Annotated in this window: 388 protein-coding genes, 9 pseudogenes and 3 riboswitches (2 of these 400 running past the window's edge); of the genes and pseudogenes, 190 read left to right on the top strand and 207 right to left on the bottom strand. The window is 62.1% G+C overall.

The features are described from left to right. From GGQ67_RS03780 to GGQ67_RS03745, 8 genes are all read right to left on the bottom strand, one after another. On the bottom strand, window positions 1-380 hold the 5' portion of the coding sequence (locus tag GGQ67_RS03780) for a substrate-binding domain-containing protein (protein ID WP_183898812.1). 658 nt of this gene lie to the left of the window's left edge; the window shows 380 of its 1,038 coding nt (coding positions 1-380); it begins with the start codon at window positions 378-380; the stop codon falls past the left edge of the window. 195 nt (window positions 381-575) lie between these two features. Beyond that, complete coding sequence (gene rfbC / locus GGQ67_RS03775) at window positions 576-1,121, bottom strand: dTDP-4-dehydrorhamnose 3,5-epimerase (RefSeq protein WP_183898811.1); 546 nt, start codon at window positions 1,119-1,121, stop codon at window positions 576-578. A 3-nt stretch (window positions 1,122-1,124) separates the two neighbouring features. Continuing rightward, window positions 1,125-2,003, bottom strand: coding sequence for a glucose-1-phosphate thymidylyltransferase RfbA (gene rfbA, locus GGQ67_RS03770; protein ID WP_183898890.1), 879 nt, complete (start codon window positions 2,001-2,003; stop codon window positions 1,125-1,127). Continuing rightward, entirely contained in the window at window positions 2,000-2,896 is an 897-nt protein-coding gene (gene rfbD, locus GGQ67_RS03765; protein WP_183898810.1) for a dTDP-4-dehydrorhamnose reductase, read from the bottom strand. Before rfbD ends, rfbA begins: the two co-directional genes overlap by 4 nt. Next, the gene (rfbB, locus tag GGQ67_RS03760; protein WP_183898809.1) at window positions 2,893-3,942 is read right to left on the bottom strand and encodes a dTDP-glucose 4,6-dehydratase; all 1,050 of its coding nucleotides are present in this window, start codon (window positions 3,940-3,942) and stop codon (window positions 2,893-2,895) included. Before rfbB ends, rfbD begins: the two co-directional genes overlap by 4 nt. 50 nt (window positions 3,943-3,992) lie before the next feature. Then, the gene (locus GGQ67_RS03755) at window positions 3,993-5,432 is read right to left on the bottom strand and encodes an exopolysaccharide biosynthesis polyprenyl glycosylphosphotransferase (protein WP_183898808.1); all 1,440 of its coding nucleotides are present in this window, start codon (window positions 5,430-5,432) and stop codon (window positions 3,993-3,995) included. Between the two features lie 469 nt (window positions 5,433-5,901). After that, window positions 5,902-6,195, bottom strand: a complete 294-nt coding sequence (locus GGQ67_RS03750; protein ID WP_183898807.1) for a hypothetical protein — start codon at window positions 6,193-6,195, stop codon at window positions 5,902-5,904. Window positions 6,196-7,081: 886 nt separating this feature from the next. Next, window positions 7,082-7,984 carry a DMT family transporter gene (locus tag GGQ67_RS03745; protein ID WP_183898806.1) on the bottom strand — a complete coding sequence of 301 codons (903 nt, stop codon included), beginning with the start codon at window positions 7,982-7,984 and terminating at the stop codon, window positions 7,082-7,084. Window positions 7,985-8,175: 191 nt separating this feature from the next. Here GGQ67_RS03745 and olsE point away from each other — a divergent pair, with 191 nt between their 5' ends. Continuing rightward, a complete protein-coding gene (olsE, locus tag GGQ67_RS03740; protein WP_343056460.1) occupies window positions 8,176-9,186 on the top strand; it encodes an ornithine lipid hydroxylase OlsE in 1,011 nt (336 codons plus the stop codon). 5 nt (window positions 9,187-9,191) lie between these two features. Here the strand turns inward: olsE and GGQ67_RS03735 are convergent, their stop codons facing one another. The 3 genes from GGQ67_RS03735 to cbiE form a co-directional block, all read right to left on the bottom strand. Then, a complete protein-coding gene (locus tag GGQ67_RS03735; protein WP_183898805.1) occupies window positions 9,192-9,980 on the bottom strand; it encodes a response regulator transcription factor in 789 nt (262 codons plus the stop codon). 623 nt (window positions 9,981-10,603) lie between these two features. Further along, a complete protein-coding gene (gene cobM / locus GGQ67_RS03730) occupies window positions 10,604-11,362 on the bottom strand; it encodes a precorrin-4 C(11)-methyltransferase (protein ID WP_183898804.1) in 759 nt (252 codons plus the stop codon). Window positions 11,363-11,372: 10 nt separating this feature from the next. Continuing rightward, on the bottom strand, window positions 11,373-12,605 hold the full coding sequence (gene cbiE / locus GGQ67_RS03725; protein WP_183898803.1) for a precorrin-6y C5,15-methyltransferase (decarboxylating) subunit CbiE: 1,233 nt from the start codon (window positions 12,603-12,605) through the stop codon (window positions 11,373-11,375). Between cbiE and GGQ67_RS03720 the strand changes: the two genes are divergently transcribed. Continuing rightward, the gene (locus tag GGQ67_RS03720) at window positions 12,604-13,359 is read left to right on the top strand and encodes a cobalt-precorrin-6A reductase (protein WP_183898802.1); all 756 of its coding nucleotides are present in this window, start codon (window positions 12,604-12,606) and stop codon (window positions 13,357-13,359) included. The two genes, cbiE and GGQ67_RS03720, sit on opposite strands and share 2 nt — an antisense overlap. On the opposite strand, the gene GGQ67_RS03715 is transcribed toward GGQ67_RS03720, so the two are convergent. The 5 genes from GGQ67_RS03715 to cobF all read right to left on the bottom strand — a co-directional run bounded on the left by GGQ67_RS03715 (window position 13,334) and on the right by cobF (window position 17,654). Further along, on the bottom strand, window positions 13,334-14,101 hold the full coding sequence (locus GGQ67_RS03715; RefSeq protein WP_183898801.1) for a precorrin-3B C(17)-methyltransferase: 768 nt from the start codon (window positions 14,099-14,101) through the stop codon (window positions 13,334-13,336). The genes GGQ67_RS03720 and GGQ67_RS03715 overlap by 26 nt on opposite strands. Further along, a complete protein-coding gene (locus GGQ67_RS03710; RefSeq protein ID WP_183898800.1) occupies window positions 14,098-14,829 on the bottom strand; it encodes a precorrin-2 C(20)-methyltransferase in 732 nt (243 codons plus the stop codon). Before GGQ67_RS03710 ends, GGQ67_RS03715 begins: the two co-directional genes overlap by 4 nt. Continuing rightward, a complete protein-coding gene (locus GGQ67_RS03705) occupies window positions 14,826-15,458 on the bottom strand; it encodes a precorrin-8X methylmutase (protein ID WP_018896502.1) in 633 nt (210 codons plus the stop codon). The genes GGQ67_RS03710 and GGQ67_RS03705 overlap by 4 nt, the downstream gene beginning before the upstream one ends. Window positions 15,459-15,460: 2 nt before the next feature. Further along, window positions 15,461-16,822 (bottom strand): precorrin-3B synthase, encoded by a 1,362-nt coding sequence (cobG, locus tag GGQ67_RS03700; RefSeq protein ID WP_183898799.1) that lies wholly within the window; start codon window positions 16,820-16,822, stop codon window positions 15,461-15,463. Window positions 16,823-16,886: 64 nt separating this feature from the next. After that, window positions 16,887-17,654, bottom strand: a complete 768-nt coding sequence (cobF, locus tag GGQ67_RS03695; RefSeq protein WP_183898798.1) for a precorrin-6A synthase (deacetylating) — start codon at window positions 17,652-17,654, stop codon at window positions 16,887-16,889. Between the two features lie 317 nt (window positions 17,655-17,971). Here cobF and GGQ67_RS03690 point away from each other — a divergent pair, with 317 nt between their 5' ends. Continuing rightward, window positions 17,972-19,093, top strand: a complete 1,122-nt coding sequence (locus tag GGQ67_RS03690; protein WP_183898797.1) for an RHE_PE00001 family protein — start codon at window positions 17,972-17,974, stop codon at window positions 19,091-19,093. Window positions 19,094-19,247: 154 nt separating this feature from the next. Here the strand turns inward: GGQ67_RS03690 and GGQ67_RS03685 are convergent, their stop codons facing one another. The 7 genes from GGQ67_RS03685 to GGQ67_RS03655 form a co-directional block, all read right to left on the bottom strand. Next, window positions 19,248-19,961, bottom strand: a complete 714-nt coding sequence (locus GGQ67_RS03685; protein ID WP_183898796.1) for a Bax inhibitor-1/YccA family protein — start codon at window positions 19,959-19,961, stop codon at window positions 19,248-19,250. Window positions 19,962-19,980: 19 nt separating this feature from the next. After that, a complete protein-coding gene (locus tag GGQ67_RS03680) occupies window positions 19,981-20,745 on the bottom strand; it encodes an anti-sigma factor family protein (RefSeq protein WP_183898795.1) in 765 nt (254 codons plus the stop codon). Next, window positions 20,732-21,271 (bottom strand): sigma-70 family RNA polymerase sigma factor, encoded by a 540-nt coding sequence (locus GGQ67_RS03675; RefSeq protein WP_047505082.1) that lies wholly within the window; start codon window positions 21,269-21,271, stop codon window positions 20,732-20,734. The genes GGQ67_RS03680 and GGQ67_RS03675 overlap by 14 nt, the downstream gene beginning before the upstream one ends. Before the next feature lie 162 nt (window positions 21,272-21,433). Further along, complete coding sequence (gene cueR, locus GGQ67_RS03670) at window positions 21,434-21,829, bottom strand: Cu(I)-responsive transcriptional regulator (protein ID WP_183898794.1); 396 nt, start codon at window positions 21,827-21,829, stop codon at window positions 21,434-21,436. A 10-nt stretch (window positions 21,830-21,839) separates the two neighbouring features. Beyond that, window positions 21,840-24,332: a heavy metal translocating P-type ATPase gene (locus GGQ67_RS03665; RefSeq protein WP_183898793.1), complete on the bottom strand. Its 2,493-nt coding sequence runs from the start codon at window positions 24,330-24,332 to the stop codon at window positions 21,840-21,842. 105 nt (window positions 24,333-24,437) lie between these two features. Beyond that, complete coding sequence (pbpC, locus tag GGQ67_RS03660) at window positions 24,438-26,528, bottom strand: penicillin-binding protein 1C (RefSeq protein WP_183898792.1); 2,091 nt, start codon at window positions 26,526-26,528, stop codon at window positions 24,438-24,440. Then, window positions 26,525-31,999 (bottom strand): alpha-2-macroglobulin family protein, encoded by a 5,475-nt coding sequence (locus GGQ67_RS03655; RefSeq protein WP_183898791.1) that lies wholly within the window; start codon window positions 31,997-31,999, stop codon window positions 26,525-26,527. Before GGQ67_RS03655 ends, pbpC begins: the two co-directional genes overlap by 4 nt. 292 nt (window positions 32,000-32,291) lie before the next feature. Between GGQ67_RS03655 and GGQ67_RS03650 the strand changes: the two genes are divergently transcribed. Beyond that, window positions 32,292-32,699 (top strand): response regulator, encoded by a 408-nt coding sequence (locus tag GGQ67_RS03650; RefSeq protein ID WP_183898790.1) that lies wholly within the window; start codon window positions 32,292-32,294, stop codon window positions 32,697-32,699. 82 nt (window positions 32,700-32,781) lie between these two features. On the opposite strand, the gene GGQ67_RS03645 is transcribed toward GGQ67_RS03650, so the two are convergent. The 8 genes from GGQ67_RS03645 to GGQ67_RS03610 all read right to left on the bottom strand — a co-directional run bounded on the left by GGQ67_RS03645 (window position 32,782) and on the right by GGQ67_RS03610 (window position 38,813). Continuing rightward, window positions 32,782-33,384 carry a HupE/UreJ family protein gene (locus tag GGQ67_RS03645; protein WP_246400084.1) on the bottom strand — a complete coding sequence of 201 codons (603 nt, stop codon included), beginning with the start codon at window positions 33,382-33,384 and terminating at the stop codon, window positions 32,782-32,784. A 122-nt stretch (window positions 33,385-33,506) separates the two neighbouring features. Beyond that, window positions 33,507-34,385 carry a copper homeostasis membrane protein CopD gene (gene copD, locus GGQ67_RS03640; protein WP_183898788.1) on the bottom strand — a complete coding sequence of 293 codons (879 nt, stop codon included), beginning with the start codon at window positions 34,383-34,385 and terminating at the stop codon, window positions 33,507-33,509. Beyond that, the gene (gene copC / locus GGQ67_RS03635) at window positions 34,382-34,750 is read right to left on the bottom strand and encodes a copper homeostasis periplasmic binding protein CopC (RefSeq protein ID WP_183898787.1); all 369 of its coding nucleotides are present in this window, start codon (window positions 34,748-34,750) and stop codon (window positions 34,382-34,384) included. The genes copD and copC overlap by 4 nt, the downstream gene beginning before the upstream one ends. 56 nt (window positions 34,751-34,806) lie before the next feature. Continuing rightward, entirely contained in the window at window positions 34,807-35,310 is a 504-nt protein-coding gene (locus GGQ67_RS03630; protein ID WP_183898786.1) for a copper chaperone PCu(A)C, read from the bottom strand. A 143-nt stretch (window positions 35,311-35,453) separates the two neighbouring features. Next, window positions 35,454-35,858, bottom strand: coding sequence for a hypothetical protein (locus tag GGQ67_RS03625; protein WP_183898785.1), 405 nt, complete (start codon window positions 35,856-35,858; stop codon window positions 35,454-35,456). 454 nt (window positions 35,859-36,312) lie between these two features. After that, window positions 36,313-37,626 carry a polysaccharide biosynthesis/export family protein gene (locus tag GGQ67_RS03620; RefSeq protein ID WP_183898784.1) on the bottom strand — a complete coding sequence of 438 codons (1,314 nt, stop codon included), beginning with the start codon at window positions 37,624-37,626 and terminating at the stop codon, window positions 36,313-36,315. Between the two features lie 374 nt (window positions 37,627-38,000). After that, window positions 38,001-38,438, bottom strand: a complete 438-nt coding sequence (locus tag GGQ67_RS03615; RefSeq protein WP_183898783.1) for a DUF1810 domain-containing protein — start codon at window positions 38,436-38,438, stop codon at window positions 38,001-38,003. Between the two features lie 102 nt (window positions 38,439-38,540). Further along, complete coding sequence (locus tag GGQ67_RS03610; RefSeq protein ID WP_183898782.1) at window positions 38,541-38,813, bottom strand: hypothetical protein; 273 nt, start codon at window positions 38,811-38,813, stop codon at window positions 38,541-38,543. Window positions 38,814-39,037: 224 nt separating this feature from the next. Here GGQ67_RS03610 and GGQ67_RS03605 point away from each other — a divergent pair, with 224 nt between their 5' ends. From GGQ67_RS03605 to GGQ67_RS03595, 3 genes are read left to right on the top strand one after another with little or no spacing between them, the layout of a single operon-like run. After that, on the top strand, window positions 39,038-40,411 hold the full coding sequence (locus GGQ67_RS03605) for an amidase (RefSeq protein ID WP_183898781.1): 1,374 nt from the start codon (window positions 39,038-39,040) through the stop codon (window positions 40,409-40,411). Window positions 40,412-40,463: 52 nt separating this feature from the next. Then, entirely contained in the window at window positions 40,464-41,324 is an 861-nt protein-coding gene (locus GGQ67_RS03600) for a sugar phosphate isomerase/epimerase family protein (RefSeq protein ID WP_210279506.1), read from the top strand. Between the two features lie 19 nt (window positions 41,325-41,343). Beyond that, the gene (locus tag GGQ67_RS03595; protein WP_183898780.1) at window positions 41,344-42,141 is read left to right on the top strand and encodes an HpcH/HpaI aldolase family protein; all 798 of its coding nucleotides are present in this window, start codon (window positions 41,344-41,346) and stop codon (window positions 42,139-42,141) included. 1 nt (window position 42,142) lies between these two features. Here the strand turns inward: GGQ67_RS03595 and GGQ67_RS03590 are convergent, their stop codons facing one another. From GGQ67_RS03590 to GGQ67_RS03570, 5 genes are all read right to left on the bottom strand, one after another. Continuing rightward, complete coding sequence (locus GGQ67_RS03590; RefSeq protein ID WP_183898779.1) at window positions 42,143-42,817, bottom strand: spermidine synthase; 675 nt, start codon at window positions 42,815-42,817, stop codon at window positions 42,143-42,145. A 92-nt stretch (window positions 42,818-42,909) separates the two neighbouring features. Then, a complete protein-coding gene (locus tag GGQ67_RS03585) occupies window positions 42,910-43,197 on the bottom strand; it encodes a hypothetical protein (RefSeq protein ID WP_183898778.1) in 288 nt (95 codons plus the stop codon). Window positions 43,198-43,287: 90 nt separating this feature from the next. Then, window positions 43,288-43,929, bottom strand: coding sequence for a ThuA domain-containing protein (locus GGQ67_RS03580; RefSeq protein ID WP_183898777.1), 642 nt, complete (start codon window positions 43,927-43,929; stop codon window positions 43,288-43,290). Window positions 43,930-43,948: 19 nt separating this feature from the next. After that, entirely contained in the window at window positions 43,949-45,049 is a 1,101-nt protein-coding gene (locus GGQ67_RS03575; RefSeq protein ID WP_183898776.1) for a Gfo/Idh/MocA family protein, read from the bottom strand. 33 nt (window positions 45,050-45,082) lie between these two features. Then, a complete protein-coding gene (locus GGQ67_RS03570) occupies window positions 45,083-46,282 on the bottom strand; it encodes an ROK family transcriptional regulator (protein WP_183898775.1) in 1,200 nt (399 codons plus the stop codon). 209 nt (window positions 46,283-46,491) lie between these two features. On the opposite strand from GGQ67_RS03570, the gene GGQ67_RS03565 reads away from it, so the two are divergent. From GGQ67_RS03565 to GGQ67_RS03555, 3 genes are all read left to right on the top strand, one after another. Continuing rightward, window positions 46,492-47,802 (top strand): ABC transporter substrate-binding protein, encoded by a 1,311-nt coding sequence (locus tag GGQ67_RS03565; RefSeq protein ID WP_183898774.1) that lies wholly within the window; start codon window positions 46,492-46,494, stop codon window positions 47,800-47,802. A gap of 66 nt (window positions 47,803-47,868) precedes the next feature. After that, window positions 47,869-48,810 (top strand): carbohydrate ABC transporter permease, encoded by a 942-nt coding sequence (locus GGQ67_RS03560; protein WP_183898773.1) that lies wholly within the window; start codon window positions 47,869-47,871, stop codon window positions 48,808-48,810. After that, the gene (locus GGQ67_RS03555; RefSeq protein ID WP_183898772.1) at window positions 48,803-49,651 is read left to right on the top strand and encodes a carbohydrate ABC transporter permease; all 849 of its coding nucleotides are present in this window, start codon (window positions 48,803-48,805) and stop codon (window positions 49,649-49,651) included. Before GGQ67_RS03560 ends, GGQ67_RS03555 begins: the two co-directional genes overlap by 8 nt. A 16-nt stretch (window positions 49,652-49,667) precedes the next feature. On the opposite strand, the gene GGQ67_RS03550 is transcribed toward GGQ67_RS03555, so the two are convergent. From GGQ67_RS03550 to GGQ67_RS03530, 5 genes are all read right to left on the bottom strand, one after another. Then, window positions 49,668-50,432, bottom strand: coding sequence for a 3-oxoacyl-ACP reductase (locus tag GGQ67_RS03550; protein WP_183898771.1), 765 nt, complete (start codon window positions 50,430-50,432; stop codon window positions 49,668-49,670). Further along, window positions 50,429-51,250 (bottom strand): bifunctional hydroxymethylpyrimidine kinase/phosphomethylpyrimidine kinase, encoded by an 822-nt coding sequence (gene thiD / locus GGQ67_RS03545; RefSeq protein WP_183898770.1) that lies wholly within the window; start codon window positions 51,248-51,250, stop codon window positions 50,429-50,431. The genes GGQ67_RS03550 and thiD overlap by 4 nt, the downstream gene beginning before the upstream one ends. After that, window positions 51,247-51,882 (bottom strand): thiamine phosphate synthase, encoded by a 636-nt coding sequence (thiE, locus tag GGQ67_RS03540; protein WP_183898769.1) that lies wholly within the window; start codon window positions 51,880-51,882, stop codon window positions 51,247-51,249. Before thiE ends, thiD begins: the two co-directional genes overlap by 4 nt. Beyond that, on the bottom strand, window positions 51,879-52,682 hold the full coding sequence (thiM, locus tag GGQ67_RS03535) for a hydroxyethylthiazole kinase (RefSeq protein WP_183898887.1): 804 nt from the start codon (window positions 52,680-52,682) through the stop codon (window positions 51,879-51,881). The genes thiE and thiM overlap by 4 nt, the downstream gene beginning before the upstream one ends. 48 nt (window positions 52,683-52,730) lie before the next feature. Continuing rightward, window positions 52,731-52,826: riboswitch (TPP riboswitch) on the bottom strand. Between the two features lie 66 nt (window positions 52,827-52,892). Continuing rightward, complete coding sequence (locus tag GGQ67_RS03530; RefSeq protein WP_183898768.1) at window positions 52,893-53,363, bottom strand: Lrp/AsnC ligand binding domain-containing protein; 471 nt, start codon at window positions 53,361-53,363, stop codon at window positions 52,893-52,895. A 120-nt stretch (window positions 53,364-53,483) separates the two neighbouring features. Between GGQ67_RS03530 and putA the strand changes: the two genes are divergently transcribed. After that, the gene (gene putA, locus GGQ67_RS03525) at window positions 53,484-57,194 is read left to right on the top strand and encodes a trifunctional transcriptional regulator/proline dehydrogenase/L-glutamate gamma-semialdehyde dehydrogenase (protein WP_210279505.1); all 3,711 of its coding nucleotides are present in this window, start codon (window positions 53,484-53,486) and stop codon (window positions 57,192-57,194) included. A 216-nt stretch (window positions 57,195-57,410) separates the two neighbouring features. Continuing rightward, window positions 57,411-57,539: pseudogene (locus tag GGQ67_RS03520) on the top strand (amino acid ABC transporter ATP-binding protein); the annotation flags it as partial. Between the two features lie 83 nt (window positions 57,540-57,622). Here GGQ67_RS03520 and yghX read toward each other — a convergent pair. From yghX to GGQ67_RS03490, 6 genes are all read right to left on the bottom strand, one after another. Beyond that, a complete protein-coding gene (gene yghX, locus GGQ67_RS03515; RefSeq protein ID WP_183898767.1) occupies window positions 57,623-58,510 on the bottom strand; it encodes a YghX family hydrolase in 888 nt (295 codons plus the stop codon). A gap of 189 nt (window positions 58,511-58,699) precedes the next feature. Further along, entirely contained in the window at window positions 58,700-60,136 is a 1,437-nt protein-coding gene (locus tag GGQ67_RS03510; protein ID WP_183898766.1) for a M81 family metallopeptidase, read from the bottom strand. A gap of 10 nt (window positions 60,137-60,146) precedes the next feature. After that, a complete protein-coding gene (locus GGQ67_RS03505) occupies window positions 60,147-62,066 on the bottom strand; it encodes a beta-N-acetylhexosaminidase (RefSeq protein ID WP_183898765.1) in 1,920 nt (639 codons plus the stop codon). A 29-nt stretch (window positions 62,067-62,095) separates the two neighbouring features. After that, window positions 62,096-62,872, bottom strand: coding sequence for an SDR family oxidoreductase (locus tag GGQ67_RS03500; RefSeq protein ID WP_183898764.1), 777 nt, complete (start codon window positions 62,870-62,872; stop codon window positions 62,096-62,098). Window positions 62,873-62,899: 27 nt separating this feature from the next. Then, window positions 62,900-63,760, bottom strand: a complete 861-nt coding sequence (locus GGQ67_RS03495; RefSeq protein WP_183898763.1) for an SIS domain-containing protein — start codon at window positions 63,758-63,760, stop codon at window positions 62,900-62,902. Window positions 63,761-63,785: 25 nt separating this feature from the next. Next, a complete protein-coding gene (locus GGQ67_RS03490) occupies window positions 63,786-64,175 on the bottom strand; it encodes a RidA family protein (RefSeq protein ID WP_183898762.1) in 390 nt (129 codons plus the stop codon). A 110-nt stretch (window positions 64,176-64,285) separates the two neighbouring features. On the opposite strand from GGQ67_RS03490, the gene GGQ67_RS03485 reads away from it, so the two are divergent. The 4 genes from GGQ67_RS03485 (at window position 64,286) to GGQ67_RS03470 (ending at window position 67,800) form a co-directional block, all read left to right on the top strand. Further along, window positions 64,286-64,771, top strand: a complete 486-nt coding sequence (locus tag GGQ67_RS03485; RefSeq protein ID WP_183898885.1) for a hypothetical protein — start codon at window positions 64,286-64,288, stop codon at window positions 64,769-64,771. Between the two features lie 20 nt (window positions 64,772-64,791). Next, the gene (locus GGQ67_RS03480; protein ID WP_183898761.1) at window positions 64,792-66,252 is read left to right on the top strand and encodes a M81 family metallopeptidase; all 1,461 of its coding nucleotides are present in this window, start codon (window positions 64,792-64,794) and stop codon (window positions 66,250-66,252) included. A gap of 16 nt (window positions 66,253-66,268) precedes the next feature. Continuing rightward, complete coding sequence (locus tag GGQ67_RS03475; protein ID WP_183898760.1) at window positions 66,269-67,369, top strand: D-TA family PLP-dependent enzyme; 1,101 nt, start codon at window positions 66,269-66,271, stop codon at window positions 67,367-67,369. Between the two features lie 128 nt (window positions 67,370-67,497). Beyond that, complete coding sequence (locus tag GGQ67_RS03470) at window positions 67,498-67,800, top strand: hypothetical protein (protein ID WP_183898759.1); 303 nt, start codon at window positions 67,498-67,500, stop codon at window positions 67,798-67,800. Window positions 67,801-67,821: 21 nt separating this feature from the next. Here GGQ67_RS03470 and GGQ67_RS03465 read toward each other — a convergent pair whose 3' ends face one another. From GGQ67_RS03465 to GGQ67_RS03445, 5 genes are all read right to left on the bottom strand, one after another. Continuing rightward, complete coding sequence (locus GGQ67_RS03465; RefSeq protein ID WP_183898758.1) at window positions 67,822-68,958, bottom strand: ABC transporter ATP-binding protein; 1,137 nt, start codon at window positions 68,956-68,958, stop codon at window positions 67,822-67,824. 89 nt (window positions 68,959-69,047) lie between these two features. Continuing rightward, a complete protein-coding gene (locus tag GGQ67_RS03460) occupies window positions 69,048-70,253 on the bottom strand; it encodes an ABC transporter substrate-binding protein (protein ID WP_210279532.1) in 1,206 nt (401 codons plus the stop codon). A gap of 68 nt (window positions 70,254-70,321) precedes the next feature. Then, complete coding sequence (locus GGQ67_RS03455; protein ID WP_183898756.1) at window positions 70,322-71,182, bottom strand: carbohydrate ABC transporter permease; 861 nt, start codon at window positions 71,180-71,182, stop codon at window positions 70,322-70,324. Then, window positions 71,179-72,063: a carbohydrate ABC transporter permease gene (locus tag GGQ67_RS03450; protein WP_183898755.1), complete on the bottom strand. Its 885-nt coding sequence runs from the start codon at window positions 72,061-72,063 to the stop codon at window positions 71,179-71,181. Before GGQ67_RS03450 ends, GGQ67_RS03455 begins: the two co-directional genes overlap by 4 nt. A 13-nt stretch (window positions 72,064-72,076) precedes the next feature. After that, window positions 72,077-73,234, bottom strand: a complete 1,158-nt coding sequence (locus tag GGQ67_RS03445; RefSeq protein ID WP_183898754.1) for a Gfo/Idh/MocA family protein — start codon at window positions 73,232-73,234, stop codon at window positions 72,077-72,079. 328 nt (window positions 73,235-73,562) lie between these two features. Here GGQ67_RS03445 and GGQ67_RS03440 point away from each other — a divergent pair, with 328 nt between their 5' ends. The 3 genes from GGQ67_RS03440 (at window position 73,563) to GGQ67_RS03430 (ending at window position 77,351) form a co-directional block, all read left to right on the top strand. Next, window positions 73,563-74,045 (top strand): Lrp/AsnC family transcriptional regulator, encoded by a 483-nt coding sequence (locus GGQ67_RS03440; RefSeq protein ID WP_183898753.1) that lies wholly within the window; start codon window positions 73,563-73,565, stop codon window positions 74,043-74,045. Between the two features lie 267 nt (window positions 74,046-74,312). After that, the gene (locus tag GGQ67_RS03435) at window positions 74,313-75,887 is read left to right on the top strand and encodes a Re/Si-specific NAD(P)(+) transhydrogenase subunit alpha (RefSeq protein ID WP_183898752.1); all 1,575 of its coding nucleotides are present in this window, start codon (window positions 74,313-74,315) and stop codon (window positions 75,885-75,887) included. 30 nt (window positions 75,888-75,917) lie between these two features. Further along, window positions 75,918-77,351, top strand: a complete 1,434-nt coding sequence (locus GGQ67_RS03430; protein WP_183898751.1) for an NAD(P)(+) transhydrogenase (Re/Si-specific) subunit beta — start codon at window positions 75,918-75,920, stop codon at window positions 77,349-77,351. Between the two features lie 80 nt (window positions 77,352-77,431). Here the strand turns inward: GGQ67_RS03430 and GGQ67_RS03425 are convergent. Then, window positions 77,432-77,553, bottom strand: a pseudogene (locus GGQ67_RS03425) (GTP-binding protein); the annotation flags it as partial. Window positions 77,554-77,737: 184 nt separating this feature from the next. On the opposite strand from GGQ67_RS03425, the gene GGQ67_RS03420 reads away from it, so the two are divergent. Further along, window positions 77,738-78,037 (top strand): hypothetical protein, encoded by a 300-nt coding sequence (locus GGQ67_RS03420; RefSeq protein WP_183898750.1) that lies wholly within the window; start codon window positions 77,738-77,740, stop codon window positions 78,035-78,037. Window positions 78,038-78,045: 8 nt separating this feature from the next. Here GGQ67_RS03420 and GGQ67_RS03415 read toward each other — a convergent pair whose 3' ends face one another. The 4 genes from GGQ67_RS03415 to GGQ67_RS03400 all read right to left on the bottom strand — a co-directional run bounded on the left by GGQ67_RS03415 (window position 78,046) and on the right by GGQ67_RS03400 (window position 84,148). Then, window positions 78,046-79,095, bottom strand: a complete 1,050-nt coding sequence (locus GGQ67_RS03415; RefSeq protein WP_183898749.1) for an AI-2E family transporter — start codon at window positions 79,093-79,095, stop codon at window positions 78,046-78,048. A 1,335-nt stretch (window positions 79,096-80,430) separates the two neighbouring features. Further along, window positions 80,431-82,245, bottom strand: coding sequence for an SLC13 family permease (locus GGQ67_RS03410; protein ID WP_183898748.1), 1,815 nt, complete (start codon window positions 82,243-82,245; stop codon window positions 80,431-80,433). Window positions 82,246-82,302: 57 nt separating this feature from the next. Then, window positions 82,303-82,824: a DUF1269 domain-containing protein gene (locus tag GGQ67_RS03405; protein WP_183898747.1), complete on the bottom strand. Its 522-nt coding sequence runs from the start codon at window positions 82,822-82,824 to the stop codon at window positions 82,303-82,305. A gap of 211 nt (window positions 82,825-83,035) precedes the next feature. Further along, the gene (locus tag GGQ67_RS03400) at window positions 83,036-84,148 is read right to left on the bottom strand and encodes an alpha/beta hydrolase (RefSeq protein WP_246400083.1); all 1,113 of its coding nucleotides are present in this window, start codon (window positions 84,146-84,148) and stop codon (window positions 83,036-83,038) included. 328 nt (window positions 84,149-84,476) lie between these two features. Between GGQ67_RS03400 and GGQ67_RS03395 the strand changes: the two genes are divergently transcribed. The 5 genes from GGQ67_RS03395 to GGQ67_RS03375 all read left to right on the top strand — a co-directional run bounded on the left by GGQ67_RS03395 (window position 84,477) and on the right by GGQ67_RS03375 (window position 93,492). Continuing rightward, window positions 84,477-86,306 carry an SLC13 family permease gene (locus GGQ67_RS03395; protein WP_183898745.1) on the top strand — a complete coding sequence of 610 codons (1,830 nt, stop codon included), beginning with the start codon at window positions 84,477-84,479 and terminating at the stop codon, window positions 86,304-86,306. A 165-nt stretch (window positions 86,307-86,471) separates the two neighbouring features. Further along, window positions 86,472-87,590 (top strand): helix-turn-helix domain-containing protein, encoded by a 1,119-nt coding sequence (locus GGQ67_RS25585; RefSeq protein WP_210279504.1) that lies wholly within the window; start codon window positions 86,472-86,474, stop codon window positions 87,588-87,590. 281 nt (window positions 87,591-87,871) lie between these two features. Then, window positions 87,872-88,924: a helix-turn-helix domain-containing protein gene (locus tag GGQ67_RS03385; RefSeq protein ID WP_183898743.1), complete on the top strand. Its 1,053-nt coding sequence runs from the start codon at window positions 87,872-87,874 to the stop codon at window positions 88,922-88,924. Between the two features lie 351 nt (window positions 88,925-89,275). After that, complete coding sequence (locus GGQ67_RS03380; protein ID WP_246400082.1) at window positions 89,276-90,349, top strand: efflux RND transporter periplasmic adaptor subunit; 1,074 nt, start codon at window positions 89,276-89,278, stop codon at window positions 90,347-90,349. Beyond that, complete coding sequence (locus tag GGQ67_RS03375) at window positions 90,346-93,492, top strand: efflux RND transporter permease subunit (RefSeq protein WP_183898741.1); 3,147 nt, start codon at window positions 90,346-90,348, stop codon at window positions 93,490-93,492. The genes GGQ67_RS03380 and GGQ67_RS03375 overlap by 4 nt, the downstream gene beginning before the upstream one ends. Before the next feature lie 17 nt (window positions 93,493-93,509). On the opposite strand, the gene GGQ67_RS03370 is transcribed toward GGQ67_RS03375, so the two are convergent. From GGQ67_RS03370 to GGQ67_RS03330, 9 genes are all read right to left on the bottom strand, one after another. Further along, complete coding sequence (locus tag GGQ67_RS03370; protein WP_183898740.1) at window positions 93,510-94,523, bottom strand: urea transporter; 1,014 nt, start codon at window positions 94,521-94,523, stop codon at window positions 93,510-93,512. 102 nt (window positions 94,524-94,625) lie between these two features. Continuing rightward, window positions 94,626-96,329, bottom strand: coding sequence for an urease subunit alpha (gene ureC, locus GGQ67_RS03365; protein WP_183898739.1), 1,704 nt, complete (start codon window positions 96,327-96,329; stop codon window positions 94,626-94,628). Window positions 96,330-96,338: 9 nt separating this feature from the next. Next, complete coding sequence (locus GGQ67_RS03360) at window positions 96,339-96,644, bottom strand: urease subunit beta (RefSeq protein ID WP_183898738.1); 306 nt, start codon at window positions 96,642-96,644, stop codon at window positions 96,339-96,341. A 10-nt stretch (window positions 96,645-96,654) separates the two neighbouring features. After that, window positions 96,655-96,957, bottom strand: coding sequence for an urease subunit gamma (gene ureA, locus GGQ67_RS03355; RefSeq protein ID WP_183898737.1), 303 nt, complete (start codon window positions 96,955-96,957; stop codon window positions 96,655-96,657). A gap of 23 nt (window positions 96,958-96,980) precedes the next feature. After that, window positions 96,981-97,739: an urease accessory protein UreD gene (locus GGQ67_RS03350; RefSeq protein WP_246400081.1), complete on the bottom strand. Its 759-nt coding sequence runs from the start codon at window positions 97,737-97,739 to the stop codon at window positions 96,981-96,983. A 135-nt stretch (window positions 97,740-97,874) separates the two neighbouring features. After that, window positions 97,875-98,396, bottom strand: coding sequence for a YqhA family protein (locus tag GGQ67_RS03345; protein WP_246400110.1), 522 nt, complete (start codon window positions 98,394-98,396; stop codon window positions 97,875-97,877). 71 nt (window positions 98,397-98,467) lie between these two features. Next, window positions 98,468-99,157, bottom strand: coding sequence for an urease accessory protein UreF (locus GGQ67_RS03340; protein ID WP_183898735.1), 690 nt, complete (start codon window positions 99,155-99,157; stop codon window positions 98,468-98,470). A 64-nt stretch (window positions 99,158-99,221) separates the two neighbouring features. Continuing rightward, window positions 99,222-99,800 carry a HupE/UreJ family protein gene (locus tag GGQ67_RS03335; protein WP_183898734.1) on the bottom strand — a complete coding sequence of 193 codons (579 nt, stop codon included), beginning with the start codon at window positions 99,798-99,800 and terminating at the stop codon, window positions 99,222-99,224. Between the two features lie 102 nt (window positions 99,801-99,902). Beyond that, window positions 99,903-101,339, bottom strand: coding sequence for a GntP family permease (locus GGQ67_RS03330; RefSeq protein ID WP_183898733.1), 1,437 nt, complete (start codon window positions 101,337-101,339; stop codon window positions 99,903-99,905). A 381-nt stretch (window positions 101,340-101,720) separates the two neighbouring features. On the opposite strand from GGQ67_RS03330, the gene GGQ67_RS03325 reads away from it, so the two are divergent. From GGQ67_RS03325 to GGQ67_RS03250, 16 genes are all read left to right on the top strand, one after another. Beyond that, window positions 101,721-102,419: a GntR family transcriptional regulator gene (locus GGQ67_RS03325; RefSeq protein ID WP_183898732.1), complete on the top strand. Its 699-nt coding sequence runs from the start codon at window positions 101,721-101,723 to the stop codon at window positions 102,417-102,419. 223 nt (window positions 102,420-102,642) lie between these two features. Further along, window positions 102,643-104,220 (top strand): ABC transporter ATP-binding protein, encoded by a 1,578-nt coding sequence (locus tag GGQ67_RS03320; protein ID WP_183898731.1) that lies wholly within the window; start codon window positions 102,643-102,645, stop codon window positions 104,218-104,220. Continuing rightward, a complete protein-coding gene (locus GGQ67_RS03315; RefSeq protein WP_183898730.1) occupies window positions 104,210-105,286 on the top strand; it encodes an ABC transporter permease in 1,077 nt (358 codons plus the stop codon). The genes GGQ67_RS03320 and GGQ67_RS03315 overlap by 11 nt, the downstream gene beginning before the upstream one ends. Further along, entirely contained in the window at window positions 105,286-106,206 is a 921-nt protein-coding gene (locus GGQ67_RS03310; RefSeq protein WP_183898729.1) for an ABC transporter permease, read from the top strand. Before GGQ67_RS03315 ends, GGQ67_RS03310 begins: the two co-directional genes overlap by 1 nt. 46 nt (window positions 106,207-106,252) lie before the next feature. Then, window positions 106,253-107,353, top strand: a complete 1,101-nt coding sequence (locus GGQ67_RS03305) for a BMP family ABC transporter substrate-binding protein (protein WP_183898728.1) — start codon at window positions 106,253-106,255, stop codon at window positions 107,351-107,353. A 100-nt stretch (window positions 107,354-107,453) separates the two neighbouring features. Continuing rightward, the gene (locus tag GGQ67_RS03300; RefSeq protein ID WP_183898727.1) at window positions 107,454-108,647 is read left to right on the top strand and encodes an amidohydrolase; all 1,194 of its coding nucleotides are present in this window, start codon (window positions 107,454-107,456) and stop codon (window positions 108,645-108,647) included. Further along, window positions 108,647-110,224, top strand: a complete 1,578-nt coding sequence (locus GGQ67_RS03295; protein ID WP_183898726.1) for a gamma-glutamyltransferase family protein — start codon at window positions 108,647-108,649, stop codon at window positions 110,222-110,224. The genes GGQ67_RS03300 and GGQ67_RS03295 overlap by 1 nt, the downstream gene beginning before the upstream one ends. Beyond that, on the top strand, window positions 110,221-111,474 hold the full coding sequence (locus tag GGQ67_RS03290) for an amidohydrolase family protein (RefSeq protein WP_183898725.1): 1,254 nt from the start codon (window positions 110,221-110,223) through the stop codon (window positions 111,472-111,474). The genes GGQ67_RS03295 and GGQ67_RS03290 overlap by 4 nt, the downstream gene beginning before the upstream one ends. 154 nt (window positions 111,475-111,628) lie before the next feature. After that, entirely contained in the window at window positions 111,629-111,970 is a 342-nt protein-coding gene (locus GGQ67_RS03285) for a hypothetical protein (RefSeq protein ID WP_183898724.1), read from the top strand. A 114-nt stretch (window positions 111,971-112,084) separates the two neighbouring features. Next, entirely contained in the window at window positions 112,085-112,600 is a 516-nt protein-coding gene (locus GGQ67_RS03280) for an NUDIX hydrolase (protein ID WP_246400080.1), read from the top strand. A 294-nt stretch (window positions 112,601-112,894) separates the two neighbouring features. After that, window positions 112,895-113,185: a hypothetical protein gene (locus tag GGQ67_RS03275; protein ID WP_246400079.1), complete on the top strand. Its 291-nt coding sequence runs from the start codon at window positions 112,895-112,897 to the stop codon at window positions 113,183-113,185. A 247-nt stretch (window positions 113,186-113,432) separates the two neighbouring features. Next, a complete protein-coding gene (gene cyoA / locus GGQ67_RS03270) occupies window positions 113,433-114,593 on the top strand; it encodes a ubiquinol oxidase subunit II (protein WP_246400108.1) in 1,161 nt (386 codons plus the stop codon). Window positions 114,594-114,611: 18 nt separating this feature from the next. Beyond that, entirely contained in the window at window positions 114,612-116,612 is a 2,001-nt protein-coding gene (gene cyoB, locus GGQ67_RS03265; RefSeq protein WP_183898721.1) for a cytochrome o ubiquinol oxidase subunit I, read from the top strand. Window position 116,613: 1 nt separating this feature from the next. Next, on the top strand, window positions 116,614-117,234 hold the full coding sequence (cyoC, locus tag GGQ67_RS03260; protein WP_183898720.1) for a cytochrome o ubiquinol oxidase subunit III: 621 nt from the start codon (window positions 116,614-116,616) through the stop codon (window positions 117,232-117,234). Continuing rightward, a complete protein-coding gene (gene cyoD, locus GGQ67_RS03255; protein ID WP_183898719.1) occupies window positions 117,231-117,602 on the top strand; it encodes a cytochrome o ubiquinol oxidase subunit IV in 372 nt (123 codons plus the stop codon). Before cyoC ends, cyoD begins: the two co-directional genes overlap by 4 nt. 167 nt (window positions 117,603-117,769) lie before the next feature. After that, window positions 117,770-118,141 (top strand): hypothetical protein, encoded by a 372-nt coding sequence (locus tag GGQ67_RS03250; RefSeq protein ID WP_183898718.1) that lies wholly within the window; start codon window positions 117,770-117,772, stop codon window positions 118,139-118,141. A gap of 187 nt (window positions 118,142-118,328) precedes the next feature. On the opposite strand, the pseudogene GGQ67_RS25230 reads toward GGQ67_RS03250, so the two are convergent. From GGQ67_RS25230 to GGQ67_RS03235, 3 genes and pseudogenes are all read right to left on the bottom strand, one after another. After that, window positions 118,329-118,606: pseudogene (locus tag GGQ67_RS25230) on the bottom strand (alpha-amylase family glycosyl hydrolase); the annotation flags it as partial. 173 nt (window positions 118,607-118,779) lie between these two features. Further along, a complete protein-coding gene (locus tag GGQ67_RS03240) occupies window positions 118,780-119,256 on the bottom strand; it encodes an MgtC/SapB family protein (protein WP_183898717.1) in 477 nt (158 codons plus the stop codon). Window positions 119,257-119,487: 231 nt separating this feature from the next. Continuing rightward, window positions 119,488-120,174, bottom strand: a complete 687-nt coding sequence (locus tag GGQ67_RS03235; RefSeq protein ID WP_210279503.1) for a ZIP family metal transporter — start codon at window positions 120,172-120,174, stop codon at window positions 119,488-119,490. Window positions 120,175-120,648: 474 nt separating this feature from the next. On the opposite strand from GGQ67_RS03235, the gene GGQ67_RS03230 reads away from it, so the two are divergent. From GGQ67_RS03230 to GGQ67_RS03165, 14 genes and pseudogenes are all read left to right on the top strand, one after another. Further along, entirely contained in the window at window positions 120,649-121,419 is a 771-nt protein-coding gene (locus GGQ67_RS03230) for a GntR family transcriptional regulator (protein WP_183898716.1), read from the top strand. Continuing rightward, window positions 121,416-122,252 carry a 5-dehydro-4-deoxy-D-glucuronate isomerase gene (kduI, locus tag GGQ67_RS03225; RefSeq protein ID WP_183898715.1) on the top strand — a complete coding sequence of 279 codons (837 nt, stop codon included), beginning with the start codon at window positions 121,416-121,418 and terminating at the stop codon, window positions 122,250-122,252. The genes GGQ67_RS03230 and kduI overlap by 4 nt, the downstream gene beginning before the upstream one ends. A 4-nt stretch (window positions 122,253-122,256) precedes the next feature. After that, window positions 122,257-123,012 (top strand): 2-dehydro-3-deoxy-D-gluconate 5-dehydrogenase KduD, encoded by a 756-nt coding sequence (kduD, locus tag GGQ67_RS03220; protein WP_183898714.1) that lies wholly within the window; start codon window positions 122,257-122,259, stop codon window positions 123,010-123,012. Window positions 123,013-123,052: 40 nt separating this feature from the next. Continuing rightward, entirely contained in the window at window positions 123,053-123,736 is a 684-nt protein-coding gene (locus tag GGQ67_RS03215; protein ID WP_183898713.1) for an amino acid ABC transporter permease, read from the top strand. Between the two features lie 7 nt (window positions 123,737-123,743). Continuing rightward, complete coding sequence (locus GGQ67_RS03210) at window positions 123,744-124,397, top strand: amino acid ABC transporter permease (protein ID WP_183898880.1); 654 nt, start codon at window positions 123,744-123,746, stop codon at window positions 124,395-124,397. Then, window positions 124,381-125,109, top strand: coding sequence for an amino acid ABC transporter ATP-binding protein (locus GGQ67_RS03205; RefSeq protein WP_183898712.1), 729 nt, complete (start codon window positions 124,381-124,383; stop codon window positions 125,107-125,109). Before GGQ67_RS03210 ends, GGQ67_RS03205 begins: the two co-directional genes overlap by 17 nt. 59 nt (window positions 125,110-125,168) lie before the next feature. Then, the gene (locus tag GGQ67_RS03200; RefSeq protein ID WP_183898711.1) at window positions 125,169-125,966 is read left to right on the top strand and encodes a transporter substrate-binding domain-containing protein; all 798 of its coding nucleotides are present in this window, start codon (window positions 125,169-125,171) and stop codon (window positions 125,964-125,966) included. A 44-nt stretch (window positions 125,967-126,010) separates the two neighbouring features. After that, window positions 126,011-126,658: pseudogene (locus GGQ67_RS03195) on the top strand (NmrA family NAD(P)-binding protein); the annotation flags it as partial. A 437-nt stretch (window positions 126,659-127,095) separates the two neighbouring features. Further along, entirely contained in the window at window positions 127,096-129,162 is a 2,067-nt protein-coding gene (locus tag GGQ67_RS03190; protein WP_246400078.1) for a TonB-dependent siderophore receptor, read from the top strand. A 64-nt stretch (window positions 129,163-129,226) separates the two neighbouring features. Next, complete coding sequence (locus GGQ67_RS03185; RefSeq protein WP_183898709.1) at window positions 129,227-130,114, top strand: alpha/beta hydrolase; 888 nt, start codon at window positions 129,227-129,229, stop codon at window positions 130,112-130,114. Window positions 130,115-130,171: 57 nt separating this feature from the next. Next, on the top strand, window positions 130,172-130,957 hold the full coding sequence (locus GGQ67_RS03180; protein WP_183898878.1) for an ABC transporter ATP-binding protein: 786 nt from the start codon (window positions 130,172-130,174) through the stop codon (window positions 130,955-130,957). A 13-nt stretch (window positions 130,958-130,970) separates the two neighbouring features. Next, on the top strand, window positions 130,971-131,852 hold the full coding sequence (locus tag GGQ67_RS03175) for an iron-siderophore ABC transporter substrate-binding protein (RefSeq protein WP_183898708.1): 882 nt from the start codon (window positions 130,971-130,973) through the stop codon (window positions 131,850-131,852). Further along, entirely contained in the window at window positions 131,849-133,816 is a 1,968-nt protein-coding gene (gene fhuB, locus GGQ67_RS03170; protein ID WP_210279502.1) for a Fe(3+)-hydroxamate ABC transporter permease FhuB, read from the top strand. Before GGQ67_RS03175 ends, fhuB begins: the two co-directional genes overlap by 4 nt. A gap of 81 nt (window positions 133,817-133,897) precedes the next feature. Continuing rightward, complete coding sequence (locus GGQ67_RS03165) at window positions 133,898-134,773, top strand: LysR substrate-binding domain-containing protein (protein ID WP_183898707.1); 876 nt, start codon at window positions 133,898-133,900, stop codon at window positions 134,771-134,773. A 48-nt stretch (window positions 134,774-134,821) separates the two neighbouring features. On the opposite strand, the gene GGQ67_RS03160 is transcribed toward GGQ67_RS03165, so the two are convergent. From GGQ67_RS03160 to GGQ67_RS03140, 5 genes are all read right to left on the bottom strand, one after another. Further along, the gene (locus GGQ67_RS03160) at window positions 134,822-136,420 is read right to left on the bottom strand and encodes an MFS transporter (RefSeq protein ID WP_183898706.1); all 1,599 of its coding nucleotides are present in this window, start codon (window positions 136,418-136,420) and stop codon (window positions 134,822-134,824) included. 207 nt (window positions 136,421-136,627) lie between these two features. Next, a complete protein-coding gene (locus tag GGQ67_RS03155) occupies window positions 136,628-138,505 on the bottom strand; it encodes an amidohydrolase (RefSeq protein ID WP_183898705.1) in 1,878 nt (625 codons plus the stop codon). Between the two features lie 90 nt (window positions 138,506-138,595). After that, the gene (locus tag GGQ67_RS03150) at window positions 138,596-138,883 is read right to left on the bottom strand and encodes a XapX domain-containing protein (protein ID WP_183898704.1); all 288 of its coding nucleotides are present in this window, start codon (window positions 138,881-138,883) and stop codon (window positions 138,596-138,598) included. A 79-nt stretch (window positions 138,884-138,962) separates the two neighbouring features. Continuing rightward, complete coding sequence (locus GGQ67_RS03145) at window positions 138,963-139,652, bottom strand: hydrolase (protein WP_183898703.1); 690 nt, start codon at window positions 139,650-139,652, stop codon at window positions 138,963-138,965. 142 nt (window positions 139,653-139,794) lie between these two features. Next, window positions 139,795-140,727 carry a VOC family protein gene (locus GGQ67_RS03140; protein ID WP_183898702.1) on the bottom strand — a complete coding sequence of 311 codons (933 nt, stop codon included), beginning with the start codon at window positions 140,725-140,727 and terminating at the stop codon, window positions 139,795-139,797. Window positions 140,728-140,846: 119 nt separating this feature from the next. Between GGQ67_RS03140 and GGQ67_RS03135 the strand changes: the two genes are divergently transcribed. Further along, window positions 140,847-141,746, top strand: a complete 900-nt coding sequence (locus GGQ67_RS03135; RefSeq protein ID WP_183898701.1) for a LysR family transcriptional regulator — start codon at window positions 140,847-140,849, stop codon at window positions 141,744-141,746. A gap of 168 nt (window positions 141,747-141,914) precedes the next feature. Continuing rightward, the gene (locus GGQ67_RS03130) at window positions 141,915-143,099 is read left to right on the top strand and encodes a M20 aminoacylase family protein (RefSeq protein WP_183898700.1); all 1,185 of its coding nucleotides are present in this window, start codon (window positions 141,915-141,917) and stop codon (window positions 143,097-143,099) included. A gap of 12 nt (window positions 143,100-143,111) precedes the next feature. On the opposite strand, the gene GGQ67_RS03125 is transcribed toward GGQ67_RS03130, so the two are convergent. From GGQ67_RS03125 to GGQ67_RS03090, 8 genes are all read right to left on the bottom strand, one after another. Beyond that, on the bottom strand, window positions 143,112-144,518 hold the full coding sequence (locus GGQ67_RS03125) for an adenylate/guanylate cyclase domain-containing protein (protein WP_183898699.1): 1,407 nt from the start codon (window positions 144,516-144,518) through the stop codon (window positions 143,112-143,114). 169 nt (window positions 144,519-144,687) lie between these two features. Then, window positions 144,688-146,769 carry a methyl-accepting chemotaxis protein gene (locus tag GGQ67_RS03120; protein ID WP_183898876.1) on the bottom strand — a complete coding sequence of 694 codons (2,082 nt, stop codon included), beginning with the start codon at window positions 146,767-146,769 and terminating at the stop codon, window positions 144,688-144,690. A 222-nt stretch (window positions 146,770-146,991) separates the two neighbouring features. After that, complete coding sequence (locus GGQ67_RS03115) at window positions 146,992-148,068, bottom strand: OpgC family protein (protein WP_246400077.1); 1,077 nt, start codon at window positions 148,066-148,068, stop codon at window positions 146,992-146,994. A gap of 175 nt (window positions 148,069-148,243) precedes the next feature. Further along, window positions 148,244-148,996 carry a metallophosphoesterase gene (locus GGQ67_RS03110; protein WP_183898697.1) on the bottom strand — a complete coding sequence of 251 codons (753 nt, stop codon included), beginning with the start codon at window positions 148,994-148,996 and terminating at the stop codon, window positions 148,244-148,246. Window positions 148,997-149,137: 141 nt separating this feature from the next. Further along, entirely contained in the window at window positions 149,138-149,986 is an 849-nt protein-coding gene (gene nadC / locus GGQ67_RS03105) for a carboxylating nicotinate-nucleotide diphosphorylase (protein WP_183898875.1), read from the bottom strand. A gap of 11 nt (window positions 149,987-149,997) precedes the next feature. Continuing rightward, on the bottom strand, window positions 149,998-151,551 hold the full coding sequence (locus GGQ67_RS03100; RefSeq protein ID WP_183898696.1) for an L-aspartate oxidase: 1,554 nt from the start codon (window positions 151,549-151,551) through the stop codon (window positions 149,998-150,000). After that, window positions 151,548-152,519 carry a quinolinate synthase NadA gene (nadA, locus tag GGQ67_RS03095; RefSeq protein WP_183898695.1) on the bottom strand — a complete coding sequence of 324 codons (972 nt, stop codon included), beginning with the start codon at window positions 152,517-152,519 and terminating at the stop codon, window positions 151,548-151,550. The genes GGQ67_RS03100 and nadA overlap by 4 nt, the downstream gene beginning before the upstream one ends. Window positions 152,520-152,588: 69 nt before the next feature. Beyond that, window positions 152,589-153,497, bottom strand: coding sequence for an NUDIX hydrolase (locus tag GGQ67_RS03090; RefSeq protein WP_425503751.1), 909 nt, complete (start codon window positions 153,495-153,497; stop codon window positions 152,589-152,591). Between the two features lie 266 nt (window positions 153,498-153,763). On the opposite strand from GGQ67_RS03090, the gene msuE reads away from it, so the two are divergent. Then, entirely contained in the window at window positions 153,764-154,324 is a 561-nt protein-coding gene (gene msuE / locus GGQ67_RS03085; RefSeq protein ID WP_183898693.1) for an FMN reductase, read from the top strand. Window positions 154,325-154,333: 9 nt separating this feature from the next. On the opposite strand, the gene GGQ67_RS03080 is transcribed toward msuE, so the two are convergent. Beyond that, window positions 154,334-155,437, bottom strand: coding sequence for a saccharopine dehydrogenase family protein (locus GGQ67_RS03080; protein WP_183898692.1), 1,104 nt, complete (start codon window positions 155,435-155,437; stop codon window positions 154,334-154,336). A gap of 137 nt (window positions 155,438-155,574) precedes the next feature. Between GGQ67_RS03080 and GGQ67_RS03075 the strand changes: the two genes are divergently transcribed. Both GGQ67_RS03075 and GGQ67_RS03070 read left to right on the top strand, forming a co-directional pair. Continuing rightward, window positions 155,575-156,006: an Lrp/AsnC family transcriptional regulator gene (locus GGQ67_RS03075; protein WP_183898691.1), complete on the top strand. Its 432-nt coding sequence runs from the start codon at window positions 155,575-155,577 to the stop codon at window positions 156,004-156,006. 106 nt (window positions 156,007-156,112) lie between these two features. Beyond that, window positions 156,113-156,625: a hypothetical protein gene (locus tag GGQ67_RS03070; protein WP_183898690.1), complete on the top strand. Its 513-nt coding sequence runs from the start codon at window positions 156,113-156,115 to the stop codon at window positions 156,623-156,625. On the opposite strand, the gene GGQ67_RS03065 is transcribed toward GGQ67_RS03070, so the two are convergent. From GGQ67_RS03065 to GGQ67_RS03055, 3 genes are all read right to left on the bottom strand, one after another. After that, entirely contained in the window at window positions 156,622-157,245 is a 624-nt protein-coding gene (locus GGQ67_RS03065) for a response regulator (RefSeq protein ID WP_183898689.1), read from the bottom strand. The genes GGQ67_RS03070 and GGQ67_RS03065 overlap by 4 nt on opposite strands. Further along, entirely contained in the window at window positions 157,242-158,636 is a 1,395-nt protein-coding gene (locus GGQ67_RS03060) for a sensor histidine kinase (protein ID WP_183898688.1), read from the bottom strand. Before GGQ67_RS03060 ends, GGQ67_RS03065 begins: the two co-directional genes overlap by 4 nt. A 75-nt stretch (window positions 158,637-158,711) precedes the next feature. After that, on the bottom strand, window positions 158,712-158,894 hold the full coding sequence (locus GGQ67_RS03055; RefSeq protein ID WP_183898687.1) for a hypothetical protein: 183 nt from the start codon (window positions 158,892-158,894) through the stop codon (window positions 158,712-158,714). 199 nt (window positions 158,895-159,093) lie between these two features. Between GGQ67_RS03055 and GGQ67_RS03050 the strand changes: the two genes are divergently transcribed. Together GGQ67_RS03050 and GGQ67_RS03045 are read left to right on the top strand one after the other, a co-directional pair. Next, window positions 159,094-159,492, top strand: a complete 399-nt coding sequence (locus GGQ67_RS03050; protein WP_183898686.1) for a DUF1236 domain-containing protein — start codon at window positions 159,094-159,096, stop codon at window positions 159,490-159,492. A 95-nt stretch (window positions 159,493-159,587) separates the two neighbouring features. After that, window positions 159,588-159,833, top strand: coding sequence for a hypothetical protein (locus tag GGQ67_RS03045; protein ID WP_183898685.1), 246 nt, complete (start codon window positions 159,588-159,590; stop codon window positions 159,831-159,833). A gap of 734 nt (window positions 159,834-160,567) precedes the next feature. Here GGQ67_RS03045 and GGQ67_RS03040 read toward each other — a convergent pair. Continuing rightward, a complete protein-coding gene (locus GGQ67_RS03040) occupies window positions 160,568-160,960 on the bottom strand; it encodes a DUF1236 domain-containing protein (RefSeq protein WP_425503748.1) in 393 nt (130 codons plus the stop codon). A 127-nt stretch (window positions 160,961-161,087) separates the two neighbouring features. Next, a complete protein-coding gene (locus GGQ67_RS03035; RefSeq protein WP_183898683.1) occupies window positions 161,088-161,780 on the bottom strand; it encodes a type 1 glutamine amidotransferase domain-containing protein in 693 nt (230 codons plus the stop codon). 174 nt (window positions 161,781-161,954) lie between these two features. On the opposite strand from GGQ67_RS03035, the pseudogene GGQ67_RS25640 reads away from it, so the two are divergent. Beyond that, window positions 161,955-162,867: pseudogene (locus GGQ67_RS25640) on the top strand (LysR family transcriptional regulator). A gap of 31 nt (window positions 162,868-162,898) precedes the next feature. Here GGQ67_RS25640 and GGQ67_RS03025 read toward each other — a convergent pair. The 7 genes from GGQ67_RS03025 to GGQ67_RS02995 form a co-directional block, all read right to left on the bottom strand. Further along, on the bottom strand, window positions 162,899-163,975 hold the full coding sequence (locus GGQ67_RS03025) for an ABC transporter ATP-binding protein (RefSeq protein WP_183898682.1): 1,077 nt from the start codon (window positions 163,973-163,975) through the stop codon (window positions 162,899-162,901). 13 nt (window positions 163,976-163,988) lie between these two features. Next, window positions 163,989-165,908 (bottom strand): glycoside hydrolase family 127 protein, encoded by a 1,920-nt coding sequence (locus tag GGQ67_RS03020; RefSeq protein WP_183898681.1) that lies wholly within the window; start codon window positions 165,906-165,908, stop codon window positions 163,989-163,991. Window positions 165,909-165,927: 19 nt separating this feature from the next. Next, window positions 165,928-166,791, bottom strand: coding sequence for a carbohydrate ABC transporter permease (locus tag GGQ67_RS03015; protein ID WP_183898680.1), 864 nt, complete (start codon window positions 166,789-166,791; stop codon window positions 165,928-165,930). Further along, window positions 166,788-167,702: a carbohydrate ABC transporter permease gene (locus GGQ67_RS03010; RefSeq protein WP_183898679.1), complete on the bottom strand. Its 915-nt coding sequence runs from the start codon at window positions 167,700-167,702 to the stop codon at window positions 166,788-166,790. Before GGQ67_RS03010 ends, GGQ67_RS03015 begins: the two co-directional genes overlap by 4 nt. A gap of 82 nt (window positions 167,703-167,784) precedes the next feature. Further along, window positions 167,785-169,023 (bottom strand): ABC transporter substrate-binding protein, encoded by a 1,239-nt coding sequence (locus GGQ67_RS03005; RefSeq protein WP_183898678.1) that lies wholly within the window; start codon window positions 169,021-169,023, stop codon window positions 167,785-167,787. A gap of 41 nt (window positions 169,024-169,064) precedes the next feature. Then, entirely contained in the window at window positions 169,065-170,075 is a 1,011-nt protein-coding gene (locus GGQ67_RS03000) for a substrate-binding domain-containing protein (RefSeq protein ID WP_183898677.1), read from the bottom strand. A 146-nt stretch (window positions 170,076-170,221) separates the two neighbouring features. Beyond that, window positions 170,222-171,241 carry a substrate-binding domain-containing protein gene (locus GGQ67_RS02995; protein ID WP_183898676.1) on the bottom strand — a complete coding sequence of 340 codons (1,020 nt, stop codon included), beginning with the start codon at window positions 171,239-171,241 and terminating at the stop codon, window positions 170,222-170,224. A 130-nt stretch (window positions 171,242-171,371) separates the two neighbouring features. On the opposite strand from GGQ67_RS02995, the gene GGQ67_RS02990 reads away from it, so the two are divergent. From GGQ67_RS02990 to GGQ67_RS02975, 4 genes are all read left to right on the top strand, one after another. After that, on the top strand, window positions 171,372-171,686 hold the full coding sequence (locus GGQ67_RS02990) for a MocE family 2Fe-2S type ferredoxin (protein WP_183898675.1): 315 nt from the start codon (window positions 171,372-171,374) through the stop codon (window positions 171,684-171,686). A gap of 31 nt (window positions 171,687-171,717) precedes the next feature. Further along, on the top strand, window positions 171,718-172,944 hold the full coding sequence (locus GGQ67_RS02985; protein ID WP_183898674.1) for an NAD(P)/FAD-dependent oxidoreductase: 1,227 nt from the start codon (window positions 171,718-171,720) through the stop codon (window positions 172,942-172,944). A gap of 68 nt (window positions 172,945-173,012) precedes the next feature. Next, a complete protein-coding gene (locus tag GGQ67_RS02980) occupies window positions 173,013-174,041 on the top strand; it encodes a sterol desaturase family protein (RefSeq protein WP_183898673.1) in 1,029 nt (342 codons plus the stop codon). A 164-nt stretch (window positions 174,042-174,205) separates the two neighbouring features. Beyond that, window positions 174,206-176,326 (top strand): carboxy terminal-processing peptidase, encoded by a 2,121-nt coding sequence (locus GGQ67_RS02975; RefSeq protein WP_183898672.1) that lies wholly within the window; start codon window positions 174,206-174,208, stop codon window positions 176,324-176,326. Window positions 176,327-176,356: 30 nt separating this feature from the next. Here GGQ67_RS02975 and GGQ67_RS02970 read toward each other — a convergent pair whose 3' ends face one another. The 5 genes from GGQ67_RS02970 to GGQ67_RS02950 form a co-directional block, all read right to left on the bottom strand. Next, entirely contained in the window at window positions 176,357-177,286 is a 930-nt protein-coding gene (locus tag GGQ67_RS02970) for a nucleoside hydrolase (RefSeq protein WP_183898671.1), read from the bottom strand. A gap of 4 nt (window positions 177,287-177,290) precedes the next feature. Beyond that, complete coding sequence (locus GGQ67_RS02965) at window positions 177,291-178,340, bottom strand: quaternary amine ABC transporter ATP-binding protein (RefSeq protein WP_183898670.1); 1,050 nt, start codon at window positions 178,338-178,340, stop codon at window positions 177,291-177,293. Further along, entirely contained in the window at window positions 178,333-179,220 is an 888-nt protein-coding gene (locus tag GGQ67_RS02960; protein ID WP_183898669.1) for an ABC transporter permease subunit, read from the bottom strand. Before GGQ67_RS02960 ends, GGQ67_RS02965 begins: the two co-directional genes overlap by 8 nt. Window positions 179,221-179,389: 169 nt before the next feature. Continuing rightward, the gene (locus tag GGQ67_RS02955; protein ID WP_183898668.1) at window positions 179,390-180,388 is read right to left on the bottom strand and encodes a glycine betaine ABC transporter substrate-binding protein; all 999 of its coding nucleotides are present in this window, start codon (window positions 180,386-180,388) and stop codon (window positions 179,390-179,392) included. A 196-nt stretch (window positions 180,389-180,584) separates the two neighbouring features. Then, window positions 180,585-181,619: a LysR substrate-binding domain-containing protein gene (locus tag GGQ67_RS02950; protein ID WP_210279500.1), complete on the bottom strand. Its 1,035-nt coding sequence runs from the start codon at window positions 181,617-181,619 to the stop codon at window positions 180,585-180,587. 379 nt (window positions 181,620-181,998) lie between these two features. Here GGQ67_RS02950 and GGQ67_RS02945 point away from each other — a divergent pair, with 379 nt between their 5' ends. The 3 genes from GGQ67_RS02945 (at window position 181,999) to GGQ67_RS02935 (ending at window position 185,243) form a co-directional block, all read left to right on the top strand. Next, window positions 181,999-182,700, top strand: a complete 702-nt coding sequence (locus tag GGQ67_RS02945) for a carbonic anhydrase (RefSeq protein WP_183898666.1) — start codon at window positions 181,999-182,001, stop codon at window positions 182,698-182,700. A gap of 5 nt (window positions 182,701-182,705) precedes the next feature. Then, a complete protein-coding gene (locus GGQ67_RS02940) occupies window positions 182,706-184,373 on the top strand; it encodes a SulP family inorganic anion transporter (RefSeq protein WP_183898665.1) in 1,668 nt (555 codons plus the stop codon). A 192-nt stretch (window positions 184,374-184,565) separates the two neighbouring features. Beyond that, window positions 184,566-185,243: a dimethylsulfonioproprionate lyase family protein gene (locus GGQ67_RS02935; RefSeq protein ID WP_183898664.1), complete on the top strand. Its 678-nt coding sequence runs from the start codon at window positions 184,566-184,568 to the stop codon at window positions 185,241-185,243. Window positions 185,244-185,356: 113 nt separating this feature from the next. Here GGQ67_RS02935 and tdh read toward each other — a convergent pair whose 3' ends face one another. From tdh to GGQ67_RS02920, 3 genes are all read right to left on the bottom strand, one after another. After that, window positions 185,357-186,382, bottom strand: coding sequence for an L-threonine 3-dehydrogenase (gene tdh / locus GGQ67_RS02930; protein ID WP_183898663.1), 1,026 nt, complete (start codon window positions 186,380-186,382; stop codon window positions 185,357-185,359). A gap of 25 nt (window positions 186,383-186,407) precedes the next feature. Next, complete coding sequence (locus tag GGQ67_RS02925) at window positions 186,408-187,607, bottom strand: glycine C-acetyltransferase (RefSeq protein ID WP_183898662.1); 1,200 nt, start codon at window positions 187,605-187,607, stop codon at window positions 186,408-186,410. A 64-nt stretch (window positions 187,608-187,671) separates the two neighbouring features. Beyond that, window positions 187,672-188,241, bottom strand: coding sequence for a helix-turn-helix domain-containing protein (locus GGQ67_RS02920; protein ID WP_183898661.1), 570 nt, complete (start codon window positions 188,239-188,241; stop codon window positions 187,672-187,674). A gap of 276 nt (window positions 188,242-188,517) precedes the next feature. On the opposite strand from GGQ67_RS02920, the gene GGQ67_RS02915 reads away from it, so the two are divergent. From GGQ67_RS02915 to GGQ67_RS02875, 9 genes are all read left to right on the top strand, one after another. Then, the gene (locus GGQ67_RS02915) at window positions 188,518-189,594 is read left to right on the top strand and encodes an NAD/NADP octopine/nopaline dehydrogenase family protein (protein WP_183898874.1); all 1,077 of its coding nucleotides are present in this window, start codon (window positions 188,518-188,520) and stop codon (window positions 189,592-189,594) included. Between the two features lie 336 nt (window positions 189,595-189,930). After that, window positions 189,931-190,902, top strand: coding sequence for a LysR family transcriptional regulator (locus GGQ67_RS02910; RefSeq protein ID WP_183898660.1), 972 nt, complete (start codon window positions 189,931-189,933; stop codon window positions 190,900-190,902). Then, complete coding sequence (locus GGQ67_RS02905) at window positions 190,899-192,365, top strand: NAD(P)-binding domain-containing protein (RefSeq protein WP_183898659.1); 1,467 nt, start codon at window positions 190,899-190,901, stop codon at window positions 192,363-192,365. Before GGQ67_RS02910 ends, GGQ67_RS02905 begins: the two co-directional genes overlap by 4 nt. Beyond that, a complete protein-coding gene (locus GGQ67_RS02900; RefSeq protein ID WP_183898658.1) occupies window positions 192,365-192,847 on the top strand; it encodes a hypothetical protein in 483 nt (160 codons plus the stop codon). Before GGQ67_RS02905 ends, GGQ67_RS02900 begins: the two co-directional genes overlap by 1 nt. Beyond that, complete coding sequence (locus tag GGQ67_RS02895) at window positions 192,844-193,410, top strand: peroxidase-related enzyme (protein WP_183898657.1); 567 nt, start codon at window positions 192,844-192,846, stop codon at window positions 193,408-193,410. The genes GGQ67_RS02900 and GGQ67_RS02895 overlap by 4 nt, the downstream gene beginning before the upstream one ends. Before the next feature lie 280 nt (window positions 193,411-193,690). Further along, on the top strand, window positions 193,691-194,431 hold the full coding sequence (locus GGQ67_RS02890; protein WP_183898656.1) for an amino acid ABC transporter ATP-binding protein: 741 nt from the start codon (window positions 193,691-193,693) through the stop codon (window positions 194,429-194,431). Window positions 194,432-194,463: 32 nt separating this feature from the next. Continuing rightward, entirely contained in the window at window positions 194,464-195,291 is an 828-nt protein-coding gene (locus tag GGQ67_RS02885; protein WP_183898655.1) for a transporter substrate-binding domain-containing protein, read from the top strand. 69 nt (window positions 195,292-195,360) lie between these two features. Next, window positions 195,361-196,077, top strand: a complete 717-nt coding sequence (locus GGQ67_RS02880; RefSeq protein WP_183898654.1) for an ABC transporter permease subunit — start codon at window positions 195,361-195,363, stop codon at window positions 196,075-196,077. Window positions 196,078-196,097: 20 nt separating this feature from the next. Then, window positions 196,098-196,790, top strand: coding sequence for an amino acid ABC transporter permease (locus tag GGQ67_RS02875; RefSeq protein ID WP_183898653.1), 693 nt, complete (start codon window positions 196,098-196,100; stop codon window positions 196,788-196,790). Window positions 196,791-197,020: 230 nt separating this feature from the next. Here the strand turns inward: GGQ67_RS02875 and GGQ67_RS02870 are convergent, their stop codons facing one another. The 3 genes and pseudogenes from GGQ67_RS02870 to GGQ67_RS02860 all read right to left on the bottom strand — a co-directional run. Next, a complete protein-coding gene (locus tag GGQ67_RS02870; protein WP_246400076.1) occupies window positions 197,021-197,734 on the bottom strand; it encodes a hypothetical protein in 714 nt (237 codons plus the stop codon). A gap of 42 nt (window positions 197,735-197,776) precedes the next feature. Then, window positions 197,777-198,052 carry a twin-arginine translocation signal domain-containing protein gene (locus GGQ67_RS02865; protein ID WP_183898652.1) on the bottom strand — a complete coding sequence of 92 codons (276 nt, stop codon included), beginning with the start codon at window positions 198,050-198,052 and terminating at the stop codon, window positions 197,777-197,779. A gap of 426 nt (window positions 198,053-198,478) precedes the next feature. Then, window positions 198,479-198,580: pseudogene (locus tag GGQ67_RS02860) on the bottom strand (SDR family oxidoreductase); the annotation flags it as partial. A gap of 104 nt (window positions 198,581-198,684) precedes the next feature. On the opposite strand from GGQ67_RS02860, the gene GGQ67_RS02855 reads away from it, so the two are divergent. The 6 genes from GGQ67_RS02855 to GGQ67_RS25465 all read left to right on the top strand — a co-directional run bounded on the left by GGQ67_RS02855 (window position 198,685) and on the right by GGQ67_RS25465 (window position 205,741). Beyond that, on the top strand, window positions 198,685-200,061 hold the full coding sequence (locus GGQ67_RS02855) for an aminotransferase-like domain-containing protein (protein ID WP_183898651.1): 1,377 nt from the start codon (window positions 198,685-198,687) through the stop codon (window positions 200,059-200,061). A gap of 280 nt (window positions 200,062-200,341) precedes the next feature. Beyond that, window positions 200,342-201,445 carry a uroporphyrinogen decarboxylase/cobalamine-independent methonine synthase family protein gene (locus GGQ67_RS02850; protein WP_183898650.1) on the top strand — a complete coding sequence of 368 codons (1,104 nt, stop codon included), beginning with the start codon at window positions 200,342-200,344 and terminating at the stop codon, window positions 201,443-201,445. Between the two features lie 39 nt (window positions 201,446-201,484). Further along, the gene (locus GGQ67_RS02845; RefSeq protein ID WP_183898873.1) at window positions 201,485-202,819 is read left to right on the top strand and encodes a sugar ABC transporter substrate-binding protein; all 1,335 of its coding nucleotides are present in this window, start codon (window positions 201,485-201,487) and stop codon (window positions 202,817-202,819) included. A 17-nt stretch (window positions 202,820-202,836) separates the two neighbouring features. Continuing rightward, window positions 202,837-203,766 carry a carbohydrate ABC transporter permease gene (locus GGQ67_RS02840; RefSeq protein ID WP_183898649.1) on the top strand — a complete coding sequence of 310 codons (930 nt, stop codon included), beginning with the start codon at window positions 202,837-202,839 and terminating at the stop codon, window positions 203,764-203,766. Continuing rightward, window positions 203,763-204,587 (top strand): carbohydrate ABC transporter permease, encoded by an 825-nt coding sequence (locus GGQ67_RS02835; protein WP_183898648.1) that lies wholly within the window; start codon window positions 203,763-203,765, stop codon window positions 204,585-204,587. The genes GGQ67_RS02840 and GGQ67_RS02835 overlap by 4 nt, the downstream gene beginning before the upstream one ends. Before the next feature lie 5 nt (window positions 204,588-204,592). Beyond that, window positions 204,593-205,741 (top strand): ABC transporter ATP-binding protein, encoded by a 1,149-nt coding sequence (locus GGQ67_RS25465; protein WP_183898647.1) that lies wholly within the window; start codon window positions 204,593-204,595, stop codon window positions 205,739-205,741. 67 nt (window positions 205,742-205,808) lie between these two features. On the opposite strand, the gene GGQ67_RS02825 is transcribed toward GGQ67_RS25465, so the two are convergent. From GGQ67_RS02825 to GGQ67_RS02775, 11 genes are all read right to left on the bottom strand, one after another. Next, entirely contained in the window at window positions 205,809-206,549 is a 741-nt protein-coding gene (locus GGQ67_RS02825; RefSeq protein WP_183898646.1) for a tyrosine-protein phosphatase, read from the bottom strand. Window positions 206,550-206,551: 2 nt separating this feature from the next. Next, the gene (locus tag GGQ67_RS02820; RefSeq protein ID WP_183898645.1) at window positions 206,552-207,415 is read right to left on the bottom strand and encodes a carbohydrate ABC transporter permease; all 864 of its coding nucleotides are present in this window, start codon (window positions 207,413-207,415) and stop codon (window positions 206,552-206,554) included. Continuing rightward, window positions 207,405-208,358: a carbohydrate ABC transporter permease gene (locus GGQ67_RS02815; RefSeq protein ID WP_183898644.1), complete on the bottom strand. Its 954-nt coding sequence runs from the start codon at window positions 208,356-208,358 to the stop codon at window positions 207,405-207,407. The genes GGQ67_RS02820 and GGQ67_RS02815 overlap by 11 nt, the downstream gene beginning before the upstream one ends. Window positions 208,359-208,493: 135 nt before the next feature. Beyond that, window positions 208,494-209,789: an ABC transporter substrate-binding protein gene (locus tag GGQ67_RS02810; protein ID WP_183898643.1), complete on the bottom strand. Its 1,296-nt coding sequence runs from the start codon at window positions 209,787-209,789 to the stop codon at window positions 208,494-208,496. A gap of 23 nt (window positions 209,790-209,812) precedes the next feature. Beyond that, window positions 209,813-210,655 carry a metallophosphoesterase family protein gene (locus GGQ67_RS02805; protein WP_183898642.1) on the bottom strand — a complete coding sequence of 281 codons (843 nt, stop codon included), beginning with the start codon at window positions 210,653-210,655 and terminating at the stop codon, window positions 209,813-209,815. Window positions 210,656-210,757: 102 nt separating this feature from the next. Then, window positions 210,758-211,399, bottom strand: a complete 642-nt coding sequence (locus GGQ67_RS02800; protein ID WP_183898641.1) for a TetR family transcriptional regulator — start codon at window positions 211,397-211,399, stop codon at window positions 210,758-210,760. A gap of 88 nt (window positions 211,400-211,487) precedes the next feature. After that, window positions 211,488-213,104 (bottom strand): FGGY-family carbohydrate kinase, encoded by a 1,617-nt coding sequence (locus tag GGQ67_RS02795; RefSeq protein ID WP_183898640.1) that lies wholly within the window; start codon window positions 213,102-213,104, stop codon window positions 211,488-211,490. 61 nt (window positions 213,105-213,165) lie between these two features. After that, window positions 213,166-213,894 carry an SDR family oxidoreductase gene (locus GGQ67_RS02790; protein WP_183898639.1) on the bottom strand — a complete coding sequence of 243 codons (729 nt, stop codon included), beginning with the start codon at window positions 213,892-213,894 and terminating at the stop codon, window positions 213,166-213,168. Window positions 213,895-213,916: 22 nt separating this feature from the next. Continuing rightward, the gene (locus GGQ67_RS02785) at window positions 213,917-215,179 is read right to left on the bottom strand and encodes a sugar ABC transporter permease (protein WP_183898638.1); all 1,263 of its coding nucleotides are present in this window, start codon (window positions 215,177-215,179) and stop codon (window positions 213,917-213,919) included. Continuing rightward, window positions 215,176-215,997, bottom strand: coding sequence for an ATP-binding cassette domain-containing protein (locus GGQ67_RS02780; protein WP_037179379.1), 822 nt, complete (start codon window positions 215,995-215,997; stop codon window positions 215,176-215,178). The genes GGQ67_RS02785 and GGQ67_RS02780 overlap by 4 nt, the downstream gene beginning before the upstream one ends. A 69-nt stretch (window positions 215,998-216,066) precedes the next feature. Continuing rightward, complete coding sequence (locus tag GGQ67_RS02775; RefSeq protein ID WP_183898637.1) at window positions 216,067-217,113, bottom strand: ABC transporter substrate-binding protein; 1,047 nt, start codon at window positions 217,111-217,113, stop codon at window positions 216,067-216,069. 264 nt (window positions 217,114-217,377) lie between these two features. Between GGQ67_RS02775 and GGQ67_RS02770 the strand changes: the two genes are divergently transcribed. Further along, window positions 217,378-218,388 (top strand): LacI family DNA-binding transcriptional regulator, encoded by a 1,011-nt coding sequence (locus GGQ67_RS02770; RefSeq protein ID WP_183898636.1) that lies wholly within the window; start codon window positions 217,378-217,380, stop codon window positions 218,386-218,388. Window positions 218,389-218,447: 59 nt separating this feature from the next. On the opposite strand, the pseudogene GGQ67_RS25635 reads toward GGQ67_RS02770, so the two are convergent. Further along, window positions 218,448-219,452: pseudogene (locus tag GGQ67_RS25635) on the bottom strand (ThuA domain-containing protein). Between GGQ67_RS25635 and GGQ67_RS25215 the strand changes: the two are divergent. Next, window positions 219,441-219,835: pseudogene (locus tag GGQ67_RS25215) on the top strand (ROK family protein); the annotation flags it as partial. The pseudogenes GGQ67_RS25635 and GGQ67_RS25215 overlap by 12 nt on opposite strands. 154 nt (window positions 219,836-219,989) lie before the next feature. Here GGQ67_RS25215 and GGQ67_RS02755 read toward each other — a convergent pair. From GGQ67_RS02755 to GGQ67_RS02725, 7 genes are all read right to left on the bottom strand, one after another. Continuing rightward, the gene (locus GGQ67_RS02755; RefSeq protein ID WP_183898635.1) at window positions 219,990-220,859 is read right to left on the bottom strand and encodes a D-psicose 3-epimerase; all 870 of its coding nucleotides are present in this window, start codon (window positions 220,857-220,859) and stop codon (window positions 219,990-219,992) included. 104 nt (window positions 220,860-220,963) lie between these two features. Further along, complete coding sequence (locus tag GGQ67_RS02750) at window positions 220,964-221,608, bottom strand: nucleoside/nucleotide kinase family protein (protein WP_183898634.1); 645 nt, start codon at window positions 221,606-221,608, stop codon at window positions 220,964-220,966. Window positions 221,609-221,638: 30 nt separating this feature from the next. Beyond that, window positions 221,639-222,499: a TIM barrel protein gene (locus GGQ67_RS02745; protein ID WP_183898633.1), complete on the bottom strand. Its 861-nt coding sequence runs from the start codon at window positions 222,497-222,499 to the stop codon at window positions 221,639-221,641. Window positions 222,500-222,502: 3 nt separating this feature from the next. Then, window positions 222,503-223,498, bottom strand: a complete 996-nt coding sequence (locus GGQ67_RS02740) for an ABC transporter permease (protein ID WP_183898632.1) — start codon at window positions 223,496-223,498, stop codon at window positions 222,503-222,505. Then, entirely contained in the window at window positions 223,495-224,511 is a 1,017-nt protein-coding gene (locus tag GGQ67_RS02735; protein ID WP_183898631.1) for an ABC transporter permease, read from the bottom strand. The genes GGQ67_RS02740 and GGQ67_RS02735 overlap by 4 nt, the downstream gene beginning before the upstream one ends. Further along, a complete protein-coding gene (locus GGQ67_RS02730; RefSeq protein ID WP_183898630.1) occupies window positions 224,504-225,994 on the bottom strand; it encodes a sugar ABC transporter ATP-binding protein in 1,491 nt (496 codons plus the stop codon). Before GGQ67_RS02730 ends, GGQ67_RS02735 begins: the two co-directional genes overlap by 8 nt. Window positions 225,995-226,106: 112 nt before the next feature. Further along, complete coding sequence (locus GGQ67_RS02725) at window positions 226,107-227,081, bottom strand: autoinducer 2 ABC transporter substrate-binding protein (protein ID WP_183898629.1); 975 nt, start codon at window positions 227,079-227,081, stop codon at window positions 226,107-226,109. A gap of 243 nt (window positions 227,082-227,324) precedes the next feature. On the opposite strand from GGQ67_RS02725, the gene GGQ67_RS02720 reads away from it, so the two are divergent. The 6 genes from GGQ67_RS02720 (at window position 227,325) to GGQ67_RS02695 (ending at window position 234,183) form a co-directional block, all read left to right on the top strand. Beyond that, window positions 227,325-228,422 carry a LacI family DNA-binding transcriptional regulator gene (locus GGQ67_RS02720; protein WP_183898628.1) on the top strand — a complete coding sequence of 366 codons (1,098 nt, stop codon included), beginning with the start codon at window positions 227,325-227,327 and terminating at the stop codon, window positions 228,420-228,422. Between the two features lie 157 nt (window positions 228,423-228,579). Then, window positions 228,580-229,437, top strand: a complete 858-nt coding sequence (locus GGQ67_RS02715) for a MurR/RpiR family transcriptional regulator (protein ID WP_183898627.1) — start codon at window positions 228,580-228,582, stop codon at window positions 229,435-229,437. A gap of 80 nt (window positions 229,438-229,517) precedes the next feature. Next, window positions 229,518-230,630: an ABC transporter substrate-binding protein gene (locus tag GGQ67_RS02710; RefSeq protein WP_183898626.1), complete on the top strand. Its 1,113-nt coding sequence runs from the start codon at window positions 229,518-229,520 to the stop codon at window positions 230,628-230,630. Between the two features lie 179 nt (window positions 230,631-230,809). Beyond that, window positions 230,810-232,537 (top strand): ABC transporter permease, encoded by a 1,728-nt coding sequence (locus GGQ67_RS02705; RefSeq protein ID WP_183898625.1) that lies wholly within the window; start codon window positions 230,810-230,812, stop codon window positions 232,535-232,537. Between the two features lie 9 nt (window positions 232,538-232,546). Next, window positions 232,547-233,587 carry an ATP-binding cassette domain-containing protein gene (locus GGQ67_RS02700; protein WP_183898624.1) on the top strand — a complete coding sequence of 347 codons (1,041 nt, stop codon included), beginning with the start codon at window positions 232,547-232,549 and terminating at the stop codon, window positions 233,585-233,587. Then, the gene (locus GGQ67_RS02695) at window positions 233,584-234,183 is read left to right on the top strand and encodes a histidine phosphatase family protein (RefSeq protein WP_183898623.1); all 600 of its coding nucleotides are present in this window, start codon (window positions 233,584-233,586) and stop codon (window positions 234,181-234,183) included. Before GGQ67_RS02700 ends, GGQ67_RS02695 begins: the two co-directional genes overlap by 4 nt. A 238-nt stretch (window positions 234,184-234,421) precedes the next feature. Here GGQ67_RS02695 and GGQ67_RS02690 read toward each other — a convergent pair whose 3' ends face one another. Together GGQ67_RS02690 and GGQ67_RS02685 are read right to left on the bottom strand one after the other, a co-directional pair. Further along, complete coding sequence (locus GGQ67_RS02690; protein WP_210279498.1) at window positions 234,422-235,108, bottom strand: RraA family protein; 687 nt, start codon at window positions 235,106-235,108, stop codon at window positions 234,422-234,424. Between the two features lie 146 nt (window positions 235,109-235,254). After that, on the bottom strand, window positions 235,255-236,256 hold the full coding sequence (locus tag GGQ67_RS02685; RefSeq protein ID WP_183898621.1) for a hydroxyacid dehydrogenase: 1,002 nt from the start codon (window positions 236,254-236,256) through the stop codon (window positions 235,255-235,257). 138 nt (window positions 236,257-236,394) lie between these two features. Between GGQ67_RS02685 and GGQ67_RS02680 the strand changes: the two genes are divergently transcribed. The 5 genes from GGQ67_RS02680 to GGQ67_RS02660 all read left to right on the top strand — a co-directional run bounded on the left by GGQ67_RS02680 (window position 236,395) and on the right by GGQ67_RS02660 (window position 241,367). Continuing rightward, window positions 236,395-237,093, top strand: a complete 699-nt coding sequence (locus GGQ67_RS02680; RefSeq protein WP_183898620.1) for an IclR family transcriptional regulator — start codon at window positions 236,395-236,397, stop codon at window positions 237,091-237,093. A gap of 139 nt (window positions 237,094-237,232) precedes the next feature. After that, window positions 237,233-238,093 carry a tripartite tricarboxylate transporter substrate binding protein gene (locus GGQ67_RS02675; RefSeq protein ID WP_246400074.1) on the top strand — a complete coding sequence of 287 codons (861 nt, stop codon included), beginning with the start codon at window positions 237,233-237,235 and terminating at the stop codon, window positions 238,091-238,093. Further along, window positions 238,093-238,551, top strand: coding sequence for a tripartite tricarboxylate transporter TctB family protein (locus GGQ67_RS02670; protein ID WP_246400073.1), 459 nt, complete (start codon window positions 238,093-238,095; stop codon window positions 238,549-238,551). Before GGQ67_RS02675 ends, GGQ67_RS02670 begins: the two co-directional genes overlap by 1 nt. Window positions 238,552-238,572: 21 nt before the next feature. After that, window positions 238,573-240,081, top strand: a complete 1,509-nt coding sequence (locus GGQ67_RS02665) for a tripartite tricarboxylate transporter permease (RefSeq protein ID WP_183898617.1) — start codon at window positions 238,573-238,575, stop codon at window positions 240,079-240,081. Between the two features lie 98 nt (window positions 240,082-240,179). After that, window positions 240,180-241,367, top strand: coding sequence for an alpha-hydroxy acid oxidase (locus GGQ67_RS02660; RefSeq protein WP_183898616.1), 1,188 nt, complete (start codon window positions 240,180-240,182; stop codon window positions 241,365-241,367). A gap of 76 nt (window positions 241,368-241,443) precedes the next feature. Here the strand turns inward: GGQ67_RS02660 and GGQ67_RS02655 are convergent, their stop codons facing one another. Genes GGQ67_RS02655 through GGQ67_RS02645 form a run of 3 tightly spaced genes read right to left on the bottom strand, consistent with a single transcriptional unit; the run spans window position 241,444 to window position 244,424 of the window. Next, window positions 241,444-242,133, bottom strand: a complete 690-nt coding sequence (locus GGQ67_RS02655; RefSeq protein WP_183898615.1) for an RraA family protein — start codon at window positions 242,131-242,133, stop codon at window positions 241,444-241,446. Window positions 242,134-242,156: 23 nt separating this feature from the next. Further along, on the bottom strand, window positions 242,157-243,029 hold the full coding sequence (locus GGQ67_RS02650) for an NAD(P)-dependent oxidoreductase (RefSeq protein WP_183898614.1): 873 nt from the start codon (window positions 243,027-243,029) through the stop codon (window positions 242,157-242,159). 36 nt (window positions 243,030-243,065) lie between these two features. After that, on the bottom strand, window positions 243,066-244,424 hold the full coding sequence (locus GGQ67_RS02645) for a CitMHS family transporter (RefSeq protein WP_183898613.1): 1,359 nt from the start codon (window positions 244,422-244,424) through the stop codon (window positions 243,066-243,068). A 130-nt stretch (window positions 244,425-244,554) separates the two neighbouring features. On the opposite strand from GGQ67_RS02645, the gene GGQ67_RS02640 reads away from it, so the two are divergent. Together GGQ67_RS02640 and GGQ67_RS02635 are read left to right on the top strand one after the other, a co-directional pair. Then, window positions 244,555-245,505: a LysR family transcriptional regulator gene (locus tag GGQ67_RS02640; protein ID WP_183898612.1), complete on the top strand. Its 951-nt coding sequence runs from the start codon at window positions 244,555-244,557 to the stop codon at window positions 245,503-245,505. 680 nt (window positions 245,506-246,185) lie between these two features. Next, window positions 246,186-246,647, top strand: coding sequence for a DUF4437 domain-containing protein (locus GGQ67_RS02635; protein ID WP_183898611.1), 462 nt, complete (start codon window positions 246,186-246,188; stop codon window positions 246,645-246,647). A gap of 283 nt (window positions 246,648-246,930) precedes the next feature. On the opposite strand, the gene GGQ67_RS02630 is transcribed toward GGQ67_RS02635, so the two are convergent. Then, on the bottom strand, window positions 246,931-248,091 hold the full coding sequence (locus tag GGQ67_RS02630; protein ID WP_183898610.1) for an ROK family transcriptional regulator: 1,161 nt from the start codon (window positions 248,089-248,091) through the stop codon (window positions 246,931-246,933). A 181-nt stretch (window positions 248,092-248,272) separates the two neighbouring features. Between GGQ67_RS02630 and GGQ67_RS02625 the strand changes: the two genes are divergently transcribed. The 7 genes from GGQ67_RS02625 (at window position 248,273) to GGQ67_RS02595 (ending at window position 255,105) form a co-directional block, all read left to right on the top strand. Beyond that, on the top strand, window positions 248,273-249,583 hold the full coding sequence (locus GGQ67_RS02625; RefSeq protein ID WP_425503747.1) for an extracellular solute-binding protein: 1,311 nt from the start codon (window positions 248,273-248,275) through the stop codon (window positions 249,581-249,583). Window positions 249,584-249,654: 71 nt separating this feature from the next. Further along, window positions 249,655-250,545: a carbohydrate ABC transporter permease gene (locus GGQ67_RS02620; protein ID WP_183898608.1), complete on the top strand. Its 891-nt coding sequence runs from the start codon at window positions 249,655-249,657 to the stop codon at window positions 250,543-250,545. Window positions 250,546-250,548: 3 nt separating this feature from the next. Then, complete coding sequence (locus GGQ67_RS02615) at window positions 250,549-251,466, top strand: ABC transporter permease subunit (RefSeq protein ID WP_183898607.1); 918 nt, start codon at window positions 250,549-250,551, stop codon at window positions 251,464-251,466. A 4-nt stretch (window positions 251,467-251,470) separates the two neighbouring features. Beyond that, window positions 251,471-252,595, top strand: a complete 1,125-nt coding sequence (locus GGQ67_RS02610; protein ID WP_183898606.1) for an ABC transporter ATP-binding protein — start codon at window positions 251,471-251,473, stop codon at window positions 252,593-252,595. Continuing rightward, window positions 252,592-253,422, top strand: a complete 831-nt coding sequence (locus GGQ67_RS25570) for a glycerophosphodiester phosphodiesterase family protein (protein ID WP_183898605.1) — start codon at window positions 252,592-252,594, stop codon at window positions 253,420-253,422. Before GGQ67_RS02610 ends, GGQ67_RS25570 begins: the two co-directional genes overlap by 4 nt. Before the next feature lie 19 nt (window positions 253,423-253,441). After that, window positions 253,442-254,272 (top strand): glycerophosphodiester phosphodiesterase family protein, encoded by an 831-nt coding sequence (locus GGQ67_RS02600; protein WP_183898604.1) that lies wholly within the window; start codon window positions 253,442-253,444, stop codon window positions 254,270-254,272. Then, a complete protein-coding gene (locus GGQ67_RS02595; RefSeq protein WP_183898603.1) occupies window positions 254,269-255,105 on the top strand; it encodes an inositol monophosphatase family protein in 837 nt (278 codons plus the stop codon). The genes GGQ67_RS02600 and GGQ67_RS02595 overlap by 4 nt, the downstream gene beginning before the upstream one ends. A 271-nt stretch (window positions 255,106-255,376) precedes the next feature. On the opposite strand, the gene mnhG is transcribed toward GGQ67_RS02595, so the two are convergent. Genes mnhG through GGQ67_RS02565 form a run of 6 tightly spaced genes read right to left on the bottom strand, consistent with a single transcriptional unit; the run spans window position 255,377 to window position 261,383 of the window. Continuing rightward, entirely contained in the window at window positions 255,377-255,748 is a 372-nt protein-coding gene (mnhG, locus tag GGQ67_RS02590; RefSeq protein WP_183898602.1) for a monovalent cation/H(+) antiporter subunit G, read from the bottom strand. After that, the gene (locus GGQ67_RS02585) at window positions 255,745-256,026 is read right to left on the bottom strand and encodes a K+/H+ antiporter subunit F (RefSeq protein WP_183898601.1); all 282 of its coding nucleotides are present in this window, start codon (window positions 256,024-256,026) and stop codon (window positions 255,745-255,747) included. Before GGQ67_RS02585 ends, mnhG begins: the two co-directional genes overlap by 4 nt. After that, on the bottom strand, window positions 256,023-256,499 hold the full coding sequence (locus tag GGQ67_RS02580) for a Na+/H+ antiporter subunit E (protein ID WP_183898600.1): 477 nt from the start codon (window positions 256,497-256,499) through the stop codon (window positions 256,023-256,025). The genes GGQ67_RS02585 and GGQ67_RS02580 overlap by 4 nt, the downstream gene beginning before the upstream one ends. After that, window positions 256,499-258,130, bottom strand: a complete 1,632-nt coding sequence (locus tag GGQ67_RS02575; protein ID WP_183898599.1) for a monovalent cation/H+ antiporter subunit D — start codon at window positions 258,128-258,130, stop codon at window positions 256,499-256,501. The genes GGQ67_RS02580 and GGQ67_RS02575 overlap by 1 nt, the downstream gene beginning before the upstream one ends. Then, window positions 258,127-258,462: a Na+/H+ antiporter subunit C gene (locus GGQ67_RS02570; RefSeq protein WP_183898598.1), complete on the bottom strand. Its 336-nt coding sequence runs from the start codon at window positions 258,460-258,462 to the stop codon at window positions 258,127-258,129. The genes GGQ67_RS02575 and GGQ67_RS02570 overlap by 4 nt, the downstream gene beginning before the upstream one ends. Then, window positions 258,462-261,383, bottom strand: a complete 2,922-nt coding sequence (locus GGQ67_RS02565; RefSeq protein WP_425503750.1) for a monovalent cation/H+ antiporter subunit A — start codon at window positions 261,381-261,383, stop codon at window positions 258,462-258,464. Before GGQ67_RS02565 ends, GGQ67_RS02570 begins: the two co-directional genes overlap by 1 nt. A gap of 87 nt (window positions 261,384-261,470) precedes the next feature. Here GGQ67_RS02565 and GGQ67_RS02560 point away from each other — a divergent pair, with 87 nt between their 5' ends. Beyond that, complete coding sequence (locus GGQ67_RS02560; protein ID WP_183898596.1) at window positions 261,471-261,761, top strand: helix-turn-helix domain-containing protein; 291 nt, start codon at window positions 261,471-261,473, stop codon at window positions 261,759-261,761. Between the two features lie 208 nt (window positions 261,762-261,969). On the opposite strand, the gene GGQ67_RS02555 is transcribed toward GGQ67_RS02560, so the two are convergent. After that, the gene (locus GGQ67_RS02555) at window positions 261,970-262,284 is read right to left on the bottom strand and encodes a PepSY domain-containing protein (protein ID WP_183898595.1); all 315 of its coding nucleotides are present in this window, start codon (window positions 262,282-262,284) and stop codon (window positions 261,970-261,972) included. 131 nt (window positions 262,285-262,415) lie between these two features. Here GGQ67_RS02555 and GGQ67_RS02550 point away from each other — a divergent pair, with 131 nt between their 5' ends. Genes GGQ67_RS02550 through GGQ67_RS25565 form a run of 3 tightly spaced genes read left to right on the top strand, consistent with a single transcriptional unit; the run spans window position 262,416 to window position 264,723 of the window. Beyond that, entirely contained in the window at window positions 262,416-262,709 is a 294-nt protein-coding gene (locus GGQ67_RS02550; protein ID WP_183898594.1) for a PepSY domain-containing protein, read from the top strand. Next, window positions 262,709-263,374, top strand: a complete 666-nt coding sequence (locus GGQ67_RS02545) for a response regulator transcription factor (RefSeq protein ID WP_183898593.1) — start codon at window positions 262,709-262,711, stop codon at window positions 263,372-263,374. Before GGQ67_RS02550 ends, GGQ67_RS02545 begins: the two co-directional genes overlap by 1 nt. Beyond that, complete coding sequence (locus GGQ67_RS25565; RefSeq protein ID WP_183898592.1) at window positions 263,371-264,723, top strand: ATP-binding protein; 1,353 nt, start codon at window positions 263,371-263,373, stop codon at window positions 264,721-264,723. Before GGQ67_RS02545 ends, GGQ67_RS25565 begins: the two co-directional genes overlap by 4 nt. 378 nt (window positions 264,724-265,101) lie before the next feature. Here the strand turns inward: GGQ67_RS25565 and GGQ67_RS02535 are convergent, their stop codons facing one another. Beyond that, window positions 265,102-266,103: a LacI family DNA-binding transcriptional regulator gene (locus tag GGQ67_RS02535; protein ID WP_183898591.1), complete on the bottom strand. Its 1,002-nt coding sequence runs from the start codon at window positions 266,101-266,103 to the stop codon at window positions 265,102-265,104. A 180-nt stretch (window positions 266,104-266,283) separates the two neighbouring features. On the opposite strand from GGQ67_RS02535, the gene GGQ67_RS02530 reads away from it, so the two are divergent. From GGQ67_RS02530 to corA, 6 genes are all read left to right on the top strand, one after another. Then, complete coding sequence (locus tag GGQ67_RS02530; protein WP_210279497.1) at window positions 266,284-267,123, top strand: alpha/beta hydrolase; 840 nt, start codon at window positions 266,284-266,286, stop codon at window positions 267,121-267,123. 100 nt (window positions 267,124-267,223) lie between these two features. Next, window positions 267,224-268,192 (top strand): sugar ABC transporter substrate-binding protein, encoded by a 969-nt coding sequence (locus GGQ67_RS02525; protein WP_425503746.1) that lies wholly within the window; start codon window positions 267,224-267,226, stop codon window positions 268,190-268,192. Window position 268,193: 1 nt separating this feature from the next. After that, a complete protein-coding gene (locus GGQ67_RS02520) occupies window positions 268,194-269,228 on the top strand; it encodes an ABC transporter permease (protein ID WP_246400072.1) in 1,035 nt (344 codons plus the stop codon). 9 nt (window positions 269,229-269,237) lie between these two features. After that, complete coding sequence (locus GGQ67_RS02515) at window positions 269,238-270,029, top strand: ATP-binding cassette domain-containing protein (RefSeq protein ID WP_183898589.1); 792 nt, start codon at window positions 269,238-269,240, stop codon at window positions 270,027-270,029. A gap of 351 nt (window positions 270,030-270,380) precedes the next feature. Then, window positions 270,381-270,551, top strand: a riboswitch (yybP-ykoY riboswitch). 3 nt (window positions 270,552-270,554) lie between these two features. After that, window positions 270,555-271,118, top strand: coding sequence for a manganese efflux pump MntP (locus GGQ67_RS02510; RefSeq protein WP_183898870.1), 564 nt, complete (start codon window positions 270,555-270,557; stop codon window positions 271,116-271,118). Window positions 271,119-271,259: 141 nt separating this feature from the next. After that, window positions 271,260-272,246: a magnesium/cobalt transporter CorA gene (gene corA, locus GGQ67_RS02505; RefSeq protein ID WP_183898588.1), complete on the top strand. Its 987-nt coding sequence runs from the start codon at window positions 271,260-271,262 to the stop codon at window positions 272,244-272,246. A 130-nt stretch (window positions 272,247-272,376) separates the two neighbouring features. On the opposite strand, the gene GGQ67_RS02500 is transcribed toward corA, so the two are convergent. After that, window positions 272,377-273,249 (bottom strand): LysR substrate-binding domain-containing protein, encoded by an 873-nt coding sequence (locus GGQ67_RS02500; RefSeq protein ID WP_183898587.1) that lies wholly within the window; start codon window positions 273,247-273,249, stop codon window positions 272,377-272,379. 155 nt (window positions 273,250-273,404) lie between these two features. On the opposite strand from GGQ67_RS02500, the gene GGQ67_RS02495 reads away from it, so the two are divergent. The 6 genes from GGQ67_RS02495 to GGQ67_RS02470 all read left to right on the top strand — a co-directional run bounded on the left by GGQ67_RS02495 (window position 273,405) and on the right by GGQ67_RS02470 (window position 279,156). Continuing rightward, window positions 273,405-274,475 carry an ABC transporter ATP-binding protein gene (locus tag GGQ67_RS02495; RefSeq protein ID WP_343056454.1) on the top strand — a complete coding sequence of 357 codons (1,071 nt, stop codon included), beginning with the start codon at window positions 273,405-273,407 and terminating at the stop codon, window positions 274,473-274,475. Beyond that, a complete protein-coding gene (locus tag GGQ67_RS02490) occupies window positions 274,472-275,353 on the top strand; it encodes a carbohydrate ABC transporter permease (protein WP_183898585.1) in 882 nt (293 codons plus the stop codon). The genes GGQ67_RS02495 and GGQ67_RS02490 overlap by 4 nt, the downstream gene beginning before the upstream one ends. Continuing rightward, on the top strand, window positions 275,350-276,180 hold the full coding sequence (locus GGQ67_RS02485) for a carbohydrate ABC transporter permease (protein WP_183898584.1): 831 nt from the start codon (window positions 275,350-275,352) through the stop codon (window positions 276,178-276,180). The genes GGQ67_RS02490 and GGQ67_RS02485 overlap by 4 nt, the downstream gene beginning before the upstream one ends. 42 nt (window positions 276,181-276,222) lie before the next feature. Next, entirely contained in the window at window positions 276,223-277,473 is a 1,251-nt protein-coding gene (locus GGQ67_RS02480; RefSeq protein WP_183898583.1) for an ABC transporter substrate-binding protein, read from the top strand. 67 nt (window positions 277,474-277,540) lie between these two features. Beyond that, window positions 277,541-278,383: a phosphodiesterase gene (locus GGQ67_RS02475; protein ID WP_210279496.1), complete on the top strand. Its 843-nt coding sequence runs from the start codon at window positions 277,541-277,543 to the stop codon at window positions 278,381-278,383. 86 nt (window positions 278,384-278,469) lie between these two features. After that, window positions 278,470-279,156 (top strand): HAD-IIA family hydrolase, encoded by a 687-nt coding sequence (locus GGQ67_RS02470; protein ID WP_183898581.1) that lies wholly within the window; start codon window positions 278,470-278,472, stop codon window positions 279,154-279,156. A 200-nt stretch (window positions 279,157-279,356) separates the two neighbouring features. On the opposite strand, the gene GGQ67_RS02465 is transcribed toward GGQ67_RS02470, so the two are convergent. The 4 genes from GGQ67_RS02465 to hflK (GGQ67_RS02450) are packed head-to-tail and all read right to left on the bottom strand — an operon-like array spanning window position 279,357 to window position 285,038. Then, a complete protein-coding gene (locus GGQ67_RS02465; protein WP_183898580.1) occupies window positions 279,357-281,429 on the bottom strand; it encodes a peptidylprolyl isomerase in 2,073 nt (690 codons plus the stop codon). A gap of 1 nt (window position 281,430) precedes the next feature. Further along, complete coding sequence (gene hflK, locus GGQ67_RS02460) at window positions 281,431-282,564, bottom strand: FtsH protease activity modulator HflK (protein ID WP_183898579.1); 1,134 nt, start codon at window positions 282,562-282,564, stop codon at window positions 281,431-281,433. After that, a complete protein-coding gene (hflC, locus tag GGQ67_RS02455) occupies window positions 282,561-283,478 on the bottom strand; it encodes a protease modulator HflC (RefSeq protein WP_183898578.1) in 918 nt (305 codons plus the stop codon). The genes hflK (GGQ67_RS02460) and hflC overlap by 4 nt, the downstream gene beginning before the upstream one ends. A gap of 18 nt (window positions 283,479-283,496) precedes the next feature. Continuing rightward, window positions 283,497-285,038, bottom strand: a complete 1,542-nt coding sequence (gene hflK, locus GGQ67_RS02450) for an FtsH protease activity modulator HflK (protein ID WP_183898577.1) — start codon at window positions 285,036-285,038, stop codon at window positions 283,497-283,499. 276 nt (window positions 285,039-285,314) lie between these two features. On the opposite strand from hflK (GGQ67_RS02450), the pseudogene GGQ67_RS25630 reads away from it, so the two are divergent. After that, window positions 285,315-285,488 (top strand): annotated as a pseudogene (locus tag GGQ67_RS25630) (SIP domain-containing protein); the annotation flags it as partial. A gap of 40 nt (window positions 285,489-285,528) precedes the next feature. Here GGQ67_RS25630 and GGQ67_RS02440 read toward each other — a convergent pair. Together GGQ67_RS02440 and scpA are read right to left on the bottom strand one after the other, a co-directional pair. Next, window positions 285,529-289,527, bottom strand: coding sequence for a hybrid sensor histidine kinase/response regulator (locus GGQ67_RS02440; RefSeq protein ID WP_183898576.1), 3,999 nt, complete (start codon window positions 289,525-289,527; stop codon window positions 285,529-285,531). Between the two features lie 122 nt (window positions 289,528-289,649). After that, a complete protein-coding gene (gene scpA, locus GGQ67_RS02435) occupies window positions 289,650-291,803 on the bottom strand; it encodes a methylmalonyl-CoA mutase (protein ID WP_183898575.1) in 2,154 nt (717 codons plus the stop codon). Between the two features lie 378 nt (window positions 291,804-292,181). Between scpA and GGQ67_RS02430 the strand changes: the two genes are divergently transcribed. From GGQ67_RS02430 to repC, 4 genes are all read left to right on the top strand, one after another. Beyond that, window positions 292,182-293,234: a site-specific integrase gene (locus GGQ67_RS02430; RefSeq protein WP_183898574.1), complete on the top strand. Its 1,053-nt coding sequence runs from the start codon at window positions 292,182-292,184 to the stop codon at window positions 293,232-293,234. 709 nt (window positions 293,235-293,943) lie between these two features. Then, window positions 293,944-295,122: a plasmid partitioning protein RepA gene (gene repA, locus GGQ67_RS02425; RefSeq protein WP_183898573.1), complete on the top strand. Its 1,179-nt coding sequence runs from the start codon at window positions 293,944-293,946 to the stop codon at window positions 295,120-295,122. Continuing rightward, window positions 295,119-296,123 carry a plasmid partitioning protein RepB gene (gene repB, locus GGQ67_RS02420; RefSeq protein WP_183898572.1) on the top strand — a complete coding sequence of 335 codons (1,005 nt, stop codon included), beginning with the start codon at window positions 295,119-295,121 and terminating at the stop codon, window positions 296,121-296,123. The genes repA and repB overlap by 4 nt, the downstream gene beginning before the upstream one ends. Window positions 296,124-296,278: 155 nt before the next feature. Next, window positions 296,279-297,625 carry a plasmid replication protein RepC gene (gene repC / locus GGQ67_RS02415; protein ID WP_183898868.1) on the top strand — a complete coding sequence of 449 codons (1,347 nt, stop codon included), beginning with the start codon at window positions 296,279-296,281 and terminating at the stop codon, window positions 297,623-297,625. A gap of 24 nt (window positions 297,626-297,649) precedes the next feature. Here the strand turns inward: repC and GGQ67_RS02410 are convergent, their stop codons facing one another. The 7 genes from GGQ67_RS02410 to GGQ67_RS02380 form a co-directional block, all read right to left on the bottom strand. After that, window positions 297,650-299,188: a SpoVR family protein gene (locus tag GGQ67_RS02410; RefSeq protein WP_183898571.1), complete on the bottom strand. Its 1,539-nt coding sequence runs from the start codon at window positions 299,186-299,188 to the stop codon at window positions 297,650-297,652. Between the two features lie 12 nt (window positions 299,189-299,200). Then, the gene (locus GGQ67_RS02405; protein WP_183898570.1) at window positions 299,201-300,520 is read right to left on the bottom strand and encodes a YeaH/YhbH family protein; all 1,320 of its coding nucleotides are present in this window, start codon (window positions 300,518-300,520) and stop codon (window positions 299,201-299,203) included. A 37-nt stretch (window positions 300,521-300,557) separates the two neighbouring features. Continuing rightward, window positions 300,558-302,507: a PrkA family serine protein kinase gene (locus tag GGQ67_RS02400; RefSeq protein WP_183898569.1), complete on the bottom strand. Its 1,950-nt coding sequence runs from the start codon at window positions 302,505-302,507 to the stop codon at window positions 300,558-300,560. Window positions 302,508-302,869: 362 nt separating this feature from the next. After that, window positions 302,870-303,439, bottom strand: a complete 570-nt coding sequence (locus GGQ67_RS02395) for a hypothetical protein (protein WP_183898568.1) — start codon at window positions 303,437-303,439, stop codon at window positions 302,870-302,872. A 154-nt stretch (window positions 303,440-303,593) separates the two neighbouring features. After that, entirely contained in the window at window positions 303,594-303,932 is a 339-nt protein-coding gene (locus tag GGQ67_RS02390) for an arginase family protein (RefSeq protein ID WP_343056451.1), read from the bottom strand. A gap of 52 nt (window positions 303,933-303,984) precedes the next feature. Next, window positions 303,985-305,259 carry a flavin monoamine oxidase family protein gene (locus GGQ67_RS02385; protein WP_281393483.1) on the bottom strand — a complete coding sequence of 425 codons (1,275 nt, stop codon included), beginning with the start codon at window positions 305,257-305,259 and terminating at the stop codon, window positions 303,985-303,987. A gap of 131 nt (window positions 305,260-305,390) precedes the next feature. Next, window positions 305,391-312,398: a beta strand repeat-containing protein gene (locus GGQ67_RS02380; RefSeq protein WP_246400070.1), complete on the bottom strand. Its 7,008-nt coding sequence runs from the start codon at window positions 312,396-312,398 to the stop codon at window positions 305,391-305,393. A gap of 413 nt (window positions 312,399-312,811) precedes the next feature. On the opposite strand from GGQ67_RS02380, the gene GGQ67_RS02375 reads away from it, so the two are divergent. From GGQ67_RS02375 to yghU, 4 genes are all read left to right on the top strand, one after another. Beyond that, on the top strand, window positions 312,812-313,018 hold the full coding sequence (locus GGQ67_RS02375) for a hypothetical protein (RefSeq protein WP_183898565.1): 207 nt from the start codon (window positions 312,812-312,814) through the stop codon (window positions 313,016-313,018). Window positions 313,019-313,357: 339 nt separating this feature from the next. Beyond that, on the top strand, window positions 313,358-314,263 hold the full coding sequence (locus GGQ67_RS02370) for a mechanosensitive ion channel family protein (protein WP_246400069.1): 906 nt from the start codon (window positions 313,358-313,360) through the stop codon (window positions 314,261-314,263). 196 nt (window positions 314,264-314,459) lie between these two features. Continuing rightward, complete coding sequence (locus tag GGQ67_RS02365; RefSeq protein ID WP_183898563.1) at window positions 314,460-315,488, top strand: LLM class flavin-dependent oxidoreductase; 1,029 nt, start codon at window positions 314,460-314,462, stop codon at window positions 315,486-315,488. Between the two features lie 75 nt (window positions 315,489-315,563). Next, window positions 315,564-316,439, top strand: a complete 876-nt coding sequence (gene yghU, locus GGQ67_RS02360; protein ID WP_183898562.1) for a glutathione-dependent disulfide-bond oxidoreductase — start codon at window positions 315,564-315,566, stop codon at window positions 316,437-316,439. Window positions 316,440-316,521: 82 nt separating this feature from the next. Here the strand turns inward: yghU and GGQ67_RS02355 are convergent, their stop codons facing one another. Beyond that, on the bottom strand, window positions 316,522-317,685 hold the full coding sequence (locus GGQ67_RS02355) for a low temperature requirement protein A (protein WP_183898561.1): 1,164 nt from the start codon (window positions 317,683-317,685) through the stop codon (window positions 316,522-316,524). 30 nt (window positions 317,686-317,715) lie between these two features. Beyond that, window positions 317,716-317,883, bottom strand: a complete 168-nt coding sequence (locus tag GGQ67_RS02350; RefSeq protein WP_183898560.1) for a Thivi_2564 family membrane protein — start codon at window positions 317,881-317,883, stop codon at window positions 317,716-317,718. Between the two features lie 176 nt (window positions 317,884-318,059). Between GGQ67_RS02350 and GGQ67_RS02345 the strand changes: the two genes are divergently transcribed. Further along, window positions 318,060-318,245 (top strand): DUF3008 family protein, encoded by a 186-nt coding sequence (locus GGQ67_RS02345; protein ID WP_112818901.1) that lies wholly within the window; start codon window positions 318,060-318,062, stop codon window positions 318,243-318,245. Window positions 318,246-318,268: 23 nt separating this feature from the next. On the opposite strand, the gene GGQ67_RS02340 is transcribed toward GGQ67_RS02345, so the two are convergent. The 11 genes from GGQ67_RS02340 to GGQ67_RS02290 all read right to left on the bottom strand — a co-directional run bounded on the left by GGQ67_RS02340 (window position 318,269) and on the right by GGQ67_RS02290 (window position 328,467). Beyond that, on the bottom strand, window positions 318,269-319,306 hold the full coding sequence (locus tag GGQ67_RS02340) for a dipeptidase (RefSeq protein WP_183898559.1): 1,038 nt from the start codon (window positions 319,304-319,306) through the stop codon (window positions 318,269-318,271). 128 nt (window positions 319,307-319,434) lie between these two features. Beyond that, entirely contained in the window at window positions 319,435-319,779 is a 345-nt protein-coding gene (locus GGQ67_RS02335; RefSeq protein WP_183898558.1) for a DUF7674 family protein, read from the bottom strand. 56 nt (window positions 319,780-319,835) lie between these two features. Next, on the bottom strand, window positions 319,836-320,120 hold the full coding sequence (locus GGQ67_RS02330; protein WP_183898557.1) for a helix-turn-helix domain-containing protein: 285 nt from the start codon (window positions 320,118-320,120) through the stop codon (window positions 319,836-319,838). 65 nt (window positions 320,121-320,185) lie between these two features. After that, window positions 320,186-321,058 carry a glycine betaine ABC transporter substrate-binding protein gene (locus tag GGQ67_RS02325; protein ID WP_183898556.1) on the bottom strand — a complete coding sequence of 291 codons (873 nt, stop codon included), beginning with the start codon at window positions 321,056-321,058 and terminating at the stop codon, window positions 320,186-320,188. A 64-nt stretch (window positions 321,059-321,122) separates the two neighbouring features. Then, on the bottom strand, window positions 321,123-322,004 hold the full coding sequence (locus tag GGQ67_RS02320; RefSeq protein ID WP_183898555.1) for an ABC transporter permease: 882 nt from the start codon (window positions 322,002-322,004) through the stop codon (window positions 321,123-321,125). A gap of 22 nt (window positions 322,005-322,026) precedes the next feature. Further along, window positions 322,027-323,259, bottom strand: a complete 1,233-nt coding sequence (gene proV, locus GGQ67_RS02315; protein WP_183898554.1) for a glycine betaine/L-proline ABC transporter ATP-binding protein ProV — start codon at window positions 323,257-323,259, stop codon at window positions 322,027-322,029. Between the two features lie 436 nt (window positions 323,260-323,695). Next, window positions 323,696-324,190 (bottom strand): GNAT family N-acetyltransferase, encoded by a 495-nt coding sequence (locus GGQ67_RS02310; protein ID WP_183898553.1) that lies wholly within the window; start codon window positions 324,188-324,190, stop codon window positions 323,696-323,698. Between the two features lie 20 nt (window positions 324,191-324,210). Further along, on the bottom strand, window positions 324,211-325,089 hold the full coding sequence (locus GGQ67_RS02305) for a carbohydrate ABC transporter permease (protein WP_183898552.1): 879 nt from the start codon (window positions 325,087-325,089) through the stop codon (window positions 324,211-324,213). 2 nt (window positions 325,090-325,091) lie between these two features. Further along, window positions 325,092-325,982 (bottom strand): carbohydrate ABC transporter permease, encoded by an 891-nt coding sequence (locus tag GGQ67_RS02300; protein WP_183898551.1) that lies wholly within the window; start codon window positions 325,980-325,982, stop codon window positions 325,092-325,094. Beyond that, window positions 325,979-327,094: an ABC transporter ATP-binding protein gene (locus GGQ67_RS02295; RefSeq protein WP_183898550.1), complete on the bottom strand. Its 1,116-nt coding sequence runs from the start codon at window positions 327,092-327,094 to the stop codon at window positions 325,979-325,981. The genes GGQ67_RS02300 and GGQ67_RS02295 overlap by 4 nt, the downstream gene beginning before the upstream one ends. A 116-nt stretch (window positions 327,095-327,210) precedes the next feature. Further along, window positions 327,211-328,467, bottom strand: a complete 1,257-nt coding sequence (locus tag GGQ67_RS02290) for an ABC transporter substrate-binding protein (protein ID WP_183898549.1) — start codon at window positions 328,465-328,467, stop codon at window positions 327,211-327,213. A gap of 164 nt (window positions 328,468-328,631) precedes the next feature. Between GGQ67_RS02290 and GGQ67_RS02285 the strand changes: the two genes are divergently transcribed. Next, a complete protein-coding gene (locus GGQ67_RS02285; RefSeq protein ID WP_183898548.1) occupies window positions 328,632-329,429 on the top strand; it encodes a GntR family transcriptional regulator in 798 nt (265 codons plus the stop codon). 41 nt (window positions 329,430-329,470) lie between these two features. Here GGQ67_RS02285 and GGQ67_RS02280 read toward each other — a convergent pair whose 3' ends face one another. After that, a complete protein-coding gene (locus GGQ67_RS02280) occupies window positions 329,471-330,790 on the bottom strand; it encodes a peptidoglycan L,D-endopeptidase MepK (protein WP_425503745.1) in 1,320 nt (439 codons plus the stop codon). A gap of 322 nt (window positions 330,791-331,112) precedes the next feature. Here GGQ67_RS02280 and GGQ67_RS02275 point away from each other — a divergent pair, with 322 nt between their 5' ends. Beyond that, entirely contained in the window at window positions 331,113-331,511 is a 399-nt protein-coding gene (locus GGQ67_RS02275) for a hypothetical protein (RefSeq protein WP_183898546.1), read from the top strand. A 74-nt stretch (window positions 331,512-331,585) separates the two neighbouring features. On the opposite strand, the gene GGQ67_RS02270 is transcribed toward GGQ67_RS02275, so the two are convergent. Continuing rightward, complete coding sequence (locus GGQ67_RS02270; RefSeq protein ID WP_183898545.1) at window positions 331,586-332,887, bottom strand: CNNM domain-containing protein; 1,302 nt, start codon at window positions 332,885-332,887, stop codon at window positions 331,586-331,588. Between the two features lie 250 nt (window positions 332,888-333,137). Here GGQ67_RS02270 and GGQ67_RS02265 point away from each other — a divergent pair, with 250 nt between their 5' ends. After that, a complete protein-coding gene (locus tag GGQ67_RS02265) occupies window positions 333,138-334,058 on the top strand; it encodes a GGDEF domain-containing protein (RefSeq protein WP_183898544.1) in 921 nt (306 codons plus the stop codon). A 30-nt stretch (window positions 334,059-334,088) separates the two neighbouring features. Here GGQ67_RS02265 and GGQ67_RS02260 read toward each other — a convergent pair whose 3' ends face one another. The 5 genes from GGQ67_RS02260 to GGQ67_RS02240 form a co-directional block, all read right to left on the bottom strand. Then, window positions 334,089-334,352: a hypothetical protein gene (locus GGQ67_RS02260; RefSeq protein ID WP_183898543.1), complete on the bottom strand. Its 264-nt coding sequence runs from the start codon at window positions 334,350-334,352 to the stop codon at window positions 334,089-334,091. 98 nt (window positions 334,353-334,450) lie between these two features. Continuing rightward, the gene (locus GGQ67_RS02255; RefSeq protein WP_183898542.1) at window positions 334,451-336,580 is read right to left on the bottom strand and encodes a site-2 protease family protein; all 2,130 of its coding nucleotides are present in this window, start codon (window positions 336,578-336,580) and stop codon (window positions 334,451-334,453) included. Beyond that, window positions 336,577-337,959 carry an efflux RND transporter periplasmic adaptor subunit gene (locus GGQ67_RS02250; protein ID WP_183898541.1) on the bottom strand — a complete coding sequence of 461 codons (1,383 nt, stop codon included), beginning with the start codon at window positions 337,957-337,959 and terminating at the stop codon, window positions 336,577-336,579. Before GGQ67_RS02250 ends, GGQ67_RS02255 begins: the two co-directional genes overlap by 4 nt. Before the next feature lie 9 nt (window positions 337,960-337,968). Further along, window positions 337,969-338,730, bottom strand: a complete 762-nt coding sequence (locus GGQ67_RS02245; protein WP_183898540.1) for an efflux RND transporter periplasmic adaptor subunit — start codon at window positions 338,728-338,730, stop codon at window positions 337,969-337,971. A 20-nt stretch (window positions 338,731-338,750) separates the two neighbouring features. Continuing rightward, a complete protein-coding gene (locus GGQ67_RS02240; RefSeq protein WP_183898539.1) occupies window positions 338,751-340,214 on the bottom strand; it encodes a TolC family protein in 1,464 nt (487 codons plus the stop codon). A 429-nt stretch (window positions 340,215-340,643) separates the two neighbouring features. Here GGQ67_RS02240 and GGQ67_RS02235 point away from each other — a divergent pair, with 429 nt between their 5' ends. Next, entirely contained in the window at window positions 340,644-365,837 is a 25,194-nt protein-coding gene (locus GGQ67_RS02235; RefSeq protein ID WP_183898538.1) for an Ig-like domain-containing protein, read from the top strand. A 158-nt stretch (window positions 365,838-365,995) separates the two neighbouring features. Further along, window positions 365,996-367,888, top strand: coding sequence for a diguanylate cyclase (locus GGQ67_RS02230; protein ID WP_183898537.1), 1,893 nt, complete (start codon window positions 365,996-365,998; stop codon window positions 367,886-367,888). A 219-nt stretch (window positions 367,889-368,107) separates the two neighbouring features. On the opposite strand, the gene GGQ67_RS02225 is transcribed toward GGQ67_RS02230, so the two are convergent. Genes GGQ67_RS02225 through GGQ67_RS02210 form a run of 4 tightly spaced genes read right to left on the bottom strand, consistent with a single transcriptional unit; the run spans window position 368,108 to window position 369,263 of the window. Next, window positions 368,108-368,347 carry a hypothetical protein gene (locus tag GGQ67_RS02225; RefSeq protein WP_183898536.1) on the bottom strand — a complete coding sequence of 80 codons (240 nt, stop codon included), beginning with the start codon at window positions 368,345-368,347 and terminating at the stop codon, window positions 368,108-368,110. 56 nt (window positions 368,348-368,403) lie between these two features. After that, on the bottom strand, window positions 368,404-368,751 hold the full coding sequence (locus tag GGQ67_RS02220; RefSeq protein WP_112425150.1) for a CAP-Gly domain-containing protein: 348 nt from the start codon (window positions 368,749-368,751) through the stop codon (window positions 368,404-368,406). A 16-nt stretch (window positions 368,752-368,767) separates the two neighbouring features. Then, the gene (locus GGQ67_RS02215) at window positions 368,768-369,091 is read right to left on the bottom strand and encodes a helix-turn-helix domain-containing protein (protein WP_183898535.1); all 324 of its coding nucleotides are present in this window, start codon (window positions 369,089-369,091) and stop codon (window positions 368,768-368,770) included. Between the two features lie 7 nt (window positions 369,092-369,098). Further along, on the bottom strand, window positions 369,099-369,263 hold the full coding sequence (locus GGQ67_RS02210) for a hypothetical protein (protein WP_183898534.1): 165 nt from the start codon (window positions 369,261-369,263) through the stop codon (window positions 369,099-369,101). Between the two features lie 158 nt (window positions 369,264-369,421). On the opposite strand from GGQ67_RS02210, the gene GGQ67_RS02205 reads away from it, so the two are divergent. Next, a complete protein-coding gene (locus GGQ67_RS02205) occupies window positions 369,422-370,102 on the top strand; it encodes a L,D-transpeptidase (RefSeq protein ID WP_183898867.1) in 681 nt (226 codons plus the stop codon). A gap of 142 nt (window positions 370,103-370,244) precedes the next feature. Here GGQ67_RS02205 and GGQ67_RS02200 read toward each other — a convergent pair whose 3' ends face one another. Continuing rightward, a complete protein-coding gene (locus GGQ67_RS02200) occupies window positions 370,245-371,237 on the bottom strand; it encodes a LacI family DNA-binding transcriptional regulator (RefSeq protein WP_183898866.1) in 993 nt (330 codons plus the stop codon). Window positions 371,238-371,448: 211 nt separating this feature from the next. Here GGQ67_RS02200 and GGQ67_RS02195 point away from each other — a divergent pair, with 211 nt between their 5' ends. The 23 genes from GGQ67_RS02195 to GGQ67_RS02085 all read left to right on the top strand — a co-directional run bounded on the left by GGQ67_RS02195 (window position 371,449) and on the right by GGQ67_RS02085 (window position 396,250). Beyond that, the gene (locus tag GGQ67_RS02195) at window positions 371,449-372,237 is read left to right on the top strand and encodes a 6-phosphogluconolactonase (RefSeq protein ID WP_343056447.1); all 789 of its coding nucleotides are present in this window, start codon (window positions 371,449-371,451) and stop codon (window positions 372,235-372,237) included. Further along, a complete protein-coding gene (locus GGQ67_RS02190) occupies window positions 372,230-373,009 on the top strand; it encodes a sugar isomerase domain-containing protein (protein WP_183898533.1) in 780 nt (259 codons plus the stop codon). The genes GGQ67_RS02195 and GGQ67_RS02190 overlap by 8 nt, the downstream gene beginning before the upstream one ends. Then, window positions 373,009-374,151: an N-acetylglucosamine-6-phosphate deacetylase gene (locus tag GGQ67_RS02185; protein ID WP_183898532.1), complete on the top strand. Its 1,143-nt coding sequence runs from the start codon at window positions 373,009-373,011 to the stop codon at window positions 374,149-374,151. The genes GGQ67_RS02190 and GGQ67_RS02185 overlap by 1 nt, the downstream gene beginning before the upstream one ends. Window positions 374,152-374,201: 50 nt before the next feature. Beyond that, a complete protein-coding gene (locus GGQ67_RS02180; protein ID WP_425503744.1) occupies window positions 374,202-375,398 on the top strand; it encodes a neutral/alkaline non-lysosomal ceramidase N-terminal domain-containing protein in 1,197 nt (398 codons plus the stop codon). A 106-nt stretch (window positions 375,399-375,504) separates the two neighbouring features. After that, the gene (locus tag GGQ67_RS02175) at window positions 375,505-376,815 is read left to right on the top strand and encodes an ABC transporter substrate-binding protein (protein WP_183898530.1); all 1,311 of its coding nucleotides are present in this window, start codon (window positions 375,505-375,507) and stop codon (window positions 376,813-376,815) included. 121 nt (window positions 376,816-376,936) lie between these two features. Further along, window positions 376,937-377,824: a carbohydrate ABC transporter permease gene (locus tag GGQ67_RS02170; protein ID WP_183898529.1), complete on the top strand. Its 888-nt coding sequence runs from the start codon at window positions 376,937-376,939 to the stop codon at window positions 377,822-377,824. Further along, window positions 377,821-378,714, top strand: a complete 894-nt coding sequence (locus tag GGQ67_RS02165) for a carbohydrate ABC transporter permease (RefSeq protein WP_246400066.1) — start codon at window positions 377,821-377,823, stop codon at window positions 378,712-378,714. Before GGQ67_RS02170 ends, GGQ67_RS02165 begins: the two co-directional genes overlap by 4 nt. Window positions 378,715-378,719: 5 nt before the next feature. Continuing rightward, entirely contained in the window at window positions 378,720-379,955 is a 1,236-nt protein-coding gene (locus tag GGQ67_RS02160) for an AGE family epimerase/isomerase (RefSeq protein ID WP_183898528.1), read from the top strand. Window positions 379,956-379,959: 4 nt separating this feature from the next. Continuing rightward, window positions 379,960-381,033, top strand: a complete 1,074-nt coding sequence (locus GGQ67_RS02155) for an ABC transporter ATP-binding protein (RefSeq protein WP_183898527.1) — start codon at window positions 379,960-379,962, stop codon at window positions 381,031-381,033. Further along, window positions 381,030-382,478 carry a mannitol dehydrogenase family protein gene (locus GGQ67_RS02150; protein ID WP_183898526.1) on the top strand — a complete coding sequence of 483 codons (1,449 nt, stop codon included), beginning with the start codon at window positions 381,030-381,032 and terminating at the stop codon, window positions 382,476-382,478. Before GGQ67_RS02155 ends, GGQ67_RS02150 begins: the two co-directional genes overlap by 4 nt. Before the next feature lie 4 nt (window positions 382,479-382,482). Beyond that, entirely contained in the window at window positions 382,483-383,664 is a 1,182-nt protein-coding gene (gene uxuA, locus GGQ67_RS02145) for a mannonate dehydratase (RefSeq protein ID WP_183898525.1), read from the top strand. A 19-nt stretch (window positions 383,665-383,683) separates the two neighbouring features. Next, window positions 383,684-384,688 (top strand): Gfo/Idh/MocA family protein, encoded by a 1,005-nt coding sequence (locus GGQ67_RS02140; RefSeq protein ID WP_183898524.1) that lies wholly within the window; start codon window positions 383,684-383,686, stop codon window positions 384,686-384,688. A 462-nt stretch (window positions 384,689-385,150) separates the two neighbouring features. Next, window positions 385,151-385,867: a GntR family transcriptional regulator gene (locus tag GGQ67_RS02135; protein WP_183898523.1), complete on the top strand. Its 717-nt coding sequence runs from the start codon at window positions 385,151-385,153 to the stop codon at window positions 385,865-385,867. After that, window positions 385,864-386,778 carry a dihydrodipicolinate synthase family protein gene (locus GGQ67_RS02130; protein ID WP_183898522.1) on the top strand — a complete coding sequence of 305 codons (915 nt, stop codon included), beginning with the start codon at window positions 385,864-385,866 and terminating at the stop codon, window positions 386,776-386,778. Before GGQ67_RS02135 ends, GGQ67_RS02130 begins: the two co-directional genes overlap by 4 nt. Further along, complete coding sequence (locus tag GGQ67_RS02125; RefSeq protein WP_183898521.1) at window positions 386,771-388,288, top strand: aldehyde dehydrogenase; 1,518 nt, start codon at window positions 386,771-386,773, stop codon at window positions 388,286-388,288. Before GGQ67_RS02130 ends, GGQ67_RS02125 begins: the two co-directional genes overlap by 8 nt. Continuing rightward, on the top strand, window positions 388,285-389,631 hold the full coding sequence (locus tag GGQ67_RS02120; protein ID WP_183898520.1) for an NAD(P)/FAD-dependent oxidoreductase: 1,347 nt from the start codon (window positions 388,285-388,287) through the stop codon (window positions 389,629-389,631). Before GGQ67_RS02125 ends, GGQ67_RS02120 begins: the two co-directional genes overlap by 4 nt. Window positions 389,632-389,709: 78 nt before the next feature. Further along, window positions 389,710-390,561, top strand: a complete 852-nt coding sequence (locus tag GGQ67_RS02115) for a glycine betaine ABC transporter substrate-binding protein (RefSeq protein WP_183898519.1) — start codon at window positions 389,710-389,712, stop codon at window positions 390,559-390,561. An 85-nt stretch (window positions 390,562-390,646) separates the two neighbouring features. Continuing rightward, window positions 390,647-391,738: a quaternary amine ABC transporter ATP-binding protein gene (locus GGQ67_RS02110; protein ID WP_183898518.1), complete on the top strand. Its 1,092-nt coding sequence runs from the start codon at window positions 390,647-390,649 to the stop codon at window positions 391,736-391,738. 22 nt (window positions 391,739-391,760) lie between these two features. After that, window positions 391,761-392,606, top strand: coding sequence for an ABC transporter permease (locus GGQ67_RS02105; RefSeq protein ID WP_183898517.1), 846 nt, complete (start codon window positions 391,761-391,763; stop codon window positions 392,604-392,606). Further along, the gene (locus tag GGQ67_RS02100; RefSeq protein ID WP_183898516.1) at window positions 392,606-393,463 is read left to right on the top strand and encodes an ABC transporter permease; all 858 of its coding nucleotides are present in this window, start codon (window positions 392,606-392,608) and stop codon (window positions 393,461-393,463) included. Before GGQ67_RS02105 ends, GGQ67_RS02100 begins: the two co-directional genes overlap by 1 nt. An 8-nt stretch (window positions 393,464-393,471) precedes the next feature. After that, window positions 393,472-394,470 (top strand): 4-hydroxyproline epimerase, encoded by a 999-nt coding sequence (locus GGQ67_RS02095; RefSeq protein WP_183898515.1) that lies wholly within the window; start codon window positions 393,472-393,474, stop codon window positions 394,468-394,470. 29 nt (window positions 394,471-394,499) lie between these two features. Then, window positions 394,500-395,510: a GlxA family transcriptional regulator gene (locus GGQ67_RS02090; RefSeq protein WP_183898863.1), complete on the top strand. Its 1,011-nt coding sequence runs from the start codon at window positions 394,500-394,502 to the stop codon at window positions 395,508-395,510. Further along, window positions 395,510-396,250 carry an MOSC domain-containing protein gene (locus tag GGQ67_RS02085; protein ID WP_183898514.1) on the top strand — a complete coding sequence of 247 codons (741 nt, stop codon included), beginning with the start codon at window positions 395,510-395,512 and terminating at the stop codon, window positions 396,248-396,250. The genes GGQ67_RS02090 and GGQ67_RS02085 overlap by 1 nt, the downstream gene beginning before the upstream one ends. Before the next feature lie 24 nt (window positions 396,251-396,274). Here GGQ67_RS02085 and GGQ67_RS02080 read toward each other — a convergent pair whose 3' ends face one another. Together GGQ67_RS02080 and GGQ67_RS02075 are read right to left on the bottom strand one after the other, a co-directional pair. Further along, window positions 396,275-397,366 carry an FAD-binding oxidoreductase gene (locus GGQ67_RS02080; RefSeq protein WP_183898513.1) on the bottom strand — a complete coding sequence of 364 codons (1,092 nt, stop codon included), beginning with the start codon at window positions 397,364-397,366 and terminating at the stop codon, window positions 396,275-396,277. Next, window positions 397,356-398,609 carry an aromatic ring-hydroxylating oxygenase subunit alpha gene (locus GGQ67_RS02075; protein WP_183898512.1) on the bottom strand — a complete coding sequence of 418 codons (1,254 nt, stop codon included), beginning with the start codon at window positions 398,607-398,609 and terminating at the stop codon, window positions 397,356-397,358. The genes GGQ67_RS02080 and GGQ67_RS02075 overlap by 11 nt, the downstream gene beginning before the upstream one ends. Window positions 398,610-398,715: 106 nt before the next feature. Between GGQ67_RS02075 and GGQ67_RS02070 the strand changes: the two genes are divergently transcribed. Continuing rightward, entirely contained in the window at window positions 398,716-399,603 is an 888-nt protein-coding gene (locus tag GGQ67_RS02070; RefSeq protein ID WP_183898511.1) for a LysR substrate-binding domain-containing protein, read from the top strand. 315 nt (window positions 399,604-399,918) lie between these two features. On the opposite strand, the gene GGQ67_RS02065 is transcribed toward GGQ67_RS02070, so the two are convergent. From GGQ67_RS02065 to GGQ67_RS02055, 3 genes are all read right to left on the bottom strand, one after another. After that, on the bottom strand, window positions 399,919-400,944 hold the full coding sequence (locus tag GGQ67_RS02065) for a hydroxyacid dehydrogenase (RefSeq protein ID WP_183898510.1): 1,026 nt from the start codon (window positions 400,942-400,944) through the stop codon (window positions 399,919-399,921). Window positions 400,945-401,113: 169 nt separating this feature from the next. Continuing rightward, window positions 401,114-402,256 carry a M24 family metallopeptidase gene (locus tag GGQ67_RS02060; protein ID WP_183898509.1) on the bottom strand — a complete coding sequence of 381 codons (1,143 nt, stop codon included), beginning with the start codon at window positions 402,254-402,256 and terminating at the stop codon, window positions 401,114-401,116. 141 nt (window positions 402,257-402,397) lie between these two features. Next, on the bottom strand, window positions 402,398-402,946 hold the full coding sequence (locus GGQ67_RS02055; protein ID WP_047504707.1) for a cupin domain-containing protein: 549 nt from the start codon (window positions 402,944-402,946) through the stop codon (window positions 402,398-402,400). Window positions 402,947-403,094: 148 nt separating this feature from the next. Between GGQ67_RS02055 and aptA the strand changes: the two genes are divergently transcribed. Continuing rightward, window positions 403,095-404,429 (top strand): omega-aminotransferase AptA, encoded by a 1,335-nt coding sequence (aptA, locus tag GGQ67_RS02050; protein WP_183898508.1) that lies wholly within the window; start codon window positions 403,095-403,097, stop codon window positions 404,427-404,429. Window positions 404,430-404,479: 50 nt separating this feature from the next. Here the strand turns inward: aptA and GGQ67_RS02045 are convergent, their stop codons facing one another. The 6 genes from GGQ67_RS02045 to GGQ67_RS02020 form a co-directional block, all read right to left on the bottom strand. Next, window positions 404,480-406,777 carry an FdhF/YdeP family oxidoreductase gene (locus GGQ67_RS02045; RefSeq protein ID WP_183898507.1) on the bottom strand — a complete coding sequence of 766 codons (2,298 nt, stop codon included), beginning with the start codon at window positions 406,775-406,777 and terminating at the stop codon, window positions 404,480-404,482. Between the two features lie 266 nt (window positions 406,778-407,043). Continuing rightward, window positions 407,044-407,958 (bottom strand): Hint domain-containing protein, encoded by a 915-nt coding sequence (locus GGQ67_RS02040; RefSeq protein WP_183898506.1) that lies wholly within the window; start codon window positions 407,956-407,958, stop codon window positions 407,044-407,046. A 588-nt stretch (window positions 407,959-408,546) separates the two neighbouring features. Next, window positions 408,547-409,551, bottom strand: coding sequence for a glycosyltransferase family 2 protein (locus tag GGQ67_RS02035; protein ID WP_183898505.1), 1,005 nt, complete (start codon window positions 409,549-409,551; stop codon window positions 408,547-408,549). 134 nt (window positions 409,552-409,685) lie between these two features. Then, entirely contained in the window at window positions 409,686-410,615 is a 930-nt protein-coding gene (locus GGQ67_RS02030) for a glycosyltransferase family 2 protein (RefSeq protein WP_183898504.1), read from the bottom strand. Window positions 410,616-410,758: 143 nt separating this feature from the next. Beyond that, a complete protein-coding gene (locus tag GGQ67_RS02025) occupies window positions 410,759-411,760 on the bottom strand; it encodes a glycosyltransferase (RefSeq protein ID WP_183898503.1) in 1,002 nt (333 codons plus the stop codon). 2 nt (window positions 411,761-411,762) lie between these two features. Then, complete coding sequence (locus GGQ67_RS02020) at window positions 411,763-412,695, bottom strand: glycosyltransferase family 8 protein (RefSeq protein ID WP_343056446.1); 933 nt, start codon at window positions 412,693-412,695, stop codon at window positions 411,763-411,765. 487 nt (window positions 412,696-413,182) lie between these two features. On the opposite strand from GGQ67_RS02020, the gene GGQ67_RS02015 reads away from it, so the two are divergent. The 10 genes from GGQ67_RS02015 (at window position 413,183) to GGQ67_RS25095 (ending at window position 423,072) form a co-directional block, all read left to right on the top strand. After that, a complete protein-coding gene (locus tag GGQ67_RS02015) occupies window positions 413,183-413,689 on the top strand; it encodes an acyltransferase (protein WP_183898502.1) in 507 nt (168 codons plus the stop codon). Next, complete coding sequence (locus GGQ67_RS02010) at window positions 413,686-414,723, top strand: Gfo/Idh/MocA family protein (RefSeq protein ID WP_183898501.1); 1,038 nt, start codon at window positions 413,686-413,688, stop codon at window positions 414,721-414,723. The genes GGQ67_RS02015 and GGQ67_RS02010 overlap by 4 nt, the downstream gene beginning before the upstream one ends. Continuing rightward, window positions 414,720-415,826 carry a DegT/DnrJ/EryC1/StrS family aminotransferase gene (locus GGQ67_RS02005; RefSeq protein ID WP_183898500.1) on the top strand — a complete coding sequence of 369 codons (1,107 nt, stop codon included), beginning with the start codon at window positions 414,720-414,722 and terminating at the stop codon, window positions 415,824-415,826. Before GGQ67_RS02010 ends, GGQ67_RS02005 begins: the two co-directional genes overlap by 4 nt. Further along, window positions 415,816-416,532: an acyltransferase gene (locus GGQ67_RS02000; RefSeq protein ID WP_183898499.1), complete on the top strand. Its 717-nt coding sequence runs from the start codon at window positions 415,816-415,818 to the stop codon at window positions 416,530-416,532. Before GGQ67_RS02005 ends, GGQ67_RS02000 begins: the two co-directional genes overlap by 11 nt. Next, entirely contained in the window at window positions 416,529-417,506 is a 978-nt protein-coding gene (locus GGQ67_RS01995; protein ID WP_183898498.1) for an NAD-dependent epimerase/dehydratase family protein, read from the top strand. The genes GGQ67_RS02000 and GGQ67_RS01995 overlap by 4 nt, the downstream gene beginning before the upstream one ends. Continuing rightward, window positions 417,503-418,684: a DegT/DnrJ/EryC1/StrS family aminotransferase gene (locus GGQ67_RS01990; RefSeq protein ID WP_183898497.1), complete on the top strand. Its 1,182-nt coding sequence runs from the start codon at window positions 417,503-417,505 to the stop codon at window positions 418,682-418,684. Before GGQ67_RS01995 ends, GGQ67_RS01990 begins: the two co-directional genes overlap by 4 nt. Window positions 418,685-419,068: 384 nt before the next feature. Beyond that, the gene (locus GGQ67_RS01985; protein WP_183898496.1) at window positions 419,069-420,607 is read left to right on the top strand and encodes a GumC family protein; all 1,539 of its coding nucleotides are present in this window, start codon (window positions 419,069-419,071) and stop codon (window positions 420,605-420,607) included. A gap of 63 nt (window positions 420,608-420,670) precedes the next feature. Then, the gene (locus GGQ67_RS01980) at window positions 420,671-421,453 is read left to right on the top strand and encodes a CpsD/CapB family tyrosine-protein kinase (protein ID WP_183898495.1); all 783 of its coding nucleotides are present in this window, start codon (window positions 420,671-420,673) and stop codon (window positions 421,451-421,453) included. Window positions 421,454-421,598: 145 nt separating this feature from the next. Next, window positions 421,599-422,792, top strand: a complete 1,194-nt coding sequence (locus GGQ67_RS01975) for a hypothetical protein (RefSeq protein ID WP_183898494.1) — start codon at window positions 421,599-421,601, stop codon at window positions 422,790-422,792. Between the two features lie 13 nt (window positions 422,793-422,805). Further along, entirely contained in the window at window positions 422,806-423,072 is a 267-nt protein-coding gene (locus GGQ67_RS25095; RefSeq protein ID WP_210279494.1) for a hypothetical protein, read from the top strand. Here GGQ67_RS25095 and GGQ67_RS01970 read toward each other — a convergent pair. Beyond that, window positions 423,047-423,841 (bottom strand): WecB/TagA/CpsF family glycosyltransferase, encoded by a 795-nt coding sequence (locus tag GGQ67_RS01970; protein ID WP_183898493.1) that lies wholly within the window; start codon window positions 423,839-423,841, stop codon window positions 423,047-423,049. The two genes, GGQ67_RS25095 and GGQ67_RS01970, sit on opposite strands and share 26 nt — an antisense overlap. Before the next feature lie 256 nt (window positions 423,842-424,097). On the opposite strand from GGQ67_RS01970, the gene GGQ67_RS01965 reads away from it, so the two are divergent. Then, entirely contained in the window at window positions 424,098-425,282 is a 1,185-nt protein-coding gene (locus GGQ67_RS01965) for a glycosyltransferase family 2 protein (RefSeq protein ID WP_183898492.1), read from the top strand. A gap of 248 nt (window positions 425,283-425,530) precedes the next feature. On the opposite strand, the gene GGQ67_RS01960 is transcribed toward GGQ67_RS01965, so the two are convergent. From GGQ67_RS01960 to GGQ67_RS01930, 7 genes are all read right to left on the bottom strand, one after another. Further along, window positions 425,531-427,027 (bottom strand): lipopolysaccharide biosynthesis protein, encoded by a 1,497-nt coding sequence (locus GGQ67_RS01960; protein WP_183898491.1) that lies wholly within the window; start codon window positions 427,025-427,027, stop codon window positions 425,531-425,533. 83 nt (window positions 427,028-427,110) lie between these two features. Then, entirely contained in the window at window positions 427,111-427,263 is a 153-nt protein-coding gene (locus GGQ67_RS01955) for a hypothetical protein (RefSeq protein ID WP_183898490.1), read from the bottom strand. A 24-nt stretch (window positions 427,264-427,287) separates the two neighbouring features. After that, window positions 427,288-428,355, bottom strand: a complete 1,068-nt coding sequence (locus tag GGQ67_RS01950) for a polysaccharide pyruvyl transferase family protein (protein WP_183898489.1) — start codon at window positions 428,353-428,355, stop codon at window positions 427,288-427,290. 70 nt (window positions 428,356-428,425) lie between these two features. Further along, entirely contained in the window at window positions 428,426-429,172 is a 747-nt protein-coding gene (locus GGQ67_RS01945; protein ID WP_246400096.1) for a TylF/MycF family methyltransferase, read from the bottom strand. 127 nt (window positions 429,173-429,299) lie between these two features. Further along, window positions 429,300-431,141 (bottom strand): N,N-dimethylformamidase beta subunit family domain-containing protein, encoded by a 1,842-nt coding sequence (locus tag GGQ67_RS01940; RefSeq protein WP_183898487.1) that lies wholly within the window; start codon window positions 431,139-431,141, stop codon window positions 429,300-429,302. A 394-nt stretch (window positions 431,142-431,535) separates the two neighbouring features. Further along, the gene (locus GGQ67_RS01935) at window positions 431,536-432,783 is read right to left on the bottom strand and encodes an O-antigen ligase family protein (protein ID WP_246400065.1); all 1,248 of its coding nucleotides are present in this window, start codon (window positions 432,781-432,783) and stop codon (window positions 431,536-431,538) included. A gap of 304 nt (window positions 432,784-433,087) precedes the next feature. Beyond that, entirely contained in the window at window positions 433,088-434,029 is a 942-nt protein-coding gene (locus GGQ67_RS01930) for a glycosyltransferase (protein ID WP_183898485.1), read from the bottom strand. Between the two features lie 290 nt (window positions 434,030-434,319). Between GGQ67_RS01930 and GGQ67_RS01925 the strand changes: the two genes are divergently transcribed. Beyond that, entirely contained in the window at window positions 434,320-435,378 is a 1,059-nt protein-coding gene (locus tag GGQ67_RS01925) for a DNA topoisomerase IB (protein WP_183898484.1), read from the top strand. 39 nt (window positions 435,379-435,417) lie between these two features. Here the strand turns inward: GGQ67_RS01925 and treZ are convergent, their stop codons facing one another. From treZ to GGQ67_RS01910, 3 genes are all read right to left on the bottom strand, one after another. Next, window positions 435,418-437,187: a malto-oligosyltrehalose trehalohydrolase gene (treZ, locus tag GGQ67_RS01920; RefSeq protein ID WP_183898483.1), complete on the bottom strand. Its 1,770-nt coding sequence runs from the start codon at window positions 437,185-437,187 to the stop codon at window positions 435,418-435,420. A gap of 100 nt (window positions 437,188-437,287) precedes the next feature. Further along, window positions 437,288-439,774 carry a malto-oligosyltrehalose synthase gene (treY, locus tag GGQ67_RS01915; RefSeq protein WP_183898482.1) on the bottom strand — a complete coding sequence of 829 codons (2,487 nt, stop codon included), beginning with the start codon at window positions 439,772-439,774 and terminating at the stop codon, window positions 437,288-437,290. Between the two features lie 56 nt (window positions 439,775-439,830). Beyond that, on the bottom strand, window positions 439,831-440,613 hold the full coding sequence (locus GGQ67_RS01910; protein WP_183898861.1) for an endonuclease/exonuclease/phosphatase family protein: 783 nt from the start codon (window positions 440,611-440,613) through the stop codon (window positions 439,831-439,833). A gap of 65 nt (window positions 440,614-440,678) precedes the next feature. Here GGQ67_RS01910 and GGQ67_RS01905 point away from each other — a divergent pair, with 65 nt between their 5' ends. Next, a complete protein-coding gene (locus tag GGQ67_RS01905) occupies window positions 440,679-441,650 on the top strand; it encodes a lysylphosphatidylglycerol synthase domain-containing protein (protein WP_183898481.1) in 972 nt (323 codons plus the stop codon). Here GGQ67_RS01905 and GGQ67_RS01900 read toward each other — a convergent pair. Further along, entirely contained in the window at window positions 441,600-443,135 is a 1,536-nt protein-coding gene (locus tag GGQ67_RS01900) for a phospholipase D-like domain-containing protein (RefSeq protein WP_183898480.1), read from the bottom strand. The genes GGQ67_RS01905 and GGQ67_RS01900 overlap by 51 nt on opposite strands. 189 nt (window positions 443,136-443,324) lie before the next feature. Between GGQ67_RS01900 and GGQ67_RS01895 the strand changes: the two genes are divergently transcribed. Continuing rightward, window positions 443,325-443,582, top strand: coding sequence for a YMGG-like glycine zipper-containing protein (locus GGQ67_RS01895; RefSeq protein ID WP_183898479.1), 258 nt, complete (start codon window positions 443,325-443,327; stop codon window positions 443,580-443,582). A 150-nt stretch (window positions 443,583-443,732) separates the two neighbouring features. After that, window positions 443,733-444,272, top strand: coding sequence for a hypothetical protein (locus tag GGQ67_RS01890; protein ID WP_246400064.1), 540 nt, complete (start codon window positions 443,733-443,735; stop codon window positions 444,270-444,272). A 40-nt stretch (window positions 444,273-444,312) separates the two neighbouring features. Here GGQ67_RS01890 and GGQ67_RS01885 read toward each other — a convergent pair whose 3' ends face one another. From GGQ67_RS01885 to GGQ67_RS01865, 5 genes are read right to left on the bottom strand one after another with little or no spacing between them, the layout of a single operon-like run. Then, window positions 444,313-445,773: an aldo/keto reductase gene (locus GGQ67_RS01885; protein WP_183898478.1), complete on the bottom strand. Its 1,461-nt coding sequence runs from the start codon at window positions 445,771-445,773 to the stop codon at window positions 444,313-444,315. Window positions 445,774-445,777: 4 nt separating this feature from the next. After that, complete coding sequence (locus GGQ67_RS01880; protein WP_183898477.1) at window positions 445,778-446,749, bottom strand: branched-chain amino acid ABC transporter permease; 972 nt, start codon at window positions 446,747-446,749, stop codon at window positions 445,778-445,780. Continuing rightward, the gene (locus GGQ67_RS01875; RefSeq protein WP_183898476.1) at window positions 446,746-447,657 is read right to left on the bottom strand and encodes a branched-chain amino acid ABC transporter permease; all 912 of its coding nucleotides are present in this window, start codon (window positions 447,655-447,657) and stop codon (window positions 446,746-446,748) included. Before GGQ67_RS01875 ends, GGQ67_RS01880 begins: the two co-directional genes overlap by 4 nt. Continuing rightward, the gene (locus GGQ67_RS01870; protein ID WP_183898475.1) at window positions 447,654-448,394 is read right to left on the bottom strand and encodes an ABC transporter ATP-binding protein; all 741 of its coding nucleotides are present in this window, start codon (window positions 448,392-448,394) and stop codon (window positions 447,654-447,656) included. The genes GGQ67_RS01875 and GGQ67_RS01870 overlap by 4 nt, the downstream gene beginning before the upstream one ends. Then, entirely contained in the window at window positions 448,391-449,200 is an 810-nt protein-coding gene (locus GGQ67_RS01865; protein WP_183898474.1) for an ABC transporter ATP-binding protein, read from the bottom strand. The genes GGQ67_RS01870 and GGQ67_RS01865 overlap by 4 nt, the downstream gene beginning before the upstream one ends. A gap of 100 nt (window positions 449,201-449,300) precedes the next feature. Between GGQ67_RS01865 and GGQ67_RS01860 the strand changes: the two genes are divergently transcribed. The 11 genes from GGQ67_RS01860 to eutC all read left to right on the top strand — a co-directional run bounded on the left by GGQ67_RS01860 (window position 449,301) and on the right by eutC (window position 459,891). Beyond that, window positions 449,301-450,059: a GntR family transcriptional regulator gene (locus GGQ67_RS01860; RefSeq protein WP_183898473.1), complete on the top strand. Its 759-nt coding sequence runs from the start codon at window positions 449,301-449,303 to the stop codon at window positions 450,057-450,059. Further along, window positions 450,052-450,402 (top strand): TIGR04076 family protein, encoded by a 351-nt coding sequence (locus GGQ67_RS01855; RefSeq protein ID WP_183898472.1) that lies wholly within the window; start codon window positions 450,052-450,054, stop codon window positions 450,400-450,402. Before GGQ67_RS01860 ends, GGQ67_RS01855 begins: the two co-directional genes overlap by 8 nt. A gap of 10 nt (window positions 450,403-450,412) precedes the next feature. Then, window positions 450,413-451,465: an aldo/keto reductase gene (locus GGQ67_RS01850; RefSeq protein ID WP_183898471.1), complete on the top strand. Its 1,053-nt coding sequence runs from the start codon at window positions 450,413-450,415 to the stop codon at window positions 451,463-451,465. A 23-nt stretch (window positions 451,466-451,488) separates the two neighbouring features. Continuing rightward, entirely contained in the window at window positions 451,489-452,721 is a 1,233-nt protein-coding gene (locus GGQ67_RS01845) for an ABC transporter substrate-binding protein (RefSeq protein ID WP_246400095.1), read from the top strand. 182 nt (window positions 452,722-452,903) lie between these two features. Continuing rightward, window positions 452,904-453,290: a c-type cytochrome gene (locus GGQ67_RS01840; protein ID WP_183898469.1), complete on the top strand. Its 387-nt coding sequence runs from the start codon at window positions 452,904-452,906 to the stop codon at window positions 453,288-453,290. Between the two features lie 48 nt (window positions 453,291-453,338). Continuing rightward, window positions 453,339-453,578: riboswitch (cobalamin riboswitch) on the top strand. Between the two features lie 245 nt (window positions 453,579-453,823). After that, a complete protein-coding gene (locus tag GGQ67_RS01835) occupies window positions 453,824-454,855 on the top strand; it encodes an ABC transporter substrate-binding protein (protein WP_183898468.1) in 1,032 nt (343 codons plus the stop codon). An 11-nt stretch (window positions 454,856-454,866) separates the two neighbouring features. Next, on the top strand, window positions 454,867-455,892 hold the full coding sequence (locus GGQ67_RS01830; protein WP_425503749.1) for a FecCD family ABC transporter permease: 1,026 nt from the start codon (window positions 454,867-454,869) through the stop codon (window positions 455,890-455,892). Further along, window positions 455,889-456,659, top strand: a complete 771-nt coding sequence (locus GGQ67_RS01825) for an ABC transporter ATP-binding protein (protein WP_183898467.1) — start codon at window positions 455,889-455,891, stop codon at window positions 456,657-456,659. Before GGQ67_RS01830 ends, GGQ67_RS01825 begins: the two co-directional genes overlap by 4 nt. Before the next feature lie 6 nt (window positions 456,660-456,665). Then, complete coding sequence (locus GGQ67_RS01820; protein ID WP_183898466.1) at window positions 456,666-457,469, top strand: class I SAM-dependent methyltransferase; 804 nt, start codon at window positions 456,666-456,668, stop codon at window positions 457,467-457,469. Window positions 457,470-457,727: 258 nt separating this feature from the next. Continuing rightward, window positions 457,728-459,113, top strand: coding sequence for an ethanolamine ammonia-lyase subunit EutB (locus GGQ67_RS01815; protein WP_183898465.1), 1,386 nt, complete (start codon window positions 457,728-457,730; stop codon window positions 459,111-459,113). After that, entirely contained in the window at window positions 459,106-459,891 is a 786-nt protein-coding gene (gene eutC / locus GGQ67_RS01810) for an ethanolamine ammonia-lyase subunit EutC (RefSeq protein ID WP_183898464.1), read from the top strand. The genes GGQ67_RS01815 and eutC overlap by 8 nt, the downstream gene beginning before the upstream one ends. A 6-nt stretch (window positions 459,892-459,897) precedes the next feature. Here the strand turns inward: eutC and GGQ67_RS01805 are convergent, their stop codons facing one another. Next, window positions 459,898-461,373, bottom strand: partial view of a GMC family oxidoreductase gene (locus GGQ67_RS01805; RefSeq protein ID WP_183898463.1) — the 3' portion only. 180 nt of this gene lie beyond the right edge of the window; only the last 1,476 of its 1,656 coding nucleotides appear in the window; the start codon falls outside the window, past its right edge — the gene reads right to left on this strand; it ends in the stop codon at window positions 459,898-459,900.

Here is a 461,373-nt window from a genome sequence, read left to right as displayed (position 1 = left end):
ATGATCAGTGCATCCACGACACGACGCGTCACCATGCGCTTCAGATACTCCTGAGGATCCTCGTCGTTCGGGCAAGGCAGCATGATGAGATCGAGCTTGTGGCGCGAAAGCACGCTTTGCAGACCGCCGGTCAGGCCAAGGAAGAAGTTGTCGGCGTTTTCGACCGTTTCCTTGCTGGACTCGATCATCAGCCCGATGACGTTGGTGGTACCCTGCCGCAGGCTACGGCCCGATTGGTTCGCCACATACCCAAGCTCTTCGGCCGCCGCCAGCACGCGCTTGCGGGTCTCCTCGTTCACATCCGGTTTGCCATTGAGCGCCCGCGACACGGTCCCGATCGAAATATCGAGATGCTTGGCCAGTTGGCGAATTCCCCTCATTCCGACAATCGTCCTCCCAGTGCCGATGGCTAGCCGACCTTATGTGACACACCAAAGCCGATCCGGAAAGGACCAAGGACAACGATATGTGAAGCACCGGGACAAGGCAGGGCGATCCAGCGCAACCGTGCGCGCCTCCAGCGCCAGTCCGTTGACGACACTGATGCAGGACAAAGCAACGGTTGCGAAACACCATTACGGAAACAGATCGGCATCCTTCATCAACGGCGCTTGCGCGTCCTTGGACGAAAGGGTGGGCGCGGCCTCGATCGGCCAGGCGATGTTCACCGTAGGATCGTTCCAGATGATGGCGCGCTCGTGTTGTGGCGAATAGAAATCGGTCGTCTTGTAGAGAAACTGCGCGGTTTCGGACAGAACCACGAAGCCATGCGCGAAGCCCGGCGGAATGTAAAGCTGGCGCCTGTTGTCCGCCGACAGGATTTCGCCGACCCACTGCCCAAAAGTCGGCGAGGATCGCCGCAAGTCCACGGAAACATCGAAGACCTCGCCCTCGACCACCCGCACCAGCTTTCCCTGCGCTTGCCTGATCTGGTAGTGCAGCCCGCGCAGCACGCCTTTGGCGGACTTGGAGTGATTGTCCTGAACGAATGAAACCTCGGCCCCTGCCGCTTCGTCGAAACGGGCCTGATTGAAGCTCTCGAAAAAGAAGCCGCGCTCATCGCCGTAGACGGTGGGCTCGATGAGCAGGACCTCAGGAATTGCCAGCGAAGAGACTTTCATCGTTCAGCCCGCCTCCGCCAGAAGTCGCATGAGGTATTTCCCGTATCCGTTCTTGCAGAGCGGCGCCGCCAGTTGCTCCAGCTGGCGACCCGTTATCCAGCCATTGCGAAACGCGATCTCCTCGGGGCACGACACTTTCAGCCCCTGACGCCGCTCCAGCGTCGAGATGAATTGCCCGGCGTCGAGCAATGAATCATGCGTTCCAGTGTCCAGCCATGCGTAGCCGCGCCCCATGATCTCGACGGTCAGGCTGCCGTCCTCAAGATAACGCCGGTTCAGATCGGTGATCTCCAGCTCGCCGCGCGGCGAAGGACGCAGCGACTTGGCGAATTCGACCGCCCGTTCGTCGTAGAAATAAAGACCGGTCACCGCGTAGTTCGACTTGGGCACGGCCGGCTTTTCCTCGATCGAGACCGCTCGGAAACGCTTGTCGAACTCCACGACGCCATATCGCTCCGGGTCGAGCACGTGATAGGCGAACACCGTCGCACCGCGATCGACGGACATGCCGCTCGCCAAAAGGATCGGCAGGTCGTGGCCGTAAAAGATGTTATCGCCGAGCACGAGCGCCGACGGCGAGCCATCGAGAAATTTCTCGCCGATGATGAATGCCTGCGCCAGGCCATCGGGCGATGGCTGCTCGGCGTAGGAAAACTTGACGCCCCAGGCGCTGCCGTCGCCCAGCAGCTGCTCGAAGCGAGGGATATCCAGCGGCGTCGAGATGATAAGGATGTCCCGGATGCCGGCCAGCATCAGCGTACTGAGCGGATAGTAGATCATCGGCTTGTCGAAGACAGGCAGCAGCTGCTTGCTCATGGCCAGCGTCGCCGGATGAAGACGTGTGCCGGAGCCACCGGCGAGAATGATGCCTTTTCGGGTCACAGCGCCCACCCCCGTTCCTTCAATTGATCAAGTACGCGATCGACATGCACCGTCCATTCGGGCAGGGTGAGCCCAAGGGCGGAACTCAATGCATCCGTGTTGAGCGACGAATTGCGCGGCCGCTCGGCGGGCCGCGGAAACTCCTCGGTGGTGATCGCCTCGATATCATCGGGCGCCGCCGCCGACACGAAACCGCGTTCGACCGCCTTCTCGACAACATGCCGGGCGAGCCCGTGCCAGTTCGTTCGCCCCGACGCGGTCAGGTGAAACGTCCCGTCGGCGATCTCGCCGCGCCGGTGCGCGGCAATCGCAAGGGCGGTGACATCGGCGAGCAGCTCGACGGCCGTCGGCGCGCCAAACTGGTCCGCGACGATCCGCAGATTCGGACGCTCCCGCGCCAGGCGCAGGATGGTCTTCACGAAATTCGTGCCATCGGCCGAGACGACCCAGCTGGTGCGAAACAAAAGATGCCGGCAACCGGACTCGGTGATCGCCAACTCGCCGGCGCGTTTTGACTCGCCGTAGACATTCAACGGATGCGTCTCGTCGTTCTCGCGATAGGGCGCGTCCCGCCGGCCGTCGAAAACGTAGTCCGTCGAATAATGGACCAGCAGTGCATCGCTTCGGACTGCGTAATCCGCCAACGCCTTCACGGCGTGGTGGTTGATGCGAAACGCCGCATCGGCATTCGTCTCGGCTAGATCGACCTGCGTATAAGCCGCTGCATTGACGATGATATCGGGGCGAACCGCGTCAAGACGCGCGGCGACCGCTTCCGGCTTGTCGAGATCGAACTCGTCGCGTGCGAAGGCGACGAGATTGCCGAATGGCAACAACGTACGCTGAAGCCCGCGTCCAAGTTGCCCGTTCTTTCCGAGAAGCAGCACGGTCATGCGTATTGCTTCTCCACCCAGTTGCGGTAGCTGCCTGAGGTCACGTTCTCGACCCAATCGGCATTGGCGAGATACCATCTGACGGTCTTGCGAATGCCGCTCTCGAAGGTCTCCGCTGGACGCCAGCCGAGCTCGGCCTCGATCTTGCGCGCATCGATCGCGTAGCGCCGGTCGTGCCCGGGGCGGTCTGTGACGAAGGCGATCTGCTCGCTATACTTTTTGCCATCGGGTCGCGGCTGCAACTCGTCGAGCACTGCGCAGAGGGTGGTGACGACATGAAGGTTGGCGCGCTCGTTCCAGCCGCCGATATTATAGGTTTCGCCCAGACGTCCCGCCTCCAGAACGCGGCGGATAGCGCTGCAGTGGTCCTTTACATAGAGCCAATCGCGGATCTGCATGCCATCGCCATAGATCGGCAGAGGTCGGCCTTTCAGCGCGTTGTGGATGACCAGCGGAATGAGCTTTTCCGGGAAATGCAGCGGACCGTAATTGTTGGAGCAGTTGGTCGTGACGACAGGAAGCCCGTAGGTGTGGAAATAGGCGCGAACCAGATGGTCGCTCGCCGCCTTGCTGGCGGAATAAGGGCTGTTCGGCCGGTAGCTCGTTTCCTCGTTGAAAGCAGGATCGTCAGCGTCGAGGGTTCCGAAGACCTCGTCTGTCGAGACGTGCAGAAAGCGGAAATCGTGTTTGCTCTCGAGGCCACCCCAATAGGCGCGCGCTGCTTCCAGCAGACGAAACGTCCCGAGAATGTTGGTCTGGATGAAATCTTCCGGCCCGTGGATCGAACGGTCCACATGGCTTTCGGCCGCGAAATTGACGACGGCCCGGGGCTTATAGCGCGCAAAGAGATCGCTCAGCAGTGCCGCATTGCCAATGTTGCCATGCACGAAGATATGACGCGGATCGCTCTCGAGAGACCGCAGGTTGTTCAGATTGCCCGCATAGGTCAGCGCATCGAGATTGACAACCGGCTCGTCGTGTTCCGCGAGCCAATCCAGTACGAAGTTCGAGCCAATGAAGCCGGCTCCCCCAGTCACAAGTATCATCGCCTACGCACCTCTCAACCAACGCAAACACCAGGATTGACGACGCAATTTCAGTAGACGTTGCTCCGATCCTGCAAGCCGATCGCCGTCATCACGACGATCCTCAGATCCAGCCACAACGACCAGTTGTTGATGTACCAGATGTCGTGACGCACCCGGTCCGCCATCCGGTCGACCGTCGGCGTCTCGCCCCTGTGTCCGTTGATCTGCGCCCAGCCTGTCAAGCCCGGCTTCACATGCCGGCGAGACGCGTATTGAGCGATCAACGTTCCGTAGAGATCGTCATGCGCAAGGGCGTGCGGACGCGGGCCGACCACGGACATCTCGCCGCGCAGCACGTTCCAGAACTGCGGCAGCTCATCGATGCTCGTCGAGCGGATGAAGGCGCCGACGCGGGTAACGCGTGGATCGTTGCGCGTCGCCTGGCGGATGTCGCCGGAATCTTCCATGACCGTCATGCTGCGAAACTTCAGGATCCGGAATGGCTTGCCGTTGTGTCCCTTGCGGCACTGCATGAAGAAGACCGGGCCGCTGCTATCGGCCTTGATGGCCAACGCCACCAAAGCGCAGAGCGGAAGCGTCACCGTCAGCGCGGCGATCGAGAAACAGATGTCGAACAAACGCTTGACGATACGCTCGACCAGACCGAGCGGCGGGCGGTGGATCTGGAATGCACGGCTCTCGCCGATGTCCTGAGCAAAACCCTGGGCGATATCGCCAACGAGACCCGAAAACATCACGCTCACGGGAACGCAGAACTCGCGCAAAGCCGACAGGCATTCTTCCAGCGCTGCCGCATTCGCATAATCGCCCCAGACGATCAGGACTTCATCGACATCGGTGATACCGTTTTTCTGAAGCCTGTCCTGCAGCAGGCTCGGAGTATCGTCGGCGCCGCGCAGGTGCATCGTATGCTTGATGGACAGCCCGCCAAGCGCGGCCTTGTGGATGAGAGGCTCGACCGGTGTCGAATCCGGGCAGATCAACAGGACCCGCCTGGTCGGGAAAGACGCGTGAGCGACCGCACGGTTCAGATAGGAATACCACGCGAGCCTGAGCGTCGTCAGCGCGCCGAATGACAGAACGGCGGCCGACAGAATGGCGCCGCGCGAGACCATCGGTCCGATCTTCAGGAAGAAAACAATCGCAAGAAGAAATGCCACGACCGCTGGCAGAAACGTGCAGATGATCGCCATCTGCCTGCGAAACGACAGAAGCCCGGCGGGGCGGTAGGCGTCCGCTCCACCCAGTGCCAGGACGAAAACAGTGGCGACCAGCAGGCCAATACCCGCATATCGTGACCAATCGCCATCCATACCCAAGAATACTTGCTCGTACAGCATGTATCCTCCGGCGATTGCGAAGAATAGCACCGCGAAATCAAGAATAGCGGCGACATAGGTGGTCGCCACAGCATTGAAGCTGAACCACCGTCGATCATTTCTCGCTGAAAGCCGCACGTTCCAGCTGTGTTCCACTGGCATGGTCATAACGTTATCCTCAACCCGCCAGCCTAGTTAACACAAGATTAATAAACACAACAATTCGCCTTCGAATACTCCTTATTTAGTATTTCGAAACAGGAATACGTCAGAACCCGTAGTTTTTCCGATTATACGACTTGGCGTTGGAGTAACGTTGAAAAATACAAACCAATAGTAAGCGTTTGGAACATCCGCAAATATCGACCGCTTCAGTAGTAGAATATTTGGCTGCCGATCAGCCCTCGGGGATGAGAGCGCTCGAACGAGACGCAAGGTGAACCGCGCAGAAAGCAATAGTAGGCAGCATTCAAATGCCTCGGCTCAGGAAGCAACGCCATCCGCAAAGCGACAGCTGTCTATGAGCTGACGGTGACGCGCAGTCAGAACCGTCGTATAATTTCAGATATAATTGAGATTACGCGAATCTATACTTGAAGAGGCCAGAATTTCGTTCTTCAGAACTCCCGCCGAGCAGTCACTCGTCCGGCTGATCGTCGTCGTCTTCAAAGCCATACGAACCCTGCATTTCGACCGTCATGTGCTGATAGGCGCGCGCTTTTATTTCGTTGCTGATCAGCACGATCCAATTATGGGCACGACCGAGGCCCGATCCATTTTCGGGCATGACGAGCGCCATGCAGGTCATCACCCGTGGCCCGGTCTCCCGATAGGGCTGCATGCTCCAGGCAAAGGGCTCATCCCGCTGGCGGCGTTTGCGAAACGTAACGCTGCGCTTGCGCGCACTCTTCCACGCCATCGTCATCGTCATCGACCCCTGCTATCGACGCCGCGGATGCAACGCCGGCATCCGTTTTCAAGCCGCGCCTTATGGATCACCCGAACAGCAAGCGGCTCCGCATGCATCGACCGCCGGGCGATGCCGGCCTTCCCGCACGGGACGGCTTGGCTCGCGCCAACGACCACAAACTCCGTAAGTCCCTCTGCCATCAGCGTGCGCCTCAAATGTCATCTCACTCATGTCGCGATGAAAAGCAGCTTGCGCGTTCAGATATCGCCCCGTCGTCCGGCGGAACGGCAACGCGAAAACGCACGCGACCGGTGAGATTTTCTGAGCAGGGAGTGCCGTCGACGAGCGATTTCATCGGACGAGCCAAAATTTATCAACGAGGGCGAGAGCTCAAAGATACCTTGATTGGAGATGGTTGTTCCGACGGGGGAATTCTCGACGCGAGAAAGGCAAAGTATCTCATCAGAGCTTTCATCGACGGGGCCGATTATTCTTTGTTGTTTCCTCATTTTTTCCCCCGAAAGCACACAGACGACACCTCCGGAAAAGAACTTTCCGGAAACTATACATAGACTCTAAGGAAGCCGCACTCGACGATATTGTTCTCATTCACATTATTATTAACATGAAACAATGCTAAGCGCAAAAATCCATCCATGCAATAGTCAAATTTCAATTTGATACAGTGAAGATTGAACCGAATGACCGACGAATAGAAAATAGCAGATACGCCCATCATTGACACCGGTATATTCGCGCCATCACGTCATCATTTCGGATATACCGATAACTACGATGGCGTTACTTGGAATAACGGGCACGGAAAGCGCGACAACCGGAAGTATTCTTCATGCCGCGTTTTTGTCTCGCGTGGCGCGACGACTGATGGCTGCCCAAGGGGAAACGATTAGGCAGCCATACGGCGGCTGGCAAGCACCGCGCGGCGCTCCCACCAGACCAGCAGGAGGCTTGAGCAGACGATCAGAACCGCGCCTGCCACGACGTTCACGGTCGGGATTTCCGACCAGATGAGATAGCCGAAGAGAAATGCCCAGACGAGACCGCTGTATTCCATGGGAGCAAGCGTCGATGCCGGCGCGTGCCGGTACCCCTCGTAAAGCAGGAACTGCCCGAGCGCCGACACCGCGCCTAGTCCGAGCATCAGCGCCCATCCTTCGAGATCCGGCGATTTCCAAACCCATGGCAGCATGATTCCGCAGGCGATGGCAAAAAGGAAGCTGGTCGCCATCATCTGGTTCAGCGTGCTTTCGAAGCGACTGACCAGACGGACAAGCACGGTGCTCCATGCCCAGCAGAAGCCCGCGAACAGCACCATGAGCGTTGGTCCGAGGCTTGGGGACTGGGTGGGATTGGCGGCGACAATTACGCCGGCAAAGCCCGCGAAACATGCAAACCATCGCATTGGCCCCACATTTTCCTTCAACACGAGAATGGAAAGGAAGATAACGATGATCGGCGCCGAGAAGTACATGGTCGTGATCTCGGCAAGGCCCAGATGCCTGGCGGCGGAATAGTAGGCCATCCAGGCGCCCAGCATCAGCATGGCGCGAAGGACGAGCGAGCCACGGTGAGCACTCTTCAGGATGGAGGGATGGCGCAACCGCCTGACCATGAAACCCGCCACCGCGACGATGATCACGCTGCGGATGAACAGAATCTGCGGAACCGCATAGTCTGCAACCAGCCACTTCACCACAGCATCCTGAATCGCAAACAGCGAATAACCCGCGCATGACAATGCAATACCAACGAGCGGGTTGGGCGAGGTGTCTGAAGCGCGGACTTGCATGGTGTGGCAGCCTGAATGCGGCATTGATGATGGTGAGCACGTAGCAAGAAGTTGCCGAGGGAACAATGGCTAGTTTTGGCCCCGGCATGGGCGTGGCGCCGCGCGCATCGTTGCTTGAACGCGCCATCTTGCATGCGAGCCACAATCGTAGTGTATCAATGAATGACTTCGAAGTTCCGCGGAGAATGCACGTGACCGACAAGAGCGCATCGCCTCCCTACGTGCTGCTTTCATGGATACTGTGGCCGGCGCTTTTCGCAGCCGGCTTGGTCGGCGCGGGCTTTGCCTTTAAGGCACAGGCGCCGCTGCTGTGGTTCAACGTGGTCTACCTGGCGATCGTCTTCGCAATCGCCATGTTCGAGCGCGTAATGCCCTTCGAGAAGCAATGGTTGAACCGCGATGGAGAGACGTTCAACGACATAGCGCACACATTGCTCAGCAAGGGTGGCGTACAGCTGGCCGCCGCAATGGGCGCAACCGCGCCAATGGCGGTCGCGACGGTCGCGCATCCGTTTGTCATTGGCTTGCCCGACATGTGGCCCGGCAGCTGGCCCCTGATGCTACAGGTGGCTCTTGGATTGGTAATCGCCGAGTTCGGACTCTATGTCGCCCACCGCGCGGCTCATGAGATCCTGTCGCTCTGGCGGTTTCATGCCCTTCATCACAGCGTCGAGCGGCTTTGGGTCGTCAATACGGGCAGGTTCCATTTCATGGACTCGCTGTTCAAGATCGCACTCAGCCAACTCCCGCTCTATCTGCTCGGTGCGCCGTTGCCGGTCTTTCTATGGATCGGCGCGGTAACCGCCTTCATCGGCCTTCTCACCCACTGCAACATAGACGTGCGTACGGGCCCGCTCGATCTGATCTTCAGCACGCCGCGACTGCATCGCTGGCATCATTCGCGCGTGCTGGCCGAGGGAAATACGAACTATGGCGAGAATCTTGTCTTGTGGGATCAGTTGTTCGGCACGTACTTCAATCCCGACCGTCGTCCGCCATCGAACATCGGCATCAGCGGCCGCGTCGCCGACAGCTTCATTGGGCAATTGCTACAGCCGTTCTCGAGGAAGGGCTATCGGCAAATCCTTGGCCGCCGGGTGCACCCCGACGGCCAGGAGATAGCAACAGGTGATAGAGGATCGCTGAGCCCGTCCGGCGCCATTAGCGAGAACCACCAGGTCCAGACGGATAGCACCGCGTAGATGCCCTATTCCGCCGAAGCGCTCCAGCGTGAGTCGGACTGGAACAGATCATTAAGCTTGTAGGCCACCTCGGTACGGTTGGTCGCCTTGAGCTTCTTCATGATGTTGCGGATGTGAACCTTGACGGTGCTTTCGCGCAGATTGAGCTCATAGGCGATGATCTTGTTCGCCTTGCCCTTGCGCAACGCCTGCACGACTTCGGCCTGGCGCAGCGTGAACATGCGTGACAGCTCTTTCTGCCGTGGCGCGTTGTCGACGGGAGCGGACGAGGTGAAGCTCTTGCCGGCAACGATGAAGGTGCCGCCCGCGACGGCCAGCCCGATGGCCTCGACACAGACTTCAATGCCCACCGACGTGGGGATGAACCCGCGCGCGCCATGCTCGATCGCCCGGAGCGTCTGGTGGAGATCGTCGCCATCGGCGAGGATGACGACAGGTGCCGGCGCAAGCTCCGTTGCGATGCTGGAAATCTCTTCGTAAAGAGCGCCATCGCTCGATGCGCGGCCGGTGATGTTGAGCAGAACCGCCTTCACGCGCTGCGTCGCGTCTTTCTTGCGCCGCCATTCCGCCACCGAGCCCACCGCGCAAGCCTTCATGCCGAGGCCGTTCTGCGTCAGCGTCGTCGCAAGGCATTCCCGCTCGAGTGTTCTGCTGTCGATGATCAGCAGGCACCGGTCCTCGCCCAGAGCCTTCATCTCACCCAGGTCGCTAAGCGCTCTGGGTGCCACGGCAACGGCCTGAAGTCTGTTGACAGGCGTGCGTCCGCTTTCAAATTCCGAAGGTACGTAATTCATACTAGCCTCATACTCAATAGTGTTAGAGGTGACCATTCGCAACGAAATGCAATACTCGGGGGACATCGGCGTGTATTAAGTCAGAAAAGTAGTTTATCCGTTTTGGATCACTTATCGCGTGTGGTTTCTACTTTGTTAAGAACCTACATACATCAGTAGTGACAATCAATACAAAATATTTCGTCAGACTTAGATTAAAAATGCCCAGTATATAAAATTGTACCTCCACATGCTAAAAACAGGAATTAATTTTTACTCCATAGAAAAAACATCAATCAAGAAGCTTATGTCATTTATTCTTTGGAAATACCGTTTCTTAACGATAATAATCGTTTGTTTTTTCGGTCCACGGTATAGTGTCAAATTCCGTATTGTTCTGACATAGACAAAGCAACTACCGGCCCAGTCAATACTCTGGCAACGCCTCCGTAGCGGGATGACGAAAGCAAGCTAATCCAATTGGTTAATGCCACATTAACCTTGCAGGCAGGGATTTTGATGCGTTCTCGGGAGATATTGGGCGCTGTGGATAACATCGCGCCTCAAAGCGCGCCGAGCGGGCCGGGGCGCAGGCGTCCGAGCCGCCGATGTCGCGGCTCGGGCGTTAAGGTCTTGCGATCGCTTTACTGTCGCCCTCTAAAGCGACGCTGATAGGTCGCGTCATAAAGAGAACTCTCGCGAAAGTCGGTCGACGACAGGGATGGGCCGACGAAGATGATTGCTGTCCGCTCGATCGGCTCGGCTGCCACCTTGGCCTCGATGTCTCCCAACGTGCCGCGCACGATCCTTTCATCCTCCCAGCTCGCCTTCACCACGATGGCGACCGGGCATTCGGCGCCGTAGAGCGGCGTGAGATCGTTGACGACCCGGTCCAGCGCGTGAATGGCGAGATGGATGGCAAGCGTAGCGCCGGTTGCGCCGAATTGCGTCAAGGTCTCGCCATCGGGCATCGGCGACGCCCTGCCCGATACCCGCGTCAGGACGAGGCTCTGCGCGACTTCCGGAATGGTGAGCTCGCGCCGGAGCGCGGCCGCGGCCGCGGCAAAAGACGGCACGCCGGGTGTCATCGTGTAGGCGATCCCATGCTTCTCCAGGCGACGGATCTGTTCCGCGACAGCGCTCCAGACAGAAAGGTCGCCCGAGTGCAGGCGCGAGACATCCTCTCCGGCATTGGCCGCACGCAGATATTCGGCTTCTATCTCGTCGAGCGACATGGGAGCGGTATCGACGATCCGCGCGCCCGGCGGGCAATAAGCGAGCAGGTCGGGCGAAACGATCGAACCGGCGTAAAGGCACACAGGGCATTTTCCGATGAGATCGCGGCCGCGCACGGTGATGAGATCCGCGGCACCCGGGCCAGCGCCGATGAAATGAACGGTCATATCCTTGTCCTCAATCCTTGACCCAGTGCCACTGTGTGACCGGCATTGCCGGGCGCCAGCCCGTCATCGCGCCGATCGCACCGGCGCGGGAAATGTCGATGCGGGTCAACGACCCGCCCAACGTAGTGTGCAACGCCAGCAGTTTCGCATCCATCTCCAGCGTCACCGCATTGGCGACCAGTCGGCCGCCGCTTTTTAACGCGGCGATCGCCGCCTCCATCACCCCATCCTCGCTGCCCCCGCCGCCGACGAAGATGGCGTCTGGTTCAGGCAGCGACTGCAACACCTGCGGCGCCAGGCCCTGCACGACCGCAAGCGCCGGCACGCCGAAGGCCGCCGCATTGCGCGCTATCCGCTGGACTCGCTCGCTCGACTGTTCGATGGCAATCGCCCGAAGCGACGTGTCGCACAGCATCCATTCGATGCCGATCGACCCGGAGCCGGCGCCGATATCCCAAAGCAATTCGCCATGCCGGGGCTCGAGCGCGGATAGTGTCAACGCGCGCACCTCCCGTTTGGTGATCTGGCCGTCGTGCTCGTAGAACGCATCGTCCAATCCGGGCGCAAAGGCCAGCACCCGTGCGCCCTCGCCAGCCACGACATCGATGGTGCAGACATTGAGCGGATCGATGTCTTCGATATCGAACGTATCCGCGTGGGAGGTCCGGACCTGCTCACGGTCGCCGCCAAGCGCTTCGAGCACATGCATCCGCGACCGGCCGAAGCCATTGGCCGCAAGCAGGGCCGCGAGTTGCATCGGGGTCTCTTGGTCGGAGGTGAGTGCGATGATGCGCCGGCCGTGGTGCAGATGCGGACGTATGAGATCGATCGGGCGTCCATGCAGCGAAACGGACGCGACGTCCTGTAATGGCCAGCCCAGCCGCGATGCGGCAAGGCTGAAGGATGATGGTGCCGGTATCGCGCGCATCTCCGCGGCATCGATGCTCCGCGACAGCGTCGCGCCCACGCCGTAAAGAAACGGGTCTCCGGAGGCCAGCACGACGACAGGCGAACCGCGACGCGCCGTGATCGCCGCGACCGAGCGCTCGAAGGGGCTTTCCCACGCGAGGCATTCACCCCGGATGAGACCAGCCATAAGGGCATGATGGCGCGCGCCGCCGAAAGCGACGGACGCGGCCGCGATGAGCCGCTTGGCCTCATCGCCCAGCCCCGCTGGACCATCCTCGCCGATGCCGATAATAGTCAGCCAAGGTTGGCCGGGAGCGGAAGACATATCAGCCATGAGCAAAATCCGCATTCTGATGCTTGGCGGCACGACCGAGGCAAGCGCGCTCGCCAGGGCCTTGGCCGCTCAACCGCGCTACGATGCCCTGCTGTCGCTTGCCGGCAGGACGGAAAAACCCGCTCCGCAGTCCCTGCCCACCCGCATTGGCGGGTTTGGTGGCGCGGAGGGGCTCGCGACATTTCTGCACGACGGGCAGTTCGACCTGCTGATCGACGCCACCCATCCCTTTGCCGCGCGCATCTCGCAGAACGCCGCGCAAGCCGCTGCCATCAGCAGCCTGCCCGCCTTCTGTCTTCGCCGCGCACCCTGGCAGGCCGAGGCGGGCGACAATTGGCGGCATGCCGCGAGCGTCCAGAATGCCATCACGCAAATCGGCAGCGTGCCCCGCCGCGTGTTTCTCGCCATCGGCCGGCAGGAGGCGCACAGGGCGGATGCCGCCCCGCAGCATCACTATCTGATCCGAAGCGTGGACCCGGTCGATCCGCAGCCCGTGCTTCCCCACGCGCATTATATTCTTGATCGTGGCCCGTTCGATGTCGAACGCGAGACCGCGTTGCTGCGGGAGCACGGCATCGATGTCGTCGTCACCAAGAACAGCGGCGGTTCGGCCACCTATGCCAAGATCGCGGCCGCGCGCGCGCTCGGCATCGAGGTGATCATGATCGGCCGCGCCGCGGCACCCGCCATTCCAGCGGTCTCGACCGTCGACGAGGCCCTGGCGATGATCAATCACCTGCTGCCCCCCCGCTGAAGCGAGGGGTGTAGATGAGATCGGCCTTGCCCTCGCGCTCGATGATCTTCGTCTCCGCCGAGCCGATGATGACGCAGGTCGCCATATCGGCCATCGCCGCATCCGCAACATTGAGTGGCTGAACGGAAATGCGCTCGTCCGGCCTTCCGGCGGCGCGGCCGAAGATGACCGGCGTCGAGCCGGGCAGCTTTTCACGCAGCAGTTCGAACGCCTTTCCAAGCTGCCAGGGACGCGCCTTGCTGATCGGATTATAAAGCGCGATCACGAAGCCGCCTTCGGCTGCTGAAGCCAAACGCTTCTCGATCGTCGCCCAGGGCTTCAGATTATCGGAAAGCGAGATCGCGCAGAAATCATGCCCGAGCGGTGCGCCGACACGGGCGGCGACCGCCAGCATTGCGGTAATCCCGGGCAAAATGACAAGATCGACGTCCCGCCAGGCGTCCGGACCATCGTCGACCGCCTCGCAGACAGCGGCGGCCATGGCAAACACTCCGGGATCGCCACCCGAGACGACACAGACGATCGCGCCCTCGGACGCGGCGCGCAATGCGGCGCCCGCCCGATCCAGTTCCTCGCGGTTATCGGACGCCTGACGCGTCTGGTCGGCCCGCAGGTTCAGGCGATCGAGATAGGGTCCATAGCCGAAAAAGACAGTGGCCTTCGAAACGGCGGCATGCGCTTCCGGCGTCATCTGATCGGGATTGCCCGGGCCGGTGCCGATGACGAAAAGCCGTCCGCTCATCGGTTGCTCTCCCAGCCGGGAACGAGCACCAGCGAAAAGTAAGGCGCATCGCCTTCGGGCCGGTCGGCGAGCTTGATCATCGCCGCGTTCGCCATGGTGCCGCGCTCGACATAGACCGCTTCGGCAAGACGCCCCGACGCCTGCAGCGCGCGGCGGATCTTCGGCAGGTTGCGGCCGACCTTCATGATCACAGCCGCCTGCGTATCGGACAGGCGGCGCTCGAGTTCCTGTTCGGCCATCGTGCCGGGCAGGACCGACAATACGTCGTCGCCCTGGACGATCGGGATGCCGGCAACGGACCAGCAGCCGGACATCGCGCTGATGCCGGGTATGACCTCGGTCGCGTAGCGGCTGGCGAGGCGCACATGCAAGTGCATGTACGAGCCATAGAACAGCGGATCGCCTTCGCTGAGGACGGCCACGGCGCGGCCGGCGTCGAGATGCGCGGCGACAGCCGCCGCCGACTCCTCGTAGAAATCGGTGATCTGGCGCCGGTATTCGGCTTCGCTCTTCTCGATCTCGGTGGTCACGGGATAGTAGAGCGGCAACATGACGGCGTCGCGCCCGATCAGATGCTCGACGATCGCCCTGCCGTTACCGCCTCTGCCGCGCTTGGCGAAATAGGCGATCACATCGGCAGCTTCGATTGCCTTGACGGCCTTGACGGTGAGCAGCTCCGGATCGCCAGGACCGGTGCCGACGCCGATGAGACGACCCGCGCCGCTCACAGGCCGGGCCTCGCCAGGGCGTTGACGGCCGCCGCCGTCATGGCACTGCCACCAAGGCGTCCACGCACGATCGCATAGGGAACGCCGTAGGAGTTTTCCGCCAAGGCATCCTTGGATTCGGCGGCACCAACGAAACCGACAGGCATGCCGATGATCGCCGCCGGCTTCGGCGCGCCATCGCGCAACAGCTCGAGCAAATGGAAGAGCGCGGTCGGCGCATTGCCGATGGCGACGACGCTGCCGGCAAGACGGTCCTTCCAGAGGTGGAGGGCGGCGGCCGAGCGCGTGTTTCCGGTTTCCTTCGCCAGTTCCGCGGTACGCGGATCGTGCAATGTGCAGATGACATCGTTCTTGGCGGGCAGCCTCGTCCGGGTCACGCCGTGCGCCACCATCTCGGCGTCGCAGAAGATCGGCGCGCCGGCATGCAGCGCCGCGCGCGCGGCGCTGACGAAATGCGGCGCGAACACAAAATGCTCGGCGGCTTCCACCAGTCCACAGGCATGGATCATGCGCACGGCAACGTCTGCTTCCTCGGCTGAAAACCGGGACAGATCGGCTTCGCTGCGGATAATCGCGAACGACCGCTCATAGATGGCGTCACCGCTGTGGATGTAATCGTAGTCTGGCATTCCTATTCCTGTCGCAGCGCTCGCGTAATCGTGGCCGTCCCAACCCTGTCAAGACAGGCCCTAGCAGATTCGCCAGCTTGTCTTTCATTTTTGATGAGACGGGAAAGCCTCTCTATAGCGGAATTGATATGACTACCAGCAATCTGTGCATCGGGCGCGTCCGACGCGAGGCCATCGAGAACAAGATTATAGCCATTTTCCGCTCCCGCGACCGTAAAGGCGCGGCGCGGGTGGGCACAGCCCTTGGCACAACCGGACAAATGCACGTCGAGCGAGCCGTCCAGAATCTCCGGACACCCTTCGATCAGCGCGCCGGCCAGGGCCTTGGCGGCGTAGAAACTCGACGCACAGGCGCCCGCGCCTGCACAGGTGGCGATGCGCGATGAGAGATCGTCGCGGTTCGCGGATAGACCGAAGCGCTCCGCCGATTGCCGCACCGTCGCCGCGTCCTCCTCGCTCAGACCCGTGACGAAAAGACAGCGATCGGGCGCCGGCCGGATATCCCCCACATCGAGATCGCCGAGGAATATCAGAAACGCCAGAAGGTCGGCCGCCTGAATTTGCCCGAACCGTAGCTTCAGGCCGATGACCGCCATGCCGTCCTCGACTGCATTGACGCCGACCGACGGTGTCTCGCCCATGCACGGATGGTGCGAAATGGCATGCATCTCGGGGAAGGTCGATGACAGACGTTCCGGTGAGATATCGCGGCAACGCTTCTGCCAGCCGATCGAAAGCAGCAGCTTGAGCAACTCGCCAACCGCCGCGATTGCCTCATCGACGGAGCCCGCGGCAACCGGACGGGCACTGGCACCATCGCCGGCGATGGCAACCACCCACTTTCCCGCTGTTACGGCCAGCAGCCTGATATCGGCCGTGACGTCGGCGAGATCGAAGCGGCCACCGCCATCGACGATGATTGAAAGCTTCGGCGCGAGCCCCGGCGCCTGCAAATGCTCGGCAAGCCGGTCCCGCAGCGCCAATTCCATGGCGGCGGCGTCAGCGACGTCACCAAACGCCTCGCCATGCAGCGGCGGCAGTTCGATCACGGGATTGGGCGACACAATGATGCCCGCCGCATCCACCGCTTCGGCAAACGGCTCGACCGTCTCCGGGCTAAGTCCCCGGATCTGCAGGCTGCCTCGCGCCGTGATCTCAAGCAGGCCATTACCGCAACGCGTCGCGGCATGAGCAAGCAGCGCGCATTGATCGACCGTGAGAATACCGCCCTGCGGGCGCAAGCGCGCAAGCAGGCCGTCGCCTGTCCGCATTGGTCGCGCCAAGGTCGGACAGGCGCCGCGCCGCGCATAGGCTTGCGCGGCCTCGCCTGTGATTTCCGTCTCGATGCGCTCGTCGCGTGTCATCCCGCCATTTCCTTCCGCCCGGTGCTTACAGAACTAAGAAGCACGGGCACAACCATCGCCAGCCTCAAAGGTCGTCGAAATCGCGACCCTTGCGCAGCAAGTAGATATCCATGATCCAACCATGTCGCTCCCGCGCTTCGGCGCGCAGCTTCACGATATCCGCGGCGACATCGCCGAGCCGCCCTGAACGCACGATCTCGTCATCCGTACCGAGATAGGCGCCCCAGAAGATTTCCGCGTCCGGATCATCGATCTTGGAAAAGGCCTGCTCTCCGTCCAGCATGACCACGGTGCTATCCGCCCGGTTGCCATGTGCGACAAGGCGTCGCCCTGTCGTGATCTCGACCGGCTTACCGACCATGTTGATCGGAATGCGGTGGCTTGCCGCCAGGGCCTGGATGCTCGTGATCCCCGGGATGACGCTGAAGTCGAAATCGACGGCGCCGAGTTCCCTTGCCCGCTCGATGATGCGGATGACGCTATCGTAAAGGCTCGGATCGCCCCAGACGAGAAAGGCGCCGGCGCCGTCTTCGGGGAGATCGTCGATCAGCCGCACATAGGTTCGCGCCAGTGTCGCGTGCCAGTCGTTGACGCTTTCGACATAACTGCGGTCGACCGTCTTACGCTGCGGAATGGCGAACTCGATGATCCGGGTCTTTTCGTTGGTAACGAAGCGCTCGCAAATCTCGCGGCGGACGGAAGCGAGCTTCTCCTTCTCCTCGCCTTTCGTCGGCAGGAAGATCATGTCAGCCGCGTTCATCCTGCCGATGGCCTGGATGGTGACGTGCTCGGGATTTCCCGTTCCGATACCGATGACGTAGATGTGGCGCACGCCGGCTCTCCTGATCAATTCTTCCTGCTTGTGACGCACATGCTCCGGCGCCGCAAGGGCATGGCTCAAACGGGCGGCGATGAGGGAGCGACCGATCGTCGCTGAAGATTGCTGCCATTTTCGAATCGTGCGATCCTTTGTCGATAAAGATCCACATGGCATTGGCCCACATGCCTCGGACAACAAGCGCGGCGGCGGCTGAGCCACGCCGACCAAATAAAGCAGGAATAGCCGGGCATGCTCGCGCCGAGACGATCTTTGAGACCATTGACGGAACGAGAGACGCAGGCCCGCCCGACGGTCGGGAACGCCCGCCGATGAACCACGAGATCGATGCCACATCCTTGATGACGCTGCTGCCGCTCTTCGTTCAGGCGGAAGACGCCCTGGCGCGACTGGACGAGCGCGCGCTGCGATCCTCGATCGTGGAGGGTTTTTCCGAGCGCCGTCACTTCTTCGACGCTGTCGGCGCCCTGTGGGTAGCGGGCGAACTGGTGCACCTTGAAGACCTTGTGCTGCACGACGCCCATATGGACGCCCGCACGCCCAGCCACGAACTGACCATTGCGCATGCAGTCCTCCGTGCACGTCGCAGGATATGCACGAGCGATCCCTATTGGGCCTTGAGCGAAGCCGGCATGACGGTTCTGACGGGGATCGGCGGGGAGCAGCAGAGAGCGCCGGAGCTGAAGAGCGCTTATCGCGATCACGACAATGACGACCATGAGCCTGATGCGCCGCTCGCCAACGAACTTGCCGAAATCGACGCCGTGCTGGCGCGGTCGAGCAGGCTCCTCGACGATCTCGCGAGGGGCGTTCGGGACACCAATCCTGAGCCCGCGCGGCAGGAGCGACCAGACGACCGGCTCGCGCTGCTCGACGACGAGGACTGGGACGAGGCCGCGCGCCTGCGCGAATGGCGCTCCGTCATCGCGATTGCCGACGCATTACCACCGACACTGGGCGCCGCCGTATTGTTCGATGCATGGGAGCAGATCGAGCCGCTGCGCCGCCAGCATTGGCTGGGCGGCCTGCTGATTGCAGGCTATCTGCGCCAGCGCGGCAAGATCACGTCGCACCTGTTTTCATTTTTCGCCGGCTTGAAAACCGTTCGCCACGAACGCCGGCGCGCCCGCCAGCGTCTCGTCAGGCTGCAATCCTTTCTCGAAGCGATGGTGGAGAGCGCCGATCTCGGCATGAAGGAGATGGATCGCCTATCGCTGGCACAGACACAGATGCAGATGCGCTTCAAGGACAGGCGCTCAAACAGCAGCCTTCCGCACCTCGCGCAATTCGTGCTGTCGCGGCCGATGGTGTCCTCGGCCATGGTGGCGCGTGAACTGAAGGTCAGCGGCCGAGGCGCGCTCAATCTGCTCAACGACATCGGCATTCGCGAGATCACCGGGCGCGGACGCTACCGTGCCTGGGGCATTATCTGAACGTCCAGGAAATCAGACCATAATCAAACGGAAAAGCGGCCGGACTTGCGCCCGGCCGCTTCCCTGTGGTGAACACCCGATCCGCGCATCCTGTCACAGAGTGCGGACCGGGCGTTCTAGCGCTTCCTTTGCCCCCAGAAGCGCTGTAGCTCGACTATTCGCGCTCGCCGGTAAAGGTGAGCAGCAGCTGGAAGATGTTCACGAAGTTCAGGTAGAGCGACAGAGCACCGAATACGGCAAGCTTCTGGTTCGATTCCTGATCGTAGTTCTCCGAATACTGCTCCTTGATGTTCTGCGTGTCGTAGGCGGTCAGGCCAACGAAGACGACGATACCGATGACCGAAATCGCGAACTGAAGTGCGCTCGATCCAAGGAAGATGTTGACCACGCTGGCGATGACCACGCCGATCAGGCCCATCATCAGGAACGAGCCCATGCGGGACAGATCACGCTTGGTCACGTAGCCGTAAAGGCTGGTAGAGCCGAACATCGTTGCGGCGATGAAGAAGGTGCGCGCGATGCTGGTGCCGGTAAACACCAGGAACACCGATGCCATCGACAGGCCCATGACGGCGCAGAAGGCCCAGAATGTCATCTGCGCGGCGCCTGCCGACATCGTCTGGATCTTGAACGTGAAGAAGAAGACGAAGGCGAGCGGCGCCAGCATGACCACCCACTTGAGCGGCGACTGGAAGATCGGCACATACAGCGCCGGCGTCGAGCCGACGATGAAGGCGATCATGCCGGTGATGACAAGGCCGATGCCCATGTAGTTGTACACGCGCAGCATGTGCTGGCGAAGACCTTCGTCAAACAGGGTCTGCGAGCCAACGGCCGAACCGTAACGCTGCTGATTGATTGGATTCATAGAGATCTCCTCGGTTTAACTAGTAAAGGGTACGGGCAAGCCTGTCGGCTGCCTGATCCAGTGTGATTGAGCGATCCGCCGTCACCAGTGCGTAAGCCACGTCACCGATCTGCCAGTAGGAGGCTTCGGCGCCGTTCAGCCCGATATGGTTGACCGACTGAACGGAGAAGACGCCCGGCCGAACGGCAAACAACGAAAGCTGCTTGTTGTCGGCCACGATCGACATTTCGACGCTCGGGCCGAACTCGGACGGGAATATCTGCACGTCCGAAATCGTCCAGTCAGAAGGAAGCTGCGGCATGACGATGCCGGTCGCCGCACGAATTTCATCCGGCTTGTAGCTTTCGCTCCGCGGTGACGAGACGGCCTGGCGCACCAATGTCGTCTTGTAGGCCTGGACGGCATCCTCGACATAGGCGGGAGCCGGGACGGACGCGGCGACCTCGGTCGCGGTAAACGCGCCGAACGAGGTATGAGCGACCCAGCCTGCCCCCACCAAGACGGCGACAGCGGCAACCCGCTGCATGACATGGAATATCCGGCCATAGGCGAGCCCGCGCTCGAGGCGGCGCGCGACATCGCGCGTTTCAGCACGGCCGGAGGCGCCTTCGTCGGCGAGCGCAAGGCGCAATTCGCCGCGCATACTCAGATCCGCCATGACCTTCGCGGCCGTTTCCGGATTCTCGGAAAGGTATGATTCCACCTGGATTCGACGGGTCACATCGAGTTCGCCATCGATATAGGCGTCGAGATCGGCGGCGATAATGGGATCAACTACTTTCATTGCCGCCTCCTTCGATCAATCTCAAATGTGGTGCACGCGGTGTCGCTTCCTCGATTTCGCGCAACTGGGCACGGGCGCGTGAGATGCGAGACATCAGCGTACCGATCGGAACGCCGAGCGCTGCAGCAGCTTCCTGGTAGGAGAGGTCTTCGATCGCCACGAGATGAAGCGCCTCGCGCTGCTCTTCCGGCAGACGGAAGAAAGCATTGCGCACCTGCTGCAGACGCACGGCATGTTCCTGCGCGGCTGGCAAGGACTGCTCGGCCTCCACGGCGGCCTCATCGTGCCGTCGTGTCAGCGATCGCCCCTGGCGGACGCGGTCGATGTGAGCGTTATGCACGATAGAGAGCAACCACGTACGCAAGTTACCGCCGCTGCGGAAGCTCTGCTTCTTCTCGTATGCCCGGACCAAGGCATCGTGGACCAGATCTTCGGCGTCATCCGAATTGCGCACCAGCGAGCGCGCATAGCGTCGAAGCGCTGCGAGCTGACCGATAACATCGAATGGGCGTTCTTTCCGTTCCATGATTGAGTATACGGAGCCACGCGTTGTTTTATTCCCCGGGGGTTGCGATTTTTTCTGCTTTTTCGTCATCCAGCAAACGACACGGCAGAACGCACGGAGAATATCACATGGAAATCATGACTTTAAGCATTGCTCGGAGATGCCGCCCATGCGCGCAAATCGTCAGGCATGCTGCTCGTCCGACAATTCCTCGAGAATGGGACAGTCCGGCCGGTCATTGCCGTGACAGGCGTGGACCAGGTGCTCAAGCGTGTGCCGGAGTTCGCTGAGCTCGCGGATCTTGCGGTCGATCTCGGTGAGCTTGGCTTGGGTCAACTCCTTCACATCGGCGCTGGCCCGGCTCTTGTCCTCATAGAGCGCCAGCAGCTGCCGGCACTCCTCCACCGAGAACCCGAGGCCGCGCGACTTCTGCAGGAAACGTAGCTTGTGAACGTCGGCTACCGCGTAGTCGCGGTAGCCGTTGTTATTTCTATCGGGGCGGATGAGGCCGATATCCTCGTAGTACCGGATGGTCTTCGACGGTAGGCCGGAGCGTGCCGATGCTTCACCGATATTCATGGCGAACCTCCTAGAGCTTGGCGGCGCGCAGCCGCAGCGCGTTGCCGATGACCGAAACGGACGACAGGCTCATCGCCGCCGCCGCGATCATCGGCGACAACAGCAGGCCGAAGACAGGATAGAGTACGCCTGCGGCCAGGGGAACGCCGAGCGCGTTGTAGCCGAAGGCGAAGCCGAGGTTCTGGCGAATATTGCGCATTGTCGCCTCCGCCAGACGCCGTGCCCTGACAATCCCATTGAGATCACCCTTGACCAGGGTGATGCCAGCGCTTTCCATCGCGACATCCGCTCCGGTGCCCATGGCGATGCCCACATCGGCCGCGGCCAGCGCCGGCGCATCATTGATACCGTCACCGGCCATGGCGACCACCGCCCCCCTGGCATGCAGTTCATCGATCAACGCCTTCTTGCCTTCGGGCAGTATATCGGCGCGCACATCGTCGATCCCGAGGCTCTTGGCGACCGAGCGTGCCGTGCGCTCGTTATCGCCAGTCGCCATGATGATCTTCAAGCCGCTCGCATGCAGTGCCTTGATCGCGGCGGCCGTTGTCGGCTTGATGCGATCGGCGACAGCCACAAGCCCGGCGAGCCGCTGATCGACGACGACGAACATCACCGTCTTGCCCTTGTCCCGCAGCGATTGCAGCTGCGCGTCATGGGCGGCCACGTCGATGCCGAGATCGGCCATCATCGCCGCGTTGCCAAGCGCCACGGCCGTCCCGCCGACATTGCCGCGCACGCCTTTGCCCGTGGCCGCATCGAAGCCCGTGATATCGAGCAGGGCGATCCCGCGCTCTTGCGCTCCCGCCACGATAGCCGCCGCCAGCGGATGCTCCGATCCGCGCTCGAGGCTGGCGGCAAGCCGCAGGAGATCGTCTTCGACTACATCACCGAGCGCCACGACATCAGTCAGCCGAGGCTTGCCTTCGGTCAGTGTGCCCGTCTTATCGACGATCAGCGTATCGACCTTCGAAAAGCGCTCCAGCGCTTCCGCATCCTTGATCAGCACGCCTTCGTGGGCGCCGCGACCGGTGGCAATCATGATCGACATCGGCGTGGCAAGTCCCAGCGCGCAAGGGCAGGCGATGATCATGACGGAGACGGCGGCGAGCAGCGCATAGACCATGCGCGGTTCGGGGCCGACGAGAGACCAGATCGCGAAGGCTGCAATCGCGACGGCCACGACCGCTGGCACGAAGAACGCCGATACGCGATCGACGGCACCCTGGATCGGAGCGCGCGAGCGCTGCGCCGTGGCAACCATGTCAACGATCCGCGACAGCGTGGTCTCCGAACCGACCTTTTCGGCCGTCATCACCAGAGTGCCGTTCTTGTTGATGGTGCCGCCCGTCAGGGCATCACCCACAGCCTTTTCGACGGGCATGGGTTCGCCCGTCAGCATGGATTCGTCGATCGTCGACTGCCCCTCGCTGACCGTGCCATCGACCGGAATTCGCTCGCCCGGCCGCACACGCAAGTGATCGCCAACCACGATATCGTCGACCGGCACATCGGCCTCGACACCATCGCTGCCGATGCGCCGCGCGGTCTTCGGCGCGAGGTCGAGCAATGCCCGAATGGCCGAGCCGGTCCGCTCGCGCGCCTTCAGCTCGAGAACCTGCCCGACGAAAACGAGGGCGACGATCACGGCCGCCGCCTCGAAATAGACGGGCACGGCGCCGCCATGCCCACGGAACGTATGCGGGAAGATGCCCGGCGCCAGCGTGGCGACAAGGCTGTAGATATAAGCCGTTCCAACGCCGAGGCCGATCAGCGTCCACATGTTGGGGCTGCGGTTTACGACGGACGCCCAGGCACGGCGGAAGAACGGCAGCGCGGCCCAGAGCACCACCGGCGTGGCAAGAGCGAGTTCGGCCCAAGTGGCGAGCGGTTCGCCGAGCCAATCGCGCACAGGCAAGCCGATCATCGGCCCCATCGCGATGACAAGCAGCGGCGCCGAGAGAATGCCGCTGATCCAGAGGCGGCGGGTGAAATCGACCAACTCCGGGTTCGGCCCCTCATCAACGGGCGGAATGCCCATCGGCTCCAGCGCCATGCCGCATTTGGGGCAATCGCCGGGATGATCGCTGATCACCTCTGGATGCATCGGGCAGGTATATTGCGTACCCTTCGGAGCAGGTTTCGGCTGCGGCTTGCTGCCATCGCGATAATTCGCCGGCGCAGCCTCGAATTTCGCCTTGCAGCCGGCCGAGCAGAAATAGTGCCTCTCGCCTTCATGTCGCAGGAAGTGCTTGGCCGTTGCGCGGTCGACGCTCATGCCGCAGACCGGGTCCTTTGCGGTCAGATAGTCCTGCGGCGCAGCCTCGAATTTGGCTCGGCAGCCCTCGCAGCAGAAGAAATAGCGCCGCCCCTCATGCTCGGCCGACGGCTTGCCGGCCGCGGGGTCAACCGTCATGCCGCAGACGGGGTCTCGAACCGCGCCGTCGTTTCCCGCATGATGGTGGTCGCCGTGACCGTGGTGATGGGCGTGGGTGCTTTCCATGGCTATCTCCTGTGCCTGACAAGGCAGTGGAGATGGTTATCAACCTTCCAGCAACTGGAAGGTCAAGCGTAAAATGCAAGTTTCTTGACGACGGTCAAAACCGCTTCAATCAATGAAAACGCCGACGCTTGCCGCGCGTCCCATCGCATCGATGACCGTCAGCTTCGAATAGCCGCCGCCATCAGGCGTCCACTGGTTGGTGCGGCGGCGGGAGATATCCGGCAGGGGCTTGCCGTTGGCAAGCCACCGGAAGGGCGCCCGGCCACCCTGCAGCTTCAGCATCAGCGGCGACAGGTCTCCGCCCTTTACCAAACCCTTGGCCCCCAGATCGACATGCGCGCCCTCCGGCGGATAGACGATCTGCGGCGCCGGCTCGCGGCCGGATGTGGCAAGCAATCCACTGGGATTGACGGCGAAGCGGCGCTGGCTGATCGGCAGCTGAGCCTGCGCGATGCGCACGGCGCCCGACGGCGGGCGCGGCAGCGGCGTCGTCGCGAGACCCGACTTGGCGAAGCCCTCGAACAGGATCGGCGCGGCCGTGCCATAGCCGGTCAGCCCGGGCGAGGCGCCGTTGTCGGGACGGCCGACCCAGACGCCGAGGACATAACGGCCGTCATAGCCCACCGACCAAGCGTCGCGGTATCCATAGCTCGTGCCCGTCTTGTAGGCGATGCCGCGCTGCGGCGCACCGGCGGGCGGAATGACGCCCGAGAGGATGTCGGCGACATTCCACACCGCGACCGGCTCCAGCAGCGCCTCGCCTTCGATCTCTCCCGGCTGGCCAGATATGCCATCGCCAATCCGAACCGCCTGACCTCGGTTGGCGAGCGCCGTGTAGAGCTGCACCAGATCCTTGAGCGTGAGGCCGACGCCACCAAGCCCGATCGCAAGGCCCGGCGTTTCGTTGACCGGCAAGAGCGGGCGCACCTCGGCGCGACGGAAGCGGATGAGGAGCTTGGCCGGGTTGACGGCATCGAGCAGCTTGACCGCGGGAACGTTGAGCGAGAGTTGCAGCGCATCGCGCACCGTCACGTCTCCCTGGTAGCTCATGTCGAAGTTGCGCGGCCGGTAGCCGAAGAAGTCGGCCGGCCGATCCTCGATGATGGTCTCCTGGCTGACCAGCCCTTCTTCAAAGGCAAGACCGTAGATGAACGGCTTGAGCGTGGAGCCCGGCGAACGCGGAACGCGCGTCATGTCGATCCAGCCGGATCGGCTCGCGTCGAAATAATCGGCGGAGCCGACTTCGCCGACGATATCGCCGGTCTGCGCATCCGCCATCACCATCGCCAGCGACAATTTGGGGCCAAGCTTCAATGTGGCCGCCTTGGCGACGGTCTCCAATCCCTCCTGGACCCGCTTCTTCAGCGTGGTCCGGTACGGCGAAGCGTCCGGGGCTTTGCGCAACGCCGCTTCGCCGACATGGGCCGCGAGCGCGGGAAGCTGCATGCGTTTCGCCGGCACAAGCGTTGCCTCGGCACGTTCGGCCTCCCCTTCCCCGATGGCATCGACAACAGCGACGCGCTCCAGAACGCGCTTGCGCGCCGCCTCGGCCGCCTCAAGGTTGCGGTCGGGGCGGCGTTTTTCGGGAAGCTGCGGCAATGCTACAAGGAGTGCCGCCTGCGCCACCGTCAGCCGCTTCGGCTCCTTGCCGAAATAGGCAAGGCTCGCGGCCCTGACACCCTCCAGATTGCCGCCATAGGGCGCATGGGTCAGGTAAAGATCGAGGATTTCATCCTTGGACAGACGGCGCTCGATCTGCAGCGCACGCGCCACCTGCAACAGCTTGGCCGACAGCGAACGCCCCTGGCGAGGCTCGATCAGCCGGGCGACCTGCATCGACAGGGTGGACCCACCGGAAACGATGCGGCCGTTGGCGGCAAGCTGGAAGGCTGCGCGGCCGATCGCGCGCGGGTCGATGCCGCCGTGTTCGTAGAAGCGCCGATCCTCATAGGCGACCAGCATGCGCAGGAACTGCGGATCGACATCGCCAACATCAGTCTTCAGACGCCAGCGCCCCTCGGGCGTGGCGAAGGCGCGAAGAAGCTGTCCGTCGGCATCCAGCACCTCGGCGGAGAAACCCATCTTGTCCAGCGGCGGCGGAAATGCCTTGTCCGCCGCATCGAGACCGATCAACCCAGCGCCGGCAAGTGCCATGCCGGCGACAACGCCGATCGCGATTTTCCGTCCCACTCTCATGGCTGTGCCGCCACGACCTCCATCTTGCCGGTTGCCGTCCGGGCCGAAAACTGCGGCCGGTACATGTCCTCGACATTTGCCGCCGGGTGATCGTAGACGCCTGGCGTCACGGCGCGCACGACGTAAGCGACATTGACCTCCCTGTTGTCATCGGCGCTGCGGTTGAAGGCAGCGACGAAGCGATCGTTGCGGAATTCAGTGTGAGCGGGCGTGACATCGCCGATCCAGTCGAAATTGGTCAGCTGGGCGCTGTCGACAAGGCTCGGATTGTCGATCTGGAAGCCGGCCGGCAGCAGATCGGTGATGACGATGCGCGACGGCCACTTGTTGCTCTCGGTGACCCGCAGCACGACGACGTATCGCTCGTTCTGCTTTGCCTCCGAGACATTCGCTTCCTCGCCATCCAGCGTGTAATAGCTACGTTCGATGGCAAAGCCATCACCACCCGCGGGCAGCGGCGTCACCGGTGCGGCAACGGTCGTTACCACGGCCGAGACGGCGTCGCTCGTCTGGTTGGTCAGCGTCAGCGGATAGTCCGCCAGCGCCTCACCGGTCATCCGCGCCATGTAGGCTCCGTTACGCAGCGCCCCGTTGACGTCGATCTTCAGCGTATCGTCGCCGCCCTGAATGGCGCGGGCGGCCAGCAGCATCCAGGCCTGTTCCTGCGTGCTGGTATACTTTTTGCGTTCCCATTCCTTGGCGACGGCCTTCGCCAGTTCCGGCACGATCGGAGGCACCGGCCGGCTTTCGGCGGCGAGCGCGAGGATGGCTGCGCCGTCTCGGAGCACCGAGCCGTAGTCGGTGCGTGACAAGTTGACCTTCGTGACCATCGACTGAGCCGACATCTGCAGCGCATCGACGAAGATGTTCTTCGACCGCGTCGCATCACCGTAGAGTGCCAGCGCGGCCGCGATGTGGGCCTTGGCGAGCGGTGTCGGGAAATCGTTGATCATCGTGTCGGCGTAGTAACGCAGATCGCTGACCGCGGCCTTCTTGTTGCGCGCGAGCACATAGAGCGCATAGGCGATCTGATCGCCCTGGTCCTTGACGTTGACGTCATAGCTCAAGGCGTTCTGCAGGTTCTCGAGTGCCTGCGCCAGCGCACGATCCGGCACGTCGTATTTCTGCTCGCGGGCCCGCGTCAGGAAATCGGTGACGTAGGAATCAAGCCAGAGATCGCCGCTATCCGGCCCCCAAAGGCCGAAACTGCCGGCTGATGCCTGGTAGGAAAGAACGCGATAGATGGCATCCTGCACGCGCTTCTTGATATCGGCATCGCCATCGAGACCGGCCTGCTCGGCAAGCTCGCTCAGATAGAGCAGCGGCAGGGCCCGGCTGGTCGTCTGTTCGGCGCAGCCGAAGGGATAGCGATCGAGCGACATCAGCAATGCCGGAATGTCGAAGGCCGCGGAGCGCGTGACATTGACGCTGACGGATGCGCCCGGAAGAACGCTATCGGCCAAGAGCGCCTTGTCGATCGTCAGCTTCGCTCCCGGCTTCAGCGCCAGCACGCGACGCTCGGTGACCGGCAACACGGCCGGTCGGACGGGGACATCAAGGCTCTGGTCGAGCGATAGCCCCGCCGCATTCGAGATGTTGACCGAAACGACACCGTTGCCCGGCTGCAGACCGGTCACGGCAAGCGTCACCGCCTGCTTCGCGCCGGCGCCAAGCCGGATCGTTTGCGTGGCCTGCGCGATACCGACAGCGTCATTGCCTGTGACCGCAAGCTTGTAGTCACCTGCGGGCGCATCGGTATTGGCGATATCGAGACGTAGCTCGGACTTGTCCCCCGGCGCCAGGAAGCGCGGCAGGCTGGCCGTAACGACGACAGGATCGCGAATGATCACGTCTTGCACGGCATGGCCGACACCGGACTTGGACCAGGCGACCGCCATCAGGCGTGCCGTGCCGTTGAATTGGGGAATATCGAAACTGACCTGCGCCTTGCCCTCGGCGTCCAGTTTCAGTGGGCCGGAGAAGAAGGCGACGAGCTTCTGCGTCGGAGGGCTTGCCTGCAGCGCGATCGCGCCGCCATCGCCGCCGGTGCGCAGCTTGCCGGTGGCACCGAGCGAGCCGTCGATCAGGCGGCCATAAAGGTCGCGGATTTCGAGGCCGAGCTGGCGCTGGCCAAAATACCAGTCCTCCGGGTTCGGCGGCTCGTAGCGCGTCAGGTTGAGAATGCCGACATCGACGGCGGCAACGGTGACATAGGCCTCCTCGTTGGCGCCCGCGCCCGCAACGGCGAGCGTGATCGGCAGCGGGCCGCGCGGCAGCATTTTCTCAGGTGCCTCGATCTTGACCTGCAGGGCCCGATCCTCGGGGTCGACCTTCAGCCATTTCACGCCGATCGCACGCATCGGCATGTGGCTGTCCTGGGCATCGCCCGGGCGGAACAGCGTCGCAGTCACATAGGCGCCGGCGCCCCAGTCGGCGGTGACGGGAATTTCGACCTCGCCGCCCTTCTCGCCGATCGCCGCATTCTGCACCGCGACCAGCGTCTCGGTGCCGGCGGCGATCATCAGTTCGCCGGCATAACGCGAGGAAACCTTCAGCTTCGCGGTCTCGCCGACCTTGTAGCTATCCTTGTCGAGCGCGATCTCCAGGCCATCGGGCGTTTCCGTGGACGTTGCCTGCACGAACCAGCCGGCGTCGAATTCCACGCTTGACGTCGGCCCATCCGCGTCCGTGCTCTCGACCTCGAGGCGATAACGGCCCCATTGCACGGGCGAGGCGATCTTGGCGCCGTCGATGCCGGCATCGACATTGCCGTTGCCCACCTGCTCGGTGGTGTAGACCGGCTCGTACTTCCAGGCCGTTCCGTCCCTATACCACTGGTAATCGCGGTTTAGCTTGACCAGCTTCCAGCGCAGCCCCTTCATCTCCTCCTTCACGCCGTCGGCATTAACGCCGATGACGGTAAAGTTGGCGATCGAGTTCTCACCGAGATCGCCGGAGAACTCCGGCTTGATGCCGATCATCGGCCCCTGATTTTTCACCGGCAGCACGAGCGAACGCTCGATCGCGCGCCCTCCGGCTTCCTGCATTCGGATGTAGACGGTCGCGTTCAGAAGCTGCGTCGTCGCCGGCAGCTCTCCGACCGTCAGATCAGTGACGCCTTCGCCTTTTTCATCCAGATCAGGCAGTCCCTCGATCGACTGGCGCGAATCCTCGCTCGCCTCTTCGTCTGCGAGGCCGAAGAAGTAGCCGGGAAACGCTTCGGCCTGACGCGTCGGCTTGATGACGACATCGCCTTCAAGCGTCAGCCCGGCAGCGGGTGCTCCGTACAGATACTTGCCCGAAATATTGATCGTCGCCGGCGCGTCCGGTCCGATCATCTTCGCCTCGGTCTTCAGCTCCATGTCGGTCCGATCCGGCACGAAATCGTCGACCAGGAAGCTCTTGCTCGCGATCGGCGACCCCTTCGGATCGGTATGGATGTTCATCGTCCAGGTGCCGCGCATGGCATTGTCCTGAACGGCGAAATCCACATTGTAGCCGCCGAGATTGCTGGTCTGGCTGACGATGCGTCGGTCTTCCACGCCGTCAGGACGCAGGAAAACGAAGGTCAGCGGCAGGTTTTCGATCGCCTTGCCATCCGTATCACGTGCCAGCGCCGATGCGCGAACGGTTTCGCCGACGCGGTAGATGCCGCGCTCGGTGAAGGTGAGCACATCGATCGCGCCGGGCGATGCGCGGCCGGTGACGCCGCGGTCGGACAGGTCGAAACCGGCGCGTGTCATGTCGAGAAAGACGTAATCCGACGCGCCGTTCTTCGCCGTGATGACGGCAGGTGTCAGCGCCGATGTCCCTCGGATCAGGCCGGCGGTGAATGTCGCCCGGCCGTTGTCGTCAGTCGTGGCTGTGCCGAGCACCTCATTGTTCTTGGCGAGAAGCTGCAGCTCGACACCGGCCATCGGCTTGGCGGTCGCGAGCGAGCGGGCGAAGACGTTGAGGCCATCGGTCCCGGCATAGGTCGTCACCCCGATATCGGAGACCACGAACCACTGCGTCGCCTGCGAATTCCACTCTTGGTCCGGCCCAGTGGGGGACGTCGCCGTCAGCACGTAAACGCCGGGCTTGCGCTCCGGCAGCGCCTCGTCGACAGGGAAGCTGGTGACGACATCCTTGTTCAGATCATTGGCGATATCGATCGCCCCTTGCCAGACAAGTTCACCGCTCTCGTCCTCGATCCGCTGGGCACTGTAGCCATCGAGCTGGGTGAGGAACTGCGAGCTGGTCAGCAACGGCGCGATACCACGATCGCCGATGCGGTAGAGCTTGAGATTGGCCGAGGCCATGTTTACGGAAACGATCGGAATGCCACGGCGCGCCGTCGACGGCAGCACGAAGCTATCACCAGTGAAGCGGACACTCGCGGTGCGGTCCTTGACATAGATGTCGAGGCTGACGGGCGCCTCGAGGACTTCGTCGACAGAAGAGGGAAGGCCCGTGCGGAAAGAGATCTTGTAGTTCTCGCCGTGCGTCAGGCCCTCGATGCAGATCTGCTTGTCCTTGGTTTCAAGCGCCTTCGGCGCGGCGCCGTTCAGCGTCACGAAGGGGGTATAGTCGGTGGTCTTGACCAGCGATTCCGAGAAGGTCACGCAAGCGCGCGGGGTCGCGCTGTCGGCATCGACCGTGTGGTCCGTGATACGGAAGCCCCGCGTCGATTTCAGCTGCAGGAAGGCGGCCTGGACTTCTTTTGAATTCACCAGTGCCAGGCTTGCCTTATAGGCATTCAGCGCGGCCCGGTAGTTCGAATTGTTCTCCAGCGCGACGGCAAGAACCGCAAGCGCATCGGCGCGGCTGGTCGTCGTTCGCGTCAGGTCGTAGCCATTGATGGCGGCCAGCACTGCCTGGGGATAGATGTTGCTGCCATTGTTGTCGTCGCTCTTGACGAAGCTGCCGCCCGCCCGCGCCGTCTCCAGCCACAGGTCGGCATTATCGGGCGTGAGTGCCAGCGCACCGCGGAAGGACTTCAAGGCATCGACGACATTGTTGGCCGTGAGGTCGATGCGCGCGTTGGCGATCAGGCTGTCGGCCGATTGGCCCTGCTGGTCTTCGGCGACCTCGAGATTGGCCTTGTCGTCGCGCGCCTGTTGCAACACGTCGCCCGAAAGGAAGCCGATGCGCGGCGCGGCCCCGAGGTCCGGCTCCTGGCTGCCGGCCGTCTCGACGATCTTCCCGGCGATGGCACCCGGAAAGGCATTCATCGTCTTGAAGTCGGACTTGAGGAAGCACCAGCTGACCTTGGGGTTATAGGTGAAGGCCTTGCACGACTTGTCGCCGATGCACGATGCCTTACACTGGTCGAGCGTGACGTTCTGCTCGCTGCGCAGATCGAAGCCGAAATAATCGGCATCGCGCACGGTTTGTATCTCGCGCTTGCTGTCGGCGGAAAAGGCGGGTGAACCGGCGAGAGCGGTCGAAAGAACAATGGTAGCGGCTGTCAAGAACGCGCGTGCGAACATAGGTTCCCCCCAAGATGCTGGCGCCTGATTTGGCCGCAACTCTCCTCACTCGCATCATCGTTGTCAACTCGGATGGAGCGTCGCCCGACAGTAAATCTCAATCATGTAACGGTGACATCAAGGCCGGCCTCCAATCGCCGGACTCACGCGCGCCAGGAAAAGGAGAAATTAGCTTTTTATTAATACTAACAATATCTTAACTGAAAATAAAATTGTCCCGCGCCGGAACATATCTCTTGCCGAACCGTTTTCCGTCCGAGTTCTGGTGAAAATGAGTAACAGGGGGCCAAGTATGGGCACCGGCGTTGAGTACAGTTCACAGACTGAAAATACCACCAAGCAGCGTGTCCTGATCGTCGAGGACGAACTCTTCATAGCGCTTGATCTCGAGGAAACAGTGAAAGCGATGGGCTTTGACGTCGCCGGCTTGGCGAATAGCCGCGATCAGGCTCTGCAACTGGCGAGGGACGCTGACATCGCCTTCGTGGACGTCAACCTTTCGGACGGACCGACCGGCCCGGAAATCGGCCGTCGGCTGGTGGAGGAGTTCGGGGTGACGGTGGTGTTCATGACCGGCAATCCCGAGGCGGTGGCGGACAAGCTCAACGGCGCGCTCGGTGTCGTCACAAAGCCGGCGATGCCCTCGGCCGTGCAGCGAACGCTCAGAAAGGCATCGGAAGTGCGCCGCGGCTTGAACTGAAAACGCGACACGATCGGACCACAGCGGATGAGGAGCCGACAACGGCACCTCATCCCCGCATATGCGAAAAGCGCATACGAAATCAGATAAGACCGGTCATCAGGCCAATTCCAGCCAGCGCCGCGGCGCTGCCAGCGGAGCGGGTTACGACAACGCCCTTGGTATCGCCGGCGCGTGCAATCCCATACCCCATCGCAAGGCCGACGACATGCAATGCCGCCGTCGCGATCAGGAACCCGGCGGCGTAAGCCATGCCTGCCGCGGCAGCCGGCATTTCGGAACCATGCGCATGTCCATGGAAAACCGCGAACAGACCGACCAGGCCGACAGCAACGGCAACAGGTGCACGAACACCGAGCGCGACAATGACGCCGAGAACGATGACCGACAGGCCGATTCCCGCTTCGACGAAGGGGAGCGCGATGCCCATCATGCCTAGCGCTCCGCCCACGCCCATGACGGCGACGAAGGTGGCGGGCACCATCCACACAGCACGACCGCCGAGTTGCCAGGCAACGACGCCGACCATGACCATCGCAAGGATATGGTCAAGCCCGGACAGAGGGTGGCTCAAGCCAGCCGCGAAGCCGACCGCTTGGCCGGTGCCCGTATGGGCGAACGCCAGCGATGGCGAAAGCAGGAGCGCGGCAAGCGCGGTGTTGAATTTGATGCGCTTTGAAAACATGGCAGTCCCCATTGTCATATGCATTGTGGTGCCGAAAATGGCATGGGGACTCAGGGCTTTAAAGCGGAAAAGCGACCACCACCGTCATTTGACGTAGATGGATTGCCTGGCGTTTTCCACGCTCAACGTGGCTGCAACGTGCCGAACCAGGCGACGAGGGCGATAACCGCCAGCCCGAGAACGATCTCGGCGACGACGCAGACCTTTAGCGGAAGAACGGAGTGGTGTCGGGCGAACCTCGGGACGAAGACATAGCGGTTGACGACTGCAATCCCCGCCATCGCTACCACCAGCACTATCTTGACGGTCAGCAGACGCTGATAGCTGAACGACCAATCCGACGGCAGACCGCCAAGGATGAGCAGCGTGTTTGCGATTCCCGAAAGCAGAACAAGCGTGACGGCGACGTGTCCCGCTGTCGAGAATCGCATGAGGGCCATACGCGCATCGGCCCGCGGCGCTCCGCGCCCAAGCATCGGCAGGATCAGCAATACCGGCACGAGCGCCCCCAGCCACGCCCCGGCCGACAGGAGGTGGACTCCACTGTTGACGCGGTGCACCAGCCGGAGCCAGCCACTATTCATCGCCGCGTGGCCACTCAGCGTCAGGCTGAGCAGCAAGAGCGCGGCGCAGACGGCCCGTCCCCTTTGCCGATAGGCCGACGGAAGAAAGGCCGTTGCGCCAAGCAGGAGCGCGCCGCCGGCCTGGACTATCCAGGCGTTTCCGACGTCGGTCTGCGTCATTACCGCCCAGATCATCTCAGGCGTGAACAGATCGGACCAACCGTCGCCGATGATCGCCGTGCGCAACGGCAGGATCGCCGCGGTGCTGGTGACCGCGATTGCGATCGCGGTCATGTTCAACCACGACAGCCTGTCGCCGACCGCGCGACCCAGATCGGGCGAAACCAGCGCACCGAGATAGGCCGCGCTCCCCCAGATCAGGATGACGGCGGCATCGAAGAGAAGGCGGCAAAGAATGAGGGCAGTGTCGGGCGTCACGGCTTGACCGTGAAGCCATAGCTGCCCTTCGTCTTATGACCATCCGTCGACAGCACGCGCCACTCGACGACATATCCGCCGGCATCGAGGGTCTCGGGAAGAGGCACCGTGAGCGTCTTTCCACCGTCCGACAGCTTGGCGTCGCCGGTCGAAATCCGCTTGCCGTCCGTTCCGGCAATCGTCGCGCCGGAAAAGCGGATGTTGAGTTCCTCGGAAAAGTTCAGCGCCACCGCGGCGGGAGACGCTTGTACGATGGACTTGTCGGCGGGAACGCTCGACGTCAGGTGCGCATGGGCACTGGCCTGCCCGGCAGCACTTATCATGACGATGAAGGATGCCGTGAGCAGCTTGCTCGTTTTAAACATGGGATTGCTCATTGAATTGATCTTCCGACTGTTGACGACCGTATGATCTCGGCCAGCTATTGCGGCATGGGCATATCGCCCATTCCGGACTGGCTGTCCGTTTTCGCGGCGCCGGCAGCGCCAACCGCGAATTCGACATCAACCTGACCGGCTTTTTCGAAGGTCAGCGTCGCCTTGATCGTTTCTCCCCGCTTGAAAGGCTCGCCAACGTTCTTGAACATGACATGGTAGCCGCCCGGCTTCAGCTCGACCGTCTGCCCCGCCGGAATAGCAAGGCCGCCCGCGACCGGCCGCATGGTCATGACTCCGTTGTCGACGCTCATTCGGTGGAGTTCCGAAGATCCGGCACGTGCCGAGTTGATGCCGACGAGCTTGTCGTCAGCCGTGGCCTTATTGGTAATGCTGAGATAGCCCCCGCCGACTTTTGCGCCAGGGACCATGGGGCGGGCGTAGGGACCGGTGATCTCTATGTCGCCCGGGGTGACAGTTTGGGCGCCCGCGGACGCTCCGAAAAAGAGTGCAAGAAAGAAAGCCGTCAGAACGAGTGTAAACTTCTTCATAATGATAGTTCCTGCCAGAGCGACCGCTGTTCGCCGGACACGCGCATGACGTATATGTCATGTAACGCCGGCTGCGGTCGGATGTGTGGGACATATGGATGACTTCGCTGGATCACCGGTTCGAAGGTGATCCACGCGGCAGATCAAACGCGACCGGCATTCAACGGCGGCCCCCTGGGGCCGCCAGCGGGCGACAAGGGCCCGCTTCCGTCAGCCTCGGTGCCGCTGCGCGGGCCGAGACTGGTCGGGATCGCAACGCTGCGCAATGCGATGGAAATCGGAGCGGGCAACACGACAGACGTGCTGATCCGGCAGGCCTCGCAGCCATGCGAATCGACTTTGCTCTGGTGATCCCCCGTTTGCGCTTTGCCGACCGTACAGATGACTGGCGCCGTTCCATCAGGCAGAACATATTCGGACAATTCAACGGAGATGAACGCGCCATTGGCAAAGGCCGGTGCCTGGTGCGCGAAGCCCAGGAAGACCAGCGCAACGGCGCAGCTGATACGCACCAGCCATCGAACTATGCCTGCCTCCGCCGCCTTCACCTGAACCTCCCCGCTCACTTGCATCGTCTTTACGCAAAATGGCGGAAAATCTCAATGCGACAGATTGAGCAGCGCCCGACCGTGAGCGGCTTGTGCCATCGTCTTGGCGAAGCCGCCGCACGCAACCCGATCAGGACAGCAGCACTTCTGGCGGTAGCAGCTCGGCCGGGGACTTGAGTGAGTAGAGCCCAGTAGCGACGGTACCGGCGCACCTCGACGTTGCCGGCCCGAGTGGAAGGCCCATGGCCTTGTCGAGAATAATCGAGAAGCCGATGTGAACATCCGAGATCAACCGATCGGAACCGTGGACTTCACGATCAGAGTTTAGCCTTGCCGCCCGGTCGAACTCGCGTCGATGGCCATCAAGGCACGCTGACCTGCAACTCGTGGCGTCCGGAAAAGCGCGAACGCCGATGTGAAGCACGCCGCCGGTTGTCGCGCGGCATCGCGACGCTCATCGGCTGGCCTGATCAGCACCTGAGACCATCGAAACCTGATCGACCGGTTTCAAGGCCCTCAGGGAAGGTTGTGTTACCTTGACGACGTCGCCTGGCAATAGTGCCGTCGACTCCGATGCCGATATTTCGTTTGCCGTGCCGTTTTCCCTGCGCACGATGGCGAACGTCAAGGCTGGCTTTTCCGCCTGGTTCGCGGATCCGCCGAGAGACGCGAGGCCATCCAACACGAGTTTCTGGCTCGTTTCGCGCTTGACCTTCAATTGCAGAAGCGTCGCTCTTTCAGACTGAAGGTCCGAAGCGACCTCCGTCTTCCTCTCGTCGTAGAGCGCCTGCAGATCCCGCGTCGTCTGGCTGATGCTCTGCCGGGCGCGCATGACCGCCGTGCCGATGTCCAGCCGGGCGTCTTGATAGCTTCTCAGCGTTCGCTCGACCTCGCCCTGCCGCGTCGCCACCACGGCGCCCTTGGCAACGAGCATCGCAGTGCTGTCGACCTGCTGCTGTATGGATTTGATGTTGGCATCCATGCTCGCTGTCTTCTGGTCGAGACCGCGAATTTCCCCGTTGAGCAGTTCCTTCAACTCACCAAGCGACTTCGCCTTGCGGTCGATGGCATTCGCTCTCGCGTCGAATATCACCTGTTCCTGGTTGTAGATTGCCGCCGCGAACGGGTCGGACTTGTCAGCCTGCGTTAGCAGATCGGCCGTCTTCGCCCCGGTCATCTCAACTTCCAGCCGGGCGATCCTTGCATTGCTGCGCGTAATGGAATCGTCCAGCTCCTTGAGCGCGCCAACCAGTCTCGTGACCTCGCCGGCACCGTTCAGCGTCGAAGCATTCCGGAACTCGCCGCCACCCAGCGCCAGTGCCTGCAACACGGTCAACCCCTGGCTGAACCTGTACTCTCCCGGCTTGGACACGTCCCCGACGACATATACCGGCGGGTAATCGATTATCTGTACGGTTGTTGCGGGCGCTTCGACCAGCCCGATCTTTTCCTTGAGACGTCTGGCAATCTCCGCAGCCAAGCCGCTATCGTCGAGATCTCCGACAGCAACACTGCCCAGCACCGGAACGGATACCGTGCCAGTGTCGGAAATCGTGAAGTCACCGCCGATCGATCCCCATTGTTCATAGACGCCTTTGGTCGGCATCCACTGTACAACGGTCAGCCTGATCTTGGTGTACGGCGGAAGGGGAGCACTGACGGCGGCCCCGGCGAACATCGCCGTTCCCAGCGCAATCAGGGTCAGAAACCCGCCCAGCCGAGCCGGCTGACCGCGCCCCATCGAAAAACGCATGCGTTGCATGAACATGCTCGCTCATTCCTCACCGTAACCCGGAAACGCTCAAAATACTGCCGGCGCCCACCGAGTAATTCCTCGTTTCGCACTTGGAAAATCGGGGCTTCATTGAATTCCGCCCATTTATTATTCATTATATCGAGGCCAGAGATCAATATCCCCTGCCATACCAAAATAGACTAGTCGCCCTCATCCTCCCGGCGATTGAGCAAGCCACAAGACAACACCAGCGCGACGCCGAATTTATACACAAAGCAACACTTACATATAAAACTATATTCGCCATCGAATGCGCCTCGATGTCGTGCCGAACCCATGCAAGTTCAGTGCGGAAAGCTACGGTTGCTGGCGGGATCGAGCTGCATGCAAATCCGGCGTTGGCTGAACTAGCGGCCGCCGTCGAGCAATTCAATTGTGCGATGGTCAAACACACCGCCGTAGAAACGGTCGATCACCCGGTGGAAGGGCGATCCGTGATCGCTGACCGCGGCAAAGAGCGTCATCGACGACCGCAGCTTGTGATCGTCGGGAGAGCCGAAGACATCGTGTGCGGATTTCCCATTTATGGACAAGACGGCGTCGACGCAGCGCAACAGGCGAGCGCCAAGAATGGCGTTTGCGAGATAGGCCGTTGCTTCGCCGGCCGAGCGGATGGCATATTTCTCCGCCATTGGCGACGTGCCGAGGCCGGCCATCTGCGGAAAGACGAACCACATCCAGTGCGAGCGTTTGCGGCCGCTCGTGAGCTCCGCAAGCGCTTTGTCATAGACACCGTTCTGAGCGTCGATGAAGCGATCGAGATCGTAGTCGATATCATCGGACATGATGCCCTCCCCCGACTAGAACTATGTCGCTCCCGGCATTTCTCCAGCTTACAAAGAAAGCCGTCAGCAGGACTTGTCGGGATAGGGGCTATGCTCCCGGCATTAGTCCAGCGCCGGCCCGGAATCCGAGATCGCTCCGACAGGAGAGAGATCGACAGCCGATGCCGTCGAGGTGTTCATGTGCGCGACATATCCCGCCGCGCCGAGAACCAGCAAAGCCGCAACGATGATAAACCGCTCCGACACCGATGGCCGGCTGGCCGCCTTGATATGTTCCACGTATTCGCGTTCGCCCATCCCGTTCAACTCTTCGTCCGTTGCATGATGATGGACCGTGTCGCCGCGAGGGGCGCTCCAGCTGTCGACATCTGTCATTGTCTTGCTCCTGAAATCCGCGCGACGATGCCTACAACATCCCTCGACCCGTAGCGTCTTTCGCGCTTTCGTTATGTGTGGTGCTCGCCTCCAGGCTGAAAGGCCGGATACGGAAACTCAGTATTCATAAAATCGAACCAATCGGTTTGATCCGACTTTAAGGGCTTGGCTCTTCGACGGAATTCGGCTTAGTTCGGGCATCCATCCAGACCACGGACACTCACATGACGAAATCATTTGGTGCGATGTCGATCGCGCAACTCTCCGTTCTCATCCAGAGCGGCGCCGCCGATCCGGTCAGCGTCACCGAAGCGGTACTCGATGGTATGGCGGCGCATTCCGACCAGTCGATATTCACCGAACTGCTCGCCGACCGCGCGCTTGCCGAGGCCAGGGCATCGTCGGCTCGCCTGAAGAGCGGTCGGTCGCGTGGGTTGCTCGAAGGCATTCCCGTTGCCTGGAAGGACCTGTTCGACATCAAGGGGCGCGCGACGACCGCCGGTTCCAAGGTCCTGCGTTCCGCTTCCGTGGCCGAGGACGACGCCGCTGTCGTGAGCGCGCTCGGCCAGGCCGGAATGATCGCCGTCGGGCGCACCAACATGAGCGAGTTCGCCTTCTCGGGCCTCGGCATCAATCCGCACTACGGTACGCCGCACAATCCACGCGGCAAGGATGAGCCGCGCATTCCGGGCGGCTCATCCTCCGGCGCGGGTGCCGCGGTTGCCGCAGGCTTGGTTCCGGTGGCGATCGGGACCGATACCGGCGGATCGATCCGCATCCCCGCCGCCTTCAATGGCATCGTCGGCTACAAGGCGACCCGCGGCCGCTATCCAATGGGCGGTGTCTTTCCATTGGCGAAAAGCCTGGATTCGCTCGGCCCCCTCTGCCGAACCGTTCAGGACGCGATCTGGATCGACGCGGCAATGCGAGGCCTCACCGCCGCGCCCGCCATTGCCCCCCGTTCGCTCCGTGGCCTGGATGTGGTCGTTCCCGACAATGTCGTGTTCGATGGCGCCGAGGCGGGCGTCGTTGCCGCCTTCGAGCAAAGCCTGGAGTGGCTGATCGCCGAGGGTGCGTCGGTCAGCCGCGTCACGATCCCGGCATTTGACGAGATCCTTGCGCTGATGGGCAAATACGGCAGCCTGGTTACCGCCGAAGCCTTCGCCCTGCATCGCGAGCGGCTCTCCGGACCGGAGGCCGATCAGATGGACCACCGCGTCGTGCAGCGCACCCGCCTCGGCCAGACGATCACCATGCCCGACTATATCGCCATTCTGGAGGCGCGAGAACGGCTGATCGCCGAGGTCAACCGGCTGGTCGGCGACAGCTTCATCGCCTATCCGTCCGTTGCCCATGTGGCGCCACCCATCGCCGCTCTCGAGGCAGACGACGATCTCTTCTTCGCGACCAACGGCAAGACGTTGCGCAACACCATGCTCGGCAACTTCCTCGACTGGTGCGGCGTTTCGACCCCCTGCGGGACCGGCGACGCGGATATGCCGGTCGGCCTGCTGCTTTCGGCAATCGCCGGCCGAGACGAGGCGCTGCTTGCCGCCAGCCTTTCGGTCGAAGCAATCATCGCGGGAGATTCCGTTTGAAATTCCAAGGCGTTGCTGCCTAGATACGGCGGGAATGAGGAGGAGGAATGGAATGATCGAGGATATCGAGAACGGACGGTTCGCCGTCTCTACGTGGTCGCTGCACCGGGCGCTGGGCGCGGTTTATCCCTATAGCCCCGATCCGGCCAAGAGCGCGGCGCCGCAGGAGCCTTACGGCCCCGGCAGCGTCGAGCTGATCGACGTTCCGCGCCAGCTTGCAGATCGCGGTATTCATCGACTGGAGATCTGCTCCTTCCATCTGCCGAGCCTCGACGCGGACTATCTGCGGCGGCTGCGCGCAGCACTCGATCAATCCGGCGTCATGCTTCAGACCTTGCTGGTCGAGGACGGCGACCCGAGCAACCCTGACACCGCCGAGCGCGACATCCGCTGGATCGCCGGCTGGATCGAGATCGCAGCCGCACTCGGCGCGCGCAACATGCGCGTGATCGCGGGAAAGCAGCAGCCGAGCGACGAGAACCTCGCCCGCGCCTCCGGACATCTGTCATGGTTGGCGGAGCGGGCAGAAGAGAGCGGTATCCGTGTCGTCACCGAAAACTGGTTCGATCTCCTGCCGTCGCCCAGAGAAATGAACTGGCTGCTTGACGATCTCAGCGGCAAGGTGGGCCTCAACGGCGATCTCGGCAACTGGTCGGCGCCGGAGAAATACGCCGGCCTTTCCGACATCATGCGCCGCGCCGAGATCTGCCACGCCAAGGCCAATTATATCGCAGCGGGCATGGACTCCGTCGACTATGGCAAGTGCCTGGACGCCTGCCGGCAGGCCGGATACGCCGGTCCCTACACGCTGATCTACGATTCCTCGTTCTTCGCCGACGAATGGGACGGCATCCTTCTGCAGAAGGCTTTTATCGAACAATTCCATCAAGATGAGCAGCGCGCCGCGGGCTGAGCTGCTAAAGGAGACTGGCATGCCTGGTTCAACTGCGATCAACGACTTTTCCACGCTTCTCAGGAGCGGCGAAAGCGGCGGTCTGATTTCCGCATGGATCGGCATACCCGATCCGCTCTTCGTCAATCATCTCTCGCAGGAAGCATTCGATGCCGTCGTGCTCGACATGCAGCACGGCGTCTGGGACATGGTGGCTGCCGCCAATGGCATTGGGCAGGGCAGGCTTGCCGGCAAGCCGGTTGTCGCTCGTATTCCCGTCGGTGACTTCTCGACCGCATCACGGCTGCTCGATGCCGGCGCCTCGGGTATTATCGCGCCGATGATCAATTCGGTCGCGGATGCGCATGCCATGGTCAAGGCGACCAAATACCCGCCGCTCGGCGAACGCAGCTGGGGACCGACGCTGGCGATGAACCACACCGGCCTCGCCGCCACGACCTACCTGGCGACAGCGAACATGGAGACCGTCGCGATCGCCATGATAGAAACGCGTGCGGCGCTCGAGGCCGCCGATGACATTCTCGGCGTTGAGGGCATCGACGGCATCTTCATCGGCCCATCGGACCTTTCCATCGCGCTTTCGAACGGCGCGCGGCTGGCGCCCGATACGGAGGAGATGGACGTTGTGCTGAAGCAGCTGCTCGAGCGGTGCCGCGCGCATGGCAAGTTCGCGTGCATCTTCGGCAGCAATGGCGAGCGCGCCGGACAATTGCTGAAGATGGGCTTTGATCTCGTTATCGCCGGCGCGGACACGCAGCAGCTTCGCGCAGGCGCCGCGAATGCCATCGCCACGGCCCGTAAGGGACAGGCAGGCTGATCTACTTCTTCTGTGCCAGCCAGATAACGTGGCGCGCGCCGCCACGTTTTCCGTTGGCGCGCGAATTGACGGCCTCGACCGCAAAGCCGCTGTCGCGCACGCGGCGCGTGAAGCCGGCATCGGGGCCGGACGACCAGACGGCGAGCACGCCGCCGGGGCGCAAAGCGTCGCGCGCGGCCTTCAACCCGCCGAAGTCGTAAAGCCCATCATTCGATTGGCGGGCCAGTCCATCCGGTCCGTTGTCGACATCAAGCAGGATGGCGTCGAATTTTGCCCGGCTCGAACGAATGAGTTCAGCCACATCTCCCTGGTGAATGCCGACGCGGGGATCGTCTAGGCATCCCTTGAACACTTCAGCCATTGGCCCCCTCGCCCAGCTGACGACGGCGGGCACGAGTTCGGCGACGACAACCGCAGCGTCCTTCGGCACGACGGCCAGCGCCGCGCGCAGCGTGAAGCCCATGCCGAGACCGCCGATCAGGATGCTCGGGCGCGGCCGACCTTTCAGCTTATCATAGGAGAGCGTCGCGAGTGCTTCCTCGGAACCAGACAAGCGGCTGTTCATCAGCTCGTTCGATCCGAGCATGATGGAGAATTCGCTGCCGCGCTGCTTCAGGCGCAATTCGCCGGCCTCGCCGGGAATGGGAGCGGAATCGAGCTGGATCCAGGGCAGCATGTCTTAGGCCTCGCGTTGAGCCGCCCCACTAGCACAAAAGATCGCGCCAGCGAAACGCAAACACGAGGCCCGGAGCCAGGCTCTCAGCCGGATCACTGTCCGTTGATGCAGGCCGGATTGGTCGACTTGCGGTTGGCCGCATTGCGCTGTTGGGGCGGACAGCGTGTCCACTGCGCCGGTGCCGAACTCGTGGTGCTTTCGGTCTCGAACGAATCGAGAGGGATGGAAAGACCGCTCGACTGTTCGTCCTTCGGACCTGTTCCAAGCGGCGCGGAGCCGTCGAACCGGCCACTGCTGTCCATGCCCATGTTCATCTGCGCGAACGCGCTGCCGGCAAGGCTCATGATGACGATCGAGGTAATTGCGAGAAGCTTGCGCATGCTGGAAACTCCTTCACGTTCAATACCATGAAGAAATAGCGCGCGGTCGGTCAGGTTCCAACCGCGTGCTAATACCTATTTCGCGCAGGCTCAGCGCGCCGCCCAGTTTGCCCCTCTGCGGAAGATGGCACGCATTTCGGGAACGGAAAACTCCTTGGCCTGATGGCCGAGCGAGGAATAGAAGACACGCCCCTTGCCGTATTTGCGCTTCCAGGCGACCGGCATCACCACGCCATCGATCCAATAGGCGTGATCGCCGGTAAACGTCGTCGTCGCAAGGACTTCGTTGGAGGGATCGACGTGCATGTAATACTGCTCCGACGTGTAGTCGAAATCGGCAATGCCTTGCATGACGGGATCGTCCGGCCTGACGATATTGACCCGGTAGTCGATGATGTTGCCGGGATGCGCGACCCACTGGCCGCCGACGATGAACTGGTATTCCACGCAGTCGCGGAAGCTGTCGCCGGCGCCACCGTGATAGCCTGCAAGACCGACACCGCCTTCGATGGCCGCCGCGAGGTTCTTGATCTCTTCCTTTTCGATCTTCGACATCGTCACGATCGGCACGACAAGGGAAAGGTCGTGAACGGACGGGTCGGCGAAAGCCTCGGTGGTATGCTCGACATAGACCTTGAAACCGTCTTCCTCGAGCATGTCCTTGACGATGGTGGCGCATTCCTGCGGCTCGTGGCCGCTCCATCCGCCCCAAACGATCAGTGCTTCACGCATAAAATTTTCTCCTCCATCATTACTTCCCCAGACGTCCGTCGACGAGGGATTCCGAGATCGGCGCAGGCCGCTCCGTCTGCGTGGTGATCGTCACGGTACGGCCGGTTTCCGATGCGGTCTGGAAGGCTTCCATGACCTCCAGCACATGCAGCGCCAGGCTGCCGTTCGCACGATGCGGCCGGCTCTGACGGATCGCATAGGCGAGATCGGCGACACCGATCGACCGATAGTTTCCATCGGCGTAAGGCGCCGTCAGCGGCTGACTTTCGAACGACCCGCCCTTTCGCAAGAGCTCGACTTCGCCGCCGAAATGATTGGGATCCGGCACGATCAGCGTTCCCTCGGTGCCGTAGACCTCGAGCGGTACGTGCTTGTGGCCGGCGACATCGAAGCTCATGCCGATCTGCACGACCGCGCCATTGGCAAAGGCCATCAGGCCGGACACATGGGTCGGCACATGCACGGGGATATGCTCGCCGTTTCGTGGCTCGCTGGTGATGACGCGCTCCTTGCGCGGCGTGACGGCGAAGCCCGCGACCTGCGCCACCGGCCCGAACAGATTGACCAGATCGGTGATGTAGTACGGTCCCATATCCAGCATCGGACCGCCGCCGACCTCGTAGTAAAAGGCGGGATTTGGGTGCCAGCGCTCGTGGCCGGGGCACATGAAAGTGGCGGTGCCGCCCACTGGCTGGCCGATCACGCCCTGGTCGATCAGCGCCCGCGCCGTCTGGTGGCCACCGCCGAGAAAGGTGTCGGGCGCGGCACCGATGCGCAGGCCCTTTGCCTTGGCGGCTTCGGCCAGTTGCTTGCCTTCGGCGAAGTTGATGCCGAGCGGCTTTTCCGAATAGGTGTGCTTGCCGGCGGCAAGCGCCTGCAGGCCGACGGCGACGTGCGCCTTCGGAATGGTCAGATTGACGATGATCTCGACCGACGGATCCGCGAAGAGCGCATCGACGCTTCTGGCCGGCACGTTGAACTCGGCCGCCTTTGCCTGCGCCAGTTCGCTGTTGAGATCCGCCACGCCCCTGATGTCGAGAATGGGGAAAGACGCCATGGCCTTCAGGTACGCGCCCGATATATTGCCGCATCCAATGATGCCTATGCCGACTTTATCCATGATTTCCTCCCATAGATTTTGGTTCTGAAAGCCTCAGAGCGCCGGGCCGGTTGTGTTCCACGGCGACTCGTAAAGTTCATAAAGGGCCACGGCCGCGGCCCCCTGAGCCCAGAAGTCGTCGGTGGAATCATCGAAGACGAGTTCCGCGACGCCCTTGAGCGAGGGTGGTATGGCCAGCGCGTACGCGCTGCGCAGGCTGGCCAGGAAATGCTCTCCAAGCGCCAGGCTGGACCCCACCAGGATCACGCGCGGCGGCGCGAAAAGGGTCACGATATTGGCAACCGCGACGCCGACGGCCTCCCCCGCCCGGATCGCCGCGCTGATCAGCGCATTGTCTTCGGCCTTGATCAAAGCCTGCGCGTGCGCCATGCCGCGTCCCAGGCGGATCGCCTCGGCAAACCGTCCGCCCGCCGGCTGCTCACCGAGAATTTCGCTTTCGCCCGCCTGGCTCGACAACCGCACGATCCCGAGCGGCCCCATGCCCAGCACGAGATCGCCGAGATTGTGGCTGAGACCACCGGCGCCGCGAAACAGTTGGTTGCCGTGGAGCACGCCGAGCCCCAGCGTCTGCTCGAGCGAGATCAGCACCATGTCTTCCAGATCGCGCGCCTTGCCGAACCAATGATGTGCCAGCGTGATCGCATGCGCGTCGCTTTCGACGATCGTCGATGTGTTCAGCCGTGCGGTCATCTCGGCGGCGAAATCAACGTTGACGTCCCGGAAGATCGGGCTGCTGCGAATGTGGCCGGTGCGGTGCTCGATGACACCGGGAAGGCTGAGGCAGACGCTATCGACATCTTCAAGCGACAGACCGGCATCGACGACACAACGCCGCACGCCGTCCTCGACCAGATCGGCGATGACGCCGATCGGCTGGCGATCGATCCGGATCGGCAGAGTGAGATTCGAGAGCACGTCGCCACGAAAATCGGTGACGACGAAGACCATGCGGCTGGCCGCGATCTTGGCGCCCACGACACGCGCCGCGTCGGGATTGAGCTCCAGCATGACACGCGGCCGTCCCCGCGCCGCTTCGTTGCGGATGTCGCCTTCATGGCGCGGCAGGATCAGCCCGTCGTCCAAAAGCGAGGCGGTGATGGCCGAAACCGTGGTGGTCGACAGTTGCGTGCGTTCACTGATCTCGACGCGCGCGATCGGCCCATAGCGGCGAACCGTGTCCAGCACGTTCAGGCGATTGATCGCGCGCATCAATTCGGGGTCTGCGGTCTTCATCTATCGTGCACGGCTCTTCTGGCGACCGCCGAAGCAGCGCGTTATTTTTGTCGGAATGCGAATTAAATAACGTGGAGATTCAGCCCTCTGTCAAGGCGAATCTGCCAAATTCGCCCAAGGGAGTTGACATTCCGGCAAAGCTGCCGATCATTTATTCCGCATAAGGGACAAAATTGCAGAGGACGATTTTCCCTTGAGGAGGAGACCTTATGTTCAATGATCAAGGGGCGAAAGCCCTGCTCAACAGCCGCGCCTTTGTCCGCTCGACCGCGACCGCCCTGGCACTTCTTATCGCCGCTGGCAGCGCCATGGCCGAGACCACGATCAAGTGGATGCATCTCGAGATCGATCCGACCTATATCGGCGTCTGGAAACAGATCGTCAAGAATTACGAGGCCGAGCGTCCGGGCACGAAGATCGAGATGCAGTTTCTCGAGAACGAAGCCTTCAAGGCGAAGCTGCCGACGCTGCTGCAGTCCAGCGACGCGCCGGATCTCTTCTACAGCTGGGGCGGCGGCGTGCTGAAACAGCAGCTGGCGACAGGCGCACTGCTTGACCTCAGCGAGGCGATGAACGCCAAGGATGGCGCATGGCTGAAGACCTACAATCCCGCCTCCGTCAAGGGCCTGACCTATGACGGCAAGATCGGCGCGGTCCCCTACTCCGTCGGCACGGTATCCTTCTTCTACAACAAGGCATTGTTCGCGAAGGCAGGCGTCGACGCGACCACGATCAAGACCTGGGACGACTATCTGGCCGCCGTCAAGAAGATCAAGGATGCCGGCATCGTGCCGATCGCCGGCGGTGGCGGCGAGAAATGGCCGATCCATTTCTACTGGAGCTATCTGGTGATGCGCAACGGCGGCCAGAAGGTCTTCGACGCCGCCAAGAATGGCGAGGGTGAAGGCTTCAACGACCCGGCGATGATCAAGGCCGGCGAGCAGCTCGCCGAACTCGGCAAGCTCGAGCCATTCCAGCCCGGCTATCTCGGCGCCACATGGCCTCAGACGCTCGGTGTCTTTGGCGACGGCAAGGCGGCGATGATCCTGGGCTTCCAGAACACCGAAGCCAACCAGCGCACCAATTCCGGTGACAAGAAAGGCCTGAGTGCCGACAATATCGGACGCTTCGCCTTCCCCGCCGTCACCGGCGGCGCGGGCGCGGTCACCGACACCCTCGGTGGCCTGAACGGCTGGGCGGTGACGAAGAAGGCGCCACCGGAAACGCTCGACTTCCTCGCCTACCTCACCAATGCCGAGAATGAGCGGACCATGGCCAAGGCCGGCATGATCATCCCGGTCGCGGTCGGCGCCGAGGATGGCGTGACCGACCCGCTGGTGCATCAAGCGGCCCAGCAGCTGGCGGGCTCCACGTGGCACCAGAACTTCTTCGACCAGGATCTCGGCCCTTCGGTCGGCCGCGTCGTCAACGACGTGTCGGTTGCCATCGTCTCCGGGCAGATGACGCCCGCCGATGGCGCCCAGCAGATCCAGGACGCCTTCGAGCAGGATCAGTTCTGATCGAGACCATCGCGGCGCGGGACAGGATCTCGCGCCGCCATTTCATGTCAGGAAGGTGAGGTCCCCATGGCCAATGTCAGCGCCGCCACCACGATCAGACCCGCGCGCATACCGGCCACCCAGTCCGCCCGGCGCAAGCATCCGGCCGTATCCGGCCGCCTGCCCGTGCTGCTCCTCTTCCTGCCGCCGGCCCTCCTGCTGTTTTCGATCTTCGTGATCCTGCCGATGGGGGAAGCGGCCTGGTACAGCCTTTACAAATGGGACGGATACGGCCTGCCGACGCAATATGTCGGCATGCGCAACTTCGAGCTTCTGTTCAAGAACGGCGCTTTCCTCACCGCGCTGAAGAACAACGCGATGATCATGGTCATCTCGATCGCGATCCAGATACCGCTCGCCATCTGGCTGGCGATGATGCTCGCTCACCGCATTGCCGGCGTGGTCGTCTTCCGGTTGATCTTTTTCCTGCCCTACGTGCTCGCCGACGTCGCGGCGGGCCTGATCTGGCGCTTTGTCTATGACGGCGACTACGGGCTCTTCGCCTCGATCGCCGGCCTGCTCGGCGTCGCGACGCCCTATGTCCTGGCCGACAAGGATCTGGCGATGTACGCGGTTCTGGCCGTCATCGTCTGGAAATACTTCGGCTTCCACATGATGCTGTTCATCGCCGGCCTGCAGTCGCTCGACAAGAGCGTGCTGGAGGCCGCGGAAATCGATGGCGCCAGCGGCTGGCAGCGCTTCCGCTACATCACCCTGCCGCTTCTCGGCTCGACCGTGCGGCTCTCGGTGTTCTTCGCCGTCGTCGGCTCGCTGCAGCTGTTCGATCTCATCATGCCGCTGACGGGCGGCGGTCCGTTCAACGCCACGCAAACGATGGTGACCTTCCTGTTCAACTTCGGCGTCGCCCGCATGCAGGTCGGGCTCGGAAGCGCCGTCGGCGTGGTGCTTTTCCTGATCTGCGTCACACTCGCCTTCAGCTACAAACGGATATTCATGCGCCATGACTGACGTCGTTTCATCCGATCGGCTCAATGCCGGCACCAAGGCCTATCTCTACACGTCGCTGGTCATCATATCGGCCATCGTCCTGATCCCGCTGGTGACCACGGCACTTGGCGGCTTCAAGGACCTGGGCGACCTGCGCACCAATCCGTTCGGGCTGCCGGTGGAGTGGCAGGTCAGGAACTACACCGACATCCTGTTCGGCGATCGCTACTGGCGGCAGATGGCTAATTCGCTGCTCATCGCCGCGCTGACCGTCTTTCTCACCGTATCGGTTTCGGCAATGGCGGCCTTTACCTTCGCGCATGTCCGCTTCTTCGGTGCCGATTTCCTGCTGAATTACTTCCTGATCGGGCTGATGTTTCCGGCCGCCACCGCCATTCTGCCGCTCTTCATCCGCATCCGCGATCTCGGGTTGCTCAACACATATTGGGGCGTGGTACTGCCGCAGGTCGCCTTCGGGCTTGGCATGAGCATTCTCCTGTTCCGGAATTATTTTCGCAACCTTCCGGAGGAATTGTTCCAGGCAGCCGTCGTCGACGGCTGCGGCTACATGCGCTTCTTCTGGCATATCTGCCTGCCGCTCTCGCGACCGATCATCGCGACGGTCAGCATCATCTCCTTCGTCGGCAGCTGGAACAGCTATATCCTGCCGCTGATCATGCTGAACTCCGAGAAGATGTACCCCTGGCCGCTCGGCATCATGGTCTATCGCGGCGAATTCGGCACCGCCTGGCAGCTGGTGCTCGCCTTCATCACGCTGACCATCATGCCAACCGTCATCGTCTTCTTCCTGGCGCAGAAGCACATCATCGCCGGCCTGACCGCGGGCGCGGTCAAGTCGTGACGCTCAGCGGACGGCGTCAGCCAAAGACGAGCCCGCCGTCGACGATCAGGTTCTGGCCGGTGACTGCCCGCGCCCAGGGACTGGCGAAGAACAGCACGGCGTCGGCGGCCTCCTCCGGCGTCGTCACGCGGCGCAGCGGCGTGCTGCCGGCGATGAGATCGAATACCGCCTCGGGCGTTGCGGCGCTGGCATCGGTGGTCCGCAGCAATCCGCCGGAGACCATGTTGACGGTGATGCCGTCGGGTCCAAGCTCAGCCGCGGCGGTGCGCGTCAACGCCAGCAGCGCGCCTTTCGCCGCCGTATAATCGTGATAGGGCACAACGGGGTTCTGGAAGAGATTGGTCCCGATCGTGACGACACGTCCGAAACCGGCCGCCGCCATCGCCGGGCGCGTTGCCTGGATGAGGTTGAGAGCGCCCTTCACCGCCGTATCGAGCTGCGCTGTCATCGCTTCCCAGCTGAGCTCGCCGAGTTTCAGGCGCGCGTCGCCGTTGAAGCTGAAATCGGCGAGCGCATTGTGCACCACCGTCGTCGGCGGCCCCAGCCTGCGCGTGACATCGGTCAACATTTCGGTCACGGCCGCGCCATCGCGGATATCGGCCTGAAACGCATGCGCCCGTTCGCCGAGGCTTTCCGCCAACGCCTCGGCCTGTTCCCGGCTGTTGCGATAGTTGATCGCCACCTTCGCCCCCTCGCGGGCAAAAGCCATAGCGATCGCCGCCCCGAGCCCGCGCGCTGCGCCGGTTACGATCACCGTCTGCTCACTGAGCGGCAATGTCATTTCGCGTATCCTTCCTCTGTCGTCCAAAGTGCGTGAAAGTGCTGGACCGGGCCATGTCCCGAGCCGACGTCGAGCGTGTCGGCCGCGGCCACCGCGCCGGCGAGATACGTCTTCGCGGCGGCCACCGCTCGCGGCAGCGCCACGCCGTTGGCGAGTTCCGCCGCCAGCGCGCTCGACAGCGTGCAGCCGGTGCCGTGGGTGTTTGCCGTCGGGATCCTGACGGCCTCGAACCAGGTGAGACCATCTTCCGTTGCCAACACGTCGGGACTCTCGTCGCCCCCGAGATGACCGCCTTTTACAAGCACGGCCGCTGGACCCAGCGCGCGCAGCGCCTCGGCCTGCTCGCCCATCTCCCGGCGGCTCTTGGCCACATCGATGCGCAGCAGCGCGGCCGCTTCGGGTAGATTGGGTGTCAGCAGCGTCGCAAGCGGCAACAGCCGGCGCAGAAGGACATCGACGGCGGAGGGATCGAGAAGCCTCGCCCCACCCTTGGCCACCATGACCGGATCGAGCACGATCGGGATATCAGGATGAAGCTGGAGCACGTCGGCGACCGCATCGGCGATTTCGGCACTGGCGATCATGCCGATCTTGACGGCATCGACGCGGACATCCGCGAACACGGCCTTGATCTGATCGGCCACGAAGCCGGGCGGGACGAGATGAACGCCGGATACGCCCCGCGTGTTCTGCGCGGTCAACGCGGTGAGCGCCGCCATGCCATAGACGCCGCGCGCCGCGAACGCCTTCAGGTCAGCCTGGATGCCGGCGCCGCCGGATGGATCGGAGCCGGCGATGGAAAGAGCATTCCGGATCATCGCGACCTCCCCTGGATAGCCTCTGATAGCTCGCGGGCGGCACCGTAAGGGTCCGATGTTCCACAGATCGCCGAAACGACGGCGATCCCATCGACGCCGGCGGCGAAGACACCGGCGACATGCGCCAGCTTGAGCCCACCAATCGCGACGGACGGAACCGGGCAGATGGCGGCGAGACGCGCCAGGCCGTCGAACCCTACCGGCGGCTTGTGGTCCGGCTTGGTCTGCGTCGCGAAGACCGGCCCGATACCGGCATAGTCGACCAGTGCGGGATCGACAGCCCTCGCCAGGACCTCTGTCTCCACCGACAGGCCGAGGATCATGTCAGGCCCGATCCGCTCGCGCGCGGCACGCACGACCATATCGTCCTGGCCGACATGCAGCCCATCGGCGCTGATCGCGATGGCCGCATCGACATCATCGTTGACGACAAGCAATGCGCCGGTGCCGGCGAGCGCTTCCTTCAGAACAAGGCCGGTCTCGATCATCCGCGCGGTGGAGGCGTTCTTGTCGCGGAGCTGCACCACGGTGGCGCCACCGGCGACGGCTCGCCCTGCGGTTTCGACCATGCCGATGCCGGCGCAGAGCTCGGGATCGAGGACGAGATAGAGCGAAAGATCAATTCTTCTCATAGCATCCGCACCCGCGCATTTTTGTCGATCGCGGCGCCGTCGATCGCGGCGAGGGCGTCGAGGAACCGCCAGGAAAATGATCCCGGTCCGTCGTCCGCCCGCGCCACCTCTTCGCCGGCGACGGCGAACATGGCGAGCGCCGCGACTGTCGCCTCGAACGGCGCATCGGGCCGGCTGGCTGCGAAGGCGCCGACGAGGCACGTCAGCGAGCAACCGAGCGCCGTCACCTGCGGCATCAGCGACGAGCCGCCCTCGATGCGGCAGCCGCGCGCGCCGTCGGTCACGAAATCGACCTCCCCGGTGACCGCCACGACGGCGTGGTACTTGCTCGCGATTTGGCTTGCCGCAGCTTCGGCCTGTTCCACGGGGTCACGGCTGTCGACGCCCTGCCCGCGACTTTCGCCACCGGCGAGCGCGATGATCTCGGACGCGTTGCCGCGAATGATGGTCGGGCGAAGCGCCAACAGGTCCGCGACGGCCCGTTTGCGAAAGGTGGTCGCGTAGTGCGCGACCGGATCGAGAACCCATGGCCTGGCGCTGGCGCCCGCCGATGCGGCGGCGGCGCGCATGCCGTTCATCCAGCTGGGCGAGAGCGTGCCGATGTTAACAGCCAGCGCGGCGGAGATGGCCGCGAACTCGCCGGCCTCTTCCTCGGCATGCACCATGGCGGGCGAAGCGCCGGCTGCAAGCAGCACGTTGGCGGCGATATTCATCGCGACGAAATTCGTGATGCACTGAACGAGCGGCTTTTGCGCGCGCATGGCATCGAGCATAGAACCGGGAGATCTGTCGTCTTTCATCATGCCCCTTTCGGGCGGGGCAAGACGCGGGAACCCCAATAGCAATGCCGAAGGGTCCGAGCGACTCCCTCCGCCAGCATTATCTGGTTCAGGTTCAAAGGGTACTTCTCAGTCTGCCGTCGGCAAACGCCCCTGTCTCTCAATGGCTCTGTTCTGTCAGAGAAGACGATTGCTGTCACGCGTAAAATGATGGCGGCTCAAAGCCGCCGGTCAGGCGCCGTTCTCCTTGATCGCTTCCATTGCAACGAAGGTCGACGTGTTGGCGACGAAGGGAAGACTGGAGATCTTTTCGCCCAGAACGAGGCGATAGTTGGCGATATCGGACGTGCGTATCTTCAGGAGATAGTCGAATGCGCCCGCGATCATATGGCACTCCTCGACTTCCCGCAGCTTGCGAACCGCGACGTTGAAAGCGTTCAGCGCATTCTCCCTGGTATCAGAGAGTTTCACCTCGGTAAACGCCACATGGTTGCGGCCGAGCTTGTTGACATCGATGATGGCGCGGAAGCCGAGAATATAGCCATCCTCTATCAGCCGCTTGAGCCTGACCTGGCAGGGCGTATTGGAAAGACCCACGCGCTTGGCAAGGTCTGTCACCGACATCCGGCCATCGGCGACGAGCGCGTCGAGTATGCGTTGATCGAATTGGTCGATTTCCCTGATATTTCCGGCGCTCGTCACAAGAATTTCCCTCCGCACGAATATTGATTAGCGAGTTAGATAACTAAACGCTCGAAATCAAGTGAAATTGACTTTCTGAAATCTGCTAGCTTCGCGACATTGGCGGATCAGGAGCCCAGCATGACAATCACCACCGACACGGCAGCGGCCGAAGTCACACTAGAGCAGGCAAACGGCTCTGCAAATCCCTTTGACGGTTTCGCCCCGCCAATCCGCCAGCAGAGCGACCTGCGCCGCGCGATCACGGCCGCCTACCGCACGCCGGAAACGATCTGCGTGCCACGTCTGGTTGAGGCCGCCGCCCTTCCTGATCACGTCAGAAAGGCCGCTGCCGACACCGCCCGCAAGCTGATCGAGGCGTTGCGCGCCAAGCACAAGGGCACTGGCGTCGAGGGACTGGTCCACGAATATTCGCTCTCCAGCCAGGAGGGCATCGCACTGATGTGTCTGGCCGAGGCGCTGCTGCGCATTCCCGACACGGCCACGCGTGACGCTCTTATCCGCGACAAGATTTCCGAGGGCGACTGGAAGGCGCATCTCGGCGGCGGTCGCTCGCTCTTCGTCAACGCCGCGACCTGGGGCCTCGTCGTCACCGGCAAGCTCACCTCGACGGTCGCCGACCGCAGCCTTTCGGCCGCGCTGACCCGGCTGATAGCCCGCTGCGGCGAACCGGTGATCCGCCGGGGCGTCGACATGGCGATGCGGATGATGGGCGAGCAGTTCGTCACCGGCGAGACCATCGACGAAGCTCTTCAGCGGGCGAAGCCGCTCGAGCAGCGCGGCTTCCGCTATTCCTACGACATGCTGGGCGAAGCCGCGACCACGGGCGCCGACGCCAAGCGCTACTACAAGGATTACGAGACCGCGATCCACGCCATCGGCAAGGCGTCTGATCGGCGCGGCATCTACGAAGGGCCGGGTATCTCGATCAAGCTTTCGGCTCTGCATCCACGCTACGCACGCGCGCAGAGCGCCCGCGTCATGGACGAGTTACTGCCGAAGGTGAAGGCGCTGGCGCTGATCGCCAAGTCCTACGATATCGGCCTCAACATCGATGCCGAGGAGGCCGATCGCCTCGAACTGTCGCTCGACCTGCTGGAAACGCTCTGCCTCGACCCCGATCTGGAGGGCTGGAACGGCATGGGCTTCGTCGTGCAGGCCTATGGCAAGCGCTGCCCATTCGTGCTGGATTTCATCATCGACCTGGCGCGCCGCGCCGGCCGCCGCATCATGGTGCGCCTTGTGAAGGGCGCCTACTGGGATGCGGAAATCAAGCGCGCGCAGGTCGATGGTCTCGCGGACTTCCCGGTGTTCACCCGCAAGATCTACACCGACGTTTCCTACATCGCCTGCGCCAGGAAGCTTCTGGCGGCGACGGACGCCGTCTTCCCGCAATTCGCGACCCACAACGCCCAGACGCTGGCGACCATCTACCAGATGGCAGGCTCGGACTATTATGTCGGCAAGTACGAGTTCCAGTGCCTGCACGGCATGGGCGAGCCGCTTTACGACGAGGTGGTTGGCCGACAGAACCTGAACCGCCCCTGCCGCATCTACGCCCCCGTCGGCACGCATGAAACACTGCTTGCCTATCTCGTGCGCCGCCTGCTGGAGAACGGCGCCAACTCGTCCTTCGTCAACCGCATCGCCGATCCTGAGGTTTCGATCGAAGACCTGATCGCCGACCCGACCGAGATCGTCTCGAAGATGCCGATCGCCGGACAGAAACACGACAAGATCTCGCTCCCCGGCGAACTCTACGGAAACCGCATCAACTCCGCGGGCCTCGATCTCTCCAGCGAAGCGGTGCTCGACCACCTGTCCCGCCTCCTGGGCGAAAGCGCCACGAAGGGCTGGCGCGCGCTGCCGAGCCAGGCGACCGATATCAACGGCGCCCGCGACGTGCTCAACCCCGCCGACCACCGGGACGTGGTGGGCCAGGTTCGCGAGGCAACGCCATCCGAAGTCACGGCTGCGATGCAGGCGGCGCAGGCGGCAGCGGCATCCTGGGCCAGTGTCTCGCCCGCCGACCGAGCGGGCCTCCTCGACAGCGCGGCCGATATCATGCAGACCCGCATGGAAACGCTGCTCGGCCTGATCATCCGCGAAGCGGGCAAGTCAGTGCAGAACGCCATTGCCGAAGTGCGCGAGGCGATCGACTTCCTGCGCTACTACGCCGAGCAGGCCCGCCGAACGCTGGGCCCGTCGCACGCACCGCTGGGACCCGTGGTCTGCATCAGCCCCTGGAACTTCCCGCTGGCGATCTTCAGCGGCCAGGTTGCAGCCGCGCTCGTTGCGGGCAATCCGGTTCTGGCGAAGCCCGCCGAGGAGACGCCGCTGATCGCCGCCGAAGCCGTCAGGATCCTGCGTGAGGCGGGCGTTCCGCACGATGTCGTGCAGCTGGTTCCCGGCGAAGGCAGCGTCGGTGCGGCCCTTGTCGCGGCACCGGAAACGGCGGCCGTCATGTTTACCGGCTCGACCGAAGTTGCCCGCCTGATTCAGGCCGAGCTCGCCAAGCGGCTCTCGGCCGATGGCAAGCCGATCCCGCTCATCGCCGAAACCGGTGGCCAGAACGCGATGATCGTCGATTCCTCTGCGCTCGCCGAACAGGTCGTGGGCGATGTCATCGCATCGGCCTTCGATAGCGCCGGCCAGCGCTGCTCCGCGCTGCGCATTCTATGCCTGCAGGACGACGTCGCCGACCGCACGCTGACGATGCTGAAGGGGGCGCTGCGCGAGCTGACGATCGCCAACACCAATCGCCTTTCCGCCGATATCGGTCCCGTCATTACCACCGACGCGAAGGAGATCATCGAGACCCATGTAAAGTCCATGCAGGCGCTTGGCCGCCAGGTCGAACGCATCGAGCTGCCGACGGAGACACAGCATGGTACGTTCGTCGCCCCGACGATCGTGGAACTCAACACCATCGCCGAGCTGAAGCGCGAAGTGTTCGGCCCCGTTCTGCACGTCATCCGCTGGCGCCGGCAGGATCTGGACCGGCTGGTCGATGAGATCAACGCCACCGGCTATGGCTTGACCTTCGGCCTGCACACACGCCTCGACGAGACGATTGCCCGCGTGACTTCGCGCATCGAGGTCGGCAACGTCTACGTCAACCGCAACGTCATCGGCGCCGTCGTCGGCGTCCAGCCCTTCGGTGGGCGCGGGCTTTCCGGCACCGGCCCCAAGGCCGGCGGACCGCTCTATCTCGGCCGGCTGGTGAAGACCCCGCCGATCCCGCCGCAGCACAGCTCGGTCTATAGCGATCCGGCGCTGTCGGATTTCGCCAAGTGGCTCGACGAACACCAACGGCATGACGAGGCGGAGATGGCCCGCAATCTCGGCAGCCAGTCGGCTCTTGGCCTGGAGAGCGAGCTCACCGGCCCCGTGGGGGAACGCAATATCTACGCGCTGCACGCACGCGGCACCATCTTCTGCGCACCGGTCTCGGAAGTGGGGCTGCATCGCCAGATCTCTTCCGTGCTGGCGACCGGCAACAAGGCGTTCATCGAATGCAGCGACAGTCTTCGCAGCAGCTTGAAGGATCTTCCCGTCAGTGTTTCGCAGCGCATCGCCTTCGGCAATGGCAGGAACACCAACGAAATCCTCTCGGGAGCGTTGATCGAAGGCGACAGCGCGCGCATCGCCTCGATGCAGCAGGAAATCGCCGCCATGTCCGGCCCGCTACTCCTGACGCAGGCCGCTTCGACCGCGGAGCTGGAGCGAAATCCTGAGGCCTATTGCCTCAACTGGCTGCTGGAAGAGGTCTCCACCTCGATCAACACGGCTGCCGCCGGCGGCAATGCGAGCCTCATGTCGATCGGCTGATCCTCATGAGCTGCAATCACGTCACGCGACGTCGCGTGACGTGATTGATTGTCCGCCACAATCCGAAACCGCGTGACATTCCTGTTCGGCGTTCCTACCAATGGAGCGAAGCACGGAACAGGATCTGTATCGTCGCTGGTCTCGGCGGTCGCCATCATCGGATTGCCCCATATGGCGCAGGAGTTCGCTGCGGCACCGTCCCGCCGCTACCTGATCTTCGACAAACCGACCTCGTCGCTCGACCCGGAGCTGGCAGGCGACGTGCTGAACGTCATGCGCGATCTCGCGGCCGAGGGAATGACGATGGTCGTCGCCTCCCACGAGATCGGCTTCGCCGCCATCGTGCTGGACGTCCAGCCCGGCGTCAGACGGAACATGTTGGTCGGCTGCTCTCCATATAGGTTCGCCGGAGCAACCGTTGACCGCGCCTAGACCAGATACTTGTTGAACCAGGCGACCGTGCGTTCCCACGCGAGCTTGGCGGCCGCTTCGTCGTAACGCGGCGTCGAATCGTTGTGAAAGCCGTGATTCACGCCGGGATAGACATAGGCCTCGTACACTTTCTTGTCGGCCTTGAGCGCCGCCTCGTAGGCCGGCCAGCCGTCGGTGATGCCCTTGTCCAGTTCGGCATAATGCAGCAGTAGGGGTGCCTTGATGCGCGCCACGCTGTCGGCGCTCGGCTGACGTCCGTAAAACGGCACGGCGGCGCCGAGTTCCGGATAGGCGACGGCCGCCGCATTGGCGACACCGCCGCCGTAGCAGAAGCCGGTAATGCCGACCTTGCCCGTGGTCAGGTCGCTCTTCATCAGAAACTCGATCGCGGCGAAGAAGTCGTTCATCAGCTTTTGCGGATCGACCTTCTGCTGCAGTTCGCGGCCCTTTTCGTCATTGCCCGGATAGCCGCCGACCGACGTGAGGCCATCGGGCGCCAGCGCGATGAACCCGGCCTTGGCGACACGCCGCGCGACGTCCTCGATATAAGGGTTGAGGCCCCGGTTTTCATGAACGACGACCACGCCCGGCACCTTGCCCGTGGCCTTCGCCGGCCGAACGAGATAGCCACGCACATCGCCGTTTCCCTTGGGCGAGGAATAGGTGATGTATTCGGCGATGATGTCGGGATCGGTGAACTCCACCTGCGTCGCGAGCGCATAGTTCGGGCTCATCGAGGAGAGGATCGCGGCGGCGGTCAGGCCTCCGACGGCGAATTTGCTCGCTCGGTCGAGGAATTCGCGCTTGGTGATCCTGCCGTGCGCGTAATAGTCGTAGAGTTCGAGCAGTTCCTGGGGGAAGTCCTTCGCGGTCAGCCGGTTCATGATCGATCCTCCATCCATCCGTTCCGGCAGCAATACTACACGAGCGCTTCCCCTCGTCAGTTCAACATTGCGCGACCGCCGTGCCGACGACACTGATCATAGTGAGCCGCCTGGTTCAGGTGAGCGGGGCCCGGCAGGTCGGGTCTATCGCCGAAGCCGCCAGGCCGTCGCCGTGTCGGTTGCTTCCCGTCACTCGGACCATCGCGCCGAGAAGCGCGCTTGCGGGAGGTAGCTGAAGTCGCGATCGAAGGGAAAGGCAGGTCGCGCGCGGCGGTTGCTGACCAGCCCCTCGATGTCCTGATTGACCACGCCCTGCGTCAGCGCCATCAGGTTCGGATTGGCGATCGGCGCCAGTTCCGGCGAGAGGTAGCCGGACTTGACGACCAGAAGCCGCACCGCCTTCGGATCAAGCCCGAGCAGGGTGAAATCGGCGATGTTGTGATAGGGCCGGCGGCGCGCGGCGAGCACGACTGTGATCCCACCGATGCGCACGACCGCCTGGCGCTCGGCGGCCACGCCGGTATCGGACAGCAGCACCACCTCCGCCTGCACCTTGGCCGGCGTGCTCGATCCATCGAGGCTGCCGCCGATCGTCAGAGCAAGCGTGGCGCCCTTGCCGGCGGCAAAGCAGGCCTCGACGGCGGGACGATCGGTGATCCCCGCGATCAGCGCGCCGTCAAAGCCACGCGCAATCAGCGCGTTCAACACGTCGGCGCGATCGCCGACGCCGCCACCCGTCGGGTTGTCGGCTGAATCGGCGAGGATGACGGGCGCAGTGTCGGCCTTCTCGGCGATATCGAGCATCTCCGCCAGCGGCCCGGTGACGGGACCGAAGCGGAAATCCTCGCGTGCGTTCCAGTAGGAGAGCGCGATCTCTTCCGCGGCCTTGGCAGCGGCACCCTTGCTGGTCGCCGTGATGACCGCGCAGGCGGTTGCGCGCGGCTCGTCGGCCCAGACATAGCCGACCATCAGATTGGCGTCGAGAACGCCGGCGCGTTGATCGAAGACCTGCAGCGCCTCATAGAGCGCCTTCGCCGGCTGGTCTTCCGTCGATGTGCGCTCGCCGGGCCAAAGCACCGGCACCGGCGCCCAGGCGACGCCAGGGCGCGTGCCGCTTTTCAAGGCATCGACCAGCATCGACCAGGCGCGCACCATCGTCTCGCGTACATCGATATGCGGCGCGGTCCGGTAGGCGGCGAAGATATCAAGTTGATCGATGATCTTCTGGCTGACGTTGCCGTGCAGGTCATAGCTCGCCGCGACAACCACATCGGGCCCGACCACGGCGCGAGCGGCCGAAATCCAATCGCCCTCGGCGTCGTCCATGCCCTCGACATTCATCGCGCCATGCATGGCAAGATAGAGCCCGTCGATCGGCAATGCGGCCTTCAAGAGAGTGAGGAACTCGCTCTTGAAGGCTTCGTAGGCGACGCGCGAGACCGGGCCTCCAGGCACGGCGCGCGCGTGCAGAAGCGGCAGATGCTCGACGCCATCGGCCTTCAGAAAGTTGAAATACTCGCCCCCCAGAAGGTCCGCGCCCTTGAGGACGCGAAAATCCTCGACGGCCATCAGCACTGGCGAATAGGTGCTGCACTCTGTATGAATTCCGCCAACAGCGAGCCGCATCGTCACGTCCTCACAATTTCGGGCTCAGCGGCACGATGGCCGAGAAGCGATCCCAGTTTTTCTTCGCCTTCGGTGTCCAGGCGGCCTCGGCGATAGCAGGCAGGCGCGGGAAGACGAGACGGTTGAAATAGCCGCGAGACAGGAAGTGCTCCGACCAGATGCAGGCCTGCACGCCCTTCATCCTGTCCTTCAGCTCTTCGGGGAAATCGCCCTCGGCCTCATAGCCATAGGTGTGGGCCGGCGGCACCGTGCCCGCCCAGCTGGCGCCGGGTTCCTGGAAGGCCTCGGCCTGCACCATGTCGAGATAATAGGCCTGGCCGGGGGTCATCACCACCTCATAGCCTTCCCTGGCAAGCCCGATGCCGACCTGCGGATTTTCCCAGGCCATCAGCAGCGTGTCCTTGGCCGCGACGCCGCCGCCATGGGCGACCTCGTTCCAGCCGGCGAGCTTGCGCCCGCGCGCCGTCAGCATATCCTTGACGCGCTTCAGGAAGTAGGATTGCAGCGCGAAGGTGCCCTCGATGCCTTCCTGCTCCATCAGCTTCTTGGCGAGCGGTGACGCCAGCCAGGAGCCGTTCGCCACCTCGTCGCCGCCGATATGCAGATATTTCGACGGGAAGAGCTCGACCGTTTCGTCGAGCACCTTTTCCAGGAAGGTGTAGGTCAGCGGAATGGCGGGGTTCAGCGCATTGTTCGGATAGCCCTGGACCGAATGATAGCTGTCGGGTGCTTCCTGGCCATCGGTCAGCTCCGGCAACGCCACGAGCGTCGCCGTGCTGTGGCCGGGAATATCGATCTCGGGAACGACCTCGACGCTCAACATCAGCGCGTGCGCGACGATCTCGCGGACATCTGCCTGCGAATAGAAGCCGCCGACCGGCTCCGCGCCATTGCCGAGCTGCGGCAGGAGCGGTGCATCCGGTCCGCGCAGCACGCCGGTGGTCGTCAGCTCCGGATAGGCCTTGATCTCCAGGCGCCAGGCTTCGTCGTCGGTCAGGTGCCAATGGAAGATATTGAGCTTGAGCCAGGCCAGAATATCGATCAGCCGCTTGATATCGGCTGCCGGGTAGAACTGACGCGAGACATCGAGATGGCAGCCGCGCCAGCCATAGCGTGGCTTGTCGGAGATGGTGCCCGAGATCGGGAAACGGAACGTGCCGGGGCGGCTGCGCGCGCCCTCGAGCATCTGCGCCAGCGACGTCAGGCCATACTGGCGACCGGCGGCGTCGGCATAGGCAAGCGTGATTTCTTCGGCCGAGAAAGTGAGCTTGTAGCCCTCGGCCGCAATCGCGGCATCGGTGACGAAACGCACTGCGCGGCCTTGGCGTGACGGCTGCAGGTTGAACGGCGCATGCGCGCTTTCGAACAGGCGGCGGACCAGCGAGGTGACCGTGGACATGGCACGCAGATCATCCGAGGAGGCACCGGCCGCGGGATAGAGCACGACAGGAAAGCCGTCGCCGGGCTTGGCGTCGATCTCGGCCGGCCATGGCTGCAGCGCGAAAGGCAGGTCGAGCTTGCCCTCAGGCAAAAGCACCGGCGGCGGCTCGCTCACGCGGCCCTCGAGCAGGAGATCGGACACGGCGACCGCGACGTGGCTACCGTCGGCAAGTGTCACATAGGCCGACTTGGCGCCATCGGTGCAGTGCTTGGCGGGGCGGTGCAGACCGCTGACGGTAAAGGTCCAGCCTTCACCCGGCGCAATGGAAAGGCCCTCTGGTGGCGCGAACTCGTGAAAATTGGCGTTGCGGCGCAGGAAGGTCGCGTTCTCGCAAGCCTTCTTGTCGATCACCCGTGTCAGCGACGTATAGACGATCTTGAAATCCGCGAGCGGCGCATCCGACAGGTTGAAAAGGGTAAAGGTGAAGCGACCATTCGGACCGCCGTCCGGCTGCCAGGAGCTCTCCAGACGATAAGGTACCGTGTCCATAACTGTTCCTCTCAGTATTATTTTTTTGATCAGTAGTCAGCGGATTGGGAGAAGGTGCGGGCGAGTTCCGCTTGCCCCGCGGTAAGGCCGCAATCGACGGGCAGGCAGACACCGGTAATGCCGTTGGCCTGCGCGCTCGCCAGGAAGCCGACCGCATTGGCGACATCCTTCGGATCGACAACACGCTGCAGCGGATACCAGCGGCGCGCTTCCTCGAAGACATTGGGGTTGGCGGCGGCGCGGGCTTCCCAGGCCTGCGTGCGCACCGTGCCCGGCGCAATCGCGTTCGAGCGGATGCCGAACTTGCCGTATTCGACGGCGACCAGCTTGGTGAAATGCAAAAGCCCCGCCTTGGCGGCGCTATAGGCCGGATGGCCGAAGACGTGCATCCCGTTGACCGAGGCGATGTTGACTACCGAGCCCTGCGTTTCTTTCAAGAGATCCGCGACGGCGCTGAAGCACAGGAACGGCGCCTCGAGGTTGAGCGCGTTATCGGCGCGCCAATCCTCGGGCTTCGTCGACTGCAGACTGACCGCGCGCGCGGCACCCGCATTGTTGACCAGCGTTTTCAGCGCGCCGAGCGACGCGGCGGCCTTGGCCATCTCGGCAACGCTGTGTTCGCTTGTGACGTCACAGCTGACGGCGACGAAACGCTCAGCCGGGCCAAGCGCACGCGCGGCCTTTTCGGCGGCAGCGCCGTCGATATCGACAAGCAGGATGACATCATGGTCATCCGCGAGCCGGCTGGCGATGGCACGGCCGATATCGCCCGCAGCGCCGGTCACGATCGCTACCGATTTTGTCATTCTCAGTCCTTTCCTGACATGAGATCCTCAGTCCCCGAGCAGCTGACGGTCATCGCCGTCACGGTGGGCAACGAGTTGTTGTTTGATGCGTCGAAGAGTGACCGCCGCCTGCGGGATATTATAGGCGACGAGGCTGGCCAGGATATCGACGGCGGCCAGATAGGCGATGCGCGTCGAGGTCGGCCGGAAGATGTTGTTTCCCTCGGCAAGATCGATCGGAATGACGATGTCGGCGGACTTGGCGACGAGGCTGTCGGCCTGCGTCAGCGCAATGGTCGTGACCCCGGTCTCGCGGGCGAGCGTGAAGGAGCGGACGAGCTCGGTGTTGCGCCCGGAGAATGACGAGCCGATGATGACATGCGTCGACTTCGCCGCCGCCGCCAGCATCAGCTGCATGCCATGGTCGGAGCTCGCTGTGACGTGCAGGCCAAAGCGGAAGAGGCGGTTCTGCAACTCGCTGGCGATCATCGAGGAATTGCCGCCCGAGCCGAAGGCATAGATCATCTCGGCCTTGGCGATCTTCTCGGCAGCCTGTTCGATGGCGGCAAGGTCGAGCGAGCGATGCAGCAGGAACAGCGCATTCTGCGCCTTGGTGATGATGTCCTGGGCGACATCACCGGGATCGCGGCTCTTCGGCTCGGGTCGGAGATAGCGCATCCCGACATACGCCGTGCGGGCGAGCTGAACCTTGAAATCGGAAAAGCTCTCGCAGCCGACACGGCGACAGAAGCGGGTGACAGTGGGCGGCGAGACATCCGCCTTTTCCGCCAGCTCGATGATCGAGGCATTGACGGCGAATTCGAAGTCGTTGAGCAGAATCTCCGCGATACGGCTTTCCGACGGCGAAAGCCGGGCCTTCTCTTCCTGCAATGTCGAGAAAATGTCCACGCGCGGCTCCCCTTGGTCTATCGCGCTATTTGTCTTTCGCTTTATACGCGACGCAATCGATTTCGATCTTACAATCGACCATCATCGACGATTGCACACAGGCGCGTGCCGGCGGGTGCTCGCCGAAATACTGCTGATAGATACCGTTGAAGGTCCAGAAATCGCGCGGATCGTCGAGCCAGACGCCGCAGCGCACGACATGCTCGACGCCATAACCGGCCTCTTCCAGGATCGCGATCACGTTCTGGATCGTCTTGTGCGTCTGCGCGACGATGTTGCCATCGATGATCTCGCCATTTTCCATGGCAACCTGGCCTGACACATAGAGCCAGCCGTCGGCTTCGACCGCACGGGCAAACGGCAGCGGCTTTCCGCCTGCGCCGGTCTGAACGGTGCCATAACGCTTGATGGACATTGACCGATCCTTGCAAATTATTTTCGTGATAAGTTGACAAGTGACCATATTAAGCGGAATTTGACCAGAGAAAAACGTCATTCATGAAAAGAATTTCAATCGAGAACACCATGCGCGATCCTTTCAAGAACCCCTTCCCCGCCTCCGATGCCATCAGGCATTCGATCTGGGAGATGCTCGTTCACCGCGATATCGACGCCTTCCTAGCGGCTGACTGGTCGATGGTGGAGCACGATTTCGTCGAGGACGGCTTCATCGGTATCGACGGCCGCAAGGAAGTAAGCCCCGACAAGTGGCGCCTCGCCTTCCCGACGCTCGCCGCCTATCGCGATGAGTGGGTCCGCCAGGCAAAGGATTTCGCGACGCAATCCTTTGCCGAGGACACGCGCACCGCTATTTTCACCACGACCACGCTCGAGGATATCGAGATCGAGGGCGACATGGCGCTGGTGCGCAAGAAGTTCGACGGCGGCATCGCCAAGGCCGATGGCAGCCGCGATATCATGCAGTGGCAGACCCTTTATTATTGCCGCCTGCACGAAGGGCGTTGGAAGATCTCAGGCTTCACCGGCTATCTTCCGAACCCGATGGGTTGATCAAAACAAAGGCCGAGACATTGCGGATTTTCACGGCGGCTCTCGCAACCGAGACGAATACCTTCTCCCCCATCTGCGTCGATCGGCGTGCTTTTGAGGCGTCGCTCTATGCGCCGCCGGGCCAACACCCGGAAACGCCGACGCTCTGCACCGCACCGATCACCGTCGGCCGGCGCGTGTGCGCGGAGAAGGGCTGGACGCTGATCGAAGGCACCGCGACCTGGGCGGATCCGGCCGGCCTCGTCAGCCGCGCGACCTATGAAGGCCTGCGCGACGAAATTCTCGGGCAGCTCCGCGCCGCCATGCCCGTCGACGCCGTGGTGCTTGGCCTGCACGGCGCCATGGTCGCCGCAGGCTATGAGGACACGGAAGGCGATACGCTGACGCGCATTCGCGACATCGTCGGCGCTGACATTCCCGTTTTCGCCGAGCTCGATCCACACAGCCATCTGACCGCCAAGCGTTTCGCCGCGGCCAATGTTTTCGTCTACTTCAAGGAGTTCCCGCACACCGATTTCGTCGATCGCGCCGAGGACCTTTGGCGTATCGCCGTCGATACGATCGAGGGCCGCGTCAAACCCGTCATGTCCGTCTTCGACTGCCGGATGATCGACGTGTTTCCGACCTCGCGCGATCCGATGCGCTCTTTCGTCGACAAGATCATGCGCATCGAGAAAGACGATCCCGATGTGCTCTCCATCTCCGTGGTTCACGGCTTCATGGCGGGTGATGTGCCGGATATGGGCACCAAGCTTCTCGTCGTTACCAACGGCCGCAAGGACAAGGGCGATGCGCTGGCGCATGAACTCGGCATGGAGCTCTTTTCAAAGCGCGGCACCTTCATGATGCCGCAGATCGACGAGAGAGAGGCGGTGTCGCAGGCGCTGGCGGCAACCGCCTGGCCCGTCGTCATCGCCGACATGTGGGACAACCCCGGCGGCGGAACGGCGGGCGACGCGACGGTGGTTCTAGGCGAACTCTTGGCGCGCGGTGTCACCGATGCGGCGATCGGCACCATCTGGGACCCGATGGCGGTGCAGATCTGCATGGCGGCCGGTGAAGGCGCAGAGATTCCGCTTCGCTTCGGCGCCAAGTCCGCACCCGGTACCGGCAACCCGATCGACGGCCTCGTCAAGGTCATCAAGATCGTGCCGAACGCCGAGATGCGCTTCGGCGAGAGCTTCGCGCCGTTCGGCGATGCGGCGCATATCGTGCTCGACGGCATCGACATCATCCTGAACTCGACGCGCGCCCAAAGCTTCGATCCGAGCCTGTTCTCGGTCATGGGCATCGACCCGACGCGGAAGAAAATCCTCGTCATCAAGTCGACGAACCACTTCTACGCCTCCTTCTCGAAGATCGCGTCCGAAATCCTCTATTGCGCAGCGGGTACGCCTTATCCTAACAATCCAGCGAAGACGCCGTATCGGCGCGCGCGCAAGGATATCTGGCCCATGATCGCCGATCCCCACGGCGCCTAACATGGAGTAGCCTAAGATGCACAACAGCCCATTTGCCGTCGTCGCCAAGCCCGGCGACAAGGTCGCTGACCTTTCGACGCCTCGCCCTGTCATCGACGAGGATCGGATGGCGGCCAATATCGCCCGCACGCAGGCCTATATGGACGCGCACGGCATCGACTTCCGCCCGCACATCAAGACACACAAGATCCCGGCGCTGGCCGCCCAGCAGGTAGCCGCGGGCGCCAAGGGCATCAATTGCCAGAAGGTCACCGAGGCCGAAGTCTTCGCCGAAGCCGGTTTCGAGGACATCCTCGTCACCTTCAACATCATCGGCGCAGAGAAGCTCGAACGCCTCGCGGCGCTGAACGAGCGCATTTCCGGCCTGAAGGTGGTCGCGGATAGCGCCTATACCGTCGACGGCCTTTCGGCCTATTTCGCAGCGCGCAAGCCGCTTGTGGTGCTGGTCGAGTGCGATACCGGCGCGGGACGCTGCGGCGTGCAGGAACCCGCGCAAGCAGCAGCGCTTGCCAAGCGCATCGACGCGGCGGCGGGCCTGGCATTTGGCGGGCTCCTGAACTATCCTAAACCGGGCGCCGCTGCCGAGGTACAGGCGTTTCTTTCGCAAGCGCTCGCGTTGATCGAGGCCGAGGGCGTCACCTGCCCCATCGTCAGCAACGGCGGATCGCCGAGCCTCTTCGACGCGCATCTGGTCCCGGCCGCGACGGAACACCGTGCCGGCACCTATATCTACAATGACCGCTCCATGGTCCGCGCCGGCCATTGCACGGTGGACGACTGCGCCATGCATATTCTCGCCACGGTCGTTTCCCGCCCGACGGGAGATCGCGCCGTGATCGATGCGGGGTCGAAGGCGCTGACATCCGATCTGCTCGGCTTCACGGATTATGGTCAGGTGGTCGGCTATCCGCAGGCTTCAATTACCGGCCTGTCGGAAGAGCACGGCGTGATCGACCTGTCGAAATGCGAGGGCGCTCGCCCGCAGATCGGCGACAAGATCCTGATCATCCCGAACCATACCTGTGTCGTCTCCAACCTTTTCGACACCATGGTTTTCCACCGCGACGGCGTCGTCACGCGCGTCGAGGACGTCGCGGCGCGCGGGCTGGTCTGGTAGCCAGAACCACGCGTCGGCGGCCGTTCGCCGGCCGCCGACGCCATCTTACGAGACCTCCTTGAAGTTTGCCTTGTCCGGCGCATCTTATGGATGCGCCAATATTCCGGCGATGTCCTGGGAGGTCATTCATGAGAATTCTGATCGCATTGGGAATAGCAGCAAGCTTCGCGTGCGTTTCGGCCGCGCAGGCGCCGGCGCAGTGGCAGACCTATTCCGGCGTCCGCGTCGATTCCGACCCGACCATTCTCGCCCGCTTCGACCGCACATATCCTTATTGCGAGCAGGAAGCGTTTCGCCGCGGCTCGACCGACGTCAACAGCCTGTGGCACGTCACGGCGTTGCGAAACTGCATGTATCGCCACGGCATCGTTGACCGGGGCTCATACTCCTACCCGGCCAACGCCTTGTTCTACAATTTCCTCGACCGCTGATGACGCGACCCGCGCTCGCGATCAGGCAAGCGCTGTCGGGTTCAGCAGATTGAGATCGATATCGGTCAACGCAACGTGGCGTTCGAACGCGATGCCGGCGCCGTCGAAGAGGTGGCAGTCCGCAGCGTTGATGCCGACCAGCATGGGCTGCTCCGGCCGCACGCCGACGCTGCCGGATAGCGTGGCGCAGAAGTTCTCACCCTCGCCATCCAGCGCGGCATAGGCAACGGTCTGCGCCCCGAGACGCTCGATGACGCTCGGCGTGATCGTGAGCGAGATATCGCCCGATGCGAGTTGGATATGTTCAGGACGGACGCCGAGTGTCAGCGCCTTGCCCACGACACCCTCGCGTGGCGTGACCGGCACCGTCAGCGTCTGGCCCTTGTAATCGACCGTCACGCTCTTGTCGGCTGCACCGGTGCAGGTGACCGGCAGGAAATTCATCTTCGGATTGCCGATGAAGCCAGCCACGAACATATTGGCGGGCTTGTGATAGAGTTCGAGCGGCGCGCCCGTCTGGGCGATCTCGCCGGCGTTGAGGACGACGATGCGGTCGGCCATCGTCATCGCCTCGACCTGGTCGTGGGTGACGTAGATCATCGTCGCCTTGAGCTGGCGGTGCAGTTTGGCGAGTTCGATGCGCATGTCGGAGCGCAGCGCGGCGTCGAGGTTGGACAAAGGTTCGTCGAACAGGAATATTTTCGGCTCGCGCACGATCGCGCGGCCGATCGCCACGCGCTGGCGCTGGCCGCCCGAGAGCATGCCCGGCTTCTGCTGCAGACGCTGGTCGAGATGCAGGATGCGGGCGGCGTTTTCCACCTTGGCCTTCAGCTTCCCCTCTTCCATCTTCTCGACGCGCAGCGGAAAGGCGATATTTTCGAAAACGCTCATATGCGGATAAAGCGCGTAGGACTGGAACACCATGGCGATGCCGCGCTTGACGGGTGGCAGATCGTTCACCCTGACGCCGTCGATCACGATGTCACCCGCCGAGGTTCCGTCCAAGCCTGCGATCATGCGAAGCAAGGTGGATTTGCCGCAGCCGGAGGGGCCGACGAACACGACGAACTCGCCATTGTTCACCTCGAGCTGAACGCCCTTCAGAACCTCGAAGTCGCCGTAAAATTTCTGAACCTTGTTGAGAAGTAGCTGTCCCAAAACCTGTCTCCGCTCACCGCCACGCGCGGCGCATACCCTCGATAGCGAAGGGATCGCGGGTGTTGCGCCCCGCGATCCCCAACAAAGGCTTACTTGAACGCCTCGATATCGGTCGCGGCCTTCTTGAGGGCGTCGGCCGGCTCGGCCTTGCCCGTCACGACGGACTGGACCATCTCGATCATGGAATTCTGGAAGCCCTTGTAGTCCTTGAACAGCGGCTCCGGGCCACCATAGGCAATGCCGTCGATGAACGGCTTCCAGAAGGGCTCCTTCTTGACGAATTCATCGACCTGGGCCGACGGACGCAGCGGCGTCAGGCCGGCGCCACCCTGGAGTTCGTACTCGCCCTGCGGACCCGCGGAGGTGATGAACTTGGCGAACTCGGTTGCCTTTTCCTCGACGCCCGAACCCTTGAAGATCGCCAGGCTGTCGGTGATGAGCAGCGTGCCCTGGCCCTTGGCGGAGGGACCGAGCGGCAGCGGCGCGACGCCCCATTCGAGCTTCGTGTCCTTGAGGCGATAGGCGGCGCCCGAACCGGCCTGGATCATGCCGACCTTGCCGTCGAGGAAGATGGCGCGGATTTCGTTCTGTTCGTAGGCGGTGGCGCCTTCGACGGAGTAAGGCGTGATGTCCTTGTAGGCCTGGAGAGCGGCAAGAACCTCAGGGCTGTCGGCCTTGATGTTGCCCTTGTCGTCGATGATCGTGCCGTTGTTGGTGTAAACCCAATGCATGAACTGGTGCATCGTGTTGTCGAAGGTCTTGGCTGGCAGACCATAGCCCGGAATGCCCGTCTTTTCCTTGATCGCCTTGGCAAAGGCGATTTCCTCGGCCCAGGTCTGCGGCGGCTTTTCCGGATCGAGACCAGCCTGCTTGAAGAGGGCCTTGTTCCAGTAGAGCGCCTTGGTCGAGAAGGCGATCGGAACGCCCCACTGCGTATCGTCGAACGTCACCGTGCTGACGATACCCGGATAGTAGCTCTTCTTCTCGTCATCGCTCATCGGAACCGGGACGATCAGGTCGTTTTCCGCGAATTCCTTCAGCGTGCGCGAGCCGACATAGGCCATGGCCACGGGCGTTCCCGCCGCGGCAAGCGTCGTTGCCTTGTCCTGGCACTGTTCCCAGCCCACGACCTCAGGCTTCACCGACCAGCCGGCGTTCTTGCCTTCCCATTCCTTGATGTATTTTTCATGGATCGGGTCGATCTTGTCGCCGCAATAAATCCACGAGATTTCCTGATTGGCGGCCTGAGCGGTCATGGCGCCGAGCGCGGTCGAACCGAGCAGGGCAAGGGCCATCAGCCCGGTCTTGAATTGAATAGTCACGTCTTTAGCTCCCGTTTTTTCTCTGGTGGTTGACTTTCGACTTACTGTTTCACCGCGCCCGCAGTCAGACCGCTGACGAGATACCGTTGAAGGAGGAAGATCACGATCATAGCCGGCGCGATGCCGACGAAGCTTGCAGCCATGAGTTCGTTCCAGACCACCTCCTGGCGACCGAAATAGGCAAAAAGGCCGACAGGGAGCGGCGCATACTCGGTCTTGGAGTTGAATGTCAGAGCGAAGATGAACTGCTGAGCATAGGAGCCGATGAACGTCGTGATCGCAACCACGGTAATGCCCGGCATTGCGATCGGGAGGATAACGCGACGCAGGGTGTAGAAATGGCTGGCGCCATCGACGTAGGCGGCTTCATCCAGTTCCCTCGGAATACGCATCATGTAGGTTCTGAGCAGCCAGATGGCCGACGGGATCAGGAAGGCTACCCCGGGAACGATGATGGCGAAGTACGTATTGAGAAGACCAAGCGAGCGCATCAGACGGAAGAGCGGGATGAGAAGAACAGCGCCCGAAAACATATTTACGGCAAGGAACGCGCCGAGCAGAAGGCCGGCTCCCCTGAACTCGAAGCGGGCGAACGAATAGGCAGCCGGCACGACCAGGATCAGGACGACCGCTGTGACGATGATCGAAATGAAGAACGAATTGAAGATGTATCGCGCAAAGCCCGGAACGCTGATCCACATCGTGCGGTAGGCTTCGAAGGAACCGTTTTCGGGAATGAACCGATAGGGCGAAGAGAAGAGCTGGCTGAGCGGCTTCAACGATACGAGAAAGCCTTCCACGAACGGTGCCAGCACGAATGTCAGAAACACCAGAATTCCGGCGTAGATGCCGACAATCTCGTACCACTTGTAGCGATTGATCAGAAGAGATGGCTGTTTCATCGCTTGTCTCCGGAAGCAAGTCGGCTGGTCAGGCGGAAGTAGCAAACGCAGAAGATCGACAAGAAGATGCAGATCAGAACGGCGCGCGCGGCACCCTCACCATATTTGTTCGAACCGATGGCGGTACGGTAAGTGTCGATGATCATCGTCGTCGTTTCACCGCTCGGACCACCGCGAGTCAAAATCCAGATGATGTCGAATGAATTGAAGGTCGCGATCAGCGACAGCATCGACATGGTGATCAGCGAAGGAATGATCAGCGGCAGCGTGATCCGGCGGAAGCGATAGAACCGACCGGCACCATCCGTCCACGCGGCTTCGTAGAGATCCTGTGGAATCGCCTGCATGGCGGCCAGCATGTAAAGCGTGACCATCGGCACGCCGATCCAGACGTCGGTAATGATCGTCGCCCAGAAAGCGGTCGATCCCTCGGCAAGGAATGCCACGGGTCCGGACGCAAGACCGACCCGCTGCAGCATGCCGGAAATCATCCCGAACTGCCCGTTATACATCCACCCCCACATGAAGATGCCGATCGCCATCGGAACGATCCACGGTGGCATCGTCAGGACACGGAAGAGCGCCCGTCCCGGAACCGCCGCGTTCAACATGGTGGCGCCAAAAACGCCGATAATCATCTTGATCGACACGGAGAAGAAGGTCCAGACGAACGTCCGGATGATAACCTCGGCAAAGGTCTGATTGAAAATCTTCGCGTAATTCACCCAGCCGACCCAGTTCGTCACCTTCTTCAGCGACGCATCCGTAAAGGAAAGGATAAAGGTATCGACGAGCGGATAGGCAACGATCAGCGCGACGTAGAGAACTGCTGGAAGGAGAAGTATCCAGGCGAAGATGAGGTTGCTTCGTTGAACGTTCATCCTGCCGCCCTCCTCAGGCTGCTCTAGCGTGGAGCGCCTCGTCGAACTTGTCCCATACGGGACGCAGATCCACGACCGATCGCTTCATGCGGGCCTCGTCCATCGAAAGCGCGAGAATACCCGCCTCCAGCGCATTAAGCGTCGACACAGGCAGCACCGTGCCGGTGCGAACGCTGTCGAGAATATCGACGGCCATCTGTTCGTCGGCGCCATAGTGCTGCGACAGCTCGGTGGCGGCGTAGGTGTTTTCGACGACCTTCTTGCCGGTCAGTTGCTCATGCACATCCAGATAGCCGCGAACGAAATCGCCTTCGGCCATGCCGCGCGATCCCATGATCGCAAAGCGGCGGAACTGGTCGGGCACGTTGAGATTGGTGTGGAAGTTCATGCCGACGCCGTTGGCGTATTCGACGATCGCGACCTGATAGTCGATGATGTCGGCGTCACTGTCGAACACCTTGTCGGTGCCCTTCCAGCCGCTCGGCTTGCGATGGAACAGTTCGAGATCGTTGATGCCTTCGCGGGCCGGATCGTTGTCAGGCGTGAAGCTCTTGCGTCCGCCGAAGCTTGCGACCCGTTCGGGCCGCGCGCCGACGATGCCATTATACAGGTCGAGATCGTGGCAGCACTTCTCCAGCATGAAGCTGCCGGAATAGCGCTCGTAGCGGCGCCAGTCGCGCATGAAGAAAGCGCCGTGATAGGGCTCGATGTGCTCGGATGCCTCGATCGAAACGATCTGGCCGAGATTGCCCGCCGCCTGAACCGCCTGCAGGTCGCGGTAAAGCGGCGAGTAGCGCAGCACCAGCCCGACCATAAGCCGCTCATGGCCGAACTTGGCCATCAGGCGCGCGAGCTCGACGCTTTCGGCGATCGTCGTCACGATCGGCTTTTCGCAAAACACCTTGAGACCGGCTTCGAGACCGATACGGATATGTTCGAGATGGAAGAGATTGGGCGAGCCGATCATCAGGAGATCGAGCTTCTCGTTGGCGATCAGCTCCTGCGGAGAGGCATAGGATTTACCAGCGGAAATGCCGTTTTCGACGAGACCCGGCAGGCCCGCGGGCTCGGGATCGACATAGCCGACGATCTCGAAGCTTTCATCAATCGACTTGAAGACATAGCCAAGATAGCCGAGCCGGAATCCTAGCCCGATAATTCCCACTTTCATGCTGTTCTCGTTCCCATTTACGTAATTTATTTTCGTCAGGTTGAGACAAAAATTCGATCTCGTCAACAAGAAACACGGAAAAAGTTGGAACTGTGAAATTGATTTTCATAATGGCTGTTCGAAGACTGTTTTGATTTTCACCATCGGCATGGCGACCACCACTCACCCGGTCTCGGGCAAGAGCATGCTCGTCGCCCATCTTTACGGGACGGGCGTCGCGACGTACCGTCCGCATTCCGGGCGCGCTCGATTTGAGCATTGACAGAATTGGTGCCGTCTCTCAAAAGTTTCGAGGAAACATACCAACATCGATTGCGAGGCGTGTCAAATGAACGATTCCACCGCGAAAATCGATGCATTCGACATGAAGATCCTCAGCGCCATGCAGCACGACGCGACCTTGTCGCAACGCGATCTGGCGGAGAAGATCGGCCTCTCGCAGAACGCCTGCTGGCGACGACTGCAACGGCTGCATTCGCTCGGGCTGATCCGCGGATCGCACAGCGACATAGACCTGAAGGCTCTGGGCTTCGACCTTACGGTCTTCGTCATGATCCGCACCCGCCATCATTCGAAGGACTGGAGCGAGGGCTTTCGGGCGCATGTCGAGCGGTTGCCCGAGGTGATCGACTTCTATCGCATCGGCGGCGATTGGGATTATCTGATCAAGGTCGTCACGAAAGGCATGTCCGGCTACGACGCGTTCTACCAGAAGCTCATCACCAATTTCGATCTCGCCACCGTCACCGGCTTCTTTTCGATGGAGGCGATCATCAACAATCGCCCGGTGGATTTGACCCGACTGCGCTAGGGACTTGGCCCGGTGACGCGTGGATGTCGGCGACCGACAACGTACGCAGCGCCTTACACTTTCCAGTCTCCCGACGCCGCCTCTACAGCCGAACAGCAGCACCTAACTTTGACGACGCTAAAGTGTCGATGCCAAATGTAGCCCTCGCTACTGTAAAGCGGGGGAAACACCGGGACGACGGTTGAGAAATTCCTTGAAACGCGTCACAAAACTGCCGCACTTACAAACCGCGCGCTGCGAAAGCGTGCTGACCCGAGGTCCATTGCAATGAAAATCGGCGTTCTGAAAGAAATAACCGTCGGCGAGGCGCGTGTGGCGATGACGCCGGACTCCGCGCTGCAATTGCAGAAACTCGGCTATGACTGCGTCATCGAAACCGGCGCGGGTCTCGCCGCCGGCTTTTCCGACGAGACCTACCGTGCTGCCGGCGTCGAAATCGCGCCCTCGTCCGACAGCCTGTGGGCATCGGCCGACGTCATCGCCAAGGTGCGTCCGCCGGAGAGCACCGAGACCGAAAGGCTTGGGCCTGAGAAAACGCTGATTTCCTTCTTTTATCCTGCTCAGAACGCGGCACTTCTGGAGCAGGCGAAGGCGACCGGTGCCAACATCGTAGCCATGGACATGGTGCCGCGCATTTCGCGTGCCCAGAAGATGGACGCCCTGTCGTCGATGGCCAACATCGCCGGCTATCGCGCCGTCATCGAAGCCGGCAATAACTTCGGCCGCTTCTTCACCGGCCAGGTGACGGCCGCCGGCAAGGTTCCGCCGGCCAAGGTGCTCGTCATCGGCGCCGGGGTCGCCGGTCTCGCCGCGATCGGCACCGCCACCTCGCTCGGCGCCATCACCTATGCCTTCGACGTGCGCCCCGAGGTGGCCGAGCAGATCGAAAGCATGGGCGCGGAGTTCGTCTTCCTCGATTTCAACGAGAGCCAGCAGGACGGCGCCGCCACCGGCGGCTATGCGGCCCCCTCCTCGCCGGAGTTCCGCGAAAAGCAACTGGCCAAGTTCCGCGAACTCGCGCCACAGATCGATATCGTCATCACCACGGCGCTGATCCCGGGCCGCGATGCGCCGAAGCTGTGGCTGGCCGACATGGTCGCCGCCATGAAACCCGGTTCCGTCATCATCGATCTCGCGGCCGAGCGCGGCGGCAATTGCGACCTCACCGTCGCCGACCAGAAGATCGTCTCCGACAATGGCGTCACCGTCGTCGGCTACACCGATTTCCCGAGCCGCATGGCCGCGCAGTCGTCGACGCTCTACTCGACCAATATCCGCCACATGATGACGGACCTGACGCCGGCCAAGGATGGCAAGCTCGTCCATAACATGGAAGACGACGTCATCCGCGGCGCAACCGTCGCCTTCAAGGGCGCGATCACCTATCCCCCGCCGCCGCCGAAGATCCAGGCCATCGCCGCCCAGAAGCGGTCCGACAAGCCAAAGGAGCCGACGCCCGAGGAAAAGCGCGCGCGCGAGGCAGCCGCCTTCAAGGCGCAGACCAAGAGCCAGGGCTTCCTGCTCCTGATCGGCACGGCACTTCTGCTCCTGGTCGGCGCCTATGCCCCGGCAAGCTTCATGAACCATTTCGTGGTGTTCATGCTCGCCTGCTTCATCGGCTTCCAGGTGATCTGGAACGTCTCGCACTCGCTGCATACGCCACTGATGGCAGTGACGAACGCGATATCGGGCATCGTCATTCTCGGTGCGCTGCTGCAGGTCGGGTCCGGCAACTGGCTGGTCGTCACCCTTGCCGCGCTATCGGTTCTCGTCGCGACGATCAACATCGTGGGCGGTTTTCTTGTCACGCGGCGCATGCTCGCCATGTTCCAGAAGTCCTGATCGGGCCAGGGATATCAAGGGATTTTCATTATGACGATTGGTATCGTTTCGGCCGCCTATATTTCCGCGGCCGTGCTTTTCATCCTCTCGCTGGGCGGCCTTTCCGGTCAGGAAAGCGCCAAGCGCGCCGCCTGGTACGGCATCGTCGGAATGGCGCTCGCCATTGTCGCGACCATCTTCGGCCCGGGCGTCGGCAACTGGCTCATCATTCTTCCAATGATCCTGGCGGGCTCCATCGCCGGCTACTTCGTCGCGAGCCGTGTGCAGATGACGGAGATGCCGCAACTGGTGGCCGCGCTCCACTCCTTCGTGGGCCTTGCCGCCGTGTTCATCGGCTTCAACGCCCATATCGAGGCATGGCGCATCGCCGGCATGGATGAAACCGCGCGCGCGGCCCTCGACGGCTTTGCCGGCATTCTCGCCCGCAAGACGCCGGTCGAGCTCGCCATCATGAAGGTCGAGGTTTTCTTGGGCGTCTTCATCGGCGCCGTCACCTTCACGGGCTCTGTCGTCGCTTTCGGCAAGCTCGCCGGCAAGATCGACGGCAAGGCCACGAAATTGCCCGGTGGCCATTTTCTAAATGCGAGCGCCGCGATCCTGTCGCTGATCCTGCTGCTGATGTATGCGAACGGCGCCGGTGTGTGGACCCTGATCCTGATGACGCTGCTGGCGTTCTTCATCGGCTACCACCTGATCATGGGCATCGGCGGCGCCGATATGCCTGTCGTCGTCTCGATGCTGAACAGCTATTCCGGCTGGGCGGCGGCCGCCATCGGCTTCACCCTCGGCAACGATCTCCTGATCGTCACCGGCGCGCTGGTCGGCTCCTCGGGCGCGATCCTCTCCTATATCATGTGCAAGGCGATGAACCGCTCTTTCGTCTCGGTCATACTCGGCGGTTTCGGCACGACGACCGGACCGGCGATGGAAATCGAAGGCGAACAGATCGCCATCGATGCCGAGGGCGTGGCCTCCGCTCTCAACGATGCCGATAGCATCGTCATCGTGCCGGGCTACGGCATGGCCGTCGCGCAGGCGCAACAGGCGGTTTCCGAGCTCACGCGCAAGCTGCGCGCCGCCGGCAAGACCGTCCGCTTCGCCATCCATCCGGTCGCCGGCCGCCTGCCGGGGCATATGAACGTGCTGCTCGCCGAAGCGAAGGTTCCTTACGACATCGTGCTTGAAATGGACGAGATCAACGACGACTTCCCCGAGACCGACGTCGTCATCGTCATCGGTTCGAACGACATCGTCAATCCGGCGGCGCAGGAAGACCCGAACTCACCGATCGCTGGCATGCCGGTTCTGGAAGTGTGGAAGGCAAAGCAGGTCTTCGTGTCGAAGCGCGGTCAGGGCACGGGTTATTCCGGCATCGAGAACCCGCTGTTCTACAAGGAGAACACGCGCATGTTCTATGGTGACGCCAAGAAGAGCATCGACCGGTTGCTACCCGCGATCGGGTGAAACCCGATCGGGGAGCCGAACCCTCGATGGTCGCCTTTCAGTTGTGAGAGGTGCGTCGGAGATGCACAGGCGGCAAAGGCTGTGACCACGGCGAGCGGATAGTGCTCGCGCATCGCCTTGTACAGCTTCTCGGTCAGTGCGGTCTTGCCCGAACCACGGGGCCGCCGATACCGATGCGCGCAGGATCGTTCTTCGACACCATCTCAAGCTCCCAAACCGATGGCGCGAATGGGCGGACACAAGGCGAAGCGATAACACGTTCTTTATGCGTAAATCGTCCAGAAGATGGGCATCCCGTCCCTAATCTTACGCCATGCCAAGACCGTTCGTTGACAAGGCTGCAACCCGGCAAATATCTCGCGAAGCTCTATCCATGGAGAGGCAAGATGCGTCGAAACATATGGATTGCTTTCGTTTCCTGCCTGCTGCTGACCACGTCGCCGTCAGCCCCCGCCTATGCCGTGACCGTCAACATCAACGTCGGTTCCGATCTCAACTTCGGCCGCGCGATCAGTTGCAGACAGGGGCAGCAACTGCTTGAGAACTGCGGCTTCCGCAATGTCCGACGCATCGACTGCCGGGGTCGGACGTTCATCTATCATGGTCGACGCGGCAGCAGCAATTTCGAGATTGCCCTCAGCGCGCACACGGGCCGCGTGATCCGCATGACAAGGCTTCGGCGGTAGACAACCGATCATCCCGAGCCTGCTCCGAGTTTGGCTTCCGGCTCGCTCGGCGCGCCGAGGATTTCCGCTATCCAGCGCGTCGAGGAAAAGCGCGCGCAGAAGGTGAGGATCGCGATCGTGATCGGCACGCCGATGAAGGCACCGAAGACGCCCCAGACAAACGACCAGGAAAAGACCGAAAACAGCACCAGGAATGGCGACATCGCAAGCGCATAGCCCGCAACGCGCGGTTCGATATAGCTCCCGATGACGAATTGTATGATGTTGAGCCCGGCGAAGATCAGGATCGCGGCCTCCGGCGATCCGAATTGCGCCAACGCATAGGCGCTTGGAAGCAATGTCGCCACGAAGGGACCCATGAACGGAATGTAGTTCAGCGTGAAGGCGATGACGCCCCATTCGGCCGCGAAGCGCAGCCCGAAGAGCGCGGAAAGCACCCAAACGAGCGTGCCGGTAACAAGGCTCATGACCGTGCGCACGGCCATGTAGCGCCGCAGCTTGGCGGCCGTCTGCAACGCACCGCCAACGATCGCATCCGCCTTTTCGTCGCTGAGCGCTTTTCGGATGTTGCGCGCGACGGCCTCGGTGTCGAGCAGCCCCAGGAGCACATAGACGACAACAACGATCCAAAAGGAAATCATCGTGTTCAAGCGGGCCGTCGCTCCCTGCAGCACGCGAAGCAGCGCGCTGAAATTGAAATAGTCCGCCCATACCCCGGCGATGACGATGCCGTGCCCGTCGAGCCATTGCACGAGATTGCCATACAGCAACTGGAACCGCGCGGCATCACTCACGACGGAGCGACCGATCCGCCCGAAGCCCCAGGCGGATATCGAGGCGAGAACGATAAAGACGCAGACGATCACCGCCACCACCAGCGCAAGGGCGACGAGCTTGGGCAGAAAGCGCTGCAGGCTGCTCTGAAGCGGCCAAACGAGACCGATAATGAAAAGCGCGCCCGCGACGGGCGCGAAAACGCCAGCCGCCGTCCGCAATACCCACAAGACCGCAACCGCGGCGATGATGGTCAAGAGCGCGATCACGGCTCGGCTGCTCATCCCGTCGACCTCTCCTCCAATTTCCCTGAACCGCGTCCCATCCTCACAAATATCGTTGGGCCGACAATGGGTTGGCTGTCCCAAAAGCATGCCTGACGTCTCTATTCACTGTGACGACGAATTGCTCGCGCGCCGGTGAACCGCGTTGCCGATAGCTGGGGGTATGACTCATTGATCCAGACGATGAAGACGGCAGCGAATGTGATCGCAGGTATGAAAGTGTGAGAACATCGTTCATATCTGGTGTGGACTCGTCTCCAGTCCTTGAGCAGACATGTCGAATAGCCAGATAGGTTGGCGAACGGCCGCTATATCACCGTCTGATATAGCGATTTTAAGCAAAGCTGGAACTTACCCTTTACGAACCAACGCTCGCAATTCGATTGCGGATTTAAATTCCCCCGATTAAGTTGCGTGAGTAGCAACCAATTTATCGCGGACTATTCGTGGAAGAAAAATCAATTCTTATAACGTCGTCGAAGATCATGCCGATCGTAGTTTTTATCGCTTTTGGTTTTCTATCTTTTCTGGTCTCCTCGCTCAGTATCGTTTTCTCCTTCGTTTTGTTGCTTTATGGAGCAACTTACCTCTTATTTTTGCTACCGAAAAGTGTGCTCATAGTGAGACATGTTGACAAGACAGAGTTGCAACTTTTCGACCATACCGAGACAATTGCGGACGGTGACATCAAATGGATATACCATGACGCAGAGTTGATAATCATCCAGTTAAGCAAAGATTTCTCCCGGAAAATACGCATAGGCTTTCTCACAATGAATAAACGAAAAATATTTATACGGATTGGATACATAAGGAGGCCTGGGGAAATGATAACTTTCTTCAAGTCACTCCCTGTGACGAGAAAACAATTTCTATTTCGCCGATTGTTATACAGCCTTTCTCCTTATTGATCTAAATCAATCTACTTATTTCACTTTATAAAAAGCTTTAAAATTCAAGGGTATATTGACAACGCAACGCATCAACCAAAAGTGGAGAACCATGCTTTCTCTCCGACGTAAGCTCGGGCGATGGTGGTGAAGACTTCTGGCAGAGTGCATAGAGAAGGAAGTCTAGATGGCTGAAGCGGCTGCACGAACCCGACCGACGAGAACCCGTGGGGCAGACTAACTGCTCAACAAGCTATGAACTTTAGAACGAGCAACCACTCAGCACGCCGGTCATCGACCCGCGGCACACCGCGCGATAACGAAAATTAGGGCTCGATCCGCCGCATCTGCTCCGGCGTCAACATCAGCAAATCATTCAAGGCAGCATCCTGCTGCCACCTTGAATTATCAATCCCTCAGATCAACAAATTAGTGGGTCCTGAGCCTAGCTGAACGGCCATATCCGCGGCACGAGAAAGACGGCGACGATGAAGAACCATGCCATCAGGGGCGTGCCGAGCTTCCAGTAGTCGCCGAAGCGATATCCGCCTGCCCCCATGACCATCATGTTGGTCGTTGTCGCGATCGGCGTCATGAAGGATGCTGATCCGGCGACGCAAAGGCTCATGAGCACCGGCTGTGGCTGGATGTTCATGGCCGCCGCCGACGCCATGGCGATCGGAATGACCAGCATCGTCGTCGCCGTGTTGCTCATGACCTGTCCCAGCACGGCTGTGAGCATGAAAAGACCCGCGACGAGAGCGCCGGGCCCGGCCGAGCCGAGCGCGGAGACAAGTTCGTCGGCCACGAATTTCGCCGTGCCCGATTGTATCATCGCCGTCGAAATCGGCATCATCGCGCCGATCAGGATAACCGTCGTCCAATGCACGGCCCGATAGGCCTGCTCGACCGTGATCGCGCCGGAGGCAACGAGCACACAGGCGCACAAGATGCCGGCGACGGCGGGCGGCACGATGTTCGACGCCAGCATGATGACAAGCGCAATCAACGTCGCGACGGCAACCTTGGCGCCCGGCCCCATCGGCACGGCATGCCGACGGACGAGATCGGGGGAATCGACCACGAGGACATCGGGGTCGTCGAGGCGCAGATCGAGCGCCTCCCAGCTACCTTCGAGAAGGATCGTATCACCTGCCTTGAGCCGCGGATCGGCATAGTCGATTTCCGCTCCGCCGCGATGCACGGCCAGGACAACGAGATCACCGCTCTCGGTGGCAAGGCCAGGAAACATCGACTGCCCTATCAGCTTGGATCGCGGAGGCACCATCACCTCGGCAAGCCCGGACCTGCGATTGAACGCGGCATTGCCACTTCCCTCGGGCGCGTCCTCGCGAACGGCCAGGTGAAGCCGCCCGGCCACCTCCGCGACCGCCTGGGCGGTACCGCGTACAAGCACATAATCATCGGCTTTCATGGCCCTGTCGCGAACCGGCAGACCGGACGCCGACGCCTGGACGGCCATGACCTGTACGTCGCTGGCAGCACCGAGGTCGATGGTATCGGTCGACAAGCCAACCAGCGGCGAATGCCGCCGGATGCGAAGCCGGAAGAGGCCATCCTCCAGGCCGTAATGCTCGACCAGTGTCTGGGCATGGCCGCTGAAATCGGCGGGCAGACGTGCATGCGTCTGACGGGGCAGCAGATACTTGCCCAGCAACAGGACGATGAGGACGGTGCCGGCGAGAAGCGGCACGCCGACAAGGGCGAATTCGGTAAAGCCGAACCCTTCAAATCCGGCATCCTCAAGCGCCTCGGACACGAGGAAATTCTTCGGGGCACCCGTCAGCAACAGGTTCGCGCCCGCATGAGCGGAAAAGGCCAGGGGCATCAGCAGTTGCGCGGGTGACTGATTTAGCCGCACCGCCGCGAACACCGCGACGGGTATCAATGCCGCCACGGCCCCGCTACCGCTGAGAAGCGACGTCAGGCCACCGACGGCGATCATGAGAACGAGCAGAAGCCGGCTGCGGTGGTTGTGGCCGGCGAGCGAGATGAGCGCTTGCCCGCACCACGCCGTGACGCCGGTTCTTTCGAGCGCGGCACTCACGATGAAGAGGCTGGCGACGAACAGGACGGCGCGGTCGCCGAAGCCGGCCAACGCCTGCTCCAGAGTGACGAGCCCCGCGGCCCAGAGCGAAAGCGCCGCCGCGAAGGCGACGGTGATGACGGGCAGCCTGTTCCACGCGAAGAGAACGATCGTCGCAAGGATTATGAAACCGGTGCTCTGGATCGCGGTCAAATAGCGCCTCCCCCGCCTAAGGCGCGGTATCGACGAAGCCTTTCCTGCATGGCGGCGTCACGACGTCGCCGCTGGCGCGGTCTCCGCTTCCGCCTGGGCGGCGGACAGTGCCTCGCGCAACGCGGCCTCCCTGGTCTCGTCGAAGGACGTCTGCAGGAGCTCGCCGCCGACGCCCCTGAGATCGGCCAGCACCTTGTCGGTCGTCATCTTGCGCACCAGCAGGAACAGCCCGGCGGTACCCGGCTGCAGAACGGACGCGGCCTTCTTCATGAATTGATCGTTGATCCCGCCGTCGCTGAGTTCGCCGGCAAGCGCACCGGACGCCGCGCCCAGCGCGGTCCCGACCAGAGGCATCAGAAAGATCGCCCCGATCAGCGTTCCCCATAAGGCGCCGGAAGCAGCACCTCGCGTGGTGAGATTGACGAGTTGATTGAGTTTGATATGCGCCTTCTCGTTCTTCACGACGACAACGGCGTCTTCAAGTTCGATGAGGTATTCCTGTTGCAACGACAGCACCTTCTGCCTGATCTCCTCGGCCTTGGCCTCGGTCGGGAACCCGATGAAAATCAGATCGCTCATCTCCGCCTCCTTTTGCTGAAAAGTCGACCGTTGGGGATACCGTGCAGCTGCCGCGAAATAGGGGTTGAAGAGCAATCGGAGCGGCCGAACGAACACGGTTATCGCGACTACGCTAGCAATTGCCGCGACAATAATGATGCGCGGCAAATCCCAATATTGCGCTCGTCGTCCCATTTTCGTCTGGATGGAAAACGCGCGCGGCGACATCGGTCTACGGGCTGGTCGCCATGTCGAAGAGCAGGATGGGAGCGGCAACGGCAAAGGTCGCGGCGGCGCCGATCGCATCGACCGCCGTCGTGGGCCGCGCAAGGTCGGCGTCGGAGATCTGCTGCCCCTGCACCAGTCGATCGCCGATCAGGCGAACGGCTTCGGGGCTCGTGGCGAACAGCGCGTGATTGACCCGATCTCCCGAACTCAGCGCGCTCAGATCCAGCACCGTGATACCCTGCAAATCCGAGAGCGCCCGCCGGTAATCTTTCTGCGACGGGTCGATGCCGCCTAGACGGGCATCTCCGCGCGAAATGAATTGCGACAGGCGAAGCGCCAGGTCATTGCGCGCGGAGAATATCGTTATCTTGGGGCGCTTCGGCCCCATATCCTCGACCTGCCTGCGAAAGACCCCGACATCCAGGTCCGGAGACGCAAGAATGAGGCTCGAGACCTTGCTCGGCACGCCGCCACGCCGCAGGGCGACCTGCCTGATCGCCTCAACCGCGAGCCAGGCGCCCATGGAGTGGGCAAGCACGACCACCTCGTTGATCGACTGGCTGTCGATCGCGGCCTGAAGCAGGTTCGCCAGATCCGATCGGGAGTAGGAGGCGTTATCAAGGTCGCGCTTATAATCGAGAAAACGCCCGCGCGACGGCCATGAAAACAGGATCGGAACGGCATCCGCATCTGAATCGTGCACGAGCTGCGCGAAACGGAAAACAGCGCGATCGAAAGTCGTACTGTAGCCATGGACGAAAACGAAGGCGCGTCGCTTCCGTGGCCCTTGCGCACGAAACGCGGCGCCGATATCGGCGCGATTGATGGGGGTAACCGATGTCGCCGCGAAGGTCCGTTCGGGATCGGCGGGCGAGCGGCGGGGAAGCTCGAGCGTCCCCGCCTTGCGATTGCGGGGCACGGAAATGCCGATCCGGGTGTAGGACACGGATGTGCCTCGCTCCCCGCCATATAGCACCGCCGGATCATCGACCGGAGCGCGGGTCGTCGCCGCGATAAGCGTGATCTGATCGGCGTTTTTCGTCGGAGGGGTAATGTTCAAAAGCCCTGGCTGCGGGCCGGCGCAGCCCACAAGGCCAGCAAAAAAAACGGATACCATGACGAGCCGCCGCCAGCGCATCTCTACCTCGGCAGGTCAGGGCGGCAACGCGAGACCCTTCCGTCGAAAAGCATGGTTACCATAGGAAAGACGCACTCCACGACCCATCGCGCTTACCTGCCGCCAGACCTCGGACAGGGTCAATAGCCGCGGTCGCGAAATCGCCTGGCCCCGAATACTTCGGGACGCATGGCGTAGCTTCGGGACGCCCGGCTCATGACATGTCGCATCGGCCGGCCCATCGTGAAGGTCGATCTCACATGCACCGACGGCCATCAGCGCGTTTGAAATCGTCTCAGGATTGGGTCTTCTCAAAGGGATAGTGGAATTGAATCCGGTAGCCCTCGTTGCGATCATCGTCGCTGCAGCGATCGTTCTATTCATGTGGAACAGGCTGCCGGTCGCGGTTGTCGCGATGTTGGTCTGCCTGTCCTTGTGGGCATCGGGGATACTCAGTCTCGAGCAGGCGCTCGCCGGCTTTGGCGATCCCGTCGTGATCTTCATCGCGACGCTGTTCGTTGTCAGCTCGGCGCTCGAAATCACGGGGGTGACCGCCTGGATCGGAAAGCACCTCATCCGGGTGGCGGGCGAAAAAAGCCGCTCCCGCTTTGTCGTTCTGATGATGAGCCTCACAGCGATGCTGACGATGTTCGTCGGGACGGCAGGCGCTGTCGTGGCGCTGTTGCCTGTGGTTATCGTGATTTCGGTCCGGCTTGGCCGAAAGTCCTCGCAACTCCTCATGCCCCTCGCCTTCGCGGCGCATGCGGGCTCGATGCTGGCGCTGACCGGGACGCCGGTGAATGTGCTTGTTTCGGACGCCGCGGTCGATGAGGGGTTTGCAGGTTTCGGCTTCTTCGAATTCGCCCTCGTCGGGCTCCCGCTCATCCTCGGCAGCATGGCGATCGTCGTCCTCCTCGGCGCGCGGCTTCTGCCGCAACGCAACGGCGCCGCCATCCCCGCGGATTTCAGCCGGCATGCCCGAACGCTGGTCGAACAATATGGGCTTGGCAATGATATTCACCGCCTGCGCATTCGCGGCTCTTCGCATTACGTCGGCAGAGCGCCGTCGACGATCGACCTGGCACCCGACGAAGGAATGCAGCTGGTGGCGGTGCATGAGGGTGACACGGCCAGACCGATCAGCCGGCCGCATATCGCCGAAGGCGATCATCTTCTGTTGCGTGGCGATGCCCACGTTGTCGCGAAGTTCGCGGCGGACACGCACCTGTCCTTCCGCGACCATACGGGAGGCGCCGACGATATCCTCTTCACCCACAAATCGGGACTGGCGGAGGTGGCGATTCCGCCCCGCTCAGGCCTGATCGGGCAGCGCGTCTTTCCAGGGATGGTGACGGAGAGCGGCGATCTGATCGTCCTCGCGGTTCAGAAGGCCGGAGCACCGATCGATGAAATCGAGCCGCAGAGCCAGACGGGCGCGATCGTGCTCGGCGCCGGCGATACGATGCTGTTGCAGGGAACCTGGAAGGCGCTGGACACGCGCCTCAGCGACCCGGATGTACTGACCGTCGGCTCGCCGGATCTCGTTCGCAGACAAGCCGCGCCAATGGGCAGCGAAGCACGGCGGGCCGCCTTCGTCTCGGCCGCGATGATCCTTCTTCTTGTGACCGGCCTCGTGCCGCCGGCGGTGGCGGGTCTGCTTGCCGCGGGAGCGATCCTTCTCTCGAGAATCCTGACCGCGGAGCAGTCCTACCATGCGATCGGCTGGACGACCGTGGTGCTCGTCGCGGCGATGAAGCCGCTCGGCACCGCGATGACGGAGACGGGCGCCGCGCAACTGGCCGCCGATCAACTCCTTTCCGTCGTCGGCCAGAGCAGCCCGACCATGCTTCTGGCGGGTCTTTTTCTGCTGACCGCATTGCTTGGACAGTTCATCAGCAATATGGCGACCGCCTTGATCGCAATCCCGATCGGGGTTGCCGCTGCAGCCGGCATGGGCATTTCCCCGCGCCCTGTCCTGATGAGCACGGCCGTCGCGGCGGCGGCGGCCTTTCTGACGCCGATCGCGGCGCCGGCAAACGCGTTGGTCATGGGACCGGGCGGATACACTTTCGGTGATTACTGGAAACTGGGCTTGCCGCTCCTTGCCTGGTTCTTCGTCGTTGCCGTCTTCATCGTCCCGCTCATCTGGCCGTTCTAGGTCTCGAACCTCAAGGGACACGCTAGCCGGGAAATGCTGCGCGTTTGCATCTTTATTTTACATATCGAAAATTGTATGAATGGCCTTCGTTTGAGGTTTAACTTCTGCACACAGTCAACATTGTCGCCCTGATGCAGATCGGTTTCATTCGTCTTGCACCGGCGCGTGCGTCGATACTGGTCACTTCATGTTTGCTTAGTCTTGTGTTCAAGGGGCGATATCATGAATGCACGGGTGGAGTTGGGTTCGACATCAGCCGCGGCTTTCGCGGACGAACCACTGAGATGCGCAATCGAATGTGATACCGCCTGCGCTCGCGCGCCAGAGCGCTTCGAATGCTTCCGGAACTGGCACTCTTCCGTCATCGATGTCGGTTTGAAGGGCGGCGAGACGATTACGTTCGAAGCGACCGAGAACATCTGGCAGCTCGGCGATATCGTGCTTGCCGTCATCAATGCGTCTCCCGATCATCTGCTGCGCTGGGAGCATAAGAAAAAGCCGGCCGTCGACAATTGGGTCGTATCGGTCAAGGACACTTGCGCATCCTGCACCACCGATAGCGCCTCCCGCCGGAGGCTTCACTTGACCAACCTCACGGCGCCGCACGTCTGCGAGAGCGAGGGGCGGCTGATCGCCCTTTTTCTCCCCTACCACACGATCGATGCGCCCCTCCAACCCGAGATCTCGGAGGATGCCGCGGAGTTCCTCGCCGATTACCTGACCCTTTTGCATCACAATCTCTCCCATTTGCGCCGAAGCAACGTCACCAGGGTCGCCGAAGCCACCATCCATATGCTCGCAGCCCTGCTCCTGCCGTCCCACGAGAAGCTGGCGCAAGCACAAGCACCGATCGATGCCGTGATAACGACCCGCACCATTCGCGCCATCGATGCCAAGCTTGCGGACCCCGCCTTGACGCCGGACTATCTTTGCAAAAGTGTCGGCGTTTCGCGTTCGCGTCTCTATAGAATTTTCGAACCTGCTGGCGGAATCTCCAATTACATCCGCCGGAAACGACTGCTCGAGACCAGACGTGCGCTTGCCGACAGTTCCAATATTCACTCGATCGCGCAGATCGCGGAGAACATGGGATTTACGGACCCATCGACTTACAGCCGCATGTTCAAGCGCGAGTTCGGGTTGTCGCCGAAGGAAGTGCGCGCGCTGGGCTGGCAGGGAATGCTGCAATCAGGCTCGCCTGACATGAATCCCGGGGACAGCGGCAACCGTACATTGAACACCCTCCTGGTCAGCAATTCGCTGGGCATGTCGATCGACAGTTGAGAATGCCGGCACGTTTTCGCTTCCACGCCCGACGCGAAGAAACGGACACTACGCACAGCATTGGGATGGAATGCGTATATTCAAATCAGAGCATATGAATAGAGTTGCGTAATATCGACAAGCAATTACGACGCCTAAGATCCCGCCTCTGCTTAATTTTCTAAGTTCGACGAAGGCACATCGGTCATCTGCCACACGGAGCTTGTGAACGCCGGTGATATCCTTTCCTCAAGCCAACCAACTTCCTGTCAGTGACAAGTGCTCAACGGTAGGATGCATTCATGCAGCACGACAGCAACATTGCCGCCAGGAACGATGGCCAGGTTCCTCTCAAATGCGTCGTCAACATCGATACATCGGTCGCACCGCCTGCTGAACAGTTCGATCTCTATCGATCCTGGAATTCAAGTCTCGGAGATGTCACGCTGCTGCGTGGCAAGTTCAGTTCCTTCATGGCGCGTCAACAGGTCTGGCAGCTAGGGAGCCTTGCGCTGATGTCGCTGGATTATCGCGGCACCGGCTATCGCCGGCGCTGGAACAGCAAGAAGGATCCCGTTTTCGATCACTGGATCCTCAGTATCCCGCTCACCGTCCCTGAGAATGGGGGGCCTAGTCTTCCCGGCAAGCTGCACTGGCATTGCCTTGCCGCGCCCTATGAGGCGGAAGGAGAGGATGACGGCGCGCTCGCACTTCTCCTCCCCCGTGACTTCGCGTTCTCGCAGCCCCTCGACCTTTCTATTCGTCCCGAGATGGCGGCGCTGATCGTGGATTACATCCAGCTTCTTCATCGCTCGCTTCCCAACCGGACGGAGCGGGATGCCGAACATATCGCCGTCGCGACGACCACATTGCTGGCAGCCTGCCTTGCGCCATCACGCGATCACCTTGTCGAAGCGGATGGACCGATCAACGGCGTGATCATGGCACGCGCGAAGACGCTCATTGCCGCGCAGCTCGCCAAGCGCGACCTGTCACCGGAGAAGCTGTGTCGCGACCTGAACATCTCGCGATCCCGCCTCTATCGGATTTTCGAACCCAGCGGCGGCATTTCGAATTACATCCGCCGCCAACGCCTGCTGCGCACCAGGGACATCCTTTGCGATGACAAGGACCGACGCTCCATCTCGCTGATCGCCGAGGAATGGGGTTTCATGGACCCATCGACATACAGCCGCACATTCCGGCGCGAATTCGGGATGACGCCGAATGAAGCCCGCGAGGCGGGGCGGCTGCAGGCAAATCGGCCGCCGAGACTCTCCGCGGCGCATTTCGCCGAAGGCGGCCCGCCTTGGACGTCCCTTTTGGAGAGCGGTGACATCGCGAGCCGCTCGTGACCGCTCCTTCGAACATCTTCCCGATCCCCGGCCAGAAAGCTCGGCGCGCCATCGGCGTCCGCGACAGTGTGGCCGCGCGTCCGTGGCTGTGCAGTTTATCCCATCGTCGTGCACGGTATCCATTTCTGCGCGGATGGGCGCAAAACCCCTGTCGGCAGGGCATTTTCCGCTTTCCGGGCCGCACGTTGCAGAAATATGCTTTCCGCGCTGCCGTTGGAGCCGAAGGTCTGACTCCGGTTCTATTCACAGCTTCGGCCATGGCCATTGACGCTTTCAGGAGTGTGACGAATGGGAATTCCTGGCAGATTTTCTGGTGCCTTTCTTGCCTCGATCATCGCAGTTTCGCATTCAATGACGGCTTCGGCGCAGGCCGACGACACACCGAAAGTGGCAACGATCACCGTTGCGCTCGAGGATGTTTCGCCAAAGCATGAATTCGTCGGGCGGGTGGAGGCACTGAACGCCGTGGATATCCGATCCCGGATCGACGGCTTCGTCGATCGGAGGCTGTTCGAGGAAGGCGCCGTGGTCGACGAGGGCCAGGAACTCTTCAAGATCGACAGCCGCGCGCTTGAGATCGCACTTGCCGATGCCAATGCCAATCTCGCCCGCGCCAAGGCGACGCTGCTCGATGCCGAGCGGCAGATGACGCGCAACCAGTCCCTCAACCAGACCGTTGCCCGGGCAACCATCGAACAGAGCGAAACCGCGCGAGACACCGCCGCCGCGAACCTGCAGTCTGCGGAAGCGGCCGTAAAGCAGGCCGATCTCAATCTGAGCTACAGCCGCATCATGTCTCCCCTGAAGGGGAGGATCGGGACCGCTGCCTTCTCCCCGGGCAGTTTCGTCACCACCGCCTCACCGGCGCTTGCGCGCGTCGTGCAGATGGATCCCGTCAGGGTGGTCTTTTCGGTCAGCGACCGCGCGCTGCTTGATCTGCGCGAAGCCGCCGGCAATGTCAGCAAGGACGAGCTGGCCCAGCGCTACCAGACGCGTCTGAGGCTGTCCAACGGACAGATCTATCCGCAAACGGCGCCCATTTCCTTCCTGGGAAACGAGGTCGATCAGGAAACCGGAACCCTTGCGGTCCGCTCGGTCTTTCCAAATGGCGATTTCCTGCTGATCCCGGGCCAGTTCGTTACCGTCGTCGTCTCCGAAACCGCGCGAAAGGAACGCCCGACGGTTCCGCTCGGGGCGGTCCAGCAGGACCGTGAGGGTAAATATGTCATGCTGGTCACGCCGGAAAGGAAGGCCGCGGAGCGCAGGATCACAGTATCCGAGCAGAGGGAGGGAAGCTTGATCGTCGACGACGGGCTGACGGGCGGTGAAACCGTCATCGTCGAGGGGCTTCAGAACGTCACCGAGGGAGCGATCGTCGAGATCGTCCCGGATCAGAACGCGTCCCAGCCGGCGGTGTCGAAATGAACATTTCCGCTCCCTTCATCGGCCGCCCACGCTTCGCGATGGTGATCGCCGTCGTCATGCTCATCGCCGGCGCGGTCGCGCTCATGCAAATCCCGGTGGCGCAGTTTCCGCAGATCACGCCGCCGGAAGTCCAGGTCACCGCCAGCTACCCCGGCGCCAATGCGCAGGTGATGACCGACAGCGTCGGCGCACCGATCGAGGAACAGGTGAACGGGGTCGAGGGCATGATGTACATGTCGTCGTCGAGCTCCGACAACGGCACCTATAGCCTCACCGTCACCTTCGAAGCCGGAACCGACCCGGCGATCGCCCAGGTCAATGTCCAGAACCGGCTGGCGCTCGCGACCCCCCGCCTGCCGGCGGCCGTCACGCAGGCAGGTGTCACGGTGCGCAGCCGCTCGTCCAGCATGCTGCTCGGCCTGGCGCTCTACTCGCCGAAAGGCACGCGCGACGAAGTCTTCATCAGCAACTACGCGACGATCAACATTCGCGACGCCATCTCCCGTCTTCCCGGCGTCGGCGAGGCCGCCGTGTTCGGGCCGACCTACAGCATGCGCATCTGGATGATGCCGGATCGCATGGAGGCACTGGGCGTCACGGCCGCCGATCTCATGTCGCTCATTCGCGCCCAGAACGCCCAGGCGTCAGCCGGGCAGATCGGCTCGCCTCCGGCGATGACAGGACAGCAGCTGCAGCTAACCGTAACGGCGCGCGGACGGCTCGCCGACGCCGCCGAATTCGGCAACATCATTGTTCGCAGCAATCGCGACGGCGGAGTTGTCCGGCTGCGCGACGTCGCCCGCGTGGAACTCGGCGCCCAATCCTACGACACCGCCTCGACGCTGAACGGCAATCCAAGCGCGACCGTCGTCGTCTACCAGGCATCCGATGCCAACGCGCTTGCGGTGTCGAACGCCGTGCTCGGTGAGGTCGAGCGGCTCTCGAAGCAGTTCCCCGATGATGTCGCCTATACGCTCGTCTTCGACACGACGTCCTTCGTACGCGAAACGATCCGCGAAATCTTCGTGACGCTCGCCATCACCTTCGTGCTCGTCGTGGCCGTCGTCTTCGCGTTCCTGCAGGACTGGCGGGCGACCGTCATCCCGACGCTCACCATCCCGGTATCCCTCATCGGCGGCTTCGCCGTTCTCTACGTTCTCGGCTATTCGGCAAATACGATCACGCTCTTTGCCGTCATTTTGGCGATCAGCCTCGTGGTTGATGACGCCATCATCGTCGTGGAGAACGCCCAGCGACTGATGAGCGAAAAAGCGATGGATATACGAGCTGCCACGCTTGCCACCATGCAGCAGGTCACCGGACCGATCGTCGCAACCACGCTTGTTCTCGCCGCACTCTTCGTCCCGGTGGCATTCCTTGCCGGCATTACCGGCGAACTCTACCGCCAGTTTGCCGTCACCATCCTCGTGACCGTGGTTTTTTCGACCATCAACGCGCTCACCCTCAGCCCGGCGCTCTGCGTCCTCATCCTGAGACCCGCGCCTGAACGCAAGACGGGCCTTTTCGGCCGGATGAACAACGGCCTGGAGGCCTCGCGCCGCTTCTATCTCGGGCTGTTTACGATGTTTGCCCGGCGCCTCGTACTGGCCGGTGTGCTCTTCGTTGCGGTCATCGGCGGAATCTACGGCTTCTACCGCGTTCTCCCCACCGGCTTCGTGCCGGCCGAGGACCAGGGCTACCTGTTCATGAACGTGCAGCTTCCCAATGCCGCCTCGCTGGAGCGAACGCAGCGGACGATCGCCGAGGTCAGCGCGCTTCTGCAGCAGACACCCGGGATCGCCAACACGATCGGCATCGCCGGCGTCAGCATGGTCGGCGGCGGAGGGTCGAACAGCGGCATGATCATTTCCGCGCTGGAGCCATGGAGCGAGCGCCCCTCCGATCAGAGCGCCTTCGCGCTCATCGCCAAGCTACGCCCCCAGCTGGCGGCCATCTCGACGGCATCGATCGTGCCGTTCAACCCGCCAGCGATCCCCGGCCTCGGCACGACAGGCGGCTTCGATTTCCGCCTTCAGGCGCGCGCCGGCCAGAGCCAGCAGGCGCTGGCCGAGGTCATGCGCGATCTGATCATTCAGGCAAACCGAACGCCCGGCCTCGCCGGCGTATTCAGCACCTTCTCCGCCGACGTGCCTCAGGTCTATCTCGACATCGACCGAAAGCGGGCCGACCTCTACGGCGTTTCGCCGGCTGCGATCTTCAGCACATTGCAGGCGCATCTCGGATCGGCCTATGTCGACGACTTCAACATCTTCTCGAGAGTGTATCAGGTGCGGCTGCAGGACGAGCCGAGCTATCGCCAGCGCATCGACGACATCCAGCGCTTGCGCGTGCGCAGCCAGTCCGGTGAGCTCGTTCCGCTGCAGAGCATGATCTCTATTCAGACGATCTATGGGCCGAGCTCGGTCAACCGCTACAACCTGTTTTCATCGGCCGCGATTAACGGCCAAGCCGCGGCCGGCACCAGCTCGGGCCAAGCGCTTACGATCATGGGCAACCTCGCCAATGAGACCATGCCTGACGGGTTCGGCTTCGAATGGACCGGGCTCGCTCTTCAGGAACAGCAATCCGGCAACGAGACCGTGATCATTCTCATCGCGGGCATCGTCTTCACCTATCTCTTCCTCGTCGCGCAATACGAAAGCTGGAGCGTTCCTGTTGCCGTCATGCTGTCGGTCGCGGTCGCGGTCGTCGGTGCCTTGGGCGCGCTCGTCGTCGGAGGGATCGATCTCAACATCTACGCCCAGATCGGCATGCTGCTGCTGATCGGCCTTGCGGCCAAGAATGCGATCCTGATCGTCGAATTCGCCAAGGAGCGTCGCGAGGAGGGGATGAGCACCCTGGACGCGGCCTCCGAAGCCACGTCCCAGCGCTTCAGGCCCGTGCTGATGACCGCGCTCGCCTCGATACTGGGTGTCGTGCCGCTGGTGGTTGCAACCGGCGCTGGAGCCGGCAGCCGCCAGGCGATCGGCGCCACTGTTCTTGGCGGCCTGCTTCTCGGCACGGTGCTTGGGCTTGTCGCGATCCCGGTTCTCTACTTGGTTGTTCAGAGCCTTCGTGAAGCGCTCAAGCAGCGGCTGTTCGGTGTCAAGCCCGATCCGGTCAGCAGCGTCGCTGCGGAATAGGTGTTGCCGGCGAGTATCTACCCGGCTCGGCTTTCCTCGGGAGCGGTTGGCTCATCCGTCGGGGCCGGTGCAAGCGATTTGAACGCCCCCTGCCCCAAGAGCATGAGCCAGGTGACAAGGACGAATGTGGAGGTCAGGACCGGCATCCCGATCGGCTTGAGGAAAATGGCGACGGATGCCCAGAGCCAGCTGGAAATGACCGCGCCGAAGACCGCGTAGAGCAGGCTGCGCCAGGTCAGCGCCAGGAAGACGCCACCCAGCGCCATGGCTGTCAGCGCGGAGTTGTAACCGAAGAGTCCGTCGCGAACCGCGCCCTCCGGACCACCGTAGACGGCCGCCACCACCGTGCCAACGACCGCGCCGAGCAGGGCCATAGCAGCGGTGACACGGGAATTCAGCGCGATCGCGATCACGATGAGGTAGCCGGAGATCCAGTTATCCTGAAAGAATATCTGCCCGATCGAGGTCCCGATCCCCTCGTACCAGGTCGCAAGCACATATGGGACCGTCTCGGAAAACTGATCGGGCGACACGGGCTTCGCCATCGGTCCCGCATCGATCGCGTCGAATTTCAGCACCGCGAACAGAAACAGCCATCCCACAAGAACGAAAGGCATCGTGAGGGGCGCGGTCTTGTAGGGCGCCAGAACCGCCCCCATGCTTGCGAAAGCCATGGTCGTGAAGGCGGCAGCGCAAACGAGATAGACGACCATGGCCACGGACGGTATGGCGCCCGTGCGAAAATCCTCGCTCGTGAAGGCGACGAGCGCCAGCCCCACCAGCGCGCCATTGAAACCGTATAATCCATCGCGCATGACCGCCCTGTCGGCCTTCAGAACAAGCGCGGTCACCGTACTCGAGATGACGCCGAGCACGCAGATCGCGGCGTAGATCCAGGAATTCCACGCAAGTGCCGCGAGGATCACCAGCCCGGACAGGGGATTATTCTGAAAGACGACCTGGCCCACGCCGCGCAGCGACCAGTCCACGAAGAACAGCGACGGATGATCACGGAAACGATCCAAATTCATTGATCTCTGCTCCTTCGGCCAGCCCGGAAGCGACGGCATGCCTCGTTCGCGCGGCGTGGTGGTCCGGCTCGGGCGCGATGTCGCACCCTGCCTGTTTTGTCCCTAGAAGAGGAAGTATCGCTGTGACATCGGCAATACATCCGCCGGCTCGCAGGTGATCAGCTGGCCATCGACGCGCACATTGTAGTTTTGCGGATCGACTTCCAGCTTCGGCGTCAGATTGTTATGCACCATGTCCTTCTTGCGCACGGTTCGCGTGCCCTTTACGGCCGCGAGCTGCTTGGACAGTCTGAGCTTCTCGCCGATCCCGTCATCCAGTGCCGCCTGCGACACGAAGGTGACGCCCGTCGAGCCGAGCGCCCTTCCGAGCACGCCGTACATCGGACGGTAGTGCACCGGCTGCGGCGTCGAGATCGAGGCGTTGGGATCGCCCATCGGCGCGATAGCGATCATGCCGCCGATCAGCACCAGTTGCGGCTTGATCCCGAAGAATGCCGGCTTCCAGAGCACGAGATCGGCGCGCTTGCCGACCTGGATCGAGCCGATCTGGTCGGCGAACCCATGCGTCAGGGCTGGGTTGATCGTGTACTTGGCGACATAGCGCTTCACGCGGAAATTGTCGTTGCGCCCGCTATCTTCAGGCAGCGGACCGCGCTGCACCTTCATCTTGTGCGCCGTCTGCCAGCACCGCAGCGTCGTCTCGCCGATGCGGCCCATCGCCTGCGAATCCGACGACATCATCGAAAACACGCCGAGATCGTGGAGAATGTCTTCCGCCGCGATCGTCTCGCGCCGGATGCGTGACTCCGCGAATGCGACGTCTTCCGGAATCTGCGGGCTGAGATGGTGGCAGACCATCAGCATGTCGAGATGCTCGTCGACGGTGTTGATCGTATAGGGCCTTGTCGGGTTGGTGGACGATGGCAGCACATTCTCCTCGCCCGCCGCCGTGATGATATCGGGCGCATGCCCGCCGCCGGCGCCTTCGGTGTGGAAGCTGTGGATCGTGCGTCCCTTCATGGCCGCGAAGGTGTCGCGCACGAAACCGCTCTCGTTGAGCGTATCGCTGTGAAGCGCGACCTGCACGTCCATCTCGTCGGCAACGGTCAGGCAATTGTCGATCGCCGCCGGCGTCGTGCCCCAATCCTCGTGCAGCTTGAGGCCGACAACACCGGCGCGGACCTGCTCGCGCAGCGGATCGGGCAGGCTGATATTGCCTTTTCCGAGCAGCCCGACATTGATCGGCAATGCTTCCGCCGCCTCGAGCATGCGGTGTATCGCCCACGGGCCGGCCGTTACCGTGGTCGCGAGCGTGCCCACCGTCGGGCCGGCGCCGCCGCCGACGAGCGTCGTCGTGCCGCTCGCCAGCGCCTCTTCCGCCTGTTGCGGGGCGATGAAGTGAATATGGGTATCGATTCCGCCCGCGGTGAGAATCTTGCCTTCCCCCGCAATGACGTCGGTCGCGCCACCGACGACGATCGTCACACCGGGCTGGATATCCGGATTGCCCGACTTGCCGATCCCCGAGATCCGTCCGTTCTTGATGCCGACATCGGCTTTGATGATGCCCCAATGGTCGATGATGATGACATTGGTGATGACGACGTCGGCGACCTCGGCATGGGGGCGCTGACCCTGCCCCATGCCGTCGCGGATCACCTTGCCGCCGCCGAAGGTCACCTCTTCGCCGTAAACCGTGCGGTCTTCCTCGATCTCGATGACGAGTTCGGTATCGGCCAGCCGAAGCCTGTCGCCCTTGGTCGGGCCGTAGAGATCGGCATAGGTCTGCCTTGTGATCGTTCCCATCATAGCCTCCTACAGCTTGCCCATGACCTTGGCGTTGAACCCGTAAACCTCACGCTTGCCGTCGAGCGCCACAAGCTCCACCGTTCGCTCCTGGCCCGGCTCGAAACGGACCGCCGTACCGGCCGGAATGTTGAGCCGGAACCCGCGCGTGGGCTCGCGGTCGAAAAGAAGCGCCTCGTTCGTCTCGTAGAAATGATAGTGGGAGCCGACCTGGATCGGCCGGTCACCGGAGTTGGCGACATCGATCTTCTGTGTCTGCCTGCCCGCATTGAGGTCGATCGAGCCATTCTCGATGAAGTATTCGCCGGGTATCATGATGGCCTCCTCATGGGATCGGGTTGTGGACGGTGACGAGCTTCGTACCGTCGGGGAAGGTTGCCTCCACCTGGATGTCGGGGATCATCTCGGGCACGCCCTCCATGACCTCCTCGCGGGTGAGCAGCGTCGCGCCGTAGGACATCAGGTCCGCCACCGTTCGCCCCTCGCGGGCGCCTTCCAGCAGGGCCGCCGAGATATAGGCGATGACCTCGGGATAATTCAGCTTCAGACCCTTCGCCTTGCGCCGCTCGGCGACCAGTCCGGCCGTAAAGATCAGGAGCTTGTCTCTTTCACGCGGTAGCAGTTCCATGAGCTTGCCTCCTTGTTTGCTGTTCACGTTGCCCAGATGCGCGGAGCGACGGCCTTCTTCATCAGGCCGCGTTCGCGAAGAATGCTCCACGCTTGCAGAAAAAGTGCCTTGCCCTCGGACATCCGGCTTCCGAGATATCGGCAGACGATCACGCGCTTGAGCTGGCTGGCCGAGAAGACGCCCCGCGCCTGCGCGCCGAGCTCGTCGCGGATATGCTCGACGGTGTTTTCCAGCGCCGGTCCCGCATAGACCATGGTTCCGACGATGGGCTTTCCGGCAAAGAAGACCGGAGCGTCGAGGACGTCCGGCGCTCGCGAAAACGCCATTCGCTCGAACCAGATCAGCTCGTCGTTGCGAAAAATCTCGACGCGTTGGGCAAGCCGTCCGCTCGCGAAGCCCTCGCCCGCGGCCGGGCGACCGAGGCTGACGAAATCCCAACCCACATAGGCCGCGTCCTCACCGAGCATGACGCGCGTGCTGATCGAGGCATCCGCGCCTTCGAACAGGATCGTCTCCTGCGGAAGATTTTCGCAGACCGCGCCGGCGCCGACATCGATCCGTATGCGCTGCGTACTCGTGCCGTGCTCGCTGCGGTAGAATTTCGTCGCGCCCGGCGTGGTCAGGACACAGCGCGCCTCGGGCGCAAGACGGCAGGTGATATCGAGGACATCGCCGCCGGCCACCCCTCCGGGCGGATGCAGGATATAGACATGGGCGGAGCCGTCATCCTCGGGATGAAAGGCGCGCTGCACCGCAAGCGGACCGACATGCCGCCTGCGCATCAGGCGCGTCTTCCCGTGGGAGTTCGCGAACCACAAATCAAGCTCGGCATGCCAACCATCGGCCATCGGCGAAAAGCCCTTCCAATTCCGGCCTCCCGGCCCTTCCTGCCACTCCGCAAACTCGCTCAAGCGCATTCACCCCGGCTTGTCTGGTCTCTTCCTCTCGCGCCCCTCGCTTCTGTCGTGCCGCGTCTCTTCCGACAGATGGTGCGAGCTGGCGGTCAGCTTCATGGCACCCGCCAGGAGCAGCGCCGAGACCGGAAGCACGAGCGACTCCCATTGCGGCGGTGTCTGCATCTCACCCACCTGGGCCGCGAAGTGCACGACCAGATAGAGAATGATCATCTGGAAGAAGAGGTTCTTCAGTTCCGCGACCGTATCGATGATCATCCACTGCGGCAGCTTAGATCGCTGTTCCGGCGGGATATCGAGGGCAAAGCCGAGAGCGATGCCGCAACCAACAACCATCAGCACGATGCCCAGGAGGATCTTGTCGGTGGCGCGCAGCACCGAAACGATGACCGACATATCCGCATTGAGCCGCGTCATCCTGAAGGTTTCCACGAGCATCAAAATGGCCTCCCAGAACATCAGGAAAGCACCGAAAAGCACACCCGCGGCAGCAAGTATGAGAATGGACCGGAGACCGCGGAACAACGAAATCAAGACAGTATTCCTTCTCGGATTGCTTGGACTGCATGAGATCCGGCTGCTTGCCCGGTCGGAGTCTATGAACGAAACAGCCGGCTGTATTGCGTTTCATGCCATGCGCTTGCCATTGCCATTGCCGGCGCCGCATTGCCGATCTCGTCGTCGCCTGTCATCTCCGCCTTGCGGGCCGCCCGCTCTATGACCTCGGCGGCCGCGATGAGAAGCCGCTGCCCGGCGGTATGCCCCAGCGGCACCAGCCGGATGGCGGCCGACACCTGGCCCTCGACGGCACTCCACAGCAGCCCACGCAACGCATCCGCCGGCGCGATCTTCCAGTTGACGGCCGCGAGCGCAAAGACCGCCGGATAGGTAAGCTTCACCGTGGTGAAGGATTTCGCGGAGGAGACGCCGAGATCGCGGAGAACCGTGAGCATCGACGCGCCCATCTGCTTGTCTTCCAGTTCCACCTCCTTGCTTTCGCGCGCGGCAGAAAGCCATGCGTCGGCCTTGAGGAACGCCGCGCGATCCTCCGCTTCGAGCGCATGCATCATGCGCAGGAACAGCGCCGCATCGCAGACGGCGTAGCTGTGCTCGATCAGCCTGAAGATCCAGTCGCGCGCGGTCGCCTCGTCGCGAACGGTCCGATCGTGGACGGCCCATTCGAGCCCACGGGAATAGGCGAACGCACCAACCGGCTGGCTTGGGCTCACCAGCCGCAGAAGCTGAAGCGGCAGGCCGCCCGATGTTGGTTGAAACGTCACATGCATCTCCCGAAGCGATTACCCGCGGCCGGACCGAAATCCGGCCTGCGGTCTTCAAATGCGTCCACGTTCAACTCGCCAGCAACAGCGCGCCGCCAAGTGCCGTGGCTCCGCCGGCAATCCGCAAGGCCGCCGTGCCGCGTGTCAGGCGACCGGCGGCAACGCCCATTCCGATCCCCACCGCGTGCAGGAGCGCCGTCGCCAGCACAAAGCCCATGCCGAAGAACAAGGCGTTTGCGCCTGCCAGTTCAGCGCCATGCGCATGCCCATGGAAGAATGCGAATCCGCCGACGATTGCGGCGACAAGCCCGGGCGACGCCGGGCGAGCAATCGCGACCAACAGCCCGATGACGACCGACGAGGCGAGAATGACCCGTTGGACTAAGGGCAGAGGCAAGCCGGCCAGCGCTGCGAAGAAGCCAAGGAGCATGACGCCGACGAAAGCCGCGGGGATGGCCAGCCGTGCACCGCTCCCAAGCATGACCGCGCACAGACCGACCGCGACCATGGCGAGCACGTGATCCGCTCCCGAGAGAGGATGCAGGAAGCCGGAAATGAAGGAACCGTTGTCGCCAGAGCCAACATGCGCGAATGCCGGCGTGCTTACCATCAGCAACGGCGCAAGGATCAAGAGATGCATCTTTTTCATGGTACGAGCCTTCCTAAGGTTGATCGAACAGGAACGATTGACATCCGGTAGTTCAGGCATTTCATCGCGCTCATCTTGCCCGCCCAGTCGATGAAGACCTGTTCAGAACGAACCGAACATCGACCCGAGCACGAAGACCGCGACAAGCGAGATGATGACGCCGACGATCACGGTCATCACCATGTCGAAATAGCTTCCGGCATGTGTCTGCCTGCTGATCTGCAGGAGCAGAAGCACGGTGCCGTTGTGAGGCAGTGCATCGAGCGTACCGGCGCTGATGGTCGTCAGGCGATGCATGAGCGCGGGATCGATGCCATACGCAGCAGCAAGACGCATGTATTCGGCGCCGAGCGCGTTGAGCGCGATGGCCATGCCGCCGGAAGCCGTCCCCGTTAGCGCGGCCAGCGCGTTCATCGCCACGACCAGCGAGACGAGCGGGCCGCCAGGCATCTGCAAGACGGCGTCGCGCACCACATTGAAGGCTGGCATGGCCGCGACAACCGCGCCGAAACCGACGAGACTTGCAACGGTCATGATAGGAAGGACAGCCGAGTTGGCGCCCGCGTCGAGACTTTCGCGCAATGCGCCCAGCCGTCCATAATTGGCGGCGATCACGGTGACGATCGCCGCGGCCAGCGCAATGAGGACCGCCCACACGCCGAGCGTGGAGGTGATGTTGATGCCGAGCGCGGCTTCGGCGCTCGAGAAGTCGATCCGGGGCAGCACCACGAGTGCCATCAGGAAATTGACGCTGATGACGACAATCAGCGGCAGCACCGCGAAGAGGAAGGACGGGCCCTCATCGCTCTTCTTGCCATGGGTGAGCTCGCTCGGGTCGAAGTCGCCCGAGGTCGTTGCCTGTTCGCGCACCTTTTCCGTGATGACGACGGGCGTCTCGTCCTCCGTGTATCCTTCGTTGGCGGCGCGGGCCTTGGCCTCTATGCGCGCCAGCCACCACATCCCGAACGCGAAGGTGATGATCGAGGCGATGATACCGAGGCCCGGCGCGGCGAAGGTCGTCGTGCCGAAGTAGGGCATCGGGATGGCGTTGTTCGTCGAGGGGGTACCGGGCATCGCCGACATGGTGAAGGTAAAGGCGCCGAGGCCGATCGCCGCCGGCATCAGCCTCGCCGGAATATTCGCCGCGCGAAACATCTCCCGCGCCATTGGCACGAGCACGAAGAACGCGACGAACACGCTGACACCGCCATAGGTGACAACAGCGGATGCCAGCACCACGGAGAGCATGGTTCGCTTCACGCCCAGCCGCTCCGTCAGGAAACGGGCGATCGACGTGATGGACCCGCTGTCATCCATCATCTTGCCGAAGATGCCGCCCAGCAGGAACATCGGGAACCACTGCGTGACGAACCGCGCCGTGCCCATCATGAAGGTCGAGGTCCAATGCGGAAGCAACGGCTGGCCGGAGGCCGCGGCAACGACAAGGGCAGCCGCTGGCGCCAGCAGGAGCACGCTCCATCCGCGATAGGCGAACCACATCAGCAATCCGAGCCCAAGCAGAATTCCAAACAGCCCCATGGATCCGCCTCTCAATCCGACCAAGCCAGCTAAAATGCTTCGCGATCCATAGCCTTACGCCCGTCAAGGTGCAGCTATGTGCGCGATACAACTCACGGCCTTATCTGGTTTTCATGAACCACGCCCGCGGATGTGTCGACCGGTGACACACGCAAAGTCCCTGGCCGCCGGAAGAAATGGACGCCGTGCTCACTTCTGGGATTTCGTACCAATCAAGCAGCGCGGGCTGCCACCGTTGGAAGGTCAGCGCATTTGCCAATTCATGCGCGGACACCATCGCGCCAAGGTTGGCGTCAACAACAACGCTTAACGAGAACAGTGCTTGTTGTATTCTTCAGGAGCATTATAACGTACACACCAACCGAACATTCCGAAGCCCTCATGTCATCGAATTCCGACCGGGTAGACATCGCCCATCGCACCCTCCGGCAAGCCATCATCGAGCAGGCGCTGAAAGCCGGCACCAAGCTGCCGGAAGACGAGATCGGCCGGCACTTTTCCATGAGCCGCACGCTGGTGCGCGCCGTGCTGGCCAAGCTACAGGCGCAAGGGCTGGTCGACACCTATCACAAGCGCACCGCAACGGTGGCCCAGCCGAGCCTAGAGGAAGCGCGCGACGCGTTCGCCGTGCGGCGCGCACTGGAACGCGAGGTGATGAAGGCGGTGGTCAAGCGCTGGAGCCCCGCCATCGAGAAGAGCCTGCGCGAGCACGTGCAGGAAGAGGAAGCGGCTCACGCCAAGGGTGACGTCCGGCTCTCGACGCGGCTGGCCGGCGAGTTCCATCTGAAGCTTGCCGACCTTGCGGGCAACGCGCTGCTGGAGCGCTATCTTTCCGAACTCGTGTCGCGCTGTTCGCTGATCCTTGCCATGTACAGCCGCCCGCATTCCAGCGAATGCGCCATCAGCGAGCACTCCGGACTCATCGGCGCGCTCAAGAAAGGGGATATCGCCGCGGCAGAGCGCCTGATGGACGATCATCTCTCATCCGTGGAAAGCCGGGCCCTCTTCGAGGACGAGGCAGCTGTCGAGCCCGACCTCGGCTCGATCCTCTCCCGCTTCTCCGCCCGCGAAGCGAGCTGAGTGCCGCTTTTTCAGTCAGGTATACATGAATTTGCATTTTATGTAGACGAAAAGTCGTCGATCATAATTTGAGCGGACACGCACGACCAAGCTTCGAGGCCACTTTATCTAAATGAATCCATATGCCTAGCGCACTAGCGTCTGGCTCAAGACGTCGATCGATACGGACTGGCATCAATGTTGCATACATGATTATAGAGATCATGTAGCCAAGATTGTCATCATGCCACTATCGCCACATACCGAACATAGATCCGAACATCGGCTCGAACTGCGCGGCATCCGCAAGGCCTATCCGGCTGTGGTCGCCAATGACGGGATCGACCTCCGTGTCCGGCCTGGCGAGATCCATGCCGTGGTCGGCGAGAACGGAGCCGGCAAGTCGACGCTGATGAAGATCATCTATGGCATGGTGCGGCCGGATTCCGGCGAACTCCTGTGGGATGGGCGCGAAGTATCGATCGCTTCGCCCGCCGATGCGCAGAAGCTCGGCATCGGCATGGTGTTCCAGCACTTCGCGCTGTTCGATACGCTGTCGGTGGCGGAAAACATCGCGCTGGCGCTTCCGGGACGGCCGGCGATCGAGCCGTTGTCGCGGCGGATCGCGGAGGTCGCGGCGCGCTATGGTCTGCCGGTCGAGCCCGGCCGGCATATCTACACGATGTCTGTCGGCGAGCGGCAGCGGGTCGAGATCATCCGCGCGCTGTTGCAGAATCCGCGCCTGCTCATTCTCGACGAGCCGACCTCGGTGCTGACGCCGCAGGCGGTCGAAACGCTGTTCGTCACGCTGCGCCAGATCGCGGCCGAGGGATGCAGCATTCTCTATATCAGCCACAAGCTGAACGAGATCAGGGATCTCTGCCACACGGCCACGATCCTTCGCGGCGGCCGGGTGACCGGCATGTGCGACCCGAGGCAGGAAAGCCCGGCCTCGATGGCCCGCATGATGATCGGCGCCGAGCTGCCGGGCTTTCGTCATCGCGGCCACACGCCGGCCGGCAAAACGCGCCTCAGCGTTTCCGGCCTGACGCTTCCCACCCAGGACCCGTTCGGAACGGCGCTCGCCGATATCGGCTTTGCGGTGCGCGGCGGTGAGATCCTCGGGATCGCCGGCGTCTCGGGCAATGGCCAGCAGGAGTTGCTGGCGGCACTGTCGGGCGAAACGCCACTGTCGAACGCCGGTGCGATCACCATCGACGGCATGCCGGCGGGCCATCGCGATCCGGCCGGCCGACGGCGGCTTGGTCTCTGCTCCGTTCCCGAGGATCGGCTCAAGCAAGGTTCCGTCCCCTCGCTGCCGCTCCTGGAGAACGTGCTGCTCACCGCCAATCGCAACGGCGCCGTTCGCGCCGGCCTCATTCGCTTCGATCGCGTCAAGGCCTATGCCGAGCGCTGCATCAAGGCCTTCGACGTCAGGACGCCCGGCGCGCAGGCGCGCGCCGGCAGCCTGTCGGGCGGCAATCTCCAGAAATTCATCATCGGTCGCGAGATCCTGCAGGAGCCGGGCGTGCTGATCGTCTCGCAACCGACCTGGGGCGTGGATGTCGGCGCGGCACTGGTCATCCGCCAGGCGCTGCTGGACCTGCGCGATCGGGGTGCGGCGATCGTCGTCATATCCGAAGAACTCGACGAACTCTTCGAGATTTCCGACCAGATCGCCGTCATAGCCGGCGGCCGGCTGACAGGGGCCATACCGATCGCGGAGGCGAACCGCGATGCGATCGGTATGGCCATGTCCGGCCAAGATGCCGGCGATGCCCCAGACGAACGCGCCAGCAAGGAGCTTGCCCATGCGCTTTGAACCGCGCCCCAACCCCTCGCGCATCATGATCCTGATGTCGCCGGTCATCGCGATCGCGCTGACGTCGATCGTCGCGATGGCGCTCTTTGCCCTTGCCGGGCTGAATCCACTGGAGGCGCTGATCGCCTTTCTGACCGCACCGCTCGCCGATCTCTATGGTTTCGGCGAACTTTTGATCAAGGCCGCTCCCCTGGTGCTGATCGGTGTCGGGCTCGCGATCGGCTTTCGCGCCGGCATCTGGAACGTCGGCGCGGAAGGGCAGCTGACCGTGGGCGTCATCTTCGCCGGCTATGTGGCGCTGAACTACGGCGCGACCGGCGGCTGGTGGATTCTGCCCGCGATGGTCATCGCCGGCGCCATCGGCGGCGTCCTCTGGGCTGCCATCCCCGCACTGCTCCGCACCAGGTTCAATGCCAGCGAAATCCTGGTCAGCCTGATGCTCAATTATGTCGCGGCGCTATGGCTTTCATGGCTGGTCTTCGGACTGTGGCGCGATCCGGCCGGCTTCAACTTCCCGCAGTCGGAACCGCTGGCGCCGGATGCCCTCTTCCCGATCCTGATCGAAAACACCCGCGCCAATGTCAGCGTGCTCTTCGCGCTCGGCGCGGTGCTGGCCGGCTGGCTGCTTATGAACCGCAGCTTCGCCGGCTTCCAGCTCAAGGTTACCGGCCTCTCCGAAGGAGCCGCGCGCTACGCCGGCTTCAGCGTCAGATGCGCGGTCTGGATCGGCATGCTGGCGAGCGGTGCCGCGGCAGGCATCGCGGGCGTCGGGGAGATCGCCGGGCCCCTCGCCCAGATCTTCCCGACCGCCTCGCCCGGCTATGGCTACGCGGCGATCATCGTCGCCTTTCTCGGGCGGCTGCACCCGGTGGGCATCCTGCTCTCCGGCCTACTGATGGCGTTGCTCTATCTTTCGGGCGACGTCGCGCAGATGTCACTCGGCATGCCGTCCTCGATCACCGGCCTGCTGCAGAGCACGCTGCTCTTCTTCCTGCTGACGACGGACGTCTTCATTCAGTACCGCGTCCGCTTCCAGTCCTCCAACCGGCAGGGAGCCACCACCTGATGGACCAGTTCCTTCCCATTCTCGTGGCCACGCTCGTTGCCGGCACGCCGCTGATCTATGCCGCGCTCGGAGAACTCGTGGCCGAACGCTCCGGCGTGCTCAACATGGGTGTCGAGGGCATGATGGTCATCGGCGCGGTAATCGCCTTCATCGTCATGATGGCGACGGGCAGCCTGTGGCTCGCGGTATTCGCAGCCATGCTGGCGGCCATGCTGCTTGCCCTGATGTTCGCCGTTCTCGCCGTCGGCTTCCGCGCCAATCAGATCGCGGTCGGGCTGGCATTGACGATCTTCGGCACCAGCCTCGCCTCGTTCATCGGCAAGCCCTACATCGGAAAGGCGATCGTGATGGAGCCGTCAACAGCGTCCAACCTTGCCGCGAAAATCCCCTTGCTGGGCGCGGTTCTCGGCCAGCTTCATCCGCTCGTCTGGCTCTCCTGGATCTTCTTCGCCTGCGTCTGGTATTTCCTGAACCGCAGCCGCAGCGGCCTGATCCTGCGCGCCGTCGGCGAATCGCCCACCTCCGCCCACGCGCTCGGCTATCCGGTCAACACGATCCGTTACCTCGCCACGCTGTTCGGCGGCGCCAGCGCCGGCATCGCGGGTGCCTACGTGTCGATCGTCTACACCTCGCTTTGGACCGAGGGACTGATCGCCGGACGCGGCTGGATCGCCGTGGCGCTCGTCGTCTTTTCCACCTGGCGGTCGGGCCGCTGCTTTCTCGGCGCCTATCTGTTCGGCGGCGCCACCATCGCCCAGCTCTTTGCCCAGAGCGCCGGCATCGGCCTGCCGTCCGAGCTCATGTCCGCCCTTCCCTATCTCGTGACCATCGTCGTGCTGGTGCTGATCTCGCGCAACGCCGCGCTGATGCGCCTCAACGTCCCCGCTTCCCTCGGCAAGCCATTCGCCGCCGAGGGCTGAAACCGCCGCCAATCATCCAAACCGAAAATCAACAGAGGGAACCGAAATGACCACATTCTCCAGACGCGACTTCCTGAGAACCAGCGCCGCCGGCGCCCTTGCGCTCGGCGCCGGTGCGAGACCGCTGCTGGCCGCCGAAGAGCCCCTCAAGGTCGGCGTCATCCACATGGGCGCCATTTCCGATACGGGCTGGGAATACTTCCAGGCCAACGCCTGGAAAGCCCTCGAAAAGGAATTCGGCGACAAGGTGAAGGTGACGGTGCTTGAAAACATCGCCCAGGTGCAGGATAGCGAACGGCTGTTCCGGCAGCTCTCCGCCCAGGGCAACAAGCTGATCTTCGGCACCACCTTCTCGCAATACGCCTCGCTGAAGAAGCTTGCGCCGACACTGCCCAAGTCGCATTTCGAGTGCTGCGCCGGCATCGAGGCGGGCAACAATCTCGGCGTCTTCGAAGCCCGCCACTATGAAGGCACCTACCTTACCGGCATCGCCGCCGGCCGCACGACCAAGACCAACGTGCTCGGATGGGTCGGCGCCTTCCCGGTGCCGCAGGTCATCTACAGCCTCAACGCCTTCCTGCTCGGCGCCCGCTCGGTCAACCCCGACGTGACGCTGAAAGTCGTCTGGGCCAATGCCTGGGTCGATCCCGGCAAGGAAAAGGACGCTGTCGCGGCACTGATCGCGCAGGGCGCCGACGTCATTTCCGGCAGCCCCAACACGCCGGTACAGGGATTGGCTGCCGAGGAGAAGGGCGTCTGGTCGATCGGCTCGACCGGTGATTTTTCCGCCTATGTAAAGAAGAAGCAGCTCGTTTCCTTCGAGCTGGACTGGAGTTCCGCCCATATCAACGCCGCCAAGGCCGTGATGGCCGGCACCTGGAAGCCGGAAAGCCGCTGGCTGGGCCTCGGACCGGGCGGCTATGTCAAGATGACGACGAGCAATCCGGACCTGCCGGAAGCCATCGCCGCCGAAATGAAGGCCGCCGAAGCCGCGATCATCAGCGGCAAGCTGAAGCCCTTTGCCGGCGAGATCAAGGATCAGAGCGGCAATGTGAAGGTCGCCAAGGGCCAGGAGCTTGCCGATGCCGACATCAGAGGCATGACGTGGCTGATCGAAGGGGTGCAGGGAACCCTGCCGCAGAACTGATCGCCGCCCCGTGCCGATCAGACGATACAGCTTCCCCCCTCACTCTTGAGGGGAGAAGCATCTCAATGACGATAGAACAAAGACATCAAGGGAGACCCCGGTGACCGAAACACTGTTCACGAACGCCAGGCTGGCCGACGGCACGCTCAACGACATTCTCGTCTCGGATGGCCGCATCTCGGCGATCGACAAGGCCGGCACAAGCGCAGCCACAGCGAAGACCGTCGACATTGCCGGCGCACTTCTGGTTCCGAGTTTCGTCGAGGGCCACATTCATCTCGACACCAGCTTTTACGGCGACAAGTGGATTCCGCACAAGGCCTGCACGAACGGCTTCGACGTGCATGAGCGCGTCGCCTTCCAGGCCGAGAACATGGCCGCCGCAGCGCCGATGGACGAGCGCGCCCGCAACCAGCTCGACCTGTGCATCGCAAACGGCGCGCTGCAGATGCGCAGCCATGTGATGGTCGATGGCTCGGTCGGGCTGAAGTCGCTGGAGACCATTCTGGCCGTCCGCGAGGCCTACAGAGCCATCATCGATATCCAGCTCGTGGCATTCCCGCAGAGCGGAATCCTGAAAAGCCCCGGCACGCCCGACCTGATGGACGAGGCGATCGGCATGGGCGCCGATCTGGTCGGCGGGCTAGATCCGCTGTCTTTCGATCGTGACATCAAGGGGCATCTCGATGTGGTCTTCGGGATTGCCGAAAAGCGCGGCGTCGATGTCGACATCCATCTTCATGACGCCGGCACGATGGGCGCGATGACCATCGAGGAGATCTGCGCGCGCACGACAGCACTCGGCATGCAGGGGCGTGTCGCGGTGAGCCACGCCTATGGTCTCGGCGATCTCGGACCCGATGCGATCAAGAAGATCGCCGCTCTCATCGCTAAAAGCGGCGTCGCGATCATGACCAACGCGCCCGGCAACCACAATTTCCCGCCCGTGGCGCTGCTGCGCGCGGCCGGTGTCACGGTGTTTTCGGGCAACGACAATATCCGTGACTCCTGGTGGCCCTTCGGCGACGGCGACATGCTGCGACGCGCCGAGATCATCGCCTACCGTTCAGGATTCTACACCGACGCAGAGCTCGCCGCCGCATTCGACGTGGTGACGGCGGGAGGCGCCAAGGCGCTCAACCTGGAAGGCTATGGCATCGCAATCGGTGCCAAGGCCGACTTCGTGACGCTCACCGCCGAACATGTGCCGGAGGCGGTCGTCGCCATTCCGAAGCCCCGCCGCGTCTTCAAGGAAGGCAGGCTGGTCGCCGAGAACGGCGCCGTGGTGCGCTGATGAACCATCGGAGCCGGCAGACAGAGACAGCCGCCGCGCAATCGCGCGATGGCATAGTGACGACGCCGCACTGGCTGGCCAGCGAAGCCGGCGCCAGGGTGCTGGCGCGCGGCGGCAATGCGATCGAGGCGCTGGTCGCGGCGGGCGGCGCGCTCTCCGTCGTCTACCCGCATTTTTGCGGTCTCGGCGGTGACGCCGTCTGGATGGTCTGCGACCGGGGCGGCGATGCACGAACGTTTCTGGGCATCGGACAGGCGGCCGCGAATAGCGATGTCGACGGCCTGATCCCGTCGCGCGGTCCGGCTTCGACGCTGACCACGGCGTGCCTGGTCGACAGCTGGGAGAAAGTGCTCGATCACTCGGCAGCGGCCTGGGGCGGCGCGGAGCGGCTACCCACATTGCTCGATGACGCCATCGCGCTCGCGGAAGACGGCTTCGCCGTCAGCCCGTCGCAAACGTTCTGGCACGATTTTCGCGCGACTGAATCCGAGACATGGCCGGGCTTTCGCGATCTCTTCCAGCGCGACGGCATACAGCGCCAGCCGGCTTTGGCGCGAACCCTCCAGACAATTGCCGATAGTGGGCTCAGGGAATTCTACGAGGGCGCGTTGGCGGACCGGATCGCGCGGGGGCTTTCCGCCGTCGGCTCGCCGCTGACGATCGCCGATCTCGCGGCGACGCGAACCCGGGTCGAGCAGCCGGTGCGTCTTGCCTACGGCGACGCCGTTCTGCTGGCGCCGCCGCCGCCGACCCAGGGCGTGACCACGCTGGCGATCATGGGCGTGCTGGCGCAGCTGGCTGCGAAGGACAAGGCGCCCGACAGCGCGGCCTATTACCACGCGCTGGTGGAATCCGTGAAACAGGCCTTTGTCGACCGCCACCTGATCGGCGATCCGGAGTTCGGCACCGACGCCACGAAAATGCTTCTCGATCCCGAGCGCCTGGCCAGAAAAGCTGCGGCGATCGATCCCAACCGCGCCGCCGACTGGCCCGTCCCCTACAAGCAGGGCGACACCGCGCTTCTGGCCGCGGTCGATGCCGATGGCCGGGCCGCGTGCGTACTGCAAAGCATCTATTTCGATTGGGGCAGCGGCGTGGTTGCCGGAGACACCGGCATTCTCTGGCAGAACCGGGGAGCAGCCTTCAGCACCGATCCCGCCAGTCCGAACCGCATTCGCCCGGGCAAGCGACCCTTTTACACGCTCAACCCCGGCATGGCGCTCAAGAACGGGCGCCCGCATCTGGTCTACGGGACGCAGGGTGCCGATGGCCAGCCGCAGACGCTGGCGCTGTTGCTCAGCCTGCTGATCGACCATCATCTTGATCCGCTGGCCGCGCTGTCGCGGCCGCGTTTCCTGCTCGGTCGGACCTTTTCAGATAGCCGCGACAATTTGAAGATCGAGGAGAATATCGGCGCTGACACGCTCGCAGCGCTCGGCTCCATGGGCCACGAAGTCGCGACCATCGCCCCGCTCAGCCCGCTCGGCGGCCAGGCCGGCGTCATCCGCATCCATGCAGATGGACGAATGGAGGCCGCTCATGACCCCCGCAGCGACGGCGGAGCCATCGGTCTATGAGCATGCAGCGCGATAAACCTTTAGACCTCGTCATCCGCGATGTCCGAGTGGAGGAGGATGGCGTCCTCGTCGACATCGCGGTGCGTGATGGCCTCATCGCCGCGATCGAACCACGCTTCAGCTGCGACGCCGTCTCGGACTTCGACGGCAAAGGCAGCTTTGCCTTCGGCGGTTTTATCGATACGCATGTGCATCTGGACAAGGCCTGCATCCTCGATCGCTGTTCGATCTGTGAGGGGACGCTTGCCGAGGCCGTGCGCGAGACAGCCCGCGCAAAGCCCGGCTTTACCGAGGAAGACGTTTACGAGCGAGCCGCGCGCGTCGTCGAAAGAGCCATCTCGCACGGCACGGTGCGGATGCGGACCTTCGTCGAGATCGATCCCCGCGCCGGCTTCCGCTCCTTCGAGGCCATCAAGCGTATCCGCGCGGATTATGCCTTCGCGATCGATATCGAGATCTGCGCATTCGCGCAGGACGGCCTCACCAACGATACAGACACTTGGAATATGCTCGACGCGGCACTTTCCGACGGCGCCGATCTCATCGGCGGCTGCCCCTACACCGACCCCGATCCTGAAGCGCATATCGCGCGCATCTTCGAGCTCGCGGCGAAACACGACGTCGCCGTCGACTTCCATCTCGACTTCAGCCTCGACCCCGACAAGACCGACCTGCCGGCCGTCATCGCGGCCACGAAACGCCACGGCTGGCAAGGCCGCGTCTCCATCGGTCACGTCACCAATCTCTCGGCATTACCGGAAGCATCCGTGATCGAGATCGCGAACGCCCTGACCGAAGCAGGCATTGCCCTGACGGTTCTTCCGGCCACGGATCTCTTCCTGAATGGCCGCGCTCACGCGCGGCTGGTGCCACGCGGCGTCGCTCCCGCCCATATCCTCGCCGCGCAGGGCGTCGTCGCCTCGATCGCCACCAACAACGTGCTCAACCCCTTCACGCCTTTTGGTGATGCCTCGCTGATCCGGATGGCCAATCTCTATGCCAACGTCGTCCAGCTCTCGCGCGACGCCGAGATCGCGGGCGTTTTCGACATGGTCGGGCGATCCGCCGCGCGCCAGCTCGGCATTCGCTACGGGCTCGCCGTGGGTAACGACGCCACGATCATCCTCATCGACGCAGCGGGACCGAAAGCCGCCGTGCGCGAGGTCGGAAGGATCGTCGCCGGCTGGAAAAGCGGCCGCCAGAGCTTCGACAACGGCCGGCCGCAAATCCACAAGCCGGACCGACAGTGATCCCCGACGCCGACTAGCGATCGAGCATCTGCTGGAACCGCTGCAGCTCGGCGGCATCCATGTTGCCCGAAAGCCTGAAGATCTTCACGGTCTCATCAGGTTTTCGTCAGGCAGGGAGGTTAACAGACGCGAAACGTCAACAGCGAGAACATAAATGTCAGAATTCATATCCTATCTTTTCATGCTGCTGGTTGTCGCTCCGCTTCAATCCGCGATCACCGACAACCTGAAGGAGGCTGGAGCGCAGGCGGAGGTGATACAGGTCGGGCAAGCGTGTCTTAACGCCGCCGTCCCGCAGCTCGTGAAGCAAGCGCAGGGCGATTACGTATGGGCAGCATCCACCGCGGCTGGCGTCATGTTCGGCTACATTCCTCCGACAAACCTGCTGACGGGAAAGAGCCCTGAATGCGACCGTCTCGTATCGCTGCTCGGCGACAAAGGCGGCAGCGGCGAGAAAATAGAATCGCAATCCGCGCCCGAAGCTAGCGACGTGTAGTCTGCATACCGGGGACTGGCGGGCGGGCAGATAACTTTGCCGTGAACCCCGACGCGGTCAGTTCATCGTCAGCTGTTCAAATTAGGTTTCTTACATACAAACCAAGGAACCCCCATGGACAGGACAAAACCTCGCTTTTCGAGCAACAAGGGCTATCTCGGGCAACTGTCGGCATATCTTCCCCGTCGCGACAATGCCTTCGCGGCGGAGCAATGCGGAGCGATTTGTCACCGGATCTCGAGAAGCGGCGCGGTCGAAATCCTGCTTGTTTCCTCACGTGAAACGGGCCGCTGGATCATCCCGAAAGGATGGATGAAACTCGACAGGGCGCCCTACGAGCAAGCCGCCGCGGAAGCGTGGCAGGAAGCGGGCGTCATAGGTCTGGTTGAACGGCGCCCCTTCGGATATTTTTCCTATCTCAAGCAATGGGCGGACGGAACACGTTCGCCGACCATCGTCTCGGTGTTTCTTTTGCTGATGGAGCGTCTTGTCAACGGCTTCAGGGAAGAGAGCGAACGCAGACGAGAATGGGTTTCCACAACGGAAGCAGCAAGACGGGTTCAGGAACCCGAACTGAGAACGCTGATTCTAAAGGCTGGCCAGGCAATCGCCGCCGGCCGCGCCGGCTGAGGTGGAATCACTACACAAAATCTCTGCTGTTCCGGCCGATAGTCCTGCAGACCGCGAAGCGTGGGGCCGCGTTCCCGCGACATGAATTTGGTGCGCGCTTCGCCTCCTGGATCGCGCGATCATCTGAACGCCTGGATGTGGACCCGGCTTAGGGACAAATTGGCGCAGTCTTAGAATGCGGCTTTTGTTTTGGGTGGAGCTTTGCTAATCGTGCGTCGATTTTACGTCCTCTGCTGACCTAAACCTATGACAAGCAACGTTTTCGCCGGTTGGAAGACCGCAACTGTTCTGACGATGATCTTGATTCAGATCGTCTACGGAAGCCTGTGCGCGATTCCGCTGTCGGACCGGACTTTCGTTCCGTCGAGCGTTGCCGTCACCGCGCAGGAGCGCGGTTCCACCGCGGAAAACAAGGCGCTGCTGGCGTTCGATGCCGACGATCACGTTCGGTGCGAGCAGCGGTGTCAGCGGGTCGAACTGGACAAGGTCGCATCATCGGAGGGATTGCCGTCTTCCGCGACGGCAGCCTTCCCGCGCGAAAACCGGATCTATTTGATCTCGCGCCCCCCCAAACAGCTGGTCTAAGCAATCCATTCGGCCTTGCCGGGGCGTTTCGACCCGGGTTGGCTCGATCATGGATTGAACACGACTGAGCAGACTCTTCGACCAGACCCTGGCGAAGCGTGTGCGATGCGCACCGGGATCTCGTGAGAGCTGCCGGATTCATCCTGAAATTACAATGTCCTTATTGCGGGAGTCGAAAGTGCCTCTGTCGAAGAAGCTCTTTTGCCTCGCTGTCGTTACCTCACTGCCCCTCCTCAGCGGGTGCAAGATGGTGGTGATGTCGCCCTCCGGCGATATCGCGCGTCAGCAGGCGAACCTTATCATCGTTTCAACCGTGCTGATGCTGCTCATCATCGTGCCGGTCCTGTTTCTCACGTTGTATTTCGCCTGGCACTATCGCCAATCCAACAAGAAGGCGAAGTACGATCCGACATGGCACCACTCCACCAGGCTCGAAATCGTGATCTGGTCGGCTCCCCTGGCGATCATCATCGCGCTCGGCGCGATCACCTGGATCAGCACGCACAAGCTCGATCCATATCGACCGCTTGACCGCATCGATGCCGCCCGGCCTGTCACCGCCGACACCAAGTCGATCGCGGTGGAGGTCGTCGCACTCGATTGGAAGTGGCTGTTCTTCTATCCGGAATACGGCATCGCCACCGTCAACGAACTCGCGGCGCCTGTCGATTCGCAGATCAAATTCAAACTGACGTCCTCATCGGTGATGAACGCCTTCTATGTGCCCGCGCTCGCCGGGATGATCTACACCATGCCCGGAATGCAGACGAAGCTCCATGCCGTCATCAACGAGGCCGGCACCTACGAGGGCTTGTCCGCGAACTACAGCGGTGAAGGTTTCTCCCAGATGCGGTTCAAGTTTCTGGGACTGGAGCAAGGCGATTTCGACCAGTGGGTCGCAAACGTCAAGCGCAACGGCACCGCGCTCAACCGGGACAGCTACCTGAAGCTCGAAAAGCCGAGCAAAGCCGAACCCGTGCGCTATTACGCGACGGTCCAGGACGGTCTCTACCGCTCGATCCTCAACATGTGCGCCCGCGAAGGCCAGATGTGCATGGAAGAGATGATGATGATCGACAAGATGGGCGGAGCGGGCAAGGAGAGCCAGGAAAACCGGGAGCGCCTGGAGTTTCAAATGCCCGAAGCGGAGGAAGCCGGCGCGGAAGGTAATGGCCCGCTTGGCGCGGCCATCCCTGTCGCCGATCCCCAGCCCGCAATGCCGTCCATGCCGGGTATGTCAGGCATGTCGGGTATGTCAGGCATGTCGGGTATGTCAGGCATGTCAGGGATGTCGGGCATGTCGATGGACAACAACATGCAGAACATGCAGGACCCCGCGAGATCTGGAAGCGACGGGAACGGGCAGGAAACCAGTCCGCCCGACAACGGCGCCTCCGCGAAACCCTGAAGGATTCGGTAGATAAGAATGTTCGAAAATCTCACACTCGCCCAGCTCGTCTTCGGACGACTCACCTGGGACGCCATTCCATACGATCCCATCGTGCGCAGCACCTTCGTCGTGGTTGCGCTCGGCGGCATCGCGCTCGTCAGCTTGCTGACCTACTACAAGCTCTGGGGCTATCTCTGGAAAGAATGGTTCACCAGTGTCGATCACAAGAAGATCGGCATCATGTATATCGTTCTTGCGCTCGTCATGCTCCTGCGCGGCTTCGCGGATGCGATCATGATGCGTATCCAGCAGGCCATCGCCTTCAATGGAAACGAGGGCTATCTGAAGCCCGATCACTACGATCAGGTCTTCACGGCGCATGGCGTGATCATGATCTTCTTCGTGGCGATGCCTTTCATCACCGGGTTCATGAACTATATCGTGCCGCTCCAGATCGGCGCGCGCGACGTGTCGTTCCCGTTCCTGAACAATTTCTCGTTCTGGATGACGACGGCAGGCGCGATCATCGTCATGATCTCGTTGTTCGTCGGCGAGTTCGCCAAGACGGGCTGGCTGGCCTATCCTCCGCTTTCGGGCTCTGACTACAGTCCTGGCGTAGGGGTGGACTATTACATCTGGGGCCTTCAGGTCGCCGGTGTCGGCACCACATTGTCGGGCATCAACCTCGTGGCTACGATCGTCAAGATGCGCGCTCCGGGCATGTCCTTCATGAGGATGCCGGTCTTCACCTGGACCTCGCTCTGCACCAACATCCTGATCGTTGCGACCTTCCCGATCCTGACTGCAACGCTGGCGCTCCTGTCCGCCGACCGTTACCTGAACACCAACTTCTTCACGAACGATCTCGGCGGCAATCCGATGATGTACGTGAATCTGATCTGGATGTGGGGACACCCGGAAGTTTACATCCTGATCCTTCCGGCTTTCGGCATCTTTTCCGAAGTCGCGTCGACGTTCTCGGGCAAGCGCCTGTTCGGTTATGCCTCCATGGTGTACGCGACCTGCGCCATCATGATCATGTCCTACCTCGTCTGGCTGCACCACTTCTTCACGATGGGCGCCGGGGCTTCCGTCAACGCCTTCTTCGGCATCGCGACCATGATCATCTCCATTCCGACAGGAGCGAAGATGTTCAACTGGCTGTTTACGATGTATCGCGGCCGAATCCGCTACGAACTGCCTATGTACTGGCTGATCGGCTTCATGGTGACCTTCGTCATCGGTGGCATGACCGGTGTCATGCTGGCCATTCCGCCAGCCGACTTCGTGCTGCATAACTCGCTGTTCCTGATCGCCCACTTCCACAACGTCATCATCGGCGGCGTGCTGTTCGGCCTGATGGCAGGGGTGGCGTACTGGTGGCCGAAGGCGTTCGGCTTCAAGCTCGACATGTTCTGGGGCAAGATGACCTTCTGGTTCTGGCAGATCGGCTTCTTCTTCGCCTTCATGCCGCTCTACGTTCTCGGCTTGATGGGCGTTACCCGCCGTACATCGCAGTTCGATGACCCGTCGCTGCAGATCTGGTTCATCATCGCCGCGTTCGGCGCGGTCCTGATCGCTCTCGGCATCGTATCCTTCATCATCCAGATGGCCGTCAGCATCATGCGGCGCGACCAGCTGCGTTGCTCGACGGGCGACCCGTGGGGTGGCCGCACCCTGGAATGGGCGACCTCCTCGCCGCCGCCGGAATACAACTTCGCTTCCACGCCTGTCGTGCACGAGTTGGATGCCTGGAGCGACATGAAGGACAACGGCTACGAGCGTCCGACCACCGGCTTCCGGCCGATCCACATGCCGAAGAATACGGGCACGGGCGTGATCCTGTCGGCAATCAGCATCGCGCTCTCTTTCGCGTTGATCTGGTACATCTGGTGGCTGGCGCTGGTGTCTTTCGTGGCCATCATCGTCGTCTCGATCGCCCATACCTTCAATTACAACCGCGACTTCTACATCCCGGCGGAAAAAGTCACCGAGGTCGAAGACGCACGTACAAAGCTGCTTGCCGAGAGGACCTGACATGGCAAACCCTATCGAAGCCGTCCCGGCCAAAAAGCAGTTCCATCTCGAGGAGGAGCATCATCCCGAGGGGAGCACGAACCTCGGGTTCTGGCTCTACCTGATGAGCGACTGCCTGATTTTCGCGGCTCTCTTCGCCACTTATGCGGTGCTCGGCGGCAACTATGCCGCCGGCCCCGCGCCCGCCGATCTTTTCGATCTCAGGTTCATCGCCCTTGCGACGCTGATCCTGCTCGTTTCGTCGATCACCTACGGCGTCGCGATGATCCGCGCCGAGCGTCATGACAAGGCCGGCACGCTGTTGTGGCTCGGCATCACCGGCCTGCTCGGTCTCGCATTCCTCGGTCTCGAAGTCTTCGAGTTCTCCACCCTGATCGCCGAAGGAGCCGGCCCGCAGCGATCCGCCTTCCTGTCCGCGTTTTTCGCGCTGGTGGGCACGCACGGTCTGCACGTCACCTTCGGGATCGTCTGGCTCGTCGTGCTCATGGTGCAGGTGTGGAAGTTCGGCCTCACGCCGGAGAACCATCGACGGCTGATGTGCCTGTCGATGTTCTGGCACTTCCTCGATCTGATCTGGATCGGTGTCTTCTCCGTGGTTTATCTTATGGGAGTTGTCGTATGACTTCGAAATCCACTCACGACCACGCCAGTCACCAAGCGGGTCACGCTTCCTTGAAGGGTTACCTTACCGGCTTCGTTCTCTCGTTGATCTTGACCGCCATTCCGTTCTGGCTGGTGATGGGCAATGTCCTCGAGAGCAAGCCGCTGACGATCGCGTTGATCATGATCTTTGGCGGCATCCAGATGGTCGTCCACATGATCTACTTCCTCCACATGAACAGCCGTTCGGAAGGGGGTTGGACGATGATGGCGCTGATCTTCACGATCGTGATCCTCGTGATCGTTCTCGTGGGATCTCTCTGGGTCATGTACCACCTCAACGCCAACATGATGCCGATGTCGCCGGAGATGATGAAGAACATGCCATGAGGCGGTTGATTCCAACCCCTCTCAAGCGCTTCTGACGCTCATCCTCATGCGCGGGATCGGTCCGCCCTTCCCGCGCATGAGACCATAATCCTAAGACCCGGATGGGTCGATCACGGGCCTGAGTGGTGGGATCTCGCTCTCTCCGGCTTATGTTACTTCGCGAGCAAATGCCCTTTTTTCTCGTTACCCATCGATCACTTGTTGAAGCCGATGACGTTGAGCACGCCGCCCGCAAGGCGATCGCAAAAATCGAGAGCGGCGGCAGGTTCGAAATGGAGGTTAAGTCCGACGTGGCGACCATAGCAACCGTCGTCATAGACAGGGAGCGGACGGAGACGACGTCCGCAACGGGAAAATCCGCGCCCGGGCCGGAGGCAACCCCCGATCCTGATGTTCCCGCGGCGGAACTTGGTCAGCCTGCTATCGAAAAGTCCGTGCAGGCCAATATTCAGCGACGCCCGGACAGACGAACCGCCACGATAGTGCAGGTCTTCCTTGCGGGACTTACGCTGGCCTCTCTCTGTCTCGCATTGCTCTGATTGTCGAAGGCGGCGGTAGCGGCCGGCTCTCACGAGCCATCGGCGCGCCGCCACGCCGCGCCAATGCCGGATCGCTTTTTCAGCCTCACAAAACGCGGCTATTCATCGAGATTGCGTCAGACCCAATATTCCACGCCGAAACACAGCCTGCAACGAACTCCTTGAGATCGGGTCGCGTAACATAGTGCTCGACAATGACGCGAATCTGTCGGACATGCGCCTCGTCGATGAAGGCCTGGAAGTCCTCGATCGAGCCATATTCGGCGCTGACAGCACGATAATCCGAAATATCATATCCATCGTCACGGCGTAGAGATGGGTAGAATGGCAATAGCCAAATTGTATTGACCCCGAGTGAAGAGATATAATCAAGCTTGCGTGTCAGCCCGTTCAGATCGCCCACGCCGTCTCCATCGGCATCGAAGAAGCTCTTGATGTGGAGCTGGTAGTGACCGCATCCTTGTATCACAGCGACGCGTTCGACAAGGGTCTGTGGCTTGGAAAGCGGGCCATTCCGGAAATGCTTGAGGAAACGTTGGCTCGCCTACTCGCCCCGAACCGAACAACCTTCGAGGTAAAATTAAGCCCCCCGCCCCGCCACAGCCAGACCCGACCAGCGGCACATGGGAACTCGGCTCTTAGGCGCCTTCCTCGCCATGTTGCGGCCGCTCGATTTCCTTGCCTTCCTGCTTGAGCCTCGTCATGACCCGCAATGTGGCGAAGGTGGCGATGGAGAGTACGATCGCTGTCTCGTAATTGCCCAAGCCAACCGCTACCCCGATGGCGCCTGTCGCCCACAGGCTCGCGGCCGTGGCCGTGCCGCGGATGCTTGCCTTGCCGACGAGTATGGCCCCGCCGCCGATAAAGCCAACGCCATTGATAAGGCCCTCGATAATCCTTGCTGTGGCCTCGGCACTGCCGCGCGTGACATTTTCGGCGGCGAGGATGAAACCGCAGGCCGCGATCGCCACGATCGGAAAGGTGCGCAGGCCGGCGCTCCGCTCGTTTCGCTCGCGATCCCATCCGATCGGAAGGGCCAAGACATAGGCGATGATCAAGGTGGCAAGATCCTTGAGGAACTCCAGATCTATTCCGACGACATTCAGCCATTCCATCAAACGACCGGTCTCCTGTTGCTTTGCTGACGGAAAGAGATGGAGGTCTCGAAAAGACTGACAAGATCACTTGGCATGGATTTCGCGGGCGCCATGCAGCACCGAGCTTTTCTTCCTCGATCGATAGCCGCGTGAGCGGCATTCCGCCCCGTGTCGCGGCGATCGCGAGGGGGAGCGCAATGGTGAGCCGCTTGTCTCGGGTCTGCTCCGCCCCGACATTTGACAACGTGCTTATGCCATAAGTTCCTCGATCACGAGAAGGATCAGAAATCCCGCGAAGAACATCGCCGTCACCCACGGGCGGTCAGGTGTCTCGTGCGCATCGACCAGCAATTCCTCCGTGACCAAATAAAGAAGGGAAATCAGGCCGAAAGCGAGAAATCCCGTCATCACCGGTCCCGGCAACATGGCGACGGGCGCCGCCAGAAGCGCTCCCGCCGGCAGGAGCAGCAGGAGCACGGCGATCGTCGTGACAATCCGCAGACGGGATTTCACCGTTTCAGCCATTTCCGTCGCTACCGTCAGTCCGAGAAAGAGCACTTCCAGCGTCAAGGCGATCGTCAGCAGCAGCCCTGTTCGCGCACCGGCCGCAAAGCCGATGCCGAGCACCAGTCCATCGACGAGGATGTCGATCGCGACCGCCAGCAGCAGTCCGGTAGGGCCCTTGAGAAAGCCCTCCATCTGCTTGACCATCAGCATGGCGACGACACCAGCCACGCCGCCAATCGCCGTCGCCCAGACAGACCCGCCGTGCACCACATCGGGAAGAATCTCGCCGGCCGCGGCGGCGAACACCACACCGGCGGCGAAATGCTGAATGGCGCTGATGGCTATCGGGCTCGGACGTGCGAACAACGCGACAATGGCACCTGCCAAAGCCGCAAAGGCGGGAATCAAGGTGTAGGTTAGAACCATCATGCGTCTTCCAATCCCCGGATATGGACCTTCCGAAGAAGGTCTGTCGGATGACGTAAGTCAAAGGATGAGCAAGGCAATGGTGGCCACCCGCCTCGACAGCGAGACGCACCACGACCACCAACAAAAGCAACAGTAAAATCCATTGATTGCGACGCGCCTCGGCAAAGGCTGCACATGCCATTGGCGTTCAACAGCGCCGTATGCATCGAGCCACTCGAAAACGTACCGCGTGCCTTCGCTTCGTCAAGTCGCCCAGCTGCTCACCAGCCGAGTTGATCATAGTCGATCGCTCCACACGCCTCTGCCCGTAATTGCTGACCTACGGACAGGCGAGAAGCACTGTCATCGCCGCGCTTTACCCCGCTTGCAATAAGTTGGATACTAATATACTACTTCTTGCCAAGCCATTGGGAGGTGGCGTCAGGTGGAGAAAACCCTCGGGCAAATGATTGCTGACATGTTGTGTGCCGCGCGATGAGCGAGGCCCGCAAGAGGCGCTCGCTCGCCGGTGTCACCCACCTCTCGCACCAGAGAGCGGCCGCCCCGCGCGCGGCGACGCTCGTCTACAACACGCTGCGCGATGACATCATTTCCTTGCGCCGAAGGCCGATGGATCTCCTTAACGAGAAGGAGCTGGAGGCGCATTTCGGCGTCAGTCGGACGCCCATCCGCGAGGCGATCCTGCGCCTTTCCGACGATGGTCTCGTCAATGTCTTTCCGCAGTCCGGCACCTTCGTTTCACGCATTCCGCGTCACGCGCTGTATGAGGCGATACTGGTGCGCAAGGCGCTGGAGGATACGACGGTGTCGATCGCCGTCGAGAAGATCACCCCGGCGGGCATTCGTTCGCTCGAGCGTAATCTGGCCGATCTCAGCGCCTGCTTGCGCGACGACGATGTCGCGACCTTCCATGTCGTCGACAACGATTTTCACAAGCTGATCAGCGACATCTCCGGCTTCCCCGGCATCTGGGCGATCATTCAGCAGGTGAAGGTCCATTCCGATCGCTACCGCCTGCTGACCCTGCCGCAGGAGGGGCGTCTTGCCCGCGTCATCGAGGAGCACTCGGCGGTGATCGAGTGCATGAAGACGGGTGACAAGGTTGGGGCCGCCGCCGCCATGGGTTTCCATCTCGGCAGGTTGCTCGGCGAAGTCGAGAAGGCCGAGATATGGGATCCGAACTATTTCATCGAGGATGCAAAATCTCCCTTGGCATCCATTGAAGAGAAGGGAAAAAATCAATGAAGATCGACGTCCGTCACGCTTCCCATCCGGAAGCCGTTCGGGGCTACGACACGGAAACGCTGCGCCGCCATTTTCTGATCGAGACGGTGTTTGCAGGTGGCGAAATCCGGCTCACCTATTCCCACTATGACCGCATGGTCATTGGCGGCGCGATGCCGCTCGGCGAAGGCCTTCCGCTCGGAGCGCCGAAGGAAATCGGACAGGAGACCTTCCTCGCCGAACGCGAGCTTGGCGCGCTGAATATCGGCGGCGCCGGCCGTGTCGTCGTCGATGGTAGGAGCCATGAGCTTCAGAAATACGATTGCCTCTATATCGGCAAGGGCGCCAGGGATGTCCGTTTCGAAAGCACTGACGCTGCCGACCCCGCGAAGTTCTATCTGGTCTCGACGCCGGCGCATGAGGCGCATCCGACCGTGCTCCTGACGCGCGACAGGGCGCGCCATCTGACGCCCGGCGAAGCGGCAACTGCCAACAGGCGCTCGATCTATCAGTTCATCCATCCCGAAGTCTGCCAGTCCTGCCAGCTGACCATGGGCTTCACGATGATCGACGCCGGCAGCGTCTGGAACACCATGCCGGCCCATACGCATGACCGGCGCATGGAAGCCTATCTCTATTTCGACCTGGAAGCCGATCAGCGCGTCTTCCACTTCATGGGCGAGCCGCAGCAAACCCGCCACATGCTGGTTGCCAGCGAGCAGGCGATCATCTCGCCGCCCTGGTCGATACACTCGGGCGCCGGCACCAAGAACTACAGCTTCATCTGGGCGATGGCCGGTGACAACAAGAGCTTCACCGACATGGACCATATCGCCATCGCGGATCTGAGGTAGGACGATGGCCAATCCCTTCGATCTCTCGGGCCGCACCGCCATCGTTACCGGCGCCAATACCGGCATCGGTCAGGGCATCGCTGTCGCGCTCGCCGAGGCTGGTGCCTCGATCGCCGCCGTCGGCCGCTCGTCGATGGAGGAGACCGAAGCGCTGGTCACAGAGACGGGCGTGCGCTTCCACGCGATCAGGGCCGATCTTGGTTCGATCGCTCCGGTCAAGGATATCGTTGCCGAGACCATCTCGGTCTTCGGCTCTCTCGACATCCTGGTCAACAATGCCGGTATCATCCGCCGCGCCGATGCGATCGACTTCACCGAGGAAGATTGGGACGCCGTCATCGATACCAATCTGAAGACGGCCTTTTTCTTGTCGCAGGCCGCTGGCCGGCACATGCTGGAAAAGGGCAGCGGCAAGATCGTCAACATCGCCTCGCTCCTGTCTTTCCAGGGCGGCATCCGTATCCCGTCCTATACGGCGTCGAAGAGCGGGCTTGCCGGGATCACCCGATTGCTTGCCTGCGAGTGGGCCGGCAAGGGCGTCAACGTCAACGCGATCGCGCCCGGATATTTCTCGACCAACAACACGACGGCGCTGCGCGAAGACCCGGATCGCAACGCCGCGATCCTGGCGCGCATTCCGGCCGGGCGCTGGGGCACGCCATCGGAACTCGGCGGTGCCGCCGTATTCCTGGCATCGGCGGCATCCGACTACGTCCACGGTACCGTCATCCCCGTCGATGGCGGCTGGCTCGCACGATAAGGCATTGGCGTCGGCGTGATCCGCCGCGCACGGAGGAGTTATGCAGTATCAGTTCGACTTCGGGGCGCTCTTGCCCTATTGGCAGGATTTCCTGTCCGGCGCACTGACGACGATCGAGATCACCCTGTTCTCGGTGATCATCGGCATGGGCATCGGCGTGGCCTGCGCCATTGCCCGCCGCTCGAACTCCGCCATCCTGCGCGGCATCGTCAGCGTCTATATCGAAACGGTTCGCAACACGCCTTTCATCGTACAGATCTTCTTCATCTTCTTCGGCCTCTCATCGATCGGCTTTCGCCTGCCGATCATCGCCGCGTCGGTCTTTGCGATGGTCATCAATGTCGGCGCCTATACGGCCGAGATCGTCCGTGCCGGCATGGATTCGATCCATCCGAGCCAGATCGAGGCGGCAGAGGCGCTCGGTCTGTCGAAATTCCAGATCTACCGCGACATCATTCTCCTGCCGGCGATCGAGCGCGTCTATCCCTCGCTCTCCAGCCAGTTCATCCTGATGATGCTGTCGACGTCGATCTGCTCGCAGATTTCGGCCGAAGAGCTGACGGGTATCGCCAACAACATCCAGTCGAACACTTTCCGTTCGCTCGAAACCTATTTCGTCGTTGCGCTCCTCTATATCGCGATCACCTATTTGATGCGCGCCGCCTTCTTCGGGCTCGGCCTCGTTGCATTCCCGCGCCGTCGCCGGCTCGGGCTCGGCGTGTGAGGTGACGATGCTCGGCGCGTTTTCGACCAATCATCTCTTCTACCTGCTCAACGGCCTGCTCTGGACCGTCGTGCTCTCGGCGCTGGCCTTCGTGCTCGGCGGCATTGCCGGCTTCTTCGTCATGCTTGCGCGCATCTCGCGCTTCCGCTGGCTGCGGCGCACGGCGCTCGTCTACATCCAGATCGTCCAGGGCACGCCGCTGCTGATCCAGATGTTCCTGCTCTATTTCGGCCTCGGCGTCTTCGGCATCTCGGTGCCGCCGCTCGTTGCTGCCGGTCTCGGCATGATGGTCTATTCGAGCTCCTATCTCGGCGAGATCTGGCGCGGCGCGGTGGAATCGATCGCCAAGACGCAATTCGAGGCGGCCGAATGCCTGGGGCTCAGTCGCTGGCAGGCATTGCGCGACGTCATACTGCCGCAGGCGCTAAAGATCGCCACGCCGCCGACGGTCGGTTTTCTCGTCCAGCTCGTCAAGAACACCTCGCTCGCATCCGTGGTCGGCTTCCTGGAGCTGACGCGCGCGGCGCAGGTCATCAACAACTCCCTGTTCCAGCCGTTCCTGGTCTTCGGCGTCGCAGCGCTCTTCTACTTCTGCGTCTGCTATCCGCTGTCGGTCTGGAGCCGTTCGCTTGAGAGGAAACTCAATGCCGGCCGCCGTTAAACTCACCAATGTCGTCAAGCGTTTCGGTGCCCTCGAGGTGCTGAAGGGCGTGTCCTTCGAGATCAATGCCGGCGAGGTCGTGGCATTGATCGGCCAGTCGGGCTCCGGCAAGAGCACGGCGCTGCGCTGCATCAACCGGCTGGAGACGATCCAGGACGGCACGATCGAGGTCTGCGGCCACCGCGTCGAGGATCCGAAGCTCGATCTGCGCGCCCTGCGCCGCGATATCGGCATGGTGTTCCAGAGCTACAATCTCTTCCCGCACATGACCGTCGCCGAAAACATCATGCTGGCGCTGCGCCGCGTGAAAAACATGCGCAAGGACCAGGCGCATGAGATCGCCAGGCAGGTCCTCGCCAAGGTCGGCCTGTCGGAGAAGATCGACAACTATCCGGAACAGCTCTCCGGTGGCCAGCAGCAGCGCGTGGCGATCGCCCGTTCTCTCGCGATGCAGCCGAAGGTGATGCTGTTCGACGAAGTGACCTCGGCGCTCGATCCTAAACTGACCGGCGAAGTTCTACGCGTCATGGAAGATCTCGCCCGCGGCGGCATGACGATGATCGTCGTCACGCATGAAATGGGCTTCGCCAAGCGGGCCGCCAATCGCGTCATCTACATGCATACCGGCAAGGTCTGGGAGACTGGAGGGGCTGACATCCTCTCCAATCCGCGGACGCCGGAACTGAAGGAGTTCATGGCCGAAGAGCTGTGAGCTCAGGAGGAGGACCTGCGCGAAACCGCAGGGTCGGGTAAACGAGAGAGGAGACTCATATGCCGACGAAAATGATTTCGAAACTGGCGCTTATCGCCGGCGCGGGCCTGCTGGCCTTTGCATCGGTCGCCAATGCCGACGTGCTTGAAAACATCAAGAAGGCCGGGAAGGTCCGCATCGCCGTGGCGATGGGCATTCCGGAATATTCCTTCGTCGATGAAAATCTGAAGCCGACCGGCTCGGATGTCGAAACCGCCAGGCTGATCGCCAAGGATCTCGGCGTCGAACTGGAGTTGGTGGAAATCACCAACGCCGCCCGCGTTCCCTCGGTTCAGACCGGCAAAGCCGACATGGTCGTCTCGTCGCTTGGCATCACCGAAGAGCGCAAGAAGGCGATCGACTACTCCGTTCCTTACGCGACGCTCGCTCTCGTCGTTGCCGGCCCGGCTGACGTCGCGATCAAGGACTATGCCGATCTCGACGGCAAGCGCATCGGCGTGACGCGCGCCACAACCAACGACCAGGACATCACCGCCAAGGCCAAGGGCGCAGATATCGTCCGCTTCGAGGATGATGCGACGCTTATCACCTCGGTTGTCTCGGGCCAGGTCGACATCCTCTCCAGCCAGTCGGCCGTCATCAACGGCATCAACAAGAAAATGACCGCCAATCCGCTGCAGGTGAAGTTCACCCAGAAGGAAACCAATCTCGGTATCGGTATCCCGAAGGGCGAAACAGCTCTGAAGGGCTGGCTCGACGGGTGGGTCAAGACCAATTTCGAAAACAAGGTGCTGCGCGACATCTACCGCAAGTACCACAATGCCGAATTGCCCGACGACCTGACCTCCCGCCAGTGATGGAAGCAAAAGCGCCGGGGCCGAAAGGCCCCGGCGAATTTTAGGCCTATGTCCTGCTGCCTTCCGGCTATGTGAACGTCAAGGAATTGCTGTCGCCGATCATCGAGACCGCGATCGAGCGCAAGGTCAAGGTGGTGTTCCAGAGCGTTTTCGGGGTCGATGCCGATGACAGCATTCCCTACCGACAGGTCGAGATCGCGCTGGAAAAGGCGGCCATCCCTTACGTGATCCTGCGGCCGAACTGGTTTTCGGACAACTTCCATACCTTCTGGAAGCCGGGCATCGACCACGGCCGGATCGCGCTTCCCGCGGGCGAAGGCAAGAGCAGCTTCATCGACGCGCGCGATATAGCGGCCTGCGCGGTTGCCGCTCTGAGTTCGCCCCAGTTCCACGGTCGCGCCTTCAACCTCACGGGCCCTGAAGCCCTCTCCTATGCGCAGGCCGCGTCGATCATTGCGAATGTCGTCGGCCGGCCGGTTGAATACGAGGCGATCACGGACGACGCCTTTGTCGGCATCCTGACCGGCGCGGGCGTGCCTGGAGACTACGCGCATTTCCTCGCCTCCATCTTCTACCCTGTCCGCCAGGGCTGGACCTCCGCCGTGACCGGCGACGTCGAGACCCTCACCGGCAGGGTGCCGCGTTCGGTCGAGGAATACGCGGCCGACAATGCCGCTCTTCTGAAAGCCTGACCGCCGGCGGCGGCGCGGGATCACCGGACCAGACAACCGACAATACACGCGCAAGTGCCGCGGCCGGCGACCCTCTGCCGCCCGCCGACGGCACTTGCATCCAACCGGACTTGGAGCCAGTGAAGCGAGCGGATGCGCGCGGCGCACAGGCGGGCTTCGTCGTGTCGTCCGCAAACACATTCAAGTGAGCGCTGAGGAGCCACCTTGAAAAGCTTGTGAAAATTGGTCGAAAAAGGCCAATCATTATCTTGACTCTTTTAGTTATGTTTTTATTGATGCGCGCAACGGCGGCATGTTTTGCTGCAATGCGAAACGCCGTCTTGATATTTTAGTTTGCGTCAGCTGTCCGCCGGCGCCTCTGCTTGCCGGGAAGGGTCCGCGCCATGTCATTTTCTTTCCAACGAACCCCTAAGCATCGCGGCCTCCTGAGTTCGACGATGCTTGCCGGTATCGTCGCGGCAACGGTGCTGAACGCATACGCGGCCGCCGCCCAGGACGGCAACGCCACGGACCTCCAGACAATCACGATCAGCGGCGACAAGGCCAATCCCCGGTCCATCAGCGAGGACAACAGCACGGTCGTGCCCAAGCGCACGATCTCAGGCACGAAGACGGATACCCCGCTGGTCGAGACACCACGCTCCGTATCCGTCGTCACCGGCGAGGAGATGGAACAGCGCGCCGTCACCGACATGATCCAGGCGGCCCGATACAGCTCCGGCGTAACGACCGGCGCGTTCGGCTACGACCCGCGATTCGACCAGATCTACATTCGCGGCATCGAGACCACGACGACGGGCGATTTCCGCGATGGCCTGCGCCAGCCGATCATGAACTACGGCTCGTTCATGACGGAAGTCTACACGGTGGATCGTATCGAGGTCCTGAAGGGCCCGGTATCGGTGATGTATGGCGCGGCCAGCGCCGCCGGCATCGTCAACCGCATCTCGAAGCTGCCGCTCGCCGAAGAACATCGCGAAGTCGAGCTGCAATACGGCACGATCGGCCGCAAGCAGGTCGCCTTCGACTTTGGCGGAGCGATCAATGACGAAATCGACTACCGTCTGGTCGGCTTGGCGCGCGAAGGCGAAGGAAGCTACGACATCGCCGACGACCGCTACCTCCTGCAGCCGTCCGCCACCTGGAAGCCAAGCGAGGACACGACCTTCACGGTCTACGGTCTGGCGCAGAAAAGCGAGACCGGCGCCAGCGCCTGGAGCTACCTGCAGGGCGATGACGTCTTCCTCTACACCGACCCGGATTTCAACAGCCAGACGGTCGAGCAGTACCAGCTCGGTTACCAGTTCGAGCAGAAGTTCGACAACGGCCTGACCTTCCGCCAGAACGCCCGCGCCGGCGATGTCGACCTGAAGGCCAATTACCTGAACCGCATTCTCGTCAACACTGACGGCAGCTGGCCGACGACCGCGGTGACGGAGAGCATGCGCAGCTACCAGATCGACAACCAGCTCGAAAGCCAGTTCGATACCGGCAACGTCTCCCACACGCTGCTCACGGGCCTCGACTACACCTGGGTTTCGTCCGACTTCGCCAGCGGCACCGGCAGCGTAGCGGCCAACACGCCCGCCGCCGGCGTGCCTCTTCCCGCGCTCAGCTACTTCACGGGCAGCAGCCTCAACCAGACCGGCATCTATGCGCAGGACCAGATGGAAATCGGCAACTGGCGCGCCGTGGCGGGTCTTCGCTACGACTGGGCAAACCAGGAAACCACCGTGAAGGGCACCGGCGGCTCGACCAGCGAGAAGAACGACGGCGTCCTTTCCGGCCAGGTGGGGCTTCTCTATCTGTTCGACAACGGCATCGCACCCTATGTCAACTACGGAACGTCGTTCGTCCCGTCGACGGCCCTGTCGGAAGACGGCTCGGTTCTCGATCCCACCAAGGGGCGCCAGATCGAAGTCGGCGTCAAGTACCAGCCGGAAGGTGAAAACTACTCGCTGAGCGGTGCCGTCTATCGGCTGGTCGAAACCGGCAAGCCGCAATATGCTTCCAACTTCCTGTTTTCCGAGAACTCCGGAGAGAACACCTACACCGGTTTCGAACTGGAAGGCCGCACCGAGTTCGACAACGGCATCAGCCTGATCGCGGCCTACACCTACGCCAATGCGGAAATCACCGGCAACAACAACGCTTCGGTGATCGGCAATGCCCCCTCCACGGTGCCGCGCCACGTCGCCTCCTTGTGGGTGAACTATCAGATGCCGGAGACCTCGGTCGTCCCCGGCCTGACGATCGGTGGCGGCGTCCGGGCCATGAGCAGCTCCTACACCAGCGATGCGAACACGGCGAAGAACGGCGGCGCCGCCTATTTCGATGCGGCGGTCTCCTACGATTTCGGCGCTGCGTCTCCCGATCTCAAGGGCCTGTCGCTCGCGGTCAGCGCCACCAACCTCGCCGACCGGCGCGAAGAGGTCTGCACAGACGGCTATTGCTATACCGGCCGGGGTCGGACGGTCATGGGGTCGCTGAAGTTCAAGTGGTAACCGGCCCCGTGGCCGGTCGCCGATCGACGCAAGCGACAAGCGGAGCGAACATGGCGGAACGAACATGACTGAAAAGGCTCATGCCTTGCCGGGAACGGTTCAGTTTGAACTGGAGCCGATGGACGGTGGCGATCCCTATCGTATCCTGCTGTTCATCCCAAAGGAAGAGCCGCCCGCCGGCGGCTGGCCTCTTCTGGTGATGACCGACGGCAATGCAACCTTCCCCTTCGCCTTCGCCAGCACCGTGACACAGGCGCCCTACCCCAGCGGCACCAATGTCGACTGGGGGGTTGTTGCCGCGATCGGCTATCCCACCGACGAAGCATATGATGGAATGCGCAGAGCCTGGGATCTCGGCCCTCCGCCGGTCAAGTCCTATCCGCCCTATGTCGAGGGAGGGCCTCCCGTTCGCATCGGCGGCAGCGGTCAGCTCGTCGACTTCATCGAGCATCGGCTTTTTCCGCGGCTTGACGCGATGACACGCATCGATCCGGCGCGCAGATCGCTATTCGGGCATTCCTTCGGCGGGCTTTTCGCGCTTTACGCGCTGTTCGAACGCCCGAGCCTTTTCGCCAACTGGATCGCCGCCAGTCCGACCATCTACTGGGAGGCGAGCGAAATCCTGAACAACGAGGCAGGCCGGCAGCCTGTTGCCGGCCCGTCGGTCTTCCTTCACCTGTCGGCCGGCGAGTATGAGGGGGACGCGCTTGCGCCCTTCCAGTATCACAACGAGGACGCGGCATCGCGCATCGAGAAGAGGAAGAGCGAACGCACCGTGGCGCTCGCCCGCGAGATGGCGGATCGGCTGCATGATCCCGCCACCGGGATACGCACGCAGTTCGAGCTCTTCGCGGGACAGACGCACATGTCCGTGCTCGGGCCGGCCGTCAATCGCGCCGTGAGTATCGCGTTTGAACGCGCTCGCGCGGACGATGATCAACAGCCGACCTGATAGTCGACGCTCAATCGAAGAGGAAACACCTTGACCTCGCAAAAGCCCGCGCAGGACATGCCCCAGTCGGAAAAAGCCTTTGAAGTCAGAAACGTAGGTCTTTCGATCCAGGGCAACCCGATCCTGTCCGATGTCAGTCTCGAATTTCCGGCAGGCGAAGTGGTGGCCTTGGTCGGGCATAACGGATCGGGCAAATCCAGTCTCTTGAAGATCCTTGGACGGCAACTGTCGTCCACATCGGGAACGATCACCTGTGGCGGCCGCGAACTCGGCCATTATGGCGACCGCGATTTCGCGCGAGCCGTCGCCTACCTGCCGCAGGATCTGAACACGGGCCTGGAGATGACGGTTCGCGAACTTGTCGGTTGCGGACGCTATCCATGGCACGGAGCGCTCGGTCGTTTTTCCGAGATCGACAAGGGCAAGGTCGATGCGGCGCTTGCCGCGACACACATAGAGATGCTTGCCGATCGCCTGGTGGGTACGCTCTCCGGCGGCGAACGACAGCGCGCCTGGATCGCGATGCTGGTCGCGCAGGACGCGCGCTGTCTGCTGCTCGACGAACCCACGGCGGCGCTCGATGTCGCCCACCAGATCGAGGTGCTTTCACTCGTGCGTCGCCTTGCGCATGAAGGCGGCCGGAGCGTGGTGATCGTCCTTCACGATATCAACATGGCGGCGCGCTTCTGCGATCGCATTCATGCACTCAAGCGCGGCCACGTCGTTGCCAGCGGCACGCCGGCCACAATACTCGTGCCCGACACGCTGCACGATATTTACGGGATCGACATGAATGTTATCTCCGCGCCCAATCTGAACCACCCGCTCGCCTATGCCTGCTAAGTCCGGGGTTCCGATGTCCGTCTCGCGAAGAGCCTTTCTGCGATATGCGGCGGCGATGACGGTCGTCCCCGCCCCCGTGTTCGCTCAGGCATCCGGCCAACGGATCGTCAGCCTCGACTATGGCTTGTCGTCCACGCTTCTGTCGCTCGGCCTGCCGCCCGTCGGCATATCCGATCTGGCGGACTGGAGTCGGTGGGTGGTCGAGCCGGCCATGCCGGCTTCCGTGGTCGATATCGGCAGCTCGTTCGAGGTGAACCTCGAAATCCTGGCCCAGCTGAAACCCGACATCATCCTGACGACACCTTATCTCGACGAGCTGCAGCCCAGGCTGAAGCCCTATGGGAAGATCGTCCGCCTGGAGATATTCACGCCCGACAGCGGACCCGTTCTTGGCTCGGCGATTGCCGCGACACGCAAGCTGTCCGCGGAAATAGGCCGCGAGAGGGAGGCAGAAGCGTTCCTGCAGCAATCCGAAACCTTCTTCGAGCGTTGCCGCCAGCGGCTGGCGGGAAAAGACATACCGCCGATCGCGTTGGTGAACTTCATGGATTCGCGTCACGTCCGCATCTATTCGAACCCTGGGCTGTTTCACGGCGTGCTCGAGCGGCTCGGCGTCCCGAACGCCTGGACGAAGCAATCGAACTTTTGGGGCTTCGAAACCATCGGCATCGAGGAGCTGGCCAAGATCACGGACCCGAACGCACGCCTGGTGGCCTTTGATCCCGTGCCGCCGGATGTCCTGCCGAAACTTGCCGAGAGCCCGCTTTGGAACCGGCTTCCATTCGCACGCCCCGGACAGCTGTCGATCCTTGCCCCGGCCCTGATGTTCGGAATGGTGAACGAAGCCGTCCGGTTTGCCGGTCTTCTGACTGATCTTCTGGAGCGCGACCAATGATCATCCCTCGCCGAGACGTCCTCGGACCCGCGCTCGTCGTCGCCATGTTTCTCATCGTCGGAAGCGGCGCCTCGCTGCTGCTCGTGACGCCCTCCTTGAGCGGGCCCTCCGACGCAAGCTACGACGCCACGCGATTGGTGCTCTATTATTCGACGCTCCCGCGTCTGGCGACGGCAATCCTTGTCGGCGCGGCGCTTGCGCTGGCCGGCGCCCTGTTCCAGCAGGTTCTGCGCAATCCTCTAGCCGATCCGACGACGCTCGGCGTCTCGGCGGGCGCGAACCTCGCACTGGTGGTGGCGTCGCTCTTCGTTCCGGGGCTGCTTGGAGCCAGCCGCGATCTCGTTGCGCTCGGCGGGAGCACGATTGCCGCGGTGATCGTGCTCGGTCTCGGCGCGCGACGCGGGTTTTCGCCCTATTCGCTGGTGCTGTCAGGACTGGTGCTGAGCCTGTGGTGCGGCGGCCTCTCCGCCATCCTCACCTATCTCAACCAGCGCTATCTCGCGAGCCTGTTCATCTGGGGAAGCGGATCGCTGTCGCAACAGAGCTGGGCCATCCCTGTCTCCCTGGCATGGAAAATGGCGGCGGTGGCGGTCGTTTGCGCCTTGATCGTAAGGCCGCTGTCCATCCTCGATCTCGGCGATAGCAGCTCCTCCTCGCTCGGTGTCAGGGTGGGACGGCTCCGCTTCATCGCCATCGCCTGCGCCGTGGCGCTTGCCGCCTTCGTTACCAGCGCTATCGGGGTGATCAGCTTTATCGGCCTGGTCGCGCCGACGCTTTCGCGGCTGTCGGGCGCCCGGCGTCCGGGGCAACTGATCTTCTGGTCGCCGCTCATCGGGGCCAGCCTGCTATTTTGCGCCGATGCCGTACTCCAGCTGGTCTCCGGTGGAATAGGCGACTTCCTTCCGACGGGCGCGGTGACGGCAATCTTCGGATCCCCCCTTCTGCTGGCGCTGCTGCCCCGCCTGAAGATCCGCCATCGGATACAGCAATCTTCCACCTGGATCAGGCCACGGCGATCACACGCGACGGCATCGATCGCCGTCGCCGCGGTTGGGCTGTTGCTGGCCCTGGCCATCAGCCTCTTCGTCGGACGTGGCATCGACGGCGGCCTTTCGATCCTGTCCGGCGACATCGCATCGGAGATCCTCGCCATCCGGGCGCCGAAGGTCTTCGCCGCCTTGGCCTCGGGAGCAATGCTTGCCGTCGCCGGTTCGATCCTTCAGCGGCTCACCGGCAACGAGATGTCGAGCCCCGAGGTTCTGGGCATCAGCGCGGGTTCCACGTTCGGCGTCGCCATCGGCCTGTTTGCGATTGCGCCGGGCCTCTTCGGCCAGTTCACGTTCGCCGTTGCCGGCGCGATCGGCGTGCTTTCGGTCATTTTCCTGAGCTCCCGGCGATCCGGCTTTTCTCCCGAGCGCGTTCTGCTCGCGGGCATTGCGTTGAGCGCGATGGTCGATGCCGTCGTCGGCGTGTTGAGCTCCACGGGCGATCCGAGAGCGGCCCTGCTCATGCGCTGGATGAGCGGCTCGACCTATCTGGTCGACGGACCGACCGCCGTGGCGGAAATGGGGATCGGCGCCGTGTTGATGGCCATGGCTTTCGCGAGCCGGCGCTGGCTCGATATCCTTCCGCTCGGCCCCTCGCCGACATCGGCCGTCGGCATATCGCTGGCGAAATCGAGGCTTGTTCTCTTCGCGCTGGCGGGCCTGATGACCGGCGCGGCGACGCTGACCGTCGGTCCCCTGTCGTTCGTCGGCCTGATGGGACCGCATCTGGCGCGGGAGGCCGGCCTGACGCGCGCATTGCCGCAAATGGTCGGCGCAGCTTTCATCGGCGGGGCGCTCATGGTGACCGCCGATTTCCTGGGACGTATGATCGTGTCTCCTTACCAGATCCCTGCTGGTCTGGTCTCCGCCATGATCGGCGCACCATTCCTGATGTTCATGATGCGGAAAAGAGCCTAGGCCGGAAAGACACTTCGTGGTCAATCGTTAGAATCCATCGTATGATGACAGCTTTCCATTCTGAATTCGCAAAGATTCACGATGACATTCGAGCAGCTGGTTATCTTCGTTGCGACCGCCGAGCGGCAGCATCTGACGCAGGCGGCGCAATCGTTACGGCTGACGCCATCGGCCGTCAGCGCGGCTATCAAATCGCTTGAGACCTTCTATGAGGTGAAGCTGTTCGACAGGGTGGGCCGTGGCATACAGCTGACCCGCGAAGGACGCGTATTCCTGCGCGAGGCCAAGGAAACGCTGGCGAAGGTGAAGGCGGCGGAGGCCGTTCTGGCCGAACTCGGCAACCTCAAGACCGGCATCCTCGACGTCCAGGCGAGCCAGACGATCGCGAACTACTGGCTGCCACCACGCCTGCTCGGCTTTTCTCAGGCCTATCCCGGCATCGACGTCAACCTGACGATCGGCAATACCGCCACCGTCGCGGCAGCCGTCATCAATGGCGACGCCGAGCTTGGTTTCATCGAGGGAATACTCGACGAACCGGCCTTGTCCACCTCCACCATCGCCAGCGACAAGCTGGTCGTCGTCGCGGCCTCGAAATTCCACGAGGCGGAGAACGTGACCGATCTGTCGCGGCTGCGATGGATCATGCGGGAACGCGGATCGGGAACGCGCGCGGTTCTGGAACAGGCGCTCATCGAGCTCTCCGTGAACCCTCGGGAGCTTGAGATCTCACTCATCCTGCCCTCCAACGAAGCGCTCTTGAGCGCCGTCAGAAGCGGCGGCTGCGTGACGGCGTTGTCGGAGACGATCGTCGCACCCTTCGTCGAGAACGGGCAGTTGCAGATCCTCGAATTCGACCTCCCGCCACGTCGCTTTACGCTTCTCAGACACAAGGAACGCCACCGGACGGCGCCGGCCAGGGAGTTCGAAGCCTTCTGCCGGGCCGCCATGCAATGATGACGAGCAAGGGGACCGAAGTGGTCCCCTTGTCTTCTCTTCTTGCTGTCAGGCTTTGCCGGGGCGATTGATCGTCAGGAAGTGGCGGACGACAGGCGTTTCCGGGCCGGCATGATAGCCAAGCACCTTGCTCTGCAGGTCGGCGTCGGCGTTCGACACCCGCTTATGCTGCCTGAGATGCTCCGCCCAGGATTCCACCATGAACCATTCGACGATCTTTCGCGGATCAGCGGAGTCTTCCGTGACACCCCAGCCATAGGCGCCATCCCGGCGGCGTTCCTGCGACATGTCGTTCAGGGCGCGAAGGAAGGCCGAACGGTCGTGCTTCTCGACATTGTATTCGATCAGGATCAGCACCGGCCCACGATCATGGGCGACGGGTTCGGCGACAAGCGGCTCCGGCCAGTGGCTCGACGGCACCAGATCGGCATCGCCGGCAGGCAGCTTCACGCGGTGCATGATGAGACCCGCGACGAGCAGACCGACCGCGCCGATCAACAGGGCATAAGGGACACCGACCGCTTCGCCAACGGCGCCCCAGCCGAGGCTGCCCGCTGTCATCGCGCCGTTGAAAACGGTGAGGTAGACGGCAAGACCGCGACCACGCACCCAGTTCGGAAGGACAGCCTGCGCCGCGCCATTGAGCGTCGTCAGAGCGGTGATCCATGCGCTGCCGAGGAAAAGGAGAGCGACGATCGCAACCGCCTTCGGCGGAGCGAGCGACAGGACGGCCATGACGACAGCGGTGGTGATAGCCGCGCCAAGCAGAAGCCCGTCGGCGCTCAGACGCTGACGCAGCTTCGGCATGACCAGCGCTCCGCCGATCGCACCGGCGCCGACGGCGCCAAGCAGAATCCCGTAGAAGCTTGCATCACCGCCGAGAAGCTGGCGGGCGACGAGCGGCAGCAAGGCCCAGACGGCGCTGGCGAAGGCGAAGAAGATGGCCGCACGCAGCAGGACGACATGCAGCGGGCGGCTGGCGCGGGTGTAGCGAAGGCCGGCCCGGAAGGCGCCGAGGAAATTTTCCTGCAGGACATCGTTCGCGTTTCTGGCGCGCGGCCACCAGACCAGCGCGGCGATAACGATGATATAGCTCGCAACGTCGGCGCCATAGGTGAGACCCGCGCCGAACGCGGCAAGCAGAATGCCGCCGGCCGCAGGGCCGATCGAACGGGCGATGTTGATGCCGAGCGAATTCAGCGCCACCGCGCTCTTGACGTCCTCGCGCTTGACGAGCTCGGGCACGATCGCCTGCCATGTCGGCCCCATGAGCGCCGCGCCGATGCCGCCGAGGAAGGTGAGACCGATGAGGGCGCTGACGGAAAGCATGCCCGTCTGGGCAAGAAGCATCAGGCTGATGCTGACGGAGGCAAGCAGCAGCTGGACGGCGATCAGGAATTTGCGGCGGTCGAGAATGTCGGTCAGAACGCCCGCCGGAATGGCAAGAAGGAAGATCGGCAGCGTGCCCGCCGCCTGGACCATGGCGACCGCGGCCGACGAGGCCGAGAGATCGGTCATCAGCCAGGAGCTGGCGACATCGCGCATGAAGCTGCCGGTATTGCCGAGAACGGTGGCCGCCCAGAGAACGGCGAAGACGGGTTGCGCGAGTGGAGCGAAACTGCCCCCTGAGGATTTTGCGGTGCTCATATTTCAGATCCCTTGCTGACATCGAAGATGTAGCCATATTGGCGAGAACCACTGCCACCAACAATTGCACCAATAGTTTCGATTTAATTGCAATATTCGCAATTATGAGCCGGGGGCTTTTGCTGTTTGAAAATGCTTGGGCAGCGGCTCCACGCTGCCCAATACCCGATGCCCGGTACGATGCGTCGTTCGGTTATCGCGCCAGTATCAAACAGCCCAGCAGGAGCATCCGAGCGCGCCGAAGAAGCCCTTGAGATCCGCTGTCGGCAGCCTGGATGTCCACGCGCCGGCATGGTCGTGGCCGTGGACGCCGCAGTCGCTGGCGCAGCCGCAGGTGGAAATGGCGGTTCGGCGCAGCGAGCGGGCGCCGGCGCCATCGGGCTCGCCCCAGGCGGCGTAACCGCCGAATTTGCGCACCGGAGACCAGTCCGGCATGGCTGGCGGGATGTTGCTTTCGTCGAGCGCCTTGAAGTCGCCGGCGCCATAGACGATCTTGCCGCCGACCATGGTCAGCTCCGACGTCAGGAAGGAGATCTCGTCCTCGGCGCAGGCAAAGAAGTCCTTGCTCGGCACCACGAGGTCGGCGAACTGGCCCTTCTCGATGCGGCCCTTCTTCCCCTCTTCGTTGGAGAACCAGGTGACCTTTTCCGTCCACATGCGCAGCGCGGTCTCGCGGTCGAGGCAATTGGCGCGCGGATAGAGCTGCATGCCGCCGACCGTCTTGCCCGTCACCATCCAGGAGAGCGACACCCAAGGATTATAGGAGGCGACGCGGGTGGCGTCGGTGCCGGCCGAAACATTGACGCCCTTCTCGATCATGCGCTTGATCGGCGGCGTGGCTTCGGCGACGCCGTGGCCATAGCGCTCGACGAAATATTCGCCCTGATAGGCCATGCGGTGCTGCGTGGCGATGCCGCCGCCAAGCGCCGCGATACGGTCGATCGAGCGCTCGGAAATGGTCTCGGCATGGTCGAAGAACCAGTTGAGACCGGCCAGCGGAATGTCCTTGTCGACCTTCTCGAATACGTCGAGCGCACGGGAGATCGTTTCGTCATAGGTGGCGTGCATGCGCCAGGGCCAGCGGTTTTCGGCGAGAACGCGCACGACCTCCTCGAGCTCGCCTTCCATCTCCGGTGCCATTTCCGGGCGCGGCTGGCGGAAATCCTCGAAGTCGGCGGCGGAGAAGACCAGCATCTCGCCGGCGCCGTTGTGGCGGAAGTAGTCGTTGCCCTGCTTGTATTTGACCGAGGACGTCCAGTTGAGGAAATCCTCTTTCTCTGCCTTCGGCTTCTGCGTGAAGAGGTTATAGGCGAGACGAACGGTGAGCTGGTTTTCGTCGGAGAGCCTCTGGATGACCTCGTAGTCATCCGGATAATTCTGGTTGCCACCGCCGGCATCGATCACGCCGGTAACGCCCAGCCGGTTCAGTTCGCGCATGAAGTGTCGGGTCGAATTGACCTGGTAGTCGAAGGGCAGCTTCGGGCCCTTGGCGAGCGTCGAGTAAAGAATGCCGGCGTTCGGCTTGGCAAGAAGCATGCCGGTCGGGTTGCCGTTGGCATCGCGGGTGATCTCGCCGCCGGGCGGGTTGGGCGTATCGCGGGTGTAGCCGACGGCGCGGAGCGCAGCACCGTTCAAGAGCGCGCGGTCGTAGAGATGCAGCAGAAACACCGGCGTATCGGGCGCGACCGCATTGATTTCCTCGATTGTCGGCAGGCGCTTTTCGGCGAACTGGTGTTCGGTGAAGCCGCCGACGACGCGAACCCATTGCGGGGCCGGCGTGATCGCCACCTGGCGCTTCAGCATGTCCATGGCATCGGCCAGCGAACGCACGCCATCCCAGCGCAGTTCCATGTTGTAGTTCAGCCCGCCGCGCACGACGTGGGTATGGTTGTCGATCAGGCCGGGCAGGACGCGCTTGCCCTTGAGATCGACGATCTTGGTATCCGGGCCGGCGAGCGCCATGATCTCGGCATCGGTACCGACATCGAGAAAGGTCCCGTCCTTGATGGCGACGGCGCTGGCGGTCGGATTGGTGCGGTCGAGCGTGGTGATTAGACCATGGTGGAGGATGAGGTCGGCGAACATGGGATATGCTCCTGGCTTCATTATTAAGATTGATTTCAATGCTTTGCGTTGCGGCAAGCGCCCACTGCAGGCGAATCTCCCCTTGCGGTCTCAGCTATCAGATGCGGACTGATCCTGGCGAGACGCAGCGACGTCAGTTCGGCCCTCGCCCTTCGGCATGTGCCCGAACATGTGAGGCTTGATCTGGTTGATCCACGACATCGCCGCCGGCTCCCTGGCGATCAGTGTCTTCGCGAAGGGAATGAGCTGTTCGCCGAGCAGAATGCCAAGCAGCCCGACAAGGGCCACGACCGGCGGCGCGGGAGAGCGCACATTGAGCAGGCTGTAGACAATACCGACCAGAAGACCGGCGCCGATGGACAGTAGATAGAGTTTCATGGGGGCATTCCTCGATCGATCAATGAAAGCCGCTTCCGCTTTTGGACACTCGATCCGGCGGAAGCGGCGATGATGCTGATTATCTGGCTGGGTTGGGGCCGATGCGCTTGCCGTGGCCGACCCGCTCGTCGCCGCCATGGACATGCGTGACCGCATAGTCGATGCCCATTCCGTAGGCGCCGGAATGTTCCTTCACCAGCGCGGTGACCGCGTTGTAGGTTTCCTTGCGGGCCCAGTCGCGCTGCCATTCGAGCAGGACCTGCTGCCAGGTCACGGGGATGACGCCGGCCTGCACCATGCGGTCCATCGCATATTTATGGGCGTCGACCGAGGTGCCGCCGGAGGCGTCGGCAACCATGTAGATCTCGTAGTCAGGGACGTCATGGAGGGCCGACAGTGCGAAGGTGGTGTTGCACACTTCCGTCCAGAGACCGGACACGACGATCTTCTTGCGACCGCTTGCGGCGTTCCTGGCAAGGGCGTCGCGAACGTTCTGGTCGTCCCAGGAATTCATGGATGTGCGCTCCAGAATGTCGTTTTCGGGGAAGACGCCGAGCAATTCCGGGAAGGTATTGCCGGAGAAGCTTTCCGTCTCGACCGTCGTGATCGTGGTCGGGATGTCGAAGATCCTGGCCGCCTTGGCGAGACCGACGACGTTGTTCTTCAGCGTCTGGCGATCGATCGACTGCACGCCGAACGCCATCTGCGGCTGCTGGTCGATGAAGATAAGCTGGCTGTTTGCGGGGGTCAGGACTTCGAGCTTGGACATTTGATTTCTCCATTTACGTTTTTGATCGCCGGCATGGCGGTTAAGGATTGGGATGCCTCCGGCGGTCGGCTGCCTGTTTCAGGCAGCCGTTCGAAGGCGGAAATTATTGGCGTTAGAGATGCGCGGCGGCTTGCCGTGCGGGTTATGCGGCCAGCGGGACCAGGTTCTCTTCGATCTGGCCGCGATAGGCTTCATACCGGCTCGGCAGCTTCAGGGCCTCGCCCAGGTGGGCAGTATCTTCGTCGCGGTCGAACCCGGGTTCGTTGGTTGCGATTTCGAACAGGATCCCGCCCGGCGTTCTGAAGTAGATCGCCCAGAAGTAGTCGCGGTCGATCACCGGCGTCACCTGGTAACCCGTGTCCATCAGGGCCTTGCGCACCTCGAGTTGCTTCTCGCGGTTCTCGACGGCAAAGGCGATGTGGTGGACCGAGCCGGCGCCCTGGCGGGCAAACGGCGTTTTCTGCAGCGACGCGATGTCGATTGTGTCTGCACCATTGCCACCGGGAATGATGAACCGCGTGACGTCACCTTCGACCTCGGCGCGCTCATAGCCCATGAACTGCAGCAGTTCCGATGTCGCGGCGGTGTCGTGCAGGTCGAAGCGCGCACCGGAAAAGCCGCGGATCGCGTTGTCTTCCGAGATGCCTTCGGCAAGCCATGGGGCGCGGGCATCTTCGGCGGTTTCGATCAGCGCCAGTCCGTCGCCATCAGGGCCGGCAAAGCGCAGGCGCTTGGCGCCGAACACCGTGTCGGTCTTCAGACCGACAACACCCTGGGCCGTCAAACGGTCCTTCCAGAAAGCCAGCGATCCCCTCGGGATGGAGAACTGCGTCTCGCTGACTTCACCGACGCCGGGACGGCCGGTCATCATGTGCGGGAAAGGAAAGTAGGTCATGACCGTGCCGGGCGTGCCGTTTTCATCGCCGTAGTAGAGGTGGTAGACGCTCGGGTCGTCGAAATTGACGGTCTTCTTGACGCGACGCAGGCCGAGTGCGCTGGTGAAGAACCGGTTGTTCTCTCGGGCATCCGACGCCATCGAAGTGACGTGGTGCAGTCCCTTGATATCCTTGATCATGGCCGTTGCCTTTCTCTGTGGGCGTTGCCGTTTCGATGACCAGAGATGTAACCGGGTTGATTGCATTGCGGAATTGCAATATTCCTGTCGAATGAATTGCGATTTTTGAAATAATTGAGATGAACGACTATAAAGCTCTGAAAACCTTCCTGCTTGCCGCCGAAAAGCGCAACTTCGCTCAGGTCGCCCGCGAGCTCGACATGACACCCGCCGCCGTCACCCGCGCGATCGCGGCACTCGAAGACGATCTCGGCGTCCAGCTCTTCGTGCGCACCACGCGCCAGGTATCGCTGACGACGGATGGCGCCGTCTTCGCCGCGCAGATCCAGCCGGCTGTCGAAGCATTGGAAAACGCGCGCAAGGACGTCAGGAACGCGCACAAATCCGATCAGGGCCGGTTGCGGATCAGCGCGCCGACCTGGCTCGGCAAGACGGTACTGACGCCGATCCTGTCGGGCTTCCGCGACCTCTATCCGAAGATGAGCTTCGAGGTTTCGCTCTCGGACGGCCTCGTGAACATCATCGACGACGATTACGATCTCGCGATTCGCATTTCCTCCGCTCCCTCGGACAAGTTCACCATCTGGCGCAAGATCCGGGCGGTGCCGAGGATACTGGTGGCGGCGCCGGGCAGCCGGTTCACGCGGATGCAGCATCCCAACGAACTGACGCCGGACGATTGCCTGGCCTACAGCGGCGAAAGCCGGCGGGAGCACTGGGCGCTGTCGGACGGAGGATCGAGCATCTCGATCACGGCCGGACGCGCATTCAGCGCCAACAACGGCGAGGTGCTAGCCGATATGGCCGCCGATGGCCTCGGCGTCGCCATGCTTCCGGGCTTTCACATCGCCGGGCACATCCGCACGGGCCGCCTGGTTCACGTCTTGCCGGGCTGGGCGCCGCCGGAGCTTTGGCTGACGCTTTATTACCCGCCATATCAGGCCCTGCCGCCGCGTATCGCGACTTTCTCGAAATTTTTCGAGGAGCAACTGCCGGCGCATATGGTCATGCTCGATTGACGGTATATTGATCACGCTGTGAGCTATCACCGATAAGTTGGTTGAAAGCGGCACGGTTGCGGATATCTTCGCGCGATTGATGACCGATTTTTGCGTATGCTACGCCAGCCGATGCCGGATGTTCCGGCCCCGTCGGCGGCGGCATTTATACAGTGACCTGGAGCAAGCATGACCTTTTCCGTTCCCTCCCTCGACGCGCTCGCCGATGAAGCCAAGGGCTGGCGCCGAACGATCCACCAGCATCCCGAACTGCTGTTCGACCTGCCGAAGACGGCCGCGCTGGTGACGGAGAAACTCACGGAATTCGGCTGCGACGAGGTCGTCACCGGCATCGCCAAGACCGGCGTGGTCGCCGTCATCAACGGCACCAGGGGTCCGGGCCGCACGATCGCGCTGCGCTCCGACATGGATGCGCTGCCGATGGCCGAGCAGACGAACCTGCCCTATGCCTCGAAGGTGGAGAACATGATGCATGCCTGCGGTCATGACGGGCATACCGCCATGCTGCTCGCGACCGCCAAGCAGCTGGCCGAAAGCCGCGATTTCGCGGGCAAGGTGGTGCTGATCTTCCAGCCGGCGGAGGAAGGCGGCGCCGGCGCGCGGGTGATGATCGAGGAAGGTGTGCTCGAACGCTTCGGCATCGAGGAGGTCTACGGCATGCACAACCAGCCGGGCCTCGATATCGGTTCCTTCGCGATCCGCGGCGGCCCGATGATGGCTGGAGGCGACCGCTTCGTGATCACGATCAACGGCAAGGGCGGCCACGCCGCCTATCCGCATCTCTCCCATGACCCGGTGGTCGCCGGCGCCCAGATGATCGTGGCGTTGCAGGCGATCGCATCGCGCTTCACCAACCCCTTCGATCCCGTGGTCGTGTCGATCACCTATCTCGAGGGCGGCAATGCCGGCGCGCTGAATGTCATCCCGGCCGCGATCCGCCTCGGCGGCACCATCCGCACCATGAACACCGAGACCCGCAAAATGGTCGAGGAACGGTTCCGCGAGGTCGTCTCCAGCACCGCGAAGTCCTTCGGCTCCGAAGCCGTGATCGACTGGCGCCCCGGTTATCCCGTGACCGTCAACGATCCGGTAAAGACGAAGCTCGCCGCCAAGGCCGCCGCCGCGGTTGCCGGCGCCGAGAAGGTCGATACCGACTGGCCCGCGACGATGGGCTCGGAAGACTTCTCCTACATGCTGGAAAAGCGTCCCGGCGCACTGATCTGGCTCGGCAACGGCGACAGCGCCGATCTGCACAACCCGGCCTACGATTTCAACGACGGCGCCATCGTCCACGGCGTCCGCTACTGGCTGTCGCTGGTCGATCAGCGCCTGAACGGCGCGGCGGGGGAGTGACCGGAGCGGCGATCACGACAGCGCGAAAATCCTGACCTCGCGGCCGATGCCCTGGAGCTCGGCCATGCGGGACACCGACTGGACACTGCGCTCCCGCAGCATGTCCGACACACGGCTGTCGTGCACGACGGCCTCCGTGGTCATGATCACGTTCGGGTCGGCGAGACCCTGGACGCGTGAGGCGATGTTGACCGTCTGGCCGAAATAATCCTGGCGATCGTTCAGGTTGACGGCGAGGCATGAGCCCTCATGGATGCCGATCTTCAGGAGAAGATCGTCGGCGCCGTGCTCGGCGTTCAGGCGCAGCATCGCCTGACGCATCCGCAGAGCCGCCGCCACCGCGCGGTCGGGGGTTGGAAAGCTCGCCATCACGGCATCGCCTATGGTCTTGACCACAGCCCCCGTCTCGGCGGCGACGATCTCGTTGAGGACGCGGAAATGGGACCGGACGAGATCGAAGGCCGCGATGTCGCCGACGCGTTCGTAGAGCGCCGTCGAACCCCTCAGATCGGTGAACAGGAAGGTCAGGCTGGTGATCTTCAGGCGCTGATCGACGTCAAGCGTGTCGGTTCTGAATATGTCGCGAAAGCTCTGGTTGGTCAGCAGGCGCTTTGCGGTCAGAAACGGCCGCCTGCGCCCCAGCAAATCATGCAGTTCGTCGCCGGCAACACAGACATTCGGCACCACCCTGCGGTCCGTGTGGTTTTCAAGCGCGAGCCTGAGCAGGCCCGGACGCAGAGTAATCGTCTCGCTTAGAACATGGCTCCGGGTGATGACCATCGACAGCGACTGGCGCTCGCTGGTGGGCTCCCCCTGGACATCGATGAACTGCGCGGCATGCGTCACCGCGTCGAAGATGATCACGAACTTGGACGGCAGCTGCAGCGAGACGAAGGCCTTTTCGCCCGGTGCCAGCTCGATCATCTCCAATTGAATGGGCGCGAACTTCTCTTCCAGATCGTCAGGCAGATCGACGCCGGAACTGAAGAACATCTGCCGGTAATATTCGAGCGGCGGCAGGAGATCGGGATCGTGCGCGGCGATGCGGCGCACTCGAGGGTTCACGGTGAACGTCACTTCCACCATCTCGTCGAGCGTCGGCTCGTATCCCGCGGCGCACAGCCCGCAGTGATAGACATCATGGACGACGCCCTTCAGGCTTGCTCCTGTGTCCAGCACCCCGCCGCAGCCCGGGCAGAGCACGTTCCAGGTCATGTCGAAAATGCCGAGACGCGCCGCATGCAGGAACGCGGCGATCGTCCGCTCCTCGTCGAGCCGATGTCCGCCTGCGAACGCAAGCACGTTGATACGGTTGAGGTCGCGATCAGCACCGCGCGCGACAACGGCTTCGATGCACTCCGCCGTCTCGGCGTCGGCCGCCTGTCGCAGGGCGGCAAAAAGGGCCTCGACATCGCTCATGTGACCATTCCGATACGGACAATCGACAACAGACATCGCCTATTATCTTATTATATCACGCCGACGCGGCGGAATACATCGGTGAGCCCCAAGAGATGTGACGAAGCCGGCCCGGCCATCCCTTCCTGAGACTGGCCGAGCCGCAAGGTCCCGCGCGAAGCGATGTTGCTCAGCGCCGGCCCCCACCGACCAATCGCAACTCCGTCGAGCGCTCGCGTCCGTGGTCCGCGTTTACCGTGAATACCGAGACGAGTTCGCGCAGACGGTTGGCCTCACCGGCAAGAACCGCCGAGGCGGCATTGCTTTCCTCGACCATGGCGGCGTTCTGCTGGGTATCCTGATCCATGCCGTTCATCGCCGTGTTGATTTCGGCCAGCCCAATGCTTTGTTCGCGCGAGGACAACGCGATCGCTTCCATATGCCGGTTGATGGCGACGACGTGCCTGCCAATGCCGTGAAGCGCTTCCCCTGTGTTCCTGACGACGCGCACTCCCTCGTCCACTTCACGCGTCGAGCCTTCGATCAGCGCCTTGATCTCCTTGGCGGCGTTGGCGGATCGCTGCGCCAGCTCGCGAACCTCGTGCGCCACGACCGCGAAGCCACGCCCGGCCTCGCCGGCACGAGCCGCCTCGACGCCGGCGTTGAGCGCAAGCAGATTGGTCTGGAAGGCGATCTGGTCGATCGTCGCGATGATGCTCGCGATCCGCTTCGACGATCCTTCGATCCGCTCCATCACCGAGACCGCCTCGTCGACAAGCACGGCACCCTTCGACGCGCTGTCATCGGCCTCGCGCGCCACCTGCTGGGCATCCTCTACACGCTTCGTCGCGTTCAACACATTCGCCGTGATCTCGTCGAGCGCGGCGGCGGTCTGCTCCAGCAAGGCCGCCTGGCGTTCCGTTCGTTGCGCCAACTGGTTTGCGCCACTGCTGATTTCCTGCGTGCCGTTGTCGATGGAATGGCTGGATTGCATGATCTCGCCCATGACATCGGCCAGTTGTTTCAACGTCGTATTCAGATCGTCGCGTAGGCTCTCGAAATCCGAAGCGAAGGGATCGACGAGCTGGAAGGAGAGGTCGCCTGCCGCCAGTCGCTTCAGGCCAGCACCGAGATCGCCGGTCGCCTGCAACAGTCGTTCGCGCGCCAGTGCTTCGGCCTGCGCCTGCATCTGGGCGCGGTTCGCCTCGGCATCCCGGCGCGCGACCGCTGCCTCCGCCTCCAGCGCGGCCGCGGCAATCGCTTGCTGCCGGAACACTTCGAGCGCCTTCGCCATCGCGCCCACTTCATCACGCCTTGCCGCGCCGGGCGCGGTCTCGGCGGTATCGCCTTCCGCCAGACGGCGCATCGCCGCCGTGATCGTCAGGATGGGCGCGCTGATAGACCGGCCGATCAGCCACACGCTGAGCAGGATGAGACCGATCGCGGCGGCGATCAACCCGACAACAATGGTGATGTTGCGCTGACCGATGCGGTCGTTTTCCTCAAGCGTCGCGGCCTGCTCGACGGCGTAGCTATCGATGATGTCGGCAAGCACCGGCTGCACAGCGGCATATGCCGCACCGACGGCATCACGCGCCAAGGCCTCCTCCAGCGTTGCCTGGGCGTACAGACGGAACGCACTTTGATAGACGGAGAGCGCCTGGGCGAGCCGCATGCGTTGCGCGCCGGGCCGGAATGACTTCTTCATCAATTCCGTGAAGGTCTCGACTTCGGCGGCATGCTTCACCAGGTAGTCAGGGTTTCGGCGCAGGATGAAGTCCTTCTCGTGCCGCCGCATCGTGAGCATGCTGGCCTTCAGCTCCGCATCCGCCACGCCCTCAAGCTGGGTTTCGATCGAATGGACGGCGTCGCGCATGGCGCCTTCCAGCCCCTGCGACGGATCGAGCCCCAATTCCTTGTCCTTCGACACAAGGACCGAAAACGTGCCGGCATAGGACTGCAGCGCGACACTCAACACAGCCAGCTTCGCGGCCTGCTCGGCGCCGGCATCGCCCTTCAGCCGATCGATCACCGAGTTCGCCTTCTGAAAGGCCTTGTCGAACTCATCGACAGCGCCGAGCTGCCGGGTAAGAAGAAACTCCTTTTCCCACAACAACGTGCTGCGAATGTCGTCCCGCGCGGCCGCGACATCGCGTTGCTGCGTCGCAAGGCGGTCGGCGGTCTCGCGGTAGCGGGCCTCCACCTGCCGCTGGCCGATGAAGATCGCGGAAATCGCGACGATCCCGATCAACGCCAACATGGCAAGCAACATCACGCGGTGCGCGATTTTCAGATTTGAGAGAAAGGTCACGATATACCCCGGCAATTTCGTCACGGGCTTACATCACCCATGAGGTTAAGCATTCACAAACCGGGGATGAAACTTTCGTGATTTCGCGCCGAAAGTAACCAGAGCGCGCTCATGGCTTTCGTTTATCAACTTCGGCTTGCTCCCAGTCAGCGAGAGCACTGGGGGATCGCGCCCGTCGATTCGCTACGCCACCCGTGCCTGCTTCTTGACCACCACCTTGGCGGTCTCCAAGCGCTGGGCGACGGCGTACTGGATCGCCAGGCCGATCATGAGCGTCGTGATTTCGACCGCCGACGAGAACACATACGCCTCTCTCAGCACCTGCAATACGATGGCGGCAAGCGAGCCCCAGGCAAACACGGCAAGGCCCTGCTTTCCAAGCAAAGACACGGCGGCCAGCTTGGCACTTCCCGCGATCGTGCGGAACACGGCGATCTGCGAAACGACATATGCCAGCGCCAGGGCATGCATCAGTCGCGGCAGCGGCAGGATGCCCTTGTCAAAACCGGCCAGAAGCGCGGGACTGTCGCCCCAGGCCGTCAGCTCATAGTTTTGTCCCTGGATGACGAACATCGAAAAGCCGAGATAGGTGATCGCGACCGTCATCAGGACGGGGCTGTAGCCGACAAAGGTCTCACCCTTCTTGGCCGAAATACCCGCGCACAGGCCTATGCAGTAGATCAGCTGCCAGGAGAAGGGATTGAGGAACCAGGACCCGTCGGTGGGAAAATTGGGCAGGTTGATATTGTTCCATCCCGCGATGGCCCAGATCGATACCGACACCGACAGCAGGAGAACGCGGCTTCGGGCGGCGAGGGCGAGAAAGACCGGCGTTGCCGCCAAAAGCAGCATGTAAAGCGGAAGAATGTTGAAGTAGCCCAGCTGGTGCGTCATCGTGAGAACGCCGAGCGCGGTCGTCCACGGCGCTTCCAGATAGGACATCATGTTGACGCGCTCCGAAAGCGCGGTCGTGCCCAGGAAATCGTGGCCGGTCATCAGGACGATGACGGCCAGAACCGTTGTCAGCAGGTGGACGCCGTAAAGCCGGCCGGCGCGGCGCAGGATACGCGCGACCGCGTTGATGCGATCGCGGGCATAGGCGTTGGAATAGGCGAGACCGGCGGACATGCCGGACATCAGCACGAAAGCCTCGGCCGCGTCGGAGAAGCCGAAGTTCTTCGACGTGACGGCTTCCAACATGTTGCCAGGCACGTGGTTGATGAAGATCATCACCAGGGCCAGGCCACGAAAGAAATCCAAGCGCGGATCTCGGCCGGCCGATGGAGCGGCAGGGTGCTGCATGGTTAACTTGTCCCGCTGATTCATTTCTGTTTTCGATGAACCACGGTAACAACCGCCGGATGAAGCCTACATGAACGGGCGGTTCACCTTCCGGACATCAGCGGAGAGATCTGTGAAGAAACCACTACGGCGCTCAGGCCGGCCAGTCCTCCATCGCGATCTCGCCTGACGGCGTCAGCCTGGTGCAGACGAAATGCGACAGCCTGTCGTGGCGGATGACGGCGGCGCTGAGGCGGCCGGTGCGGTAGGCGGCGGTATCGAGCGCGATGCGATTGTCATAGACCTCGGGGCGCAGCGAATTGGTGATCGTATGGCCGTGGACCACGATGTGATCGAAGGGATCGACATGGTCGAGGAAGCCCGCTCGTATCCATCTAAGGTCATAATCCGTCTGCTCGGCCAAAGCGACACCTGGACGGATGCCGGCGTGGACGAAACAGTAGCGCCCGATCTGCCTGTAGGTCAGCGCGTTGTCCAGAAGATCGGCATGACCGGGAAAGGTGCCGCGAATGTCGGCAGCGATGCCCTTGAAATCGGGAACCGGCCGGCTGGAATAGGCGCTGACGGTTGCCACGCCACCCCAGTCCATCCAGTTGACGGCGTCCTCGGGCGCAAGATCCTCGCGCAGCAGCGCCCGCAGGTAAAAGTCGTGATTGCCGAGAATCAGGGCCGAACCCGGATAGCGGTCCAGCGTCGAGGCGACGAGATCGAGCACCAGCGGGCTGCGCGGTCCCCGGTCGATCAGATCACCCAGGAAGATCACGACCGGCTTGATCGAACCTTTGTTCGCGACGTCCGCGATGTGATCGAGCATGGCTTCGAGAAGATCGGCACGCCCGTGAATGTCGGCGATTGCGTAGATCAAGGGCAGTGCGTCGTCTGTCATAATGGGTCGATTCTCCCGTGCGGAACTGAACCGCTCCGCCGCATTTCCTGACGACAAGCATCTACGCCATGGCCCGACCGCTCCGCAAGGTGAAGACGCGCAGATAACGGCGGGCGGCCATTTCAGCGAAGTGTCGAGAGCCTAGAGATAGTCCAGCCCGATATCGAGCACCGGGGCGCTGTGCGTGATCCAGCCGACAGACAGGAGATCGACGCCGGAAGCGGCGATCTCGGCCGCGGTGGCGGGATTGATGTTGCCAGACGCCTCGGTGATCGCGCGGCCCGCGACAAGCGCCACGGCCTCGCGCAAATCGGCCGGCGTCATATTGTCGAGAAGCACGGCGTCGACGCCGATGTCCATGACATCGCGGAGCTGATCGAGCGTATCGACCTCCACCTCGATCTTGACCATGTGGCCAACGCCGGCCTTGGCGCGGCGGATGGCTTCGCCAACGCCGCCGGCGATCGCGACATGATTGTCCTTGATCAGCACCGCGTCGTGAAGCGCGAAGCGATGGTTCATGCCGCCGCCGGCCCGAACGGCGTATTTCTCCAGCGCCCTCAGCCCCGGCGTCGTCTTGCGGGTGCAGACGACCGACGCGCTTGTGGCGGAGACCGCCTGCACGATCCCGGCGGCGACGGTGGCGATGCCCGAGAGGTGGCCGAGGAAATTGAGCGCGGTGCGCTCGCCGGTCAGAAGCGCGCGCGACGGTCCTTCGATGGTCGCGATGACATCTCCGGGCTTGAGCGCGGCGCCGTCATCCATGTGGCGGGTCATCGAGACGGCCGGATCGACGAGCTGAAAGGAAAGCTCGGCGGCATCGAGACCGGCGACGACGCCGTGCTTGCGGCTGACCATGGCGAGGCGCGACCGATGGTCGGCGGGGATGACGGCCGCGGACGTGATGTCGCCGGCAAGGCCGAGATCCTCGACAAGCGCATTGCGGACGGCCGGCTCGATGACGATGCGGGGAAGAGAAGCAAGCATGATGGTTTCACTCTTCAAGCGGTATGAGCAAGGGATTGGGGCGCGATGCGGTGCGCCGCGTCGAGAATGGATTTGAGCGTCATCCTGCGTCGCCGCGCATCGGCAAGCGGCAGCGGATAATCGGTGCGCGCATGGGCGCCGCGCGATTCCTCCCGCAACGCGGCGAAGACAGCGATCGAAAGCGCGACCAGCGCCGGGTCGCTCGAAGGTCCTTCCTCCAATGCGAGCGGCAGCAGGCTGGCGACCGCGCCCTTGATCGCGCCGGCATTGCGCAACACGCCGAGGCCACGCGACACGATCAGGCGAACGGGCGTGAGTTGCGACGGCAACGGCAGCCGCTCGGCGACGCACGGCCGAGGGTTGCGAGCCGATGTCGCGAGAATATCGCGGGCCGCCCGCATGCCCATCGCCGCGGCCTCAAGCAGCGAGTTGCTTGCCAGGCGGTTGGCGCCGTGCAGGCCGGTCGAGGCCGCCTCGCCGACGACCCACAGGCCGTCCACCGTACTGCGTCCTTGAAGATCGGTCGCCACGCCGCCCATGTGATAATGAACCGCCGGGCGCACCGGGATCGGCTGGCGCGCCGGATCGACCCCGGCCTGCCGGCAAAGCCTTGTTATTCCCGGAAAGCGGTCCGGGAATCCCTGCCCCAGCGCCTCGCGTGCATCGAGAAACACGCCACCGCCTTTTTGGATCTCGGCGCTGATGGCGCGCGCGACGATATCGCGCGGCGCGAGTTCGGCGCCGGGCTGATCGGCGAGGAAACGCTCGCGTTTCTCGTTGATGAGGATCGCGCCTTCTCCACGGACCGCCTCGCTGATCAGGCCAAGCGGGTGGCCGGCGCACCAGCCGGCGGAATTGAGCGCCGTCGGATGGAACTGCACGAACTCCATGTCGGCCAGTTCGGCCCCGGCGCGTGCGGCAAGCATGATGCCCTGTCCGTAATTGCCCGTTGGCGTCGTGGTCGCTTCATAAAGACCGCCAAGTCCGCCCGTCGCCAGAACGATCCGCGTCGTGGGGATGATGGCGGCCCCCGATGGCGTCGCGCACAAAAGGCCGGACAGTGCATCGTCGGTCTTGAGCAACCGCCGCACCTCGACGCCCTCGATCACGGTGATCGACGGGGTCCGGCGGACCCGTTCGACGAGCGCGCTGACGATCGCAGCGCCCGATCCGTCTCCCGCGACATGCACGATGCGGCGGCGGGAGTGGGCGGCCTCCAGCCCGAGCATATAAGAGCCATCCGGCCCACGGTCGAAAGACACGCCGAAGGTTTCCAGCGCGGCGATCGCCTGCGGCGCGTCGCCCAGGATCGCGGCGGCCGCTTCGGCATCGCACAGTCCGTCGCCGGCCGCCAGCGTGTCGGCAAGATGCAGGCCGACGCTGTCGTCGCCCCCGAGACTGGCGGCAATGCCGCCCTGCGCCCAGGCGCTCGACGTTTCGGCGCCGAGTGCCGCCCGGGTGAGCAGCACGACCGGCTGCGGCGCAAGCGTCAGCGCCGTCATCAATCCGGCCAGTCCGCTGCCGACCACCGCGACATGGCCGGCGAACTGATCGAGGCGCTCGGTCATACCGCCAGCATCCTCTCGACCGCGCGCCGCGCATCGGCGGCGATGGCGGGATCGACCGTCACCTCGTGGCGATTTCCTTCGAGCGCCTGGCGGATATTGGCGAGCGTGATGCGCTTCATGTGCGGACACAGGTTGCAGGGACGAATGAACTCCACATCCGGGTGGTCGACGGCGACGTTGTCGCTCATCGAACATTCCGTCAGAAGCACGACGCGCGCCGGCTTCTTCTCACCGACATAGTCCGACATCACCGCCGTCGAGCCGGCGAAATCGGCTTCCGCCACGACGTCGGGCGGGCATTCCGGATGCGCAAGAATGGTGATGCCAGGATGCGCCTCTCGCAGATCGCGCACATCCCGCGCGTTGAAGAGCTCGTGCACCTCGCAGTGGCCATGCCAGGCGATGATCTCCACATTCGTCTCGCGCGCGACGTTCCGCGCCAGATACTCGTCCGGGATCATCAGCACCCTCGGCACGCCGAGCGACTCTACGACCTTTCTGGCGTTGCCCGACGTGCAGCAGATGTCGGAGGCGGCTTTGACGGCTGCCGAGGTGTTGACATAGGTGATGACGGGCACACCCGGATGGGCCTGGCGAAGAAGCGCGATATCCTCGGGCGTGATCGAATCCGCCAGCGAACAGCCCGCCGCCATATCCGGTATCAGCACGGTCTTTTCGGGGTTCAAGAGCTTGGCGGTCTCGGCCATGAAGTGAACGCCGGCCAGCACGATCACATCCGCCTCGACGTCGATGGCCTTGCGCGCCAGCGCCAGGCTGTCGCCGACGATATCCGCCACGCCGTGGAATATCTCCGGCGTCTGGTAGTTATGGGCGAGGATCACGGCATTGCGCCGGCGCTTCAACTCGAGGATCGCCTCGACATCCGCCTGATGGGAAAGCCACTCGGCTTCAGGCATGACTCGGCGAACGCGCTCATAGAGCGACGACATGGAAATCGGCGAATTCATCAACAAGCTCCCTATATACTCTCAGTGAGTATATCTCGGGCAAATAGATATTCTCGATTCGAGTTTATGTCAATTGCGGGAGAGAGGAAGTTTCGAACCCGACAGTGCGCGCTCCTCGAGCACCGCGTGCCGGTAGCGGAAAAGCTTGGCGGGGCGGCCACCGGTCTCGCTGGTCATGCCACCCGTTTCCTCGATCAGTTCCTGCTGATCGATCAGGCGGCGGAAATTCGGCTTGTGCAGCGTGAGCCCCGCCAAAGCCTCGATCGTGCGCTGAAGCTGCAGCAGGGTGAAATTCTCCGGCATGAGTTCGAAGACGACGGGGCGGTATTTGATCTTGGCGCGCAGCCGGGCGATCCCGGTTGCCAGGATGCGGCGGTGGTCGGCGAACATCGGGCGTCCGGTCGCGGGATCGGCCGCCGCGCCTGCCTCCCTGACGATCTCGGCTTCATACATCAGTTCGTAGCGCTGCAGCGCCAGATCCTCGTTCCAGGCAGCACCGTTCAGCCCGAAAGCGAAATCGACCCGGCGTTGACGGCTTTCGCGGCGGGAGGGTTCCATTGCCGTCCATTCGCGCAGACGCTCGGCAATGGCGACGAGAACCTCCGGCCGGCCGTTTCGATGATCTTCCCAAGGAAAATACGCGTACCATCCGTGCCAGCCCGGCTTGCCGGCGCCGGGCGCCGCCTGCTCGCGAACGAGACCGAGGTAGCTGATCGAGATCGTTCGGCGCTCCTCGCTTTCTCCCTGACCCTCGACCGACGAACGGTCGCGATCGGCGAAGGTGTAGAGCTGCTCGAGATAGCCGACGGGATGCCCCGTCTGATCGCCCACCCATTCGCGCAGGCCTGATTGCAAGCTGCGGTGACCGAGTTCGAACGGACCGGAGGGCAGCGCGTTGCCGGAATCAACGGTCATCACGCGTGGCTCCGCACCCGTGACCGCGGTCAGAACGGCGATCAGCTCGGTGTGGGCATGCATGGCGCTCAAAGACGATATCCCCGGTGTGTGAATGGTGCGCCCCTTCTCTCACGACGAGGCGATGCGGCGCAAGTTCATGAGGGATTGATCACCAACCCGAACCGCCGCGAAAATTTCGAAAAAATAATCTACAAAAATGATAGAAAAAGAATAAGCAATCTTTCGCCAGCGCTGCGCCCTGATAGGCTGAAGCCATGAACTGACCGCCGGAACAAGGACGCCTGCATGCCCGACATGAAGCATCCGCACCCGTGAAAGGAAATTTGATGAGCAACGGCCTGATCGTCGGCTTCTCGGGAAACATAACCCGCCCCTCCAGCACCAGACGCTTTGTCGACAGCGTGACGGCATCGCTTGCCGAGCGCGCCGGCTTGACGCACGAAGTGTTCGATGTGGAAGACTTCGGCCCGGCGCTGGCCGCGGCGCGGGCGGTTACCGACCTCGATCCGAAGGCGCAAACCATCGTCAGGACCATCATCGAGGCGGATGCCCTCGTCATCGGATCGCCGACCTACAAGGGAAGTTTCACCGGCCTGTTCAAGCATGTGATCGATCTGCTCGATCCAGCCGACCTGCGCGGCAAGCCGATCATTCTCACGGCGACCGGCGGTGGCGACCGGCACGCGCTGATGGTCGAACACCAGCTTCGTCCGCTGTTTGCCTTCTTCGAAGCCTTCGTCGTCCCGACCGCCGTCTACGCATCAAGCCGGGATTTCACCGACGGAGCCCCCTCGCCCGCCATCACCGGCCGCATCGAACAAGCTCTCGCGCAAGCGACCGCGCTGCTGCGCGGCCGCTCGATCCCAACGGCGATCGCTGCCGAATAAGAGAGGGACTTAGGCGGTTTCCCGGCGCTTGGCCGGCTCGACGCCGTAGGCGCGGCCGAAGCGGTTGGCGAGGAAATCGTCGAGCGAGATCTCTTCCTGGCGCACGAAACCCTTCTGAGGCAGCTTTCCATCCGCCAGCAGGTCGAGGACCGCCGTGATGCCTGCCGCCGTGGTGATCTGGATCGCGCTCATCCGCTTGTCCGCAACCATGCCCGCATAGACCTTGTTGGCATAGGTTTCCTGCAGATACCGGCCGTCCTTCCAGCCGCAGACGGTCACGAAGACGACGACGACGTCCTGCATGGTGGCGGGCAGCGCGTTCTCGAACAGATCCTTCAGCACGTCGCGGCGGTTCTTCAGGTTGAGATCGTGGAGAAGCGCCTTGATGATCGCCTGATGACCGGGATAGCGGATCGTCCTGTAGTTCATCGTGCGAACCCGGCCCTGCAGCGTCTCCGCCAATGTGCCGAGGCCACCCGACGTGTTGAAGGCCTCGTAGGTCACGCCATCGAGCGAGAATTCCTCGCGCTCTTCCATCGCGGGAACGTTGATCAGCTTGCCTTCGACGATGGCCTCGCACGGCTCGATATATTCGTTGATCAGCCCGTCCGTGCTCCAGGTCAGGTTATAGTTCAGGGCATTGGACGGATATTGCGGCAGGGCGCCGACCCGCATGCGCACGCTGTCGAGGCTGTCGAACCGCTTCGCCAGATCGTTGGCAACGATGGAGATGAAGCCCGGAGCCAGGCCGCATTGCGGGATGAAGGCCGTATCGGCGCCATCCGCCAGCGTCTTGACCATTCGGGTCGTGGCCACGTCTTCGGTGAGATCCAGATAATGAACGCCGGCGTCCAGCGCGGCCTGCGCGACCTTGCCGGTCAGATGGAAGGGCGCCGCCGAGAGCACCGCGAACTTGCCCTTGAGCACACCGACGAGAGCGGCATGATCGGCGATATCGACCGCCGTGACGGAGATCGCGGGATGGCGGTCGATTTTCGCCAGCTGCTGCCCGTCCCTGTCGGCAACGACGACGCGGTAGCTGCCGGTGTCCGCCAGCATCAGAGCAATCGCGCCACCAATTTTCCCGGCGCCGACAACCACGATGACCTTCATATAAATCCCCTGCTATTTGCCTATAGGTTTCTTATAAGTGTAAGCTTCGGCTGGTTGATTCATAGCGTCGAAACTGTCATTTCGATGCCACCATCTAGTCAGATCGCCGTATAAGATCGACGAATTGCGAGGATCCGATGCAACTGACCCTCAAGGACCGGGAACTGCTCGCGCTACTCGGGGAAAACGCCCGGACCCCGGTCGCCGCACTCGCCAAGAAGCTGTCGCTTTCGCGAACGACGGTCCAGGCGCGGCTGGAACGGCTGGAGCGCGAGGGTGTCATAACCGGATATGGCGTCAGGCTGTCGGCGGAATATTCCTCCAGCCTGATCAACGCCCATATCCTGATCACGATCGCCCCCAAGGCGCTCTCGGAGGTGGTGGCCTCGCTGGGCAGGGTTCAGGGCGTGACGACGCTGCATTCGGTCAGCGGCTCGTTCGATCTCATCGCCATCATCGTGGCGCCCACCATCACCGAACTCGATCAGCTCATCGACGAGATCGGCGCGATGAACGGCGTCGAACGAACCCTGTCCTCAATCATCCTATCGACGCGCATAAGCCGGTAGACAGCGATGAACCACGGGATTTTCCTAAAAACATGGAGATCCTGTACACCGCGCTCTACGTAGACAGCGATAGACGGCAGACGGGCCAGAAAACGGAAATGACGAGATGTATCGCTCAAGACGCTCCTTCCTCACGGCCATAGCTGCAAGCCTTTCCGCGGCAGCGCTGATGCCGCTCGACCAGGCGTTCGCCAATAACGGGAACGGGAACGGGAACGGGAACGGGAACGGGAACGGGAACGGGAACGGGAACGGGAACGGCGGTAGCAATGGTGGAGGGAATGGCAACGGCAATAATGGCAAAGGCAACGGAAATGGCGGCCCGTCGGGCGCGTCATCAGGACAGTCCGGGGACCGGGGTGCCGATGGCCGCAGTAACGGTGGCTCAAGCAGCGGTGGCTCGGGTAGCGATAGCTCGGGCAGCGGCCGCACCTCGCCCACCTCGGGCGCGCAGGCATCGCGAAATGCCGACGGCTCCATCCGCGTGCGCCACCGCAACGGCATCACCGAATCCGTCGCCGGTGGCCGATACGTGATCAAGGATGGCAAGGGCCGCACGATCAGCAACCGCCCCGCCAAGCCGGCCGACATCAGCCGCCTGGACAAGTATCTGCCCTAGCTCTGGTCACGCCACTTGATGGCCGCCTCGGTCCGGTTCGTGGCGCCGAGCTTCTGCAGTATCTGCGTCATGTGATGCTTGACGGTCTTTTCCTGCAGGTCGAGCCGCAGCCCGATATGCTTGTTGGAGAGCCCTTCCGCCACGAGATCCATGACCTCCTTCTCGCGCGGCGTCAGCTGACCCGCTGGCGACTGGGCGCCGCGCAGCGAATTTTCCACCAGCTTCGCCGACATGGCCTGCGAGATGACGCGCGTTCCCTGCAGCGCCTGACGGATGGCCTGGGCCAGGGCGCGTGAGCCCACTCCCTTCAGCACGTAACCCGACGCGCCGCGCTGCAGCGCGCTGGAGAGCGTGTCGACCTCCTCGTTGGCCGTCAGCATCAGCACTTTGGTCCGGGGGCTCCGCGACAGGATCTCGGCGATCGCATCCAGCCCGCCGCCCGGCATCGACACGTCGAGCAGAAGGATGTCGGGCCGGCTCTCGGTGGCGAGGCTGACGGCGTCCTCGCCGCTCGCGCCCTCGCCGACGACGTCGAAATCGCTGACCTCGGCGAGGCTCCGGCTCACCCCCTCGCGAAACAGGGGGTGGTCATCGACCACGCCAATGGTGATTGCGGTCATAATGCCTCCTCCATTTCCACGGGTTCGAGGCTCATGGTCACGACCGTGCCATCCTCGCCCGTGGTGATTTCAAACCGTCCGCCCAGACTGTCGATGCGTTCGCGCAGACCCGCGAGCCCGATACTGGTCGGGCGCACCTCGCTCGGATCGAAGCCGTCGCCCCGATCGCGCACTTCCACCCTGACCTTGCCGTCGCGAAGCCTGGCCTCGACGGACTGCCGCACGCCGCCGCCATGGCGGTAGGCATTGTTGAGCGCTTCCTGGGTGAAGCGGTAGATGCAGCTTTTCAGCGCCGTCGAAACCTCCGAGCCGTCGCTGTCGACATCCGCCGCCACCGTGGTCCCGGTCCGCGCCTCATGCGCCTCGACGACGCGCTCGACGATTTCGGTGAACGAGGCGCCGTCGATCTGCGGCAGCACCAGCCCGCGGCAGATCGTGCGGATCTCGGCCATCGCCTCGGCGAGGCTCGAGCGTATCCAGGACAGCTCCTTTTCGCGTTCCTCGGTCGTCGTGTGGGAATCGGCGAGCATTTCGCTGTCGAGCCTGAGCGATGCATAGGCGATATGTTGCGCCGGCCCGTCGTGGAGATCGGCGCCGACCCGTCTCAGATAACTTTCGTTGAGTTCCGCCGCCCGCTGCGACGCGCGCTGCAGGCGGCGCTGCAGCGCCTGGTTTTCGCCGAGCAGTTCCGATAGTTCCGCGACCTTGCCCTTCAGATCGCCGCGTTGCCTTTCGATAAGCCTGCTGCCGCGAAAGACGATGGCGGACAAGGCGAGGAAGAAGATCGCCGTCAACAGCGCGACCGACGCCATGCTCCAAAGTCTGGTCCGCGTCAGGCTGTCGCCGAGCCCCTCGGCGGTCTCGTAGAATTCGAGGACGGCGACGGGCTGACCGGACCAGGGCTGGAGGACGGGATTGTAGATCTCGATCAGCGGATTGCCGAGTTCCCGCTCCTTCTCGCTTTCGGGGTCGGACGCCTGTTCGTATCGGGCGACCAGCGATCCCGCGAAGGCCTGGCGCAGTTTGTCGGTGACCGGGAACTTGCGACCGACCAGATCCTTCTCGTTGGAGTAGAGGATCGTTCCATCCCGGCGCCACAGCTTGAAGGAGACCAGCCGCTTGCCGAGCTCGCCCTGCGTCAGCGCTTCGTCGAGCGCCTGGGCACTGCCCTCCTCCAGAAGGTCCTCGGTCTGCATGTCGGGAAGGACCGGCGCCACGACGCTGTCGACATAAAGCGCGGTGGTCGCGCCGGTGTGACGGATGACGGCGTCCTCGATCACCTGCGTCAACAGCATGCCGATGGCGAACATCGTCCCGACGGAGAGCACGCCTCCCGTTATGAAAAACTGCGCGGCCAGAGAACGGGTGTTCCAGTGGGAAAGCCAATGCATATGCGACCTGTCGAACCTATGTCCGACGAAGATGGGACCGGGCTCGAAAAATTCCAGAAGCCGCCGCCATCGATATCAATTCGCGACGTCTCGGGTATCGATGATCTGGGCGCCCGCCACGCTCTTGCTGATCTCGGCAGTGCCGCCCGACATCGCCTGGCCGAAGAAATAGAGAACGCCGCACAGGAAAACGACGAGGGCGATGACCGACATGTTCACCGTAACGGGTATCGAAGACGTCTCTCGACTGTCGCTCATGGCGAGAACTCCCTGTCTTTGCTGCGAATTCAATGTCTTTGCTGACACTTCAACGTGCCGGCGGGAGCGGCTGTTCCCGACCCCGGACCTTGGTCTGAGTGCATGCCGGACTGAGGTCCGGGTGGCGGAACAGCGACTTGGCCCGCCCGTTGTCTGCTCGGCGACCAAGTGCGGTCGTTCTCGAAAAGGAGGAAGAGAGATGCTCTCCAAGATCATTATCGGCGCGGCGACCGCCGCGACCCTCATGTCGGGCGTTGCCTTTGCCCAGTCTTCCACGGTCAATGGCGCCGCGGGCGGTGCCGTCACGGGCGCCATCGTGGGCGGCCCTGTCGGTGCAGCCGTCGGCGGCGTCGCCGGCGCGGTCGTCGGCACGGCGATCGATCCGCCGCCGCGCAAGGTCGTCACCTACGTCCAGCAGGCCCCGGCGCCGACCGCGCGCGTCGTCGTCAAGGAGAAGATCGTCGTCGGCCAGGCGCTGCCTCAGACCGTCGTGGTCACGCCGATCCCCGAGGATCCGAACTACTCCTATGCCATCGTGAACGACGAACGCGTGATCGTGGAACCGTCGTCCCGCAAGGTCATCCAGGTCATCAACTGACCGGACGACCGACTATGCATCGGACGCGGCGCGGCCGCGTCCGACCACCCGCGAACAAGCGCGATGAACCACCCCGTCGACAAGGACATGCACAGATGGACACAGTTGCGAGACTGACATTCGCGATATCGAGCGCCGTCGGCGCCTGCATTCTTGCCGCATCGGTCGCCTCCGTCGTCATGGCCGACCCCTCGCAAACGACCGTGATGCCGAAGCAGGACCTGTGGACCTCCCAGCCCGTCCGCGTCGATCCGCTGGCGCAGAATTACGAGCGCCTGCCACCGGCCTACTCGACCTACGCGATCGAGGCCGCAGCCGGCTTTCCACAAGCCTCCCGCTAGACACGCCAAATCCCCACGCGGCCTCTCACCCGTGTCTCAACCATTCCAATCTTCACTCGGACGGGGCGCTGGAAATCACCTCGATTGAATAAGTAGAGTATGGCGCTTCCCAGCGCCCCGTTCGGCGGTTTTTGTCCGTGACTCCGATCTCTCTGCCTTTCCGCCCAACTTCGCGGCGGAACCATGTGTGCCTCACAGGCACGTCCGGTCTCAACTCGGTACCCTCTTGCGAGGGAAACCGCCGTCACCGGAGGGAGATCATTTTCCGCGGACCCGGACCGTGAGGTTTTGCGTCTCACCCTCACGCTCCGCGCCGATCCCGCCTCGCCGGCACGCCTGCCGGGGTATCCGATGACGGGACGCGTTTATTGTAGGGCGAGGTTTTCCGAGTGGGGAAATTTGGGACGTCGATTTCGGCCAAGATATTGATCTGCAACGCTCGCACCGACCACCACATCCCCATGCAGGGACGCGTGTCGTTCACGACGCGGCGCGCCGTGGCTCATTCCTTGTGCCATCGCCTGCTTGGATAAAGCCTGGACAAGCCGGGGTAGAGGCGAAGGGAGAACGAGGAGCGCTGGAGGTCTTGCCGATCAACGGAAAACGCCGCCAGGCAGCGGCGTTCGATGGTGAAAGCTCTCGAAACGCGACAGGCGCCGGGGTGAACCGGCGCCTGTGCGATCATTCGGCGGAGGCCAGGCCTCCTGGAGGTCAGGCCTCCCGGCCGAACGCCACTACTGAATGACCTGAACGACCTTGCGGGTCTGCGGTTCGACGATGACGCGCTGCTGGCCCACGATCACGTAACCGTAGTTCGGATCCTCGGGAACCGGCGTGACGACGACATCAGGCGGAAGGGCCACGCCGACCTTGACGCGTTCCTGAACCACGACGGGCTGTGCCGGCATCGGCGCCTGCTCGACGTAGGTGACGACCTTGGCCGGCGGAGGATCGATCACGCCGCCGGCAACACCGCCCACGACCGCGCCGACACCGGCGCCGATCGGACCGCCGACGATCGCACCGGTAGCGGCACCGCCGACAGCGCCCGTAACCGCGCCATCGGCGTAAGCGGAAGCGGCCATACAGGTCATCGCTGCTGCGAGAATAATGCGTTTCATTTTCATGCTCCTTCTCTCAATTGGTGCATGAAAAAGACGGTTGGCCGGCATTTGTTCCGCCTATCGGACTTAGGTCCGGGGCATGCGGCCGCAGGCGCGCAGGTCGCAAGTGCAGCAATGAGATGGCCCGCGATCAGGCTTTACTTGCCGCATCCAGAGTGGAGATCAGCACGCCGGCGGTTGCCACCGAGGACCCCGGGTTCTGACCTGTGATGAGCAGCCCATCCTGAACGGCGTAGGATTGCCAATCGTCAACCTTGGAATAGAGACCGCCCTCGCTCTTCAGCATGTCCTCGACGAGGAAGGGCACGATATTGGTGAGACCGACGGCATCTTCCTCGCTATTGGTGAAGCCGGTGACCTTCTTTCCGGCGACGAGCGGCTTGCCGTCGGCTGACTTCACGTGGCACAGGACGCCGGGGGCGTGGCAGACGAACGCGATGGGCTTGCCGGCAGCATACATGCTCTCGATCAGGCCGATCGAATGCTTGTCCTCGGCCAGATCCCAGAGCGGGCCATGACCGCCCGGATAGAATACGGCGTCGAAATCGCTTTCGCGAACCGTGGAAAGCTGCACCGTGTTGGAAAGCACCTTTTGCGCGGCCGCATCGGCGTTGAAGCGCCGGGTTTCGGCGGTCTGGAAATCCGGTTCGTCGCTCTTCGGATCGAGCGGCGGCTGGCCACCCTTGGGCGAGGCGACCGTGACATCGGCACCGGCCTTGAGGAAAGCGTAGTAGGGCGCGGCGAACTCCTCGAGCCAGAACCCGGTCTTCTTGCCGGTGTTGCCGAGTTCGTCATGCGAGGTGAGTACCATCAGAATCTTCATAGTGATCTCCTTGCCGCGTTGCGCGCAGCCTTGAAAATTGTTGCCGGCGTGTTGCGATCAACACGCTTTGCCGACAGGTTGTTCCCGTCTGGACAAGGAGGATCATGCGTCCGCTCCAGAAATTTTTGAAATTTATTTATTTGATTTCAGTTATTCACAATGGATTATAACTGAATGCAATACGACCTGAATCTCCTGCCCGTCTTCATGGCCCTCTTCGAGGAGCGCAACGTCACCCGCGCGGCCGAGCGGCTCGGGATCACGCAACCCGCGCTATCCAACGCACTGAAGCGGCTGCGCGAGACGATGCGCGATCCGCTCTTCGTGCGCGAACGCTATGGGATGCAGCCGACGCAGATGGCGCAGGACCTCGCGCCGGTGATCGGCGCGGCATTGGCCGCGATCGACGAGGCCGTTCGCGGCCAGCAGGACTTCGACCCCTCGAAGGCCGACCGGCTTTTCCTGATCGCGCCGAACAGTCTGGTCGAATTCGTGCTGATGCCGGCGATCGTGGCGCGGCTGAGGGAAATCGCGCCGGGCATCCGGCTGCGGCTGGCGCCCTTCGGCAACGATCTCACCGAGGCCGGCGTGGTCTCCGGAACGACGGCGATGGTGATCGGTCGGATTACCGACCCGCCCGACAATCTCGTTGTGCAGCATCTGATGGACGACGGGCTCGCCTGCGTGGTGAGGGCCGATCACCCGCTGGTGGAAGAACGGCTGACGAAGGCAGTCTATGAACAGCTACGGCATGTTGAACGTCCTGCCGCCCGGGCGGCTACGCGCCGGCCTGTTCCGCACGCTCGAGGAGCGGGGACTGAAGCGCGACGTGGCCGTGTCCGTCACGCACTTCCTGGCCGTGACCGAGATGATCGCGGCGACGGATTATTGCGCGACACTGCCTCGCCTGATCTGCCGGCATCTGGCCGACGACAAGAGACTGAGAGTGGTGGAGCCGCCGGTCGATCTTGGAACCTTCCCGGTCGAAATGGCCTGGCACGTCCGCTATCGCAACGATCCCGCGCATCGCTGGCTGCGCTCGCTGATCGCGGACATGGCGCGGGAACTGGCCACCGCGACGCGGTGACCAGAGGCGTGCGAGGCGACCGGGAGAGGCTCTAAGCCCGCAGGCGCCCTCCCTCGGCATCGAAGAACAGGCGCTGGCTGGACGACAGGTCGAGCGCGATCAGGCTGCCCGGCTCTATGTCCGGCCCGGCTCTCTGCTCGACCACGAGGTTCTGGCCGTCCTCGAGCGCGCAGTAGATATACCGCGTGCCGCCGAGATATTCGAAGAATTCGACGCGCGCGGCGATCGACCGGTCGCCGCTCTCGCCGATCACGATATGCTCCGGCCGGATGCCGATCATGAACTGCGTGCCGCGCGCGATGCTCGCCGGCAGTCCCTCGTCCCCGCAGCTCTTCGCCGCGATCTCGAAGCGTCCGCCGCCCTCCCCGACCGCCTTCAGGAAATTCATCCGGGGTGAGCCGATGAAGCCGGCGACGAACATGTTGGACGGATTTTCGTAGATCTCCCTCGGTGATCCCGATTGCTCGACCTTTCCATTCTTGAGAACGACGATCTGGTCGGCCAGCGTCATCGCCTCGGTCTGGTCGTGCGTCACGTAGATCATCGTGTTGCCGAGTTCGCGGTGAAGCCTGGCGATCTCGATGCGCATCGAGACACGCAGCTCCGCGTCGAGGTTGGACAGCGGTTCGTCGAACAGGAAGACATCGGGCTCGCGAACGATCGCGCGGCCAATGGCCACGCGCTGCCGCTGGCCACCGGAGAGCTGCCCCGGACGGCGGTCGAGAAGATGGTCGATCTTCAGGATGCCGGCCGCCTCGTCGACACGGCGCTTGATCTCGACCGCATCCGTCTTCGCCATCTTCAATCCGAATGCGAGGTTCTCCCGCACCGACATGTGCGGGTAGAGCGCATAGGACTGGAAGACCATGGCGATGCCGCGATCGGAGGGGTCGAGATCGGTGACATCGCGCCCCTTGATGCTGATCTCGCCATCGGTCACCTCCTCCAGGCCGGCGATCATCCTGAGCAGGGTCGATTTTCCGCAGCCGGAGGGGCCGACGAAAACGACGAAATCGCCCTCCTTGATATCGAGATCGATGCCGTGCACGACAGGCAGGCTGCCGTAGGATTTTCGCACGCCCTTGAGCGATACGCTCGCAGTTTCCATCGGGACCATCGGCCTACTTCCCGGTCTGGAGCCAGACCAGCATGGCGCCCGGCTCGCGATTGTCCCAGAGATGATAGGGCACGAGCGTGACGGTTGCCGGTACCTGCTCGGCCGGACGGGTGCGATAGAGCGAGCCGTTCCAGCCGCTTGAATCTTCCCTGGAGACGTCGAGCTCGACCGCCACCGCGCCGTTCAGCCCTTCGATCGTCTTCGTCCGGTGGCCGCCGAGCTTTTGCGGGACGACGAAGGCGTTGAGGTCGTGGCCGTTGTCGGTTTCCTCGACGCAATAGATCAGCGGACCGCGGGCGAACGCAACGCGACCGACGTCCTGGCGGACCTTCGGCGAGGCGTATTGCGGGCGAAGATCCAGCGGAAGATCGAGCGCGATGACGTCGCCCTTCTTCCAGGGCCGGCTGAGCCGCGCATAGCCATCGACGACCGACGAGGCGAGATCGACGGTCTCGCCATTCACCTTCAGCGAGGCGCCCTCGGCCCATTCCGGGATGCGCAGCGCGATGCCGAATTCGGCCGTTCCGTCGACATCCACGTCGATGCGGATATCGCCATTCCACGGATAGTCGGTGTGCTGCGTCAGCTTGACCTTGCCGCCCTCGAGCTGCGCCTTGACGCTGCTTTCGCCATAGAGGTGGACGGCGATCTCGTTGTCCGCGACCGCGTACATGTAGGAGCCGACGGAGGCGACGAGGCGGGCGATGTTCGGCGGGCAGCAGGGGCAACGGTGCCAGACCCAGCGGTGATGCTTGCCGGTGCTCTCAAGCGGGTTGTCGTAGAAGAAGGTCTTGCCGTCGAGCGCCAGGCCGGTCAGCGCGCCGTTATAGAGCGCCTGCTCCATGACGTCGGCATAGCGGCGGTTCGGGCCTCGGCCGAGCATGCGGCTTGCCCAGAAGACGAGCCCGACGGAGGCGCATGTTTCGGCGTAGGCGGTGTCGTTGGGCAGGTCGTAGTAATCGGTGAAGCCCTCGTTGCTCGCCGCCGGGCCGATGCCGCCGGTGACGTACATCTGCTTGACCGTCAGGTCGTCCCAGAGCGTCTCCAGCGCATTGGTCAGCGTGTCGTCGTGATACTCGGTGGCGATGTCGGCCATGCCGGAATACTGGTACATGGCGCGCACCGCGTGGCCGACGACCTTCTGCTGCTCGCGCACGGTCTCGTGCGCCTGGCTGTATTCGTAGGTCTTGTGCACATAGTCTTTCGGATCGCGGCCGCCGCGAAGGGCCTCGGCGGTGAAGAAGTGGGGCTCTTTGCCGCGCTCGTCGATGAAGAACTTCGAGAGATCGAGATACTTCTTCTCGCCCGTCACGCGCGCCATCTTGACCAGCGCCAGTTCCACTTCCTGGTGGCCGCAATAGCCGGGGATCTGGCCTTCGCTGTGGCCGAAAACGGTGATCATGTGGTCGGCATAGCGGCACATGATGTCGAGCAGCTTGCGCTTGCCGGTCGCCTGATAATAGGCGACGGCGGCTTCCATGAGATGGCCGGCGCAATAAAGTTCGTGATGGTCGCGCAGGTTGGTCCAGCGCTTGCCGGGCTGCACGCGCTGGAACCAGGCGTTCATATAGCCATCCTCCTGCTGCAGCTTTTCATACATGTCGATGATGGCGTCGGCACGCGCCTCAAGCTCCGCGTTCGGCTTGCGGTAGAGCGAGTAGGCGATGGTCTCGATCGACTTGCCGAGATCGGAATCCCAGAACATCTGGGTCGAGCCGGTCCACTTCTCGTCGATCGGGATGACGATCCCCGGGCTCGGCTGGTTCACGTCGATCGCCTGGATCATGCCGGCCTTCTCGCAGCGGTCGAGCAGGATCGCCGCCGTGGAATCGCATACCGCATCCTGCCACTTGCCCCAGAAACCGTCGAGCTCGACATCGGGAACGGCGACCGGGCGGAACTGGCTCTTGTTTTGTCTGGTCATGATTGAATTCTCCTTTGAATTACTTGACGGCGCCGGCCATCAGGCCGCGCATGTAGAAGCGCTGCAGAAGCAGGAAGACGAGCAGGCAGGGGATGACCATGACGACGACGCCGGCTTGCACCGCGCCCCAATCGATGGCGCCCATTCTGGAGGAGCGGACAGCGGTCATCAGTACCGGCAGGGTGAACTTGTCGTTGCTCGACAACAGCACGAGTGCCGCGAAGAACTCGTTCCAGGCATTGAGGAAGGCGAAGATCGCGACGGTGACGACACCGGGCAGCACCAGTGGAAACAGCACGCGGGCGAGCAGGCCGAGATCGCGCGCGCCATCGATGCGGGCGGCTTCCTCGATCTCCTTGGGCACGGCATCGAACGCATTGCGCATCATGAAGACGGAAAAGGGCAGCTGCAGCGTGACGTAGACGAGCGTCAGCCCGAGCAGCGAATTGTTGAGCCCGAGCTTCGAGAGAATGATGAACAGCGGCGTCAGGATCGACTGGAACGGGATCATCAGGGTCACGATGATCAGGACGAACAGCACGTTCTTGAACGGGAACCGGTAGCGGGAAAAGCCGTAGCCGGCGAGCAGGCTGATCGCCACAGTCAGCACCACCGTCGCCACCGACACGATCAGCGAGTTCAGCATGTGATGCCAGATGCCGGCGCCGAACGTATCGAGTGCCCTGTAGGCATCGACGCTGAGCCCGCTCATGCCGCTCAGCGGCCATGGCGGCAGCGCGGTTTCGCTCCGCGGGCGGAACGAGGCCATGAGCATGACCGCGAAGGGCGCCAAAAAGAAGAAGACGATCGCCGCTCCCGCGACATGATAGCCGGCGGCGCGGCGCGCATTGCGGCGCGCGCGCAGGGCGGTGCGGCCGGTCATGGGCGATCCTCCCCGACCTTGAGCAGCCAGAGCTGGACGATGCTGAGCGCCACCAGGATGAGCAGCAACGCGATGGAAAGCGCCGCGCCATAGCCGAGGTTGAACGACACGAAGGACTGATTGAAGATGTAGTAGACGATCGAAATCATGCGGTTCTGTGGTCCACCCGAGGTCATGATGTAGAACTGGTCGAAGGCGAGGATCGAACCGGTGACCGACAGGATCAGCGCCAGCGCCATGGTTCTGCGCATCAGAGGCAGCGTCAGGTGGCGGAACCGCTGCCAGGCGCCGGCGCCATCGATGCGCGCGGCTTCCGTTAGCTCCGACGGAATGCCCTGAAGACCGGTCAGAAGAATGATCATCGTGAACCCGGCGATCTTCCAGACGACCATGACGATGATCGTCAGGAAGGCGGTGTCGAAGGTCGCGAGCAGGTTGCGCCGGCCCTGTGTCAGGCCGAGCATCTCGAAGACCGGCGAGAACAGGCCGCTGTCGACGTTGGCGAGCCAGACCCACAGAAGCGACGCCGATGCCAGGCCGATGACGACGGGCAGGAAGATGATGGTGCGATAGCCCGACACGAAACGGCGCGGCTTGTCCACGAAGAAGGCGAGCGGGAAGGCCAGCGCGAAGATCGCGATCGTGACGACGAGCGTGTACTGCGCGGTGAAGCCGAGCGATGTCCAGAAGCGCGGATCGTTGAACATGCGGGTATAGTTGCCGATGCCGATCCAGCGCGGCGAGCCCATGAGCGGCCAGCGGTGCAGGCTCATCCAGACGGTGAAGAGCAGCGGCAGCACGAAGAACACGGTCACCAGGGCGATTGCCGGCGCGATATAGGCGACGCCGCGCCAGCTCCCTCTCCGCCGTCGCCTCCGCTTCGGAGAGACGGAGATGATTTCAGTCGTCATCTTTGATCTCGTTCGGTTTGTGACATGGCGAGCGATCGGGAGGTGTCGGGTCGGGACCGCGCGGCGATCCCGACACTCGATGTTATTGCGCGCTGTCGAGGATCGACTGCATGTCCGCCTGGCCGTTGGCGAAGGCGCCATCGACGTCGTCGCTGAACATGGCGGCATTGATGAACTGCGACCACGGGCTGTTCGGGCTGTTGATCAGATCGTTGAACTGCAGCGTATAGGGGGTCTTGGCGACCTTGATCGCATCGGCGGCGACGAGCAGACGCGGATCCTGTCCCTTCAGGACCTTTTCGGCGATGTCGGTGCGCGTCGGCAGGCTGCCGTTCTTGGCCATGATCGTCTGTCCCTCCTCGGAATAGACGAACTCGAGGAACTTCTGGATCTGGCCGACACGCGGCGTGCCCTTGGTGACGACGATGTTGTCGCCGCCGGCGAACGAGGACGGCTTGCCGTCGACGCCTGGGATCAGCGTCACACCGAAGTTGAGGTTCGGATGCTGCGTGATCATCGTGCCGATGGCGAAGGCGCCGAGGCTCTGCTGGCCGATCTTGCCGCCGAGGAACTTCAGGAAGTCCACGCCATTGTCTGTCGCGGCGCTGGCCGGAACGGCCCCGGACTTGACGAGCGTGCGATAGGCGTCGACGGCCTGGCGCATCTGCGGCGTATCCAGTGCCGCGGTCTTTCCATCATCCGACAGGATGTCCGCGCCGGCGCCCCAGACCAGCGGTGCGAAGGTGAAGATCATGCAGCCGCCGCAACCGCCGCCCGAGAAATAGAAACCGTAGTCGTCGCCGCCGAGCTTGCGGATCTTTTCCGCGTTGGCGGTGATCTCCTGCCAAGACGCCGGTGCCTTCTCGGGATCGAGGCCGGCCTTCTTGTAGAGGTCCTTGTTCCAGGCGAAGACGGAGGTCTCGACCAGCAGCGGCAGGCCGTAGACCTTGCCTTCATAGGTGCCCTGCTTGACATGGGCGGGCGCCAACGCGTTGAAATAGCTGAGCGACTTGGCGAAATCCGTCATGTCCTCGAGCTGGCCGGCCGAAGCGAAGGACGGGGTATAGATCAGGTCCAGCGAGATGGCGTCGGGCGCCTGCCCGCCGGCGACCGCCGTGCCGTACTTCTGGACCATCTGGTCGTTGGGTATCTCGGTGAGCTCGACCTTGTCGGTATTGGCGGCGTTGTAGGCGTCGATGACCGCCTTGAAGGCGCCGCCGCCGCTGCCCGAACGCACCCACATGCTGATGGTCTCCGCCGATGCCGCCGACCCCAGGCACATCGACAGCAATGCCGTTGCTGCAAGCATTCTCTTATGCATGATTTCCTCCAAATCATGGGGCAATCGCGCCCCGCCTCCCGTTAGATTTCCCGGTCTCCACCACAGGACTGGCGAACGACCAGCTTGCATGGAAGCTTGCGCAGGCCGGCTTCCACAGACCGTCCCTCGGCAAGATCCAAGATCGTCAGCCCGGCCGTGCGGCCGAGCTCCTTCAAATTCATGTCGACCGTGGTCAGCGCCGGCCGCGTCTGGTCGGCGAAGATCTCCCAGTTGTCGAAACCGACGATCGAAACGTCCTCGGGCACGCGCACGCCCCGCTCGCGCAAGGCGTCCACCACGCCTCTGGCGATCTGATCGTTGCCACAGAAGATGCCGTCGGGCGTTGGCTTTTCATCATCCCAGAGCAGGGCGACGGCTTCGTGACCCCATCCCTCGGTCCATGTGCCGTGCATGACGACGGCCCCAGCGCCGACGGCCTGGCGAAAGGCATCGGCACGCTCGACGGCCGAGACGAAACTGTCGGGACCGGTCACGTGGACGATTTTTCGACGGCCGACCTTGCGAAGCCGCTCGACGGCGAGACGGGCGCCGTCGGCATCATCGGCCGTCAGCACCACGCTGCCCGGCACGCCCTCGGTGAAGGCGTAGACGACGGGCACCGGCAGGCCAGCGAGATCGACCGGGAGAGACCTGTCGATCCGCTTGCCCGTCGCGATGATGCCATCCACCTGCTTGTCCAGCATGGCGTCGACATGAACCTTGGCGAGTTCGGGATCATCCTCGATCGCGCAGAGGAAAACCGAAACGCCGTGATCGACCAGCGCCTCCGATATCCCCGACATCAGCGGCAGGGTGAAGCGACCATAGGTATCGTTGGTGAGCAGCCCGACCGTGAAACTTCTGTTGAAGAGAAGGCTGCGCGCCAGCGCATTCGGCCGGAAGCCGACATCGGCGGCGATCGACTTGATCTTCTCGCGCGTCTCCGACGCCATCCGGCCGGTGTCGTTCAGCGCTTTCGACACGGTCGAAACGCTGACGCCCGCCGCCCTGGCGACGTCATGAATTGTGACACGGCTGCTTCGAGCGACCACGCGATTTCCTCCCTCTCGCGGAGGTGAGAAAAGCGTTTCCCAAACATAAAGTCAACGTGAGAAAACGTTTTCTCATCATTTTCCCAATTTCGGGGACGGGGTAGCGCCTGGCCCGATAACAAAGGTCGAAGGGCCAGCAACGGCGATCATTCGAGCCGTACATTCTCGCCGATGAAAATCCGTGGCCTCTGGGGCGGCGTTATGTCTTCGCTGGCGAAGCGGCCGGCGTGGTGGAGGTGGATTTCGATGGCGCGCCGCGCCTCCATGAAAGGCTCGCGGTCGATGATCGCGTCGACGACACCTTCGTCCATCAACGCCACCCGCTCCGGCGTCACCGTGTGGGTGATGACGCAGACGGACTGGTCCTTGCCGATGGCCTTCAGCTCCTCGGCGAGCACGGGATTGCCCACCGACATGTTGTAGACGCCGCGCAGCGCGGGGTGGCGGCGCAGCAGAGCGCGGAAGTCCTTGCGAATATTCTCCTGCTCGTAGCTCTGAAACGTCTCGACCACCCGGCAGTTCGGATGCTTCCGGCCCAGGGCGTCGTGGAAACCCGCCGCGCGCTGGTCGTGCTCCAGCAACCGATGGAGACCGACGATGACGACCACGTCGCCGCCGGCGTCACCCAGGAAACGCCCCATCAGCGCGCCTGCCGTGCGCCCTTCCTGAACCGCGTTCGATCCGACATAGGCGATACGGCCGGTGCCCGGCAGGTCGGAGGCGACGGTGACGATGGGCAGCTTGCGCGACAGCTCGTCCACCTTCGCGGTCACTTCGGGATCGTCGAACAGGATGACGACAAGGCCGTCGCACTCGGCCGCGGCCCTCGCCAGCGTCCTGATCGCCGCGTCGGCCCTGATCTGCTCGAAGTACCAGAAGGTGACGCGGATATTGTAACGCTTGTATTGCTGCGCCGAGCGCACGAAGCCCTCGCGCAGCTTGACGTAATACGAGTTCACGTTGTTCTGCAGCAGCACGCCGATCCGCAGGATGCGCGTCGGCATCATCGTGAGCGCGCGGTCGACGCCGAGCGCTCTCGCGGTCTCGATGACCAGTTGCTCGGTCTTCGGCTTCACGCCGCCACGGCCGTTCAGCACCCGATCGACGGTGATCCGGCTGACGCCGGCCGCCGCCGCGACATCATCCATGCTCGGCTTTCTCGCCACGACATCCTCCCTCGCTCCCACGTCGGCGAGCTTAGAGAATGATGCATTTGCGTCAATATTCGCGTTGCGCCACGCCGCGTGTGGACGGATATTTTCATCCTGTCTGGAGGCGTGAAGGGAGGCACACATCATGAGCTGGATATCAGCCTGTCGTCTTGACGACATCGAGCAGGAAGGCGTCATCCGCTTCGACCATGGCGGCCGCACCTACGCGGTCTACCGCTCGCCCGAGGACGAGGTTTTCTGCACCGACGGTCTCTGCTCGCACGAGGCCATTCACCTCGCCGACGGCCTCGTGATGGATTACGAGATCGAATGTCCCAAGCATTCGGGCGCCTTCGACTATCGCACCGGCACGCCGCGCCGGCCGCCGGCCTGCAAGAGCCTCAACACCTATCAGGCGAAGATCGAAGCGGGCGAAGTGCTGCTCGCGATCCCCGCCTGACGGCCAGCGAACGGGTCGCACGGAGACATCCATGTCCTCTATCGTTATCATCGGCGCCGGCGAATGCGGCGGACGTGCCGCGCTGCAGCTGCGCGAGCGCCATTTCGACGGCACCATCACGCTCGTCGGCGCGGAAGCGCTTCATCCCTACGAGCGTCCGCCGCTGTCGAAAAACGGTATCCTAGAGGGTGCTGGGCCGAAATTCGTCATGGATGCCGAGGGCTACGACAAGCGGGGTATCGATCTTCGCCTGGGTGTCAACGCGACCGGGATCGACCGGCCCGGCAAGACCGTCGCCCTCTCGGACGGAACGAAGCTCACCTACGACAAGCTGCTGCTGGCGACCGGCGCCCGCCCGCGTCCGTTCCCCGGCATCGCCGAACGCTCCGAGCGCGTGCTGACGCTTCGCACCCATGCCGATGCGCTGGCGATCCGGCGGCATCTGCATGAAGGTAGCAGGCTTGCGATCGTCGGCGGCGGCTTCATCGGCCTCGAGCTCGCGGCGATCGCGCGCGGGCTGGGCGCCAGCGTCACGCTGATCGAGGGCCTTTCCCGTATCCTCTCGCGCGGCGTGCCCGAGGATATCGCGCATGCGGTTGCCGCGCGCCACAAGGCGGCCGGCGTCGAGATCCTTTGCGAGAGCCGGATCGAGACCTTTAAGATCGGCGCCGACGGCGTGTCGATCTGCCTGGCCGGGGGACGGACGATCGATGCCGATATCGCGGTGATCGGCATCGGCTCGATCCCCAACGTCGCGCTCGCGCAAGAGGCGGGGCTTGCGATCGACAACGGCATCATGGTCGACGACCATCTCAGGACCTCCGACCCCGACATTTTCGCCGCCGGCGACTGCTGCTCCTTCCCCATCCCCGTTTATGGCGGTCGCCGCGTCCGGCTCGAATCCTGGCGCAGCGCCCAGGAGCAGGCGATGCTCGCGGCGGCCAATCTCACAGGCGCGGACGAACGGATCAGCGCCGTGCCGTGGTTCTGGTCGGATCAATACGAGCTGACGCTGCAAGTGGCCGGCCTTGCCGAGGGCGCCGTCATCTCCGTGCGGCGAGAGGTCGGCGAAGACGCCTTCATCATCTTCCAGATCGGCGCCGACGGGCGGCTGCTTTCGGCGAGCGGCATCGGTCCCGGCAACGGCGTCGCCCGCGACATCCGGCTGGCGGAAATGCTGATCGCCTCGGGCAGGACTGTCGATCCCACGGCGCTCATGCAGGCCGAGGTCAAGCTGAAATCGCTGCTGGCGGCCTGAGCGCGGCGCGACCGATGCCGGGGAAAATCCGGCTCCATCCATTCAATCACGCATGCGGGAGGCAAGTCATGGACGATTCGAAATTCGGCAAGAGAGACAAGAGAGGGCACTGGAGGCCCGATGGTGTCCTGACGCCCGCGCCGGTCTTCGTGCTGCCGCCGAGCCCGTTGAAATTCCTGAAATGGCTGCCGAACTATTTCTTTCCGTGGAACGCCTTCTTCATGGTCACGGCGGCGATCTTCTGGTTTTTCCTGACGCCCGGGACCGAGACGACGCGCACCTTCTCCGCCGGCTGGATAGCGCTTGTCTTCGCGCGCAATCTCGCGGCGTTCTTCATTTTCTACGGCGTGATCGAGCTTCGGCTCTACAAGCTTCGCCGCCAGGAAAGCCGCTTCAAGTACAATCCGAACTTCCCCGCCGACAAGAAGAACACCGCCTTCCTCTTCGGCTCGCAGGCCTATGACAGCATCATCCGCGGCGTCGGCACCGGCGTCACGATCTGGACCGCGATCGAGGTGGTGACGCTCTGGGCATTTTCGAACGACTACGTGCCGATGGCGACGTTCAGGGACAATCCGGTCTGGCTCGCCTTGATCGTGCTCTTCGTGCCTGTGTTTCACGAGGCCTATTTCTTCGCGATCCACCGCGCGCTGCACATTCCCGCCCTCTACAGGCTCGTGCATTCGGTGCATCACAACTCGGTCAATCCCTCGCCCTGGTCATCGCTCGCCATGCACCCGGTCGAGCACCTGCTGTTCTTCGGTGAGGCGCTGATCCATCTGGTGATCTTCTCGCATCCGCTCGTCGCCATCTACAATCTGCATTCGCTGGCGCTTGGCGCGGTCGTTGGCCATGTCGGCTTCGACAAGATCGAGGCGGGCGAGGAAGGCGGGCTCGATACTCACGCCTATGCCCACTACCTCCATCACAAGTATTTCGAGGTGAACTATGCCGACGGCCTCATCCCCTTCGACAAGTGGTTCGGCACCTGGCACGACGGCACCAGGGATGGCGACGAGGCGATGAACGCGCGCTGGCAGAAAAAGATGGAGCGCGAGAACGCCCGCAAGGCAGCTCGGGAAGGAAACCAGGCATGAGACGCAGGCGAAAACACCGTTCGCCTCCCGGCCATCTCACCAAAAGTTGTAGATGATATCGACGTCAGCATTCATCCGTCCAATCAACCCGGTTGCTAAAAAACCATAATTGCTCCACCTAGATTGTAGACAAACGCGAGCAGTCGGAATTGGATCAGAGCTTGATGCGCATTAAATACGGTTTCCTCGGCATTCTCCTGGCGATTGCGCCCACGGCCTATGCGCTGGACATGGGATCGGTGCCTGTTCTGGCGCCGCGGAAAAACCAGGAGCAGGCGGCCCAGCTGAGCTCGCAGTTTCTGACGCGCTACAGCTATCGGCCCGTCGCGCTCGACGACAGCCTCTCCGTCAAGATCATGGATCGCTTCATCAAGTCGCTCGATCCGGATCGGATGATCTTCCGGCAGTCCGACATCGACACCTTCATGGCCGACAGCACCAAGATCGACGACGCCATCAAGAAGGAAGACCTCAAGATCCCGTTTTCCATCTTCAACGTCTACGAGCAGCGCATCGTCGATCGCATGACCTATGCCCGCGACCTGCTGAAGAATGGTTTCGATTTCACCACGCAGGAAGACTACGCCCTGGTGCGCGACAAGGAGCCCTGGCCGCAATCCGACGCCGACAGCAACGATCTCTGGCGCAAGCGGGTGAAGGCCGACTGGCTGCGGCTGAAGCTCGGCGGCCAGACCGAGGCCACCATTCGCGACACGCTCGACAAGCGCTACAAGAACGCGCTCGAGCGCGCCTATAAATACAAGAGCGAAGACGTCTTCCAATCGTTCATGGGCGCCTACTCGACGTCGATCGACCCGCATACCGACTATTTCGGCGCCACCGCTTCCGCCGATTTCGATATTTCGATGAAGCTCTCGCTTGTCGGCATCGGCGCGGTGCTGCAGGAACGCGACGACTACACGACGATCCGCGAACTCGTCCCCGGCGGCCCGGCGCAACTCTCCGGCAAGCTCGCGGTCGGCGACCGCATCACCGGTGTCGGCCAGGGCGCCGACGGTCCGATCAAGGAAGTGATGGGCACGCGCCTCGACGAGGTCGTGCAGTTGATCCGCGGCGCGAAGGATTCGGTCGTGCGCCTGGATATCCTGCCGGCCGACGCCGGCGCGGATGGCGGTCGTCGCATCATCAGCCTTGTGCGCGACAAGATCAGCCTCGAAAAGCAGGCCGCCAAGAAGACCGTTCTCCCGGTCAAGGACGGTGACATCACGCGTAACATCGGCGTCATCACGCTGCCGGCCTTCTACGAGGACTTCGAAGCCCGCCGCAAGGGCGAGAAGGACTACAGGAGCGCCAGCCGCGACGTCGCCAATCTGCTGACCGAACTGAAGCAGGACAATGTCGACGGCGTGCTGATCGACCTGCGCAACAATGGCGGCGGTTCGCTTGCCGAAGCGATCGAGCTTACCGGTCTCTTCACCGGCAAGGGTCCGGTCGTTCAGCAGCGCAGCGCCGACGGCAAGGTCGAGGTTCAAAGCGACGACCTGCCGACGCCGGCATGGACCGGTCCCGTCGGCGTATTGATCAATCGCGGGTCTGCCTCGGCATCGGAGATCTTCGCCGCCGCCATCCAGGACTATGGCCGTGGCGTGATCATCGGCGAACCGAGCTTCGGCAAGGGAACCGTGCAGACCGTGGTCAATCTCGACGAGGTGGCGCGCAGCGAGAAGCCGAAATTCGGCGAGCTGAAGCTGACGATCGCGCAGTTCTTCCGTGTCAACGGCGGCACCACGCAGCTGCGCGGCGTGACCCCCGACATCAACCTGCCGGGGCTCTCCGATCCGAAGACCTTCGGCGAGACCAGCTACGACAACGCGCTTCCCTGGGCGCAGATCAAGCCGGCGCGCTACAAGCCGTCGGGCAACCTCAAGGCGGAACTGCCGAAGCTGCAGGCCCTTCACGACAAGCGCGTGGAGAGCGACCCGGACTTCCAGCGCCTTCTCGAGGATGTCGCCGAACTGAAGTCACAGCGCGACAAGGGTGTGATCTCGCTGAACGAAGCCGAGCGCCGCAAGGAGCTGGCCGCGCGTGAAAGCCGGTTGAAGGCACGCGCGCAGCTGGACGGCGACGTCGACACAAGCAATGACGACGGCTTGCAATCCAACGAGCGCAGCCTGACGGCCGACATCGCGCTTGAGAACGCCCGCAAGAAGGCGAAGGACGTGCTGCTGAACGAAGCCACCGCCATCCTGTCCGACGCGGCTGGCCTGCAGGCGGGCGCGATCAACGGAAAGTCGGGTCAACTCGGCAAGGCCGGCGGCAAGTAAAGTCGGCGCGGCGCGACTGCCCGAGGATTTTCAACCTCGGGCAAGCGCTGCGGCAAGCAGACCATAAAAGGCGTTCTTGTCGGCACCGGTCAGCCAATGGGCATTGGCGGGCCGCCCTGTCACCGCGTTCACGTCCACGATGGTCTGGCCATAGGCAAGCCCCGGCGCGGTCCCGATCTCCACATTGACATCCCTGCCGGCAAAGATCTCGGGCGCGAGAAGCCATGCGATGACCGCGGGGTCGTGTAGCGGGCGCGGCGCGCCTGCCCTGGCATAGGCCTCGTAAAGCCTGAGGAGGCCCTTTACCTCGGCATTGATGCGGTTGTTGGTCGCGGTGAGGCGCTCCAGCTCCCGTGCCGTGACGAGAAACGTCTTCGTCACGTCCAGCGAGGCGACCACCTTGCGTACGGGTGCCGCGAAAACGCGCGCGGCGGCGTGCGGATCCACGAAGACGTTGAATTCCGCCACCGCATTCATGTTGCCGCCCTGCGACGCTCCCGCCATCATCACGATCGCCTTCAGGCGGCCGGCGATTTCAGGATGCTTGGCGAGCGCCAGCGCGATGTTCGTCAACGGCCCGAGCGCGCAGATCGTCACCTTGCCGGGCGGATTGGCGAGAACCGTCTCGATGATCCAATCGGCTGCGAACTCCGACCGTGGCTCGACCGCCGAAGGCGGCAGGTCCCAACCGGCGGTGATCGCCTCGCCGTGGAGGACGTCGGCGGTGACGAGTTCCCCGACGAGCGGCGCGGCGGCGCCCATGAAGACCGGCACATCCTCGCGGCCCGCCAGCGCCAGCACCTTGAGCGCATTCGCCGCCGTGCTTTTGACGCTGATGTTGCCGCAGACCGCCGTGATGCCAAGCACCTCCAGCGCATCCCCGTGCGCAAGGGCGAGCAGGATCGCCAACGCGTCGTCCTGGCCGGGATCGGTGTCGATGATGATGGATTGTCTCGACACCGGATCAGCCCGCTTCTTGCATGTTCGGGATCATCACGGAGACGATCCGGTTGAGCGAAACGCGCCCGATAACGACGCCGTTTCCATCGACGACATCAGCGGCATCGGCGCCCGATGCGGCGATCTTGCGGGCCGCGTCCTGCAGCATGTCATCGCGGTTCACCACCACGCCGTTTGAAGCGCCGCCGCCCGCCGTCATCGCCGTATCCACGCGGACAACGCGCCCCCGGTTGACCTCCTGGACGAAGCGCCGGATGTAGTGGTTCGCGGGCGTCAGCACGATTTCCTCGCTTGTCCCCTGCTGCACGAGCTCGCCGTCGCGGAGAACCGCGATACGGTCGCCAAGCTTGAGCGCTTCATCGAGGTCGTGCGTGATGAAGATGATCGTCTTGCGGACTTCCCGTTGAATTTCCAGCAGGACATCCTGCATTTCGACGCGGATCAGCGGGTCGAGTGCGGAAAACGCCTCGTCCATCAACAGGATCGGTGCATCGACGCAGAGCGCGCGGGCGAGGCCGACGCGTTGCTGCATGCCGCCCGAAAGCTCGTTCGGGTACTTGGCCTCGAACCCTTCCAAACCGACCCGCTTCAGCCAGTGCATGGCGATATCGACACGCCGCGCCGGCGCGACCCTTTGCAGCTCAAGCCCATACATCGCATTTTGAAGCACGGTACGGTGCGGAAGGAGGCCGAACTTCTGGAATACCATCGCCGTGTTCTTGCGACGAAACGCGATCAGCTGCTTTTCGTCGAGATCAAGGACATTGCTGCCGTCGATGATGAGCCGCCCCGCGGTCGGTTCGATCAAGCGATTGATGTGGCGGATGAGAGTGGACTTGCCGGAGCCGGAAAGGCCCATGACGACCTGCAGGCATCCCGCCGGTATGTCGAGGTTGATGTCGCGCAGACCGAGGATATGGCCGTGCGACTGGATGAGTTCGGTCTTGCTCATGCCGGCCTGGACCTGCGGCACGAACCGCTCCGGCGATTGCCCGAAGATCTTGTAGAGGCCTTCGATCCTGATGGCCAAGCCCCTGCTCGATGGCTCAGTCATGGCTCGCTCCCTTGTGCTTCTGCAGACGCTGGCCGAACGCCTGGCTGACGCGATCGAAAATGACGGCTGTTCCGACGATCGCCAGCCCGTTGAAGATGCCCAGCGTGAAATACTGGTTGGCGATCGCCTTCAGCACCGGTTGCCCCAATCCCTGCACGCCGATCATCGCCGCGATCACGACCATGCCGAGCGCCATCATGATCGTCTGGTTGACGCCGGCCATGATTGTCGGAAGCGCAAGCGGCAGCTGCACCGTGAGCAGCTTCTGCCGCTTCGACGAACCGAACGCGTCGGCGGCCTCGAGAATTTCCTTGTCGACAAGCCGGATGCCGAGATTTGTCAGCCGGATGATCGGCGGAATGCTGTAGATGACGACAGCGATGAGGCCCGGCACGCGCCCGATGCCGAGAAGCATCACGACCGGTATCAGATAAACGAAACTCGGCATGGTTTGCATGACATCGAGGATCGGCAGGATGACGCGCTGGACACGATCGGAACGCGCCGCCGCAATGCCGATCGGCAGGCCGATAACGACCGCCAGGACACTGCAGACGAAGATCATCGAAATGGTCTTCATCGTATCGTCCCACATGTCGAAGAGCCCGATCAGGACCAGAATGGAGACGCAACCCACGACCAGTTTGACGCTTCGGCTTGCGAGCCACGCAAGCAAGGCGACAAAGGCAAGAACGAGCGGCCACGGCATGCCGACGAGAAACCGTTCGCACCAGCTCAAGCTCACCTGGAGAGGATAGAAGAGAAAATCGGCGGTCGATCCAAGCGACCGCGCGACGTCCCGAAACCAGGAATCGATCGCGAGCTTGAGCGCGGTCAGATAGCCTCTGTCCAGATTCGGAAATGAAAGAAACCAGTTCACGTTTCGCACCTTGTCTAGGAAGATTTGGGCAGCACGGCGCCAGCGCGCGTGAACCTTCGATCACGGCAACATGTCGACCCGGCAGTCGGGGCTGTATGTAGAAGCTGGTGCGTGCCGGCGTGGTGACGGGCCGCCCGGCGGCGACCCGTCACACCCGTGGCCTTCGTGGTCAGAGCGCCGACTTTACCTTCTCGGCAACGTCCGGCGAGACCCACTTGGTCCAGATGTCAGGATTTTCGGTGAGAAAATACTGCGCGGCGTCTTCGCCCTTGGCCTGATTTTCGTTCATCCAGGCGAGCACCTTGTTGATCGTATCGGCCTTCAACTCACGCTTCTTCAGGTAGTCGATGGCGTCGCCGCCCGCTTCGGAAAACTTCTTCGAAACAAGCGTCTTGATGTTGTCCGATGCGGTCCAGGCATTGGGCTTCGGATCGGCGCATTCGGCAACCGCGGTGCAGCGCTTCCACTCTTCCGGGTCGTTCGCGACACCGAGATCGACCTTGACCATGTCATATCGGCCGAGCAGCCCCGTGGGCGACCAGTAATAGGCGATGATGCCCTGCTTGCGTTCGTAGGCGCGCGAGATCGCGCTATCGAGGCCGGCAAGCGAGCCGGGATCGATCAGATCGAACTTGTAGTCGGCCATCTTGTTGGCCTTGTAGAGTTGCGCCGTCACGATCGTCGCGCCCCATCCCGGCGCGCCGTTGTAGATGCCGCCGCGGGAAGGATTTTCCGGGTTGGCGAAAAGCTCGGGATTCTTCAGCACGCCGGCAAGGGTCGCCAACTGCGGATCCTTGTCGACCATGTATTTGGGAATCCACAGACCCTGGTTGCCGGCGTCGGACAGCGGATCGGAGACGGCGACGATCTTGCCGGTCTCCACGCCTTCCTTGTAGAGCGCCGGAACGACATCGACGGCACCCTCGGGAATGATATCCGGCTGGCCTTTCTCGATCATCGCGGTGATCGCCGGCACGGTGTCGCCCGCCACCAGATTGGCGTTGCAGCCGAAGCCCTTGTTCAGAATGAACTTGTCCATGGCTGCAAGGAATTCCGCCGACATGGAGCTCATATCGGCAATCGTGATATCCTCGCATGACGCTGCTTGCGCCTGCTGAGCGGCAAAAAGTGAGATTGCGCCGACGGCGACCAGACCAATAATTTTCATCGCAGTTCCTCCTATTAAATGCGACGGAGGTTGCCTCCATGGGTGGCGTCGATGAAGGTCGACATCGCCTCGGAGAACCGCAATACCTGTATTGACCGCGGAACCTGAACAACCAACGGACATCTATTTATCACTGCTTATATGTCGCGTATCGCGCAAAAAAATCACCCGCCGTTGATCTGCCGGGTCAAATTCATCAGGGGGATTGCGGACGCGCCTGTTCGCGAAGCCACATCTGGAAGGTCTTTGCCGCCGGGGACAGTGGCTTCCTGTCGCTCCAGGCAATGCAGAAGCCGATGGGATCGACAACCGCGAGATCGGAAAAGCGCACGAGCTTTCCCTGACCGATCAAGGGCTCGACCATCGCGTTCCATCCGAGCGCCAGCCCCTGATTTTCCGCCGCGGCGGCGAGGAGGACGGTGTACTTGGCGAAGCGCTGCCCGCGCAGTCCTTTATGGGCAATCGAGTTGGACTGCAGGAAATCGTGCCAGCTGGGCCAATTGGGCACGATCCAGTCGAGATGCAGAAGCGGAAGCTGCCAGATGAGCGAGGACGGCACATCGCTGTGCCTTTCCGCGAACGCCGGTCCGCAAACCGGATAGATCACGTCGTCGTATAACGGCTCGCTGCTCTCGTTCGGCCATCCGCCATTCGCCGGGCGGACGAAGAGGTCGACTTCCGCATTGCGATAGTCGCCCACCTTGTCCGGTATCAGGTAGTTCACCGTTATATTCGGGAAGCGGCGCGAGAAATCCGACATGCGCGGAATGAGCCAAAGGGTGGCGAACGCCTCGGTACAGGAAAGTGTAACGGACTCTTCCGGCTTGTCGGTGGTGATCGTGCGGATCGTTTCCGACCATTGCGAGAAGCTGGAGGAGATTTCCGCGAAGAGATCCTGCGCGGCGGCGGTCAGTTGCACACCGTTTCTGTCGCGGATGAAAAGTCGAATGCCGAGCTCGTCCTCAAGCGCCTTCACCTGCCGGCTGATCGCGCCTTTCGTGACATTCATCTCCTCGGCCGCGCGACTGAAGCTCGCGAGCCGGGCGGTCGCCTCGAAGACCGCTAAACTGGTAAGTGGCGGAAGCCCGTAATATTTCCGTACGATCTTCTCTGTCTCCCAACCCAGGACCACGGAAAGATTTAACGCATGGCCCGGGATTCGCAACAGCCATTCTCGTCGGAGGTCAGCGGGGTGGTTCTCGTGTTCTCGCGCACTCGAGCGGACGGACATCGGCGGATGCCAGAAGCGCCCATAAGGCAGTGTCCGCGCTCACGCACACACGCGGCCGCCGGCGATGGCTGGCGACGGGAACTCGCGCTCCCGGACAGACGGACCGGCCCGATCAGAACCCCACGGAACCAACGAAATTGGGGGCCGCCGGCTCTTGCCGGCCGAAAAACCTGTCATCGACGTTGCTCGCGAAGCCGTGACAACGGCTCTGAATATCCTCGCAAAAACGTTATTGGCCGCCGCAATTTATGCTGCATTGCGACATAATCTGCCTCAATCCCCATGTTTTTCTCGCAGGTGCGAAGCAATCGCTTTCCTTTAACCCCACCGGACGGAGGAACTCTTTTCCTGCCATCCGGGCCAGACTGAGGAACAGAGCATGGGTGATCTCCTGAAAGGTATTTCCAGTTTTCGCGGTGCGGTTTTTCCCGACAATTCAGCTCTCTACGAGAAGCTGGCGCGCGAGGGGCAAAGCCCGCAAGCGCTGATGATTTCATGCGCGGACAGCCGGGTCATGCCGGAAACGATCACGCAATCAGGGCCCGGCGAGCTGTTTGTCTGCCGTAACGCCGGCAACATCGTTCCGCCCTTCCAGACCATGAACGGTGGCGTGTCTTCGGCCATCGAATATGCCGTTGTCGCGCTTGGGGTGCGCGACATCATCGTCTGCGGTCATTCCGACTGCGGCGCCATGAAGGGGCTGTGCCATCCGGAACTGCTCGAACCGATGCCCAACGTCGCGGCCTGGCTGAAACATAGCCATGCCGCCTATTCGATCGTCTGCGAGGCCTATCCGAAGACGATCGAGGATAGGGACCGGATCCGGGCGGTGGCCATGGAAAACGTGCTCGTTCAGCTCGATCACCTGCGCACGCATCCCTCCGTCGCCGCCAAGCTCGCCAGGAACGAGGTGACGCTGCATGGATGGTTCTTCGATATCGAAACAGGAAACGTGCTGATCTACGACGGGACGGCATCGCGCTTCATCGAGATCGAGGAGGGGCATCCGCTGCCCGTCGCCGTCACCGGCCGCGAGGTACCCCACGTCGTTCCCACCCTGGCGGCAATCACGGCGGAGTGACGCGCATGGCAGATATCAGCTCCCGCACATCCGCTCCGGGCGGACCGAAGCCCTCGACCGCGCTTGCCGATTTCGCATCCTCGGTCGTCGTCTTCCTTGTCGCCATCCCGCTTTGCCTCGGCATCGCGGTTGCCTCGGGCGTGCCCGTGGCCATGGGTCTCGTGTCCGGCATCGTCGGCGGCATCGTCGTCGGCCTGCTGGCCGGCTCTCCTCTGCAGGTCTCCGGGCCGGCGGCCGGTCTCGCCGTCATCGTCTTCGGCTTCGTCGACCGATACGGCCTCGCCGCGCTCGGTCCCGTTGTCGTGGCGGCCGGCGCCTTGCAGATTCTGGCAGGATTTTTCCGGATCGGCTCGTGGTTCAGGGCAATCTCGCCCGCCGTGGTCCATGGAATGCTGGCCGGCATCGGCATCCTGATCGTTCTCGGCCAGATCCACGTGCTGATGGGCTCGAAGCCGGCGGCCGGCGGTATCGACAACGTCGCCGCGATGGATGAAAGCGTGGCCGCGCTCTTCAATCACGCGGAGCCCGTGGCGAACGCCGCCAGCCAGGCCGCCGCGGCGGTGCCGGCCAGCCCGACGGCTGCTGATACCGATGCCCTTCCCGTCTGGATGGCCGATATCTTCACGACCGAAGCCCTCGCGCTGATGATCGGCGTTGCATCGCTGCTGGCCATGATCGGCTGGGAGAAGCTGCGCCCGGCACGGCTGAGGCTGGTGCCCGGCGCGCTGGTCGGCGTCGGCTTCGGCACGCTTCTGGCGGTGGTCTTCAACCTTCCCATCGCTAGGGTTCAACTGCCCGCCTCACTGCTCGACGGGATTTCGGTGCCGGCGGCGGCGGACTTCCTACGGCTGACGGAACCAGGCATATTCGTCACCGTGCTGGTCATCGCCGTCATCGCCAGCGCCGAAACGCTGCTTTCGGCGGCCGCCGTGGACCGCATGCACGACGGCGTCCGGACCCGCTTCAACCGGGAGCTTTTCGCCCAGGGCGTCGGCAACGGCATTTGCGGCATGCTCGGCGCGTTGCCGATTACCGGCGTCATCGTCCGCTCCTCGGCCAACGTGCAGGCGGGGGCGAAGACCCGCGCTTCCGCCGTCATGCACGGCGTCTGGGTGCTGGCCCTTGTCGCGCTGCTGCCGCAATTGCTCGGCGTCGTGCCGCTGACGGCGCTCGCCGCCGTTCTGCTCGTCACCGGGTGCCGGCTGGTCAGCCTGCATCACGTCCGCCACCTCTTCGATCACCACGGCTGGGTGCCCGTCGGCATCTGGCTGGCGACGGTGGCGATGATCGTCACGCAGGATCTGCTGATCGGCGTCGGCATCGGTCTGGCATTGTCGATCATGGAGATCGCTCCGCACCTGCGGCGCCGGCTCCGCATCGAAAGCCGCGAGGAAAACGGGGCGATCGCTCTCACTCTGGACGGCGCGGCCACCTGCAAGGACCTGCCTGCCCTGCTCGACACGCTTGAAAGCCTGCCGTCGAACCGCAACGTGCAGCTCGTCGGCCGCGATCTGCACTTCGTCGATCATACCAGCGCCGAGACGATCAGCGACTGGGTGAAGCGCGAGGCCCGCGCCGGGCGCAAGATGGAGTTCATCCATCCGCGGCACGAAGACCGCCACAAGCGCCTGGGCCCTCTCTTCCACCGCCTCGACGCGGAAGCGAGAGCCTGACGAACCGACACGGCTCCGGCGGCCTCGTTGGGCCGCCGGAGGGATGGACAGGAAGAATTTTCTGATCCGGCGACCATATGGCGGGTTCGATGGGGCTTGCTTCGGTATCGCGATCACGGTTACCACGGCTGCGACGAAGGTGCCGGATCATCTGAACGACCGTGAAAAGCAGCCGCATGTGGATCGCAGACAATGAATAAGAAAACCGACCACTCCGCCGACCTCCTTGTGACGGAGAAAGACGGTGTGGTGGCAAGGCTCGCCGTGCGCGGCGGGGTTCGTCGTCCGGATGCCCTACAGGGCTTTCTGAATGCCTTTGCCTCGGCGATGCTCTCCGCCGACGCCTGCCCGACGGCAAGCTTTATCGCGGGAAAGGTGCTTCAGCGGACAGAACGAACGGGTGTCTTCAATCTCGAGGAAACGGCGCAGCGCAAGCAGACGTTTGACAGCGCCCTGCGTCACGCCAGACAATCAAGCTCGCCTCACGGGCGCCTTGCGGCCGAACTCGCCCAGCTCAGCCGATATGTCGTCTGGCAAAGCGGCCGGTCGGGTCCATTCGCAAGCGTGAACTTCTCCAAGGCCCATGCGCACAGCGTCCTGGTTGGTCCGTCGGGCATCGAAACGCGCCCGGACATTCGCATTTGCTTGATCCTCATGGAACCATACACGCGGTTTCCCGATAATGTGCAGGCCCGCTCCAAGGCCTTCGTGCTTCTGAGCCCCTCTGAGATTTGCATCGATGGCGATGCGTGGCTAAGGGCTGACGCCGGGTCGGTGTTTTCGGTCGAGGCCGGACAGGCATTCGCGATACGATGCACGTCTCAGCCGTTGCTCGCCATATGGTGCCAGCTTGAGGAAGGCTTCAAGTAGCCCGCCCGACGTGCCCTTCAAGGTTCCACGATCGCGACGCGTTGCGCGTCACATCCGGCTTGGCCGACGGCTGGCCGGAAGGCCCACCGCAAGCCAACCCGTCGGTGACCCCGTCACTGCCATTCAAGCACGACCTTGCCCGAGTTTCCGCTCCGCATGATGTCGAAACCGCGCTCGAAATCCTGAACCGCCATTCGATGGGTTATGACCTTTCGGACGTCCAATCCGCTCTGCAGCATCGAGAGCATCTTGTGCCAGGTTTCGAACATCTCGCGCCCGTAAATTCCCTTGATGACAAGCATCTTGAACACGATCCTGGTCCAGTCCACCGTCGTCGGCCCACTTGGGATTCCGAGCATCGCGATCTTGCCGCCGACAACCATGTGATCGACCATCTGATTGAATGCCGCGGGAGAACCGCTCATCTCGAGACCGACGTCGAACCCCTCCTTCATGCCAAGTCGCCGGGTTACGGAACCGAGGTCTTCGGCCGAGACATCGACCGGCTGTACATCGGCGACCTGCCCGGCCAGGGAGAGGCGATAGGGGTTGACGTCGGTGATGACGACGTGGCGGGCACCCGCATGCCGGGCGACGGCCGCCGCCATGATGCCGATCGGCCCGGCGCCGGTGATCAGGACGTCCTCGCCCACGAGATCGAAGGACAGCGCGGTGTGGACCGCGTTGCCCAGCGGATCAAGGATCGCGCCCAGTTCGTCATCGATCTCATCCGGCAAGGGAATGACGTTGAAGGCCGGCACCTTGACGAACTCGGCGAACGCTCCGGGGATGTTGACCCCGATGCCGGCGGTATCGGGTGCGAGATGGAACTTGCCGCCGCGCGCGGCGCGGCTACCGAGGCCGATCACATGCCCCTCTCCCGAAACCCGCTGGCCGACAGCAAGCCCGCGCACAGCCGATCCGAGCTGGACGATTTCGCCCGCGTACTCGTGTCCGACCACCATCGGCACCGGGATCGTCTTGGCCGCCCACGAATCCCATGAAAATATGTGGATATCGGTTCCGCATATTCCGGTCTTCCTGACGCCGATCAGGACGTCGTCGGGGCCGATCTCCGGCTCCGGTTGATCCTGAAGCCACAGGCCTGGCTCCGCCTTCGCCTTTACAAGTGCTTTCACGTTGGTTTCCTTGGATTTGAAGGGTTCAGATCAGCCCGATCGCCTTGCCGGCGTCCGCGAATATGTCGATCGCGATCGTGACGTCGTCTTCCGTCAGCGCCGCCGACATCTGCGTCCGAATTCGCGCCTTTCCCTTGGGCACGACAGGATAGAAGAATCCGGAGACGTAGACGCCGCGCTCATCGAGCGCCCGGGTCATCTCCTGGGCGACGGGCGCTTCGTGGAGCATGACAGGTATGATCGGCGTCTCGCCTGGAATGAGCTCGAAGCCGGCGGCCTCCAGGCCGGCGCGGAACCGTGCGGAATGGCTGCGAAGGACAGCGCGGCGGTCGTCAGCGCCGATCGCGATCTCGATCGCTTTCAGCGAACCGGCGGCGACGGCCGGTGCAAGACTGTTGGAAAACAGGTAGGGTCTGGCGCGCTGGCGCAGGAGGTCGATCACGGGCTGATCGGCCGCAACATATCCGCCCATCGCGCCACCGAGGCTTTTGCCCAGTGTGCCGGTGAGAATATCGACGCGCGACCCCACGCCCGTGAGCGACGCCGTCCCCATGCCCTTCTCACCGATGTGACCCGTGGCATGACAATCATCGACCATCACAAGCGCGCCGTAACGCCCGGCGAGTTCGCAGATCTCAGGCAGTTTCGCGACATGGCCATCCATGGAGAACACCCCATCGGTGGCGATGAGCTTGAACCGTGCCCCGTCCCGGTCGGCCTCCTTCAGCCTTGTCTCGAGCTCGTCCATGTCGCCATTGGCATAACGATAGCGTTTGGTTTTCGTCAGACGAATTCCGTCGATGATCGAAGCATGGTTCAGCGCATCCGAGATGATGGCGTCTTCCGGGCCGAGCAACGGCTCGAACACGCCGCCATTGGCGTCGAAGCAGGCTGCGAACAGGATGGCGTCGTCCTTTTGCAGGTAGGCGGCGATCGCCTTTTCAAGTTCGCGGTGAAGCGTCTGCGAGCCACAGATGAAGCGGACCGAGGCCATCCCGAAGCCGAACCTGTCGAGCCCGTCCTTCGCGGCGGCTACGATGTCGGGGTGATTGGCCAGTCCGAGATAGTTGTTCGCGCAGAGATTGATCGCCCGGCGCGTTTCATCTGAGGAAACAACCTCGATGCGCCCTCCCTGGGGGGACGCCATGAGGCGTTCACGTTTGTAGAGACCGTCGCTCTCGATATCCGCGAGCACGCTTTTGATATGGTCTAGAAAGGTCGACATCGGACACTCCGTCTGATTGGAGATTCCGATATATAGGATATATATTTTTCAGTATAGTGGATTTTTATCGATAGACGAGCATCAGCATGCCGCGCGCGATCTTGGCCGACTTGTTTGCAATATGATGAGGGACATCAGCGGGATAACGCGCGGTCTCACCGGATTTCATGTCCTTTGTCGTGCCTCCGCTGGCGATCTCGAAGCCACTTGTCAGGGCAGTGAAATGCTCGAACGCACCGGGCGCATGGGGAGCGCTGTCAAGAATTCCGCCGGGCTGGATTTCGACTTCGTACCACTCGGTGCTTCCCGCCATTCGCGCGGGGCTCAGGATCCTCAACCGGCAGCGTCCGTCGTCGCTTCGTATTTCCGGCGTATGCGCCGTACTCTGTATTTCGATCGGGCTTGGCTCGACCGGCGCGGTGCCGCCTTCGAGCAAATCGGCGAAGTCGATCTTCAAGGCCCTCGTCAGGTTCCAGACCACGGCGAAGGTCGGATTGGCCTGACCGCGCTCGATCTGCGAAAGCATCGATTTCGAGACCCCCGAAACCGCGGAGAGTTGCGCGAGGGTGAGGTTTCTGCTCTTTCGCTGGCGCTGGAGCAAAGGGCCGAGTTGCGGTGTGTTGATGTTTTCCATGGTTCAGGATATTGCATTACAGGATACTGGATATAAAACACGATTTTTCGGCTCATGTCGAGTGCACGGCATTCCGAAACCTCAATCCACCACGGAGACGTTCTGCCGGCAATCAAAGCATTCGCGACGCTACCGGGTCAAGCCGCCGACAAATGTCCGGGCGGCGTGGCGCGCGGCGATCTCGACATCGGATTGACCGGCCCGATATCGAAAATCTTTCACAGTCCGACGACGACAGTTTTGCCCCATAACGACAGATTTGAATGGAGAGGTCCCATGCGCGTAAGCATTCTCGGAGCAGGAGCAATTGCCTTTGGCGTTGCCGCCTACCTGTCGAAGGAGGGTTTCAGCCCGACCCTGTGGTCACCATCCGGAGAACGCACACGCGCACTTGCTTCGGGAGAGCCGCTGGTCGCGACGGGCGCTGTCGAAACCACGGCCACCGTGCGCGTGGCCGGGGAATGCCGGGAAGCCGTCGAGGACGCCGACGTGGTCATGATCGCGCTCCCTGCCTATGGCCACAAGAAGGTCATCGACGCGGCCGTCCCCTACCTGAAGGCCGGAACGCCGGTGATCATCAGCTCGCACAGCTCTTTCGGCGCGCTTTACCTCTCGCAGCGGCTTGCCCGTCGGCAGGTGAGCCTCCCCATCATCGTGTGGGGCACAACACTGGTCACCGGCAGACAGAGCAGTGCCACCAGCGTTCAGGTGGCGACGGTCCGGCAAAAGCTCGACGTGGCGACCCTGCCCGCGAGCGCCGCCGACGAAGGCTTCGAGCTGTGCACCAAACTTTTCGGCGACCGCTTCGTTCGCCGGGACGGCCTCCTTGCCATCGCCCTCAGCAATCTCAACCCGCAGAACCATCTCGGCATCGCGCTTCTCAACCTGACGCGCATGGAGAAAGGCGAGACATGGAGCCAAGGCGGCAATGTTACGCCCGCGGTGGGGCGCTTCATCGAAGCGCTCGACGCGGAAAGGCTCGCGATCGCCGGTCACTTCGGAGTTTCGGTCCGCACGGTCGAGGAACATTTTTCGCTGTCGTTTCATGTGCCGATGGGCACCGTCTCGGAGATGAACCAGGAAATGGACCGACAGGGGCGCGGCGGCCTTGGGCCGACAACAATCGAAAGCCGCTACATTCTCGAGGACTTTCCATTCGGGATCTTTCCGACCGCGGTCCTGGGGAAGATCATCGGCCGGCCCGCTGTGCTTCACGAGTCCGGCATTTCGATCATGTCCGCGGCCTATGGCCGTGACCTGACCGCCGACAACGATCTTCTTCCGGCGCTTTCGATCGAAGGCATGTCGGCGGAGGATCTGCAAAGCATTTGCCGAAACGGCTACCAGGGCTGAACGGCATCCCGTCGTCATAGCCGCACGGCCATAGACACGCGACTATCAAGCCCGCGGCCACGGCGGCACCGGCCATAGGCGCGGAGTACGGCATTGGCTTCGTACTCCGCGCTCATCGCGGCGTCGAGCCGACCCGGCCCGCGCAAGGACGTCCAAACTCACTTTTCCTCAAAGGCTCAAGCCCGGCGCAGGCACCTGCGCATCGGGCATTTTCGCATGTGGATACCTGCCTAGCGGGCAAAAACAGTGCCGTACACCGGAGTGCCGTTTCCGCTTGACAGATATCAAAAGTGAATGGAATGATACCACTCATTCGAAAAGTGCATGTAGGTGGTTATGGAAACGCGTGACCTTCAAACCTTCCTTGCCGTTGCTGCCAGTGGCAGCATCACGAAGGCGGCCGACCTGCTCGGCCGGTCCCAGCCATCCGTCACGCGAACCATTCAAGACCTCGAAACGGAGCTGGGCTTCGAGTTGCTGCACCGCATCGGGCGCAGGGTGCAGTTGTCCGAGGAAGGCGTAGCGTTCGAGGAAGAAGCCCGCCGCCTCCTCATGTCGTTCAGCGAACTTGCCGCCCGCGCCAAGACGATCGCCGCCGGAAAGGGGCGAATTCTCCAGATCGTGGCGACATCGGCCATCGGCACGGGGCTGATCCCGCGTGCGATGGCCGAGCTGAAGGATGTCCAGCTTCCGCACGAGACGCACCTCGGGCAGTTCATTCCCTCGGTGGTCGCTCAGGAGGTGCGGGGCGGAAGGGCCGAACTCGGTTTCTCAAGCATGCCTTTGGATACGCCAGGCCTGGACGTCCTGCGCCTCTATTCCGCGCCCGACGTCGCGGCCCTGCATGAAGACGATCCGCTCGCGAAGCTGGATATCGTGCCGTTGACGGAATTGGCGGGAAGGCGCGTGGCGACCCTTCTCAACCCCTTGCGCTTCCAGCTGCACATCGCGCGGGCGCTTGCCGCGCGCGGGATCGAAACCGGCCCTGTCATCCGGACCAACACGGCATACGGCGCATTGCAGATCGTCCGCCAGGCCGGCATTCCGGCCATCATCGATCCGGTAACCGCCTACGGCATCAGCCAGCCCGGCGTCATCATCCGGCCGATCGACGAAACGGTGCCTTTCTACTGGGGTGTCCTGGCGGCATCGAAAAAGCCTCTGCGGCCCGTCGCGCAGGCGCTGATCGAAGCCGTCGAAGCAGTTGCCGAGCGATCGATCATCGGCTTCGCCAAGCTCGACCCCTCGGTGGCCGGGCAGTTGGTGACCAGCAACCCGGTGGATTCCAATAACGGAAAAGACACATGACGTATGTACAAAGCCCCTCCCTGCCCATCGGTCTCGCCCTGCTGGAGGAGCAGTTGGCTCGGGACCTCGAGTACCTGGAACTTCCCGGCAAGCCCTGGGTTCCGGAACGTTCGAGCGGCGGCCAGCCCGTCAGGGACGTCGTCGTCATCGGCGCCGGGATGTGCGGGCTTGCGGCAACCGCCAAGCTGGTGCTGACGGGCATTACCAACATCGTCGCCTACGACGCGGCACCCGCGGGTCTCGAAGGACCGTGGGAAACCTTCGCGCGGATGCAGACGCTGCGGTCTCCCAAGACCCTGCACGGCCCCGCTCTGGGCCTGCCGCAACTCACCTTCCGTGCCTGGTTCACGGCGCAGTGGGGTACGAAGGCCTGGGATGCGCTCGACAAGATCCCCAAGGGCCAGTGGATGGATTACCTCGTCTGGTATCGCCGCGTCCTGAATTTGCCGATCGTCAACGGCGTGCGGATGACCGCAATCAAGCGGTCCGGCGATCTCATCCAGATCGACATCGAGGGCGCCGAAACCGGTCCGGTCCTCACCCGCAGACTGGTTCTCGCCACCGGCCGCTCGGGCCTCGGCGGCTTTGCCGTCCCGGATTTCCTGCAGGGTATAGACCGCACCTACTGGGCCCATTCCGCCGACGAGATCGACTTCGATGCGCTGAGAGGCAAGCGGGTGGCGGTCATCGGCGCCGGCGCGTCGTCGATGGACAACGCGGCGACGGCCCTGGAGGCCGGCGCGAAGTCGGTCGATCTCCTGATCCGCCGAAAGCAGATGCCGCGCATCAACAAGATGACGGGAATCGGCAGCCAGGGCGTCGTGCATGGCATGCATCAGGTTCCCGATGGCTGGAAGTGGAAGTTCGTGGACTATACGTCGGCGACGCAGACGCCACCGCCGCGCTCCTCGACGCTGCGCGTGTCCCGTCACGCCAACGCCCGGTTCCTGCTTGATTGCGGTATCCGGGCCGTCAGACAGGATAGCGATGGGCTGCTCATCGAAACCACGCAGGGGCCGCTACGCTACGACTTCCTCGTGGCTGCCACCGGCTTCTTGAACGACTTCAACGGCCGCCCCGAATTCTCCGCCATCGCGCCATTCATCCGCACATGGGCGGATGGCCGCTACACGCCCGACATGGGGCCGCAGCGCCCGAGCATGGCCGACGCGCCGGATCTTGGCCCGTCCTTCGAGTTCCGGGAGCGGGTTGCCGGGACCTGCCCGATGCTGGCGAACATCTACTGCTTCAACGACGCGGCGATGCTGACGCATGGCAAGGTCTCCGGAGACATTCCGGCGGTGAGCGCCGGGGCGGACCGGCTGGTTCGCGGCATTGCCGCATCACTCTTCGCCGAAGACGTGGAAACACATTTTGCCAATCTCGTCGCCTTCGACACTCCCGAACTGATGGGAGACGAGTGGGTGGACGCCACACCCCTGTTGCGGAAGGAGAATGCGTAGTGACCGACGCCATGGACAAGATCGCGGGGCTTGCGCCTGACGATCCAATCTACGCCGCCCGGCGGCTTCGCCCGGAGTTCGTGGAGGGAGCGGAACTATGCCGGGTGGCCGTATTGCATCCGGCAAACGGCCACGGCATCGACACGGGACTGCGCCTCTCGCTAGCCCACCGCATGGCCGTCCTCAACGCCGATCAATCCCTTATCAAGGACTACGGCGACCAGCTGTCGGAAATCGGCGCGTCGGAAGAGCTGATGGCGCTCGCCCGTGGAGCGACGGACCTTGCCGAACCGCTTGCCACCATCGCCAGGCATGTCGACCTCGTCACGCTGACGCCGATCGACGCCGCGGCGAGCGACATCGCCCGCCTTCAATCGGCGGGGCTCACCAATCCGCAGATCGTCGCGCTCTCCGAACTGATCGCATTCGTCAATTTCCAGACACGCGTGGCCTCAGGCCTGCGGCTCATGAGGTCGGCATGATTTCCGCGGTCCGCCTCAAGCCACTCAACTGGCATCCCTATATCGACCCGGTCGAAGTGGCGGACGCCACGCCCGAACAGCTCGACGCGATGAAGGTCACCCCATCCGCGAAGAAAGTATCGGAATACGTCCGTACCCTGGTGCACGATCCGGAAAGCTATGTCGCCAGGACCGTGCTGTTCAACGCCATCATGTATGTTCCGGGCGGCCTGCCCCGGCCCGACAGGGAGCTGGGAGCGCTCGGCGCCTCGATCGTCAACGGCTGCAAGTTCTGCGCCGTGACCCATGCGCGGCGTCACGCGGAATTGACAAGAAGCGACGCCGTCGTGACCGCGCTCTATCTGGAGCGTCCCGAGGCCCTCGGCCCACGCGACGCGGCGATCAATGCATTCGCGCGCAGGCTCTCTCAGGTGCCATCGCAAGCCAACGAGGAAGACATCGCCTCGTTGCGGGCCGTGGGCATGGACGACGCCGAAATCATCGATCTCATCCACGCCGTCTCGATCTTCGGCTGGGCCAATCGCCTGATGCATGTCCTCGGTCATGCCGATAGCGGAAAGTAGTGTTTGCTCGCGACTTGAAACAAGGACGTTGACATTTCCATTTTACAGGATAGCGTATCCAATATCCTGTATATTGAAAATAATATCCACGCCGCGCGGCCTGGATATCGGAATGGCATCCGCGAGGATGTTTATCAAAGGGCTGACGAGAACGTCCGCCCGCAACAAAAAGGGGTCTGAAATGCTCGTGAAACCTGGGAACTTTGAAGTCGTCCGCCTGGTTCGGCTGCCTCGATCCTAACGAGACGCCAACACCTCATAATCAGAAGGACACAGCCAGATGCTGGAACTCAAGAACATCAAACTGTCGTATGGGAATTCGCAGATTCTGAACGGCGTCAATCTCTCGGTGAAACGCGGAGACGTCGTGTCGATCATCGGCCCCAGCGGCACCGGGAAAACCACGCTGCTGAAGTGCATCAACTACCTGGCGAAACCCTCTTCCGGCACCATCGCGTTCGACCAGATCCAGATGGATTACCAGCGCGCCGACAAGGCCTCCGTGCAGGCGATCCGGCTACGCACGGCGATGGTCTTCCAGCAATTCAACGTGTTCAAGAACATGACCGTTATCGCCAACGTCATGGACCCGCTGATCGTCGTGCAGCGCAAGTCGAAGGAAGAGGCACGGGAAATCGCGCTGCGCGAACTCGAACGCGTCGGTCTTTCCGCCAAGCGCGACAGCTATCCCTCTCAGCTTTCAGGCGGGCAGCTTCAGAGAACCGGCATCGCACGGGCGCTGGCTGTCCGTCCCGATGTGATGCTCTTCGACGAACCCACATCGTCCCTAGACCCCGAACTCGTCGGCGAAGTTCTCAAGGTCATCAAGGACGTGACGTCCTCGGGCATCACATCGTTGCTGGTGACGCACGAAATGCAGTTCGCGAAGAACATCTCGAACCGGATCGTCTTCATGGACCGCGGCATTGTCGCGGCCGATGGCAGCCCGGCCGAAATCTTCGACACGCCGAGCAATCCGCGCCTGGCTCAGTTCCTGAGCACCGAACATACACTGCAGTAGACTGAAAACTCAACCAAAAGGGGAACTACATCATGTTTGCTATCAAATCCACGTCGCGTCGCCAGTTCAGCCTCGCCATCCTCGGCGGCGTCGCCATCGCCTTCGCAGTTGCCGGCGCAGGCAATGCGCAGGAGGTCCGCACGATCAAGATCGCGACCTCGGCTGAATCCAAGCCTCTCGCCTGGGGCGCGATCGGCGTCGAGCCGCAGGGGTACGAGCCCGATCTGCTGCGCGCGATCAACGCCAAGCTGCCCCAGTACAAGTTCGAAATGGAAGGCGTCGCCGACATCGCCCAGGAAACCGGGCTTGCGACCGGCAAATACGACATGGCCTGCGGCGGCTACTACAAGTCGCCGGAACGGGAAAAGCAGTTCTACATTCCCGAGAACCCCATGGGCGCCAGCCTCATGAAGATCTACAGCCGCAAGGATAGCGGCATCAAGGAAATGAAGGACCTTGTCGGCAAGAGCATCGTTCCGGCAACCGCCGGCGGTGGCACCTACAAGTTCATGATGAACTGGCAGAAGGAAAACCCGCAATACAAGCTCGAAGTTACCGCATCGAGCGCCGGCATCCCCTACCCCAATCGTCTCGACGAAATCCAGAACGGCAAGTTCGACGCGCTCGTCCTGCCGTCCAATCTCGGCGAACAGACCGTCATCGACAACAAGAAGCTCGATGTCGTCGCTTCCGACCCCGTCTACAGCAACAACACCTACATGCTGATCCACAAGTCCGAGGAAAACAAGGTTCTCTCCGACGACATCAACCGCGTCCTCAAGGAACTGCGCGACGACGGCACCATGGACAAGCTTTCGCAGAAATGGTTCGGCGAAGAAATGGTCAAGTACCTCAAGTAACAGGCGCCTTCCCTGACGGCAGCGATGCCGTCAGGGCTCGGGCTGACATTGCAAGAAGGAGTGTTCATAGTGAATATCTCGACCATGATTCCCGAGCTGCTCTCGGCATTGCCGCTGACGCTCGCGATTACCTTCACCGCCCTCATCGCCGGCTTCTGCCTGGCCTTGATCGCGACGACGCTCCGCGTGCGACGGGTGTTCCTGATCAGCCATCTGGCCGATCTCTACGTTTCCTATGCGCGAAGCGTCCCTGTCGTTCTTCAGTTGTTCGTCACCTTTTACGGGCTCCCGCTGTTCGCGGCCGTGTTCGGCTTTTCGGATTTCTTCTCGGCGAACGTCGCGGCGATGGTCGGGCTGAGCTTGTACCATGGCGGCTACCTCTCGGAGGTCATGCGGCCAGCCTATCTTTCGGTGGAGCGCGGCCAGCATGAGGCGGCGGACAGCCTGGGCTACAGCTTTCGGCAGAAAATCTTCCGCATCGTCGGTCCTCAGGCGGTCCACATCGGCCTGCCCGGCTACGGCAACTCGCTCATCTACCTAGTCCACAACGTCGCATTGGTCATGTACATCGGGGCCGCCGACGTGATGGCGACCGCGCACCTGATCATGCAGCGCGACTACAACCAGTACCAGTTCGAAACGTATCTCGTTCTGGCGGTCATCTACTCCTTGATGTGCCTGATCGTCTGGCTCGTCGTCCGCTTCTTCGAGCTCCGCTCGTCGATGCGCGCGCCGGAGACGGCCAACGCCGGACGCGTCAAGAACGTGCTCCTGCCAAGTGTTTGACCGAGAAGGGGTATCAGTAAATGTTTGAAACCGACATTCTATTACAGGACACCCGGGAAATACTTGGCGCGGTGCCTGTCACGCTCGCGATGGCAGCCCTTATCTTCGTATTCTCGACACTGATCGGCAGCCTGTTCGCGTTCATCGAGTACAGGAAGATCCCGGTCCTGAGGGAAGCCGTGCTGACCTACAAGGTCGCCTTCAAGGGCGTCCCGATGGTCATCGTGATCTTTCTCGCGTACTTCGGCCTGCCCGCCGGTCTGCAGATGCTGACCTCGCTGGTGGGGATCAACTACAATGGCCATTCGATGCCGAACTGGGTCGTTCTGGTCGTTGCGATCACGGGCTGTATCGCGGCTTTCCAGGCCGAGATCATCAAGGGAGCCCTGAACTCCTTCGACAACGGCCAGGCTGACGCCGCGCATTCGCTTGGGTACACCAATGCCCAGCTGTTTCGCCGGGTGATGTTTCCGCAGGTGGTCGTGGCGGCGATACCGGACCTGACGACATCGATCATGGTCATCATGAAGGCGCTTTCGCTCGGATTTGCGATCGAGGTCGTCGACATCTTCGCCCAGTCACAGCTGACCGCGGCCCTGAACTTCTACTATCTCGAGGCGTTCGTCATCGCGGTGGTCATCTACATGGTCATCGCCTACATCGTCACGCAGGTAGCCGACATGCTGGAACGCAACCTTCGCCTTCGGGCGTAGTCCAGCACCGTCACCGTGCGTCTTATGCCCATGCCGGCATAAGACGCACAATGCCGGGCAAAGCCTCGTCACGGCCTGTCCTCGCGGCGACGGCAGAGATGATCGGATCGTCACTGGCGATCCCGAACAGACCCGCTATCCCGTCGATCGGCACCCATCGGGTTCTTCAGGCGCGGGCCGAGATGCCCCGACCCTGCCACGTAACCCCGATGTTTTCCCGCGTCTTGCGATTACTGCCACTGACCATCCGGCAGGCGGCCATGATACGGCGTATCCCGGCAGTGGCCCCACGGGCCGAGCCAGTAGCCGGGCGGGCATGGATTTGCGGGTGGATAGTATGCGGGCGGCGGATAATAAGGTTCGACATAACGCGGGCCCGCCAGCGACGCCCCGATGGCCGCACCCGACGCGGCACCAAGCGCGTACCAGCCGGCGTTGTTCCAGCCACGCCAATGGTCGATAAACAGCGCCGCTGGACCGGTCACGCCGGCGAGATCGCCTTCCAGCACCGAAACGTCGAACGTGAGCGTCGTCCCGTCAAGCTTTGGAGACTTGAGCGTGACCACCGCATCGCTTACATTCGAGCCGCCCGCGAGAACCGAGACCGTCGCATTCGGCGGGTCCTTGTCGAAACTGTCGGCGCCGGCGCCCCATTGACTGACGATTTCACTGGTCGCGATATGGCCGGCGGCACGGGTTGGGCGATCGGCGAAGATGATGGAGTTGGCGGAAACGCCCGTCAAGACCAGCGTGTTGCCTTCCAGCTTCGCACCATCGGCGTTGAACACCAGGAGTGATGCTACCGGCGCCTGCTGGCTGACCTGTCCCACGGTCTTCCGCAACGGCGCATTGGGTACCCTGGCGGCATCCTGCGCGATTGCGACTCCCGCAAGCAGTGCGATCAAGCCAGACAACAATAGTCTGATTGGTTTGATGCGTATCATTGTCGAATCCCCCTTGTGAGTTCCGTCGTGGATAGCCCGCGATCAGCCGCCGCCACGGCTGGCGGCATAGTCGATGCCGGCCTGGACTTCGTCCATGGCCTGCATGACCAGTTCGGCGGCGCGCTCCTTGTGTCCGCCCTTGTTCGGCGTCGCACGGCGAAGCGAGGCCAACGCAGCCTGCAACTGACGCAGCGCGGCATCCATGTTGCCTTGCTCCGCCGTGGCTGGAGACGATACGAGGGACGTGGCGGAGGCCGCGGCCAGGACCACACCCGCGCCGGCGAGCACGTTCCTGCGTGAAATGGTGAATTCGGTCACGTCGTTTCTCCGAGTAAGGGTCGGTTTGCTGCGATAAGATGCTGACTTGCCGGGCGATCGCCGCCCTGGGAGAGCGCCGACCGATTGCCGGGGATCGATCCTTTGCCGCATCACCACTTCCGGGTATGCGATGAAAAAAAGATCTGACTATTTCGCTTCTGGCGGCCGCGAGACCGCAAGTCGAACCTTGGAGCGATCCAGGCTTCTGAACTAATGTCGAGTTAGCGTGTCGATACGGTCGCGTCTTCGACTGACCCATTTAGGATCAGCCATGAAACGGCTCGCCATTGCCATTTGACCTATAAAACAAATACTGCAAATTGCAATTCTTATACTACCGAAAAGTTGTATTTCGCAACACGATACGACAAAATATCCTCACAAGCAGCGAAATAGACGCATTGATACGAACGCGCGGCGGCGGACGGAGGCGCGTGTTGCCAGTTGTCCGGGCGAAATGGCGTGCACGCGAATGCCATTATTGGGCCCGAGTTCGGCGGCGATATGCCGGACGGAAGCTTCCAGCGCGGTAATGAGATCATCGGCCCTGTCATCCTCCTGAAACATGCTTTCGCTACGCCGCCCCATCCTCCTCGGTCCGACGAGGGCTGACCATTGCAAAGGGGCATCGGATGCAGTTTCAGCTCGATCGCGATGGCGCCCAGTCTCTTGCCGAACAGATTTGCAAGTCCATCGAGGCGCGCATCCTGGACGGCACCTACGGACCGGGGGAACGCTTGCCCTCGACGCGCCAGCTGGCCCACGAGATCGGGGTTTCCCGCAGCACGGTTTCCGAGGCATTCGACATGCTGATGGCCGAGGGCCTCATCCTCGGCGTTACCGGGTCCGGCACATTCGTCAATTCCCTGCGCTATCTCGAACAACGGCGAATCCTGCCGAAAAACGCCACGCCGATCGCGGAGCTGCCCGCCGCGCCGCGCTCCGTCGTCAATGCGCTGTCCTGGGGGCCGACGCTCGACTATTTCCCGTTTGCCGTCTGGCAGCGGATCGGGACGGAGCAGGCGGCCCGTGTTCGCGAGCTGATGAACGAAGGCGATCCGGCCGGGTTCGCACCTTTGAGGATGCAGATCGCCGGCTATCTGAAAAGCCGCCGCGGGATCGTCTGCCACCCCGACCAGATCATCGTTACCTCCGGCATGACCCAAGGTCTCGATCTCGTCGCCCGCACGCTTCTGCGCAGCGGCGATATCGCGCTGATGGAGGACCCGGCGGAGCTGCGCGTGCGCACCACGCTGACGCTCGCCGGCGCCAGGGTGCAGGCGCTTCCGGTCGATGACGAAGGGCTGAGGATCGAGCCGGCTTCGCCGCAGTTCCGGCTGGTTCATCTGTCGCCTGTCCGGCAGTTTCCGTCCGGTGTGATCCTGAGCGATGCCCGCGAGCAGGCGATCCGCCGCCATGTCGAGGCGAATGGCGCTCATATCGTGGAGATGGACAATACGGCGCTCTTGCCGGAACCCCGGGCGCCGATCTTCGCCGACCAGTCAAGCCGCGACCGGACGATCTATCTGTCGACCTTGAGCTGGACGATGTTCCGGTCTCTGCGTATCGGCTACATCGTTGCCGAGCCGGCTATGATCAACCGGCTGATCGCCACCCGCGCAGCCATGGATTTTCGGCCGCCGCTGATCGAGCAATACATGCTGGAACAGTTCATGCGCGAGGGGCATCTGGAACACTATATCGACCGGATGCGTGCGGTGCTCTCGGTGCGCCGGCAATCGCTTGTCGGCTCGTGGCCGGCCGGACTGCCGGCCGGGGTGTCGCTTTCGCCCGAGCCGGGCGGGCTCGGCCACATGCTGACCCTCCCCGACGGAACCGACGTCGAAAGGCTGCTGCGCCAGGCGGCGGCGCGCGGGCTGGAACCGCGCGACATCTCCTCCTGGTTCGCCGATCCGGCACGCCGCGCCCTGCTGCTCGGCTTTGCTTATGCCGGCGAGTTCACCACCATCAGGGGCATGCGCGATCTCGCCGACATTCTCGGTTCATGACGCCGCGACAGCCGCCGTCGCCTCCTTGCGCATTTCGTGAAAATTGCCGTGCGGTCGAGGCCAGTGCCGCACCGGCTATGCGGCCTCGATCTCGAAAGCGAAGCGCTGCCGCCCAAATGCAGGCTGCGTCCAAGCCACTTGTCACATAAGGCGGCCTTTGCCGGGGGTTTGTGACAAGTGGCCCGGTGACCCCAGGAAAGTGGCCCTGTTTCACAACCCTTGCCCGACCCTAGAACGAGCAGGACGGAGAAACCTTCTCCCGAAGCGACAGGAAATTCCCATGCTCCCACTCCGTACCCAGCCACTCCGTACCCAGATCGTCGGAAGTTACGTCAAGCCCGCATGGCTGGTGCGTCACGGCCATGAGCACCACCACGACGGCAGCTGGTGGCGGCCAGAAGCCGATGTGCTGCAACAGGCGCAGGACGACGCGGTTCTGCTGGCGATCCACGAGCAGGAGCGCGCCGGGCTCGACGTCGTCACGGATGGCGAGATCCGCCGCCAGCATTACGACCGGCATTTCGTATCCGGCATCGGCGGCATCAGTCTCGAAAAGGTGCAGGACAAGGAGTTCCAAAGCGAACTCAAGAGCAAGACCGCCCGCACCGATCTCGGTGACCTCTGGCAGAATTTTCGGATGTCGCCGACGATCACCGGTCCGCTGGAATGGGTTTCCTCGCCTGCGATCGATGAACTGCGCTTTGTGAAGAAGCACGCAAGGCGCCCGGTCAAGGCACCGATCGTCGGCCCGATGACGCTCTACGATCGGCTGGCGGACGACTATTACCTGCGACCCGAAGACGCCATCATGGCGCTGGCCGGCGTACTGAACCGCGAGTTGAAGGAACTGCAAGCGGAAGGGACCGACCTCCTGATGGTCGCCGACCCCGCGCTGCATTTCAAGCTCAGCCGTTCGCGCGAGATCGGCAAGCCCGTCATCGAACGGCTGCTCGAAGGCATAACCACGCCCGTCGTCCTGCATGTCTGCTACGGATATGCGAAATATTCGTCGTCGAAGACGATCAACCCTTCCTATCCCGAGGTCTTGCGGCTCCTCTCGGAAACGTCGGTCCAGGCGATGAGCATCGAATACGAACAGCCCGGACATACGCCGGATCTCTTGAAGCAAGCCGGCGACAAACATGTCCATCTCGGCCTGATCGGCATGGGATCGCATGAAATCGAGACGCCCGAACATATTGCCGGACGCTTGCGAGAAGCGCTGAAAATCGTACCGCCGGAGCGGCTTCACCCCTCGACCGATTGCGGCATGTGGTTCCTGCCGCGCGATGTCGCCCGCGCAAAGATCGAGGCGCTGGTCAAGGGCACCAATATCGTGCGCCGCGAACTCGGGCTCGACATTCCCGACCACGCCATCCGCTGACCTCTGCTTTACCGATCTCCCGCGCAAAGGACGAGACCCATGATCCGAGCCCCATTCTCCTTCGAACCGACCCGCCGCGACCTCCTGAAAGGCCTCGGCGCGAGTGCCGCCGCCGCCGTGATCGGCGGTGCCGCGCCGGCCGCCGCGCAGACCAATCCCTATGACGGGCTCAAGGGGGAGGAACTGGAACTCCTCATCTGGGATGGGGGCGCCTTCGTCGACAACATGATGACGAGCGTGCAGCAGAAATGGACATCCGTCGGTGGCGGAACGCTGAAGTTCCGCAAGGTCCCGTTTGGCGATCTCGATCGCGCGGTGCGCTCCGCCAACCAGGGCGGCCCCGGCCCGGATGTGTTTCTGGCCAATGCGCCGAACGTCATAACCTACAAGAAACTCGGCCTCATCGAACCGGTCACCGACATGTTCAGCAAGGACGATCTGGAGGACTTCTTCCCGACGGTCAGGCTCGGCAGCGAGATCGACGGCGAATTCTACGGCCCCTCCACCAACGAGAACGGCCAGGCTCTGTACTACGACCGCAAGCTCACCGACCGCTATGGCCTGAAACTGCCGGAAACCTTGGCCGACGCCTGGAAATGGGACGAATGGCTTCGCGTCTTCACCGAGATCCAGGCCGCCGAGCGCAAACGACGCGGCAACGACCAGTTCTTCGCGCTTTACCCCAACATGGGCAATACCGGTCTGTTTTTCTCGGGCATCTATCCGCGCGGCGCCGGCGAAAAAGGCTCAAATGCCTGGAAAATGGTGAGTGACGACGGGTTGAAGAGCACCGGTTACCTGAATTCGACGGAGGCGCTGGAAGGCCTGCAGCTGATCCAGGACATTCACCACAAACACGGCATCGCGCCGGTATCCACGCAGAAGGACATGTTCTACAACGATCAGGTCGCGTTCTTCTGCGGCGTGCCGCTTTACCTCGCCCCGATCAGGAAGGCGCGGCCGGATATCGATCTGGCCACCGCGCCGGTGCCTTATCTCAAGACCCCGATCATCCACACCGGCTCGTTTGCCTGGCTGGTCAACCGTCAGACCGCGAGGATGGGTGATGCCAAGCTTTTCGTGAAATTCATGGGCTCGCCCGAGGGCAATGACATCGTCGCGCGTGGCTGGACCTCACCGCCGATCCGCAAGTCGATGGTCGCCGCCCGGCCGGAATTCCAGACGAAGCCGATGTCGCTTTTCATCGACAGCATCACCGAATGGTCCGTGCCGCGTCCCAAGGTTCCCGGCTTTTCCGAGCTCGACACGATGTGGATCCGGCTGGAAGCCGATATTGTCAGCGGTGGCAACGTGAAGGCGCTTGCCGACGATGCCGCGCGGCGCATCGATGCCCAGCTTCGGCGCTACGCCTGACGGACCTCGCGGACCACATGCCGAATTCCCTCGCCGCTTCCAGGCCAAGCTTCTCCAGGCATCGCAGGCTCCCTGCCCTCCTCGAAGGATGGGGGCCGGCGCTTGTCTTTCTGGCCCCTGCCCTTGTCATGCTGTGTCTTTTCAAGGTCTGGCCGATCGCCGAGGCGATCTATACGAGCACCGGCACGTTCGATCCCGGCGGCCAGCGCATCGGTACCGCGGGCTTCGACAATTTCAGCCTTGCGCTGTCCGACAGTCGCTTCCGGTGGGGGTTGTGGCTCAGCCTGTTCGCGGCGATTGCCAAGGTTCCGGTTCAGCTCGTGCTCGGGCTTGGCGCGGCATTGATGCTGCGCGCCAACACCGGCGGGAATGCCTTCGTGCGCGCGATGATGATCTCACCGATGTTCTTCGGCCTACCGGTGACCACCTTCATCTCCGCCTATATGTTCGACGCCAATGTCGGGGTGGTGAACGCCATCCTCTCGGGAATGGGCGTAGCGCGCGTCTCCTGGCTCTCCAGCGAGATGCCGGCGCAGTTCCTCGTGCTCGGACTTTCCATCTGGCGCGATGTCGGCGTGACCATGCTGGTCTTTCTCGCCGGGCTTTCCGCCATTCCGCCGCAGATCGCCGCCGCCGCGAAACTCGACGGCGCGGGGCCGGTGGCGCTGCTATTGACCATCACGCTGCCGCTATTGGCCAGAAGCTGCCAATTCGCCGTCGTTCTGGCGACCCTCGCCTCGTTCCAGATCCTGGTTCCGGTGCTGATGTTGACCAAGGGCGGCCCGACCGGCGCCACCGATCTCGCCAGTTTCCAGATCTACGAGACAGCCTTCAGCTATTTCGATCTCGGGACGGCGAGCGCCATGTCGATCGTCGTTCTCCTCGGGCTCATCGCCATCATCACGCTTGAGCTGCGCTGGCTGGCCGTGAAATGGACTTACGAATGAGCCGTTCGCTTGGAATTGTCCTGCGTGTTCTGCTCGCCGCGGTCTTCGTGCTGCCGATCCTCTTCGCGGTCACCGCCTCGCTTCGGGAAAACAGCGACATGTACCGGTATGCCGGCAGCCTGTCGCTCTGGGCCTTCCTGCCGGCGGAACCAACCTTCGACGCCTATCGCCGCGCGCTCGGCCTTCCCCGCCTGCAGGCCCAGCTCTTCAACACCGTGCTTCTGGGCTTCGTGATGGCGACGGGTACCACGATCTCCAGCCTTCTCGCCGGTTACGCGCTGTCCCGGTTCCGGTTTCGCGGCCGCAAGGCGCTGTTCCTGCTGATGCTGTTCACGCTGTTCATTCCTGTCGATGTCATCCTCCCGCCCCTGTTCTTCGTCGTTCGCGATCTCGGGCTGATCGACAGCTTCTGGGGGCTCGCCCTGCCCTTCATCTTTTCGCCGATCGGCGTCTACCTGATCCGCCAGGCGATCGAGGAAGTCCCGCGTGAACTCGATCATGCCGCCGCCCTCGACGGCGCCGGCCTGTGGGAAGTGCTTCGAACCGCGATCCTGCCGAATATCCGCGGAGCGCTGATCGCCTGCTGGCTGATGCATTTCGTGTTCGTCTGGGAGTGGTATCTCTGGCCGCTCATCGCCATGCGCCGCGACGACGGGCAACTCGCCCAGGTGGCGATCTCCGGCCTGATCGATCCCCTGCGCTCGACCGATTACGCACTGGTCTTCGCCGCGGCCATCCTCACCATCGTCCCGGCCTTCGTTATATTCGCCATCCTGCAGCGCTTCCTGACGCCGAGCCAGGCGACATCAGGCGGAAAGTGATCCTCATGCACAAACTCGTCCTCCGGTCCGTATCCAAGGGTTATGCGAAGGGTACGGCCGTGCTCAAGCCTTTCGATCTCGTCGCCCAGAGCGGCGAGCTGATCGTGCTCGTCGGCCCGTCCGGCTGCGGCAAGTCGACCTTGCTGAAACTGATCGCGGGCCTGGAGAAGGTCGACGGCGGCCAGATCCTGCTCGGCGAGCGCGACATTACCGACATCGAGCCGCGCCACCGCAAGATCGCCATGGTGTTTCAGAATTACGCGCTCTATCCGCACCTGACGGTGCGCGAAAACCTCGCCTATCCGCTGCGTCGGCAGAAGATGCGTGCCGCCGAAATCGACGGCAAGGTTATCGAGGTGGCGAACCAGCTGCGCCTGGAAGAGCTTCTCGATCGGCGCCCCTCGCAGCTTTCCGGCGGCCAGAAGCAGCGCGTCGCCATGGGGCGGGCGATCATCCGCGAGCCGGATCTATTCCTGCTCGACGAGCCGCTTTCCAATCTCGATGCGGCGCTCAGAACCCATGTGCGCGGCGAAATCCGCGATCTTCAGCGGCGACTGGGCACGACGATGATCTATGTCACCCACGATCAGGTTGAGGCGCAAACGCTGGCGGACCGCGTGGTCATCCTGCGCGATGGCGAGGTGCAGCAGGTCGGCCCGCCGCGCGAAATCTACCGGCGTCCGGCCAACATATTCGCAGCCGCCTTTCTCGGCGCCGCCCCGCCGAATTTCCTCGCAGGCCGGGTGACCGCGAACCGGCTGGAAATGGGCGGCGCCTCCGTGTCGCTGGCCGACCTTCCCGGCGAATGCCGGACCGCGCTTGCGGGCCGCGAGCAGATCTATGCCGGATTGCGGCCGGAAGCGCTCTACCGCGTCACCGACGCAAGGCAGAGCGTTTTCAGACTGACGGGCCATGTCGTCAGGCGCGAGATCATCGGCAACAGTCAGCATGTCTATTTCCGCGGCGAGGCCGGCTCGCCCGACATGACGAGACTAGCCGCACTGGCCGGCCGGCATATGACCGACGAATTGGTCTGGACGACCGAAAACCTCGATACGGACGACACGCTCGAACTCGGCATCCGTCTCGAGGATATCCTGTTCTTCGATGCCGATGGACATGCCATCGGCACCCATGGCGGCGACAGCCTCTAACCTATTATCGTCGCGCCTGCGGGCACGCGACCGAATGACGGCGAGCGGCCGTGGGTCTGCGGCAGTGTCAGGAAAGGCGGGCCTTCAGGCGCGACACCTGTGCTTCATCCACGCCAAGCAGGCGCAGATAATCCGGGACGCTGCCGTAATGCAGGCGGATGTGGTCGAGCGCCTGTCGCATGCTCCTTGGTTCGGAGGCGAGCACGATATCGATCAGGGTGGAAGACATGCCTCGGTCGAGTGCGCGCTGGCGCAGCCTGGCGATCAGCGGGCCGGAAATCGTTGCGGTCAACGCGTAGTCCTCGATAATCGTCGTCTCGTCGACGCCCGCATTCGCCAGCAGCAGGGCGGCAATGACACCGGTCCGGTCCTTGCCGGCGCTGCAGTGGAAGAGCACGGCGCCGTCCGGCGCTTCCGCGATGATGTTCAGCACTTCGGCGATCGCCGGCCGGCATTTGTCGATCGCCTGGCAATAGCGGTCGCCCATGTCGAAGCTGAGGCTTGCTTCGGCCATCATCTCGACCGGGGCGAGCGCCGAAAATACCGGCGTGTTGTGATAGCGCACACGGTCATGACCGACGAAGGGGTTGGCCTGCGCGGCGATCTCATGCGCATTGCGCAGGTCGATGACCGTTGCAAGGCCATGGCCGAGCAGCGCTTCGATATCGGCCGCGCTCAGATCATGCAGGGCGTCGCCGCGCAATATGGAGCGCCAGCGGGTCGAGTTGCCGCCGGCGGTCCGGTAGCCGCCGAGATCACGGACATTGTGTGCGCCTTCGAGAGCGATCAGTCGGTTATAGATGAACATTTTCAGCGGATTCCGGATTTCATGAAGGATTCGATGACGTGGCGCTGCAAGACGAGGTAGATGATCAGGATCGGCAGGCTGGCGAGCGCCGCGGCCGCCATCAGCGGTCCCCAGAGATTGCCCTCCTGGGTCATGAACATCTGCAGGCCGATCTGGACGACGGAGTTTTCCGGCTTGCGGGAGAGGAGCAGCGGCCAGAAATATTCGTTCCAGGCGGAGATGAAAGCGATGATCGACAGCGAGGCGATCGGAGCCCCCATGTTCGGCGCGACGATCTGCCAGAGGATCTTCCAGCTCCGCGCCCCGTCGATGCGCGCTGCTTCGACGATCTCGGTCGGAAAGGAGCGCATGGCATGATAGAGCAAAAGGACCGCGAAAGCGTGGCTGGCATTCGGCAGGATGAGGCCCGTCAGCGTGTCGAGCAGCCCGAGACGTGACGCGAGCACGTAGTTCGGGATCATCGTGACCTGGAAAGGAACGAGCCAGGAGAGTGCGATCAGACCGTGGATGACGCCGGAAAGCCGCATCCGCCAGCGCACCAGCGCGTAAGCCGCGAACAGGCCGGTCACCACCTGCAGCGCCGCCGTCGCCGCCGCGACGACCGTGGTGTTGAACAGCATCTGCAGCATCGGGATGCGGGTCAGCACGAAAACGTAGTTCTCGAGCGTCGGATTGGCCGGCCATACGGCCGTCGAGAAGATTTCGTTTTCCGGCCTGAGCGACGTGACGATCATCCAGTAGATCGGGAAGATCGACAGGAACGAGGGCAGGATCATCACCGCATGCACGGCGACGCGGCGGACCTTTCCGGTATTCCCGTTCAGCGAGACGAGCGGCTGATGATCGTGTGAAGCTTCAATTGTCATAGACCGCGAACCTTTTGGTCAGCCACATGCAGCCCGCGGCGAGAATGGCGAAGCCGAGGAAGACGATCATGCCGGCTGCCGAACTCCAGCCGGCGGACATGGTCTCGAAGCCGTATTCCCAGAGCAGGTAGAAGATGTTGGTGGTGGATTTCAGCGGGCCGCCATTGGTCAGCACGTTGATATAGGCAAAACTCCACTGCGCCCCGAACAGGATGGTCATCATCGACAGCAGCAGGATGGTGGGCGAAAGCAACGGCAGGCGGATATCGCGAATGATCCCCCAGCGGCTCGCGCCGTCGATGCGCGCCGCCTCGATGTAGGAAGGGTTGATGCCGGCATTGGCGGCTGAAAAAAGCAGCGTCGAAAAACCGATCAGCTTCCAGCCGGTGATCCAGGTCAGTGTCGCCAGCGCGTAGGTCGGATCGGTGAGGAAGCCTATGCGGCCAAAGCCCAATTGTTCCAGGCCAAGCATGATCAGACCCTGATCCTCGTTCAAAAGCCAGCGCCAGAGAATGGCCGCGACGACCGGCGCGACGATCATCGGCACGAAGATCAGGCCGCGATAGATCATCCGGGCGCGGCCGGTGAGGTCCTGCGTCCAGATCGCCACGAAGAGCGGGATGATCACCGACATCGGGAAGAGGCCGAGGATGTAGTAGAGCGTATTCCAGAGCGCGTTGCGCATGTCCGGCAGCGCCATCAGGCGCTCGTAATTCTTCAGGCCCACATAGCGCGGCGTGGCGCTGGGCAGCATGTTCCATTGATAGAAGGACAGCTGGAAGGTCTCGACCAGCGGGATATAGGTCCAGACGAACAGCAGAACGAGCGCCGGGGTGAGATAGAGCCAGGGCGAAATGGTGAAGGGCTCGCGCTGGCGGCGGGCTCTTGCCGGCGCGCGGGCGATCGTCATGGGTCTGGCGAAATCGGCCTGAATATCGGTCATCGGGTCCATCCGGATGGTCTTCGGATGCCGGGCGAAACACGCGTGCCCGCCCGGCATTCTTTCCTCGTGATGTCAGGCCTGCGGAAAACGCCGCGTCACCGACAGGCCGTTTCCACGGTCAGGGGCTGTCGCCAATCAGGGCATCAGATCCTGAGCCTGTTCCTGCGCTGTCTTGAGCGTGGCGATCGGGTCGCCATTGCCGAAGACGGCTTCACGAACCGAGTCCATCATCATCTTCTCGACCTGACGGTAGTTCGAGCCGGGGAAGGCCATGTTCGCGGTGATGCGGTCCAGCTGTTCCAGGTTGGAGCGGAACATCGGGTTCTCCTTCAGCCACGGTCCCAGCTGGTTGGGATCGTCGACGATATCGAGGCGCAGCGGCAGGTAACCGATCTTGCTGGTGATGATCGTATAGGCTTCCCGGCTGGTCAGGTACTTCAGGAGTTCATAAGAAGCGCGCTGCTTGACCGGATCCTTGCTGAAGACGAAAAGCGCACTGCCGGAATTTGTCGGCGCCGTCGGCTTGTCGCCGAAGGACGGCATGGGTGCGAGCCTCAGGTCAAATTTGCCGGCGGCCGATTTCTTGACGCTGGAGAGAAGCGCGCTCGTATAGAGGAACATGCCCATGTTGCCGGCCGCGAACGTGTCGGAGGCGCTGGCGGGATCGATCTTGGCATGGGCGCCGCTGGTCACCATGTCGCGCAGGGTCTTGACGGCTTCAGCCGCGTTTTCCTCGGCGAAGGTCAGTGTATTGCCGTCGCGCACCTTGCCGCCGTTCGACATGACGATCGCCTGGTAGACGAACGTGCCGTCCGTCGGGCCATAGGCGCCCGGGAAGAAGCCGTTCTTGCCGGTCCTTTCCTTGATCGCCTTGCCGGCGGCCGCGACGTCGGCCCAGGTCTTCGGCGGGGCGTTCGGATCGAGGCCGGCCTGCTTGAAGAGATCGGCATTGTAGAACATGATCGGCGTCGAGAAGGTATAGGCGAGACCGTAGGTCTTGCCATCGACCTTGCCGAGTTCGAGACCCTTCGGGATCATGCCCGAAAATTGGTCCTTCAGCTCGGCCTCCGGGACCATGTCCTCGAGTGCGTTGCCGCCGAGATCGCTAGCGATAAAAATCAGGTCGCGGAAGACGAGCTGGGCCACATCAGGCTGTTTGCCGGCGACGATATCGGCCTGCACGCGGGTGATGATTTCGTTGGAGGGAACGGCGATCGGCTCGACCTTGACGTTCGGAAACTTCTTCTCGAATCCGGCGATCAGTTCCTTCGTCGCTTCCTGGCCAACGCCCGCGGAGGCAAGGTTGTAGTTGTAGAAGGTGATCGTCACCGGCTTGTCGATGGTTGCCGGCATTTCGGCGAAAGCGCCGAAGGGCAGCATCGAGGCGGCGGTCAGCGTCGCCATCAGCTTGAGAGTGGTTCTGCGCAGCATGTTGCGTGGCTCCAGGAGTGAGATTATTCGGCGGCGACGGGCATTGCCCGGGCCATCAGAAGTTCGAGTGGATAAGTATTGAGTTCGGCGCGATCGGACGGCAGCGGCACGAAGGCCATGGTCAGGCCGGACGGACGGATGGTGCCGATGCCGAAGGAGGCGCCGCGCACCATCCGCAGGATGTCGGTGCGCAGGATGTCGGTGGCAGCGTGCTGGCCGGTGCCGACGACGACAGGAATGCCATGCCAGACGGAGACGCGATCATGATGGATATGGCCGCTGAGGATACCGATGATGTTGCGGCCCTTCAGCAATTCGCGGAAACGTTCGGACTGCGGGAAGTGGATGGTGCGCCAGTGGGTCGCATCGGCCTCTTCGCCGAGTGCCGGCGGATGGTGGACGACGATCAGCTTCGGTAGCTCCAGATGCTTGTCGAGCGTTGCCGCGAGCCAGTCGAACTGTTCCGGTTCGATCGTGCCGCCGATAAGGCCGGGCGTCGTGGAATCGATCGTGACGATATGGATGCCGTCGATGATCGTGTCGTGATCGTAAGGCGCATCCAGATCGGCTGATTCGACAGCCATGCCTTCATAGAAGCCCGGGCGGGTATCGTGGTTGCCGAGCGCATAGACGATCGGCACGTCGATCTTGGCGTCCATAATCTCCTTCAGCCGCCGGAAGCTTTCCGCATCGCCGCGGTTCGTCAGGTCGCCGCTGGCGATGACGAATTGCGGCTTCGGCGTGACGGTTGCGACGAGATCGAGCACCTGGTGCAGCGTCTCTGTCGTGTCCGAATGCAGATGGCTGTCATCGGCGGTGCCGATGTGCAGGTCGGTAAGATGGATGAAGGTGGTTTCGCGGCGCATCGGATGCCTCCTGAATGGCAGTTTCGTCAGGAGGATCGATAGGAGCGGTTTGTTTCCCGGTCGTGACGGATTTCGAATGCCGTTCGAATTGTGGGAGGCAGGTCAGATCGGCTTGCGAAACATCGGCGCGATCACCTCCGTCATCCGGGCTATGACCAGCTCGGGATCGTCGAGATTCATGCTGAAGTTGGTGAGAAGCTCGGTCCTCGACCGCGAACGCGTCACCTGCGAGCGGATGCCGAGCGCGCAATTGAGGCGCCAGCCGATTTCGACGTCGTCGAGCCAGGGCGCGATCCGTTTCAGGTGCGGGATAAAGGCGCGGTGGTGTTCGACGTTGCCGGTGATCCGGCGATGATGCGGCGCTTCCTCGCGGTGCGTTTTCACCATCGACGTGAAATGCGACAGCACTGCATAGCTCGAACTGGGATCGAGGCTCCAGCGGATGGAAGGACCGACAAGGGCCGCGATGATCTCCGCCAGATCGGCGGGCTCCGGCGCGCGACGGTCGACGGCCTTCCGAAGCAGGCTGAGACGTTCGGCGTTCAGCCGGCGATAAACGCGCTCGGCCACGGCGGAAATCAGCGCTTCCTGCGATCCGAAGTGATAGACAATCGCGGACGGCGTCGCATGCGCCTCGATGGCGATGCGCCGCGCCGTCAGGTCGTCCACCGTTTCGGATTCGCAGAGCAGATGCTCGCAGGCATCCATCAGCCTTATGGCAGTAAGATTGGCGCGACCGTGCATGCGTCACTCCCCGATTGGCACAATTCTATGCCCGGTTCGTGTACGGTGGATGACAACTTGAACGCCACGCGCTCTCCTTCACAGGCTGTCAGCAATCCCGCACTTGCTGGCCCAACAGCTGCAGCAGCTTGAAAGCGTCATATCTTTTCCGGTGAATATCGGCCGTCGCGCCCGCTGCCGGCGTGAACGTTCCGTCGACCATCGTCAACATGGACATCGCTTCGCGGACATCGCGGTAACTGCCGCTGGCGACAGCGCCGAGGATCGCCGCGCCCAGCAAGACCGGTTCATCAGCCGACGTTGCGACGAGGGGCTTGCCACAGGCGTCCGCCAGGAGCTGACGGACAAAGTCTTGCTGCCCGGCCCCGCCGCTGATGACGACGGTATCGATCTCGACACCCGCCTCCGCCTGCGCGTCGATGATCTGCCTGAGGCCGTAACCGATGCCGTAGAGCCCCGCCACATAGAGCCGGACGAGGCTGTCGATATCGCGCTCCATGTCGAGGCCTGCGATGAGCGCGCGGGCGTGCGGATCGGCAAGAGGCGCACGGTTGCCCAGGAACTCGGGGACGACGTGGAGACCTGTCACGAGCGAGATCGCGTCGTCCCCCGCCGCGTCGGCGGCGAGGTCGGCAAGCATGACGGGAAGCGGTTGGCCCTTGTCTTTTGCGATCCCTGTCGCTTCGGCGGCTGCGGGATGAAATGAGAGAAGCTGTTCGATCGCCGCGCCGGCGGCACTCTGCCCGCCTTCGTTGAGCCAGAGCCCCGGAACCATCGCCGAATAGTAAGGCCCCCAAACGCCCTGCACGAAGGCCGGTTCGACGGTCGATGTCATCGTGCACGACGAGGTGCCGAAGACATAGCCGAGATTGGCCGTCGGCCCGCCGCCGAAGCCGACCGTCCCGATCCCGCCGGCATGCGCATCGATCAATCCGGCCGCAACCGCCGTCCCCGGCAGCAGCCCGAGTTCTGCCGCTGCAACCGACGTCAGGCCGCCGCCAAGCGCCGAGCCCGGCTCGACGATCGTCTGGCCGATGCGGGCAAACCCTTCTTTGGCCAGTGAGCCGAGACCAATCTCTTCGAAATATGTCGGGTCCCAGCGCTGCTCATGGGCGAGATAGGTCCATTTGCAGGTTACCGTGCAGGTGGATCGCGACAGGTCGCCGGTGGCGCGCCAGGTCAGGAAGTCGGCGAGGTCGAAGAACTGCCAGGCCGCGTCGAACACGTCGGGCCGGTTCTCCTTCAGCCATAGCAGCTTGGGCGTCTCCATCTCCGGAGAGATGCGGCCGCCGACATAGCGCAGCACCGCATGGCCGAAGGCATTGATCCGCTCCGCCTGGGAAACCGCCCTGTGATCCATCCAGACGATGATGTTGCGCTCCGGGTCCTCGGATGGGCCGACGGGCAAAGGCTTGCCCTGATCACCGAGGACGACCAGCGAGCAGGTGGCGTCGAAGCCCAATCCGACGATCGCCTCCGGGGTCACCCCGGCATCGGAAATGGACTGACGCACCGCCTCGCAGACCGCCCGCCAGATTTCGTTGCTCGACTGTTCGACGATCGATCCCACCTCGCGGTAAAGCGAGATGTCGCGCTTGGCGGAGGCCAGCATCCGTCCTCCAAGATCGAACACTCCCGCGCGCGCGCTTCCGGTGCCGACGTCAACGCCGATCACGTAGCGCGGTGTTTGGACTTCGTCGCTCATGGTCTCTCATCTTTCTGGCATGAATGGCTGACGCCCGCGCACCGCGCGGACCTCACTGTATCTAGAGGTCGACGCTGTTGGGGAGGATCACCAGGTCGCGGATGGTGACGTTGCGCGGCCGCGACAGCATGAAGAGCACGCAGTCGGCGACTTCCTTGGGCTGCATCAGGCTTCCATTGGCGAGCGCCTCTTCCATCTTCGCCTTCGGCCAGTCATCGAGCAGCGCGGTGACGACAGGACCCGGCAGGACGGCGCCGACACGCACGCCGTGCTGAGCGACCTGGCGGCGCGTCGAATGCACGAAGGCCTGCACCGCGAATTTCGACGCGGTGTAGATCGGCTCCCAGACCACGGGGACGACGCCAGCGATCGAGCTGGTGAACAGGATGTCGCCCGACTTCTGGGCAATCATGTGCGGCAGCACGGCATGCACGGAGCGGAAGGCGGCGTTGATGTTGAGTTTGAGCATCCGATCCCAGGCATCCGGATCGCCTTCCGCGACCGGCCCGCCGATATACGCACCGGCATTGGCGTGGAAGATGTCGAGCCTGCCGGCGATCTCCAGAATCCGGGGAAGAATGCCCGAGAGTTGCTTGCCGTCTAGCAGATCGACGACGAGAGGGAATGCACGCTCGCCGAACTCCCCACAGATTTCATCCAGTCTGTCCTTGGCGCGGTCGATGAGCACGACGGTCGCACCTTCGGCGTGCAATGTGCGGGCGCATTCGAGGCCGATGCCGGAGGCCGAACCGGTGATGGCGGCGACTTTGCCTTTCATGAGGTCGGTCATGAATTTACTCCTTGAAGTTTGATCAGGCGCGGCCGTGGCTGACGCGGGAACGGCGGGCAAGCGAATCGACGATGACGGCAATGGCGAGAACGCCGCCCGTGATCATGTAGCGCAACGAAGAACTGAGGTTGAGCAGCGTCAGGCCATTGGAAATCGCCTGGATGACGATGATCCCGAGCAGCGCGGAATAGGCGCTGCCACGCCCGCCGAAGAGGCTCGTCCCGCCGATGACGGCGGCGGCGATAGCGTTGAGGTTGACGTCACCGGTGCCGGCCTGCTGGCTCGACGAGGCAAGGCGCGAGGCCGACAGGATGCCGCCGATGGTCGCGAGCGTCGAGCAAAGCACGAAGGCGCTGAGATAGATGCGGCGAACATTGATGCCGGCGCGCCGTGCTGCTTCGCGATTGCCGCCGACAGCGAACATCGAGCGCCCCCATTGGGTGCGCGTCAGCCCATAGTTCAGGACCACAGCGATGGCGACGAACAGGCCGAACATCCACGGAATGCCCCGACCGAGGTTGAGATAATAGACCGCGAATTCAAGGGCCGCGGTCAGCACGACGGCCTTGATCGCTGTCGCGGCGAAAGGCTGCGAGGACAGATTGACGGCGGCGCGCTGCTGGCGGGTCCGCAGGCCCTTGGCGATGATCACGGCGCCCGGAACCAGAGCGAGCAGATAAGACAGCCAGTCGGGCATCACCAGGATCTGGCCGAAGCGGACCAGCGGGGATGCATAGGGAAGGTTGATGCTGCCGCTCGGGCCGAGGATATAGAGCTGCATGCCGAGCAGCGCCAGCAGGCCGGCGAGCGTGGCGACGAAGCTCGGCATTCCGAGCCGGTTGTAGAGCACGGCGTAGACGGTCCCGATGACCGCGCCGGCCGCGATGGCGGCGATGATCGCAACCGCGAACGGGACGCCGTTGTTCACCCAGAGAACACCGAGAATGGCGGACGACAGGCCGCTCATCGAACCGACGGAGAGATCGATCTCGCCGAGCATCAACACACACACGATGCCGAGCGAAATGATCCCGACCGTCGCGCAGTCGAAGAGAAGGTTGACGAGGTTGTTGGGTGCGAGAAACACCGGATTGAGCAGCGAGAAGACCGTGGAGATGACGATCAGCCCGACCGCGACGGGAAGCATGCCGAGGTCGCCTGATTTGACGCGATCGATGAAGGCCCCGACCATCGCCATCATGCTGTCGTCATGGCGGACGCGTTCGTCGCTGCGGTCGAGCGTCGTGGCTGGCGCGAGTGTTGTATCGGATGGTTTCTGGCTCATGCCGGTCTCCCGCTGTTTTCCTGTGCCGTGCCTGTCTTGCGCTCGATACGGCGCGAGACGGAGTTTTCCGTGGCACCCGTGATCGAGGCCACGAGTTCCTGATTGGAGGCATCGGGCGTGAAGACGCCGTTGTTCCTGCCCAACCGCAACACGACGATGCGATCGGCGACGGCGCGGACGTCTTCCATGTTGTGGCTGATGATGATGACGCCGAGGCCCCGGTCGCGGACGCGCTCGATGAGATTGAGCACCTCGGCCGTCTGCGCGACGCCGAGAGCCGCCGTCGGCTCGTCGAGCATGATGATCTTCGGATTGAGGAGAAGCGATCTGGCGATCGCCACCGTCTGGCGCTGGCCACCCGACAGCGAGGCGATCGGCTCCCTGACGGAGGGGATGCGCGCGGCCAGTTCTCTCAGCAGCGTCCAGGCGCGAACTTCCATCGCGACCTCGTCGAGCGCCCAAGGGGAGAGCTCATGCCCGAGAAACAGGTTGGCGACGACGTCGAGGTTCTCGCAGAGCGCCAGGTCCTGAAACACGGTGGCGATGCCAAGCTCCAGCGCCTTGCCGGGGCTGTCGAGCGAAACACTCTGGCCGCAGAATTCGATCGAGCCGGAAGAAGGTTGATGAACCCCCGCCAGCACCTTGACCAGCGTCGACTTGCCGGCGCCGTTATCTCCCACCAGGGCGACGACCTCGCCCGCCTTGACGTCCAGTTCGATATCGGTCAGTGCCGAGACGGCACCGAAGTTCTTCGACACGTTTCGCAGTCGCAGGATGGGCTGCCCGCGCTCCGGTACATTGCTTGCTGTGGTGCTCATGGCTTAAGGCCTTTGTACGTCCTTGAGAAACCGGCCGCACGCTGTGCGGCCGGAGTGGCGGATCAGCTCTTAGTTGCCGATGCCGAGCTTCTTGCAGCCTTCGGCATATTCACCGGTGCAGATCTGCTCGGGCGTCTGGATCTTCTTGTCGAAGATTTCCGCCTTGATGTTCTCCGCTGTGACGACGGCCGGGATGAAGAGCTGCGACGGCGTGTTGTAGAGCGTCGTCTTGGCTTCCGGCTTCTCGCCCTTGATGAGCTGGACCGCCACCTGTGCCGCCGCGGCCGCTACGATCTCGGAGGGCTTGGAGATCGTGTTGTACTGGTCGCCCGAAATGATGAGCTGCAGTGCCGCGATCGTCGCATCGTTGCCGGTAACAGGCGGAACGGGATTGACGCCCGCCGCCTTGAACGCGGCGATCGCGCCGCCGCCGGTGCCGTCATTGGCGGCAACCACGCCCTTGATATCGGCGCCGAAGCGCGTGATCTGGCCGGCTGCCCATTCCTGCGCCTTCGGCGGCGCCCATTCCGGCGTGTCGAATTCGGCCAGCGTCTTGTACTTGGACTCCTTCAGGCCGCGATGGATGCCGTCGCGAATGAGGCCGGCGGCCGCGTCGGTCGGCGAGCCGTTGATCTCAAGCACGCCGGCTCCGTCAGGCACGCCCGCTTTTTTCAGATGCTCGACAAGCGACTTGGCGATGGCGTAGCCGATGCCTTCATTGTCGAAGGAGACGTAGAAGTCGGCCGGCTTGTCGGGAATGGGGCGATCATAGGCGATGACCTTGACGTCCTGGGACTGGGCGAGTTCCACGAGGCCAGCGGCCGCGGCGGAGTCGACCGGGTCGAGCACGACGACCTTGGCGCCCTGCGCGATCACCGAGTTGAACTGCTGCTGCTGCAACGACGCGTCGCCATTGGCGTTCTGATAGACGACGGTGCACTTCGCGCACAGTTTGTCCATTTCGGCCTTGAAGCCCGGAAAATCGTGCTGCTCATAGCGAGTCGATGCCTGATCGGGCATCAGGAACGCCACCGTGGACGCTTCCTGGGCGAATGCTGCTCCGCCAAGCGCGATCAGCATGGTCGCCGATGCCAGGGAAAGTTTGCGATAGGTCATGTTCTCCTCCTTAATTGACCAACGACAAGGTTCGGCCATTGCCGCAACATCGGCCTGACGCGCGATGCGTCATCGCCCCAAGCCGCGGCTCGACGAGAGCCGCTCGGCCAGGAGGACCACCAATAGCTGCGAAATCACCTCCCGGTACCAGCCTCCTAGCTGGCACGTATCATCGATTGAGCTCATTTGCTCAATCGATGAAGCTAGATTTGCCACTTCTCTCGTTTGATGTCAAGTTAGCGCCCGATACAGGAGATGAGAATTTTGAGTCTGGACAAGCAGCAGAAGCGCACGACGATTTACGATCTTGCTGAACTCGCGGGTACTTCCGCGAGCGCGGTCAGCGTTGTCCTGAACGGAAACTGGAAAAAGCGACGCATCAGCAAGCAGCTCGCCGAGAAGATAATGCGCATCGCCGAGGAGCAGGGTTACGCGCTCAACATGCAGGCCAGTCTCCTGCGCCGCGACAAGTCGCACATCATCGGCATGATCGTTCCCAAATACGACAACCGCTATTTCGGCTCGATCGTCGAGCTGTTCGAGACCATGGCGCGCGACAAGGGCCTCTTCCCACTCATCACCTGCACACGGCGCGACCCGGCACTCGAAATCGAGGCCGCTCGAGCGATGCTGTCGTATCAGGTGGACTGCGTGATCGCGACAGGTGCCACGGACCCCGACAGGATCACCGAGCTTTGCGCCGCGGCCGGCGTGCGCACGATCAACCTCGACCTGCCCGGCAAGCTCGCCCCGTCTGTCATTTCCGACAATTTCGCGGGCGCCCGGGAGCTGACGCGGAGAATTCTCGCCAGTTGCCAACAGCGGTTTGGCTCGATGGAGCCGCTGATGTTCATCGGCGGTCGCGGCGGCGATCACAACACGATGGAACGCCTGAGGGGCTTTCGCCAGGCGCATGCGGACCACGGCATAGATATCGGTGACGACAGGGTCATCGCCTGCGGCTACGCCCCCGAAAAGGCGCAGAACGCGCTTCAGGAGCGCGCCGCCAGCGGTCTGCCGTTTTCGAGAGGCATGTTCGTCAATTCGACGATCACCCTTGAAGGTGTCCTGCGCTGGGTGCGGCTTGCCGGACCTGTCGGCGAACAGGACGTCGCCCTCGGCTGCTTCGACTACGATCCGCTCGTGGCCCTCCTCGGCGACAACATCGAGATGGTGCGCCAGGACGTACCGGCCATGCTGGCCAGAATGTTCGAGCTGATCGAACGCGGAAGCTTCGAGCCTAGCGTATCCGAAATTCCGCCGGTTCTAAGGTAAGCGCATCGCAGCCACGCGCTTACCGGCCTCTCACCCATCCGAGATGGCTGCCACACCCCTTACCTTGCGGCCCAGAGGGCGCCGCGCCTGAATATCTCATACATCTGCGGCACATCGAACTCCTTGGCGGCATGGCCGAGCGACGAGTAAAAGACACGGCCTTTGCCATACCTGCGCTTCCAGACGACGGGCATGGTGACGCCATCGATCCAGTATGCATGTTCGCCAGTGAAAGTCGTCATCGCCAGAACCTCGTTCGACGGGTCGACATGCATGTAATATTGCTCGGATCTGTAGGGAAAATCAGTTATATCCGCCATAAGGGGATCGTCCGGGCGCGTGACGTTGACGGTGTAGTCGATGATGTTGCCGGGATGGGCAACCCACTGACCGCCGACGATAAACTGATACTCAACGCATTCGCGGAAGCTGTCGCCAGCGCCGCCATGATAGCCGGCAAAGCCAACACCACTCTCGATCGCCTGCGCGAGACCCTTTACCTCGTCTTTCTCGATCCTCGACATGGTCACGATCGGCACGATGAGACTGAAATCCCGCAGATCTTAGCTGGCGAATATGCTCGTCGTCGGCTCGACCATGACGTCGAACCCCTCCTTCACAAGGAGATCCCTGACGATAGTCGAGCATTGCTGGGGCTCGTGGCCTTCCCAGCCGCCCCAGACGATCAGCGCGTTACGCATCGTTTTTTCCTCCTGAGTGTTACTTGCCGAGCAGGACACTTCGGCGATGATACCGTTCGGGAAGCGCAGGACGGCCGCACTCCATTCGTCGACGCCGGTCGAACCGAGATGGCCGACCGCGAAAACCTGATCCGGCTCGATGATGCCATGCGGTTCGCCGATGCCGGCGACGAGCCGCGCCATCGAGACCGGATAGCCGCCGACATCGAGAATGCCGCCGCCGGCAAGATCATTGGCAAACAGCCGATGATCCCTCTCGAACGGCTTTGCGAAGCCGAAGTTCGACTTGATCATGCGGACGTCGCCGATCGCCTTGTCCTTCAGGAGCGCGATCAGCTTCAGCGTCAGCGGATGGCTTACCACTCCGAGGCGGCGGTCGTGCAGCGCTGGCGCGAGGCGACGGGGGGCGAGACAAGGGGCCAACGGAGTTGCGCAGCGCGCTTGCAGCGGCAGATCCCGTCGTCGTCGGCCTCGTCGAGGAGGCGGGCCGCTCGATCGGAACGGCGCTCGCCAATATCACCAACATCACCGATCCGGAGGTCATCGTTGCCGGCGGAGAGGCTGTCTCCCTGGGCGATCACTTCCTGCGCCCGCTTCGGCATGCACTCGCCGAGGGGGCTTTCCGATCACCGCCTCCCCTGCTGCTGGACTGGAAGGACAACTCCTGGGCGCGCGGCGCCGCGGCTCTCGTAACGCAACGCATGTTCGACTTTGAACTATCGGGAGGGGTCACCAGCAGGAATTGAGCTCACCTGGCGCCGGCCGGCAGGACGGAGCAGCCCTTGGCCTGCTTTCCCGTTCCGCCGGCAGCCCCGACCCGCGCGAGCCGATCCAGACCCCTATCACCCCTCATTCCGCTCGACGTGACATCGGGCTTCGGTCGGGATGGCACAGTCGATCTCAGCCTCCGAGCACGAAACGCGAGAACGCGAGAGAATTGCGCGCATCCTCGTCCATCTTGGCCTCGTCCGCGCCATCCGTGAGATCGCGCCACACGCGAATATCGGACCCGATCGTGCCACCGGTCTTGACGAACGGCTCCATCACGACGGCACCTGTGTAGTTTATCTCACGCAGCGCGAGGCCGATTTCGTGCCACGGAATCCTGCCCTTTCCGGGTACGCGGCGGTTGCTTTCACCGGTGTGGAAATGCCCGAGCAGCGGTCCGGCTGTACGGATGGCATCGCCGAAGCTGTCTTCTTCGATGTTCATATGGAAGGTGTCGAGCATCACCTTGACGTTCGGCTTGCCGACGTCCTTCACGAAGGCAACACCTTCAGCGGCGGTGTTCAGCACATGGTTTTCAAACCGGTTCAGCACCTCGATGCAAAGGTTGATACCAAGGTTGTTCGCGAAGTCCGCGATCCCGTGAATGCCTTCGACACCGCGCGCACGGTCGCCGACCTTGTCGACCGGCTGCGAATAGTCGACCGGCCAGTAGGAGTGCAGCGCGCCGCCGATCGACTTGATGTCAAGCTTGGCGACGTTCGCAAGCGTCTGCTCGAAGAAGGCCTTGCCGGCCTTGCGCACGTCGGCATCGGGCGATGACAGGTTCTTCGTCTTGGAAGGACCGATACCGGCCGTCAGGATGATGCCGTTGTCCTTGGCGCTTTGCTTGATCGCCGCGAGGTCGGCATCGCTGTATTCGTTGATATGATGCGCGGCGACTTCGATCACGTCGAACCCGAGCTTCGCCACCTTCTCGACGTAAGGGCCGAACTTCGCGCTCCATTCGTGTTCCCAGTAGGAGTAGTAGATACCGTGTTTCATAAGAGCCTCCTTGAGGTTTCAGCTATCTTTGGTTGGTGGCGGGCAGGCGGAAGGCACCGACGAAGACGGTGACAGCCGCAATGCATCAGGTCCGACGTCGCGAATTAGTTGTTGTCGATGCGTCGGTCGGGCTCGGCGCTGCCCGATATGATGGCAAGGCCATTCGGCAGATCGTTCTCTTCGACCTTGCGATTGATTTCCTTTGGATCGAGACCATAGGACCGCCAACGGTGCTGGAGCCGTTTGCGCAGATTGTCCTCGCTGACATCGACAAAGACCGTGAAGTCGAAAATCGGCTTGAGCCTGTCCCATGGCGCCTGGCGGGAAAGCAGGTAATTCCCCTCGCAGACGATAATCTCGGTCGCCTGGGGGATCAGACTTCCACCGGCTCGGGCGATCTCGATCGATCGATCGAAGACGGGAACGGCAACGACGTCGTCTTCGTTGGCCTTGAGCCGCTCCAGCATTCGACGAAACCCGTGGGCGTCGAACGTATCGATGGCCCCCTTGAACGGCCGCCGGCCCATCTTTTCCAGGACGATGTCATCGTAGTGATAGCCATCCATAGGGAACAGAGCCGCGTTGATCCGATTATCTTCGAGGCCCTGCACGACCTTTTCGGCAAGCGTCGACTTTCCCGATCCGGGAGCGCCGGCGATGGCGACAAGAACCCGCCTGCCGCCATTTCGCGACAGACGCTCAGCGGCGACCGCGGCGATCTCGCTCGCGTTTTCATCGATTTTGCTCAAGGAATTCCTCCCTTCCATCCGGCCTCACGCCTATGCGCCGAAGTCCTTCATTCCATATTGCGCCGCCTTGCCGCGCAGGAACGAGAGACCGTCTCCCATGACTTCCTCTTCGTCGCGGGCCACAGGACGCCATGTCGAGATATCGCCGGCCATCTCTTTCGGCATGCCGACGAAGCTTTCGAGAACCAGAGCGCCTTTGAAGCCGATTGCCGAAAGCGCGACGAAGATCGGATCCCATGGCACGTTGCCGGCACCGGGGGCACCGCGATCGCTTTCCGACATATGCATGTACTTCAGGTGATCACGTGCCGCGAGGATGCCGTTGGCGGCGCCCTTTTCCTCCATGTTCATGTGGAACGTGTCGAGATGCACGAACACGTTGTCCATTCCGATCCGCTCGACCAGCGCCACGGCCTGCGCCGCGGTATTGATGAGATGGTTTTCGTATCGGTTCACGGCCTCGATGCCGAGTTGAATGCCCCTGGACTTCGCCCGTCTCGCCGCCGCTTCCAGCGCACGGGCCACATTGTCGTACTCCGCCTGAGTTGGCAGTGATCCGGTTCGCTCATTGGTGCCGCCGAAGGTCACGCCGGTGAGAGCCTCGGCGCCCATCTCGGCCGCCTTGTCGATTGCCGTCTCCAGGTGGAGGATCGCCGCGTCGGGTCGCCGCGACGCCCATGCCGGCTCGGGCAGAACAAGCGAGCAGGCTGCCCTGATATTATGCTTCTCGAGAAGAGCGCGCGTGTACCCGGCGTCAACCGACGGCGCATCGAGCAGCGGGATTTCAATGAAACCCAGCTGGTACTTCCTTGCGCCGGCAATGGCCCGCTCTGCGCCCGCGTGGTCCCACGTCATGGCCCACATGCTTGCGTGAATTCCAAAACCCTGCACGGTTCATCCCTTCTTTTTATGTGAGGCCATGTAGGCCGAAACGATGGTTCTCGCGGCCATGACGACGATCATCAGAACGCCCCATAGCGCGGTCGCGAGATGTTGATTGGCGCCCATCAGGTTGAGACCGGACGACAGGAGCTGGAGCACGATCAGCGCAACGAAGACCGGCAGCACGCGTCCGAAGCCACCGAAAGGATTGATCCCGCCCAGGAACGCGGCCAGCACCGTGATCAGCAGGTAGGACTCGCCGTGTCCGACGCGGACGGAGTTGAAGCGAGCGAGCATGATCACGCCAGCGACCGCGCACATCATGCCGGACAGCGTATAGACGAGGACCAGGATGCGGCGCGTGTTCAGACCGGAATACTGGGCCGCCTCGATGTTCGAGCCGATCATCAACAACCCGAAGCCCAGCTTGAAGCGCGTCAGCAGCAGCTGCCACAGGCCGACGCAAACGATGAAGATCAACAGCGGGATCGGCAGGCCGAATATCTGTCCGTGGCCGATCGGAGCGATGAAGTTCGGGAAGCCGGAGACGTCACCGCCACGCGTGAGGAACTCGCCGAGGCCACGCAGGAAGATCATCATGGACAGCGTCACGAGGATCGGATGGGCGCGCGTATAGGCGATCGCCGCTCCGGTCATCAGACCCGCCGCGCCGCCGGTGGCCAGCGCTGCCAGAACACCGAGCAGGAAGGCGGACGGAGGCGCATCGACCCCGCCGTAGGACTGCATCACCCAGGCCGCCGCAAGCCCCGACAGGTTCGCGGTGAATGTGACCGACAGGTTGATGCCGCCGGTCAGAAGCGGAAGCAGCATCGCAAGCGTGAGCAGGCCGAGTTCGGGCAGCTGGAAGGCGACGGAGCCGAATGTCGCGGCGGAGATGAAGTTGTTGGCTGCAAGACCGAAGATGATCATCACGGCCAGGAAGGCGATGGCCGGCCCTGCCATGTCCGCGCCGAAGGTGGCATTGAACCGTTGAGCGATGGCTTTCATCGGTGTGTGCTCCCCCTTCTGGCGCCGCCCTTGGCAAGGAACGGCAGCAGCTTGTCGATACGTGCGGATGAGAGCGTGATGGCGACGAGAATGATCGCACCTACGATCATCTTGAACGCGAATGGCGAGACGCCCATCAGGTTCAGGCCGTTCTGGGTGATGGAGACCATCAGCACTCCCAGCACGCAGCCGATGACCGAACCCTTTCCACCCCCGAGCCGAGCCCCACCGAGAACCGTCGCCGCGAGAACGTCGAGTTCACGGCCGTAGAGAGCATTCGGAACGACTTCCTCGGCGTAGTGGGCCTGCATCAGTCCGGCGATACCGGCCATCAGCCCGAGCCAGCCGAACGAAATGTAGTGCATGGCCCCGATATTGATGCCGAAGCGGCGTGCGCCCTCGGGATTGTCGCCAAATGCGTAAAGCTGGCGGCCAATGGTCGTGCGGGAGATCATGAACCAGGTCGCGACGCAGCAGACGATCATGACGACGACCGGCAGGGTGAGCTCCACCCATGAGCCGTCCGCCATCTCGTGCTCATAGAAGACAACCCGCGTCGTCAGCCATTCCGGCAGGTCGTAGATCGACACGCCCTTGGTGAAGAACATCAGAAGCCCGAAGAAGATGTTGAAGGTCGAGATCGTCGCGACGATCGAGATGATGTGCAGTCGGTAGACCAGCGCCGCGTTGATCAAGCCGAGCCCGATGCCGATCGCGCCGGCGATGATGAAACCCTCGGCCCAGTTTCCACCCCCCAGTGCGCCGAGCGCAAGGGCGGTCACGTACTGGACGACCGACGCGGCAACGGCGAAGGAAATGTCGATCCCGCCCGAAATCAGGACCACGAGCAGCCCGACGGCAAAGATGATGTTGACGGCCGAGACGTTCAGCACGTCAAATGCGTTCGAGACGGTAAAAAACCGATCCGTCTGAAAAGACAGAACGACGCAAAGAACGACCATGACCGCCAGAAGCGTGAATTCCGTCGTGTGTCCCAGGATCAATCTACGCATAGACGGCGGCCTCCAGTTCGGCGAGCGACACGTTTCTAGGGTCGTAGGTCGCGTGGATCTTGCCTTCCACCATGTGGACGATGCGGTCGGCGTTGAAGAAGACCTCGGGTGGTTCGTCCGAGATCAGAATGATCGCCAGTCCCTGCGCCGCCAATTTGCGCACGATCTCGAAGATCCCGGCGCGGGCGCCAACATCGACGCCGACGGTCGGAGCATCGAGGATCAGAATCTTGGGGCCGATGGCCAGCCACTTCGCGATCGCGACGCGCTGCTGGTTGCCGCCGGAGAGCGTTCGAATGGGGTCATCCGGCGTGCCGATCTTGACACCGAGCGCCTTGATCCAATGATCGACGACGCTTGCCTTCCTGGCGGGAGAGATCATTCCGCCCGACAGGAGTTTGTCGAGCGATGCCATCACCAGGTTGTCGGCAATTGATTGCGGCTGGTTCAGGCCAAGCGACAAGCGGTCTTCCGAGAGGTAGGCGACGCCCGCGCGAATGGCATCCCGGTTGGAGCCGAAGCTCACGCGCTTGCCCTCGATCGAAATTTCACCGGCCTGCGGGCGATGCATTCCGAAAATCGTCAGCGCAAGCTCGGTGCGGCCGGCACCAAGCAGGCCGGTAATTCCAAGCGTCTCGCCGCGCCTGAGGTCGAACGTGATGTCCTCGAACTCGCCGGCGCGCGTGAGCCCGCGCACGGACAGCACAACGCTTGCGTCGTCATGGTCGGCAGCGATCACCGAGCTGTCGAAATTCCGTCCCGTCATCAGTTCCGTCACGCGGGATTGGGTCATCCCTTCGACAGGGAACACGCCAACGAGCGCGCCATCGCGAAGGACCGTCATACGGTCGGAAATCTCGAGGACTTCCGCGAGGCGATGGGAAACGAAGACGACGGCGACACCGGATGCCGACAGATGCCGGACGATGTCGATCAGGTAGTCCGTCTCGGACTGGGTCAGCGATGCCGTCGGCTCATCCATGAAAACCAGCCGAGCCTCGCCGACCAGTGCGCGCGCGATGGCGACGATCTGACGTTGCGCGATCGGCAGTTCCTTGAGCGGCTTATGGAGGTCCAGGCTGACCCCGAGACGCGCAAGCGCCTTCTCGGCCGCGTCTTCGATCTTGCGCTTGTCAACGAGGCCGTACTTGCCGTTGACCGCGTACTGAAAGCCGATGTTTTCGGCGACGGACATCTCCGGGAAAAGCGCGAGGTCCTGCCAGATGACTTGAATTCCCAGCGACTGTGCGAGCGTCGGCGTCATCGCACCGATCGGCTGGCCGTCGAAGAAGAACTCGGCACCGTCCTGTGGTTTGTAGACGCCGGTGATGACCTTGATCAGAGTGCTCTTGCCGCAGCCATTTTCGCCTGCCAGGCAATGGACCTCGCCGGGATTGACCTCGAACGAAACACCTTTCAGGGCGCGGACGCCGCCGAAGGTGACCTTGATGTTTTTCAGTGAAAGGAGCGGTTGAGCGCTCATAGCATATCTCCCTGATCAGCCGCCGGTGGCGGGGTGCGCAGGTGCCGGTAGATTTTAGTTGGAGGTCGCGAGGAGTATGCTCCCCGCGACCCAGGCCTGGGCTTGGGGAGGATCAGAGGCCCATGGCAACCAGCTTGTCGATGCTATCCTTGTTGATGGCCAAGAGCTGGTCGACGATGATCGTGTTGCCCTCGGGATTGATTTTCCCGAGACCTTCGATGTCATCGCCCGCCTTGGGAACTTCACCCTTGGAAATACGATCCGCGAGCGTCACGAAGACCTCGCCGGCCTGCTTGGGATTCCACATGAAGCCGCCTGTGAGCGCGCCCGATTTGATGAGCTTCGCGCCTTGGCCCGGCGAGAACGGACCGATGACGAATACCTTCCCGTCCTTGCGGCGCTCTTCGACCGCGCGGCCAGCGCCGATCGGACCCTGCGACCCGAAGGCGAGGAAGCCCTTGAGGTCAGCATTCGCAGCCATGAGGTCGAGGGCGGTGGAACGGCTCTTGTCGACATCCTCGGCCACGCCGTAGCGGTCGCCAACGAGTTTCATGTCGGGATAGTTGGCCTTGATGTAGGCGATCGCCGCATCAGCCCAGGCGTTGTGCAGCGGAACGGTTAACGAACCGACGAATACCGCGTAGGAGCCCTTGCCGCCCATCTTTTCCGCGAGAAGCTTGCCGTGCGCTTCGCCGAAGCCCTTGGCGGAAGCCAGTTCGAAATCCCAGTCCGCGCCGACCTGCTTGGGTGATTCATGAGTAATGACCTTGATGCCGGCTTCCTGGGCCTTCTTGAGAACCGGCTCCAGCACCTTGGCGTCGTTCGGTACGACGCCAATATAGTCAACTTTCTGGGCGATCAGGTCTTCGATCGCGCGAACCTGAAGAGCCGGATCGGCGCTGGTCGGACCGACCATGAAGCCTTCGACACCGAGCTTGCTGCTCTGCTCCTTGATCCCCGCCTCCATGGCATTGAACCACGGGATACCGCCGATCTTCACGACAACACCGATCTTCGGCCCAGCGAAGGCGGTGGATGCAAGAAGCGTCAGCGAGAGGCCGAGCGTGACTGCGAGCATTCTCTTCATGGATTTCTCTCCTCCGATACTGACAAAGGAGATGCACCACACGAGCACCATGCCTGTGTGCTAAGCGCTTTCGGCTCCATGACAGAACCTCCTCCCTTGCCGCTTTCCTCAAAGCTACCATTTTGTGCACAATCGTTATTTCTTTCTTGCACAATCGATGGTGCAATAAACATATCATTAATAAGCCTTTCGTCAAGAGGCTCGATTGTTCTAAATAGCGAAGACCAGCGAGGAGATTCGTGGATGTCGGAAAAAGAACAAAAGAAAGCAACGATTTACGATTTGTCGCAGGTATCCGGCGCGTCCCCGTCGACTGTCAGCGCGGTCCTCAACGGCACCTGGCGAAAGCGCCGCATCTCCGAGGAAACGGCTGAAAAAATCATGTCGCTGGCCAAAGCGCACCGCTATACGGCCAATCTTCAGGCCCGGGCATTGCGAAGCTCACGATCTGGTCTGACGGGCCTTCTCATACCCGTTTACGACACCCGATTTTTTTCTTCGATGGCCCAGACATTCGAGGCAAAGGCGCGACAGCGAGGACTGGTGCCGATGGTGGTTTCCGGCCGGCGCGACCCGGAAGAGGAACGGCGTACCGTCGAATCGTTGATCGCATACTCCATCGATTCGCTCTTCGTCGCTGGCGCGACGGACCCAGACGGCGTTCATCAAGCCTGTCTCAGAGCAGGAATTCCTCACGTAAACATCGACTTGCCCGGCAAATACGCTCCATCGATCATCTCCGCCAACCGCCATGGCGCGGAGCTACTGACGACCGCGATCATTCGACACGCCGAGCGAGTGGGGCCGCTGACCGCTGACGAGGTGTTCTTTTTCGGCGGGCGCGACGACCATGCGAGCCGCGACCGCGTGATCGGCTTTCACGCGGTGAAGCAATCGATCTTCGGCAGCGACATCGCGAAAGACGATATCGAGACCACCGGCTATTCTCCCGGCATGACCGCGCTGGCCTTCGAGCGCTTCTATGAAAAGCATGGCCGGCTGCCCCGCTGCTTCTTCGTCAACTCGTCGATCAATTTCGAAGGGCTCCTGCGCTTCATGGGACGCCACGATGGCGAGGCCTTCGGGGATATCGTGGTGGGGTGTTTCGACTACGATCCCTTCGGATCGTTCCTTCCCTTCCCGGTCTACATGATCAAGCCGGATGTTTCGGAGATGCTCGACCGAGGCTTCGATCTGCTGGAAGAAGAAAATGCGCAGCCGCAGATCATCATGATCGAACCGCAACTCGTTCCTCCGCGAACAGCCTTGGAAGGGCCTCTCGACGCGATAAAGGACCCCTCGCCGACGACAGAACGTCCGGCCGTTCCATCGAAGATATGAATTGCGGTGGCTTCGGTCCCCGCGTGGCCGGCCACCGGTCGTGATCGGTCGGACAGACGATGAATCTCGCGGCCGCCTGGCCGTTTCCCGCGGCCGAGTTGATTTTGTTTCGATGTCGCGATAGCCGGTAGGTCAAAGCAAAACGCACGGGACCATCATGTCAAAGGTTGACCTTCGCAAGTCGGTTGTGGAACGCGTGCAGGCCGTGGCCGGCAGCCTGACCTCGACGGAACAACGGCTGATCTCGGAGTTGTTGAAGGCGCCGCGCGACGTGGCGATCGGCACCTCGAGCGAATTCGCCAACAGGTTGGGCGTGCATGAGGCGACGACGTCCCGCCTTGCCCGCAAGCTCGGCTTCGTCTCCTATGCCGAGTTCCGTGACCAACTGCGCCGTGAATTTCTGAAGGTTTCCGATCCGGCCGAGCGCATTTCCGCGACGCTCAGCGACGCCCGCGCCCAAGGCTTTCTGCCGCTCCTGGTGGCGAGCGAACTGTCGGCGCTGACGGCCATGACCGACCACATCAGCGACGCCCGCATTCTGGAGGCGGCCGAGAAGCTCGACCGGCGGCGGGTATTCATCTACGGGCACGGCAACGCCGAGGTTCTGTCCGTGCTGATGGAACGGCGGCTGCGGCGGCTGGGCATTGACATCCACCCGCTTTCGGGCAGCCCGCGTGATCTCGCCGAGCAGATGCTGCCCCTCTCGGAAAGCGATGCCCTCCTCCTCTTCGCCTTCCGCCGGCAGCCACCGGACTATGAACGGCTGATGCAGGTGGCGGCCGAGGCCAGGGCGAAGACCGTGGTGATTTCCGGCACGATCGGCCCGTCGCTCACGCCCAGCCCGGATGTGCTGCTTTCCGCCCCTCGCGCGGGCATGCCCGACAGCTTTCAGACGCTGACGGTGCCGATGGCGATCTGCAATGCCATCATCCTCGCCTTGGCGGCGCGGCGCGGTCCCGAAGCGCTCGCCACCCTGGACCGTCTGGGTGAGCTGATCGCAAGATTCGAGAGCTGATTTGCAAGAAAACTTGCACGTCATAAAATCGTCGCAAGAAAACACTACACGTGGCCAGACCCAACAACGGAGCCACATCCATGCGCCGCGTCCTGATTGCAACCGCAGCCTTCCTGATGACCACCGCCGCCTTCGCGCAAGAACTCGACACCAAGTCCGCCGCTGACCTGCTGCCGCAGGCCAAACAGGAAGGCAAGGTGACGGTCTACGCCTTCACCAGCCGTATCGGCCGGGTCGAGAAGGCGTTTGAAGCCGCTTATCCCGGCATAGACATGGTCACCTTCGACATGTCGTCCACCGAGCAGATCGCCCGCATCAAGAGCGAGGCGCAGGCCGGCTTGCCGGGCGCCGACGTGATCTATATTTCCGACGCGCCGGTCGTCCTGACCGAGCTTTTTGCCAACAAGCTGGTTGCGCCTTACGTGCCGCCGCGCGTCGCGGGCGACCTTGCGGATGCCTTCAAATCGCCGCTTCTGGCCCAGCGCCTGTCCACCAAGGTTCTGATGTATAACGAAGAGGCCTATCCCGAGGGTTCGCCGGTCAAGAACCTCTGGGACCTGACCAAGCCGGAATGGAAGGGCCGCGTGATCATGGTCGATCCGCTGCAGCGCGGCGACTATCTCGACCTGATGACCGAGATCGTGTTGAAATCCGACGAGATGGCCACAGCCTATGAATCCGCGTTTGGCAAGAAGATCGCACTGACGGACGGCAACGAGAACGCCGGCCAGCAGTTCATCACCGACCTTTTCGCCAATGACCTCGTCCTGGTCGGTTCCACCGACGACGTGAACAAGGCGATCGGCGCAAAGGGCCAGACGAAGCCGCCGATCGGCTTCACCAGCTATTCCGACCGTCGTGACAACGACGATGAAGGCTGGGCTCTGCAGGTGGCAAACGACGTTGCCCCGTCCAACGGTATCGTTTTCCCGGCACTGCTGGCGCTCAATCCAAAGCCGGCGAACCCCGCTGCGGCGCGCCTCGCGGTCGATTTCATGATGGGTGACGAAAGCGAAAACGGCGGCGAAGGCTTCAAGCCCTTCTACGTGGCCGGCGACTGGGCGACCCGCTCCGATATCAAGCCGCACAAGGACGCCATTCCGCTCGCCGATTTCAAGGGCTGGCAGATGGCGCCCGAAGAAACCGCGAAAATCCGTGCACAGGTGGCGGACTTTATTCTTGCGCTGCAGTGACGTTTTCGACCGGAGATGGGCGGTTGGGCCGCCTGTCTCCTCTGTTTCTGAACGCGGTTCTGATCGCTACCAGCGGTGAGCACGCCTGTCTTTGGTCTCCGGTTGGCGCCTGACATTCAAATACAGACAACACAACAGCGCGGGCGGCACAGCCCTGCCCTCGTTATCCGGAGCAACACATGAAATCCCCGCTCGGACCGATCGGTTCAGCATTCGGCAAGCGCGGCCTGACACTGATCATGGCGCTGGTGCTTGTCGTGCTGGTGGCGGCGCCGCTCGCCACCATTCTCGTGCAGACGCTTTATCCGTCATCCGCCGCCTGGGGCGATGTTCTGGCAAGCCGTCTGTCGCAAAACCTGTTCTGGCGGCCGACCGTCAACACCATGATCATCGGCCTCGCCGTGGCTGCCGGTTGCGTGTTGCTCGGCGGCTTTCTCGCCTGGCTGGTGGTGATGACCGACATGCCCGGCCGGCCGGCCATCGCCTTCATGGCGACGCTGCCTTTCATGATCCCGAGTTTTGCGACCGCGCTTGCCTGGGGCACGCTCTTCCGCAACGGCCGCGTCGGCGGCGGCGGCGGCCTTCTGGAGGGCCTTGGCTTTGCCGTGCCCGACTGGCTGTCCTGGGGCATGACACCGACCATCGCCGTGCTGATCGCCCAATATTATGCGCTGGCTTTCACCGTAATCGCGGCGGCGCTCGCCACCGTGAACGGCGATCTCGTCGAAGCCGCCCAGATGACCGGAGCCTCGCGCAAGCGCATATTGTTCGGCATCGTGTTTCCGGTCGTCACTCCCGCCGTCATCGCCGCCGGTTCGCTGGCATTCGCCGCCGCGGTTTCCAATTTCGCCGCCCCCGCCCTGCTTGGCCTGCCTGTGCGCATGCAGACGCTCTCGACCCGCCTGTTCGGCATGATCGAGATCGGCCAGACGGAGCGCGGATACGTTCTCGCCATCCTCCTGATCGGCATATCCGCCATCTTTCTGGGCCTCGGCAATCGTGTGCTTGCCGGCCGCCGCAGCTTTGCGACGATCGGCGGGAAAGGTGCGCGTCCGCGCCGTTTCGCCCTCGGCGGCGCGCGTCTGCCGCTGACGGTCACCGCCTGGATCGTGTGCATTCTCACGACGATCCTGCCGATCCTTCTGCTGGTGGCGGCCAGCCTTGCACCTTCGTCGCTTGCGCTTTTCTCCGACTGGACTCTGCATTACTGGATCGGACGCCCCGATCCGGCCTTCGCCCGCGGCCAACCTGGCATCTTTTACAATCCGCAGCTTCTCTCGGCACTCACTACCACGCTGGGGCTCGGCATGGCGGTGGCGTTCGCCTCCAACGTGATCGGCATCCTGATCGCGGTCGCGCTTACACGGCAGAAGGTTCCTGTGCTGAGCAGTCTCGTATCGCAACTGAGCTTTCTGCCGATGCTGCTGCCCGGCATCGCCTTCGCGGCCGCCTATATCGCGCTTTACGGCGCACCGATCGGCCCGCTGCCGGCGCTTTACGGCACCAAGCTTCTGCTTGGCCTGGCCCTGACGGCGGCCACGCTGCCCTTCGCCGTGCAGACCGGACGGGCGACGATCTCGCAGATATCGGGCGATATCGACGAGGCGGCGCGCATGACCGGCGCCGGCTTCCTTCGCAGGCTCGGCGCCATCACGCTTCCGCTTGCCGCGCGAGGTCTCACCGCCGGACTGCTGATTGCCTTCGTCAACGTCATCGGCGACCTGACGATCACCATCCTTCTCTACACACCGACGTCGCCGCCTCTGGCAGTCCTGTCCTATTCCTATGCATCCGACGGGTTCTACCAGTTCGCCAATGCGGTCACGCTCGTCATCCTGATCATTTCCATGCTGGCCACCGGCGCCGCCACGCTTCTGCGCGGTCCACGCCGTCAGTCCTTTACGTGAGGTCGCGCCGTGATTTCCCTCGACCGGATCACAAAATCCTTCGGCAATTCCGATGCCGTTTCCAATGTCAGTTTCTCCGTGCCGGAAGGTTCGTTTCTGGTTCTGCTCGGCCCTTCCGGCTGCGGCAAAAGCACGATGCTGCGCATGCTGGCCGGTCTCGACCAGCCGACATCCGGCAAAATGCGGTTTGGCGACACGCTGGTGGCCGATGGTGAGGCGGGCTTTTCGCTGCCGCCGGCGGACCGCAATGCCGGTCTGGTGTTCCAGTCCTATGCGCTGTGGCCGCATATGACGGTGTCCGGCAATATCGAATGGCCGCTGAAGGTGGCGAAACTGCCGACAGAAGAACGCCGCGCGCGCGTTCTCGAAGCCATGGAAATGCTCGACATCGAAAAGCTCGCCAACCGTTATCCGGGCGAGATTTCCGGCGGCCAGCAGCAGCGCGTGGCGCTGGCGCGCATGATCGCGCCGCGGCCGAAAGTGATGCTGTTCGATGAGCCGCTTTCCAACCTTGATGCCACCTTGCGCGTGGAAATGCGCTTCGAGCTTCTGAAGGTCCACGCCGCCACGGGAGCAACCGCCGTCTACGTGACCCACGATCAGGTGGAGGCGATGACGATGGCGACGCATGTGGCCGTGATGAACAATGGCCGTATCGAGCAGTTCGACGCGCCGGACAGGTTGCTGGCCGAGCCGGCTTCGGCCTTCGTCGCCGGTTTCGTCGGCACCCCGGCCGCCAACCTGATCCCGATCGAGAACGGCAACTGGTTCGGCACCATGCCCGATCCGCTGCTGCGTGATCATTCCGGCCACGCGATGGTACGGGCCGAACAGATCACGCTGGCCGACGAGGTAGGTCCGCGCACATTCGATGCCGTTCTGGCCGAAGTGGTGCCGATGGCCGGCCGGCTTCTCGTGACCGGTATCGTCAACGGCACTCGCATCACCGCCGTCTCCGACCAGGTGGCTCGCCCCTCGGGCAGGCTGCGCTTTCGATTGCCGACGGCGCCGGCCGCAATTTTCGACAAACAGGGAACACGGATTTCATGAAACGCATCCTTCTGGTTCGCCACGGCGAAAGCGAATGGAACGCCATCCGCCGCCTGCAGGGACAGGCCGATATCGACCTTTCGGAGCGCGGCAGGGAGCAGGCACGCGCGCTGGCGCCAATGGTTGCGAGCTTCAGGCCTGGACTGGTGATGACGTCGGATCTGAAACGTGCCGTGCAGACCGCCGCTTTGCTTGGCTACCCAGAGGCGGGCCATGAGCCGATGTTGCGTGAGCAGGATGTCGGCACCTGGACTGGCGCCGAGATTGCCCATCTGATGGCCAATGCGCCGGCCGCCTATGCCGGTTGGCGAGCTGGAACTTTCGCGCCGGAGAACGGCGAGATCTGGGCCGATTTTCGTGCCCGTATCGCGCGCGTAATCGAAAAGGCGCTCGCGGCGGAGGCCGATACCATTCTGATGGTTTGCCACGGCGGCGTCATTCGGGCAGCCCTCGACGGCACACTTGGATTGGCGCCTGCCCGCATCATTCCCGTTGGTCCGGCAAGCCTGACCATCCTTGCATTTCCAAAGGGCGAAGCGCGGCTTGAGGTGTTCAACACAACTGCCTTCGCACCGGTCATAGATGCACCCGACTGACGATCCGAAGCTTCAGTGGCAGGTCGGTCACCGCGAAGGTGCGCGAGAACAAAGTCGCGTGATCCGGACTATTTTCTCCCAATCCCTCGATTACGCATCGCGACGCGCGAGCCATGCTCGTCGATTGGCGACGGCAAGCTCCACGTCATCAAGCCGCGCGGCCCCGACGGCCTTCCTGCGCCGTCGCGCTCAGGGCTGACATTCCATCGCAAGGCGCAGAAACGACCGATCCGCCAGCTTAGCTCGTCACGACTTGGTAGCCTGCCTCAGCGAAAGCCTTATCAACCCACTTTCGATCATTCGGTCCGTAGGCACCCGAGAGAATAGCGTCCAGCTGCCTTGCTTCCGTCGCGGCCTTTTTCGAAGCGTCCGCGTAAACCGTCTCCAACATGGCGAACGGTACGCTGACCAGGCCGTCCTCATCGCCGATCACCAGATCGCCGGGCTCGATGATCATGCCGTCGATTGCAATCGGCACGTTGAGGGAGCCCGGGCCGTTCTTGTAGGGACCACGGTGGGTGATGCCCGCCGCATAGACCGGAAAGGCATGCGCTTTGACATAGGCGCTGTCGCGGATCGCACCATTGGCGACGACGCCGGCAAAACCACGCTTTTCGCAATAGGCCAGCATCATTTCGCCCATCAGTGCGTTGGTCAGTTCGCCACCGGCGTCGATCACGATGACATCGCCCGGCTGGGCCAGGTCGATCGCCTTGTGGATCAGCAGGTTGTCGCCGGGACGGGTCTTGACCGTGAATGCCGGGCCGCAAAGCACGCCACCGGCATGCATCGGGCGAAGCCGCGGGCCGGCCGCTTCGGTGCGAAGCATGACGTCGCTGACGCAAGCGACGGGCACCTGCGCGAATTTCGCGACGTACTCAGCGGATGCCCGGCGCGATGGTTCAAGAAGTCGAATGGCGTTCATAAGCATGTCTCCTCTACTGCTTGTTTTGTTTTTCGCCGCCGGGATCGTTGCGATGTATCTGATCCGTGCACGGCGAGTTCTCGTTCCTGCCTCTGTGCCGTCGCCAGATCGAAAGTTCGGCGCAGACAGTGGTATCGTTCAGCCCGTCAGGCCGCCGTGTTCAGGTCCCGGTTGGCGAGCGCCTGCCTGTCGTAGTCCCTTCCCTCAAGCACGCCGACAATGTGCTGTGCCGCATAGACCGCCATGTTGCGCAGTGCGGAGCGGGCGGCAGCACCCACATGTGGCGTGGCAATCAGATTGGGAAGCGACCACAGGGGATTGTCCGCCAATGGCGGCTCGATCTCGAAGCTGTCGAGCGCGGCACCGGCAATGCCCTGCGATTTCAAAGCCTCGATCAGGGCGCTTTCCTCGATGACAGCACCGCGCGCGGTGTTCACCAGGAACGCTGTCGGCTTCATCAAAGCCAGCCTTTCGGCATTGATCAAATGATGGGTCTGCGGCGTCAGCGGGCAATGCAGGCTGACGACATCGGCCATTCCGAGAACAGCTTCCAGGTCACGGCTCACCTTGATGTCGCCCTTGTCGGCGGCAAACGGATCGTATGCGGCCACCTGCATTCCGAGCGCGCGAGCGAGGGCCGCGGCCCTTTGGCCGATTTCCCCGAAGCCGACCACACCGAATACGGCACCGGCAAGGTCACGACCGACATACTTGGTTTTCGGCCAGCTTCCACCCTTCACCGCGTGGTCAAGCGGAATGACATCCTTCATCAGCGTGACGGTCAGGCTGATCGCAAGCTCCGCCACCGATTGGGAATTGGCGGCGAGCGCACGCAGCACCGGGATCTTGCGATCGGTGGCGGCGGCAAGGTCGATGTTGTCGACGCCGCTGCCATGCTTGGCGATCACTTTCAGCCTCGGCGAGGCGTCGATCACCGATCGATTGATCTGGCCCTGCCGCACGAGAATCGCATCGACCTCATGTTCGCGCGCCATTCCCGCCAGTTGTTCCGGCGAGGAATATGCCGGCGCGTATATCGCGTCCACATGGTGCGATATCAAAAAATCTCTCGCTTCTTCAACGAGTTCCGCCCCGGTGACCATCACCCGGGCCTGCCGCTTCGCCGGCGATCGGCTTGCTGCGCCCATATGCTCCTCCTGCATTCAGATCAGCGTTTACTGACGAACGGGCGTCACCCGTTGACGAATGCCATTTATCGCGTATTGTACTAATTGAAAAGGTGTTGTACTCAGTACAACGAACAACATCTTTTTTGGGAGGAGCCCATGCCTGGAAATTCAAACGGCGTCGCCGCTGTCGAGCGCGCCGCGTCTTTGCTGGAAGCATTCACCGAGCGTGATTTCACGTTGTCGCTCGGCGAGCTCGCGCGCCGCGTCGAGCTCGACAAATCGACGGTACTGCGCATTGCCCGCTCCCTCGCCAAACACCAGCTTCTCGTACGCAACGAGGACGCCAGCTGGCGTCTTGGCCCGAAACTCATGAAGCTTGGGAATATCTATCAATCGACCTTCCGCGCCTCTGACATCATCGAACCGCTGCTTGCCGATCTGGTCACCCGGACCGGCGAAAGCGCGGCCGTTTACGTGCGCGAGGGGGATGAACGCGTCTGCCTGTTCAGGCATGATTCCCATCAGTCGATCCGCCATTCGGCGCGTGTCGGCAGCACCTACCCGCTGGATCGTGGTGCGCCGGGAAGGGTCATCCTGGCATTCAACGGCCGCTCGGGCAGCATATACGACGAGATCCGCAAGGCCGGATTTCACACCACGTCGGGCGAACGCGATCCGCAGGTTGCAAGCCTTGCCGTACCGATCTTCCGTGACGGCCAGAGCCTGTTCGGTTCGCTGGCGCTGACCGGCCCGCCGGATCGCTTTTCGGACGACGCAATCAGGAAAAATCTCGAAATTCTCCAGGTGGCCGCACGGAAGCTGTCCGTGGCCATGGGAGGAGACCCCGGACCATAAGGCGGGAACCGGGCCCGCCATCTCCAACGGAGGATTGGATATGGAGTACCGCAGTATAAAGCTTTCTCTCGCAGCCGCGGCCTTGGTCGCGTCCGCATCTTATGCCCATGCCGAATGGCCGAACGATCGCCCGATTCAAATGATCGTGGCATTCGCGCCGGGCGGCAGCACCGATGTCATGGCGCGCGCCATCGAGCCGTTCCTGGAAAAGGAACTCGGCGCCGATATCGTCATCGAAAACCGTCCGGGTGCTTCCGGTGAGATCGCCTATACGGCGCTCGCCAAGGCCAAGCCGGACGGCTACACATTCTCCTACATCAACACGCCCGGCTATCTGTCGATGCAGGTGCAGCGCAAGCTGGGTTATGATCCCAAGTCGATAAAGCCGATCGTACGCATCGTCGACGACCCGACAGCCATCGTCGTTCCGGCCGCCTCCGAGATCAAGACGCTCAAGGATTTCGTCGAGGCTTCGAAGGCCAAGCCCGGTTCGGTTTCCTACGGCTCCTCCGGCATTGGTACCGACGACCATCTCGCCATCATCCTGCTTGGCTCGGCCACGGGCACGAGCTTTACCCACATTCCATTCAGCGGTGCCGGCGAAACCCGCACGGCGATCCTCGGCTCGCAGGTCTCCGGCGGCGGCCTGAACATCAGCGAATTCGCAGGCAACGATACGTCGGGGCTACGGATGATCGCGCATTTTGGTACCGAGCGCTCGCCGCAGTTGCCCGACGTCCCGACGGCCAAGGAACAGGGCTTCGATGTCCAGATGACATCCGAGCGCGGCATCGCCGCACCACGCGACTTGCCTGATGACATTACCCAGAAATTCTCGGATGCCATGAAGAAGGTTCTCGACAATCCGGACTTCCAGAAGCAGGCAAAGCAGCTTGCCCTGCCGCTCGCCTATCTGTCCGGCCCGGATTGGGAAAAAGAGATGCCTGACCGCCTGGCCCGGTTCCAGAAAATCTGGAACGAAACGCCCTGGGTGCAATGATGACCGGCGCCTCCATCACGAAACGGGATCTTCCCGATATTCTGGCAGGGGCATTGATGATCGGACTGGGAGCGCTGGGCCTTTGGGCCGGGCGCGACCTACGCTTCGGCTCGGCGGCGATGATGGGACCGGGATTCCTGCCCGACGTCATCTGCGGCATGCTCATCGCCATCGGTGCCTACGTTCTCATCAAGGCCTTTTCCAAGGCCTATGAGCCCATCGGCGAATCAAACATCAAGCCGCTGATCATTCTCGTCATTGCCATCGCGGGCTTCGCATTCATGGCGGAGACGCTCGGCTTTGTCGTTTCGACGATCTGGCTTCTCGTGATCGGCAGCCTGGCGGATCAGGAATCACGCTGGCGTGAGATCGCGATTTCCACGCTGCTACTGACTGTCTTTGGTGCGCTCGTCTTCATCTACGGCCTCGGCGTTCAGATGCCGATTCTGCCGTTCTGATCGAGACCGGAAGGAACTCCCATGGCATTTATCGATGTCCTCATGCTGGGCTTTGCCGAAGCATTCACACCGACCAACCTGCTGTTCTGCTTCATCGGGGCGCTGCTTGGAACCCTGATCGGCGTACTCCCGGGCATTGGCCCTACGGCGACGGTGGCGATCCTGCTGCCCGTTACCTTTTTCTTGCCGCCGCTCGGCGCCTTGATCATGCTCGCGGGCATCTTCTACGGCGCGCAGTATGGAGGATCGACGACGGCGATCCTGGTCAACCTGCCCGGCGAAGCCTCGGCCGTGGTCACCGCGATTGACGGTTATCAGATGGCGCGAAAGGGCCGCGCGGGCGCGGCACTTGCGATCGCCGCGCTCGGCTCATTTTTCGCAGGCACCGTTGCAACGATCGGCCTGGCTGTCGCAGGTCCGACTTTGTCGTCATTCGCGCTCTCCTTCGGGCCTGCGGAATATGTGGCGCTCTGTATCTTCGGCCTTCTCGCCGCGACGATTCTTGCCCATGGCTCGGTCGTCAAGGCTATCGGCATGGTCTGCCTTGGCCTCGTTCTCGGCATGGTCGGCATCGACGTCAACAGCGGCTCGACGCGACTGACATTCGGCTCCACCGAGCTTTACGACGGCATCGACTTCGTGGTCATCGCCGTTGGTCTGTTCGGTGTCGCCGAGATCGCCAGCAACCTCGAATTCAAGGAAGCCCGCGGCATTCTGCAGAGCACGATCGGCCGCCTCTGGCCGACCAAGCAGGAGTTCAAGGAAAGCTGGCCCGCCGTGCTTCGCGGCACCGCGGTCGGCACGATCCTCGGCGTGCTGCCGGGTGGCGGCGCCACACTCAGCGCCTTCAGCGCCTATTCCGTCGAGAAGAAGATCTCGAAGACACCGGAAAAATTCGGCCATGGCGCAATCGCGGGCGTCGCGGGGCCGGAATCGGCGAACAATGCCGGCGCGCAGTCGTCCTTCATTCCGCTCCTGACGCTCGGCATCCCCTCGAACTCCATCATGGCGATGATGCTCGGCGCCATGACGATCCACGGCATCACCCCCGGTCCTTCGGTCATCCAGAATCAGCCCGAACTGTTCTGGGGGCTGGTGGCCTCGATGTGGATCGGAAACGCCATGCTGCTGATCATCAACCTGCCGCTGATCGGCATCTGGGTTCGCTTGTTGAAGGTGCCCTATCGCCTGCTCTATCCCGCCATCCTGCTGTTCTGCTGCATTGGTGTCTACAGCATCAACAACCGCGGTTTCGACGTGGCGCTCGTCATCCTCTTCGGCGTGCTGGGCTATGTGTTGCGCAAGGCGAAATGCGAGGCGGGACCACTTCTGCTCGGCTTCGTACTGGGCCCGTTGCTCGAGACCAATCTGCGGAGAGCACTGCTGCTTTCACAGGGCGATCCGATGGTCTTCGTGCAGCGCCCGATCAGTGCGGCCCTGCTGCTGATCACGGCCGGCATGCTGCTGACCCTGATCCTCCCGGCGATCCGCAGGGGACGCAAGGAGGCCTTCGAGGCAAGCGAGGACTGACGCCACCTTTTGGTGAACATGTCGATGCGGGCCGGACGAGCTCCGGCCCGCATCGACGGCTACCGACCTTCCAATGACCCGCCGAGAGCCGCACCGTGATGGACACGCTCATTTCCCGACACACGAGACATCGCCTCTCCAAAATCCTCTGCCTTGACGATTTCGAGACCGCCGCGCGTCGCCACCTGCCGAAACCGCTATTCGGTTACATTGCCGGCGCCAGCGAGACCAACGCCTCACTGGACAACAACCGCAAGGCTTTCGGCGCATATGCGTTTCAGCCACGCGTCCTGCAAGACGTTTCCGGTCGCAGCACCGCGACCACGCTGATGGGGCAAACCTTCGCCGCCCCATTTGGAATAGCGCCCATGGGGATCAGCGCGTTGATGGCCTACCGTGGCGACATCATGCTGGCGCGGGCTGCCGCTGAGAGCCGCATTCCGATGATCATGAGCGGCTCCTCGCTGATCCGTATGGAGGACGTGGCCAATGCCGCTCCCGGCGCGTGGTTTCAGGCCTACCTGCCAGGTGAGCCGGAGCGCATCGACGCACTCGTGGACCGCGTCGCGGCTGCCGGGTTCAAGACCCTCGTACTGACCGTCGATACCGCCGCACTCGCCAACAGGGAAAACAATATCCGCGCCGGGTTTTCGACGCCGTTGCGTCCGAGCCTGCGTCTGGTCTGGCAAGGCATTTCACATCCGCGCTGGACTGCCGGAACATTTTTGCGCACGATCCTCAATCACGGCATTCCCCATTTCGAGAACTCTTTTGCTACCCGCGGAGCGCCGATCATCGCGTCGAATGTGATGCGGGATTTCGGCAAAAAAGATCACCTGAACTGGTTGCATCTCGAGCGAATACGCAAACGCTGGAACGGAAATCTCGTGGTGAAAGGCATCATGCATCCGGATGACGCCGTTCACGCCATTGAGATCGGCGCAAACGGCGTCATCCTGTCCAATCATGGTGGTCGTCAGCTTGATGGAACCGCGTCCCCATTGCAGGTCTTGCCGACGGTGGTGGATCGCGTGAACGGCGCCGCACCCGTCATGATCGATGGTGGTTTCCGGCGCGGCACGGATGTGATGAAAGCGCTCGCGCTTGGCGCGCATTTCGTTTTCATCGGCCGCCCTTTTCTTTACGCGGCGGCAATCGCCGGCATGCCGGGAGCCATGAAAGCTGCAGAAATCGTCCGATCGGAGCTGCATCGAAATATGGCGTTGCTGGGTGTGACGAGCATTGACGCGATATCGCTCGATCATCTGCACCGACAAACGGAATGACGTCCGCAATCCGCAGCCCGGAACGCAAATGGGCCGCTCTTCGAGCGGCCCATGAAAAAACCTGTTTTGGCGAGTTTTACCGGTATACGCCGTCGATGATCTCGCAACCCTTGGCCGCGAGTTCCTTGTCGATCCAGTCCGTGTTGAGCGTGCCGGCCTTGATCGAGGCCATCTTCTCTTCTTCGGCCGCGTGCTTCTTGCGCGCCTTGGCGGCGATATCGGCGGCATCGCCCGGGCGCACGACCACGATCCCATCGTCGTCACCGACGATGATGTCACCGGGATGGACGACCACGCTGCCGATGGAAACCGGCACGTTGATTTCACCCGGACCATCCTTGTAAGGACCGGCCGGCGTGACGCCCGCCGCGAAAATCGGGAGATCCATTTCGCGCAGCGTTGCCAGATCCCGGATCGCGCCATCGATGATCACGCCGCCGAGCTTCTTGCGCACCGCTGTCTGCATCATCAGCTCGCCGGTAATGGCATTGGTGAGATCGCCATGCGCATCGAACACGATGACGTCGCCGGGCTGCGCCATGTCCAGCGCCTTGTGCAAAAGCAGATTATCGCCGGCACGGCTTTTCACCGTGAACGCCGGTCCCAGCACGTTGCCTTTGGAAATCTTGGAGATGCGGGCATCGAGCTGGGAAGAGCGATTGAGGCAATCGCCTATATTGGCAGCCGGCACGCCACGAAAAGCTTCGATGAGCGATGGGTCCGGACGGTTGATTTGAGTGAAGATGCGAAATCCGACATTGGACATCTTTTGATCCTTTCTGGGTGCGCTTAGCGGGCGAGAACGGCGAAAATATCGTGGTAATCGGCCGGCGGCTGCGCATTGAAATGCTCGCGAAAGCCTTGGCTTACGCACCATGCAAGCTTGTTCTTGGTGGCAACCGACATGGTGGCATCGACATCGAGGCTGTTGAGCGTCGCGATGACCTCGTCCATCTCATGCTCGCGCCGTTCGGCATGGATGACGCCGCGGGCGATCATGTCGTTGGCTTGTTTCAGGAAATCGCCACTTGCAAGGGTATCGCGGATCGAGACGAGCACATCGTCTTCCAGGCCGAACTTGCGCCCGGCAACCACCGCTTCCAGAAGCAGCATGACATAGCCCTTCATGAAGATGCTGCGGAACATCTTGGACGCCGATGCCTTGCCGGCCGGACCTTCGAGCGCGGTCACCCTGGCGCCGAAACCATTGAGATAATCGGCGATTTCCTGGGCGCCCTTGCCGGCGGCCAGCATCGGCACCTTGTGGCGGTTGCCGGGTACGGTGCCCATGATGGCCACATCGACGAACGTGGCGTGCGGAGCGACGATCTTCTCGACCTCGACCTTGGTATCCGGTCCGGCCGAATTGAGATCGACATAGATCTGGTCCGGGCGCAGAAACGACGCAACCTGCTGCGCAACCGGAACGGCCATGTTGGCGCTGATCGAGCAGACGACGATGTCGACCTTCTCGATAAGGTCCTCCGCCGAGTTTTCCAGTGTCACGCCGGCGCGCTCGGCGCGCTCGCGCACCACCGTGCCATAAGGCTCGCGCTGCCAGCCGGCATCGAATGCGCGGACACCGCTCAACCCCTCGTCGCGCAGACCTTCGGAGATATTGAAGGAGGCTTCGCCGAAGCCGAGAAAGCCAATGGTTTTCATGTTATGCCTTGTCCTTTTGGGTATGAATGCCCCCGATCAGATCGGGAGCACGCCAGTCAGAATTGCGACAGCAATGAAGATGAAGAACATCGGGATCGAGTATTTGAAGAATTCCTTCTGATACTCGGCGAACGACATCTCCGTGCGGTCCATCAGCAGGAACAGCCAGGCGACGGTCGGAGAACCGTAGCGGATCGCCTGCCCCATGAAGGAGGCCATGCCGATCTCCTGCGGTGTCAGGCCGTATTTCGCGCCAATCGGAGCGATGACCGGCAAGATCCCGAAGTAGTAGGCATCGATCGGCAGGGCATAGCAGGCGATCGCGCCAACCAGGGCGAAGACCAGACCGATGTGGCTGCCCAGCGATTCAGGGATGAGGTAGGTGAGCGTCTCGGCGATGGCCGTCGACATGCCGCTGCCGTTGAGCACGCCCAGGAAAAAGCCGGCGGCAATGATGATCGAGGTGACGGCGATCGCATCACCACCGTTCGCCGTGATGCGTTCCCGCTGTTCTGCCGCCGTGTAATTGGCAGCCAGCGCAATGGCCGTGGCGATGGTGAAGGCAAGCGCGCCGCTGACCCAGCCCATCAGAACGGCCACGAGGGTCGCGACGGTCAGCGCCAGGTTGAACAGGAAAAGACGCGGTCGCTTCAGTTCCTTGTCATTGTCGAGAATGACATTGACCATTTCCTCGATCTGGGTCGGATCGAGCTGTTCGGACGACTTGGGATCATAACCGAGACGCTTGCGCTCCTTCTTGCCCATGAAATAGGCGAGCACGAAAACATAGACCAGGGATACCGCGAGAATGGGCAGGATCTGGATGAAGAGCTCGTTGACCTCGACCTTCAGAACGGCCGCCGCGCGCACCAGCGGACCACCCCATGGCAGACAATTGCCCAGCCCCGTCGGCAGGATGATCAGCATAGCCAGGTTCGACAGCTTCATGTTCATGCGGCGATAGAGCGGCACGAAGGCGCTGGTGATGATCAGGATAGTCGTTGTCCCGTCGCCGTCCAGCGTGACGACCGAGGTAACGAAAACCGTGACCATCAAAACCTTGAGCGGATCGCCCTTGGCACGGCGAATGAGGAACGTGCAGAGCGGATCAAACAACCCGACATTCATCATGATCGAGAAGTACATGATCGCGAACAGGATCATGATCGTCGGGTTGATGGTGCCGAGGCTCACCTTGCCGGCCTGGTTGACGGTGTAGAACAGACCGTCGCGGAACCAGCCGAAGATCGGTTCGATGGAACCGACACTCCAAAACGCAGCGGCGCCACCGAAAACGATGGAAACGGCAACGAGGCCCGCGAATACGGAAATATGCTTCCTGATCACGAGGACCAGGAACGACGCTATCATCAGATAGCCAAAACTGGCGATCAAAGTTTCCTCCCGGCGACTCCCGGTCGCCATCTTTCCAGCCCATGAATCGGCTCCGGTTCCTCCCGGCGATCCATAACTTCCAATGTTGATTCATTACCCGAGAGGCATATCCTCACCGGCGCAGCGAATATTGACGTTCGGTTTTGCGAAGTCTATTTGCAAAAGTTCAACGTCTCATAACTGTGAGTTATTGATGGACATTCGCGACATCCGCTATTTCCTGAAGGTCTCGGAACACGGACATCTAGGTAAGGCCGCGGAAGAACTGCATATTTCGCAGCCGGCTCTGTCCAAGTGCATTCAGCGGCTCGAGGCGATCTATGACGTTCACCTGTTCGAGCGTGCGGGACGAGGCATCGTCCTGACCGAGGCGGGGCACCTGTTGCGGGAGCGATATCAATTGCTCGAGCAGGACCTGATCGATATCCGCCGCGAGGTTTCTTCGTATCGAAGCGGCATCGCGGGAACCGTTCGCGTCGGCTGCTCTGGGTCGATTGCCTCGTTTTTCCTGCCCTCGGTATGCCGGGCAATGCAGGAAAGGGCACCGGACCTCAAGCTCCTGATCCGTATCGGCATGGACGACGCGCTGGAAGATGCCCTGCGGGCGGGCGCGATCGATGCCATCATCGTGCCTGATCGCAACCAGATCGCCGACGGACTGATCGTTTCGGCGCCTCTTCTGTCGGATACGGTCGTCGTCGTCGCCCGCGAAGGACATCCGCTGGCCGGACAAAAATCGGCACTTGCGGATTTGCTGCGGTTCGGCTGGGTCCTGCCGACCCCGACGGTTTCGATCCGCCAATGGCTGGAGAAGGTGTTTGCCGACCACGGCCTGTCGCTCCCTCAGCCGACGGTCACCGCCGCTCCCCTGGTTTCCGCTCCCTATATCCTTGCGGAAACCGACCTGCTGAGCTTCATGTCACGCCGGAACCTGACGGCCCGGCGACCACTTGTCGAACTGGAGAACGAGCACACGACCATGCATCGCCAATTCGTCATCAGCCATCGCGCACGCAGTTTCGTCTCACCGGCCGTCAGGTATTTCGTCACGCTTCTGCAGCAAGAGGCGCGCGAACTTTAGCGGAAGGAGTTCAGTTGTCGTATATCTCCGCAAGATGCGATCGATGCGGTGATAACGTCCTGTTCGCCTAGCGCGACGGATCACGCTGGCCGCATCCTCTGGACCGGCTAGCGACGAGCTGGATCGATACCTGGCTGCAAGCATCACCACGCAGTCCGTGCAGTCCCCAGTGCGTATGGGTGCGAAGAACTTACATGCGCGACGAGTTCCTTAACAGAAACCGCGCAATTGCCTGGGCAAGTAAGATTGTACGTTGCCAGATGCTTCAACAATTCTTCGGCATTTTTCTTTTCGCTTAGTGGGAAACTAACAACCACGAACAATCCTCCTGCTTGATGTAGTTGGATTAACCTCATGGTTCTTTCGCATTGCAACGAGAAATTTTTAATTCAGAAATTAAAATCGATTAGTTTGAAATACGCGATTTTTTAAATCGATCTAAAATTCTTTGGCCTAAAGTCCGTCCACGATCTCGCCCGCGACATCGCGGCAACCGTCCTGGAATTCAGCCGAAACTTTATCGAGCATAGGTGTTCGCGCCCAGGCAGGAGGCGGACGCCCATAAGCCGCAAGAGACCATTCCACCGAATAGCAGTCTACATTCCCACGTAAATAGCCGATTTGTCATCAGGTCAGAGTGCGGTGCCACAGAGCGCAGCACCAAGTTCAAAGGATGACCGATGTACAAATTCAGCACCGTTAGCTGGCTGGCCGCAACAGCAATAACAATCCTTCCGACGGGCGTAAGTCAGGCGGAAGAGGCCAACGCATTCTACAGCGATAGTTCGAAAGCTGTCCCTGTGACGAAGCTGGAGTTCTACCAGAACAAGGAAGGCCTGACGATTGCCAACGGCTGGGGCGATCCGGCATCCGGTCCGCACAGCAACTTTATCAAAATTGTCGGGGGCGAAGGCAGCACGCTGCACTCGCATTCCTCGTCTTATTACGGCGTGGTTATTTCCGGCGTCGTTGCGAACGAGGCCGCCGATTCCAAGGCGGATCAGGCACTCGCGGCCGGTTCCTACTGGTATCAGAAAGGTGGCGAGCCGCATTACACGAAATGCCTCTCGCAGACAGAATGCCTGTTCTTCGTAACATCGCCCGGCGCGTTCGATTACATCCCCACGCCGTCGTCGAAATAGCGTCCGCTGAAAGCTCGATCCAAATCTTTCCGGAGCGATGATCGCCACGCCTGCGCACCCGCTGCGGTGTGCGGGCGTCGATAAGGTCACCTCCCCACGAGCCTTCAGCGTTCGCGCGGGTAAAGGCCGTACTTCGCATCTTGCCGGTGGACGTGCTCGCCTTTCCGACGGTTCGTCCCTTGCGGTGACCGGGGTTGGCCCACACCGCGATCAAGCGCTCATCAAGATGAGTTTCGGCGCCCTGTCTCCGCGAGCGGACAAGGCAATGATCGTCAGCCAGCAACTAATAAAACATCCTGCGGAACGGCATGATGGCGGCGCCCATGGCGGCCGCGTCGCTGGCGATTTCCGACACGATCAGCTTCGGGCCGCCGCGGTGTACGCCGTAGCGGGGACGATCGAAAATCTTTGTCCTTTCGATCAGCATGGACGCCAGAGCGGATGGGATCTGGCCGCCGAACACGATCGCCTGTGGGTCGAGCGTGGCGCGGATGGCGTTGACGAGCCGGATGTAGGCAGGCGTTACCTCGTCGACCCAGTCCGACACGCCCGGCCAGTTGCGGTCGAAGTGGCGGCGCATGTAATGGATCGAGCGCACGTTGACGCCATTCCGGTTCAAGCCGTCGATCAGATATTGCAGGGCCGGGCGTCGTTCCGTTTCGATTTCATCATAGAGCCCGGAGAATTCGCCGGCATTGCCGTTGCCGCCCTGCAGCAACTCCCCGTCGATAATGACGCCGCCGCCAAAGCCGTAGTTGAAACTCAGATAGGCAAAATGCCGGATGAACCGGCCGATGCCGAACATCGACTCCGCGATAGCCCCGGACTTTCCACCGTTGATCACCCATGCCGGCCTGTCAAAAAGGCTCGTGATGATCGGACCGAGTTCGATCATCGACCATTCGTGAAGTGGCAGCGGCGCGTTGTGCCGCGTGCCATCGACGTGGTAGCCGGCGATCGCAAAGCCGACGCCGAAGAAATCGTCCTGGGCAAGACTGTTTTGCCGCTGCAAATCCTCGACCTGCTGCTTCACCAGCTGGAGCGCCTGATGCATTGTCGTCTCGCGCAACGGAACTTCCCGCTCGCCAAGAATTTTCCCGGCGAGGTCGACAATGCAGATGCCAATGATGTCGGTGTTGACCGAAATGCCGCAGGCATAGGCGTAGGTGCCGTTCAGGTTGAGCATCGGGCTTGGTTGGCCACGTCCCAGCCCCGGCTTTGCCGACCCCAGCAGGATGACATTGCGTTCGGCGAGATGGTCGAGGATGCGATGGACAGATTGCTGCGTCAGGTCGGTATGCCCGGTAACTTCCGATCGGGAAATCCCGGGATTGCGCCAGATGAGCTGCAACAACTTGCGCTCATTGGGGGAAACGACCGTCGCCTCTCCCGGTCGCAGAAAACGCGGGGCAATCAATACCTCTGGAACGTAAACACCTGCCAAGCCAGATACCTTACTGCAAACGTGTATTAATCATATTGCACTCTCTGCAACCAAAGCCTGAATACTGGTGGATGTCGCTGTTTTCAAGCGATTTCAAGCGTCATGGAAATGTTACACACAAAGTGTAGTAAGCCGTCGTCAAAGATCGAGCGAGGCTCGGTCGACCAAAAGGACGAGGGCGATGATGAACAAGTTTACTTTGGCGGCCATAGCGGCCGTGATGGCGAGCGCAGGCGCGGCTCAGGCGACCGACATCGAATTCTGGTATGGCAATACCGGTCCGGTCGAGACCGCGATCAAGGCTCAGTGCGATGCTTTCAACGCTTCGCAGAGCAAAGACAGGGTCAATTGCGTCGGCCAGGGCTCCTACGAGGTCTCGATGCAGAAGGCAATTGCCGCGTATCGCGCCAAGAACAATCCGGTGCTCATCCAGTTCTTCGACGCCGGCACCCTCGACCTGATGCTCTCGGATGCCATCGAGCCGGTTCAAGACCTGATGCCAGACGTCAAGTGGGACCAGTATATCGCCGGCGCCCGCGCCTATTACGAGACCTCGGGTGGAAAGCTCGTCGCTCAGCCCTACAATTCCTCGACGCTGCTGTTCTACACCAACAAGACCCTGCTTGAAAAAGCGGGCATCATGCAGACGCCGACGACCTGGGAAGAGGTCATGGACGCGGCCCGCAAGCTGAAAGCCGCCGGCAATGCCTGCCCGTTCGTCACCGATGGCGATACCTGGCGTGTGCTGGAGCAGTTCTCCGCGCGCCACGGCCTGCCGATCGCCACGAAAAACAATGGCTATGACGGTCTCGACGCGGAATACGTCATGAACACCACCTTCGCTGCCAAGCACCTCGCCAACCTGGTCGAGTGGCGCAATGAAGGCCTCGTGCGCCTCGCCGCCGACACCAAGGCCGGCAACTACACCGCGGCCTTCAATGCCGGCGAATGCGCCATGATGGAGCAGTCCTCCGGCTCCTACGCGGCGGCCGCCAAAGCTTTCGATGGCAAGTACGAGCTGACGGTTACGATGGCTCCGATGTACAAGGGTTATGAGCGCCGAAACACGTTCGTCGGCGGCGCCTCCATCTATGTCATGAAGGGCCGTGGCAAGGATGAGATCGAGGCTGCCAAGGCGTTTCTCGACTTTCTGCGCAAGCCAGAGCAGCAGATGTTCTTCACAGCGAATACAGGTTATGTACCTGTGACGAACGACGTCCTGGACGCGATCGCCAAGAGCGATGAGGCGAATTCGCCGAAATATGCCACCGCCAAAGTCGGCGTCGAATCCATGAACCAGCCGGCCACGCCCGCCACCCGCGGCATCCGTCTCGGCTTCTATGTCCAGTTCCGAGAAGTGTTCATGGAAGAGACCCAGAAGGCCTTTGCCGGCCAGCAGACCATGCAGGTTGCGCTCGATAACACCAAGAAGCGCGGCGATCAGCTGCTGCGCCGTTTCGAGCAGACTTACAAGGGCAAGAAGCTTCCCTGATCCATTCCGCTCAGCCTTCGTCGCATGGGGCGCAACTCGCCCCATGCTTTCTCTCTATCGGAAGCGCCTCCATGTCGTCGGATTCCTCTCTGTTCAGCCACCGCTGGCTGCCCGCTCTTTTGCTGGCGCCGATGATGCTGTTGATTGTGCTGTTCTTCTATGTGCCGGTCTTCCAGGCATTCTATTGGTCATTCTTCCTTGAACAACCGTTCGGCGGCGGCTCGGAATTCGTCGGCCTGCAGAATTTTCAGCGGGTGCTCGGCGATCCCGAATTCTGGGCGGCCACCGGCCGCACAGTCGTCTTCATGCTGACGGCATCATCGCTCGCGGTTGTCGTGCCGCTGATGCTGGCGATTGCCGCCGATCGCAAGATTGGCATGTCCTATCCGGCCCGCAACATTCTGGTCTGGCCGAAGGGCATCGCCGGCGCCTCGATCGGTGTCGTCTTCGCATTCATCTTCAACCCGTTCGTGGGGCTGATGGCGCCGCTCAATGCGCTGTTCCCCGGCCTGTGGAACCCGGGCATCAATGGCACGGACGCGTTCGTGACGCTGGTGGCAGCCCATGTCTGGAGCGGCATTCCGTTCAACTTCGTCATCCTGCTGGCCGGCCTGCGCTCGATCCCGCCCACCATGTACCAGGCCGCCGCAATGGATGGCGCCGGCCCTTGGCGCCGCATCTTCGATGTGCAGCTGCCGCTGATCATGCCGCAGCTGTTCCTGACCTTCGTTCTGGAATTCACCGAAAGCATCACCTCGGTCTTCGCGCTGATCGACACGATTACCGGCGGCGGTCCCGGCGGTGCGACGAGGCTTCTTGTGTACAAGATCTACGTCGATGGATTCCGCGGTTTCGATCTTTCCGGCGCCTCCACCCAGACAGCCATCCTCATGGTCTTCGTTCTTCTCCTCGCAGCCTGCCAGTTCTACTTCGTCGGCCGGCGCATCAATTACGAGCGCTAAATCATGGTCGAGAACGCACGCTCCATCAACATCGCGGCCAGTATCCTGCTCGCCATCGGCATCCTCTATATCGTCGGGCCGCTATACCTGACGCTGTCCACCGCGTCGCAGTCCTATGAATACATGCTGCGCAACGGCCTCGCCTGGGTGCCGGGCACCGAGCTTTTCAGCAATATGCGCAAGGTCATCCAGGATACGCGCATCCCGATCCAGATGCTCAACAGCCTGATCGTCGCCTTCTCCAACGCGCTCGCCACCTGCGTCCTGTCATTCCTGTCAGCCTATGCGATCGTCTACTTCCGCATTCGCTGGGCGGGCGTGGCCTTCGCGCTGATTCTTGCGACCATCATGCTGCCGCTCGATATCCGCGTCATCACCACCTATCAGGTGGCCGCCAACATCTTTTCGCCGCTCAATGCCGTGCTCGATTTTACCGGCCTCAACAGCTTGATCGAGATGGCTTTCGGCGCGCCGGTCCAGCTCGAACTCAGCGTGCTCGACACCCATTTTGGCCTGATCGCACCACTGGTCGCGCATGGCACGGGCACCTTCCTGTTTCGCCAGTTTTTCCTGACACTGCCGAAGGACCTCTTCAAGGCGGCGCGCATGGATGGGGCGGGGCCGATCCGCTTCCTTATCGATATCCTCCTGCCGCTTGCCCGCACCAGCTTCGCCTCGCTGTTCGTACTCACTTTCCTCAGCGGCTGGACGCAGTATCTCTGGCCCCTGGTCGGCGCATCGACGCCCGACATGCAGACCGCCGTTGTCGGCCTTGCCCGCCTCGTGCCGGATGCGGACGGTCAGGTTCCCGATTTTCCGATGATCATGGCCGGTGCCGTGCTCGTCTCACTCGTTCCACTCACGATGATCGCACTTCTGCAGCGCTTTCTCGTGCAGGGTCTCGTCCTCTCGGAGAAATGATCCCATGACCGCCATCGACTTAAGCATCCGCGCCGCCGCGGCGGAGATCGATCTCATCGGCGTCACCAAGTCCTACGACGCCAAAAACACCATCATCCCGCCCATTGACGTCACCTTGCGTCCCGGTGAATTCACCGTCGTGCTCGGCCCGTCGGGCTGCGGCAAGTCCACGCTGTTGCAGATGATCGCCGGACTGGAGCGCGTCTCCGGCGGCAAGATCGTCATCGGCGGTCGTGAAGTGCAGGATCTGGAACCAAAACATCGCGGCTGCGCCATGGTGTTTCAAAACTACGCGCTCTATCCGCATATGACCGTGGCCGAAAACATGGCCTACAGCCTGAAGGTCGCTGGTGTCTCCAAGGCCGAGCGCACCAGGCGTGTTGCCGACGTTGCCAAGATGCTCGGCCTGGCGGATTTCCTCGCCCGCAAGCCGGGTCAGCTGTCCGGCGGCCAGCGCCAGCGTGTCGCGATCGGCCGCGCCATCATCCGCGAACCGGGCGTACTTCTGTTCGACGAGCCGCTGTCCAACCTCGATGCTCAGCTGCGTCACGACATGCGGGTGGAGCTTGCCGAACTGCATCGCCGCATTGGTGCCACCAGCGTCTTCGTGACGCATGATCAGGTCGAGGCGATGACGCTTGCCGACCGTATTCTGATCCTCAACAAGGGCCATATCGAGCAGTTCGACACGCCGAAGGCGATCTATCACCATCCGGCGTCCGTCTTCGTCGCAAAATTCATCGGCTCGCCACCGATGAACATCCTGCAGGTCGAAGGTGACGGCTCGGTTCTGCGGCTGGCCGATGGTCAGTCGGTTGCCAACTATTCCGGCAAGGGCAAATTTCAACTCGGCATCCGTCCGGAAGACATTGTCGTCAACGCAGGCGGATCGATCAAGACCGAAATCCGTTATCGCGAAGACCTTGGTTCACATGAAATTCTGGAAACGAAGATCGCCGAGCAGAACCTGCGCATCGCCATGCCCTTCGGCGTCGAGATCGATACGACGCAGACCTTGTCGCTGTCCTTCCCGCAGGCGCGGCTGCATCTCTTCGAGGGTGAAAGCGGCCGCGCCATCGCCAACGCCTTCGGCGACGCGCAACCGGCTTCGGTGAAGGAATACCAGTGAAATACAGGGAATTTATTGCCGACAAGACCCGCGATTGCGCCGTGGTTGCGCATCGCGGCATCTGGCGCAATGCACCGGAAAACAGCCTTTCCGCCATCGAGCGCGCCATCGCCGAAGGATATGATGTCGTTGAGATCGACGTCCGCCGCAGTGCCGATGACGGGTTGTTTCTGCTGCATGATGAAACGCTGGAGCGCATGGGCGGCCTTGATCTGAGGTCGGAAGCGCTCGCATCGGGCAACTTGGCGGTGCTGCGCCTGCGCAACCGGGATGGCGGTGAGGACAATGACTTCACGTTGGAAAGGCTGCCGAGCCTCGCCGAAGTGTTCGAGCTGACACGCGACCGCATTTTTTTGCATCTTGACGTCAAGGATCGTGAGGTCATCCCGGATGTGATCGCCCTCGCAAAGGCTATGGGCGTCGAGTGTCAAGTCGACTTCTGGGCATCGCTGAAAAGCGAAAAAGACCTCCGCTGGATACGCGAGACGGTCTTGCCGCATGACGTGCTCTTTATGGCCAAGACCCGGCTCAACGTGCCTGGTGCCGCAGCGCAGCTGGCGCTGCTCGGCGAACTGATGCCTGGCGTCTGCGAGATCTATTTCGATGACCTTCAACAGCTCTCCGCGCTCAACGACATCAGGCGCCGAAACGGCATGACGCTCTGGGTCAACACCCTCGACAGCATTGCGTGCGCCGACTTCACCGATACCGCGGCCCTTGCCGATCCCGATGCCGTCTGGGGACGGCTGATCGATGCCGGCATCTCGGTCATCCAGACCGATGAGGCCGCTGCCCTCAAATCCTATCTCGCGGCCCGCCGCGCCTGACTGACCAAGGAAGAATGAAATGACGCATTACGTAGACTACATCGCCGACCAGAAACGTGCCCCCGCCATCGTTGCCCATCGCGGTGCATGGCATGGCGCACCGGAAAACAGCCTCGCGGCCATCGAGCGTGCGATCGCCGTTGGCGCCAACGTCGTCGAACTCGATGTCCGCAAGAGCGCGGATGGCCAACTCTTCATCATGCACGACGCCACGCTGCTGCGCGTGGCTGGCATTAATCGCGATGCCGAAACGTTCACGATGGCCGAGTTGCAAGCGATTGCGCTTCGTGAAGATGACGGCGGCGAACACCGCGCGACGACCGACCAGCGCATCCCGACACTGAAGCAGGCGCTTGAAATCATCCGCGGTCGTATCTTCGCCGATCTCGATCTCAAGGATCGCGGCCTGTTTTCCGAAGTTGCCGCCTGCGCGCGCGAGTTGAACGCGGCGCCCTATGTGGACCTCAAGACCCGCGTCATGACCCGCGAGGAACTGAACTGGGTTCGCGCACAAGATATCGGCGGCGTTGCCTTCATGGCGATGTCGAAATTCACAAGCGGGACCATCCACGACACCTTGGCACTGCTGTCTGAAATCAAGCCGTTCATGTGCGAAATGCGCTTCGACCGGCTGGAGACGGTCATCGAACATCGCGAGGCATTCCGCGATGCTGGAATGGCGCTGTGGATGAACACGCTCAATATGGAAGCCAGTGGCGAATGGGTGGATAAGACGGCGCTTGTCGATCCCGACCGCATCTGGGGCCGGTTGATCGACGCCGGCGTCAGCGTCTTCCAGACCGACGAACCGGAAGCGCTGAAGGCTTATCTGGAGGCACGCCGGGCATGAAAGCCGTCAACGACGACCTGCTTGATGAACTCATGAGCTATGTGCGCGAGGCGGCGGCGGAGGAGATCCTGCCACGCTTCCGGTCGATATCGTCGGACAGCATTCGCGCCAAGACGGTGGCCGACGATATCGTCACCGACGCCGATATCGCATCCGAGCGCGCGATGAGCAAAAGGCTGGAAGCACGCCTGCCCGGTATCACCATTGTCGGGGAAGAGGCGGTCTCGGACGACCCTTCCATTCTCGGGCATCTTGCCGATGCCGAACTTGCCGCCGTCATCGATCCGGTCGACGGCACATGGCATTTCGCGCACGGTACGCCGATGTTCGGCAGCATCCTTGCGATCGTGTCCGGCGGCAGAACCATCGCCGGCATAATACATTATCCGGTGCTGGGCGATTGCCTCGTCGCACGACCGGGCAAGGGTGCGTGGCATGTGGCGGCGGACGGCGTTCGCACGCGTCTCTCGGCCGCCACCGCCGCCCCGGTGAACGAAATGCATGGCTTCATTCCGCTCCACATGTTCGCTCCCGACCTCAGGAGCAAACTGGCGCCGAGATTGCTGAAGTTCCTCCGGGTCACGACGTGGCGCTGCTCCGCGTGGGAATACCGAATGCTGGCAACAGGGGCGATGAGCTTCTGCCTCAACGAGAGCCTGAAGCCCTGGGATCACGCCGCCGGTGTCCTGATCCACGCGGAAGCGGGCGGCTATGCGGCAACTGTCGCAGGTGAGGCATATCGGCCATCGATGACGGAAGGGCATCTGCTGACGGCACCCGACGAGACATCCTGGCATGCAGTTCGCGAGGCTATCTCGATGGACGATCTGTAGCCACGGTTCCTGCCTGGCAACAACGTGCAGCTTCCCGCCTGGATCGCCACATCAAGCGCCATTCTTAATCGGCGATCAGAAGACGTGGCGAGCAGGCGGGCGCCATGGCGATGACCACATGCTGGCGCATGTCGCCGGAACGTTCGTGCAAGCATTGGCCAAGGAGTGGATCGGCTAGGGAATGCGAGTGCGTGGCAGCGGTTCAAGCGCTGATCATCGCGTCGCTCGCGAAACTACCAAACGTTCCGAATTTGGAACCTAATCTCGGAATTCACGAGTTGCTATCCGGCTCCGGCGTTTGCTTTGGCGGCGCCTTTCCGTTTCGCTCCACGCGGTCACGGTGGAGTGCGGCGCGGGCAAGCATCATCAAGGTTACCGGCGTGGTCAATGTTACGAAAACGCCGATCAGAATTTCATGTATCGCCAGCCGTGAAGCCGCGGCACTGAAATAAACCATCGATCCCAGCATCACACCCCCTATACCCCAACTCGTGCCGAGTGTCGGGGCATGGATGCGTTCGTAAAACGTGGGAAGCCGAAGGAAGCCAATCGAGCCGATCAACGCAAGCAGCGCGCCGGCGATAAGGAGAAAGGCAACGCAGACGGCCACCCACACGGGGATATCCAGCGCGGAATACATCATTCGATCACCTCGCCACGCATCAGGAATTTCGCCAGCGCGACGGAGGCAACGAACCCAAGCATGCCGATCACCAGCGCGGCCTCGAAGTAAACGACGCGGCCGGTTCCGACGCCGAAGGTAACGAGAAGCAGCATGGCGTTGACGTAGAATGTATCAAGACCGATGATCCGGTCCTGCGCGCGTGGCCCGATGAATATCCGCACGGAAACGATTGCCATCGCGGCAACGAGCATGATCTGGGCAATCGAAACGGCGGTAAAGAGAATGATGGCGCTCACGCGAAGATCTCCAGCAGCAGTTTCTCGTAGCGGTTCTTGATCGTGTCACGCCATGTGGTTTCGTTGTCGATGTCGAGCACATGAAGCAGGACGGAGTGATCATTGGAATCATATTCGAGCCAGGCAGATCCCGGGGTACTCGTGAGGATCACGGCGAGCAAGGCAAGCGCGAACTGGTTTCGGATATCCAGATGAACAGTCACAAATCCGGGCTTATGGCGTCGCGAACCGCTGCGCAAAATGATCCACGCCACCGCGATGTTCGACTTCACGATGTCGCAGAGCACGAACCAGCACAACTTTGGCAGAAGATACCATTTTTTCAGGCGTGCCTTTTCCGGCCGCAATGATGCCATCGCCCAACCAGCGAACACGGCAACGAGCGACCCCAAAACGAGGTGCCCGATCGAAAAGCGGTTGAGCAGCAACCACATCACAACCAGACTGAGCGAGAGGAACGGATATGGCAACATCAGTTGCTCTCCACTTCGCTCGAGGATGATTTGACATCACCGCCAGTCGGTGCTGCCGTGCGAACGGCGTCGATATAGAGAGATGGCTTGCTGAGCGTTCGAATGGTGGCGTCCATATACTGCATGGCGGGTCCCGCCTGAACGGTCAGGGCCAGCGTCAGCCCGAGCAGGAACATGACCGGCAATATCTCGATCACAAGCACGCGCGGGACAGTCCCTTCAATGGAACTCCAAAACGTGCGTATACCTGCTCGCGTCATCGAAATCAGCGCGGCAATGCCGGACAGGATGACGAGCACGATCAACGACCAGATGGCGGCCGTAGGAGGAACACCAATCGCTCCCGTTCCCATCATCGCCGACAGCATCGCGAATTTGGCGATGAACCCCGAAAGCGGTGGCAGGCCGGAGAGAAGAATGCCGCAGGCGGCAAAGCAGATGCCCAGCACGGCCATGGTGCCGGGCATGGTGACGCCCTGCTCTTCCGGGACCTCTTCGTCGGCCGCGTCGCCATATGCTTCCATGGTCACCGCAAGGACGTTGGCGCCCGCATCCTGCCCCCGTTCCACCAGTTCGATGAGCAGGAAGAACGCGCTGATCGTCAGGGTCGAGCTGACCAGATATAGCAATGCGCCGGATGAAACGGCACCGTCGTTGATGCCGATAACCATCAGCAGGGTGCCGGATGAAACGAGCACGGAATATCCCGCAACCCTTCCCAATGCCTGGGATGCCAGCACGCCGATGATCCCGAATATGAGCGTTGCCATGCCACCGTAAAACAGCACCTGCGCTCCGAAACCGGCAGATGGCCCTTCAACGAAGAGAAGCATCGTCAGCCTGAGTATCACATAGATGCCGAGCTTGCTCATGATCGCGAAAATTCCCGCGACCGGCGCCGAGGCTGCGCTATAGGCGGTGGGTAGCCAGAAGCACAACGGCCACATGCCGGCTTTTATGAGAAAGACGACGCCGAGAATTCCGGCGCCCGCTTCCATCAACATGCGGCGATCCGGCTCCATCTCGGGTATTCTCGCCGCCAGATCCGCCATGTTGAGCGTTCCCGCCGTACCGTAGATCAAACTGACGCCGATCAGGAACAGCAGCGCCGCCACCAGGTTGACGGCAATATAGTGCAGCCCGGCCTTGACCCGCAGCTGCCCCGATCCATGCAGCAGCAATCCATAGGAGGCGGCCAGCATGACTTCGAAGAAAACGAAGAGATTGAAGAGATCGCCGGTCAGGAACGCACCGTTGACGCCCATCAAAAGCACTTGGAACATGCTGTGAAAATGCGCGCCGACCGCGTGCCAGCGCGCGAACGAAAACACCAGCGAGGCCACCGCCAGCAACGCCGTCAGCAGCAGCATCATCGCCGAGAGGCCGTCGAGGACCAAAACGATACCGAAGGGCGCTGCCCAGTTTCCGACGAGATAGACGCCCTCAAAACCACTCGGGCCGCTTTCGATGGCGAACAGGATAATCGCAATCGCCGTCAGCACTATGGTCGAGGCCAGGCTGACCATTGCCTTGGCGACCCGCCGCCGCTCGTCGATGACAAGCAATATCGCACAGGCAACAAGAGGCACGAGAATCGGTGCGACAATCAGATGATTGGACCAACCGTTCATTTCGGTTCATTTCTCCCGTCAACATGGTCGCTTCCCGTCAAGCCCCGTGACGCGAGCAGCACCACGAGAAACAGTGCCGTGGTAGCGAAGCCGATGACGATGGCGGTCAGCACCAGCGCCTGCGGGAGCGGGTCCGCCAGAACGGACGGATCGTCGGTGCCAAGGATAGGCGGGACGTTTGCCTTGAGCCCTCCGACGCCGAAGATGAACAGGTTGACGGCATAGGACAGGAGCGACAGTCCGACGATCACCTGATACGTCCGGGGACGCAGGATCAGCCAGACGCCACAGCTGGTCATCACACCGATTGCAATCGACAATGTCAGTTCCATCAGCCCTCCTCCGACTTTGCCGCCTCGATGGCGCGAAGGCGATTGATGCGAAGAGACTGGTGCGCCAGGGCGACGAGAATGAGCACGGTCGATCCAACAACAAGGAGGAAGACGCCGAGATCAAACAGCAATGCCGTTGCGGCGGGCACCTTTCCGATCATGGGCAGGTCGATGTAGCGTGTATGTGATGTCAAGAAGGGATAGCCCAGGAACCACGCGCCAATACCAGTCATTACCGCCGTCATCAGCCCCGCCGCCATCCATCGCAACGGAAGGATACGGATACGATCCTCGGCCCAGCGCGTGCCGCCGGCGAGATATTGCAGCAGAAATGCAATCGACAGTGTCAGGCCCGCCGAAAAGCCGCCGCCCGGCAGGTCGTGACCGCGCATGAAGAGATAGATGGAAAGTGTGATGACCACCGGAAACATCCATTGCATGATCACCGATGGGACCAGCAGATAATCGCGAACCGTATCGCCGGCGGACCGTTCCGGCCGCTCGTCGTCGAAGCGGTTTTGGGCCTGCTGCTGTTCCGGCATGCTCATGCTGTCCGCCGCCGGTCGGAAGCGGCGAAGCAAGGCGAAGACAGTCAGTGATACAACGCCGAGCACCGCGATTTCTCCCAGCGTGTCGAAGCCACGGAAATCGACCAGAATAACGTTGACCACATTGCGACCGCCGCCCAGCGTATAGGCATTTTCGAGGAAATAATTGGCGATCGCATCGGGCACCGGCATCGTCATGACCGCGTAGGCGATCGACGAAATCGCGACTCCGCAGACGACGGCAAGCGCGAAATCTCGAAACCGACGGGATCTTGCCCGCAATGTCATCGGTTCGGCGATCTCCTCTGAACGTTTCGGCAACCAGCGCAGGCCGAGGAGAATGAGGACGGTGGTGACGATTTCGACGAGGAGCTGGGTTATGGCCAGATCGGGAGCGGACAGCCAGGCGAACGTTATGCAGACGATCAACCCGACGCCACCAAGCATCATCAGGGCCGCGAGACGATGATACTTGGCCATGTAGGCCGTACCGATTGCAAGACACACACCGATCACCCACAGCGCGGCGAAGATGGGATCAGCTCCGGTATAGGAAAACTGGCGGGCTTCGAAGCCACGCAGATAGAGCGGAAGGGCGCCGGCGCCAAGACCCGCGACGACCAGCCAGCGAAGCTGCGGCTGCAGCTTGCGGGTACCAAAACGCCGCTCGGCGACACGCGCCCAGCGCCAGGAGACCTCCACCAGGATTCGTTCGAAAATACGCTGGCCCTTGAGGCGCCGGATCAGGGGCGGCCCATCGTCGCATCGTGAAAGATAACCTTTCAGCACCACGTAGATGGCGGTTCCGGCGATCAGCGCGATGACGCTCATGAGCAGCGGAACGCTGAACCCATGCCATAGCGCAAGACTGTACTGCGGCGTGTCCTTTCCGAGAACGCTGACCACCGCGCTATGAAGAAACGGCCCGATCGACAATGCCGGAACAATGCCGACAACCAGGCAGAGCACGACCAGGAACTCGATCGGAAAGCGCATCCAGCGCGGCGGCTCGTGCGGACGCGCGATCGGCAGATCGGTCGGTGGCGGCCCAAAGAAGACGGTGTGAATGAACCGCAATGAGTAGGCGACGCTGAAAGCGCCGGCCAGCGTCGCGACATATGGCAGGATACGATCCAGTATGGAATCGGCATTGGTCTCGACCGCCTCGGCGAAGAACATCTCCTTCGAAATGAACCCGTTCAGCAGCGGCACGCCCGCCATGGCGGCGCTGGCGACAATCGCAAGCGTTGCCGTGATCGGCATGAACCGGAACAACCCGCTCAACCTGCGCATGTCCCGCGTTCCGGTCTCGTGGTCGATGATGCCCGCCGCCATGAACAACGACGCTTTGAAAGTCGCGTGATTGAGCATGTGGAAGATCGCCGCCACCGTCGCTAGCGGGCTTCCCAGGCTCAGCAGTGTCGTGATCAATCCGAGATGGCTGATTGTCGAATAGGCGAGCAGTCCCTTCAGATCGCGCTGGAATATCGCGAAATAGGCGCCGAGCAGCAGGGTGCTCATTCCGGCAACGCCGAGAATCCAGAACCACTCGTAGGTTCCGGACAAGACTGGCCAGAAACGCACGAGCAGGAAGACGCCTGCCTTCACCATCGTTGCCGAATGCAGGAAGGCTGATACCGGCGTCGGCGCCGACATGGCGTTCGGCAGCCAGAAATGGAATGGAAACTGAGCGCTTTTGGTCAGCGCTCCGAGGAGAATGAATATCAGCGCCGGCAGATAGAGTTGGTGATTGCGGATCAAGTCACCCGAAGCCAGGATCTTGTCCAGGTCGTAGCTGCCGACGATGTTGCCAAGCAGGATCAGGCCAATCAAAAGGCAGAAGCCGCCGATCCCGGTGATTGTCAGCGCCATTCTCGCGCCATCGCGGGCGGAGGAATTATTGTGCCAATAGCTGATCAGCAGGAACGAGAAGACACTCGTCAGTTCCCAGAATACCGACAGCAGGATCACATTGCCGGAAATGACAATGCCGAGCATTGCCCCCATGAACGCAAGCAGGAACGAGAAGAACCGCGGAACAGGGTCCTCCTCCGACATGTAATAGCGAGCGTAAAGGATCACCAGGAAGCCGATGGCGGTGATCAGCATGGAAAAAATCCATGCGAAGCCATCCATTCGCAGCGTCAGATCAAGGCCAAGCTGCGGCAGCCATTGGGCGTTGAAACGCACGACGCCGCCGTCGGAGACTTGCGGATACAGGGAGGCGGTGAGCAGCAGCGAGAAAAGCACGACAAGGCCCGCGAGGCCAGCGGGCAGGCGACGTGATGCGGTTCTCAGGAAGAAGACCGATAGAATGCTTCCCGCGAACGGGAGAAGCAGCAGGGCAACGAGCATGAATGGTCCGGCAGTTATCCCAATGCTTCTGCCCTTTCGAACTGTCAATCACCAGGTCTGCCGCCTTTCGGCGACCACCTAGTAATTGTTCTAAAATTACGCTATATGATCTATATCAACCAATATGGGCGACTAGGCAACATGGGTCAAGCTCCCGACTGCAAGATTTTGACGCCAGCCCTCTGTCGAGCGGCCCGCGGGATCGTTGATTGGACGCAGATGGAATTATCTGAGCGCGCCGGCGTTTCGCGTAGCACGGTTCGAGATTATGAAGGTGGGCGCCACGATGTTCACCGCGCGACCGCGGCGCAATTGAAACTCGCGCTGGAAAGTGGCGGCGTCAATTTCGTCGACCTGGAGAATGGCAAGGTCGCTGTTTGCTCTAATAAAGAGTAGCAAGGCGTGGACGACTGAGTGACGATTTGCTTGTTTGCATATCGCTCGCCCCGGGGCGTGACCGACACGACTGTCGAAAAGGACTTTCCGGTGCGTGGAGACCGGGGCGCCTGCCCGGTCTGCCCAAAGGCATGACGGCATCCTACTTCGCAATCCGCCGCGAACCCCGGCCTGGCATCCGCCAGACCGGAGCAAGAACCACCGTCGATCAATGATCGTCGTCATTGTTGTCGTGGCTGCCGTTGGAGCCGTTGTGTGCAGCCGATCTTGCCAGGGGCTCGCCGGTTGCGCGATCGACATGCATGTCGCTGCGCACGCTATTCTTATCCGTCACGTCGACATCGTAGTGTCCGTCATCGCGGCTGATCTCGCGTACGGAATAGCCCTGGGCTTCGAATTTGGCGGTGAGTTGGCTGGCTTCCATCCAGGCTGGCTCGTTCGTTTGCGTCTGGGCGGTGGCAACGCCTGCGGTGACGGCGACCACGCCGATAGCGACAATCAACTTACGGTAATGTGCGATCATGGAAAGCTCCTTTTGGACTTCGGCAACCGAACCACTCGGCTGCTTCGATGCCCTTATGCAACAGGGCCGCTGATCGCATCCTGATGCCGCTTGTCAGCTTGTTGTCAGGGCCATTTCGATAGAGAGGTGGGATGGTCCGTTTGATTGCGATATCGCTGCTGGTGTGTGCGACGTCTTATGCACAGGCGGCCGAGGATTCCGACTTGGCCCGCGAGGCGATGAAGCGCGGAGAAATCCTGCCGCTCTCCCGTATTCTGTCGATTGCGGAGCAGGCGACCGGCGGGCGAATGATGGATCTTCAACTGGATCGCCACGGCGGCCGCTATGTCTACGATCTGAAGATGATCGACACCAAGGGACAAATGATCGAATTGAAGCTGGATGCATCCAACGGACGCATTCTGAAGCAGGAGACCGATGACTGATGCGCATCCTTGCCGTTGAAGACGACCGGCGCATTGCCACCGACATCAAGGCCGCGCTCACGTCAGCCGGGTTCCTCGTGGAGCATTCGGCGAACGGCGAAGAGGCCTGGTTTCTCGGCGATACGGAAGATTATGCCCTCGTCGTGCTCGATCTTGGCCTGCCCGACATGGACGGATTGTCGGTGCTCAAGAGGTGGCGCGCGGCGGACCGGCACATGCCGGTGCTGGTCCTGTCGGCTCGTGGAACATGGCAGGAGCGCGTTGAGGGTATCGATGCGGGTGCCGACGACTATTTACCGAAGCCGTTTCGCATGGAAGAACTCGTCGCGCGCGTCCGCTCGCTGGTGCGTCGCGCCTCGGGCCGCGGTGCATCACAACAGGATATTGGTCCGCTCAGCATCGATCTCAACAGGATGACCGTATCCGTCAACGGCGTGCCAGCGAATCTCACCGGGCTTGAATATCGGGTGCTGGCCTATCTGTCCCTGAACCAGGAACGGTCGGTCACGCCCCACGAACTGCAGGATCATCTTTATGGCGACGGCAACGCGCGCGAGGCCAATGCGCTTGAAGCGGTGATTGCGCGCCTGCGCCGAAAACTTGGCGCCAACGCAATCATCACCCGCCGCGGTTTCGGCTATTCGATTGGCGGTGATCGCCTGTGAGCAGGCTTTCGCTGCATCGCCGGCTGGCGTTTTACGGGGCCGCGGCGATCCTGCTCGCCCTCGCCGCCGCCGCGATGGGGCTCACATGGCTGTTCGGCACTCATGTCGAGCGGCGTGCCATCGCCGAGATGGAAGTTCAGCTTGAGCAGGTTCTCTCCGGCCTGACGATCGCTGGCGGCAGGCTGACCGCTGACAAACTGCCGATGGATCCTCGCTACTCCCGGCCTTATGGCGGTCGTTACTGGCAGGTTCAAAAGGGCGGCGAAACCTTGCGCTCGCGCTCTTTATGGGATGAAACACTGTCAATCGACGGCGAGAGCGCCCCGTCCGGAGACGTCCGGATCTACCGACAGAGGGGGCCGGGAGGCACTCCAGTCCTCGGCATAGAGCGCACAGTCAGATTGCCCGCGACACTGCGGGGCGGCGAGGCAAAACTGACAGTGGCGATGGATGCGTCGGAACTGACCGAGGCGAGAAAGGCCTTTGCGCTGGATCTCGCGCCCTCTCTGGTCCTGCTGGCGGCCCTCCTGATTGGCGCTCAGCTTGCGCAGCAAGTCTACGGGCTGCGCCCGCTCAAGCAGATCGGCCGCCGCGTCAGCGACCTCAGGACCGGCCGGGCAAGCCGCATGGGCGCGGATTGGCCAGACGAGATGCGCCCGCTGACGAACGAAATCGATGCGCTGATCGAAGAGCGCGCCGCCGATATAGAGCGCGCGCGATTTCGCGCGGGCGATCTGGCGCATGGCTTGAAAACACCTCTCCAAGCCCTTTTGGGCGAGGCAAATCGTCTGAGTGAAAAAGGCGATGAGGCCGCCGCCTCGGCCATTGAAAGCGTCGCGGACAGCATGCTTACGCATGTCAATCGCGAACTCGCACGAACGCGGATGGCGGCGCGCCAGAGCGGGACGCAGGCGCGCGCAAATCTCGCGGAAGTGGCAGGGCGCGTTGTCGCCGTGGTGAAGCGCACGCCTGATGGCGCCCGGCTCGAATGGACCGTCGAAGCTGCCGACGATCTTGTCGCGGTGATCGATCCCGCGGATCTTGCGGAAGCTATCGGCGCCTTGGCGGAAAATGCGGCGCGTTACGCCGAGAAGGCCGTCAGGATTTCGGCGAGGCGCGCCAAATCGAAACTGACAATTCGCGTTTGTGACGATGGCCCCGGCATACCTGACGAAGATCTGATGCGCGTGCTGGAACGAGGGCGCCGTCTTGATGAGGGCAGTGTCGGCGAAGGGCTGGGCCTTGCCATTGCAACCGACATCGCCGAGGCCGCCAGGGGCCGACTGACCCTCGAACCAGGCAAGGAAGGCCTCTGCGCCGTACTTGAACTAACGGCTGCCGGCACATAGCACAGCGCTACCCCGCCCGTCATCGAGGCGTCCGACGCCAGCAGATAGTCGCTATAGAGTTCGATCGTGAATAGCTCGGGAAACACGACGATGTCCGAGCCGGAAGCCTGGTCCAGTAGCGTGCGAACGCGCGTGGCCATGTCCTCGAAGCCACCGATTTCGCGAACATGGTACTGACAGGCCGATATTGTGACCTCACGTGACATTTTTCTCCTCCTGAAATGCGCGGGCCCATGCAAGTTGCAAAGGCCTTGGGGAGAAGGCTAATGCGGGGAGGATCGAGCCTCCATACGCCTTAATGCGTACGCGATGAGATATCCGCCAGATGCACCGGAGAGATCGTCCAACACCTTGCTCGAAGGCATCGCTGTCGATAGATCACTCGCCAGCCGCATCGGGAGCCAAGGCCAAGGCTTTCCGGGTCGAATTGCGAACGATCAATTCCGGTCGCAACTCGACCATCTTGAACGGCGAGTCCGGCGCGATGCTGCGTCCAAGGATAAGCTCGCGTGCGCTCGCACCCATCTCTTGCCGAGAATAGGATATCGTCGTCAATGACACATAGTCGTAAGCCGCAATGGCAATGTTGTCGAAGCCGATAAGTTCGAAGTCCAGACCTGCGGTCAATCCTGCCTCTCTCGCGGCCCCAAGCACGCCCAAGGCCATAAGATCGTTTGCGGCGAATATGCCTGTCGGATATTGCCCGTGTGCAAAAAGTTCGCGAGCACAGCGGTAGCCACTTTCCTGCGTGTAGTCGCCGCGCAAGAGCAGAACCTCATCACACCCGGAGTTGGCTGCCGCCCGCAAAAATGCCTCGCGGCGAAGCGATGCGCCGGCGCCATCACCACCGTCGATATGCGCCATCCTTGCATGCGAATGGCCCATTAGATGCTCGGCGGCGATCCGGCCGCCCGCTTCGTCGTCCACCGATACACAATCGACGCCGCCGATACGTCTGCCAACGGCAACGGTTGGAACCTGGCGAGACAATTCCCGGATTTCACTCTCGCCGAGCAGCGATCCGAGAAGTACGATACCCTTCACGCGATGGGACAGGAACGACTCGACCATCGCCCTTTCCCGATCGGCCGAATTGAACCCCGATGCGAGGTAGGTTTCGATCCTAGCCTCCGATGCTTCGAGAACGATGCCGTCCACGATGTCAGCCATGATCGGGTTGTGGAGATCGGAAACGAGCACACCGAATGTGGAAAAGTCGGCCGCCGCAAGGCGGCTGGCAATAACATTTGGACGATAGCCCATCTCCTTGGCGACCTCGAGGATATGAGCCGTCGTCTTCTCGGAGATTTTCGGCGAACGTCTTAGGGCTAGGCTGACGGCACCCCGCGACACGCCTGCGCGCGCGGCGATATCGTCCATTGTGAATCGACCCATCTGAAATCCTCTGCGACGTTCTTGCCTCGATAACAAATCGTTCTTGACATCGCAAGGTAAAGCGCTTTAACAATCCAATTAAAGCGCTTTACCTAAGCCGCTTGTCAGTCACGGAGGAGGTGTCCGATCGCTGCCGATTGGTGGTCGGACAGAATGGCAAGAATGATGAACCAGTATTTTCGCAACGGGGGAATCCCCGATTATCTCGCGTCGCATAGTGGACGCATATCAATTCCCGGCGCGGAGCCGTTCTTCATTGAAGGGGGCTCACCGACAGCGTTCTTGCTCCTGCACGGATGGTCGGCGAGTGCTGAGAGCACACGCTTCCTGGCCGCCGGCCTTGCCAACGCTGGGCATTCGGTTCTCGCGCCGACGCTTCCCGGCCACGGATCATCCGCCGAGGACATGCTGAACTACGGTCCGGTTGACTGGACCAGTGCCGCGCGAGAGGCCGCACAGTTGCTTCGGCGCCATTACGACCGTGTCATTGTCCTGGGTATTTCCATGGGCGGTGCTTTGGCAATCCAGTTGGCGGGCAGTTCGCCTGATCTGGCCGATGCGCTGATTACGGTGAACGCCCCTGTCTTGATGTCCAATTCGTCATTCGCGGACGAAATCGTCAGCGGAGACGCAGCGGATTATCTGTCTGGATGGAGCGTACCGGAGTTCTTTGGGGAACACGTGGACGAAATCAGCTATCCACGTCGCTTCAAGAAGAGCGGTGCGGATCTCTATTCCATGTGCGCCCTGGCGCGCGAGATACTTCCAAAGGTCGTGTGTCCAACGCTCGTAGTTCAGTCGGTTCTGGACCCGATTGTTCCCAAGGACAGCGCCGTCGAAATTCTGAACACCATCGGCGCCGCTCACAAGCAGGCGCTTTGGCTGGAGCAATCATACCACGTTTCGCAGCTTGATTTGGACCGCGACCGTATCGTTTCCGTCGCGCTTGCCTTTGCCGCGGACAGTGTCGCCTTGGACCGCGCCCAGACGACCGGTGCGTGTTGAGCGCATGAGGAATGAATGGGGAGGACCGGGAGGCCTCCCTTCAAACAGGTGAGGAGCGGCCGGCACCCTGTCATCAATGGCCGCATCGGAGGAGAACAGAATGAACATGAAGATCGTTGGACTGTTGGCTGCAGTCTTGTCTCTGGGCACATCCCTGACCGCCGCGTCCGCGGCCAATATCGCGGTGATCGCCGGCAAGCCGGACGATACGTTCTGGCAACCCGTCAAGAAAGGCGTCGATGACGCCCGCAAGGTTGTTGAACTGACCGGCGGCAAGGTCTCGTTCCTGCAGCTCGCGAACTATGACAACCTCGGTCCGGATGCCGCCAATCTCGTAAGGACGGCGGTCAGCCAGGGCGTCGATGGTATCGTGGTCGCGAACTGGGTTCCCGATGCCATGGATGCGGCGATAAAGGATGCGATCGCCAAGGGCGTAAAAGTCATGCTCTACAATGCCGGCAACATCGACAAGGCGCATGAGCTTGGTGCGATGAACTATGTCGGCAGCGACGAATACGTCGCCGGCAAGGCCGCCGGCTCTTACTTTTCCGAGAAGAAATACAAGAACGTACTGTGCGTAAACCATGTCCCGGGCTCCTATCCTCTGGAGCAGCGCTGCAAGGGCGTCGTGGACGCGATCTCGCCCTTGGGCGGAAAGAGCAAGCAGCTCCCGCTTCCGTCCACCCAGGCCGACAACGCCGCCGCAGTGGCGCAATCGATCAAGGCCGCCTTGCTTACGGACCCGTCGATCGACGCAATCTTGACCTTGAACCCGGCTGTTGCCGATTGGGCCGCCAGCGGGATCATGCAGGCAGGCATGTCAGGCAAGGTCGCGCTTGGTTCGTTCGACATGAACGAGGCCGGCCTGAATCGCATCAAGGACGGAACACAGACCTTCGCCATCGACCAGCAGCCGTATCTGCAGAGCTATCTCGCCGTCGGACTGATGAACAGCTATCTGGAATACGGTCTGAACCTGCCGACCAATCCTGTCCTCACCGGTCCCGGCTTTGTCGATAGCACCAATATCGAAGCCACGCTGGGCGGCGTCAAAAAGGGAGCGCGCTGACATGGTTGCCATCATGGATGCACAGGCGACAAAGCCACCGTCAAAACCCTCGCCCATCGGCGCCCTTGTCCGCCGTCCCGAAACGGGGTCGTTTCTCGGCATGCTCGCCGTCTTCTGCTTTTTCGTGATCTTCGGTCAGGCGAACTTCATTTCGGCGGCCGGCGTGGCAAGCTGGCTCAACGTGGCAGCCACGCTCGGTATCGTGGCCCTGCCGGTTGGACTGCTGATGATCGCCGGCGAACTGGACATATCGATCGGCTCCATGATCCCGGCGGGGTCGATGGTCTTCGCCATCATCTCGGGATATTTCGGATTGCCCGTCTGGGCCGGCATGGGCGCGGCCTTGCTTCTCGGCGTGGTGATCGGACTGATCAACGGCTTCATGGTCCTGAAGACATCCGTTCCCTCGCTGATCGTCACGCTGGGCACGCTCTTCGCCGTCGCGGGACTGACGCTCAGCCTGTCCGTTCTCATAACCGGCACAACCAGCGTTGCCGTCGCACCGCCACCGTTCGTGAAGTCCATTCTCGGTGATTTCATTGGCGGCATGTTCCAGGTCACCATCTTCTGGTGGCTGGGTATCGCCGCGGTCTTTGCCTTCATCCTGCATTACTCGCCGGTGGGCAACTGGATCTTCGCCCTGGGGGGAGACAAGGTGAGTGCGCGCAACGCCGGAATCCCCACCGAACGGATCACGATCCTTCTTTTCGTAACGTCCAGCGTCTCCGCCTCGTTCGTGGGGCTGAGCCAGGCAATCCTGTTCAATTCCGCACAGGTGTCGTCCGGAAGCTCGTTCATCTTCAATTCGATCATCAGTGTCGTTGTCGGCGGGGTTCTGCTTACCGGCGGGTACGGATCGATCATCGGCATCGTCATGGGCACGGTAACGTTCGCGATCGTCAACCAGGGGATCTATTTCACGTCGTTCGACGCGAACCTTGCGAGCCTGATCATCGGCGTCCTTATGCTCATCGCAGTGCTGCTGAACAACACGTTCCGCAAGATGGCCCTGTCCTACAGCAGCAAGAAGAAGTGAGGATGAGACATGTCGACTCCAATCATCAAGCTATCGAACATCAGCAAATCGTTCGGCCCGATTGACGTGCTCCACAACATCTCGCTTGAGGTGAACGCCGGAGAGGTCCTCTGCCTGCTGGGAGACAACGGCGCGGGGAAATCGACCCTGATCAAGGTGCTGTCCGGCGTCCACAAGCCGAATGCCGGCACTCTGGAGATGGACGGCAAGCCGATCTCCTTCGACAATCCTCGTGACGCAAGCAATCAGGGGATCGCTACGGTACATCAGTTTGGAGGGACCTTTCCATTGATGAGCATCGGTCGGTCCTTTTTCGTTGGCGTCGAACCGACAAAGCGGTTTGGGCCTTTCAGGATCTACGACCGCAAAACCGCAAACGAAACCGCGGTCAGGGCCGTGCGCGAGTTTGGCATTACCAGGATCGATGACGGTGATAGGCTGATCGGCGGTCTTTCCGGCGGCGAACGCCAGTCCCTGGCGATCGCCAGGGCGGTGCATTTCGGCGCGCGCCTGCTTGTTCTCGACGAGCCGACAGCTGCCCTTGGCGTCAAGGAGGCCGCGCATGTGCTGCGCATCGTGCTCGAAGCCCGCAAGCGCGGTCTCGGCGTGATTTTCATCACCCACAATGTCGTGCATGCCCTGACCGTTGGAGACCATTTCGCGGTTCTCATTCGAGGCGCCAAGGCCGCGGACTTCCGCAGAGGCGAAAAGACCCGGGAGGAGATCACCGACCTCATGGCCGGCGGCGAGGCCATGGCGGAGCTTGAGGCCGAGATCGCCACGCACATCAAGATTGCCTGACAGCCAGCTTGCGATTGATTGTTGGCCCGATGATACGCATCGGGCCACGATTTCACGCCGCTCGATCTCTCCTTTATCTCGTGGCGGGAGCGGATTGCTGCCGTAAGTCGTCCGATCCGGACCTCGCCGCACGAATGCCGAGATCGAACGACCGTTGCCCCGGACTTCAACGATCATATGCGGGCACCCCTCAAAAACGCCTCCAGCATGATGCAGTCTGGGCCAAATTTCTGCGACTGCTTCGCACCTGCACATCCAGCTGCAACTGCAGTTGCAAATCATTGTTAAGTAATGGTATTTTCGAATGTTGCGCGCGATTTCCGGTTGACAGCCGGGAGCCGACACCCTAGGTCATCGCGCATCGGGGAGTAGCTACCGCTTACCCAGCGGGAACGTGTCAACATGCTCGTGCGCAATGCACGTGGCACGTTCAGCCGAAAACGTCGGCTCGGCAAGACCGTGGCGAAGTCTGCCACCTGGACAGGGCAGTCGACGCCCGGTTTCCATCGTCCGCGAGGTTTCAAGATGTCGTTTGTTGCAATTGTCGTGCTGGCATTCAGCATGTCGATGGACGCGTTCGCGGTTTCCGTAGGACGCGGCGCTGCTCTTGGGCGGACAAGCGTTAGAGACGCCGTTTGGACTGGCGTCGTCTTCGGCGTGGTGGAAGCAATCACGCCAATGATCGGCTGGGTCGCCGGCGTGGCGGCGGCGAGTTATGTCTCCGCCGTTGATCACTGGATCGCATTCGGCCTGTTGGCGGCTGTCGGAACCAATATGGTGTATTCGGCGAGCAAGGGCGGTCCTGAGGACGAGACCAAGCCCGGAATGTCCTTCGTTGTTCTCGTCGCTACCGCGATCGGAACCAGCCTTGACGCCATGGCGGTTGGCGTGTCTCTTGCATTTCTTCAGGTCAATATCCTGGTAATCGCTGCCGCGATTGGAGCGGCCACGTTCCTTCTCTCGTCCGGCGGCATGCTTGTCGGACGTCTGATCGGCGAGCGTTTCGGACGAATTGCGGAGGGAGTGGCAGGCGTTGCGCTTATCGCATTGGGCAGCTCGATCCTATACGAGCACATTTTTGCAGCGTGAGATCCGGAAGGTATCTCGCAACAATTGAGGAACGCCAACCTAGGTGCGCGACAATGGACCCTGACAGTCGAAGTATTAGCCCGATAGTTTGAGGCCTTTCGGAGTCCAGTCTCCGGGGCCAATATTCCCCAGGAGACTTCAATGCTACGCAGTTTTTTCCGCGATGCCGAGCGCGTCGCAATTCACGATGATGTCGAAACTTTCGATGCCGGCGCCCAATATATTTGGTTCGACTTACTCAGCCCGATCCCGACGGAAACAAAATACGTGGAGGACAAGTTCTCGATCGCTATCCCGACGCGGGACGAGATGGAAGATATCGAACTTTCCGCCCGGCTCTATCAGGAGGATGGGGCACAATTCATGACGATGACCATGCTTGCCGGTTTGGAAGGTGACGAGCCTATTCGCACGCCGGTGACTTTCATCCTCAAGGATAATTGTCTCATCACCGTGCGCTACGCTGATACATTGCCGTTCCGCCAATCCACATCAAGATTGCTTAAGGGCCCGGCCGCCATCAGCCTTGCAGGAGAGATGGCGATGCTGGGTATCCTTGAAGCGGTTATCGATCGAACTGCCGATGTGCTCGAAAGAATCGGACGGGAGATCGATACAATTTCTCGCGAAGTGTTCCGCAGCAAGACCTCCAATGCCACCAAGAAAACGCGAAATCTACAATCCGTGATCGAGCAGATTGGCCAGAAGGGCGACTTTCTGACCGCTGTGAGCGAGGGTCTCGTGAGTATTTCGAGATTGGTGGCTTATCATGCCGCGGTTGAGCAGCCAGGACGCAAGATGTCCAAGGAAACGCGTCAGGTCATCAAGCTTCTTCAGCGAGACGGCGCATCCCTTGGGGACCATGCCGCCTTTTTGTCGAGCAAGATCAATTTTCTGCTCGACGCGACGCTTGGACTTATCAATCTCGAGCAAAACCAGATCATCAAGATCTTCTCGGTGGCCGCCGTTGTTTTCCTGCCGCCTACCCTTGTCGCGTCCATGTACGGAATGAATTTCGAAGTCATGCCTGAACTTCGCTGGGAATATGGCTACCCCTTTGCCATTGCCATGATGATTGTATCGGCCGCGATGCCATTTCTGTACTTCAAACGGCGCGGCTGGCTCTGAACTGCTGGTCTCTTGCCACCGGTTTCGCATCGTTCCAGATGGCCGATACACGATCGGCCGTCGTGGAGCGCGCCGTTCGCGAGGAAGAGCAGCTTGGTTCTTCCGAATTGCAAAGGACTGACCGGCGATATCATTCCACTATCGCCATCAGTGCTCGAACTTCACGCCTGCGTATGTTGCGCGATAGGCAAGCGACGTGTTCCACATAGAGTTCATTGAGTTCAACGACCGGCACTCTCGTCACGTCCTTATCATCACGGGTAACCGCAAGCTCGAACATGAATCCTATACCGACGCCCTGCAACACGGCCTCGTAAACGGCTTCGCGTTCTCCCAGCCGCAGTGCCGGCTCGATCTCCAGTTCCGAAGCCTTCATCGCCTTCTGCAGCGCGTTTTGCGTCAAGGAATGCTCGGTACGGAAAATCAGCGGCTGATCTGTCAGTTCATGCATTGATACCGGCTTGTTGCGTTGGGCAAGAAAATGATTGCTTGGAATAAGCGCGACCGCCCGCTGCTCCATGTAGGGGATGCGGATCAAAGCTTCATCCTCGGGAACGCCGGTCAGGATGATGGCATCGCAGCGCTGCTCGTAAAGCGCCGTCGTTACCTGATGCCAGTTGCCGAAACTGGCGTTGATACGCACGCCCGGATATCGACGACGGTACTCCGAAATCAGTGCCATCGCGGGGTTGGGAGCACCGCACATGACGTTCAATTCCCCGGTTTTGAGTGCACTTGATGCGCTCAGAATGTCCGTCGCCACTTCCTCGATGACGCTCAATTCCCGGGTTTCTTGGAACAGGTTTTTCGCAAGCAGCGTCATCCTTGCGCCGTCGCCCGTGCGCTCGAACAAAAGCACGCCATAACTCTGCTCGATCGCCTTTATCTGTGCCGTCACCGCAGGCTGGCTGAGCCCGAGACGCCGCGCCGCGGCCGAAAAGCTACCCTCCTTCGCAACGGCATTGAAGGCCCGCAACTGGGCATAGCTTAGCTTGGGACGCATGGGGGAACCTGATGTGGGGTATAAGCTGAGTTTATAATGCGTCATGCCCATGTAAAATTCATGACATATCACGCCGCCATCGATGAACTTTCAGGACTTCAGGCATGGCCGGCGTAAACATCAGATCTGTCGCTAAGACGTTTGGGGAAACCCATGTGCTCAAACGCGTCGATCTCGATATCCGCGATGGCGAATTCATTTCTCTCGTCGGGCCATCGGGCTGCGGCAAGTCGACATTGCTGCGCATCGTCGCCGGCCTCGAGCAGCAGACGGAGGGTAATATCCTTCTCGATGGCGAGACCGTCGATCGCCTGCGGCCGCGCGACCGCGATCTCGCCATGGTGTTCCAGTCCTATGCGCTCTATCCGCATCTGACGGTGGCCGAGAACATCGCGGTGCCACTGACCATGCGCCGGATGTCGACGCTGGACCGCTCGCTCCTCGGCGGCCTGCTGCCATCGGCCAGGGCAAAGCGCAAGGATATCGCCGCCGAGGTGAACAAGGTCTGCGAGGCGCTTTCCATCTCCATGCTCAAGGATCGCAAGCCGGCCGCTCTTTCGGGCGGACAGCGGCAGCGTGTCGCGCTTGCCCGCGCCATGGTGCGCAAGCCGAGCGCCTTCCTGATGGACGAGCCGCTCTCCAATCTCGATGCCAAGATGCGCGTGCAGGCGAGAGGAGAGATCGCCGCCCTTCATCGCCAGCTCGGCTCGACCTTCATCTACGTCACCCATGATCAGGCCGAGGCCATGACCATGTCGGATCGCATCGCCGTCATGATGGGGGGTGAAATCCTGCAGCTCGATACGCCCGACCAGGTCTACCAGATGCCGCAGGATCTGCGTGTCGCCGAATTCATCGGCAGCCCGAAGATCAACGTCGTCAAGGCCATCCGGCGGGATGACGGTGCTCTCTCTGTTGCGAGCGACAAAGCCTCCGGCCAGAGCATCCACATGGCTTTCCGCCCGGAGGCCGCGCGGTTGACGGGCGAGGCAGAGGCGCCGCTTTCCGGCGTCGTCCACCATGTCGAAAATCTCGGCGCCGATCTGTTCGTGCAGATCAGGCTCAATGATGGTGGGGATCTGGTCATCGTGCGCTGCGATCCCGCCGGCATACGCCCGGTCATCGGTGATCGGGCGGGTATCGCCATCGATCACGCACGCCTGCATGCTTTCGGGTCCGACAATCGCCGCATCGATGGCAGCTTCCGCCTGGAGGCCGCGCAATGAGCCTGTCCGCCAGCCAGAACAGGGCGGGGCTGACGCTGATCGCGCCGGCTGCCATTCTCGGCCTCGTCTTCCTCATCGCGCCGCTGGCGTCGATCTTCGTCCTCGCCTTCACCGATTATCAGCTCGGCGACCGCGCGCTGAGCTTCATCGGGCTTGGGAATTTTCGCGCGCTCGCGGATGACCCGGTCTTCTGGCGCTCGCTGAGCAACACGCTGATCTATTCGGCCGTCGTCGTGCCGGGTTCGGTCCTGCTCGGGCTCGTCAGCGCGCTGCTGATCGATTCGGGAACATCGCTCCGTTCCTTTTACCGCACCGCCTTCTTCCTGCCGGTCATGGCAAGCCTGCTCGCCATGGCGATCGTCTGGGAATTCATGCTGCATCCGAGTTTCGGCATCGTCAACGCGGTCATGAAGACGCTCGGATTTGCGCCGCGCAACTGGCTGAAGGATGGCAGCACCGCGCTTTACGTGCTGGCGGTGATCGGCATCTGGCAGAGCTTCGGCTTCAACATGGTGCTGTTCATGGCCGGGCTTTCGGCAATTCCGCGCGACCTTTACGACGCCGCCGAAATGGACGGTACGCCGCATGCCTGGGCGCGCTTCAAGCTGATCACCTGGCCGCTGCTGGCGCCGGTGACCGTCTTCGTCGCCATCACCTCGGTCATCCGCTCCTTCCAGGTCTTCGATACCGTCCAGGCGCTGACGCAGGGCGGACCCAACAAGGCGACGGAGGTCCTGCTCTACACCATCTACGCGGAGGGTTTCGAATTCTTCCGCAGCGGCCGGGCGGCTGCAATCACCGTGGTGTTCATCATGCTCGTCGTCGGTGTCAGCCTGCTGCGTTTCCTTTCCCTCAAGAAGACCGGATCGAACGCATGACCAGCGGCTCGTTTGTCACCTCGACGCTGCGCCACGCGGCCCTGCTGCTGATCGCAACCTTCGCCCTCATGCCCTTCGCGGTCATGATATCGACCTCGATCAAACCCGCGAACGAGATCTTTTCCGATACCGTGCGCTGGTGGCCCGAAAAGCTGGCGCTGATCGAAAATTATTCCGAGGCGTTCTCCTCCGCGCCACTGATGCTTTATCTGATGAACGGTGTCATCGTTACGCTGGCCATCTTCTTCCTGCAGGTTCTGGTGGCACTGCCTGCCGCCTATGCGCTGGCGAAACTGCGCTTCGTCGGCCGCCGCATCGCCTTCGGTTTCGTGCTCTTCTGCCTGTTGATCCCCTATCACGCCATCGCCGTGCCGCTGTTCATCCTGCTCTATTTCGTCGGCCTGCTGGACAGTTACAGCGCGCTCGTCCTGCCCTTCACGATCTCGGTCTTCGGCATCTTCCTGATGCGCCAGTTCTTCATGGGCGTACCGGATGATCTGGTCGATGCCGCGCGCATGGACGGAATGTCGGAACTGTCAATCGTCTGGCGCGTCATGTTGCCGGCCGCCATTCCGGCGCTGACCGCCTTCGGCGTGTTCTCGGTGGTGGCGCACTGGAACGATTATTTCTGGCCGCTGGTGGCGGTATCGAGCGAAAGCTACTTTACCCCGCCGCTCGGCGTGATGGCCTTCCGCAATGCCGAGGCCGGCAACAATTTCGGCCCGCTCATGGCGGCAGCCACGATCATCGTCGCGCCGCTGCTCGTCGTGTTCCTGCTGGCCCAGCGCCGCTTCATCGAAGGCATCGCCTTCACCGGCATCAAATAACCACCCCTCCCAACCGACCCACTCTCACCGGAGACACTATCCATGCGAATGATCCTTACCGCCGCGGCGCTGTCGCTGACGGCATCCATGGCGATGGCGCAGACGACCATCACCGTGCAGTATCCCTACCCGGAACTGTTCGATGAAACCCAAAAGCAGCTCGCCGAAGCGTTCAGCAAGAAGAACCCCGACATCAAGGTCGAGTTTCGTTCTCCCTACAAGGAATACGAGGATGCCGCCCAGCGCGTGCTGCGTGAAGGCATTACCGGCAATGTTCCTGACGTCACCTTCCAGGGTCTGAACCGCGTTCGCGTGCTTGCCGACAAGCAGATCGCCGCACCGCTCGACGATTTCATCGCCAACGAAAAGGATTTCGACGCTGCCGGTTATCACGAAGGCATGCGTCAGGCCGGCGCCGTCAACGGCAAGGTCTACGGCCTGCCTTTCGCGATCTCGCTGCCGATCGTCTATTACAACATGGATCTGGTGAAGAAGGCCGGCCTCGACGCAAACAGCCTGCCGAAGACCTGGGACGAGATCATCGAGCTCGCCAAGAAGATCAACGCTCAGGGCGAAGCGGACGGCGTGATGGCCGAATGGTCGATCACCGGCAACTGGCTGTGGCAGGCCATGGTCCTCGCCAATGGCGGAACGATGCTCACGGAAGACGAGAGCAAGGTCGCGTTCGACGGCGAAGCCGGCAAGCAGGCGATCAACACGCTCGCGCGCCTGGCGACCGAAGCCAAGTCGCCGAACCTGACGGCCAACGACATGCTGGCGGCGTTTTCGGCCGGCAAGATCGGCATCATGGTCACCACGACATCGCGCGTCAACGCCGTTACCAAGCAGGTCGGAAGCAAGTTCGAACTGAAGACCGGCGAATATCCCGACATCAAGGACGGCGTGACCCGCCTGCCTGCGGGCGGCAACGTTGCGATCATCACGGCGAAGACCGCCGAGAAGCAGAAGGCCGCTTGGGAATTCCTGAAGTTCGCGACCGGCCCGGAAGGCGGCGCGATCATGGTCAAGACCACCGGCTACATGGCGCCCAACAACAAGGCCGCCGATCTTCTCAAGGATTTCTATACGCAGAATCCGAACCAGGCTGTCGCTCTGTCCGAGTTGCCTTACCTCACCGGCTGGTACGCTTTCCCGGGCGACAACGGCCTGAAGATCACCGACGTCATCAAGGATCACATGCAGTCGATCATGGATGGCACCCGCGCCAAGGAGCCGGAAGCCGTGCTTGCCGAAATGGCGTCCGACACGCAGGCGCTCCTGCCGCGCAAGTAAGCCGCCAGCATGACGCCGCGCGGTCAATCCTTGGCCGCGCGGCCCCTCATCTCAGGGAATGCACAGCATGAAGATCGTCCACATCACCGATACCCATTTCGTTCCGCAGCCGGCTACGCTCTACGGGCTTGATCCTCGCGCCCGGTTCGATGCGGCGATCGCCAGCCTTCAGGCCGAGCATTCGGATGCCGACCTTCTGGTCATCACCGGCGATCTTGCCCACTGGGGGGAAGTACCAGCCTATCAGGCGCTGCGTCAGCGTCTCGAGGCGGTCACAATTCCGGTGGTGATGATGGTCGGCAATCACGATGATCGGGCCTCGCTTCGGACGGTGTTTCCCGCGGTCATGGATGACGGCAACGGTTTTGTTCAGGGGAGCCGCATCGAAAGCGGCCACCGGCTGATGTTCCTCGATACCAAGTGCGAGGGAACACATGCGGGCGCCTATTGCGAGAAACGGCGCGCCTGGCTTGCCGATGAGTTGGCGAAGGGCGACGAGCCCGTCCTGCTATTCATGCATCATCCTCCCTTCCTCTCCGGCATTTCCTCCATGGACGCGATTGGACAACTGGATGCCGATGCCCTGTGGCTGGTTCTGCAGCCGCATGCGCGGCGCATTCGCCATATCTTTCTCGGCCATGTCCATCGCCCGATCTCCGGCAACTGGCACGGCATCTCGTTTTCGCTCATTCCGGGCCTCAACCACCAGGTGCCGCTGCAACTTGCACCGCATGGCGAGGATATTCCCGGCAGCCACGAACCACCGGCCTATTCCGTCATTTCCGTTGGCCCGGACAGTATCGTCGTCCACCTGAAATATTTCCTCGACGGCTCGCGGCGTTTTCCGCTCGATGGCTACGAGGTCAAGGGCCGCGCCTATGCGCTGGGCTTCCCGGCCTGCGAAGGCTGAAACCAAATCAAATCACGCCATCCAGATGCCGACGCGGACAGGCGACTGTGTGCGAAAGGCCTACCCTATTCCGGTTTCCCACTCACATGCATGAATTCCACGGCATAGACGCCACGCTTTTCGATCTTGACGGCACTCTGGTCAGCGGCGGCATCGCGCTTCCATGGGCGCATCAACTCATCGAAGCGAGCAAGGGGCATTTTGCGATCGTCACGAATGATGCCGAGCATACATCCGCGGAGATCGAATGCCTGATGCAGATGATCGGCCTTCCGATCAAGCAAGAGCGTATCGTGACAGCGGGAATGGAAGCCATCAGGCAGGTGGCTGAAGACATGCCCGGTGCAAAAATCGCCATGGCAACCAGTCGCTCGCTGCAGGCTTACGCGAGGACCTGCGGGCTATATGTGACGGATGCCGGCCCCGATGTCGTCCTGATCGGTCGTGACCGCCAATTTTCCTACGACACGATACGCTTTTCGGCAAATGCGGTGCTTGCTGGCGCCAAGCTCGTCATCTGCAATCCCGATCGGACGCATCCAGGACCGAATGGCACGATCGTGCCAGAGACCGGTGCTCTCGCGGCTTCGATTCTAGCTTGCACCGGGCCGGTGGAGCATCGCGTTATCGGCAAGCCGCAGCCTGAAATTTTCCTTGCCGGACTAAAACTGGTTGATAGCGCGCCTTCCAGAACCCTGATGGTTGGCGACAACCCGGAGACCGATGGCAAGGGGGCGGAGCGGGCCGGGTTGCGGTTCTTGAAGATCGGTTGACCGCAACTGATATGAGAGTGTCGGCAACATCCGAACGTCTTCGTGAGAGCTTCGACGACACGGCTACTGGCCAATCTCCGACGTCGGCCTGCAAAGCGCTCGTCGGCTAGGCCGCGATCCTCAAGGCGCTTTCGCCAGCTTTGCTATGTGTCAGTGCTTCCATCGCAGATGTCGCCCATCCCCTGAAGTCCTCAAGGCCCTCACTCAACGGCGGCGGCATTCGCGTTCGAAGTCGCGTAAGCCGATAGTACCGTCGGAATGGTCTTGACGTTATACTCTTGCAGCTGCGCCCGGGTGAGTTGGTTTGCCAATTCGCGGTGCCTGCTTTTCAGCAGCGCTTCACTGATCATCGGGCGCGCATCCTTGAAGCTTATGCGTTTGGCTTCCGTCTTCTCCAGCATCTCGATGATATAGATGCTGCCGGCGATCTCGATGGGCGCACTAGGCTTGCCAGGGTCGAGTTTCATGGCGGCCTCGTGGAGAGGATGATCAGCGATGTCGGCAAACGGATTGTTGTTCTCCCCAATCCATCCTTCGAACATGCCCCCATTCGCCCCCGCTTCGGTCGCCTCCGAATAGTCCCGCGCAATATCGGCGAACGTGCCCGCCGACCCGGCAAGCTTTGAATAGGCCTCCTGTGCCCGCCCGCGCGCACGCGCCGCTTCGTCTTCGCTGCCGCCGAGGCCTATCCTCATATAGCGTATCCGCGCTTTGGCAGCAGAGAGGATCTGCATTCTGTTGCGCGCGTAAAAAGCCTCGATCTCGGCTTCGGAGACATCGACCTTGTCGTCGACCTCCTCTTTTTCCCGCATCATCTTCAAAAGGCCGATCCTGGCTTCATCGGACATCGATTTGTTCGTCACATCGACAAGCTTGTCGTATGTCTCGCTCACCAGCAACATCCGATCGATGATGCTGTCGGCGAGCGTCCTCATACCGGCGGCACCGGCGTATTTCGTCCGCCCAGCCTCGGGAAGCTCTCCATATTCCGTGTAGAACTGGGCCAGGGTGTAGCGCTGGCCTTTCAACGTGAAGAGAACCTTGGCACCGTTATCCGCAAACCATTGTTCCTGCTTGCGCCGGCTTGCCTCCACGACAAGGCCCTGCCTTACTTCCTCGAGAGCTTGCTGGCGGGCCGGCCTTAGTTCGATCAACCGGACCACATAAAAGGACTCTCCCGCGCGAAACACGCTTGCCATATCGCCCGGCATCAGCGCGAAGACATTGGCATCCCAGCCCGGCTTCGATTGTCCTTCGGCGATTTCACGCGCGGCCTCGAGGCGCAGGTCGTCATCACGCTCCGCGACCTCCCGGAAAGACGCGCCGCCACGGATACGCAGCAGCACATCGTTTGCCTTGGACTGGCTCGCATCCCCGAAAACCGATATCGGCACCTCGATCTGGTCGACCACGGCGCGCTTCGGCAGCGCGTATCTGGCGGTATCGTCGCGATAGACGGCATCGATCTCGTCCTGGCTCGGCGGCGGTACGTCGAGAAGTTCGAAATTGCGTTCCACCGAGGAATTGCTTCGCAGCCGCTGCAGATAGGCCTCGATATACTCAGGGGCTTTCTTTTCCGCGAGCGTGCGACGGATCTCGTCGCGCACGGTCGCATAGCCGCGACCGTCGAATGTCGGGCGGTTCCCGTCGTAATAGCCGCGGATTTCGCTCTCCGTGACGACGATATCCTTTTCCTGGATCTGCTTGGACAGCGTATCGAGCCCAAGCTTTTCGTCCGCATGCTGCACGGCATGCTGGAAGGTCGCGTCCGTGTCCGGTTTGCGTTGCGACGCCCACTCGAGGACGAGCTTGTCCGAGATCATTTCCTCGACCATCAGCAGCAATTGCGCGGACGAGCGCTTCACCTCGTTCTGGCGCGCCGGCGGCAGCACCTTGAGATGCTCCTCCATATCAGCAACGGTGATTTCTCCACCGTCGAAGGTTGCCACGACATCGGAAAGCGAGGGTTTGGCAGGCGGCACGAAGTAGGGGATGAGAATCCAGGCCGCTATGGAAATGAGGATGACGCAAACGACCGCGGTGAAGGCCAGCACCGGCAGGATTTTGGCATCGTGCTTTTCGGAATCGGGCGCCTTCGCACCCGTCAACGGCGGCTGATCCGGTGTGGAACCATCATTCTCGGCCGCAGCCGTAACCGCATCTGTTTGGCGGTCGTCGTCACCCGTTCGTTCAGCGCCGGCTTTTCCGCTCGCCTGACCAAAACGCAGGCTCGCCAGCAGATCCGCCCAAACCTGACTCCAGCCCTGTGCCATGTTACCTCTGATTCCTTCGTATCGACGGCGCGTTCTTGGCGGCATCGCCGGACAGTCTCAAATTGAATTTGCCGCCCCTGGACGTATCGACCGTATAGACCTGTACCCGCGGCATGATCTTCTCGATGGTTTCCAAATACATGCGATAGCGGGTTACATCGGCGCCGTTGGCCGCGGCGTTCCTGCGATATTCGGACAGAACCGATTGGAAGGCATCAGCACCGCCATTGGCCCTGGCCAGCACATCGGAGCGATAGGCCTCGGCATCAGCCTTGATCTGCTGCGCCTGGCCGCGCGCCTCGGGGATGAGGCTGTTCGCATATCCGCGCGCCTCGTTGATCACGCGGGCCCGCTCCTCGCGCGCCGTATTGACCGCCGTGAACGCGTCGGCGACATCGGCGGGCGGGAAGGCCTTCTGGAGATCGATGCCGACGATGACGAGTCCGCTGCGATATTCATCGAGCTGCCGCTGTGTCTCCTCGCGAATGGCTTCCTGCAGCGACTGTCTGCCGCTTGTCAGCAACGCGTCGACAGGCAGGTTGGTAACACGCCGGGTGACCGCCGCTCGCAGCGTGTCGCGCACGATGCGGTAAGGCGCGTAGCGGATGTTGAACAGATAGTCGGCGGGGCTGCGGACCTGATACTGGACGATGACCTCGACATCCACGACGTTGGTGTCCCCCGACAGCGTCTGCATTTTCGACAGCGGCTCGGGATGCAGATGTTCCTCTTCCGGCAATACCACGCCGACCTGCTCACGCCGGATGTTGCTGACATTGACGATATCGACCTGATCGATCGGCCAGGGCATGCGATAGTGCAGACCCGGTTCGACGCGGGGCAGGATGATCTCGCCGAACCGACGCACGACCGCCGCCTCGCCGGGCGCCACGGAATAGACGCCGGTCGAAACATAGGTCACAAGCGCGATCGCCAGCGCGCCCCAGAGGACCAGGGCCGGGCGGATGTGACCAAGCGCCGTGCGCAGGTCGGACAGCGGCGATTCAGGATTGGTGGCGAACCATTGCAGAAAACGCAGAACAGCTCCCGTGACGCCGCCGCGTCGCGCGCGCTCCGCATCCGGCGAAGCGGCGTCCGCGTCCGCCCTGTCCGTCCCGACGCCTTCCCCGGTCATGGCCGCGTCTCCGTCGTCGGCGTTGCCGTGGTTCCCAGCGCGCTGCGCGGGTCGAGATAGCGCAGCAGTTCCGAATCCGACGGCAGGATCAGCGTCGTGCCTTCATCGATGAATTTGCCGTAGGATTCGAGCGTTCGGGAGAACCTGTAGAATTCCTTGTCCTTGCCGAAAGCCTCCGCATAGATGCGGATCGCGTCGGCATCGGCGCGTCCTCGTGCTTCCGCCGCCGACTGGTTGGCGGTTGCGAGGATTCCTGCCTTTTCGGCATCGGCGGAGGCCCGGATCTTGGCCGCCTCCTCCGTGCCTTCGGAGCGGAACTGCCGGGCGATCGCTTCACGTTCGGAGCGCATGCGCTGGAACACGCTGGTCAGGTTTGCCTGCGGAAATGTCAGTTCCTTCAACTGCACATCGACGACGGTGAAACCATAGGGCTCCGTGCGGGATGCCGCTCTCTGGCGAACGGTCGCGAGCGTGTCGGGCAGGCGCACCTGCGCGGGATCGACCGTCACCAGGAGACTGAGATCGACCTGTCCCAGCGCCGCGCCGATTTCCGACCGGATGATATCGTTGAGCCGGACGTCGGCGGATTGCAGATCTCGGACGTTTTTCAGGAAGGCAAGAGCATCGGTCACTTCCCAGGTCGCATAGGCCTCGGCGACGATATTCTTCTTGTCGCCACTGAGAAATTCCGTGCGCGGCAGATTGTAGACCTGCACCTGCTTGCTGATCTTGACGACACTCTGGAACGGGTCGGGCAGCTTCGCATAAAGGCCGGGGGCGGTGACGACGCGGACGGGATTTCCGAACTGCGTGACAACCGCGTTTTCCGTGGTGTCGACCTGGAAGAAGACCAGGCTGACCGCCAGAAATCCGAAAGCCAGGAGGCCGAGTGCGAATATGCGAAAAAGCTTCATAAAAGGAAATCCCGATGGTTACGGCGCCGGCGGAAACGGCTGCATGCCGGCCGGCCGGCCAAGCCACAGATCCGTCGTTTCCGGCGAAACCCGTGGGTCGAGGATCAGCTTGTAGGCTCCGGCGAGCGCTTTTTCCGCTGCCTCCAGATAGAGACGCTGGCGTGTGATGTCAGGCGCCGCGGCGTAGGCGGCCTGGCGGGACAGGAAACTCGCCGTTTCGCCGGTGGCCGCCGCCGTCCGGCTGGCCGTGTAGGCCGCTGCCGCCTGAATGGTCTTGTTGCCCTCGCCCCGCGCCAGCGGGACCACTTCGTTGCGATAGGCCAGCGCCTCGTTGACGAACGTGTTGCGGTCTTCGCGGGCGCTCGCGACATCGCGGAACGCCTCCGCGACTTCCGGCGGCGGCGCGCTCTCGAGCAACTGCACGCCGACGATGCGAAGACCGGAACGGTTGCGGTCCAGCACGATCTGCATCGCCTCCGCCGTGCGTTTCTCGATCGCCGCCTTGTCGAGCGTCAAAAGCAGATCGACGGCCTCGCTGGCGACGACCTGCCGCAGGGTGGCGGTGCCCGCCTGCATGACGAGATCCGCGGGATTGGCGACATTGAGCACGAATGCCACCGGATCGCTGACGACGAAATGCAGGCTAGCGCGGACCGAAACGAGGTTCTCGTCGCCGGAGAGCATCTGCATCTGCGGCATCACCATGCGGCGAACCTGATCGACGGCCACGATATCGACACGCTCCAGCGGCGCCGGCAGACGATAATGAAGGCCGGGGTCGTTCTGTTCGATGACCTGTCCGAAGCGCCTGACGACCGCCCTTTCTCCGGGCAATATGACGTAGAAGCCCGAAAGCATGTAGATCATCACGAGGAGAACACCGACGATCGGCCCGTAGGCGCGCCACCAGCCGCGTTGTGGCATATGCGAATGGCCAGCTTCACCTTCGATATCGACCCGACGGTGCTGTCTCAGAGCCGTAATGGCGGAAGCTGCGACCTGATAGCCCGACAGGAAAATCATCACCGCGACAATGGCCGCCGCCGCCTTGTCGAGGTTCGGCAGGCCGAGCGCCGCTCCGGCAAGGCCGGTGACAACGACGATGGAGGCGTAGATGTCGATCTGCGAATGATAGCCGCTGGCCGTCAGAGCCGGCGAGTTCGTCTGCCGGCCGACGTAGAGCTTGTAGCGCGCCACGACATAGGTGATCACCACGGTCAGCATCGATGCCAGTGTGATCGTCGTAATGTTGCGCAACTCGACCGGCGCGTCGTTGAGCACATCGCGGACGATGTCGAGCCCGACGTAGAAGATCGCCACGGAGATCGCGATGGCGGTCCAGTTCTCAACAGTTCCCGATCTGCCGCCGGCCTTGACTTCCCGGCGGCTGATGAACAGGCCGACGAGAACGAAGACACTGATTGCGACATCCGTCAGCGAGTGAAGCGCGCTGGAGCGCAAGGAGAGGCTGCCCGATGCCGACGCCAGCCAGAACTTCAGAAGTACGAGCAAGCCGTTGATCAGGATCGTCAGGAATATCGTGCGTTCCTTACGGTTCATCGTTCATCGAACCTCTCGCGGGAAGCCCGCTTTCTGAGGACAGGCAGTCGCTGACATGGCCGCAGCCTTACTCGACTTCAAAAGATGTCCTCGTGAACTCAACTCTCCGCAATCACAGACCGAAGCGGTTGCGGACGAGGCGCGGTATGACAGAACCCGCGAAAAGTCAAAAATCAATTGCGTGATTTCCGCCAGTGCGACAGTTTGCCATCCTAATTCTACGGTGTCGATCGACCGCGGAATAGGTATCGCGAGCGCTCCGAAGCCGCCACGGCGCTTGATGAAATCATCCTCGAACATCTCGCACGGATCGACCCCAAGGGGCTTTGCCTGTGGCTCGGATGCGAGGCCTCGGCCGCTGGCCGAATTCGCAAGTTCATGCGGACAGAGCAACGTTTTCGAAACGTCGACCAACTCATCGTCGGCTACTGGCGCCGAACACCCTCCTGACCGCGTCAGTGTCCGAGCGACGATGACAGGCGTGCCCATCCTAGCTCTCGCCGCTGACGCTCTCCAACGCCTTCCTCAACTCGTCCAGTCCGTGTGGCTTCGTGAGCAGGACGGTCCTGGAAGGATCGTCCATGTCAGGCATCTTCTCCGAACCTGTCGCGAAAACGATGCCGATCTCCGGCCAACGCTTGCGAACCTCACGGCAGAAATCGTCTCCGGACATTCCCGGCAGCCCAAGGTCAGTCACCAGAACGTCGGTATTCCCGGCCTCCAGCAGAGGAAGCGCCTCCTCGGCGGACTCGGCTTCGAGGACCTCGTTTCCGAGTTCAGCCAGCATATCCGCGGTCGCCATCCTGATCAGCGCGTTGTCCTCGACCAGAACGACCCGAAGAACCTGCGACGTGGACCGCGGGACAGGCGCGGGCACGGCTGAAATGGACGCGTCCTTTCGGCGCTCGACGTTCTTCTGCGTTTCGTCGATGACATGCCGGATCTTGCGGGCGAGCGCCTCGCGTGTGTAGGGCTTGGACAGCAGCTGCACGCCGGGATCGAGCCTGCCGCCGTGAACGATGGAGTTTTCGGTGTATCCGGAGGTGAACAGCACTGCGAGGCCGGGCAGGCGCTCCTTCGCCTTCTTCGCCATTTCGCTGCTTTTCAGCGGGCCGGGCATGACGACATCGGTGAAGAGCATGTCGATGTGGATGCCGCTTTCGATGACCGAGAGAGCGGCGGAAGCATCGCCGGCCTTGAGAACACGGTAGCCGAGCTCCTGCAGCATTTCGACCACCGTCGTGCGCACGCCCTCATCATCCTCGGCAACGAGAATGGTCTCGGGCCCGCCCTCGACGGGCGCATGCGGGTCGACGACCTGCAGGTCTTCCTGCTGATGCGACCGTGGCAAATACATCTTCACCGTCGTTCCGTGCCCGACCTCGCTGTAGATCTTGACGTGCCCACCCGACTGCCGGACGAAACCGTAGACCATCGAGAGGCCAAGCCCGGTTCCCTTTCCTTCCGCCTTCGTCGAGAAGAAGGGCTCGAACACCTTGTCGATGAGATCGGGAGAGATGCCGGCTCCGGTATCCGTCACCGAGATCGACACATACTGGCCGGGCACGACATCCTGATGCTGCCTTGCATAAGCGTCGTCGACGTAGGCGTTGCCGGCCTCGATCGTCAGATTGCCGAAACCCTCCATCGCGTCGCGGGCATTGATCGCGAGATTGAGGAGCGCGTTTTCGATCTGCATCGGGTCGACGAGCGTGTTCCACAGCCCGCCCGAGACCACCGTTTCCACTTCCACGCCTTCGCCGATCGTGCGCCGGATCATCTCGTCCATCCCGCGGATGAGCCTGCCGGCATTGACCACGCGCGGATCGAGCGCCTGGCGTCGGCCGAAGGCCAGAAGCTGGGCCGCGAGCTTTGCGCCGCGCTCCACGCCGGCAAGCGCGTTGGTGATCTTGCGCTGCGCCTTGTCGTTGCCGACGACATCGCGTGCTAACAGCTGGAGATTGCCCGCGACGACCTGCAGGAGATTGTTGAAATCGTGGGCGACGCCGCCGGTGAGATTGCCGATCGCTTCCATCTTCTGGGCCTGCTGCAGGGCGAGCTCCGTGTTTCGCAACGCGATCGCCGCTTCGCGCTCTTCCGTCACGTCGCGGCCGACCGCGTGAATGGACGCGTCATAGGGAACCGCGGTCCAGGAAATGGTGCGATAGCTCTTATTCTTAGCCTGGTAACGATTTTCGAAGGAGAAGGTCGTTGCGCCCTCGCTGAGCTTGCCGATTTCGGCAAGCGTCGTCGCCATGTCCTCGGGATGGATGAAATCGAGGAAAGACTGGTCGATGAGTTCGCTCTCCTCCCAGCCGAATACGGTCTTCCATGCCGGATTGACTGCCGTGATCCTGGCTTCGAAATCGGCGACCAGCATGATGTCGGTCGATAGCCGCCACATCCGGTCTCGGTCGGCCGTGCGCTCGGCGACGCGCTGCTCGAGCGTTTCGTTCAGCGCCTCGAGTTTGGCGCGCGTTTCCCTCTGGTCCTCGATGTCGGTGTTCGTGCCGATCCAACGGAAGACACGGCCGTCCTCGTCGCGCGACGGCACCGCGCGGGCGATATGCCATCGATAGGAACCATCGGCGCGGCGTAACCGCAGGTCCGTCTCGTAGGCCTCACCGGACGACAAGGCGGACCGCCAGCGGTCGGCCATGGCGGTGAAATCGTCGGGATGGACGATCTTGGTCCAGGCGCCACCGTCGAGTTCGCCGGCTGCGGCACCGGCATATTCATAGACGCGCTCGTTGAACCAGTCGAGCTGTCCGTCGGGACGCGCCGTCCAGACATGGTTGGGGATAGCCTGGGCAAGCGCGCGGAAGCGTGCCTCGCTCTCCCTCAGTTCGCGCTGGGCCTTGCGCCGATCCGTTACGTCCTGGACGACACCCACGAAACGCAGCGGCTTGCCGCTCGCGTCGCGCTCGAATTCCCCCTTGCGGGCGATGACCCGCTTCTGGCCGTTGTCGGCGCGACGGATGCGATATTCGACGTTCAATGGTGCGGCGCCCGCCGCCCGCGTCCGTGTGTTGGAGCCGATGTCGCGGTCTTCCTCGACGATCAGTCCTTCCAGCGTTTCGATCCGGACGTCGCCGGCATCTTCGCATCCGTAGATCTTGCAGAATTCCGGTGTGGCGTTGAGAACGTTGGTTTCGAGATCGAGCGAGAAGACGCCGACACCGCCCGCTTCCTGCGCCCGACGCAGCCGCGCCTCGGCGTCGCTCAGCGCCTGCGCCGTCAGGTGTTCTTCCGTGCGGTCGCGCAGAACCTTGACCAGGCCGACCGGCGTTCCATCCTCGTCGCGGATGGGGCGGATCTCGCCATTGGCCCAGAAACGTTCGCCGGATTTGCGCAGGTGCCACCGGTCGTGATGGGCGTTGCCTTGCCTCAGTGCCGCCGCCATCGCCTCGCTTGCCTTGTCGACCGCACGGTCCTCGGGCGTGAAAAGCAGTTGCCAATGCTTGCCGACGACCTCGCCCTCGGTCCAGCCAAAGATGCGGCGCGCGCCCTCGTTCCAGCGCAGGATGATCCCATCCAGATCAAGGGCGAGAATGGCGTAGTCGATGGCGCCGTCCATGATCTGCCGGCTCTGTCGTTCGGCTTCGCGCAGTCTGTCCTCGGCCGCGACGCGGTCGGTGACGTCGGAACCCTGGACGAAGACGCCGACGACCCTGCCGTCAGGTTCCGTCATCGGCTGGTAGACCAGATCGACATATTTTCGTTCGACCGGATCGTCGGGTGTTGCCTGCAGATCGACCGGCAGCGCCCGTCCCTCATAGGCGACGCCCGAGCTGTAGACCTGATCGAGGAGTTCGTAATAGCCCTGCCCGCGAAGCTCCGGAAGCGCATCGCGCACCGACATGCCGACGACATCGCGGCCACCGACCAGCTGGCGATAGGCGGCGTTGGTCAGTTCGAAGACGTGATCGGGGCCATGCATCATGGCAACGAAGCCGGGCGTCTGCTCGAACATGCGCCGCAGCCGCTCCTGCTCGCCACTGCGCCAGCGCTCGGCTGCCACCTTGGCGGTCGTCTCGACCACGATCGCGATCACCCCGCAAGGGCGGCCGTCCTCGTCCATGACCGGTGAATAGTCGAGGTTCATGAAGACCTGTTCGGCCTTGCCCGTCCGGAACAGCGTCAGTTCCTGGTCCTGATAGGCCAGCGTCTTGCCCGCCAGCCCGACCTTCATGACATTGTCGTTGAAATCGGCGACCTCGGGCCAGCCTTCGCGAACCTTCGACCCCAGAAGCTGCGGATGCCGCCCGCCCGCGAAGATCGAATAAGCGTCATTGTAGATCATGACGCCGTCTTCGCCCCAGAGTGTCACGATCGGCACCGGGGACTGCAAAATGGTCGATGCCGTGACCTTCACGGCGTTCGGCCAAAGCGAAGGAGGGCCGAGAGAAGTCTTCTCCCAGTCGAAGCCACGGATAAGCCGGGCGAGCTCGCCGTCATGGGCGAGAAAATCGAATTCATCAGGTGTCATGGACTTCGCCGGTTGTTCCCGCCAGTTATGTAGCGGAAACATCGACTTGGGGAAGTGGGGCCGAGCGGAACCCAGCGCTTTATATTAGCGGTCGAACGCGGCGACAGGAGAAAACGATCACTTCACTGGTTTCGGCGTTTGCCTTCCAAGAGGTCGAGCACCGAATTGGCGGCATCCATGACATTCGTCCCGGGCCCGAACACAGCCGCGACGCCGTGGTCCGTGAGGAAGGCGTAATCCTGCCGCGGAATGACCCCGCCGACCACGACGATGACGTGCTCGGCACCCTTCGCCTTCAGCGCATCGATCAGCTGCGGCGCCAGCGTCTTGTGCCCGGCGGCCAATGACGACATCCCCACCACATGCACCTTACTTGTGATCGCGAGGGCGGCTGCCTCCTCGGGCGTCTGGAACAGCGGACCCGCCAGCACATCGAAGCCGATGTCGCCGAAGGCCGAGGCGATGACTTTGGCGCCGCGATCATGTCCATCCTGCCCAAGCTTGGCGACCATGATTTTCGGCGCCCCGCCCAGCGCTTCGGAGATGGCCGTCATCCGCGTGCGCAGCTGCCGCAGTTCCGGCTCATCGCTATAGGCATCGCCATAGACGTGTCTGACGACCTCGGGCTCGGCCGTGTGATCGCCGAAGACGCCGCGCATCGCATCCGAGATTTCGCCGACGCTGGCGCGCGCGCGCGCCGCTTCCACCGCCGCCTCGAGCAGATTGCCCTTCCCGCTCCGCGCCACCTCGCGCAACCCGTCCAGCGTTTCCGCCACCTTGGCCGGGTCGCGGCGGCGCCTGGTGTCTTCGAGCCGCTTGATCTGCGAAGCCCGCACGGCGGTGTTGTCGATATCGAGGATGTCGATCGGCTCCTCGTTTTCCAGCCGGTACTTGTTGACGCCGACGATGATCTCGTCGCCCTTGTCGACCGCCGCCTGCCGGCGCGTGGCCGCCTCCTCGATCAACCGCTTCGGCAGTCCCTCGTTGACGGCCTTCGTCATCCCCCCCAGCGCCTCGACCTCGTCGATCAGCGCCCAGGCCTTTTCGGCAAGCTCGTTCGTCAGGCTCTCGACATAGTAGGAGCCGGCCAGCGGATCGACCACCTTGGTCACGCCCGTCTCGTGTTGCAGGATGAGCTGGGTGTTGCGGGCGATGCGCGACGAGAATTCGGTGGGAAGCGCGATCGCCTCGTCAAACGAATTTGTGTGCAGCGACTGCGTGCCGCCGAGCACGGCCGACATCGCCTCGAAGGCGGTGCGGATGATGTTGTTATAGGGGTCCTGCTCCTGCAGCGAGACGCCGGACGTCTGGCAGTGTGTGCGCAGCATCAGCGACGACGCCTTCTTCGGCGCGAACTCCTCCATGATCCGCGTCCACAGCAGGCGCGCGGCGCGCAGCTTGGCGGCCTCCATGAAGAAGTTCATGCCGATCGCGAAGAAGAAAGACAGGCGGCCGGCGAACTCGTCGACATCGAGCCCCTTGTCGATCGCCGCCCGCGCATATTCGCGTCCGTCGGCTAGCGTGAAGGCGAGCTCCTGCACCAGCGTCGCACCGGCCTCCTGCATGTGATAGCCGGAAATCGAGATCGAATTGAAGCGCGGCATCTCCCTGGACGTGAACTCGATGATGTCGGCCACGATCCGCATCGAGGGTTCGGGCGGGTAGATGTAGGTGTTGCGGACCATGAACTCCTTGAGGATGTCGTTCTGGATGGTTCCCGAGAGCGCGGCGCGCGATACGCCCTGCTCTTCGCCGGCGACGATGAAATTCGCAAGGATCGGAATGACCGCGCCATTCATCGTCATCGACACGGAGACCTTGTCCAGCGGAATGCCGTCGAACAGGATCTTCATGTCCTCGACGCTGTCGATCGCCACGCCGGCCTTGCCGACATCGCCTTCGACGCGCGGGTGGTCACTGTCGTAGCCGCGATGGGTGGCGAGATCGAAGGCCACGGAGACGCCCTGCTGACCTGATGCCAGTGCCTTGCGATAAAACGCGTTCGATGCCTCGGCGGTCGAGAAGCCGGCATATTGCCGGATCGTCCAGGGCCGACCCGCATACATGGTGGCGCGCGGACCACGCGTGAACGGCGCGAACCCGGGCAGTGAGCCGGGCTGCGAAACAGCGTCCAGATCGCTTTCGGTGTAGAGCGGCTTGACGTCTATCCCCTCGGGCGTTTTCCACACGAGCGTGTCGGGCGAAGCTCGAAGCTCCTTTTCGGCCAGCGCCCGCCAGTCCCCCAACGTCTTCTCCCCAGGCGTCCTCTTCGTCATCTCAAAGCTCCGCATTCTTCTTTTGCTATAGGCTAGCATTTTATCCGTGCCCGATGCGAGGGCGGCGCGCGAGAATAAGATGGCGGCTCGCATTGATGGGGATTTCAGGGCCAGACGATTGTCAAATCACCCTGATATCGCTATGTTGGCTTCCATGATGAAGGTGCGAAAGGCGCGGTTTTTAGAGAAAATTCATCATACTCAAGACGTTGTTTTCAAGATGGAAACACCACGTTATTGAAGCTAAATCAGCCTTTTCTTTCCTGACTCATATCGCCGGTTTCCAGCCCCTGTTCGGGTTCGTTATCGATAGTGATGGATGTCGAGTCGCAAAGTCGATATGGTGGCGATATCTCCCCGCCGAACGATCGACACGAAATGCCGAAATCTCCCCCGATAGCCTCGAATACGCTCGACGAAGCGGTCCTGCGCCGCGCGGAGACGCTCGACGCGCTGGACAGTATCTTTCCGTTCGAACGCCGCGACCGGCTGGCGCAACTGCTGACGGACAAGGACGCCGAAACGCTGAAACGGCTGATCGAGGGCGGCGCGCCCGAGAATAGCATCCGGGCGCTCGCCGCCGACCTCGGCTATCTCCAGGCCTGGAGCCTCGCCACCACCGGCGGCACCCTGCCCTGGCCGGCGCCGGAGGCTCTGGTGCAAGTCTTCATGTCCCAGCACCTGACGAGCGCCGCCTCGGCATCAACCGAGGGAGACGGCGGCATGCCCCAACCGGTCGAACAGGAGATGCGCCGCCAAGCGATTCTGAAAGGCGCCCTCCCCCATGCGCCATCGACGGTGCGCCGACGGCTCGCCAGCTGGGCGACGTTGACGCGCGCACGCGATCTCAGCGGACCGTTTGCCGGCGCGTCGATCAAGCAGGCATTCAAGCGGGCCGAACATGCCAGCCGGCGCTCGCCGACGAGAATGAGCGCGACCGACGTCACCGACGACATCCTCGCCCGGCTTCTGTCGACCTGCAAGCGAGACGGCTTGGTCGGCTGCCGCGATCGGGCGATCCTGCTTCTATTGGCGGCATCAGGCGGACGGCGACGCGCGGAGGTCGCCAATCTGCGTTTCGACGATGTGTCGATTGACGGTCGAACGGACAGTCCCGGGAAGCGCAGGCGCGCGGTTCATCTGACGGTGGAGATCGGTCGGCCGGGAAGCAGCGAACAGCTGAGCCTCCCCGGCGATACCGCCAAGGCGCTTCTGACGTGGATCGAGGAAGCCGGGATCAGCGGCGGTCCGGTTTTCCGCAAGATCGATCAGTGGGGCAATGTCTCGCGGCGAACGCTGACGCCACAGTCGGTCAACTTGATCGTGAAGGCGAGGGCGAAGAAGGCGGGCCTCGATCCGACGCTCATCTCCGCGCAGGGGCTGCGATCGGCCTCGTCGGCGCGGACGCGCGACAAGGCTGCGGCTGATTGAGAGCAGGCGCCGGCGGACGGCCGCAGAGCGTGGTGGCCGATGAGGGATCGCGGCCGTGACCGGACTCGTCGAGCGACGCGCGCCTTGACCTTGCGTCGACACCTCTCGACCGCCTCTTGAAATTCGCGGACCGCCGCATCATCTGTCGTTCACTGCCCGTATCGATAGCCTGCAACGCCTGCCTTGAAGCAGGCCTGCTTTCGCTGTCCGGGAATGAAAGGGCGCTCCTCGATCGAGTTGAGCGCCCTTTCTGTTTTTCGGCGCAACTCCCCGAGCAGCCGGCCGAACTCCACCGGCGCGGCGCGCCCGATCCCGCAAATCCAAATCAGCTGTTCGCAATCGACGACCGGGCGAGACGAGCATCCCGACCCGTGTTATCATCGCGGGCGCAAGGGCTCGTCCCAAGCCTTTGGCACCTCGCCTCAGATAGCCGGCCAGGCATGGAGCGCCGTCTACAGCATCGCCTTGTCGAAAGGCCAAGATAGGAATGTTCCCCGCGGGGAACCGCTGCACCCCGGCAACCCCGGGAGCGGCCAAATCCGCGTTCCCCGCGGGGAACTGGCCAATTTGCAGCCAAATGCGAATCGCGCTACTTCTTCAACTACGCAAAAAGGGCGAATTATCGTTTTTTCGCGAAACAACAGGCGGGTTAACTCACCATTAACCATCTCGGCGCTTAGGTTATTGAAACCGAATTGAGGGTAGAATCGTGAACCGGCACTTGAGCAGCCTCGACTTCATGCAGAGCTTTTCCAGCAAACTGGAATTGGCCCTGCAAAACCTATCGATGGCACAGTATCCACCCGACGCCCGTAGAGAAATGCGGAAGTTCACGTCGTCGGAAGTCGCATCGCTTCTCGATGTCTCCGAAGCCTATATCCGCCAGATCGTCGTGAAGGAAAAAGGCCCCGCGCCGGAAACGACGGCCAATGGCCGCCGCATGTACTCGCTGGAGCAGATCCTCGAACTGCGCATGACGCTGGCCGAGAAGGGCCGCAAGAAGTGGATGAACCCGCGCCGTGTTGAAGGTGAAGCCTGTCAGGTTCTCGCCGTCACCAATTTCAAAGGCGGCTCGAGCAAGACCTCGACCACGATTCATCTCGGCCACTATCTTGCTCTCAAGGGCTACCGCGTCCTCGCCGTCGATCTCGACCCGCAGGCATCGCTGACCAGCCTTCACGGCAACCTGCCTGATTTCAATCCGCGCGAAGACGAGACGCTCTATGCCGCGATCCGCTTCGAGGATCCGAAGCCGACGCGCTCGCTTATTCACCAGACCCACATCGCCGGCTTCGACGTCATCTGCGCCGGTCTCGATCTCACCGAGTTCGAAACCGCGGTCGCTCTCGAAATGCGCAAGAGCGGCGGCACCAGCTTCCTGCTGCGAGTCTCGCAGGCGCTCGAGCAGGTCGCCGACGACTATGACGTAATCCTGATGGATTCGGCACCGTCGCTGAACTTCCTGACGCTGTCGTCGCTCACCGCCGCGACCGCCGTCATCATTCCGGTACCGGCGCATATGCTGGATGTCGATTCCACCGGAAAGTTCCTGGAGCTCGCATCCTCCTACATGCAGATCCTGAGCGACATGGGCGCTTCGGCGCAGTGGGATTTCGCGAAGTTTCTCGTCACCAAGTTCGAAGCCAACGATCACCCGCAGGCCAACATGACCGCGCTAATGCGTCAGGTCTTCGGCGATGATCTGTTGCTGAACATGGTGACGAAATCCACGGCCGTTGCCGATGCGCTGACCTGGAAGCAGAGCCTGTACGAAGTGCAGCGCTCCCGGTTCTCGGCGCCGAAGACCTACGACCGTGCCATGGAATCGATCAACGCCTCGAACGCCGAGATCGAAAAACTACTCTGGAATGCATGGGGGCGTGAATGAGCCGCAAAGACTCTCGGGGCATGTTCGCCAATGTGCTCGGTCAGCTCGACCAGCCAGCGGCGACACCGCCGCAGGCCAAGACGACATCGCCGCATCTCTTGAAGGTAGCCGCCGGCGTGCGCCAGATTCAGGAGAAGGGCGAGGTTCTCGATCGTCTGCTGAAGGATGGCGACCATATAATCGACGTCGATGCCGATGACGTAGCACCCTCGACCATTCCCGATCGCTTCGACGGCGCTTATGACGATAGCGCCATCGAGGATATAGCCGCATCGATCAGCGAGCGCGGCCAGATCGTGCCGGGCCTGATCCGTCCCTTCAAGAATGGCCCCAAGCCTTACCAGATCGTCTTCGGTCGCCGCCGTTTGGCAGCCGCCAAGAAGCTCGGCCTGAAGTTCCGCGCCATCGTTCGCGAGCTCACGGATGAAGAAGCGATCGTCTTCCAGGGCGAAGAGAACGCCAACCGCAACGATCTGTCCTTCATCGAGAAGTGCGCCTTCGCGCTGTCGCAGGAGCAGGCCGGATACAAGCGCGACATCATTTCGGCGTCGCTGGCAACCGGCAAGTCGCATATCTCGGAAATGCTGCGCATCGCATCCGCCGTTCCGCGTGCCACCATGCTGGTCATCGGGTCTGCGCCGGATATCGGTCGTCGCCGCTGGATCGAGTTCGTCGATATATTCCTGGCGCGTCCCGATGCCGCCGAATGCGTGGAAGAGGCTCTCTCGGAGGTCAAGCGCAGTTCGGAGACCGATCGCTTCGCTCTGGCGCTTGCGGCCCTGAAGACCGCTGCCGCCAAGCCCGCCGCTATAGAGACGCCGCAGACAGCCGAGATCCGTGCCAACGGCTTTCTCCTGGCAACCGTCAGCTACCCGAAATCAGGTCCGCGCATCAGCTTCACCAAGGCGGTGCCGACCAGTTTCGTCGATTTTCTGAATGATCGCATGGAGACGCTTCACGGCGAATTCCTGCAGTCCGTAGACAACAAGAACAAAGGATAACGCCGCAAAAGAAAAAAGCCCCCGGACGTTGCCGTCGCGGAAGCTCTTCTCATTGGTTTAGCAGCTAGAGAATCGCATTTCCTCGAATCACTGTCAAGCATCTTTGGCACCGTTTTGGTGGACGAATTTCTTTTGCCTTGAAAAAGGTGAAGGTGATGGAAGGCCAATTTGTAACGACGCCCTTTGGGCGGCGAGCGATGTCGCTTGGCATGCTCGCAAATCAGGTCAGAGCCCAGCAGATCAAGCCGGGATATTCGATCGATAAATGGAAGCTCTACCGTTCCCTGTGCGAGGCCAAGCCCTTGCTCGGTGTCACGGACCGCGCGCTCGCCGTCTTGAATGCGCTTCTGAGCTTCTATCCTCAGAACGAGCTGTCCGAAGAAAGCGGGCTGGTGGTGTTTCCCTCCAACGCCCAGCTGTCCCTGCGCTCTCACGGCATGGCCGAACAGACCATCCGTCGCCATCTGGCAGCGCTTGTCGATGCAGGTCTTTTGACCCGCAAGGACAGCCCGAACGGAAAGCGCTATGCGCGCAAGGACCGCTCCGGCTCCATTCGCGACGCGTTCGGCTTTTCGCTTGCACCTCTGCTTGCGCGCGCCGAGGAGATCGAGCATCTGGCGGCAAAGGTGATTGCGGAGAAATTGTACGTCCAGCATCTGCGCGAGCAGATCAGCCTGTTTCGCCGGGATATAGCCAAGCTGATCGAAGCCGCGATCGCCGACCAGGTTCCGGGCGAATGGGCCGCGACCTTCAACGAGTTTCGCGACATTGTCGAAAGCGTTCCGCGCGCTCCAACGACCACCGAGCTGGAAGTTGTTTGCGATCTGATCGAACGTTTGCGCCTGAAAGTGCTTAACCATCTGGATCTACAACTAAAATTGCAAAATTTGAGCGCCAATCCCTATCAAACTGAGCGCCACATACAGAATTCCAATTCCGAATCTATTCTTGATTCTGAAGCGCCTGCCCAAATCGCGAACGAGCAACATGCGGGAGGACATAACGTCGAGCGAGATCGAGAGGATGCACACGATGCGTCTCCTCGCGGATCTGTCTCGGTCTCCATTCCGTCGTTGCCTGAACCTACCATGGTCGGCTCGGATGACAGAGCTGCGACGGTCGAATCAAAGGCTGGGGATAACCGGGGGTCGGAACTGAAATCCTTCCCGCTTGGTCTCGTGCTGCAGGCATGCCCCGATATCGCGGCCTATGGGCCCGGTGGCGGCATCAGAAGCTGGCGAGACCTCATCAGCGCCGCGTCCGTCGTCAAATCGATGCTGGGGGTGACACCGTCGGCCTATCACGACGCCTGCACCATCATGGGCTACGACAACGCCGCGACCGTCATCGCCTGCATCCTCCAGCGCGCTACCAAGATCAACTCCGCGGGCGGTTATCTGAGGGATCTGACGCGACGCACGGAGAAAGGTGAGTTCGCGATCGGGCCAATGCTCATGTCGCTCGTCAGGAGCAATGGAGAGCCTGTCACGCTGCAAAGCTGAGAGCGATGCCGTCCTCGGTGGCACTCACCCCGTCGAATGATCGTACAAGACGTTGCCGGTCGCGCCATCGACGCCGGAGAGGCCGACCTCGTATCCCCAGAGATGACGGATATGGGTGAGCGTCTCGTTCCGGCTGGTCTCTTCGAGAAGAAGACCGTCATTGACCGTGTGCTTCAGCCGAAGCCTGCGGTCGCCGAGGAGATCGACGTCGACGACCTGGATATCGGGCTGCCTGGCGCTGACATCGTAGCTGCGTGCGAGTGCCGAGCGGATTTCCGCGTAGCCGCGCTCGTCGTGGATCGAGGAGACCTCGCAGAACTTGTCGGCCGCCATGTCGGACAGCCTGAAGAGCCGGAATTTGCGGATTACGGTCGGGCTCAGATATTGCAGGATGAAGGATTCATCGCGGTGGTTCGCCCATGCGTCGCGCAGCGTGCCCATCGGATCTCGGTTGCCGGCCATGGATGGAAACCAGTCCCGGTCCTCGTCGGTCGGCTGCGTGCAGATGCGTTCGATGTCCTGCATCATCGCGAAACCGAGCGCGTAAGGGTTGATGCCCGAAAAACGGGGGTCGTCGAAGCCGGGCTGGAAGACGACGTTGGAGTGGCTGCTCAAGAGCTCCAGCATGTTGCCTTCGCTGATCTTGCCCTGATCGAACAGCCGATTGATGATCGTGTAGTGAACGTAGGTGGCGCACCCCTCGTTCATCACCTTGGTCTGCCGCTGCGGGTAAAAGTATTGGGCGATGATGCGCACGATCCGAAGCAGTTCGCGCTGCCAGGGCTCCAGGATCAGGCTGTGCTTCTCGATGAAGTAGAGAAGATTCTCCTCCGGCAGGTTGAGCGCCTTCTTGCGTTCGGAGGCATTGCGCTCCGCCTCGTGCGGGTCACGGCTGTCGGCGGAAGAGGGCAGGGTGCGCCAGAGATCGCTATAGGTCTGCTCCTCGTATTCCAATCGTTCACGCGCTCTTTCGCGCACCTTTTCGGAGGAGAGGCGGGGAGGGCGGCGGTAGCGGAAGACACCATTGTCCATCAGCGCGTGGGCTGAATCGAGTATTGCTTCTACAGCCTCCGTGCCGTGCCGCTCCTCGCACTTGGCGATATACTTCTTGGCGAAGTCCATATAGCCGAGGATGGCGCCGGCATCGGTCCACTGGCGGAACAGGTAGTTGTTCTTGAAGAAATGGTTGTGCCCGAAGGAGGCGTGCGCGATGACCAGCGTCTGCATGGCCATCGTGTTTTCCTCCATCAGATAGGCGATGCAGGGGTTGGAGTTGATGACGATCTCGTATGCCAGTCCCCTGTGGCCCTTGCGATAGAGACTGTCCTCGTAGATGAACCGCTTGCCGAAGGACCAGTGCTGGTACATCAATGGCATGCCGACCGAGGAATAGGCATCGAGCATCTGTTCCGACGAGATGATCTCCAGCTGGTTCGGATAGATATCGAGCTCCATCTCGCCGATCGCGATATCCTGGATGGCGTCGTGGACGATCGACAGGGTCGCGAAATTCCAGTCGGAGCCTTCAAACAAGAGCTCGGAACTCTCCGCTCGTTTCGCCATATCCGTATTCCCTCAGTTACGCGTACGCGCGCCGGCTTGCCGGGTGAAGAGCTTGCGAAAGACTGGATAGATGTTGCCCGGTCTTGCGATGCGGGCCATGTGGAAGTTCGGGACCTCGCCCTCGACGGTTCGGTAGGCGCGCCACAGCGAGGTGCCGTTGTCGGTGGCGCCGAAAATCTCCGTCTCTCGCTCGTCGATGATCTCGACATAGGCGTAATACTGGCAAAGCCGCATCAGGTCGCCGCGCAGGAGCGCCGCGCATCGCTCGGAATCGCCGCTGCTGTTGTCGCCGTCCGAGGCCTGCGCCGCGTAGATGTTCCACATGTCGGACGGATAGCGCGCCTCGATGATCCGCTGCATTTCCTCAAGCGCTGTCGAGACCACCGTGCCGCCGCTTTGCTTGCTGTAGAAAAATGTCTCCTCGTCGACCTCATGCGCCTCGTCCGTGTGCCGGATGAAGATGATGTCGATCCGGCCGTAGCGGCGCTTGAGGAAGAGGTGCAGAAGCACGAAGAAGCGTTTGGCGAGATCCTTCTCGCGCTCGCCCATCGAAGCCGATACGTCCATCAGGCAGAACATGACGGCGTTGGCGTTCGGCACCGGCTGCCGCTCGAAACGGTTGAAGCGAACGTCGACGGGATCGACGTAGGAAATCCGCCGCCGCCGGCGCTCAAGCGTTGTAAGCTCGTCGCGCAGGGCCGTCAGTTTGCGGCGGGTCTCGGCCGATAATGGGGTCTCGGCCTCGAGTGCCGCGATCTCGTCGGTGATGAGCTTCACCTGCCTCTCGCTCGGCCGCTGCAGCGCCATGCGCCGGCCGAAGCTGTTGCGCATCGTGCGGCCGATATTGATGTTGGTGGGGGAGCCGGAGGTCGTGAAGCCGACGCGGTGCGGCTTGAATGTCACCGTTTCCTTCAGGCTCAACTTGACCAGATCGGGCAGTTCGAGATCCTCGAAGAAGAGATCGAGCACCTCCTCGCGCGACAGGATGAACTGAAAATCGTCATCGCTTCCGCCGCCGCCCGCACCATGCCCGCCACCGCCGCCCGCGCCGCCATCCGGCTTCGAGATCCGGTCGCCCGCGGAAAACTCCTTGTTTCCCGGCAGAACATGTTCCCGATTGCCTGATGTGGGCGAGGAACGGAAGGTCGGCTCGCCGGCACCACGCGCCGGCATGGGGACGCCATGGGCGGCATCGACATCCGCTATCTTGTCGGATTTGATCTGATCCTTGATCGCCCGCTTCAGCTCGTCGCGGGCGCGCTTCAGGAATCGTTGCCGGTTGCCGAGGCTCTTGTCCTTCGGGTTAAGCCGGCGATCGATGAAATTCGGCATGCGCCAATCCCTCGCTTTGGCTCCGGTTTTGGCATCGTCAACCGGCCTTGTTCACCCGCATGTACCAATCGACCAGTCGGCGGACCTGGCGTGCCGTATAGCCACGCTCGATCATCCGCTGAACGAATTCGTCATGCTGCTTTTCGGTCGAACTGTCCTTCTTGGAGCCGAAGCTGATGACGGGCAGCAGATCCTCGACCTGACCGAACATCCGCTTTTCGATCACCTCGCGCAGTTTTTCGTAGCTTGTCCATGCCGGATTGCGGCCGCCGTTGCGCGCCCTTGCCCGCAGCGTGAATTTCACCACCTCGTTGCGGAAATCCTTGGGATTGGCTATGCCGGCGGGCTTTTCGATCTGCGAGAGCTCACTGTCCAGGATTTCGCGGTTCAGGATTTGCCCGGTATCGGCATCCTTGAAATCCTGGTCCTCCAGCCAGGCATCCGCATAGGATATGTAGCGGTCGAAGAGGTTTTGGCCATATTCGCTGTAGGATTCGAGATAGGCCTTCTGGATCTCGTGGCCGATGAACTCGGCATAGCGGGTGGCGATCTCCGATTTGATGAAGTCGAGATAATTCGCCTCCATTTCCTTCGGAAACTGCTCGCGCTTGATCGCCTGCTCGAGGATGTACATCAGATGCACCGGATCGGCGGCGACCTCCTTGGTGTCATAGTTGAAGGTCTCCGACAGCACCTTGAAGGCAAAGCGGGTGCTGATGCCGTGCATTCCTTCGTCGACGCCGGCAACGTCGCGGTATTCCTGCACGGACTTCGCCTTGGGATCGGTGTCCTTCAGGTTCTCGCCGTCATAGACGCGCATCTTGGTGTAGAGCGGCGAATTCTCGTGGCGGATGAGGCGGGTCGCTACCGTGAAGCGGCTCAGATTCTCCAGCACTTCAGGCGCGCAGGCGCTCTTTGCGAGTTCGCTTTCGCGCAGCAGCTTCTCGTAGATCTGCCGTTCCTCCGTCACGCGCAGGCAATAGGGCACCTTGACGACAAGGATGCGGTCGAGGAATGCCTCGTTGTTGCGGTTGTTCTTGAACTGCTGCCACTCGGATTCGTTGGAGTGGGCGACGACGATGCCCTGATAGGGGAAGGCGCCGAAGCTTTCGGTGCCGTTGTAGCTTCCCTCCTGTGTCGCCGTCAGCAGTGGGTGGAGCACCTTGATCGGCGCCTTGAACATTTCGACGAATTCGAGCAACCCCTGCGTCGTGCGGTTGAGGCCGCCGCTGTAGGAATAGGCGTCGGGGTCGGCCTGGCTGTAGTTTTCGAGCTGGCGGATATCGACCTTGCCGACCAGCGCCGAGACGTCCTGGTTGTTCTCGTCACCCGGTTCGGTCTTGGCGATAGCGATCTGGCGCAGCCTTGAAGGCATCAGCTTGACGACGCTGAAGCGCGAGATGTCGCCGCCGATCTCGTCGAGCCGCTTGGTGGCCCAAGGGGAAATCAGCCCGGTGAGGCGGCGCCTGGCAATGCCGTATTTGTCTTCCAGAAGATCGGACATCCGCTCCGGCTGGAAGAGGCCCAGCGGTGATTCGAAAACCGGGCTCACCTGTCCGTCGATCGCCAGCGTGTAGATCGGAAAACGCTCCATCAGCTTCTTCAGCCGTTCGGCGAGAGACGATTTGCCGCCGCCGACGGGCCCGAGGAGATAGAGGATCTGCTTGCGTTCCTCGAGACCTTGCGCGGCATATCTGAAATAGCCGACGATCCTTTCGATCGTGTCTTCCATTCCATAGAAATCGGCGAAGGCGGGATAAATCTTGACGGTGCGGTTGGAGAAGATGCGGCCTAGTCGCTCATCGGCGCTGGTGTCGATCAGTTTAGGTTCGCCGATGGCTTCCACCATGCGTTCCTGCGCGGTGGCGTATAGTCGTTTGTCATCGCGGCAGGCCAGGAGATATTCCTGGAGACTTAGCTCTTCTTGCGCGGCGTTCGTATAGATCTCCGAAAACAGATCGAATACGTCGCTTTCGCTCTTCTGCATCTTTGCTCTCCCGCGGCCGGTTGAATGAGGACGGGATCGCTACGTGTCGGCTCGCGAGATAGAACGCGTCAGACTATTTTATTACAATGCGCTTACGAAGTTCGGGACAGTCTGTAGCCGATAGCCGCGATACTCGTCAGACTCACATTATGCAGCCGCCGCGTCATATCGCCAAGGGCGCAGATAGGATTTCACTCTTTTTTGCACGGTATGTGACAAATCTCGCCTATGCACAAAAAAAGGGCCGCCGAGCGACCCTTTTTCGTTGCTTTGCGCTGACGTTCAGTTCGGCAGAGCGTAGGCGATGACGTAGTCGCCACGGGTCGGCGATGCCGGTTCGGCTTACCGTGCTTCGCGTTCCGTCAGAACGGGTTTGTCGTGGCGCTTTCGACCTTGGCCGGCCTCTTGTCCGACAGTCGCTCGATGCAGGCCGCATAGGTCGCATGCATGGGATAGATGCGCGATGTCGGAATGACCCAGTCGGGTTCGTTGCCCTGGAACGAGACATTGATGTCCGCCATTCCACTCAGCGCGGCGCGAATGATCGCCTGCACGCCGCCGGCGTTCTTGTTTCCGGGCAAGCTCCAGACGCGCAGGCTTTTGCTGTCGGCGCCGATGGCGGGCACATCCATGGTGTTGCTTTTGCCCGTGACCGATACCTGCGTGGAGAGCTTGTCCGGCAGCGTCCATGCGTCATTCCTGATGATCCAGGATGCGTCCTTGAGGCTTTCCCGGAATTCGACGGTCTTTCCCGTCATGCTGTCCCAGACCAGCGAGCAGTAGGGCTCGCCGCCGTTGTTGACGTAGCCGATCGACCACTGGCGGGACGATCCGATCCACTCCTCGGTGCCGTTGGCAACCAGCGGCGCGCCGGCGCTGAAAACAGCGGCGGCAAGAACAACTCTTGCAGAAAGAACGGCGAACGGTCTCATTTTTCCGTACCTCGGCGCAACGCGGCATAGCGCTCGGGGAGCGCCCCTTGATCCGTTCTTGTCGCACGAACAGGTTTCAAACCGGTGAATCGCCAGACGTGCAGCGGCAACTCCGCGACACGCCAGGGTGTCACGGAAGGACACACAGTATCTCTTATAGCAGATTGGCCGCGATCAGCGCCGTGTTGCCCGACGGGTCGAACGGCGGCGACACCTCCACCAGATCGCCGCCGACGAGGTGCAGTCCGGCGCAACCGATGGTGATTTCGAGCGCCTGCCATGTCGTGAGATCATCGATCTCGACCGTTCCCGTGCCCGGGGCGAACCCCGGATCGAGGTTGTCGATGTCGTAGGTCAGATAGACCGGCGTCGAGTCGATCTTCGTCCTGATCTCTTCCATCAAGGGCTTCAGCGATTTGCCCCAGCGGTCCTCTGCCTGAATGACAGTCCAGCGCTTGCCGCCGAGCGGCTGGTTGAACCTGTGATCCGGCATGGCTTCGGCCTCGCCTGATCGCAATGGATATGTGGTGGGTGCTGTCTGGGCGCTACGGCGTTTCCTGAAGGGCGGCGAGGACCTCGCGCGCGGCGCGCTCGCCGCTTTGCAGCGCGCCGTGGGCGGTCGAGAAGTCGGTCGTATGGGTCGCTTCGCCGGCGAAGAACACACGCTGGTCCAGAGACCCGGCGAGCGTGAGACGGGCGTCGGAATGGCCCGGCAGAGCGTGGCTGTAGGCGCCGCCGATCGAGACTGTCCTGCTCCAATCCGACGCGACGAGCGGGCGGAGATTGCGCCTTATGTCGCTGCCGAACAGACGGACGAGCTGATCCGTCGCACGCGCGAACGCGTCTTCCTGGCCTTTTTCCGCCACGGCGCGCGCGCCGGCGCCGCCGAGGTAGCATTCGATGACGGGCTGACCGAAGGGGCGGATATAGTAGCTGCCGGTCGATGCATCGCGCGGGTCGCCGATAAGATGCGTCTCGTCCTCGAAGGGCGCCTGGCCGGTGATCTCGAGGAACAGCTTCTCGTTCGCGCCAAGCGGCAAGCGCATCGCCGCGGCTCGCCACGCATCGAATGCCGATGGCCAGCGAATGGTGTCTCCGGCAAGGACATTGGTGGAGACGGTGACGGTGAGTGCGCGGGCACGCACGGTGCCCGCGGATGTCTTGACCTCGATGCGATGTCCGTCGAGCCCGATGGCTTCGACGGGCGTCGAGAGCTTCACCATCGCCTCAGCGGGCATGGCGGCGCCGACGAGCGCGCCATAGCCTGTCTGGACGCGCCAGTTGATCGATGTCGAGGCTTCGTTGTAGGCGGCGTAGTCCTTGCAGGAAATGCGCTCGAGTTCGTCGCCGCTGATATACCCGCTGAGCGCTTGCAGATAGCTTGTCCAGCCATCGGCCGGGTCCAGCGCATCGGCGGCGACATCCGACGGGGGAGGGGTCGTCGAGACGCGCTCCGTCCACCGTTCGAAGGCGAGATGGGCGGCGTCGCGTTCATGCGGCGCAAAGCCGAGATCGCGAAACTGCCCGCCCCAGGCGGATGGCTGGCGATCGACGGTGATGCCGATCTCGCCGGCGATGCGGGTCCAGGGATTTCGATCGCCGGAGTGAAGCCAGCCGCAGCCGAGATCGACGACGTTTCCCCCCACCTTGGCCGTCGAGGCGCGGCCGCCGGTGCGGGAGAGAGCCTCGAGCACAAGCGTCTTCAGACCGGCTTTGACGAGTGTTCGGGCCGCACCCGTGCCAGCCGCACCGGCGCCGATGACCACGACATCGGGTTCTTCCATCATCGACATTGCCTGGGCGACTTTCCTTGCGGTCAACTGAATACGAACGTCTTCGCCACATGCTCCATAAAATGGCTTGTCGATCAATGCCGTTTCGCGGCTTTTCGCTGAAAATTGGAGCCGTTGCGGGCGCGGCGTCGAATCTCGCCGCGCCCGCGATCAGTCTCTTATCCCAGATAGGACATGATCACCGAGGCAACCTGAGCCGACTCACTCGTGTCGGGTGCGGCTGCTGCCGATGCCGAGCTTGGCGTCTCAGAGGGTGCCGTGGTCGTGGTCGTCGTCTGGGAGGCGCTTACGCCAGCCAGCGGGCCGTTGGTCAGCGTCTGTACCTGTGCCGATGTCATCGCGTTGATCTGGGCCGGCGTGAAGGCTTCGGCCTGGCTCACGGTCAATGCGCCGAGCGCTCTTGTGCTCAGTCCCGAAACCGCGCTGGAACTCAGCGCGATGATATGCTCGGGCGAGAAGCTCGCCAGATCATCCGGACCGAGGGCCGCCGTCTGAACGACATTGAGGGCTCCGATCTGCGCGGTCGATAGCATTCCGATCTGCGCCGTGCTCATGGCGACGACCTGGCTGTAGCTCAGCGCCGCCACCTGACCCGTGGTCAATGCCGCGATGTCGCTTGATGGCAGGGTCGAGAACACCGCCGTCGTCAGGCCCTTGATCGAAGCCGGCGTGATTGCAGCGAACTCCTCGGTCGAGAGAGTTTGCAGCTGGTCGGTCGTCAACCCGGCGAGGCCGGTCGAACTCAGGGATGCGATCTGGTCAGTGGAGAAGGTGCTGAACTGATCGGTGCTCAGCGCGCGGATCTGGTCACTGGTCAGGCCGGATATTCCCGAACTTCCGAGAGCCGCGATCTCTTCCGTGGAAAGCGACGCCACGAAGGCCGTGGACAGTCCCTTCATCGCGCCGGAGCTGATCGCCGCGAGCTTTGCGGGCGTGAGCGCATCCAGGCTGGACGAGGTCAGGCCCTTCAGCGCATCCGAGCTGAGCGCCGCGATCTGACCCGTGGACAGCTTTTCCATCTGGTCGATGTTCAGAGCGCCCGCTTGAGCGCTGCCGAGGCCGGCAATCCCCTTGGCGCTCAGTGCCGCGATCTGCTCGACCGAGAGCACGGCGATGTCGCCGGTGCTCAGAGCCGCGATCTGAGCGGAGCCCAGAGCGCCGATCTGTCCTGTCGACAGCATCTCGACCTGGCTTGTGCTCAAGGCCGCGATCTGGGCGGTCGAGAGACCGGCGATGCCGGCCGTGCTCAAAGCGCCGATCTGCTCGGCCGAAAGCGAGGCGATCGTTGTCGGCGACAATCCGGAGATGGCCGCCGAGCTGATCGCGGCGATTTCGGCGGTGGTGAAGCTGTCCAGATCATCCGTTCCGAGTGCCGCGATCTGCCTGGAGCTCAGCACGCCGATCTGCGTGCTGGTCAGTGCCTCGGCCTGGTCGACGCTGAGCGCTGCGATCTGGTCCGTGCTGAGGCCGGCGACGCCCGCGGTGCTGAGCGCCGCGATCTGGCTTGGCGAAAGCGAGGCCAGGGCGCCGGTCGACAGGCCGGAAATGGCGGACGAGCTGATCGCCGCGATCTCGGCCGTGGTGAAGCCGTCGAGGTCGTCGGAGGTCAGAACCCCGATCTGCCGCGAGGAGAGCGCGCCGATCTGCGTGCTGGTCAGCGCCTCCATCTGGTCGCTGCGCATGGCGACGAGCTGGCTGGTCGAAAGGCCGGCTATGCCCGCGGTGCTCAGCGCCGCGATCTGTTCGGGCGAGAACGCGGCGATGTCGGCCGTGTTGAGCGCGGCGATCTGCCTCGACGTCAGCGCACCGACCTGAGCGGTCGTGAGAGACTCCACCTGGCTGGTTCGCAGGGCGCCGATCTGGTCGCTGGTCAGGCCGGCAATGCCGGTGGGGCTGAGGGCGGCGAGCTGGTCGCCCGAGAGCGAGGAAATCACCGATGTCGAAATCCCAGCAACCGCGCTGGAGGTGATCGCGGCCATGTCGGCGGTGCTGAAACTATCCAGATCGTCCGTTCCGAGCGCCGCTATCTGCTTCGAGTTCAGCGCGCCCACCTGGACGCTTGTGAACGCCTCGACCTGACGGACACTGAGCGCGCCGATCTGATCGCTGGTCAGGCCGGCTATCCCCGCCGTGCCAAAGGCCGCGATCTGATCGACCGAGAGCGCCGCGATACGGTCGGTGGCAAGGGCCGCGACCTGCCTGGAGCTCAGCGCGCCGATCTGAGCGGTCGTGAGCGCCTCCATCTGGTTGGAACCAAAGGCGGCGATCTGGCCACTGGAGAGACCGGAAATTCCGGCCGAGCTCATGGCGACGATCTGATCCGTCGACAGCGCCCCGATGGCGGCGGTCGAAAGGCCAAGGATCGCGCCGGAGCCGATCGCCGCGATATCGGCGGTGGAGAAGCGTGAGAGATCGTCCGTGCTCAGCGCGGCGATCTGCCTCGAGCTCAGGGCCCCCACCTGCAGGCTGGTCAGGGCCTCGGTCTGGTCGGTGCTCAATGCCGCGATCTGGTCGCTGCTAAGACCGGCTATGCCCGCCGTGCTCAATGCCGCGACCTGGGCGGTCGTCAGCGATGCGAGGTCGTCGGTTCCAAGCGCTCCGATCTGCCGTGAGCTCAGCGCGGCGATCTGGCTCGTGGTCAATGCGCCGATCTGGTCGCTGCTCAGCGCGTTGATGAGATCGACGGTCAGGCCCGCGATGCCCGATGTGCTGAGTGCGGCGATCTGGCTCGTCGTCAGCGTCGCAAGCGCTGCCGCCGACAGGCCGGCGATCGCGCCGGAGTTGATCGCGGCGATGTTCTTTGCCGACAGGATGGCGATATCGTCGGTGCCAAGCGCCGCCGTCTGCTTCGAGCTCAGCGCGCCGATCTGCGCGGAGGTCAACGCCTCCACCTGATCGGTCCGCAGCGCCGCGATCTGCCCGGTCGTCATTCCCGTGATCGCCGCCGTGTTCAGCGCCGCGATCTGGCTCGGCGACAACGCGGCGATCGTGCCGGTCGAAAGGCCGGCGATGGCACCGGAGCCGATAGCCGCCATGTCCTTCGTCGAGAAGGTCGCGATGTCATCGGCGGTGAGGGCGGCGAGCTGCGCGGAGCTCAGGCCGCTGACCTGGCTGCTGGTCAGCGCTTCGGCTTGCGCGGTGGTCAGCGCGGCAAGTTGCTGGGTGGTGAGCCCGGCGATGGCATTCTTGCTCAGCGAGGCGATCTGCAGCGTCGACAGGGCCCGGATCGTGTCCGTCGACATTCCTCCCAGCGCGCTGGATGTGATCGCGGCGATATCCTTGGTCGAGAAGGTCACGACATCATCCGGCCCGAGGACGGAGATCTGGCTGGAGTTCAGCGTGCCCACCTGGTTGCTGGTCAGGGCTTCGGCCTGCGCGGTCGAAAGGACCGCCAGCTGCTGCGAGTTCAATCCGGCGATGCCGGCGGCCGAGAGCGCGGCGATCTGCGCGGTCGAGAGAGCGGCGACGTCGTCCGTCCCCAGCGCGCCGATCTGCGACGAGGTGAGGGCGGCGACCTGCTTGGTCGACAGCGCCCGGACTTGCGCGTTGTCGAGGGCCGCGACCTGGCTGGTCGAAAGACCGGAAACGCCCGACGCGCTCATGGCGGCAAGCTGCTGCGTGGTCAGCGCCGCTATGTCGCTGGTGCTGAGCCCCGCCACCTGCTTGGAGGTCATCGCCGCGATCTGGCTGGTGCCGAGCGCGTGAAGCTGTGCGCTGTTCAGCGCATCGACCTGAGCGGAGGTCAGGCCCGTGATGCCCGATGGCGTCAGGACGGCGATCTGGTCCGTGGAGAAAACGCCGACATTGTCGCCAAGCGCCGCGATCTGCGCCGCCGTCAGTGCCTTCACCTGCGCGGTGGACAGCCTGGCGATCTGGTCGGTGCCGAGTGCCTCGACCTGGCCGCTCGTCAGACTGGCAAGAGCGCTGGTGCTCAGCAGCGCGATCTGCGCGGTCGTCAGGCCCGCGACCGCGTCCGTGCCCAGGCCAGGCAAGCCCTTGTTGGTGATCGCCGCGATGTCGGCGTTGGAAAAGGTCGCGATGTCTTCGGCCGACAGGGCGGAGAACTGTACGGAGGTCAGCGCCGCCACCTGCGCGGGCGACAGCGTCTCGATCTGAGATGTGCTCATCGCGCCGATCTGCAGGCTCGTGAGGCTGGCGATCGCGCTGGTGTTGAGCGCGGCGATCTGCTCGTTCGAAAGGCCCTCGACGGCGTCGGGGCTGAGGCCGGAGATCGCCTTGTTGGTGATCGCGGCGATATCGGCGGTGGAGAAGGTCGCAATGTCATCGGCGCCGAGTGCCGCCATTTGCGCGGAGCTCAGCACCTTCACCTGCCCGGGCGACAACGCTTCGACCTGTGCCGTACCGAGAGCACCGATCTGGTCGCTCGTCAGGCTTGCGATGGCGCTGGTGCTCATGGCGGCGATCTGGGCAGTTCCAAGCGCTGCGATCACATCCGTGCTCAGCCCCGGCAGGGCCTTGTTGGTGATCGCGGCCATATCGGCCGTCGAGAAGGTCGCGATGTCGCTGGCATCGAGCACGCCGAGCTGCAGCGAGGTCAGCGACATGACCTGGAGCGGCGAGAGAGCCTCGACCTGCGCGGAGCCGAGGGCGTCGATCTGGTCGGTGCTCAGGCTGGCGATCGACGATGTGCTCAAGGCGGCGATCTGAGCGGTGGAGAGCATCGTGATCCGGTCCGTGCCCAGCGCCGCGATCTGCAGGGTCTTCAGCACGCTGATCTGGGCGGTCGTGAAGGCGGCGATCTGCCCCGAGGACAGGTTGGACACATCGAGGCCGGGGATCGCCTTGCTCGAGAGCGCCGCGATATCGGCCGGCGAGAAGGTTGCGATGCCGTCCTCGCCGATCGCCGAGAGCTGCAGCGAGCTCAGCCACGTGACCTGTGCCGGCGTGAACGCCTCGACCTGGCTGGTGCTCAGAACCGCGAGCTGCGTCGTCTTCAGCGCGCTGACCTGCGCCGTCGTCAGCGAGGCGATCTGGCCGGTGGAGAAGGTTGCGATGATATCGGTGCTGAGACCGGGTATGGCCTTGCTGGTGATCGCGGCGATATCGGCGGTCGAGAAGGTCGCCATATGCTCGGCATCGATCGCGGCGAGCTGAACGGAGGTCAGCGCCGCGACCTGTGCCGGTGAGAGCGCCTCGACCTGGTCCGTGCTCAGGGCCGCGATCTGGGTGCTGGTGAGCCTCGGGATCGCGGTCGAGTTCAAGGCCGCGATCTGCGCGGTGGAGAAGGTCGCGATGATATCGGTGGTCAGGCCGGTGATCGCGCGGCTGGTGATGGCCGCCATGTCGTCGGTGGAGAAGGTCGCGATTTGCTCGGCGTCGAACGCGGCGAGCTGAACCGAACTCATGGCCTTCACCTGCGTCGGCGACAGCGCCTCGGCCTGGTCCGTGGTCAGGGCGGCCAGCTGGTCGGTTCCGAGCGCCGCGATCTGCGCGGTGGTCAGCGCCGCGATCTGGGCGGTGGAGAGCGAATCCATGCTCAGCCCGGTGAAGCCCTGGTTGGTGATCGCAGCGATGTCGGCCGTCGAGAAGGCGGCGATATCGTCCGCGCCGAATGCCGCGAGCTGAGCAGAACTCAGCGCCTTGACCTGCGCGGGCGTCAAGGCCTCGGCCTGCTCCACGCTCAGCGCGTCGATCTGGTCCGTCGTCAGGCTGGCGATCGCGGCCGTGCTCAGCGCCGCGATCTTCGCGGTCGAAAGCCCTTCCAGCTGCCCGGTGCTGAAGCCCGCGATCTGCGCGCCCAATGCGGTTATCTGGCTGGTCGAGAACGACGCGATCTGGTCGGCGCCCAAGGCTTCGAGCTGGCTGCCGGTGAGATTTGCGATCAGGCTGGTGGACAGTGCGGCGATCTGGGTCGACGACAGGGCGCCGATCGCATCCGTGCTCAGGCCCGACATGGCGCGGCTGGAGATCGCGGCGATGGCGGCGGTCGAGAAGGCTTCGATATCGGCGGCGTCGAGTGCTGCGAGCTGCGCGGAGCCGAGCGCCTTCACCTGGAGCGATGACAGCGCCTGGAATTGCTCGTCGTTCAGGGCCTGGAGCTGATCGGTCGTCAGGCTGGCGATCGAACCGGTGCTGAGGGCGGCGATCTGGGCCGAGGACAGGGCCGCGACGCTACCGGAGCCGAGGCCCGCTATGGCCCTGCTGGTGATGGCCGCCATATCGGCGGTGGAAAACGTTGCGACGCCATCCGGGTTGATGGCCGCCAGCTGGTCGGAGCTGAGCGCCTTGACCTGCTGCGGCGTGAACGCTTCGACCTGCTCGGGGCTGAGGGCCTCGATCTGCCCAGTCGTGAGGCTGGCCAGAGCGCTGGAGGTGAGCGAGGCGATCTGAGAGGGCGAAAGCGCCTCGATCTGCGTGGGGTCGAGCGAGGCGAGCTGTGCCGTGGTCAAGGCGTTCGCCTGGGCCGTCGTCATCGCCGCGATCTGTTCGGGCGACAGGGCGGACAGGTTCAGGCCGCGCACAGCCTTGGTGTTGATCGCGGCAATGTCTTCGGGCGACAGCATGGCGATATCATCGGGCCCGAGCGCCGCCAGTTGTGCGGAGGTCAGCGCTGCTGTCTGCGTCGGCGAAAGCGCTTCAACCTGGTCAGTGCTCAACACGCCGATCTGGCTGCTCGTCAACGCCGCGACGGCGCCGGTATTCAGAGCGGCGATCTGATCGGTGGACAGCGCCGCGATGGCAGCCGTTCCGAGACCCTGGATCGCCTTGTTCGAGATAGCGGCGATATCGGCGGTCGAGAAGGTCGCGATGTCGTCGGCCCCGAGTGCCGCGAGCTGCGCGGTGGACAGCGCCTTGATCTGGTTCGGGGTCAGCGCTTCCGACTGCTCGGTCGTCAGAGCGCTCAATTGCGTCGTTGTCAGTGCGGAGACCTGGACCGAGGTCAGGCTTTCTATGGCGTATTTGTTGAGCGCGTTGAGCTGGTCGAAGGTGAGGCCGACGATCGACCCCTTGGCGATGGCACTGAGCTGCTGAGAGTTGAGCGCCTCGACATCTTCCACATCCAGCGCCGCGATCTGGGAGGAGGAAAGGGCTTTGACCTGCGCCGTGGACAGCGAAGCGATGTCTTCGGTCGTCCATGCGGCGACCGCCGCCGAAGAAAGAGATCTGATCTGCGTTATCGTCAGCGTGGAGGCAACCGTCGTCATGCTCATCAATCCCGAATGTTCAAATGGCGTCAATAAAAAGCCAGGCCGAAATTCCGATAGCGAACGGCAGGCGGCTTCCGATCCAAGGCCTGATTGAGGAATCGGTTATCCAGCCCGCGCAGCTAAGAACCGCAAACTAGGTTGTGTGGCTTGTCTGAACCTGAAATTGCAGGTGGTCTCCCCAAACAGGCTCGGGCCCGCTGCCGCGACGAGGGTTAGGTAGCGAGCCTTGCCCGCAGCTTGCCGTCTTGTACGCTCGCGGTTCGGGCCGCTGATTGCGACAAGGAAGACGCGCGACGCCGGCAATTTCACACATGTCCAAAATTATCACGAGACTGTCACATGAAGGAATCATGGCTCCACTACACGGCGACGCAAAGCGATAGGATTTGCGCATGCCAAAGAGTGGACGAATGAACGTGTACGGGACGGCTCTTTCCGTGCCCTGCATTTTTACCGAGAGCGACGACGGCGGAACGATCCGCGGATGCCCGCGATTTCTGGCGCTCGTGGCCGGAAAGCAGAGCATCCGGCTGCTCGACACCATCAGCGGCCGATCCACGCCGATCGCCTTGCATCGCGTCGGTCGACGCGGAAAGGCCTCGTTCCGCTGGCTGTGATCGCCCGGCAAGTTTAGGGCTTTTCCGTCTGACCGCGGTGTTTCCCTCGGGCGCGACCGATCACGAAAGGCTGATTTTCGTCATTCCGACCTTTCCCATGCTGCACCGCACCCTAGCTGATGTCGTATGGAACGCTTCATTCTCGACTTTCAGCAAGCAACCGACTGGTTGCCCGCTTGGCTGGTCAGCATCGGTGTGCTTGCCGCCGCCTTGGCCGTGGGCTTGATAATCCATCGCCTCGCTTTCCGTTTTCTGAGCCGATTGGTCGAAACGCGGGATCTGTTCTGGCGATCGCTGGTCTCGCGCGGTCGCCGGCCGCTGAGGCTGAGCATTCTTACCTTGACCCTTTCGCTTGGCGCGACCATCGCGCCGCTGACGGCGGCACAGGCGGGTGTTATCCGCCACATCCTGCTTTTGGGCTTCATCGCGGTCGTCGGCTGGATCAGCAAGACAACGCTGCATATCTGGATGACCGTCTATCTTCGTCGCTTCAAGCTCGACGCAGAAGACAATCTGCTCGCTCGCAAGCATGTCACCCAGTCGCGCATTGGCGAGCGCATTGCCGCTTTCATGATCGTGGCCATTACGGTTGCGGCAGGGCTGATGACTTTTCCAGCCGTGCAGCAATATGGAGTGAGCCTGCTCGCCTCGGCGGGCGTTGCCGGTATCGTGCTTGGCCTCGCCTTGCAGCCGGTGCTGAAGAACGTCTTCGCCGGCATCCAGCTTGCCATCACGCAGCCGATCCGCATCGACGACGCGCTGATCGTCGAGGGCGAGTGGGGCAATGTGGAGGAGATCACCTCGACCTATGTCGTCGTCAAGCTCTGGGATTGGCGAAGGCTGATCCTGCCGCTCAGCTATTTCATCGAGAACCCCTTCCAGAACTGGACGCGGGAGAGCGCGGCGCTCATCGGAACCGTCATGATCTATCTCGATTACTCGGTGCCGGTCTCGGCGATCCGCGAGAAGGTCGAGGACATAGCCGCTTCCTCCAAGCTCTGGGACAAGCGGGTCGTTGCCGTGCAGGTCACTGATTTCCGCGAGAACGTCATGGAAATCCGCATCCTCGTCTCGGCGTCCAATGCGCCGAAGACCTTCGACCTGCGCTGCGAAATGCGCGAGAAGATCATCGATTTCGTGCAGCGGGAATATCCGGCGAGCTTGCCGCGCGTGAGAGCCGAAGGCGCGGCGAACTTCAACGGCGTGATCGGTGGCGATGCGGTTCGGGCCTCGGCGCAATCCTGATTGCGGGTGGCCGCGCGGCGCTGCTGCCTAGAGAAAATCGGCCGTCTAGCCGAGGCATAGCGGCCGGGCGATGCCCGATCTCAAAAAAGCAGACGTCCCAACCATTGTTCGGGCGCGTCGCGGACTCCATATACCTTTCATCCAACGGCAACCGCTTCGCCGGTTGCCTCCGCTTGTTGATCTCAAAGGTATTGCCATGGCCGCTCTTTCCATCCTCGAACTTGTTCGCGTGACGGAGGAGACGGACGCCCGTGGTGCCCTCGACAACGCCCGTGATCTCGCCGCGCATGCTGAGGAGTGGGGTTACAAGCGCATCTGGGTCGCCGAACACCACAACATGATCGGGATCGCGAGTGCGGCGACATCGGTCGTGCTCGCCCATCTCGCGGCGGGCACGAAGACGATCCGCGTCGGCGCCGGGGGCATCATGTTGCCCAACCATTCTCCCTATGTCATCGCCGAACAGTTCGGCACGCTGGCGCGGCTGTTTCCCGATCGCATCGATCTTGGCCTCGGCCGGGCGCCGGGAACGGACCAGATGACGCTTCGCGCGTTGCGCCGCTCGCCCGAGTCCGCCGACCAGTTCCCGCAGGATGTGCTCGAGCTGCAGGCGTTTCTGGCGCCCGCCGGTCCGAACCAGCGCATACAGGCGGTTCCGGCAGCCGGCACCGAAGTGCCCCTCTGGATTCTCGGCTCCAGCAACTTCGGCGCCATGCTCGCGGGCGAACTCGGCCTTCCCTACGCCTTCGCCTCCCATTTCGCGCCCGAGTTGCTTCTTCAGGCGTTGCAGATCTATCGGACCCGCTTCAAGCCATCAGAGCAGCTGTCTCGGCCCTACGCCATGGTCGGCGTCAACGTGATCGCCGCCGAAACAGATGCCGAGGCGCGCCGGCTTGCGACGACGCAGCAAATGTCCTTCACCAACATGTTTCGCGGCACACGCGGGCTGAGCCAGCCGCCGATCGACGACATCGAGACCTATTGGTCGCCGATGGAGAAGGCGCAGGCCCAGCAGATGCTCGCCCGATCCATCATCGGCTCACCCGAGACGGTTCGAACCGGCCTGGAGCGGCTCGTCGAGGAGACCGGCGCCGACGAACTGATGATCGTGTCCGATGTCTATGATCACCGCGCACGCCTGCGATCGTTCGAAATGATCGCGGAGGCCGGGCGGGATATCGCCGGCTCGGCTGCCGGCGACATTTCGCTTCAGCGGAAGGCCTGACCGGCATTCCATCCGAATTCTGCGCAATCGAGACGGGTTGCGTATCGCATGAAGACGACACCACTGGAGACAAGCATGGCCAATTCGAATGAGTATACGCCGCCCAGAATCTGGACCTGGGACAAGGAAAACGGCGGGCAATTCGCCAACATCAATCGGCCGATCGCCGGCGCGACGCATGAAAAGGAACTGCCTGTCGGACGCCATCCGCTGCAGCTCTATTCGCTGGGTACGCCGAATGGCGTCAAGGTGACGATTATGCTCGAGGAGCTTCTCGCCGCCGGCCACACCGGCGCGGAATATGATGCCTGGCTGATCAGGATCGGCGATGGCGATCAGTTCGGCAGTGGCTTCGTCGCGGCCAATCCGAACTCCAAGATCCCGGCGCTGGTCGACCGCAGCGGCGCTGCGCCGATCCGCGTCTTCGAGTCCGGCTCGATCCTGACCTATCTCGCCGAGAAGTTTCAGGCCTTCCTGCCGACCGAGCCTGCCGCACGTGCGGAATGCTTCTCCTGGCTGTTCTGGCAGATGGGCAGCGCGCCCTATCTCGGCGGCGGCTTCGGCCACTTCTACGCCTACGCGCCGACCAAGATAGAATACGCGATCAACCGCTTCGCCATGGAAACCAAGCGCCAGCTCGACGTACTGGATCGCCGCCTTGCCGAGAGCGAGTATCTCGGCGGTTCCGAATACACCATCGCCGACATGGCCGTCTGGCCCTGGTATGGCGGCTTGGTGAAGGGCTGGATCTACGAAGCGGCCGAGTTCCTGCAGGTTCAGGACTACAAGAATATCCAGCGCTGGGCCGATCAGATCGGCGAGCGCAAGCCTGTCCAGCGCGGACGCATGGTCAACCGTCTCTCCGGCGAGCCATCCAGCCAGCTGTGGGAGCGTCACGACGCCAGCGACTTCGACACCAAGACGCAGGACAAGATCGGCGCTGCCAGCTGAGCTTCAAGGTCGGTCTCACCCGGATCGTCGTCCTGGCGCTCCGGGTGCGACCATTCGCTTGTTCGCCAGTCAGTCAATCAGATCAGGCGGTGGTGGCGTTCGCCTTTCGCAAGGCGATATATTCCCACAGCGCGACCAGCAGCAAAGTCACCGTGCTCACCATCTGTATCGTGACGTTCTGCTGCCACGGCAGCAGAACGATCGTCGCGAGAAGAATGGCGAGGCCGGCGATGTGAGACAGTGGCAATGTGCGCGCGGCGGTGAACTTCAGCCATGCATTTCCGATCAGAAACAGGGCCGGCCCGCCGAGAATGGCCAGTGCGGTCTTCAGACTGCTGTGCTCTTCGGGACGCGACAGGCTGAAATCCTCGCCGACGGCGGTCAGGATGATGCCCGCGACGATCGGCAGATGTCCGTAGGTAAAGAGGCCATGAGCCACGGTTTCGGGAGCTGTGGTCGATTCCGCCTTGTCGGCGGCCTTCTGCTGGCCGTGATGAAAATAGATCCACCACATGAAGCCGGTGGTCAGGAAGGCGCTGCAGAACACCATCACCGACAGGCTCGACTGCATGTACTCCGCGGCGGTCCTGCCCGTCGTGAGGATGGCCTCGCCCAGACAGAGAATGACGAATAGCGCGCAGCGCTCGGCCATGTGCTCGCCCGAGATGTCGAGTGTTTCTCGCGGGGACCTGCCCATTCCGGGAACCCAGTAGCGCGCCAGCGGCGAGACATATTCGATCAGCAGCGCGACGGCCCAAAAGGCGACGCGCATCTCGATGCTCGCGAAACCGCCGATGATCCAGAAGACGCTGGATGCGATCACCCAGACGGTGATGCGTACGAAGGTGAGATAGGAGGCCCGGTTTACGCCCCTGAAAGCGTAGAGCATGAAGACCGAGCGCAGGATTTGCATCGCGCAGTAGAGCGCCGCGAATGCCAGGCCCTGATCCTTGAAAGCCTCGGGTAGCGCGATCGCCAGCAGGATGCCGCCGAACATCAGCGCGAAGAGCAGAAGTCGCACCGCCTCCTTGTTTGTATCCAGGAGGTTGGTGATCCAGGTCGTGTGGACCCAAAGCCACCAGATCGCCAGGATCAGCAGGATCGACTCGGCAAGTGTCGTCGACGTAAAGTCCTCGACCAGGGTGTAGGACAGCTGGATCAGCGCAAATACAAAAACGAGATCGAAGAACAGCTCCGGAAAGCTGGCCTTCGTCTGCTTGGCGCTTTTGCCACGGATCAGGCTCAATGCGATTACCCCGCCAATCGAGCCAGGCTTTTAGAAAACCGCTAGATATTTCAAAAGCGAGATGATGCCGATGATGATCACGATGATCTGTACTATCTGCTTTGCTCTGGCATCGATCGGCAGACGCGCAACCAAGTACAGAACAAGGACGATCACCAGGAAGGTTATGAGTATTCCGATAAGAACAGATGCTGCCATTTGGGTCCCACTCCGTTGAAAAATCTTTTAGTCACAGAGCGTTAAATAAAACTCTCTTTTGAAAAGGAAAGGACGGGACGTCGAGAAACTCCCTTGTTGTTATCGGGCGGATCGCGCGCATGGTCTAGGAACCTTCGTGGTTGCGGCGGGTTCAAGAAGAAACGGAGGACATGACCATGCCCGCAAAATCGAAAGCGCAACAGAAGGCAGCCGGCGCGGCCTTGTCGGCCAAGCGCGGTGAAACGCCGAAAAGCAAGCTCAAGGGTGCATCGCGCGAGATGGTGGACTCAATGACGGAAAAGCAGCTCGAGGAATTCGCGTCCACGAAGACCAAGGGCAAGCCGGAGCACGTCTCCAAATAGTCCGCGGCTCGCGTTGGCCTAGACTAGCCGCCCCAGCTGCGCTCGAGCACGCTGATCCAGTTGGCGTGGCTGATCTTGATCAGCGCTTCCTCGTCGAAGCCGCCGGCGCGAAACGCGTCGATCAAAAGCGGCAGGCCGGTCGCATCCTTCATTGCTGCCGGTATCGTCGTTCCATCGAAGTCCGAGCCCAGGGCGACATGGTCGATGCCGATGCGATCGGCGATATAGGCGGCGTGGCGTACCAGCAGGTCGAGACCTGTGTCCGGGTTTCGGGTGCCGTCGTCGCGCAGGAAGAGCACGCCGAAATTGATGCCGACAAGCCCGCCCGTGTCGCGGATGGCGTCGAGCTGCCGGTCGGTGAGGTTGCGGCTGTGCGGGCTCAACTGGTGAACATTGGAATGCGAGGCGACCAGCGGCGCGTTCGAGAGCCTGGCGATGTCCCAGAAGCCCTGTTCGTTCATATGCGAGAGGTCGACCATGATCTTCAGCTCGTTGCAGGCGCGGATCAGATCCTTGCCGGCGTCGCTCAGCCCGGGGCCGATATCGGGTGACGACGGAAAGCGGAATGGAACGCCATAGGCGAAGATGTTCGGCCGGCTCCACACGGGCCCCAGCGTGCGCAGTCCGCTCTGATGCAGCACATAGAGCGCATCGAGATCGGCGGTAATCGCCTCCGCGCCCTCGATATGCATCACGGCAGCGAAGACGCCCGTTTCGATCGACCGGCGGATATCGGCCGCCGTGCGGCAGACTTTCAGCCCACCGGCGCTCCGGGCCTCGATGTCAAAGAGAATGCGCGCCATTGCCAGGGTGCGGTTCAGCGAGTCCGGCTGCGCCGGGGTCAGGAAATCATTATTGGCGTCCTTCGCCATGCCGGGCGAGGGGACGTAGATCGCGCAAAGCCCACCCGCCAGGCCGCCGGCCCGCGCCCTCGGAAGATCGATGTGTCCCGCCGCCTCTCCCTCGATAAACGCCGTCGCCGGCTGGGCGATGCCCGAATGGTGGAGCCGGAGCAGCACGTCGTTGTGGCCGTCGAAAACGGGCATGAGGGCATTCGACATGGTCGGGACAGTCCTGCGTGGGTTTGCTTGCGCCTCTTCGTATGCCAGGTCGGTCCTCCCGCGCAAACGCAAACGGCGAGCCGCGTGTTGAAAGCCGGTCGCCGGTCCGGCCTATCGCCGCATGTGGCCTATTGCCTGACGTAGGCAGCCGAGAGCGGGCCGAGTTCGGCCGATATCTGCCGCCATCTTGCCGGCTGGGCGCCCGTGCGCGAGATCATCGCCTCGATCAGCCCGGTGGAGACGGCATCCTTCAGTCTTCGATCGCCGTTGCGCATGCCGAGCTCGATCAGCTCGAACACCCGCTGCTTGTCCTCGAGCGTCGAGAACCTTTCGGCAATCAGCCATCCCATGTCGGAGTAGAACGTATGCATGTCCTCGAGATCGGCGGGCCCGATGTCGTCGATTGCGTTCTCCAGGGTTGAGGTCGCAGGGACATGCTGTGCCAGTTCGGCGGTGATCGCTTTCGTATCCATTGTCGTATCCTTTCTCTTGTGTACGGTGATCGGTCAACCGGATAGAGGGCTGCTGTTCAGCCCCTGTGAGCGTTGTCGTTCGCCACCGGCCAGATCGGTCCCGCTCCGTGGCCACGCAACAGCCATGCGAGGCTGACCTCCAGTGTCTCGGCGATCGTTTCCAGGTCGCCGGCGGAGGGGGCCGCGCGGTCGTTTTCCCACGATGCCCAGATGTCCGGCGCCACGCAGAGGCTTCTCGCGGCGGCCTCGATGGAAATCTTCACGGCGTCGCGGGCGAGCGACATGCGTCCACCCATGGTGTCGTCTTCGGCGTCGGTCGGTTGCAGGCGGTCGATAGACATGCATCGCTCCTGTTCGGTCGAAGGGCCGCGCCTCGCCAATCCTGGGGCGAGGCGCGATAGCGCAATCAGCCTTCCTCGCCGAGCCAGCTCTTCACCTGGTCGGGATGATCCTGGATATATTTATCCACCGCCTTGTCGTAGGACGTTTCCTGCGCGTCAAACATCGCCGCTTCGAGATCGGGGATCGGCAGTTTCATGCGCGACAGGAAGGCCGCGACCTTGGGATTGTCCGACTTGAAGTCCTTGCGGGCCAGAACGTTGACCTGTTCGGCTTCGCCGAGCGATTTCTTCGGGTCATCGAGATAGCGCAGCTTGTTCTTGCCGAACATCCAGTGCGGGCTCCATGCGGTGGCCACGAACCACTTCTCCCCGCGCGTCGCGCGGTCGACGCTCGTCAGCATGCCGGCCTCGCTTGAGACCTGGAGCTTGTAGCCGTCGAGCCCGTAATCCTTCAGTGCCTTTTCCGACAGTCGCGTGAGACCGGCTCCCGGATCGATCCCCTGGATGGTGCCGGACAGCTTCTTCCGCACGTCTTCCTTCTTCAGGTCCTCGATCGAGCCGATCTGGTCGGCGGGAATGTAATCGGGAACCACCCAGCCGAGCTTGGCGCCGTCATAGACCGTGCCGAGCATATCGACCTTGTCCTTGACCTTGGCGTAGTAGTCGGCATGTGTCTGCGGCAGCCATGCCATCATCATCGTGTCGAGGTCGCCGCGCGCGACACCCTGGTAGAGCGGCGCGATGTCGGCCTGCACGAGCTCGACCTTCTGGTTCAGCTTCGTCTCGATCAGCTTGGCGGCAAGCTTCGTGACGAATTCGGCGTCGGACCAGGCGGCCCAGCCGATCTTCACCGGCTTGGCGTCCTGCGCCATGGTCGAAGTGACCGCGCCGCCCAAGAGAGCGGCGGCAAGGCCGAGGGTTGCGAGTGTTTTGAACATGAGTGCTCCTTTGTGAAGGTTCGCATCTGGCGGGCCGCGGCCCGCCATGATGAGTTGCTCGAGATTAGGCGGCCGCCGGCTTCAGCGCTTCGCTTTCGCTTTTGCGGAAGAAGCCCTGCCAGAATGCGGCGCGGGGCTTGCCCAGGCTCTGGGTGATGCGGTCGAGAATGACGGCGAGGATGACGACGGCGATGCCGCCCTCGAAGCCGCTGCCGACGTCAAGGCGCTGGATGCCCGTCAAGACCGTGTTGCCGATGCCGCCGGCACCGATCATCGAGGCGATCACGACCATCGATAGCGACAGCATGATCGTCTGGTTGATGCCCGCCATGATCGAGGGCAGCGCGTTTGGAAGCTGCACCTTGAACAGAAGCTGCGTCGCCGTGCAGCCGAAGGCATTGCCCGCCTCGATGAACTCGCCGTCCACCTGGCGGATGCCGAGATTGGTCAGACGAACAACCGGTGGCATCGAGAAGATGACTGTGGCGATCGCGCCCGGCACGGCGCCGAGGCCGAAGAACATCGCAGCCGGGATCAGGTAGACGAAAGCAGGCATGGTCTGCATCAGGTCAAGCACCGGGCGCACGAAGGCGGCGACGGAATCGTTGCGGGCCATGGCAATGCCGAGCGGCAGGCCGACAAGCATGGCGATCAGCGTCGAGGCGATAACCAGCGACAGCGTTTCCATCATCGGGCCCCAGAGCTCGATGTGGTTGACGAGCAGCAGCCCGAGCGCGGTGAAGACCGCAAAACCGATACCGACGCGCCAAAGCGAGAGGGCCACGAAGATCGCGATGCCAACAGGCATGGGGATAGCCAGCAGGCCGTCCTGGATGCCCGAGGTCACGAAGCCAATCGCGGCGGCGATGAAATCAAGCACGGGTGAGAAGTTGTCGAGCACATAATTGACGGCAGCGTCGATGCCGTTTCCGATATCGAAGTTCATGATTTATCCGATGTGTTTGTGATCAGCCGGCGCGGTCGAGCGTTTCGAGCAGCGCCGATTTGCTGATGGAGCCGAGATAGCGCTTGCCGCCGTCGATGACGGGAACCGGCCAGGGGCTGGCCGCAACCTTGCCAAGAACGTTCGACAGCGGCTCGTCGGCAGGAATGGCCTCGATGTCGGGAAGGAAGGCGCCGCGATAGGGATCGGTCGTCTTCGCCCTGATCTTTTCGATCAGAGACGTCTGGCTGATCATGCCGTGAAAGGTCTTGTCGCGGCCGAGGATGATCGCGTATTCGCGATCGTAGTTCTTCATCCGCTCGAGTGCCGCCGCGGCCGAAACGCCTTCGCGTTCGATGATCGTGACCTGCGACTTGCGTGCGACATCGCCGGCCTTGAAGACATGGGCGACATCGACATTGCGGAAGAAGGAGCGCACGTAGTCGTTGGCCGGTTTGGTGACGATTTCGTCGGGCGTGCCGATCTGCACGACATTGCCGTTCTGCATGATGCAGATACGATCGCCGATCCGCATCGCTTCGTCGAGATCATGGCTGACGAAGACGATGGTGCGGCTGTGCTCGGATTGCAGGCGAACGAGTTCATCCTGCATTTCGGTGCGGATCAGCGGGTCGAGCGCCGAGAAGGCCTCGTCCATCAGCAGAATGGTGGGCTCGCTGGCGAGCGCGCGGGCAAGCCCCACGCGCTGCTTCATGCCACCGGAAAGCTGATCAGGACGGCTGTCGGCGTAGCCATCGAGGCCGACGGCCTTCAGCGCGGCCAATGCCTTCTCGCGACGTTCGGCCTCACTGACGCCGGCGACCTCGAGACCGAAGGCGGCGTTGTTGAGAACGGTACGGTTGGGAAGCAGCGCGAAGGACTGGAACACCATGCTGATATCGCGGCGGCGAAGTGCGATCAGCTCGCTGCGCGACATCTCCGTGATATCGCGGCCATCGATCTTGATCGAACCGGATGTCGGTTCGATCAACCGATTGAGAAGGCGCAACAGGGTTGATTTGCCGGAGCCGGATAGGCCCATGATGACGAAGATCTCGCCGGCGCGAATATCGAAACTGGCGTCGTTGACCCCGATCGAGCAGCCCGTTGCTGCATGAATTTCGGTTTTTGACTTGCCGGCGCGCAGTAGCGCCATGGCCTTTTTCGGGTGTTCGCCGAAAACTTTGTAGATGTTGTTGAGACTGATCTTGGTCGAAGCCGATGGTGTCGGCGCGTCTGTTTCAGTTGCAGCATTCATATAATCTTGGCGCCGAGCTCAATAGGCCAGGCATTCTCCTTTATTCGCATACGTCCGCGATCCGAAGCATACCTTTCGGATCTGGATGTATTGTCCGTTGCCTTGCTGAGACAAATCGACGCTTCATAAGTCGAATTCGTCCGAGGAAAATATATATTATCGAAAATATCTATCCGAAACGGCAGGATGCCATTCATTCAAAGTTAGATACTATAATTTTCGATGGAGCGCTGTGCTCCTTATCTGTGTATATAGGGGGATATACAAAAACTGTCCACCTTAAAATCAAATTTTGTGACAGATGCGCCGCTCGCCGGCAGCCTTGAAACAGGCCAGAACGCCTGTCGTACCGGGGAAGCGGCGCCGCGCCGGCATCGCAGGTATTTTTGAAATCAAAGGCTGAAATCCGGCGCTGACGCGTCCGAAATCGTGTCCTTTATGAGGAGATTTCGCTCGGGTGCGCGAGCGACAGCATGCCTCGGTAGATACCTGGATCGGAGCCTTCGATCGGGATCGCGCCGACGCCCTTGCGGTAGAAATCCATAGGGCCGGCGCCGCCGATCACGCCGTAAGGATAGCCCTGCGCGTGCATGTCGAGCAGCGTTTCCAAGAGTAGCGCATGGCCGATACCCTTTCCGCGGGCCGCCTGATCGACACCGGTGGGGCCGAAGAACCCCTTGGCGGTCGCCTCGTGGCAGGCAAAGCCCAAGAGTTCCCCTGCCTTGATGGCGATGAAACAGGTGGTCGGCTGGCGCATGGCGGCGGCGGTCGCCTCGGCCGCCCAGCCGGCGCCGAAGCGCGGTTCGATCCACGATGTCAGCGCCGGCAGTTCCGGCACCAGCACGCGGCGGATGGTGACCCCTTGCGATGTCATGCGGTCGTCGAGCGCGGGGTCGCGTTTCAGCTCGTAGAGCTTCACAAGCATGTCCATGATCTTGATCCTTGTATCTGTCAGCCTTTGACGGCGCCGGCGGTAAGGCCCGCCACGATCCGCCGCTGGAAGACAAGCACGACGGCGATGAGGGGAAGGGTGACGGTGATCGAGGCCGCCATGATCTGCCCGAACGGATATTCATAGCGGCTGGTGCCCGCGATCAGGCCGATCGCCACCGGTACGGTGCGGTTCTCGTCCGTCAGCGTGAATGTCAGAGCAAACAGGAACTCGTTCCAGGCGAGGATAAAGGCGAGAATGCCGGTACTCGCCAGCGACGGCCCCATCAGCGGCAGCAGCACCTTCATCAGGATGCGGAAGTGCGAGCAGCCGTCGATGATGGCGGCCTCCTCCAGTTCGCGTGGAAATTCCCTGATGAAGGTGGTGAGGATCCATGTCGTGAAGGGCACGGTCGACAAGAGATAGGTGAGGATCAGCGCGCTCGGGCGATTGAAGAGCCCCAGCCAGTTGATCAGCTCGAACATGCCCGAGAGAACCACGACCTGGGGGAAGATCGAGATCATCAGGACGATCATGAGGATCGCGCGGCGCTGCGGAAACTCGATGCGGCCGAGCGCGTACGCAGCCGAAAGCCCGATGATCAGCGACAGGAAGGTCGTCGAGACCGCGACATAGGCCGAGTTGAGCAGCGATCCCATGAAGACCGGGTTGTCGATCAGTTGCCTGTAATAGGTGAAATCCAGCGCCGGCATCAGCGCCGAGCGATAGAGCGCGGCACCCTGCTTCGTCGAGGAGACGAAGGCCCAGTAGTATGGGAACAGCGTATAGATGAGCACCAGCAGCAGCGCTAAGATCTGCAGGCCGCGAACGACCCGCCGTCTCATGCGATAGTAGGCGGCGGGCTTGCGGAGCGCCTTTTGTGCGATTGCATTGGCCATCGTCAGGTCCCCGCCGCCTTGTCGAGGCGCAGCACCCCGATGATGATGATCGCGACCAGCGCGACGAGCAGGAAGACCCAGGTCGACGCCGCCGAGCCGACGCCGAGTTCCTGGAAGCTGATCAGCCGGTCGCGCGCATAGATCGACACGGTCATGACGTTCTCGTTGCTCGCAGCCAGGACATAGGCGAGGTCGAACATTCTGAGCGCGTCGAGAACGCGGAAGAGGACGGCGACGCCGATAGCCGGGCGCAGCATCGGGAGGGTGATCGACCAGAAGCGCTTCCAGGCCGGAATGCCGTCCACCTCGGCGGCTTCGAAGATCTCCGGAGATATCAGCTGCAGGCCGGCGAGAATGAGCAGCACCATGAAAGGCGTCGTCATCCACACGTCGATGAAGATGACGACGCCCATGATCAGAGAACTGCTGGCCGTCCAGGCAATGCCGTGATCGACCACGCCCAGCCCCGTGAGGATTTTGTTAATGACGCCGAACTGGTCGTTGAGCATCCATTCCCAGATCTTGGTGGCGACGACGACAGGAATGGCCCATGGCACCAGAATGGCGGCCCTCGCCAGGCCGCGGCCCGGAATCATCTCGTTGAGCAGCAGCGCGATCGCCAGGCCAAGGGCCGTCTCGATCGCGACCGAGATGACGGTGAACACAAGCGTGTTCTTGACGGCAACCCACCAGGTCGGGTCGTCGATGACCTCGATGAAGTTATCGAGGCCGACCATGGAATAGACCGACGGGTCGTCCAGATAGGCGTCGGTGAAGGAAAAGAAGAAGGTCCGGCTGAGCGGCCAGACGGCGACCAGGAGGATGACGGCGATGACGGGAACCAGAAACAGCCATGCGGCCCGGTAATCGCGGCGGGCAAGTTTGGCGCTCATCGTTCGTTCGCCTTTGACTGTCCAGCGGCCGGCGGGCTGAGGAGAACGCGATTGCCATCGGCGGTAAACGCGAAGAGGGCGGTATCAGTGAAATCCAGGCCGACAGCCTGGCCGATGAGATCGGGCGCCGGGGCCTTCGCGACGCGGATCACCCAGACGGTGTCGTCGGTGATCCGGCAATAGGCGAAATGCTCGTGGCCGAGGTCTTCGACGCGCTCCAGCGTGCAGGTGATGCGGCCTTGGTCAGCACCCACCAGCCGCAGTCCCTCCGGCCGGATACCGATCTCGGCGATCGGTCCCGCCGGGTTGTTGGCGACCATGGCGATCGTAAGATTACCAGGCCCGACGATCGTGCCGGCATCCGCGCCGGTCTTCGGCGACACGGCAAGGAAGTTCATCCTGGGGCTGCCGATGAAGCTTGCGACGAAGCGATTGTCGGGGGTGTGGTAGAGCTCCCGCGGCGTTCCCACCTGCTCGATGCGGCCATGATTGAGAACGACGATCCGGTCGGCGAGCGTCATCGCTTCGGATTGATCGTGCGTCACGTAGATCATCGTCGTCTTCAGGTCGTCATGGAGCTTGGCGATCTCCATGCGCATTTCCATTCTAAGATCGGAATCGAGGTTGGAGAGCGGCTCGTCGAACAGGAAGATTTCCGGCTGGCGCACCAGCGCCCGGCCGATCGCCACGCGCTGGCGCTGGCCGCCGGAGAGTTCGCGCGGCCGGCGATCCATCAGGTGGTCGACCTTGAGCATGCGCGCCACCGACGACACCTTCTGGCTGATCGCCTCCTTGGCCATTCCGAGCGTTTCGAGCGCGAAGCCGATGTTGCGGGCGACGCTCATATGCGGATAAAGCGCATAGGACTGGAAAACGAAGGCGACGCCGCGTCTCGAGGCCGGGACATCGGTCACGTCCTCGCCGCCGATCGTCACCACACCCTTGGACGCGGCCACGAGGCCCGCGACGATGCGCAGAAGCGTTGACTTGCCGCAGCCGGAGGGGCCGACGAAGACGACAAATTCGCCATCGTTGATCCTGAGGTCGACGCCTTGAATGACGGTGTGCGTCCCAAAATTCTTCGAAACGGATTCAAGCGAAACCGATGCCATTTTTCACCCGGACTTGATCACGATAAGAGGCTCGCCACCCTGCCGGCGGCGATTTTCGATGCGCGTGACGGGGGCGGGACCGTTCGCCGGCCCACCCTCGTGCGTTCAGTTCGGGCTCACCGGCTTTCCTTGAGCTTTTCAAGCCGTCCGGCGAGCGAGGTCAGCCCGGACTTGATCTCGCCACCGCCGGACAGCATGTCGTGGACGGCGCGATAGAAGGCCTGCGAGACGCGGTTGTAGCTGGTCCCGGTATAGCCCGAGGGGCGCACCGCGCTGTCGGCGAAGGCCTGCTGGTTGTCCTTGAGGAAGGGGATCTTCGCCAGCACGTCGGCATCGCTGTAGAGCGCCGGGATCGACGGATTGACCGCATCTTGAAGCGCGCGCTTCTTCTGCATATCGGGTCCGGTGATGAAGTTCACGAAGTCGGCCGCAACCTCGGGCTTGGCGCTGTACTTCGAGACGCCGTAATACATCGGGCCGAGGCATCCGCTCGACTTCTGGCCTTCCGCGCCGACGGGCAGCGGCATGACGCCGACCTTGTCGACAACGGCGCTGCCCTCCTTGTGCGACGTGCCCCAGACATAAGGCCAATTGCGGTGGAACACGGCGTTGCCGGATTCGAAGACGGCGCGCGAGGCTTCCTCGTCATAGTTCAGCGTGCCCTCGGGGCTGATCGAGCCGATCCAGCCCTTTGCCTTTTCGATCGCCTCGGCGGCCTTCGGATTGTCGATTGTCACCTTGCCATCATCGGAGATGATCGTGCCGCCGCCGTTCGATGCGATGAGCTCGATCGCGTCGCAGGTCAGGCCTTCATAGCTCTTGGCCTGCCATGCATAGCCCCACATATCGCCCTTGCCGTCGGCGCGCTCCTTGTCCTGGATTTCCTTGGCGGTCGCGGCCAGTTCATCCCAGGTCTTCGGCGGCTGCTTGCCGTATTTCTCCAGCAGGTCCTTGCGGTAGAACATCAAGCCGACGTCCATGTAGGCAGGCATCGCCACCAGATTGCCGTCGAGCTTGGCGGCGTTGAGCGTGGAGGCGAAGTGCTTGTCCTGATCGGCCTGCGGGATGGCGGTCTTCAGGTCGAGAAGGCCGTTCTTGAACATGCCGAGCCAGATGACGTCGAGAAACAGCACGTCGATATCCGAGGATTTCGAGGCGATCAGCTGCTGATAGATCGGAATGGCGTCATCCAGCAGCGCCGGCATCTTGTTGATCTTCGCTTCGTTGCCCGTCTTCTCCTTCCAGGCATTGGCGACATTCGTGCACAGCTCGAATTCCGTCGGCGCGCAGAACACGGAAATCGTCTCAGCGTGGGCCGTTCCGCTCCAGAGGGCGGCGGAGAACGCGAGGACGGCAAGGCTCTTCTTAAGCATGGTGGGTTCCCTTGATTGTGATAATGCACGGCATCGTCAGGGCTCTTCTGGCTCCTTGCCATCAATAGGACTGGTTATGACCAGTTATGTCAATATGGACTTTCGAGAGAATTGCGTTGAAGATGAGAACGGCAGAGGCGGCCAAGGCCCGGGGAAAATCGAAGTTGAAGACGCTCGAAACCGACGACACATTGATCGCAACACGCGGCGTCATCGATCGCGGCGACCCGCGGCCGCTGCACAAGCAGGTGTATGAGGCGTTGCTGGCGGCGATCAGCGACGGGCGTCTGCCGCTGCGCGGCAAGCTGCCCTCCGAGCGCGAGCTCGTCGATCTCTACGATGTGAGCCGCATCACCATTCGCCATGCTGTGCGCGAACTCATCCAGCAGGGCGTGGTCCATAGTCAGCCCGGCAAAGGGCTTTATGTCACCGAGCGCGGCGGCGGCTTCGAGCTGCAGGTGCTGAAGAGCTTCACCAGCATCGCGCTCGCCAATGGCCGTACGCCGGGTCACCAGCTGATCGAGGCACGTCTCGTTCGGGCGCCGTTGGAAGTGAGCAGGCCGCTCTTTCTCGCGCCCGGCGCGGAAGTCGTGGTGCTATCGCGCCTGCGCTTGCTCGACAATATTCCGGCCGTGATCCAGACCGACTGGATACCCGCCGGGCGCGTGCCAGCGCTGCTGGACCTGGATTGGGGTATCGCCAATCGCTCGCTCTACGAAGAGTTGCGGCAGCGCTACGGCATATTTCCAAAGCGCGGCCAGACGACGCTGAGCGCGCGCCTAGCTGATGATGATGAGGCGCGGCTGCTGCAGCTGGCGCCGCCGGCCGCGGTGCTGACGGTCGACCAGATCGCCTTCGACGACCGCAATCGCCCGGTCAACATGACCGCGCTCGTCCACCATCCCGCCCGCTATCCGCTGACGCTGCTGCAATCGGAAACCGGCGATTTCACGCAATACTGAGTATTGCGGATCGATGGATGGTGGGCGGCTGACGATCCGCCCTAGCCGTCGAGGGCGAACCTGTCTTCGTCGAACTCGTCTTCCGCGAATTCGGTGTTATCGCTATCCATGGTCGGACCGACGTCATCCAGCGTCGTCAGACGCATGCCGGACGGGCGGGGAGCGGTCATCTTGATGGTCATGCCCGGTGGCTGCAGCGCCCAGGAGACCAACGCCGCGCCCGACATGGCGCCGACGCCTGCCGATACGGCCTGCGGTTCGCGTGCCGGAACGGCGATCATGTTGGGGCGCTTCGCCGCGCTGCCGGCGAGAGAGCCGCCCGCATGGCGTGCGAGAAGAAGCTGGCCCGCCGAGCCCTTGCCCGTGACGGCGAGGGCAAGCAGCACCGGCGCGGCCGGCTTGGGAATGCTTGCCGTGGCATTTTCATCAAGCGCCGGCCTGAATGTCGGCAGCGGCACGGTGAGCGAGGCGAGGTCTGGAGCGGTATTGTCGGCGCGTGGCGTCGGCCGGGCAAGTTGAAGTTCGAGGCCGCGTTCGGCGCGCGTTTGCGGCACCGGCAGCATCGCGGTCACGAGACTGGGCCTGGGCGCGGGCGGCGAACCAGCATCCTCGTCGTCGCTCTCCGACGCGCGGATGGTCTCGATCGCCACGGGGCGGTTGCGCTTTTTCTGGTCGGCGAGCGCTAGCTCATAGCCGGGCAGGGCTCTGCCGTCGGCCGGCAGATGCAGCGTACGACCGCTGGGAAACAGCCGGGCCAGTTCCTGGCGCGACATGCGCGGCCAGGCGCGAACATTGCCCACATCGAGATGCACGAAAGGCGAGCCCGAGGTCGGATAATAGCCGACGCCGCCGACCTGCATCTGCATCGCGAGCGCGCGCAGCGTGGCAAGCTTCACGCCCGGAATGTAAAAGTCCATGGCCTTGCCCAGCATGTGCTGGCTCTTCTTGGCGACGCCGCTGATGCGCGAACGGGTGCGAAGCATGTTGTTCGTGGCGGGCGAGCGATAGGCGGAGACGACGTTGATGGGCTCCTTCGCCCCGCTGCGCTGATAGACTTCCCAAACCAGATCAAGCAGGCGCGGATCCATCTTGGTCGGCTCGTTGCGGCGCCAGTCACGCAGGAAGCGGTTGATCTGCATCAGACCCCTCGGATCGTACTTGCCGTTGCGCTTGAAGACGATGGTCGCCCGCTCTCCCGTGTGGGTGAAATAGAGATTGAGCGCGCGATCGCCCTCGGCAGCCTGTGCGGCGCCGGCCATGCCCGCGAACATGACAATGACGATCACGGCCATTCGATGCGCAACAAGCGACACCGCAAGGGCCAGCGTGGTCAGGGGAACGGAAAAGACTGCATGGTACACGAACACGACTTCCGTCATTGTTGAAGGGCGCGACGGCCGGAACTTGTGATCGGCGAAGTCGCTTTGCAGGCTATTATGGTCAACAGATCCCTAACGTATGGTTTATGACGGACTAATTTTCGAGACAGGCAACCTTCTTGGCCTCGCCGCGTGACGTTTTGAGACGGGTGCTGCGTGCAAGATGGCGTAGAATGCATGGTGGGCCGTCCGTTCGCCGAGCGTCCCTAAAGCGGAAATGCGGCCGAAAAGCGCGGGGCGGTCACAATCCTGTCGCTTCGGTCGGTATCTCTTGGAACATGGTTCCAGAGCAGAGGAGCGAGAATTGAATAATTTATACAAGACCTTGGCGATTTCGCTTTCAACAATGGCCACGATGGCGGAGCCGATCTGGGCGGCACAAGCACCGGCCGCCGATCCGCTCGTCGGCCGGGCGTGGGTCGAGACCAAGCCGCAATCCGGTCTCCCCGGCGTGATGATGGTGTTCATGGCCGACGGCAGCCTGCTGATGGATTCGTGCTGGGAAACCTACGCGCTTCGCAAATGGAGCCGCGCCTCCCAGGATACGGTTACCTGGGACGAAGACGGCGCGAAAATCACCGCGAAGGTGCAATCGGTCTCGCCGACTCAGCTGACGCTTCGCGTAAAGGCCGGAAAGGATACGGTCGAGCACCGTTACAGCGTCGCCAAGACGCCGTATGTGTGCCCCGACATGAAGCGTTGAAATAGTCACCGCGCCAAAGAGCATGCGACGAGCCGGTATCGTGTCCGGTCCGCTCGCCGCATGTCCTGCCTTGATTATTCGACGTCGGCTGTCTGGCGCGTGTCCAGCGAGCTGACGAGTATCTTGTCGATCCGTCGGCCGTCGAGGTCGATGACCTCGAAGCGCCAGCCATCCCTGGTGAAGCTTTCGCCGAGCACCGGAAGGTGTTTCAGCTCCTCGAGAACGAGGCCCGCGACCGTCTGGTATTCGAGATCGTCGCCCAGCTTCAGGCTCATGAATTCCGCGAACTCGTCGATCGGCGTCCAGCCGGAGACGAGATAGGAGCCGTCGTCGCGGCGCGCGATCGCCTGTTCGTCGATCGGGCCGTCCTGCAGCGCGCCCATGATCGCTTCCATGATGTCGCCGGAAGAGATGACGCCCTCGAAATGGCCGTACTCGTCGAAAACAAGCACCATGTGCACCGGTGATGTCCGGATCGCCTGGATGACGCTGATGGCGTTGGAAAGGTCCGAAACGATCGGTACGTCCTGCGTGATCGCCTTCAGGTCGGCGGTCCCCTGAACCGACATCGCGTCGTAGAAATCCTTGACCGCGAGCACGCCGAGCACCTCGTCGGAACTGCCTTTTCGCACCGGTAGTCGCGATCGCTTCGTGCTGTGCAGCTGGGCGCGAATTTCGTCAAGACTGTCGTCCACGTCAATGATCTCGACATCGCGGCGCGGTGTCATCAGCGCGCGCGCCGTGCGGTCGGCAAGCCGCATCACGCCGGAGATCATGGCGGACTCCTCGCTTTCGATCACGCCTGCTGATTGCGCTTCGGCTAGCACCGTCTTGATCTCTTCGTCGGAGACGTTGTCGCCGGCTTTCCCGGATTGCCCGAGCAGCTTCAGAACGAGTTTGCCGGAGGCGTCCAGCAGCCAGACGAGGGGCAGCGCCATCCTCGACAGGACCGTCATGCCCGGCGCGAGCCTAGAGGCGACGGCTTCCGGCTCCCGCAGCGCGATCTGCTTCGGCACGAGCTCGCCGACGATCAGCGACAGGTAGGTGATGGCGATGACGACGGTACCCACGCCCACCGCGTCGGCGACCGCCGGCGAGACGCCATGAAACTCCAGCCAGCCGGTCAGGCGGCTGCCGAGCGTGGCGCCTGAAAAGGCACCGGAGAGCACGCCGACCAGGGTGATGCCGATCTGCACCGTCGACAGGAACCTGCCGGGGTTTTCGGCAAGCTTTATGGCTTGTGCGGCTCCTCTGCTTCCGTGATCGGCGAGAACTTTCAGGCGGGCGGGTCTGGAGGACACGACCGCCAATTCCGACATGGCGAGCACACCATTCACAATGGTGAGCAAGACCACAATTCCAATTTCGAGAAACACAGGAGCCCTTGTTCGTTGACGATGATGACGCAAGATAGGGGCATTCACATCGGTTGCAAAGCGGCGGCCACGATTTTATCCCGCGCGAAATCGCGTAGGGCATCGCAGCCATCTGTCCGGTAAATTAGCATTATGAGTCAGAAGAGCTTAACTTTCGTCTGTTAGAAGAGCGCCTGTACTTTTTGTGATCACGTGTATGGCCGGCGAAGAGATACTGCCACCAGAGATCCTGACTTCGATATTGATGCGAATGTTCGAGTTCGCACCGATCGCCATGGCCGTCTCGACGAGCGACACCGAGACATCGAGCTATCTCAAGGTAAACGACGCCTATCTCAGGCTGACGGGCCTGAAGTGGGAGGATATCAGCGGCAAGACGCTGATCGCGGAAGGGGCTGCGATCAGCAGCCCGGCGCGTGACCGGCGTCACCGGATGCTGGCCGAGGAAGGTGGCTACGTGCTGGAGGAAGTGGATATCCGCCATGCCGACGGTACGGTCCTGCCGACGCTGATCTCCGCGCAACGCACTGTCATCGATGGCGTGTCGTTCGATGTTGAAGTCATTCTCGACATGTCCGCGCGTGTTCGCCACCAGCACGAGATCGACCTTGCACTCCGGGCTTCCGCGCGCACCGACGCGCTGTCGGGTCTTCCCAATCGCGCCTGTTTCGATGAGGTTCTCGCCGAACACCTGCAGCGGCGCGACGACAGCGAGAAGCTCTTGGCGCTGGCCTTCATCGATTTCAACGGTTTCAAGGCCGTCAACGACACGATGGGGCATGGCGCGGGCGATGAGGTGCTGAGGATCATCGCAAGCCGCTTCCGCGACAGCTTCCGCGCCAATGATTTCATCGCGCGCATCGGCGGCGATGAATTCGTCGTTCTTCTGGAAGTCGATCCCTCGCATCTGAACGACGTGGAACTGACGCTCAAGGACGCGGTGGATCGCATTTTCAAGCCGATCGCCGTCGAAGGCGTGGTTGTCGAATTGGGCGCGGCGATGGGGGTCACCCTGCTGCAGCCGGAGGACGACGCGGCATCGTTCGTGAAACGCGCCGACAACTACATGTATCTGGCAAAGCAGACCGGTGATCGGCTCGCCATGATCTGGCTCGGCCAAGCCGGCGGAATTGAAGTGAGCGCAAGGCTTGTCACCGGCGTTACGGGTTAACCCGTCCCGGTCGCCTTGCCGGCGCTGGGGTCAGTATTCAGGTGGCGGCGGCAACTCGCCGGCAGTGGCATCGAGCTCTGCCTGAACGGCCTTCATCGTTTCGCGTTCCGTGGGAAACGGGTTGCTGTCGACCGACGGCAGTTCGCCGTTCATGTCGGACACGCGATAGAACCAACGCTCGTTGGCGCCGTTGATGGTCAGCCGGAACCTGCCATGGCTGGCATAGGCCCGGCCGGTTGTGTCACGCTTCCACACGGAGTGATGGTGACCTGTCCTCGACCTGAATAGGCGCATTGCGCATCCTTTCCGCTTTTGATCACCCGGAATACTATCCCCAGTATGTGATATAAAGCGATGACGCCCGCAATGGTTTCATAGTTATTACGAAAATGTCAGGCACCCGCTTCGCGGACCAGAACTTTTACAACCTGGCGCCAAACCCGCCCGGCGATACTTTCGCCCTTGCCGTTCAATACGACCACGCCTCTCACGGTCTCCGACAAAGGCTTGCCGGATACCGCGGCGGTGATCGCATACTGTGCCGAAACAGGGCTGAAGCGTGGTCGCTCACGGGCGTTTTGCGGGTGGACGGCGATTTCGCCGCGATACTCCGAGGTGAGCTGCGGAATATCGATTTCGGAGGCGCCCGCCGAAGCGATGGAGGTGAGCAGCACGGGCATCGAGGACTGCGAGATATCGTCGGGGATGAAGCGTCCCGCCGCGCCGACTTCGAGGCGACCGCGGTCGCCGCCGGACACGAAGCCGCGCGCCGCCGTGCCGGACGCACCGGCGATGGTCGCCAGCTGATCCTTGCGGCTGATCCACCGGCCCAGGTGGACCTGCGGATCTATGTCGATCACGGTGCCGTCGAAGGGCGCGCGAACGATGAGCGATGCCTGGCGGCGTGCAAGCCCGTCGCGTTTGGCTTCGAGTGCCGCCAGTTGCGATTGAAGGATGCCGCGGTCGACGAGGTTTTGCGGATCGGCGAGCACGCGGGCCAGGCGGTAGCGCGTCAGTTCGGCCTCGATCTCGGTCGTGCGCAGTTCCTGCTGCAACTCGGGACGGCTGATCGAAAACAGCACGTCGTTTTTCTTCACCACATCGCCGCGCTTGATCTCGATCGCCTCGATCTTTCCGGGCTCCATCGGAAAAAGTCGCGTGAACTCGTTGGGATAAAGCGCTGCCGGGGCGGAGACGTTCTTGAATATGGGTAACGAGATCAATGCGATGATCGCAAGGAGGATTGCCAGCGACAGGTAGCTGCGTCTGCTCGTCTTGATGTCATGGCGCATGGTCCACCACTCCCGAAGTTCGGACAGGATTGGCCGAAGGATGAAGAAGCCGATCTCGACGGCGAATAGCATCACGCCCACGATCTTGATGGTGAAGTGATAGACGAGGAGCGCAATGCCGAAATAGAGAAACAGCCGGTAGATCGTCGTGGCGATCGCATAGAGCGTCACGGTCGCGTCGAGTTTCGGGCCGAAGCGATCCGGCCTCTCTTCGTCGGTGTCGAACAGCAGATGGCGAAGCCGCCAGCGCAGATGCCGGAATGCGCGCGGCTGCAGGTTCTCGACGCCCAGGAGATCGGCGAAGATGTAATAGCCGTCGAAGCGCATGAACGGATTGATGTTGACAATCAGGCTGAGCACCCAGCCGGTGGCCGCGAGAACGAAGGCCGCCGATCGAAACGGTCCGTCGGGGAGGAAGACCCAGAGAAGCAGCGCGAACACGGCGATATGCATCTCGGTCAGCACGCCGGCCATGTCGATCTTCAACCGGTCGAAGCGCGATTTCAGCCGCCATGCATCGCTGACATCCGTGTAGAGCAGCGGAACCAGCACCATGAAGGCGATGCCCATGGTGGGGACGCGGCAGCCGTGGCGGTGCGCGACATAGGCGTGGCCAAGCTCGTGCATCGACTTGATGATCGCGATCGAGACAACGGAGACCACGATGCCTTCCAGCGTGAATACGTAGGGAAAGGTACCGATGAAGGCATCCCATTGCCGGGAAACCAGATAGAGCCCAAGCATGGCGGCGCAGATGGTGAAAGCCTGGAAAACGGGGCTGAAGAACACCGAAACGTAAGGTGCCGTCTTGCGGATGAAACGGTCCGGCCGCACCAGCGGAATGCGGAAGAAGAGGTAGTTGTGGATCAGCCGCATGAAGAGCGAGTGCCGGTGGGTCGCGCCGGCATGAAGCGCCCGCCAGGTAGCGGATGCAGGCTCCGTTACGAAGAAGCTCCTTTCCAGCATTCGCATCGCGGCGTAAATCTCTTCCTGCTCGGGAAGCCGTCCGAACTTCGTCTGCACCGCCTGAATGAGACCGCGCAGCGAACGCGCGACGTTCCAGAGCGACAAGAGCTGGAACATCTCGAACGTGATGCGGAAGAAGCGGTTTCGGATCGGGTCGAGCACGATCCAGACCGGCTCGCCGGACAGGCTGGTGCCGCCGCGCACGATCTGCAGATCCTCGCGCAAGGACGGCAGCCTGAGATCGGGCGAGGGAGGCGCCGTCATAGGCCGAGCCGCTGCCTGATGGCCGCGATCGGCCTGCGGAACAGATAGTAGGCGAGCGGCACTTTCTCGCCGAAGATCTGCGATGTTCCTCGGATGCCGAGACGCAGCCCGCGCTCCGGCGCCGCGTCAAACCCGGCATAGATGCGATAGGCGAGAATATTGCCCTCGATCATCTGCGGATCGAAGGAGGACGACAGCGTCTTCGCCGCAACCGGACGCAGCGGATCGGAATCGAGAAATGCACTGACAGCGGCACCGTTCTCGACCGCGATCGCGTCGGCGACCGGCACGTCGATGCGCAGCTGGACGCGTTTGGGGTCGGCTACCTCCATCACCCGTTCGCCGATCGATACCGGCCGGCCGATCCAGTCCCGCTTGTCGGTGAAGATGACCACGCCGTCCGTCTCGGCTTTCACGTCGGTGCGCGCCAGCATGTCGGCGGCGTAATCGCGCTTGGCCGAAGCGACACTCAGTTCGCTCCTGGTCACCGCCAGATCGCGCCGCGCTTCCGGGTCGGCAATCGCGCGCTGACTGATCTGCATCAGCCGCGCCTGCGCCACCTTCACATCCTGTTCGGCAACCCGCAGCTCGTTTCGAAGCGCGGTATCGGCGAGCCTGAAGAGCGGCTGTCCCTTCACCACGCTCGCGTTCGGATTGACGAGGATTTCCTCGATCGCGCCGTCGAGCGGGGCGGCCACGATCTCCGGAGAGACGGGAACGACCTCGCTCGGCGCCAGCACCGTCATGTGCACGGGAATGAACATCGCGGCCAGTGCCAGCAAGGTGACGATGCCGAGCAGCGGCTTGATCGGCAGCTTGCGCTTCAGCCGTCTCGGTCCGCTCAGTGCGCGCCAGGCGTGGGAATAGGTCTCGGCCAGCCTTTCGGCAACAAGCAGATCCGCCTCCGGCCATGGCGTCTCGCGTGCCAGAAGCATGCCCGCGAAGATATGGTCGTCGCGCAGTCGAAACGGCACCCAGGCCATGAATCGGAACGGGTAGCTGTCCTGTTCGATCTCGCCCGGCGGGCAATAGGCGGGAAGGGTAAAGGCCTTGATCTTCGCCAGCCCGGCCTCGCGGGCAAGCTGCCTGACGAGGCCCTCGATGAAGCGGATGCGCGGTGCGTTTCGATCAACCGCGCCGATCGACGACACCGTCTCGACCTTGAAGGCGCCCTTGGGCACCGAAAGCACGAAGATCTGCCGCGCCTTGGCGAGCTTCATCGTCTCGTTGGCGATGAGGAAACGCAGTTCGCCCACGCTTTCGACGCGCCGCGCCTCGGCTTCGATCCTGAGCAGAAGCTCGTAGGCGTGCTGGGCGGCGGCGGCTGCCGGTGGCTGAAGCTTGATTGGATCGCCAACTGGCTTTTCGACACCTTGCATCGTGCTCGCCTACTCACTCGGAATTCTGAACTGGGTGGGACCGCTCATGCCTGGCAGGATGCCGGCGGCATCGCCGGAGAAACGCCCGGTCACCTTCACGGTCTGGCTGACCGGATCGACGGTCGCGCCGATGCGGACAATGTCGATCGGCAGGGTCTTGGCCGTCTCGTCGACGCTGAGCGAAAACTGCTGGCCTTCGCGCAGCCAGCGCAGCCAGACGGACGGCACCAGCACATCGACCAGGAGGTCGTTGCTGGCGACGATATGCATGATTGGCCGGCTCGGTTCCGGGGTCTCATGCGCGCGTGACGGCATCGCCCCGATCCGGCCATCGAAGGGCGCCTTTATCGTGCAGCGGCCGAGCTTGCTGCGATAGGCATCGGCCTCGCCCGCGGCCTGGTCGGCCTTGGCGCGCGATATCTCGACTTCGAATTTTCCCGCCGCGTTCGAGCGCGCCAGCCGTTCGTCGTTGGCAAGGGCGATCTTCGCCGCCGCCATCGCCGCCTCCGCCGATTTGAGCTGAGCCTGGATATCCCCGCATTCGAAGGTGGCGAGGATATCGCCTTTCCTGAAGCTCTCTCCTTCCTTGAAGGGCAGGGTGGCGATGGCGAAGCCGAGATCGCTCGATATCGAGGCTTCGTCGGCGGCGCGAACGATGCCGCGCAGCCCTTCGAGCGATGCGGCGGCGCCCGCGACGTCACTGTCGGCGGCGTGGGTAACGCCACCCGCCAGAAGCTGTATGATCAGAACGGATGCCGCTAGGTGCTTCATCACTGTCTCCATGCCGGCCGTTATTTGGCCGCAACGAGGTCTGTCTTCAATTCACCGCGCTCCAGCCACATCTCGCGCAACTGGCCAGCCATCTCCTTGACGGGCTGGTTGGTGCGCAAAGTCCGCGGGAACGGATCGATGCCGAGCGAGGCGTAGATGTTGGCATAGGCGTTCTGCAGGTCGGCATAGGCCATATCGAGTTTCGCATCCGCCAGCAGGGCATTCATCTCCTCGCGGATCAGCATCTGTTCGCTGGTCTTCTGGGCGTCCGTCTCGGTGCGCACCTGCGTCAGGATCCGGCGCGAGACGTTGGAAAGGGCGGCCGCCGTGGAATAGGAGTTCTTCAGGTGGGCGTAGCGGGCGCGGCTGATATGGACCTGTGTCATGACCGCCATGGCAACCGAGAGCGAGCGCGTGTCGAGCATCTGCTTTTCCGCCTCGATCTTCTTGTTCACCGCAGGCAGCGTCGCGAGCTTCATCAGATTGAAGCTGACCTTGGCGCCCCACGACACCCAGTTGTTGGTGGCGATGTAGTCGTTCGAATCGTAGTTCGGCCCGGCGTAGAGATTGATCCCGGGCAGCATGTCGAGCAGCGCCGCATCCACCTCGCGCCCGTTGATCCGCAGCCGGTAGGAAATCTCGCGCATTTCGGGCCGGTTGGTAGCCGCGATATTGAACATCTCCTCCGAGGTGTAGTTGATCTTCAGCTGTGTATCACGGCGCTTAGGCACCTCGAGAGTGAACTCCGTGCCTGGCTTTACGTTCATCAGCGCGGAAAGCTGGGTCTTGGCGACGAGCAGCTCGCCTTCCAGAAGTTCGACCTCGCGCTTGACCTCGATCAGTTCGCGCTCATAGGTCAGCGCTACCAGCGGCGACGTCTCGCCGTTGGACGAAAGATTGCGGGTGTCCCTCAGGGCGCGGGCGACGCGGCCTTCAAGTGCCCGCATGCGGCCGACGAGACGCTGGTAGCTAACAGCGCGCCAATAGGCCGTGCGGACATCCTCTATGACCTTGTTGACCATCCGCCGCTTCATCTCATCCTGAACCAGCACCTCGTCCGTCGCCTGCTTGGCGCGCACATAGGAGAGGCCGAAATCCAGGATGTTCCAGGAGGAGGTCAGATCGGCTGTAACAATACTATCATCGCGAGTAGAGGCCTCGGTCGGGTCCGCTTCGTTGCGGCCAGCATACCCTGCGCCTGCTACAATCTTAGGGAGTGCGGAATAGCTTACCAGATCCGCCTCCCGTAATTTGAGCGCCGCCTGCATAACCTCTACCTTCGTGTCAAGATTGTATTTCAACGCTCTCGCCATGGCTTCGTACAAGTCCACCTTACCGGAGATGGGCTCCTGATCGGCGGTGGCAAGGGCAAGCCTCTCCTTGCCGAAGCTTGCATGCGCTTCCGGGGGTAGCGGTTTCGGGGTGACGGTGCATCCTGTCGCGATCAGGCTGACGGAAACCACTAGAAAGACTGGGAATTTCATCAAATCATTCCTCGAACCTGTTCCGTATACGACTAAGCCGCAGGTAGCTGATGTCTACGGATATGCAATTGCGGGGCGTAAATTCGGCAATCAGAGCGCGCTTTTGGAATGCGAAACTGTCGTCTGAGTGCATTCAGTCTTTGCTAACATGGTTAATCAACACTTAACAAAACACAATTTTTCAGGGCATTCTTTATTGGTCTGTGCTAAATGATGTGTCGAACGGACACGACTGACCGCTCCTGCAATGGTTGATTTAGTACAGGCTAATTCCTGATGCGGAAAATTAGTGAATTGTTAATTCTCTGCTCACTACGGTTGAAAATACCGGTCTTGGGAGCCGGTCGTGAGGATGACTGAACTGCATTAGACACGCGCCGGGTAATTGGGCACCCGGTCAACGAAACGATCTGTCGTGGAGGAAACCCCATGAACGAACGCTACGTTCGCCCCGCCCCTGACCGCGTCAAAAAGATGCGGGGTAGGAATGCCAAGCCGACATACGGCTCGATGTTGATGGAGTTGGAACAACGCATCGCATTCGACGCGGCCGGCGCTGCGACCGTGGAAAAATCCCAGGAAAAAAGCCAGCAGGATCAAACGGATCGTAGCGGGGCGGACGCTGTTCAGCGCGACACCACGAGCGACGGCCGCGATGCGCTTGTCGCCGCGCTCGCCGAACGCCAGGCCGCTTCGGCGCCACCCGAGGGCCCCGCGACATCCGCCGTTTCGCAGCCGCGCCAGGTGGTGGTGATCGATTCCTCCGTGCCCGACTACGAGGCGCTGGTCAAAGACCTCGGCGACAATTTCAAGGTCGTGGTGGTCGATCCGAACGAGAACGGTGTTCGCGAACTGGCCGATACGCTTTCATCCATGCAGGATGTCGAAGCGATCCACATCATATCGCACGGCAAGGAGGGTTTCCTGCAGCTCGGCTCCGCGTCGCTGACGGCCACGACGATGGCGACCGACTACGCCGCCGATCTGACATCGCTTCGCGATTCGCTTTCCGATGACGCCGACATTCTTGTCTACGGCTGCAATTTCGCCGAGGGCGACGGGGGCACGAATGCCGTCAAGATGCTCGGCTATCTCACCGGCGCCGACATTGCCGCCTCGACGGACCCGACGGGAAGTGCCGCGCTCGGCGGTAACTGGGATCTCGAATACCGCGATGGCGATATCGCCTCCGATGTGATCGGCACGGAGAGAAGCCAGGCGGATTTCGCCGAGACGCTGAATGTCGCGACCTCCAACGGCAATGGCGCGTTGCTGGTGTCTGCCGGTCGGTCGATCTACAGCGTCGATGTCCTGACCGGCAAGGCGACGATGATCACGACGGTTCCGACCTCCGTCGGCGGCATCACGGTGTCAAACACGATCAACTCGCTGGCCGCCGACCAAGCGAACGGCCTGATCTACTATGTCGATAGCTCGACCGATCCAACCAACAAGGCGCTGTTCGCCTACGATTACATCAACAACACCCACATCCTGGTCGATTCCGATCTGACCACGGGCGCTACGACCAATATCGTCACGGGCACGACCGGTGTCGGCGGCGGCGCCGCGACCTTTTTCAACGGCGGCCTCTATCTCGGCGTCGAAAACATTACCGGCAGCAATGACCAGATCTACCGCATTACTTTCAGCAACAATGGTCGCACGATGGCGGGCGCGACGGCGTTCGGCGCGCAGATCACGGCAGCGAACGACTGGGGCGATTTCGCAATCGATGCAACAAGCAACGCGCTGCTCAGCATCAACGCTTCGACGATTACCCGTTACAACCTGGCGAACGGGGCGATCATTGACAGCTTCACCAACGTCGGAGGCAGCACCGGCGCACAGGGCGGCGGCGATATCAACGGCAACACCTATCTCGTCGGCACCGATATCCGCCAGATCAACCCAACAAACGGTGCCGCCATCGGCTCGGCCGTTACCATCACCACCAACGGCACGACCGCGCTCACCGGTATCTCGGACGCCGCGCGCTGGACGCCGCCGACCGGGACAATCGGCGACAAGATCTTCAACGACGTCGACAAGAGCGGCACCTTCAACACCGGCGATGGCGGCATCGGCGGTGTCACGGTCCAGTTGATCGACGACGTAAACGGCGATGGCCTGGTAAGCACCGGCGAACGCATTCTGGCGACGGATACGACCGACGCCAACGGCAATTATCTGTTCACCGGCGTTCTCCCCGGCCAGTACATCGTGCGCGTCACCGACGCGAACGGTGTGCTTGGCACGGCGACGCTGACGACGGCAAGCACGACACAGGCGCTCACGCTCGCCACGATCGGTGCCGCCAACCTCGCGGCCGATTTCGGCTATTATGCACAGCCGCCCGTCGTCGACCTCAATTCCGGTACGACGCCGACGCAGATCATCACCAATGGCGGTACGCCGGGCACCACCGGCTGGACGATCGGCGGCACGGGCGCCACCGCCAATGACGGATTTGCATGGACGCTCAATGGCGGCACCGGCACGCTCACCCAGGCGAACGTCTCCGGCTGGACCGACGGTCTCGCGCCATCGGGCGCGGCACAGCTGACCTTCGATGTGGGTTGGAGCAACAACCTGCTGCTCGGCATCTCCAACGACAACAATACCCCGGCGACGCTCGACGTCACGATCGGCGGCGTGCTTTATGCGCGTATCACGACCGGCACGCTCAACGGCACGCCGAACACCGCGACAATCACCTATTTCAACGGCGCATCCGGAACGCCGTCCACCGTCGCCGCATCGGCGGCCGGCACCACCGCCTGGGGCCGCACCGCGGTCACCATCAACCTGCCATCGACGGTGGTCGCGACCGGCGATCTTGTCTTCAGCTATTCCGCCGCCGGCGGCCTTCTGACACCGAGCACGGATGATATCTTCATCGACAATGTCAGCGCCTTGCGCAATGTCGATACCGTTGCCGGCGTAAACTACACGACGACCTATACGGAAAACGGTGCCGGCGTGTCGATCGGCAGCACCGCGACCGACGTGCGCGATCTCGACAGCACCAACATGCGCTCGGCGACAATCGTGCTCACCAACGCGCAGGCCGGCGACGTGCTCACGGTCGGAACCTTGCCGAGCGGCATCACCGGATCGGTCGATACGACAGTCGCCGGGCAGGTCACCGTCACGCTGACGGGCTCGGCCACCAAGGCGAGTTATGCCGCGGCGATCAAGGCCATCACCTTCTCCAACACCGGCGACAATCCGAGCACGACGCCGCGCGTCGTCAATGTCACGGTCAACGATGGCGGCCTGTCCTCGGCCGTCGCGACCTCCACCATCTCGGTGGTCGCGGTCAACGATGCACCGGTCAACAACCTGCCGGCCAGCTGGACGACGAACGAGGATACCAGCCTGGCGCTGACAGGCCTCTCTGTCACCGACCTCGACGCCGGTGCTGGCTCGATGACGGTGACGCTGAGCGTCGCCTCCGGCACGATCACGGCGACGGCCGGCGGCAGCGTCGGCGTTTCGGGGTCGGGAACCGGCACTGTGGTGCTGACCGGTACGCTCGCCAATATCAACGCCTATCTCGCCTCGGCTTCCGCCCCCGTCTACGTTCCCGTCGCCGATGCCAACGGCACCGTCGTGCTGACCATGACGACCAACGACAACGGCAACACCGGCACGGGCGGCGCGCTCACCGATGTCGATACGCGCAACATCGTCATCAACCCGGTCAACGACGCGCCTGTTCTGGATCTCGACGGCTCGACGACCGGAACCGGCTATTCGGTCGGTTACACGGAAAATGCCACCGGCGTCGCGATCTCCAACACCAACAGCAGCGTCATCGACGTCGACAATGCCAACATGGCCTCGGCCGCGATCGTGATCACCAATGGCCAGGCGGGCGACCTCCTCATGGTCACCGGCACCCTGCCAGCGGGGATCACCGCCAGCTACAACGCCACCACCTTCACCCTGACGCTGACGGGCTCGGCCACCAAGGCCAACTACGAGGCCGCCCTGCGCCAGGTTCTCTACACCTCAAGCTCCGACAACCCGACGCTGAACGGCGCCGCCGCATCGCGCAACATCAGCGTTACCGTCAATGACGGCGCAGCCAATTCCAACACCGCCGTCACCGCCGTTTCGATCACCGCCGTCAACGACGCGCCGGTCAATACGCTGCCCGTGAGCTGGACGACCAACGAAGACACCAGCGTCGCGCTGACCGGCCTGTCGATCGCCGATCCGGATGCCGGAACGGGCTCGATGACCGTCCGGCTGCAGGTGCCGACAGGCGTGCTGACGGCCACGGCCGGCGGTTCCGTCACCGTCTCCGGTTCGGGTACCGGCACGCTGGTGCTAACGGGCACGCTTGCCAATCTCAACGCCTACCTGGCATCCAGCGCCGCGCCCGTCTATGTGCCGGTGGCCGACGCCAACGGCAGCGTCACCGTGACGATGACGACCAGCGACCTCGGCAATTTCGGCACCGGCGGTCCGCTCACCGATACCGATACGGCGGTGATCAACATCACGCCCGTCAATGATGCGCCGATCCTCGATCTCGACGCATCGGGCGCCGGCACCGGCTTCACCACGACCTATACCGAAAACGATGCCGGTGTTGCGATTGCCGATACCGATGGCGTGATTACCGATATCGATAGCGCCAACATGGCCTCGCTGTCGGCGGTCATCAGCAACGGTCAGGCTGGCGACATTCTGGCCGTGGCAGGCACGCTGCCCTCAGGCATCACCGCGAGCTACAATGCCGCGACCTTCACCCTGACGCTCACGGGCTCGGCTCAGCGCGCCAGCTACGAGACCGCGCTGCAGCAGATCCGTTTCCTGTCGAGCTCGGAAAATCCGTCCACCACACCGCGCAGCGTCAACGTCACGGTCAATGACGGCGCCGCCAATTCGAACGTCGCGGTCGCCATCGTCAACGTCATCGCCGTCAACGACGCGCCGGTGAATACCGTGCCGACGTCAGTGACGCTGAACGAGGACGTGCAGACCGCGATCTCCGGCATTTCCGTGAGCGACGTCGACAGCGGCTCCGTCACGGTCACGCTGTCGGTCGCGAATGGTACGCTGTCGCCCTCGGTCATCGCGGGAACCGTGACGGGGAACGGGACCGCATCGGTCACCGTCTCGGGCACGCTCGCGCAGGTCAACAGCGTGCTCGCCTCGCTGCGCTACACCGGCCGCGCCGACTATAACGGCTCGGACACGCTCGTCGTTTCCACGTCCGACGGTTCGCTGACCGACACGGACAATGTCGCGATCACTGTTACGCCGGTGGCCGATATCACGCCGGACACGGTAGCGACCGCGGAAGACACGGCAATCACCTTCAACGTCATCACCGGGACGAATGGCGCCACGGCCGATACCTTCAAGGACCCCGGCCGCGCCGTCACGTCGGTCACGCAGCCGCCGGCCGGACAGGGCAGCGTCACCTTCGCCGCGGATGGGACGCTGGTCTATACGCCAGCCGCGAACTTCAATGGGCAGACGACCTTCACCTACACGGTCACCTCGGGCGGTGTCACCGAGACGGCGACCGTCACGGTCAATGTCAGCGCCGTCAACGATGCGCCGGTCAACAGCCTGCCGGCATCCGGCTGGAGCACCAGCGAGGATACCGCGATAGCGCTCTCCGGCCTGTCGATTTCCGACGTCGATGCCGGCACCGGCACGATGACGGTAACGCTTGCCGTTTCGGGTGGCACGGTCTCGGCGAGCTCGGGCGCCGGTGTCACGGTCTCCGGATCGGGATCGACCTCGCTCACCCTCTCGGGCACGCTTTCTGCGATCAACGCCTATCTGGCCTCCGCCGCCGCTCCGCAATTCAATCCGGCCGCCAATGCCAGCGGCTCGGTAACGCTGACGATGACGACCAATGACGGCGGCAATACGGGCTCCGGCGGCGCGCTCACCGATGTCGACACGCGCACCATCACCATCGATCCCGTCAACGACGCGCCAGTCAACACGCTGCCGGCGGGCGGCTGGTCGGTCAACGAGGATACGGCGCTTGCGCTGACTGGGCTTGCGATCTCGGATGTCGATGCCGGCAGCGGCACGATGACCGTCGTGCTCGGGGTCAATTCCGGGCAGCTGACCGCAGTATCCGGCTCAGGTGTGACGATCAGCGGCTCCGGCACCTCGTCGCTGACGCTGTCGGGCACGCTTGCCAGCATCAATGCCTATCTCGCCAGCACCGCGCGACCGGTCTACACGCCGGTGGCCGACTTCAACGGCGCGGTGACACTAACGATGACGACCAATGACGGCGGCAACACCGGCTCGGGCGGCGCGCTGACCGACGTGGACACGGCAACCATCACCGTCATCGCCGTCAACGACGCGCCGACGCTCGACCTCGATACATCGGCGGCCGGCACCGGCTACGCGACCAGCTACACGGAAAACGCCGCCGGGGTCGCCATCGTCAACGCCGGCGTTCTCGTTGCCGACGTCGACAACGCCAACATGGCATCGGCGACGATCGTCATTTCGAATGGGCAGGCGGGCGACGTGCTCTCGGTCACCGGCACTTTGCCATCAGGCATCACCGCCAGCTACAACGCTTCGACCTTTACGCTCACCTTGACCGGTTCGGCGACCAAGGCCGCCTACCAGACGGCGCTCGGCCAGATCCGCTATGCTTCGACCTCCGACGATCCGGGTGCGGTGACCCGATCGATCAACGTCACCGTATCCGACGGTGCGGCGTCATCGAACACGGCCGTGACGACGGTCGCGGTCACGCCCGTCAACGACGCGCCGGTCAACACGCTGCCCACGGGCGGCTGGACTGTGAGCGAGGACGGAACGCTGTCGCTGACCGGCCTGTCGGTGGCCGACCCCGACATCGGTTCGGGCACGGCGACGGTGACGCTGTCGGTCGGCTCCGGCGTGCTGACGGCCGCAAGCGGTTCCGGCGTGACCGTCACCGGCTCGGGCACCGCCACGATCACGCTGTCTGGCACGCTTTCCAGCATCAACGCCTATCTGGCGAGCACCGCGCGGCCGAATTACGCCCCGGTGGCCGATTTCAACGGCAGCGTGACGCTGACGATGACCAGCAGCGATGGGCAGCTGACCGACACGGATACGCAGACCATTTCGGTGACAGCGGTCGCGGACATCGCCAACGATACGGCCACGACCAACGAGGACACGGCGGTCGTCATCGCCGTCGATGCCAACGACAGCTTCGAAAACGCCGGCCACACGATCACGGCTATCAATGGCTCGGCCATCGTCGCGAACGGCGTGGTCAACGTCGCCAGCGGCACGGTTCGCCTCAACGCCGATGGCACGCTGACCTTCACGCCATCCGCCAACGTCAACGGCAGCACCAGCTTCACATATACGGTCACCTCCGGCGGCGTGACCGAGACGGCGACTGTCAACGTGACCATCGTGCCGGTCAACGACGCGCCGGTTAATACCGTTCCGGGCGCGCAGACCGTTGCCGAGGATACGCCGCTTGTCGTATCCGGCGTGTCGGTCGCCGATGTCGACGGCGATACGCTGACCACGACGGTTACCGTCACCAACGGCATCGCCAACGTGACGACGGGAACCGGGGCGACGATCGCCAACAACGGCACGTCGACCGTCCGGCTGTCGGGCACGGCGGCGCAGATCAACGCGGCGCTGGCGGGCCTGACTTACACCGCCACCGCCGATTATAACGGCGCGGCGCAGCTGACGGTCCAGACGACCGATGGCACCCTGACCGACACCGATACGGTGGCGATATCAATCACGCCGGTCGTCGATATCGTCGCCGACAACCTGACGACCAACGAAGACACCGCCATCACCTTCAACGCCATCACGGGCACGAACGGTGCCTCGGCCGACAATTTCGAGAATGCGGGAAGGGCGATCACGTCTGTTACGCAGCCCCCGGCAGGCCAGGGTACGGTCACCTTCGCCGCCGATGGCACGATTACCTACACGCCGGCCGCCAATTTCAACGGCACGACGAGCTTCACCTATACGGTTACTTCGGGCGGCGTGACGGAAACCGCGACCGTGACGATCGTGGTCAACCCTGTCAACGACGCGCCCGTCAACACCGTGCCGCCGGCACAGACGACAGCGGAAGATACCTCCATCGTCTTCTCCTCTTCCGGCGGCAATGCGATCGTCGTCTCCGATGTCGACAATGGAACGCTGACGGTGACCGTCACCGTCACCAACGGCTCCTTCTCGCTGTCCGGCATATCGGGCCTGTCATTCAGCGCCGGCGATGGCACGGCCGATCAGACGATGACCTTCACCGGCACCACCGCGGCGATCAACACGGCGCTCGCGGGCGCAAGCTACGCGCCGGTTGCCGATTACAATGGCACGGCGCAGATCTCGGTGCAGACCTCCGACGGTTCGCTCAGCGCCACCAGCACGATACCAGTGACCATTACCCCGGTTGCCGATATCGCCAATGATTCCGTTTCCACGGACGAGGACGTCCCGGCGGTTATCTCGGTGCTCGCCAATGACAGCTTCGAGAACCCTGCTCGGGCGATCACCGCGGTCAATGGAACCGCGATCACGGCAGGCGGGGCGGCGGTCACTGTCGCCAATGGCACGGTGCGGCTCAACGCCTCCAGCCAGCTTACCTTCACCCCGACGCTCGACTACAACGGCGTGACGACCTTCACCTATACCGTCACCTCTGGCGGGGTCACCGAAACCGCGCAGGTCACCGTCGCCGTGGCTTCGGTCAATACGCCACCCGTCAACACGCTGCCGCCCTCCTTCACCGCAATCGAGGACACATCTCTTGGCCTCGCCGGCCTGCAGATCAGCGACCAGGATGCCGGCTCCGGTACGATGACGGTGACGCTGTCGGTCAATTCCGGCGTGCTGTCGGCGCTTGGCGCCGGTGGCGTCACGGTGAGCGGCTCCGGATCGCAAGCTCTGACGCTGTCCGGCACGCTGGCCGATATCAACGCCTACCTCGCCGGCGCGACGCGCCCGAGCTTCACGCCATCAGCCAATTCCGCCGCCAGCGTCACGCTGACGATGACCACCAACGACAACGGCAATACCGGCGGCCCATCGCTCGTCGATATCGATACGGCAACGATCGCGATTACATCAGTCAACGATGCGCCCGCCGGCACCGACAATACCGTCACCATCAACGAGGACAGTGTCTACACCTTCTCGGCCGCGAGCTTCGGCTTCACCGATCCGAACGACAGCCCGGCCAACAGCCTCGCCGCCGTCGTCATCACCACCCTGCCGACCAACGGCGTGCTCTCGCTTGGCGGCACCGCCGTCACCGCCGGCCAGGTGATCTCCGCCGCCAATCTCGGCAACCTCACCTTCACGCCGACAGCCAATGCCAATGGCACGGCGCTCGCCTCCTTCACCTTCCAGGTCCGCGACAATGGCGGCACGGCGAATGGCGGTCAGGATACCGACCAGAGCCCGAACAGCTTCACCTTCAATGTCACGGCCGTCAACGATGCGCCGGTCAACACCCTGCCGGCGAGCTTCGGCACCAACGAGGATACGGCGCTGTCGCTGGCCGGCCTGCAGGTCGCCGATATCGATGCGGGGTCCGGTTCGATCCGCGTCACGCTGAGCGTCAATTCAGGCACGCTCGCCGCCACCGGCGCTTCCGGCGTCACCGTCAGCGGCTCTGGATCGGGCACCTTGGTGCTGACCGGCACGCTCTCCAACATCAACGGCTTCCTCGCCGCAGCTGGCACCCGGCCTGTGTTCAACCCCGCCGCCAACGCCAATGGCGCGGTGACGCTGACGATGGTGACCAACGACAACGGCAATACCGGCAGCGGTGGCGCCCTGTCCGATACCGATACGGCGACGATATCAGTGGCCCCGGTCAATGACGCGCCCGTCGGTTCCGATACGGCGATCACCACCAACGAGGATACGGCCTTTTCCGGCACGCTGCCTGTCGCCACCGATGTCGATGGTGACAGCCTGACCTATGGCGCCGGATCGATCGCGCCGTCGCACGGCACCGTCGTGGTCAATCCCAACGGTACCTACACCTACACCCCATCCGCCAACTTCAACGGCACCGACAGCTTCACCTATAGCGTCAGCGATGGCACCCTCGCAGTCCAGTACACGGTCAGCGTCACCGTCAACTCGGTCAACGATGCGCCCGTCGGCGTGAACGATACGGCCCAGACCAATGCCGGCGTCAGCACCAGCCTCAACGTGCTCGCCAACGATACCGATGTCGATGGCGATGTCCTGCAGGTCTCGGCCATCAACGGGGTCGCCGGCAATGTCGGGCTTGCCGTAACGGGTTCGAACGGCGGCACGTTCACGATCGGCGCCAATGGTGCCGCGGTGTTCAACCCGGGCACGGCCTTCACCGATCTTCCAGCCGGTCAGAGCCGCACGTCCAGCGTCACCTACCAGCTGTCGGACGGCCGCGGTGGCTTCTCGACCGCGACGGTCACGGTGACGGTCACGGGTGTCAACGATGCGCCGATCTCCACGCCGATCGCCAACCAGACCGGCAACGACGCGCAGTCGGTGACGCTCAACGTTGCCGGCAATTTCAGCGATCCCGATACCGGCGACACGCTGACGTTCGCAGCGACCGGTCTTCCCTCGGGCCTGACGATCAATGCCGCGACCGGTGTGATCTCCGGCACCATCAACCGCAGCGCCAGCGTCAACGGTCCCTATGCCGTCACGGTGACGGCAACCGACGGCAGTGGTGCTACGGCGAGCCGCAGCTTCACCTGGGCCGTTCTCAATCCGCCCCCGGTGGCCGCCGCCGACAATCTGGCGACAACCGAGAACACGCCGCTCTCTGGTTCCGTCTTCGTCAACAATGGCAATGGCGTCGACACCGATCCCGATGGCGATCCGATTTCCGTCTCGGCGGTCGGCGGCAGCGGCGCTGGTGTCGGTCAGGCCGTGGCCGGGTCCAATGGCGGCACCTTCACGATCAACGCCGATGGCACCTACGCCTTCAATCCCGGCACTGCCTTCGACGATCTGGCCGCCGGCGCGACGCGCGTCACGACCGTGACCTACACGATCACTGACGGCCAGGGCGGCTTCTCGACGGCAACCGTGACGGTAACCGTCACCGGCCTGAACGATGCCCCGGTCGCGGTGGCCGACAGCTTCACCACCAACGAGGACACATCCGTCACCTTCGACGTGCGCGCCAATGACAGCGATGTCGACGGTGGCACGCTTGGCGTCACGGCGATCAATGGCACGGCCATCGTCACAGGCGGTTCGGTTGCCGTCACCGGCGGCGTGGTCACGCTCAATGCCGATGGCCGCCTGACCTTCACGCCGACGGCCGATTACAACGGCCGACCGACCTTCACCTATACGATCTCCGACGGCCAGGGGGGCACGGCGACGGCAACCGTCACCGGCACCGTGAACCCGGTACAAGACCCGCCGGTCGCCGCCAACGACAGCTTCACGACCGATGAGGATACCGCTGTCACCTTCGATGTCCGCACCAACGACGGCGACGTCGATGGCGATGCGCTTGCCGTAATCCAGATCAACGGCTCGACCATCGCGTCCGGCGGCTCGGTCGCTGTCACCGGCGGTAGCGTCCGTCTGAACGCCGATGGCACGCTGACCTTTACGCCGGCAGCCAACTACAACGGCAATCCGAGCTTCAGCTACACCATCTCCGACGGCCATGGCGGCACGGCGACGGCAACCGTCAACGGGACGGTCAATCCCGTTCAGGATCCGCCGGTGGCGCAAGGTGATAGCTTCACGACGCCGGAGGACCAGGCGGTCACCATCGCCGTTCTCAATAACGACAGCGATCCGGATGGTGACGCGCTGACGATCACCCAGATCAACGGCACCGGCATCACTGCCGGCAGGTCCGTGGCGATCACCGGCGGCATCGTCACCTTGAATGCCAACGGCACGCTGACCTTCGCGCCGACCGCGAATTTCAACGGCAGCCCAAGCTTCACCTACACCGTCTCGGACGGTAATGGCGGCACCGCGACGGCAACCGTCAACGGCACGGTGACACCGGTCAACGACACACCCGTCGCCGTCGCCGATAGCTTCACGACGGCGGAAGATACCGCCGTTACCTTCAACGTGCTCGGCAACGACAGCGATGTCGACGGCGATACGCTCACCGTGACCGCCGTCAATGGCGCCAACATCGCGGCCGGCGGGGTGGTGACCGTCACCGGTGGCAGCGTCCGGCTGAACGCCGATGGCACGCTGACCTTCACGCCTGCTGCCAACTACAATGGCAGCCCGAGCTTCACCTACACCGTCTCCGACGGCAATGGCGGCACCGCGACCGCCACCGTCAGCGGCAGCGTGACATCGGTGAACGACGCACCGGTTGCCGTCAACGACAGCTTCACCACGCTTGAAGATACGGCCGTCACCTTTGATGTTCGTGGCAACGACAGCGATGTGGATGGCGATGCGCTCAATGTGACCGCGATCAACGGCACCGCGATAGCGTCCGGCGGGTCGGTTGCCGTCACCGGGGGCAGCGTCCGGCTCAATGCGAATGGGACGCTGACCTTCACGCCGGCTGCCAACTACAACGGCACCCCCTCATTCACTTACACCATATCCGACGGCAATGGCGGTAACGCGACGGCGACCGTCAGCGGTACGGTCACGCCGGTCAACGATGCGCCCATTGCCTCCGATGTCACTGTTGCGGTCGACGAAGACGGGGTGATCTCGAGCACCCTGCCTGCCGCGACCGACGTGGACGGCGACGCGGTCACCTATGCCGCCGGAAGCACGACGCCGGCCCATGGTGCCGTGACCGTCAATTCCGATGGTACCTACAGCTACACGCCATCCGCCAATTTCAACGGCACCGACCGGTTCACCTATGTCGTCAGCGACGGCAAGGGCGGCAGCAACGAATATACCGTCACCGTCAACGTCGCGAGCATCAACGATGTGCCGGTCGGCTCTCCGCTGCCGGCGCGGTCGGGCGCCGACGGCGCAGCCGTCACCTTCGATGTTTCCGGCTTCTTCTCTGATGCCGACAACGATACCCTGACCTATTCCGCAAGCGGCCTGCCGGTCGGCCTGTCGATCAACGCGGCCGGCGTGGTGACGGGAACGATCGATCGCCAGGCGAGTGTCGGCGGGCCGACAGGCAACGGCGTCTACACGGTCACCGTCAGCGTCAGCGATGGCCGCGGCGGCACGGCCAGCCAGAGCTTCTCCTTCTCGGTCAGCAACCCGCCGCCGGTCGCCGTCAACGATGCCGTTACCGTGGCCGAGGATACGCCGCTCACCTTCAACGTGCTCGACGGCACGGCCAGCGGCGGCGTGCCGGATAGCGATCCCGACGGCGATCCCCTGACGGTCACGGCGGCCAGCGCAGCAAATGGCACTGTGACACTCGGCACCGGCGGCCAGATCACCTATCAGCCGAACGCCAACTTCAATGGCACCGATACGATCACCTATACGATCTCGGACGGAAACGGCGGAACCGCGACCGCGACGGTCACCGTCACCGTTCTCGCCGTCAACGACGCGCCGGTCGGCCAGCCCATCGCCGACCGCACGAGAAACGACGGCGATACCGACAGTCTCAATATCTCCGCCTTCTTCTCGGATGCCGACGGCGATCCGCTGACCTATGCCGCGAGCGGCCTGCCCGCCGGGCTCACCATCGATCCGGCCACCGGTCTGGTCTCCGGGCGTATTGCGCCGGAAGCCTCGGGCCCGACCGGCGAGGCCGTCTATACGGTGACGGTAACGGCGGCGGACGGCAAGGGCGGCACGACGTCGGTCACCTTCAACTACACCGTCCTCAACCTGCCGCCGATCGCGCAGGACGATTTCGCGACCACCAACGAGGACACGCCCGTCGATATCGACGTGCTTGCCAATGACGGCGACCCGGATGGCGACAATGACGAGGTCATCCGCGTCAACAATGTGGTGCTGCAACTGAACGGCCCGGCGGTCGCGACGACGAACGGCACGGTTCGACTGGTCGATGGCCCGACCGATCGGCCGGTGCTGCGCTTCACGCCGAATGCCAACTACAGCGGTCAGGAAAGCTTCAGCTACTCGATCGATGATGGAAACGGCGGCGTCGATACCGCGACGGTGACGATAACAATCATTCCGCAGAACGATGCCCCCGAGGGGACCAACCCCATACCGGATCGCGTGCGGGCCGATGGCCAGCAGCTGATCTATCGCGTCTCCGATTTCTTCGATGATCCGGACGGCGATACGCTGAACTACACGATAACGGGATTGCCGGCCGGGTTGAGCTTCGACCAGGCGACCGGTCTCATCTTCGGCACCATCGATCATAACGCCAGCCAGGGCGGCACCGCGGGCGTCTATCAAGTCACGGTGACGGCGCATGACGGGCCGAACGGGACCGGCGCGTCCGTCTCACAGAGCTTCAAGCTCGAGGTGACAAATCCGGGGCCGACTGCTGTCAACGACAATCTCGCGATCAACGAAGATCAGTCCGCGACGTTCAACGTCATCACCGGCGCGGGAACGGCGAGCGGCGCTTCGGGCGCGGACACCGATCCGGATGGCGATACGCTCAGCCTGATTGCCGCCTCGGCCGGCCAGGGAACGCTGACCTTTACGGCGAACGGTGCGATCACCTACGTCCCGGCCGCCGATTTCAACGGCACCGACACGATCATCTACACCATCTCCGACGGGCAGGGCGGCTTCTCGACGGCAACGGTCACGATATCGATCAACGCCGTCAACGACGCTCCCGATGTCAGCGGCCCGCTTCCAGCGCAGATGGACAGCGACGGCCAGACCGTCTCCTTCGACGCCGGCATCTATTTCTCCGATCGCGACGGCGATACGCTGAGCTATGCCGCGACCGATCTCCCGCCCGGTCTGCAGATCGACGCCGCGACCGGCGTGATCTCGGGTCCGCTTCCCAACAACGCCTCGCGTCCCGAACCCTATGTCGCGACGATCACCGTATCGGACGGGCAGGGCGGCACGATCTCGCGCACGATTACCTGGATCATCAGCAATTTCCCGCCCAAGGCGTTCAGCGACGTCCTGTCGGTCGGGCAAAACAGCAGCGGTAGCGGCAATGCGCTGACCAACGATACGGACCCCGATGGCGACGCCCTGACCATCGACCGGATCAACGGCCAAGCGGGCGGTGTCGGCCAGCCGGTCGCGGGTTCGAACGGCGGAACCTTCACGGTCAACGCCGCTGGTGGCTACAGCTTCAACCCGGGTACCGATTTCGCCGATCTTCGCGCCGGCGAGACTCGCACGACGTCGGTCACCTACCGCGTGACGGATGCCGATGGTGAAAGCGATACGGCGACCATCACCGTGACGGTCACCGGCGTGAACGACAATCCGGTGGCAACGCCTATCCCGGCGGTCACGCTTGCCGATGGCCAGTCGCTCGATGGAAAGCCGATCGACGTCAGCGATTTCTTCAGCGACGTCGACGGCGATACGCTGACGTTTACGGCATCCGGCCTGCCGGCAGGCCTGTCGATGGACGTGAATGGGGTTATCACCGGCAAGATCGCCGCCGACGCGTCGTCGGGCGGCCCGATCTATACGGTGGAAGTAGTGGCGCTAGATGGTCAGGGCGGCAGGTTGGTGACAACCTTCAACCTCACCGTCACCAACCCGGCTCCCACCGCCGTCAACGATACGGCGACCACGACGGAGGACGTACCCCTTCTCAACATCGACGTGCTTGGAAACGATACCGACCCCGATGGCGACGTCTTGTCGATCGATCCGGATTTCCCGCCGCAGGCCGGCCACGGCACGGTGACCGTCAACAGCGACGGAACGTTGAACTACACCCCTGCAAAAGATTTCAACGGCATCGACACGGTGGTCTATCGCGTCACCGACGGCCAGGGGGGGCTCAGCACCGGCGTGTTGACGATCACGGTCGGCGCCCAGAATGACGCGCCCATCGAGACGCCGATCGCCGACATGGAACGCAACGACGGCGACACGATCAGCTTCGACATTTCGAGCTACTTCGCCGATCCCGAGGGCGGCGTGCTGACGTACGACGTTCAGGGCCTGCCTCCGGGCCTGACCTTCGATCCGGTGACTGGTATCATCAGCGGCCGGATCAGCGCCGGCGCATCCGGCCCGATGGGCCTCTCCAACTACGTGGTCAAGGTCATCGCGACCGATGACGGCGGCCTCACCGCCGAATCCGATTTCACCTATGTTATTCGCAACATCGCCCCAGACGCGATGAACGACACGGCAAGAACGGCGGAGGACCAGCCAGTCGATATCGACGTGCTCGCCAATGATGTCGACACAGACGGCGATGTCAGGAGCATCACCCTCGTCAACGGCGTCAACCTGAGCGTCGGCGGCGCGGCCGTGCCGACCTCCAACGGCTCGGTGCAGCTCGTGCTGGTCAACGGCGCGCAGGTGCTGCGCTTCACGCCTGCCGCCAACTACTCCGGAACCGCTTCCTTCACCTATACGATCAGCGACGGCAATGGCGGCAGCGATACGGCGACGGTGACCGTTACGGTCGATCCCGTCAACGATGCGCCCGTGGCGACCCCGATCCCCGATCGCGCGCAGGCCGATGGCTCGGCCGTCAGCTTCGATGTCAGGGGTTTCTTCAGCGATGTCGATGGCGACACGCTGGCGATCTCGGTCAATGGCCTGCCGCCCGGCCTCGGCTTCGACCCCGCGACCGGTCTCATCAGCGGCACGCTGGATGCCAATGCATCGGCGGGCAGCCCCTACACCGTCGTCGTTACGGCCAATGATGGCCAGGGCGGCGAGGTCTCGACGCAGTTCGTCTTCTCCGTCAGCAACCCCGCGCCGATCGCCGCGAACGACGCGGTTCAGACCAACGAAGATACCGCCGTCACCTTCAACCCGATCACCGGCGTTGGCACGGTCGGCGGCGGCGTGGATGTCGATCCCGACGGTGATCCGCTGACGATCGTTGCTATCGACGGCCAGCCGATCGTCACCGATGGCACGGTCGCCGTTGCGGGTGGCGCCATCCGCCTCAACGCCGATGGATCGTTGACCTTCACGCCGACGGCCGATTTCAACGGAACCGTGCCGCTGACCTACCGCATCAGCGACGGCAATGGCGGCTTCTCGGAAGCCTCGATCGTCATCACCGTCGCGTCGGTCAACGATGCTGGTGTCGTCGATCTCAACGGCGCCGGCGCTGGCGTCGATATCGCCGTCTCCTTCAACGAGGGCGATGCGCCGGTTGCGATTGCCAGCGGCGACGCCTCGGTGTTCGACGTTGAGAACGGCATCACGTCGCTGAACGTAGCGCTTGGCGGCTTCGCCAATGCGGGTTCGGAGATCATCCACCTGAACGGCGCGGTCGATGTCGTCTACGGGACGGCGAGCACCGGCACGATCAGCTTCGGCGGCACGACCTTCCGCTTCACCTATGACGGCGCCAACGCGCTCGCCATCACCAACGCGGCCGGCGGTACCATGGGCAACGCGGCGACCAGCGCCCTGCTGCGCGCCATTCAGTACGAAAACAGGAGCGACAACCCGTCGGCGGGCGACCGCACCGTCTCGATCACCGTGACCGACGATGGTGGCGCGACCTCCGCGGCCGCGGTCGCGACGATCTCGATCGGAGCGGTCAACGACGCGCCCGTCGCCGTCGACGACACGGCGACAACGAATGAAGATACCGCGATTGTCGGCGCCGTACCCGGCGTACTGGGCAACGATACAGACGCCGATGGCGACGCGCTCGTCGTCTCGGCGGTTGGCGGCGGCGCGCCCGGCGCCGCGGTTGCCGGCTCTACCGGCGGCAGCTTCGTGATCAACGCCGACGGTAGCTACCGCTTCGATCCCGGTGCCGATTTCCAGGGCCTCAAGGCCGGTGAAACACGTGCCACCTCTGTCACCTATACGGTGTCGGACGGTGCTGGCGGCGCGGCTAACGCGACGCTGTCGGTCACCGTCGTCGGTGTCAACGACGCGCCGGTTGGCCAGGATGGCACCATTCAGACCGCCGAGGATACGGTTGCGACGGGCTTCCTGCCCGTGGCAACAGATCCCGACGGCGATGCGCTGACCTATGCGATCGCCACGCCGCCCGTGAATGGCGTGGTCACGATCAGCGCCGATGGCAGCTATCGCTACACGCCGCCGGCCAATTTCAACGGCAGCGACAGCTTCACCTACAGCATTTCCGATGGCCGCTCGACGGTCACCTACACCATCGCCGTTGCGGTGACGCCGGTCGACGATGCGCCCGTGGGAACGCCGATCGCCAACCAGGCCTATTCGGACGCGCAGACCATTCGCCTCGATGTCTCTGGCAATTTCAGCGATATCGATACGCCGAGCCTGACCTTCAGCGCGACAGGCCTGCCGACAGGTCTGTCGATCTCGTCGCAAGGTATCATCACCGGAACGGTCGATCGCGATGCGTCGCAGCTCAATGGCGGCGCCTACTCGGTCACCGTTTCCGCCAGCGACGGCACGAGTTCCGCGAGCCAGACCTTCATTATCACGGTCTCGAACCCGGCGCCCATCGCTCGCGACGATGCCGCCAGCACCGGCGAGAATGCCGATATCGCCGGCTCGGTTTTCGACGATAACGGCAATGGAGCGGACAGCGATCCGGATGGCGATGCCTTCGTCGTCAGTGCCGTCAACGGCGTTGCCGGCAATGTCGGTGCGTCGATCGCGGGGTCATCGGGCGGGCGTTTCGTCATCGGCACCGATGGCAGCTACACCTTCGTGCCGGGCGCGGATTTCGACAATCTGAAGGCCGGCGAACAGCGCACGACCAGCGTCACCTACACCATCTCCGACGGCCAGGGCGGCACGTCGACCGCGACCTTCACGGTAACGGTATCGGGGGCCAACGATCTTCCTGTCGGTTCCGACATCGCGATCTCGACCGCCGAGGATACCGCCTTCAGCGGCCAGTTGCCGACGGCGACCGACGTGGACGGCGATCCGCTGACCTATGCGGTCGGCAGTCAGCCGGCCAATGGCAGCGTCACCATCGATCCGACCGGCGCCTACGTCTACACGCCGGCAGCGGACTTCAACGGTAGCGACAGCTTCACCTACACGATCTCGGACGGCACCGCCGTCGTCACGCACACGGTGAGCGTGACCGTCAACCCGGTCAACGATGCGCCGGTTCTGCAGGATGTCGCGGTCTCGATCAACGAAGACGGCACGGCGACCGGCCAGATCGTTGCCACCGACATCGACGACGCGCCGGCGACGCTGGTCTACGGCCTTCAGACCGCCGCTTCCGGCGGGACAGCCGTCGTCAACCCCGACGGCACCTACAGCTACACCCCGAATCCGGATTTCAACGGCACGGACAGCTTTGTCGTGATCGTCCGCGACCCCGGCGGCGCCACCGCCACGGCAACGATCACGATCACGGTCGGCGCGGTCAACGATCCGCCTGTCGCCGTCGACGATACCGCCGCGACCACCGAGAACACCGCGATCTCGGGCAACGTGATCGTCGGCGGTCCGGGCGCAGATAGTGATCCGGATGGCGACACGCTGACCGTTGTCGGCGTCGGCGCGGCCACCGGCAATGTCGGCACCGTTGTTCCCGGCCAGGGCGGCGGCAGCTTCGTGATTTCCGCCGACGGCTCCTATACGTTCGACCCCGGCACCGACTTCGACGGTCTGGCAGCCGGTGCTACCGCGACGACATCGGTGAGCTACACGATCTCCGATGGCAATGGCGGCGTCTCCACCGCGACCCTGACGGTCACCATCACCGGGCTCAACGACGCGCCGAACGCACCGACATTGCCACCACAGGCAAGCCTCGATGGCGCCGCGATCGTGCTGCCTGTCGGTGCTGAGTTCACCGATGTCGACGGCGATCCGCTGACCTTCGATATCACCGGATTGCCGCCGGGCCTCGGCTACGACACCCAGACCGGCGAGATCACGGGTAACATCCTCCCGGACGCCTCCGGCGCGACCGGCAGCGCGGTCTATAACGTCACGATCACCGCTAGAGACGGCCTCGGCGGCGAAGCCGTTCGAACCTTCGCCTGGACGGTGACCAACCCGGTGCCGGATGCGGTCAACGATCTCTTCACGATGGACGAAGGTGGTCAGCTGACCGGCTCGGTTCTTGATGCCAACGTCAATGGCCCGGATACCGACCCCGACAATGATCCGCTCACCGTGACCCTGGTGACGGGTACCGCGCGTGGCGCACTCGTCCTCAATCCCGACGGCACCTTCACCTATACGCCGACCGCGGGGTTCAACGGCACCGACAGCTTCGTCTATCGCATCGATGACGGTAATGGCGGCACCGACACGGCGACGGTCACGATCACCATCAATCCGGTCAACGACGCGCCCGTCGTCGTCAACGACAGCTTCACCATCGCGGAGGATGGCCAGGTGGTCATCGCGGTCTTGGCGAATGACAGCGACCCCGATGGCGATGCGCTGAGCATCACCCAGATCAACGGTCAGCCGATCAGCGTCGGCGGCAGTGTTACCCTCCCATCCGGGACGGTGACGCTGAATTCCGACGGCACGCTGACATTCGCGGCGGCACCCGATTTCGCCGGCAATGCCAGCTTCACCTACACGGTTTCCGACGGAGCCTTGAGCGTGCAAGGCACGGTCAATGGCACCGTGACGGGCGTCAACGATGCGCCGGTCAACGGCCTGCCGGCGACCTTCAACGGCGTCGAGGATACGGCGCTGCCACTTGCCGGCCTGTCGATCTCCGACGTCGATGCCGGATCGGGCACGATGACGGTGACGCTTTCGGTCGACGCGGGCACGCTGACGGCGGCGGCCGGTGGCAACGTGGTCGTGACCGGCAATGGTTCGGGCTCGATAACGCTCACCGGCACGCTCACGGATATCAACGCCTACCTCGCCGGCGCATCGGCCCCGGTCTATCAGCCGCTCTCGAATTCCAATGCGCCGGTGACGCTGACCATGGTCACCAGCGACGGCGGCAATAGCGGCGCCGGTGGCATACAGACCGATACCGACCGGGCAACGATCATTCTCGCGCCCGTCAACGATGCCCCTGTCGCGACCGGTTCGATGATTCAGACGCGGGAAGACGTCCCGGTTTCGGGCGTGGTGGCCGCTACCGATGCGGATGGCGATCCGCTGACCTATGCGGTGGCAACAGGCCCGCGCAACGGCACTGCCGTCATCGATGCCGCCGGGCGCTACCTCTACTCGCCCAACACCGATTTCAACGGCAGCGACAGTTTCGACATCAGCATCAGCGACGGACAGGGCGGTGTCACGACCGTCACGATCGCAGTGACCGTCACACCGGTCAACGATGCGCCCGTCGGTTCGGATGCGACGGCGACGGCGGTCGAGGACCAGACGCTGAACGGCCGGTTGCCGGTGGCGACCGACGTGGATAGCGCCAACCTGACCTACGGGCTTGGCGTCCAGGCGGCGCATGGCACGGTGACGGTCAACCCTGACGGCACCTACAGCTACGTGCCGACCGCGAACTATAATGGTTCCGACAGCTTCACCTACACCGTCTCCGATGGTCAGTCGACCTCGACCTATACCGTCTCGATCACCGTGACTGCGGTCAACGACGCCCCCGTGAGCTCGGGAACCTCGATCTCCACCGAGGAGGACGAAACGGTTACCGGCCAGTTGCCCCCGGCTTCCGACGCCGATGGCGACCCGATCACCTACGGGCTCGCCACGCAGGCGTCCAACGGCACCGTGGTCATCGGTACCAACGGCAGCTACAGCTACACGCCGGCACCCGGCTACAACGGCTCCGACAGTTTCAGCTTCAGCGTATCGGATGGCACCGCTTCCACGATCTACGTGGTCAATGTCACCGTAGGGGCGGTCAATGATCCGCCGAGCGGTTCCAACGCCGCGATTACAGTCGCCGAAGACAGCCTGGCCAGCGGGAGGCTGCCACTCGCGACCGATCCTGACGGAGACGCGCTCACCTATGGGCTGGGTGCGCCTGCCGCGCATGGCACCGTCACCGTCAACGCCGACGGCACCTACAGCTATCGGCCGAATGCCAACTACAACGGCACCGACAGCTTCACCTACACGGTGTCCGATGGTATCGATCAGTCGACCTATACGGTCTCGATCACCGTGACGGCTGTCAACGACGCGCCGGTCGGATCGAACACGGCGATCACCGTCTCCGAGGATGTCCCCTTCGACGGCGTGCTGCCGGCCGCCAACGATGTGGATGGCGATCCGGTGCGCTATGGCGTTGGCACGCAGCCGATGCATGGTTCGGTGACCGTCAATGCCGACGGCACCTATCGATACGTTCCGGCAGCCGATTACAACGGCGCCGACAGCTTCACCTACCAGGTGACCGACGGCCAGGCGGTCTCGACCTATACGGTCGCGATCACGGTGACCGCTGTCAACGACGCGCCGGTTGGTAGCAATGTCTCGATCTCTGTCGACGAAGACGGCTCGGCGGCGGGAACGCTGCCGCGCGCGGTGGATGCCGATGGCGATCCGTTGACCTATCTGCTGCAAAACGGGCCAAGCCACGGCGTGGCGACCGTGGCCGCGAATGGCAGTTACACCTATGTCCCTGCCGCCAATTTCTCGGGGACCGATACCTTCACCTACGCGGTTTCCGATGGCACGGTTCTGTCCGTCTACACGGTGACGGTGAATGTCGGTGCCGAAAACGATGCCCCGACGGGATCGGATCTGGCAATCAGCATCTCCGAGGATACGAGTTTCACGGGTTCGCTTCCCGCCGCCTCCGACGCGGATGGCGACACGGTGATCTACGGCCTCGGCACGCCGGCCGCCCACGGTGCCGTCACCGTCAACCCTGACGGCACCTTCAGCTACGTGCCGCAGGCGAATTATGCCGGTCCGGATCAGTTCACCTACACCTTGTTCGATGGAACCGTAACGGTAACCTACACCGTCACCATCGATGTCCAGGGCGTCAACGACGCGCCGATCGGTGCCGATACGGCCATCTCGCTTGCCGAGGATACCACCTTCTCGGGCCAGCTTCCGCCGGCCGTCGATCCTGATGGCGATCCGGTGACCTACGCCCTGGCCGGCGCGGCAAGCCACGGGACGGTCAGCATCAATGCCGACGGAACATACAGCTATATCCCCGACGCCAACTTCAATGGCGCCGACAGCTTCAGCTATTCCGTGAGCGACGGAACGGCGACCAACGTCTATCGCGTCTCGGTCAACGTCAGCGCCGTCAACGATGCGCCGATCGGGTCCGATACGTCGATTTCGGCGCAGCAGGGAACGGTCGCGACCGGCAATCTGCCACCGGCCTACGATATAGAAGGAAGCCCGGTCACCTATGGACTGGGCGCGCAGGCCGCAAACGGAACCGTGGTGATCGGAGCCGACGGCAGCTACTCCTATCGGCCCAACAGTGGCTTCAGCGGCAGCGATCAGTTCACCTACACCGTCTCGGACGGAACGGCGGTGTCGATCTACACCGTCACGGTCTCCGTCGGCGCCGTCAACAGCGCGCCGTCAGGTCAGGATACGACGCTGACAGTTTCGGAGGATACGTCGTTCGCGGGCCAGCTGCCGGTCGCGACCGACGCGGATGGCGACGCGCTGACCTACGGCCTTGCCTCGGGACCGGCGCATGGCGTCGTGACCGTTTCGGCGGACGGGCAATATACCTTCACGCCCGACCGCAATTTCAACGGCGCCGACCAGTTCAGCTACTCGGTCAGCGATGGCCGGGCGACGGTGATCTACCGTGTGTTCGTCACTGTGGCACCCGTCAACGACGCGCCCGTCGGTTCGGACACGGCGATCTCGCTCGCCGAGGACACGACGTTTTCCGGGCGGCTGCCGACGGCCTCCGACGCCGATGGCGACACCATCACCTATGGCCTGGCCGCCGCCGCCGGCAACGGCACGGTCACGATCAACGCCGATGGGACCTACAGCTATACGCCGAACGGCAACTTCAACGGGACCGACGGCTTCAGCTACTCGGTCAGCGACGGCACGGTTACCAACGTCTATCGCGTGAGCATCACCGTCACCGCCGTCAACGATGCGCCGGTCGGCTCGGATATGTCGATTTCGGTGCAGGAGGGAACGGTCGCGACCGGCGCCCTGCCGCCGGCCTTCGACGTGGAGAATTCGCCGGTCACCTATGGCCTGGGCGCCAACCCCGTCCACGGCACCGTCACGATCGATCCGAACGGAAACTACACCTACCAGCCGGACAGCGGGTTCAGCGGCACCGATCAGTTCACCTACACGGTCTCCGACGGCACGGCGACCTCGGTCTATACCGTGACGGTGTCCGTCGGCGCGGCGAACGGCGCCCCTGTCGGCAGCGATACGACGTTGACGGTTGCCGAGGATACCACGGCGACCGGTACACTGCCCGTCGCCACCGATCCGGATGGCGATCCGCTGAGCTACGCGGTCGCGGCCGGGCCTGCGCATGGCGTCGTCACGATCACGGCCGACGGACGGTATAGCTTCACGCCGAACGGCAACTTCAACGGCACCGATCAGTTCAGCTATTCGGTGAGCGATGGCAGGGCGACGGTCGTCTATCGCGTATTCGTCACCGTTACCGCCGTCAACGACGCGCCTGTCGGGTCCGGCACCGCGATCGCGGTCGGACGCGACCAGACGGTCACGGGCACCTTGCCGCCGGCCTTCGATGTCGAGGGATCGCCGATCACCTATCAGCTGGGATCCGCCCCAGCCCATGGCGTCGTGACCGTCAATCCGGATGGACGCTACACTTACACGCCGACGGCCGGCTATGAAGGAGCCGATAGCTTCACGTTCACGGTGTCCGACGGCGATGCCACGTCGACCTACACCGTCTCGATAGCCGTGGGCGCCGCGGTGCCGCCGACGGAGCCGCCGGAAACGCCGCCGGGTGAACGCCCGCCGCTCGAGAGGGACCCGCCGGTCGTGTTCCCCGTCGATCCGAACGATCCGGGTGCGCCGGTCTTTGCCGACGACACGGAGGTTGGCGGCGCGTCGAAGGAGATCATGGAAGACCTCGGCGCCATATCGGACGATATCACGGCCAACGGCCCGATCGACGCGGTCGTCAACGCCGCGCAGCCCTTGAATGGTATCGGTTCGCTGCCGCGCCACGGCGCCGTGCTTGATGCCGTGCGCCAGATTTCCGAGTGGATCGAAAGCGGGCGCCGTCTCGACGACATCAACATAGGCTTCTTCAAGGGAGGGTCGAACATACACATCGCCGGAATAGGGGAAGATAACACCTGGTTCACGGTCGATACGATCTTCAACGAGAACTTCCTCTACATCCTGCCCGCCTATGGTAGTCAGACGGACAAGACGAGCTTCAGCGTGACGCTGTCGGATGGCCGCGCATTGCCGGACTGGATGACGGTGACGCGTGGCGGCATGATCATCGGGCGCCCACCCGTCGGCGCCGTCTCGGTCGACATCCGCATATGGGGCACATCGCGTGACGGTACGGTCAGCGATACGCTGCGCATCGACCTGCAGACGGGAACGGTTCTCGACCATGTCAGGGACCGGCGGGCCGATCTTGGCCCGGGTGCGCTGTTCTCCAGCCAGATGCTGGCCGAGGCGAACATCTATGGTGAGCAAAGCGATCGCCTCTGGAGCGCGTTGCGGGGACAATGAGGCAGGTCGTGGCGACACCGGCGCGGCATCTCGCAGCCAGTGCGGCAGCGGGGCGACCTCACGGCGGGGCAAGAAGCTGTGGTCGCAGATTAAAGGGACGGAAAGAAAATTGATGTAGTTGCGTTTTCTGTTGTCCTGAGTTCCAGACTAGACCATCGATGAACGCAACTTGGCAGATACTGCTCGGAAACCTCGCCATCACCGCGCTGGCAATATCGCTGTGGTCGCACGCCTATTATCATACGCGAGCCCTGTCCGAGCGCCGACGCAACCAGGCGTTCGGCATCGCCATGGGCCTCGGCGCAATCTGTTCGATGATGCTGGCGGTGCCGCTGGATCAAGGCGTTTTCGTCGATCTGCGCTATACGCTGGTGGCGGTTTCGGCCTTGTTTGGCGGCCCGTTCTCCGTGCTCTTGACGATCGTGATTGCATCCGTGTTTCGCCTTTCCGAGGGCGGATCGGGTGCGATCGATGGCGTGACCAGCATATGCATCGTCGGCATGGTCGGGCTCTGCGGCTATCTGATCGTGAGAAGGCGCAAGGTCAGGCTGGCCGACGCGGCCGTGCTTGGGATCGCGGTATCGGCCACGCTGCTGGTGGTCATGTCCTTGCTGACGTCGCAGGCCAATGCGCGGGCGGTCGAGCTCGTCGGGTTCCCGATCACCATCTTGAACTTCCTCAGCATCGTGATTGCCGCCTTCGTTCTCATACAGTTCGAAAGAATGGCGCATGACCGCGATATCCTTTCGGCGGCGCTGACGCAGACGCCTGACTTTCACTACGTGAAGAACCGCGAAGGCAAGTTCGTGATCGTCAACAAGAACGTTGCCGAACACCATCACTACCCCTCGCCGGCCGCGATGGTCGGCGCCTCCGACTTCCAGCTCGCCACGCAACGTCGCGCCGAGATGCTCCATGCCGAGGAGCAGGCCTTGATGGAGAGCGGGCGGTCGCAGCTGGACAAGATCGAATATCTGACCGAAAACGGCCAGGAGCGTTGCTATTCGACATCAAAGGTGCCGCTTCGCGACCGGACGGGCACTGTCATCGGGCTTGCGGGCGCGACGCGGGATGTGACCGAGGAAAGAAAGATCGAGCAGGAATTGCGCGAGAGCAAGGATCTGCTTTCACTTGCCATGGCCGGGATGTCGGATGGCTTCGCCATGTTCGACCGTGCCGGCACGCTGGTCTTCAGCAACACGCAATATGCCTCGCTCTTTCCGCTGTCGGGCGAGGTCCGCGTGCCGGGAACGAATATCAGGGACATCCTCAAGAAAGTCGTGGAATCGAACGAGCGGCGGGATTTTCGCCAGGATGTCACCGATGAATGGCTGTCGGAAGCATCCGCCGCGTTGTTTTTCGACAAGGACGAGCACATCGAGCTCCATGACGGGCATTGGCTCAGCCTTCGCACGCGCGTCGCCGACAACGGCATGGCGCTTGTCGCGGTGTCGGACATCACGACGATGAAACAGGCCGAATTCGCGCTCAGAACGGTCGCCGAGCAGATGAAGAGCCTCGCCGAGACCGACGCCCTGACGGGGCTGCTCAACCGCCGGGCTTTCGACCACGCGATATCAGTCGCCGTCGAGCGAAGCCGCCTGGAGCGCCGGCCGATGGCGGTGCTGATGATCGACGTCGATCGCTTCAAGGCCTACAACGACACCTATGGCCACCCTGAAGGCGACGAGTGCCTGAAGGCGATCGCCGATTGCCTGCGCCGCACGATGAACCGCCCTCAGGACGTGCTGGCGCGGTTTGGCGGCGAGGAGTTCGTGGTTCTGCTGCCCGATACCGATGAGACCAAGGCGCTGGCGCTGGCGGAGCAATTCCGCCAAACGTTGCTTGCGCGGGCGATCGCCCACTCCGGCAGCGAATATGGCGTGGTGACGGCGAGCATCGGCATCGCGGTCAAATCCAACTGGAAGCAGCAGATGCGGGCCTCGGAACTCGTGCTCGAGGCCGATCAGGGTCTCTACCAGGCAAAGCGCGATGGTCGCAACCAGGCAGTGCTCTGGAGCCCGCAAAGGACCAGCAGGGCGGCGCGATAGGTGTTGCGATGACGGCGGCGGCCTCGCCCGCATATCGCCGGCAAAGAAAAAGGCCGGGGCGAAACCGCACCGACCTTCCTCGACCCGTCTCGACAACAACTGCCAGTACCTCCGTGGTCAGCTGTCAGAGACGAATTATGTAAGTTGAGTGTAACGCAACTTCTGGGGAGTTCAAGCGCCATTTATGGGGTCGTTTCGGGCGCGATCTACCTATTTCGGTCAGCCTGAAACGATGGCGGACAACCGATCGAGATCGACGAGCTTTACTTCAAGCGGGACCGGATCAGTCTGGGCGGCACGAAACCACTCGGCCGCCTCGCGCACCCGGTCGCCATGCGGCTTGGGATAGGCGCCGAGCCGGATGACCCATTCCCTGACCGTTTCGCGCTCCATGCGGCCCGCCAGATAGCGTGCATGAACGGTCTTTGCGGATGCGACGAGATCGGAGACGCTGTTCAAGAATTGTCCTCAATTTGGCAGGTGGGCTCAATATCGGGCGGTCGCGCGTATCGAACTCAGACCTCTTCCTTCTTTTTGACCTTCACCTTCGGCTCCGCCGGCGCATCGGGCGTGGGCGCAAGCAGCTTGCGCAGCGATGAGATCTTGTCCTTGACCAGCGGACGGAAGCGCGTGGCGCGAAACGGCATGTCGGCGGCTCCATAGCCCTCCGGACCATCATCATTGCCGCGATGCAGCTCCTCCAGCTTCACGCCGAAGAAGGTGCCGTCGATGTAGTGCGTGTATTCGCCGACCCAGCGCAACGTGTAGATCTCGCCCTTGCGAATACCCTGATCGATACTGACATGCTTGAACCTGTCGTCGATGCACACGACCTTCTGGCCGACATGAAAGTCGTAGCTCATCTCTCAAACCTCAACTTCAACCACCGGCACCGGGAGGTGCGTCGTTCTTCATGAATTCGGGATATTGAACAACTTCCGCCTCGACCGTGTCGAACGACCTGGTCGTCGGCCGCGTCAGCCGCACGCCCGGCCCGCCCGCGATCAGCTCTCCGTCGGCCTCAAAGATGATGCCCGAAGCTTCGAGTGCCAGTCTCACAGCGTCCATTGCCGTGCCCGCGCCTTCGGCTCCATGCTCGATACGGTCGAGATCGGCCACGGAGATACCGGCGGCATCGGCCAGTTCGGCTTGCTGGAGCCCGAGCATCGCGCGGGCGCCCCGGATCTGTGCGGTTGTTATCATGATGATTTTATATAACCGTATCGATCTTTTTCTCAAGCTGAAGCGCCTGGTCGATGACGCGATCTTCGAGATCGAGAACACTGTTTGCCACGGCAAATTCGTCCATATGGGCGGCGCTTAATGCCTCCAATGAGACCGGCCTTGCCGTTGGCGCCATCTCGGCGAAGATCATTGCCGAAGCAAATATCCACATGGATGGCGCATTTGTGATCGATGAATCGTCTTTGTGCCCGTCAGCCGCCTTGAGGATTAAGCAGCTAAAGCCATTATAAGGGAAGAAATTTCAGTAGAAGGGAAAGAGTTTTGGTCGGTAAGCTTGTGACAAGACGAATGGCGGTCTTTGGAGGCATCGGGTTTGGTATCTCGGTCCTTGGAGGCTGTTCAGCGACCGGCGATGTGCAGCCGGAGCCGGCGGCCATGCCTGTGAGGACGTCGTCACTGGACATTACCTATGGTCCGAGGCCGGATGAGCAATTCCCGCTGCCGGCCATTCCGTACCAAAAGGTCGCCTCGCGTTTTCACCGGCAGATCGTTCCGAATCCCACCAGCGAGCGTCCCGGCATCATAATCGTGGATACCGAAAATTACTTTCTGTACCTCACTCAGGAAAATGGGATGGCTCTGCGCTATGGGGTGGGTCTCGGCCGCCAAGGCTTTGAATGGCAAGGCCGAGGCAGAATTCAGTATAGGCGCCAATGGCCAAGATGGACGCCGCCTGATGAAATGGTCGCGCGTCAACCGGAGCTTCAACCATACAGCGTCGCGAATGGCGGAATGCCGCCCGGTCTGGATAATCCTCTTGGAGCCCGTGCGCTCTATATCTTTCAGGACGGCAAAGATACGCTGTACAGGATACACGGCTCGCCGGAATGGTGGACCATTGGCAAATCGGTTTCCTCCGGTTGCGTGCGGATGATCAATCAAGACGTGGTCGACCTGTACAATCGGGTGCCCGATGGGACGCCGATCCTGGTCACGCGTATTGCAAAAGATGGCGTTGCAACGCTTTAGGTCGATTAACAGAGGCGCTGCTGCCGATTAGCGGCCTTGCCGATTCTGGAGTTCCGGCAAGATCGAGGTCCTGTGAGAAAAGCCGCCTTTAAGGGGCGGCTTTCATGGCAATGAACGAATTTTTCGGGCGTGGCGGCGGAGATCATGGCATTGCTCCGGTTGTGCTGCGAACCACAAGATGGGTCTCGAGCACATACCGCACATCGCGGATCGCGCCTGATTGCAGAAGATCAAGGAGCAGCGAAACCGCAACTCGGCCCGCTTCCCGCGAACGGTTTGAGACCGAGGTCAACGCGGGATAGGTGACCGCGCCCAACACGTCGTCGCAGCCGATGAGGCTGAAGTCACCCGGCACGGAAACACGCCTCTCTGCGAGGCCGGCCAGAACCCCTTGCGCTGTCACATCATCGAAGGCGACCGCGGCTGTCGCACCCGTGGACAGGATCGCGTCGACCGCATTGCGACCGGAATTGTAGCTGGGCAAGCTCGCGGCCACGATTTCCACGGCGACACCTGCCGAAGCGGCCGCGCTGCGTATCGCGTTTCGCCGCTGCTTGTTTGACCACGATGTCTGTGGGCCGCTGACATAGACGATCTTGCGATGGCCGAGCTTTGCCAGGTGCTCGACCGCGCCCCGCACGCCGGAGCCGCTGTCGATGAGAACACGCGGAATTCCATCGATGTCGCGATTGATCAGCACGAGCGGCAATTGTGCTGCATGGGCCCGGATGCGTTCGTCGGAAAGCCGCGAGGAGGCAAGCACCAATCCCTCGACCTGTCCGGCGAAACGGCCGACAAGCTTGTCTTCCTGTTTAGGGCTTTCTTCCGTATTGCCGAGAAAGATACAGAAGTCCGATCGGTCCGCCTCCATCTGTGCCGCCTGGATCAATGGCGGGAAGAACGGGTTGGCGATGTCTGGCACGATCAGGCCTACATTGCCGTGGCGACCGGTGCTGAGGGCGCGGGCAGTGTGGTTGGGTACGTAACCAAGAGCCTCGGCCGCCTTCATGATGCGATCGACGGTTTCCGGCAAAAGCATATCCGGCTTCGTGAAAGCGCGCGATACGCTCGAACGCGCCACGCCGGCTGCATCGGCAACCTGGCTAATGGTAACGCCCTTGGCCCGTTTTATCATGATGCGCAGAAACCCTCGTGCTCCGGCTTCGATTACCACCAAGTCCGGTGCCTTATCAATCGATGCATCACAGTGGCATACGGGCGCTTGACATGCAACCGGTTGCATGAAACTCTTCTGACGATCGGAACAGGGAATGAGACATGACGCGAAAGTGCAAAGTGCCTTTCGTGCCGACATTCGCTCCGCGCCCAGATATGGAGACCCATTGATGCCCGCCACTCTTGCCCGGCACCCACTGCCCAAAATCCGTCGAACCTTCGACCGGCTGGCGGTCCAGAGTTTCAGTTCGCGCGCCGACATGGGCACTGCCGCCGCGGCCGAGATAGCGGCGGCACTCGGTGATTGTCTCTCCAGTCAATCCAGCGTGCGGATGGTCTTTGCGGCTGCGCCAAGCCAGGCCGACATGCTCGCGGCACTCGCGGCCACGCCGGGGCTTGACTGGCACCGGGTAACGGCATTCCATATGGATGAATACATCGGCCTTGATCCAGCATCGCCGGCCCGTTTCGCCAACTGGCTCGATGCTCACATGTTTACGCGACTCCCTTTTGCTGCCGTACATCACATGAGACCCGAGCCGAGCGCCGAGGCGGAAGCTGTCCGCTATGCGGCACTGATGAACGAAGCGCCGATCGATCTTGTCTGCCTTGGGATTGGGGTGAACGGCCATATCGCTTTCAACGATCCGCCGGTCGCCGATTTCAACGATCCGCATGATGTCAAGGTCGTCGAGCTCGATGATGTCTGCCGCCAGCAGCAGGTGGATGATGATTGCTTCCCCGATCTTGCATCGGTTCCCACTCAAGCGATTACGCTCACGGTGCCTCGTCTGATGCGCGCGGGACGCCTTTTCTGTGTGGTGCCGGGGGCGATCAAGCGCGATGCCGTGTCGAAGGCGCTTCATGGCCCGATCAGCACCCAATGCCCGGCCAGCATCCTGCGCCATCACGAGGCTGCCACCCTCTATATCGACGGAGACTCCGACCCCGATGCGTGAGAAAGGTCCAATCGATACCAATGCACTTTGCGAGGCCTATCTTGCCTCGACGCACGGACTGATGCGCCGGATCCTCGATGAGGAAACGGTGCCGCTCGAACGTGCCGCGGAGAAACTTGCAGGGCAGATTGCCGCCGACCGTCTGGTCTATATCTATGGTCCTGGCGGCCATTCGAACCTGGCGTCCCAGGAGGTCTTTTTCCGCGCCGGCGGCCTCATGCATATCAGCGCCATTCTCGACGAAGGTACACTGCTTTCCAACGGCGCCTTGCGTTCCATGGCAATCGAGCGAACGCCCGGCTACGGGAGGATCGTCATCGAGAACCAGGGCTTGAAGGAAACGGATATCCTGATCCTGGTAAACGCCTACGGGATCAACGCCGCCGTCATTGATGCAGCGATAGAAGCGCGCCGTCGCGGCGTCTTCCTTATTGGTGTCAGCTCGCGCCAGCATGCCGAGCATACCGCGCCCAGCCATCCGGCGCGTCATCCCACCAAACAGAACCTGCACGACATCGTCGATATCGCGATAGACTGCAAGGTGCCAATTGGCGACGCTGTCGTCTCGATAGAAGGCATGGGAGAAAATATCGCCGCGATCTCCACCTTCGCCAATGCCTTCAGCCTGAACTGCCTGGTGGTCCGCACCGTCGCCAAGCTTGTCGAGCGTGGGATTGAACCACCCGTGTGGCGCAGCGGCAATCCACCGGGCGGCGACGAGGCGAACGGCCGGTTTATCGCCAACTTCCGCGGACGGGTGAAGGCACTCTGATGACGATCGTCGACGGCATCGATCCCGGAACCGGCAAAGGCATCTCGATCGAGATCGCCGACGGCGTGATCGCCGCCATACGGCCAGCCGACGGCAAGAACACCAGCTATATCTCCGCGGGCCTGATCGACCTGCAGGTCAACGGCTTTCGCGGCCTCGATCTCAATTCCGGCAAGCTAACGTCGAATACCTTAAAGTCGCTCTGCGAGGAGTTGCTAAGCGTTGGCGTTACCAGCTGGCTGCCGACATTGATTACCGCTTCCGAAAGCTCGCTTCTATCGGCAATGGAGACGATCGCCAGCAGTCGATGCGACCATAGGCTGATCGAGGAAATGGTGGCGGGTCTGCATATCGAAGGACCATCGATTTCCTGTGACGATGGTCCGCGGGGCGCGCACCCGCTGGCCCATGTTCGAGCGCCTTCGATCGCCGAATTTGAACGCTGGCAGAAGGTCTCGGGCGGCCTCGTCAAGATGGTGACCCTGGCGCCGGAACATGACGGCACCCTTGACTATATCCGTTTCCTGAGTGCGCATGGCGTTGTCGTCGCGCTTGGCCACACCGCCGCAACGCCGGCGGAAATTCACAGCGCGGCTGAAGCCGGCGCGACGGTGTCCACGCATCTCGGCAACGGGGCCTCCGCGATGCTGGCGCGTCATCCCAATTTCATCTGGGCGCAGCTTGCCGACGATCGCCTGACCGCAACGCTGATTGCCGATGGTTGGCATCTTCCCGCCGATGCATTCAAGGCGATGTTGCGCGCCAAGGGCATCGAGCGAACCATTCTCGTGTCCGATATGGTCGCGCTCGCCGGCATGCCAGCGGGGCTTTACGAGCAGGCCGTGGGAGGCAGTGTCGAGGTCTCGTCGGAAGGACGCATCAGCATTGCCGGCACGCCCTATCTTGCCGGTGCGAGCCTGCCGCTTTGCGCCAATGTTGCGATCGCGGCCGCCATGGCGGAAATACCGCTCGCCGTCGCCCTTCGGCTCGCCACCGAAAGCCCGGGTCGCCTGCTCGGCGGGCGCGGACGCTTGGAAGTAGGCGCGCGCGCCGATCTTATCCGTTTTGACTGGGCTGAAGGTGCACACGCCCTGGAGATCCGCGAAACCTGGGTGCGTGGCGAAAAGAGGTTTCAGCGATGATCCAAGCGGGGGCCGCAATTGTCGACATCACGCCGCCGCCTGGTTTGGCAATGTCCGGTTTCGCCGCACGGAACCTCCCCGCCGAAGGCGTGCACGATGCCTTGAGCGTGCGTGCTGTCGTGGTCGGAGAGACCGCCATCGTCGTTGCGGATGTCATCGGCATCGATGCTGCGATGAGCGCTCGCGTCCGCTCGCGCTGTGTGCTTCCGGCCGACAATGTCATCGTCGCGGCGCTTCACACGCATGGCGGCCCGGTCTCCATGGCGGGTCGCCTTGGCGTGGTCGCCGACCCTGCCTATCTCGAGCGGCTGGAAGACGCTTGTGTTGCCGCGATCGACAAGGCCGCAGCCCTGCGTCGGCCCGCAAACCTGACAGCGGGGCAGGTAAACGACCCCGGGATCGCGCGAAACAGGCGCCATCCCGGCGGACCCGTGGACGCATCCTTGCCTGTGCTGCGCATTCGCGACGAGGACGGCCAGATGATCGCGGTCGTGACAGCCTATGCCTGCCATCCGGTCGTTCTGGCAGCCGACAATCGCCTATGGACGGCGGACTATCCCTGCTATCTTCGCAACGCACTTGAAGCGGCGTATCCCGGCGCCATCGCCCTTTTCATGACAGGATGTGCTGGGGACGCCAATACCGGCCACTCCGCTTATGCTTCGCTGGTGCTTTCGGCAAACCCGGAGCGTACGTTCGCGACCGCCGAGCGCATCGGCCGACATGTGGCAAGGACGACTCTCGACGCGGCCGAGCATGCCATCAGCGGCCAGGCGAGAGCCCGAAACGCAGATGTCGCGCTTGGCTTTCATCGCAGGGAAGTCGAGCACCCGGACACGCTCGAAGACCGTTGGCGCCGCGAAGCGCTCACCGCCGATCCTGCACGTCAGAGCCTGCTCGGCTATTGGGCCAGATGGGCAAGAGATATCGCCCCCACCCAGCCGACACCTCTGATGGCCCGGGTAACCGTTCTCGATTGGTGTGGCGTGCCGATCATCGCGCTCCCTGGAGAGATATTTGCCGAAACGGCGCTGACTATCCGTAGCGCGGTCGATGATGGCAAACCTGCTTTCGTCATCTGCTTCGCGGACGACAATCCTGGCTACATCCCGCCCGCAAGCGAATTTCCGTTTGGTGGTTACGAGGTGGATGAGGCGCATCGGTATTACGGCTTGCCAATGTCGTTCGCACCTGGGGCAGCGGAAGCGCTCGCTTCCTCGGCTATCGGACTTTTGACCGCCCTCTGAAGGAGAACCGCGCAATGCAAACGCGCAGCCTCAGCCGCTATCCAACGCTTGACACGCAACCGGTTGCATGAGAGTTTTTTATGAACAACAACAAGGGAACAGGCATATGAAAAACACATCAGCGAAGACTGGAATTTCAACGAGGGCATTGCTTGGCGGTGCTGCCTTCGCCGCTATGCTTGCCTCCAGCGTGACCATGGCTTCCGCCGATACGCTGACGATCTGGAGCGGCTATCCGGAAATGGCGCCATTCTATCAGCATGTCGCGGATGGGATGAAAGCCAGCCATCCCGATCTCGATGTAAAGGTCGAGGCGATCGCGCTTCGCGAACATGAAAAGCGCGTGGCGCTCGGCCTCACGGGCGGAGGTCAGGAAGGCGCGACCGTCATCGAGCTTTCGGGGTCGACGGCAACCCGTTACCTGGAAAACGATCTGCTTCCCGAAGCGCCCGAGGACATGTCCGCCTTCGTCAAGGACGCGAAGAATTTCGATCCATTCTTCTCCGATATTGCCAGCTACAACGGCAAGATCTACGGCGTTCCACTGTTTCGCGGACAAGGCTCGCTCTTCTACAACACCGACATGTTCGAGGCCGCCGGCCTGAAGGCCCCGCCGAAGACCACGGAAGAATACAACGAATATGCCAAGAAGTTGACCCAGCGCGATAGCTCCGGCAAGCCGACGGTATCCGGCTGGAGCCTGCGCCTGTCCGGCGGGGGGCAGGGTATAGCGGAAAAGTTCTGGACCAATATGCATCAGTTCGGTGGCGCAATTCTCGTTCCGGCCGGCGACGGAAAATGGAAGACGAATTTCGCCAACGAGGCCGGCCGCAACGCCTTGAAGCAATATTTGCAGCTTATCTTTACGGACAATACGGTAACGCCGGAGATGCCTGCCGATGCCGATGCCTTCGAGCGCGGCCAGACCGCCATGTTTATCCGCGAATCCTGGGTTATCGGTGATATTGCCAAGAAAGCGCCGAACCTGAAATATGCGACTGCCCCGCTGCCAACCGGCTCCATCGCACTGCCGACCAACCTTTATGTCGTTGGTGAAGGGGATGGTGCCAAGCTCGGCTGGGAGTTTGCAAAGGCTGCCAACTCGCCGGAAAACCTTGTCTGGCTGCTGCAGAATGTTGGTTGGCTGCCAAACCGTGCCGGCGTCGATTATTCGTCGGTGACATCGAAACAGCCAGCCTTTGCCGCTTTCGTCGACTACCCGCAAGGCTACAAATTCTTCACGCTGCCGTCGATCGCACCGATCGAAGAGATCCTGACACGTGTCGCGGCCCAGCTTACTGTCGCTTTCGCGGATCCCTCGCTTGCGACCGATGACGCCAAAATCGATGCCTTCCTGAAGAAGGCCAGCGATGAAGTCGATACCATCCTCGATCGCGAAGGCCTACTCGCGAAATAGTGCCGGCTATCTCCTAAATCCGATGTGCCTGGGGCGATATTGTTATGGTCGCCCCGGGTATTCTCCAGGGATAAGGGCTCGCCCCAGGGCGGATGAACCCATACGTCTACAGGTTAAACGCATGCTGAAGCGCAAAAGGTTTCTCTTTGCGATCCTCGCAATCCTGCCGACACTGGCGATCTTCGCCTATGTAAGGCTCTATCCGATCATTGATACGTTGAGGCTCAGCCTCTTTCAATGGAACATCCTGTCGAAGAACAAGCCTTTCGTCGGCCTCGCGAATTTTCGGGAGTTGATGGGCGATCAACTGTTCCTGGATGCACTTGTCAACACAACGATCATCGCGTTCGGCGTGCTCTTCTTGACGATTCCGATGGCGCTCGTCATTGCCGCGTTGATCTATCACAGGACGCGATCAAGAATGGCCGGTTTCTACGAGACCGCCGTTTTCATTCCACACGTCGTGTCGCTGGTGCCGGCCGCGATGGCCTGGAAATGGATCTTTGACGCTCGCCTCGGTCCGCTGAACGCGCTTCTGACCTTCTTTGGAATTCCCGCCCAGAACTGGTTGTTCGATCCGGTGCTGTCGGTGATCTGCATCATCATTCTCTGCTCCTGGCAGGCGCTGGGGTATGCGGTGCTAATCTATCTCGTCGGCTTCAAGAACCTTCCTACCTCGCTTTACGAAGCCGCTAAGCTCGACGGTGCCTCTGGCCCGCAGAGCTTCTGGCACCTGTCGATCCCGATGCTCAAGCCGATCACCCTCTATGTGTCCGTCGTCACACTGGTTTCGGGCTTCAACGTCTATGCGCAGGCCTTCGTTCTGGCATCGGATTCGCAAGGCGCTCCGGGACGTCAGGTTCGTGTCCTCGTTCTCGACATGCTGGAAAACAGTTTCCGCAATTACCGCGTCGGCTATGCGGCGTCCGAAGCCGTCGTGCTTTTGGTCATCGTGCTCGGCTTGACGCTCATACAGTTTTCCATGCTGCGGGAAAGGGGGAAGGTATGAATCGTCACTATGCAGGTCCCAGCGACCGCACCGTCGAAGAAGTCGCGGAGGGCGCCAGCCTGCGCCGCAAGAAGCGGTTGACCAATCTCGCGATCGATATCTTTCTGCTGATCATTTCGATCTTCATGCTCCTACCGCTCGTCTTTCTGGTGGCGAATGCCTTCAAGACGCCGGCCGAGATGCTCGCCTGGCCGCCGACGATCATTCCGCGCGATCCGACGATCGCCAATTTCTCCGCCGTGTTGGGAGATACGCCTCTCCTGCGCTGGATCGGCAATAGTCTTGCTTTCGCGGTGCTGTCGACCATTGCCATCGTCGCGACTTCGGCGATTGCCGGCTATGTCTTCGGTAAATTCCGCTTCGGCACGATGAATGTGCTGTTCGCGCTGTTCCTCGCGACCGCGATCGTGCCGTTCGAAGTCTACATGATCCCGCTTTACTTCCAGGCAAAAAGTCTCGGAATCCTCAACTCCGTCTGGGGCCTGTTGCTTGGCTATCTGGTCATGAGTTTCGGCATTTTCCTGATCCGTCAGAATGTCATCCACACCATTCCCGATGAGTTGCTGGAAGCCGCCCGCATCGATGGGGCAGGTGAGTTCTGGATATTCCTGCATATCGTGCTGCCGCTATTGCGCGGTGCGCTTGGCGCATTGGCCGTCCTTGCCTTCTTCCAGGCCTGGACGGCCTTCGCCTGGCCGATCATCGTCGCCACGACGCGCTCCAGCTATACGATCGAGGTGGGCCTGGCGTTGTTCCAGACTGGCTTTACGGTCGATCTTGGTCGCCTTAGCGCCGCCTCCGCCACCGTGCTCATTCCTTCAATTCTGTTGTTCGTCATCCTGCGTCGCAATTTCGTGCAGGGCGTCGCCAGCACGGGCATGAAGGAATGACGGAGATGACGTTTTTCGAAGAGGCCCGCCGCACCTATGTCGCGGCGAATGCCGCCACGCTTTACTGGATGCTGCAGCGGCCGATGCTCGGCGGTGGATTTCTGAACACCAAGCAGAACAACCTGACATTGGCCGACTATGGGTCCGACGACGGCGTTCGCGGGCCGGATTACACCTATGGCTGGATCCAGGGCAGGGGGCTCGAAGCACTCGTTGCCCATGCGGAGTTCTTCGAAGAGGAGTTGCCGCCGCTCGCCGAAAAGCTGGATGCTACCGGCCGTCGCCTCTACGACCTGCTGGCCGAGTTGCAGAAGGCGGATGGCCACGCCTACTTCTGCTACGACAAGGACATGAACGCCGTTTATGCCGATCAGCAAAATCGCCTTCATGCGCAGGAAAAGCCGGCGCTGATCTATTCCTATTCGGACGCTTTCGTCGCCAAGGGGTTGGTTTCGGCGGCGAGCCGCTACGGGTTGTCAGGCCTCGCCGATCATCTGGCCTATTTCGATCGCGTTGTCGCGTCGGTCGAGTCCTGCCGCTTCCAGATGGATGAGCGGCGTCCATTGTCGCAGCAGTGCCTTGGCGAACAGGCGGACGATATCGGGCCTAGAATGATCCTGCTCGGCGCTGCCGGAATGTTGAAGCGTTTCGGGCATACCGCGCATATCGCTTATGCCGATCGGTTCATTACCCATGTCATCGACCGGCATTTCGGTACGTCTTCCGCTCTGCTGCGCAATGTGCCGGGCGAGGATGCCTGCAATGTCGGTCATGGTATCGAGTTCGTCGGGTTCGCGCTGGATTATCTCGATGACGATGCCGATCCGACACTGATCGAGACGCTGGAGCGCATTCTTGTCGCATCGTTTGACAAGGGGTTCATCGGGCCGGGTCTGACACTGACAATTTCGATTGCCACTGGTGAGGCACAGGGCCGCTATTGTCCGTGGTGGTCGCTGCCGGAAACGATCCGTTCCGCAGCGCTCGTCCATCGCAGGACCGGCAACCCGCAGAGCCTGCGGGTATGGAAGGCTGCGCATGCCGCCTTTTTCGAACGCTACTGGCGCGGGACGCCACCGATTGCCTATCAGACGATGGCAAAGGGCGAAGAGGGAGATGTCCCCGTGGACTTCGTTCCAGCCACGCCCGATCTCGACCCCGGATATCACACCGGCCTCAGCCTGCTTGCGGCCATTCATGCCGCGGATCGCTTGGCGCCGACCCCTCGAATTTCAGGATAAAATCATGGCTTCCGTTGAAATCCAGAATGTCCGCAAGGCCTATGGCGATTTCGAAACTATCAAGGGCGTTTCGGTCGAAGTTCCGGATGGCGCCTTCGTCGTGCTTGTCGGCCCGTCGGGTTGCGGCAAGTCCACGCTGCTGCGAATGATCGCCGGGCTTGAGGAGATTACCGGTGGCGCGATCCGTATCGATGGCCGCGTCATCAATGATGTTGAGCCGAAGAACCGCGATATCGCCATGGTCTTCCAGAATTACGCGCTCTATCCGCATATGACGATCGCGGAAAATATGGGCTTCTCGCTGCGTCTGGCCAAGAAATCGAAGGAAGAGATCGCCCAGCGTGTCGGCGACGCCGCCCGTATCCTTGGCCTGTCGGAATATCTGGAGCGTTATCCCAAGCAGCTTTCTGGCGGCCAGCGCCAGCGCGTCGCCATGGGGCGCGCCATCGTCCGCAACCCGAAAGTGTTCCTGTTCGACGAACCGCTGTCCAACCTCGATGCCAAGCTGCGTGTGCAGATGCGCGCTGAATTGAAGGACATTCACGCCCGTATCAAGACGACGACGGTTTATGTCACCCATGACCAGATCGAGGCGATGACCATGGCTGATCGGATAGTGGTGATGAAGGACGGACTGGTCGAGCAGATTGGTGCGCCGCTCGATCTCTACGACCGGCCCGTGAATACGTTTGTTGCTAGCTTTATCGGTTCGCCGTCGATGAATTTCCTGACCGGAAAGGTCGCCGAGGATGGCAGGGCGGTGATGACGGAAAACGGCATCAGGTTGCCGCTTGGATCAGTGTCCGGCGCGGCACCCGGCATGGCGGTGACCTATGGGATCCGTCCCGAGCACCTGACGATCGCGGCAGCAAGCGGCGAGGTTATCCCCATGCTTGTCTCCAATATCGAGCCGACCGGCTCGGAGACTTTCGTGCAGGGCACTGTCGATGGTCAAAAGATGTCTGCCCAGTTGCGCGAGCGGATTTTTATCAAGACGGGTGAAGTGCTGAACCTGTCGCTATCACCGGCGAATGCGCATCTCTTTGATGTGGGAAGCGGCAAGCGGATCGAGGGATGAGCGCGCCTCTCTCAGACGCGACGCTCGGGAGCATCGACCCACGTGTCGAGCAGCCGGGCTACGATCGCTCCATCGTTACCCCTGGCATCGTGCACCTGGGTATCGGTGCCTTTCATCGTGCCCATCAAGCCGCGTTTACCGATGATTGTCTATGGGATGGCGAGAGTCATTGGGGAATTGTCGGTGTCTCGCTGCGTAGCCGCGACACCCGCGATGCGTTGAAAAAGCAGGATTGCCTCTACACGCTCGCGATACGGGACGGCGATCGCCAGCAATTGCGCGTCATTGGCTCTATCTGCGATATTCTCGTGGTTCCCGAGAATCCGGCCCTTGTGCTGGAGGTGATGTCGTCGCCGGATATTCGTATCGTCAGCCTCACGGTGACCGAAAAGGCCTATTTCCGCAATGCCGCCGGCGATCTCGATTTCGGCCATCGAGATATTCTTGCCGATCTCGCCGATCCGCGACGACCGCGCACGATTTTCGGCTTGATCGTCGGTGCCATCGAACAACGGCGGTTGCGGCGCATAAAGCCTTTTACGGTGATGAGCTGTGACAACCTCGCTGCCAATGGCCGCACCTTGCATCGACTGCTTGTCCAGTTTGCGACGAGGCGGTCGGAGGAGCTGGCGGACTTTATCCGCGACCACGTTTCCTGCCCCTCGACCATGGTGGACAGGATCGTTCCGGCAACGACCGCACTGGATCGTTCTGAAGTTGCGGCTTTGCTTGGGGCCGAAGACGCGTGGCCGGTGGCCTGCGAACCCTTTTCCCAATGGGTGATCGAAGATGATTTTCCATCGGGGCGGCCATCCTGGGAACATCACGGCGCAACTTTCGTCAACGATGTCGAACCGTTTGAGCTCATGAAGTTGCGCTTGCTGAATGGTGCTCATTCCGCCATCGCCTATCTCGGGCAATTGCTGCGCCACGAAACCGTTGCAGACTCATTCTCCGATCCTCGCGTTGCCCGGTTCGTCCGCGCACTCTGGCGTGAACTGATACCGACCTTGCAGCAGGGCGCTGGCTTGAAGCCAGCCGCCTACGTTGAGGATCTGGCCCTGCGGTTCGGCAATAGCGCGCTGAAGCATCGCACCGCGCAGATCGCCAATGATGGCTCGCAAAAGCTACCGCAACGGATCGTGGCGGCCGCAATGGAGCGCCTGGATCGCGGCGAACCGGTCGATCACCTGGCATTCGTCGTTGCGGCCTGGATCGCCGCGCTGCTCTCCCGTCAGCGGGATACATTCACCGATGCTCTCGATCGGCAGTTTGCGAATCTTGATCCGTCGTCGAACGTGGTCGAACAGATATTCACGATAGCAGGCTTCGCCTCCGGTGACCCGCACCGCATCCCATTCGCAAAACAAGTGGCCACGCACCTTGCCCGCATCGACGAAAGTGGTGTTGCGGCGGCTCTCGGCGCATTGAACGGAAAGGCATGAGAATATGAAGCAGACTTGGCGCTGGTTCGGACCCGACGACACCGTAACCCTGGACCATGTGAAGCAGGCGGGCGCGACCGGTATCGTGACCGCTCTCCACCATCTGAACGATGGGCGGGCCTGGCCCGAAGACGAGGTCTTCAAGCGCAAGGCGATCATCGAGGACAAAGGCCTGACCTGGTCGGTGGTGGAAAGCATCATCGTGCACGAGGATATCAAGACGCGGACCGGGCGTTACAGGGAGTTGCTCGACAACTACAAACAGTCGATTCGCGCCGTTTCCAGAGCCGGTATCAAGACCGTCTGCTACAACTTCATGGCCATTACCGACTGGACCCGCACCGATCTCGACTACCCCATGCCGCATGGCGGCACGGCGCTCCGCTTCGATGTGGTGGAGTTTTGCGCCTATGACGTCTTCATGCTGAAGCGACCGGGCGCGGAGAGGGATCACCCCGCCGATCGGGTCGAGCGAGCGGCCACCTGGTTGAGGGCCGCCAGCGAAACGGATCTTGCAAGACTGGAGCGCAACCTCATCGAATGGGTTCCGGCCCGCGAATTTGTCTATGACAGACAGAGCCTAAACCGCATGCTGGACGTTTATAACGAGCTTGCCGAAGACGGACTGCGCGCCAACCTCTTCGCTTTCCTGCAGGAGATCATCCCCGTTGCTGAAGAAGAAAATGTGAGGATGGCGATCCACCCGGACGATCCGCCATTCCCGTTGTTTGGCTTGCCGCGTGTGGTCTGCCAGGCATCCGACGCGCGCGCGCTCCTCGCGGCGGTGCCTTCTCCATCCAACGGTATCACGCTTTGCACCGGCTCCTATGGCGCCAATCCGGATAACGATCTGGTGGCGATGGCAAAGGAATTCGCGCCCGATATCCACTTCGCGCATTTGCGCAACGTCACCAGGGAGGGCGACGGTTCCTTCCATGAGGCTGAGCATCTGGAGGGCGACACGGATATGGTACGGGTGACGATGGCGCTCATGGCCGAGGAAAAGCGCCGGCGGGCGAGCGGGCGGGCTGACTGGGAAATCCCGATGCGTCCCGACCACGGCCACGCCATCGTCGATGACATCGGCAAGCGGGTGAACCCAGGCTATTCATGCATCGGGCGATTGAAGGGGCTTGCCGAACTGCGAGGCATTATGAGAACGGTCGATACGCTGAACCTGGCCTGACTGACAGGAGGGCAATAAAGTGAGCAATCTCCGGGTAGCAATTATTGGTCTTGGCATGGCGGCGGGCCACCACGCCCGCGCCTTGCTTGCGCTTGCGCACCGGGTCGAATGCGTCGCCGCCTATAGTCCGACGGCCGGTCGGCGGCAGGCTTTTTCGGCGGAATTCGGTATCCCCACTGTCGGCGGACCCGATCAGATATTCGAAGATCCCAGCATAGGCGCGGTCCTTGTCCTGACGCCTCCCAACACCCACCTTGAACTCGTTCGCCGCGCAGCCGAGGCCAGCAAGCACGTCTTGCTGGAAAAGCCGCTGGACATATCGCTTGAGCGGGCCGAAGCGATCGTATCCCTGGCGCGAGACGCTAATCTGCTGCTCGGCGTGGTCCTTCAGAACCGCTTTCGTCCGGGTGCCATGAAACTCGACGAGATCGTCAAATCCGGCCGCCTGGGTGAACTGGTCGAGGCGTCGGCAGCGTTGCGCAACTGGCGACCGCAGAGCTATTACGACGAGGCGGGCCGAGGCACGTGGGCTCGAGACGGTGGCGGGGTGCTCTTGACCCAGGCGATACATGTGATCGACTTGCTGCTGAGCTACGCGGGAACCCCGGTCGACGTTGTGTCCTACGTTCGCACCACCCCTGTTCACAGAATGGAAACTGAAGATTTGGTCGCAGCCGCCTTTTCCTTCGAAAGCGGCGCGATAGGGTCGCTGAATGCGACAACGGCGGCATATCCCGGCTTTCCCGAGCGAATTGAACTGATCGGCACGAAAGGCACGGCAATCCTGTCTGGCGAGAGGCTGGACGTTTCCTTCGCGGATGGAACAAGTGAGAGAGTGATTGGTGGGAACACGAGTGGCGGCGCAGGTGCGAATCCGATGGCTTTTGGTCATGAGAGCCATCTCGCGCTGATCGAGAATTTCGTGGATGCGATCGAGACCGGTTCTCCGTTGCGGGTAACGGGCGAAGATGCCTTGAAAACTCACAGGTTTATCGATGCAATCCTGACCGCGGGGCGGACGTAGCAAAGGTGGCCTCCCGCCTCTCTGCCATTTGGCAGTCGAATGCAAGAATGCGGTAGTTGTTGCCCCGCTGGCTTTCATGGACAAACCTATTGGGCGAGATAAAGCTCGTTTCGAGCATTCCGGCCTTTCGGCACCGTTTGGTGACGACCATGACGTCAGCGCGCGCAGTGGTAATGGTCAGCTTCAATTCGTTGGATAGAACGATTGGGCCAACGGGCTGAGCTTTCGCCAGCCCTTGATAGCTTTGGCAGTCCGGCTGCATCAACAATGCCAGGTTCTCGGCCAGAAATACGCACCTTAGCGTGTCGCGCAAGGTCTGCGTCGGCGGCCATAACTCGCGCCTTGGACGAATTGTGTTTTGTGAATGCACTGAATGTGTACATCAAGTACACAATTACTTGACGGCCCTCGATCTCTATGAGATGCTCCTGTTCATAGCACTTGGAAGCTCGGAGTTATGCGATGGCAAAGACCGTTAAGAGCAGCCTCTACGAGGATCTGAAGCGTCAGATCCTGACGATGGAACTTGATCCGGACACGGATCTCGACGAGATGTCGCTGAGCGAACGCTACGGTCTGTCTCGCACCCCGGTTCGCGATATCTTTCGGCGGCTGGCGGGCGAGGGTTACATCGATATCCGCGAGAACCGCGGCGCCCGAGTCATTCCGATGAACCATACGACGCTTCGCAACTTCTTTCAGGTAGCCCCGATGGTCTATGCCGCGATCGGCCGGCTGGCGGTGCAGAATTTCAAGCCGGCGCAACTTGTCGACCTGAGGGAAACGCAGGAGCGGTTCCGCAAGGCCAGTGGCGATCAGGACGCGCTGGGCATGGTTCTGCAGAACAACCGCTTCCACGAGATCTTCGGCGAAATGTCCGCCAATGCCTATCTGCAACCGAGCCTCGGCCGCCTTCTCATCGATCACGCCCGCATCGGCCATACGTTCTTCCGGCCTCGCAGCGAGGACATGAAGCGCCGGCTGCAGCTGGCGGTCGAGCATCACGACGGCTTCATCGAGGCGCTCGGCAGCCACGACGAAAACGCGGTCGTCGATCTTGTCTTCGAGCACTGGGAGCTCTCACGCGAGAACATGGAGATGTTCATTGCGCCACACGGCATCAAGTCGGATGCCATCCTTGGCGGTCCGACCACGCAATCACTGGAGAAGTCATCGTGAAGTTTGAGGGGATCTACACGCCGGCGATAACGCCGCTCGACGAGAGCGGGCAAATCGACCGGAAAGCATTCGCCGCGGTCCTGGAATCGCTGATCGAGGCCAAGGTGCACGGCATCATCGTCGGCGGCTCGACCGGTGAATATTACGCCCAGACCAACCAGGAACGGTTCGATCTCGCGGCCTATGCCAAGGAAGTCATCGGCAATCGCCTGCCCCTGATCGTCGGCACCGGCGCGACGCGCACGGAAGACTCTGTCGAATACGCCAAGGCCGCCAAGGAGATCGGCGCCGACGCGATCCTGGTCTCGACGCCGCCCTACGCGCTGCCGACCGAAAGGGAAAACGCGGTTCACGCGCTGACCGTCGATCGCGCCGCGAACATGCCGATCATGCTCTACAATTACCCTGCGCGCATGGGCGTGATGATGGGCGAGGAGTATTTCTCGCGCGTCGGCAAGTCCAAGAATGTCGTCGCGATCAAGGAAAGCTCCGGCGAGATGGCCAACCTCCATCTGCTGGCTCGCAAGTTTCCGCATATCGCGCTCTCCTGCGGTTGGGATGATCAGGCGCTGGAGTTCTTTGCCTGGGGCGCGCGCAGCTGGGTCTGCGCTGGTTCGAACTTCCTGCCGAAGGAGCACGTCGCGCTCTATGAGGCGTGCGTCGTCGAGAAGAATTTCGACAAGGGACGCGCGATCATGTCGGCGATGCTGCCGCTGATGGACTTTCTCGAATGCGGCAAGTTCGTGCAGTCGATCAAGCATGGCTGCGAGATCATCGGCCTCAAGGCCGGCTCGGTTCGCGCGCCGCTGCGTCCACTCAACTCCGACGAAAAAAGAACACTCGAGACCGTTGTCGCCACTCTGAAGCGCACGGTCGGAAAGATCACCTCGGGAGCCAATCGTCATGCATGAGCCATTGACCGCCGCCGAATACAAGGCCATCGCCGCCGATCTCCAGTTTCCGACGAACGCCTTCATCGATGGCACGTTCAAGCCGGCGAGTTCCGGAAAGACCTTCAAGACCAAGAACCCGGCAACCGGCGAGACACTTGCGAAGGTCGCGGCGTGCGATAGCACGGATGTCGATTTCGCTGTCTCGAAGGCGCGCGAAGCCTTCGACGACGGGCGCTGGCGCCTGCAGCATCCGGCCGAACGCAAGGCGGTTCTGCTCAAGCTCGCGAAGCTCATCGAGCGGAACCGTCACGAACTGGCTGTCATGGAGAGCCTCGATAGCGGCAAGCCGGTGCGCGAGTGCCAGACGGTCGACGTCCCCGACACCATTCATACGCTGCGCTGGCATGCCGAGCTGATCGACAAGCTCTACGACAACACAGCACCGGCCGGCTCCAACGCGCTGACGATGATCGTGCGCGAACCGATCGGCGTCGTCGGATGCGTTCTGCCTTGGAATTTCCCGCTGCTGATGCTCGCTTGGAAGATTGGCCCGGCACTGGCTGCCGGTTGCTCGGTGGTCGTCAAGCCGGCCGAGGACACGACGCTGACGACGCTTCGGGTCGCCGAACTCGCGCATGAAGCCGGCATACCGGCTGGCGTCTTCAATGTCGTGACCGGTAGCGGTAAGGATGTGGGCGAGCCTCTCGGCCTTCATATGGATGTCGACATGGTCGCCTTCACGGGCTCCACGCCCACCGGCCGCCGCTTCCTGCGTTACGCCGCCGATTCCAACCTCAAGAAGGTCGTGCTCGAATGTGGCGGCAAGAACCCGGCCGTCGTGCTCGACGATGCCGAGGATCTCGACCTCGTTGCCGAGCAGGTCGTCAACGGCGCCTTCTGGAACATGGGCGAAAATTGCTCGGCGACCTCACGCCTGATCGTTCACTCGAAGGTGAAGGACGATCTCCTCAAGCGCATCGGCGCCTATCTCAGGGAATGGAAGACCGGCGACCCGCTCGATCCGGAGAACCGTATCGGTGCTCTCGTCAACAAGGCGCACTTCGACAAGGTGACGTCATTCCTCGACGACGCCAAGAAGGAAAAGCTCTCCGTCGCCCATGGCGGTGTCACGCAGAACGGCGCCTTCGTGGAGCCGACCGTCGTTGACGGCGTCACGACCAAGAGCCGGCTGTTCCAGGAGGAAATCTTCGGACCGATCCTGTCGGTAACGACGTTCAACACGCTGTCCGAGGCCATCGCGCTTGCCAACGATACCAATTACGGCCTGACGGCTTCGGTCTATACCGGCAGCCTTCGCAACGCCATCAAGCTCTCGCGCGAAATCCGTGCCGGTGTCGTTACCGTCAATTGCTTCGGAGAAGGCGACGCGAGCACGCCGTTCGGCGGCTACAAGGAATCCGGCTTCGGCGGTCGCGACAAGTCGGTCTTCGCTCACGACAATTACTGCGAACTCAAGACGATCTGGATCGACGTCTCCGAGCGCTCCGTGGACGAGACGATCAGATGACAACAGGATCCGTGAGGCGTCTGCCGGTCGAGAATGGCGTCTCCGGTTGGGAGGCGATCAGCGAGCGCCGGTTCCCGCTTAGAAAGCTCGAGGGTGCCGTATCCGCCGACTGGCTGGTTGTCGGCGCGGGCTTCGCCGGCCTGTCGGCGGCGCGGCGCCTGCAGGCGCTTCGCCCCGGCGAAAAGATCGTACTCCTGGATGCGGGTGAAATCGGGAAGGGAACCTCGGGCCGCAACTCGGGCTTCATGATCGACGTCCCGCATAACCTCTCGGCAGGCGAGTATTCCAGCGGCGGAGCCGAGGCGACGCAGGTCGAGATGGCCCAGAACCGCTTCGCCATCGGTTTCGCGCGGGATGCGGCGCAGGAATACGGAATGTCGCGGGAGACGTTCGATCCGGCCGGCAAGATCAATGCCGCGGCGACGGCGCGCGGAATGAAGCTGAACGAGAGCTTCGGGCAGTCGCTGAAGGCGGCCGGCGAGAAGCACCTGTTTCTGGATGCCAACGAGATGCGGGAGCTTACCGGTTCCGGCTATTATCTCGGGGGGCTCTACACACCCGGCACCGTGCTGCTCCAGCCGGCGGACTATGTCCGCCAGTTCGCCGCCGGTCTCTCGGGCAAGATCGATATTTTCGAACGCTCGCCGGTTACCTCGCTGACGCGTCGCGATGGAAGGTGGACCGCCGTCAGCCCATCCGGATCGGTGGCCGCCGCGAAGGTGATCCTGGGCGTGAATGGCCATATCGACGATTTCGGCCACTTCGGCGGCCGGCTCATGCATATCTTCGCCTACGCTTCGATGACCTCAGGCTTTCCGGCGGACGAATTCGGCGCTTCGGTCTCGGGCAAGGATCGCTGGGCGTTGCTGCCCGCCGATGCGATGGGCGCGACGATCCGCAAGATCACGACCAACGGTGTCTCCCGCATCGTCATCCGCACGAAGTACACCTACGAGACGAAGGTCGCCGTCGGTGAACGCCGGATGGCAAAAATGAAAGAGGAGCATCGCCGCTCGTTCGAGGCGCGTTTTCCGCAACTGGCGCGGACCGGTTTCGAACACAGCTGGGCCGGCCGTCTCTGCCTCAGCCGCAACCATGCGCCGGCCTTCGGCGAGGTGGAGGAAGGGCTCTTCTCCGCTTGCTGCGAGAATGGGCTGGGCACGGTGAAAAGCACGCTGGCGGGCGTCATGGCCGCGGACCTCGCGACCGGGACGACGTCGCCCGAACTTGACCGATACATGGATCACCCGGAGCCGTCACGGATACCGCCGGAGCCGCTTGCCTGGCTTGGTATCAATGGCGTGATCCGATTGCAGGAATTGCGTGCAGGCCGCGAGGGATAACCCCTCGCCGCGCAATATGAGGCCCGCGCCTGGCGCGACTTCAAGGAAAGTGGGAACAAAAAACTAGGAGTAAGAGCGATGAAGACGATGTGGAAGGCGCTGTGCGCCGCCGCCATGATTGGAATGAGCATGCTTCCGGCTCGTGCGGAAGAGAAGACCATCAATATGGGAACGTTGTCCTGGGAGGACCTGACCCCTATCACCGGCATCACCAAGAAGGTGCTTGAAGATGCCGGATATACCGTCAAGGTTACCGAATTCTCCGAATGGGGCATCGCTTACGCCGCTCTCGCGAAGGGCGATATCCAGGTTCTCGCGTCGCAGACCGATTACGTCGCGCAGGATTACTGGAACAAGAACAAGAACCGCCTTGAAAAGATCTCGCCTGTTTCGCACGGCCTTTACCAGGGCATCGCGGTGCCCAAGTACGTGCCGATCGACAGCCTCGAGCAGCTCAACGAAAACAGCGACAAGTTCAGCGGCAAGATCATCGGCATCGAGCCGGGATCGGGCCTGATGAAGGATGCGTCCAACGCCGTAAAGGACTATGGTATCAAGCTGCAACTGGTCGAGGGCAGCACGGCTGCCATGACCGCGGCGCTGAAGTCGGCCTACGACCGCAAGGAATGGATCGCGGTCACGATCTGGGAGCCGTCGTGGATGGTCCAGAAGTACGAAGTGAAATACCTCAAGGATCCGAAGGGCGTCTTCCCGCCGCCTCAGAGCTATTACTGGATCGGCCAGAAGGGCTTCTCCGCTGATAATCCCCGTGCTCGCGAAGCCATGGCCAGCGTCTACGTACCAATCGCCGACATCACCGCGATCAACGGCGCGGTCAAGGACGGCAAGACGATGGACCAGGCCGTGCAGGATTGGATCGGCGCCAATGCCGACCTGATCAAGCGTTGGGAAAACATCAAGAAGAACTGATCACGTGTGGGTCGCCCGATGGGAGTCGGGCGACCTCTACCAAAGCAACCAGAGAAGCCAGCGCAAGTGGCTCAAGGGGATCGCCATGAAAATTGAAACTGCTCAATCGAGCGAAATCCTGATCGACTGCCAGTCTCTCTGGAAGGTCTTCGGCGACAAGACGGGCGCCGCGATGCGATCGATTGCCGAACGTGGCATCGGCAAGAAGGAAGTGCTGCAGGAGTTCAACTGCGTTGTCGGCGTGAACAATGCGAGCCTGCAGGTTCGGCGCGGCGAGATCTTCTGTATCATGGGGCTTTCCGGCAGCGGAAAGTCGACGCTGATCCGCCTCTTGAACAAGCTCATCACACCAAGCGCCGGCAAGGTGCTGGTCAAGGGACGCGACGTCGCGGCTCTATCGCCGCCCGATCTGCGCGAAATGCGCGCGAAGAACATCGGCATGGTGTTTCAGAACGTGGCGCTCCTGCCGCACCGGACGGTGCTTGAAAACGCAGCCTTCGGTCTCGAGGTTCAGGGTATCTCGAAGATCGAACGCAACAATACGGCCAAGCAGGCTCTCGAAAAGGTCGGGCTGGCCGACTGGCTGGAGCGTTATCCCAGGGAATTGTCCGGCGGCATGCAGCAGCGCGTAGGACTTGCACGCGCACTGGCGTCCGACCCGGAAATCATTCTCATGGACGAGCCGTTCAGCGCGCTCGACCCGCTGATCAGAAGACAGCTGCAGGACGAGTTCCGCCAGCTGACGAAGCAGCTTGGCAAGTCCGCGGTATTCATCACGCATGATCTCGACGAAGCGATCCGCATCGGAGACCGCATCGCGATCATGAAGGACGGCGCGATCATCCAGACGGGCACGGCCGAGGACATCATTCTCAATCCAGCCGACGATTATGTGGCCGAGTTCGTGGCGGGCATTTCTCGCCTGCATCTGATCAAGGCGCATTCGGTGATGCACAGTGTCAGCGAATTCCAGAAGGTTCAGCCGAACTCGGATCTGTCGACGCTGGCCCGCACCACGCCGGACGCCGACATCGATGAGCTGATCTCGCTGACGATGCAATCGGATCGCGACGCGATCGCGGTGGTCGACAACGAACAGGTCGTCGGCATCGTCACCCCTCGCAGCCTGCTGATGGGCGTCAAGGGTTCTTCCAACAACGACCGCGCGGCGGCCTGACCTCTAGCTGGAGCTTCGTCAAATGGACACTTCAAGCTTTACGGATGCCTTCGACGAGTGGACGGATGCGAGCCTCGAATGGGTGAGCGAAAACGGTGAATCGCTTTTCGACTATGTTCGGCTGGTTCTCGAAGGCCTCTACAACGGCATCCTCTGGCTGCTGGAATCGCCGCCCTTCTACGTGGTCGCGGTGATCGTGGCGCTGGTCGGCTGGCGGCTCGTCAATCGCTGGTTCGCGGTTCTGAGCGGCGTGGCCCTCGTCCTCTGCTACGCGATGGGGCTATGGTCGGAGACCATGAGCACGCTAGCCCTGGTGTTGACCGCGACCGTGCTGGCGCTGGCGATCGGCATTCCGATCGGCATCGCGGCCGGTTTCTTCACCGCGCTCGACCGTTTCATGGAGCCGGGTCTGGATCTCATCCAGACACTTCCGCCATATATCTACCTGCTGCCGGCGATCGCCCTTCTCGGATACGGCCCGGCCACGGCCTTGATCGCCACGGTTGTCGTCGCCATCCCTCCCGCGATCCGCTTGACGTCGCTTGGTATCCGGATGACGCCGAAGGAATTCATTGAGTTGGGCGAGGCGATCGGCATGACGCCGGCCAAGATGTTCTTCAAGATCCGTCTTCCCTTCGCCCTGCCGAGCATCATGGCCGGGGTGAACCAGAGCCTGATGATGGCCTTCGGCATGGTCGTCATCGCCGGCATCGTCGGATCCGGTGGGCTGGGCGAGACGATTTACGGCTCGATCCGCACGCTCGACATCGCCACGTCGATCAACGGTGCGATTGCCATTGTCGTGCTGACCATGGTGCTCGATCGTATCACCCAGAGTGCGGCTCGTATCGGAGCGGGGAGGAAGTGATGCCTGAGTTGAACCTGCAGTTTTCCCCAGGCGCCTTCCTGGCTCCTGCCGTCGATTGGCTGAACACCAACCTGCATCCGCTCTTCGCGGCCATCGGCTACGTGGTGGAAGCCGTCCTCTCGGCGATCGAGGCCGTGCTGTTGTCGGTGCCGCCCTATGCGTTGATCGCGATCGTCGTCATCGCGGCGTTTGTCTTCGTCAGCCTCAGGGCGGCGATCCTTTCCGGGCTCTGCCTCGGCTTCTGCTTCCTCGTCGGACTTTGGACCGCATCGATGCAGACCATCGCACTCGTGACCGTCGCGGTGATGATCTCCATCGTGATCGCGTTCCCGATCGGTGTCATGTGCTCGCGGCACAAGACGCTCGAGGCGGTCGTCCGGCCGGTTCTCGACGTCATGCAGACCGTGCCGCCATGGGTCTACCTGATCCCTGCGGTCATGATCTTCAGTCTCGGACGCGTGCCGGCGATCATTGCGACGATCGTCTACGGTATCCCGCCGATGCTGCGTTTGACGACGCTGGCGTTCAACCAGGTGCCGCGCGAATTCATGGAGCTCGGAAGTGCCATTGGCGCCCACCCGCGTTCGGTGCTCTGGAAGATCGAGATCCCGCTGGCCAAGCAGACGCTGCTCGTGGGCCTCAACCAGTGCATCCTGCTGTCGCTGGCCATGGTGGTGCTAGCCGGCCTCGTCGGAGCGGGCGGGCTTGGCGCCGAGGTGACGCGTGGACTGACGCGAATGGAGATGGGACTGGGTCTGCGTGCCGGCCTCGCGATCGTGGCCGTCGCCCTTCTTCTCGACCGGCTGAGTCGAGGTCTGCTCGACCGACGCACGGTCGCTAGACCGATCATGGAGTGAGGCAGCCTATGAGACATTCGTTCTTTTGCATCGATGCGCATACGTGCGGAAATCCGGTGCGTCTCGTTGCCGGAGGCGGGCCAATGCTTCCGCATCGTCCCATGAGCGAACGGCGGGAAATCTTCGTTCGAGATCACGACTGGGTACGGCGAGCATTGATGTTCGAGCCCCGGGGACACGACGTCATGTCGGGCGCCATCATCTACCCTGCCTATCGCGACGACTGCGATTTCGCTGTGCTGTTCATCGAGGTGAGTGGCTGTCTGCCCATGTGTGGGGCCGGTACGGTCGGAGTCGTAACGGCTGCAATTGAAGAAGGCCTGATAACGCCTCGCACAGCCGGGACCGTGGCGATCGAAACGCCGGCTGGCAGAGTGGACGTCAGCTACACGATCAAGGACGGCTTCGTTGACGCTGTCAGATTGCACAATGTTCCAAGCTACCTTCACCAAAGCGACGTCGAGGTGGAGGTCCCGGATCTCGGCCTGCTCACCGTGGATATTGCCTATGGCGGCAATTTTTACGCCGTGATCGAGCCGCAGCGGAACTGGAAAGGCTTCGAGGGCATGACTGCTTCGCAGATCGTCGAGCATAGTCAAAGGCTTCGCGAGGCACTGGCCGGCATTTGTGATCCGGTCCACCCCGAAAATTCCCGGATCAGAGGAGTGCACCATGCCATCTGGTGTGACGTGCCGCTCAGCAACGGTGCCGACGGCCGCTCGGCCGTGTTTTATGGGGACAAGGCAATCGACAGATCTCCCGGAGGAACGGGCACATCCGCGCGCATGGCCCAGCTCCACGCAAAGGGGCGCCTGTCCGTCGGTGAGCACTACCGAAACGAGAGCCTGATCGGCACGATCTTTGATGGTCGCGTCGAGGGCACGGTCGAAATCGGCCCCTTTCAAGGTATGCTGCCCAGCATCGGCGCCTGGGCGCGCGTCATCGGCCACAACACGATTTATGTTGATGATCGCGATCCGCTCGCGCATGGTTTTCAGATCCGATGAGCGACAAAAGCACGCGAGAGATCGATGCGATGAAATCATGCCACCACGAAGAGAAAAACGGTCAAGACCAGAGCAGCCGGCTCAAGGTCGGCTTCGTCCTCGCGCGGTCGTTCACGCTGTCGGCCTTCGCGATGTTCGTCGATACGCTGCGTCTGGCGAGCGACGAGCAGGATCGGTCCGGACGGGTGCGGGCGGACTGGCAGGTGCTTGGTAGCACCCGTCATCTCATTGCGTCGAGTTGCGGCGTGCAGGTCGCGCCGACGTCGGATTTCGTCGATCCCAGCCGGTTCGACTACATCGTTGTCGTCGGCGGACTGCTCAACAGGGAAGAGCCTGTCGACCGCGAGACGGTGGCGTTTCTTAAGCTCGCCGATGCCAAGAAGATCCCGTTGCTGGGTGTCTGCACCGGCACGTTCATTCTCGCCGAGGCGGGGATGATGGCGAACCACGACGTCTGCGTCAGCTGGCTGCACGCAAAGGCCTTCAGGGATCGGTTCCCCGACCTGTCGGTCCGGTCGGACAGGATTTTCAATCTCGACAGACGTCGGGGCTCCTGCGCCGGAGGAAGCAGCGCCGCCGACATGGCAGCGGCTCTCGTGCGCCGTCATATCAGCCCCGAAGCGGAGCGGAACGCGCTCGAGGTGCTGCAGATCGAGAAGGCGCGCTCGCACCTGGAGGTCCAGCCACGACGGCCGCTCTACGAGGAATACAAGGATTCGCGGTTAAGAGCGGTGATGATCATGATGGAGCAGCATCTCGACGGCGATATGCCGATAGCGCAGCTCGCGGCATCCGTGGGGGTCACGCGGCGGCAGCTGGAGCGAATTTTCGAGAAGGAGGCGGGGATGTCGCCGGCGCGAGCCTATGCCAAGGTCCGCCTCGAGCGCGCCAAGGTGCTTCTCGCGCAGACGAAGTTGCCGATGATCGACATCGCGATGGACGTCGGCTTTCATACGGCCTCGCAGTTTACCCGCTCGTTCAAGCGCGAATTCGGGCAGACGCCATCGCGCGTGCGCTCAACCCTGATGGGCGTCGGCTGATGCGTCGTGTCGGAACCATCAGCGAGCTCTGGCGCTATCCGGTCAGCTCCGTCACCGGCGAGCAGGTCGAAGAGGTGGAAGTCTCGCACACCGGCATGATCGGGGACCGGCGATATGCCCTGGTCGATAGCTTGACCGGTATCGTCGCGCATCCGGAGCGGGACCAGCGTTGGCAAAAGGCGATTTTCATAAGGTCGAGAACCACGGCCACCGGCATCGAGATCCTGGTGCCGGAGCACGATTGGCAATCCGTCGATGATGCCAACCTTGCGAAAAGCATCAGCCAATTCCTCGGCTTCGAGGCCGACGTGCGACCCTACGAGCGTACGCTCGAGGCGAGCCGGCGCGATGCATTCGCGCTCGATCGGTATGACGTGTCGCCGCTGCATCTCCTAACAAGCGCTTCGGTGGATCATCTGAAGACACTGCACCCTGGCGGCAACCCTGACCGCCGTCGCTTCCGGCCCAACATCCTCATGCAGTCGGAGCCTGATATTTCGGGGTTCGCGGAGCTAGGCTGGATCGATGCCGGAATACGGCTGGGCGAGGTTGGCGGCAAGGTGATCGCTCCGACGAAGCGATGCGGCTTTACCATCATCGAACAGGAAGGCATTGCCAACGATCCCGAAATCTTGAGAAACGTCATGCGTTTCGGCAATCGCAACATGGGCGTTTATTGCGCTCCCGATGCTTCGGGAACCTTGCGAGTTGGAGACGGCGTCTTCCTGTCTGAGCAGTGACGCCGTTCATTCCATCATCGCTTCCTATCTGTCGACGACCAGATCGCTGAGCGGCTTCGAGCAGCACGGCAGGAACATGCCGGCATCGATCTCGCGCTGCCTGATGCCGCCATTGTGGTTCATCTCGACGGAACCGGAGACCAGCTTCGACTTGCATGTGCCGCAGACGCCGTTCGAGCAGGAGGATGGCAGGCGAACGCCCGCCTTTTTCGCCGACGACAGCACCGTTTGCTCGCCTTTGACTTCGATCTTGCGGTTCTGCTTCTGGAACTCGACCTGCCACACCCTGGCCGCCGCGGCCTCCTCGATTGGGAGCCCGGGCTCATCGATCACCGCCGCATCGAAGCTTTCCTCGATATAGCTTCCGTCTGGAACGCCAAGCTGCGAGGAGATCGAGCGGGCCGCCGCCATGAACGGCGCCGGGCCGCAGCACATGACGGTTCGATCCGCGATGTCGGGTACCGCCAGCTTCATGAATTCAGGCGTGATCCGCCCGGTAAGGCCGGGCCATGAAGGCTCGCCGATGACCGTCTCGGGAAGGAAATGCAGACGCAGTCCCTTCATGCGCGAGGCCAGACAGTTCAGCTCGTCGCGGAAGATCAGGTCGAGTGGTGTACGCGCCGCGTGCATGAAGACGATGTCGGCCGGTTCGTAGCGGTCGGCGAGGTCGCGCAGGATAGACATCACAGGCGTGATCCCCGAGCCGCCGGACAGGAGCAGCAGCTTGACAGGACCGCCGCGCGGACGAACGAAGTGCCCCAGGGGACCTTGGGCCTTTATGGTCGCGCCCTTGGCGAGGTTGTCGTGCAGCCAGTTCGAGACCCGGCCGTTCACCACAAGCTTGACCGTGACCGTGAAGGTCGTCGATCGATGCGGCGACGAGGAGATGCTGTAGCACCGCGCTTCGGGGTCGTCGCCCACCGGGAAGTCGAAGAGGAAATACTGGCCACTTTCGAAATCAAACCGCTTGCCATCGGGTGATGCGAAGGTGAAGCTCTTCACATCGGCGGTTTCCTGATGGATGTCGATGCAGACGAGCGTGTCGTCAAGCTCCGGGTCCCACACGTTGTTGCCAGCGGCTCCGCCGCTCGGCCTGGTCACCAGATCAATATCCATTTGCGCGCATCCGATCGATGTACCAGGTCGCGAACTTGTCGAGATTGGTTTCAGAGAAGCGGGAATAGGGCCCCGGGCGATAGGCGGGATCGAGCGCGCCGGCGTGAGAGCGCGCCACCAGATCGGCATCCTGATCGGTGGTAGCGATCCAAACGTCGGTCAGCTTGTCGAAGTCGTAGTCGACACCTTCGACCGCATCCTTGTGAACAAGCCATTTGGTTCTAACGAGAGTCCGTCCAGCCGAGAGCGGGATGACGATCGCGATCACCGCATGGTCGCCCATGAAGTGGTTCCAGGAATTGTGCCCCCACAGATGCGTGTCGCCGAGATCCTTCCTGGTCATATGGCCGAGAAGTTTCGACGAGGCGGCCGTGGCGTCATGCGTCTGGGATTCGCCGGCGCCCGAGATGATCAGGCGCTGTGTCCTGAAATTGGTCGCGCAGTCGGTCAGTTGCTCGACCGCTGCGGAAGGGAAGCCGTCGGCCTCCCATGCCTTCGTCCGCTCGTCGTACAGCCGGAAGTGTTCCTCGGCCTGCTGGCGATCGTCGGGGCTCAGCGTTTCCGGATCGAAGCCGAAGTCGAGGTCGACGAAGGAAACGCAAAGCTCCGGATGGTTCGCCGAGCAATGATAGCACTCGCGATTGTTTTCCATCGTCAGCTTCCAGTTGCCGTCTTCGATAACGTCGGTCTGGTGCGCGATCCTTGCATTGCGGATATCGTAGGGCGCCAGACGTTCGATCATCGTCCGTTCGAGAACGTCGATATCCTCGGGCGGGGTGTCGGAAAGGCAGACATAGATCAGTCCGCCGATCGACCTGAAATTGACCCGCTTCAAGCCATGACAGTCCTTGTCGAAGTCCTTGCCCATGTGCGGCGCATAGCTGAGCTCGCCTGTCAGCTCATAGGTCCAGGTGTGATAGGGACAGACGAGCTTCGAGATGATAGTGCTGCCGGCGTCGAGCAGACGGGAACCACGATGGCGGCAGACATTGTGCAGCACGCGGATATCACCCTCGTCGTCGCGCAGCAGAATGAGGCTGGTCTTGCCGATATCGACCACCGTCGCATCGCCGGGTTCCGGAACGTCGCAGTCGAGGCCGACGCAGATCCAGTGCTTGTGAAAGAAGACGTCGATATCCGCCTCGAAGACATCGTCGCGCGTATAAAGCCCGGCAGGCAGCGAGTGGCCGTTGGTGCGCGCGTCAAGCAATGACGAGATGGACGATGCAAGCTTGTTTAGCATGAGATCCCCTGATGTTTGTTTGAGTGAAGATTGCGCTTGTATGCCTTGGTTCTCAACGGCATTAATTCTCACGCTGGCATAACAAAATGTAATGCAGAGGTCGGATATGCAGTTTCGCAGGCGTCTGCCGTCCTTGACGGCGCTCATCATGCTCGAGGCGGTGCTGCGCCGCAAAAGCTTCACGGCCGCGGCCGGCGAGCTTGGGGTAACCCAGGCGGCCGTCAGCAGGCAGATTGCCTTGCTCGAGGATGAGCTCGGCGTGCCGATGTTCATTCGCAAGCATCGCGCGATCGAGCCCACGGCCGCCTGCGAGGCCTTGGGCGCGTCGCTGGCGCAGAGCTTCGTGAACATCGTGGAGACGATCGATGCCATCAAGCAATCGGCGAAGGACGTGGTGACCATTGGCGCCACGGTCGCGTTCTCGTCGTTCTGGCTGCTGCCGCGTCTGGCCGACTTCCGATCGCAAAATCCGGGAATTCAGATCCGTGTCGTCTCCCAGGACAACCGGATCAACCTGGATGACGGGGATATCGACATCGCCATTCGCTACGGCGTCCCTCCGTTCAGCGACGGCGTGGCGATCGCGTCGCGCGATGATGAACTCATGCTCGTATGCTCGCCCGAATATCTGAAGCGACGCGGCCCGGGGCCGCTGGCTGCCACCGACGAGCTGATCGAAACGGATGTCGAGGACCGGTCATGGCTTTCGTGGAGCCATTGGCTTTCAAATTCGGACCTCCGCTTCGAGATAAGGCCGTCCCTGCGGTTCAATCACTACACAGAAACCATTTTCGCGGCCCGAGGGGGGCAGGGACTGGCGCTTGGCTGGGGACTTCTGGTGCAGACGTTCCTCGACGATGGAACGCTGGTTCCCTTCGACGAGACGAGGCTGCCGTCCGGCGCTCGCTATAACGTCGTGTTGCCGACCAAGTCGCGGAGAACATTGGCGATCGACAGAGCGATGGCCTGGCTGACCGCGGCGCTGCATGCTTAGATCTCGGCCGTTCCTTGGAGCGCAACGGCCTCGCCGATTGGGCTCGCAGCCGCGCGCCAAGCGCATGACGCATGGCTGCCCTGCGCAAACCTGCCTACCGTTTAGGCGCGGGCGTGTGTATAGAATTCTCCATCGAAGCGATGCATCCTCCTCCCGCAGCGCTTCGAGTTTGCAAGAGCCTCACTCCTCCTCCGAGAGGCGCTTGCGCGAACAGTGGCACTCCTCCTCCCAGCTGCTGTTCATCTATTTTAAGAAGCCTGCCGCACCTCCTCCCGCGGCAGGCTTTTTTCTTTTCAGCCTTATCGCGACCGCGTCTCAGGAAACCGCCACCGGCTTCGAGCGCAAACGGCTTGCCGTTGCCGGGTCGGCGCGCCGGCAAAGCTGCGGCGGCAGGCCTTTCATGATCAGTTCGGCATCGGCCACGGCCATCGTTCCGAGTTCATAGAAGGCGTCGCGCGTGCCGCCGGTGCGATGCGCCGATAGCAGCAGGCCCGGCAATCCACGCACAGGATCGTCGCCGGCGACAGGCTCTTCTGGAAAGACGTCGGTCGCGGCGATGATATGGCCGGATTTCACCGTCTCCAGCATCGCGGGAAAGTCGACCACCGCCGCGCGGCTCATCAAGAGAAAGGCCGCGCCCGGCTTCATCAACCGGAACTCGCGACGGCCGATGAAACCCTCGTTCTCGCTGGTCACGCTGGCGAAGACGAACACGACCTGGCTCTCGCTCAAGGTCTCGTCCAGACCGCAAGGAATGCAGTCCAGCCGCTCGATGATCTCGTTGGGCAGCCACGGGTCGAATACCCGCACCGTGTTCTTGAACGGACGAATGAGATCGCGCAGTTGCCTGCCGAGGTCGCCGAACCCGACGATCCCGACCGGCGCGCCGGCGAAGCGGAACACGCCGTCGTTGCCGGCCAGTCCATAGTGTTCGGTGCCGGCCCGGAAATCGCGATCGGCCCGGGTGATGCCGCGGGCAAGATCAAGCGCCATGCCGAGCGCTGCCTCGGCCACTGGCGATGCGAATGCCGATGCCGGCGTGATCACCCAGATGCCGCGTTCGACGCAGGCCTGATAGTCGATGTTGGGCATGAAGTTGGATTCGACATTGATGATCGCCTTCAGCTTCGGCGCCCGGTCCAATCTCTCGCGCGGCATGTCTGTCTGCCCGAAGATCAGGACCGTCTCGGGAAGCAATGCATCGACCTGCTCCGCTGGCATTTGACGATCTTCGGAAATTACCAATTTGCCGAGATTCTCCAGCCGGCGGCGAATATCCGGCTTCATGATCAGATCGAGCGTTCGTGGCAAGGGGTCCACCAGAACAATATTGCGGCTCATCACGTCATCCTCCATTCCCTGGAAGAAGACTTATCAGCAAATGCCGCTTGTAACAGGGGGGCTGTCGGGCCCGTCGCCATAAAATGACGGGAGGCCAATGCCTGGGCAGCGGCCTCTCGTTTCCATCTTGCCGGGCGCCCGACAGCTCAGGCAGGCGATGCCAAGCAGGTCACGCAAACGGTTCGGTCGGGCCCTTGGCCGGTTGCGTGAACCATGTCGCACCGGTCTCGGTCATATGGATATGGTCTTCCAGACGGATTCCGTAGCGCCCGGGGAAAACGACCATCGGCTCGTTCGAGAAGCACATGCCGGGTTCAAGCGCCGTCCGGTTGCCGCGAACGATGTAGGGCTCTTCGTGGATTTCCAGGCCGAGACCATGGCCGGCTCTGTGCGGCAGGCCGGGTAGTGCGTAGTCCGGTCCAAGCCCGTGGCGAACCATGACCGCGCGCGCCGCGTCATCGAGGCTGGAGCAGGCGGCGCCGAGCCTGGCCGCGTCGAAGACGGCCTGCTGCGCCTCGCGCTCGATGGCCCAGGCCCGCGCGAAGTCCGCATCGGGCTCGTCCAGAACATAGGTGCGCGTCAGATCGGAATGATAACCGTCGATACGGCATCCGGTATCGACGAGAATGACATCGCCGGCCGCGTAGGTCTGCTCGCCGTCGGCGCCATGCGGCAGCGATGTCGCTTGCCCGAAGGAGACGATGCAGAAACTCGACCCACCCGCCGCACCGAGCGCGCGGTGCTGTTCATCGATATAACGCACGACATCGGATGCCAGGACGCCGGGCTTGATATAGGCATGCGCGCGACGGTGGACTTCAAGCGTCAGGTTCATCGCGTATTGGATGATGCCGATCTCGGCCGTGGATTTGCGCAGCCGGATGTCGCGGACCAGGCGCGCGCCGTCGACAAGGCGTTCCGCGCCGAGCGCCTCGGCAAGCGCGTGATAGACGAACAGCGGCAGGGCGTCGTCGAGCGCCACGCGATCCTTCGCCGACAGGAGACCGGCCACCGTCTCCGCGCTGTTTTCGTCTTCCTCCCATGTGACGATGGCGCCTTCGAGTTTCGGCAGGCTGTCGACGCGGCTGCGTTCGAAGCCCGGCACCACGTAGAAGAGGTCGTCCTGCGTGATCAGCGCGCCGACGAGCCGCTCGCTCTGGTGCCAGACAAGGCCGGTGAAATAGCGCAGGCTCTCCGTCGAGCCGAGCAGGACGGCGTTCACGCCTGCGGCGCCCATTCGGCGGCGCAGCGTCGAAAGCCGCTGGCGGCGTTCCGTTTCGGAAATCGGGGCGGGGCGGGGTGTGGCCGGCATGGCTATTCCTCTTGATATCGATCCGCTGGTCTGCCGGCGCACGCGCCGTCGGATCAGCAAATCAAGTCGCGGCTTGATCGCGCGCAGCTAGTCCTCCTCGCGGTGCCAAGTCAACCGGCTGTCGATGCGTTTGGCGCGGTCTCAGAATGTCGGTGGCGTGCAGGCACTGATCACCTCGCAGGGGACAGGTCCGACGCAGCGAAAGCGATGTGGCCGCCTGCTCTCGAAGTAATAGGCATCGCCGGGGCCAAGGATGCGGCGCTCGTCCTCGACGGTCACTTCCATGCGGCCCGAAAGCACGATTCCGCCTTCCTCGCCTTCATGCACGAGCATGACCTTTCCGGTGTCGGCGCCCGGCTGATAGCACTCCTTGAGGATCTGCAGCTGCCGGCCGAACAGGCTCTCGCCGATCTGCCGATAGGAAATCGGCCCCTTGCCGATCTCGACCAGCTCCTCGGCGGCGTAAAACGCCTTGCGCGACTTTTGCGGTTCGAAGGCGAAGAACTCGGCCAGCCCGATGGGGATTCCATCGAGAATCCGCTTCAGGGCGCCCACGGACGGGTTGGACGAATTGGATTCGATCAGCGAAATGGTGGAGTTGGTAACGCCCGCCCGCTTCGCCAGTTCGCGTTGCGAAAGATTGTGAAGCATGCGCAAATGGCGCAGGCGCTGGCCGATATCGACGGACATGGTGTTTCCCAGGTTTCGAGTGTTTGAAATGTAACAACATTCGACTTTGAGTGCCATGATTTTCAATGGGTTGACAGCATCTAGAAAAGGGCTTGTTCGAATATACGAATTGGCCGATCAGTTATCATCACCATTCGGGAGAGACTTCATGGACCAGATCAGCAAAGCAAACAGCCCGTCGCTCGATAATTTCTGGATGCCGTTCACGGCCAACCGCCAGTTCAAGGCAGCGCCGCGCCTGCTGGCCTCGGCGCAAGGCACGTACTACACCGATGTCGACGGCAACAAGGTGCTTGATGGTACCGCCGGCCTGTGGTGCGTGAACGCCGGCCACGGCCGCAAGCGGATCGCCGAGGCGGTCGAGCGTCAGCTCACCACCATGGATTTCGCTCCGACCTTCCAGATGGGCCATCCGATTGCTTTTGATTTCGCCGAGCGGCTGGCCAAGGTTGCCCCCGGCGGCCCCGGCGCGCAGCTCGACCGCGTGTTCTTCACCGGCTCCGGTTCCGAATCCGTCGATACCGCGCTGAAGATCGCCATCGCCTACCAGCGCGCCATCGGACAGGGCACGCGCACCCGCATCATTGGCCGCGAGAAGGGCTATCATGGCGTCGGCTTCGGCGGCATCTCCGTCGGCGGTCTCGTTAACAACCGACGCGTCTTCCCGCAGATCCCGGCCGATCACATGCGTCATACGCTCGACGTCGACCGCAACGCCTTCAGCAAGGGCCTGCCGGCCCATGGCATCGAGCTTGCCGAAGATCTGGAAAGACTGGTCGGCCTGCATGGCGCCGAAACCATCGCGGCTGTGATCGTCGAGCCGATGTCCGGCTCCGCCGGCGTGGTGCTGCCGCCCAAGGGTTATCTCGAGCGTCTGCGCGCGATCGCCGACAAATGCGGCATCCTGCTGATCTTCGATGAAGTCATCACCGGCTTCGGACGTCTCGGCACACCATTCGCGACCGATTATTTCGGCGTCGTGCCCGATCTCGTGACGACGGCGAAGGGCCTGACGAACGGCGCGATCCCCATGGGCGCGGTGTTCGCAAGCCGCAAAGTCTATGACGCTATGATGACCGGCCCTGAGAACGCCATCGAACTCTTCCACGGCTACACCTACTCCGGCCACCCGGTTGCCAGCGCCGCCGGCATCGCTACGCTCGAGATTTACGAGGAAGAGGGCCTGCTGACGCGCGGCGCCGGGCTTGCGGAAACCTGGCAGGAGGCGCTTCACTCGCTAAAGGGCCTGTCGAATGTGGTCGACATCCGCAACCTCGGTCTCGTCGGCGCCATCGAGCTCTCGTCGCGTGACGGTGCTGTCGGCGCCCGCGCCTATGACGTGTTTGTCGATTGCTTCAAGAAGGGTCTGCTGATCCGCGTGACCGGCGACACCATCGCGCTTTCGCCGCCGCTGATCATCGAGAAGGATCAGATCGGCACCATCGTCTCGATCATCGGCGATGCGCTGAAGCGCGCAGCCTGATCAATTCGTTACGGGCCTCGTTTAGGCGAGGCCCGGAACATGAATCGTGCCTACCGCGCGGTCGCGCCCGTGACCGTCACTGGTACGCCTTTGTAGGCAGGTGTGCCCGAGATGCGGTCGTAGGCGGAGAGCGCGATCAGCGAATTCATCTCAGGGTAATAGCCGGCGATCGATCCCCTTGGAATATTGTACTCGATCACGGTCAGGCCGCGTGCGCTGCGCGACCGGCCATCAGCCGCCGGCAGGGATTCGACATCGATGATATCGCCGTCCGACAATCCCCGTTTCGCCAGGTCATCCTTGTTCATGAAAATGACGTCGCGGCGGCCGAAAACGCCGCGATAGCGATCATCCATGCCGTAGATCGTCGTGTTGTACTGGTCGTGGCTGCGCAGCGTCGTCAGGAGGAGCGCGTCGGGATTCTTTACCAGAGGGTCCTCGTGGAGGCCTCGGCCGATGAGGAAGTTCGCCTTGCCGCTTTCCGTCTTCCAGCGGCGATCGGAGGCCGGCACGTCCAGCCGGAAGCCACCACGCACCCGCACACGTTTGTTGAAGTCGAAGAAATCGGGAAAGACGATTTCGATTTTGTCGCGAATCCTGTCGTAATCGGCGACCATGCCATCCCAATCGATGCCGTAGCGATCTCCGAGCGTCGCCTTGGCGATGCCGGCAACGATGGCGGGCTCGGATTTCAGCATCGGCCCCGGCGGGTTCAGGAAGCCGCGCGAGGCATGCACCATCGACATGGAGTCCTCGACGGTTACCGATTGCGGGCCCGTCGCCTGGGTGTCGAGATCGGTGCGGCCGAGACATGGAAGAACGATCGAGGTCTTGGCGATCAAGAGATGCGAGCGGTTGAGCTTGGTGGTGATGTGCACCGCGAGGTCCAGCTTGCGCATAGCCTCGAACGTGACCTCGGTGTCGGACATGGCAACCGCCAGATTGCCGCCGAGGCAGATCAGCGCCTTGGACGCGCCCTCCATCATCGCTTCGACGGATTCGATCGCGTTGTGTCCCTTCAAGTCGGTTGGGCGGAAGCCGAAGGCTCGCTCCATCCCGTCGATCAGTGCCTTGTTGGGGATCTCGGTGATGCCGACCGTCCGGTCGCCCTGGACGTTGGAATGACCACGCAGCGGGCAGATGCCGGCGCCCGGGCGCCCGATATTGCCGCGCAACATCAAGAGATTGGCAAGCTGTTGCACATTGCCCGTACCATTGCTGTGCTGGGTGATGCCCATGCCGTAGCAAAGGATGACGCTCTTTGCCTTCACATAGACTTCGGCGGCGCTTTTGAGCGCTTCCCGGGTCAGGCCGGATACGGTGACAATGCTATCCCAACCGGTGTTGTCGATATCCTCGCGCAGCGCCTCGAGGCCGGTCGTGTGCTCGGCGATGAAGGCGCGGTCGAGAACACCAGGACCGCCGGCTGCGAGATCGGCGTCATCGATTGCGAACACACTCTTCATCAGGCCCTTGAGCGCGGCGAGATCGCCGCCGGTGCGGACCTGATGATAGGCCGAGGCGATCCGCGTCGATGACAGCGTCGCCATCTCGACCGGGTCCTGCGGCGAGGCGAATTTCTCGAGCGCGCGCTCCTTCAGCGGATTGAAGACGATGATCGGCACGCCGCGCCGCGAGGCCTCGTGCAGCGTCGCCATCATGCGCGGATGGTTGGTGCCCGGATTGTGACCGAAGCTGAAGATCGCATCCGTGTGGTCGAAATCGTCGAGCGTGACCGTACCCTTGCCGACGCCGATAGACTTCGGCAAGCCGACGCTCGTTGCCTCATGGCACATGTTCGAGCAGTCGGGAAAATTGTTGGTGCCATAGGCACGCACCAGAAGCTGATAGAGAAAGGCGGCCTCGTTGGACGCGCGTCCGGATGTATAGAACTCGGCCTGATGCGGATCCTCCAGCCGATTGAGTTCGGCGCCGATCCGCGCGAAGGCAACGTCCCATTCGATCACCTCATAGCGATCGGTCTCGGCGTTGTAGATCATCGGATGCGTCAGGCGGCCCTCGTCCTCGAGAGCATGGTCGGTCCATTCCCATAATTCCGACACCGTATGCGCCGCGAAGAAGCTGGGATCGACACGCTTTGCCGTCGATTCCCAGGTGATGGCCTTGGCGCCATTCTCGCAGAACTCGAAGGATGACGTATGCTTGGGATCAGGCCACGCACAACCTGGGCAGTCGAAGCCTTCGGGCTTATTGGCTTTCAGAAGCGTAGCCGTCCCCTGGGCGACGACCTGCTGGTGCGCGAGCGTCTTTGCGACAGCACGCAAGGCGCCCCATCCGCCGGCCGGTGCGTCGTATTTCTCAATTCCCTCGGGCCGCTTCTTCGCCATGCTCATGCACTCCACACTTGGTCCAGCCAGTATGACATCCGTCGATGCCGCACTGCACTATACCCAAGCACGGGATGTTGCCATAGCTCTATAAGCGCTGCCTGACGCCGCTGGATGCGTCTTGCCGATCGCGGTGGACATGAAAATACCGGCAAAAGCGGCCAGACGCCGCTGGCCCTGCTGATATGAGGCGGTGGAGAATATGTGGCCAAATGAAAACGGATTGGCGCGTGTCCGCGCCAATCCGCGATGGAGAGCCCGAATTATCAGCCGACCAGTTCGCCGACGCGGCTTGATATGCGCCGCGAGACATCCTTGAACGGATCACGCATCGGAATGATCGGCGAGACGCCGAGCAGTAGCAGAGCCTTCAGATGCTGCCGTCCGCTCTCTTCGCCGACCACGGGCGCGTATGGCGCCATAGTGGGCCGGCGCTCGACCGGGTAAAGCTTTTCAAATTCGACGAAATTGTCGAAGTTCTCGTAGTCGCTGCCGCGAAGCTGGAATGTCTCGACCGGCGTGCCATCGGCGATCACCACGTCGTGGCTGTCGAGCAGGACGTTGTAGTATTCGATCGTTTCCCTGCCGTCAGGCAAGGCCGCTACGATCGAGCTGCCGTTGACCAGATCCTTCGCCCGGACGAGAGCGCCATCGACATAAAGCGCGTGGCCGGCCGAGATATAGAGATCCTGGCTCGGCATGCCGTCATCCAGAGCATCCTTCGAGATGCGGACCGGCATGACGGACGGATGCCAGGCTTCGACGTTCCTGCGAAATGTCTGGCGGCCGATCCAGCGAATTGGCTTGGCTTCGCCGGAGATCGTTTCGACGAGATCGCCGAGGCGCAGGTCTTCGATCGCAACACATCCATTCGGCGTCGCAATCAGCGTTCCACGCAGCAGGCACTTGGCTCCGCCGCTGCCGCCGCCAGTTGAGCTCCCTCCACCGGAGCCGCCACCACCGCCAACGCCGCCGCCGCTTCCGCCGCCACCGCCACCGCCACTGCCACCGCGACCGCCGCGGCCGCCCCAGTTGCGTCCCATCGCTTTTGCCGGCGAAGAGGCGATCGCCATCGTCGCTACGGCAATTCCGGCAACTCTTGCGCCGGTGGCTGCCGCAAAGCCGAGAAAGTGTCGGCGTGCACGGTTAGAGGGTGTTTCTTCCGGGTCCATCGGTGACATATTGCTCTCCGTCTTTTGGGTTACACCTATCTATTCTTGATTGCTGTCAGCCATCCTACACCAACTTCATCCGCGATAAACTCAGCCGAATAGGTTCACAGCTACTCAAATAGCGGTAGATAAAATGTGGCATCGAAGGTTGCGCGAATCCTGGTAATTGGACAACCTATGAGAGCTATATTTGAAAGAAAGGCGCTCCCGCGCCGGACGCCTATCTGTCGCCGATCTGGCAGGGTTGGAAGACTGGCCGCCAGATGCGGTCGCGTGATGCGGCTGGCCCTGGCTGGCGGTGACGCAGCCAACGTGTGGACGGCAGGACTGCTGTCGCCAAGGTGAGATCGCGTCCAGGCAACCAGCGGCAGAGCTGCAACACGCCCTGTCTTGCCCAATCCGTTAGGAGCTCGCTTTGTTGCTGCGCTCCGAGGGCATATAGGCCTCGGGGTTGGCCGCGCCTTGATATAGTGGGCGATGGACCGGGGGGCGGAACCATGAAGCTCACCAGGGCAAGCCGCCGACCTTGACGACGTGGCCGTGACTGGAGCGCGCCGGATCGTGATACCGGCGGATGGTTCACTCCTATCCGCGTCGTCATTGACGCGGATAGACGCTCCTGCATGCCGACGCGATCGATCGAACCTGCCTCCATCGACCCTGCCCGAGTGCCGTCCTCAACAGAAGACGAAGCCCCGGCATTGAGAAGCGAGCGCCTGGGTCGAATTGCTGCGCCAGCCTCTTCAACTCGAACGAAACGTTCGGTTCATCTTCGTTGAACGCCATGCAGGCCTGCTTCATCGAATCTTTCGCCAGGTCTTTCATCGCCATTCGCCGGAGCAACGGCACGTCCTGACCATGCCGCCCTGCTTCCTGCAGGAAAAGCTCAAAGGCAGCCAGTCGTTGCTTGACGTCAGGCAACCTCGCCGATGCGTAAGTTTTCGACATGTTCTGTGCGTGCACTCTGTAAACCGCCTGCGGCTCGTAGACGAAACCCACGGGCCCCGCAGCCGCCAGTAGCAGCCACATCGCGAGGTCGCCGGCGTGCGGCAGGTCATGATTATATCCGCCAGCCTGTTTCTGTGCGCTGGTCCTGACGACAGCGCTTGGGGTCGGGACGATATTCCTTCCTCCCAGCACTTCCACAAAATCGCGGCAGGACAGGACCGTTTCGCGAGCGCCTCGGCTTTTGCCAAGCGGTTCGCTCAGGACACGAATTCCCTCATCATTCTGCAGCATCGCGTTGCCGAACACAAAACTCAAATCAGGTCGATCCGCCATCATCCGTGCGACGCGCTGCAGAGCTCCGGGCAGTAAGGCATCATCAGCCGACAGGAGAAGAAACAGGTCGGAACTCGCCCACTCGATGCCCTCATTGTAGGTTGAAATATGTCCCTTGTTGCTGGCATGGCGACGGAATTCGACGCATGGATGCAGCGCGGCCAATTCCTCGCCAACCTCCTGCGTGTTGTCCGGGGAACAGTCGTCTATGATCAGCACGCGAACATCGACACCGGCCTGCGATACGACGCTTTTAACAGCCTCGGTAAGAAATCTTGCATAATTGTAGCACGGTATGACGACATCGACCGAAGTTCTCATCCAAATCCCCACATGCAGAAGCAGCGTTCATTCGCGAATATTATGCAAATTTAAAATCAAATCTACTGCTTCAATTTGGACATTATACTTTATGATACTTTCAGTATAAGCATATACACGTGCGTACCTATTCGTTAGGCAGGCTGCAGCCGCTTGATTGCGCCGGGACGCAACATTCGATGAACCTTCTTCATGCCGGAGGAAATCACCAGTCCTGCGCTGAACGGATGATCCAGAACACTCGCTATCAGGAAGCGGTTTGCCGATCGTCTTTTGCCAAGTTTGAACAGGTGTCTGCTCAGTCCCAAAAGCAGGAGCGCTCTTTGATATCTCAGGCTCTTGAGCGTCAGCCTATTCTTGCGAAGGATACGCAGTTGCCCTATCGCCTCCCGGCGTGCGTTTCTGGAGATGCTATCCGAAGAAATAAAGCCAAGCACCACCGGCTCGATATCCTCGTGAATTGTCGTTTGTTGAGCCAGCCTTATCGCGAACTCCCAATCTTCGTTCGCTCGCGCACAGAGATCGAACCAATCGGTGCCGGAAAAGCACCCCCGGCGAAACAGGGCGTTCTGAACACTCAGTCTGTTTTCTGTCAGAAGTCTCACCACCTGGTTTTCGTCGCTTCGAAGCCGGCTCTCGGGGGGCGGCGCGTATGCGACCTTCGCAGCCCCGAAATTGAAATGGGAATCTCTCCCGTAGATAATCTTTGCGCCGGTCACGACACCGACATGCGCCGGAAGACTTGAAAGAAGCTCCACCTGCTTTGCGAGCTTTTGCGGAAGCCAGATGTCGTCGCTGTCCTGAAACGCAATGTAGTCGCCCTTGGCGTGAGCAAGACCGGTGTTTCGAGCAGCCCCGGCGCCGCCGTTCCGGGGACGACGAACATAGCGCACCCGATGATCGCCGATGCTGCTCACGACGGCTTCGATATCCTCCGAAGACGCGTCATCGACAACGATCAGTTCAAGATCCGAATAGGACTGCATCAATACGCTATTCATCGCGGCTGCAAGACTGTGGCTTCGATTGTAGGTCGGAAGTATGACTGAGACAGTGGCTGACATGAAACTCCTCCGGACACCTATAACGTCGCAAGCACGTACTTGGCTGCGCGGCACTGGAATTCGACGCCAAGGCGTGTGCCGCTCGACCGCATTCTTTCGAGATCAGCGCTAGGCGCTGCATTTGAAATCCCGCTTTTCCGCACTCACGGATCCTGTCGGCGAGGCAGGTATGACTTGCCCGCAAAAAAGAGCAGTTTCATCAGGCGTAGCATGTTGAATGGGGTCAGAGAGTAGGCCTTCACCATCTCCCTGCTTGCCTCGTCGTATCGATGCCCGGCATTCAGATAGTTCGCCAGATGAGAGCATTTTGCCGCAAGCCTCTTTACGGCTACGCGACTGGCCCGCTTGTGCCCTTCGGCCGTCCGATCGACAATTCGCTCGAACACCGTCTTCAGGCTTCGCAAGGACTTTTCGCTGTCGTTCGGTGTCTGATCGCTGTGGAACCGTCGCTGAAGCAGGGGGGAGGAATCGTAGTGAAAACGCTTGGTAAGCGAAGCCCTGCTGAACCAATCTTCGTCCTCGCCCATGGACAATGCCGGATCGAAGAAGCCGACCTCCAGAAAGGCAGCCCGCGTGCAGAGCATCGTGCCCAGATGGAAATAACGCCCTTCGGCGACATCAAGCACGGCGTCGACGACAAAGCCGTCCGCATCAATTCGCGGCCAGATCACCTGCGACACCTGCTTCAGCAAAGAAGTGTCCCCATCAGCATCGACAAACCAGCCGACACCCTGGAAACTGAGGACACCGTCCGATGTCACGCGGTCCAGTTGCGCGCGCAGCTTTCCAGGCGCCCACAGATCGTCGCTGTCGAGAAATGCGATCAGCTTCGCCGAACTCTCGACGACGCCGCGATTTCGCGCCGCACTAACGCCACCGTTTTGCTGGTAGACATAACGCACGCCGGGGCGGTGTTCCTGGAAGAGTTCCCGGGTGCCGTCGGTCGAGCCATCATCGACAACGATGACTTCCACGCCGCTTATGCCCTGACTGAGAACGCTCTCGACGGCAGCCATGACCAATTGGCCGCGGTTGAACGTCGGGATGATGACCGATACGGTTCGATCAACGGCGATGGAGCCGAAGCTCTCATGCTGCTTTGGTTCGAAGTCGACATTTCGGCACTGATCATTATCAACGAACACGGCTATTTATCCTCCGTGCGGCTCTGTGCGATCATGGCCGGCCTTGCGTTTCGAAAGCTCTTAGCCAAAGACCACGCCGATCGAACAAGGGACGATCTCTTCAGAAGCTTGTGTGCCAAGGTCGCGATTTCTTCTCGTGCGATTTCCGGCATGCTGCGTGCGAACCTCGTCCTTGCGCGCACTGCGTCATAGCGGGCCGCATTCACGCTCATGCTGGAAGGCTTCCAAGGCTTCGACTTCGTAACGAAATGGGCGATTGCCGGTCGCCCCGCGTCGACCGCGGACACAATGCTTTCATGCGGCTCGCATTGAAAATTCCATTTGCTGTCGAGCTGTTTCCAGAGACCGTCGCACGCAACGTTTAGGGCATCCTGATCCGAAAACGGCGACTTCGGAAACCGATCGAGATAGTTGAGCGTCTTTTCCGTCACCTGCGCGTTACGCCAGTTGCCGAGATCGACGAGCAGCACGCCCGCATTGAAATAGTGGCCGACGCGCGGAACCTTCTCAAGACCACGCTTGTTTCGTTTGACTTCCGCATCAAGGGGATCGAGAACGGCGCCGATGACGGCATCGCTCAAATCGATATCGCACAGAGGCGAAAGATCGCCAAGAACAAGAATATCGCTGTCGAGATAGAGTACTTTTCCAACCCTCTCGGTCAAAACACTTGGCAAGACCAAGCGCGAGAACGTCATTCTCGAGATGTAGGGCAACGGAACGTAGTCGCTGGCGAACAGTGAAACATCAATTGCGTGCCAGTCGATCGTGACAGAACCGCGGGGTGAGGAGTCGAAGATCCTCTGCTGCGTCGCGCTGTCAATGCCATCGTGAATGACATGGATTTCCAGGGGCCAAGCACTGGCATTTGCTTCCGCGACGGACCTTATCGTTGTCGCAAGCGGCATCGCATAGGCGGAGTCGGCGGCCAGCACGAGCGGGCATAGCCTTCGGCTGATGCCAGAGGTATGATCCGCACGTCTTGCGCTTTCCAAGCCCAGTTTGTTCGCTTCACAGATGCCCACTAGGGTTGCCCCGATACTTAAACGCCTAAAGCTGTCTGCCTGTAGTGTCTTCCAACAACCGAAGCCCGGCAAGCCGGCGGTACTAAGCTAAACGGGTATGTCACGCTAACGCTTAAGCTACAGCGCGCCATCGGTTTACGCCTTTTGATCCCACCTTATTCTCAAGCCTCTTCATGGCGTCGTGGGCCACCAAACAACACTGGTCATATATTTCGATAAACAGAGCTTTACTTCATCTCGCAATAAGGAATGTGCCGGGAGGTACGCCTTTAGATGCAAAATGTACAACATTTGTCATTCTTTACTGAGGAGTGAAAAAGCTATTCTTTTGACCTCGACAATACCAGCAGAGTTTCTGTGATCTCGATTAGTTGTGTGAAGTATGCGGGGTTCAAGCATGATTGCTGCAAGCGTGAAACTGGGGGAAGGCGTCGTTATCCATCACCCAGATCTCGTCAATCTTTATGGCTGCGTCATCGGCGCCGGGTCACGGGTCGGGACCTTCGTTGAGATCCAGAAGGGTGCCCAGATCGGTGAAAGCTGCAAGATTTCCAGCCATTCGTTCATCTGCGAGGGCGTGACGATCGAAGACGGCGTCTTTATCGGTCATGGGGTGATGTTCACCAACGATCTGCAGCCGCGGGCCATCAATCTGAACGGTTCTCTGCAGTCGGACGCCGACTGGTCCGTTGTCCCAACGCTGGTCAAGCGCGGTGCATCGATCGGAAGCAACGCCACAATCGTGGCAGGTGTGACGATCGGCGAAGGTGCGCAGGTCGGTGCCGGTGCGGTCGTCACCAAGAATGTTCCCGCTTACGCGATCGTTGCCGGCGTGCCGGCGCGGGTCATAGGCCGCGCAAAGGATGCGCCTGTCGAAATTCTATCATCTGGGAGGGCACGATGATCGGTATCGCCGTCGTCGGTTATGGTTACTGGGGACCCAATCTGGTCCGAAATTTCGCCGAAACCCCTGGCGCGCAGCTGATCTGGGTCTGCGACCTGAAGAAAGAGCGGCTGGGCGCCGTGCAGATGCGCTATCCCACGGTGCAGATCACCGACGATTTCGATGAGGTGCTTCGGGATCCCCGGGTGCACGCCATCGCGATCGCCACGCCTGTCTTCGCCCACTACAAACTTGCCATGCAGGCGATGATGGCCGGCAAGCACGTTTTTGTCGAAAAGCCGATGGCCTCGACCTCCGAAGAGGCGCGGCGCATGGTCGAGGAAGCCACACGCCGTGGGCTCATTCTCGCCGTCGACCACACGTTCATTCACACCGGCGCGGTCCGCAAGATGCGCGAGATCATCGAGACCGGTCTCGGCGACGTCTATTATTATGACTCGGTTCGCGTGAATCTCGGCCTCTTCCAGCACGACGTCAGCGTCGTATGGGATCTCGCCGTCCACGACCTGGCGATCATGGACTACGTACTGCCGGAAAAGCCGGTCGCGGTTTCGGCGACGGGCATGGGCCATGTGGCGGGCGAGCCTGAGAACATCGCCTATCTGACGCTGTTCTTCCAGAGCAAGCTGATCGCGCATATACACGTCAATTGGCTAGCGCCGGTGAAGGTGCGCCGGACGCTGATCGGCGGCAGCAACAAGATGATCGTCTATGACGATCTCGAGCCCAGCGAAAAGATCAAGGTCTACGACAAGGGCATCACGCTGAACGGCGGCGCCGAGCAGAACGGCGATCAGGTCTACCAGATGCGCGTCGGCTATCGCACCGGCGACATGTACGCCCCGCAGCTCGACATGACCGAAGCACTTGGACGAGAGCTCAAGCAGTTCGTCGACTGCGTGGCCACCAACACACAACCGCTTGCCGACGGCCATGCCGGTCTGCGCGTCACGCGCATTCTGGAAGCTGCCACCCAATCCCTGGCCCAGCGCGGCCGCGTCATCGAACTCGAACAGGCAAGGCTGAGTGCATGATACCGCTCCTCGATCTCAAGGCTCAGTATGCGTCGATCAAAGATGACGTCGATGCGGCGGTGCTGCGCGTTCTGGCCTCTGGCCACTATGTGCTTGGCGAGGAAGTCGCCCGCTTCGAGGAAGAATTCGCTCGCTACTGCAACACGAAGCACGCCATCGCCGTCAACACCGGCACCAGCGCGCTCCACCTGTCGCTGCTTGCCGCGGGCGTCGGCCCGGATGACGAGGTGGTCACCGTTTCGCTGACATTCGTAGCGACCACGGCGGCCATTTGTTACACGGGAGCGCGGCCGGTCTTCGTCGATGTCGAGCCGGTAACCCTCACCATGGATCCGTCAAAGCTCGAAGCGGCCATCACACGCAGAACGAAGGCGATCGTGCCCGTTCATCTCTATGGTCAGATGGCGGATATGGATGCCATCCAGGCAATCGCCGACAGATACGGGCTGCCGGTCATCGAAGACGCCTGCCAGGCGCATGGCGCGGAATACAAGGGGCTGCGGGCCGGCAGCATCGGCCTGTCCGGATCCTTCAGCTTCTATCCGGGCAAGAACCTCGGCGCCTGCGGAGAAGGCGGCATCATCGTCACGAATGACGACGAGCAGGCCAAGACCATGCGGATGTTGCGCGATTGGGGCCAGGAGAAGCGCTACCATCACGTCATGAAGGGCTACAATTACCGCATGGACGAGATCCAGGGGGCGATCCTTCGTATCAAGCTCAGGCATCTGGAGGAATGGACGGAGGCAAGACGCGTGCGGGCCGCGCGTTACGATGCGCTTCTGGCCGGCTCGCGAAGCGTACGCGCGCCGACCGAGGCCGATGGCCGCCGCCATGTGTACCACGTTTACGCGGTGCGCAGCCCGGACCGAGATCAGCTGCAGCAGACGCTGCGCGACGAAGGCATCCACACCGGGCTGCACTATCCGGTTCCGGTGCATCTGCAGGAAGCGCATGCCGATCTAGGCTACGGCGTCGGCGATTTCCCGGTATCGGAGGCGGCAGCGCGCGAGGTCCTTTCGCTGCCCATCTACCCTGAACTGACAATGCGGCAGGTGGAAGAAGTGGCAACCGCGGTGGAGCACGACGCCTATGTCAGCTGATGCCGCATCCCCGATCCGGCTCGTCCAGTCCGTCCACGGATTGAAGGAGAATATCGCCGATCCGGACTACCAGACCGAACTCGCCAAGGAGCTCCGACAGTCCTATGGACTTGCCGGACTGGTCGAACTGCACGCTCGATTTGCCACTGGCGACGGGTTCGTCGATGCCTTCATGCGCCGAGTGATATGGCGCGCGCTGGCGCGCTCCTGCGGCTCCGGGCTTCAGGTAGGCAGCGGCGTCGGCTTCAAGCATGCCGAAACCTTCGAGATCGGCAACGGCGTGTTCATCGGCGCCCAGGCCTATATCCAGGGCCGCTTCGACGGCACGTGCAAGATCGGAGACAATAGCTGGATCGGGCCGCAGGCTTACTTCGATGCCCGCAACCTCATAATCGAGGAATGCGTCGGCTGGGGGCCGGGGGCCAAGGTTCTCGGCTCGAGCCACACCGCTCTGCCGGTCGATGTCCCCGTCATCAAGACCAATCTTGAGATCAAGCCGGTGCGCATCGGCGCCTGGGCTGACATCGGAACGAACGCCACCATCCTGCCGGGCGTCACGATCGGCAAGGGCGCGATCGTCGGGGCAGGCGCGGTCGTCGTCTCCGATGTCGAGCCATTCTCGGTCGTCGCCGGCGTGCCGGCCAAATTTATCCGCTGGCGCGAAGATTGCGATCCATCAACTGTAAAGAGTTTGGAACAGCCATGAAAGACAAGCGAATTCTCATCACCGGCGGTGCTGGCCTGATCGGTTCACACATCGCTGACCTCGTGGCAAAGGAAAGCCCGCACGAGATCGTCATCATCGACAATTTCGTGCGTGGCAGGCGGGAAAATCTGGCGGATGCGATCGCGACGGCACCAGTGACGATCATCGAGGGGGATATTCGGGACCGCAAGCTCCTGAAGGAGACCTTCGCAGGTATCGACACCGTCTTTCACCAGGCAGCCATACGCATCACGCAATGCGCCGAAGAACCGCGCCTTGCCTTCGACGTTCTGGCTGGCGGTACCTTCGATGTCCTCGAAGCAGCCGTGGAAGCGGGTGTGTCAAAAGTGGTCGCCGCCTCTTCGGCATCCGTGCTCGGTCTTGCCGAGACCTTTCCGACGACGGAAGACCATCACCCCTACAACAATCGCACAATCTATGGGGCCGCCAAGGCCTTCAACGAGGGGCTGCTTCGCAGCTTCGCCGAAATGTACGGCTTGCGCTACGTGGCGCTGCGCTATTTCAACGTTTACGGGCCGCGCATGGATGTCCATGGCGCCTATACCGAAGTTCTCATCCGCTGGATGGAACGGATCGCCGGCGGATTGCCGCCGATCATCCTCGGCGACGGCACTGCGACGATGGATTTCGTCCATGTTCGCGACATCGCCCGCGCAAACCTCCTGGCTGCGAAGGCAGACGTGACGGACGAAGTGTTCAACGTTGCGAGTGGCGAGGAAACCAGCCTGCGCGAACTGGCTGCACTGCTGACCCACGTCATGGGGGCCTCGATGGAGCCGCAGTTCGGCCCGGCCCGCAAGGTCAACGCCGTTCCGCGGCGTCTCGCATCAACGGTCAAGGCGGAAAGCATGCTTGGCTTCAAGTCCGAAATCACGATGGAAGAAGGTCTTCGCGACCTCGTCGAATGGTGGCAGCAGGAAAAGAAGATCGTGAGCGCCGGAGAAGCGGCATGAGCCAGATACCCGTTGCCAAGCCCGTTCTCGACGAACGGGAAGTCGAGGCCGTTCGGCGCGTCATCCTCTCGGGATGGGTCACTCAGGGTCCGGAGGTCGCGGCTTTCGAACGGGAGTTCGCCGATTTCGTTGGCGCCGCACACGCCTGCGCCGTCTCCAACTGCACGACGGCGCTTCATCTTGCCCTGCTTGCCGTGGGAGTCACGGCCGGCGACGAGGTCATCACCGTCAGCCACTCCTTTATCGCAACGGCAAATGCCATCCGCTACTGCAATGCGACGCCGGTTTTCGTCGATATCGAAGAGCATGGCTTCAACATCGATCCGGATCTGATCGAGGCGGCGATAACACCGCGTACGAAAGCCATCATCTGCGTGCACCAGGTCGGCATGCCGTGCGATATGAGCCGCATCGTCGAGATCGCGGACCGCCGTGGCATACCTGTTATCGAGGACGCGGCCTGTGCCACCGGCAGCGAGATCCTTTGGAAAGGCCGGTGGGAGAAGATCGGCAAACCGCATGGCGACATCGCCTGCTTCTCCTTCCACCCGCGAAAGGTGGTAACAACTGGCGACGGCGGCATGCTGACAACCTCCAATCCGGATTACGATCGCAAGTTCAGGCTCTGGCGCCAGCACAGCATGAGCGTCAACGACACCGTGCGTCATGGCTCCAAGCAGGTTATCTACGAGAGCTACCCCGAGGTCGGTTTCAACTACCGAATGACCGACATGCAGGCGGCGGTAGGGCGCGAGCAGCTGAAGCGCCTGCCGGAAATCATCGCGCGCCGACGCGAACTTGCCGCGCACTACGCGACGGAGCTCGGTGATGCCGTCGGCATCAGTCTGCCTGTCGAGCCGCATTGGGCGCGCAGCAACTGGCAGAGTTTTTGCGTAGGCATTCCGGATCACTGCGACCAGCAGGAATTCATGCAGCTGCTGCTGGACCGTGGTGTGTCGACACGGCGCGGGATCATGAATAGCCATCTCGAGCCCGCCTACCACGGCGCGGAAACCCATCGAGTGGCCGGAAGCGTGAAAAATAGCGTCGATGCGCAAAACGGTTCGGTGGTTCTGCCACTGTTCGTACAGATGAGCGACCGCGAGTTGCTCGAGGTCACGGCGGCCATCAGGGACAGCATTGCGCTTTCGACACGGGCCATCGCCAAGGCCGGCTGATGTGGCGCTCCACACGGGACGGATTTCAGAGGTGGTGGCTCGCGGTTACTTTCGCGCATCGGACAGATCGTGTGACCGGCAAAGGCGTCAGTGACGTGCAAACCGCCATTTGAGTACATCCGGCCCGCAGACGTCATCTTGCCAGCGCTTTCCGCCCTGCCGCCAAGCACCATTCAACTGTTCGCACTCGCAGGGCGGCAAGTATCCCGCCAAGCGCATGAGCATATCTGAAGTAAAAATTCGTACCATAAAACCCGACTATCCGAATGTACTAGATCGGTTGCGCGCACATAACCTATCGAGGAACTACCGATTGCTTGGGAAGCGAATAAGATAAAAGTGCATAGGCACCTCATCGGTTTATAAAGTTTGGGTGATCTCGTAATGAACGCCATCGATCTGAAGTTTTATCTGTCACTTGTTATTCGGAGATGGCCGCATGTACTCACCATCATCGGCCTGTGCGCGGCCACGTCGATCGTCATCGCGCTGCTGATGCCGCGCCAATATCAGTCGACGGCAAAGATTCTCGTTGAAGCGCCCCAGATCCCGTCGGAGTTGGTCAGGTCCACGGTGCCGACGAGCGCGCTGCAGCAGATGCAGATTATCCAGCAGCAGATAACCACCCGCGACAACCTGGTCGAGCTGGCCGACAAGCTTGATATCTATGGCGGCGAGCGGGCAAAGCTGGCCGGAGACAAACTCGTCCGGGACATGCAGTCTCGCATTACCTTCCTGGAGTTGCCGCTCAGCAGTGACGGCATGGGCGGCGCGACGCTTCTCAGCGTTTCCTTCGATGCGGAGACGCCTGCCCTGGCGGCCAAAGGCGCCAATGAGGTCGCATCGCTTATATTGACGAGCAACCAGCGCCAGCGAACCGACCGTGCGGGCGATACGCTGCAATTCTTCAACGATGAAGTGAAGCGGCTGGATGATGAGCTCGCTCGCAACGAAGCGGAATTGTTGAAATTCAAGACCGAGAACAAGGACACTCTTCCGGAGAGCCTTAATTTTCGCCGTCAACAGCAGAGCAACCAGCAGGAGCGCCTGGTTTCGCTGGAGCGCGAGGAAGCGGATCTGCGCACAAGACGCAGCATGCTGGTCGAGAGTTTCCGCGCGACCGGGCAATACGCCAACGGCCCCATCAGTCCCGAGCAGCAGATGCTGCAGGATTTGAATAAGGCACTGGCGGATCAGCTGACAATCTTTTCCGAGACGAGCCCCACCATTGTCGCGCTCCGCGGCCGGATAGCAGCGCTGCGTGCCAAAAGCATGTCCAAGGATGAACGGTCCGCGGGTGGTTCGGCGTCGACCGGATTTGAGTTGCAAGTGTCGGACATTACCGATCGCCTGCAGGCGATCGGTCGGGAAAAGGCGGCCCTGAACCTTAGCATCATGGAGCTGACGCGCTCGGTCGGCGCGACACCGTCAACGGAAACCCAGCTGAACGCGCTGGAGAGGACGGTGGCAAACGTTCAGACCCAGTACAACACCGCTATCGCGCGACGCGCGGAGGCCTCGATGGGCAACCAGATCGAAGCGCGCTCGGATGGCGGCCGCTTTTCTCTGCTCGAACCCGCCACCGCACCTGAAAATCCGTTGCGATCACGTCGCCGCCTGGTCGTTGCGATGGGGTTTGCGGCCGGCATCGGATTGGCGCTGGCATACATCGTTCTCCTCGAAATATCGAACAGAACGATCCGCAGACCCTCCGAGCTCGCCCAGTTGCTGCAGCGTCAACCTCTGGCGGTCATTCCGTATATTCCGGCGCCCTCGGAAATACGCTCGCCCTATGCAACGCGTCAGCTGGCGACAGCTTTGACGGCAGGCGCTGTTCCCGCATCTCTGCTTGTCGTTCACTACTTCTACATGCCCTTGGGAGCAGCGTTCCAGAAGCTGCTGTCCAGCTTTAAGAGCGGGTGAGCGGTGAGTTCCAAAATCGAAGCATGCTCAGAATCTTTCGAAGTAACCGTTGGGGTCCAAGTCATGGAACGCGAGAATGTATCTACCTTGAGCCCGGACGCACTAAAGGACAAGGACCGCATGCTCACATCGCGTTTTCATGGGCTGTTGGCTTGGAGCGAACTGTCTCCTCTGAAACTCGATCCCGACGCGATAACACGAAACCGCATAGTGACGGCAAATCGCTCGGACGCTTCGCATGTCGCTTTTGACATGATGCGCACGAAGCTTTTGCAGGCGATGAGACAGAACAACTGGAAATCGGTCGCGATAACCTCGCCGACGCCGGCGTGCGGTAAGACCTTTACGGCGTTGAATCTTGCCTTCAGCTTTGGAAATCAACAGGATTGCCGAACGCTGCTGCTGGATCTCGACCTCAGGCGACCGCAGGTCGGCAAGTCCTTGGGTGTCCGCAACGCGGCGTCAATGGAGAGCTTTCTGCGCGGCGAAATCGAGATCGACGACATTTTTCTGCGCCACGGAGACAACCTGGCAATTGCGGCGAACAGCAGCCCCGCCCATTATTCCGCCGAACTCTTGCAGAGTTCAACGACGGCGGATGTGCTGGCCAATCTGAACAGACGCGTAAATCCGGATATCGTCCTTTATGATCTTCCGCCCATGCTATCGACCGATGACACACTGGCATTCCTGCCGAACGTCGATTGTGTCGTTCTCATCGCCGCAGCGGAACAAAGCACGCTAAACGAAATCGACATCTGCGAGCAGACGCTCGCCGAAAAGACCAACGTGTTGGGGGTCGTGCTGAACAAGTGTCAATTCAGTGCCGAGCGATATGGCTACTGATACACGGCGCGTCGTTTCCGATCGGCGGACCATTAGGCCTGCGTTCCGCTGCTCTGGTCCGACATACAGTGCGTCCGATACACTTTCCGCGACCGGGGCGACTTGCGATCTCGCCCGCGCTAACCAAGAGAAAATGAGGCACCCGATGAATGAGACATGGCGACGTGACGTTCTAAAGGTAATGGCTTCGCTGCCGTTGGCAAACCTCGGCTTGTGGTTGGGCGGCATGAACGCCGTCCAGGCAGCAGAGCGCTCACTGCTTCCCGGGCCGAGCTTCTTTGTGCGCGGAGCTTACCAGCAGCCGGTTGAAAAGATGGCGCACTGGAAGGCTCTCGGCGTCAACACCATCTTCACGATGAATCGAGGCGCCGACCGTGCGGAATGGACGAAAGAGGCGGAAAAGTACGGACTATACATGGTCCGAGAGCCCGCAGGCGTCGACGACGATTACGTTCTCACAGACCCCGCGGCATTCAAAAAGGACATTTCCAGCCCCTATTTTCTGGCGATTGCCATGATCGATGAGCCTTCCAATTTAAAAGAGGGCGGCAAAGGGATCACCTATGAGGATGTCGGGGTTACGCCCGCTCAAATCGATACCGTCGCGCGGGTCTTGTTCCGTGGCGGGAAACCCTTGTGGCTGAATCATGTCGGAAACCACGTCAATAACATCTATGTCGAAAAGATCATGTCCGACTACGCGGACAGTCCATACATCGACTGGCTGGGACACGACTCCTATCCGATCGCTACCGGAAGCGATCTTGTCATAGACATCGACGACTATGCATCGACCCAACAGGGCCATGCTATCGACCGGCTCTCGCGGTGGAGCGGTGGCCGTCCGCAGTTTTCGTTCATCGCATTGACAAAATACGATGCGTCATCGCCGGGAAGGCAGACAACGCCGGCCGAATTCCGAGTGCAGGCGTGGTCCTCCATTATTCACGGCGCCGTCGGTATCATCTATTTTCCGTTCATGTTCTCCCCGGAATTCTCATACGATGCGACGCCGGAAGACCTGCAGAAGGAACTGCTGGCGTTTCACCTGGAAATCGATGATATCGAAGACATTCTCGTCGACAAGGTGAAGGGTGGCAGGCGGCCCTCCAAGCTGCTCAAGTCCGTCCGGACGACGGAAAAACAGCTGGACGGAACCTTGCCCTTCCCATTTGAAGCATCGGCGATACCGACCAGCTCTGGTGAATACAAGATTATCCAGAACCTGTCGCCGAAGCCGGCCGAGCTCACTTACGAAGCGTGGGGGTTGGACAAGGTCAAGTTCCAGCCATACGAATGCAAACGAGGCTTTACGGTAACGGATCTCACCAAGAGCTGACTTGCTTTTCAGAATGATCTTGCTGGTCTCCGGTTGCCTGCCGGAGGAGGCGCGCGGTCGGTGGTCCTGGTCCGGATGGCGTCGGCGCGCCGAGGTGTTGGATCGTCATGTCGGCGCTGTGGCCGCCGTTGACGAGCCTGCACCAACCAAGTCGTTTATCGACGACAGCGCCCGTTTCAAAATCTTAAACCAAGCGCATATGAACCGGGGCGGCGAGGCGCCGCCGGTTTTTCTGCTGTCGCCTAGCGAGCCGTCTACTGGCGTTGATGACGACGGGTGACGAGTTCCTTGGCGAACAATTGCAGCAGCGGACCAACGGCGAAAACATATCGCCGCCACAGCCGTCTTGGATCCGATGCAAGCCGGTGCGCCCACTCCAACCCCAACTGGCGCATCCATACGGGCGCCCGCTTCTTTTCCCCGAGAAGAAACTCCAGCGATGCGCCGATGCACAGACCCACGCCGCATGCCTCCGGCCGCTGGGCAAGCGCATAGGCAATCTTCTCGGACTGCGGCGATCCGATTGCGATGAAAACAAAGCGTGCGGGCTCCGCGGCCACGAAATCCACGCAGGCCTGCAGGCCGGCAGGGTTTTTCAGGACATTTGGAGGAGGAACGAAGCTTCGGAAACGGACGCCGGGAAACACTGTTGCCATCTGTTCCGCGACCATTGAATTGGCCGCGATCAGGGTAATGCGGTCGCCCGGCCGGATTACCGTCTTGAAGATACGCGCCGTCAGGTCCGATCCCGTAACGAGCGGCAGGTCGAGCGCCACGGCGTGCGACAGCGTCGAGATCGGCTTGCTGTCGCAAAGCGACATCCAGGCATCGTCATAGTAGGGCGCAAGCAACCGATCGCCGTTCAGGCGGACGACATGATCGACATTCGGCGTCACGATATAGCGGAAGCGATCCAGAGATTCACTGTTCCTCACGAGATCGACAGCCGCATCCTGCGCGATCGTATCGAAAGGTGCGCCGAGAAAATAATGGCGTGTCCGGCTTGTCGGCGGAGCAGCCCGCGGAGATTGAACGTCCAGTGGCGGCATCTGTCTCTCCCTTGCGCGCGGGCACGCGTCGGCGCAGTGCGACGCAGAAAAACGTCTGTTTTCTTTCGTTTCAAAGATAATTTATCGGTGAATTCAAGCAATTGACCGAAGTTCAGCAATTGGATGTATTTATTTCCGCGCGATCTAATCCGCTTCATCATAAGGGACTATCGAAGAGCGATGGGATAACCGTCCATGGCTGTGATATTCATTTTAAGATACGCAAAAACTGAGAGGCTATACTTTGCTATACATGATGGCGCTTCTGTCACTCACGGTGGCCGGCATTGCCTGTTTCGCGCTTGTGGCCATCTTCGCGATCGAATGCATCGCCGGCGCCTGGCCTTCGGGCCGGCGCGCCGAACGATCGTTTTCCAATCGGCCCGCAATCGCCGTTCTGATACCGGCCCACAACGAAGCGCTTGGGATTGCCGCGACGCTGAGGAGCATCGGCGATCAGATCCGCGGCGGCGACCGGATCGTCGTTGTGGCCGACAATTGCGATGACGAGACGGCGGCGATCGCGCGCATTTTCGGAGCGGAGGTGATAGAGCGGCGCGATTCCGTCAACCGCGGCAAGGGTCACGCGCTGGCTGCGGGCGTCGCGCATTTGCGGCAGTCGCCGCCGGCAATCGTCGTCTTCATCGACGCGGACTGCCAGATTGCAAGCGGTACGCTGGATGCGCTGGTCGCCGACGTCATGGCATTCAACCGCCCCGTGCAAGCGCGGAACCTGCAGCTGGCGCCGACGGGCGCGAGCATAGGTCTGGCGATCGGCGAATTCGCCTTCCGTATCAAGAACCATGTCCGGCCATTGGGAATGAGCAGGCTCGGCATGCCATGCCTGATGACGGGGACCGGCATGGCGCTGCCATGGAATCTCGTGGAACAGGCGAACCTTGCGACCGGGCACCTCGTGGAAGACATGAAGTTCGCGCTCGAGTTGGCGCAGAACGGCGCGCCACCGCGTTTCTGCGAGCAGGCCCTGGTGACAAGCCTTTTCCCAACGTCTGCGGAAGCCGTGGAAACGCAGCGGCGGCGCTGGGAGGGAGGGCATCTGGCAATGATGCGCTTCGCAGTCGGCGCGCTTTCCCGTCCGAGCGCATGGCGCAGCGCGGCCTATTGCGCCCTCCTTCTCGACGTGCTCGTACCGCCGCTGACGCTGCTTGCCGCCGCCGTTGCCGTCATGACATTGATCGCGGCATGTGCGGCACTCCTGGGCGTCGGCCTGCTGCCGCTGGCAATCGCGGTGGCGGCCGTTTTGCTATTTCTGCTGGCGATCGGCCTCAGCTGGGCGGCATTCGCGACCGAGCTTCTGCCGCCGAGGCAGCTCGTCAGGCTCCCTGCCTATGCCATCGCGAAACTATACAAATATCCCAGGATGCTGCTTTCATCCAGCCGCCACGAATGGGTCAGGACCGATCGCTCGCGCCCGCAATGAAGACGAGTACCGTCGGAGTAGGTGCCAGCGCTGATCCACGGCACAGCATTTGCGGAGGAAGTGTCCGCCATCACGCTGACTATCCAGGAACGGTACGCGTCTGTTCAGGGGAACGGCATGCCTGCCATCTAATCTCGAACTTCGAACCCTTGATACAGACGTGACATTGGACTTCTGGCATCTGGCAAGCCGGTCGCCGGTCCGCCTTTGGGTCGGCGCCATGGCGGCCGCCAGTGTTCGAAACGCGATCAAGGATCTGCAAGTCGCTCACGATAGATCGCGGATACTCCCCGGCGAACGAACTGGAGCAAATCCAACGCCTCGCGTTCGGGGCCCGCGGGCTTTCCGCTTACCAGCCAAAGCACGAGGCTCGCGCCGCAATAGCTGATGCCGCCGATCAGTACCATGATCGTCAGCTGCAGGCCCTCCGGCTCGCTGTTGATCATGAGGCCGACGCTCCAGACGCAGCCGGCCATGAAGAGTGTTGCAACGCTCGCACGCCAGCCGGCGAGAAGCTGAGCCCTCACCGAAACGCCGATTAGACGCCTGGCCAGGAAGACATACATCATGATGCCGATAGCCGCGCTGATGCACCGTGCGAACAGAAGACCACTCAGCCCACCCAGGAGCAAGCCGGCGAAAATCAGGGGAAGGCGGATGAAGATGAAAGTGAGGTCAAGCTGGAACAGAGACCTGGTGCAACCGAGGCCCATGGCCAAGGGGGTCACCGGCAGTTTGAAGGCGGTGGTGGCCAAGACCACGCCCAACACCTGAGCCACCAGCGCGGCCGATGACCATGCGGGGCCAAGGACCATGTCGATGAAGGGTCTGGCGACCAGCGCGAAGCCGACACCCATCGGCAACGCTGCCGCGGCAAGCAGGCTCTGGGATCGAAGGAATGCATGCCGCAGGCGTTCGGGATCGTCCTGAAGTCGCGCGAAGGCTGGGAAGAGCACGCCCGAGATCGGCGCGGTCGATTCACGCACCGGCAGCGAGGCTAATCTGTCGCCTACCGTATACTGGCCCAGGGGGCCGGCGCCCAGCATGTCGCCAAGCGCGAGCTGGTCGGCGCGCCAATTGATCTCATTGAGGCCGGAGCTCAGAGCCGCCCACCCGGAAAACGAGAACAGATTTCTCCAGTGAGCAAATGAAATGCGCGGCAGATAAGGGAGGAGAACATACGACATCACCACACCGACCACCTGCGATGCGAGCGTGCTAATCACGAGCGCCCAATAACTGCGGAAAGCCAAGGCGATGGCGACGGCGACGACCACGCCAACCACTTTGTTGATCAGGTCGATGAATATCTCCTGGTGAAAGGAAAGGCGCCGCCGGAAGTCCACGAGCCGGGGGTTTGCAAGGCCGCCGACGAGTGCTCCGCCTGCAAGCGCGAAAAATATGCTGGTGAGCCGGTCGTCGTGATACATCCACGCGGCGGGATAACCTGCGATGACCAGCACGATGGCGATCCCCGCCGCACGCAGGGCGTTCAGCGTCCATGCCGTATCATAATGCTCCCGCTGCGGGTTCTTGTGCTGGATGAGGGCCGAACTAAGCGAAAGCTCGGTGACAGCCGCAACGATCGAAAGGACGATGGTCGCAAGCGTCACCAGGCCGAAATCGACGGGCGTCAGCAGCCGAGCCAGCACCAGCATGCTGACCACACCGAGGAGATTAGAGACAACACGTCCGCCGGCGGTCCAGATTGCTCCGACACTCAACTGTTTGCGTACACCTTCCAACGTCGTCTCCTCGCGTCATGCCTGCGGTACTGATGCGGTGTGGTTCTAAAGACTGATATTCATCAGCCGGTGGTGCCCGGCCATCACTTGCCCGCGGTGTGATGCGAGCAAGAGATCTTTGCATCGCGGCACTGACGGCAATGGCAAAAGCCCTGGGCCAGGCAGCTGCCGATCGGATCGGCCGCAGCTCCACAGAAGAGCTGACGAATGCTGATCTGGCTCGTCGCAATAGCCATGCCAGCCGCCTCTCAACCAGCTCGCTAAATCGGGGCCCTTCGCGCGATGGAACGCGCGATTTCAAGCGCCTCCTCATGTGTATCGGCCCAGTGCACGGTGCTGTGGTTTTGACTTGTGTACTCGTAAACAGCGCGATTCTTGCCGAAGCGGTCAGGCAGCAGCACGCTATGTTGCGAACGCAGCGTGCAGAGAATATGCGGGTGCATGCGGTCGGTAACCAGCACCTTACCCGTGTCGAGCCTGTGGTTGCCGCTCGCCAGCATGTAGCGCGAGAAGCGATCGTAGCTGCCGGCGATCTGCCTGTTGGCGATCGAACGGAGCGCCGGCGCCAGCTTGCGGACACGGGAAAAAAAGCGCCCCGGAAACATGACCCGCATGCCGGCGGGATCATGGTGGGTCCAGTCGAACACCTCGACCCCGCTCGGCGCTGACGATCCGACGCCCTCGATATCGTCGCGGGCGAGCCAGATGACATCATGCTCAGGCGCGCTGAGCCTCTGCTGCTGCAGCAGCAGCAGCGCCGAATCGTGGACCGTCTCCACACGGACGTTATCCGGGAATACGCTGCGTGCCGAAGCCGCGCTGACCGGATCCCTGGCCAGAAGCACCACATCGCGATGATTTCCGAAGATCGTTCTCGCCTCAAGGCGATCCTCGTCATCGACGAACAGCATGGTCGAGGGCAACGAGACGAGGCGGTTATTGGGGCACGCCTCGGCGACGATGCGCTTGATCTCCGCGTGCCGCGGCCATAGGCGCGAGACCGTGACTCCGCCCGAAAACAGTATCACGCCGTCCCCGACAGCCCGCATCATTTCCTGAAGATCGAAGTTGAGCCCATGCGCGGTGTAGGCGATGGAGGCGTTGCGCTGCTTCAGATAATCCATGGCGGCCACCCACATCATATGGTTGCCGACATTGAAGTCGAACGGGAACTGCAAAATCGCTACCGGCTGGGATTCAGGTATGTATCGGTCAAGACACGCCCGAATCGCTTGCCTCTGCAGCTCCAGTTGCGCCGCGTCTTCCGTCGAAAGCGCCTGACCGGTCACGTGACCATGATCTTGATTATATACTGCAGCGGCTGGCATCGATTCTCGAGTCCTTGCTGTATCTCATGCTGGCGGTTCCGTCTGAAACGTGTTGCAGGACGGAGAAGGTTCAGCGCGTTCGGGTCACAAGCAGGTGTCCGGCCGAGGTGTCGAAGGTCAGTCCTTCCCGTCCGACGCGAGAGAAGTAGTCGTCTGTCGCCTTTCGGCATCCGGACCAATCCGAATAGGCGCGAAGTGCAACGGCGCCGCCGACGATGACATGAGGCATGATCCGCTCCAGGCAGGCGGTAACGGGCTCGTACCAATCCACATCGATATTGGCCAAAGCGACCGGCTCGGCGACTGCAACCGTGTCTTGCGCCTTGCCTTTTATGAGCTGGACGTTGTTGGCTCCGACGGCATAACCAAACCTGGCGAAGTTGTTTGTCACCGTCGCCATCAGGTCTTCATCGTAGAGATAGTATTGGTCGCCGCCGAGACCGACAGCGTCGCCAGCCGCAATCTCAGCGTACCGGGCTCTCATGTCTTCCCCGTCGTGTTCCGACGGCGGGGGGAGCATCGCGAACAGGTCGTATACGCGCATCGGGCGCAGCGGCGCCTTGGCCGAACACATCAGGATTGCCGAACCGCCGCGCGCGCACCCTGTTTCAATGATCAGCGCTCCGCTCGGGGCGGTTCGACGCACGACTTCGAGCAACTGGTGAAGCTGGCGATCGGTCGTGTAGGAAAGATTTTCGTCGCGTACCCTCGACCAAGTCTGTCGAACGGCCTTGGGGTATGCGCTTCGACGGGCGCGTTCCGAAAGCGCTCCAATGCGCCAACGCGCCGCATGCGCCACCCTACTTATTGCTTCCATCACGCCCGATCTCCCTGCAACAGCGCCGGTCCCGGCGAGGTCTTGCTCAATGCTGCATTCTACGACCATCTTCGGTTCTCACTTGCGTACTTACAACGTTGACAGGCAACTCAGCGATTCATCAAAACTAGGTAAGCCAGGAAGAGGGGGTCTGCGGTCTTGCACCCATCTCTGAAAAAACATTGACCGTCATCTGCTGCGCCCGTCTATCCGCGCTGGGCAGGTTCCTTATGGGAACGACGACGACCAGAGACAGCAAGCGCTTTATCCAGTTCTTTACTTTCCTCCGCCAACTGAACCGTGGAGGTTGGAAGGTCCAATCGTTGTCCAGGCCCCACACCCATTGAATCGATCCAGTCGAAAACACCAGCGCTCCACTCGCCGCTCTATAGTAGGCAGCATTGGAGATATTCGGATTTGTGCCACCCGGCAGTGGCGCCAGAACTTCGTTGGCACGCGTAGGCGATTTCGAAAGGATGACGAGACCGGAAGGCGTTTCCTTGTTGTCTTGAACCGCATCCCATTCGTATCCGACCAGTCCTTTCAGCCTGTCGCCGTTTCTTAGACCTGTGCCCGCATAGATCGGGTCAGCGGCATTGGAAACGATGAAATCAAACCCCTCATAGACGCTGTCTTGTTCGGACACATAGGCAACCCCTAGCAATGCATTCTCCGGTCTATTGACCTCCTCGGAACGAAACCGCGTCGTCGACGCACGCGGATCTACATCAGCCATCGGATCGAGCGGTGGGCCGGCGCCAATACCCGACGAATCCTTGTACACGGTCACAACCCGGTTCGCCTGCCCCTGGCTTGAGCTGTCGAACCGGACTTGCCAATAAGCAGTATTGGCAGAGTAAAAGGCGAGGTGAATGCCGCCATCGCGCGACAAATCAAGTCTATCTCGTTGCTCTCCGGACCAATACTCGTCATGTCCGACCGAAAGAAATATTCCGTGCGAAAATAGTTGTAAAGTATTTCCGTGAACATCGATATTCGAATAATAGGATATGTCGTATCCTTGAGACTCCAACCAGCGGACCATATTATACTCCCAAGTGAGCATATTATTACAATTAAATCCGTCAGTATTGCTGAATCCGAGGTGCGTGGCGCTATATGGCCGATCAAAACTTACCTGATATGCTCTTGTGTTATCGGCACTATTGACATCATAAACGCTAAAGCCACCGAACGCATTATAGGCTTGCGCGGTCGTTACCGCGTCCTGGAAGCCTATGTCGCTGGGGTGATTGTCTTTGCGCAAAACAAACGGGACGAGCGACTGCTTGCCGCTTCTGCAATCGGTCAACTTGATAACATACAGTCCGCTTGTCCAAGCCGCGGATGTCCGCAGCTCATAGGACACGTCCCAAAGGCATTCGACAAGGCGCGTGTCCTTATTGGTCATCACGGGGCTCGCCTGGGTCAATCCGTCCAGACCGAGCGCGCTGGCCATAAGCCTGCCGCCGGCGCCACCGTAATAGCCAAGGCGATATACCTCGAGATTATATTGTCCAGCCGCAGACAGGGAAACCTTTACGTTCAAACCGTCTCCGGCATTGATACTCGTGGCATCCGCAAAGGCCTCGATCTCGTGGTTTGTCGCCAGATTTGTAATCTTCCAATCCGTTGTGCCCGCATTCAGGTTTTCGATCACAATCGAGTTGCGGGCGTTGATGCCGACCTCATTACTGCTGACGCTGTTGAGGCCTTCGGTCGTGGATAGCTCCGCCAGAGCGCGGATCTGGCTGCCAAGAAGATCCGACGATAGACTGATGCGAGCGCTTGTCTCTCCGGCAATATTCGCCCAGGAACCGTCGATCTTTTGCTGCCAACGGTAAGTCGATGCGTTGTCAAGACTTTGCCCGCGGTCATTAAAGACACCCGCGGTCAGCACATTTCCAACGGTTGCACTGCCCCTAAGGATAACATGGTAGTTCTGTTCTTCGGTCGACGAAGTCGGCATCTCTTGTGCGCTACTCTCTACACTACCATGCATACGCGTAGAACTTTCGAAATAGCAAAATAAAACCAGTGCCCTGCAAGACCTTCGACAAAATTTATGGACGCTCTCAAAGTCTCCGTCAACGACCGACTGGTCTTGCCGACGCCACCTTTCGGCTGCGTGGCGAGGGCAGCCACTGCCCGTTTGACGGGGATGACAGGCGGCACATTCTCCATTTGGGGAGGCTGCGACATAATGACTTTAAATCGTGAGCGACCTGCGGCCCGCAACAACGGCGTATCAATACACCGCGATATACACATCTTGTTGCCAACGTTACTTTGGCGGAATTGATTTCTAATCCCATGGCCGACGGACTGGCAGCAAGGCGCCGAAAGCCAGGGACCTTCCGACATCAAGAAGAGGCTCGGGTCGGGCGGCGACCGCCGTGGGGCGCGCGCGTTCGCAAAGATCGCCCCGCAGGCTTGCCGGCATGCTCCGTGTCCAGCAGCCAGACGCCGCAACCCACGAGGAAGAAGAACCAGGAGTATATCGCGGCCCAGAAATGGACGGTCGAGCCGACGATAACGAAAGTGGCGATGCAGATCAGATAGCCTCTCCTGTAGGGCTCAAGAGCTGGCGCGACATCCCGTTTGCGAGCCAAGGCGGTCCAGATTGACAGAATGGAAACGAAGAGGATTATGAGCGACGGCAAACCGTAGCGCATCGCGGTCAGCAGCCAGAAATTGTCGACCGTGGTGCTTACCATCCACGGGGGGCGGACCCAGTCGGCCTGCCCGATGCCAAGCAGTGGATTGTTCATGACGGAAGCCGACCCGTAATCCCAGATGAGAAGACGATACCAACCAGTCTGTCGATCGAATGTGAAGTGTGAAATGTAGAACTGCACCGGGGTCTGGTTGGATCCGAACTCGACGACCAGGTAGCTTACAAGCGCAATCGCCCAAAGCAGCTTCCACTGCCACCAGAACCGCCCCAGCGCCATGCACCAGATCAGCAGAGCCGCCTGCAAGGCGACGCCGGCGATCGGCGCGGAGGAGAGAGACAAAAATGTCGTCGCGACGAGCAGGCTTACGGAAAGCCAGCGCCCGAAAATCAGTCGCTTCGAAACATCCACCGAACCCGCCAATGCGACGAGACTGCCGCAGAACACGCCGAAAAGAATGGAGTGGCTGAATGGGCCTTGCACGCGATACACGCCCATACGCGGCGGCATTGGCGCCAATTCGACAGTGGGAAACACTTTGCCAAACAGTTCCAACAGGATCGCGCGGCCGGTCATCCACTCATAGAGGGCGAAGGGAAGCAGAAGCGCGATGAGCTTGACGGCAAACGCCACCATGTTGCTGAAATCCTCGGCGCTACGAATATAACATCGCGCCAGCAGATAGGCTCCCATCCCATCGATGAAGTATGACGCGCTCGGCTGCAGCGCAGCCGGGATGCCAGCGGCGGCGGTGAGGGCAACGGCGATCCAAACGCAATAGAGAAGCACGCCCAAATCGGCGGCGCGAACCGGACCTGCCTTTCCTGTGAGCCAGGACGCCAGCGATGGCATCAGCGTCATTATCAGCACGATGCGGTAGACCGGCAGGTTGACGCCCGCCAATGGCACTACCCATGGAATGATGAGGCCGATCATAAAGAACTTCACCGCTGGATGAAGGTCTGCCTTTGACTGTTGCGCGCGCTCAGAGGGCACCGCTCTAGGGCGTCGTCGCGATCCAAAGTTTGCAGTGTCGTCCCGCTCCGCCTGTTCCTCCAGCTTGCCGCCGATTTCCTGTACGCTGGAGATCCCGCGCCTAGACATGAAGCGGCCCGCCCGCGCGCAGCGCCGTGGCTTCAGTCCGGTCTCGCTCCAGCACCCCGGGCGAGCCGGAAAGGCGATCGTGAAGCCAGAGCGAAACCGCAGGAGTGCATGGTCGGCGATCAGCCCGTCTCATCCATCAGCTCCTGAGCAGCATGAAATCGGCACCTTTCAGCAGCGGCCGTAAGGAACTCGAGAAGGCTGCGCGGTGTGACGGATTGCGCCAGCAGCGCAGCGCCTCGCCGGTGGCAACGGCGGCGCGGAACACCAACGTCGCAAGAGTGCCGTGGCGCAAGGCATAGTAGCGGATCCGGTTTGCGGTCTGTAGCGCGAAAAGCTTGGGATTTCGACCGCTGCCTCCACCAGCGTGCATGACCTTGGCACGCGGCTCGTAGAGAACACCGAACCCGGCCTCCCGCACGCGCCGGAGAAAATCGACTTCCTCGCTATACAGAAAGAAGGACTCGTCCCATTGACCGGCTGCCTTGCGGGCCTTTGCCGATACGAGGAGTGCCGAACCCGTCGCCCAGTCGACCAGACCGGACCTATCATAGGAACTGGCTTTGGTTATCGTCTCACCCAAGCCGAGTCGACCCGCGATGCCACCACCCAAAAGCGCGTCTGCCCAGGCCGTCGTCATCGACGGTTCGCGCCTTAGGCTTGGATCGACATGCCCCTCTTCGCTGTAGTTCGTGGGCACAACGACACCCACGGACGGGTCGGAAAGCCGTTCGAGCAGCGGCATTGCCGCATCGGGATAGAGACGCAAATCAGGATTGAGGACGAGAATGGCGCGATCGTCGTCCACGGTGGCAACGGCGGCGTTGATTGCCGCGGCATAACCCGCATTGCGCCCCATGCGGATCACTCTCGGGCGGACGGGATGCGCTTCAGCCAACTCTGCCGATCCGTCATGAGAGGCGTTGTCCGCGATCACGATCTCGAAAGCGTCCACCCCTTCCAAGCCGGAGGGTATCGAATCGAGCAGCGGAAGCAGAGCGTCGGCACTGTTGAACGTCACGATCACCACAGCCAAACTGGTCTGGCCGTCTTGCCGATCTCGTTGTGTTTTGCCTGACATGTGTCTCTTCCTTGCCTCATCCATTGTCATGTGGCGACGTCCGCTCTCGTATCCCCTGCCATCCGAGGGTCCAGCCGTCACACGCGGTGCTCGTTTTTATTTAGTCACCACGAGCGGCAGGAAGGTAGTTAAACAAAAGTACAATTCGGGCGTAAGGCTTAGCTTGACTTTGCGCGCTATGCTGCGCAGCAACGGGCCTGCTCCATACGGTCCAGGCGCGCTGGCGGTATTTAGCCAAGCCTTTGAAGTTGCGATGGGAACTGAATCCCTGGTCGTGGTGTTTCTGCGACATGGATCAAGCAATCAACCAAACGGATGTCAGCGCAGCTGCGGTTATGTCGTCTCGACTGGTTTACACCACGGATATCGAGAGTGGCATCACGCGCAAGGCGGGGAAAATTGGCTTCCTCTACTACGCGCCCGATGGGCGCAGGATCACGGACAGCTTGGAAGTTTCACGGCTGAATGCGCTGGCCATCCCGCCGGCCTATACCGACGTTCGCATATCTCCCAATCCTCTGTCCCATCTGCAGGCGATCGGTATCGATGCGCGCGGACGCCGGCAGTATCGTTATCATCCTGAATGGCACTCGGAACGCGCGCGCGCGAAGTTCGACCAGTTGCTGGCCTTCGGCGAACGCCTGCCCGACATACGCGCGCGTGTCGATGCCGATCTGCGCGTGCGTGCGCCGACGATGGACAAGGCATTGGCCACCATCGTCTGGATGCTCGACAACCTCTACATCCGCATCGGCAATGCCGCATACGCGGAGGATAACGGCTCCTTCGGCCTGACGACGCTGCGCCGAAGGCATGTCAAGACAGACGGTTCGCAAGTGAAATTCCGCTTCAAGGGAAAATCCGGCAAGGAATGGAATCTGGTTCACACGGATCGACGCATCGCGCGCGTCGTCCGCAGCCTGCAGGAACTTCCGGGGCAGCAATTGTTCCAGTATGTGTGCGAGGACGGTAGCCGCCGGCAAATATCCTCCCAGGACGTCAACGCATATATCCGCGACGTATCCGGGGACGAGTTCAGCTCCCGCCAGTTTCGAACCTGGGGCGCGACCTGCGCGGCCGTTACCGCTCTGACGCCTCTGGAACTCGCCGCCACCGAGGCCGCGATCGCGCGGCAAATGAATGAAGTGATCGATGCGGTTGCCGCCATGCTGGTCAACACACGCGCGGTCTGCCGCTCGTCCTACATCCATCCCGCCGTGTTCGACGAGTTCAAGGCCGGCAGATTGGGCCAGTTGCTGCACACGAGACCAACGCGGAGCAAGCGTTTGTTGAAGTGGATGGATGCGGAAGAAGCCCGTGTGCTGGGGTGGCTGAAAGCGGTGTCCTGAATGGTCGCGTTTTCGGGCCGATGGTCTGGGCGTTGCATGTTAGTCGTGACTGACGCTCCAGAAGACCGACCATGGCGGCAGGTTTCCACCGGATGAAGAACCCAGGCTGAATAACATCCCGGTGTCGTCCATCAAGGTATCGATTGCAACCGTCTCGTTCCCGAGGTTCGCCCGCAGGCGTAGCTGGCCGCCGGTGGCCAGCGGCCAGTTGACGGCGACCGATGTGAAGCCGGAAGGGGCGGTGATTTCGCCGCGGCGCATCCCGGTCAGCAGCGGAACGATCTTCTGGTGGCGGATGGCGAGTAGAGCGGCGTGGAAATCATGCATGGCGGCGGCGGCCGGCGCGTTCATGCTCGACCAGTCGAGCTTGGCCATCTCGAATGTCGATGGCGCGGTCGGGTCGAGAAGGTCGTCGGCATCGAAGCCCGGCAATCGCGACAGCTCTTCGCGGCGTCCCTTTCGCACCATCTCGTTCAGCTCGTCATTGAGATCGCAGAAATAGGGGAACGCATCCCGCGCGCCCCATTCCTCGCCCATGAACAACATCGGTATCTGCGGCGCCAGGAGATAGACGGCCGCCATCGCCTTCATGATGTGAACAGGCTGCGCGGCGATGACCCGGTCTCCCATCGCCCGGTTGCCGATCTGATCGTGGTTCTGGATGAAGGAGACGAAAGCCGTCGGTGGCAAGTCGCGCGTGGTCTTGCCTCTGCTGTCGCCGCGATAGGGCATGTGCTGGCCCTGAAACACAAATCCTTCGGCGAGCGACCGCGCCATCGCTTCGCTATCCTCGGCGAAGTCGGCGTAATAGCCGAAGCGCTCGCAGGTGGCGGCGACATGCAGCGTGTGGTGGATGTCGTCGTTCCATTGGGCCGTGAACAGGGCGGCTTTGCCGTCGCTCGCGCGCTTCAGGAGATCGCTGTCGTTTTCCTCGTTCTCGACGATCAGGTGAACATGGCGATCGCCAGTTGCCGCGCGAACGCGCCGTGCAAGCTCCAGAAGGAGATGCTCTTCGCTGCTGTCCTTGATGGCATGAACGGCGTCCAGCCGCAGCCCGTCCAGCCTGAAGGCCGTGACGCAATGGATGGCGTTCTGGATAACGAACTCGCGTATCGGCCGCACCGTCGCGCCATCGTAGTCGATACCCTTTCCCCACGGCGTCTTGTGCCGGTCAGTGAAGAGCGGCGCATAGAGAGGCAGGTAATTGCCGTCGGGGCCAAAGTGGTTGTAGACGACGTCCAGGAAGATCGAGATCTCGCGCTCGTGCGCCGCATCGACCAGCGCCATCAGGTGCTCCGACCTGCCATAGCTGCTGTCGGGCGCATAGGGCAGCACGCCGTCGTAACCCCAGCCATAACGTCCCGGAAAATCGGCAACCGGCATCAGCTGGATCGCCGTCACGCCCAGCCGCGCGAGGTGATCGAGACGCCCGATTGCCGCGAGGAAGGTGCCCTCCTCGGTGAAGGTGCCGACGTGCAGCTCGTAGAGCACGGTCTCTTCCCACCGGCGCCCAAGCCAGGCTTCGGTTTTCCATCGATAACGCGCGAGATCGACAACTTCACTGAAACCGTGCACGTCATGCGGCTGAAAGAGTGATGCCGGATCGGGGACGTGCAACCCATCTGGGAGAACAAATCGGTAGGACGTGCCGGCACCGGCGCCGGCAACCTCGAGTTCGTGCCATCCATCCTCGCCTTGATGCATCGGCTGCGGCTCATGACCGTCCAGCTTCAACGAGACGCTGTCGACAAGAGGAGCCCACAGTCGGAAGGTGACGCCTCTGTCGGAGATGATGGGTCCGAATTTCATATCAGTCACACGAGGCCTTTCGGTAAAATCGGATCGGCAGCCCAACGTAGTCGCCGCGCAAAAGTTCGCGTCGTTGCGATCATGATTGGTCACGACGGCGTCATAGGTGCCGCCCGGCGGGTCCGTCGTTCTGCAGCAGCGCGACCGGTCGCGTCCCCAGCAGCTGCATCACGGGAACCGACGCCGCGGTGTCGATGGGCCTTTGCGTCAGGAGATCGCGTTTCGGACCGCGCAGCTCCGGAGGCAGCATGACTGCGGTGTCGCCCCAGAATTCGGGGCCTGCATAGAGCTTGCCCAGCTCCAGCTGCCCCAGCATCATGCGCGGTGTCACCGTCACCGTGAAGGCATCGTCCAGTCGTCGGCCGAAGGCGACGACATGGTTGCTGCGGCTTCCCGTGACCGATAGCGGCAGGTAATCACCATTGGCGAACAGAGCAGGCAGGCGTTTGCGCAGATTAAGGCCAATGCCGATCATGCGCTGCTTCAGGGCTGGAACGGTCAGCTCCGAGATCGTCTCTCGCGTTGCCAGCATGCGGGCCAGCGCCTTGGTGTCGATCGGGCGCCGGTTGTCGGGATCGACGAGACTGAAGTCGCAGGCTTCCGATCCTTGATAGATGTCGGGCACGCCGGGCGCCGTCAGCTTGATCAGTGTCTGCGACAGGCTGTTCAGATATCCGGCGGCCGCCACAGGCCGGAGCGCTTCGGCGAAATCCTCGTGGAAGGTCAGGCTGGCGGAGGCGGTCAGCGCCGCCGCATAGTTTCTGACCGCCGTCTCATAGTGCTCATGCGGCGCGTTCCAGTTTGTCACTAGCTTGGCTTCCCGTACCGCCTTTTCAGCATAGGCGACGAAGCGATCCGTCAGGCCTGCTGCGGCGCCGTCGCGAAACTCCTCGAGCCATATGCCCGCAAGCGCCTGATAGAGCATCCATTCGACATTCGCGTCGGGCGTCAGGCCCGCCGGCAGCTCGGTCAGGTGGTTGCGGTTCATGTCTCGCCAGCGCTCGACGCCGAGCCGCCACACATCAGGCTCCTCGCTCAGCGCGTAGAGGCGGGCGCGGGCATCTTCGCCGCGCTTGGTGTCGTGGGTGGAGGTGGCCGACAGCCCGTGCGGCTGAAGCTTTGCCCTTTGCTGCATCAACGCGTGAAACGCATCGACACCGCCCGGCGAACGGTCGGGCTCGCCGCCGACCTCGTTAGCGCCAAGCAGGAGATTGTGGCGGTAAAACAGCGTGTCTTCCATGGCCTTGGCCATGATGGGCCCGCTAAGCTGCTGGAAGCGCCGCTGGAACTCCTCGGCGCGGGCGCCGCCATCGAAAAGCCCCGCCACGGCTTGCAGCGCATCGCTGTCTCCGGTCTGCCTTGCCGCTTGATAAACGGCCGCCTCGATGAGCCGGCGATCGCTGTCGGACAATTTTCCCTCGCGGCCATAGGTGCGGTAGAAGGGAAACGCGACGAGCAATTCCCTGATCGCCGCGCCAAGCCGCTTTTCGTCGGTATCAGCCAGAAGCGAATGCGCGATTGCCACCAGTCGGCGCGTCTCGCCTTCGAAGTTGCGGTCGATCATCAGCAGCTTGGCCTCGCGCAGGCCAGCCGCGAAATCGGCGGCATCCGGCGAGAGACTGGCATAGGCATCACCAAGCTGCCGCATGCCATCGGGATCGATAAAGAGATTGCTCAGCGCCGAGATGAACTCGTAACCGGTCGTGCCCTCGATCGGCCAGTCGGCGGGCAGTGCATCGCCATGCCCGACAATCTTCTCCGCAACGATATAGATATCGGAGCCAACGGCCGCGCGCAGGCGATCGAGATAGCCCGCGGGATCGGCGAGACCGTCTATATGATCGAGCCGCAGCCCCTGCACATAGCCGGCGCGGATCAGGTCGAGCACGAGCGCATGGCTGTCGGCAAACACCTGCTCGTCCTCGACACGCAGCCCGACAAGTCCTGTGACCTCGAAAAAACGCCGGTAGCTGAGTGTCTTGGCCGCATCCTGCCAGAACGTCAGCCGCCAGGATTGCTGATCGTGGATGCTCGATATCAGCGACCGATCCTTCAGATCCCCGGATATCTGGTCGGTGCTTCGCGGATTGAGCGGCAGCCGGGTCTCGAAATAGGCAAGCGACCATTCCTGGGTACGCGGATCGCGCTGCAACTCGAACTCATTGTCGGCGAGAGCGTCTTCGAAGGTCTTTCCCAGTATCGGCAGCGTCAGCCGCTGGCTCCAGTCGATATCGAAATGGCCTGCGTATTTGCTGTCCGCGCCGAATTTAAGGACATCCGCCCACCAGGCGTTTTCCGTCGAGGCGGCCATGTGGTTCGGCACGATATCGAGGATCAGGCCAAGGCAGCCCTCCTTCAGCGCAGCGCTCAGTCGCTCGAAGCCGTCGCGGCCACCGATCGCGGGATCGATCTCGTTGCAGTCGGTGACGTCGTACCCATGCGTTGATCCGGAGGTGGCGGTGAAGATCGGGGAGGCATAAAGATGGCTGACGCCGAGCGATTTCAGATAGGGGATGAAATCGATGGCGGTGTCGAATGTCATGCCATCTCGAAACTGCAACCTGTAGGTCGATGTCGGTATCGTCATGTGCCGCCTCTGGTGGGATCGCGACACAGCAACAGCGCCAGCGCGTCTTTTGTTCCTCAATTTCCGCCAGCGTCATCGCGAAGCGGCAATCTCAGCGTGATCAGCAATGGCAGATGATCGGAGGCGCGCCTCGCCAGCGGCGTGGCGATGACGTCGGCGGCGCTTACCGTCAGGTCGTCGGACAAAAACACGTGGTCGATCCGCAGCAACGGAAAACGCGATGGAAAGGTTGGCCTCGGCCGTCGCGTCCCGCGCAACTGCGCGTCGCGGAACCGGCCGGCCAGCATCCTGTAGGCCGGCGATGATGGCCACGCGTTGAGGTCGCCGCAGACGAGTGATGGTGCCGTGTTAAAATCCGGGCTCCCGATCCACTCGTCCGAGAGCAGTGTCTGCACCTGCCTGACGCGGTCGATATTGCGCAGGCCGAGATGGGTGTTGAGGACATTGAGCTTGCGTCCACCGATGTCCACCTGCGTCCAGATCGCGCCACGCGTCTCACCGATCGAGGGCAGGGGGCCGGCCTTCATCAGCTGTGTGGGAAAGGCGGTCAGGATCGCGTCTCCATACTTCTCCTCCCGCACATGAAGCGCCGGGTGAAAATGGGCCTCCATCTTCAAAAGCGTCGCGATCAAGTGCGCCTGATCGATGCCGCCGGTTCGCTTGCGCCCGACATCGAGCTCCTGAAGCGCGATGATGTCGGCGCCGGATTGGGCGATCAAATCGGCGATCCTGCCGGGATCGAGATGCCGGTCGGTGCCGATGCAGCTGTGCACATTGTAGGTGAGGACTTTCAGTTCCCAGTCTTCAGGTTCGTGCGAAGTGTCTGTCGATGCGCTCATCGACAGGGAACCCGATTTCATCCTGTTTCGTTCCATTGCTGGAAGATCAACGAAATGGAATGTTCATGTCGGCGAAGCGTGTCCTCATCAATGCAACCCTGGTTCTCGGGCTGCTGCTCGCGGCCTACCTCCTCTACAAGGTTTTCAGTCGCTACTCGATCGATGAGATTACACGCTCGATCGTCGCCATTCCGGTCTCGCGGCTGCTTTCCGGACTGGGCTTCGCAGCACTATCCTATCTCTGCCTGACGGGATTCGATTGGATGGGGTTGCGCTATGCCGGCAAACCGTTGCCCTATCCGAAAGCGGCGCTCGCCTCCTTCACGGCTCTCTCCATTGGCCACAATCTCGGCGTGGCCGCGTTGAGCAGCGGCGCGGTTCGCTATCGCTATTATGCGCGGTGGGGCTTGAGCGCCGAGGAAGTGGCGAAGGTCATTCTGTTTTGCGGTGTCACGGTTGGCATCGGGCTGTCGGTGCTTTCAGGACTGGCGCTTCTGATCAATCCGCGCGATGCGGCGAACCTGCTTGCCATGAGCGCCGATGGCCTGTTCGTGCTGGGTCTCGCCTGCCTCGCCGTCCCCCTGGTCTACGTCGTTCTCGCCGCGACCGTTCGGGCGCCGCTGCGCCTGTGGAAGTGGAGTTTCGAGATGCCGCGCCTCGAACTGGCGATCGGCCAGGTCGTCATCGGCACGCTGAACTGCGTCTTCGTTGCCGCCAGCCTTCATCAGATGCTGGCGGCGCAGGGCGATGTCAGCTTCGTGCAGACGGCAACGGCTTTCGTGCTCGCCAACATCGCGATCCTCCTCACCCATGTGCCGGGCGGTCTGGGCGTTCTGGAGGCAACCGTCAGCCATGTCCTGCCGGGCGCGGCGTCGATCGGTGCGCTCGTGGCGTTTCGGGTGATCTATTTCATCCTGCCGCTGTTGATCGGCATTGCCATTTTCGCCATCAGCGAAGTGGTGCTGCGCAAGCGCGGCAAGGCCGCATCAGAAGATCGCGGCGGCCAGCCGTCCGACGCGCAGGCGCAGCTTCTGTAGCGGCCAGTAGGGACGTCGGGGGTCGACGAGCGTTGTACCCGTCAGCGGCGACGTCTCGCCTTTCGAGACGTCGATGGCGAAGTACCGCAGCCCGCGCTTGCCGACATTCAGCGCTTCCACCGCGGCATTCAGCGAGCGCATGCTCCGTTCGGTCTCGCGCACGGTCTCCGGCGTCGTGTCCAGATGCTCGGCCAGCAGCCGGTAGCGCAGCGTCGAAATGGCGGCGCGATGCGCATCGGTCGAGGCCTCGATCGCCAGATCGCATTCCGTATCCAAACCCTCCGACCGGTTGTTCAGGTTGGACGAACCGATACGGATGAAGTGGTCGTCAACGATCAGCAGCTTGGAATGGATCACCAGCTCCTTCTCGCCGCCCTTTTTGTCGGGGACCACGGCATACATGACGCGCAGTCTATCATAGTGGTCGATGCGCTTCAGACGGCGGATCAGCCTGTCCCGGTTGTTGCCCATCGTCAGCTTTTCGAGAAAGCCGTGGGAGCTCTTGGTGACCAGTACGGTGATCTCGGGACCATCGCTTTCTTTCAGTCGCTTGGCGATGGTGCGCGCAACGCCGAAAGAAGCCAGATACTGAGTCTCGATGTAAATCAGCCTGCGCGCGGCCTTGATCGCGTCGCGCGTCAGCCGGAATGCCTCGTAGTGGCCGCGCTTCCCAATCAGGCCGGGCTCGGTCAGCGCGATGGCGGCGGTCGCGTTCGCAAGGTCGGGAGTAACCCCTGCCGGCCATGAGGCGCCGCCCGCCGGGGATGGCGCCGGGCGCTCGCCGGTGGCGCGCTTCCATCGTCTGCGCGCGACGTCGCCGATCAACCGCGCCGCGTCGCCCGATACCAGCGATTGCATGTCGTGGACGGGATCATAGGGGGTGCCATCCGGTGACTTCCGCAGCGTGTTCGTCATCTTGTGGTCGGGCTCGTCCCAGCGCCTGGCGGTCAGGTCAATACCGCCGAGAAAGGCCAGGCCGTCGTCGAGCGAGACGAGTTTCTGATGATGGCATCCGCGGATCGGGTGGCGCAGATCGAAACGCAGGCTGATCTGCGGATGGGAGGAGAATTCGCTCTCGCGGAAGAGACGCAAGGATTTGCCGGAATAGATCGGCCCCATTCCCCATACCAGTATGCGGATACGAAGATCCGGCTTCTCATCGGCGAGAGAAAGGAGAAGCTCGCCCAGCGTTTCCGAACTCTGATGGGGGCGCAGCCTGATATCCGGGTTGAAGTCCCAGCCGATGATCCAGATCGTGTGAACCGCCTTGCGAAGGGCTTGATCGAGCGCCAGAAAGTAAGCGGCCCCATCGATCAGGAAGGCCGCCTTGTCGACCTGGCCGACCTGCCACGCGTTGCGTCGCTGGCGAATGATACCGCCGGGCAAGGCGGGAAGAGAAGTTTCTTTTCTGCGGGTTGCTCGTTTCAGGAATTCGGTTGCCTTTGACGCCTTGCGGCGCTCTGCGATGGGTTGAAACTCTGTCATTCTGCTGTCCGGCGCCCCGCTTGGTATTTAACCTGGCCGTAACGCTCGAATGCATGAGTTGTTCCATCGTGGTGCAGCGCATTTTCGAGGCCGGCGCCGGACCGCTGCACGCCGCGGAAGCCAGGCGCGGAACGAAAAGCGGTTTCAATTGTTTACTTCACGGTAAAGGATGAGCCGAGGAGTGAGATTATGATCAGAACTATACTATTGGTAACAGCGGTCGCGGGCGGTCTGGCATCGTGCACCGCCACGGAACAGGGCACGGCGATCGGCGCGGGGACCGGTGCCGTCATCGGTGGCGTGGCCACCAATAGCTGGGGTGGTGCTGCCGTCGGCGCCGTGGCGGGCGGCGTGGCCGGTGCTCTGATCGGGCAGTCGCAGGAACGTCGCGGCTACTGTGTCTACCGCGACCGCTATGGCCGCACCTACGAGGCGCGTTGCCGCTAACCGGTCCATCCGGAGAGAAATAACAATCGACGCGCGTGATGCCTCGCCGGTATTGCGTGCGTCGAATTGTGACTGATCGGCGCGAACATCGCCCGCGCGCCATGATGCGGACCCATTCTTTTGCTGATGAGAACCCATCTGCAACGCGTCTTGGGCGAGCGCATGAACTGGATAAATCGTTATATCGATGAACCGCTGCTGCAGGGTGCGGCAACGGTCATGAAACTTTGGCACGGCCGTACCGGTCAGCGGCCGGACCTTCTCGAGCCGGTGTGGAACCTTCTTTCCATTGCTTTTCTGCTGATCGCGGGCCCGCAGGTCCTCGCGGGCGAGGTGCTATGGCTGAGCGAGGCGGCGCTCGTGATGCTCGCGCTGCCATCGGTGCTGAAGCTGTACAAGGCGAGCGCTGCATCGGCCGACTACGACTTGAAAGACTACAAGGCTTTGCGGGCCACGGCTTTGCAGAAGCGCGAAAACGAATGGGCGTTGCGGCTTGCGGTCGTCGTCGGGGCGTTGGTCCTGCCGCTCGCCAGACCCGTCGACGATGTCGCGAGCGCCTATTTCATGCTCGGCGCATGCCTCTGGTTTTCGCTGACGGCGCCAGCGAGATTCTATTTGAACGCGGCCGAACCGCCGACGCCTGACGAGGGCGATCGACTTTTCCGCCCCGCGCTCGGCTCGGCGGCGTAAGCTCTGACACCAAACGGCCGCCGCGTAAGCTCATAACCGATCAATCGCAGATCGCTTCCGCCTCGATCTCCACCTCGTAGTCGCCGACCAGATTGCCGGCCTCGATCAGGGTATTGGCGGGAAGAACCGAGGCGAAGGCGCGTCCGTGCGCGCGCGACACCGGCTCCCATTGGCTGGCATCGCGCAGATAGATGCGGGTCCTGACGACGTCCTCCATCTTGCCGCCGAGCGCCGAGATGGAAGCCGCGATCTTGTCGAGGATGTAGGTAGCCTGCGCGCCCGCATCGCCCGGTGCCACGCAGCGGTTCGTGCCATGCGTCGCGGTTGTGCCGGAAACGAGAATGCGGTCTCCCACCCTGACGGCGCGGCTGTAGCCGGCGATCGGCTCCCAGATGCTGCCGGACGAGACCCGCGAACGGCCTGGACGACCGGGCACGGGTTGAGCCGTGTAGATGGACGGAATGGCATCGAGATGGTGGCTGAGATCGCCGGATGCGGTGAGGAATGGCGGCTTGCGGTATTCGTCGCCGCAATCGCCGGGAATGGGCTGCGTCCTTGCGAAGGCGGCGTTCAGTGCGGCGTGGTCCTCTTCATCTAGCGCGAAGGAGAAGACGTTGAGATTGTCGCCGCGATGCTCGTTCTCGCCGATGCGCGCGCCGACTATAGTGGCGGCGACGGCGTCGTGTTCCAGAACCCAGCGGCTCGCGACGTTGGAGATCGACACGCCATGCCTGGAGGCGATGGTTTGGGCGGCGCCGAGAATGCCCTGGAAACCTTCCCAGCCGCCGGCGGTGTCGATGAAGCGCTTGTACTTCGAGCGGCTCCAGTCGGCGATCGATGTCGGTTCCGGCTGGCCCAGCCACTTCTCGGAGAGGAATCCGCCGCAGAGCGTCCCATAGGCGAGAAGTTTGACGCCGCTTTCGGCGCAGAGCTTCGAGAGCGCGCCCGCGGCGCGGCGGTCGACGAGCGAGAACGAGACCTGATTGCTGGCGATCTCGATGCCATCGGCGAGCGCAAGCGCCAGATGTCCGGCATCGAAATTGGTGAGGCCAAGGGCGCCGATCAGGCCTTCCTCGCGCAGGCGCTGCATCTCGTGCAGGGCGTCGAGCCATGCCGGATGCTCGAAACTCCACCAGTGGAATTGCAGGAGATCGACCTTGTCGACGCCAAGCCGTGTCAATCGCTCCTCGACGCCGCGGCGCACGACGTCAGCTGTCATCGATCCCGGCTCCGGGCACCACTTGGTGAAGGCGACCGGCCGCTGGCCATTCTGAAAGCGCGACAGCAGTCGCCCCGTGATCAGCTCCGCCGAGCCGTAGTGATCGGCCATGTCGAACGTGTCGAAACCGTCGCGCGCATAGGCCTGCAGCACATCGGCGCCCTTGCCGGGATCGATCACCGTGCCGTTCTTCTCGATGTCGGCCACCTGCCAGAGACCGCAGACGATGCGGCTGATGGAGAGATCCTTGGTGAGCGCTATGCGTGGAGGCGTGGTGGACATGGTTCTATTCCCTGGATGTCTGTTTGCGCTTGCCTGTCAACGAAGCGAGCGGGTTGGAGGCGCCGAGAATGCCGCGCGGGCGCAGGAGCAGGATGAGGCAGAGCCCGACGCCGATCATGACGATCTGCAGCGAGGCCGCGCGGGCCTGCTGTTCGGGCGGCACGAAGGCGGAGGCGGCGGCGGCCGACAGCGCCCACAATCCCCAGACCAAAACCGCGCCGAGGATAGCGCCGCGATTGTTGCCGGAGCCGCCGACGATCAGCATCGCCCAGACCTGGAAGGTCAGGATCGGCAGATAGTTGTCGGGCGCGATGAAGCCGATGAAATGCCCTTGCGCGGCACCCGCCAGCCCCATGATGGCGCCGCCGATGGTGAAGGCCTGCAGACGAAAGCGGATCGGTCGCTTGCCGAGCGCCTGCGCCGCGCTCTCATCCTCGCGGATCGCGCGCAGCACGCGGCCCCAGGGGCTCCTGGCGAGATGCTGTAGCGCCAGATAGAGCGCGAGTACCACGCCCGCCATCAGCGCGAGGTTGGAAAGGGAAAATGCCAGCGGATCACCGGCAAGGTTGCCAAACGGGCGCGGAATGAAGCCGATCCCAAAAGCGCCTCCGGTCAGCGGCTGCAGGTTAAGCACGCAGAGCTGCACCGTGACCGCAACGCCGAAGGTGGCGATGGCGAGGTAATCGGATCGCAGCCTGATGGTCAGCGCGCCGACAAGCCAGGCGGCGAGACCCGCGAACAGCGCGCCGCCGAGCCAGCCGATGGCGATCGGCATGTCGAAGCCGCCGAAGCGGCCGGGCGCATCCGGCGTCGTCAAAAGTGCCGATACGTAAGCGCCGATCGCGACGAAGGCGGCGATGCCGACGTTGAAGAGGCCGGTCTGGCCCCACTGCACATTGAGCCCGAGGCACATGATGGCATAGGTGAGCGCCATGGTGAGGAAGAAGGCGACGTAAGCGATCAGATCAAGGCTCATGCCGCTCTCCCGAACAGGCCGCGCGGGCGAAGAAGCAGGACCGCCACCAGGATGACGAAGGAGACCGCCGCGCGCCACTCGGCGCCGACGATCTGCACGGCGGCAGCCTCCGACAGGCCGACGATCAGGCCCGCGATCATCGCGCCGGGCACGCTGCCGATCCCGCCGAGGATCGCGGCAGCGAACAACGGCAGCAGCAGGTCATGGCCGAGATAGGGGCGGATCTGCACCAGGAGCCCGGTCATGATGCCGGCGATGCAGGCAAGGGCGGCGCCGACGAACCAGACGACGCGGATCACACGGCGCACTTCCACGCCCGCGATGCCCGCCAAAGCCGGATTTTCGCTGACGGCGCGCATCGAGCGGCCGATATCGGTGCGGGTCATCAGCAGGTGGATGGCGACGACCGCGACCACGGACAGGCCGAGCGACAGGAGCTGATCGGGCGTGGCGCGCAGGCCGCCGCCGATTTTCACGGCGATCTGCAGCGCCTTGGTGTAGTAGGCGGGCTTGGAGGTGAAGATGAATTCCAGCAGACTGCGCAGCGCAAGCGAGGCACCGAAGCTTGCCATGACCAGGATGATGATCGCGCCGCCGCGCGCCCGCAGGCGTCCGAACAGCACCGCGTCCACCGCGAGCGCCAGCAGGCCGGTGAGCAGGATTGCAACGATGGCGGCGAGCGGCAACGACCAGCCGAAGGAGAAGGGGCCGATCGGCTTCGTCAACATTGTCGACAGGAGCCCGAGGCCGCCGCTGACGGCGAGAGCCAGATAGGCGCCCCAGGAAAGCATCTCGCCATGCGCGAAATTGGCGAAGCGCAGGATCGAATAGGTGAGCGTGACGCCGATGGCGCCAAGGCCGATCATCGCGCCCGCGACCAGGCCGTCCATGAGGAATTGCGGGTTCATGGTGCCTCCGACGCCGGCTTGCTGGTGCCGAGATAGAGCTTGGCGATCAGCGGGTCGCCGAGCAGCGAGGAGGCCTCGCCCTCATGCCTGATCCTGCCTTCGACCAGGATGACGGCGCGGCTGGCGATCGCCAGCGCTGCCTTGACGTTCTGCTCGACGAGAATGACGGTAACGCCGGCGGCGTTGATCTCCTTCAGCATCGAAAACACCTCGCCGACGATCTTCGGCGACAGGCCGGCAGAGGGTTCGTCGAGGATGAGCACGGCGGGATCGACGATCAGCGCGCGGGCGACCGCCAGCATCTGTCGTTGCCCGCCCGACAACGCGCCGGCAAGGCGCGAGGGCTTGCTGGCGAGATCGGGAAAGCGACGGTAGAGCGCGGCGATCCGTTCGGCTCGCTGTGCCTTCGGCAGTACGGCTGCGGCAAGTTGCAGGTTTTCGTGGATGGTCAGCGTCGCGAAGATGTTTTCCGTCTGCGGCACGAAGGCGAGGCCCTCGCCGATCTTGCGGTGGGACGCGACGCGGGTGATCTCCCGCTCGCCCAGCATGACGCTTCCCGAGTGGATCGGCACAACGCCGGCGATGGCTTTGACGAAAGTCGACTTCCCGGCCCCGTTCGGCCCGAGCAACACCAGCAGCTCTCCAGGCGCCACCGAGAGATCGACGCCGCGCACGATCGGCAGGTCGGGTTCGTATCCGGCAACGAGCGCACGGGTTTGAAGCGCCGACGCGGTCATGCCGCCGCTCCCAGATAGGCTTCGATGACATCGGGGTTTGAGGCGACGTCGGCCGGCGTGCCCTCGGCCAGCGGCTTGCCGAGCGCCATGGCGACGACACGGGTACACAGCCGCGACACCATATCCATGTTGTGCTCGATCAGCAGGATCGACTTGCCCTGGGTATTCAAATCCAGCACGCGTTCCATGATCGTTTCCAGAAGCGCCGGATTGACGCCCGCCGCCGGTTCGTCAAGCAGGATCGCCTGCGGATCGGCCATCAGTATCCGCGCCAGTTCCAAAAGCTTGCGCTGTCCACCCGAGAGAACCTTCGCTGGTTGCCCCTCGAGACCCGACAAGGTGACGAACTCCAGCAGCGCGCGCGCCTTTTCGATCGCCAGCCGCTCCTGCTGTCTGACATGGCCGAAGCGCAGGAAGTTCGCGAACAGCCGCTCGCCGTCCCGCGCCTGCGCGCCGACGAGCACATTCTCCAGCACGGTCATTTCGAGAAACGGCTTCGGGATCTGGAAGGTGCGGCCGACGCCGCGGCCAATTCTCCGCTCCGGGCTTTCCTGCGATACCTCGCGGCCACCGATCCAGATCTCGCCCGATGTCGGCTTCAAGCTGCCGGCGATCAGATTGAACAGCGTCGTCTTGCCGGCGCCGTTCGGGCCGATGAGGCCGACCATCTCGCCTTCGCCAAGCCTAAGCGACATGCCGCCGACGGCCACATTGCCCTGAAACGACTTCACCAACTCGCGCGCGTCGATCACGGCTCTGGCGGGTTCTGCCACTTTCGATGGGGCGTCTGGCACTGGCAAAGGCATGGAAAAAAGAAGCCTCTTGATTTGATTGGTGATGTTTGATCAAACTTCACCCCATGGTGAAAAGCAACCGAAAAAAGTGGCATTCCCCGGAGCAGGCTGGATGGTAGTCCCCTCTGCAGGAGCCCATGCGAGCAAGCCGGCCGAGCGCGACGACGCGCTGTCGCCAGTCGGGCGCGAAACGCTGCACGATCGCGTCTACGCCCAGCTTCGCAACTCGCTGATCAACGGGATGTTCGGCGCAGGCGACGTTTTGCGCATCGTCGATCTGGCCGAGCGGCTGCAGACGAGCACGATGCCGGTGCGCGAGGCTCTTGGCCGCCTCGTGTCCGAACAGGCGCTGGAATCGCTGCCCAATCGTTCGGTTCGCGTGCCGCTGATCACCCGCGAACGTCTCGACGATCTCGCCCGCGCCCGCATCCTGATCGAGGGCCAGATGGTGGCGCTCGCGCTGCCCAATCTGACGGGCGCCGACTTCGCGGTGTTGAAGCAGGTCAATGTCGATTGCGACCTGGCTTTCGAGCAGCATGGCAAGGACATCGGCCATGTCACCTCGGCGCTGAACCAGCAGTTCCATTTCCACATCTATCACGCGGCGCGCTCGCAGGTGCTGATCCCGATCGTCGAGAGCCTTTGGCTGCAATCGGGCGCGATCATCCGCAAGGCCGCGCATATTCACGACGAGCAAGGCGGACTTGCCGCCACCAATCATCACTGGGCGCTGATCGACGCGCTGGAAAAGCGCGATGTCGAGGCCGCGATGCAATCGCTCTCCAACGACATTAGCCGTTCCTTCGATCTCATCCGCGGGCGGCTGGACGCCGAGCCTGAAGGCAATACGTTGGGAGACCATCATGGCTGAACCCATCGACGACGGCTTCGACCTGTTCGATCTCAGGGTCGACGTGATCATTCCAGAGGGCGGCGCGGTTTATTGCGGCGCCCGGCCGGGCGATCATTTCGAGCTCAAAGGCGAGATGCTGTACCTGCCGGAAGGACAGGGGATTTCGATCTACTCGCTTTCCTCTGTGCTGCCGCTGCTGGCGGCCAAGCAGCGCCCGACGGATCGCAACGACTGGATGACGACGGACGCCGACGTCGCTTGCCCGGACCCCAATTGCTCGACACGGCTCAGGATTACCCGCACGGGTCTGCGCCGTTTCAGCCATGCCGCCACCACGGCGGTTCCCTTGAATGACGAATAGGCCGAAAGATATGCAGCGCATCACCATTGCCCCCGGTTACGAAATCTCCCGCGTCATTCGCGGCGGCTGGCAGCTGGCCGGCGGGCACGGCACGATCGACGGCGATAGCGCCGTCGAGGACATGATCGCATTCGCCGACGCCGGCATCACCACCTTCGACTGCGCCGACATCTACACCGGGGTCGAGGAACTGATCGGCCGTTTCCGCGTCGCCTACAAGAACCTGCGCGGCGCCGAGGCGCTGTCGCGCATCCGCGTCCACACCAAGTTCGTGCCAGATCTGACGGTGCTGCCCACCATCAGCAAGGCTTACGTGGAAGGCGTCATCGATACCTCGCGCAAGCGGCTCAATCTCGATTGCCTCGATCTCGTGCAGTTCCACTGGTGGGCTTACGATATAGAAGGTTGGCTGCAGACGGCGGGCTGGCTGAAGGAGCTGCATGAGGCCGGCAAGATCGGCAAGATCAGCGGCACCAATTTCGATAGCGATCATATCGAGGCGATCATCGGCTCCGGCGTGCCCTTCACGTCGCTGCAGCTGCAATATTCGCTGCTCGACCGGCGCCCGGAGAAGCGGATGGTGACGCTCGCTCGGGAGAAGAATTTCGCGCTCTTTTGCTACGGCACCGTGGCCGGCGGCTTCCTCGGCGATCGCTGGCTCGGCCAAAAGGAGCCGGAGCACCCGCTCGAAAACCGCTCGCTGACGAAATACAAGCTGATCATCGACGATTTCGGCGGCTGGGAGCTGTTCCAGGCGCTGCTATCGACGCTGCGCGGGATCGCCGACCGGCACGACACCGATATCGCCACCATCGCCAGCGCCGCCATGCTGACCAAGCCTGGCGTCGCGGCCGTGATCGTCGGCGCCCGCAACAGGGATCACTTGCAGTCCAATCTCGCCATCGCCGATATCGCGCTCAGCGAAACGGATAGAGCCGAGATCGATGCGATCCTTGCGCAATCAAGGCCGCTCGACGGCGACGTCTATACGCTGGAGCGGGACCGGGAAGGCCGCCACGGCAGCATCATGAAGTACAATCTCAACAAAGGGGAACAAAAATGAAAACGACATTCCTGCTTTCCGCCATGGTCGCTGCCCTTGCGGCGTCCACGGCGCCGACGTTCGCGGCCGATTGCGACATCACCGTCGGCCTCGTCATGGAGCTGACCGGCCCGGCCGGCGAATATGGCCAGGCGGGCGCGAAGTCCGTCGAGATGGCCTTCCGCGATATCAACGATGCCGGTGGCGTCAATGGCTGTAAGGTCGTTGCGGACACGCGCGACAGCCAGAGCCAGGGCAACGTCGCCGTTGATCAGGCGACCCAGCTCGTCAACATCAAGAAGGTGCCGGTCGTCATCGGCGGCATCATCTCGTCGGTCTCTATCCCGATCCTGACATCGGTGACGGCGCCGGCCGGCGTCGTGCAGGTCTCGCCCGCATCCTCTTCGCCGACGCTGACCGAGCTTGGCCGCAGCGGCAAAACCAACGGCGTCTTCTTCCGCACCATCACGTCCGATGCGCTGCAGGGCACGGCGGCCGCGAAGTTCGCGATCGATCAGGGCCTGAAGAAGATCGCGATCATCAACGTCAACAACGACTTCGGCGTCAACATGGTCAAGGAGTTTTCGACCGCGTACCAGAAGCTCGGCGGCACGATCACCTCGACCACGCCCTATAACGAGAAGCAGTCGAGCTACGCCTCGGAAGCCAGCGCCGCCATGGCCGATGATCCCGATGCGCTCTATCTCGTCAGCACCCCCGTCGACGGCGCCACCATTGCCCGCGCCTGGGTTTCCGGCGGCGGCAAGCAGACCTTCCTGTTGAACGACGGCATGAACTCCAAGGACTTCATCGAAAGCGTCGGGGCGCAGTATCTGGAGAATGCCTACGGCACCTCCTCGGGCACCAGCCCGACGGCGTCCACAGAATATTTCAATGGCAACTACGAAGCCTTCTCCGGCGGCATCTCGCCTTCGGCGCCGGCCGCCGACCGCTCCTATGACGCCGGCGCGATCGTGGCGCTGGCGATCGCCAAGGCCGGCAAGGCCGATGCGGCCGCCATCAAGGCAGCGATGCCCGAGGTCGTCGCCGAGGGCGGCGCGCCCATTTACGCCGGCAAGGCCGAGTTCGCCAAGGCGCTGCAGCTCATCAAGGATGGCAAGCCGGTGAAGTACGAGGGCGTCATCGGCCCCGTCAGCTTCGACAAGTATGGCGATATCACCGGTCCGTTCCGCTTGTGGAAGATCACCAATGGCGAAGTGACCACGCTCGGCGAGCTGAGCGCCGAAGAAGTGACCAAGATCAAGGCCGCGCAATAATGCGTCAGGCGACATGGGAGCTGTGCTCCCATGTCGCACCAGTCTGGTCTGGGCGCATAGATGATTTGTTGGGTAAACAGCGTCGTTCGCGGGTCGCGCCGTGCAAGACGACGAGGCCGGGTCTCGTGTGACAGCCGCGCGATCCATCGGCAACCGGAACCACAACGACAGACCATCGACACATGAAAAAACGTCCAGTCCTTTTATCGATCTGTTCGATCACCAGCCTGCTCGTCATGACATCCACGGTATCCGCACAGGATCTGGAGAATGGACGACGGGCCTTCCGGTCCTGTGCCTCCTGTCACTCGGTCGATTCCGAGCGCAGCGGCTTCGGTCCGTATCTCAAGGGTGTCGTCGGTCGTCCCGCGGGCAGCTTGGCCGGCTATAGATATTCCGAGGCGATGAAAGCAGCCGGCGCCGGCGGACTTGTCTGGGACGAGGCAGCGCTTGCGGAATTCCTGTCCAGCCCGAAAAAGAAAGTGCCGGGCACGAAGATGAGCTTCGGCGGCCTCTGGACGACTTCGGAAATTGACGACCTGATCGGCTACCTGCGAGCCAATCCATAAACGCGCCGAATGTCGGTTCGCCATGGCTTGACGTCCTGGCGCCTGATCGCCTAAGTCTCATTCGATGGTTCCCGAAGGGATGACTTCCGACGGGATTAATAGGGAACACGGTGCGGATGACCCGAATGGGGCCAAGACCGTGGCTGCCCCCGCAACTGTAAGCGGATTGCCTGATGTCCTCGTGGTGTTCTTCTGGAGCACCATGCCACTGCGAAAGCTCTTCGTGGGAAGGCAGATGTCAGGCGCATATTCGCAAGCCAGGAGACCTGCCGTCAAAACAATGTCCACCATCCCGGACGGGGTTGTCCGGAGAGGAGCATCATATGATGGTTTTTGACGTCAACCGCTGGCGCGGTCCCGCTTTATTCCCCTCCGTAACTCTCATGTCCGTGATCCCGCGATAGCGTTCGCCGCCGCACGATATCGAGCGAGCGCTTTGCTGTGTCGTTCCGCATCGTTCGCGGCGGTCTCCGCTTCGAGTTTCACAGCCGCAGCCATTCGGCTGCGCGCTTCAGCCATACATGAGGACCAATATGAACCGCATCATCCTGCGAACCGCGCTGCTTTCGATCGCGACGGCTTGCGCTTTCACGACCTTTCTCCCGTCCGCCCAGGCCGCGGCGACGACCTATCCCTTGACGATCACCAATTGCGGTCAGCAGGTGACATTCGACAGCGCGCCGAAGAAAACGGTGTCGATCGGCCAGGGCATGACCGAAATTCTCTACTCGCTCGGCCTTGCGGACAAGGTGGTGGGGACGGCGGTCTGGGTCGGACCGGTGCTGCCCGCCTATGCCGAGGTCAACAAGGGGATCAAGCGACTGGCGGACAACGATCCGAGTTTTGAATCCGTCGTCGGCCAGGAGCCGGATCTCGTCGCGGCTGAGTTCGAATGGCACGTCGGCACGCAAGGGTCGGTCGGCAAGCGGGAGCAGTTCGCCGGTCTTGGCATCAAGACCTACGTTTCGCCGGCCGATTGCGTCGCCAAGACCAATACGAACGGCGGCGACGGCGTGCGCAGCGAACTCTTCACCATGGAGCTGATCTATCGGGAAATCGCCGAGCTGGCGGAGATCTACGACGTCCAGGATCGCGGCTCGGCCCTGATCGACGCCTTGAAGAAGCGCGAGGCGGATGCCGCTGCGTCGCTCGGCGGGTCGGCAAAGGATCTGCCGATCGCTTTCTGGTTCTCCAGCAAGGAAGTGGCGGGCGATGCCTTCATCGCCGGCAAGAACAGCGCTCCCGCCTATATTCTCAAGACGCTCGGCGCCCGCAATGTTGTCAGCACCGAGGAAGAATGGCCGCTGGTCGGCTGGGAAACGATCGCGCAGGCCAATCCGGCGGTCATCGTCATCGCCAACATGGACCGCCGTCGCTACACCGCGGACGATCCCAAGGCGAAGATCGATTTTCTGGAAAAGGACCCGGTCACGAGCCAGCTCGACGCTGTGAAGAACAGGCGTTTCGTCGAGATGGATGCGCAGTCGATGAATCCGACGATCCGCACCATTGATGGCCTGGAAGGCCTTGCCGCGAGCATCAAGTCCTTCGGTCTCGCCAAGTGAGGCACGCGTCGATAACCCACCGGGGATGGGGAACGCTGCTGCTTCTCTTCGCTATTGCCGCCGCGGCATTGGGCCTTGTCATCAGTCTCGCCGTGTCGATCGGCGAGATTCCCATTCCGGTCGCCACGACGGCCAAGGCCGTGGCGAACCGTGTCTTCGGCACCGGCTTTGAACTGAGCCGCATCCATGAAGGCATCATCTGGGACTATCGGCTGAGCCGCGCGCTTGTCGCCGCAAGCGCCGGTGCGGCCTTGGCGCTATGTGGCGCGGTGCTGCAGGCGCTGTTGCGCAATCCGCTGGCCGAGCCCTATGTGCTCGGCATCTCCGCCGGCGCGTCCACCGGAGCGGTCGCCGTCATGATCCTCGGTTTCGGCTACGGGGTCCTGACGCTTTCGGCCGGCGCCTTCGTCGGCGCTGTCGCGGCCTTCCTGCTGGTGTCGTTGCTCGCCGCCGGCTCCGGCGGCGGGACTGACCGCATCATCCTGGCCGGCGTCGCCGGCTCACAGCTTTTCAACGCGTTGACGTCCTATATCGTCACGACGTCGGCGAATGCCGAGCAGGCGCGCGGTGTCATGTTCTGGCTTCTCGGCAGTCTCGCGGGCGTGCGTTGGCCGGATGTTTATCTCGCCGCCCCTGTCGCGATCGGCGGCTTCCTCGTCTGCATGCTCTACGCCCGCGCGCTTGATGCCTTCACCTTCGGCACCGATGCGGCGGCGGCGCTCGGCATTCCAGTCGCCGGCATCAGGATCGCACTTCTAGCACTCACCGCGCTGCTGACGGCGACAATGGTCAGCATCGTCGGCTCGATCGGCTTTGTCGGCCTCGTCATTCCGCATGCGGCGCGTTTCGTGGTCGGGCCGGGGCATGGACGCTTGTTGCCGGCGACGGCGATATCCGGCGCCATCTTCATGGTGGTCGCCGATATCGTCTCGCGCGTCATCGTCCCGCAGCAGGTGTTGCCGATCGGCGTGGTCACCGCGCTCTTCGGCGCGCCGGCATTCGCGCTCATTCTCTACAAGGCGAGGCGACCCGCATGAGCATTTCCATCAGCGACGTGCATTGGGCAACGTCAGGCGTGCTTGTCGTCAAGGGCGTGAGCCTCGAGGTGCCAACTGGCCAGACGCTTGGCCTGATCGGGCCGAACGGTTCGGGAAAATCCAGCCTGCTGCGGTTGATCGGCGGGCTGCGCAAGGTCAAGAGCGGCGTCATTACGCTCGGTGATACCCGCATCGAGACGATGCCGCGTCGCGATATCGCCAAGCGCGTCGCCTTTGTCGAGCAGCAAGCCACGACCGAGACGCAGGTGACGGTGACCGAGGTCGTGCGCCTCGGACGTACACCCCATCGTGGTCCGCTGGCGCCTTGGAGCACCGTTGACGAAGAGGCGGTGGACAACGCGCTGCGGCAGGTAGGCATGATCGGGAAGTCGCGGCAGCTCTGGCACACGCTGTCGGGCGGCGAGCGTCAGCGCGTTCATATCGCGCGCGCCCTGGCGCAGACGCCGAGCGAGCTTCTGCTCGACGAGCCGACCAATCATCTCGACATTCAGCACCAGCTCGAAATCCTGTCGCTGGTCTCGAAATTGCCGATCACCAGCATCGTCGCGCTTCATGATCTGAACCTCGCCGCCATGTTCTGCGACAGGATTGCCGTGCTTAGCCAGGGGCGGCTTGCCGCGGTCGGCCCGGCGGACGAGGTGCTGACGGAGGAGCTGATCGCCGACGTGTTCGGCGTGCGCGCCCATATCGAGCGTTCGCCGCATCACGGGCGGCAGCATATTCATTTTCTTGACTGTATTTCTTAAGGTTCGATGTCCATCAGACAAACCAACTTCGACCTGAAGGAAGAGATCAGGGACTACTGGTCCCGGCGCTCGCAGACATTCGATCTTGCCTTCGGTCACAGGATACCGCGTGGCCCGGAGTTCGATGCCTGGCAACAGCCTATACGCGATCATCTGGGGCCGACGCCCTTGCGTGTCCTCGAACTCGCCTGCGGGACCGGCGAAGTCACGGCGCTGATACACGATCTCGGCCATGATGTGACCGCGCTGGATTTTTCCGAGGCGATGCTGTCCGTCGCGAAAGCCAAGCATGCCGGCAAGGACCGGCTGCGTTTCGTGCTGGCGGATGCGGAAAACCCGATGGAGCCGGACGCCTGCTACGACGCCATCATCTGCCGGCATCTGGTCTGGACGCTGACCGATCCCGCAAAGGCGTTCGGCGAGTGGCATCGGGTGTTGAAGCCGGGCGGCACGCTGCTGGTGTTCGACGGCGATTGGGCGAAGCCGACGCGGCTCGGCCGCGCTGCGGCATGGCTCATCCGCCGGATCGATCGTTTCTGCGGCGCGGACCGCCATTATGATGGCGCGATGAGCGAGCGCCATTCGGCGATCATGTCCGCGCTCCCCTTCGGCGCCGGGCTGCGGCCGGATGATCTCATTCCGCAATTGAAGCAGGCCGGCTTCGTGGACTTCGAGATTTCGTCGCATGGCCCGATAGCCAAGGCGCAGCGACGTGGCGCCAATCTGCGCAACAAGCTCAGGACGCTGGTCTACCGGCGCTTCATTCTCGTCGCCAAATCCGCTGGCGCCTCGCACGGTGGCGAGGCCTGATCTATCGCCAAAAGGCGATCGAATTGGTGCCGTCGGCGAATTTTGCGGCGTCTTGTCATCGGAGCATGTTGACGTGATCGGCTGGACTGGGTCATCTGCGGATAACGGCATGGCGCTCATGCTTGCGGTGATCGGCACGGGAGGCCGCTAACCGTCTCGAACGGCCGAGCGCCGGCAATCTCAAGGGAGGAGTACGCCTGTCAGCCAGCCCGATCGGATCGGGATGGGCTGAGACCCTTGAACGCTAGGACTCCCGCAATGGCATACAGCACGACGATCGAACGAACGCGCTTCGGCTTTCGCGATCTCAAGGACCTCCTCGCGAAAGCGACGCCGGAACGCTCCGGCGACCAGCTCGCCGGCATCGCCGCCAGTGGACCGGTCGAGCGGCTCGCGGCGCAGATGGCGCTTGCCGATCTGCCGCTGAAGGCGTTTTTGGCTGACGAGGTTATCCCGTCGGAGAGTGATGAGGTCTCCGCGCTGATCGCGAGGCAGTTCGACGCGCAAGCCTTCGCGCCGATCAGTTCGTTCACGGTGGGCGAGTTTCGCGAGTGGCTGCTGAAGCCGGAAACGGATCAGCGGGTACTCGAAGCGATCACCTATGGCATCACGCCGGAGATGCTGGCCGCTGTTTCCAAGATCATGCGGCTGCAGGATCTGATCGCTGTCGCCGCCAAGCGGCAGGTCGTCACGCGCTTTCGCAACACGCTCGGCCTGGCCGGCCGATTGTCGACCCGCAACCAGCCGAACCACCCGACCGACGACAGCCGCGGCATTGCCGCCTCGGCGATCGATGGTCTTCTGATGGGCTCCGGCGACGCCGTGATCGGCGTCAATCCGGCGACTGATAGCGTCGAGGATTATGTGCGGATCGTTTCGCTGCTCGACGAAATCCGCGAGCGGCTCGCCATACCCACGCAAACATGCTGTCTCGGGCACGTTACCACGGCCATTCGCGCGGTCGAGGCGCGGGCGCCGGTTGATCTGATGTTCCAGTCGGTCGCGGGATCGCAGAAGGCCAATGAAGGCTTCGGCATCGATCTCGCGCTGTTGAAGGAGGCGCAGGATGCCGGGCGATCGCTGAAGCGCGGCCTGCCGGGCGCCAATCTGATGTATTTCGAAACAGGGCAGGGGGCAGCGCTCTCGGCCGATGCTCATTTCGGCGTCGACCAGCAGACGATGGAGACCCGGGCCTACGCGGTCGCGCGCGAGTTTGATCCGCTGTTGGTCAATACGGTCGTCGGCTTCATCGGGCCCGAATATCTCTTCAACGGAAAGCAGATCATCCGCGCCGGCATCGAGGACCATTTCTGCGGCAAACTGCTCGGCCTGCCGATGGGTGTCGACGTTTGCTACACGAACCATGCCGATGCCGATCAGGAAGACATGGACACGTTGTTGACGCTGCTCTGCGCCGCAAACGTCAATTTCGTCATCACGGTGCCTGGTGCCGACGACATCATGCTGAACTACCAGTCGCTGTCCCACCACGACGCCGTGTTTTGCCGCGAGACCCTTGGGCGCCCGCCGGCGCCGGAGTTCGAGACGTGGCTTCGCGACGTCGGGCTGACGAATGAAGCCGGCGCGCTGTCGGGTGCGCCTGCCATGCTGACCGATTACCTGTCGAGGGCCGCTCTTGTCTAAGTCCAACGCCGCCGAACTGAGAACCGATTACCAGCCAGCCACCGTCGATCTCACCGAGATGACCGATGCGCGCGTCGCACTCGGGCGTTTCGGATCGGGCGCGCCGACCAAGGCGCAACTGTCTTTCCTGCTCGATCACGCGCGGGCTCGCGAGGCTGTATGGTCGACCATCGACGAAGATCGGCTGAAAAGCGATCTAGAGGCGCTCGGGCTGGATGTCGTGTCGGTGGAGAGCATGGCCGAGGATCGCGGCAGCTATCTGCGCCGGCCGGATCTCGGCCGCAAATTGTCGCGCGCCTCGGTCGAGCGTCTCGCCGCCTTGCCGTCTGAGGCCAAGGGGTGCGACGTTGTGATCACCATTGCCGATGGCCTGTCGTCGAGCGCAGTGGACATCAATGCGGTCGCTCTTGTGCGGGAGCTTTCGAGGCTTCTGACCGGTGCCGGCTTGTCGATCGGCCCGGTCGCCGTCGCGCGCCAGGCGCGGGTGGCGCTTGCCGATGAGGTCGGCGAAATTCTCGGTGCGCGGATGACGATGGCGCTGATCGGGGAGAGGCCGGGTCTCTCCGCGGCCGACAGTCTCGGCGCCTATATCACCTACGAGCCATCCGTCGGCACGCCGGATTCCCGGCGCAACTGCGTGTCGAACATGCGCGAGGGTGGCCTGTCGATGGAGCAGGCGGCGAAGACCATCGCCGGTTTGATCGCCGACATGACGAAGACAGGTGTCAGCGGCGTCGGCCTGAAGGAAGCGCTGGTCAGGTTGCCCAGCGCTTCGTAATCGGTTTCACCGGATGCCCGCCCTTGCGCGCGGCCGTGTGTCGTTGCGCTCGTGCTCGAAGATGGCGCCGGGAAGCGGCAGCTTGCCGCGAATGATGTCCGAGCCCTTCTCGCCCACCATGATGGTCGGCGCATTGGTGTTGCAGGAGGGAACGCGCGGCATGACGGAGGAATCGCAGACGCGCAGGCCTTCCAGGCCGTGCACCTTGAGATCGAGCCCGACGACCGCGTCGGCGCCCGTGCCCATCTTACAGGTTCCGACGGGGTGATGGTCGGTCTTGGCGTTGGCGCAGCCATAGTCGAAGAGCTCGTCGTCGGTCATCACCTTAGGCCCCGGAAGCCGCTCGGCCAGCACGAAGGGCTTCAGCGCCGCCTGCTGCATGATTTCACGCGCGATCTTCAGGCCTTCCAGCGACATCGTCCGGTCATGCGGATCGGACCAGTAATTCGGATCGATCAGCGGGGCGGCCGCCGGATCCGATGATTTGAGCCTGACTGTGCCGCGCGAGCGCGGGTGGAGATAGGCCGAGTTCAGCGTCACGCCGGCGTTCTTCAGCCGCTCGACGCCCGCCTCGATGCCGGAGCCGAGGCCGAGGTGGAACTGGATGTCGGGGGAACGCGCATTCGGGTCCGCGTACCAGAAACCACCCGTCTCGAAGAGCGAGGACGCAACCGGACCCGTGCGGAAGAGAATGTATTCCAGCCCCGCCCATACGGTCCGGTGCAATTTGGCGACGCCGTCATAGGTGTGGTCGCCGGTGCATTCGCAAATGACGAAAAGGTCGAGATGGTCCTGCAGGTTGCCGCCGACGCCTGGGAGATCATGGTGAACCTTGACGCCGACCGAGGTCAGATGATCGGCCGGGCCGATGCCGGATTGCAGCAGGAGCTTCGGCGAGCCGATCGCGCCCGATGACACCAGCACTTCGCGCTCCGCGCGGATCACCTCGGAACCCTTGTCCGTCACCACTTCGACGCCGACGGCTCGCGTTCCCTCGATCACGATCCTGCTCACGCGGGCGCCGGTCCGGATGGTCAGGTTCTTTCGGTCCTTGATGGGCGAGAGATAGGCAAGCGACGCGGATGAGCGGCGGCGGTTGCGCTGGGTCAGCTGGTAGAAGCCGACGCCCGCCTGCTGCTTGCCGTTGAAGTCGTGGTTGTAGGGAATGCCGAGCTCCTGGCCGGCGCGGATATAGGCGTCGCAGATCGGCAGCGCGGAGACGGGCATCGAGACGCCGAGCGGCCCGCCATAGGCATGGTAGTCGTCGGCGAAGCGCTGGTTGTCTTCGGTGCGCTTGAAGTAAGGCAGGATCGAACGGTAGTCCCAGCCCTCGCAGCCATCCTCGCTGGCCCAGAGATCGTAGTCCGCTGCATTGCCCCTTGTGTAGAGTTGCGCATTGATCGACGAGCCGCCGCCGATCACCTTTGCCTGCGTGTAGCGCAGCACCCGGCCTTTCATGTGCTTCTGCGGAACGGTTTCCCA

The organism is Rhizobium metallidurans, from assembly GCF_014196505.1.
Lineage (GTDB): Bacteria > Pseudomonadota > Alphaproteobacteria > Rhizobiales > Rhizobiaceae > Rhizobium > Rhizobium metallidurans.
Note: the sequence above shows the minus strand (reverse complement) of the source record. Positions and strands in the feature narration are given on the sequence as shown.

Excerpts from the sequence above, each read along its gene's own strand:
- treY (WP_183898482.1), bottom strand. The coding sequence starts at position 439,774 with ATGACGATACCGACATCGACCTACAGGTTGCAGTTTCGAGATGGCATG.
- GGQ67_RS01850 (WP_183898471.1), top strand. The coding sequence starts at position 450,413 with ATGCAGCGCATCACCATTGCCCCCGGTTACGAAATCTCCCGCGTCATT.
- GGQ67_RS02910 (WP_183898660.1), top strand. The coding sequence starts at position 189,931 with ATGGAAACGCGTGACCTTCAAACCTTCCTTGCCGTTGCTGCCAGTGGC.
- GGQ67_RS02690 (WP_210279498.1), bottom strand. The coding sequence starts at position 235,108 with ATGAACGCCATTCGACTTCTTGAACCATCGCGCCGGGCATCCGCTGAG.
- kduD (WP_183898714.1), top strand. The coding sequence starts at position 122,257 with ATGGCCAATCCCTTCGATCTCTCGGGCCGCACCGCCATCGTTACCGGC.
- GGQ67_RS02875 (WP_183898653.1), top strand. The coding sequence starts at position 196,098 with ATGTTTGAAACCGACATTCTATTACAGGACACCCGGGAAATACTTGGC.
- GGQ67_RS03610 (WP_183898782.1), bottom strand. The coding sequence starts at position 38,813 with ATGACAGATGTCGACAGCTGGAGCGCCCCTCGCGGCGACACGGTCCAT.
- GGQ67_RS03215 (WP_183898713.1), top strand. The coding sequence starts at position 123,053 with ATGCAGTATCAGTTCGACTTCGGGGCGCTCTTGCCCTATTGGCAGGAT.
- GGQ67_RS02975 (WP_183898672.1), top strand. The coding sequence starts at position 174,206 with ATGCGCATTAAATACGGTTTCCTCGGCATTCTCCTGGCGATTGCGCCC.
- GGQ67_RS03470 (WP_183898759.1), top strand. The coding sequence starts at position 67,498 with ATGAGAATTCTGATCGCATTGGGAATAGCAGCAAGCTTCGCGTGCGTT.
- GGQ67_RS02680 (WP_183898620.1), top strand. The coding sequence starts at position 236,395 with ATGCCTGGAAATTCAAACGGCGTCGCCGCTGTCGAGCGCGCCGCGTCT.
- GGQ67_RS03070 (WP_183898690.1), top strand. The coding sequence starts at position 156,113 with ATGTATCGCTCAAGACGCTCCTTCCTCACGGCCATAGCTGCAAGCCTT.
- GGQ67_RS02945 (WP_183898666.1), top strand. The coding sequence starts at position 181,999 with ATGGGTGATCTCCTGAAAGGTATTTCCAGTTTTCGCGGTGCGGTTTTT.
- thiE (WP_183898769.1), bottom strand. The coding sequence starts at position 51,882 with ATGAGAAGAATTGATCTTTCGCTCTATCTCGTCCTCGATCCCGAGCTC.
- GGQ67_RS02375 (WP_183898565.1), top strand. The coding sequence starts at position 312,812 with ATGAACGTGTACGGGACGGCTCTTTCCGTGCCCTGCATTTTTACCGAG.
- GGQ67_RS03065 (WP_183898689.1), bottom strand. The coding sequence starts at position 157,245 with ATGACCGCAATCACCATTGGCGTGGTCGATGACCACCCCCTGTTTCGC.
- GGQ67_RS03130 (WP_183898700.1), top strand. The coding sequence starts at position 141,915 with ATGACCTTTTCCGTTCCCTCCCTCGACGCGCTCGCCGATGAAGCCAAG.
- GGQ67_RS03295 (WP_183898726.1), top strand. The coding sequence starts at position 108,647 with ATGAACCATCGGAGCCGGCAGACAGAGACAGCCGCCGCGCAATCGCGC.
- repB (WP_183898572.1), top strand. The coding sequence starts at position 295,119 with ATGAGCCGCAAAGACTCTCGGGGCATGTTCGCCAATGTGCTCGGTCAG.
- GGQ67_RS02705 (WP_183898625.1), top strand. The coding sequence starts at position 230,810 with ATGAAATCCCCGCTCGGACCGATCGGTTCAGCATTCGGCAAGCGCGGC.
- GGQ67_RS02065 (WP_183898510.1), bottom strand. The coding sequence starts at position 400,944 with ATGAGCCGCAATATTGTTCTGGTGGACCCCTTGCCACGAACGCTCGAT.
- cyoB (WP_183898721.1), top strand. The coding sequence starts at position 114,612 with ATGTTCGAAAATCTCACACTCGCCCAGCTCGTCTTCGGACGACTCACC.
- uxuA (WP_183898525.1), top strand. The coding sequence starts at position 382,483 with ATGAAGCAGACTTGGCGCTGGTTCGGACCCGACGACACCGTAACCCTG.
- GGQ67_RS02260 (WP_183898543.1), bottom strand. The coding sequence starts at position 334,352 with ATGCGCCTATTCAGGTCGAGGACAGGTCACCATCACTCCGTGTGGAAG.
- GGQ67_RS02625 (WP_425503747.1), top strand. The coding sequence starts at position 248,273 with ATGATGAACAAGTTTACTTTGGCGGCCATAGCGGCCGTGATGGCGAGC.
- GGQ67_RS03340 (WP_183898735.1), bottom strand. The coding sequence starts at position 99,157 with ATGCATGTGACGTTTCAACCAACATCGGGCGGCCTGCCGCTTCAGCTT.
- GGQ67_RS03285 (WP_183898724.1), top strand. The coding sequence starts at position 111,629 with ATGTCAGAATTCATATCCTATCTTTTCATGCTGCTGGTTGTCGCTCCG.
- GGQ67_RS03090 (WP_425503751.1), bottom strand. The coding sequence starts at position 153,497 with ATGCATGCCCACACCGAGCTGATCGCCGTTCTGACCGCGGTCACGGGT.
- GGQ67_RS02030 (WP_183898504.1), bottom strand. The coding sequence starts at position 410,615 with ATGTCAGCCACTGTCTCAGTCATACTTCCGACCTACAATCGAAGCCAC.
- GGQ67_RS02040 (WP_183898506.1), bottom strand. The coding sequence starts at position 407,958 with ATGTCACCGATGGACCCGGAAGAAACACCCTCTAACCGTGCACGCCGA.
- GGQ67_RS01895 (WP_183898479.1), top strand. The coding sequence starts at position 443,325 with ATGATCAGAACTATACTATTGGTAACAGCGGTCGCGGGCGGTCTGGCA.
- repC (WP_183898868.1), top strand. The coding sequence starts at position 296,279 with ATGGAAGGCCAATTTGTAACGACGCCCTTTGGGCGGCGAGCGATGTCG.
- GGQ67_RS02060 (WP_183898509.1), bottom strand. The coding sequence starts at position 402,256 with ATGCCGGCCACACCCCGCCCCGCCCCGATTTCCGAAACGGAACGCCGC.
- GGQ67_RS02660 (WP_183898616.1), top strand. The coding sequence starts at position 240,180 with ATGGACACGCTCATTTCCCGACACACGAGACATCGCCTCTCCAAAATC.
- thiM (WP_183898887.1), bottom strand. The coding sequence starts at position 52,682 with ATGAAAGACGACAGATCTCCCGGTTCTATGCTCGATGCCATGCGCGCG.
- GGQ67_RS03275 (WP_246400079.1), top strand. The coding sequence starts at position 112,895 with ATGATCTTGATTCAGATCGTCTACGGAAGCCTGTGCGCGATTCCGCTG.
- GGQ67_RS03200 (WP_183898711.1), top strand. The coding sequence starts at position 125,169 with ATGCCGACGAAAATGATTTCGAAACTGGCGCTTATCGCCGGCGCGGGC.
- GGQ67_RS03600 (WP_210279506.1), top strand. The coding sequence starts at position 40,464 with ATGATCGAGGATATCGAGAACGGACGGTTCGCCGTCTCTACGTGGTCG.
- GGQ67_RS02805 (WP_183898642.1), bottom strand. The coding sequence starts at position 210,655 with ATGCGCCGCGAAACCACCTTCATCCATCTTACCGACCTGCACATCGGC.
- GGQ67_RS03205 (WP_183898712.1), top strand. The coding sequence starts at position 124,381 with ATGCCGGCCGCCGTTAAACTCACCAATGTCGTCAAGCGTTTCGGTGCC.
- GGQ67_RS02155 (WP_183898527.1), top strand. The coding sequence starts at position 379,960 with ATGGCTTCCGTTGAAATCCAGAATGTCCGCAAGGCCTATGGCGATTTC.
- GGQ67_RS02015 (WP_183898502.1), top strand. The coding sequence starts at position 413,183 with ATGATTGCTGCAAGCGTGAAACTGGGGGAAGGCGTCGTTATCCATCAC.
- GGQ67_RS03060 (WP_183898688.1), bottom strand. The coding sequence starts at position 158,636 with ATGCATTGGCTTTCCCACTGGAACACCCGTTCTCTGGCCGCGCAGTTT.
- GGQ67_RS01965 (WP_183898492.1), top strand. The coding sequence starts at position 424,098 with ATGGCGCTTCTGTCACTCACGGTGGCCGGCATTGCCTGTTTCGCGCTT.
- GGQ67_RS03185 (WP_183898709.1), top strand. The coding sequence starts at position 129,227 with ATGACTGAAAAGGCTCATGCCTTGCCGGGAACGGTTCAGTTTGAACTG.
- GGQ67_RS02305 (WP_183898552.1), bottom strand. The coding sequence starts at position 325,089 with ATGGCCAATGCAATCGCACAAAAGGCGCTCCGCAAGCCCGCCGCCTAC.
- GGQ67_RS02575 (WP_183898599.1), bottom strand. The coding sequence starts at position 258,130 with ATGAACGGTTGGTCCAATCATCTGATTGTCGCACCGATTCTCGTGCCT.
- GGQ67_RS25095 (WP_210279494.1), top strand. The coding sequence starts at position 422,806 with ATGATCTTGCTGGTCTCCGGTTGCCTGCCGGAGGAGGCGCGCGGTCGG.
- GGQ67_RS01970 (WP_183898493.1), bottom strand. The coding sequence starts at position 423,841 with ATGCCGCCACTGGACGTTCAATCTCCGCGGGCTGCTCCGCCGACAAGC.
- GGQ67_RS03005 (WP_183898678.1), bottom strand. The coding sequence starts at position 169,023 with ATGCATAAGAGAATGCTTGCAGCAACGGCATTGCTGTCGATGTGCCTG.
- GGQ67_RS02550 (WP_183898594.1), top strand. The coding sequence starts at position 262,416 with ATGGTCCGTTTGATTGCGATATCGCTGCTGGTGTGTGCGACGTCTTAT.
- GGQ67_RS02620 (WP_183898608.1), top strand. The coding sequence starts at position 249,655 with ATGTCGTCGGATTCCTCTCTGTTCAGCCACCGCTGGCTGCCCGCTCTT.
- GGQ67_RS02600 (WP_183898604.1), top strand. The coding sequence starts at position 253,442 with ATGACGCATTACGTAGACTACATCGCCGACCAGAAACGTGCCCCCGCC.
- GGQ67_RS02440 (WP_183898576.1), bottom strand. The coding sequence starts at position 289,527 with ATGACACCTGATGAATTCGATTTTCTCGCCCATGACGGCGAGCTCGCC.
- GGQ67_RS25465 (WP_183898647.1), top strand. The coding sequence starts at position 204,593 with ATGCACAAACTCGTCCTCCGGTCCGTATCCAAGGGTTATGCGAAGGGT.
- GGQ67_RS02755 (WP_183898635.1), bottom strand. The coding sequence starts at position 220,859 with ATGAAACACGGTATCTACTACTCCTACTGGGAACACGAATGGAGCGCG.
- GGQ67_RS03190 (WP_246400078.1), top strand. The coding sequence starts at position 127,096 with ATGCTTGCCGGTATCGTCGCGGCAACGGTGCTGAACGCATACGCGGCC.
- GGQ67_RS02515 (WP_183898589.1), top strand. The coding sequence starts at position 269,238 with ATGTCGACTCCAATCATCAAGCTATCGAACATCAGCAAATCGTTCGGC.
- GGQ67_RS03020 (WP_183898681.1), bottom strand. The coding sequence starts at position 165,908 with ATGACCAGACAAAACAAGAGCCAGTTCCGCCCGGTCGCCGTTCCCGAT.
- hflK (WP_183898577.1), bottom strand. The coding sequence starts at position 285,038 with ATGAACCGTAAGGAACGCACGATATTCCTGACGATCCTGATCAACGGC.
- GGQ67_RS01815 (WP_183898465.1), top strand. The coding sequence starts at position 457,728 with ATGGCATACAGCACGACGATCGAACGAACGCGCTTCGGCTTTCGCGAT.
- GGQ67_RS03240 (WP_183898717.1), bottom strand. The coding sequence starts at position 119,256 with ATGGAATGGCTGAATGTCGTCGGAATAGATCTGGAGTTCCTCAAGGAT.
- hflC (WP_183898578.1), bottom strand. The coding sequence starts at position 283,478 with ATGAAGCTTTTTCGCATATTCGCACTCGGCCTCCTGGCTTTCGGATTT.
- GGQ67_RS02330 (WP_183898557.1), bottom strand. The coding sequence starts at position 320,120 with ATGTCTATCGACCGCCTGCAACCGACCGACGCCGAAGACGACACCATG.
- GGQ67_RS02835 (WP_183898648.1), top strand. The coding sequence starts at position 203,763 with ATGAGCCGTTCGCTTGGAATTGTCCTGCGTGTTCTGCTCGCCGCGGTC.
- GGQ67_RS02610 (WP_183898606.1), top strand. The coding sequence starts at position 251,471 with ATGACCGCCATCGACTTAAGCATCCGCGCCGCCGCGGCGGAGATCGAT.
- fhuB (WP_210279502.1), top strand. The coding sequence starts at position 131,849 with ATGATCATCCCTCGCCGAGACGTCCTCGGACCCGCGCTCGTCGTCGCC.
- GGQ67_RS01865 (WP_183898474.1), bottom strand. The coding sequence starts at position 449,200 with ATGCCTTTGCCAGTGCCAGACGCCCCATCGAAAGTGGCAGAACCCGCC.
- cyoA (WP_246400108.1), top strand. The coding sequence starts at position 113,433 with ATGGTGGTGATGTCGCCCTCCGGCGATATCGCGCGTCAGCAGGCGAAC.
- GGQ67_RS02555 (WP_183898595.1), bottom strand. The coding sequence starts at position 262,284 with ATGATCGCACATTACCGTAAGTTGATTGTCGCTATCGGCGTGGTCGCC.
- GGQ67_RS01860 (WP_183898473.1), top strand. The coding sequence starts at position 449,301 with ATGGTAGTCCCCTCTGCAGGAGCCCATGCGAGCAAGCCGGCCGAGCGC.
- GGQ67_RS03585 (WP_183898778.1), bottom strand. The coding sequence starts at position 43,197 with ATGCGCAAGCTTCTCGCAATTACCTCGATCGTCATCATGAGCCTTGCC.
- GGQ67_RS01945 (WP_246400096.1), bottom strand. The coding sequence starts at position 429,172 with ATGGAAGCAATAAGTAGGGTGGCGCATGCGGCGCGTTGGCGCATTGGA.
- GGQ67_RS02675 (WP_246400074.1), top strand. The coding sequence starts at position 237,233 with ATGATCGTGGCATTCGCGCCGGGCGGCAGCACCGATGTCATGGCGCGC.
- msuE (WP_183898693.1), top strand. The coding sequence starts at position 153,764 with ATGAGCAACGGCCTGATCGTCGGCTTCTCGGGAAACATAACCCGCCCC.
- GGQ67_RS03505 (WP_183898765.1), bottom strand. The coding sequence starts at position 62,066 with ATGGACACGGTACCTTATCGTCTGGAGAGCTCCTGGCAGCCGGACGGC.
- GGQ67_RS02175 (WP_183898530.1), top strand. The coding sequence starts at position 375,505 with ATGAAAAACACATCAGCGAAGACTGGAATTTCAACGAGGGCATTGCTT.
- GGQ67_RS02780 (WP_037179379.1), bottom strand. The coding sequence starts at position 215,997 with ATGAGCACCACAGCAAGCAATGTACCGGAGCGCGGGCAGCCCATCCTG.
- GGQ67_RS02085 (WP_183898514.1), top strand. The coding sequence starts at position 395,510 with ATGCGTCGTGTCGGAACCATCAGCGAGCTCTGGCGCTATCCGGTCAGC.
- GGQ67_RS03310 (WP_183898729.1), top strand. The coding sequence starts at position 105,286 with ATGGACCAGTTCCTTCCCATTCTCGTGGCCACGCTCGTTGCCGGCACG.
- GGQ67_RS02365 (WP_183898563.1), top strand. The coding sequence starts at position 314,460 with ATGGCCGCTCTTTCCATCCTCGAACTTGTTCGCGTGACGGAGGAGACG.
- GGQ67_RS03055 (WP_183898687.1), bottom strand. The coding sequence starts at position 158,894 with ATGAGCGACAGTCGAGAGACGTCTTCGATACCCGTTACGGTGAACATG.
- GGQ67_RS03460 (WP_210279532.1), bottom strand. The coding sequence starts at position 70,253 with ATGGCCCTTGCCCTGCTCGGTTCGACCGCGCTCGGCGCCATGACCGCT.
- GGQ67_RS03235 (WP_210279503.1), bottom strand. The coding sequence starts at position 120,174 with ATGATGGTTCTAACCTACACCTTGATTCCCGCCTTTGCGGCTTTGGCA.
- GGQ67_RS03590 (WP_183898779.1), bottom strand. The coding sequence starts at position 42,817 with ATGCTGCCCTGGATCCAGCTCGATTCCGCTCCCATTCCCGGCGAGGCC.
- GGQ67_RS02170 (WP_183898529.1), top strand. The coding sequence starts at position 376,937 with ATGCTGAAGCGCAAAAGGTTTCTCTTTGCGATCCTCGCAATCCTGCCG.
- proV (WP_183898554.1), bottom strand. The coding sequence starts at position 323,259 with ATGAATGCTGCAACTGAAACAGACGCGCCGACACCATCGGCTTCGACC.
- GGQ67_RS02850 (WP_183898650.1), top strand. The coding sequence starts at position 200,342 with ATGCTCCCACTCCGTACCCAGCCACTCCGTACCCAGATCGTCGGAAGT.
- GGQ67_RS01940 (WP_183898487.1), bottom strand. The coding sequence starts at position 431,141 with ATGCCGACTTCGTCGACCGAAGAACAGAACTACCATGTTATCCTTAGG.
- GGQ67_RS02480 (WP_183898583.1), top strand. The coding sequence starts at position 276,223 with ATGCGAATGATCCTTACCGCCGCGGCGCTGTCGCTGACGGCATCCATG.
- GGQ67_RS03510 (WP_183898766.1), bottom strand. The coding sequence starts at position 60,136 with ATGCGGCTCGCTGTTGGCGGAATTCATACAGAGTGCAGCACCTATTCG.
- GGQ67_RS03645 (WP_246400084.1), bottom strand. The coding sequence starts at position 33,384 with ATGTTTTCAAAGCGCATCAAATTCAACACCGCGCTTGCCGCGCTCCTG.
- GGQ67_RS02810 (WP_183898643.1), bottom strand. The coding sequence starts at position 209,789 with ATGCTGCGCAGAACCACTCTCAAGCTGATGGCGACGCTGACCGCCGCC.
- GGQ67_RS02165 (WP_246400066.1), top strand. The coding sequence starts at position 377,821 with ATGAATCGTCACTATGCAGGTCCCAGCGACCGCACCGTCGAAGAAGTC.
- GGQ67_RS03125 (WP_183898699.1), bottom strand. The coding sequence starts at position 144,518 with ATGAGCGATGTCGAGGCCCTTTTTGCCGCCCTGCGACAGGCGGCCGAC.
- GGQ67_RS03750 (WP_183898807.1), bottom strand. The coding sequence starts at position 6,195 with ATGACGATGACGATGGCGTGGAAGAGTGCGCGCAAGCGCAGCGTTACG.
- GGQ67_RS03175 (WP_183898708.1), top strand. The coding sequence starts at position 130,971 with ATGTCCGTCTCGCGAAGAGCCTTTCTGCGATATGCGGCGGCGATGACG.
- GGQ67_RS02890 (WP_183898656.1), top strand. The coding sequence starts at position 193,691 with ATGCTGGAACTCAAGAACATCAAACTGTCGTATGGGAATTCGCAGATT.
- GGQ67_RS02395 (WP_183898568.1), bottom strand. The coding sequence starts at position 303,439 with ATGAGACCGTTCGCCGTTCTTTCTGCAAGAGTTGTTCTTGCCGCCGCT.
- GGQ67_RS02595 (WP_183898603.1), top strand. The coding sequence starts at position 254,269 with ATGAAAGCCGTCAACGACGACCTGCTTGATGAACTCATGAGCTATGTG.
- GGQ67_RS02920 (WP_183898661.1), bottom strand. The coding sequence starts at position 188,241 with ATGGAAAACATCAACACACCGCAACTCGGCCCTTTGCTCCAGCGCCAG.
- GGQ67_RS01930 (WP_183898485.1), bottom strand. The coding sequence starts at position 434,029 with ATGTCAGGCAAAACACAACGAGATCGGCAAGACGGCCAGACCAGTTTG.
- GGQ67_RS02045 (WP_183898507.1), bottom strand. The coding sequence starts at position 406,777 with ATGGCGAAGAAGCGGCCCGAGGGAATTGAGAAATACGACGCACCGGCC.
- GGQ67_RS02240 (WP_183898539.1), bottom strand. The coding sequence starts at position 340,214 with ATGAAATTCCCAGTCTTTCTAGTGGTTTCCGTCAGCCTGATCGCGACA.
- GGQ67_RS03335 (WP_183898734.1), bottom strand. The coding sequence starts at position 99,800 with ATGAAAAAGATGCATCTCTTGATCCTTGCGCCGTTGCTGATGGTAAGC.
- GGQ67_RS02230 (WP_183898537.1), top strand. The coding sequence starts at position 365,996 with ATGAACGCAACTTGGCAGATACTGCTCGGAAACCTCGCCATCACCGCG.
- GGQ67_RS02110 (WP_183898518.1), top strand. The coding sequence starts at position 390,647 with ATGAAAATTGAAACTGCTCAATCGAGCGAAATCCTGATCGACTGCCAG.
- GGQ67_RS03015 (WP_183898680.1), bottom strand. The coding sequence starts at position 166,791 with ATGACCGGCCGCACCGCCCTGCGCGCGCGCCGCAATGCGCGCCGCGCC.
- GGQ67_RS02300 (WP_183898551.1), bottom strand. The coding sequence starts at position 325,982 with ATGAGCGCCAAACTTGCCCGCCGCGATTACCGGGCCGCATGGCTGTTT.
- GGQ67_RS03305 (WP_183898728.1), top strand. The coding sequence starts at position 106,253 with ATGACCACATTCTCCAGACGCGACTTCCTGAGAACCAGCGCCGCCGGC.
- GGQ67_RS02715 (WP_183898627.1), top strand. The coding sequence starts at position 228,580 with ATGTCAAAGGTTGACCTTCGCAAGTCGGTTGTGGAACGCGTGCAGGCC.
- GGQ67_RS01925 (WP_183898484.1), top strand. The coding sequence starts at position 434,320 with ATGGATCAAGCAATCAACCAAACGGATGTCAGCGCAGCTGCGGTTATG.
- GGQ67_RS01980 (WP_183898495.1), top strand. The coding sequence starts at position 420,671 with ATGGAACGCGAGAATGTATCTACCTTGAGCCCGGACGCACTAAAGGAC.
- GGQ67_RS02730 (WP_183898630.1), bottom strand. The coding sequence starts at position 225,994 with ATGAGCGCTCAACCGCTCCTTTCACTGAAAAACATCAAGGTCACCTTC.
- GGQ67_RS02220 (WP_112425150.1), bottom strand. The coding sequence starts at position 368,751 with ATGAGCTACGACTTTCATGTCGGCCAGAAGGTCGTGTGCATCGACGAC.
- GGQ67_RS03385 (WP_183898743.1), top strand. The coding sequence starts at position 87,872 with ATGCAGCACGACAGCAACATTGCCGCCAGGAACGATGGCCAGGTTCCT.
- GGQ67_RS02215 (WP_183898535.1), bottom strand. The coding sequence starts at position 369,091 with ATGATAACAACCGCACAGATCCGGGGCGCCCGCGCGATGCTCGGGCTC.
- GGQ67_RS02795 (WP_183898640.1), bottom strand. The coding sequence starts at position 213,104 with ATGAGCGACGAAGTCCAAACACCGCGCTACGTGATCGGCGTTGACGTC.
- cbiE (WP_183898803.1), bottom strand. The coding sequence starts at position 12,605 with ATGGCTGATATGTCTTCCGCTCCCGGCCAACCTTGGCTGACTATTATC.
- GGQ67_RS03675 (WP_047505082.1), bottom strand. The coding sequence starts at position 21,271 with ATGGAACGGAAAGAACGCCCATTCGATGTTATCGGTCAGCTCGCAGCG.
- GGQ67_RS02980 (WP_183898673.1), top strand. The coding sequence starts at position 173,013 with ATGGACGATTCGAAATTCGGCAAGAGAGACAAGAGAGGGCACTGGAGG.
- GGQ67_RS03325 (WP_183898732.1), top strand. The coding sequence starts at position 101,721 with ATGTCATCGAATTCCGACCGGGTAGACATCGCCCATCGCACCCTCCGG.
- GGQ67_RS02895 (WP_183898657.1), top strand. The coding sequence starts at position 192,844 with ATGATTTCCGCGGTCCGCCTCAAGCCACTCAACTGGCATCCCTATATC.
- GGQ67_RS01905 (WP_183898481.1), top strand. The coding sequence starts at position 440,679 with ATGTCGGCGAAGCGTGTCCTCATCAATGCAACCCTGGTTCTCGGGCTG.
- GGQ67_RS02340 (WP_183898559.1), bottom strand. The coding sequence starts at position 319,306 with ATGTCGAATGCCCTCATGCCCGTTTTCGACGGCCACAACGACGTGCTG.
- GGQ67_RS02870 (WP_246400076.1), bottom strand. The coding sequence starts at position 197,734 with ATGATACGCATCAAACCAATCAGACTATTGTTGTCTGGCTTGATCGCA.
- GGQ67_RS01975 (WP_183898494.1), top strand. The coding sequence starts at position 421,599 with ATGAATGAGACATGGCGACGTGACGTTCTAAAGGTAATGGCTTCGCTG.
- GGQ67_RS03680 (WP_183898795.1), bottom strand. The coding sequence starts at position 20,745 with ATGAAAGTAGTTGATCCCATTATCGCCGCCGATCTCGACGCCTATATC.
- GGQ67_RS02265 (WP_183898544.1), top strand. The coding sequence starts at position 333,138 with ATGTTCGAGTTCGCACCGATCGCCATGGCCGTCTCGACGAGCGACACC.
- GGQ67_RS02295 (WP_183898550.1), bottom strand. The coding sequence starts at position 327,094 with ATGGCATCGGTTTCGCTTGAATCCGTTTCGAAGAATTTTGGGACGCAC.
- GGQ67_RS02465 (WP_183898580.1), bottom strand. The coding sequence starts at position 281,429 with ATGGCACAGGGCTGGAGTCAGGTTTGGGCGGATCTGCTGGCGAGCCTG.
- GGQ67_RS01935 (WP_246400065.1), bottom strand. The coding sequence starts at position 432,783 with ATGATCGGCCTCATCATTCCATGGGTAGTGCCATTGGCGGGCGTCAAC.
- GGQ67_RS02120 (WP_183898520.1), top strand. The coding sequence starts at position 388,285 with ATGACAACAGGATCCGTGAGGCGTCTGCCGGTCGAGAATGGCGTCTCC.
- GGQ67_RS02840 (WP_183898649.1), top strand. The coding sequence starts at position 202,837 with ATGCCGAATTCCCTCGCCGCTTCCAGGCCAAGCTTCTCCAGGCATCGC.
- mnhG (WP_183898602.1), bottom strand. The coding sequence starts at position 255,748 with ATGATGTATTCCGCGCTGGATATCCCCGTGTGGGTGGCCGTCTGCGTT.
- GGQ67_RS02825 (WP_183898646.1), bottom strand. The coding sequence starts at position 206,549 with ATGTTCATCTATAACCGACTGATCGCTCTCGAAGGCGCACACAATGTC.
- yghU (WP_183898562.1), top strand. The coding sequence starts at position 315,564 with ATGGCCAATTCGAATGAGTATACGCCGCCCAGAATCTGGACCTGGGAC.
- GGQ67_RS02735 (WP_183898631.1), bottom strand. The coding sequence starts at position 224,511 with ATGCGTAGATTGATCCTGGGACACACGACGGAATTCACGCTTCTGGCG.
- GGQ67_RS02200 (WP_183898866.1), bottom strand. The coding sequence starts at position 371,237 with ATGATAAAACGGGCCAAGGGCGTTACCATTAGCCAGGTTGCCGATGCA.
- GGQ67_RS03565 (WP_183898774.1), top strand. The coding sequence starts at position 46,492 with ATGTTCAATGATCAAGGGGCGAAAGCCCTGCTCAACAGCCGCGCCTTT.
- GGQ67_RS02530 (WP_210279497.1), top strand. The coding sequence starts at position 266,284 with ATGAACCAGTATTTTCGCAACGGGGGAATCCCCGATTATCTCGCGTCG.
- GGQ67_RS02925 (WP_183898662.1), bottom strand. The coding sequence starts at position 187,607 with ATGTCGACCTTTCTAGACCATATCAAAAGCGTGCTCGCGGATATCGAG.
- GGQ67_RS01840 (WP_183898469.1), top strand. The coding sequence starts at position 452,904 with ATGAAAAAACGTCCAGTCCTTTTATCGATCTGTTCGATCACCAGCCTG.
- GGQ67_RS02180 (WP_425503744.1), top strand. The coding sequence starts at position 374,202 with ATGTCCGGTTTCGCCGCACGGAACCTCCCCGCCGAAGGCGTGCACGAT.
- GGQ67_RS02250 (WP_183898541.1), bottom strand. The coding sequence starts at position 337,959 with ATGCAAGGTGTCGAAAAGCCAGTTGGCGATCCAATCAAGCTTCAGCCA.
- treZ (WP_183898483.1), bottom strand. The coding sequence starts at position 437,187 with ATGAAATTCGGACCCATCATCTCCGACAGAGGCGTCACCTTCCGACTG.
- GGQ67_RS02790 (WP_183898639.1), bottom strand. The coding sequence starts at position 213,894 with ATGACCGACCTCATGAAAGGCAAAGTCGCCGCCATCACCGGTTCGGCC.
- GGQ67_RS02405 (WP_183898570.1), bottom strand. The coding sequence starts at position 300,520 with ATGCCGAATTTCATCGATCGCCGGCTTAACCCGAAGGACAAGAGCCTC.
- GGQ67_RS03050 (WP_183898686.1), top strand. The coding sequence starts at position 159,094 with ATGCTCTCCAAGATCATTATCGGCGCGGCGACCGCCGCGACCCTCATG.
- GGQ67_RS03230 (WP_183898716.1), top strand. The coding sequence starts at position 120,649 with ATGAGCGAGGCCCGCAAGAGGCGCTCGCTCGCCGGTGTCACCCACCTC.
- GGQ67_RS01825 (WP_183898467.1), top strand. The coding sequence starts at position 455,889 with ATGAGCATTTCCATCAGCGACGTGCATTGGGCAACGTCAGGCGTGCTT.
- GGQ67_RS02290 (WP_183898549.1), bottom strand. The coding sequence starts at position 328,467 with ATGCTTAAGAAGAGCCTTGCCGTCCTCGCGTTCTCCGCCGCCCTCTGG.
- GGQ67_RS02650 (WP_183898614.1), bottom strand. The coding sequence starts at position 243,029 with ATGAAAACCATTGGCTTTCTCGGCTTCGGCGAAGCCTCCTTCAATATC.
- GGQ67_RS02000 (WP_183898499.1), top strand. The coding sequence starts at position 415,816 with ATGTCAGCTGATGCCGCATCCCCGATCCGGCTCGTCCAGTCCGTCCAC.
- GGQ67_RS02500 (WP_183898587.1), bottom strand. The coding sequence starts at position 273,249 with ATGCGTCCCAAGCTAAGCTATGCCCAGTTGCGGGCCTTCAATGCCGTT.
- GGQ67_RS02655 (WP_183898615.1), bottom strand. The coding sequence starts at position 242,133 with ATGTCCAATGTCGGATTTCGCATCTTCACTCAAATCAACCGTCCGGAC.
- GGQ67_RS02195 (WP_343056447.1), top strand. The coding sequence starts at position 371,449 with ATGCCCGCCACTCTTGCCCGGCACCCACTGCCCAAAATCCGTCGAACC.
- GGQ67_RS02005 (WP_183898500.1), top strand. The coding sequence starts at position 414,720 with ATGATACCGCTCCTCGATCTCAAGGCTCAGTATGCGTCGATCAAAGAT.
- GGQ67_RS03420 (WP_183898750.1), top strand. The coding sequence starts at position 77,738 with ATGCGTCGAAACATATGGATTGCTTTCGTTTCCTGCCTGCTGCTGACC.
- pbpC (WP_183898792.1), bottom strand. The coding sequence starts at position 26,528 with ATGAGAGTGGGACGGAAAATCGCGATCGGCGTTGTCGCCGGCATGGCA.
- GGQ67_RS03010 (WP_183898679.1), bottom strand. The coding sequence starts at position 167,702 with ATGACGACTGAAATCATCTCCGTCTCTCCGAAGCGGAGGCGACGGCGG.
- GGQ67_RS02520 (WP_246400072.1), top strand. The coding sequence starts at position 268,194 with ATGGTTGCCATCATGGATGCACAGGCGACAAAGCCACCGTCAAAACCC.
- GGQ67_RS03370 (WP_183898740.1), bottom strand. The coding sequence starts at position 94,523 with ATGAATTTGGATCGTTTCCGTGATCATCCGTCGCTGTTCTTCGTGGAC.
- GGQ67_RS01900 (WP_183898480.1), bottom strand. The coding sequence starts at position 443,135 with ATGACAGAGTTTCAACCCATCGCAGAGCGCCGCAAGGCGTCAAAGGCA.
- GGQ67_RS03715 (WP_183898801.1), bottom strand. The coding sequence starts at position 14,101 with ATGAGCGGACGGCTTTTCGTCATCGGCACCGGCCCGGGCAATCCCGAT.
- GGQ67_RS03500 (WP_183898764.1), bottom strand. The coding sequence starts at position 62,872 with ATGACAAAATCGGTAGCGATCGTGACCGGCGCTGCGGGCGATATCGGC.
- GGQ67_RS02255 (WP_183898542.1), bottom strand. The coding sequence starts at position 336,580 with ATGACGGCGCCTCCCTCGCCCGATCTCAGGCTGCCGTCCTTGCGCGAG.
- GGQ67_RS02695 (WP_183898623.1), top strand. The coding sequence starts at position 233,584 with ATGAAACGCATCCTTCTGGTTCGCCACGGCGAAAGCGAATGGAACGCC.
- GGQ67_RS02475 (WP_210279496.1), top strand. The coding sequence starts at position 277,541 with ATGAAGATCGTCCACATCACCGATACCCATTTCGTTCCGCAGCCGGCT.
- GGQ67_RS02580 (WP_183898600.1), bottom strand. The coding sequence starts at position 256,499 with ATGTTGCCATATCCGTTCCTCTCGCTCAGTCTGGTTGTGATGTGGTTG.
- GGQ67_RS03665 (WP_183898793.1), bottom strand. The coding sequence starts at position 24,332 with ATGGAAAGCACCCACGCCCATCACCACGGTCACGGCGACCACCATCAT.
- cyoC (WP_183898720.1), top strand. The coding sequence starts at position 116,614 with ATGGCAAACCCTATCGAAGCCGTCCCGGCCAAAAAGCAGTTCCATCTC.
- GGQ67_RS02185 (WP_183898532.1), top strand. The coding sequence starts at position 373,009 with ATGACGATCGTCGACGGCATCGATCCCGGAACCGGCAAAGGCATCTCG.
- GGQ67_RS01950 (WP_183898489.1), bottom strand. The coding sequence starts at position 428,355 with ATGCCAGCCGCTGCAGTATATAATCAAGATCATGGTCACGTGACCGGT.
- GGQ67_RS02815 (WP_183898644.1), bottom strand. The coding sequence starts at position 208,358 with ATGACCGATATTCAGGCCGATTTCGCCAGACCCATGACGATCGCCCGC.
- GGQ67_RS02725 (WP_183898629.1), bottom strand. The coding sequence starts at position 227,081 with ATGAAGAGAATGCTCGCAGTCACGCTCGGCCTCTCGCTGACGCTTCTT.
- GGQ67_RS03110 (WP_183898697.1), bottom strand. The coding sequence starts at position 148,996 with ATGACAGACGACGCACTGCCCTTGATCTACGCAATCGCCGACATTCAC.
- GGQ67_RS03380 (WP_246400082.1), top strand. The coding sequence starts at position 89,276 with ATGACGGCTTCGGCGCAGGCCGACGACACACCGAAAGTGGCAACGATC.
- GGQ67_RS02245 (WP_183898540.1), bottom strand. The coding sequence starts at position 338,730 with ATGAAGCACCTAGCGGCATCCGTTCTGATCATACAGCTTCTGGCGGGT.
- ureA (WP_183898737.1), bottom strand. The coding sequence starts at position 96,957 with ATGGAACTGCTACCGCGTGAAAGAGACAAGCTCCTGATCTTTACGGCC.
- GGQ67_RS02095 (WP_183898515.1), top strand. The coding sequence starts at position 393,472 with ATGAGACATTCGTTCTTTTGCATCGATGCGCATACGTGCGGAAATCCG.
- GGQ67_RS03405 (WP_183898747.1), bottom strand. The coding sequence starts at position 82,824 with ATGAGCGATCTGATTTTCATCGGGTTCCCGACCGAGGCCAAGGCCGAG.
- GGQ67_RS02615 (WP_183898607.1), top strand. The coding sequence starts at position 250,549 with ATGGTCGAGAACGCACGCTCCATCAACATCGCGGCCAGTATCCTGCTC.
- GGQ67_RS02785 (WP_183898638.1), bottom strand. The coding sequence starts at position 215,179 with ATGAGCCAGAAACCATCCGATACAACACTCGCGCCAGCCACGACGCTC.
- GGQ67_RS02125 (WP_183898521.1), top strand. The coding sequence starts at position 386,771 with ATGCATGAGCCATTGACCGCCGCCGAATACAAGGCCATCGCCGCCGAT.
- GGQ67_RS03040 (WP_425503748.1), bottom strand. The coding sequence starts at position 160,960 with ATGAAAATGAAACGCATTATTCTCGCAGCAGCGATGACCTGTATGGCC.
- GGQ67_RS03210 (WP_183898880.1), top strand. The coding sequence starts at position 123,744 with ATGCTCGGCGCGTTTTCGACCAATCATCTCTTCTACCTGCTCAACGGC.
- aptA (WP_183898508.1), top strand. The coding sequence starts at position 403,095 with ATGGACCAGATCAGCAAAGCAAACAGCCCGTCGCTCGATAATTTCTGG.
- GGQ67_RS02210 (WP_183898534.1), bottom strand. The coding sequence starts at position 369,263 with ATGATCTTCGCCGAGATGGCGCCAACGGCAAGGCCGGTCTCATTGGAG.
- GGQ67_RS03655 (WP_183898791.1), bottom strand. The coding sequence starts at position 31,999 with ATGTTCGCACGCGCGTTCTTGACAGCCGCTACCATTGTTCTTTCGACC.
- GGQ67_RS03685 (WP_183898796.1), bottom strand. The coding sequence starts at position 19,961 with ATGAATCCAATCAATCAGCAGCGTTACGGTTCGGCCGTTGGCTCGCAG.
- rfbB (WP_183898809.1), bottom strand. The coding sequence starts at position 3,942 with ATGATACTTGTGACTGGGGGAGCCGGCTTCATTGGCTCGAACTTCGTA.
- GGQ67_RS03445 (WP_183898754.1), bottom strand. The coding sequence starts at position 73,234 with ATGAAAGTGGGAATTATCGGGCTAGGATTCCGGCTCGGCTATCTTGGC.
- GGQ67_RS03415 (WP_183898749.1), bottom strand. The coding sequence starts at position 79,095 with ATGAGCAGCCGAGCCGTGATCGCGCTCTTGACCATCATCGCCGCGGTT.
- GGQ67_RS02560 (WP_183898596.1), top strand. The coding sequence starts at position 261,471 with ATGATCTATATCAACCAATATGGGCGACTAGGCAACATGGGTCAAGCT.
- GGQ67_RS01990 (WP_183898497.1), top strand. The coding sequence starts at position 417,503 with ATGAGCCAGATACCCGTTGCCAAGCCCGTTCTCGACGAACGGGAAGTC.
- putA (WP_210279505.1), top strand. The coding sequence starts at position 53,484 with ATGACAATCACCACCGACACGGCAGCGGCCGAAGTCACACTAGAGCAG.
- GGQ67_RS03075 (WP_183898691.1), top strand. The coding sequence starts at position 155,575 with ATGCAACTGACCCTCAAGGACCGGGAACTGCTCGCGCTACTCGGGGAA.
- GGQ67_RS03160 (WP_183898706.1), bottom strand. The coding sequence starts at position 136,420 with ATGAGCACCGCAAAATCCTCAGGGGGCAGTTTCGCTCCACTCGCGCAA.
- GGQ67_RS02985 (WP_183898674.1), top strand. The coding sequence starts at position 171,718 with ATGTCCTCTATCGTTATCATCGGCGCCGGCGAATGCGGCGGACGTGCC.
- GGQ67_RS03570 (WP_183898775.1), bottom strand. The coding sequence starts at position 46,282 with ATGAAGACCGCAGACCCCGAATTGATGCGCGCGATCAATCGCCTGAAC.
- GGQ67_RS03035 (WP_183898683.1), bottom strand. The coding sequence starts at position 161,780 with ATGAAGATTCTGATGGTACTCACCTCGCATGACGAACTCGGCAACACC.
- GGQ67_RS03575 (WP_183898776.1), bottom strand. The coding sequence starts at position 45,049 with ATGGATAAAGTCGGCATAGGCATCATTGGATGCGGCAATATATCGGGC.
- GGQ67_RS02570 (WP_183898598.1), bottom strand. The coding sequence starts at position 258,462 with ATGGAACTGACATTGTCGATTGCAATCGGTGTGATGACCAGCTGTGGC.
- GGQ67_RS03080 (WP_183898692.1), bottom strand. The coding sequence starts at position 155,437 with ATGAAGGTCATCGTGGTTGTCGGCGCCGGGAAAATTGGTGGCGCGATT.
- GGQ67_RS02470 (WP_183898581.1), top strand. The coding sequence starts at position 278,470 with ATGCATGAATTCCACGGCATAGACGCCACGCTTTTCGATCTTGACGGC.
- GGQ67_RS03330 (WP_183898733.1), bottom strand. The coding sequence starts at position 101,339 with ATGGGGCTGTTTGGAATTCTGCTTGGGCTCGGATTGCTGATGTGGTTC.
- cyoD (WP_183898719.1), top strand. The coding sequence starts at position 117,231 with ATGACTTCGAAATCCACTCACGACCACGCCAGTCACCAAGCGGGTCAC.
- GGQ67_RS03045 (WP_183898685.1), top strand. The coding sequence starts at position 159,588 with ATGGACACAGTTGCGAGACTGACATTCGCGATATCGAGCGCCGTCGGC.
- rfbC (WP_183898811.1), bottom strand. The coding sequence starts at position 1,121 with ATGAAAGTCTCTTCGCTGGCAATTCCTGAGGTCCTGCTCATCGAGCCC.
- GGQ67_RS03350 (WP_246400081.1), bottom strand. The coding sequence starts at position 97,739 with ATGCGCAGGCGGCATGTCGGTCCGCTTGCGGTGCAGCGCGCCTTTCAT.
- GGQ67_RS03630 (WP_183898786.1), bottom strand. The coding sequence starts at position 35,310 with ATGAAGAAGTTTACACTCGTTCTGACGGCTTTCTTTCTTGCACTCTTT.
- GGQ67_RS03025 (WP_183898682.1), bottom strand. The coding sequence starts at position 163,975 with ATGGAAACTGCGAGCGTATCGCTCAAGGGCGTGCGAAAATCCTACGGC.
- GGQ67_RS03140 (WP_183898702.1), bottom strand. The coding sequence starts at position 140,727 with ATGATCAAGGATATCAAGGGACTGCACCACGTCACTTCGATGGCGTCG.
- hflK (WP_183898579.1), bottom strand. The coding sequence starts at position 282,564 with ATGACCGGGGAAGGCGTCGGGACGGACAGGGCGGACGCGGACGCCGCT.
- GGQ67_RS03580 (WP_183898777.1), bottom strand. The coding sequence starts at position 43,929 with ATGCGTGAAGCACTGATCGTTTGGGGCGGATGGAGCGGCCACGAGCCG.
- GGQ67_RS02800 (WP_183898641.1), bottom strand. The coding sequence starts at position 211,399 with ATGCACGGTCGCGCCAATCTTACTGCCATAAGGCTGATGGATGCCTGC.
- GGQ67_RS03315 (WP_183898730.1), top strand. The coding sequence starts at position 104,210 with ATGCGCTTTGAACCGCGCCCCAACCCCTCGCGCATCATGATCCTGATG.
- GGQ67_RS01855 (WP_183898472.1), top strand. The coding sequence starts at position 450,052 with ATGGCTGAACCCATCGACGACGGCTTCGACCTGTTCGATCTCAGGGTC.
- GGQ67_RS02485 (WP_183898584.1), top strand. The coding sequence starts at position 275,350 with ATGACCAGCGGCTCGTTTGTCACCTCGACGCTGCGCCACGCGGCCCTG.
- GGQ67_RS03620 (WP_183898784.1), bottom strand. The coding sequence starts at position 37,626 with ATGTTCATGCAACGCATGCGTTTTTCGATGGGGCGCGGTCAGCCGGCT.
- GGQ67_RS01995 (WP_183898498.1), top strand. The coding sequence starts at position 416,529 with ATGAAAGACAAGCGAATTCTCATCACCGGCGGTGCTGGCCTGATCGGT.
- GGQ67_RS02490 (WP_183898585.1), top strand. The coding sequence starts at position 274,472 with ATGAGCCTGTCCGCCAGCCAGAACAGGGCGGGGCTGACGCTGATCGCG.
- GGQ67_RS03100 (WP_183898696.1), bottom strand. The coding sequence starts at position 151,551 with ATGACCGAGCGCCTCGATCAGTTCGCCGGCCATGTCGCGGTGGTCGGC.
- GGQ67_RS02935 (WP_183898664.1), top strand. The coding sequence starts at position 184,566 with ATGAATAAGAAAACCGACCACTCCGCCGACCTCCTTGTGACGGAGAAA.
- GGQ67_RS02190 (WP_183898533.1), top strand. The coding sequence starts at position 372,230 with ATGCGTGAGAAAGGTCCAATCGATACCAATGCACTTTGCGAGGCCTAT.
- GGQ67_RS02915 (WP_183898874.1), top strand. The coding sequence starts at position 188,518 with ATGCGCGTAAGCATTCTCGGAGCAGGAGCAATTGCCTTTGGCGTTGCC.
- GGQ67_RS02105 (WP_183898517.1), top strand. The coding sequence starts at position 391,761 with ATGGACACTTCAAGCTTTACGGATGCCTTCGACGAGTGGACGGATGCG.
- GGQ67_RS02845 (WP_183898873.1), top strand. The coding sequence starts at position 201,485 with ATGATCCGAGCCCCATTCTCCTTCGAACCGACCCGCCGCGACCTCCTG.
- GGQ67_RS02160 (WP_183898528.1), top strand. The coding sequence starts at position 378,720 with ATGACGTTTTTCGAAGAGGCCCGCCGCACCTATGTCGCGGCGAATGCC.
- GGQ67_RS02150 (WP_183898526.1), top strand. The coding sequence starts at position 381,030 with ATGAGCGCGCCTCTCTCAGACGCGACGCTCGGGAGCATCGACCCACGT.
- GGQ67_RS01845 (WP_246400095.1), top strand. The coding sequence starts at position 451,489 with ATGGTCGCTGCCCTTGCGGCGTCCACGGCGCCGACGTTCGCGGCCGAT.
- GGQ67_RS02350 (WP_183898560.1), bottom strand. The coding sequence starts at position 317,883 with ATGGCAGCATCTGTTCTTATCGGAATACTCATAACCTTCCTGGTGATC.
- GGQ67_RS02410 (WP_183898571.1), bottom strand. The coding sequence starts at position 299,188 with ATGGCGAAACGAGCGGAGAGTTCCGAGCTCTTGTTTGAAGGCTCCGAC.
- GGQ67_RS03450 (WP_183898755.1), bottom strand. The coding sequence starts at position 72,063 with ATGAACGTTCAACGAAGCAACCTCATCTTCGCCTGGATACTTCTCCTT.
- thiD (WP_183898770.1), bottom strand. The coding sequence starts at position 51,250 with ATGATCCGGAATGCTCTTTCCATCGCCGGCTCCGATCCATCCGGCGGC.
- GGQ67_RS02380 (WP_246400070.1), bottom strand. The coding sequence starts at position 312,398 with ATGACGACGGTTGCCTCCACGCTGACGATAACGCAGATCAGATCTCTT.
- GGQ67_RS02310 (WP_183898553.1), bottom strand. The coding sequence starts at position 324,190 with ATGGACATGCTTGTGAAGCTCTACGAGCTGAAACGCGACCCCGCGCTC.
- GGQ67_RS03605 (WP_183898781.1), top strand. The coding sequence starts at position 39,038 with ATGACGAAATCATTTGGTGCGATGTCGATCGCGCAACTCTCCGTTCTC.
- GGQ67_RS03320 (WP_183898731.1), top strand. The coding sequence starts at position 102,643 with ATGCCACTATCGCCACATACCGAACATAGATCCGAACATCGGCTCGAA.
- GGQ67_RS02100 (WP_183898516.1), top strand. The coding sequence starts at position 392,606 with ATGCCTGAGTTGAACCTGCAGTTTTCCCCAGGCGCCTTCCTGGCTCCT.
- GGQ67_RS03120 (WP_183898876.1), bottom strand. The coding sequence starts at position 146,769 with ATGTTGCTTGCCATGTTGGCGTTGATCGGGATCGTCGCGATTTCCGCG.
- GGQ67_RS01820 (WP_183898466.1), top strand. The coding sequence starts at position 456,666 with ATGTCCATCAGACAAACCAACTTCGACCTGAAGGAAGAGATCAGGGAC.
- GGQ67_RS03280 (WP_246400080.1), top strand. The coding sequence starts at position 112,085 with ATGGACAGGACAAAACCTCGCTTTTCGAGCAACAAGGGCTATCTCGGG.
- GGQ67_RS02345 (WP_112818901.1), top strand. The coding sequence starts at position 318,060 with ATGCCCGCAAAATCGAAAGCGCAACAGAAGGCAGCCGGCGCGGCCTTG.
- cobG (WP_183898799.1), bottom strand. The coding sequence starts at position 16,822 with ATGACACGCGACGAGCGCATCGAGACGGAAATCACAGGCGAGGCCGCG.
- GGQ67_RS01835 (WP_183898468.1), top strand. The coding sequence starts at position 453,824 with ATGAACCGCATCATCCTGCGAACCGCGCTGCTTTCGATCGCGACGGCT.
- GGQ67_RS01870 (WP_183898475.1), bottom strand. The coding sequence starts at position 448,394 with ATGACCGCGTCGGCGCTTCAAACCCGTGCGCTCGTTGCCGGATACGAA.
- GGQ67_RS02665 (WP_183898617.1), top strand. The coding sequence starts at position 238,573 with ATGGCATTTATCGATGTCCTCATGCTGGGCTTTGCCGAAGCATTCACA.
- nadA (WP_183898695.1), bottom strand. The coding sequence starts at position 152,519 with ATGAATTCGCCGATTTCCATGTCGTCGCTCTATGAGCGCGTTCGCCGA.
- kduI (WP_183898715.1), top strand. The coding sequence starts at position 121,416 with ATGAAGATCGACGTCCGTCACGCTTCCCATCCGGAAGCCGTTCGGGGC.
- GGQ67_RS03555 (WP_183898772.1), top strand. The coding sequence starts at position 48,803 with ATGACTGACGTCGTTTCATCCGATCGGCTCAATGCCGGCACCAAGGCC.
- GGQ67_RS02320 (WP_183898555.1), bottom strand. The coding sequence starts at position 322,004 with ATGAACTTCGATATCGGAAACGGCATCGACGCTGCCGTCAATTATGTG.
- GGQ67_RS02070 (WP_183898511.1), top strand. The coding sequence starts at position 398,716 with ATGCAGTTTCGCAGGCGTCTGCCGTCCTTGACGGCGCTCATCATGCTC.
- GGQ67_RS02965 (WP_183898670.1), bottom strand. The coding sequence starts at position 178,340 with ATGACTGAGCCATCGAGCAGGGGCTTGGCCATCAGGATCGAAGGCCTC.
- GGQ67_RS02740 (WP_183898632.1), bottom strand. The coding sequence starts at position 223,498 with ATGAAAGCCATCGCTCAACGGTTCAATGCCACCTTCGGCGCGGACATG.
- GGQ67_RS03720 (WP_183898802.1), top strand. The coding sequence starts at position 12,604 with ATGAGCAAAATCCGCATTCTGATGCTTGGCGGCACGACCGAGGCAAGC.
- yghX (WP_183898767.1), bottom strand. The coding sequence starts at position 58,510 with ATGAACCGGCTGACCGCGAAGGACTTCCCCCAGGAACTGCTCGAACTC.
- GGQ67_RS03145 (WP_183898703.1), bottom strand. The coding sequence starts at position 139,652 with ATGTCCAAGCTCGAAGTCCTGACCCCCGCAAACAGCCAGCTTATCTTC.
- GGQ67_RS03595 (WP_183898780.1), top strand. The coding sequence starts at position 41,344 with ATGCCTGGTTCAACTGCGATCAACGACTTTTCCACGCTTCTCAGGAGC.
- GGQ67_RS03430 (WP_183898751.1), top strand. The coding sequence starts at position 75,918 with ATGACGATTGGTATCGTTTCGGCCGCCTATATTTCCGCGGCCGTGCTT.
- GGQ67_RS02055 (WP_047504707.1), bottom strand. The coding sequence starts at position 402,946 with ATGTCCGTCGATATCGGCCAGCGCCTGCGCCATTTGCGCATGCTTCAC.
- GGQ67_RS03550 (WP_183898771.1), bottom strand. The coding sequence starts at position 50,432 with ATGACATTGCCGCTCAGTGAGCAGACGGTGATCGTAACCGGCGCAGCG.
- GGQ67_RS02135 (WP_183898523.1), top strand. The coding sequence starts at position 385,151 with ATGGCAAAGACCGTTAAGAGCAGCCTCTACGAGGATCTGAAGCGTCAG.
- GGQ67_RS03375 (WP_183898741.1), top strand. The coding sequence starts at position 90,346 with ATGAACATTTCCGCTCCCTTCATCGGCCGCCCACGCTTCGCGATGGTG.
- GGQ67_RS02635 (WP_183898611.1), top strand. The coding sequence starts at position 246,186 with ATGTACAAATTCAGCACCGTTAGCTGGCTGGCCGCAACAGCAATAACA.
- GGQ67_RS03475 (WP_183898760.1), top strand. The coding sequence starts at position 66,269 with ATGCACAACAGCCCATTTGCCGTCGTCGCCAAGCCCGGCGACAAGGTC.
- GGQ67_RS02710 (WP_183898626.1), top strand. The coding sequence starts at position 229,518 with ATGCGCCGCGTCCTGATTGCAACCGCAGCCTTCCTGATGACCACCGCC.
- GGQ67_RS03690 (WP_183898797.1), top strand. The coding sequence starts at position 17,972 with ATGAACCACGAGATCGATGCCACATCCTTGATGACGCTGCTGCCGCTC.
- GGQ67_RS01955 (WP_183898490.1), bottom strand. The coding sequence starts at position 427,263 with ATGGCTATTGCGACGAGCCAGATCAGCATTCGTCAGCTCTTCTGTGGA.
- GGQ67_RS01885 (WP_183898478.1), bottom strand. The coding sequence starts at position 445,773 with ATGTCCACCACGCCTCCACGCATAGCGCTCACCAAGGATCTCTCCATC.
- GGQ67_RS02775 (WP_183898637.1), bottom strand. The coding sequence starts at position 217,113 with ATGACCTATCGCAAACTTTCCCTGGCATCGGCGACCATGCTGATCGCG.
- scpA (WP_183898575.1), bottom strand. The coding sequence starts at position 291,803 with ATGACGAAGAGGACGCCTGGGGAGAAGACGTTGGGGGACTGGCGGGCG.
- cueR (WP_183898794.1), bottom strand. The coding sequence starts at position 21,829 with ATGAATATCGGTGAAGCATCGGCACGCTCCGGCCTACCGTCGAAGACC.
- GGQ67_RS02820 (WP_183898645.1), bottom strand. The coding sequence starts at position 207,415 with ATGACAATTGAAGCTTCACACGATCATCAGCCGCTCGTCTCGCTGAAC.
- GGQ67_RS03490 (WP_183898762.1), bottom strand. The coding sequence starts at position 64,175 with ATGTCCATCAAGCGTTATGGCACCGTTCAGACCGGCGCAGGCGGAAAG.
- GGQ67_RS02115 (WP_183898519.1), top strand. The coding sequence starts at position 389,710 with ATGAAGACGATGTGGAAGGCGCTGTGCGCCGCCGCCATGATTGGAATG.
- GGQ67_RS02235 (WP_183898538.1), top strand. The coding sequence starts at position 340,644 with ATGAACGAACGCTACGTTCGCCCCGCCCCTGACCGCGTCAAAAAGATG.
- GGQ67_RS03435 (WP_183898752.1), top strand. The coding sequence starts at position 74,313 with ATGAAAATCGGCGTTCTGAAAGAAATAACCGTCGGCGAGGCGCGTGTG.
- GGQ67_RS02335 (WP_183898558.1), bottom strand. The coding sequence starts at position 319,779 with ATGGATACGAAAGCGATCACCGCCGAACTGGCACAGCATGTCCCTGCG.
- GGQ67_RS01985 (WP_183898496.1), top strand. The coding sequence starts at position 419,069 with ATGAACGCCATCGATCTGAAGTTTTATCTGTCACTTGTTATTCGGAGA.
- cobM (WP_183898804.1), bottom strand. The coding sequence starts at position 11,362 with ATGACCGTTCATTTCATCGGCGCTGGCCCGGGTGCCGCGGATCTCATC.
- GGQ67_RS02855 (WP_183898651.1), top strand. The coding sequence starts at position 198,685 with ATGCAGTTTCAGCTCGATCGCGATGGCGCCCAGTCTCTTGCCGAACAG.
- GGQ67_RS03755 (WP_183898808.1), bottom strand. The coding sequence starts at position 5,432 with ATGACCATGCCAGTGGAACACAGCTGGAACGTGCGGCTTTCAGCGAGA.
- GGQ67_RS02545 (WP_183898593.1), top strand. The coding sequence starts at position 262,709 with ATGCGCATCCTTGCCGTTGAAGACGACCGGCGCATTGCCACCGACATC.
- corA (WP_183898588.1), top strand. The coding sequence starts at position 271,260 with ATGCTACGCAGTTTTTTCCGCGATGCCGAGCGCGTCGCAATTCACGAT.
- GGQ67_RS02510 (WP_183898870.1), top strand. The coding sequence starts at position 270,555 with ATGTCGTTTGTTGCAATTGTCGTGCTGGCATTCAGCATGTCGATGGAC.
- GGQ67_RS02010 (WP_183898501.1), top strand. The coding sequence starts at position 413,686 with ATGATCGGTATCGCCGTCGTCGGTTATGGTTACTGGGGACCCAATCTG.
- GGQ67_RS03440 (WP_183898753.1), top strand. The coding sequence starts at position 73,563 with ATGAACGATTCCACCGCGAAAATCGATGCATTCGACATGAAGATCCTC.
- GGQ67_RS02430 (WP_183898574.1), top strand. The coding sequence starts at position 292,182 with ATGCCGAAATCTCCCCCGATAGCCTCGAATACGCTCGACGAAGCGGTC.
- copC (WP_183898787.1), bottom strand. The coding sequence starts at position 34,750 with ATGTTTAAAACGAGCAAGCTGCTCACGGCATCCTTCATCGTCATGATA.
- GGQ67_RS03165 (WP_183898707.1), top strand. The coding sequence starts at position 133,898 with ATGACATTCGAGCAGCTGGTTATCTTCGTTGCGACCGCCGAGCGGCAG.
- GGQ67_RS01880 (WP_183898477.1), bottom strand. The coding sequence starts at position 446,749 with ATGAGCCTTGATCTGATCGCTTACGTCGCCTTCTTCCTCACCATGGCG.
- GGQ67_RS02075 (WP_183898512.1), bottom strand. The coding sequence starts at position 398,609 with ATGCTAAACAAGCTTGCATCGTCCATCTCGTCATTGCTTGACGCGCGC.
- GGQ67_RS03400 (WP_246400083.1), bottom strand. The coding sequence starts at position 84,148 with ATGGTATCCGTTTTTTTTGCTGGCCTTGTGGGCTGCGCCGGCCCGCAG.
- GGQ67_RS02035 (WP_183898505.1), bottom strand. The coding sequence starts at position 409,551 with ATGAGAACTTCGGTCGATGTCGTCATACCGTGCTACAATTATGCAAGA.
- GGQ67_RS02685 (WP_183898621.1), bottom strand. The coding sequence starts at position 236,256 with ATGGGCGCAGCAAGCCGATCGCCGGCGAAGCGGCAGGCCCGGGTGATG.
- GGQ67_RS02400 (WP_183898569.1), bottom strand. The coding sequence starts at position 302,507 with ATGCAGAAGAGCGAAAGCGACGTATTCGATCTGTTTTCGGAGATCTAT.
- GGQ67_RS03250 (WP_183898718.1), top strand. The coding sequence starts at position 117,770 with ATGCCCTTTTTTCTCGTTACCCATCGATCACTTGTTGAAGCCGATGAC.
- GGQ67_RS03485 (WP_183898885.1), top strand. The coding sequence starts at position 64,286 with ATGCGCGATCCTTTCAAGAACCCCTTCCCCGCCTCCGATGCCATCAGG.
- GGQ67_RS02390 (WP_343056451.1), bottom strand. The coding sequence starts at position 303,932 with ATGCCGGATCACAGGTTCAACCAGCCGCTCGGCGGCAAGCGCTGGACT.
- GGQ67_RS03360 (WP_183898738.1), bottom strand. The coding sequence starts at position 96,644 with ATGATACCCGGCGAATACTTCATCGAGAATGGCTCGATCGACCTCAAT.
- ureC (WP_183898739.1), bottom strand. The coding sequence starts at position 96,329 with ATGGGAACGATCACAAGGCAGACCTATGCCGATCTCTACGGCCCGACC.
- GGQ67_RS02720 (WP_183898628.1), top strand. The coding sequence starts at position 227,325 with ATGTCGGAAAAAGAACAAAAGAAAGCAACGATTTACGATTTGTCGCAG.
- GGQ67_RS02205 (WP_183898867.1), top strand. The coding sequence starts at position 369,422 with ATGGCGGTCTTTGGAGGCATCGGGTTTGGTATCTCGGTCCTTGGAGGC.
- GGQ67_RS02940 (WP_183898665.1), top strand. The coding sequence starts at position 182,706 with ATGGCAGATATCAGCTCCCGCACATCCGCTCCGGGCGGACCGAAGCCC.
- GGQ67_RS02525 (WP_425503746.1), top strand. The coding sequence starts at position 267,224 with ATGAACATGAAGATCGTTGGACTGTTGGCTGCAGTCTTGTCTCTGGGC.
- GGQ67_RS02950 (WP_210279500.1), bottom strand. The coding sequence starts at position 181,619 with ATGTCCGTCCGCTCGAGTGCGCGAGAACACGAGAACCACCCCGCTGAC.
- GGQ67_RS03455 (WP_183898756.1), bottom strand. The coding sequence starts at position 71,182 with ATGAAACAGCCATCTCTTCTGATCAATCGCTACAAGTGGTACGAGATT.
- GGQ67_RS02090 (WP_183898863.1), top strand. The coding sequence starts at position 394,500 with ATGAAATCATGCCACCACGAAGAGAAAAACGGTCAAGACCAGAGCAGC.
- GGQ67_RS03650 (WP_183898790.1), top strand. The coding sequence starts at position 32,292 with ATGGGCACCGGCGTTGAGTACAGTTCACAGACTGAAAATACCACCAAG.
- GGQ67_RS02990 (WP_183898675.1), top strand. The coding sequence starts at position 171,372 with ATGAGCTGGATATCAGCCTGTCGTCTTGACGACATCGAGCAGGAAGGC.
- GGQ67_RS02670 (WP_246400073.1), top strand. The coding sequence starts at position 238,093 with ATGACCGGCGCCTCCATCACGAAACGGGATCTTCCCGATATTCTGGCA.
- GGQ67_RS03155 (WP_183898705.1), bottom strand. The coding sequence starts at position 138,505 with ATGTTCGCCGACCTCATCCTCCACCATGGTCTAATCACCACGCTCGAC.
- GGQ67_RS03150 (WP_183898704.1), bottom strand. The coding sequence starts at position 138,883 with ATGAAACTCTATCTACTGTCCATCGGCGCCGGTCTTCTGGTCGGTATT.
- GGQ67_RS03135 (WP_183898701.1), top strand. The coding sequence starts at position 140,847 with ATGAACGACTATAAAGCTCTGAAAACCTTCCTGCTTGCCGCCGAAAAG.
- GGQ67_RS02955 (WP_183898668.1), bottom strand. The coding sequence starts at position 180,388 with ATGAAAATTATTGGTCTGGTCGCCGTCGGCGCAATCTCACTTTTTGCC.
- GGQ67_RS03615 (WP_183898783.1), bottom strand. The coding sequence starts at position 38,438 with ATGTCCGATGATATCGACTACGATCTCGATCGCTTCATCGACGCTCAG.
- GGQ67_RS02535 (WP_183898591.1), bottom strand. The coding sequence starts at position 266,103 with ATGGACGATATCGCCGCGCGCGCAGGCGTGTCGCGGGGTGCCGTCAGC.
- GGQ67_RS02325 (WP_183898556.1), bottom strand. The coding sequence starts at position 321,058 with ATGTTCAAAACACTCGCAACCCTCGGCCTTGCCGCCGCTCTCTTGGGC.
- GGQ67_RS03705 (WP_018896502.1), bottom strand. The coding sequence starts at position 15,458 with ATGCCAGACTACGATTACATCCACAGCGGTGACGCCATCTATGAGCGG.
- GGQ67_RS01910 (WP_183898861.1), bottom strand. The coding sequence starts at position 440,613 with ATGAGCGCATCGACAGACACTTCGCACGAACCTGAAGACTGGGAACTG.
- GGQ67_RS03180 (WP_183898878.1), top strand. The coding sequence starts at position 130,172 with ATGCCCCAGTCGGAAAAAGCCTTTGAAGTCAGAAACGTAGGTCTTTCG.
- GGQ67_RS02080 (WP_183898513.1), bottom strand. The coding sequence starts at position 397,366 with ATGGATATTGATCTGGTGACCAGGCCGAGCGGCGGAGCCGCTGGCAAC.
- rfbD (WP_183898810.1), bottom strand. The coding sequence starts at position 2,896 with ATGACCGTGCTGCTTCTCGGAAAGAACGGGCAACTTGGACGCGGGCTT.
- GGQ67_RS03560 (WP_183898773.1), top strand. The coding sequence starts at position 47,869 with ATGGCCAATGTCAGCGCCGCCACCACGATCAGACCCGCGCGCATACCG.
- GGQ67_RS01875 (WP_183898476.1), bottom strand. The coding sequence starts at position 447,657 with ATGAACCCGCAATTCCTCATGGACGGCCTGGTCGCGGGCGCGATGATC.
- GGQ67_RS03745 (WP_183898806.1), bottom strand. The coding sequence starts at position 7,984 with ATGCAAGTCCGCGCTTCAGACACCTCGCCCAACCCGCTCGTTGGTATT.
- GGQ67_RS03735 (WP_183898805.1), bottom strand. The coding sequence starts at position 9,980 with ATGAATTACGTACCTTCGGAATTTGAAAGCGGACGCACGCCTGTCAAC.
- GGQ67_RS02905 (WP_183898659.1), top strand. The coding sequence starts at position 190,899 with ATGACGTATGTACAAAGCCCCTCCCTGCCCATCGGTCTCGCCCTGCTG.
- GGQ67_RS02885 (WP_183898655.1), top strand. The coding sequence starts at position 194,464 with ATGTTTGCTATCAAATCCACGTCGCGTCGCCAGTTCAGCCTCGCCATC.
- GGQ67_RS03290 (WP_183898725.1), top strand. The coding sequence starts at position 110,221 with ATGAGCATGCAGCGCGATAAACCTTTAGACCTCGTCATCCGCGATGTC.